Consider the following 461,373-nt stretch of genomic DNA (forward strand, 5'->3'; position numbering starts at 1 on the left):
TCCATGCTCTGGTCCGAAAGAAGATCAACCGATCATTTGCCGATAGGTGCTGCAATGAAAAAGAACATTTTTGTCCTCGCAGCGGCGGCGGCATCAATTCACGCCTTTGCAGACTGCCGGTCGGTCCTCTTGGACAGTGACAAAGCGTCCGACGTGCGACAAAATCTGCAGTGCCTCGCCAACCAAGTTATCGACCTAAAAAATCAACTGGCTAGTGCGCAGGCTGCGCTGCAAACCATGCAGACTGAGAAGAACCAAGGACCTCACATCGGCTTTGGTATGCATCCACAACGCTTCCCCAGTCCAGCGGCTTGCCACACATGGGCGATGGGCTACTTGAACAACAATGGGTTCAGCGATGTAACGCAATATGGTCAAGCTGGGGCAACGGGACAAAAACTCCCTATTAAGGCGATACTGCTGTGCACGCCAACCGGCGAGTTGGCACTTTATCTTGCTGGGCCGGATCAAAACGCACTCCAGGCTCTTGAGAGCATTTTCGATGCAGCGTTTTCGCAAACTTTTTCGCAAAACCCTGCTCATCAGTAAATCGTCGAATCATTTCATATTCCGGACGCGCAAGAGAAGCGCCGTTGTATCTTTGAAGCCGCCGTAAACGGTACACGGGTTTCAAGGGCAACTGCGGGTCGCAAGTACGCCTCCGCTCGCAGCGAAAGCTGACGTTCGGCACCGCCAACGTGCGGACGTCGCCAATGCGACTCGTAGCCGCGTGACGAATACGATATGTCTATGTCGGGAATGGCCGATGACTTGTCCGCGAGTGACGGTACGGAATGGCCGTTCGGCGCTGATATCAGCCCTTGGAGCTGCGACGGCTGGACCGGCAGCAAATGGTCGACGGACTAAACCGCTCGCGCGGTAGGGGCTACGGTCTGACGCTGGAGGTCAGGGAGAGGCCGGTCACGCGGCTTTATGTTGGCGAATGAGGCAATCCGCCTCGTTCTTCAACAGGAGCCGAATCATGACCTCCTTACCTGCAAACATCAGCCGACTGCGCCAGCGCATGATCGACGACATGCGCATGCGCCAGCTTGCCCCCAAGACGCAGGACATCTATCTGCACATCGTGCGTGAGTTCGCCCGGTTTCTCGGGCGCTCGCCTCACACGGCCACCGTCGAGGACCTGCGCCGCTACCAGCTCTATCTGGTCGACCACGGCACATCGGCCGTGTCGCTGAACCACGCGATCACCGGCCTGAAGTTCTTCTTCACGGTCACGCTCGACCGGCCGGAACTGATGGTCAGGATGCAACCGGTGCGCGTGCCCCGCACGCTGCCGGTCGTGCTCAGCCCTGACGAAGTGCGGCGGCTCATCGAGGCGGCCGGCAACCTGAAGCACCAGACCGCGCTGTCGGTCGCCTACGGTGCCGGGCTGCGCGCGAGCGAAGTGGTGGCGCTGAAGGTCACCGACGTCGACAGCCAGCGCATGACACTGCGTATCGAGCAGGGCAAGGGCCGCCGCGACCGCTACGCGATGCTCTCACCGGTGCTGCTCGAGCGTCTGCGTGTGTGGTGGCGCGTGGCCCGTGCGCAGGGCAAGATGCTCGACGGCGGGTGGCTGTTTCCCGGGCTCGATCCGGTCGATGCGCTGAGCACGCGCCAACTAAACCGCGCCATTCACGCCGCCGCCGAGGCCGCGCACATCGACAAGCGCGTGTCCATGCACACGCTTCGACATAGTTTCGCGACACACCTGCTTGAACAGAAGGTGGACATCCGCGTGATCCAGGTCCTGCTCGGCCATGCGAAGCTGGAGAACACCGCGCTTTACGTCCAGGTCGCCACCGATCTGCTGCAGGAGGTCACCAGCCCGCTGGACCGGCTGCCTCCCGAGTAAGCCCGCACGACGCAACGCCTCATGCTGGAGGTTGCGGAGATCTTCCGCAGCCACGGGCCAGCGTGGCGAGCCACGACACACCTGAGCCTGGGGCAGCTGAAGGTCATGTCGGCCATCGAACGGTGCCGCACGGCGGCACTGGGCGGACATGTGCTGCGCTGTTCAGGCTGCGCAAGGACGGAAGTGTCCTTCAACTCGTGCCGGGACCGCCATTGCCCGAAGTGCCAGGCCAGCGCCGCACACCGCTGGCTGGAAGCGCGCCAGGCCGACCTGCTGCCCGTCGAGTACTTCCACGTCGTCTTCACGCTGCCCGCACCCATCAGCGCCATCGCCTGGTACAACAAGCGGGTCATCTACGGCCTGCTGCTCGACATCGCCGCTGACACACTGCGCACGATTGCTGCCGATCCCAGGCACCTCGGCGCCCAGATCGGTGCGACGCTCGTGCTGCACACCTGGGGCTCGGCGCTCACACATCATCCGCACGTGCATGGCATCGTCCCCGGCGGCGGACTATCGCCCGATGGCGAGCGCTGGATCGCGTGCCGGCCCGGCTTCTTCCTGCCAGTGCGCGTGCTCTCACGCCTGTTCCGCCGGCGCTTCCTTCAAGCACTCGAAGCGGCCCACCAGCATGGCCACCTGCAGTTCTTCGGCGAGTACACCGGCCTCGCTGATCCCGCCACCTTTGCCCGGTGCCTTGCGCCGCTACGGACCTGCGAATGGGTCGTCTACGCCAAGCGCCCGTTCGCTGGACCAACGGCAGTGCTCGAGTACCTCTCACGCTACACGCACCGCGTTGCCATCTCCAACCAGCGCCTCGTCGCCTTCGATGAGCGTGGCGTGACGTTCCGCTGGAAGGACTACCGTGCGAAGGGACGCACCCGCTACAAGACCATGACCCTCGAAACCGGCGAATTCATGCGCCGCTTCCTGCTCCATGTGCTGCCTGGCGGCTTCCATCGTATCCGTCACTACGGACTGCTCGCCAACCCGGTGCGCCGCGCCAGGCTCGCGAAGGTGCGCGATCTGCTGCACGTTGCACCCGAAATCAGCCCGTTACCGGACGACACCGCCATCGCAACCCGGCCCAACTTCATCTGCCGGCACTGCGGCGCACCCATGATCGTCATCGACATCCTCGCGCGCAGCGCCCCGATCCGGGCACCACCGATGCGGCGGGCGCAGACATGAGCATCGCGGTTCTTCGATCCGCCTGTCCAACGTCGGCTCTGCGGCAACGCGGCCCACGAGCGGACGTTTGCGCGTGTCGCTTCTCGAAGCGCCTCCCAAGCCCGCCTCATCATCACGAGCGCACCTCAGCACCGCTTCATCATCGCGTTAGTGCCCATCCGGCATCCCGCCTGAACGCGCCGCATCCGGCACCGCTGAGCATCCTGGCCTATCAATCGCCATAGCTGCGAACACTTCAAGCGCTTCGGGGCACTCCGCGGTTTCCTCCATCGAGGCTTATTCGACGCCTGCCGACACGCGCGGAGGCACCGTCACATTCCTGTGGCCAATGGCAGGCATCGAATAACCCTTAACGAAACGCGCCAGATGGAGTGCTTCGGCATCTAGGCCGAAGCCGACATTCACGTTCAGCCGAAAGAAAGACTGCTATGTGACAGCCTTCTGTCACTCAGCGCACTTACAGTCTGCACGGCAGCTTTCCCAACCGCCCGCCGTCGCGTGAGTCGCCCGGAAGCGTGTTCGGGGTCCGGAGGCCACCTCAGGCCTGCGGAGCCTCGATCGCCTCGTCGAGCTTGATGACGGTCTCGAGCATGCGCCGAACGATCGCCGCGTCGAACTCTTCCGCCCGGTCCTCCTCATGGGTTCCCTTGTTCAGGTAGTTCCATTCGAGTTTGTGCTTCTCGCCATATCCAAGCATCTCGCCGAGCGGTGGCACGACTTCCTGGAATACTGTCACGTCCTTCTTGCTGAGGAACTGGTGAAGCCCCGTCGCCAAGCTCATGAGGTCTGGGTCTCCCGGTCCCCTCATCCCCACACTTATCTGCGCCGACAGCTTCTTATTTGCAATCTTCTTCCAGAGACGGTTGAGTTCTTCTTCGAAGGCCTTCCGGACGTAACTCAGGGAGTCACGCGTACGCCCTTCTTCGTGGCTTCGGACCGCCACCGTGAGGTAGTGGCGGGGCGAGTCGAGCTTCACGGTGATCTTCTTGGCGGCGAACGGCACGAGAAAGTCGATTCGGGTCACCGTTTCCTCGTACTTTTTCATTGGCACGGCGTTCTCGAGGCGCTTCACGAAATCCTCACCGTGGGTCGTGACGATGAGTTGCCTTTTGCCGACTTCTTCCGGATTCAAGATGAGGTCGATGATCGCGCCACGGTGCTCGTCGTCGATCGAGTTTACGACGTCGTCGAATATCAGGAACGGGACGCGGTCCGTGGTGATCTTCGCCAGCAGGATCGCGAGCCCAAGGCACCGAATGTGACCTTCGCTCAGGACCTGCAGAGCGTCGCATCTGTCTCCGTTTTCGAACTCGATCTCTATCCTCTCGCCCACGGCCGTCGGCAACCTCAAGGACTTGAGCCTGTCGGAAGGGTGGTCGTTCTTGTTGATCTCGTTGTAGAACTTGAGCGTCTTTTCGTTGAGATCCGCGGCCAGGGCCAAGGGCAGTCCGGCGTTATAGCCCAGGAGCTTATCGCGGAGCGAGACGTAAGCGATGCTGTAGCTCAGATTTCTCGCGACTCCTGGTTTCTCTGCTTCCGCCTCCCTGATGAGCTCCTCGTTCTCCCGGTTGAACTTCTCGATAGCCTGCGTCGCCTCCGACTCGCTCTTCGCGTTCGTAGCGATGAGGGTCGAGATGGCCACGATTTCCTCGAGGTCCTTGGCGATCGCGAGGTTATCATCCTCGAGCTTCTTGATCGCGGCTTTGGATTGTTCGACTTTGACGTTATGGGTCGCGGTCGCGTCCTTCAGCGCCTGAAGGAGCTCGCGCTTTGCCTGCACGGCTCGGAGGAATGTCTCGATGCCCGCCGCATCTTTGGCGTCGGAAGCCTCGGCGCTGAACGAGCCGACCTCGGGTGCTCCGACGAACCCGACAGCAGCGGCGGACGCCGGAAGCTTGGCGATTTTCGAAAGCAAGTCCCGCCAGCCGAGGTTGAGGGCCTCTCGGATGTCCTTGATCCGCCCTTCGGCCTTCAGGGCGGCGTCGAATTGCTTCAGCTTTTCCTCCGCGTTGCCGTATGGGTCAACCGGAACGGCGAGTCGACCGTCGCGGTAGAGTTCGGAGGCGCACGCGGGACACTCGTTCCCGAACCTTTCGCGGTTCCCCAGAATCGCGCCGTAAAGGTCCCGAAGGGAAAGCTGATCCTTGTACTGGTTGAGGAGCTTTTCCGAATCTGCCTTCTCTCTGATGAGCAGAAGCAGTCCGTCGGCGTCGGTTAGGATGTCGTCCGTTCCTGGATCAGCGGCCGCTTTAAGGTTCTGCAAGCGGCCGATTTCGGTGTTGTTGGCCTTTTGCTTGCCACCGTTGCCTTCGGGGCCGGTTAGGGCTGCCTTGATCTCGTCAAGGTCTTTGCACCCCGGATATTTCCCGAGCAGCACGGCGCCTCGCGTTTCGGCGGTTTTGGCTTTCACCGGGAGGCCTTCGAGGATCGCCCGGTGTCCGGCGATGCCCTTCGCCCGGTCCGCGAGAACCTTCCCGTTTTTTCCGACGCAGTCTAGGTAAGGGTCGAGGCTCTCGTTGAACTGCGTTGCGAACGCGTTGAACTCCTCCAAGCCGAACAGTGCCGCCAACCGCGCCTGCTGGGCGGCCGGGGTATTGGCCGCCACCCGCGCGAATCCGTCGATCCGGTTCTTTTCGATGAAGCAGAATTCGAAACTGCGGGGGTCCGCTTTCACTTCGATTTCCCGTTCCTTCGCGGTATCTCCGTACAGAACGGGTTTCGCCGATTTCCTCGATGTTGCGTTTCTGATGTAGTCCGAGACGGGGATCCGCTTCGAATCCGCTTCGTGGATCGAGGCAAGCAATCCGTATTCGAGCGCCTCACAGAGACTCGACTTTCCCGTCCCGTTCGGCCCGTAGACGAATGTGTACGGGTTTTTGAATTCGAAAGTGTGCTTCTCGGAAAAGCCACGAAAATGCTCGACCTCCACTTTGGTAAGCCGGACAATCTCCCTCTCGTTGGCCTTCGCTTCGTCGGCCGCGATTTCGAGTGCCGGAGGCGCTGCCTCCCCCTTGTCGACGATCAGTTTCGCCAACACTTTCCCGCGCCGGCCTGCGGCCGTCCCGACCGCAGCGACTTCGTCGAATCCCCCCAGCATCAGGTTCGCCAGCTTTTTTTCGTGCTCGGACAGAGTTGGGGCCGATTTGGCCAAGAAGCGCTTGAATTCAACTAGGGATTTGGACATGTCCGTTCGCGGAGCGGTTGTTATCGGTTATGCGGTCGGGCGCGGGTCGTCGGCACAAGGTCTTCATTCTATGCCAAAGTATTTTCGGGGAAAGCCATGTTCGACGTTTTGCGGAAGACGGGGAGCTGTCAAGCGACGGCTTTTAGCCCGTAGCGAACGCGTAACCCGACACGGCCGCCCGTCCACTTCGGTCGAGGTGCTGTCGGACGAAAGCTGCCTCTCCATCCGCTCGACTCAGTTTCCCGCCATTGGGAGCCTAAACCCACGAACGGCCGGATTGTGTCGAGTTATGCCTTTTGCATGCGATGCCCGCAGGCGCGATCATCGTACTCGGTCGTGGGACGCAGTGCGGCCACCAGCGGTTATTGGTCCGCGGCATTTTCTGACACGGGAATGTCCGCTTGACTCATACAGTTGACGCGCGGCGGCAATACGTGATTTTTTGCTGCACCAAGTCGTCCAACGAAAGGCGCCAGTCGTTGTTAATCGCTAGCCTCAGTTGGCGTATGTTCGTCAGGCAACATATGCGGCAGGAAATAATAATAGCCATTATCGGCGAACGTCCTATGCTTTTTATCGGGTGGCGCCCGCGGTGCTGCCATTTCTGTAACGAAAGCGCCGAGTAGCAGCTTCCTCAGCGAGAGCATCTGCCCTTTTCCAATTAATTGGAGGACGATCATGGCTGTGACCGCCGACACAAAAACCAAAGATATCGCCGTGCTAACGCCGCAGGGTGGGGATGATGACCGGAAGGCAGCAGATAAGAAAGCGATCGTGGAGAGCCTGAACACAGAAAATTACACTATTAGCGAGGACGATGTCGAGATTGATTTGGACGGCGTTGTTACTATTAAAAACGCTAAATTTCACAATGATTTGACAGGCGGGATAATAAACCCCGACGACATCAACATAAGCTACTCGTGCATCGGTAATGTATTTTGTAAATAGGGCGTGAAATGTCGACCGGTGATGATGGCGGATGGCAAGCGACGGCGTTAGATGAGAAGATTTTATCTTTGATCGTTATGCCGACAGAAAAGTGCAATTTTCGCTGCACCTATTGTTATGAAGATTTTGCGCACGGAAAGATGAGCGCTCAAACTATTGAGTCAGTCAAATTGCTAATCCGCCGCCGAGTCCCATCTTTAAAACAACTAAATATTGGGTGGTTCGGAGGCGAGCCGTTTCTTGCGCGGGACATAGTTGAGGACATTACCAGCCACGGATCGGAATGTGCGGCCGAGTCTGGATGTGCGTTTTCAGCATCGGCCACGACGAATGGATTTCTTCTCGACCGATCAACGGTACAGCGACTGTGCGCAATTGGACTGAGGAATTATCAAATAAGTATCGATGGAGTTAGGGAGCAGCACAATCTCACTCGACGCGGTCCGAACCGCAGGTCCGACTCCTTCTCCCAAATTTGGTCGAACCTTGAATCTATTCGAGCGTCAAATATTGAAATCTCGGTGTTAATACGCCTTCACATCACGAGAGAGAATTTCTCGTTCGCGCATTCCGCCGTGGACCTTCTCAACGAAACGCTACTGAGCGATCCTCGATTCTCCCTCATTATTCGACCGGTTGGTAATTTGGGAAAAGACAACGACAGCATACCAACCGCTGGCAACATGGACTTTATTAGTGAACTGGAGTCCCATGTCTCCAGACAGTCAGCGCTATGGGATCACCGAATCGATTCGCGGGACAGCATTTGTTACGCCGGGAAAGCTAACAGTCTCATCATCCGTGCAGATGGAAGTTTGTCAAAGTGCACCGTAATGCTGAACAAACCAGAGAATCGAGTAGGGCAACTGAATTCTGATGGTTCGGTGTATATAGACCGACAAAAATTTATGCGTTGGGTTTCCCCGACATTAAAAAATGAAAAGGAGGGTGCCGTCTGTCCCGCTGCGGCGCTACGCGAAAAAATCGTAGTTCTGCGGAGACAGTAACCAAAAGGGGTCCCAACCCAGCATTTGATAGAGAGGTAAAGTCAGCCCGTCAAGCGCCAGTCGCTTTGCGCAGAATAACTGTGGGCTGCAATCGCGACGGCTATGACCGGAATCGGCCGGTCGGGGCTGGTCAAACGATCGACTGGTATGGGTCGAAAGTGCGGGTTGACGACTGGCCGTTCTCGGGCGGTGAAAAGCGAATGGCCGTTTTCCGACGATGCGTTCGCAGAGCCGATTGCCGCATGCCGACCCTGAACAGCCTTCGGCCCGACGTTTCGCTGCGTCCGCTCTACGGACCATAGCCGTCACCGGCCATGTGTCCACGAGCGTCGGCCGTCCCGTTCGTTATTTCAACGCGAGGGTCGCCGTCAAGGCAGGAGGGGGAGACACGGATGACTGAAACGGAGCTCGTGCGACCGAGCCCGACCAGCCGTTCGGGTCCACGCTGGCAGTGAGCAACTGGATAGTTTGCAGCAATTGCTGTGGAGCGAACGGTTTGCGCAGGAAAACGTCCCACGTCCCGTCGCACTGCGGAGCGAGCTTCGATGAAACCAGCAATATGGGAATCGCGTGCAGCAGGGCGTCGCTTCTCATGCGCTGGCACAACTGCAGCCCGTCCATCACTCGCATCGCCCAGTCGGTCAGCACAAGGTCCACTCCCGCCCCGCCCAGGTGAGCAAGCGCGTCGGCCCCGTTAGACGCGCAGACCACCCGGTAACTCTCAGTCTCGAGCAACGCCTGAAGCGCATGCCGTGGCAGCTCCTCGTCCTCAACAAGAAGAATAAGTTTCATCAACGCACCCCTAAAGCACGGTACGCCTGTAGCAGATTGCGTGCCCGGCGCCGCAGCCGTGTTCGTCAACCGCCAAGCAGGTGGACGATGGCCCGGAGAAGCCTCGTGCGATCCACGGGCTTGCCCACGTAGTCGTCAAAGCCGGCCTCGCGCGCAGCACGTTCGTCTTCTTCCCGGATATGGCCCGTCAGCGCAATGGCAGGCGTCCTGACGCCAGCGGCGCGCAACCTGCTAATGAGCTCGAATCCGCTCTCACCGGGCATGGACAGGTCAGAGATAATTACATCAGGCGGATCGAACCTGATAAGCCTTCGCGCCTCGTCCGCTGACCTTGCGGCCCTGACCTTGACTTTCTCAAATTGCAAAACTGTTGAAAGAGCTTTAAGGGTATCGGCATGATCTTCAACGAGCAGAACCGTCCGGCCTGCCAGCCCCGAGGCGCCTCCCTCCAGTTCCTGCGCGAGCGATTCGGAGGTCGGGTTCTCTTTGGTCACCGGAAGGATCACGGTAAAGATTGCGCCCTGACCCGGGCCATCGCTCTGCGCGGTGATGTCACCGCCATGCATGACAACGATGCTTCGGGCGATGGCAAGCCCCAAGCCCAAGCCGCTGCTGTTGCGGTTGACGGGGTTCTCGATCTGCACAAACGGCCGGAAAATCTGCTCGAGCCTGTCAGGCGGTATCCCGGATCCGGTGTCGGCGATGCTGATGCGCACGGCGCTTCTATCCACCACGACCGACGGGAGAATCCTGCCGCCGCGCTCCGTGTGCTTCAGCGCGTTGTTGAGCAGGTTGCCAAATACCTGCCGCAGACGCGGCCCGTCACCCATAATCTGCACCGGCTCCGCAACCAGGTCGGCCACGAAAACGCCCTTCTCGTCTGCCATGGGCCGAATGTCCTGGAGAACAGCGTTCAGACAGTCAGTCACAGTCAGTGGCACCCTCTTCACCACGAACTTGCCACTGCCGATGCGACTTGTGTCCATCAGGTCATCGACAAGGCGTGCCTGCGTCACTACGTTGCGACGGATGACAGATAGTCCGTTATTGATGAAATCAGTGTCGGCCGAGGCTTGGCTAAGCAGGTCCGTCCATGCAAGAACGGCCGTCAACGGTGCCCTGAGTTCGTGCGAGACGGTGGCAATGAAAGCATCTTTTGCCTCGTTCGCGGCCTGCGCTGCCAGTCGTTGCTCCCGCTCGCTACGGGTCAGCTCATCGCGCTCCGCCTCGAGCCGCTTCTGCCCGGAAATATCAATCGTGATGCCATCGAAGCGGATCGCGCGCCCATCGGCATCAAAGGTCACGCTACCTTTCGCCCGCAGCCAGTGGATGTCGCCATGGGGTGAGACCGTGCGGAATTCGACGTCGTAGGGCGTGGCAGTGCCAATCGACGCCTCAACCGCGGCCCGGGTCCGCTCGCGGTCGTCTGGGTGAATCACACGGTAGAACATGTCGATGTCGACTTCGGCATCTGGAGTATCCGCCGCCAGCCAGAAGTGGGCTTTGCAACGGGCGTTCCAGTACAATCTGCTGAAGGGCAACGGGCAGTAAAACGTGCCAATATCAGCAGCTTCTACCGCTCTTCGCAGGCGGTCTAGCGTCTGCTCTGCCGGCTCCAGATTTGGTCGCAAATGGTAATCTGTCATTGTCCTTTCTGTTGCACGCTCCGGGGCAGGCTCCTGTCGGGGCTCGTATCATTCCATTATATGGATCGCATAAAAGTGCCCGGTGAGCAGCCAACTTAATGGAAACGTGGTCAGGTTTGCAGATACCGTGCCTAGTGCGGCATAGCCAGCCCTTCGATGCACAGCTCGTGCAAGCCGCTCCATTGTCATCGGCACCTGTAAATTGATACACCGTCGGCACTGAGGAATTGATACACCTCGACGAAGGGATAATGGCCGCTTTGAGCGGCGATGATCTCGAACGAGGGATACATGCAGATCATGATATTGCACAAGCAGGGCAAGAGCCTGCGTGCCATTGCTTGTGAGGTTGGCTGCTCCGTCAACACCGTGAGGAAGTGTCTGGCGACGCAGGATGCGCCGACGTTTCGGCCCGCGGCGACTTTGCGCGAGTCGATACTGAAACCGTTCGAAGCCTATCTTCGGGAACGGATCGCGTCAGCGGCACCGGACTGGATTCCAGCGACAGTTCGGTGGCGCGAAATCCAGTCGCAGGGATTCGATGGTGGCGAGAGAATCGTGCGCAAGTTCGTTGCGACATTGCGGCCTGTACCGGCGCCCGATCCTCTCGTGCGATTCGAGACTGCTGCGGGCGATCAGATGCAGGTCGACTGGGTCGAGTCCCGTCGGCGCAAAGGAGCGAATCTGTTCGCATTCGTGGCCACTCTTGGCCATCGCCGCGCGACCTACGTCGAATTCGTTTCCGACATGCGACTCGATACTTTGCTCAGGTGTCACGTCAACTGTTTTAACTGGTTCGGCGGTGTGCCGCGCCGGGCGCTTTTCGACAACATGAAGATCGTTGTCATCGAGCGGGATGCATACGGTCCGAACCAGCACCGCTTCCAGCCGGGGTTTCTCGACTTCGCCCGGCACTACGGGTTTAAGCCCGAGCTTTGTCGGCCCTATCGCGCGAAGACCAAAGGCAAGGTCGAACGGATGAACGGATATTTGCGCCGCAGTTTCTACGTTCCGCTGGCCGCCCAGTTCAAGGCGGCCAACGTCGAACTGGACGTGACGACCGCCAACACTGAAGTTTGGCGTTGGCTACGCGAAGTTGCGCATGTCCGGATACATGGAACGACCCGCCTGAAGCCAGGCGAGCAACTGCTTGTTCAGCAGAAGGCCTTGCAGAGCGTACCGCCACCGTTTCCGTCGCTGTTGCCAGCAACGACACCGGCGAGCGGACAGGAGTTGCGCGAGCGATTCCACGACTGGCTATCTCCGCTACAGCATCCGCTGTCCGTGTACGACCAGCTGATTCGGGTTGCCGCATGAACATCGCACACGAAAGAGTGGCGCAGCTATGCGCCCAGCTGAAGCTCACGACCATCGCGGACGCGTTGCCACACTTGGCGCAAAAGGCGATCGCCGACGAGGTGAACCTGACCGAGTTTCTCGAATCGGTACTGAAGGCCGAGCAAACAGCGCGGCTCGTCAGACAGCGCGCGACGTTTGCACGCCTGGCAGGCTTCCCGACGATCAAGACCCTCGACGGCTTCAACTTCGCAGCAGCCAGCGGTGTGCCCAGATCTCAGGTCCAGGAGCTGGCAAGTCTGACGTTTCTGGAGCGAAACGAGAACGTCGTATTACTCGGACCGAGTGGCACAGGCAAAACGCACATCGCAATGGCACTTGGTTATGCAGCAACGCAAGCTGGGATCAAGGTGCGCTTCATCACCGCAGCGGACGTGCTGATGATACTGACCACGGCACATCGACAGAATCAGTTGGGAGACGCGCTAAAACGATTCGTCAACCCGTACAGGCTGTTGATCATCGATGAGATCGGATACCTGCCGATGAGCCGTGAGCAGGCCAACCTGTTCTTCCAGGATACGAGCGTGGCAGCCTGATCGTATAAGTTATTTGGAATTGGATTCGTGCTACGGTAGGCCAACGTTTTTTGTTCGTGTGGCACGCTGGGGGCCTGAAACGAGATCACGCAGGGTTATCCACGGGGCCGCCGCCCGCTTCTCTATAGCGAGAGGCGAGCGGCCCGGTGGATAACCCGTGCCGAAGGCGATGCCGCTTTTACCTGCTCGTGCTGAATCGTCGTGGTGACGGGGCGGCATCCCTCGCGAGAGGAGCAAATCATGGCTGCCAGCAGCGCTGTCGTCGAACCGGTCTGGGAACGGTATCCGCTAATCGCCTCGAACTCTTACGCTTGACGATGGATACAGAGTTGCGTGATGCTTGGTCTGGCAAGCAATACGATCGCGGCCTACATGTACGCGATAGAGGGCTTCCTTCGCTTTGCTCAGGGCCACGCCGTCGATCTAGGCAGCATATCGCGCGAAACCATCGCGCAGTATGTCGGCGAACTGCGGACCCAGCCAAGGCGAGCGAATGCGAATGTGGTACGCATCGACTCAGGCGGCCTCCTGTCGAACGCAACGTTGCAGCAGCGTCTTACCGCGGTCCGGCTGCTGTTCGAGTTTCTGGTTGACGAGGGGCTCATCAGGACCAACCCGGTAAGCCGCGGCCGCTATACGGCATCCTGCCACTTCGGCGCACGCGGCGAACGAAGCCTCATCCAGAAGTTTCACAAGCTGCCATGGATTCCAACGGAGGCGCAGTGGACGGCTCTGCTGGCTGTGGTCCGCGACGAACCTAAACGTAACCGGTGCATGCTGGCGTTTGCCTATGATGCGGCGCTTCGGCGGGAGGAACTGTGCCAGCTTCGTGGCAGCGATCTCGATCCCGCCCACCGGCTGCTGCGTATCCGAGCGGAGACGACCAAGGGTCACCGGGAGCGTGTCGTGCCGTATTCCCAAACTTCCGGCGAACTACTGCGCGACTACCTTCGGCACCGGCATGTCCTTGCCGGCGATCGGCACGCGCTGTTCCTGTCTGAATCGCCCCGCAACCATGGCGCGCCCATCACGCTATGGACGTGGTCCAAGGTAGTCCGATCCATTGCGCTTCGTGCCGATGTTCCGGCGTTCTCGACCCATACGCCGCGCCATCTCTGTCTGACCGATCTCGCCCCCTCGGGCTGGCAACTGCACGAGATTGCCCGGTTCGCCGGTCACCAGAGTCTGGAGACGACCAGGCAATACGTGCATTTGTCGGGACATGATCTGGCCGACCGGTTCGCGAAGGCCATGCGTCAGATCCACGCGTGGCGTGTCGACGCCCTGGCTTGCGTCGCCGATGCGGAGTAACGATGATGAACTCATCCCGGGCTGCACGCGCCCCGAAGCCTGACGCCCCGTGCGGGCGGTGAACGCCAGGCATTGATGGCGGTTGCCTACCTGCTGCACTGTTTCCACGACATTCCCAGCCTGGGCGAGGTAAAACGGGTCGCGCTGGCCGAGAAGGTCTTCGGCAAGGAGCGAATCGCAGATACGCTGCTGCGCGTTACCGAGATCTCGGCAGCGTGGGGATACCATGGTCCCTGCAAACCGTTGATGAGTCTGGTCGCAGAACTCGTGCTCATCAACCAGCGCCCCGAACTTGAGTTGCTGACGACCGAGTTCATCGAATCGATCCGCAGACGCTGGCAGGACTCGAACTATCGCAGTTCACTGTACTTCCAGCTCTTACGCGTACTCGCAGCGCTCGGGATTATCTCTGCAGAACCAAAGATCCGAAACCGGGTTGACTGCGAACGTATTCATCGAGCGAGAACCGCTGGCCTGTCCGGGGATTGGGTTCTCGCAGTAGAGCGGTGGGAGGCAACCAGCACGTTGACAGCATCCAGTCGCAGGCATCTTCGCGACACGGTGCTCAAGGCGGGCCGTTGGCTGCAGGATACGCATCCAGAGATCACCCGCGCGGACCAGTGGACCCGAGAATTAGCGGCAGAGTACGTGGGCGCAGTGGCGCGCATGAGTGTTGGCGATTACGTCTGGAGGACCGCTGGTCTTGAACCAAAGCTTGGCAAACCGGCATCGGCCCGATCGAAGAACTACTTCCTGGGTTCAATGCGGCGCTTCTTTGCCGACCTGCAGGAGTGGGAGTGGATCCCCCGACGGTTCGATCCGTTTCGGGCCTTTGCGACGCCGCGCTCGATCATGGCATTGATCGGACCGGCACCGCGGACCATCGCCGATGACCTCTGGGCGAAACTCCTTTGGGCTGGCCTGAATCTAACGATCGCCGATCTTTCTGGTCACGGCAGTGCTCCGAAGGGACATAGCAATGCCACAGGCGCCATGCTTCGCAACGGAGGCTACCATCCGCTCGAGATGCTACAGGCGTTGAGCATCGTATGGCTCTTTGCAGGGCTGCGTAGCGACGAGATTGTCCGGTTAAGTGTAGGCTGCGTGCGCAAGGAACCATCGATAGGACAACAAGCAACGCAGTGCTGGATGCTTGACGTTCCGGTTCACGAGACCGGGACGGCATTTATCAAACCAATCGACGCAATCGTCGGCGAGGCGCTTACGACCTGGGAGCACCTACGCCCCACGCAACCGGCTGCGCTCGATATCAAGACTGGCGAGCAGGTTGATTTCCTCTTCTCGTACCGCGCACGAGCAATTCCACGCGCGTACCTGAACAAACGACTGATTCCCATGCTTTGCCGCAGAGCTGGCATTCCGCAGGCGGATGCTCGCGGTCAGATCAGCAGCCACCGGGCTCGCTCCACCATCGCGAGTCAATTGTTCAACGCTCGCGAACCGATGACGTTGTTCGAACTACAGGCGTGGCTCGGCCATCGTTCACCCGCGACCACACAACACTACGTGGCATTCACGCAAACCCGTCTCGCCCGCGCCTATTCGGAAGCCCAGTACTTCCAGCGAAACCTGAGAATGATGGACGTCCTCATCGATCGGCAAGCAATCGAGCATGGCCATCCGGACGAGCCGTGGCGATATTACGATCTCGGCCATGGCCTCTGCTCGTATGAGTTCTTCGATCAGTGTCCGCATCGCATGGCTTGCGCACGTTGTGACTTCTACGTTCCGAAGGAATCGTCGCGCGCCGATCTGATCCAATCGAAAACCGGCATGATACGAACGCTTCAGGAAATACCGCTGACCGACGACGAACGTGCAGCAGTAGAAGGCGACCAGAAAGCCATAGACCGCCTGCTCCGGCGCCTTGAGACCACACCGACACCGGATCGGGCTGACCCGTCAACAAGAAAGAGAAGTTGATTAAAAAATCGCTCAATTCCACATAAACGTCAGGATGATCGCGCAGCGTTCGTAACAGGCATTGACGAGCTGGAAGAACAGATTGCCGCCGTTGGAGCCGATCGGCAGGTACCCGATCTCGTCGACGATGAGCAGGCTGTTGCGCGCGAGGAAGCGCACGCGTTGCGCCAGATTGCCTTCGCGCTCGGCCTTGGCCATCGAGTTGACGATTTCCCCCAGCGAGCCGAAGTACTCGCGTTTGCCGGCGCGCACTGCTTCGACGCCCAATGCAATGGACAGGTGCGATTTGCCCGTTCCAGGCGGCCCGAGGAAGTGCACGGTCTGGCGTCGCTCGATGAACTCGAGCTGCGCGAGCGTCATGATGCGATCGCGGTCGAGGCTTGGCTGGAAGCTGAAGTCGTAGCCGCCGAGTGTCTTGATCGTGCCGAGTCGCGCGGTCTGTAACGCCATGCGGATGCGCCGCGTCTCACGTGTGGTGAGTTCTTCGCCCAGCAGGGTTTCGAGCACCTCCAGCATCGAACTGTCGCCCTGTTCGAAGCGGTTCAATGTGGCGTCCAGTGCTTCGAGCGCGCGCGGCATGCGCAGGCCAACGAGATAACGGCGGATGCGCTCCAGTGTCGAGGCAGGTACGCTCATGCGGACCTCCCTGCATCGGCCAGACGTCTGGCCACCTGGTCATAGAACGACAGCGGTCGGCGTGCCACGGAGGACGTCGCCAGCGGCGCGCTATGTTCAGTCACTTGCCTGCGCTGGGTGGAGCGTCGATGACCGGGCAATAACGACGTTCGTCGCCGTCCTTCCAGCCAGGATGAACAGCCAGTAGTTCGCCGGCTTCGTAGATACGGATCTCGTGAGCCAGACTGTGAACGTCGAGTGTGCGCCTGCGCGTACGATCGGGCACGCTGTAGTAGTTGCCGCCCACGGAGACCAGACCTTCATGGCTCACGCGTCTCTCGAGCCGGATCACGCCATTGAACACGCCGGCGGGCAGCGTCTGCAATGCGGGACGTTCCTCGCCAAAGTGCTGCGCAACGACGCGATGCGTGGTGCCGTGCACACGGACATTGGCAACCGTGTCGAGCCACTCGCGCAACTGGCGATTCATGTCACCAAGGTTCTGGAACCGGCGTGCGAGGAAGAAGTCCTGCCGGATATAGCGGTACGGTCGCTCGACCTTACCCTTGGTCTTGGCGCAATATGCCTTGCAGGCACGCGGGGCAAAACCGTAGTGCTGTGCAAACGCGACCAGCTTCGCGTTATAGACGATGTGCTTCTCTGCCTCACCAAGCACAGCGGTCTTCATCCGGTCGTAAAGAATCTCTCGCGGCACGCCGCCCAGGTGCCCGAACGCTTCCATGTGACAGCGCAGCACCGTCTGCAGGTCCTGATGCTCGACGAAGCGGCCCCACAGGTAACGGCTGTGCCCCAGCACGATCGAGAACTGCCAGATCGAGCGGCGCTGGCCCGGGACGTCATCGAATTCAACATTGAAGTGCGCGAAATCCACCTGAGCCTAGTGACCGGCAGGCGTTTCGAAGCGGACTTCGAAGCCGCGTTGTCGTGGCGGCCGCACCTCGCGAACCAGGTCGCCCAGCGCCGTGCGACCGCCCGCGTAACCCATCGCCCGAACCTCCCGTAGCAGACGCTCAACGCTCAGATCGGGAAACTCACGCACGCGTTCGGTCACGTAACTGGCGAAATGGTCCACTACACAGGGCCGTGGCGCACGCGGACCATAACGCGGCGCCTGTACCCCGTTCCTGATGTATTTGCGGACCGTCTTGCGATCCATACCGAGCCGAGCGGCGATGGCCGAGATACTCAGCCCCTGCCGGTGCAATTCCAGAATCGTCATCACTTCTCCCAGTTCGACCACCGATACCCCCGCGACGGACCCGAAGGGCGATATGGTCGGTGATCGACAGGACGGCGCCGCTAGCGCGGCGCTGTCAGACAAGAAATTGGGGAAAATTACTTCGACGAAAGTGGGGAGTGTCTATCCGGCGCTGACACGCAGCGAGCGCGCCAGCTTGATGGCATCACGCCGGTCGGTCTTTACGCGCTCGCCCGGCTTGCGCGGGATCAGTGAGGGTGCGCAGACCATGCAGTCGAAGCCCTTCTGGACGAGCTGACGGTACAGCCCGTAACCACATGGACCTGCCTCGTACACGACGCGCACGTGCGGCGCCTTGGATTGCAGGCGTGTGCACAGGCGATCGATGTCGGACCCTGTCGTACCGGTCTTGCCCAGCAGCTCGATCTCGCCCGCGTCGATCGCGTAGGCGACCGTGATCGAGTCCTTGTGGAGATCCAGTCCGACGTGCACCGTGCTATCGTTTCGCATGCTTTGCGACACGTGTCGCCGTCTGCCGGACGTAAACCGGGTGAAGTATCGGATGGCAAAGCTCTTCGTTGTCTTGTCACACCCTGAGTCCGCCAGTCTTGGGCCTCAAGTTCCGTGACCTGTTGTGCGACCAGCAGTTGCCTACCCGGACATGCGTGACTGGAAACGGTCGGGTGTGAAGCTCCGGGGACAAAGTACTTCTCTAAAGACGGTTCACTCGGCGACGAGGGGATCGACACTGCAAGCAGCGGTGCGGTGTGAAGGCCAGGCAAGTTCCGTATGCGCAACATAAATGAATTGCCGTTTGAATTTCCGTAAAAACGAACAAGCCAAAGCTGCTGTCAGGCTTGAACCAAAAGGTGGATGGCAGGTTGCTCTCTTGGCATGTGGGGGCACGTCGCCAAGGCGCCATCCGAAAACAGGCAGGTGCTAACCGGATAGTCCCGCGAGGATGCGGGTCGGCATGGAAGGGAACGTGGTAAGCCCGATTTCTCGCCTTCGTCTCGGTGTATCGAATCGAACGCAGGCAAACTGTAAGGTGAGCTGTTGGGGGAGCGGGTATAGGAGTGCGGAAAAAGCGAACGGCTGCCTGTAATGGGCGGCATAGGGGTTCAAGATTTGCCCCAGCCTGAAAGGGCGCAGACTTCCGCATGGTGCGGCTGTCGCAGGCCAACGTCTAAGATTCGACGAGAGGAAGCTTGGAAGAGATCGGTAGCGCTACGATTCAGCACCTCTCGCCCTGGCAACGGGGTTGATCAGCGACGTGACGCGTGCGAAGTTCGTGTGCACTCGGACACGACCGGTGTCGAGGAGACACTTTAGCTGTGCTTGAGCGCAGTGCGGTGAAAGTCGCACGCTGCGTTCTTAGGGGGCGGCGGCGTAGTAATACGCTGCTGCTACCCGCCGGCCTCCGTGGAGGAAATCGCCGGGGCATGGCCCAGTCCGGAGGTGTCAGGAATTTCGTGTGCTGAGGTCGGGTTAAAAGATCTCAGCTGATGGCGGCGGTGAATCGCTCACCGAACAGAATGGCGAACTGATTGACTGCTTGCCGCCGGGTGATAGGCGGCATCTTCCAATCCTTTTCGATGTTGCGCAAGGCCAGGTACAGCAATTTGCTGGCGGCTTCGTCGCTCGGGAAGTGACCGCGGTTCTTGACGATCTTACGCAACTGCATGTGCATGCTCTCGATCGCGTTAGTCGTGTATATGATTTTGCGTACTTCCGGTGGATAGGCGAAGAACGGGATGACTTGCGCGCTGCCACATCGCGGCGACCGTTGGGAATTTCCTGCCCCATTCGTTTTGCGAGAAGGCTTGCAGCGCCGCCTCAGCCGCTTCGGCGGTAGCGGCCTGATAGATCGGCTTGAGCGCGGCTGCCAGTGGCTTACGGTCCTTCCAGCTAGCCAGATTCAGCGAATTGCGGATCAGGTGCACGATGCACGTCTGGATCTGCGCGGCCGGATAGACCGCCTCGATTGCTTCGGGAAACCCGCGCAAACCGTCGACCACCGCAACCAGGATGTCGTGCAAGCCGCGGTTCTTCAGTTCGTTGAAGACCTTCAGCCAGAACTTGGCGCCTTCGGTTTGCTCGATCCACAAACCGAGCACTTCCTTGCGGCCATCGGCCCGAATGCCCAGCGCGAGGTACACCGCCTTGTTCCTGACCGTCCCCTCGTCGCGGATCTTCAGCCGAAGTGCGTCGAAATACACGATCGGGTACATCGCCTCGAGCGGACGCTGTTGCCACTGTTCGACTTCGGCCAGCACCTCGTCGGTGACGGTCGAAATCAGATCGGGCGACACCTGTCGACCATATAGCTCCAGCAAGTGGCCCTGGATCTCACGCACGCTCATGCCGCGCGCGTACATGCTGATGACGTGGTCGTCGAAACCGGGCAGCCGGCGCTGGTATTTGCCCACCAACTGCGGCTCGAACGTCGCCTGCCGGTCACGTGAGATATCCAGATTCAGTTCGCCGCTGGGCGTGATGACCGTCTTGCGGCTCGTGCCGTTGCGGTGGTTGCCGGCCTTGCCTTGCTCAGCCTCGTTCTCCAGGTGATGCGTGAGCTCGGCTGACAGCATGCGCTCAGCCAGTTGCTTCTTCAGTTGCCCGGCCAGGCCCGATTCGCCGAGAACCGACTCGGCATCCTTGTTCTGAATCTGCGCCAGCAGTTGATCGATCAGCTCGTCGGGGAACAGCTTCGGCGCCTTCGGGTTCTTGCTCTTCTTGGTCACAGTTGCTTCGGTCATAGTCTGGGCGTGTGTCTGCTGGTTGAGGAGCCACAGCATTACTCCATCGCTGTCCTGCGCCTCGTCGAAGAGAATGAAGTCAGACTCGATGCGCGGGCCACTCTGTGCCCACACTTTCAGATAAACGTCGGGGATGATTGCGCTGCGGCCTCGCGCGTGCCTGCTCTCATCCCATAGCCGGGACACATACGGAAAAAGCCCATCTCGCAGCCAGTCGGCGGCTCGCGAATCAATTTTCTCGTCGACCGCGATGTGAACGGCGGCTGGCACGACGTCGGCCGAGCGGCAGAACCGCCCTAACCCATCGACGATCATGCGGCCGATTTCGAACGGCGTAAGTTCGACCGCCTTACCGGTGGCAAGTGGCACTTCAAGCGCCGACAGGCCGAATCGGGCCGCCAGGTCGTGCGGTGGCTCTGCCTGGTAGCCCACCCTCACAGCCAGTTCGGGCGGAACAGACCTGTATGCAAGCGAGTGAATCGTGCTGGACGCAACGTGCGTGGGGAAGCTTCGGCGCGCGTGCTCGGCGATCTCATGGTTAAAGGCGAGATACATGCCACGCTGATGGGAAAGACGTTCGGCAATCAGGCGGAGCGTTGAACTCTTGCCCGCACCTGCATACGCCTTTATCTTCAGCTTGCCGCCCGACGGTACGGCGTCAAGGATCGATTGCTGCTCTGAGGTCGGATTGAGAAAGCGAGCCATTTAAGCTTTCATTTTGCCTGAATGCGGGCCGCACCATTCTCGGTGGCATGTCCGGGTTCGTCGCCTTTAACGTTTGGGACGGCGCCGCTTGGTTCGCGGGCAATTTCTCGCGCCTGCTGTCCCTCGGCATCCTCGTCGGCTATCGCAAAAACAAAAAGCGCCAATGTTGGCGCTTTTTGTTTTCGGCTTTTAACGGTTAGCTTTCAGACGCCACAGTTTTGCGCGCGTGCACGCGAACCTTCCCGCGGTATGTCTCCTTGGCCTTGACGTCCTCGAACACGCCCTTCTCGGCCGCCGCTTCCACGCGCTCGAGGATGACCGCCGCCCCGCGCTTCTGTAGCGCGACCACCTTCGGTCGGACCTTGCTAGATGCGTTCAAAGCCATAAAAGCCTCCCTCGTCTGACGCTGGGCGGGTGACGCAGCGGACTGGCACGCCGAGATCGCCCCGCTCGAATTTCCTTGCCAGCCTATTATATAGCGCGTCCAGTTTGCCGGTCTGTGGCATGTAGAAGTATTGGGACGTCCGGGAGTCGGCCTCCGCGTGCGCGAGCAGCGCCAGGCAGAGCGCCTCGCTGAATTGCCACATCATGGCGGGGTTGGGTAGCGGCCAGCCTCCGGGACTGAACATCGTCTGTCGATCGGCCTCGGCCCGGAAAAACTTCACCAGCCGCGAATGCGCCGCAGGTTAAAATCCGCCATTCCATGCCGCAGCCGTCTGGCGCACGAATTCCTCATGCTGAGCGGCGTACGCCATCACGTCGACGAAGAAGACGAGATGGCGCGTTCCGGCGTACTCGATACCACTAGCCTCCACCGCATTGTCCGCCGCTACCGGTCCCGCGACCCGCAACACGTCAGGGCCGCCAGCGTCACTCCCGTAAAAGCTCACCGATCGTAGAAGACCATCCCATTGCTGCGAGGGGTATGCTAATTGTCGCTTTGGAGAGCTGGTCAACCTCGCTTCGTCATGGTGTCCCGTCGGTGATAGCCATTGCATGCAATCGGTTTCCGGGCGCCGACGGCGATGTGGTATCTCGTCGTGGCGAACGAGCTCGACGTTGGCTTGCTTTCGGCGCTGGTATTGATCGGGGCAGGTTGGGGGACGTATGCCGTCGGCGCTGGCGTTTGTACTATTACCCTCGGCGATCATGATGTGGCGGTTGCCGTCGGCCTGCTTGCGGCAGTGGCTTCGTTGTTTTCTGAACCCATTTTGGGGCTAGGTCAAGACGCTCGCGCCGAGCTCCACGTTGCTGACGTGTACTCATGTATGCCCGGTGACGGCGGCCTCTGACCTCATGACAACACCTTTCCGTAACAGTCGCCCCGTGGTGATATGTGTCGGCTCGTACGGATCGCCGCGCGTGATGTAGTCGCCCACATTGAAATCGATGGGAACAAGGACGACTGTTCGCCGCGCCCGACGACCAGCCTGATGGTGTTTCAACGGGACACCGCGCAGATCAGTATCCGGAATGCGAATCAGGATCTGGTCCCGGACGATGAATGACTCCATCAGAACCTAGTACTCGGCCTTCTTCTCAAGCAGATGAACAATCGCGAGGCGCTCAGTTGTTGCTTGCGGTAAGCACAATGCAGAACTGGAGGGCGCACGGCCGGCGCGTTTCATTGGGATAGGCCATGTCCATGAATGATGTTTTGTGTGGCATGTAGCACTCCGGACGAAGATTGTGCCGGCACAGACGAACCGGCAACACCAGCCTACGAAGTGGGAAGCGAAGTAAATCTATGGTCCGCCCCAGATTTGCAACCCCTTGTGCGTGAGGACAGGTTGGCTTGCTCAAATCTATCCGGCGTCGTTGGTTAGGGCTGAGCCCCGCGCCATGATGAAGTTCGCGCCTGCAGCTGGTTATGATGGACGATTCTACCAGGCTCCGACCGCTGTCAAGTCGGCGCCGGGCCACACCAATGAGCGTACGCTCGACATTCACCGCAACAGGTACTGATGAAAAGAATTGCTGTCCGCCGCTCGGGCGTTCACGGTCGCGGCGTCTTTGCGCTAAGACCGATCAGCGCAGGCGAACTCATCCTTGAGTACGCCGGCCTGGTCATGAGCTGGAAGCAGGCTATCTCTCGCCATCGCCGTTTCGGGAAGGAGGGTCACATGTTCTTTTTTGGACTATCCGATGGGCGGGTCATCGACGGTTCGCTTGGCGGCAACAGCGCGCGCTGGCTCAACCACGCATGCGTCGCCAATTGCGAGGCGGTCGAATCCAATGGAAGGGTGCACATCCACGCGGTCTCGGATATCAAGCCGGGCGAGGAGCTTTTCATCACCTATGGGCTCTCGGTAGAGGGCCGCCTGTCGGCAGCCGTGCGCGCCCAATACGAGTGCCGCTGCGGTCACCGTCGATGTCGCGGGACGATGCTCGCCCTTAGGTGACGCCCGACCTGGCGACGTCGGCAGATCCCACCCGTTGCTAACATTTCTTCTCCCGGAGGAATACACAGCTTGATAGTCAAGCGCCGCAACCACTCTCCGGGCTCAGGCGGCGCGGTCTGGTGGCGCGGCGGTTCGTTCGGCACGCAGACGTTCACGAAGCAGGACCTTTTCGACGACCGGCAGATCCGCGAGCGAGCTCGTTGCATTTCTTGTGGGCGAGCGCCAGATTGGCGAGCCGCGACGTGCCACCGTCTTTTCTCTGATAGCAGGTGTTCAAGCGTGACGTCTTCGTTTTCCAGCGCGGCACCGCAGTAAAAGCAGTTACTCCCGTCCCGGGCACGTAAGCTCCTTAGACGCGATGATCGCTTCTTCTGACTGGGATTCGTGACGTCTCGCGGTCTGTGTGCAGACGATGGAGCTCCGTTTCCCAGTGGCCGCGTGAGCTTGATCGTCATCGGTGTCATGTGGACCAGTTCGGCCGCACCTTTCCCGAGTAGAGCCATTGCACGTTCAAGCGAGCAGTTCGACGCAGCCAGGCCGGTTTGATCCAATACCGAAACCACGTGAATGTCATGATGCAAGTCATCGCCAAAGTCATATCGATAGAGGAACCGGTGTCCCGGGTATGCAATCTGGTATAACCGCGCCTTGCGGGTCATCCAGCATTTCGGGATCTTCAGCAAGCAGATCGAGCATGTTGTCGGTATCGCCCACCGCGTAAGTCCTCCCGTCGATTTCGAAGTCATGCAAATGCAAGTCGGTCCACGCAACGGCGGCTTGCAGGATGTGATGCAGCTTGCGCGAGGTGATATTGCCGTCGACGTGGAGCCTGGATAACGTCAAGCAGGATGGCGGTCGTCCAACATGATTGTCGCCGTCCACTCAGGCAGCGTCATGTCGCCGAAAGGCTCTCCCAACACGACGAACAGCGCTGCGTCGTATGCGTTGCAGTGCCTGGGCTTGGAAATGGCAAAGTTTCCGAACTGCGCGACAACGCTTGCTTCGGCTGCAGCGCACGCGGATTCGAAGATTGCCTTGGCTTCGGGAATGGGGTTATGTTCAGGTTCATGCGAAGCCTAACGGCGGTCGGCGCGGAAACTTTAGGGCTTGAGATGGCGAAAGTGGACTAAAAATAGCCCCGACCCTCAACCAGGAATGATTGACACAACTAAGAAGCAGTGGGGTGTGAGTTGAGCATCATCGCCAATAAAGAGTTGGTCGAACTGACCGGCGGCCTCACGCAAGGCGCCGCGCAAACGCGCTGGATCAAGAAGGCACTGGGGATCGACGTGCCGCGTAAAGTCGATGGTCACCCTCTTCTAACTTGGGAGCAGGTTAATCGCGAGTCCGGCGCCGCGACGCGCCGCACGGCGCCGAAGTGGAAGAACGCAGCATGAGAAAAGCCGTGCACGACGGACTTCTGCTCCGTATGGAGGCCGGCCGACGAAGTCCAGATTCACTTATCGCTATCACCCGTGGGCGGTAAGCCGATCTCCCTTGGCAGCGACCGGGTCAAGGCGATCCGCAAGGTGCTGAACATGACGGCGCCGGCGATGATCTATGCACGATCCGCCGGCTGTGAGAGCAGTCTCATGAGACGCCAGACCCTGTGACTCAGGACACTCAGACACCGTTAAGTTGATGATGCAGCGTTTCGCCGGAACTCCCGAGGGGAACGGTACTTCAGTGCATTATGCGGGTGCCGTTCGTTGAAAACCCGCAATTAGTTGCATTACAACGAAAGGGAGCGAATTTGTCTGCGAGCCTCATCAGGACTGGCTTGCGGGGTTGGCGCGAACGGAGCGGTTAAAGTCGAGGCTTTGCGGAAGTGAAAATGGCTGCAGACCATGGCCGGCAGGCGATTCCCATGAAATCGACGGTGAGCAGTTTGAGCAATTTATCTTGCCGCATCTCCTGATAATCAACCTCAGGCATTACTGCCGCAGCTGATCCGGGTTCTCGCGCCGAGTTCTGTACGCGCCGTGACCTCGCCTGCCCACATCAGACCCAATCACTTCGCCCGCGAGGTCACGACCTCGCAGTGCGCATCTTGCCATGTCGGGCACTTCGTGAATCAACGGCTCGTTGCGCACACAACCGCTGAATCCCCTTCGAAACCCGCAACCATGTGCTATCCAAAGTCTCAGCGCGTTACTAAGGACCGGTGGGCAACCGACGAAACCCAGTCCTAGTGCTCAAAGCGCCCATGCCTTAGCGCAACTGATCGCGGTCGCGGTAGCGGTTTGAAGACAGTGCTTCGCCGAGCGCGTTTCGCCTTCGGATGATGCACTTTTCCCGGGATGCTTCCACATTATCGTTTGACATCGGCTCCTTTTTTGTGGCCCCGTCAATCGGCCAAATTCGAGGGCAGCATGCAACTGATCCAACGCTTCTGCTTCAATCCTGCCTCCTCCGCAAGCAATGATGCAGATCCTGAATCGCCTTCGGCAACGACATTTGCGGCGTTACTACATAGCGCGGACCCGTCGAGTGGCTCCTGCAATCATTGACCTGGCATCATTCTTTTGTCACGGAATAGGGTGAGGTGGCTGCTGTTGTCGCACAGGGGCGCAACCGCCGCGCGTGACGAAACAGCGGGCACTGCGTAATCGAGGAACTGCGCAATACGCCGGAAGGCACCAGCCTCCCATTGTTGTTACAACTGTCAGTTTGCAGCGCATATCTCGCTTTGGCCACCGTCGAATAGTGATTAGAGGCTTATCAAGCGTTGCAAAAAGCTAACAATTTTTTTGGACTAGGAAAAGTGTGACTATGGATGACATGTCTCTCAACGAAGTAGATTTCCGCGTCCGCCCGTACCACACCTATGAGATGTTACACAACATGGGACGGCCTTTTCGCTTTTCGTACAGCGGGAGCACAGAGGGCATGTGGTTGTTGACTAAGTACGACCATGTTGCAATAGCATTAAAGTATCGCCACATGTCAAAACGCCGTTGCGCAGAGAGAGTCGTTCCATTTGATTACAATCTACTGTCCCAAGATCCGCCGAATCATACGCGCATACGAAGTCGCGTTATTCGTGCGTTCACCTCGGATCGAATAGTTTCCCTTGAGCCGACCATCACGCGAACAGCCGATGAGTTGCTAGACCGCATGGTGGAAAAGCGAACTGCCGACTTTGTTCAAGAGTTTGCTGCGCTGTTGCCGGCGTACGTAATCGCTGACCTGCTAGGTGTTCCTCGACAAGACCGAGCGCGGTTTAGTGTATGGTCGCGGTCGCTCTTGTCTGCTACGGACGCGACTAATCCAGATCCACGGGCTTACGCTTTCGCAGTCGAATCTCTGACCCAATATTTCCGGGGGATCGTCAAAGGAGGTAGTTCCGCATCTCGGAGCGATCTTGTAGATGAGCTGATGGATGACCAAGATGGGGGGAGGAGTTTGTCGGAAAATGAAGTTCTCGCGACGCTCATTTTATTGCTCGTCGCAGGGCACGAAACTACCGTGAACATGTTGGCGAATTCTTTATGGACATTCCTGCGCTGTGAAGCATATACCGATCTGCTGCGCGATCGCTCAGGGCTCGTCGGGGCACTAGAAGAAGCATTGCGATATGAAAGTCCAGTTCAACGTGCGACATTTCGCGTTTTAACCGAGCCGTTGGAGGTCGGGGGAGTTGTTATAGAGAAAGGTCAGCAAGTCAGTGCCATCATAGGGGCAGCCAACCGCGACCCTTATCACTTTGTCGAACCAGACCGCTTCGACATCAGACGTACGCCGAACCGTCATATCGCTTTTGGCTTAGGCATCCATGCGTGTCTTGGTCCAGCTCTATCGCGGATTGAGGCAAAAATCAGTTTCGAGAAACTGTTGTCTGCCGCGCCGAACCTAGAGTTGGTGAATACAATGGCTGATTGGAACACTTCCACTAGTGCCACTCGAGGAATGAGGACGCTTAAAGTACGCTTTTGATCGCGAGCAAGCGTTACAAAGCACAATACCCCCTAGTGACCAGTCCCGGAAATAACTTTACGTAAATTCAGATTGGTCTATGATCGAATCACGGTGAGTTGGAGGCGATCATGGGACGCAAAGGAATCGAGGTTGTCGTGTCGGAACTGGAGCGAGAACAATTGCTGTCAATGAGCCGCTCGCGTTCGCTGCCTCACTCTCTCGTGCGCTGGGCAAAGATTGTCTTGATGGCCGTTGACGGTTATACGAGTCAAGAAATTGCGACGCAGTGCGAAGTAACACCGCCCGCAATTAAGCACTGAAAGAAGCGCTTTGTTGCCCATGGACTTGCCAGCCTGCATGATGAAGCCCGTCCAGACCGACCTCGCACGCATGATGATGAAGCAGTAGCGGAATTGCTTGCGAGGATACTGCATGAAAAGCCGGACGGGGCAACGCACTGGAGCGTGCGCTCCGCTGCTGCGCAGACAGGGATTTCAAAGAGTTCGGTGGCCCGATATCTGTCGTTGTTCGGCGTACAGCCTCATTGGTCAAAAAGCTCCAAGCTATCTAATGATCCCTACTTCGTGGAGAAGGTGCGCAATATCGTCGGGCTGTACCTGAATGCGCCGACCAATGCCCTGGTGCTGTGCGTCGACGAGAAGAGCCAGTGCCAGGCGCTGGAGCGTACCCAGCCGATGTTGCCGATGGGGTTGGGCTACCTCGAGGGAGTGACGCATGATTACGTCCGGCACGGCACTACCACTCTGTTCGCCGCGCTCAATACGGCAACGGGGGAAGTTATTGCGCAATTTAAGCCGCGCCACCGACATCAGGAATTCCTGGCGTTTCTCAGGCATGTGGATCAGGCGGTGCCTGCCGGTCTCGATGTGCATCAGATCGTCGACAACTATGCGAAACACAAGCATCTCAAGGTCAGGGCGTGGCTGGCCAGGCATACGCGCTACCACATGCACTTCACGCCGACTTACTCAAGCTGGCTGAATCAGGTTGAACGCTGGTTTGGCCTGATTACACAGCAGGCGATCCGTCGAGGATCGTTCAAGAACGTGCGCCAACTCATTGCCAGCATCGAACGATATATCGAGCATTACAACCAACACGGCCGGCCGTTCGTATGGACCGCGACCGCCGATTCAATCCTCCAGAAAGTGGCTCGGCTGTGCAAAGTTACTTCTGGGACAGAACACTAGCTCGCGTTAAACTGTAGGTAAGTTCAACAACGCCGAAACCTTCCAAAGCGATAGGCGATGATGGAGTTGCCCTTTAAGTGGATCTGGTACGGATGGACATCAAATTGCTGGGCCAGCTGCGCCCGCGTCTTGTCGCCCTTGAGCGCCGCCAGGGCCACCTTTGCCTTGAACGCCAGTAAGTGGGTCCGTCGGTTTCGTTTCGTCATCTTCTGGTTCATTACTGCCGGCCATTATGGCCTACTCACGCCTCAGCTTTTCCACTCAACGAACTGTCCGAATTCTCGAAGCCACCTCCATGTGTGCGTAGCCGCTGTCCGTCAGCCGTTCGATGGGCTGCGCGGCCTGTATAGTGCCTAAGCAATGTAGGAGGGCAGCGAGCACCATGTCGCCGCTGTGGCCTCAAGTTGTCGCGGCTCGTTTATCGCCTCCGGGTCGCAGCAACCAAGCGCGAAAGTTACGCGCAGCGGCGTGCCATCGTCGCACCGCAACTCAAAGCCATTGGAGCACCAGCGGGTATTGCTGCGGTCCACAGCAAGGCGACCGTCATACTGCCGCTTATGTCGGTGCAACCGGGACGGCACAAAAGCAACTGGTCCTCGCGCATAACCCGTTACACGCGCTCGCGGTTGACACACGGCGCGCCGTTCAGTTCTCGGGTGCGGCTCAGCAGTGCCCCGATGCGTCACTAGCCGTTGGTCGGTGGGTGCGCGACGTAGGCCTGAATTTCACGACGAGTTCCATGTCGTTGGTCGGTCTGGCCGTACGACCATCTAGCAATCAGACGTGCGAGCCCGGTTCGCTGCTACGCGAGGGTGCGCCACGCCGAGACCTTCATGAATCATTTTCAACGGTGGTTCCCCAGCAGCAAGGGCGAGCGCGCAATCAGGTTTTTGACCGGCCCCAATCCACGGCTTACTTCAGGATTTCGACTTCCATCGTCTGCTTCTCGAGTAGTCGTTGCAGTTCCTCGACTCCCCTGAGCGGGCACTTTGAGCCTGCGCGCGGGTTCTTACTGCCCGACTGATTAGGCAAGCCTAATGGCCTCGACCGGTAATGTACCGAGAAGTGTGCAAAAAGGTGCTGGCGGGAACATGCTTAGGAAGGGTGGCCGTGGTGTAAGTTGATGAATGTCGAGTTCCTCCACCTGCCCTCGGGAGGGCTTACGCCATGGCCACGACCAAGCGTAGTACTAACCGGCCGCCAGTGGAAGCGCTGGTTGCCGGCGACCGGGACCTGATGAAGGCGCTCATGAAGGATGCGCTTCAGGAAGTGCTCGAAGCGGAGATGACCGAACTGCTGGGGGCATCGCCTAACGAGCGGACCGAGACACGCAGTGGCTATCGAGCCGGTTATTACGGCCGCGGGCTGGTGACGCGCATCGGCAAGCTGGAGCTTCGCGTGCCACGCGACCGTCACGGCGAATTCTCGACCGCCTTGTTCGAGCGCTATGCGCGCAGCGAGAAAGCGCTGGTGGCTGCGCTCGCCGAGATGTACGTGCGGGCGTCTCTACCCGCAAGGTCAAGGCGATTACCGAAGAGCTATGCGGTCACAGCTTCTCGGCCTCGGCGATCTCGGCCATCAATAAAGGGCTCGACGCAACGCTGGCGAAGTTCGCGCACCGGCCGCTCGAGCAAGCGTATCCGTATCTGATTGTCGATGCTCGCTATGAGAAGGTGCGTGAATCAGGCATGATTCGCTCGCAAGCGGTGCTGATTGCCATCGGCATCAACTGGGAAGGTCACCGGCAAGTGCTGGCCGTGGAGCTGGCTAACCGCGAGAGCCATTCGAGCTGGAAGGAGTTCTTGCTGGGGCTGAAAAAGCGCGGGCTCTCAGGCGTGGAGTTCGTCGCCTCGGACGATCATGCGGGCCTGAAGAAGGCCATCGGCGAGGTGCTTCCTGAGGCCGCCTGGCAGCGCTGCTACGGGCACTTTCTGCGTAATGCACTGGACTATCTGCCACGCAAGGCCGATGACGACTGCTTGCAGGAGTTGCGCTGGATGTACGACCGACGCGATCTGCAGGAGGCGCAACGAGACCTCGCGGCGTGGATTACCAAATGGCAGGGCAAATATCCGAAGCTCGTGGATTGGGTTGAAGGCAACATTGCCGAGACGCTGACGTTCTACCGGCTGCCGCGCGCGCATCACAAGCATTTGAAGTCGACCAACATGCTCGAGCGATTGAATGAAGAGATCAGGCGGCGCACGCGCATCGTGAGGATCTTCCCCAACGAGGCCGCGTGTCTGCGCTTAGTCAGGGCGCTTTGCAGTGAAACGCATGAAACGTGGCTGGAGGACAGCCGCTATCTGAACATGGCCCTGCTGGCCGAGCAGAAGAAGGAGTTCTTGCGCGCTGCTGCATAGCGGGCGTGCGGCGTTCGGCGCTGCGGGCTACGCCCTTCGCACCGCACGCCGCAAAGAAGGATCAACTGAAACCACCGACATCCGGTTTCTGCACACCTTGACGCACACAACTCCTCGACCTTAAATTCGTCAGCGTATTACCCGCTCGGGCACTAGCATCGCGATCACCTCTCACCGCAGAGCTTTGAAGCGACGTGAATCTCAGTCTCAATAGCTCGCCAAAGACACTTCCTACGCCAAAGCCAGTGAAAGATCGCTACGTGGAAAGCAGGCAGGATCAATGAAACAGCCCGGCAGATGCACTTTGCGGGGGCTGCGATTGTGTTTCGCGTGTGGCAAGGCAGCGACGCAGATCTATACTTCGATCACGCAAGAGGCCATCACTAAATTCGCGGCGATATCGGAAGGCTCGAACAGTTGGACTACTGGTAAAAAGCGAGCCCCTAGCGCCCCTCAATTACCGCGTTTCTCCACCGCAACAAGAGCAGTCTCAAAATCGATATACTCGCTGTCGATAACTAAGCCGTCACCGTCGCCATCCATCAGCTCGAGGAGTGCCCGCGCCGTGGATGAGGTCGATGATCCCGCAGTGCCGGCTAACGCATCCAGCAACTGGGCATGCGCAATCGTAGCGCCCGCGCCGAGCGCCGCGTACAACAAATCTGATTGTCTCTTGTCGCCGCCGAATCGCTCCACAACTGTCTCAAGGGCTGATCTAGATATGTATCCGTCGTATCGCCCGTCGTCGCTCACTGGGGCTGAAGTCGCTTCGAATTTTCTCAGTGCTTGCGCAATCTTCTGCGCCCAATCGGAAGGAGTTTCGTCGCGCCCGCGCGCTGGTAGATTCAGTCCCGTTAGACTGGTCAACGTCTCGGTCATACCTAACGCGTTGAGCCTTGCAAACACTTGGGCCTCGGGGCTCAGAGTGACCTCGATCGAGGATTTCGTTGGTAGCGCTTCTGTACTCACAGACGCGGTAACGGCCAGCGATGGCGCTGGGCTCAATGCAGTTTCGGCGTTGGCGGAATCAGATTCGTCGACTGATGCGGGTAGCTGTCGGGATTGGCATAGCAGCGCTCGGCTCTTGTTCGTGACGGCAGAAACTGACATGAACGACTCCGGAATGAATTAGGGTAATAAGCGGGTTTACGGCTACAGCTCAGAAACATTTATGTCTGACAATCGTTGCATCGCGACTCTCGCGCGTTGGAGGTTGCGCCCACGCGCCTCGCATCGTCTGTGAGAAGGTACAGTGGGCCAACCATTTGATCGAGTGCGGACGGCCGGCCCGACACGAGAAAAACGTTCGTTGCTGATCAGTGGTAAGTCAGTATGACTTTCCGTGAGGCGGAGGCTGGCCTGACGTGGGCGTTTAACCCGGGCTAGTCTCTGCCAGAGCTGCATTGGTGGGCATGGGCCGCAGGCAATGCGCGATATTCAGTTCGTTACAGCGGTGGGGATTGTCTCCGAACTCGTCGACCCACCGCGCTTTCAACATCCACGTCAGCTTATGGCCTCTGTAATGCGGTAACCAACCCGCGGATATCAGTTTGATTCACCGTCGGCCTTACTGCTACGTCGCCCTCAGGAAATTCCATTAGCATGAAAGCTGGAAAGAACCCCTCGCTTCACTTGACGCCACAGGGCCTGGAAGTATTCAAGCGCCTTTGCCATACGAGCGTTCGGCGGTTTCGGTTTTGCGCCATCCCCTTTCTTCTGCGCTGCCTTGTCCGCCTTGACGAACAGCCCGCGCGCGTGCGCCGTGCAGCCGAAGTGCGTTGCCTTTTTCAGCGTGAGCCACGCACTGTATCCGTCGCTTACCAGCATGCCGCTGTAGTCGCCGAGGAATTTCTTCGGATGCTCCTGGCCTCGCCCCGGCTGGTACTCGAACAGCACCACAGGTTCGGGGCAGTCTTCGGCGCTGCGGTAGATCCACGCATAGGTTTTACTGTGGGCTGACCTGCCGGGCTCCTTGAGCACCTGAAGCGTGGTCTCGTCGCCGTGGATCAGCGGCTGTGACAGCAATGTCCTGTACAGCGCGTCGTATAGGCGGGTGTAGTGCAATTCGCTGGGGCGGATGACCCAGTGTGCCAGCGTGCCCCGGCTCACCGGAATCTGCCAGCGAGCCATGGCGGCCTGCATCCGGTACAACGGCATGCCGTCGACGTATTTCGCGGTCGCGACCGTCGCGATCACCGACGCATCACCATGGCTGCCCGGAAGTGGCTGTGCCGGCATCGGTGCGGGCACGACCGGCGTATGTTCGGCGTGACGCTCGCAGTGCCGGCACGCGTACTTTGCACGCACGTTCTGGTGAACCGTCCATTTGACCTCGACCTGCAGCTGTTCGCTGATGTCCTCGCCGATGCGATGCATCGGATTGCCACAACACGGGCAACCCCGCTGATCTTCGGGCAGATCGTACTCGATGCGTTCGCGCTTCAGGTACGCTGGCAACGGCTTGCGTCCCACCTTGCGCCGCTCAGGCTTGCCGGCAGGTGGCAAGCCGGTGTCAGGCAGCGCCGGCTGCACAGCTTCATCGTCCTCATCGCATGGTTCGGTCCGGGCGATCTGCTCAGCTTCGTCGAACACGCGATCCTTGCGTTTTTCACTTTTCGGCGGGTAACGCTCGGCCTGCAGCAGGCGGACCTGTTCCTTGAGCTGCCCGACGCGCTGGTTCAGTTCGTCGATGTGTTTCGCGTCGCCGGCTACCCGAGCTTCGAGGGCGTGGATAAAGCCCTGGTGCAGCCCGGAGTACGCGCTTGAGGTCAGGTGCATTCTTCATGCGCTCCAGGATAGCGAAGCGCGGTGCGGCGTGGGTTTACGTCAATCTGTAAAAGGCGCCCGGCCATTGTTCACGTGCAACGTACCGGGCTAGCTGGCGCGCTCGTAATAGCGTGCAGGATGACGGCGCAGCGCGTCGATGTCGATGCCATCGACCAGCCAGTGGAGCTGCTGCGTCGTCAGCTCGATCACTTCCTGATCGCGTCGCGGCCACACGAAATGGTCTTCCTCGAGCCGGCGCAATAACAGCCAGAAGCCGGTGCGCTCGTACAGCAGGAGCTTGATCCAGTCGCATTTACGGTTGCGAAACGCGTACACGGCGCGCGCGAGCGGATCCAGTTGCATCGAATTCTAAACCACGGCGGCAAGGGTATTGATACCGCATCGGAAGTCGACCGGCTTGCGATGCAGATAGACCTGCAGGTCGTCAGCGAAGCGCAGCATCACCGGCTCCTCAATGCGTCGATCATCGCTGTGAGCAGCGCCGTGTCCTGTTGCATACATTCAAGTTCGAGACTCACCCCGTTGGGCAACTGCGTGTCAGGCGTGACGGCAACGGCGGGCGTTGCGATGGGCGCATCGGTTCACGCCGTGCAGCAGCCGGCTGGGCGTCGGGCAGGGACGGCATGTGAGGCAACTGCACGGGTTAGGCATCAACCACTTCCAGAACAGGAACAAATGCCGGCGCACTGGCTGGTGTCGGCTGCCGCTCAGTTCGGGAGCGTGTTTTTTACGCTCGAGACCAATCCACTTGCGAAGCTGGTTGGCGTTCACGCCAGCCTTCAGTGCCAGCCCGGCAACGGAGGCTCCCGGCTTCTGGCACGCTTCGATCTGCTTGCGCTTGCCATCACGGTCGTACCGGTTTCTGCCGTCGGCCGATTTACCGATCACCCGCAATGGCAGGAAGTCAACGTCAGTTTGTAGGTCAGTCATAAGCTGCGTCCGCAATGTGGTGGCTGCGGACGCAATCTTGTTCTTTCTAATACATGTGCAGTCAAGGCTTGCTCAAACGAGGCGGGTTTGTCTTGCTGCCGGGTCTCTCAACATAACTGCGCGCTACACATAAGCCGAGTAATGCTGCGCGCAACCTTACTCGACGACTGGGGAATGGCGCTCTTGGATGCTATGGTTTGGAACGATCTGCCCGAGATGATCGATGAACGCTCGGCGGGAAAGGCTACCATCGTCACCGGCCCGTTACCGATTAAGCGCTGGCATGGATGGATCAGCGACGAAACCATCGCCGACGCAATGTCCAGCCGCCTCATGCAGCGTCAGCACCGGATCACGTTGGTCCGGAGGTACAGGGGCAACTCCACTTCCTGCTGATCCGTCGGGAAAACGGTCGTAAAAACTGTCGTAAAAACGGTCGAATGCCATCGCTGTCTGACAACGACTGGGGAGCGAGAGCAATGTCGCCACCTCCCCGCCAAATGTACTCGTGATAGCTGATGAGCTCGCCCGCTTCGCGTCCATTCCTCGCGGACGAACATGATATGTACTCCACCGCTGCTTACAGACAGATTGCAGCGCGCGTCCATCCTTGCTGGCGCTCGACAAGTACAATTCGTCCGCCATTCCACATTCCGGACGCCGCGATTGCGTCCGCCAGCCGCCCTGGCCGTCTCCATTGCGCCGACGACGCTTATCAGCGTATGGCCAGCGCCGGCTTCGTCGGTTGCATGGTGAGCGTCTGCCGGTCGCAGCGCCACTCCAATCCGCTCACTTATACCAACTCCCGAAACAACGGGGCCTGCTCCAGGGCCAATATCTGCGGCCGCCCCAGCAATGCAGCCTGCAATGAAGATGCGCACACCGCAGGTGAGCGCCCAAATCATACCGAAAACATATGCCAGATATCGTACGGATGCATTTTTTCTATGCTCTACGGTCCTCTAAACTGCACGTGTTGAGCCAACAAATGGAGATTACGATGAGCCTGATAGCCTTCCAGCGTTCGCGCGGTAGCAGCGACGAAAGCATGCTGGAAAACGTTCGCCAGTTCACACCGAACTGGTTCGCCGTAACGATGGGTACAGGCGCCGCGTTTTTGGTGTTGAACGCACTGCCCCTGTCATTCCCGGGCAAGGCCCTCGTCACGCAGTCGCTGTGGATCGCGGACATCGGCCTATATGTGATTTTTTTGACCATGTTCGCTGGTCGGTTCATGTTTTACGGCGAGACCATCGGGCCTCTTCTGCGCCACCCTTTGCAGTCGATGTTCCTTGGTGCCGTGCCAATGGGCCTCGCGCCGATCGTCAATGGCCTCGTAGCTTTCGCCGGGCCGCGCCTCGGCGAGCCGGCTTATCAAATCGCATTAAACTTATGGGCGTTGGACGCGGCGCTGTCGGTTTTGATTGCGATTGGCGTACCCTATGCAATGTTTACACGTCAGGAGCACAGCCTTGAGCGCCTGACCGCGGCGCTGCTCCTTCCCATCGTTGGCCCCGAGGTGGCCGCGTCCAGCGCAGGCGTGCTGGCCCCTCACCTGCTTGCCTCCACCGCGCAACTGGTGGTAGGAGCCGGGTATGTGTTGTGGGCGATTTCCGTCCCGCTAGCATTCGCGATTCTCACCATTGTATTGTTCAGGTTGATAATCCACAGGTTGCCACATCGCGAACTGGGTGTAACCAGTTGGCTCACGCTAGGCCCAATTGGTACCGGCGCATTGGGCCTTGTTACGCTCGGCGACGCTGCAAGCAAAGCATTCGCCACGACCAGCCTCCGTGACATCGGGTCTCTGGCAAGCACTTTTGGCGTGTTTGGTGCGCTGCTGCTATGGGGCGCGGGACTATGGTGGCTTGCCTGCGCAGTGCTGTTCATGTGGCGCTATCGCCTCGAAGGACTGCCCTTCAATCTCGGCTGGTGGGGCCTAACCTTCCCGCTCGGAGTTTATACGCTCGCCACGTTCGCCCTTGGACGCAGCACGGGAGTGGGATGCTTCGTGCACTTCGGCGTCGCGCTCGCTTTAACGCTCGGTGCGCTGTGGACCTTCGTCAGCGCCAGTACGGTTAAGGCGCTACTGCGGAAGGAACTGCAGTTTCGCGCTCCCTGCCTCGCGCAAGCTCGTCCACCTGCTTGAGTGACAGCCACTTCACTGCAGCACCGGCGATAACTGTCAAAATACAAAAACGTCATGTCGGCGAACATCCAAGGTATTGCTGTAATTGGCGATGAAGGTTTCTCCAACATCCGATTGTTGGACGCACCCGGTGCCGGTGTAATGTACAGGCAAGTCGATGTATCTTACTAGTGAGAACCATCGCGATGAGCGACGATGCGAATACGGCCTTTCACGACGCCGATGAGGCGTTCCTCCTAGGCCCGCGACCGCGAGCAAAAACGTTCAAGTCGCGATATTCCGCGCGCAGCGGCAAGTGTTGAATCAAGTGGCGTGCCGTGATGTCCTAGGTCGTGCGCGGAATCGAAGGAACACGAAAGGATGAGACACGACACCTCCAGTCCCAACATCTCGGAGAGGCAACGTTGCCGTCTTTCCCCGAGCAGTCTCGCCGTTGGGTCAAGAACCAACTTGCGCAACCGATGACGCGATCTCCGAATGCGAAATGACCGCGATGATCGCGCCACAGTCGTATGAGCCCATGGTGGCTGGCTTGAAACGTTGAACGCCATCCGCATAGGAAATCGCGATAAAAGAGGTACTGTCTTGTACCGTTGGACTTGTTTGGCGGCACATGCAAGCGTCGAGGCAACTTGGAACTAATCGCCAGCCTGCCAATGGATGTGATCCAGTCTAGACTAAGCTGCGGCCAAGCGATTACCCGCGAAAGCCGGCGGGCTAAGGTCAAGAGTGGTGTGTGGGTAGCTTGATGGCCGGCGACGTTCGGCGGCGAGTTTCTGCTGATCCGGTTGATCGTCTTGCACCGGTTCGGCGTCCTTTAAGGCTGCCCTCTAGCAGCAGCGTGGTCTGTTCGGGGCCGTTGATGCGGCGCCACGTTTTCTCGGCTTCCTCGTTTCCGGCAGGGCGCGGCTAGGCTGTCGGCCAGCGGATCGGGCACGTAACGCAAGGCGCTGCGACGAGGAACTAGCGGCGGCGTCCAGCTACGGTTGATGAGCAAAAAGCTGCTGGTTCCACAAGATGCGCAACGTCCTGAACGCGCTGCCGAAGTCACAGCGAGGCAAAGCCGAAGCAGATGTGCAGGCAATCTGGATGGCCGCGACGCGAGTCGACGCCTTCGACTCGCGATACCCCTCGCCGATCGCCACGCGCTCCTTGCGCCCATCCGGCTCTACGCCGATGATCACCAGCAGGCATTGACCGTCCGAGTTCTCGCTACGCAGGCCAGTGTGAATGCCGTCGACCCACCATTACACGTAGCGCGATGTCGACAGATCCCGCTGGCTCCAGTTCGCATGCTCGTCGGCCCACTGGGTCTTCATGCGACTCACCACATTCGCCGAAAAACCCTTGGCATTCCCGCCCGGCAGCACGCTCAGCGCCTCGCTCATATCGCCCGTCGAAATGCCTTTCAGATACAGCTCGGCAGCGCGGCACTCACGCGCGGCGACTTGCGCACATACGGCGGCACGATCGATGAATTGAATTTCACGCCTGATCCTGAATGATCGCGAACCTTGGGGACCTCAACCACAATCGGGCCGGCCGCCGCCAGCGCCTCGCGCTCCGGCAAAAAGCCATTGCGCACTACCGCGCGTTGCCCGTGCAACGTCTTGACGTTTTCGAACCGCTCCAGTAGCGACGCCAGCTCTGCTTCAATCGCCTGTTGAATCACCTGCCGGGCTCCGTGACGGACTAATTCGTCCAAGCCCGGACCGATTTCTGTTAGACCGACAACCGCTTTTTCCGAAAACTTGTTCATGGTGCATGGTTTGTCGTTTGCTGGTTTCCGACTTCGACAATCAGATTCTCAGCTAAAACCTCCACCGCCTTCAATCTCCCGCCTCAACCCCCGGTACACCAGATCCAAGCATATCTCGCCGAAAGCCGGCCGAGGACACGGTCAAATGCATCAATTTCCGCGCAGTGTCTTCTAACGTCTTTAACGAGGCCTCGGTGTCCTTAGGCTTCCCACCTCCGTTCGCAACGCAATATGAACCTTCGCAATTTTCAAAGCAGAATTGCGACATATTGAGCATCCTAAGCGAATTTCCGGCGAACCCAAATGCGCTTCAAGACGGCAAGTCTAGAAGTAACATCTTTGACACCTGTGATTTGAGGCCAAATGGAATTTACGACGCAACGATTGCGCATCTTCGAAGTGGCACCGCGGCAATCCGCACAGCTCTGTGCATCGCTCCTCAAGGACGACGAGGTCGCCGCTCTTGTTCCTTGGATGAATGGCAAAAACGCGAAAGAACTAGGTCAGGAAGCCTTGCGTATTGAGCTCTTATGCGGAGCCGGCAGCTTGAATGTCTGGGCAATTCAAAGACTTGAAGATCAGGTTCTGATTGGTGCCGTAATCGAGACGCCATCCCTTGTAGGGAGCAACGTCGAGGCGATTCTCGGTCGCCAGTATTGGAATTTCGGATACTCAGCTGAAGCCCTCGCACCTGTTCTCGAATGGATAGCGTCTTAGGCCTAGCCATTTCACGTAGCCCCGTTGCCGGGCCTCCATCGCCGACGTGTCCACTTGAAGCATACGAACCTGCAACGCTTTCACTGATTCGCACCTCCGAACGATAAGAGCGAGCTGTTTTCTCTTGTCGCGTCGTCGATGGATGAAATCGTGTTGGCCCCCGGCACCGAGGTGCCCACAACCGTCTAGGCATCGCAGTGCGGATGAACTGTAAGCGCTAGTTAAAGCACACCGGATCGTCAAATGCATCGGAGAACAGGGATTCAAGCCTGTCTACCTTTTTCCCCACTTGTTCCACGCCATGCGCAGCAGCGTCGAGTTGGCTGCCCATCGGTCGAACAGTCCGGCATCGAAGTCGTCGCCCACCCATGTTCTGTAACGCTTTGCTTCGTCGCTATCTGGCTCTAAGCTCGGAACGCGCAACATCTCTGCGTATCCGTAGGTGCCATCGACGTCCTTGGGCGGACAGGCACGTGCTCCAGCACCAATCCACGCCTCGCTGTGCGGCTCATGATCCGTTTGAGTGACTTCTTCCGTGGACATTCCTGCTTCCGTTTCCATACCAGGGGCGACGCCGGGCCATCGATAGTCACCTCACGACCCGACAGCGTGGAGCCGCGAATGGCATCGATCAGCCGCGACTTCCCAGCGCACGTTCGATCTTCTGGTCCGTCTTGTACTGACTCAAGGCGAAAACGGACCATATCGCCGCGGGAACCCAGCCGATTATTGTCAGCTGAAGCAGCAGGCAGATGATCCCTGCGAACGGGCGGCCAATGGTGAAGAACTGGAGCCACGGCAGAATAATGGCAAGCGGTAGGCGCATTTTTCTATCCTTGTTTCGTTTATGAATTTATACCGACGGGCTGCCGGAAAGGGGAAGGGCAAATAACGGCGGCGTCAGGTACCTTGCGTCACATCAATGAGGTGCGACCCACGGTTGCCGCTTGCGCTCTTCTGCTTCGTACCGTCCGGGTAGTTCAGCACGTCCCGAGATATCGTAGTATTTAACGGCTCGACCGCGCCTGATCTTTAGTGAAACTCGACGCCAGCGGCCTGGCGCCCAACCGTGCGGTACGCAACCGGCGCCGGCTTGGGACGGGCAGGGTGCGGTATAGAAACTGTTGTTCTTGAGCAGCCCACTGCAATGTCGGCCCGGTATGCCGCGGATTCAAGCTTTCATTTGGCGACTACCCGCGCGCGGGCTCGAGAGGACTGCCATGACCCGAGATCAGTTTGTTCAACAGCTTGCAATGATGCTCCGGGACTTGCCGCGAGGCACCGCCGCTGACCTGAACGCATTCATGGTTGCTTACTGGAACGGCAGCGAAATTGTGTTTGCGTTTCTCTGTAAGCGTGGAATTGGTGCGACCTAGGAAGAGTTCGACATCGACGACTACGTCTGGGAGGACTGGCAGCCGACGTTTGAAAACTGGATAGTGTCTCCTTCTTTTAGCAATCGCCCGGAGGTTCTCGCATGGCAGAGCGACGCGCCTTCGCACTAGGCAGGCGAGCGACATGGGGCGCTGGAACCCAGCCGCTCCTGCGCGTGTCGCCGCGCGAGCGGACGAAAGCCAAGGGGGACCCCGAGCGTTGATTCAGCCGCAACTGGCGACGCTCGCAGACTGTCCGCCGATGAGCGGCGACTGGTCTTACGAAATCAAGTTCGACGGCTACCGGCTGATGACGCGCATTGAACGAGGCGTGGTCAAGCTCTTCACGCGCAACGGCCACGACTCGACAGCGCGAATGCCGCAGCTGGTGCAAGCATGTGAGGCCTTGCAAGTCGGTAACGCGTGGCTGGACCGAGAGGCGGTCGTGCGTGATTCGGGCGGCCGTCCTGATTTCAACGATTTGCGGAACGCGTTTGACCGGCGCAGCACCGCTCAGATCATCATGTGACCATGCCTCGATTTCGCATACAGCAGGAATTTTGTTAATTTCCTGTTTGTACGGAAGATTGCATGTCAGAGAAGTCAGTGCCGAAAAGGCATTACACGAACGAGTTCAAGGTTGAAGCCATCAGGCTTGCCGAAACAGCCGGGCAGCATGCAGCGGCGCGCAGGCTCGGGGTGCCAGTGGCGACGTTGGGGAACTGGAGTCGGCGTAGCCGCAGTTCCGAAGGCGGCATCGAGACGAGTGGTCGTGATGTGAGCGCTGCACGTGTTACGCGCCCGATCAGCGAGCTGGAGGCAGAGAACAGCCGGCTGCGCAAGGAACTCGCCAGCGCGAAACTGGATATTGAAATTCTCTCAAAAGCGACGGCGTACTTCGCGAAGGGGTCGCGGTGAAGTACGCCTGGATCGACGATCACCGCGACCAGTACAGCATCACCCGGCTATGCCAGATTATGGGCGTTTCGCGCAGCGGATATTGCCAGTGGCGCGTTCGACCGCCCAGCGCGAGGGCGCAAGCGAACGCGGCTTTGGATGTGGAAGTCGCGGCGATCCACCGCGAGCCTCGTGGCACATATGGCCGCTCCCGCATCGTGCGTCAATTGCGAGCCCAGGGTCGTGCGGCGAGCGAGGAGCGTGTGCGACGTAGCTTGCGACGTCAGGACTTGCGCCCGGTCTACAGGCGTGCCTATCGGGTCACGACGGACTCGGCGCACAGCCTGCCTGTAGCGCCGAACCTGCTCGATCGTCGTTTCAACGGCTGGCAGCCTGATCGTGCCTGGGTTAGCGAGACCGGCGAAGGCTGGCTGTATCTCGCAGCAATACTCGATCTGGCGAGCCGACGCGTAGTGGGCTGGTCAGTGTCCGAACGCATTGACGCCGAGCTTGTTTGCCAGGCACTGCGCAGCGCGTGCTGGCAACGCAAACCGGCGCCGGGACTGCTGTTACATTCCGACAGAGGGGCCCAGTATGCAAGCCGGGCATACCAAAAGCTGGCTGCTGGATTCAAGGCAACGATCTCTATGAGCCGTCGTGCCAACGCGTGGGACAACGCCCCGATGGAAAGCTTGTTCAAGACCCTGAAAGTCGAGAGAATCTATGAGGTCCACTACGAAACTCGGGCGCAGGCTCGTCTGGATATCGTCGACTGGATCGAGGGCTACTACAATCGAGAGCGTCTGCACACCTCGATAGGATTTCTTACCCCTGTCGACTACGAGGCCGCGTTGATCGCGGCATGATCTGCTGTACGTGGAAACGAGGCAGGGTCAGTCAGGACCAGGTCGGCGTGACCGGTCAGGCCGACAATATGCGGGGGGAGTGATGCGCCGTTGCGGATTTGCGGCAGACATCGCACCCATCAGCGTCGGGAAGGGACACGCCAAGCATGGACACATCACAAGCGCCGGCGCGGGCGAGCGTCGGCGCCATCGTAAGCAGCCGACCGTCGGTGGCTCAGCCGGCACGCAAGTTCAACCACTGCGTCAGCGACGTCCCGCTGGCCGTCACCAAAAGTACGTCTCCCATTGCTTTTCCAGAGGTCCGAAAATTGCGCGTGCGCCACTCGCTGCGCATGTCGCCGGACGACGCAACCAGAGCAAAAACCTAGCCAGTTGCATGATGGCACGATGCAGCCGCGTACGGGTCAGTAGGTGATCGTGACGATGATAGTGTCGACATAAGCCCCGGCGGCCGGCGTCGTCTGCGGCTGGACCCGCGCATAGACCGTCACTGACTGACTGGCGCCAGTACCGGTGCCGGCGAGCGCACTGCTACCGGCCGAGCCATCGCCCCAGACGGTCGAATAGCTGGCGTTCTGGTACAGCTGGTAATGGACCTGGTCAGTTGCGCCGCCGCGCGTCATACGCCGGTCTGCGACGCTTGCGCCGCTGCCTGCCCCGGCCGACAACGCGATTGAATAGGCGTCGCCGCCGGTGCACGCCACCGTCAGCGTGCCGGTGGCCGTCAGCGCCGTGCTGAGCACTCCGGCCGCGCCGAAGTTGATGTTGGTGGCCGAGAGGGCGCAGTCATTGATGACTGTGGCGCTCACGGTGAACGGCAGTGTAATCGCCGGTGTCGACAGCGTTGAGCAGGAGGGCGCGGCGACAAAATACTGCGCGTAGTCGAACTCGGACTGAGCGGTGCCGGCAAACGTTGAGACGTACGTGCCTGCGACCAATGTGGTCTGCGATGCCGGAGCGCGACCGTAGACAGTGAGGGTGGCGCTCCCCGACGCAGTGCCCCCGGTCGATGTCAGCGGAATGTCGACCTGCACCGGCGCATAGGTGGCGGTGCGACGCGTGCCCCAGATCGTCGTCGCGGCTGAATTCGCGTACAGGTTGTACTGCAACTGCTGCGCTCCGTTCAGTGCGATACGGGGCGCCCAGGTCGTGCCGCCGCTGCCGGTGCCGAGGTTCACGCAGGCCCGCACCGGCAGCGCAAGCGCAAACCCGCTGCAGGTGATGGTAATGGTCGACGACGCACTAGCCGATGTACCCGCAACCGGGCTGATCGCGCCAAAGTTCAAATTCGATGCTGTGCCCGTGCAAGCTTGCGCAAACGCGGTAGTGGCACCGCATAGTGCCAACACGGCGAAGAGTATGCGCGGCGCCCGCAAGACTATTCGCGTGGTTTTCATGGTCCCTCCGACCCGCAGGTGAATGGTCCAAGCGTGGGAAGGGCGCCGCGCTTCGCGGCGAACGGCGCGGAGATTTCGCATGTCGCGTCTGCCAGCTGGGCGGTGAAAGTATTGGCACTGGCCAGATCGTCGACGAACGCAAGGCCGTCGTAGCCGGTCACGAAGCGCCGGCCGGTTTCGCGGTGCGTCACGACCGTGCCAGGGGGCAGCGGTTGACCGGCCGCATCGACCAGCAGCAACTGGGCGCCATGAAAGCCCTGCAGCGGAAAACGCGCGAGCACGCCTGAGCGCGCCTGCGGCGCAAGGTTTATCTGCGTGGTTGAGACCGATGTGTCCGCCGACAGCCCGAGCGGGTCGATCGCAAGATGATTGGGTTCATAGGCGATGAGGTCCGGCACCAGCAGGTGCCCGGAACCGTTGGTTTCACCGATCAGGCGGTTTTCATGCAGGACTGGCACGTGTGGCACGCCATCGGTCGACACGAGTGCGAACGCATCGTCGATGCGCCGGCCGGCGAGCACATCGCCAGCCATTACCACGAAGGAACCTGAGGCATCCAGCTCGCCGTAGGTGCGCGACTGCGCGTTGGCCACGGTCGCGAGCAGATCGCCGTAGCGCCCGCGCCAAGTACCCTGCGCCAGCGACTGCTGGCTGCCGTTCTGCCGTGCGGTCTGCACTTGCCAGCCAAAGCCGCCGCCATAGTCGGCGGTCTTCGTGATGGCCGCGCCAAGGAGCGGCTTGCCACGGTCGCTGCCGGCATCGACGCTTGCGTTGACTGACCCGCCGAGCGGAAAGCTCACCGCCACGAACAGTCCAGTGTTCTTCGTGTCGCCGAAGTCATGATAGAGGCTTGCTGAAAGCGAAATGCTCAATGGCAGCGTGACAGTGCACGCGAGTGAGCCGATTTTTGAGTCGCCATAGTACCGGTCGTTCAGGCCGACAACACTCGCGCTTGCGGTACTGCTTATGCCGAACGCGCGAAACGGTGCAGCTAGCGTGGCCCGGTACGTTGCCCGCGGCACCGGTGTGCCCTCGGCCGACGCGAGATCGCTGTAGTGGGGCGTCGCTTTCTGCCCCTGGAGGTCGATCGAAACAGACGGGGTATGCCATTGCCAGTCCGCAGCGAGCTGCACACCGCTGCCGCCCGGCGTCGGCGCATTGCCAGTTGATATTCCCGTGCCCCTGACATCGGTCCCGATACCCACCTGCACAAAGCCAGGGCCGAAAAAGCCGGCGCCGTATGTGCTGGACATCGCATGGCTGCCGCCGTCGCCTGCGCTAGCCGCAAGCGCCAGACTGAAGACGCCTGTGGGACCAGCTTCGACGAGGGCGCCTACGCCTGCGTTGTAGACGCCGCGAGTGACCTCTGCGTGCGCCTCAAGAGTCAGCGCGTCGGTCAGCCCATGGCGGAACGAAGCCGATAGGGATGGCTCACCGGCGTAGTCAAACGAACGCAGCGCGTACGAGCGGCGCACGAAGCCGCCTTCGACCGAGAAGTCGGTCAGCCCTCGCGCAAGCAGTCTCGAGTCGATATAGAGTGGCACCGTTGTCATGACGTTGCGGCCCAGCACGTCACGCGTAACGATGACCGCTTCGCCTGCACCCGTGACCGCCGGCGTCGCATTGATGACGAACGGCCCGGACGGTGCTGTACCGCTGAACTGGCGAACGTTGTTCACGTACAGGTCGACCGCGCCTGGCACGGCGGTGGACCCGGCGAAGGTCGGTATTGGATAGGTGATGAGGTCCGGGCGCAGCGCGAAATCGCGCGAGAGTTGCGCACCGCCCAATCGTACCGGCCGCGTCCAGGTGAGGGAAGAAGATATGGTATCGCCGATGCGCGTTGTGATCATCGACCCCGGGTCCGAATGACTCCACAATGTATCGAGCCGTACATAGCGGTGCTGATTCGTGTACCAGTACGCGGTGCCGGTGTTATCGACAAGGCCACGCGGGTAGAAAAGGCGCTGCTCGGTGTAAAGGCCGTACTGCGTGGGCGAGTTCGTCTGGAAGCTTGCGTCGTAGTTGATGACCAGTCCCGTGCCGCTCACCGAGACAGGCGGCCGCGGTTGCGCGTTGCGCAACGCGGCCGGCACGCGGCGCGCGTCAGCCATCTGCAGGTCAATGCGTTGGCGCTCTGGACGAAAGGTATAGCGCAAGCCGGGTATGAGTCCCAGCGCGACCCGCCCATTTGAGTCAGCCTGGAGGTCTTCCGTCCGGATGCCCAGCTCGCGCAGTTCAGCCGGCGTCGTGTAGATCATCTGGTCGGTGACGAAGTACTGCGCGACCTGCTGGGTGGACGTGCCGTTGATCGTTACCTCGAGATACAGGTCGCCCCGCGCCGGGGCGATAGCCGGTACCGGAGCCACGGGAGGCATGCCTAGCGGTGGCGGCGTGATCTGCGCAAGTGGTGTCATGGCCTCGCCGACCTGCGGTACCTGGGCTCCGGCTGGCGCATTTGTTGACGGATCCATGTCGGCAGCTGACGCCGGAGCCGAGATCAGCGCGCCGACTAGCCAGCTGCAGCACAACACGTTGCGGACAGGCGAGCGCGGTTGCCGCATCCTCACCTGTCAACGGGCGGGCGCACCCGACGCCGGCGCGGGCGTCGGTTCGGTGGCCGCTCGGGAGACGCTCACCTGCGTGGTGACCGGCTCGCCGTTGACGATCACGTGCAGAGTGGCGGAGGTGAGACTCGAGGGCGCGCCGACGACCGGCCAGCGGCGCGTCGCCCGCGGTAACGCATAGCCGAGCAGGCCGGGCGACACCTCAGTGGATCGTCCGTCTGGCCAGTCTAGGCGCACCCTGCTCAGTTGCGCATGCGCGGCCGTCCGGTTCGCTGCACGCAACGTCAACCCGCCAGCTGGCGGCCGCTCGAGCGCATACTCGATAGCAGGCAGCTTGCCACCGTCAGGCGCGCCGACAAAAACTGGCACCGAATAGCGCAACTGCATCCGCACGCCGGTCGTCTGCGGGGCCTGGTCGGACGGAATCTCGTCGATCAGCAGCCGATATGTCTCCTCCGACGCGACGGGCGCCTTGTCAACCCTGAGGATACGCACGGTCTGATCAGCGCCAGGCGCAATCTGGGCGATTGGTGGACTTGCGACGACGAGATTAGTGCGCTCCAGTCGGTCCTCGTCGAGCGATTGCGTCCAGGCGAACACACGGACCTGCGCATTTAGCGGCGCCGCGCCGCCGTTGTGCAGCGTAAGTGCAGCGGCTGGCCGGTCGGAGGACAAATCCAGCCGGATCGGCGAGACCTGTAGCGCGGCCGCCTGCACAAGGCTGACGGGGATGAGCACGATGACGGCGACAGCTAAGCCTGCCGCAGCGCGGGACAATAACCTTCCGCGGGGCCGCGAGTAGGCCCGCTGACGCTCAGACCTGCGCATCGTCAGAACGTTACGGTCGCGGTGACAGTCGACGAGTAGGTGCCGGCCGCCGGCGTATTCTGTGGTGTGACCCGGCCGTAGACGGTCAGCGTTTGTGCCGCGCCGGTGCCGGTGCCGGACTGCGTATCGGTGCCCAAAGTCTGGCCCCAGACCAGAGATCGGGCGGCGTCGCGATACAGCTGGTAGGCGACGGTTGGCGCGGGCGTCCCTGTGCCGGCAAGCAACCGGTTAGCCACCGTCGAGCCCGTGACCGAGCCTGCATCGAGACCGACGTTGTAAGGCGCCCCGTTGGAGCAAGTCACCGTCATGGTTGTGGTCTGGTCAATGTTCGCGGCTATCACGCCCGAGTTACCGAAGTTCAGGGTATTCGCGGCGATCTGGCAGTCATTCTGGACCGTTAGCGTCACCGTGAACGTGGTCGTGCGGGTCGCCGCTAGTACGGTCAAAGGAACGAGGGGAGCGCTCGCCAGCGCGAGCGATAGCAGATAAATCCCAGTAGAACGCCGCTTCATTGTTTTCTCCATATGAGCACCGAAAGGCCGCGCACGCGTTAACATCAGACGAATTATGATGCGCTGAATCGCAGTGGAGTCGTAACGTTTTGTAACGAGCCAAAGGACACCTGCCCGCAGCCACGTTTTGCCGTCCCTCAAAAAGCTATTTCGGCGACGCGCGTGGCAGGCTGCACGAAGGAAACGTTGCTTTCCCCGCGTGTCGTGGCAAAACGGGAGCCAATAAGGATCCGGTAAGGCGCGCCGGCTGAGCAGCTGACGCGTGGAGTTGCCGTGCCGGTATCCAGCGTGCAGACGTCGAGAATGGTCAGTGATACGCGTATGGCGCCGGTTTGCGTTCCGGCGTGCGCGGGCGGGTCGCCGCACAGGGCAACCAGAACAAGCGGCAGCATGGCTACCGCAGTCGGCGCCGAAGCGCGCGGACTCGCAAAGTTGAACTTTTTCACAACGGCTGCAAGTGGAGGAGGCGGACGCAACACCGGGTCCGTAAGCTCGTTAACGGCCGGGTGGGCCAGCTTCTGAAGCGCGTCTCGCCAAGAAACATCACTCAGACGGCAACTGCGCAATGCCGGCCGGCGGGTGTGGCCCTGTGGGAGCGATTTTCAGTCGAGCGAGCTGACCTGCCTGACGCGGCAAATGGCAGCGAGACGAGTCGCATCGGTAACACTGCTCCTCCTCTGGCAGCAGGTCACCTATACTTCGTCCCTTCGAGGGAGAGGGGGATGGGCAATTACGAAGACGTTGCCGAACGTCACGACGCGGAGGCGGCGGTCGTCGCCAGCCAGCTTGAGCGCGCACTCGCGCCGCTGGACAGGATCCAGCAGCAAGGTCATCTGGTGACGAGCGGCGCGGAGGTGAGGGCGGGCCTTGTCCGGTCGCTCGGGCGGCTCGGCGCAGACGCGCCACGCCAGAAGGATGTACTGCCCGTTGCTCACGTAGGTGCCGCGACTTCGCGGCGGTAGAGCGCCTCACTGTTACTACACGCTGTCGCGGTTTGACGGAACTGTTCGGTGGCCGCCCTCAGCGCAGCGGCCGGCCATGACAGTTACCTAGCCTTCATCATCGTCGTTCGACCTGACCGGTGCAATCAGCGGCTGCGAGGCGTCGACGCCAAGAGATACAACGCATCGGCGCAGACCAGCCGGTACGGGCGGTTTCGAGCGTGCCGAAGAACTGCTGGAGACGCACGGTCACTGCCGAAAAATAGGCAGGAGGACATGAAACTGATTTCTTGATGACGAGCGCCCGGCGCCGGAGGGCTGGATTAGATGTATTCGCAACCTGAAGCAATCCGGCTGCTTGAAGCGGAGGGCATCCTGATACCTGCCGTTGAATTGACTATGCGTGACCGCACAAACCATTGCGCTCACGAATGAACGCACGCAGGAACTGATCGACGCACGCGTGTTGATGCCAGCGTGCAGTTCTTAAAAGCGCTGGGCGGCGGCTGGAGTCGCACGTCGCTCGATGAAAGCGGGAACACAGCGGCGACCGCGCCACCGAACTCGCCTTCTACGCGGCCGCAAACGTGAGGATGAAGCGTGTTCCGGCCGCGTCGCTTTCGGCATGCGCGCTGCCGCCATGCAGTTCCATGATGGTGCGCACAATGGCAAGACCCAGCCCGGCAGATCCGGACGCGTTCGGCTCGCTTTTGCGCGACGGATCCACGCGATAGAAGCGGTCGAACACCCGCTCGAGCAGGGCCGGATCGATCGGCTTGCCCTCGTTCGCCACGGTCACACGCAGCGTATGCGGAGCCTCGGCGGCGGTCTGTGCATCCAGTGTGATCATGGCCCCGCGCGGCGTATAACGGAGCGCATTCGCAAGCAGATTATTGACGGCGCGCCGGAACAGTTCCACGTCGGCGCGCAACTGGCCACCGCCTGTTACGCGAATCTGCACGCCGGCTTCGTCGGCGACGCCCTCGAAGTATTCGGCGATGCGCGAAAGCTCTTGCTGCGCATCGACCTGGGTCAGCGTCTTGACGAACTGCGGGTGTTCGGCGCGGGCTAGAAACAGCACGCTTTCGATCATGCGAGACAACCGTTCGCACTCTTCGAGATTCGATGCCAGCACAGACTGATATTCATCGGCCGAACGTGGGCGTGCCAGCGCGACTTCAGTCGATCCGCGCAGATTGCCAAGCGGCGTGCGCATATCGTGGGCGAGGTCCGCCGTGTATTGCGACATCCGTTCAAAGCCGCCGTGCAGGCGGTCCAGCATCGCATTCAGCGACGCGATGAGCGCCGCCAGTTCATTCGGCGCACCATCGGCTTCGATGCGCGTGTGCAGTTTGTCGACGGTGACGTTGGCCGCGCTGTGCGCCATTGCACGCAATGGCCGCAACGACTCGCGCACCAGCAACCAGCTCATCAGGAACGCGAGCAGCATGCCCGCGAGGCCCGCGACATACAGCCGATCGCGATACCGGTCGAGCAGACGCCAGCGGTCCGCCATATCGCGTGCAATGATGATCGTCACCGGCGTACCGTCGCGCAACATTGCATCCGCGGCGAGTCCCCGCACCGGCACGCCCTGCGCGGTGCGCCATTCTGCGATATCCGCTTCGGTGATGCGTTGTGACGCGCCGATTCGTTTCATGAGCGCGGGGGACGGCGTCGTGGCGTCGGCAATGGCGGCCGTGTTGTGTTCGAACAGCAGTTTGCGCTGCGGATCGCGCACTTCCATCGATAGCGCCAGGTTGCCCAGCACCTGGCTAGTCAGACGGTCGCCATGGCTGCGCAGTTCGTCGAGCGTATTGAGCTCCTGCGCGAGACGCCGCGTGTGCCGCGCGATCAGCACGATATCGAGGTCGTCCTGCCGCTTCACCTGGCGGTCAAGCGCGAAGTACAGCACGCTGCCGACCAGCGCGAATACGAGCAGCGTCGTGCCCGCGAATGCGAGTGCAAGCGTGGTGGTCAGCGAGCGTGCTGCCATCAGTCCGGCTCTTTGGCTTCGATTACGTATCCAACGCCGCGTACGGTCTGGATCAGCTTGACGGGAAAAGCGTCGTCGATCTTCGCGCGCAGGCGGCGAATCGCCACCTCGACCACGTTCGTATCGCTGTCGAAGTTCATGTCCCACACGTATGAAGCGATCTGCGTGCGGCTCAGCACCTCGCCCTGACGGCGCAGAAGCAGTTGCAACAGCGAGAACTCGCGGGGCGTCAGATCGATTCGCGTTGCGCCGCGTTTCACGCGCCGCCGGTTGATGTCCATCTCCAGGTCGCCGACCGCGAGAAGTTCGCTCTCTCGCGGCGGACCGCGCCGCGCCAACGTACGCACCCGTGCCAGCAGTTCGACAAACGCAAATGGTTTGACGAGGTAATCGTCGCCGCCCAGTTCGAGACCGCGCACGCGGTCGTTCACGTCGTCGCGCGCGGTAAGGAACAGCACCGGCGTGGTATGAGTCGCGCGCAATACTTTCAGCACGGCCCACCCGTCCATTGTCGGCAGCATCACGTCGAGGACGATCACGTCGTAGTCCTGCTCCTGTGCGAGCAGCAGACCGTCGGCGCCGTCGTCGGCGAGGTCGACGGAATAGCCCGACTCTTCCAGGCCCTTTTTCAGGTACGCGCCTGTTTTCGGCTCGTCTTCGATCACCAGGATACGCATCACCAGCTCCGGCGTCATTGGATCAATCCCGACATTTTAAGGGACTGGACGAGGAAATGAAGCTGTAGCTTTCATCCACCTCAAGTGGTGTTACGAGGCCTAGGGTAGGAGAGGGCGCAAAGTTGGGCCAAACGATGCTATTGTTTTCACGGAGGAAACTGTCGCTCCCGGAGCAATGGATGCGTCGCGCTGAAGCGGGCCCCAGCGGATGCGGGCGGGGATTATGGTCGCATGTCCGACCAGCGTCACTCTAGCAACAGCTCATCGATCGTATGTCATCCCGTCGCTGCGGGCGCATTGACTCGGGTTATTTGTTACCGAGCCGAGGCCGTTGCCTCATGTAATTTGCTACCGTGCGACACGAAGTCGCTTGCAGAAGTTGTCCCCACGGAAACGGAGGGGACCGCCCGTGTCACCGGGTGAATCTAGGGGCCTGAATAAAGAGCGGCCCTGACAATGAAACGAAGCACCGCAAGGTGCGGGGCATCAATCGCGAGAGGCGTGCCCCTCTGGGAGCCACAACCTGGACGAGTGCTAGATAGCCGGTATGGTGAAGACATCTGAATCTGCGAAAAAGACCGTAATTTACAACAAGCGGAAGTGGCTACTACGCTTGACCAACACGGTAATGGAGGCGGGAAGGACGACTGGTAGCTGCGTTCTCGTGACCCGTACGCTTCCCGGTCGAGAGCAGGCACCTAACCCGGCAAACTTCAGCAGGCGGAACGTGGAAACCTCGTATCGCTCCCCCCGGGGACAGCAGGCTGTGAAGTCTGCCTATGGCGGTGCGAGCTTGGGATGTCGGAAGAAGCGAAGGCTGGGCTGTAACGGCCCGGATACGGGTTTGAATGTCACCCGGCACGAAAGTGAGCCCACGTCCGATTGGTCTTACCTCGCAAGAGAGTTTGTGGGATCGTTATGATGGGGAAAAGCAAATGACGGCAGCGGACACACCACTGACCGGTGCGTCCCCAAAGGTTGCGAGCTGGGACGACATTGATTGGCGTGCCATCGAGCAACAGGTGCAACGACTGCAGATACGTATTGCGAAGGCTACTCGGGAACGGCGCCGGGGCAAGGTGAAAGCTTTGCAATGGCTCCTGACCCACGCGCGCTCGGCAAAGCTTCTGGCCGTACGACGCGTGACCCGTAGCCTGGCCGCAACACGGCCGGGGTGGACGGCGTTGTCTGGAAAACCGCAACGCAGAAACTTAGGGCCGCCAGGTCACTGCAGCGCAGAGGTTATCGTCCGCTACCACTTCGGCGGATCTACATCCCCAAGAAGAACGGCAAGCTTCGGCCCCTTGGTATTCCTTGGGCGGTTTCAAGGGTGAAGCGCAACAGCGGGATTAATGTTTAGAGCCTTGAGGTTGACTTGCTGAAGCAAGGGTCGCGGCGAAGACCTCGAATGGCGAATGGAAGGCGTGAGTGGCGCGAGGCCGGCTATTCAGACCGTCGGCAATGGCATCGAGTTCATCCTGACTGTAGACCGAAAGGTCCGTGCCTTTGGGCAGATACTGTCGCAGCAGCCCGTTGGTGTTTTCGCAGGTGCCCCTTTGCCGTGGACTGTGCGGGTCGCAGAAGTACACTTTCACGCCGGTCGAGGTGGTGAGCTCTTTATGTCGCGACATTTCTTTGCCCTGGTCGTAGGTGAAGCTCTGCCGCAATGGCTCGGCAATCGAATTGAGTTTGGCGGAGAAGCCGGAGGTGTCCGAAATCTTGTGTGTCGAGGTCGGTTAAAAAACCTCAGCTGATGGCGGAGGTGAACCGCTCGCCGAACAGGATGGCGAACTGATTGACCGCTTGCCGCCAGGTGATAGGCGGCATCTTCCAATCCTTTTCGATGTTGCGCAAGGCCAGATACAGCAGCTTGCTGGCGGCTTCGTCGCTCGGGAAGTGGCCGCGGTTCTTCACGATCTTGCGCAGCTGCATATGCATGCTCTCAATGGCATTTGTCGTGTAAATGATCTTGCGCACTTCCGGCGGATAGGCAAAGAAAGGAATCACCTGCTCCCATTGGCGTTGCCACATCGCCGCGACAGTGGGGAATTTGCGGCCCCACTCGCTGTGTGCAAAGGCATCGAGCGCCGCGGCAGCGGCTTCGGCCGAAGCAGCCTGATAGATCGGCTTGAGCGCGGCGGCCAACGGCTTACGGTCCTTCCAGCCCGCCAGATTGAGCGAATTGCGGATCAAATGCACGATGCAGGTCTGGATTTGGGCAGCCGGAAACACTGCTTCAATCGCCTCAGGAAAGCCGCGCAAGCCGTCGACAACCGCAATCAGAATGTCGTGCAGGCCGCGGTTTCTCAGCTCGTTAAAGACCTTCAGCCAGAACTTGGCGCCTTCGGTTTGCTCGATCCATAGGCCCAGCACTTCCTTGCGCCCGTCGGCGCGAATACCGAGCGCCAGATACACCGCCTTGTTCCTGACCGTGCCTTCGTCGCGGATCTTCAAGCGCAGGGCGTCGAAATAGACGATCGGATACATCGCCTCGAGCGGCCGTTGCTGCCATTGCTCGACTTCGGCCAGCACTTCGTCCGTGACGGTGGAAATCAAATCGGGCGACACCTGCAAGCCGTACAGTTCCAGCAAATGGCCCTGGATTTCGCGCACGCTCATGCCGCGCGCGTACATGCCGATAACGTGGTCGTCAAAGCCCGGCAGCCGGCGTTGATATTTGCCCACTAATTGCGGCTCAAACGTGGCCTGCCGGTCACGCGGAATATCGAGCTTTAACTCGCCATTGGGCGTGATCACCGTCTTGGCGCTCGTGCCGTTGCGGTGATTGCCGCTTTGGCCTTGCTCGGCTTCCGTTTGCAGGTGGTGCGTGAGCTCCGCTGCCAGCATGCGCTCGGCCAGTTGCTTCTTCAGTTGCCCGGCCAGGCCCGATTCGCCGAGGATCGACTCGGCATCCTTGTTCTGCACCTGCGCCAGCAGTTGATCGATCAGTTCATCGGGGAACAGCTTCGGCGCCTTCGGGTTCTTGCTCTTCCTGGTCACGTTTGTGTCGGTCATTGGACGTTATTTCCGTTATCGTCTTATGACCTCTTCACACGAAATATCTGACAGGCTCCCGCAAGCACGCTATCCGCGTCCTATGCCGCGAACCTCGACCTTCAAGAACGAAGCCCGGCCCGCAGCGACGCTACGATGATGAGGTGCGTGCCGCGCTGATCACCCTGTGGGAGGCGGGCGACCGAATCTGCGGCAAACGGTTGAAGGCGCTCATCCCAACGCTGATCGACTCGATGACACGGCATGGCCACATGACGCTATCGAAGGACGTTCGCCAGCGGTTGAACCAGATCAGTGCCGCCACCATTGACCGGCTATTACGTGACGTGCGCGAACAGGCTTGTGCCGGTCAACGCCGACGCGCTGGCGGAATCGGAAATGCGATTCGCCGTGCGGTGCCAATCCGGACATTCTCTGACTGGAATAATCCTCTGCCTGGTTACCTTGAGGTTGATTTCGTCGAGCATTGCGGTGGCACCAAGATCGACGGCGACTTCGTGCACAGCTTCGTCCTGACCGATATTGCGACTGGATGGACGGAATGCCTGGCCATGCCCTATCGAAGCGGTGCGTTCGTTCTCGAGCACGTCGAACAGGTTCGTCGAGCATTGCCATTTCCGTTTCGCGGTCTGGATTGCGATAACGATACGGCTTTCATGAACGAAGCTGTATTCGACCTCTGCAAAGCAACGGGTATCGAGCTGACGCGCTCGCGCGCGTGCAAGAGAAACGACCAGGCGTGGGTCGAGCAAAAAAACGGATCAGTCGTGCGCCGTCTCGTCGGATACGGCCGGTTACGTGGACTCGAAGCTACGGAAACTCTTGCCTCCCTGTACGCGGTCTCGCGTCTGTACATCAACTTCTTCCAGCCTTCATTCAAGCTGAAATCGAAGACACGTCATGGCGCAAGGGTCACGAAGCGGTATGAAGCGCCCTTGACGCCGCTTGAGCGCGTCTTGCGGTCGGCGTCGGTTCCGGAGACGACCAAACGCAGACTGCGTGCGCAGTTTCGCGCGCTCGACCCGCTGGACCTCTTGAGCCGGATGCGCGAAGCTCAGCAGCACGTCGCGCAATGTAGCGAATCCGGCACGGCGCTGGCGGCCGCAAATGCACCTGGTCGTGTTCCTCTCGCGGAATTCCTGGCGAGTCTCGGGACAGCGTGGCAGGACGGCGAGGTAAGACCAACGCATCACCGAAAAGCGCACGTCCCCCACACCTGGCGCAGCCGGGAAGATCCGTTCGAGCACACGTGGCCGACAATACAGAAATGGCTTGAAAGCGAGCCCGGAATTACAGCAAGGAAATTGCATGAACGGCTCGTCGCACTGGCACCGGCGATGTATTCCAGCGCCCAGTTGCGTACGTTGCAACGCAGGGTGAAGCATGGCGATCGAACCGTGCCAGAGAACTGGTCATCAGATACTCGGCGACACGGACGCGCTGAAGGCTGGCACCGCTACGCGGCACCAACCTTCATCGCAAAACAATCGGAGAATGACAACTACCCGGGAGTAACATGATCCCGTGAGGCAACACGCGGGTCATGCTAATTGTCGCTCCAGGAAGCCGGTCAACCTCGCATTCGCATGCTGATCGTTTAGTACAACTCTTTCGAATTGCGACCGCCACTTCGACGCGCGGGGCCCAGCTTCGGTCCGGCGCAGCGATAGCGCCGGACAAGCGAACCGTCTTATGGCCGCGTCGAGATTATCGTCCCCACGCGCGGTTGGAACATTTCGCTGGCACGGATAAACCGGCAAAACCAGCCTACGGAGTGGAAAGCGAAGTCAAGCCGTCTGGGCGCTGATGGTGTCGCGGATGCGGATAACGGTGCGATGACTGGCGAGACCCAGCATTGCGCTCGTCTGCTCGTTGGTGCGACCAGACAGCAACTGCCGACGCGCGAAGGTGTTGCGCAACACGCGCGGGCTCATGTCAGGCGCGGCAAAGCCGATTGCGTCCAGCGCGTCGCGGACAATCGCGCCGAGGAGCACATCGTTGATCGGCTTGTCGTCTGTGCGCGGCGCGGGGAAAAGAAGCGCGTCGTCGGGCGACGGATGAAGCCGTTGCCATGCCGCAAGCGCGGGCGTCGAGAAAGCGGGGAGGGCCACAGTCCTCTCAAGGCGTGTCCCTCGCTTTGGAACGGATACCTGCGGCCGTATCCCTTCGATGACGACGTCGCGCCATCGCGCGCCGCGGAGTTCGGCCGCAGTGAGGCCCGCCCCCAGCAGCAGCGCTACGACAGCGCGGTTGCGGCACAGGCGGGCATCGTCGCCGGCGTCGGGTTGCACATAGCCCTGGAGGGCGGTGTCTGCGTTCGGATCGAGGAAGAGCGGTTCGGGCTCGTCCTCGGGCCAGGCGGCCGAGAGCGCGAAGGTCGCCGCCGGATTGCTCTGACGCAGGCCGACGTCGACCAGATGGCGGCACAGCCGGTCGATCAGCTTGACGTAACGCAGGCGCGTGGTCGTCCCTGGCGCACAGCGGTTTTCGACGTCGTCAAAGAATGACTCGAGGTGCTCGGGCCCGAACGTCGCGAGTGCCACGCCTCGGGTGAGCAGATGGCGCAGGAACCGGTCGAACATCGCCTTGTGCTGCACGATCGAGCGTTGGGAGAACCGGCGGCGGTCCGCACCGGCCGCCTCCGTCGTCTGCCAATGCAGATAAGCGGTGTGCGGCTCGGCTGTCCACAGATGCGACTCGTTCATGGCGTTTAGCACCTTATATACTGAAGTGGCGTCAGCGCTACACCTGGCGAATCTACGATCCGCCATTCTGTCTGCAGGGAGAGGGCAGCGTCGTCGCACCACGATCATAAGCGTCGGAGGTCGCACGCAGGCTCGCAGCCGGGCTGCCCATTATTATCTTTGCCGCCCACGCGAGCATCAGGTTAACGGGAAGCCCGAAATCCTCAACCAGTAGCCGCGTTCGCAGACATGGCCAAGCTGTGCCGCGCTGCGTGGTACGCGCTCGTGCCACTCTGTGACATCCTGCTGGTAAGCCCAGACTGGCTTTCCAAGCGCAGCCGCAAACCCGATTTCGAACGCGATGCCGCCGTCAGGGTCGCCCGCGCCGCGAAGATCTGCCACGCTGGCCATGACAATGTCCCGCGGCGGATCGCGGCGAGGTTAGAGCGATAGAACCACGCAGCTTTTTCCTGCGGTGACAGGTCAGTCGGCGCCATTCGAGCGGGTAGAGCCCTTCGAATCCGGCGTCCGCGCACATGCGCTTGAGCGAGCGACCGTAGTAGAGTGCATCGACGCGGAAGACGTCAAATCCCGCGAGATAGATTCGGGCCTCTGCCATGCCTTGCTGCGCGCCGCTCATTCCGTGATGCGGAAGCGTTCGACCTCCTGATCCTTGAGCCAGCCCGGTGCGCGGCCGCGCCCGCTTCACGTCTCGCCGGTCTCGGGATTGCGATACTTCGGCGCCGCCGCACGACGGCTGTTCCGGCGACTCTTGCCAAAGACGTCTTCGGGCGTGAAGCCGAACTCGGCTACGGCCTCGCGCACCCGTTCGAGCGCCGCTGCAGCCTCTTTCTTCTTCGCTTCGGCGATCAGTTTCTCCAGTTGCTCCTTCTGCGCAAGCAGGTCTTTATAGCGTTGCATTTCGTTGAAGTTTCGTTGGGGATGAGAGACGATTCTACCAGGCTCCAACCGCTGTCAAGTCGGCGCCGGGCCACACCAATGAGCGTGTGCTCGACATTCACTGCGAAAGGTACTGATGAAAAGAATTGTTGTCCGCCGCTCGGGCGTTCACGGTCGCAGCGAAAGGTCAAGGCGGCATTCACTGACAGCCAGGCGATCGTAGCAATTACTTGCATCACCGGTGGGCACGTTCATTGGCTGCATCGACTGTTCGTGCAGATCGTCCGCATCCTGCGCATCGATGACCCGAGGATGTCGTCGAGGCCGAGCGCAGCACACTCGTCATCGGCGTCACGTAGCGACAAATAGCGCTGGACTTTCCACGCCATTTATCGCTGAAGATCACAGGTGTGATGGGTCTCCGGCCGCCGGTGCGCACACGTTTTGCTCGGCAACCTCTTGAGCTGCAGCCCATATGGAGTGCCTTCGGGACGCAGTTGAACACCTTTTGTAACGGCAAAGGGGGTAGTGGGCTGCGCCGGGCCCGGCCCCGGTCCGGATGCGGCTAGATCAATTGCTAGAACTGCTCAACCGTCGATTTCGTGGGAATCGCATGTTGGTCACTGTTTGCAGCTATTCTCGCATCTGCAAAGCCTAGACTCAAACCCCTCCGGCCTCGCTAACCTGCAAGCCAGTCGCTACGAGGCTTGCATAAATTTGGCCCCATCGGAGAACCCGAAACCAGCTGATTCGCATTTGCGACCGATTCCTCGCGGCAGACGGTGCGCCCGAGTCGTCTGCCCGATACGATCGGTCCACCCATCTTTTGAACGGACGATTGCCAACATGCCTCCTGCTCGCATCAGTGGCGGACAAAGCCCGAACATCTTTGAGGTGCCATCACAGTCTGACCAAACCAACAGCCATGGCGTAGTCCGCCGTCCCGGGCCGCCTCTCTTACATGGAGAGTTAGCTGGGTTGCCTGCGGGCGGGGCGGTTCCTACGCGAGCTTCAGGGCGCAACCGTAGCCCCGCACCGCCTTACACTGCCGAGCCTCGGCAGGGCCACGAGATTCGCGTGCAATTAGACACCGACGGTGTTCCTATTATGCTTTCGGCGCGGCTAAGACAGCAGATCGAAGTTGGAGGTGACCCGGCCAACGTACTTAAAGATATTTTGCACAACATGACTGCGAATGCTGGCGACATGACCCAGAATCTTGCCACAGCTCGGGAGCTGGGCGAATTCGCGTCACGCGTTTATTCCATTTATGTTTTCCATGAAAGCAAAAAAACCTACTCGCATGCTGACGATCGCAAATTGAGCGCGGCGGTAGTCGCCTTGTTAAGACAATTTCAGTTTTTAGGCTATCAGCCCGAGGAGGCAAACCGGTTTATTGAATTTATCAAAACACCATCGAGATATCGATTTGCGAGAAGCCCTTTCACGGAATTTGTAAAAGCTATAAAGCATTTCCCGCTTCCCGAGCATGTCACGAATCCCATGAACATGTATGTTGCATATAATCCATTCGAACCGCACCCGACGATGGACATAGGATTACACTATTCCTTAGATAGAAAGAAAATCGATCTGACGAAATGGGGTTTCTCGGAGTAAGACGTAGCTCACTTACGTAAGGTAAGCTCCAGCGCTCAGAGCCGAACCACTGGACATTCGTCACCAAGCCATTGAGGACGATGCGGCGTATCGCTGCATTGCGTTTCAGTAGTTCGAGTTTCCTCCTCCGCCGGTTTCCGTCATTCTTTCATTTCCGAATACTTGCGTTCTTCGAAGTGGTTGAGGCGGTTGTGTGCGCCACGCGCCGTTGGTGCATGAAGTGGTGGGAATGGGAAGAGGTGTCGTGGTCAACTAGTTTCGGACAGGCAGATAGGTTCTTTCGCTGTCGGATTCGCCTCGTAGTCGGCGGGCGACAGATAGCCCAGCGTGGAGTGCAGGCGCACCGGATTGTAGAAAGCAACGATGTACTGGTTGATATCGCGCCGAGCCTCATCGTGGTTGGCGTACTGACGCTGCCAAACGCGCTTCATTTTGAGGTTCAGGAAGAATCTCTCCATCACCGAATTGATGCTCCGATGTCAAGAAGCACGCGTCGACCCGGTCAGATCAGCCAGGATGAGCGGGTACAGTTCCCGGACGGTATAGCGCTTCAGGCAAAGATGAATTTCCTTGTTCGACATCCCTTCCTTTGTCCGGCGCTCGACGTAAGCCCGTGTCCTGGGATCGCTGCGCATACGCACCATGGCAATGGTCCACAAGGCATTATTGGCGGATCGGTCACCGCCCATGTTCAGGCGGTGTCGGACCGTCTTGCCAGATAACGCTTGCAAGGGACTCGTGCCACAAAGCGCTGCCAGTGCCGCCTCACTTTTCAAGCGCTCGGGGTTGTCGCCGGCGACAGCGACCAAGACGGCGGTCGTCTGCGGTCCCACGCCGAATCTTTCTCGAAGGCGTCGAGCATGCTGAGTCTTCAGACTCTCAAGCATGGCATCGGGCGCCTTGAGCTCTTCGTCCAACGCAATCCAACGCTTGGCCAGTAATCGCAGCGTTGCCGTCAGCGCCTGCAAGACGGGGGTAGCCCCCAGCGAGCGCAGACGTGCGCAACTTACAATGCATTGCGCGGTCTTCGTCTTGAGAAGACGCTCGCGAATATCCTGTGGCGCGCTCACCAGCAGCGCCTGCAACTGATTGATCGCTTGTGTCTTGGCTTTCACGGCGCTGCGACGAGCGACGGAGACTGCTCGCATCGCTTCAGCCACTCCGGACTGCTCTTTAGGAATCGCCGAGTGTAGCACTGTGGACAGCGTATCGTTGCAAGGAGAACGATATCCAGCCACGAGCCATTTTGGACCCAGACTGACAGCAGCTTTGGCATGTTGCTTATGACGACGTTTATCAGCAGTTCACATCCGTTAGCCAGCTCAGCCAGTCTAGCGCCTTCGTTCCATCGCTGCTCGGAGCCTGTACGCAACGACTCGCGGTGCGGCGTGCTTATGGGCTACATTGTCGGAGCGGCTTCGAACATCACCTTTACCAGCGATGCAGACGCTCCCAGGCTGCCGTCGGCCGTACGGCAGGTCTCCTCCTTGTCCGTAGCTACTGTCCAGTTGAACCATAATGATCTGAGCATGCATTGCACCCAAACACCGGGCCTCATGCTTCGTGTCGCACCCTAACAGTATGCCTAGTCATTACATGGAACCCATCGAAATTCTGAGCGAGCCGGTGCGCCGCAGCCCGTGCACGGCGAAAGAAGAAATCGCCATTGCCCAAGAGACGCAGTGCCAGGCGCATCGGTCTCGGCCATCGCTCGACGGCATGGCGTGACTCGAACCCGGCGTACGGCTGGCGGAAGCAATTTCAGGAATGCGAGTCTGGCGGCAGTGGAAACGGGCGAGACCGGGTGCTGGCATCGGGTGCAGCCATCAAGGAAATCAAGGAACTGCAACGACTTACTCGGGAGAAATGGTACGGACGCCTCCTCATCGTCTAATCGAGAACAAACCTGTTCCCTAGCACGTTGCGCGTACCAGTCGGTTGTACAAAAAGGATCTTAGTCGCCGCCAACGCCCAAAAAGGAGCACGTTGGCGGCGCATTTACGCTGCGAAGCGTGCCACCACGTGCCTTGCCGGCTCTACCGCAGTACGGCACAATGCCGAGATTCTTGACAGTAGGGAAGAGGTTCTGTTGCCAGCCATTTTCTTTCGTGGCGGGTAGAGCGAAAGTGCTTAGCGCTGGCGCAACAAGCCGGCCGATCCATTTCCTTGTGATATTCCGGAGCATACACATGAGCGACTCACGTTACATTTTGCGGCAGGCTGCGCAAGGGGTAATGGCGTCCGTCAGCCTGCGCCACCCAATCAATAATGAAGCGCAACGCCGCACCAGATCGCTAGGCGACGCCGTGGGACTGCGCAACATTGGGGTGCACCTGAGTGTGATAGCTCCCAATGATGTCAGCACCGAGCAGCACGTTCATACGCTTGGGGAAGAATTTATCTTCATTGTAAGCGGACGGGGCACCGTAGTGCTTGACGCCGAGCGTCACGACGTTTGCGCGGGCGATTTTATCGGCTTTCCAGCCGGTGGTCCGTCACATGCGCTACTCAATACCGGGAGCGATGACCTCGTTTATCTAGTAGGTGGCGATCGCCCGGCATTTGACGTGTGTGATTATCCGCGCCTGCGCAAGCGGCTGTACTTGTACTCGGGACAAGAGGGGAAGAAATATGACTTGGTCGACTTGGCGCAGATCGCGGCGCTGCAACGTTGATCGGCAACTGTCGGCCAAGGCCAGTCAACATGGCAGCAAGCTGTTTGGGCTCCGAGACCATGGCGTCCAGCTGACTTCGCTCGCCGGTGCTGAATTCATACACAGTGGCTGGCCGAGCGTCTTGGGCTTAGGTCTGTTATGTGGTGCGAATTTTGTGTCTGACTTCCCCGCCACCTATTCCAGCCCGAACGTTATGGTAACGAGAACGTGCTGTGAGCAGTGCCGCGTGCGGTTTGTGCGATGCCGTACATCGCGGACACCGACTCGATTCGGTTTGTCGTTACGCTGCTACTCGTAACGGAAGATAGGTCCCAAAAGCGGGGGAAGCGACAGCGCTCTTTCGCTGGCTTCTCCATGAAATTTGCGTTATGCAGTCGCGTAAGCGTCGAGGAACTGGCCGACGCGACGATCGCATTGGCCTTAGTTATGGCATCCAATCCCAGACGCGCTGCGATGAGAGGTCGAGCACTGACGGCGAATGCGTCGAGAGCGAAGGCTACCGCATACAGCGGAGCGGTGGCGCGGGCTCGTTGTTCACACCGACCGAATCAACAGCGATGTCATCGATCTATTCCATGACCCGCAACGGACGCGGCTGATTGTCATGGTGCAGTGTATCCACCATGTCAACTGAACCGCGGTTAGTCATCCCACTGCTCTCCACGGCAGCCACGTCCGCCGTCATTAGTGAAGGTGCCGGTGTACCACGGTCAAGTATTCAGCTTTCGCCGTGGCGCGTTTATCTGCTCCTTGAGAAGCAGACTTCGGTGCTAAGAGCAGACGCTGCATGGGAGCTGTCTCGACTATGTGGAATTTGCACGAGGTCTTGGATGGGGCGGCGCGGTACTTCATCATCATCGCCAGTGAAGCGATTCCATGTACCGCAGCCCCAGCGGGCAGCGTCATTTTCCGCCGCGCGCCATGCTCGAAAACACGCCGTCGCGGCGGATCAGGCCATGAAACAGCGCCGCCGCGAGATGCAGCAGCACCGTGCCGAACAGCGCAAAAGCAAGCCACGTGTGCAACGCGCGCAGTACCGCGAAAAGTTCGACGTTATGCGGCGCGATCGGCGGCAAATGCAACGGACCCCATAGCGTGAGCGGATAGCCCGCCGCGGACAGCATCGCCCAGCCGATCAGCGGCATCGCAAACATCAGCGCATAGAGCACCGCATGCGAGCCCTTCGCCGCCATTTTTTGTGATGCGGGCATGTCGCGAGGCAATGGCGGACTGCCGCGCCGTAAGCGCACGCTTGCGCGTATCACCACGAGCAGCAGCAAAGCGATGCCAAGCGGCTTGTGAATCGCAATCAGCGTGTCATGCGCGCGCGACACCGTTGCGACCATGCCGACGCCGATAAACAGCATCGCGACGATGAGCGGCGCCATCGTCCAGTGCAAAAACCGCGCTAGCGGACTGAAGTGCGTGCGGGTCCGCGTCATGAGCGCTCTCCATGTGTCGTCGGGGTTTGATGAACTTCCGGATGCAGCGTTTCCTCGCGCGTGCGTCGCTTGAACGACAGCGCATAGGCCGCCGAGCGCGCGGCAAGCAAAGGATCGTCGGACGGCGCGATGCCCGCCGGCACGATCGTCGGATCGAAGTTGACGTCGCGGCAAGTGCCGTTTTCCTGCGACGTGCTGCGTTCGATCACGAGCGTCCCCGCATCGATATTTTCCCGATCGGAGGGCCATTGCAGCGTGGCGTCGTCGGTAGGGTCGCCGGGATGAGCAACGGTCAGGATCAGATGCCAGCGCAACGGTCCGCTCTGCAGACGCTCGTCCAGGTCCGCCGCGAGGAAATTCTTCTCGGCCTTTTGCGCGTCCGTAATTGGCGCGTACGGCGTCTCCGGCACCATCGCCCAGCGCACCGCGCGCGTGTCGCCGGCCTGGTTGGTGAAGCGGAACGCGTTGATGCCGTAGTACGCGGCGTTCGCGAGGCTCGACGAAGGCGGATGCGCTTTCACCCACGCCTGGAAGGGTTGGGTCTCCGGATTGGCTGCATAAAAGGCCTTGAGCCGGGCCGGGTCCGGTTTGCCGGTCGCCGGATCGGGCGTCGCGGCGAGCAGTTGCTGATAGAACTGCTCAGGCGTATGCACGGCGAAGACCGGTGTCGAGTTCATTCCGGTGCGCCACTGCTCGCCGTCCTTCAATTGAAAGAGCAGCGCGAGACTGCGGACCGGGGAACTCGTATCGGGCGCGGACGGATTGCCGCCGGGCACCGCAAAGCGTCCGGTGACCGGCGTGCGTCCGGGGGCGAATACGACCGCGCGCGAGACGCGCTCGCCTTGGCCGTTACTGTCGAAATAACCTTCGACGCACAGGCCCTTCGCATGATTGCGTCGATAGCCCGGATGCGGTTGACCCGCCACAGCCTGAAGCGTATTGACGATGCGCGGCGCGCTCAGGCGTTGCGGCGTCAACCACCCCGCCGTATAAGCGAAGCCGCCTGCGGACAGAAGCACGACGGCGCCTATCGCGGCAAGCCGGCACGGCACGCAGCGAGGTGGATGATCGGGAACGGTGTTTTTTGTCACGGAGACTCCTTGCTAAGTCGATGCGTTGATTTGCTAACACGCGCGACGCAAGTCTATTCCATTCAATTTCCGACGCGCCCGTTCGCCACGCGCGCCGGCCGTCGGCAATTCAACGCCCTCAATTCATGCTGTCCGTCGGCCTGGCGCCGCTCGCGACGCGGTTCGCGGCCGCCTCGGTAGCAAGTGCCTGCTTGTGCTGTTCGACCATATGCGCGAAGACGGGGCTGACGTCCGGATATGATGCGTCGGTCACGTAATCGAGACCGTTCTGTTGTGCCTGGATTAGTTCCTGGTAGACCTCAGCACGGGTTTTTCCTTGCGCGAAAACATTCGACGAAGCGGCCAGAACGACGACGGACAATGCGGCAAAAGCGATCTTCTTCATGATGAACTCCGGTGAGTTGGTTGCGGGTTTGCATCAGGGAGAACCACGCCTCACCGGCTTTTATTCCTGCGCAAGCCATGTGGAGAAAACATTTCCGTTGCGCGGAATAAAGCGCTTCGCGAACGGGTTTGCTAGCTTCCGCGACGCTGCGATGGCACAGTAAAAGACGTTGCGCAAACCCGGTGACGAGAGCGGAATAAACCCGAGCGCGGTGGTGTTTGCACCTCATAGCCGGATTTTGCCCGGAGACCTTTTCTCATGAACCCGAACGACGCCCCCAACGATTCGCCGCTTTCCGAAGCTGACATTCAGGCCTACGCCGACGGCATATTGTCGCCGGCGCGCGCCGCGTTTCTGCGCGACTATCTCGGCCGCAATCCGGCGGAAGCCCGCCGGGTCGCTTTTTACGGCAAGCTCAACGAACAGATGCAACGCTCGTTCCGGACCGCCGACGAACCCGAGTCTGGCGCGTTCAACGGGCGGCGCAACATCGGCAGCCACTGGGGCAGCGCGGTGTGGCTACGCTTGCGCAAGCCGCTCAAGGTGCTGGTTGCCCTCGTCATCGCGTGCATCGCCGTGAGCGGCTGGTTCGCGGCCACCGAGGTCACGCGGCAGGCGCTTAGAAATGCAGCCATCATGGCGTTGGCTGAAACCGCCGCCGCCCCGTTTCCCGCCGGGTCGCCGACTCGCAGAGACCCGTCAGCTCCCAACCTCGAAGCGATCGGGCTGCGGCTCGTGGATGAGCGCGTCGTGCCGCTCGGTCTGCTGCAACGCGCCTCCCAATGTATCTATCTGAATGGCCATAACGAGCCGGTCGTGGTGCTGTCGACGCTCGCACTGCTCGCGCACGCTCAGCCGCAATGGTCAGCGCGCCGCATCGGCGATGTGCGGCTGTTGACATGGACAGCGCAGCACCACCGTTTCGTGGCCGCCGGCAATGCACGCACACACGGTCTGATGCGCGCCGCCGACGCCATGACCATGCCATGAAACCGCACGACTTTGCGGCGAGTCGGTAGCCGCGTCCGCCGCACGAACTCGGCAGAAAATAGCTGCAAATATTACGGGTTCGTGAAGCTGGGCACGAAAGCGCTGGAGCAATGTCACATCGACGCAATGGGGCGGCCTGCGGATCTGCATCGATGTGAGGGTTGCAACGGCGTCACGGCGAGATCGCGCCTGTTACGCTCGACACCCGTGCGGCGCTGCAGCGCCTGCAACAGTCCGACAAGGTTCGGCCCCGACGACGATCGGCGCTCGAGCGCGTTCACGCGCTCATGGACGCCCCTCTGGCAGGCCATCGCCGAATCGGCCGCACCGACCAGACCACCCACCCGCTGGACTTAACGACGCATCGCGCTCGTCGCCGAGAGCGGCGAGTCGCCTTTCCACGGTGCGTTCGCGCTGCTCGCATTGCCAGAGCGCGGTCCGGAGCAAGGGGCTGCGTTGCAGCGCCACGCCGGCCAGCTTGCGATCTGAACGCGAGCCTGCATGCAGAATTTCGTCGGACGATGCGAGCTGGTGCACGCTGAGATTGCGGGGTTCGAAGGCCGTGCACTCGACGTGCTGGAAACGTATACGAGGGCTGTTCCGCTCGCGCGTCGTCACGGCTTCACGCAGGTCGAAGCGCTTGCGGCGTCGTTCGTCGCTGCGCGCGGCGATGAGGCGACCGCGCAGGCTCCCCCGCCGCGAGCCGTCTTCAGTAACTCGACGTGCAAGCGGTGCTGCGCATTTCGAATGTGCTTGCAAGCGACATCGTCGCGGCGCGGCTCGTCGGAACGCTGTTGCGCACGACGCTGGAAAGCGTTGGCGCCGAGCAGGGGCGGGCTCGGACTGCTGCGCTGCGGCGTGTGGTATGTGCCGGCACGCGCGCAGTTGGTCGACGGCGCTATTGCCGTCACGCAGGAGGCTCTGCCTTTACAGTCGGACGTGCTACCACCCTGGAAAAGCAGAAGGCGAAGAAGACGCCCAAGGTTGTAGGGCGCCCGAACACCGTCACATTCGGGCGCATCCATGCCTAATTAACGTCGCCGTAACGCGCCCTTGATCGCATTCTTCGAACCCTTTGCGGCGTCAGCCTGTTTAAGACCCGGCTCGCCGATCATTCCAGCAATCTTCTCGAGCTTCTTATCATTGGGCATTGAGCTCGGGTCTGGTGTTTCTGCTTTCGCCGCTTCCTCTTCGGCGGGTTTCAACGCTTCGGCGGCGAGGCGCATCATTGCTTTGACCGCGTCGGCTCGCGGCATGCCAGCATCGGTGAGCAGCGTGAGCGTAGCGCGCAATTCCGGATCGTTTTCAATCTTTTCGAGTGCTGCTTTTTCGCGCGCCGAACGCGTAAGGTTCGGTTCGCTGTTGGTGTCATGCAACTGACCTAACGTCTCGGGCTGCGCGCGGCGCATTGCTTTTTGCGCGATCTCCGCGATGTGCGTGCTCACCACATCGGTTGCCGCCGTTTTATAAACGCCAGCCTTGCGATCGTTGATGAGCGAGCCGGGCAGCCGGTAACCAAAATTACGCTGCTGCGCTGTTTTGCGGCGAGCGTCGTTGTACATGCTCGCGTAGACGCCCGCCTGTGCTTCTAGCGGCGCGTGGTCGAAGGCTTCGCTTTCGCTGACTGATTGATTTACATGACGCTGCACGTCGTCGGCTTTCTCGTCGCGCAAGTTTTGCCGTGTTTCCAGCGCGAATTTCCTTATGTCAAAAGCCTCCTTCACCGCATTTAGCGACTGCCCAGCGACGATCAGCGGCGTGGCAGCGCCATGCGTGCCAGCGGCGAGCGCCGCACCGGCCGCCGCCGCCGTGGCCGACGTTGCGCTCTCGTATAGCGCGCCTCTGCGCCGCTTGCCCTCATTTTCCGCGATAGACATGGTCGTCAGCACATCACGCGCCCGTTGATGTTGCGGATGAGTCCGATCGTTCGCAGCACGCAGCAGTTTCGGTTTGTCGTATTGCCATTTGCCGTGCTGGCGCGTGACGATCATGTTTTCCGGTGTGGTCGGGAGATTTCTGTTGGTTCTGTTTGCGGCTGATTCGGGCGCGCTCGTGCGGACAGGCCCAGTCGCAGTCGTCCCTTCGTCCGTCGGTGCCTGCGTTCGGGCTTGATCCGGGACTTGCGTTTCACCACGGGTCGCGGTCCCTCTGGCTTGCTGGGACGGCGAAATACCGTTCATCGGAATGCTCTTTGGCGCGGGTTGGGGCAAGGCTTCGAAGGGAAGCACATCTTCGCGCAGCATCGCCGCAAGCTTCTGCTGATAGCGTTTGGTGGTTTGATGGGCGACCATGACTGATGCGCCACTCGCGATCATGCCGGGTATCTCATGCGCGGTGTGGGCGTCGTACAGGTAGGTACCGCCGGCCGCGCGAGAATTGGCGCCGAGCACGCCAATTAGCGGTTTTTTGGAAACCATGTTTAACGGCGTGAATCCTTTCTGTCCGCTGCCCAAAGCTTGCCTGATGGCGTTGAACACTCCTTTGCCGGCGCTGCCCTTCGGCGGCACGAAATTGCGGATGTCGTCGACTGCAGGCTGCGGTTTGGGCGGCGACGGGAGCTTGCCGATCACGCCAACTGTCCCCTTCCGAAGTTGATCTTGGTAGGCACCGGGCTCCACAGCCTTGTGCCCCGGCGGCACGGGATTGTGAATGTCGTCGACTGCAGGCTGCGGTTCGGGCGGCGACGGGAGCTTGCCGATCACGCCAACTGTCCCCTTCCGAAGTTGATCTTGGTAGGCACCGGGCTCCACAGCCTTGTGCCCCGGCGGCACGGGATTGTGAATGTCGTCGACTGCAGGCTGTGGTTTGGGCGGCAAGGCGAGCTTGCCGATCACGCCAACGGTCCCCTTCCGAAGTTGATCGCGGTAGGTACCGGGCTCCACGGGCTCAGCCCTTGGCTTGCATGAAGCAAGTTGCGGGGGAATCGGCGCGCGAGCCGAAGCGTTTTGCGTCGGGCCGCTCGCGGACCTGTCGTCCTGCGCGGCTGGGGTCGCCGAGCAAGGCGCTGCGGGCATTTTATTGATACGCATAATCGGGAGGCTCTCCGGTCGCATTCACGCAGACAAGGGTAGCCGCTAACGTATGGCCGCCCCCCCATCGCCCGAAGTCATAAGCTGGTCAGCGAACTATCTGTACGCCCCTCCTAGAAGCTCAGGATTACCCACATCTTCGCGGAGATGACGCTTGTAAACAGTTTGCTGCGGTGTTAACTTGAGTGCACTGCCACTCAATCACGCGCCGTTGCCTGCGACCGACAATCAGGACGATCAGGACGACCAGAACGACTGGGCCGATATCGAGTTCGGCGCTGCCAATCTGGGTGACGCGCGTTTGACGAGTCGGCTCGTGGCGCTGGCCCGACGGCTTGCCTGCGCACCAGACTGCTCGTTTCCGCGATCGCTGGATGCGGCTGAATTGAAGGCAGCCTATCGCCTCTTCGATAACGACCAGGTCGACACTGACGGTGTGCTTGCGCCGCACATCGACCAGACGTTGCTTCGCATGACCCGGGTGCCAGTCGTACTCGCGGTGCAGGACACCACCGAATTCAACCTGACCCACCTGAGTGCCACCGAAGGATTGGGCTACGGCACAGGCAACCAGTCGCGTGGCTTCATGCTGCACAGCCTGCTGGCCGTTACGCCGGAGGGGCTGCCGTTGGGCGTGCTGGGCATGAAGACGTGGGTGCGCGATGACGCGGGTCTGGGCAGAAAGCAGCAACGCACAAAGCGCGAATTCAACACCAAGGAAAGTGTTAAATGGGTTGAGGGTCTGAATCATCTGGCAGCGCTGAAGGCACGATGTCCCGATACGCGCATGGTCGGCGTTGGCGATCGCGAAAGCGACGTCTATGAAGTGTTCGTCGCCGAACGGCCTGCCGGGGTGGACTGGCTCATTCGTGCGGCATGGGATCGTCGGACGGCGCACCCCGAGCAGTATCTCTGGGACACGGTGATGGCGAGCGCGCCGCTGGGTGAGGTCGGGCTGGAGCTGCCGGTACGGCGCGATACGGCTCGCCGCACCACGCGTCTGACGCTACGTTGCACGCAGGTCCGCCTGATTGCACCACCCCGGCCTTCAACCAGAGGCACCGGACGCGCCCGGCTTGCGCCGGTGGATGTCTTTGCCATCCACGCGATGGAAACCAATGCGCCCGCAGGCGTCGAGCCCCTGGAGTGGATGTTGCTCAGTTCGGTGCCCACGTTGACACTGGGCGATGCACTCGAGCGACTCGAATGGTATGCGCGTCGCTGGACGATTGAGTCGTGGCATCGCGTGCTGAAAAGCGGGTGCCGTATCGAGGCACGCCAGTTCGGCAATCTTGAGCGGTTCGTACGCGCGACTGCACTATTTGCGGTGATCAGCTGGCGCATCATGTACGCCACGCTGCTGGGCCGTGCGGACCCCGATCTGTCGTGCGAAGTACTGCTTCAGCCTGACGAATGGCGAGCGCTTTACTGCAGGGGGAATCGCACCTCAAGGCCACCGCCGGCTGCGCCGTCTCTGGGAGAAGTTGTGCTGTGGATCGCCAAACTCGGCGGCTATCTGAATCGCAAGCATGATCACCCGCCCGGGCCCACTGTTATGTGGCGAGGATTTCTGGTGCTGCACGAAATCACCGAGATGTACCGGATATTTAGCCAGGACGGGTGAGCTGCAGATGTGGGTAATCCTGAGTCCTAGAAGGGATGGACCCCCTAGCCAGATCACGCGGACCTTCGGCATCAGCACGAAACGCGGTTCACTCGAATTCTATTGTTCAATGCGACGATTCCTGCCGAGCCGCATTTGTCCCAACCATCCCTTGAGCTTCGCGATAGAGTAGAAAACTATATGAGCCTCGTTACTCGAGACATTGAATCAGCCCAAGAGAATGCTGTTCTATCTGCAGGTCCGAACAAAAGGGTTGCGAGCATGGATGGCTGTATCGATCAGGGTAACCGACACTCCACGGCGACATGGCGAGCCGCGCTACCGGTCGCCAATAGGCCGTATTCTCTGCGGCACTACGCGCATCGGTCGGCGAGTGTCATGACACCGCTTCGGCCACTCGCGCGCGGGGCGCACGCGTGGCGCATATATTCCAGAGATGAGGCGTTTTGATCTGTTCGAGCATGTAGCCAAGCGAATATACCGTGCGCAGTTTGAGGCCGCTGTGTTCGTCAAGTTCCAGCTTGGCGCGCAGTTTATAAATGTGCTGTTCTAGCGAACGCCCCGCAATATCGAGCTCCTTCCCCCACACCGCGTGAGCGAGTTCCTTGCGCGTGATGAGTGCACCGGGATTTGAGAAGAACAGCCATGCTATGCTGAATTCCCGCGCCGTGAGCCGCACACGTTTGTCGAGTGTGACGAACTCGCGTGTCGCCTGGAACAGCGTCGAGGAGGCGAGCGTGATAATGTTCGCCGCCGTGGGCTTGCCGCGCAGACGCTCCACCGCGTGACGCCCGCGCGCCACTATTTCCTCAAGGCGAAACTCGCCTACGACCATTTCGTCGACGCCCGCGTGCAGTGCGTTCGTCATGCTTACCGAGTTCCACGATTGGCCGATCATCATGACCGGCAAGTCCTGTCTGAAGTGACACGCCCGCCATGCGAGGACGAGATTGCTGGTGGAAAACTCAGTTTCCGATTCGATGATGACGAGATCTGGCGGTCTGCGCTCGAGTGAGCGAATCAGGCCGAGTTCATCCGTATAGCGAACACAGTCGGCCATTCCGTCCGATTCGAAAGCATTCTTGATTCGTCGAAAGGTTGAGTCGTTGCGCGTTAGCAAGGCGATTTGCATGATCGTTCCAATATGAGAATGTCTGACCGAGGCGCGCGCCAGACATGTTTTTCGTTCTGGCGGCGCGGATTTCGTCTCACGCTCCGATCACACAACACGCGATAGTCGAGTCCTATTCCATTTAGATTTTTTATCGGTGAAACGCCAGCTAGATGGCGGCTTACCCTCGCGCTAATAGGCGCATTACGCGCGAATCCACATGAAGGCGCCCGACGCAACAGACTGATACTGATCGTCGGTGGCTTGAAGTATGTTCTGCTGCCAGTAGCGGCCGTGTTCCGCATAGTGAGCGAGCAGGTCGGCGAGCGTTTCGCCAGTCAGTTGGGACATTTCCTCACGTACGACCAGCACGGAACTGCCGGTGTCGCTGTCTACACCCAGTTGCGCCTGGTCTTGCGCATAGACAAGCAGGTTGGCTTCGAGCATCAGCCGATAGACACCGAGCACGCGTCCCGGCGCGACTGCTCCAAACTCGAAGACGATGTAAAGACCAGTGTCGTTATCGAAACGATCAAGCCGGACGTCGAAGCCTTCTACCTCAATCGAGCGCGTGTCGAGGACGTGGCCAGCATCGGGCAGCCCGACCGCCGCGCATAGATCTTCGATCAGCGGCGTATAGTAATCGATGTCCACGGCGTGTCCGACTCTGATTAACGTTAAACCCCGCGGGTGTGACGCGGGAATTGAAAAAGCGCGTGTCGCCGGGGCGAACGCGCCAGAAAGAGCCTGCTGCAACGCACGTGAAGCGCGTCCGCAGCCGGGCGTCAGCTTGCCTGCGCGGCCTTCGTCAGGCTCGATGCGCCCGACTTCAGCGCTTCGCCGACGGCTTGCAGCACGCTCGCGTTCGACTGAGCTTGCGCGATCGCCAGTTGATCCTCTGCGTTGGCGTTGATCTGGGCGACCGCAGAAGCAGTGCCGGCGGACGACGACAGTTCTCCAGCCTTACCGGCTGCCGTGGCTTGCGCCGCAGTGCCTGCGCCTGATACGAGGGAACTCGCTGCACCCGTGATTGAACTCATGATTGAGACTCCTTGAAATGAACGGCCGGACCGGAGTGGCCGCGGCAACGGATTCCCGCATAACGCGGGGACAAAGGGTTCGACGCAGGCGCGTCGAAACTCAGCTATTAAGCGCGTCTTCGCGCAGTTGAGCGACGATCCGGCTAGCCGCCAGCAACCCGCGATAGATCTTAGCGCGTGCATTGCGGTCTTCAGGGGAGCCGTCGGCGCGGCTATTCAGCTCCTCCGCGCTCTCCTCGAGCGCGCGGCGCAACACGGCGACTTGCGCATCGGCATTGGGCGCGCGCACGAGCCCTTGCAGATCGTTGAACTTCGCCGCATGACGTTCAATTGCCTGATACATGAGATCTCTCCGTCACAGAAGGTCCGGCTGCCGGGACGGCTGCCAATTGAGGTGATTGCATGGAGGCTTGCGCCGCAGCTTCGGGCGCCGCGCCGCTGAGTCCGTGACTTAGCTCGCCATCGACGTTCGCTGCGGCGTCGCTCGCGGACATGGCTGCGACGGCGGGGTCGTCGGCTAGGATAAAAATGTGCTTCACGCCATCCGGAGTCTGCGCATAGCGCACGCGATCGGACGACACCACGGTCGTGTACTGGCCATTGACCTCAGCGGTGGTGGTCGCGTCGCCGCCAGTTGCGTCAATGCGCAATTCCTTTACGTTGGCGTCGAGGTCCGCGCGCACGCGCTGCACGGCCTGTTGCACGCCGTCCACGTCGACACCCGTACCGGTGATCGCGAACACGCCTTTGCCCGCGTAATGCACGTCGACATTCGCCATGCCGATCGCTTCCTTGATGCCGCGCGCCGTGTCCTCGGCGTTGCCGTACTGGCGGGTCACGCGCACGCCCTGGATGTGTTCGAGCAGGCGTTGCGCGACCAAATCGTCGCCGGCGCTAGGTATAAGCCCGGTAACGAGTACGCCGCCGTGGCCGTCAAGCGTAGCGTGCAGGTCGGTCAGACGCGCGCCTGCCAGATCGCGATTGGCTTGTTCGGCGGCGGCGACGTCGGGCGGCGGCAACGATGCCTTGGCCCGCGTGCTCAATGCCATCGACGCCACGCCCGACCCAATCGCCAGCATCACGCACGCTGCGCCCACGGCTGTCACCAACTTGCGCTTGATGATCCATTGACTGCTTCCGGCGGTGGTATCGTGCATGGGATCGTCGGCGCTTTCGGGCTTGGCCAGCAGCGTCGAAAGGAGAGCGAGATCGCTCGGCCACACGGCCCCGTCGGGGCCGATGCAAAGAACAGTTTGGTCGAATTGCATCGGCACAAAGTCGGCCATCAGTACGACGCCGGGGTCGAGCGCATCGGGGTCCGCGCCTTCGTCAGCATGGGCTGAAGCTAAGTCCGCTGAGTCTATCGCGACTACCGCGTGGACCGGCGCGGGCTCAATGCGCGTAACTGTCACTACATCGGTCTCGTCGACGTTCAGCACGACTGCCGCGCCGCTCCAGTCGGTGATGCGGATGTCCGCATCGTCATCGGAGTGGACCCGGTGAGCGCCCGTGCTGAGGCGCGCTTCCGCGCCGGCATGGCTACCTGTCAGGATGCGCAGCAGTTTCATGGTTTCAGACTTACGCGAAGATCGTTTGGCGCATCGGATCGACACACCACGTACGCCAGATTAGCGATATCGGCGTGCAGCGTGCCCGCGTGTGCGAAGCCGTCCACGGCCGAACGAAACGCCGTTCAGGCACGCGACGCGGCCCGCAGGCGCGCTTCGATTGCGCCGAGCAGGGCGGCGTTCAGATGAAGCCCCCGCTCGGCCTGACCCGGCGTGTTCGGGCGTTCAAGCACAAGCAGGACGAGGTTCGCCAGCAAATTCACCCGCTGCGCAAGTCCTGCGGTCGAATTGGGGGCGCACAGCGCGGCTCGCGCATCGAGCTGTCGCGCTGAGCCGGCGGGGTCCTTTGGGTCCAGTGCCGTTTGCGCGAGACGCTGTGAAACTGTAGCCAGCAGTTCGCGCTTCGCCGCCGATGTGCTCGACGCAAGCGCGCCTTCGGCGGCGCGCAACTTGTGGATGCGCTGCATTAGCAACTGCAAAGCGCGATCGGGTGACGGCACGTTTCCCGCCGCGATGCCGTCGCGCAACTTCAGCAGCGCTTCGCCGATGGCAACGCGTATTTCGTCGCCGCGCGCGGCACCGGAGCTCGGGGGTGAGAGCGCGCTGGCGCCTTCAACAGCGGTGCCTGAAACGACGCCGCCGGGCGTAGTGTCCTGATCCTGATCGTGCTGATTGTCGCGTTGCTTGCCGTCCTGTTGTTCGCTTTCCTGCTGTGGCTGGCCGCCGCGACCGCCGCCGCCTTGCCGGCCGCTGTCGCGTGTTACGCGATCTGCGGGCACCCTGCGGACGACCGCCTTCGAACTGGTCACATGAGCACCTTTGGGCGCACCGTGTGCGGTCGAGGCCGCGCGTTTCGAAGACGCAAAGCGTTTGCCTGCGGCCCGCGCCGCGGCCTGACGCTTGCGAAGGGCGGCGGCAAGTTGGCGCGCCTTCGCGCTATTCGCTTGCGCGAGATGATGCGAGTGATGCGCGTGCGCAAACGTCACGTTGTTTTTGTAGACGGCGGAGAAGCGCGCGGCCTCTGCATGCGACGCATCGTGGTTCGCGGCAGGCACTCGGGGCGTTTCGGTGGACGCGGCGGCTTGCGCCGCGCGCGTCTGGGCGGAGACGGTCGTCATTGCAAGGTCGCGGCCTGCAGCACCTGGTTCGCGAAGCGCAGCACGGCGGTGGCAGAAATGGGCGCGGCGACGACGAGGGCGAGGACGACTGCCACTAGCTTGACGCCGAACGACAGCGTTTGATCTTGGAGCGAAGTGACGGCTTGCAGGAATGAAACGACCAGACCGACGCCGGCCGCGATAACAACGATCGGCAGTGACACATAGAGACACAGCAGAAGCCCCTGCGTCGTGAGGCCGATTAGCGCGTCGATGTTCATGAGAACTCCTAGCGATAGCCGAGAATGAGGCCGTGAATCAGCGTCGACCAGCCGTCCATCGCGACAAAAAGCAGCAGCTTAAACGGAATCGCGACACTAGTCGGTTGTACTTGGCTCAGCCCCATTGCCATCAGCACGTTGGCGATGATCAGGTCCACCACGATGAACGCGATGTACAGCAGGAAGCCGATCTTAAAGGCATCCGTAAGTTCGGTCAGCGTGAAGGCGGGCGCGAGCACAATGATATCGGTGTCTTTGAGCGCCTTCGCCTGTTCCTTCGGCCAGACCGCGCTCGCCGAGCGCAGGAAGAACTGCCGCTCGCGCGGGTGAGCATGGGCTTTCAGGAAGTTGCGAAACGGTTCGCGCGCGGCGGTGATGCCTTGCGTCACTGTCTGGGTGACCGTGCTGCCGCTCGTGTTCGCTCCGCTACTGCCTTGCATCGCGCCGGCGGCGGTGAACGCGATCGGCGCCATGATGTACACTGAAACAATAATTGCTATGCCGTTCAGCACCATGTTCGGCGGCACCTGCTGGACGCCAAGCGCGTTGCGCAAGAGTCCGAGCACGACGACGATCTTCATGTACGAGGTGACGACCATTGCCACGAACGGAATGATGCTGATCGCAAGAACTATGATCAGCAATCCGGTGATGTCACCGGTCGGTGTCGCTGGCATAGGCCATCCCCGTTATGCGGATTCCAAGGTGTTCGCCCACGCTCACCAGTTCACCGTGGCCGATCGTCTGACCGTGCGCGACGAGTTTGATGCGGGCGTCGGTCACAGGCGTGTCAAGCTCGATCACGTACCCGCGCTGCAGCGCTGCGACTTGGGACAGCGGCAACGCGACCGTGTCGATCTCGAACTGCACCGGAAGATCGAGTTCGCCGATGTCCACAGGCGGAGTTGGGGCGACCGATGTGGGTTCCGCTCGTGCTTCCGCTTCGTCTTCCGTTTCAGGCTTCGCCGGCGCCACGGCGCCTGTCACGATAGCCGCTTCGTTCGGAACATCGTTCAGCGCAGGGTCGCCGTAGTCGATGCGCGGCAACTCGTCGCCTTCGACCTGTAGGGTTTCGTCACTCATGATGGAGTCGTCGTTAATGGTGAGAAGGGTGCCTTCAATCGTGATCGTGGCGAGGAAGCAGCGTAGGCCCGGCGTGCCCCACGCGGCGCGCAGGTGCAACGGGCCGTGGCCACGCAAACCGAGCGCAGTTGCGCGGCTGAACGCGCGTAACAGCACATCGCCAGGACGTAGTTTTTGAAGCGCGCGGATTGACAGCCGCCGCGCCCCGAGCGCAATGCGACCCGGTACGGCAATCGTCGGGAAGGCGTTTGGATTGCAGCGGCGCTGCTGCTTGCCGAACGACGCGAGCCGCGTTTCTATGAGCTGGAGCGTGGGCAGTGCGATATCGAACAGTGTTTGGTAAGCATCGCCCTCGTGCGTCAGCGCGATGCGCAGACGCGCGGTGTTGCCGGACCCGTCCCTGGTCAGTTCCTTCGCCGCGCGCTGCACAGACGCCACGCGCCACGTCCCGGCGCCGCTAGCATTGAAGCTGTCGACGAGCGGCGCAAGCACGGCGTTCGCAATCGCATTGCGCAGGCTCTGCTGCGCGCCGCTGTGGTCCTCCTCGGCGGGCGTGGCGAGTATCTGCAGCGTTGGGTAACGCGCGAGGTCGATATGAACAGTGAGTTGCCCCAACAGATGTGCAAGGACGATACGGCCTGCATCCGCTAGCGGTTCCGCGTTTGCGGCGTCGGGCGCATCCACGTGCGAGACATGCACGGCATCAAGGCGGCCGAGGCGGCGCAATGCGTCGACGTGCCGCGCATCGCAAAGCAGGCGCGCGGCGCAGGCGTCGGCGGGCTGGATGGCCGGCAGCAGGCCGACGAGAGAGCGAGGCCGGGTTTCGAGCATCATCAGTAGGGGAAGGCAGCAATTACCAGATTGTCAGCGTCAGCGAACGCGGTTCGCTCCAGCTGTCGAGCAGCGCCTTTAGTTGCCGTTCGAGGAAGCCGCTATGCAGCAAGAGTAATTGCTTTGCGCGGGCATCTTGCACGTTGAAGCGAAGCGACAGGCCGGCGGGCGAAAGCGTCAAGTTGAGGACAGTGTCGGCAAGCAGGTTTGGATTGAGCTGCATCGTCAGATCCCAACTGCCCGATTCGGCGACGAAGCGATCCGCCGATAGTCGTGCGACCTCGCGCGCAATCGACGCCGCCAGTTCGATAAAGCCTTGCTGCTGCATATAGACCGCTTCGATCACCGCGGCGCTGCCCACGGCGACGCGACCCGCGACGGTTGTTCGGTCCGTTTCGCGGTGCTGATCGGCGTCGGGATCTTCGTCTTCGAGTGCGAACGGATTGGCGTTGTTGTCGGCAAGCGCGGCGTCTTGAGGATCGGTCCCGCGTCGAACCAGTGCCGCATAGTCAAAGCCGCGCGCGCGCCGCGAGCGTTCGGCCGACGCATCGGACCCGCGCGCGAAACCCGGCCCGGACACGCCGCTCAATGCCATCGAATCGGGGGCGATAATGCGAGCGGGGCGTCGCATGAAGCGTGGTAGTGTCGACATTCAGGCTACTCTCATTATGTCGCGGCGTCACGCAGTCACGCGGCCGATCGGCTGCAGTTCCACGAGCCCGCCTAGCTCCTGGTACGAATACACGTTAAGCCAGTCCAGCTTGCCTTCGAGCATGCGCTTCACGTAGCGGCGAATATCTATCGAAGTGACGAGCGCGATGTCGTCGCGCGCTACCGTTCCTGCGTACGCTTCGATGCTGTCGAGCAGGAAGGTCACTTCGTCGGGCGGGAGCGCGAGGTAGTTGCCGGTCGGCGTCTGCTTGATCGCCTGGCGAATATGCTGCTCGACAGGGCCGTCAAGCAACACGGCAGGCAGCACTTTCGCGCCTTGGGTCGCCCGATGAGCGAGGAAGCGTGCAAGGTCGCCGCGCACATACTCGGTCAGCATCAGCATGTCCTTCTCTTTCGGCCCCCACGCGATCAGGCTTTCCATGATGTTCCGAACGTTGCGGATCGGAATCTGTTCTTCGAGCAGACGGCGCAGCACGTCGGCGATGCGCTGCGGCGGCAGCACCTTTTGCACTTCCGCGAGCAGGCCTGGATAGTCGATGCCGAGTTGCTCCTGAATCCACTGTACTTCCTGCACGCCGAGAAACAGCGACGCGTGCCGTCTCAAGAGCCGCACGGAGACATGAGCGATCACCTGTTCCGCGCGCCACGCTTCGGTCTTTGCGGGCAAGTCTTTTTCGTCATGCCAGTAACTCGGCTGACTGCTGCCGTCGAGTGGCGCGCGTTGCTCGCAATTGGGAGCGAGCGCGCGCAATTCGGCGTCGCCGGGCCGGTCTTCGCCAATGCCACTCGCCTCACGCGCTAGCGCGAGCGGCAGCGTTGGCAACACCACTTTTCCAGGCGGAATTTCTACGGTCAGATAAGGCACATCGTGCATGAGGAACTCGCACGTAGACGCGGCGAGGCGATCGGACGTCCACATCGTGATGCCGGGAAACGGCAATCCCAACTCTTCCTGCAATACCTCGCGCTCCGCTTCAAACGACGTATTAAGTCCTGCGAGACTCAGACGCGCGACGAGATCCGGCGCGATTCGCACGCCAAGCGCGCAGGTGAATGCGGGCGGATGCGTCGCGATGGCGGGCGTTTCAATTTTCGCGCCGACACGCTGCATTGAACGCACGGATTCGCCGTCGTGCAACTGGCGCGACGGCTTGCTCTTTTGCAACCGGTACGCGGCGAACGCCAGCACGCCGGACAGCAGGACGAACAGCAGCCACGGAAAGCCCGGCACCGCGGCAAATGCAAGCAGCAGCACCGCTGCGAAAAACAGTGCGGGCGGGCTAGTGATCAACTGCCGGCCAATATCCGCGCCGAGTGAGCGTTGCGTTTCATCGCGATCGTCGGCGACGCGCGTGATCATCACGCCGGCCGCGACGGAAAGTAACAGCGCTGGAACCTGCGCGACCATAGCGTCACCGACCGACAGAATCGAGAAGCGGTTCGCCGCTTCCGCTGCCGTCATGCCGTGATACGCGACGCCCACCGCGAGCCCTGCCACGATGTTAATGACAGTGATGATTAGTCCTGCCACAGCGTCACCCTTTACGAACTTCATCGCGCCGTCCATGCCGCCGTGTAGCGCGCTTTCGAGCGCTAACGTCGCGCGCTTGTGGCGCGCTTCGTCCGAGGTCAGCAGATTCGCCCGCAAGTCGGCGTCGATGCTCATCTGCTTGCCGGGCATCGCATCGAGTGTGAACCGTGCACCCACTTCGGCAACGCGTTCCGAGCCCTTGGCGATTACGATGAACTGCACCAGTGTGATGATGATGAACACGACCATGCCGACCACCAGGTTGCCGCCCACCACGAGCTTCCCAAAGCTGTCGATGATTTCGCCAGCCTCGGCGTGCAGCAAAATGGACTTGGTCGATGCAATGCTCAATGAAAGGCGGTACAACGTAGTAAAAAGAAGCAGCGACGGAAAGGCGGACAGTGAAACGACGCTGGGCACGTAGAGCGTGATCATGAGCAGCGTCACGCTCGCCGCGATATTGAGTCCGACCAGAATATCGATCATGAAGGTCGGCAGTGGCAGGATCATCAGCGAGAGGATCGCAATGATCACAAACAGCATCCCGATCTCGCCGCCCACAGGGAATTTTAGCGTCTTGAGCATGGTGAATGTGATGAGTCCAGCAGGAGCCGCGAACAGGGCTTACGCGGCGGGTGTGTGCATACTTTGGCTTTGCTTCGCGAGGCCAATCGAGTCGACCCAGCGCAGGATCGCCGCGACGGCTTCGAACAGTTCGTCGGGAATCGGATCGTCGATGTCAACCTTGTAAAGCGCACGTGCAACCGGCGGATTGCCGACAATCGGCACGTTGTAAATTTGCGCCTCGCGGCGCAATTGCGCCGCGGCTTCGTCCATGCCCTTCGCGATCACGACGGGCAGCGGAAATTCGTCGGGTGCGTAGCGCACTGCGACGGCGTAGTGCGTCGGATTGACCACCATGATGCTTGCGGCCGACACCTTGCGCGGCGGCGCGGAGGTTGCGAGTTCGCGCGCGAGCCGCTTGCGTTCGCCCTTGATCACAGGATCGCCTTCGTCCTGCTTGAATTCGCGTTTGACCTCGTCCTTGCTCATTTTCTTGCCGCGAATGTAAAGGAATTTTTGCAGCTTGAAGTCGACCCCACCGAACAGCACGAATAGCGCAGCAGCGGTGCCGAGAATTTTGAGCATCAGCCCGCTCGCGAGCCGCGACAATTGCGGGACCGACTGAAACAGGGAGCCGATCACGAGCGGCAGCAAACCTTCGATCGTTTTCCACATTACGATCAAGAGTACCGTGCCCTTGATGATCATTTTCAGCAATTCGAGCAGCGATTTCAGTGAGAAGATCTTTTTGACGCCGGCGGCCGGACTTATTGCGTCAAACTTGAACGACACGGCGTTCATCGAAATCACGACACCCACCTGCGCGCCTACGGCGACGATCGCGGCAAGCACCGCTGCGCCGATGCTCGGGAAAACCGCGCCGATCACGTGTGAGCCGATCAAGTGCAACGTCACGTATAGCGTATCAATGTCGCGCGGCCCGCTCACGAAGCGGAGCGCGTCTTGCACGCCCGCGCGCATCGCGTCGACCATCGAATCGCCTGCTGCCGCGAGCATCAGTACGCCGGCCGCGAGAATCACGCCGTCCGCGACGTCGGCGCTTTTCGCGACGTCGCCTTCCTCTCGCGCCTTGCGCAGCTTCTTGTCGGTTGGCTCTTCGGTCTTATCGTCGCTCATCGCAGAGGTCCAGTGGGGGGAGGCGGGCGAGCCCGAACGTACGGCGTGTTTATGAAGTGATTGCGCTGGTCGATTCTATGCAGCACGTATCTCGCGCCATTGGCACGATACGAAGCAGGACATCGGCGCGCGAAGCGACCGCTATGTGAACGTGCGGCGTCGAGCCCGATGTAGCGCTCCACGTTATTCCTGCATTGCGCACAGTTTCGCAACGCTGCTGCTCGCTTCGCTCGCGGCGCGAGCAGCAGCGTTCTGCGCTGCTACCTTTCGCTCACTGGAAGCATCACTGAACACACGGAGTCAAACACCATGCTTGCAAACCAGCCCAAGTCCGCCCTGCTCTCTGAGTCGGTGACCCATGCCGACTATTTGAAGTGCAGTCAGGACGTGGTCTCCGCGCTCATCGAAACTGTGTCGGTCGGGCTCTTCAACCATTTCCCGAAAGTGCGCGGCGATACGGCCGACATCGAACTTGTGCTCGATGCGTTGCGCGCGCTGCGTCCGAAAGTGAGCGAGATCGAGTCGTTGCAGGGGGTGCTGTACATCGTGCATGGCCGTTGGGACGACGCGGTGCAGGTGCTGCGCGAGGTGATTGACGCCGCGCCTTCATTTTCGTACGCGAAGGCGATGTTTGCTTACTGCCTTTCCTCGAAGGGCGATCCAAACTGGCGTCAATGGGCCGATGAAGCGCTTGCCGGCGACGCGACGCCTGAAACGCGTTCACTGATCAGGGCGCTGGAAGTTCGCGAAGACCTGCTGGCCGCGCGCGCGAGCTATCGCGGCGGCGAGTTTGTGTTGCCGCAGTCGTATCGCGATTTGGCCGAGGAGCAGGAGGCCAAAGCCGCCGAACGCGCCGCGCAGCCTGTGCGCGAGAACAGCGCGCAATTCCAGCAGATGGGCTTTCTGCGCGCCTGATTTGCGGCGCGCGTCGTTTTCACAGTTCACGCCAGGAGTATTCATATGAGCCTGTCCATCACCAACGACTCGGTTGCCAAAGCAATTTCGGAAGCGTTTAAAGCCGACAGTGGCGGCGACTCGGCCGCGAAATTCCAAGCGTTGATGCAGCAGGAGCGCGTCGCGCCGGACCAAGGCGGCGCGCATGCCGCCAACGACAAGCTCGTCGAAGCAATCTCGCACGAGGATGGCCAGATGGAAGCCGCGCTCAAGGAAGTCGCGCAGTTCGGCCAGCAATCCAGTTCGATGGCGCCCACGGAGGCAATCGCAAAGGCATCCGAAGTCGCGCTGAATCTGTCGATGGTGCAATTCGACTTTCAGGCGAAGATGGCGGTGGTGACATCGTCTAAGTCGTCGGCGGAAACCCTGATGAAAAACCAATGACCATGTTCACGGCTGAAGCATTCGGACCATGGCAGCGCTGTCGCTGCGCGGCGATGGCCATATTGTGCGTTGCATGTGCGTTGCTCGCGGGCTGCAAGAAGGAGCTGTACGGCAATCTGAGCGAGCAGGACGTGAACGAAATGACAGTCGCGCTCCTGGAGCGCGGTGTGAGTGCAGAGAAGACCACGGCTGACGGCGGCAAGACCTACTCACTGCAAGTGAGCGACGATGACATGGTTCACGCAATGGAAGTCCTGCGCGACAACGGCCTGCCGCACAGCAAGTTCGACGATCTGGGCAACCTGTTCAAGAAAGACGGTCTGGTTTCCACGCCGACCGAAGAGCGCGTGCGGTTCATTTACGGCTTGTCGCAGGAACTGTCGGGCACCTTGTCCCGGATCGACGGCGTACTGGTGGCTCGCGTGCAAATCGTGATTCCGAACAACGATCCGCTCGCGCAGCAAGTGAAACCGTCGTCGGCGTCGGTGTTCATTAAGTACAGGCCGGGTCTCGCACTCAACTCACTCGTGCCGCAGATCAAGAATCTGGTCGTGCATAGTGTGGAAGGCCTGTCGTACGAACAAGTCAGCGTGACCGGCGTGGCGGCCGATCAGGTCGATATGAGCCGCCGCAGCGTGGCGCGTGGTTCCTTCTGGCCGTGGGTCACCGCGGGGCTGCTCGTAGTCGTGCTGGTAGGCCTCGGGATCGCCTTTGCGTTTCGCGAGGCGTTGCAGCGGCGCTTCGGGCCGCTGTCGAATTTGCCCAGTGCGTTGTCGCAGCGACTCGCCCGCAAGGACCGACGCTCCGCATGAACATGCCGGCTTCCTGTGTCGCGCGCGGCGCCGGCTTGCCGCACGGCGGCCATTGCGGCCACGTCCGCCTGGGGCCGAATGCGAATCACCTGGCGGGCATGCTTGCGAGCTATGAGCACAACGTGCGCACGGCGATTCGCTGGGTCCACAGTTCCTGGCTGATGCGAGCACTGGGTCTTGGCGAAGCCGCCGCGCTTGCGTTGCGTGAACGTCTGCAACACGGTCCGTGCGAAGACGTTTCCCTTGCGCTGATGCGCGCGTTGCAGTTTGCGCCGCCCTCGCTCGAACGGCTGATCGGCGTGCCGGCGGCGCGTCTGGATGCGCTGCCAATCGAGCAAGGTCGCGCCGCGCTGTGCATCCGCGCGCTGCTGCTGCGGCGCGCGCAAGTGCGCCGTTTGATTGACCGAAACACGCGTGTGCGGCTCGCGCAATGGGCGGGACTGCCGCTCGATCGCATTGCTGACCCGTTTGCAGCGCCCGATCTGACGCGCGTTTTGGGTGCGGCTGCAGTGCCGTCGCTGGAGTCGCTCGAACATGCGCAACTTGCTCTGGAGGGCTACGCATTGCTCGCGCGCGAGCCGCAAGCCGGCAACGTGCCCTGCGCGCTGCTGCGCCTCGCATTGCCGTACGACGCCCGCCACGCTGCCTGGTTAGATGCCGTGCCTGCCGCGCTTGACGAAAGCGGAACTGGCGTCCTGCACGCGCGGCTTGCGGAGCTTTTTCCGGAGTATCCATGGTTATCTGGCTGAGTCATCCACGTATTGCGCACGTGGCCGATGCGCTTGGTAAGACGCGTTATGGTGTGGACGAGGATATCGTCGCGCGCGAAACGTTCGGCATGCTGGCAAGCGTGGACAATGTGTATGGGCGCGCAGAAGCCGAGCGCCAAGGAATTCTCGCAGCGGCGGAGGTTGAGCGCGAGCAGCTATTGCAGGCTGCTCGCGCCGAAGCCGACGTACTCGTGACCGAAGCGGCGAGGGAACGCGCCGAGGCGGCCGACGCGGGCTATCGCGACGGCATGGCGCAAGGACTCGCCGACTGGCTTGAGCAGGTCGCGCATGTCAGCAACGACGCTCACCGTCTGCAGCGTCAACTCAGCAAGCGGATGGCCGAAATCGTGATGCTGGCGGTCGAGCAGATTGTCGGCGGGCAGGGTGCGCAGGCGTTGTTCGCGCAGGCGCTGGGTGCAGTGGACCGCATAGTCGAAGGGTCAACCTATCTCCGCGTGAGCGTTCATCCGGGCGATCTGGAGGCCGCGCGCGCGGCATTCGGCGATCTGGAGCGCCGTTGGCGCGAGCTGGGCCGTCCTGTTGCGTTGAGCGTACTCGGTGACAAGCGGCTCGCGCCCGGTAGCTGCACATGCGAGTCCGACGTCGGCATTGTCGATGCCGGTTTGTCGACGCAGCTGGACACGGTCCGGGCGGCGGTCGAACGCGCGTTGCGTGCGTCGGTCGATGAATCCGTTGCGGCGCCCGCACAAACCTCAATGGTTGAAGAGAGCTAGAGCGTGAGCGAAATCGAAAGACATGCGCGGCACAAAGCCGCGGCCACGCATGACGGCCTGCTGGGCCGCGCCGGTTTGCGGCAGCTGAGCGACGCGATCGAACGGGAAATCCTTGCGAGCGTGTCGATCCGCCAGGTCGGCAAGGTCGTGGAAGTGATCGGCACGCTCATCAAGGTCGCGGGCATCGATCTGAAACTCGGTGAACTATGCGAATTGCGCGCGCCTGACGGTCGCCTAATGCAACACGGCGAAGTGATTGGCTTCACGCGCGATTACGCCCTCGTCTCGCCGTTTTCGCGCTTGTCCGATGTGTCGCGCTCGACGCAGGTGGTTGGCCTCGGCAGGCCGCTGTCGATCAAGGTAGGCGACAAACTGCTCGGCCGCGTAATCGACGCGCTCGGCGAGCCAATCGACGGACTCGGGCCGATCGACATCAACCGCTACCGGCCGATCTTTGCAGACCCGCCGAGCCCGATGAATCGCCGCATGATTGAGGCGTCGATGGCAACCGGCGTGCGCGTGATCGACGCCATGACGACGCTGGCCGAAGGTCAGCGCATGGGTATTTTTGCGCCGGCGGGCGTTGGCAAAAGCACTTTGCTCGGCATGCTCGCGCGCGGCGCGCAATGCGACATCAACGTAATCGCGCTGATCGGCGAACGTGGGCGCGAGGTGCGTGAGTTCGTCGAGTCGATTCTTGGCCCCGAAGGCATGGCCCGGTCGGTCGTGGTGTGCGCGACGTCGGACCGATCGTCGATCGAAAGATCGAAGGCGGCTTATGTGGCGACCGCGATCGCCGAACATTTCCGCGACGAAGGCAAGCGCGTGCTGCTGATGATGGACTCGCTCACGCGTTTCGCCCGAGCCGGCCGTGAAATTGGGCTTGCGGCCGGGGAGCCTCCCGCGCGACGCGGCTTTCCGCCGTCGATCTTCGCTGAGCTGCCGCGCTTGCTGGAGCGCGCGGGCATGGGGGAGACAGGCTCGATTACAGCGCTGTACACCGTCCTCGCCGAGGACGATTCTGGTAGCGACCCGATTGCCGAAGAAGTGCGTGGTGTGCTTGATGGCCATCTGATTTTGTCGCGCGAGATCGCCGCGCAGAACCGCTATCCGGCCATCGACGTGCTCGGCAGTTTGTCGCGTGTGATGCCACAGGTTGTGTCGCGTGAATTTATGGCCTCGTCGTCCCGCCTGCGGAAGCTGCTGGCGAAACACCGCGAGGTAGAACTGCTGTTGCAGATCGGCGAGTACCAAGCTGGCACGAATGCGCTCGCGGACGAAGCGATCGAAAAGATTGAAGCTTTAAGAGCGTTTCTCTCGCAAGCGACGGACTCATACGCCGATCCCGTGTCGACTGAGGCGGCGCTGCACGAACTCGCGCAAGGACAGACGCTATGAGCGCGCAGCGGCAGATCATCGCGTTGAAGCGGTCAAGCGCGCGGCGCGAACGGCTGGAAGAAGCCCTGCGCGCCGCGCTCGCTCAGCGCCAGAACGAGCGCGCGGTGCATTCCGCGGAAGCCGATGCTGCTGCACAACGGCACGCGGAGCTCGATGCCGTGGTGCGCATGTACCGACAACGCATTGCGGCGATGACGACCGGCACCGAGCCGTTTTCGATCGAAAACTTTACGTCGATCCGTCGCTATACCGAGATGGTCGAGGAGCGGCTCACGCATGCTCAGTCAGAGTTGAACGAAGCGCGCGCCGCGATCGCCGCGAAGGATGAAGAAATTGCCGCCGCACGTCGTGACATCGCGCAAAATCGCGGTCGCATCGAGATGTGCGAGCAGCGCGTGAAAAAGCTTGAAGCGGTGCTGGATGGCCTTGCCGCCGACGCCGAGGACGAAGAAACCGAAGAAATGGCGCTTGCGCGACTGGGCCGCAAATGAACGAGTATCTGCTCGAACACGGTTTGCAATTTTCGCAGTATCTGGCGGTGTGGGGCTTGTGCTCGCTGCGACTGTACGCGCTGATGACGATGTTTCCGCCTACCTCCGACGGTGTGCTGCAAGGCGTCTTGCGCAACGGCATCGCGCTTAGTTTCAGCATGTTCATCGCAGCGGGTCAGCCGGACTCCTTCGGCGCGTCGCTCACAGGCTTGACTCTGCTGACAATCGGTCTGCGCGAAACCTTGATCGGTATTGTGATAGGCTTTGCTGCGTCGACGGTATTCTGGGTCGCGGAAGGCGCGGGCAGCTATCTCGACAATCTTACTGGCTTTAACAGCGCGCAGTTGCAGAACCCGATGCTGTCGCAGCAATCCACGCCTTCGGCCACGTTGCTCGGTCAGGTCGCGACGGTCGCGTTCTGGTCGCTTGGCGGCATGCAGTTCTTGCTGGAAGCTTTGTATGCGTCGTATAAGTGGTGGCCGGTTTCTGCGCGCATTCCGGCGTCGGTCAGTGTGCTCGATGCATTCATGATGCACCAGACCGACACTCTGATGCAAACAGTTGCCAAACTCGCGGCGCCGATGCTGCTTGTGCTGCTGCTGATCGACATGGGCGTCAACCTGGCGTCGAAGTCGGCCCAGAAACTCGAACTCAGCGCGCTCAGCCAGCCGATCAAAGGCGCAGTGGCCGTGCTGATGATGGCTGTGTTCGCCGGCATCTTCGTTACACAAGTGCGAGATCAGCTTGACCTCCGTTTGTTGAAAGCCAGCCTCGAAGCGCTTGCTCGGGGCGAGACAAAAGCATCTGCAAATGTGTCCGCCATCATTCCTTCGCGGCCGCTGCGGTGAACGCGCGCCTGCGGCGTCACGCCGATTCTCAACTATCTTCAATAATCACCGCTTCTCTCTGAGTATTGAGAATTGGCGAATCCAGCTTTGTTAAATTGATCTCCGTTGTCGCAAAGCGCTGACGATGCCGCCTACGTGCGGTATGCAGGAAATCAGGATGCCTAAGTATCGGCGTGCCGCGACGTTCGTTCGACGACTGTTACGGAGCAAGCAATGTTTTCCACCTTTTACTTTCCTCTCGTATCCGTTCTCGCGTCGTCAGCGGCGCAGGCAAGTCTGTACGACATGATCGCAGCGGGCCGCATTCTTGCGGCGTCGACGCACATTTCGCGTCACGTCGATTCGTGCGACCACGACATCTTGCCCAAATGGCTGCAATTGCAGGGCGACCTTTACATGACCTTAGGCATGGACGTCGACGCCGAGGAATCGTTCCGCCAAGCGCAGAAAAAAATGCGCGCATCGCGGTCCCAGATGCGAGCGGCGTCCTGTCGTAATGCGGGCTGGCAGGCGTTGTTCCGTCATCGGCTCGGTACGGCGATGGCGTGCTTCACACGGGTGGTTGAGGATGCTGGCGTTGACCCTGCGCTGCGTCTCGAAGGTTTGTTCGGCACTTTCTGCGTGTTGTTTGATCTCGGCCGTTTGCGCGAAGCGGGTCTCGCGCTCGACGAGCTCGAGGACCTTCTCCTCACGAGCGACGCCACACAGTTCCACAACGCAGCAGGCTGGCGTGATCTAATCGACACCGTGCGTTTCGATCTGACGACACAAAGCGAACTGCGCTCACACGCCGAACTGGCCGATCACGGCTACTGGCAACCGGGATTCGCGGGTGACTCGCAGGGATTTGCGGTTTCGGTGCCAGCCGCGCTGAGGCGGCGGGCGGCAGCAGCCGCTAAAGCGCCGTTGCTGCGCGGACGCATCGAGTTTCTGGAGCAATTGCAAGTGTTGGCCGACGGCGGGCGCGACGCGGAGCGTGCGCTCAACGAGCACTTGAATTGGGCCGTGGCGCAAGAGTTGACGGCGTATCAGCGCGCAGCGCGTCTCGAGGTGATGCTCGCGAGTCTGGCAGGCGGCGTGCCGCAAGTCGCGGAGTCGATTATCAATCTGCTCGGTGCGGAGAGCCGCGGCTGGCAAGGGCATCGTCAACTGGAGTATCTGTACGGACTCGCAAAGCTGCGGCATCTGCAAGGCCGCAACGGCGAGTCGCTCACGCTCTACGCACGTTATGCGGTCAACGCACTGCGTTGCGTGCGCGACGAGGCAGGCGCACTTGCGCAGTACACGCGGCGCACCGCACGTCCGCCGGAGCAACTCGACGACATTGCCGCTCGCCTGCCGGCGAAATACCGCCGCGCGTATCGCTTTCTCGTTGCGAATCTCGAACGCAAGGATCTGTCGATACGTGAGATCGCGCTGGAGATCGGTGTCACTGACCGGGCATTGCAAAGCACTTTCAAGAATAGCCTCGGCTCAACGCCGAGCGAAATTATCCGGCAGCTACGAATGCAGCGCATTCGCGCGGAGCTGCAAGCCGCGAGCGGGAGCGAGCGAGGCATTCTGGAAGCCGCCAGCAAGTGGGGTGTCAGTAACCGCTCGACCCTCGTCAACGGATATCGGCGTCAATTCAACGAAGCACCCTCCGATACGATAAATCGCTGAAGTTGTGCATTACGCCTGCACGTCATCTCAATCACCGACTTTCCACAACATGATGAAATCAAAACTAGGTCGCTGTGCAATCGGCGCGGCTTTGCTTCTCTGTCTCACTACGGCTCACGCTGCGCCAATCAAATGGCGGCCAGGGCTTGTGCAGATCTCGGTGGAAAGCAAGGATGTGAAGGATGTACTGAGCGATTTCGCGGCAAGCCAAGGCATCATTATTTCCATTGCGCCAAATATCCAGGGCACGGTGTCTGGCCGCTTCAACCTGCCTCCGCGCAAGTTCATCGACACTATGGCCGCGACCTTCGGTTTTGTTTGGTTCTATGACGGCAGTGTGCTGTCGATTAGCGCGGCCAACGACGTCTCCACCCGAGTCATCAACCTCGACTTCGCAGGAACGGAAAATCTGCGCCAGACGCTCAAGCAGATCGGCCTCGAAACCGACCGCTTTCCGATAGTGTACGACCCCGTCCAAGGCGTCGCTTTGGTGACCGGGCCCAGCCGGCTTTTGTCCCTGGTGAGCGACGTGGCGGCGCGCATCGATCAGAACGCGAATCGGCGCACCGGCAGCGAAGTCCGCGTGTATCCGCTGAAAAACGGTTGGGCCGACGATCATAAAGTCGTGATCGACGGCAAGACAATGATCGTGCCTGGCGTGGCGAGCGTGCTGTCGAGCCTGTATCACCCGCAAAACGATAGCGACAAAAAAGGCAGCTCGCGCGGCGCGACGCCGGATGTGACGCCTTCGGTGCAACCTGTCGATGCGATGGCGGACGTGCGGGGCGGGACCTCCGGCGGCTCGCCGTATCCTGACAACTCGGGCGTTAATCCACCGTTGCCGGGTCTGTTCGGCGCTCCGTTGCAGAGCGCGGGGGGAACGGTCGGCCTGCCTTCGCAAAGCGGGCGCATCGGCAATGACGCGAGCGGACGAGGCGCGCTGTCGACGGCCGCGCTGCCCGACGGCGCCGGCTCGTTGCCGGTCATCATTGCGGACCCGCGCACGAACTCGGTGCTGGTTCGGGATCTGCCGCAACGCGTCGATCAGTACAAGCCGCTCATCGACCGGCTCGACGTGAAGCGCCGCATGATCGAGATCGAAGCGAACATTATTCAGATCAACGACAACGCGCTCAAGCAGATTGGCGTTGATTGGCGCGCTCACAACAGCCACGTTGATTTTCAGACCGGAAACGGTATGACGAGTGCGAACAGTTTCAACGGCCAGTTAAATCCAACGTTCACGGGAACCGACGCAAACGGCAACACGATAGCCAATGTCACGCCGGCGGGCTTGTCTTTGACGGCGGTGGTCGGCGATGCGGGGCGCTATCTGCTCGCGCGTGTCAATGCGCTCGAGCAGGACGATCTTGCACGTATCGACGCAAGCCCGAAGGTCGCAACGCTGGATAACGTCGAGGCGGTCATGGACAATAAAACGCGCTTCTTCGTGAAGGTAGCGGGGTTCACGTCGAGCGATCTGTTCAGCGTCTCGGTCGGCAATACGCTGCGGGTGCTGCCAATGGTCACCGACGACGAAGGCAAGACGCAAATCAAGTTGCAGGTGCATGTCGAAGACGGTCAGATCGTGCCCGGACAAACCGTCGACCAGATTCCTCAGATCGCCACGAGCGAAATCAATACTGAAGCGGTCGTGACGGAAGGACAAAGTCTGCTGATTGCCGGATATCGGATCGATAACCAGACGAACGGTGAATCGGGCGTTCCGATTTTGTCGAAGATACCGTTTCTGGGCGGACTGTTTCGCTATCGGCAGACACAGAATAGCCATATGGAACGGTTGGTGTTGCTTTCGCCGCGCGTGATCGAATTCTGACGGAGTCGTCACAGCAGGTGCAGGAGCGGAATACGGAATGCCGAGTGCGGACGATATGCGTCACACCGGCATTCTTTTCAGTGCTTTTACGCGTGCACGGCTTCGGTCACTCGCTCGGCGAGAAGCGACGGGTGTGTGCCCGGATCGATCGTCACACCGAGAAACCGCCCGACGATAGCTATTGCTGTCTGATTGCCGCTGTCCAGAACCTGCGCGCCGAGGCGCCGCCATCCGTCGTCACGCAGCATGAAGAGACACAGGCCGTGCAGGGCTAATATGATCGGCAAACCCTCGTGCAGGTTACTAACCTGACGCAGAAGTTGCGCGGCCTCGCGCCAATCGGCACGGCTGATATGCAGGCGCGCTTCGAATACGTCGGCGAGCGGCGAATCGGGCTGCCATGTTCGCAACGCGAGCAACATGTCGTCGAGATCGGCCTGCGCTCCGATGCGAATGCCGCCCGACAATACGCATAAGAAAGCCTCGAGTACGGTGGCGCTGCATTGAATGGTCGGCATGCTTGGTTTTGAAAAGAAGAAGAAACAAACGATTTGCATAGTGCTGTCGTTTGCATTGTGCGACGTAGGCCTGGGCAACGAGCGGATAAGACGAAACATCGTGTTTTGCCACGAAGCGCATCACGTGCGACCGCAGCATGGCTGGACGCATAGCAGCACATTAAGGTGCTGGCATTCCCGATGTCGATCTCATGCCCCAGCGCTCGACAATAGCGGCGATACGACGCGCGTAGTCGTCGCGCAACGCGGGCGTCGCCGAGTGATAAGCGCCAACGGCGGCCCACGTATTGCCGTATTTCACGATCTGCTGCCGCAACTGCCATGCGGCGATGTAGACGTTCTTGCACGGTGTCATCAACGCGTCCTGTCCGATTCCGTAGCGCGATAACGCACTGAGGTGAATCGAATTAATCTGCATGAGACCGTAGTCGACCGAGCCGTTCGAGTTCTTGTGAACCGCGTTCGCACGATAGTGTGACTCCTGCCATGCGATTGCACGCAAGATAGTCGGATTGACGTGCTGATATGCTGCGGCTTCGTCAAAACAATCAGCATACGCGGGCGCCGCTCCAAACATTACTAGCGAGCAAATAACGCCGGCGATGCGCGGTTTCAGAAGGGGCATGGTCGTAGTTAATCCAGTTGTCCGCGTTCATTCGCGGTGTGCGCGCGTTGCGCGCGATCGCTGCGTCGACGATCGTCGTCGTGAATTGCCTGCTGACGGCGCGCGTCTTGCTGACGTTCTTCCCACCGCCGCTCTTCTCGCAACCGTTCCTCACGATGCCGCTCCGCTACGGCGTCCCAATGTGCATCAACACGCACGACCCCGGCGGCTGCCCGTGTCGAGAGGGAGAACGTGGTCAACACGGCGACGCCGGTGATCAACGAAGCGCAATACACTGCACAAGATTGACGAATGAACATAACAGCGTTGCTCGGGGTGAGCGATTCACATAGAGAACTTCACCATACCCATTGCGGGCGTTTGCGTATAACTTAACGCGAAGCGGCACCACAGCCGTGCGAAGCGCGCGACTCCGACCGTCTTGGAAAAGGCGATTTCCAAAGTGAGAGGCGCGGAGGTTCGGCACACTGCATGCGTCTTCGCACGCGTTCCGCAACAACGCACGAGGGAAATCTATCTTGATAAGAACGCGGCGCCATCGAGCGTCACGCGCCTGTCAATCATTAAGAAAAGAGAACGCCATGAATCCCATATCTACAGCGAGCGGCAATTACTTCGTCGGGACTTCGACCAACAGATTGCCTAATGCCGACAACGACCGTTCGCACGGCTCGGACGTCGGCAACCTGCTGCGCGATATTGCGAACCTGCTCGATGGCGGTCATCCCGCGAGCGGTGCGAGCAGCAACGGCGCAGGCCAGGGTGACCAGGTCAACGACATCGCGAAGTTTATGCAGGATCTGCTCGCCTTGCTCAAGCAAGGCGACAACGCCCGGGATGAGGGTTCGGGCATGCCGGGCTCTGGCGTGCATCACGGCGGGCATCATGTATGGGCGGGCTTTGGCGCTGCGCGGGGGGGGGGCGCGGGCCAGAGCGGGGCTTCAACGCCTGCTGCTTCAGGCGGTGCGGCTTCTGCTTTGCCTGCCGCTGATTCCGCACCCGGCGCAGCAGTTGCAGCGTGCTCATCGTCAAATAGCGGCAGCACTGCGCTCAGCACTGCGCCGCAAACCACTGCAAACACGCCCGCACAAAGCAAACAAGTTGCTGACGCGTACATGGCGAATTTACAAAAAGACTTTGGCCTAACGAAGGACCAGGCGGCTGGTGTCGTCGCAAATCTGTGGCACGAAAGCGGGGGCATGAATTCAGGCATCAACCAAGGCGGCGCGATCGGCAAGCCGAGCGGCAACATGGCTGACGACAACGCGAACGGCTACGGAATCGCGCAGTGGGGTGGCTCGCGAAAGCAAGGTCTGCTCGACTTCGCGGCAAGCCACAGGCCGCCGCTCGATCCGTCAAGCCAGGCCGCCAATTACGGCTTTCTCAAGCAGGAACTGGAAACGACACAACGCGGTGCGATCGACGCGGTGAAGAACGCGAAGACGCCGCAAGCTGCGACGCAGGCGTTCTCCAACGCGTTTGAGCATCCAAGCGATCCGCAGATGGCGTCGCGCCTTGCGAATTTGTCGGCGATCCTAGCGTAACGGTCTCGAGGCGCGACAACCCAGTCGGGACGGCAGCCCGGCTCCACGGCTCGCGCTTGCCAAACCCGCTTCTTCGGTTCGACCTAGAACAGGGCTATGTATAAAAGTGAGTTGCTGCTGATGTCTTATCTGGACGGCCAATTGTCCGCCGACGCTTCGTACGCCTTCGAGATCACGCTGCAGCTGCGCCCCTCGCTTCAGGCGCGTGCGGCGGCACTGCGAAAACAGTATGAAGCGTTGCAGGCGGCTTTTTCACGCCAGCATCTGCCGCCAATGTCCGCGAATTTCGCGCGACGAATTGAATTGCTTGTTCGCAGTGCGGGCAACGCCGGCCAATAACCCGAAATCATTAAGGAAAGCTGACAATGAATATGCGCACATTGACGCAAACCATATCGCTGCAGGCCAAAACCGCCAGCGATGTCGGCACGCGCGAACCGGCGGCGCTTGGAAACGGCGCGTCGGCCGACACGCAGGACGCCGGTTCGGCGGAAATGCAGGCATTGTTCAGCGCCATGCTGACGGGTTTGAAGCACGCGTCGTCGGCTGAAGGCAAAGCGTCAGGCACCCCTGACGGCCAAATCTTGCAGCGTGGACTCGCGCTGCGCGGCCTCGCGCAACCGGTTGGTACTCACGCGAACGCGAGCGCACCGATGTTACGCAATACTACGCAACCGGCGGACGGTCAGTCCGCAGATGATGCCGGTGAAGACGGCGGTGCAACTGCACTCGTCGCCCCGCAGCCTGCGCCGGCCAATACAGCGGCGCTCGACACTGACGCAAACCTGTCCTCAGCATCGCCCGCACCAACGCCGGAAGAACAGGAGGCCGAGCAACTATTCCAACAGCGCTCAAACACGTTGAGCGTGCTTGACGCGCACGCGAAGGAACTGGGCACGATGAGCTTTTCCGATCTTGACAAGAAGATCGACGATCCGAAAACGCCGCCCGACCTGAAGCAGGCGCTGCAGTCGCTAAAGAACGATCCCGACTTGCAGAAGCAACTCGACGGTGCATTGAACGGCAAGTCGGACGGCAAGTTCATAGCGGGCGACATAAAGCGCACGCTCAAAGACCAGCAACTGGCCGCGTCGCCGGATCGTGCAAACGCGGTCAACGTGTTGCAGCGTCACGAGGGGGAACTCGGCACGCTTAAGTTTTCGGACCTGGACAAGAAGATCAGTGATCCGAAAACGCCGCCTGATCTGAAGGCGGCATTGCAAACGGTGAAGGACGATCCCGGCTTGCAGCAGATGCTGGACTCGGGCAAGAACGGCAAGACGGACGGTAAGTTCAGTGGCGGCGACGTGAAAGCGCTTTCGAACTCCCCCACGTTGATCGCGATGAACCAGAAGCAGGCCAGTTCATTCGAGAAGAACTACATTGCTTCGGACGACACCAGCGGCGCCCAGCAGGGCCGCCCCATGACTGCTAACGACGCGGAGCGGGAGCTATATCGCTATTCCGACAACCTGCCCGACCCGGTGACGAAGAACTCGTTGCAGCAGATTGTCGACGGAACAGGCAGCGAGGGCAAGCGGCCGCCTCAAGTGATTGCGGCCGCACAGTATTACCTCGATCATCCGGACGACTGGCAGAAGCTCGCAGGTAACGCCGACGGTAAGGTCAAACGCGGCAAGCTGGAAGACTCAATTTCATCGAGCGTCGAATTGAACGCAGATGAGACGGCCACTGTGAAAACGATGCAGGCGAATTCCGACGCGTTTTTCAAGGACGGGAACCTGACGCGCGGCAAGCTCAAGAGCTTGTCAAACGATCCCGACCCCGACATCGCGAAAGCCGCGAAGCAACTGCTCACCGATCCGATGTTGTTCGGCATGATGGACAACGCGCTGCACGGTAACAGCGGCTCGTTTGTACACGCCGCCGACGACGGCAAGATTTCGAAAAAGGACTTTGACAAATTCACCTCGACGATGAACAAAACGCCCGCGCCGACCTACGCGACCCAAGGGCCGTCGAGCACGGACGACGCGAGTGCCGTTGCCGCAATGGAGGATGGCGAGGCCGACCAGCCGGACACGAAGGCAAAGAAGGGCGGCCAGTTTCAGGACTTCCTGCACGGGCTCCTGACAGTTGCATCGAAGATCGAGAGTGTTGTGTCGAAGGTGCTCGGCGTGGTCGCCGATCTCAAGATTCCGCTTATCAGTCAGCTAGCGGCAGCAGGCTCGGTCGGCGCGCAAGCGCTTTCGAGCGGCTATGAACTTGCCGACACCGCGCTCGAAGGCGGCGACATGAAGCAGGCAGGCATCAAGGCCGGATTCGATGTGGGCGGCGCGGCCCTTGGCGCGCTGACCGAGCCGGGTGCGGGTACGGCGCTTAAGGGCGCGGAGTCGGCGGCACTGAACGCGGCCTATCAAGCCAACAAAGGGGTGATTACCAAAACGGCTACTAAGGAAGCGGGTAAGCAGATTGCCAAGGACGGCGCGAAGGAAGCCGGAGGAGCCGAGTACGACGATCACAAGGACGATTTAAACCTTCCCGGCGCGGCCTGAAACTGCGATGTACCGCGAGGCTATTGGGTGGATAAGGACGATGCTTGAAGGAATTCCCTTGGATCACAGGGCGTTCGACGGACGAGCGAACGGTAGTGCGACCGCTTGCGCAGTCGGCAGCAACGAAGCCGTGCAGTGCGCGCGAACTGCCGGCGGCGCTGGCAAATTTGCCGGATGGACGCAATGGGCCACCTGAGCCGCTCAAAGTACGGGCGTCGAAGAACGCCGCAGCGCCGCGAAGTCCGGGCCGCGCATCGAGCCCGAGGACAACGTGCAGTTGCTCCACGAGCAGATAGCCGACGCTGTGAAGTCCGGCGCAGTCCGTACGTGGAGCTTCCAGATGGGGGCGGCGCCGCGAAGGTCGCGCCATAAGACGTTGCGTAGCAGTGGAAATACTCTCGGAATGACTCCGATAGTCAACGGACTTCGACGCGACTCGCAGGTTTCATCCTGGACGGGAATTCGAAGTTGCACGGAACCGAGTTGCAGGCCGTTGCGTTCCGTGCGAGCAATTGTGCTGTCGATGAACAACGGCGAAGCGAACGAGAAGCTCTATAAGCGTTACGGCGATGCAGCTAGGCTCAAGGACCATCTCGGCGAATCCATTGCCGAAAAACGTCGTATTGCGCCGTAAAGCGGTGCTTAGCCGTTGCTCAATGCAGATGACAAGCTGCGCCGCGCACAGAAACTGTTCAACTGGCTCGGCGAAAATCCCGATGTCGTCCTGACCGTGACGGACAACCCCTACGGGCACCACGCCGAGATCAGTGTGAGGCTGACGATCGAAAATGAGTACCCCGAGATGTTGAGGGAAGGTCGCGCTGCGGGTTCCAAGCCGCCGTGCCTCGGTTGCGTCTTGTGGTTCAACGACCGCGAAGAGCTGACGGAACATCAGCACGAAGAGCATAAGGTCCCGGCAGGCCCGCTGTTTCTCACGCCCGATAGTGGCTAGCGCACGAAGTTCGCGACACATGGAGTCGAGCCGAGGGGTGCTGTGACGCCCGCTGTCATCGGCAAAGTCGCGGACACCGTCAAGCGCTAGGGATCCGGTCTGAAGCTCGACATACGTCCGGTAACGAGTAGCAAAACCGACAACAGCCCGCGCTCGCCGACAGACGACGAACCGGACGCGGCGGATTACACAAAGGCGTTCGAATTCGTCAAGCCGCTCTTCGAGCAGAAGCTCGTTGCGAAGCAACAGGCCGATGCGAAGCGAAACCGCGCAGCAGAACGACGCGAAGCAGCAGAGCGACGTGCCGCAGGGCTCCAGATAATCCCAACCGTCCCGTTAGAAGCGGGCAAATAATTCCCCGCCGCGATGGAATTGGCGAATAGCGTGAAATGTTGTGTGAGTGCGGCGAACATCATGAGCGCCGCGCCACATTACTTGGAATTCCAAACATGCTCAAATCGTCTTTGTCGCGCCGTCGTCTGATGGCAACCGGGTCGCTGGCGTCAGTCGGCGTGCTGCTTTCCAAGATGTCATTCGGCGCAGGCACACAGGTCGCTACAATGGCTGCAAGCTCGCGTGGGGTGCCGGCGTATATCGGCGCGTCTCCGCAAACTCTGCCGCCGTTGCCGTGGGCGGACAACGCGCTCGAACCGGTCATCTCGGCGCGTACGATCGCGGTTCACTACGGCAATCATCATCGCGGATATTTCGACAATTTGCACAAGCTCCTGGCCGGCACGCCGCTTGCCAATGCATCGCTCGAAGAGGTTATCATGGAGTCGCACGATCAGCCGGCGCTCGTCGACGTGTTCAACAACGCAGCGCAGGCGTGGAATCACAACTTTTACTGGAACTCGCTCAGTCCAGAGTCGAGCGCGCCGAGCGAGAAGCTACAGGCGGCGATCCAGCGCAAGTTCGGCTCCACGGAAGCTTTGACCAAAGCATTGGTGGCCACTTCAGCGTCGCAATTCGGCAGCGGCTGGGGATGGCTGGTGGCCGATCGAGGCGAACTCGCGGTGGTGAAGACGAGCAATGCGGAAACCCCGTTCGCGCGCGGTCAGGCGCCGCTGCTAACGGTGGATGTGTGGGAGCATGCCTATTACCTCGATTATCAGAATCGCCGGCCGGATTACCTGGCCGCGACCGTGTCGCGTCATTTGAACTGGGCGTTTGCTTCGGCGAATCTAGATCGGATTTGATTCCAGCGCTTTAGCTTGTTCATCAAGATGCAGACCGCGCACCGCCGCAATGACGGTGTGCGTCGGGAAGTGCCTGCTGTGTGGCGTTTCTCTGGAGTGGATCGCGTTGTCCAGATAGAGCTGCCGGGACTCGCCGGCCATCGACCAGTTCATCTCCACGCCGAGCCCTTCCAACAATGGGCGCTTGTCGATGGAGACCGCGGACGGGCTTCCAGCGTGAACACGATGCCCAGCATGCAGCGGGTGAACACATCGATGACGATGGTCAGGTACGGACGGCCAACCGGTCGCCGGTCTCGTCCACCGCACCTCGATCAGATCGATGATGGTGTGGTCAATCTGCATTTTCCCCAGCGGCGCGATGACTGCGGGAGGTACGCCGCCGGCACTTTGCAGCGCGCGGGAGGCGTCTTGCCATTTCCGGCGGCGGATGGTTTTCAGCGGGCCAAGGACGGCGCTCGGCAGGCCCACGCTGTCGCGCGTCGGCACGCGCCGCTTCTGCGCTTTTCTGCTTTTTCCGCCACCGGGGCGACCGGGAGCTACGTTCGTCACGAGACCGGTGCCCTGCCGGGCGCGCCGGATTAGGACGTACGCCTGCCGCCGGGAAAAGCCCAGCGTCCGGGGCGGCATCGGCAGCCCCATGCCCGACCACTTCAGCCGCTGCCACCGGGCCGATGATCTTCGTCCGGGGCCGGGCTTGCTCCCATGTTGCGGTCGGCAGGATGGCTACCGCTCGTCTGGCAACGGGTGGGCGGTCCGATGCCATGGCCCGTCCTCACTCTTGTGCACAGGAGTATTCAGCATAGACGAGATTAGTGCAGACGACTTCTGATATTTTCCGTTCAAGGTCCTCTGCACAATCGGCGGCCAGCCCCATGAACTGATGCACTCGACTTCTGAAAATGACAATCGGCTCAACTTGCGGGTGAACAACAAAAGCTCGAATTCACGCCAGATTGTGAACTGGTCGCATCCTTACTCGAAAGTCGATATTAACAGCTCACTGCTTGAAATTCCGGGCGCCCAAACGCCTTATTGATCTGCCGGGCCGGCTTCACTTAGTTGCTATGCAGCTAGGGCGACGTTGTCGTGATCGACCCATGGCGTTGACGGTCGCGCTCTTTGGTCAGTTCGGCGCACCGGACGAGCGCGTGTGAGGCATCCCGACAGGCAGCGCACTGCAACAGCTTTACGTCGAGACGGTTTTTTTCCTTGTGGCTAAGGCGAGGGACAAGCGGCCCGGAACGACCGAGAAGCTGCGCCGCGCGAGCCCGCTCTGGTTGTGGCACACGCAGCGCACCTCGTCCGATGCCGGCGAACGTTATCGGCAAGTAATCGATCAAACGCTTCCTTCTCGTCGGACAACAACAAGGTGCCGATTCCGCTTGTCACGCTCAGGCGATCGCACGCCTACGCGAGGTTGCCGATCAGTAGCGTGCTACCCAACCACGGAGATGCCAGAGGGAGCCGCTTTTAGACAGCTCCTCACTTCCATTTGGCTGGGTTTGACTCCGGTTGCGACGGCGATGGCGGCGAAGGCCGTGCATGCGAGCTTCCTCCCAGCGCAACGGAGTGCTTTTTCGACCACCGATGGGCACTTTTTGCGGCGGCGCCGGGTGGGGCCTAGCCCGGGGTCCGCCCGCTTCGCATAGCGCGACGCGTTTTCGCGAATGCAACATCTCTTTCAGGCCGAAGTTGGTTAAATCGGGCTTCGCCCGCTGTATCGGCGCTAGTCCGAACCGGAAACGAGCTGCCGTCGCCGATGAAATCATTGCTATCGAATTTCCGCATCACTGCACCGTCTTCGACAGGTGCGACTCGCCCGTCCCCCCCGCACTCGTCTCATTCGGCCAACCAACCGGACTCGACACGCGACGTCTCGGGCCATCTCACTAATCTCCGCGATCTGGCGACAAAGCGGGACGTCGGCGGCCGAGCCGGCACGGGTGCGAGTTCGCTGGCACCCGAGGCACGTGCCAGCGTCTGTGGGGCGAATGCGATGGAGATCAACTCGTTGCCCTCTGGTCTGAAGATTACCGCGCCGAACGATCCGCGCAACACGCTCGACAAGCTGCCTGCTGAGCACATCAAGAGTCTCGCGGTCGCATTGAATCTCTCGCACCCGAGCGCGGCCAGCTCGACGCGCTCCGATACCGTGGCGATCCAGCAGAGGCTCGCTAGTCTGGCAAACGATCTCGACAACAACTTCATCGGTCACGATAACAACGCGTTTCTCGAGCACGCGGCTGCGTGTAGGAAGCTGACTGAGGGGGAGGTCGGCGAGCTGCGGCAATTGATGGAAAAGACACATATGTCCGTCAGGGCGCGAACATTCCCCAGCCCGAACGGCCAACAAACGATGCTCGAAGTCTATTTCAACGGCACGCAGAACGTGCGTGACGTGCGTCAGAACATGAACACGGCGCTTGGCATGTCGGGGGAGGTCGACCACGCATCGCGCCGGATCGGCGAACTGATGTCGAAGATGCTGGCGCCCAACGGTAACGCGACCTTGCTTTCGGTCAGCGGTTTGTCAATGGGCGGTGGCGCTGCGCAGATTTTCACGGCCGCGATCGAGAGCCGCGTTGAACTGTCGAGCAAGCCAGCCGTCGTACTGCTCGATCCGGTGCTGCTGAACAACCGGCAGGCGCGTCTGGCGGTGCAGGGCGGCACGCGACCTGTCGATTTCAGCAAGCCGCGCGGTATTGCGATCACTCTCGACTATGCCAAGAGTCCGCAGCGCGGTGTCATGTCGATGATGAAGTCGGCAGGATATCATTCGCCGGGGCTCGTTCGCCTGAAGCTCGGCCTCGAGGATGGCGACGGCCAGCGCTACAATCAAGCAGAGCCTAAGCCCCAGTTCGGCCTGGGCTATCACGGCCGCGGGGCCTACTACGTGGAGGCGATGCGGCGCTTCTCGGGCACGGACGATTCGGCTGTACCGGGCGGCGGCCGATCAGCCTCGATGGGCGGCGGCAGCGCATTAGCATGGCCTCTGCGCCCGGCACTGAGCGGGCCTTCCGGAGTCTCGACGCGCCCGCCACAAATCCCCTTGCCGAGATCTGCCTTTCCACGATCGGTCGAGTTGGCACGTCCCACAGGCGTAAGACCGCATTATGACATCGGTACCGCTGCGCGCCTCAATGCGGCCGCTGGCACTAACGCGCGGGACAGCATATCAAGCCCCTCCGAGGAGAGTTATGAGAACGTACTCGCACTGTGGCTAGAGGCGGATGCCCGTATCCGTTAGCGTCAGGGTCGAACTTGGCATCGGACGCGTCGTCGCCTGAAAGGGAAGTTTCGTGACCGTTTGCGGGTCAGTTGGGTGCCAATCGGTATTGGTAGACTGGCCGGCACCGATCAATCCTCGCCAAAGCCGTCGTCCAGCTGCAGCGCTTCTAGCGGCTTAAGAGACTCCCTCACGCGAATGAACTCCATGACAAATTCGTCAATCAGGTCGAGCACGTCTCCAGCAAGGCCCCCCGGTGCCATGACGGCGCCGATGACGCACAGTTCATGACCGAGTGCGCCATGCTATCTCTTTGCAAAAGATCGTCGCGTACGCGTTCGGTCTTGCAACCGCGTGAGGATGCGATCAACGCTATCGACAGCGGCTAGCTGGGGCTTCCCGACTGATCATCTGGGTTCGACGTCGAACTCGTGACGTATGACCATCTTGTTGCTCAGGCCGACGATCAGAGCTGCTATTGGACTGACCGCGAACGTGTCAGCAGATGCGACGCCGAAGAAGACCAACTGTGGTTCCTTCACGGCCTTTCCGAGCAACGGAATAAAAATGCAGGCACGCGTGTTTGCGTTACAAATTCGTGCGGCGCCCGACGAAGCGCCGCCGCTCCGTGTCCACGAGAGGCCCCATGACCGGGATGAATAATGGATGTTCGTGACGAGTTGATGGAACACGTGCCGCGCTTGCGGCGCTATGCGCGGGCGCTGATCAACAATCGCGACCTCGCGGACGATCTGGTGCAGGACACGCTCGAACGCGCGCTCGGCCGCACCGAAATGTTCCAGGCCGGCACCGATCTGCGCGCCTGGTTATTTACGATCATGCACAACGTATTCGCGAATCAGGCGCGCAAGGCGTCGTCACGCGCGGTTCACGTGGCGGTCGACGACGAAAGCGTGCATGAAAGCGAGTTCGCCGTGCCGGCGCAACAATCCCGTTCGCTGGAAATGCGCGATCTCGACTACGCGTTGCAGCGTTTGCCCGTCGAGCAGCGCGAAGTCGTGCTGCTGGTGGGGCTGGAGGAAATGAGCTATGCCGACGTCGCGCTCGCGCTGAACGTGCCTATCGGTACGGTCATGTCGCGGCTTTCGCGCGGTCGCGAACGGCTTCGGGCATTGATGGCGGGCAGCCAGCCCGGTGCGAAATTACAGGTGGTGCGATGAGCGAGCAAATTACGCCAATTAGCGAAGAAGAACTGCACGCCTATGTGGACGGCACGCTGTCCGAGGAACGACGTGCGGACGTCGAGCGCGCGCTCGAACAGAATCCGGATCTGGCCACGCGCATCAGCGATTATTTCTCGCTGAACAGCATGTTCCATGAGCGCTACGACCGCGTGCTGAACGAACCCGTGCCGAAGCGCTTGCAGCCGGGCGCGCCGCGCCGCTCGCGGGTCGCTGCCAACTGGCCGCAGTTCGCGGGCATGGCGGCGGCGCTGGTAATGGGCATTGGCATCGGCGTCGGCACGCACATGGGACGCGACACGTTGTCTCCGGTGGCGGGTTCGTCCGACACGCGCCCTGTCAGTGCGGACAGCACCGAAGTACTTGCGCGTCAGGCTGCGGTTGCGCATGTCGTCTATATGCCGGCGGTCGACCGGCCCACCGACATGAACGCGGATCACGAGCAGGACTTCGTAAAGTGGCTGGCAAGCCGCCTCGGCACGAATGTGCATCCGCCCATGTTGTCGAAGGCAGGCTTCGCGCTCTCCGGTGGCCGCCTGCTGCCTGGTCCGGACGGCGACACCGCGCAGTTCATGCATCGCGGCCAGAATGGCGAACGGGTGACGCTGTGCATCTCGCGCCGGAAGGTGAACGCGAACACGACAGCGTTCAAGCTGTATAAGGACGGGCCGGTCAACGTGTTCTATTGGGTTGACGGCGATTTCGGCTATGCGGTGTCAGGCGGAATCGACCGCAAGGCGGTTGCTGCAACTGTCGCATGACGTGTACACGCAAATCGACAGCAGCGGCGGCGCCGCCGAGTTGATGCCTGAGGGCACGGTAAATCGCGCTTTCGCGAAAACTGCGTCTTGCATCCGTCGCGTGGGGCCTCATTGCGGCGCACGAGACGCCGGAATAAGGTTCTTGTCAGAGCGGGGATCGATTGAATCCTGGATCATCAATCAGACTTCTCGGGGTCATGGTCGCACGCATCGTCATGAGTTCGCCGACCAACGGCGGTTGTGCACCGAGTGAACGCTGCGCATTCCATGCAGATATTGAAAAACAAATAGACCCGATGAAAAATGTGAAACGTGGCCAATGTTACGATTTATTCGTACTCGCTGCCGCGCAACAAGGGACTTATCTAAAATGAACTTTAAGCATTTGGCCGCCTTTTTTGCAGCCGTCGAGACAGGAAGCGTTACTGCAGCATCGCAAAGCTTACACATCAGCCAGCCAGCGCTGACTCGCGAAATCCGGGAGTTGGAAGAGCGCTTCGGCGTTGTTCTCTTCGATCGGCTGCCCCGCGGTATGCAGCCTACTGAGGCCGGCCGGTTGCTCGCGGACTACGCATCACAGATTTTCTCCTTGGCAAGAAGCGCCGAAGTCGCGGTTTCCGAGTTTGCAGACTTGTCACGCGGTCACCTAGCTCTGGCAGCCAGCCTTACAATCGGAGTCTATATACTGCCGCCTCTAATCAGCGAGTATCGGGAGTTATACCCGGGGATTACCGTCGACGCCGCAATAATGAACACCGAGGATGTTGAAGACGCTATGCTTACGCACGAGCGTCAGATCGGTCTGATCGAGGGTCCATACGACACGGAGACTTTCGAAGCCGCTTTGATAGGCAGAGACGAACTCATTGCGGTAGCGAGCGCCACACATCCGTTAAGCCGTGTTGAGCGTCTAACGGCGCAGGCTGTCGGTCATAGCGAACTTGTCGTGCGAGAACCGGGTTCAGGCACACGGGTCGTAATCGAGCGCGCATACGCCGAGCGCGGATTTGAACTGAAACCTAAACTGGCGGTCGGTAGCCCAGAGGCTATCAAACGATTGCTCATGCTTGGTAAAGCTGTGGCGTGGATCTCGCGGCATATCGTTGCGGAAGAGTTGGCGGCCGGCACGCTGGTGCAACTGCCTATTGTCGATCTCACGATCGAGCGTGATTTGAATCTTATCTGGCGCAAGACACATGTTCTAAGCCCTAGTGCGCGCGCATTCCGCACGCTTGCAACGCAAGCCCTCAGCCAAAAATCAGATTCTGCGATTGTCTAGACAAGAGGTCTATCAGTGACGCTAGTCGTGGCATCGCCGGCGCGTTTAAATCATTGCTGTCCGCGCGAGTAATATTGCGAGTCCGGCGTATCGCAGTGAAGGCTCATTCGCAAACCAACTAGCTACCAACAACAGCCACGCGATCGAGGTGGCTGCGACAGGCCAAACTCGCCTAGTATGCCATGCGTCCAAAATCGACAGCAGCATGGCAGCGGGATAGCTGAGCAGCAGTAAAACAAGCCAGTGTGGCTCTGTCGTAGTCAAGGTCAACCAACCTGCGTTCAATAACCCTGCGTAGGTAGTCCAGCAAATTGTGCATTTCGGTGCGAAAATTTGAATAGTGACGCTCACGGCATCCGTGCCTGTCCGGATGCCTAACGTGAGCTTACTGTCACAGTCACGACAACATTTCTGAACTTGTGAGCGCCCCTTTTCAGCTGCTAAGTTGAGGCTCTCGCGCATTTTAGCTCGCCTCGTTATCGATTCCGGATGGGGTCGCTCGCTGCTGGCGTCCGTTGACTGTGCCTAGGTAGCGGGCAAGCGAGTCGATCTGGTCCGGTGTAATCGGTGCACCGAACGCACTGCGCATCTTGTTGATTTCGATCGTCCATTCGCTGATGGTGAGCGGCGGCTGTCGTAATATCATGCCTGTAGAATGGCACATTACGCAGTTTGCGTTCGCGATTTCCGCACCGGGACCGGGCGGGAAGGTGCTTTCACCGGCCGGCAAGGTCTGGCTGACGACAGCGAAGTGAACAGCCGGTACGATGGCTGCTTGACGTGCCGCCAGCGCCGCAGTTGATTCCGGCAAGTAGTGTGCGCCTATTAGTCCGGCAACAGAACCGAGCAAAACTGGCGCGAACCAGGTCAGGACGATCCCTTTAAGTCTTGAATTCATAGTGGTTCCCCGTCACACCACGTTGACCTGGATTGATTCAATTACGTTGCGCATGAAGCCTGCGCCGTTCCAGTTTGGTATGCTCGGCTGCGCCTGTCCCGTGGAATCGATTGCGCGAACCATCATGGACTGTTGCCCGGGTTGAGGGAATTTCACGATGGTTTGCCACTGCCGGAAAGAATAGCGGCCATAGTCACGGCCAAGTTGCGTGTCCGTCCATGTGTGGCCCCCGTCGAGCGACAGTTGTACCTGCTTGAGTGCGTTGACACCGCCGAATGCGATGCCCCTTATAAGTGCTTGGTGGCCCATATTCAGCGTTGCACCAGAGCGTATATTTGTAAAGAAGGAGCGCGGAAGCATCCGATTAATGGGGACCTGCGGAACATCGGTCTCGCCGGGGCGCACATTCGCGAAGTGATTGTCGGGAACCTTGTACGCCTTAGCCGTCCAGAAGTTCTCGTCAGGCTTGTCGAGCACCTCGATCTCGTGCACCATCTTTACCCAGTAGGTGGCATACCAGCCCGGTACTACGAGGCGCAGGGGATAGCCGTTCAGGAGCGGAAGCGGCTCACCGTTCATCGCATAAGCGAGCATGACCTCGCCATCGCGCGCGTGGTCTATGGCGAGCGATTTCATGAACTTCGGTGTTTGCGGAATTACACCTGAATCGAGGCCATTGAAGCGTACGGCGACGGCATTGGAGCGCACCCCATAGTAATCGAGGAGATCCTTGAGGCGCACCCCTGTCCAGAGTGCGTTGCCCATCGCTCCGTTACCCCACTGTCCTCCCGGCACGCGAGGATCGAAGAAACCGCGCGAATTGCCTGAGCATTGATTCACTGCGGCGATTTCATGGCGCGGGAATTTCCGTATTAATTCACTCAATGCCAGGCTCACGGTCTTCTTGACATGGCCACTAATGTTGAGGCGGTAAGTGGCGGGGTCAATCGATGTCGGAATGCTCGCGAGATGCCAACGGACATAAAAGCGGTCGTTCGGTGTGAACACGCCTTGGTCAAAAACGTCGAACGGCGTTTCCATGAGTGGTGGGCGCGTTCTCTGCAATATCATTTCGGACTTCTGTGCAAACGGCGAGCCGACCGGGCGCTGGCCGTTCTGAAAAGGCAGTTCGATGCTGGTCTGAGTGGCCCGAGCGCTCAACGGTGCCACTAATACAGCCGCTCCAAATGCCCCTAGGCTGCCAAGCAGCCTGCGTCTTCGCTGCGAAAAGTCGTCACCGCAGTAATGGGTCATGTTGTTTCTCCAAATTTGTTAGACAAAAAGGGGGCGTGAGCTGCACGTTTCGTTGGAAACGCGGGTGTCAAGTTTCGGCTCGTTAGTGCCCAAGGCGAGGCGCGAGGCATTCAAGGTGACTGAAAGCGAACTGGCCACCATCAGCGCGGCCGCCATCGCTGGGGAGACAAAGCCGGCGAGCGCGAGAGGTATAGCTAGCAGGTTGTAAAGAACAGCGCCAATGAGGTTCTGGCGCATCCCGATTGCGGTGCGCCTTGCCAGGGCAAGGGCCAGGTCGAGCTTTTCGACGCCGGCATCAGCGAGAATGATTGAAGCGGCTGCCATCGACGAGGCGGAGGCACTGCCGACGGCGATTCCGATATCGGCTGCGGCGAGCGCGGGCGCATCGTTGAGGCCATCGCCAACGAAGGCCACGCGGTGTCCGGCTGCCTTAGAGGCGACGATTTGCGCAGCCTTTTGCTCCGGTGTCTGCGATGCGAAAACCGCACCGTCCCCGATCCCGACAGCTTCTGCGATGGCGAGGGCAACGCTCATTACGTCGCCGGTCAACATTGCTATTGCGGCGCCGCGGGCTTTCAATGCTTCGACTGCCGTTGGCGCTGCGGCACGCGGACGGTCCGCGAAGCCGAGCATGCCGCGCCAATGGCCATTGCGTGCGACATGAACCGCGGTCGTGTCGTGGTCGATATTGGGAACGACGACCCCTTGGTGGCGAAGGAAAGTCGCGGTTCCTGCTAGGACACAAGCCCCTTCGCCGTCCCACTGGACACCGGCACCCGGCACGGCAAGGGACGAACCAGTGGGCGCGTCAATCGCCGCCAGCCTAGCGGGAGCGACAAGTGCCCGAATCGCTGCTGCTATAGGATGTTCACTGCCGCGCTCGGCGATAGCCGCGTCCTCAAACAGCTCCGCGTCACTTACGTTGGGTGCCAGAACAAGGTGTGTTAGCTTAGGCCTTCCCTCAGTGAGGGTGCCCGTCTTGTCGACAAAAAACATCGATACAGTAGCGGCCTTCTCGATTGCCTCGACGTCACGAAATAGAATACCCATTTGTGCAGCTCGGCCGACACCGGCGCTGAGCGCAAGTGGCACTGCCAATCCCAATGCACAAGGGCATGTAATTACCAGCACTGCCACTGCGCGCTCGACCGCGTCTTCCCAGTCCGAGCCCCGCAGGCCCCACGCGAATAACGTGGCAAGCGCAATGAGCGAGATTGCCGGCACAAGATGCCGAGTAAAGCGCTCCGCAATAGCCTGCGACGCAGTTTTTCGCGAAAGCATGTCGCGTACGCTACGAGCGATTGCATCCACGCGCCGTTCGCCCCAAACGTGCTTTACGCGTAGCACCAACTCGCCGTCTCCATTAAGCGCGCCGGCCTCCGCGAAGCTCCCGGGCTCGACTGCAACATAAACGCTTTCGCCAGTTAGCAACGAGCGGTCTAGCGACGACTGTCCACTTACTACCGTCCCGTCGAGTGGCAGCCTCTCCCCGGGTAAAACACGAATGAGGCTGCCGCGCTGAACCCGCTTGGCGAGTACTGTGGTCTGCGCGCCGCTTCCATCGAGCACGCGGGCTGTTTCTGCGGGCAACTCAAGTAGGGTTGTTACCGCATCGGACGTCCGGATGCGTACGCGTGCCTCTAACCATCGACCTGCGAGAAGAAATGTGATAATCATCGCGGCCGAGTCGAAGTAGACGATAGACTGGCCGTGGATCAATCGCCAAACAGAAAGTACACAAGACGCGCTCGCCCCCATGACGACGAGGCAGTCCATGCCCGGCACGCGCGCGCGTAGCGTGCGCCATGCGGCGCGCAGGAACGGCACGGCGCACCACGCAATAATGGGTATTGTCGCGAAGCCAGCTAGTACCGCAAGCCAGTACCGAATGTTTGGCCCGATCTGGTCGGCTGATGTAATGTACAGCGTCGACTGTGCCGTCATTACCCACATCGAGCAGAATGCCGACACTGCCAGGCGCACGGTCAGGTCCTGCATCAACCAGGTGAAGTGCGCGCGAGGGGACGGCGCTTCATTTTCCCGCTCACAGCAATACCCGAGCTTTTCCGCCGCTTCGAGGATGCGTTCGAGGGAAGTGAGTTCAGGATTCCATTCAACGGTGGCAGACTCCGAGGTAAAGCTAACCCGGGCGTCGCAAACGCCCGGCTGGCGCTGCAGAACGCGTTCTACCGCGTTTGCGCAACTGGTACACCACATGCCGCGCACATCCAGCGTTGCGCTCTCGCAAGATACAGGAGTCATGATGAGCAAATGATTAGTGCTGGTTCTTGAGCTCGTCCTCGCCGGCCCATGGCATCGTACGATTGCCTAGTGCAGTTCGCTCCGACCCGATCAGATCCGCAGTGATCGGGGACGACTTGTTGCCGAAGCTTGAGCGCACATGCGACGCAACTGCGGCGATTTCCTCGTCAGAAAGCGTCCTGCCGAAAGCCGGCATGGAACCGTTGAAGAGATTTCCGGCGACAGTGATCTTGCCCGTCACACCGAGCAGCAGAATGCGTGCGAGCTGTTTTGTGTCGCCGTTGACCCATTCGGAAGCTGCAAGCGGCGGAAATACACCCGGCAGGCCAGCCCCCGTTGTCTGGTGGCACGAGGCGCAACGGCTCGCGAAAATTTGTGCACCGTTTGTTGCAACCCCCACTGCACCATTCTGCGACGACGTCGCTGCCCCCGCTGACGCGGACGGTTGCGGCCCGAGCTCCGGATTCAACAGGAAATAGCTGACGCCCCAGACTAGAAGCCCCGAAGCAACAAGACCAAGTAGCCAGGGTACAGGGTTAGCACGCTCAACCGGTTCGGCATGCTCTTTTGCGCGTACGTCGACTGTTGGATGCGACTCTTTCATTTCAATACTCACGGTGAAAGGGTGGGGCGAGGCGGATAAGTGTGGTCCAGAGCAGTCAGGTAGGCGACGAGGTCGAGCGCCTCTTGCGTGGCGACCACCTGCTTTTCTCCGGACGGCGCACTTTTCGACGGCAACTGTACGACTACATCTCCGGGGCGCGCTTGATCGACCACTCTGAAAAGGAAGGGGTACGCTGGCATGACGCTTCCAGGGGAAACGGCGCGCGGCTGGTACAGGTGCGCCAGATGCCAAGCGGCGCTGGGCTGGCGAGCCCCAATATTGAACAGATCGGGACCCGTGCGCGAAACCCCAAGTAGATGTGGATAGTCGTACGCATAGTCCGCAGAGGCTGACGGACGCCCCCAGCCGCGCAGCTTGTCCGGTCCGAGGGAGGCAGCACGCGGCTGTTGCGAATGACAGTAAACGCATCCCATATTCACGTACGTGGTGCGACCACGTAACTGCGCAATCGTATAGGGTTTAAGCTGTTCAGGCGGTTCATCGTCCTTGAGCTGACGATATGGCAGCGCGACGAGCACAAGTGTCGCCATTGCAAGCATGATCAGTGATCCGATAGCGATGGTTAATATGCGGTTCATGTCACGCTCCCATCGACAGTTCACTACCGGGCACTGGGGCGCTGGATCGCGCGCTTTGTCGCCCCACTGCCATCGCAAACACGTGGTATGCAAAGACGAAGTGGCCCGCTGTCATTAGGGCTCCGCCGGCTGTGCGTGCTTTGAGATAGGGGGCGAGGACGGTCACTGAGTCCATGAACGGACGCGCAGGATCGAGCAGTGCTATGCCCTGGAGGACACCGCCAATCGTCAACGATACGAAGTAGATAGCAAATCCTCCAGAAGCAAGCCAGAAATGGATTGTGATTAGCTTCGGGAAGGGCCATTCGCGCTCAAGTACTCGCGGCATTGCGAAGTAGATCGACCCGAACATGATCATCGAAAAGAATCCGTACAGACCAAGGTGCGCATGCGCAACTTTGTATTGCGTGAAGTGGACGAGTCGGTTGAAAAACGGGATCGCTTCGAGAGCGCCTTGTAGCGACACAAGCGTGTATAACGCTGCTCCGAGAACAATAAAGCGCAGGGTCGGTGAATGCTTGAATGCATCGAAGCGTCCTACGACCGTCATGTGATGATTCACACCAACGGCTAGGACCGGGATGATCATCATCACGCTTTGCACAACCGAGACGCTTTGGAGCCACTGAGGCACCGGGCCGCCTAGCAGGTGATGAATGCCAGCTTGACTGTAGAACATCGCGAGCGCCCAGAAACCGACGAGCGAAAGGTTGTATGAGTAAATCGGCTGCCCAAGTACTTTAGCGATGAAATAATAAGCGGCGGCGAGGCCGATCGGTGTGAGCCAGAGCCCGAGCACATTATGCGCGAACCACCAGTTGACGATCGCTTGCTCGACGCCAAAGTGCACGTTGGGAACTTTCGCGACCAGGTAAAGAATTGGGAACCAGAGCAGCGCTGCTGCGAGATACCAAACTGAGACATACAGATGGTGCGCCGTGCGACGTCTTAGTGTCATGAAAAGCGGCATCGCCGTGAATGCCCCGCCCACTACCAGCAGAATGCCTATCTGCCACGGAATTTCAAGCCACTGAAGGCCGTCGGTCCAACCCGCGAGGATCGCGGCCACGCCAGCGCCGACACCCGAATTCCACATCCACGCGCCCGCGATTGCATACCGGCCCCCGGATAGCTCTGTCTTTAAGAGTCGCGGCAGCATCCACAGGGAGATACCAATGCCAGCCATCGACGCCCACCCGTACACGACTATGTTCAGGTGTGCTGTGCGCACGCGCCCGAAGGTTAACCACGCGGCATGTGTCAGGAAATCCGGAGATGTCAGCTTCTGCGACGCGACCAAGCCAGCAACAGAACCGAGCACGAGCCAAAGGACTGACGAGATCACAAAGATGAAAGCCGGCCCTTGGCTCGACGCATCTTGTTTGGCGCGAGCGGTGAGTGCAGTAACGTCCGCATATCGTTGCAGCGCCGCGCTTTTGATTGGCGACATTGACGGGTCTTCTACAAGCCCGACTTCGCCGTCGGCAAAGATGACTCCGGCTGCCTCAGGACCGGCACGCATTAGACCTTTCATTTGTGCCCACACAAACATGAACAGGCCCAACACTGATATCAGAAAGGAAAGCGCGAGCAGCGTACCAATCGTGAAGTTCATTTTGGTAAAACCCGGAGTTAATTGAACGCCTAGCGCGAGCGCGAAATGTACTCTCAAGCTGAAGCGCCTGATCGTCGTTTTGGCTGAAAGAAACGCAGCCCTTTATTGTCAATTCGGGAGGCTCACGTTTCAATGGGGCTAAGTATAGAGGGACGTTACTCGCCGCGTAATATTCAAATTTGTCATCGCCGGCATACGTATTTGATATGCCATCCCGGTCGGTGAAAGGGATCTAAAGACGGCCGTGGAGTAGCCCCTTGATTCTCAGGACACGTGGCACTCGTGAATAAGAGGCAGTCTTAAGATTAGTTTCAGACGTAGGCAAATCGTGGAAAGCATTGAAGTTCTGACCGAGCCACGGCGGCGGCGTCGTTGAGCCAGGAGAGGGTGGTTATCGTGCAGGAAACCTTGAACCGGGGAGCAACGGTTTCGGCCGTCGCCCGTCGGCACGGGGTGAACCCAAATCAGGTGTTTGCGTAGCGCAAGCACCACGAGGAAAGCAGCCTAGTTGCGGTGAAGGATGGAGAAACCGTGGTGCCCGCCTCGCAGTTAGCCACAGCGATGAAGGAAATCAGCAACCGTGTTGAACGTGAAGCGGGTTTGGAATCTGATTGATGGAAAACTGCGCGCCACGCCTTGCGTGTTCTGACTATCGCATTAAGGGTGGTCAGAAGCTTGCGCATGCAGGCGACGAGTGCAACCTTCTTGGGCTCTCCAGTCGGGACGAGTCGGTTGGACAGCTCTTTGATGGCCGGATTGAAGCGCGTCGCGACCAATGCAGCCATGTACAGCAATCTGTCAGAAATCTTGTGTGCTGAGGTCTTTTAAAAAACTCAGCTGATGGCGGCGGTAAATCGCTCGCCTAACAGAATGGCGAATTGATTGACTGCTTGCAGCCAGGTGATAGGTGGCATCTTCCAGTCCTTTTCGATGTTGCGCAAGACCAGGTGCAGCAGTTTGCTGGCCGCTTCGTCACCCGGGGAGTGGCCGCGGTTCTTGACGATCTTGCGCACCTGCATTTGCATGCTCTCGATCGCGTTTGTCGTGTATACGATTCGACGTACCTCCGGCGCATAGTCGAAGAAGGGGATCGCCTGTTCCCATTGGCGATGCCACATAGCCGCGACGGTAAGAAATTTTCGGCCCCACCCGCCTTTCGCAAAGGCATCGAGCGCCGCTGCCGCCGCCTCGGCCGTCACGGCCTGTTAGATCGGCTTGATCCCAGCAGCCAGCGTTTTGCGGTCTTTCCAGCTCGCCAGATTTAGCGAATTGCAGATCAGATGCCCGAGCTCATTTCGACCGTCACCGATGAGGTCCTGGCCGAAGCCGAGCAGTGGCAACAGCGCCCGCTTTAGGCGATCTACCCGATCGTGTGTTTCGACACGCTGCGGCTAAAGATCGGCGACGAAGGCACGGTCAGCCACGAGGCGATGCAGATCTGGATCTGGGCCGCCGGATAGACTGCCTTGATCGCTTGCGGGAAGCCGCGCAAGCCGTTGACGACGCGATCAGAATGTCGTGCAAACCGCGGTTCTTCAGTTGGTTGAAGACCTTCACCCACAACTTCCCGCCCTCAGTTTGTTCAATCCACAAACCCAGCACTTCCTTGCGCCCGTCGGCCCGAATGCCCAGCGCGAGATACACCACATCCTGCAGGCCATATACTTCCAGCGAGTGCAGCATCGTCGCAATAGGAAACGGCGGCCTTTCGGTCTTCCCCCATGGATCGGGCGGTTAGCTCAGCGCAATCAACCTCGAACATGGCACAGCCCGCCTCATCTCATCGAGAAACCCCGCTTGCGCGTCCGTTCCGCTGAAAGATCCAGACCAAGACCGAGTAGTGTCATCGGGGCCTCCTCAAATTTGCCTTCTCCCAGGATAGTCAACCCAGCCGTCAACGCGAGGACTTTTGCAGAACTTTCTTAAATCACCGCGGCTCCCTTGCAGAATCGCGGGGGAGTTGATGACGAAAAGTCATCTCTAAAATGACAAGATTGCATTGCGTTTTTCTATCGGTCGCTCTCAGAATTAGAGGGTGGAGGCACCAGCCGACTGTCGGGTCGCTTGTTGCTCGGGCGACTAGTTTTCGGTGTAGCGCGCTTCTCAGCGAGTGAGACATAGTCACGGGAAAATCGGCCTTCCAGTTGACTTAGGATGGACAGCGCGGCGAATGGGCAGATCTGCATGACTTAAATGACCTTTCGCGCGGGTGATCGCAGCGGCAAATTGGATCCAGCCGTGATCGAACGTTTATGTGTTTTATAGTCGCGTCGAAATTACGTAAGCTGGTGAAGCCTATTGGCGCCCCTGATCATTTACTTTTGGTGACGCGTTGAAGAAATTAGTCCTCCTGTTCATTCCAATGGCTCATAATGATGGGCACTAAGCCACGCCGCTTGCTCGATTGGTTACCCCGCCGAGTGCTGCAGTTTCTATGCGTGGTTGTTTGGCTAAGAGGTCAGGTCGAGTGCGTCCATGTGGAGGCTGCGCACAATTTTGAGAAGGACACTCGCAAATCGCGCCGCTGATCAACCAAATGCACAGCCGCTGCACCTGATGCCACGGCTCCAAGGCGGTGTATCGTCCGAAGGGCGTTGCGTTTTTGGGACTTGACGGAAGCCATCGCAGACGATGTTCCGAATACATGTCGGATGCGGGTTTGTGAAGGCGCACTAATCGCCGAAACGGACTCAGCGCGTTGAGGTTAACTGACTCATGCAAGTGGTTGAAGGCACTGACCGACGAACTTGTTTTTGCGGGTCTTGGTTTGGACAGTGTAGGCCAAGGACCACGGGCTGCCCCTGATACAATCCGGGCGTTATGCCCAAAATATATCTACGGGTATCTGAACCGTGTATCCTCCAGCCGGCGTCTTGATCGCGAAAGCCAGCGCAATGCGGAGTTGATGCGGCTGACGGTACGTCTGACGCCACAATTCAAGACGATAGCCAAATTTCGTCGCGATAACGGTCCCGCCGTCGGCAACGCATGCCGTCATTTCATCGAACTGCGTAGCGGACTGAAGCTGCTAACTGGCGAAATGGTGGCGATCGACGGCAGCAAGTTCAAGGCAGTGAAGAGCCGCGACAGAAACTACACGGTCGCGAAGCTCGACAATTGTCAGCAGCAGATTTAGGAAAACGTTCAATGGTATCTCGTCAGGATTGAGACTGCAGAACGGGCCAGTCAAAATGGTTTCATGTAAAACCGTTCGCGTGTTCGGGAAGATCGCATGTTGCGTCAACGGATGCGTGAGCTCGAACAATTGAACCGGATGGCCAGCTGGCGCTTAACCCCCGTGGAACTTGAGGCGACAAATATCGGGGTCGATCGCGGCAACTCAGGAGGACGGGAAGTTGCACAAAAAGCGCGATGTCAAGCTAAAGCTGAAGGTGCTGGCTGACCGCGGCTACTTCAGTGGTTCGGACAGCCTTGCCTGTGAACTGGCCGCGATCACTACGTATGTCCCGAACCACCCACCTCGGCGTCAATAAAGAAAGGACGAGCCTTCTTGTTCTGGCATACAAACCCAAAGCGACTCATGAATATACTCGGGGTTGCGCGGACAATAAAGGCAATGAGGATGACTAGAAGCTGAGGCGTTGAAGGTGTTTTTCGCGCTCGTATTGCTCGAATCCCGCGAGCTCGACACGTCTAACTTGATTGACCCGGCCGCCAAGCTCGCCCTCAGACGCGAAAATTGAGTTCCCACGCACTTGGCCAACACCAGACGTAGATCGAGTCACAAGTACGATGTCACGCCGGTTGTTCTTCTCATGTTTCCTCGATTCGGATTCCGGTCATCTGCGCACAAATCGTTAGTAAACGGTTTTGAATCGCGGTGTCGTAAGCAATTGGATTGGGAGCGCGCTGACGCATATGATAAAAGTACTTACCGGTGACGCATGCTTCAGGATCGTCACTCGACGCAAGCCACGCCTGCGTGAGATGTGCTTGACGCAAATCATCCGGTGCATCAGGGCCGCCCATTCGTGTTGGGACCCAACCAGGCTCAAGTGCGTTGACGCGAACGTCCGTCCAGCGGTGAGCAATTCCGAAAGCAAAAAGTACGTTGTAGAGCTTGCTTTCGGAGTATGCCTGTGCTCCGTCCCATTCTCGTTTTGTCCACTTGATGTCGTCCAGATTCGGCCCAGTGAACCTGTGCATCCCAGAGCTAAGGAACACTAGCCGCCTAGGCTTTCGCATTAACGCAGTTAGGGTATAGGGGGCGATGACGTTAATTGCCAAGACGTGCGGCAGACCGTCAGCCGTTTCTATGCGACGCGGTTCTCGATACCCGACGCCAACGTTATGGATCACCGCGTCGAAATGCCCCAGCCCATTTGCCAACTCCGCGACATCTCGTGCGCCCGAGATGGTGGAGATGTCACCCTCAATAATTGCCTCCGCTTCGGGGAGCATGCTTAAGGCTTGCGCCGCACGGGTGGAATTGCGTGCGTGTAGAACGACATCGTGACCTTGGCGCGCAAGAAGTTGTCCAGCCATTAGACCAAGACCCTCCGAGGAGCCTGTGATGAAAATGCGTGCCATGATGACCTCTCCGAATTAAAAAACAATGCTATGAACGAGTATTTGAGAACGTCAGCGAGGCTGACTTGCAGGAGCAAACCCGCGAAGTGCGCTCCCAATCGCAAGGGTAGTCAATGCTATTCCGGACAAAGAGATCACTCTCCATCCGAAATGATTTAAGCTGCTGGCACACGCGGACCCCACCGCGCCACCGATAAAAAAACAGGCTACAAAGATGCTGTTGAGACGGAACCCGGCTTCCGGTTTAAGCGACAAGATTCGTCGCTGAGATGTAACAAGATTCGTCTGGACGCCAGCGTTTATAAGTACGGCGCACGCGCAAAGCATCCATGCCGAAACAGCCAACGCGCTCCCTATGAATGCGGCCAGCATTCCAATGAGACCGGCAAGCGATACGGAATACGCCCGCCCGCGATCTGCCGCGACGCCTGCAAGAGGGGCTGTAAGTGCGCCTGCGCCACCGATCAGACCGAACGCCGCGAACGCTCGGACGGATAGCTGATAGTGATTCGCGAGCTCGACGGGCACTGCGGTCCAAAAGAGGCTGAAGGCTCCAAAGAGGAAGCCTTGGGTTAGCGCCCTATTTCGGAGCTCTGGCGTCGATAGGAAAAGAGAACCCAACGACCTAAGCAACTGCCAGTAATTCGAAGCTTGATTCGGTCTCCGCACGGGGAGTATGAGCGCCATCACAACTGTCGACGCCGCAACAAAGCAAGCCTGAACCGCGTATAGTACTCTCCACCCCAACACATCACCGACGAGGCTCGCAACAGGCCACGCGAGGAGTATTCCCACAAGCAATCCGCCCGTAACGCTCCCTACCACCGTGCCGCGTTCGGACGGTGAAGACATCGACGCAGCGCAGGTCACGATTATCTGTATGGCGACCGAAAACGCGCCGATCCCGAAAGACGCGGCAAAGAAAGTCAACGCAGTCTGCGCTATAGCCGCTGTCCATAATGAAGCTGCTGACAATCCGAGAATCGTCAGCACCACACTGCGGTTTTCAACAAGATCTCCTAGTGGAGCGAGAAACACCAATCCTGCGACGTAACCACACTGACTGCAAGTGACCAAGAGACCAGCCATTGGTGAGTCAACATGAAGAGCTTTTGCGATTGCGACCACCTGAGGTTGTGCAAAATAACTGCCCATAGACACGAGACCACACTGCATTGCAAGCGCTATTACTTTGGCGAAGCCAAGGTTATTTGGCTCCGCATGCTGTCGCAGGATCGAGGACATGCTTTACTCCTTCGCTACCAAATCACGCAGTACAGTTTTAAGATTAGTGGTACCTTGGCGTTGCTCTACGGTACCGCGCTCGAAGTCGAGCCATCCTTCGTTAAAACCGTCGAGCATGCGAAGGCGAGCCTCGGGGTGCAGCATTCCCTCGCGTCGGAACTGCGACTCCCAAGTGTCACGCGGTACAGCGTTGACATCAACGATGTGTCCCATTGCTTCGGAGAAAGCTGCAGCGATATCGTTGGGGCTTACGAGCTCTGGGCCCGAAAGCTCGACAACTTTAACGCCTGTCCAGTTCTCTTGCAGCAGTTGGGCAGCCGTCGCGCCGATGTCTCGGGTCGCTACCATATTTATGCCACGGTCGAGGGGTTGCAGATAACTCTTAATGAGTCCGGTTCGCGCGTCGGCGACGTCCCATGATGCGTTTTCCATAAACCACGCAGGACGCAGAAACGCGACTGGCAGTTGCAATTCAGCAAGCGCTCGCTCGTAGAAGCCTGCGTTGTTGAGCAAGTTGAATTTGGAGACATGAGCTCCAATCGTCGACAAAAAAACGACTTTTCCAGGGCGAGTGCGATTTAGTGCGGCCGTCACTGCTCGTACCGTCTGCTGCACCTTGGGGAATCCGGGGGCGGGATCGTATTCAGGCGGATTCATCAGAAACACGCCAGAAGAGTGTGAGAATGCCTCGTGGAGGGCCTCGCCGTTAGAAGCGTCTGGAACGATAGAGATTTCGCAGCCCTTCTCTCTCCACTTTGCGCCTTTTTCGGCGTCGCGTACCACCGCGCGTACGCTGAGCCCATGTTCCAGCAGGACGTCAGCGACGACTCCGCCGACTTTTCCAGTAATTCCGGTCACCACAAACATGTAACTCTCCTTGGTTAAGCGCCTCGCGGCGCGGATTAGTTGATGGGCTAGAAGATAGTCGAGCTGCGGTTTTTATTTAATATGGCGACGATCAAAACATTTATGCGAAAACTCAAAGATGGGGAGGGTAAGTGATGGACGGTCGGCTTCTTGCAGGCATGAGCGTGCTCTCTGCCGTTGTCGAAACAGGAAGTTTTACTAAGGCTGCGGAAGTGCTGGGCCTGTCGCCTTCCGGTGTCAGCCGCGCAGTATCGCGGCTCGAAGAGCGGATCGGTGTTAGGTTGCTTGATCGCACCACCCGCGCCTTGCGGTTGACGGGGGAGGGCGCGCAGCTATATGAATTGGCGACTCCGCACATCGCCGGGATAGAAGAAGCGGCCAACGTCGTGGCGGGCGCCGCGGCGGTAGTGAAGGGAACTCTTAAAGCAAACGTGAATCAGCTTTTTGCGAGGTGTCTACTGGCCCCTCGTCTGGCAGAGTTTGTCGAGCGGTATCCTCATATTGACCTCACGGTTACCCAGTTGCCGGACGTCGGCGGCCTGGTCGGTGATGGCATCGACGTAGCGGTTCGCTTTGGCCCTCAACCGCCATCCACCATGACTTCGAGGCTACTGCTAGAAACGAGGGTCTTGACCGTCGCCTCGCCTGCATACCTGCACAAGCATGGCCGACCGGCACAGCCGACAGATCTAGGTAAGCATGCTTGCATTCAGTACATTGACCCCCACAAAGGGAAGCCGTTTCCTTGGGAATTTCATAACGGGGACAAAGTTTTGCGCGTTCAGACCGCGGGAGAATTGATACTGACCGATGTAGACACTATGGTTCATGCTTGCATTGGCGGGGCAGGAATAGCCCAAGTGCTAGCGCTTGGCGTTGAGGAATTTCTGCAACAAGGCGCGCTTGTCGAGCTATTTCCTGACTGGCCGGGGGAAACTTTCCCCTTATACGTGGTCCGCCCTTCGCGACGGCTCCCCTCCGCAGCGGTCGAAGTTTTCATATCATTTTGTCTCCAGATAGCACAGCGCCTATAAGACGTTGCTTAACCATCTGCCCGGTAGCCGCGACCCTCCTGCCAAACTGACGTGGGGTCGTGCACTACCCTGCGGCAACGCGGGCGTCATGACAATCTGTCATTCTAAAAATGACAAGTCTGCTCTCGCTGTCTACTTTATGCTGCACCATAATCGCAGCCGGTGGCACCCTGGCAGATGTAGCTGCAAATGCTTTCTTGAAAAGCCGAAAGGGCAAAAGCAAGCGAAACGGAGTGTGTATGAGCGAACCATCGAATTTAATTGGCCCAACGTCTGATGCGCATGATATATCTGCCGACGGCGGTGTGATGATCACCCGTCGTGGACTTTTCAAATCAACTCTCGCCGTCGCCACGGCTGCTGCCATGAGCAACTTGCCAGCGGCCGCGAGTGAGTCGACAGACGGAAAAACAGGTGCTGCCCGTAACAACGTTGTCTCGGTGACAGTCAGCGTCAATGATGTAGTCCATCGACTTGACGTTCGTTCAGACGTGACTTTGCTGGATCTTCTGCGTGAGCAGCTGCAGTTGACCGGAACCAAGAAAGGTTGTAACCGCGGTGAGTGCGGTGCTTGCACGGTGATGCTCGACAATAGACGAGTAAACGCGTGTTTTGTGTTCGCTGCGACGTTGGACGGACGGCGCGTAACGACGATCGAAGGTATAGCTTCGCCCGGCAGCCTTCATCCAGTTCAAAAGGCGTTCATAGCTTGCGATGCATTCCAGTGTGGATTCTGTACCTCCGGACAGGTGATGTCTGCAATCGGCTGCATTAAGGAAGGGCATACTCGATCGAACGCGGAAATTCGCGAATGGATGAGCGGTAATTTGTGTCGATGTTCGGCTTATCCCCAAATTGCCTCTGCCGTGGAGATGGCTGCGTCGGAGCTTGAAGGAGGGAAGCATGGATCCGTTTGAGTTCTATTGCGCCACTAGCACAGCCGAGGCGTTAAGGCTCGGGGATTCCAGTCAGTCGATGTTTCTCGCGGGAGGCACGGAGCTGCTCAATTGGATGCGCATAGGCATTACCCGGCCGACGAGGATTGTCGATATCGGTCGACTCGAGGGACTTTCTGTTATCCAGCAGACACCTACGGGTGGAGTGAACATAGGAGCATTGTGCAAGCTCAACGACATTGCTGAGAACGACTTGATTGCTAGGCAGTATCCTGTTCTTTCACAAGCGATTCTGAAGGCAGCATCAGCGCAAATCCGAAATCTTGCAACGATTGGCGGCAACCCGCTGCAACGTGTGCGCTGTCCCTATTTTCGCGCAGAAGAACCGACTCCCTGCAACAAGCGTAATCCCGGGTCCGGCTGCGCCGCAGTGCATGGATATAACGAAAAGCATGCAATATTTGGATGGACCGAGGATTGCGTGGCGGTCCAACCGTCCGATCCCGCCGTGGCTCTGGCTGCGCTTGACGCAGTCTATATAACGGAGCGACCGGGCGGTGGGCGGCGTCTTCCCGCGCGGAATTTCCATGTCCTGCCCACCGAGAACCCGTCGGCGCACAATCGCCTCGGTGCAGGGGAGTTGATCATCGCGGTTGAAATCCCCAAGCCGTCGCCACAGTCCGCTTATCTGAAAATACGCGAACGCGAAAGCTATGAGTACGCCACTGTCTCTGCCGCAGTTGCCTTGGAACTCGATGGGGATCAGATAACTGCCGCGAGGATCGCGTTAGGTTCCGTCGCGATGCGGCCTTGGCGACTCGACGCTACAGAGAAACTGTTAATCGGGCAGCAGCTCGGAAGCGATGAGATCGTTAACGCTGTGAACGCTGGATTTGCAAATGCTCGCGCGCTATCGAGAAACGGGTATAAAGTCGCGATTGCTCGCAATGCCGTACTTCGGACTATTGAAACTGCAGCGAGGACTTGATGAGTAATCTTGGTCAGCCTATTCCGCGACATGATGGAATTGTTAAGGTAACTGGCACTGCGAAATATGCGAGCGACTTCAATCTGCCTTCACAGCTTTATGGAGTTTTTGTATGCTCGACTGTACCCGCGGGTAAGGTAGTGTCCGTTGAGACGAAGATGGCAATGTCCCGTCGCGGTGTGGTCCGCGTACTGGCTTGGCAAGACATGCCCCGAATTCATGCAAATTTTAGCAACCTATCGGTGCCGCCGTTGGCAACGCGGTTTGTGCCAATGCAGTCGGATGAGGTTGTGCATGAGGGGCAACCCGTCGCCATTGTGCTCGCCGAGAGTTTGCAGGCTGCGGAGTCTGGTGCCGCAGCTGTTCGGGTGAGATATTATCGACGTCCGTTCACTGCTCCAGACAGTGCGGATATCGTTGATGTCGATCCGGCAAAAGGTCAATACTCGAAAGCTGGTACTGTAGATTTTCGCAAGGGAAACGTTGAGAAAGCTCTAGCTGAATCGCACTTTCGGACAGACGCGCAGTACTTGCAGCCCTCCCGCCACGGTAATCCCATGGAACCCAGCGCGATAGTCGCGACCTGGGAAGATAATCGATTGACTGTGTATGACTCAGTCCAACACCTTCCGGCTGTGCAAAATGCGCTGGCGGCCGCGTTCGGAGTAGCGAATGACAGCGTCCGAGTGATCGCGCCGCACACCGGAGGCGGCTTTGGTATCAAAGCTTTTGTTTGGCCGCATGAGATCTTGGCGAGCATGGCGGCATCGGTGATGCGCCGCCCGGTCAAGATTGCCTTGACTCGCCAGCAACAGTACAGCATGGTGGGTTACCAGCCTCTACTATCCCAAGCCGTTCGCCTTGGTGCTAATGACGATGGCAGATTGCAAGCGATTAAGCACGATGTCGTGAATGTGACGTCGGTTACCGACGACTACGTGGAGTTCGCAGCGGTCGCCGCAAAAGCGTTCTATTCGTGTGAAAATATAGCGACGACTCAGAAGGTCAGGCGCGGAAACGTGGTGTTGCCCACATTCATGCGCTCGCCATGGGACGGTCCCGGTTCTTGGGCTCTGGGCTCAGCGATGGATGAGTTAGCGCGCTCCTTAAACATGGATCCGCTGGACCTGCGGCTGATCAACTACACCGAAGTCGATCCTGAGAGCGGGATGCCTTGGTCGTCTAAGAAGTTGAGGGAAGCTTACGAACAAGCGTCGCAACGTTTTGGTTGGCGCGAGCGTCGCAAGGGAGCTAAAGACGGTTACTGGCATATTGGTTATGGGATGGCTGATTGCGGCCAAGGCCAAGCGCGGTTCCATTCGACGGCGCGGGTGAGACTTCGTGCTGATGCAACTGCTCAGTTAGAGTCAAGTTTTTGTGATATTGGAACCGGGCCGAGTACCATTTTTCCACAAATTGTCGCCGAGATACTAGGCCTTGACCCAGCGAAAGTCACTGCTGCTTACGGCGATACTAGATTGCCTTACGCAGGCCCCACTTATGGGTCAAGTACGACTATAAGTACGGGTGCGGCGGTTCAGCGCGCAGCCAAAGATGTTAGAAATAAGCTTACGAGGCTGGCAGGGTGGAAGGGCGAAGAAGTGCTGGTAAGAGACGGGAAGGTCTTTCGCGGCGCGGAGTGGCGTTCCATCGAGGACATCCTTGCGAGTGCCGGTGTTTGGGAGCTCGCATCGGAAGCTGCGTTCGATTTGCCTGATAACGCGCCCGTCGACATGGGAGATAAAAACCATCCCACTCGCTCGTTTGGAGTGGTGATGGTTGAGGTGGGTGTGGATCCTGACTTGGGGTTATTGCGCCTCCGTCGTGCAACCGGCGTGTACAGTGCGGGCCGCATCATAAATTCGATGACTGCGCGATCGCAGATGATTGGTGGCATCGTTTGGGGCTGGGGCATGGCAGCTATGGAGGCGAGTCACTACGAACCGTCCCTTGGCAGATGGCTAGCAAAGGATCTTGCGGGAGTCGCGATTCCTGTTAATGCCGATATCCCGCCCTCCATCGACGTTGCTTTTGTCGACGAGTACGACGGTAACTCTGGTCCGTTGGGCGCAAAAGGGATTGGAGAACTAGGCGCAACCGGTGTCGCGGCAGCCGTCGCGAATGCGGTTTACGACGCGATCGGAGTACGAATCCGTGAGTTACCAATTACACCAGAAAAGCTGGTTAGGAGCGCATAGGTTGATAGTCGACGGGTTGTCTTACGCTGGCGCGCGCTTGGTACTTACTGATTGATGAACTGAGGCAGGTCGTGCAAGCGACGCGACAAACTCCCAAAAAACTCGAACTTTTGCCGGAACGTGGTGACGTGAAGGATAGTAGGCGTAGAGAGGAAACCAATCGTCGCACCACTTAGGAAACAGTTCCACCAGACAGCCTTCTGCGATGTATTGTTCGACGCCAAGCTCCATGACCTGCGCGATCGCGTGCCCTGCTAGGCAAATGCTATGCATGGTGCCAACATCATTAACTAGCAGTCGCCCCCCTACGTCCACAACGATCTTCTTCTGACCACGACAAAACTCCCAGTCAAATGGATGGCCGGTGGCTGGGTCGCGAAATCGAATACATGTATGAGAACCTGTTGCCAGCTCTACCGGTTGCTTGGGCTGCCCGTGGCGAGCGATATACGAAGGCGATGCCACGGTGAGTATCCTTGTCTCAAGTAGCTTGCGAGCGATGAGGCTGGAAGGTTGCGGGTGCCCAAACCTAACCGCTAAATCAAAGCCGTCGGAAATCATGTCGCCTAGGTGATCCCGCGTTATGAGTTCAACGTTGAGTTCACCGTATGTCTCCATAAAGGTTCCAAGCGCGGGACCCAAAAATAAACGGGAAAAGAATGGATCTACATTGACCCTGAGACGTCCTCTCACTGTTGTTGTCGCTTCGGTTTCCGAAGCTGTTGCTTCACCTAGTGCCGCGAGCAACGGCATTACCCTGTCATATAAGCGGCGGCCTTCGTCAGTCAAAGTTACGGCGCGAGGCGTTCGGTCAAGCAGCCTGATACCCAGTCTGCGCTCAAGTCGAGCTATCGCTCGGCTAACGCCGGACTGAGACATATTGACAACTTCTCCCGCCCCCGCGAAGCTCCCGGTATCCACGATTGCAGAGAGTATCCCAATTCCGTTCAAAAGCCGTGCGTCGAAGTCACTCATTGCGCTCATCCAAAATTATTGGGTGGATGGTATCGCGGAACGTGATTTGCTGCACTAGTGGTCCCTTCTGCAGAAAGGGCATAGGTCCGAAAAAAGAGAACCGCGCACGGATCCCAGTGTCCGCCCTATCAGTCATCATTAGTCGTGCCACGAGCAACCGCCCCCTGATACGCAGGAGACATACGCTCAAGGGCCAGCTTGGAACCAGTCGCAGATTACCTGCCCACCACGTTGTCGCGAGTCCAGTCCTGCCGCACCTTGAGTCTCGATACTGGATCACGAGTCGTTCGATCTGTCACACGGTCAAGCCCTACCAATCGGGCGCGCGGTCGTGCTTAAGCCCCGAATCCACTACCCCCTGAATCGTCTTCAGACGGTTCGGTTAAGGCACGTTGGACGTACGGTTCGGTTCTGTGCGTGGAGTTGCTTTTATTTTTGAGCAATCGTCCGGTGAGATGTATGTTGCCTGTCGCGGGCCGATGCCGGACTCGGGCAGATCAGGCCGCAAACGGCGGTCTGGGCAGGGAGATTGCTCGCAAGACCAAGGAGGGCGCGGCGCTCGTATGGAGCCACCGGAAAATAACACTCCCCGGCACATTGACGGCCCGCCGGAGGGTCCGGGCGGTCCGCCTCGGCTGTTCGGATTCAAGTGGTTCGCCCGAGTTGTGTGCGTCAAGGTGTGCAGAAACCGGATGTCGGTGGTTTCAGTTGATCCTTCTTTGCGGCGTGCGGTGCGAAGGGCGTAGCCCGCAGCGCCGAACGCCGCACGCCCGCTATGCAGCAGCGCGCAAGAACTCCTTCTTCTGCTCGGCCAGCAGGGCCATGTTCAGATAGCGGCTGTCCTCCAGCCACGTTTCATGCGTTTCACTGCAAAGCGCCCTGACTAAGCGCAGACACGCGGCCTCGTTGGGGAAGATCCTCACGATGCGCGTGCGCCGCCTGATCTCTTCATTCAATCGCTCGAGCATGTTGGTCGACTTCAAATGCTTGTGATGCGCGCGCGGCAGCCGGTAGAACGTCAGCGTCTCGGCAATGTTGCCTTCAACCCAATCCACGAGCTTCGGATATTTGCCCTGCCATTTGGTAATCCACGCCGCGAGGTCTCGTTGCGCCTCCTGCAGATCGCGTCGGTCGTACATCCAGCGCAACTCCTGCAAGCAGTCGTCATCGGCCTTGCGTGGCAGATAGTCCAGTGCATTACGCAGAAAGTGCCCGTAGCAGCGCTGCCAGGCGGCCTCAGGAAGCACCTCGCCGATGGCCTTCTTCAGGCCCGCATGATCGTCCGAGGCGACGAACTCCACGCCTGAGAGCCCGCGCTTTTTCAGCCCCAGCAAGAACTCCTTCCAGCTCGAATGGCTCTCGCGGTTAGCCAGCTCCACGGCCAGCACTTGCCGGTGACCTTCCCAGTTGATGCCGATGGCAATCAGCACCGCTTGCGAGCGAATCATGCCTGATTCACGCACCTTCTCATAGCGAGCATCGACAATCAGATACGGATACGCTTGCTCGAGCGGCCGGTGCGCGAACTTCGCCAGCGTTGCGTCGAGCCCTTTATTGATGGCCGAGATCGCCGAGGCCGAGAAGCTGTGACCGCATAGCTCTTCGGTAATCGCCTTGACCTTGCGGGTAGAGACGCCCGCACGTACATCTCGGCGAGCGCAGCCACCAGCGCTTTCTCGCTGCGCGCATAGCGCTCGAACAAGGCGGTCGAGAATTCGCCGTGACGGTCGCGTGGCACGCGAAGCTCCAGCTTGCCGATGCGCGTCACCAGCCCGCGGCCGTAATAACCGGCTCGATAGCCACTGCGTGTCTCGGTCCGCTCGTTAGGCGATGCCCCCAGCAGTTCGGTCATCTCCGCTTCGAGCACTTCCTGAAGCGCATCCTTCATGAGCGCCTTCATCAGGTCCCGGTCGCCGGCAACCAGCGCTTCCACTGGCGGCCGGTTAGTACTACGCTTGGTCGTGGCCATGGCGTAAGCCCTCCCGAGGGCAGGTGGAGGAACTCGACATTCATCAACTTACACCACGGCCACCCTTCCTAAGCATGTTCCCGCCAGCACCTTTTTGCACACTTCTCGGTACATTACCTTCGCCCGTCGCATCCAGCGTTTCACCAAGGGCGCGCTGCATACGGGTCGTTTTCAACCGAATCAGGATTGACCCTGCCTCGTTTCCACGTACAGCAGATCATGCCGCGATCCGCGATCAACGCGGCCTCGTGGTCGACAGGGGTAAGAAATCCTATCGAGGTGTGCAGACGCTCTCGATTGTAGTAGCCCTCGATCCAGTCGACGATATCCAGACGAGCCTGCGCCCGAGTTTCGTAGTGGACCTCATAGATTCTCTCGACTTTCAGGGTCTTGAACAAGCTTTCCATCGGGGCGTTGTCCCACGCGTTGGCACGACGGCTCATAGAGATCGTTGCCTTGAATCCAGCAGCCAGCTTTTGGTATGCCCGGCTTGCATACTGGGCCCCTCTGTCGGAATGTAACAGCAGTCCCGGCGCCGGTTTGCGTTGCCAGCACGCGCTGCGCAGTGCCTGGCAAACAAGCTCGGCGTCAATGCGTTCGGACACTGACCAGCCCACTACGCGTCGGCTCGCCAGATCGAGTATTGCTGCGAGATACAGCCAGCCTTCGCCGGTCTCGCTAACCCAGGCACGATCAGGCTGCCAGCCGTTGAAACGACGATCGAGCAGGTTCGGCGCTACAGGCAGGCTGTGCGCCGAGTCCGTCGTGACCCGATAGGCACGCCTGTAGACCGGGCGCAAGTCCTGACGTCGCAAGCTACGTCGCACACGCTCCTCGCTCGCCGCACGACCCTGGGCTCGCAATTGACGCACGATGCGGGAGCGGCCATATGTGCCACGAGGCTCGCGGTGGATCGCCGCGACTTCCACATCCAAAGCCGCGTTCGCTTGCGCCCTCGCGCTGGGCGGTCGAACGCGCCACTGGCAATATCCGCTGCGCGAAACGCCCATAATCTGGCATAGCCGGGTGATGCTGTACTGGTCGCGGTGATCGTCGATCCAGGCGTACTTCACCGCGACCCCTTCGCGAAGTACGCCGTCGCTTTTGAGAGAATTTCAATATCCAGTTTCGCGCTGGCGAGTTCCTTGCGCAGCCGGCTGTTCTCTGCCTCCAGCTCGCTGATCGGGCGCGTAACACGTGCAGCGCTCACATCACGACCACTCGTCTCGATGCCGCCTTCGGAACTGCGGCTACGCCGACTCCAGTTCCCCAACGTCGCCACTGGCACCCCGAGCCTGCGCGCCGCTGCATGCTGCCCGGCTGTTTCGGCAAGCCTGATGGCTTCAACCTTGAACTCGTTCGTGTAATGCCTTTTCGGCACTGACTTCTCTGACATGCAATCTTCCGTACAAACAGGAAATTAACAAAATTCCTGCTGTATGCGAAATCGAGGCATGGTCATCCTGTCAGAACTCGATCCGTTCGGCCATCCGTGCTAGCCAAATACGGCTTGAGCACGAAAGGCCTGCAATCCCGCCAGCCACCTGTGAGATGCACCGTCTACCTCGGCGGGGATGCTAATGCAAGCCACCGCTCGGAAATCACCATGACACCAGTTATTGACGTACCCTTCGCCTCTTGGCTAATCGCAGCTCAACTCCAATCGATTACCACTTCTGCCGACGAAGCCAGAACCGTGGGCCCAGAAAATCAAAAGCGGGGGCGGGGGGCGGCTATTGTCCGTAACCCGGCGTCGCTGAACTACACGTTGTGCTCGCCGGGCACCACGTCTTGCGGATTCGTCTCAGGTGCGACCTGTGCGGGGCTCTGCGCACCTACGTTGCGTTCGCGTCTCCTCAGGTTAGCCACCGCCTCGCCCAGCCCATCCGTCGCGCTGCCCAAAGCTCTATTCATTCGAGAATTCATGTCGCGTACTATGGTATTCACGCCTTCCACTGTCTCGTGACCACTTTGAATCACGGTGTGAGCTGCGTTCCTGAGTCCCGGCACCGCGTAATCAGTAACCGCGCGCGTCTTCTGTCCGGCCACTTCAGCGCTCTTGAGCACCCCCGTTGACACACCTTTCTGCACAAGATCGCCTAGCGCGTTGGCGGCGCCTCGTGAGACACTAAGAATGGGGTCCGTGACGATCGCTGCCGTGGTCCATGACGGGAACACCCCAGCCGACGATAGCGTCCGTCCCGCATGCTGGGCGGCCGTCACTCCAGCTTCGTTCGCGCCCATTTTCTTTGCGAGCGCACCCGCGCTGGTTGTTGCCATGGCGACAGCGCCGAGGCCGGCACCGAGCGCGCCTACGTTCGTCGTGAGGCTGGTCGCCGTCAGCAGCGAGTGCGGCGCGCCCAGGGTGGCGTTCACGAGATTGACACCAGCCTTAGCCAACCGGCCGGCACCGTTTGCCACCGCGCCTTTCCAGGTTGCAGCTTTCAGCGCGGTGTACTGTTCCTTCCAGTCGGTACGCCCAAGCAGGTATTCGGGACCGATGCGATGGCCCTCCGCCGCGAAGTGACGGTTGACCATGTTGAAGCCCGCGCCAGCGAACGGCGAGCCGACTGCCGCCATCCATGAGTCGGTCTGCGCGGCAGCAGCCGCGCTATGCGCCGCGGTGATTGTCGGGCCGACAATGCCGCGCAGCACGTTGCGCGCCGAAAAGGTTTGGATCGCGATCGAGTTCTCTATGACCTTGCGCGCCATGCCCGCCTGCGCCGCCTCCTTCGCGTGCTTCATCGGCGCTTCGAGCGCGTCAGATGATGATGAGAGCCACTGGTTATCGACCATTACCGGTCCTAGCGCCTGCGAGCCGATGTGATCCGCGACACCCGAAGCGAGGCCTACGGCGACGCCAGCTTTGAACACGTCGGACGTGGCTTTGACGCCAGGCAGCACATCAAGCCCCGCCGCGAGCGTATTGATGAGCGCTGGCTGGGTGTCAAGTACTCGCGACATCACGCCGAACGGAATCGAGCCGAAAAAGCCGCGCCCGGCTTCCGCCGCGATATCGAGCTTCGCCGCCTTCGAGAACGTCGCCTCGATCGACTCCTTCGACTCGCCCATTTCCAGCAATTGCGACACGCGGTCGCTAATCAGCCTCTCGAAATCTTCGCGGCTCGTCGCTTCGTCCCTCATGATATGAGGAGCGAAATATCCCTCAATCAAAGCCTGAATACCCCGTCTGCGCGCTTCGCGGGCTTCTCGGCTTGCGTCGACGACGGGCTGATTGTGCTGTAGCGACGCGCGTTGCGAGCTGGCAGGAGCGTCTGCCGTTACGGACGCATCGCACGTCGAGCGCCTTGAGAAGGGTGCCAGACCTGGCATTTCGGCAAGTGACCTTGAGGGTCTGGCCGCCGTCGATGATTCAGCGCCATCGATCGAAGATGTTGATAAGCGAGGTGCGGTCGTAATACTGAAAGGCGTCAGTTTTGTTTTCATCATTCCGCGCAACCTTGAGTGTGCCGTCTATCCTACGCCACGACGCGCGTCGCCATAGAGTCGCATCCGTAATTGCGTAGCGTTGCGCGAAGGCTTCTTTCGTTTACCGAAAATCGCCAGCGCGTAATGAGGTGGTCGTTCGTCCAGATACCGGTTGCCGGAACGGCCACGTTTGCCCCGAAGCCAGTTTTGCCGCGCGACCATGCTTGAGGCCACGTCAACAATGGCCCGAATGGCTTTCAGTCGGCCGCGTTCGCGCATGTTCAATGTCACGTGTGTAGCCGCATCCATTGCCGGCTCGATAGTCCGCGAGGAAACGGCACGCACACCGAGGCAGGAACACGACGTTTCTTCTACGGGCGCTTCTTATTTGCAAGTTCGAGGGCAAGGACGGCGGTTGTTGACTTACACATCGCCTCGTCCCGTTCGCCAAATGGTCTGGCGACGAAGAGCATGTGCTGGATTGCAAATATGCATTGGGCCTGCTGCGGGCACAGCTGTGCTTGGCTCCGATTGATTTCGTTCGACGACTGCTTTTTATATCCGCGGCTTCGAGAGCCCTCAGTGATGCGTGGCAGCGGAACTCAATGCCTGCGATCTCCGAGCCGCGCTGATTGACACCTGCCCGCGCGCTTCAAACGACGTATCTGGCGATGACAGCCCGTTTTCCCAAGAACACCGCGCCACTGGAATAAACCGCGGGGCTGAGGTGTTCTTGACGGATACAACGCTCGAATACGCGTCAGCAGGCATCTCTGCGCCATTGCTTTACCGTGCATCGCGTCTTCGTCCACCGGCACATAGTCATGAAAAAACCAAAATTCTCGAGTCTAACGACCAGTACATGTCGATGTAGCAAGTCCTGGCCGCCGACCGTAAGGAGCCCGATTTGCGTCATAAAGCAAGGCTCTCGATGTGCTGGGCGGACAGCGCGTTCCCGTTCTGAAAGGCGCATGCCGCGCGTTTCACGCCCGAGGCCGCGCTAATTTACGATGTACCTGAACTTCAATAAGCCGCTAATCGGCTTCTGGCTGCTCTCCTATCCGTGGGTTAAGCCGAATGAAACATTCCCAACCGAGGCGGTTTCCGCGCTCGGTGCCTGTGCGCTCACGTCGGCGGCCTGTCTTATTATTGCGTTTGAAGCCGACTCGATCGCATGGGCGCCAGAATGTCCACATCTTGGATGGCTCGAGATGCTCAACAGTTTCCTGCTGGTTGCGTTCGCCGAACAAGCGTTTCTCCGCGGCTATAATCAAGCAGGTTTAGCGTGCCTGATTAAATCGCGGCCGCAAGCCTGGTGGCTCGGATTTATCGTCGCGGCCGTTCTCTCTTCGGTCTCGCGTACTATCAGGGTGACACGGCTCTGGGTGTGCTGGCCGGACTATCGGGGCTCGACTACGGCCTTGCGTACCGTGCCAGTGGACTGCATGACGCGATGTTTGCGCGCTTCAGACCCGATCTGGTGCAATTCAGCTTGGTTACCTATTCATTCGTCGCCCTGTTGTAAAAAGCCCGAATGCGTCGGGCGAGTGCGATACGGCAGTTTGCGTTGTGTTTCAGCCCTGATGGAATAATAATTCGATCGGGTTGTTTACGTGTTGATCGATTGCCTGCCCAATTTCGCCTTAACCTATGGATACTCCTCAGATACCGCAACCGGTCCTCAACCGTCGACGTTCGAGTCAGACGCGGACGCTGCCGCACGAATCAACCCGACACCGGTGCTCCTGTCATATCAGAGAGTACTTATTCGCCGAGCCCGTGCACGCCGGCGGTGCCGTTTCGGACGAAGACTTGTGCCAATGACCGCCGCCGACCTGTCCGCCTTGCTTCCGCCGCTGCTGCCGCGTCTTTGGGCATTCGCGCTGCGTATTTCGGGAGATCAGCACGATGCCGAAGATCTCGTGCAGCGTGCCTGCGTGCGCGCACTAGAACGCGCGCATCAGTTGCAACCGGGCACCGCGCCGCTTAGCTGGATGTTTTCGATCGTGCAATCCACGTGGATCAACGAACTGCGCGCGCGCAGCGTGCGCGGGCGCTCTAGCATGGATTGGAACGACGACTTCTTGGAAACAGTCGCCGACCCGGCGGCGCGCACGCCGGAAGAGAATGTCATGGATGGCCAGATCGTCAAGGCGGTGCAGCGGTTGCCCGAATCACAGCGCGTCGTTATGCTGCTGGTTGGAGTAGAGGGCCTTTCCTACAAGGAAGCGGCCGAGGCGCTGGGCGTGCCGATCGGCACGATAATGAGCAGACTTTCGCGGGCTCGGCAGACCATCGGCGTCCTATTTAGTGAGCTAAAAAAAGAACGCGCAAACAGCGCGGCGATTAGTAAGGACCAAGGGGCATGAAAATGGACGACATCCTGCTCATGGCATATGTGGACGGCGAACTGACGCCGCACGAGCGCGAGGAAGTCGAGAAGGCAATCTGCACCTCGGCCGATGTTGCCGAGCGCGTTGCGTTACTCGAAGCGTCGGTGCTGCCGTATCGGCGCGCATTCCAGCAACAGGCATTACCGCCGGTTCCGGAAAGCCTCACGCGCAAGATCGCCGAACTCGCGCACGCGACAGCCTTGCCCGCGGCGCCAGTGGGCGGCAACCATCGCACGGCCGCCCCCGACTCGCAGCCCGATCCTCTCGCAGGCCCTTCTTTGCCGGTACGCTCGCGCTTACGCACTGCAGCACCGTGGCTCGCGGTCGCGTTCATCGCCGGCGCCTTCTGCTGCGGCGTGGTGCTGCGATTCGCACCTGGCGCTGCGCGAGGCGGCTTCCCACAATCGGCCGCTCAGGTGGCTGCTCAGAGCAACACGCACGACGGCACACAGGGCGGCGCGTCACCGTGGGTCATGGCGGCAGTCAATTATCAGCGCCTTTACACCCGTGATACTGTCGCGCTGGATTCGTCCAATATGGCCGCAGCTGCACACATTGTAGATAACATCCGCCACGACGACGGACTACCTATTCGCGTGCCCGACCTTCGTTCGGCCGGACTGACATTCAAACGCATACAGCGGCTGCGTTATAACAACAAGCCACTCGTGCAGATCGTTTATCTGCCCGAAAAAGGCTTGCCTGTTGCCCTGTGCGTGATGAAAGACGAAAAGGCCGACTTGGCGCTCGCGCAACGACAGGTCGACAGCATGGACGTCGTCACGTGGCGGCGCGCCAAACTGAGCTATGCGCTGATCGCAACGCCCGGCGATACCGATATCGGTGCGCTCGGGAAACGCATTTCCGAAAGCAATGTGGAGGAACTCATCGGGCAGTTGTCCAAAGCCGAACGCGCATTCGCGAGTTGAGTAAATTTTCAACGACTGCTCACGCGTCGCAACACGAGCGGCTTTGAGTCCTAGAGTGGTAGCACGCGCGACCGATACCAGATCTATCGCACGAGAGGCTCACAGCGATGCTGCAAACGCTCTCACGCAAATCAGACACAAGTCTGAGTGTCGTGGTCAACTAATTTCGGACAGGCAGATGGGTTCTCTCGCTGTCGGATTCGCCTCGTAGTCGGCGGGCGACAGATAGCCCAGCGTGGAGTGCAGGCGCACCGGATTGTAGAAAGCAACGATGTACTGGTTGATATCGCGCCGAGCCTCATCGTGGTTGGCCTACTGACGCTGCCAAACGCGCTCCATTTTAAGGTTCAGGAAGAATCTCTCCATCACCGAATTGACGCTCCTATGTCAAGAAGCACGCGTCGACTCGGTCAGATCGGCCAGGATGAGCGGGTACAGTTCCCGGACGATATAGCGCTTCAGGCAACGATGGATTTCCTTGTTCGACATCCCTTCCTTTGTCCGGCGCTCGACGTAAGCCCGTGTCCTGGGATCGCTGCGCATACGCACCATGGCAATGGTCCACAAGGCATTATTGGCGGATCGGTCACCGCCCCTGTTCAGGCGGTGTCGGACCGTCTTGCCAGATGACGCTTACAAGGGACTCGTGCCACAAAGCGCTGCCAGTGCCGCCTCACTTTTCAAGCGCTCGGGGTTGTCGCCGGCGACAGCGATCAAGACGGCGGCCGTCTGCGGTCCCACGCCGAATCTTTCCCGAAGGCGTCGAGCATGCTGAGTCGTCAGACTCGCAAGCATGGCATCGAGCGCCTTGAGCTCTTCGTCCAACGCAATCCAACGCTTGGCCAGTAATCGCAGCGTTGTCGTCAGCGCCTGCAAGACGGGGGTAGCCCCCAGCGAGCGCAGACGTGCGCGACTTACAATGCATTGTGCGGTCTTCGTCTTGAGAAGACGCTCGCGAATACCTGTGGCGCGCTCACCAGCAGCGCCCGCAACTGGAAGGCCAAGTACAAGCACATCGACAAGCTGTTCACAGCCACCATCGACTGGGCCCTGATCGAGCAGCACTGGCAGGAGCTGATGCAGGTCGCGCTGTCGATTCAGACAGGAACGATCTCGCCGAGCCGCAAGGGAAATTGTTGGGACACTCAGTCCAAAATACTCCTCGAACGTCGGACCGATCTGACCCGTGTTGGGATTGGCCGAGTTGCCCTGGTCCGGTCGGTACAGCACGAGTTCCTTCCAGTTGCGAATCCGTGGCATCAGGTTGATGCCGAGCAGGTAGGTGAATGGAAAAACGGCGGCCGACTAGCCCTGCGTGTCGGCATGAACGGTGTCCGCCTTGAGGGACAGGCCGGCCTTCAGCAGACCCGCGATCACATAGATCGCGTCCCATACGCCCGGCGGAACGAAGTGCTGGAACACCGCGATATAGTTGTCGGCGACGTGCCGATACGCGAGCGCGCCCATTTTCCGATAGCGACAGTGATCGCCGGCCAGCAGGTTGTTGTCGTAGAAGTCGTACTGTGTGCCGTCGGCCGCCACCGTCTTGCCATTCCCCAGTGTTTCGGTAGGTCCAGCCGCAAGTACAGTTCAGTCAGCTCGCGTTGTGCGGTTTCGAGCTTGTCCAGGCTCATACGCCGACGGTTGACGAACGACAGCATGTGCGCGGTGACATCAGAGTCCAGATGGCGGGCCGCTTGGGTCGGGCCGAGATTGCAGCCTATCGCGAAAATGGTCAGCAGGTAGCGCTCGGCGCGTCTTGCGAATTTGCGGGTCGCTCCCCGACAACGGCTCGAAGTGCCGCGCGAAATGGGTCCAGTGCCTCGATGTTCGCGAGGATGTTCAGCATGTTGCGCGTCGGCAGGCGGGCGTTGAGCCGCTCCTGCGCCACCGCGGCGCAGCGAAGCTCACGTCCACGTCCGCATCGATCCACTCCCGGTGCAGCGATTCATTCTCCAACACCGCCTCGAGCGCGTTCAGCAGCGAGCGGAGGGGCTGGTCGAATCCCATTCGAGCGTACGGGCGACACGCATCATGACCGAACGATGCGCCTTGAGGTGCTTCCAGAGCAGCGGCAAATAATTGCGGCTGCTGAACGCACGGATCGCCGCACAACTCTCGCGCAGCGGTTCAAGGTCGCCTTTCGGCGCGAGCAGCTTCCTGACCGCTCGGGCGATGTCCGTCTCGTCGGATTCGTCGGCGGGGATGTCGACTACGCCATCGAGCAAACCTACAAGGTCCTCGACCTGATCACGCTGTTTGCGCTGAATTGCGTCCAGCTCGTCGCTTGCGCGCTTGTGGATGGCCCCCATGCGCCTCAAAAACATGTCGGCGCGGGCGCGCACGCGTATGCGGTTGAGCAGCGCGACGATCAATGTGTAGCGCTTCTCGGGCAGCGTGTCGTTCCTGAGCGCCGACGCGTCGAGCGCTATCGCCTGATTGGCGAGCGAGCGCAGCTTCGAGGCTGGAATCCTGGCAACGGCCAGTGAAAAGTCACCGAGCTCGTCGAGCCAGGCTATCTGGTCGATCAGCAGCTCCAGATGCTGGCGCGATGGGCGTTTCGCATGACGTTTGATCCGGTTGTAGGCAGTCTGTCGGTTCGACAGATCGCGCGCGAGCAATCGGTCGAGCGCGAGCTTCTGTTCGGCGGTCAGGCGCCGCGTGACGCGCTTGAAGAGTCGGGACTGCGCCCGAGCGTGGATCTGTTCGGTCAGCCGGTCGAGCGTCGAAAGCGCCGGGAGCTCGATATCGCGCGCGATCAATTCGTCGATCGTCGCATTGATGATGTCCACCGGCTGGTCCATCGTCAGCGACGCCGTGTGCGCTTCCCGTGTCGCGATCGCGTTCGCGTCGGTGCCGTAATACGGCTTCACGTCCAGCAAGGTGCGCAGCGCGGCGTAATGCCGGAAGAGCGTTGGAGACGACGCCGTGTCGTAGCCGAATTGCACGGTGTCGCCAATATCGGCCGCTGCCTGAATGTGGTCAACGACGGTGGCCGGAATGGTGTCGAGTGGCGGGGAATAGTGCAGTTGCTGAAAGACCTTCAGCAGCACGAGCAGGCCTAGTCGAGGTCGTTTTCCATGTGTTGAGCCGCGTGCCTATTCGAGCTCGTCGGGCAGCAGCGTGTAACGCTTGGAGTTCGCGGGGTGCCAGAACCTCTGGGAAGCGCGGGTACGCAGTGCGTTCGAGGGTAGCCATCGCGGATCGTCCGGATCGCAGAGGGCCGCTCAGATTAGCGCAAGGCGAGCTATGCTCGGATCTGGTGTACGGGGGAGTTGAGGCGGGCGATTGAAGGCGGTGGAGGTTTTAGCTGAGAACCTGATTGTCGAAGTCGGAAACCCAGCAAACAACAAACCATCCACCATGAGCAAGTTTACGGAAAAAGCGGTTATCGGGCTATCAGGATAGCGGTCTGGGCCTGGACGAATTAGTCCGTCACGGAGCCCGTCAGGTGATTCAACAGGCGATCGAAGCAGAGCTGCAGACGCTGCTGGAGCGGTTCGAAGCCATTGCTGTATGGTCGGCCACGTATGATCGAACGGATCTTCACGGCTGCGCCAAGTGTGTGCGATGCGCGCCTTTCGGCAATGCGTCGCTCGAACCTCTCCTTCGTACCATGCTGTTCCAAGACTCGCCAGGAAGTTAGCGAGGGGATTTGATCGGCCGTTTGTGTTTCCATCGGCGCCGTACCCGATGCGTTGCATCGTGCGACGTGCTGCTGTGCTTCGCGCATGCGGCGCAATAAGTCCAATGGATCTAGCGCCCTAAACCGCGTACGCAACCTGCGCCTGGTTGACTCAGGTATCGACGCCGATCGCAAGACGCGCTCAAGGGGAGTCAGAGGCGCTTCGTAGCGCTTGGTCACCCGTGCACCGTGGGTGTTTTCGATTTCAGCTTTAATGACGGCTGGAAGAAGTTTATGCGCAGCCGCGACACCTCGTAGAGGGAAGCAAGGGTTTCGGTAGCATCAAGTCCACGCAACTGGCCATACCCCACGAGGCGGCGCACGACTGAGCCATTCTTCTGCTCCACCCAGGCCTGGTTGTTCTTCTTGTAGGGGTCGCGAGCGGGTCAATTCGATATCGGTCGCTTTGCAGAAATCGAATATGGGCTGGTTCATAAAGGCGCTATCGTTTTCGCAATCGATACCGCGCGGCGCACACTCGGTCCATCCGGTCGCGATGTCTGTCATCACGAAGCTGTGCACGACGTCGCCGTCGATCTTAGTGCCACCGCAATGCTCGACGAAATCCACCTGGAGATGGCCGGGTAGCGGATCTTTCCAGTCGGCGAACGTGCGGATCGGCACCGCGCGGCGAATTGCGTTGCCGACTCCACCAGCGCGCCGACGCTGACCGGCGAACGCCTGTTCGCGGACGTTACGCAGCAGCCGGTCAATGGTCGCGGCGCTGATCTGGTTGATGCGTTGGCGCAGTTGCTTCGATAGGGTCAGGTGACCATGCCGGATCATCGAGTCAATCAGCGCAGGGATGAGCGACTTCAGGCGCTTGCCGCAGATCCGGTCGGCGGTTTCCCATAGCGTGATCAGGGCATCCCGCACCCCATCGTCATAACGCCGTTGCGGGGCGGGCCTCACCCTCGGAGGTTGAGGCTGCCGGCACAGAACGCGGATGGCGTGCTTGCGGTGATAGCCGGTTACTTGAACAAATTCGTCAAGTATCTCGCGCTTCTCATTCCGGTCCGAACGGCGGTACCGCTCACCGACTGCCTCGGTCAATTCCCGTCGTGTTGTCATGCTGAGCCGCCTCGTTATAAGTCGTCCACGCCAGCATTCTGACGGGTAACAAACTGCATGAAGCAACAGCCGCCACTCGGTAGCAAAAATCTTGAGTCAATGCGTCGGCCAAAATGATTGTCGCCCTCCAACTTGGTCTTTTTGGGGCAGGGTCGCAGACCGCAGTCTTGGTATAGGTAGTCTGGCTCGGGGCTTGCCGCGTTGGTCGCCCCTTCGCTGACTTTCCGCCCGCATCCTCGACACGCAACGACCCGCTAAGCCAGCCCCGCCTTGACCAACGATGAATTACGCGACAGGGGTGAGATGCTGGGAGTTTTGCGGCAGCAATGTTGAGATATCGCTGGCTCTGCGGGTCGGCAGGCGGGTCAGGTAACCTTGAGACAGGCATGGGGTTTTATGCCCGTTGTTGCGTCGAGCGGGTGAGGCTCATGATCGCAGCGGCTCGTTGACCGCGCGCAGCGAACCGGCAAGCAGCCAATTGCGGGTCGTTTGACGAAAGAAGCGACAAAGTTCGATAAGGCGTTGACGAGGGTGGCCGAATGGCCTGATGTTACGGTGTCTTGTCTCGATGACGACTGCATGGAATGTCAACAACCAGCTTCACGGATGCCGAAGATTTGGCGAAACGAAAAGTATGGTCCGGGGAAGACGGCCCCATGGCAGATTGCTCCTGATTCGCGCCAAGCCACATTTTTTCGCTAGATCGAATGGCCCAGTTGGCAAGTTGGGATCGGAACAGAGTTTTGAGTGGTAAATTGTTTTACGTTTAACTCCAACTACACGGCAACCTCTGGAAAGCACCTTGATACATGGGTCAATGATCCGACCGCTGATCCGTTGGAACAGTGACGTTCTCCGTGTAGCGCGCTCAAATGTGGCGGCAAGGCTTGCCTGTCCAGCTGACTGGCATGAAAGGCGCAGCGCCTGGAAGACTGAAGATGTCGGTCTGGTTGGCCAGATTCGGCTAACCGTTACTACCTACCAGACTACGGCTACCGCCCGGTCTAGGGTATGTCGCGCCGTGGAAGGACGGGCTGCCGTATGGCTCCAGTGAACACCAAACGCGTGTATCGGGTGATGCGCGTTCACGGCTTGCCGCCACAGCGCAAACCTCCGCTATTTTGGCCGCAGCGTCGGCACGATGGCAACGTCGCGGTGGCGAACAACAACCAGCGGTGGTGTTTTAAGGCGTTCGAGTGTGCTGCGACAACACTGAGGCATTGCGCGTGATGTTCGCCCTGGATTGCCGTGATTGTGAAGCGATGAGCTGGTTCGGCGACGACCGGCGGTCACAGCGGCGATGTGGGACTCAGAGGAACTGATCGATCAGTTCGTGAAGAGGCCGATGACCGTCTAGGCCGTTGAGGCGGCTTCCATTGCGTTCAAGAAGGCCCTGATCGAGCGGGCACTGGGGTGCCAAGCTCGGACATCGCCTGGGTTGCCCCAGCGGTGCAGAGCGCCCGCCCGATACGAGCGCAACCAGCGTAACGGCCGCAGCGGCAAGACCGTGATCACCGAAGACGGCCCATTACGTCTGAACATCCTGCGCGTCGTAACGGCAGCTTTAAGCCGATCCTGATTCCGAAGCACGAGCGGCGTTTCACCGGTTTTGACGACAGGATCATCGCAATTTACGTGCGGGGCATGACGGTGCGCGGACCCAGGGCTTTCTGGCTGAACAGTATGGCACCGAGGTGTCCCCGGGATTCATCTCCGATCGCGTTCTTCTGTGCGTTGCGTCTGATATTCGCGATGAAGGCGTCGTGCGCAACAAGGCGATCTATCCGGCGCTGGGTGTCGCCCCCGACGGCACACGCGACATTCCGGGTTTGTGGATCGAGCAGACCGAAGGTGCCAAGTTCTAGATGAAGGTGTTCAGTGACCTGAAACTACGAGGCGTGCATGACATCCTGATTGCCATCACCGTTGGACTCAAAGGCACGGCCGAAGCACTTGGCGCGGTGTTTCCACAGGCCACCATGCAGACCTGCATCGTGCATCTGATCCGTGACTCGTTCGAGTACGCGAACTGGAAAGAGCGTCGGGAACTAGCTGCTGCGATGCGTCCGATCTATACGGCCGGCGGTGCTCCGCAAGCCAGTCCCGATGAGGCTCGCAGACAAATTCGCCCCCCCTTCTGAAAACCCGCAATCAATTAGATGCTTCGGCGGAATACGCCGCCACCGCGTCCATCGTGCGGGCCGAGTAGACCATCGTCGCGCCGGCGTTCATCGCGACCGCTACGCCGAGTGCTTCGGCTATTTCCTCGCGGGTCGCGCCTTGCTTCAGCGCTTCGGCCGTATGCACCGTGATACAGCCGTCACAGCGCAAACTCACGGCCACCGCGAGCGAGATCAGTTCGCGCGTCTTCGCGCCCAGCAGGTCGTTCTTCTGACCGGCGTTGGACAACGTCTGATAGCCCTTCACGGTGTCCGGCGACAGCTTGCCGATTTCGCCGATGCGGCCAAACAGCTGCTTGCGGTATTCGGTCCAGTTCAACATGGCAATGCTCCTTCGTCTATGGGGTGTCGGCGGTTGCCGGCGCCATGGACAAAGTATTGCGCGGGACGGCGACATCCTGAATACTCGACTGGCTCAACATTTAGCGCGGACGTCTCATGGATACGCTCAGCCGGTTACTCGACCTTGCGCGACCGCAAGCCAGTCTGGATTTGCGATGCCTGCTCACCGGCGGGTTCGATGTCGACCATGCGCCGATGGATCCCGGCATTGCGCCGTTCCATCTGGTGCTGGCAGGGTCGTGCGTGATCGAGATGGCGGACGGCGCGCAGGTGCGCCTGCAGACCGGCGATTTCATGCTGTTTCCACGCGGCGCGGCACATCGCGTGAGAGATGTCGAGCTGAGCGCCGTCAGCGCGCCGCTGGTCATGAGTCACGACGGCCTGCTGCCGGTCAAGCGAAACGACGGCCGGGGGATTGGGAAGGCTGCGGAGCGGGAAGGTCTGGACGGCAAGTCCGTGAGTGGCGAAGAAGTTACCGCTGATGTCATGACCGCCCACACGGACGCTGCCCGCGGCGGCGCAGAGCACACCACGGCGAACAGCACCGATCTCGACCTGCTCTGCGGCCGCTTCGCCTACACGCCGGGTTCGTCGGCGTTGCTGCTGAATGCGCTGCCCGATCCGTTCCATGTGTCGCTCGGCGGCGTCGGCACGCTCGCCCCATTGCAGACGGTGATCGGGTTGATGCGCGACGAGGCGGGCCAACGCCGGCCCGGTGCGCTCGCCATCGTCACAGCGCTGAGTCAGGCGCTCTTCGGCATGGCGTTACGCGTACACGGCGAGCAGGCCGATTCGACTCCCGGCATGCTGTCGCTGCTGGCCGACCCGCGTCTATCAGCGTCAGTGCAGGGCATGTTGAGCGCGCCGCAGCGCGCGTGGACCATTGCTGAATTGGGCGAGCTTGCCGCGATGTCGCGCGCTACTTACGCACGGCGTTTCAACGAACGCGCCGGTATGACCGTGATGGATTTCCTCACGCAGATTCGCATGACGATCGCTTGCGACCTGCTGCGCCGCACGCAGCGCAGCGCGGCGGAAATCGGCGAGGCGGTGGGTTATCAGTCTGAAGCCGCGTTCGGCAAAGCGTTTCAGCAAAGCGTCGGCGTAACGCCGGGACGCTACCGGCGCCATCCGCAGCAAAGCGCGTTGGACGTGTCTTCATGAACCGGCGGTGCCGCTCAGCGCGCCTTGCCGGGCGTGCTGAACCAGCGCTGCTCCGCCCGCGACATCAACTACGCGACCATCAGCGCGTATACCGTGTCAACGCATCGGCTAGAGTGCGACTCGCGCGGCCGACGGCGTATCTGTGGTGGCCTCTTCGCAAACGCTCGCCCGAGGTCGACCGTGACGCCGAACGGCTCGCGAGTTCGCGGATCCTTGTTGGCGAGAATCGGGTTGCCCAATTGATCGACGGCGCATCGTGCCCGTAAGCGTGAACGCGGAAACAAGGGCTTAATCGATGGGCAGTGGTTCCCCAACACCGGTTCGATCTAAAGGCGTCGTGTTCGCGACACCGCTTGGCCGGCGCCTGACAACGCCATCGCGGCAATCGTCTACCCGCCGCCTCTTTGCAATGTCGGCCCGCTCAACCCAAGGACGGGTGGATAAGCCCGAGATGACGGAGCCCCCGGGGAAAATTGCCAGCGAGTTCACGGCGCTGGACGTTAAATTGCTCGGAAAGCAATCCAACATCGTTGGCGGTGGCTAGCACTTGCTCGAAATGTTGCCGCGCTTCCAGTGTGCGTCCTTGCAGGTTCAGGCAATCCGCCATCCAGCAGGAGCAAGCAAGAAACATTTATCTTGCCGCATCTGGGCCGGGGCCGACGCGGGCCGCCGCCGACGTTGCCGTTACAGAAGATGCTCAATTACGTCCTGGGCGCTGCATATGAGCTGCCGGTGGAAGATGCTGCCGATCGAAACGGATGCGCAGGGCCTGCCAGAGATCCACCACGTCCATTTCTACCGGATCATACGGCGCTGGCAGGCCGATGGCAGCATCGAGCGGGTCGTCGTGGGCTCGGCCGATCAGCTGCATCAGGACCAGCGCCTCGACCTCTCGACCATCCACGGCGACGGCACGACAACGGCGGCCAAGAAAGGAGGCGACAACCTGGGTTACAGCGGGCACAAGCACCTGAAGGGCGACAAAGTGGTGGCTTTCTGCGATCGCAACTGCAACATCATCGCGCCATTCGTGAATGCGCCGGGTAACCGCAACGAATCGCCCCTGCTGCGTGACGCGCTGCCCAAACTCACCGCCATGGCGCACGCCATCGGCGCGGACTGCAGGGCTTGACCGTCATCTGGATGGCGTCTACGACTATCGGGAAAACCGCAAAGCGATCTTCGCGGCATGAGGCCCAACATTCCCCGCAACCGCAAACAGAACAAACGCGGCCGCAAGCGTCATTTCGATGAGGCCGTCTTCAAGGAGCGCTTTCACACCATCGAGCGCGTGTTCGCCTGCGAAGATACCTTCCACCGCCTGCTGCTGCGCTTCGAGCGCATCAGTTTCGTGCACTACGCGCTCAAGACACTCGCCTGCACGATGATCAACCTGAGGCATTACTGCCGAAGATGATCCGGGTTCTCGCGCCGAGTGCTGCATGCTGGCCGGCGCAACGCGCCGTGACTTGGCCTGCCCAAATGAGACCCAATCACTTCGCCCGCCAGGTCACGACCTCGCAGTGCGCTTCTTGCCATGTCGGGCACTTCATGAATCGACGTATCGTTGCGCAAACAACCGCTGAATCCCCTTCGAAACCCGCAACCATGCGCGATAGCGATGGGATCGAGTGCCGAGCAATGCTCGTCGAGCAGCAGCACCTCGGGGCGAACAGGCAATCATGCGGGCAATGCATAGCCGTTGCTGCTGACCGCCGAAGAGACTGCTACCCATGTCGTTCAACTTGCCCTTAACCTCGTCCCACAATGCAGCTCTCAACAGCGCCCATTCGACGCGCTCATCGAGGGCCGACGAAGTCAACTGCTCATACAGCCGGATGCCAAAGGCGACGTCCTCGTATATCGACAGGGGGAATGGTTCTGGATTCTGGAACAACAGTGTTCGAGCAGCGCGGCGCTGCGTTCGGCCATCTGGGTGCGGAAAGTCCACGCTGCTGCACACGTTAACCGCATATTCGACCTGCCCGAATAACAAGGCTGACTCCTCCGATAGCCCCAGTGTTGAAAGACCGGATGACAGTTTCTTGAAGAGGCCCGACGCGGCGTCGCGTTTTATTGATCCGGGTCAATCGAAACCGTCACTCACGACCGATCATCATGCTGACCCCGAGCCTTGTCAACGCTCTTGAAAAATCTGGGGGCCTGCTTCAATGACTTCCGTGAGCACCTTGGTGCACCGGCCGCCTTGAAAGCGTCAACGTGTAGCGCGAGGTTATGCTGACGCGTGCTCACGCGCGCATAGCCAACGTTCAAAGCTGTCTTGTGCAACGGATGTTCTGCACAGGCGGTGCGCCACTTCGCGTGCCGGCTGACCCAGCGCCGTTTCGGGCGATCGCATTCGTCAAAACGACTGTTTTGACAATCCACGCGAGCAACGCAGGAAGATGAATCGTAAGCGCTCGATTTCCCCCACCTAGCTTTTGAGTCCAGCAAGATTCACGATTGCGTCCGCAACTCACAACTTGCGGACGCAATTTATGACCCAGGATGACCTTTCATTTTTGCCCCTGCGGGTGACCCGCGTTGGCGTGGGTGGCAAGCGCAGCTTCGATCCTCTAGGCAAGCGGCGGCTGGTCGAGGCCTGCGAGCAGCCCGGTGCGTCATTGTCCGGTCTGGCGTTGAAGGCCGGGGTGAACGCCAATCAACTGCGTAAATGGGTTCGGCTGCATCGGCAGGCGCAAACGCGCATGAGCAACGACGGCATGGCCGCTTCACCGTCGGCGTTCGTGCCGGTCGTCGCCATCGCCGATACGGCGCCGGCGCCTGCGTCGATGCATTCTGTGCGCATGCAGCCAGAACAGCGGTCATCGCATCTGTCTTCGCGCTCACCAGCGTCAGCATGGCTGTCGGCCCAGTTGCCCAATGGCGTGAAGCTGGAGCTCGAATGCTCGGAACGCGACGCCGCGCTCGTGAGCGCCATGATCGCGGCACTGGGACGGCGCTGATGTTTCGCTTCGAAGCTGATTTGAAGGTGTTCCTGCACCGCGAGCCGATCGACTTCCGGGCAGGCATCAACAGCCTGGTGATGCTGGTCGAGCAATCCATGCAACTGGACCCGATTGCGCGTGCCGTGTACGCCTTCCACAACCGCAGACGCAACCGGATCAAGCTGCTACTTTACGAGCGCAACGGTTTCTGGCTGATGGTGCGGCGTCTGGAAGAAGATCACTTCATCTGGCCGCGCCGGCAACAGGCGGTGATCGAACTGACGACCGAGCAGCTACGCTGGCTGCTCGAGGGTATAGACATCGATGCAATGCGCCGTCATCCGGCGCGGCGGTATCGCACGCCAGCTAATGACCGGTTTGCCGGCCAGCAACGCGCGCGAGTGACTGTTACAAATCTCCGTAAACTTGTAGCGCGCGGCATTCGACTATCCTGGGAGCATGAATGAAGACGACTTCTCCCGATTGCCGTCCGCCGCCCAGGCCTATATCCGTGAACTGGAGTCACGCAACCGGCAGCTGGGCGAACGTATTGCCCAACTAGAGGAGCAGTTCCGCCTGGCGCAGAGCCAACGCTTCGCCCCGAGCAGTGAGAGGCTACGCGATCGTGTGTTCGACGAGGCAGAGCAGATCGCTGCGACCGAAGCGCATGACGCGGACGTCGCTGCCGACACCTTCACACTGCCCGATACTGGCCTGCCCGATGCGCCGCAACCGCCACGGCGCAGTCCTGGGCGCAAACCGCTACCGGCCCATCTGCCACGTCAGCGCATCGAATACGACCTGCCTGATGACCAGAAGATATGTCCGTGCTGCGCACACGAGCTTCACCGTATGGGTGAAGAGATCAGCGAACAGCTGCATATCGAGGCGAAGGCCTCGGTGCTGCAGCATGTACGTTTCAAGTACGCGTGCCGGCACTGCGAGCGCCACGCCGAACGCACGCCGGTGATCACCTCACCGATGCCGGCGCAGCCATTGCCGGGCAGCAACGCGAGTGCGGCGATGATCGCCACCGTGACTGCCGGCAAGTATGTCGACGGAACACCGCTATACCGGATGGCCAACGCATTGGGGCGCGCCGACATTGAAGTTGGACGCGGCACACTGGCCAACTGGATCATCCGGCCCGCCGAGCTGCACTATAGCCGGCTCTATGAGGCTCTACACAGGACACTGCTGTCGCAGCCGCTGATTCACGGTGACGAGACAACGGTGCAGGTACTCAAGGAACCCGGCCGTGCTGCGCAGAGCACCTCGTATATGTGGACGTATCGCAGTGCCGACGGCAGCACGCAGCCGGTTGTGCTGTTCGACTACCAGCCGGGGCGCGGGCAGGAATATCCTCAAGCGTTCCTCGCGGGCTATCAAGGCCTGCTGATGACGGATGGCTATGCCGCCTGGCGCACACTCGAAGGCCCCACGCACTTCGGCTGCCTGGCTCACGCCCGTCGCGCCTTCGTTGAAGCGCTCAAGGGCATGAAGAAACCCGGTGGCCGTGCCGCGCAGGCGCTGGAATACTTCAAGGCGCTGTATCAGGTCGAAACGCTACCGAAGCGAGAACCGGATGCTGACGTGACCGACCTCTTGCCGTTCAATCTCGCAAAACTGACCACCGCCGCTCGCTAAGCTTGATCTGGTCGATGCATTCGAAGCGCCTTGCCGATCGATGCGCCGCCGCCTGGCACGTCAACCTCCGTGCACCCCTATGAACTCGGTGTGCTAGATCGCGCGCTTACGATGAATCACCAATTTCCGGCGACGGCGCATCCATTTTTCGGGGACGCGATTGTGCCTCGCACGCAGCAGGCACTTCTATCGAACGTATGGTGTAGAAGTCACTGGCGCGATGTGGCGACGATTGTCGATTCCCCTGGCCGGATTGAGCGAGGCAGCCTCGTACCCCACACCTGACGCGCATTTTTGCGCATCTCCCGCTGACCTGCGGGAGATGCAGGTTGCATTTCATTCTGCTGCAGGGGGTTCCAATGCTTTCAAACGTTCCCTTGCCGCATCGATTCCGGCGGAACCGAAATTCGACTCAATCATGTCGAGTGAGCTATTCAGGTGTTTGTGGACAAACTGTCGGTCGCTTGGCGATAACCGACTTCCAGTTTCGACAATCGCGTTGAACGGAGACTGCCAGTCCCCTTGTCCGATCGCCAACAGGACGAGATTGGGGTGTTCTGCCAGTCCTTCAACGATCGGTTTTAGCTGCGCCGAGGCTATTCCATCACTGATCTTCGCGATGTTGACCACATTCTTTCGTGCATCGCCTAGAGAGTCCGCAGCGGCTGGTTCGGGGAATCGGAAAATAGACGTTGTTAGCGCGCGCAGCGTATTTGCCCGGTTTGCCGGTTGGAAAGCCTTTGTCGCAGCAAGAGACCTGTCAAAAAAGGCTTGTTGATTCTCTCGCGGCAGCGCGGTCTTAATGAAGGTGGTAGCGTGAAATACGCCCGCCGCCCGAAGTTCCTCGGGGCGCATTTGGCAGAAGTCAGTCATGCACTGTCCAAGCAGTGCGGCGCGTTTCTCCGACGGGATGGCACTCATGCCTTTCATCGCATTAGACATCTGCACGCCGACCTTGAGAAAAAGCTCGTCCTGACGGCTCTTATTCCATCCAAGGATCGTCTGTTTCCCCGTCTCGTGACCCTCGGATGCGCCAATCCCGGTCAACTGATGAAGCTCTGCGAGGTCGGCAGTAGAACCGATTTTCTCGCTCAAGGAACTGAATGATTTCACTTCTTCCCCAAACACTGAATGCATGGCTCTTCCGGTTCGCGACAACCTAGAAACGTCCGCTATTGGCAACCGGTCGGCTATCTCCCGATGGATGTCCTCAGGAAGTTGGGTAAAGTTTTTCTTGCGCGCACTCAGGCCGCTCAGAGCGCCCTCCTTCGAAAGACTTCTTGCAGCACCACCAGATGGCAAACTTTGAGTGGCAGTATTTTTGTCTTCAGGGTGTGACGTGGTGATCGGGCTCGGAGGCCTTGATCCGATAGGTGTCGGCATGACAAGCGCTCGTAGAGTGATTGTTCGGAGAATTTTTATAACACAGTCATGCCAGCGCTAATTTGCAGCAAGCGATCCGATGGATGAAATTACGCACCACCTGCTCAACGCTTGATGGACGACCCGGCGGTGTTACGTAACATCGCACGAACCCTTACTCACCTAAACCAAGGGGATTTGTGCGCATCAGCGACCATCTTCCACCCCTGCGGCGAACGCAGAAGTTGCATGAGCACCGCTGACCGCCGGCGTGCCGCTGCGACGTTCTCCCTTCATGTGGCTCCTGGCAACTTTCCGCCACTCGTCACTTTGCGGGCTGCAGAGCGGCGTGGTCAATGGTTTTAGCCCGATGGACGATGCGAAGCTTCGAGTCGGGAGTGTCAAAATTTTTGTGTTCAAGGCGAGTGATCGATTGGATCGTCAGCACGGACACTTCCATTCTAGACGCTGGTTCAGGTAATTCGATCATCGTAGAGGATCGCGAACTGCCTCACGGGGGTGCCCCTATGTGATTCGTCAAGCATTATGGGCGGATTTCGGTTGGTAGAAAGTGCCGTTGCGCAGCACGGCGAACAGCACGTCGCAGCGTAGTCGGGCGAGAGCGATAAGTGCTTGATTGTGGCGCTTGCCCTGTTGGACCTTACGCGCGCAATAGTCCCTTGAGATTGGGTCGCGCAGGGCAGCGAAGGCCGAGAGGAAGAGCGCTCTCTTGAGCACCTTATTGCCCCGTCTGGACGGATGTTCGCCCCGGATGGACGAGCCAGAGCGTCGGGTCACTGGGGCGAGGCCGGCATAGGCAGCCAGATGCGCGGCTGAAGGGAACGCTTTGAAAGCGACTTCAGTGAGGAGTCTGGCGGCGGTCCTGACGCCGACTCCCGGCATGCTGCTAGAACGACCATGCCTGAGGCCACGTCAAGAATGGACCGTATAACTTTCAGACAGCCGCCGTCGCGCATGTTTAATGTCACGTGTGTGGCCGCATCCATTGCCGGCTCGATAGTCCGCGAGGAAACGGCAAGCATACCAAGGCCGCAAAGACGGCATTTTTTACATGGACGCTTCTTACTTTGCAAGGCGATTGTTCGCCGCGGTGAGGTGATTAAGGCTCAATCTCCGGCATGCCGGAAGCCCCGATGGATTTCGCAGCGAAGGGCCTTATTCAAATGGCGGACTCAAGGTGTGATATGTCTCGGGCCTGCCTTGCGCGGTCCCGCCTGTCTGATGATCTTTCAATACAGGGTGCGAAGCCCTAAGGTCAATAATTCTGAGCACACTGCTCGCTGAAACGTCTTTCGGGAAACAGGGACGTGCGCCTCACGCGTTGTCGCCCTCGCATAGCCTCAATCTCAACCATGTCACTCGGGCACCCTGCGGAAGACGATCGACAACTGTTCCGAAATGGTATTGTAATCAACTCCGGTGATCCGGTCAGCTTCGTAATCGGCTAAAGAATCTTCGTGGATCGCGAAAGCCTCGTCGCGAACAGCGTCCCAGTTTCCTTGATGAAGGGCGTCCTCGACTTCCTGCAAGCGGGGCGAAAATGTTCTTGCCTGTTGCCGTTGCTCTTCGGTGCCTGCGATTGTGCCTAGGCTTTGTCGCATCGAGGGCAAATCGTCGAGCCCACGCTGTACCGTTGGACGGTGCAACGCCGCCGTACGGGCGATCTCTTCTCGCGTCCGTGTATCTCTCTGAGATAACGGACTCGCTACCGAACGCGCGCCCGGGCCACCGCTGGCCGCCTCACGTGCTGCTGCTTGGCGTACCTCGGCGATGCGTGGGTGGGTCAGATTGTTTGCCGCAATCGCCTGTTCAGCTGTTGCGCGTTCCTGCACCGCGATTGACGCGCGAACCCCTCTCAAGAGATCCGCGGGCAGGCCGCCGTTGGCCGCTTCGCGTGCTGCTTGGCGTATCTCGGCGATGCGTGGATGGGTCAGATTGTTTGACGCAATCACCTGTTCAGCTGGCGCACCGGCATGCACCGCATTTGCCGCGCGAGCCCGTGTCACGACATCCGCGCGCGGGCCGCCGCTGGCCGCCACGCGTGCTGCTGCGGGTACGAGGCCCTGCAGGAGGTTCGGCGTCGAGATACGCGAAGGCCTCGGCGCTTGTTGCGATCGCGATGGACTAGGTGCCCGATTCGGATCGCTTGAGTTGTCATCAACGTGGAACGCACCGCCGGGGCCACGGACAGGTGGGGTAGACATGATTCGGAAGTCCGAGAGATTTAATACTCTTTTTTACATTGCCCGGCTAGCGTTGCCAATCACGAGCCCGAATAAAAGAACCAAAAAGCGAATGGCGGCGCCACGTAGCTCTGAAATACCACCACTTATAGCTGGACGTCACACATATCCCGGAACTGTTTTCAGTTTCCCGTCCAACCGCGATAGATCATTGCGCTAGCAGGCTGTTGAAAAGCGCCCCGTCATGACGACCGGAGCTACGTTCAGGAGACTTGCGCGTGCAGTTTCCCGCTGAATTACCGGTTTGCCGCGCGATGCGCGCGGGGCATGCGCACGCATGCAGCCCTGCTGGCGCGCAGTCTTCACGCCGTGACGGCTCATCGCGCCGCTGCTTGCGGCACCACCCCAGCATTCGGGCCATGCGGGTCAGATTGCTCGCAACCATCGTCAGCTTGAAGTGCTGGTCGACGCGCTTGATACCGCGATAGCCCATATGCCGGATCCGACCGACCGTTTTACTCCAGCCGAAATGCTCTTCGATTCGTTTGCGGACGATCTGGCTAATCCGGTAGCCCTGTATGCCGCGAAGTGCGACCGTCGATTGCGCTGCCGCCCCAACGCTCATCGTTGCGCGCGACATGCGGTGTCACGTTGCGAGCGCGGCAATCGATCACGCAGTCGCGGGTGTCATACGCCTTGTCGGCACCAACTGTCTTCGCATGAGCGCCTGGCATGCAATCGAACAATTGTAATGCGCTGGCCGGCTCGGCGAAACCATCTGCGTGACTGACCACGGCGCCGACCACCAGCCCCGAGCGATTCTCCATCAGGGTGTGCCCGTGGTAGCGCGGGACTTGTTGTCGTGAGAGCTTTTCTCGGTGAACGGCACGCTGATTCAGGCGTAGGCCAGTCACAAGAGCTTCCGCCGCAAGGACGGCCCGGACGATGGTCCGCCAGCCGGCGGTGGCCGCAACGCCGACACTGACTGGAAAGGCGACCGACGTAGCAATGCCACGCACGAGTCGACTACTGATCCGGAGGCGAGCAGATGCGCTACAACCTGCTGTTCCGCTGGTTTGTCGGGCTGGCGAATGAGGACGCGGTGTGCGACCACTCGGTGTTCTCGATGAACGGCGACCGGTTTCTGGAGCATGAAGTCGTGGAAGCGTTCTTCACCGAGGTCATGAGCCTGGCGGACAAGCCCATCAGCATGCGCTCGCTGCTCAACACATCGAGCCTGTCAGATTTAATGAGATGGTCACTCCCACTTTACATGCGAGTTACGCTGTAGGGTGTTTTGTTTCGGGAGACCCTTCATGGAAAGCGTAACGCTGGCACCAGCGGACATTACTCTGGTCAACGGCAATGCGCCCACCATGCCGGCGGGTATCGCGACGTTGGCCAAGGCGCCGTGGCAGCAACTGATGGTCGCGCATGACGCGATAGACTCGCTTGGCGTTAACGCATGGCGCACCAGTCTTTTCGTGACTACGTCGCATGAGTGCCCAGACTCACCGGTATCCGTAAGTCGGCAAACCCGCCACATGTTCGTGAATTGCAGCGACCAGCTCCGTGTCGTTGGTCTGTCGGGCGCGGCGGCCGTCCTGCCAGTCCGGGGAGCGGGCTTTTCGACTGCCAGAGCCGAGCACGCTACGCCGAGAACATCGCAGACCGTTTTCATTGGTCGTCCCCGGGCCGTAGGGGCGAGCGCGCAATCCAGTTTTTTGAGCGGCCATACTCGAGTGCTTCCTTCAGGATTTCCGCCTCCTGCGTCTTCTTGCCAAGCAGACGCTGTAGCTTCCTTGAGTCTTGAAGGTCTTGGTTTGTGAATCATGCTAGAAGGCTGTGGAGCTTGTGGGCGAAGGTGAGCGCGTCAGCAACGCCTAGCGTTGCCCACGGTAAGCTACCGGCGCGCTGAAGGCGCATTGTTCACAAATCCACAGCCCTCCGTTGATTTGATGCTGGTTTGGCAAAGCACGTGCAGCCTGTCGTTCCCTAGGGCCTCCAAGCCCGTAAATCAGCAGATGGCGCACGAGCCGAGCCGCTCATCGAAAGCCCGAACAGTGCCTGAACCTAAAGTGCATAAGCAAGGATGGGAATGACGAGCCTGCCAGATTCGACGTCCACCCCTATCACGGTTGGTGTTGATATAGCGAAAGCCACGCCGGACATAGCTATAGGCGTAAATGCGCCGCCTCTAAGTTTGGCAAACGGCCCCGAGGGCTTTGATGCGTTGCTGGCCCAGCTGGCGCCGCTTCCGGTTGCGCTGGTTGTGATAGAAGTCACGGGAGGCTCCGAAACGGCTGCAGCCGCTGCTTTACAGGCTGCAGGCTATGCGGTGGCGATTATCAATCCAGGACAGGCGCGTGATTTCGCTCGCGACTGATTGCGGGTTTTCAGAAGAGGGCGAATTTTTCTGCGAGCCTCATCGGGACTGGCATGCGGGGTTGGCGCGAACGGAGCGGTTAAAGTCAAGGCTTTGCGGATGCGAGAATGGCTGCAAATCATGGCCGGCAGGCGATTCCCATGAAATGACGGTTGAGCAGTTCGAGCAATTTATCTTGCCGCATCTGGGCCGGGGCCGGCGCGGGCCGCCGCCGACGTTGCCGTTACAGAAGATGTTCAATTACGTCCTGAAGGCGCTGTATATGGGCTGCCGATGGAAGATGCTGCCGATCGAAACGGATGCGCAGGGCCTGCCAGAGATCCACCACGTCCATTTCTACCGGATCATACGGCGCTGGCAGGCCGATGGCAGCATCGAGCGGGTCGTCGTGGGCTCGGCCGATCAGCTGCATCAGGACCAGCGCCTCGACCTCTCGACCATCCACGGTGACGGCACGACAACGGCGGCCAAGAAAGGAGGCGGCAACCTGGGTTACAGCGGGCACAAGCACCTGAAGGGCGACAAGGTGGTGGCCTTCTGCGATCGCAACTTCGCGGCATCAGGCCCAACATTCTCCGCGACCGCAAACAGAACAAACGCGGCCGCAAGCGTCATTTAATGCGGCCGTCTTCAAGGAGCGCTTTCGCACCATCGAGCGCGTGTTCGCCTGCGAGATACACAACCACTGAATCCCCTTCGAAACCCGCAACTATTTGTCGGGCCTTGGGGGCAGCTTGCGAAGATCGATCGCATTGACGCACGCATCCTCGCACAACTCGTAGAGGTCATCGAGCGGAGCCGGAACGCGACAAATTCGTCAAGCTGTTACCGAGCGCTAAACAACAGGTCTTGGTGGCTTTGGTCACGCGCCGTCGTCAGTTAATCGCTATGCTCGTCGCCGAACGTAACCGGTTGCCTCAGTCGCCTGCCGCTACCACAAAAAGCATCGATACCATCATTGAGGCATTGACCAAAGAACTGGAGCACATCGACAACCAGATAAGCACGCAAGTGAAGATGCACTTTGCCAATCTGTCCGCACTGCTCGACAGCGCGAAGGGTGTTGGGAAGACAACGATTTCCACAGTGATCGCGGAAACGCCAGAACTGGGTAAGCTATCGCGCCGTGAGGTCAGTGTCCTCATTGGTATTGCGCCGATCAATTGGGACTCCGGCCGCATGCAAGGCAAACGTACGATCTTTGGCGGCCAAGGTAGTGTGCGCCATGTTCTGTACGTGGCTGCATTGGTCGCGACGCGCTTCAATCCGGCCATTAAAGAGTTCTATGACCGACCCGTCGCGGCAGGGAAGCCCAAGAAGGTTGCACTCGTTGCCTCCATGCGCAAGCTTCTGACCATCCTTAATGCGAGTCAGAACACATAAGCCGTGGGGCGCGGTTTTCCATCAATAAGGTTCCAAACCAACTTGACGTTCAAGACAGTTGCTGATGTCCTTCATCGCTGTGGCTAATTGCGAGGCGGGCACCACGGCCGCTCCAGCCTTCACCGCAGCCAGGCTGCCTTCCTCGTATTGCTGGCGCCAAGCAAACACCTGGTTTGGGTTGACCCCTTGTCGCCGGGCAACCGCTGAAACCGTTGCTCCCGGCTCCGGGGTATCCCGCACGATGAGCACTTTCTCCTCCACCAAACGTCGACGACGACGCTCCGGCGCGGTCAGAAGTTCAATGCTTTCCACGATTTGCCTAGGCTTGAAACTAGTCACAAGATTTCCTCTTATTTTAAAGGTGCCTCGCGTCCTGAAAATCAAGGGGCTACTCCGACCGAGTCGCTTATGTTCGATCACTGCGCCGTGATCGATCGCGGAGAGCCGCTAATAAGGCATGCGGCGAAGGGCAGCGCCGTCCGCATGGATGCGCCGTTATCCTAGATCAAGTCGGTCTCAAGTTGCCGGGGCAGGTCAGAATGATGGGGCGCGTCGCACAAAACAAATTACTCAGATGCCACGAATTTGGGGCCTTGGTCCCTTGGCCCTGTACTTCTCGTCGGCTGCTAGGAAGCACCGCCTCGTGTTAGGGGCTCTCGCCTCCGCACGAGGTGCCAGATGCGAAGCGAGGCTGGCATTACTCGCCACGACAGCACACAGCACACCCAAAATGAAATCTCCATAACGTCGGATTCTGTGAAGCGGCTTCGCATGCTTCAAACAGTTCACTGTCCGGAAGTGGTATTGTCAGGACACGTAACAACTGAAAGCCTAGCAAAAACGCAAGCGACTAGCGTGTTCACAAGTTCATACGAGTGGCAAATTAAAAATGAATTGTCTATGCTAAGAGCCATTTTTTCACGCATATCTCGGTACAGAACGCGTCAAAAGCGCGGCCGAATTCATGACTATTCCACTCGGCAACAAACTGTTCAATCTGTCGCTTAACGAGTGAGAGGGGGGGATCCTTATGCATAGACATACTTGAGATCGACTACTTTCCTCTAGAACCTTTTAAGTCTTTGAATCACTGAGATAGAACCCGTACTTAGATAAGCATTAGTCTAAGAACGCCGTAAGCGGCATTCACAAGAATGCAAGCGCACTCGATACAGCCGAGCGGTTCGACTGCGCAAACGGTCCTCGAAACAGGCAAAAATGGAGAATAATCAAGCCAATCGACTTTTCCTAAAGCCAACGGCTGGATCAAAACAGTGCTCACTTCGCTAATGCAACTGCTAACGATACCACGCCGAGGATTGTGTGCCATCTCGATGGAACCGCTGATTCGAAATTGAGTTGAACGCGGCCATCGGGGCATATGCGCGCGTGCCGCCTGAAGCAACAAATTGTTCTTCAACTGGAAGCACTGTGATAGTTATGAGGGATTTGAGAGAGCCGAAGAGCGAAAAATCGTTTTCCGCAACCACAGATTAAAAACAGCAAAAAAGGAAAAGCAATGAAAGCAAACAGGACAGCCCCCCAAGTTCAACATTGGGAGCTTAACTTCGATGATGCACATCTTAACCGGAGGCGAAGAAAGCTTGCCGGCTACGAAGATCCAGAACTAATGGACTCCGACGATGAGAAGCGTGTTCTGCATCAGGTCGAAGATCGATCGGCGAGACTTAATCTGCCAATTCCGGGACTTGAGCTGCTAGGCGCAGAAATCTATGGGAGAACGACACAATTATTTGGTGCCGGACACGCTGCCAACCCTCGTGGAGCTAATGCTCAGCAAGTGCGGTCCGACGTCCATGCACTCGCCGTCCCGATCGCACCGCCGGGCACTTATCGAAAGCTTTTTCGAGGAGGCTCCATAGAGCCACATGAGATTGCTGGAATCAAGAGGAACTTTCGTAAAGGTGAATATCACCCAGACAACTACGCCTCAGCCTACGCTCTGATTCACGGCTACGTGATGGACAACGGTTCAAGAAGTACCGAGCGCCCACCGTCGACAACAACGCATAAGCCAATCGCAGAGAACTACTCTCGAAAGAGAACGAAGAAAGCGCCGCCTCACGCAAAACAACTCCATATCACTATCGTCGCCAAAGGTAGCTCCCGCTCCGATCGCCATTCTGCCAAAGGAGTGACATCTCGGTTTCAGGTCGCCGGTGGCGGCGGAAAGCGCGAGATTCTCTTGGACGATCGCAATACCTACCGCATATTGTCTTTTAATGAGTTCGGTAATGGCGTCCATGTCACGATCTTAGCGGACGGCGAATCGCCCATGAGCGAGCTATCGCGAATACGCTCCAATTTTCCATCGGACCCCGCTTCTCTGTCGCGACAGGCTAATCTTGCTGAACCGATGCACACGCCGCGTGCACCTCAACCGGCACCTTACTACCCGATGCAAATTAACTCAATCGGACGTGAATTCCAGCCTCCAACAACGGTGATAAACCTTCGGAACCGCTCGAACAGCGTTGATGCTTACCGAGTGACGCCAGGCAAAGGAACTGAGCAAGTGCCTACTCAGTTGTTGCGCCCCGCATACACGCTGCCGCCGCAAATGCAGACGTCGTGGGCGCATGCTCCTATTGGGGAGCATCACCGCTACGCGCATGCTCGCGAAACGCATCACGCTCACACAGTGGACGCCCAACGGCTTGTGGCATATCGAGATGAGCCCGTAACCCAGCCGAGACCTACACGAAAGCGCAAAGACAGCGCTCTAGGTCGACTATTTAAATCAATATTCTCCTGACGCCCGAGTCGTTTTTCGGCAACCTTATCTTGCGCAGCCGGCATCGGCTCTAGCTTGCAGACGGTCTTGATTTTCTGTCGCGAAACGACAAACACCATCGCAAAGCCGGTCAATCATCGTGGCTATGAGAATGCGGCTGTTAGGGCAAATCTTAGACGATTCACTGAAGGCAAGGCTGAAACTGAGAGTCCGGTCAAGTAAGGATAAGTTCATTGCCTACGTATAGGGGCATCGTGTCCGTCAAAAAGAACGTGATTAAGAAGTGTAGAAAATGGCTGACGACGATTGGCTCGACGACGGAGTGGTGCCGGCAAAAGAGCGTCGCAAACACAGCCGGAATTCGAAGAGATGGAATCTCGCTGATGCGCTCGAGCTCGCCATCTAAGTAGCATGTCGTGGTATCCGGATCCGTTCCCGGCGATGCGCAAAACCACGCATTTTTTGGTCGTCGCTACAGCGCAGCGTCATTTTGACCCTGCCTCGTTTCCACGTACAGCAGATCATGCCGCGATCCGCGATCAACGCGGCCTCGTGGTCGACAGGGGTAAGAAATCCTATCGAGGTGTGCAGACGCTCTCGATTGTAGTAGCCCTCGATCCAGTCGACGATACCCAGACGAGCCTGCGCCCGAGTTTCGTAGTGGACCTCATAGATTCTCTCGACTTTCAGGGTCTTGAACAAGCTTTCCATCGGGGCGTTGTCCCACGCGTTGGCACGACGGCTCATAGAGATCGTTGCCTTGAATCCAGCAGCCAGCTTTTGGTATGCCCGGCTTGCATACTGGGCCCCTCTGTCGGAATGTAACAGCAGTCCCGGCGCCGGTTTGCGTTGCCAGCACGCGCTGCGCAGTGCCTGGCAAACAAGCTCGGCGTCAATGCGTTCGGACACTGACCAGCCCACTACGCGTCGGCTCGCCAGATCGAGTATTGCTGCGAGATACAGCCAGCCTTCGCCGGTCTCGCTAACCCAGGCACGATCAGGCTGCCAGCCGTTGAAACGACGATCGAGCAGGTTCGGCGCTACAGGCAGGCTGTGCGCCGAGTCCGTCGTGACCCGATAGGCACGCCTGTAGACCGGGCGCAAGTCCTGACGTCGCAAGCTACGTCGCACACGCTCCTCGCTCGCCGCACGACCCTGGGCTCGCAATTGACGCACGATGCGGGAGCGGCCATATGTGCCACGAGGCTCGCGGTGGATCGCCGCGACTTCCACATCCAAAGCCGCGTTCGCTTGCGCCCTCGCGCTGGGCGGTCGAACGCGCCACTGGCAATATCCGCTGCGCGAAACGCCCATAATCTGGCATAGCCGGGTGATGCTGTACTGGTCGCGGTGATCGTCGATCCAGGCGTACTTCACCGCGACCCCTTCGCGAAGTACGCCGTCGCTTTTGAGAGAATTTCAATATCCAGTTTCGCGCTGGCGAGTTCCTTGCGCAGCCGGCTGTTCTCTGCCTCCAGCTCGCTGATCGGGCGCGTAACACGTGCAGCGCTCACATCACGACCACTCGTCTCGATGCCGCCTTCGGAACTGCGGCTACGCCGACTCCAGTTCCCCAACGTCGCCACTGGCACCCCGAGCCTGCGCGCCGCTGCATGCTGCCCGGCTGTTTCGGCAAGCCTGATGGCTTCAACCTTGAACTCGTTCGTGTAATGCCTTTTCGGCACTGACTTCTCTGACATGCAATCTTCCGTACAAACAGGAAATTAACAAAATTCCTGCTGTATGCGAAATCGAGGCATGGTCACCGGCGGGGTGGCGCCTTTACCGCAGTGCGATGATGCGCAGTATCGGGCGCCCGTCAACGTTCTTCAGTGGGAAGTAAGAACGATGAGTGGCCGCATTGACGGCGACTACATGGGCGTTCGCTCCGACCCGGCCATCGCTGAGCTTCGTCACTTCCGCACAGCCCATGCGAGCCTTCGCACGCGACGAACGCGAAACGATGTCGCGGCTCGATGAGCGTCCGTGGTTACGCCGCCCGCGCATCGGGCAACTCAATCCGCGCCAGGGCTGCAAACAAGGTAAGGGCATTCCTTCGCATGCCGACGGTTTTAGTCGCCGCGCAGCGGCCTACCTTGAGCCGACAAAAAGACAGGTGACTTTCCAGCGGAATTCTTCAGGAACTTCTGCGCGTCATCACCTGAAAGATACATACTATTGCTGTCCCAGTCTCCATTTCTGACGAATCCGAAGCTTCTATAGACATCGTGCGAGTTGGAAAACTCAAGGAACTCCAGGTCAAGCCGGCCTCCGCGGCCCTCGTGTATCGAAACCTGCACTGCTTGCTCGATGGCTCTTCTACCCACACCTTTCGTACCGGGAAGCGACATGAGTCCGTGGATTTTGACGCCGCTGTCGCCAAGGGTGCCATCTGGCGGCACGGACAACGACATCATGCCCGCAGGTTGTCCGTCGATGTGGATGATAAAGTTCCTGTTCCCGCCCATATGCTTGTCGAGTACCGTCAAGCATTGATCGATGCGGGTATTGTGGGCTTTGTCCGCACCGGACAGACGACTCATGAAGCCTTTTTTCGTCTTGTACATTCCGGTCAACTGTTGCTTCATGTTCGCGATTTCCCTACTGAACTTGAATTCGTCACGTATCTCCCTCGTTTCGGTCTTGGGTTGCTGCGACGCTGCTGCGACGGAAGTTGATGCGACGCCATGGGAACCGACCTGGTTCATTGGCGCTTGCGCAAACTCGGCAAGTCTTGTTGGACGTTGAGTCGGGGGTGTCGGCTTGCCGCTATCGAGACTGGACACAGTGCTCGCCGGCGATGACATGCTGCTTTGCGAGGAATGATCAAGCGAGAGTGTCGACGGGCTTGAAGAGTACGGAATATCGCTATAGGATGTCGGCCTCGAATAGATCGCTTGCGTCGATAGCTTGCCTGGACGCAGCGAGTCGGGAATTACTGCTGCCTCCTGCCGCCCTGGATGTCTGTAATGGCTTGCAGGCAGCGGCGGTAAGGAAGTGTTGTGATGCGTCATCACCGGCGGCCTAGAATTGCCCCCTAACGGCGACGGCATGGAAGCATTCGGACGCATCATCGGTAATCCGGAATATCCCCCTGACATCGCCGCCTGTTGACGAAGCTGAGAAAACTGAGTGCCAAACTGTTTGGGCGGCTTCGGTGGCAACGGCGGCGGTGCAGTCTCGGCTTGCAGTTTGGGCGGCCTCGGCGGTAGCGGAGGGCTTTGTTGCCCTTGCGGCATCGACGGTAACGGCATACGCATGGGAGACCTGTGTTGCCCCTGCGGCCTCGGCGGCAACGGCGGCGCATTCCCAAGGACACCGGAAGGCTGTCGCTGGGGAGGTTGTCTCACAGCGCTACGGTCGGTCTCGCTTTGCGGCGAGTGACTAGGCAAATGGCTAACGCCGCCGAAGCTGTTGATCCTAGTCATTTGATTCTCCGAAAGCCAGCTGATCTGTGTGTCTTAGATCTTAAGATGCCGACCGGTCGATCCTGTCTCACACGCGAAGAATCGCAAGCGAATCCGAAGCCAGATGCGCCTTGCGGGCGCGGTCACGTCGGCGGGGCAAGCCGAGACTGCACCGCCGTCGTTGCCGCCGAAGCGGCCCAAACCGCAGCCGAGTGCGCGATCACTTGCTCAATAGCCAGAGCGTCTTCGCCGACGAGACTACAGTGCCGGTGCTCAAGGAACCGGGAAGAGCGCCACAGACAAAAAGCTTTATGTGGGCGCACATGAACGGCAGTGCGCCACCAGTGCGATTTTTCAGGCACGCGCCTGGGCGCGGCAAGCAACACGGGCTGACCTGTGGGCTGGCGTTCGCCGTGGTGCCGTGATTACGACCGACGGTTATAAGCCGTACAAGGCGATCGCCGATGCGAGCGGCTTTGCGCATCTCGCATGCATGGGTACATGCTAAGCGATACTTCGTCGAGGTGAAGGATAGAATACCGGAAAAAGATACGGGATCCTCACAAAGTGCAATTTTTTTTATCCGGCTGATTGGCAAGCTTCTGTGCAGTGGGAAGCGCGCGCCGATTCGAAGATGATTTCGATGCTGCACTTGCAGCTATCAGATGCGGACATCGCCGTGTACTAGGGTCGCGCTTCACGGCTCGGGCACAAACGATGCTGCCAACGTCCAAAAAGCCGCGGAGCACCCTACATGCAATGGACCGAATCGCCCATCATCATGTTCACCGCGACAGGAACTCAGGAAATTGCGGTCGAGGCGATAAAGCTCTGGCTGGACGACTAACGGCGGCTTCACCAAATGGCCTAGTGTTCTGTCCCAGAAATAACTTTACGTAAATTCAGAAGGCCTATGATCGAATCACGGGAGTCGGAGGCGATCATGGGACGCAAAGGAATCGAGGTTGTCGTGTCGGAACTGGAGCGAGAACAATTGCTGTCAATGAGCCGCTCGCGTTCGCTGCCTCACTCTCTCGTGCGCTGGGCAAAGATTGTCTTGATGGCCGCTGACGGTTATACGAGTCAAGAAATTGCGACGCAGTGCGAAGTAACACCGCCCGCAATTAAGCACTGAAAGAAGCGCTTTGTTGCCCATGGACTTGCCAGCCTGCATGATGAAGCCCGTCCAGACCGACCTCGCACGCATGATGATGAAGCAGTAGCGGAATTGCTTGCGAGGATACTGCATGAAAAGCCGGACGGGGCAACGCACTGGAGCGTGCGCTCCGCTGCTGCGCAGACAGGGATTTCAAAGAGTTCGGTGGCCCGATATCTGTCGTTGTTCGGCGTACAGCCTCATTGGTCAAAAAGCTCCAAGCTATCTAATGATCCCTACTTCGTGGAGAAGGTGCGCAATATCGTCCGTAGACCGCAATAAATTTGTCACTACTTCGCGAGTAAATCTGTCACTTCACGACTCGTCGGCCAGACGGCTAAATAAATCACCTTAAATTCAATAGCTTGCCAAAAACGAATTAATTGTGTCACCGGCTAGACTTTGCGCAGGTGTCACCACCGGACATTTCCATCCGTGCGGGATGCACAGCGTCGATGTCGTTGCCCGAGCGCAGGCGCAATCGGCGACTGAAAGCGATGCGGTCCTGCCGGCGCATCGCAGACGTCGTCGAGCGCAGCGAAAGCTGCCCGTAGCTGTAGTGCGAATGGCACCAGCCACATCGAAACGGCGCTCCGATCACGCTGGCGTTTATTATGTAAGGCGTCTCGCCGCTGCAATGCGGACAACGCGTCTGGAGCGATTGGTGATGCGCCGGACAGAGATTTTCATCCTCACGCTGGAACAACACGCTGTGGTAGCCGTGCGCTGCGCACTGTCGGCAATACCGGAAGACCTCGTGATACCGATCATGCGGCGCGGCACCAGGCAACGATGTGCACAACACGTTCGAGGGCAGGCGTAGCACGCGGCACAACCGCGTCAGATCGACGGCGTCCCGCACCGGCGCCACGCCTTCATGCGGATCCACTTCGGGACTGATCAGATGGAGCAGGGCGTGCCCGGGGAGCGCGTTGGCGCAGGCGAACTTCCAGAGAATCGAGACAAGGGATTCGCCCGGCATCAACAATCCGGGGCTGAGAGCGCTGCCTCGCGCGAGCGACATTCGCCACTCGTCAAATGGCAGAATCGGAAAGCGTGGCGCCTTGATCGCCGCGGCATCACGCCGTGGCAAGCGTGCGTCCGGTGGCATGGCGGGACTGAACGTAGCCGCAGTGGTGCACTGCGTAGGTCCACAACGCAGCCTCGGGACAATAATCCGGCGCATCCTTTAGCTCACTTTCCTTAAGCACAATCTCGATGGCGCGCACGAACGACTCCATCGGGATTTCGAGCTTACCCGGCAGACTCGCTTTGTGGTGTGCAGCTTCGAACGCCTGCCATAACAGGCCCGCGTCGTCTAATAGCCGATAGCCGGCGTCGAATGCCTGTGGGACATAAAAGCGCGTGAAACTCCATGGAGTGCCCTCAGGATAGGCGGTCTGATCGTAGCCGTTCATGCAGGTGGCGACATCCTGTGCGTTGCGGATGCCAGAGAAAGAGAGCTCTTCGACCATCAGACGCGCAACGATCTGGGTCTTGTGAGCAATCTGCAGACTGGTTTTCTGGGCGAGCAACTCCTCCTGACCGACGAGGAAAGTAAACAGCTTGATCTGTTGCCGGTCGAGCGCGTCGTGTACGTCACGCAGCCACTCGTACTGATTCTCGTTGTAGCGCTGCGCCTCGTCGCAAAAGAGCAATACCGTGCCACCGCCAGAACGGGCGACCGCCTCGCGAATCCTCAACGACAGGCGCAGCCGCTTGGACGGGTTGGAGCCGGCGTTCGGATCAGGATCTCCGACCGCCTCAAGCAGGTTGGCAAAGAACGGCCCCTCGGCGTGGCGCGGTTTATGTTCGCACTGCGCGTGATAGCTGGTTATCCGGGAATAGTTGTGCGCGAGCAGCAGTCGCACGTATTCGATCGCGCGGGTCTTGCCGATCCGCGATGGTCCGTAGATCAGCGCACCCATGATCCGGTAGTGCAGACATCGGGCCACGAGATCATAGAACGCCTCGATTGCTGGGGTGGCAATCCGATAATTGCCGGTGGCCAGCGGATGCAGCAACGGATCGATAGGACGCGGTATCTGAAGCGACATGGTGCCTCCCATGCAAACGACGGGGTTAAAAGACCTGACCAGTACCGATGGAAAGTTTCCTCGGTCGGACTGGCGCGCGAGCCGCAAGCTCGACGGCGGTCACCATTGGTGATGCTGGCGCTGCCTGGGTCGCCGTCGATGCCGCCATCCCGGGTTCCACTGGCCGCGCCGGACCCACGGGGGTGCGCACTGTCGGCGCTGACGCCAGCAACCTGACTGCGTGCGCGAGTTCCGTGGCTGCCTTGCGCGTCTTCCTGGCCTGCTCGAGCTTCGTCTGAACGTAAGCCTCAATCGGATTGGCGCCGACCATCGCGCTGCCATGGCGCTGACCCTTGAGCTTGCGGATTTCCTGACGCAGTTTGAGGTTGTGCGGCACCACACGCCATGCCCCTTGTGCATCGAGCACGCCCAGTTCGGTTCCGTCGGGCAGGAACGCCCGCACACAACGCAGGTCGTCGGCGTTCATGTAGATCAACAGTTGTGTGCCGATCAGACGCGTGCTGGCTGCCAGCACGTCGCTCGTATAGCGCACACCATGCAGATTGATGTGCGGACGCACGCCCTGGTCAAGGTACGCTCGCACGGGACAGCGGCGTGCCGACTGCATCAGGCAGAGAGTGCGTCGATGATGTTCTGCGAGCCATGTGACCATGATCTGCTTGCCGCGGATAAAATACTCCATCGCATCAAGCGGCGTGGCGTTATTCAAGCCGCTGTGCGGCGTGCCGTTGTAACCAGCGATCGCATACTCGACAAGCTCTTCCAGTTTATCGAGCGACACATACAGACGCAGGTTGCCTTTCGGATCGGCGAGGGCGCGGCGCAGATCGCGCGGATGAGAACCCGTATAGCCCGGCAGGCGCGAAGACAACCGGCTGGCGATCGTACCGAAGAAGCGCTCGATGTACGGCCGCTCATCCGGGCTGTACATCGGTCCCGCGTCGACGAGACAACCGACGAATTCACATAACGCAGTCAAGGTGTCGTCCGCGAGATTCGCTTTTGCGTTGTCAAGCTTCATCCATTCCCAGGTGACGTACTCCAGTTCCGGCAACCTCTGCGATGCGAAGCCGTCCTGTGGTCCGTAGCTGAGCCCCTCTATGGTGAAGGGACGGGCGCGATGCGGCTCCAGAGCTTTCTCGATGGTCTTGATCACGTCATAGCGGCTGTACTCGCGCGCCAGGACGAGGTGGTAGGCATGCACAACGCGAGTGCACACATCGATAATCACCAGCAGCCACACTCGCTCCATTTCAAATTCGTGTTCAAAGCCCAGCGGGTCGCGCACGACCACTTTGAGGCGGATATCGAGCCGGTGACCGTCAAACTCCACCACCTGATACGGACGCGTTGCCGCGGGACTCCCCACGTCGTCACCCCTGTGTGGCAAGCCCTTCAGGTGCGAAGCACCCGCCGAACGTGCGGCAGCGCCGAAGCTGCGCAGTATTTCCTCTTTCAGCCTCTGCGATAGCGAACGGATCGCGCGCCCCGCCGTATTGAAAGGGTAGTCGGCTGCCGTGAGACCGACTGCGCGACAATGGCGGAGGAATTCGTCATGCAGTGGCCGCAGCCCTCGCAAGCGCGTCCGTAATCGCCCATCAGTGTTGATCTGTTCGAGCAACACGCGATGCTGTTTGACCTGCAGCAGCAGCCAGGCAGCGAGGGTAGGGTAGCGCTCGAAAAGCTGCGATAGGGCGCCTGCGGCACCGCAACTGCCGCGCTCACCATGTACCCGAACAGGGCTTAGACGAACATACTCGGTGACCCGTAGGTAGCTAACCAGTGCGCGGAATCCAAACGGCCGTCCGTCAGGATGCAGCGAGAGGGCCCGTTCAAGCCAACGATACAACTGGCGTCGATCGACACCGGTACACTGTTCGATCTGTTTGAGCGATTCGCCGCGAGCGTAGCGAACAAGCACCTGCATCCGCGCTTCAAAGGTGCGGCGCGTCTCATGATCGAATTCGGTATAGGCAACCGTCGGCCATGTCGCGAGGTCAATTGCTTGAAACTCTGGCCTGCGGCGGTTCATGTCTTCGTCTCCGCGGCGATAAACGAAGTGAGCAGTGATAGCGCCTGCATGTGCAGATCCGGCGCACTGAGCCGTCCGGCATGCAACATGCCGAATACGGCCGTGCGGACCAGAACCGGATCCCCACTCGAGAACTCACGCTCGATCTCGAGCAACTTGCGGGGCTGGGCCAGAAAGCACTCGATCGCTCGCGGCAAGGATGATGCAACAAGGCTCCAGTTCGCCACAATGCAAGGCAGCATGCGCTGCCAGTTGTCGATCCAAACCCGCGCAGCCGCGAGGTCAGCCAACGAAACTTTCCGGATGGGCAATGCGGCTTCATCGAGTTGACGATGGGATCTGGTTGCGGGGTCATCATAAAACGCGTCATCAAGGATGACTAACTCTTGTCGATCAACGTAACAAACCCAAAAGTCGGCAAGACGCTGCTTCGCGCTGACACTCACATAACCAGGCCGCTCGCAGAAGGTGACCACCGCAGGGTCTGCTTCGAACAGGATCCACTGCCCAAGGAGGTCGCGTCGGTAGAACGTCAGCCGTCGCGCCAGCTTCGGACTGAAGCCTTCGAACCGGTGTGCGCCACGCGGGCGAGCAAGGGCGACCGGCTCTGCGATGTGCAGAGAATTTTCCATAAGATCAAGAGCTTACGGACGGGCTTCGAATTCTAGGACGCGAAGTGACAAATTTAATGCGGACTTATGCGAATTGACGCTTTTATTTCGTTCGGACTGCAAGCAAAACTGTCACTGCAACGCAGGATCGGTCCGATACTGCGCGGCTCTGTCGGTGACACATTTAATTTGGCCTACGAGCATCCGGTCCTCCCGGACAGTGAACGCACTGGCGGCTGATAGTTGCACCAGACACAGTCGCTCGTAGACCGGCGTACGTTACTTTGAGTTAACTCTCTACGGTTATGCCAATCGGCCTGCCTTGGTTGCAGTCACACGATCAGCGCGCCGAGAGGTATCGAAAGCTCGACGGGCGATGGCGGGAGCCGCTTGGCGACCCGGAGCGGCCTTCGCGGTGAGCCTAGAGCGACTCCTGATGTGCGATTCCCCGCGTCATCAGGAAACCCAGTGCGTCGCTTAGAAGCGTTAACAAAATGAGTTTTTCAGTTTTCGCCAGCAGATGATGCAGCAGGCGATTTTCATGAAGGCTTCATGGATTAATGCAAGACGTTCGAAGCGGATGCGCAGTCGTCGAAAGTTATGGAGCCATGAAATGGTGCGCTCGACAACCCAGCATGTTTTGCCCAATCCGCTGCCGTGTGGCTCGCCGCGTCGGGCGATTTCAGTCACGATGCCGGCTGCGTGTAGCGGACGGCGGTATTTGTCGTGATCGTCTTCGTGCAGTCGGTCCCAGACCCCGGCAGCCTGCCAGTCCCGCAGACGGCGCCAGCAACTCATGCCGCTGCCGCAGCCCATCTCGCGCGGTAGCAGGTCCCAGCGCAGGCCGGTCTGCAGGATGAACAGGATGCCCGTGAGCAGCGCACGATCATCGAGCGGCTTGCGAAAACTTGCGACATCGCCGACATTCCAGGCCGTCCTTTCTGTATCTCGGCACTAACGCAGAGGTCAGGCAGATCTTTAAGATCCATTTGCACTAAGGGGAGATTTGTTCGAGCGGCTTATTGGCGGTCTCTGTGATCGCAAACGACACGACCAGCCCTATGATGCTTACCAGGCAGTAGAGGCCAAATACATACTTGATCTGCTGACCAGCCATCAGTGCCCCAACTACCACCGGACCGACAACTGCTGCCACACGCTGCCAGGCAGTTCCGACGCTCGTGCCAAATGCCCTAAACCGGGTCGGGTAACACTCTGGCGTATAAACATAGAGCGCCAAGGCTGTCGTATTGATGAAAAAGTAGCTAACCGAGGCGAGAATTACTACGGATTTGCTATCAGCCGCGTTCGACGCCAGAAGCGCAAGTGCAATTGCTGCGAGACCGAAGGCTCCGATAAACCATTTTCGGCGTCCAGACCAGTCAATAAGAAGCGCGCAACACACCGTCCCGATCAGACCCGCGATGTTGGCAGCAAGGCTATAGAGAAGGGCGACCTTTACCGGGACGTGAAAAACCGACGTGTAAATCGTCGGCAGCCAGCTCACGAGCCCATACACACTGAAGGCGGAGCAAAACCAGAGTGCCCAGATCACCAGTGTCCGCCCGAGGTAAAAGCGGGAGAACAGCTCAAATCTGGCTCCGCTTGCCGCAGGAGTCGCGGGTTTCGCAGATTCCGGATTGACGGGCGGCGACGATGGTTCCGAAAGTCCTGCAGCCGTTGCGCCAGACTGTGACGCATGTTCGGACGCAGCCTCAATCCTTGCAATAATCTTTTCCGCCTCGTTCAGCCTGCCTTTGCCAATGAGCCAGCGGGGGGATTCCGGCAGGAGACGAGTCATCAGGAAAGCAAGAAGGGCCGGTGCGCCCCCGATGATGAACATGTATCGCCATCCCAAAGTCGGAACAAGCCATGTTCCCAACAGGCCCGCGAATACGAGGCCGACAGGGAATATTACTTCGTACAACAGGATGAAGCGGCCCCGCTTATGCGACTTCGTGAGTTCGTTAATATAGGTAGCGGCGACGGGAACTTCCCCGCCAAGGCCAACGCCTTGAATTGCCCGGAATAGCATGAGCGGACCTGCACTGCTCGTCATTGCGCAAAGTAGGCTGGCAATCGAAAAGAGCGCGACACTGAGCGTAATCGTCGGAATTCGACCGATGCGCTCGGCAAGGATGCCCAGCACAAACGCGCCAATGAACTGTCCTGCGAAACCCGCGGAAATCAGCAGACCAGCCTGTCCCGTTGTCAGATGCCATTCGCGAATCAGCGCAGGCAATACAAAGGCAATAGCCAGGATGTCGAACGCGTCAAAGAATGTCGCGATGCCCACGATTACTCGCGTGCGGATGTGCCAGCCAGATGTCGGAATCCGCTCGAGTCTCGCGATCAGGCTATCGGCCGTGGCCGACGACTGTTCACTGGAGGTTTCAACCGTTGAGAAGCGCATGATGTGGATGTGCAATGTGGCCGGGAGTCCCGGCCGTCAGATTAGTCGGAAGTTCAGGCAGGAATCGTCTGGCTCCCCGCAGCGACCACGGGCAGATCGAGATCGGTCAGCAGCGTGCGAATCGTCGAGATTTCTTCGGGGCGAGGTTCAGGCATGGGCGGACGCATACGGGGATGTGAGGTAAGGCCCCTCAACCAGCTCGCAACCTTGTAGCGCACGTGGACCCGGCCCCACTCGGCGAAGATGTACTCGTGAAGCGCCGCCAGGCCGGAGTCCCAAATTGCGCGCGCGCGAGCAAGGTCTCCCTGCTGCCAGGCTTTCAGATGCTCCAGCATCGGCTCCATCGCGTAACACCAGCAGCCGGAAACCGTCCCGTCCATCTGTCCGGTCGCCTGGGCCTCGTGAAAGAAGTGGGCGGGCGCGCCCATGATGCCGACGTCGGTTTCCTCACGAAGCGCTCGCGCAATAACCCGGTATCCATCGTAGCTATAGGTCATCTTCCAGCCGATGACGTTGGGCACTTCCCTGCAGATCCGGAGCGTTGGCTCCAGCGGCAGGCCAATGCCAAACTTCGCTGACGGCGGCGCGATAGGGTGCGTCATGATTGGCAGATCCACTGCCTTGTCCTGTGCCTTGATCTGGTCGAGCCAGACTTCCGGGTACTTGTTGGCGTCCCAGCTGTAGGTGATATCCATTGCTCCGCCAGGCGGAATGACAAAGATCCCGTCAACGCCCATGGCCTTTGCGTCGCGAGTGACATCAAGCAAGTCCGACGTTGATGATCCGTACAGGCCTGCAAATACAGGCATCGCACCGTTGCACTCGTCCATCACGATTTCTATCGCGCGCCTTTTCTCAGCCCGGTCGAGGTAAAAGACTTCGCCTGCTTCGGGATTGACGATGAGGCCGCCCACTTTCGCAAATTCGTGATCCACGAAGTAGCGCGTCAGCTTACGCAAGCCTGCCTCGTCGATGCTGAAGTCGGGATTTGTTGGAAGTACCATCGCGGTATAAAACCGTTTTGCAAGATGATGCACGTCAAGCCTCCTTTTCACTGTTTCGGGTGTTTTGGAATGAATCGATGGAAGGCAATGTCGTCCGGCTCAGAACGAAATCCTGGCGTACCGACCAGAAGGGAGTCGCGAATCCGAAGGACTTCGCTTCGTTCTGGTCGGTATGACTGACGAAATTGCCGATAAGGCTTTCCTTCACGCCGAAGACCGTATCCTCCGCGAGGTATGGACAGTCGGGAGCGAAGATGTGCGTAATGACGGTGTCGTACCCAGGAGCCTGGACCAGGAAGTGAATATGCGCTGCCCGGTTCGGATGTCGTCCGAGCGTGCTCAGGAGCTTGCCCACCGGACCGTCATCTGGAATAGGGTAGTCACGCGGCTTGACGGACTTGAACCAGAAGGCCCCGTCAGAATCGGACAGAAACTTTCCACGAAGGTTACCGCTCGGCTGAATCCCCTCTTGTTGAACGTCGTAGAAGCCGTCATCGTTCGTCTGCCATACGTCGATGACTGCGCCTTCTATCGCATTACCGTCTGTATCGTGAACCGATGCAAGAACCACCAGCGGCTCTCCCTTGCCGTCTTTGCAGATGTTCACTCCGTGCGGCGACGCCTCCACGCCTTCGACGAAAAACGGTCCGAGAATGGTATTTTCCGTTGCCTGGCCAGGCCGTCGGTGATTGATGGCGTCGACCAGCATGGAAACACCAAGAACATCCGACAGTAAGATGAACTCCTGTCGCCAGTCGGTACACATGTGACCGGTGTCCGTCAGAAACTTGATGGCGGCGAGCCATTCATCGTGGGTCGGCTCGATCTCTTTAACTGCTGCATGAAGATGGCGCACTACGGCCTCGGCAATGAGGCGGGTGCGGGGATCGACGTGTGCGCCGATGCGGGCATTGACGATTGCGGCGGAATCCTCTTCGCTAAAGAGAGGAAAGCCGTACTGCGGGTTGGTGTTCATGGTTCTTCCTTCCTCAGCGGGTCGCATCGGACCCGGGCGGTGTAGTGGGGGGCGTTCCAGCGTATGCGCGTCCGATCAGTTCTCGCAGGCCATCCCGCTCGAGAGGACGCGGATTCCAATACGGATTGGCAAGGGCCAGTTCGACCGCCTTGTCGATGCCTTCTTCGGGCATGCCGATCTGGGAAAGGGCCGTGGGCGTCCCGATGGCCATGGTCATGTCATAGAGCGCGCGCGCCGGGTCCGGGTGACTCAGAGACGCCGACAGGCGTTCCATGACCTCGGGAATCGCCGGGGCGTTATAGGCCAGTGCATGCGGCAACACGATCGCGTGGCTCTCTGCGTGGGGCAAGTCGAAGGTACCCCCCAACGTGTGACATAGCTTGTGATGCAATGCCATGCCGACGGAGCCCAGGCAAACCCCTGCCAGCCACGCACCGTAAAGCGCCTTGCTGCGGGCGGTGCGGTCATGCGCGTTCAAGCCGATAGCGGGTAACGACTGTGCGAATGCCCGGATGCTTTCAATGGCCAGAGCGCTGATGACGGGGTTTGCCTCTTTTGCGTACAGTGCTTCTACGGCGTGGGCAATTGCATTCATTCCACTGACGCCGGAAAGGGTTCGTGGAAGATCTAACGTCAGGTCGACGTCATAGATAACGGTTTCAGGCAGCACTTTAGGGGAGCGGAGCGTGGTCTTTACACCGTCTCGTGTTTCGCCCAGGATTGGCGTCATCTCGGAGCCTGCGTATGTCGTCGGCAATACGATCTGTGGCAGATCTGTACGCAAGGCTATCGCTTTGGAAAGGCCAGTGGTTGATCCTCCACCAATCGAAATTACCCCGTCAACGCCGGCATCAGCGACAAGCGTCAGCGCCTCTTCCGTTATCCGGATTGGCGTGTGCATCTGCGCATCACCAAAAGTCACGACGTGATGTCTGCCAAGGTCATCGGCGATAGCGTCCGAAATCACGATGTGGGCCGGATTATGCAAAATGAGGGGACGCGAGATGCCGAGGCGTTGCGCTTCCTCTCTCACTTTGGCACGCGTGCCATCACCAAAAACGACGCGGGTGGGCAGGCTTTCGTAGATAAAGGACACGGATGAGTTCTGTGTCGTGTCAGTCATGATGTGCTCTCGATGAACGGTCTATACGGTGCGCACGGTCGCATTCGTACCGGACACCTCGGTCGGTGCGGAACAGACACTGCACTTTTTGATTGCGAAGAGGATGCTGATTCCTGCTGCGGCCGCTGCTACGCTCATTGCGAGCAGCATGACGTTCTCGCCCGGAAACACCTGTTGCAGCGTTCCGCCGATAAATGGGCCCAGGATCGCACCAAGCCGTCCAACGCTGAGTTCCATGCCAACGGCTGTCGCCCTGACATCCGTGCTGTACGAATGAGCGGTGAAATTGTTGAGGACGAATTGCGCGCCTATGATGCAAAAACCTGCCATGGCAACGCAGATCACGTTGCTCAGGTGACCATGAAACATAACAAGGCCTCCAACCGCCAGCGCGCCTCCGAGCCACCAGGCGCTGAGCCATGCACGGGGTGCACCACCCTGGTCGACAATGTATCCGCACACCAGTCCACCTATAAGCGACATGAATTGCATCAGGGCGCCAAAAGCAAAGCTTGTCGCGAAACTCTCGCCGCGAGCTTGCATTAACGTTGGAATCCAGCCGGATAGACCGAAGATGCAGAAGAGGCTCATAAAGCTTGTGAGCCAGATCGAGAACGATAGCCGCCTGTACTGCGGGTTGGCGAGGCCTGAGATCGAGGCGCGTGCAGGCGTTTGCGGGATCAGCACGGGGAGCGTGCGATACAGTCCGGCACGTTCCGGCCGGAGTTTGGAGAGGATGAAGGTGAGCTCTTCTTCCCGTCCACGGAGCAGGGAAAACCTCGGGGACTCGGGCAGGTAGATATAAAGCAACGGTATGAGAAATGCGGAAAGGGAACCTACCCAATAGAGTCCTCGCCAACCCGTAAGCGGCGTAACGAACACGCCGATGATTCCGGCCGCAGCGCCACCCAATGCCCACCCCAGCGCCACGCCCCACAGGGCAAACGTGTTGGCTACGCGACGCGGCGCCAGCTCGTTGATATAGGTCGTTGCGAGGGGAAGCAGAATGCCCAGTCCGACTCCGGTGCAAATGCGCAGAACACAGAAGCTCGTAAGGGAACCTGCCAGGATGGCGGTCAACACGGAGAAAACGGTCGTTATCCAGAGGCCACCGATGAGCGTCCCGCGTCGGCCGTACCTGTCAGCGACAATTCCATGCAAGGCCGCGCCACCCAGGAAACCAATGAGTCCGCTTGACACGAGCATGCCTGCCTGTTGCAGCGAAAGCGACCATGGTGCTCGTACGTAGTGAATAACGTAAGCCGGATTGAAAGTGTCGTATCCATCGAACATCGTGAGTAAGGCGAGCAGGATGCCCAGTCCGATGTGTGTTTTCCCGATGCTGGCGTTGGCCAGTTCTTCGTGTGCGTCAATGGCTTCTTCTTGCATGGCGTCTCACTCCAGTGTTACGCCGGTACACCGGACGATCCTTCGTGTGTCGTCCGTGTGCACCAGGCGTGAGGAAGCTGTCTGCTTAAACTTCGAACCTGAAAAGCCGTGCGGCATTCGTCCGGCCGATCTTGATGCGGTCGTTGTCGCTAATGGCCGCTGAATCGAACCACTGGGCGGCGTGATCGACGTTTTCGAAGGGCCAGTCTGCTGAAAACAGAATGCGATCCGAGCCGATCTCAAGCATTGCATCGACGAGCGTTTGCGTGCGGAAGTTGCCGGACGTTGTGAGCCAGAAGTTAGCGTGAAAGTAATCGGCGATTCGCTTCTTTGCCGGATAGTTCGGCGTCGTCTCAACCCACGCGTTCCGGTTGTCGACCCGCCACATGCTGTAGGGAAGGCCCTCCCCCATATGCCCCAGAATGATCTTCAAATCGGGATAGTCATCGAAGAGCCCGGAGCCCATCAGGCGAAGTGCGTGGACAGCCGTTTCCTGTCCGAAGGCCCAAGTCGGGCCGAGGAGCCATGGGTGCCCGTCATAGATAGGCGCGTGGGCTGGTAGCGGGTTGCGCGGATGCAGATAAAACGGTACGTCCAGCCTTTCAACGGTCGCCCAGAAGGGACGGAACTGCGGCAGATCGTAGTAAAGAATGCCGCCGTTCTCGCTTTGGGAAAAGCCGTTTACCAGCGCGCCGACGAAGCTCAGTTCGGTCACGCATCGCTCCAGTTCGCGGGCGGCGAGCTCCGGAGATTGCATTGGAAGCGCCGCAAAACCCTTGAAACGGTCTGGCCGCCTGGCGATCTGCTCAGCCAGATAGTCGTTCGCGCGGCGCGACAGTTCGTACGCGGCATTGGTGTCGGGAATGGCCTGAACGGTGGGTGCGTTCAACGAAAGAATCATCAGTTCGATGCCGTTCTCGTCCATCTCCCGGATGCGCCGCTCGTGCAGGTCGAGTAGGCGGGACTTCAGCTCTTCCCAGTACGACTGGGGAACGAACCCCGCCGAGTCCTGAACCGTTTGCTCGATCGCGAAGTGTTCTTCTAGCGCAATCTTCTTCTCTGCCTTAAATCTCATTTCCCGCTCCGTTCAATATTGGCCCTTCGGCTCGAGACCGAGGGCCATCTGTCCGTACATGGTGCCTACCGTGTCCCAGTTCATACTGATATGACGGCCGACCGCATTCGCGTCGCGCCATGCCCGCTGGACCGGGTGGGAAACGTCCAGGCCCTGTCCGCCGGTCGACGCATTCAATGCTTCCGTCGCGCGAATCGCCAAGGCAACCGCGAATGCCTGGCCGCGGCGGCTTGTGATACGGTCCTCGACCGTGATTTCCTGGGCGCTGTTGGCAGTGGCCTCGCGATCCCGCAGGTCAGAGAGGAGGATTTTTCTGGCTGCATCGCAGCTGGCAGCAGCGTCTGCAACACGAAGCTGAATGGTAGGGAACTCAGCCATCTTGTTGGCTGCACCGGCCACGGCGCCACGCGTCACGCGCCGGCTGGTGCGTTCGAGATAGTCTTGGAGGGCGCCTTGCGCTGTGCCGACGGCGACCGATGCGAGGCAGGACGGGATCGCACTTAGCATAGGAATGGAGAAACCCGGGTGGTGTCCGTAAAGTCGGGCACCGGGCGTGTTGCCGGAGGTTGTCTCCGAAAAGAGCAGCGCGCGGTGGGACGGGACAAAGACCTTGTCCAGTACCAGCGTTTTACTTCCTGTGCCAGCAAGACCGATGACGTGCCATGTGTCTTCAATCCTGTAGTCTGTTTCGGGAACGAGGAGGAACGCGGGGGCGGGTGCCCCGCGTTCTGCGCTCGCCGGGAGAATTGCCGCGCAGAGCGACCACTGTGCGCAATCGCAGCCACTCGCAAAACTCCAGCGGCCACTGATCAGATATCCGCCGTCGACCGCTTCAGCCTTGCACACAGGAGCATACGAACCGCAGACAAGGGCGCTCGGATTGTTGTCCCATACGTCGCGCTGCGCCTGTGCGGGAAAGCTTGCCACAAGCCACTGGTGTGCTGAGAGCAGGCCGGCAACCCATGCGGTCGATGCGCACCACTTCGCGAGGTCCGTGTTCAGGTCGACAAGCACTGAAAAGTCGTGCTCATATCCGCCAAACGCGCGTGGCTTCAGCAGATCGAAGTATCCCACTGCGCGCAACGCTTCAATGCTCTCCGTTGATACGCGCCGGTCGATTTCGACCTGGGCGGCGCGCCCGAGCAGCGTTGCGCCCAATGCTGCGACTCTGTCGCGCAGTACGTCGACGGATGGAGCCTGCGCGGAGGGGGGGAGAACAGCATTGAGTTCCTTGTCCTCAACTAACATCATGTCACCTCACTGGATATGTCTTTGGGGATTTCGTCCTGATCGTGTCAGACGAGGTCAGCAATAGGATGCGTTCCTGTAGAGAAGCGGTTCGCCGTCGCCATTGAGCCGGACGTCGGTAACCGTTCCGATAAAGATCGTGTGAGTGCCGAACGGCACGGCGGCCACCTTCTTGCAGAAAACATTGGCCTGGGCATCGGAGAGCATATGAACGCCGTGCTCGACGGTCCATTCGCCGACCTGGAACCGCTCCTCTGGGGGCGCCTTGCCGCTGAAAACAGTCGACACGGCAACGTGATCCCGGCGCAGCACGTTCACGCAAAAGCCTGGCGCGGACTGGAGGATGTCGTGCAGAAAGGTGGACTGATTTGCGCAGACGATCATCGAGGGCGGGTCCATCGAAAGCGATCCGACGGCTGTCATCGTCATGCCGTGACGACGGGTGCCATCCGCAGCCGTGACGATGGTTACAGTCGAAGCGATTCGCCTCATTGCAGCACGAAAGGAATCGCATACTTGGGGAAGGGGTACAGAGAGGGCGTCCATGATGTCTCCTGGTTGATTTTCGGGCGATGCCGGCGCCTTGCAGACAACTATAATTGCAAACGCAAGAGTTGCCAATGAAAATAAACCGCGTGGAACAGTTGCTTGATAGAATTTGGCGATGACCCTATAGGACCCGATCCGTGTACAAGCTCACCGACTCCGTTCCCTACCTTCTCAACCGCGTCGGGGTACGCATGGGCGAACTGTTTTCACGCCGTATTGCCTCCTACGGAGTCACTCTGCCGATGTATCGGGTGATGGCTTCACTGAAGGAGACTCCTGACCAGCGGCTGAACGACCTGGCTGAGATGACCACCATCGAGCTCTCGACGTTGTCGAGGCTGATTGGCTCGATGGAAAAAATGCGCCTGGTTTCCCGCAGCCGACTTGAGAACAACGCCCGGACCGTCGCGATTGCGCTGACAAAGGAAGGTGCCCGGCTCGTGGCCGAACTGATGCCCATTGCCCAGCACTTTGAAGAAGTGGCGGTGAACACGCTTCCGCCGGCAACGCTAAAGGTCTTTAAGAAAACCCTCATTGATGTGTATGCCCGACTGGACACCATCGAGGAAGAACTGCAAACGCAGGTCGGCGAGAAGCAGCGCTGAGTGACGCCTTCCGTTGAGAAGGCGCAGGCGCTGCAGGCGATCAAAACTTGTAAGCCACCTGTATCCAGAAGCGGTTACCGCGTGTGCGGTTCTCGACGAGCATTTCGTGCTGCCATTTGGCGACGAATGCCAGCGATCTCGTTGGCTGATATTTGATGAATGGACCGGCCGCCAGCACGCGCCCCTTGTTTCCGCTTCCGACTACTACGCCATTTTGTGTGTCATCGGTCGTTTGCTGGTAGAAGTATCCGTTGACTCCGAACTGGATTTTTGGCGTTGCCTGGTAACCCATGCCGTAGTCAATAATCAGTTCGTTGCCGGAATGGTAGTTGGTCTCGTTGTTCGGGCTATTGAACACGTACATGACCTTGGCGCTCACTTCGATGCTTGGAATCGGCGTCAAGGTGAAGAAGTATTCGGGAGCAATCGAATAGTAGTGCCTTCCCACGTTCGCGAGCCGATGCACGTCATAGTCGCCGGTCGGGAAAAATAGCTCGACGCCAACCATCTGATGAAGCCACGAGCTATGCCATCCGAGCGCAAGCGGAATGATCGCGCCATCGGACAACCCTGTATCCGAGGACTGCTGATGAATAATGCCCTTCGGTGTCTTGACATCGAAGCTCAGATGCAGGTCGACAAAAGGCACACCCACGCGGGTCATCAGATTGGCACCCAGAAAACTGATGTCGCTCCAGACGTGGTCATAGCGCAAGGCGAACGCGTTCACATGAGCGTTGAAATCGCTGATGTTGGGCTTGTCGTTCCCATTGCTGTCCAGCGTGTGGTTTGCGTCATACCGGGCTCCGTACAGATAGACATAATCACCGGGTGGAGGCATGACGCCCGCCAGGACCGTGTTGACCCCGATTGGATAGATTGAACCACCTCCTTCCGTGGCAAACGCGGTTGCAGGCGCACCCATTCCCAGCATAACTGCCGACGGCGCAAGCAGTATTCGCGAAAGCAAGCTGGCGGTGCGTCGAAGTGTCGTTTTCAAGTTGCCTGTCTCCTTGGTGATAGCGGTGGTCGCGCATTTAGATAGGTGTGCTAATTGATGTGTGACACTGTGGCGCCCGTAACCGACCACGGTCTTCTACCTATCTGTCGATTGCATGTGAAACACTTGCATGTGCAAATGAATTGCATCACAGCTTCACTTGAGTCGCAAGCGCAAAGTTTGCGAAGGCTGGTAAGAAAAACCCTGGGGGAAGGCCCGACGCGTTGACGCAAGACGGAAGGGCCGATGCCCTGTGCGAAGCGGTGTATGAAGTTACTTATTAACACCTCCGGGATTTCTTAGTGTTAACGCCTACGGCGGCCCGATATACTTTCCGATACAATACTTGCAAACACAAATGAAGCTTTCTGATTGACTCCGATCGCGCGTTGCTCTCGCAGCAGATCGGGCACACGTCAGAATTTCGCGTCGAGTTCCAGGAGCCAACATGTCCTACCAGGTAGTACTTAAGCCAAGCGGTCATTCGTTCGAGGTTCAAGACGGGACAACGATCCTCGCTGCGGGCCTTTCGGCTGGAAGGTTCCTACCGTATAGCTGCCGAACGGGCGTATGCAACACATGCAAAGCCAGGGTCGTCGAAGGGACCGTCGATCATGGGATGGTGCTAAAGACTTACCTCAACGACGAGGCACGCGGGCGGGGATATGCGTTGTTGTGTTCGGCGAAACCACTCTCTGATCTTGTAATTGAGGTCGCGGAACTTGAGGGTATGGCGGCCATTGAGCCGAAGGTTTATCCCTGCCGGGTGTCAAGGATGGAACGCCCCGCGTCGGACGTGATGGTGCTCACGCTGCGCATGCCCATGAACGAAACGATGCGATTTATGGCCGGCCAGTACATTGAAATGATTCTGCCAGGAGGGGAGCGGCGCAACTATTCGATCGCAACGGCGCCGGACATTGAGGGACTGCCGCACATCGAACTGCATATCCGACATGTTCCGGGCGGAATGTTTACGGACAGGGTATTCACCGCGCTCAAAGAGCGTGAAGTGCTGCGTTTTGAAGGACCGTTCGGTACATTCTTTCTTCGTGAGGAATCGGATAAGCCGATGCTGATGCTGGCAAGCGGCACAGGTTTCGGACCGATCAAGTCGATTGTGGAGCATGCCATCAAGAAAGGTATCAAGCGGCGGATCGAGATCTATTGGGGGGGGCGGCGCAAACAGGATATCTACATGATGGCGCTCGCGCAGTCGTGGGCGGCCGAGCACGACCATATCAGCTTTCATCCGGTACTTTCCGATCCTACGCCTGAGTGCGACTGGACAGGAAACATCGGATACGTCCATCAGGTTGCAAAGGACCATCATTCGGATCTGTCGGGCTATCAGGTCTACGCCTGTGGTGCTCCCATCATGGTCGACGCTGCTCGCCGTGAGTTTGTTGAGGAGTGTGGGCTTCCAGCTTCCGAATTTTTTGCAGACTCGTTCCTGACCGCCGTTGAAAAGAGTGGAGTTGGCGAGGCTCTTACGAGTAAGGAGAATATGTGATGTTGATTCCAGAACCCGCGTCCGTTACCCCGAACAACCAGAGTTCGGTGGTCAAACCCTATGTGCTTTCGCACGGCACACTAGAGTGCTATGACCTCAAGAAATCGCGGGCGTTTTATGAGGAGTTTCTTGGCCTCGAATGTGTTCGCCATGCGATGCCGGCGCTCGCCATCCGTTGTGGCCTCCGATTCCACATTGTCTGTGTCGAGACGCCGATGGTTCATCCGACGAACCTTCTGAATCACTGGGGGATCGACGTCGCGAGCAGGGAAGCGGTGGACGCTGCACATAAGGCAGCACTTGATCTGAGCGAGCGGTACGGTATACGCCAGGTCATGGACATCGTCAACCAGCATGGCGTGTACTCCTTCTATCTGGAGGATCTCGATCACAACTGGTGGGAGATACAGTATTACGAAGGCTTCCAGCACGATGACTACTTTGATTTCGGGGACCGTTTCTAATCGGTCGCCCACATAGAACTTTGCCACCGCTTTCATGCACAGTGCCATGCAAACTACTTCAGGAACGTACTATTCTCTTGCAACGTTCTCCATGCCGGGCGGTGCGCCAACGGCGGGTCTGGTCGTTGACGGAAAAGTCCATGTGGCTGCAGAGGTCGTCGCGGCTGCGCTAGGTCACCACAGACGTGGCTTTGAATCGACGCTGGCCATTCTCGATCGATGGGAAGTAGCGGAACCGGAACTCGCTGTTGCCGCGTCAAAGCTGCACGATGGGTCGATTGACGGCGAAGGCATCCTGTTGGAGCAGGCGCAACTGCACGCGCCTGTCTTGTACCCGTCGGCAGTATATGGTTCCGGCGCGAACTACACCGATCACATGGAGGAGATGGCCTCCGTCCTCAATGTCCCCATCGAGAATCCAAAGGAGCAAGGACAGCTTCCCTGGCATTTTGTCAAAACGCCCCGAAGCACTGTGGTAGGCCACGGCGCAAAGGTAGAGATCCCCCTATACGCGTCGATGATCGACTGGGAGATTGAACTTGCCGCTGTCGTTGGGAAGACTGCGAACCGTGTGAACGTTGAAGATGCACTGGGTTATGTTGCTGGTTATGCCATCGCGAACGATCTTTCTGCCAGAGACCATGTCAAGCGCGCAGCTGTCAAAGCAGACTCACCTTTTGCGTACGACTGGGTTTCACAGAAATGCTTCAACGGTTCATGTCCAATGGGGCCGACGCTGGTGCCGGCCCGTTTTATTCCTAATCCGCTTGACCTGTCGATGAAGCTTTGGGTCAACGGCGTACTCAAGCAGAATTCCAATACGAACCGGATGATTTTCGGCGTTGCTGAACAGGTCGCATATCTCAGCTCGCGCACCACGCTTTACCCTGGCGATGTCATTCTCACGGGTACGCCCGCTGGCGTCGGTATGGCTCGTCGGGAGTTTCTGAAGCAGGGCGATATCGTGAGGCTCGAGATCGAGGGCCTTGGTGTACTTGAGAATACGATTGGCTAATCCTGAAGGCGGGGAGAGGCGTACAGAGCTTGACTAAACACAAGGATGACACGGAGTTCCCGATGCAGCTGCCAGTGCGTGTATCTATTGTCCTTTCCTCAATCGTAGCGGTGGCCAGCGTCGTGCTGGCCGCGCTTCGCGATCCAGCCCTTGCAGTGGCGGTCCATGTAGCAGTCCCAGTCGTGCTTGTGGTCGATGCATGGATTCTCCTGCAAATGTACCGATTAACGTTTCGAGCAGCAGTTGGCCCCGTACAGGAAGAGGTCGAGCTCGACGATCAGGTTCAACAGGAGAACAGCCAGCTCGAACTCCAGTTTCTCCAATCGAGAGTCGAGCGACATCTGTCGATGCTGGCTCTATTGATCAATGAACTGGACAAATCCGCTCAGGAATCTGTGCGGGCAATAGAGCATGCGAGCGTAATCGCCCACGGCGCCGGGGCGTTGATCGAAAAAGGCTCACATAACACCAGGGAGGCTTCGCATGCAATCGAACGCCTGGCTGAGTTTGCCCGTGGGTCCGCGGCAACCTTCAACGATCTACGTGCGTTGTCTGAGTCGATCGGACCTATCGTCGAGACAATGCAGTCTATTGCTCGCCAGACAAGTCTCCTGTCGGTCAACGCAACGATCGAAGCAGCGCATGCGCGTGAAGCAGGAAAGGGATTCGCAGTTGTGGCGAGCGAGGTTCGCAAGCTTGCCGACCGGTCGGCAGAGGCGAGTCGCGAAATAGGGGCGATAGCGAACGCTCTCAGTCAGTCGGCGTCCAGAGCAACACAGGGGATTGAGGATGTCATCGAACATGCAGAGGCGGGCAGGGAGCGCGCCGGCGAGGTGATCTCATCAATGGGTGAAATAACCGACATGGCCAAAATCCGCGCCGAAGCAATGTCGGCTGTACGCGACGGGATCAGCAATCTTTTCGTGCTTACGAGGAGACTGGCCGAGCATGCTGGCAGTCTGGCGTGATCGCTTCATCCTTGCGCGACACACCTCTGCAATTCCCCGACAGAACCGGGCGCGCGTTAATTCTGTCGCTTGAAGCAGAGAGCACATTGGAATCCGGCCGCAGGTGATAACAATAGTTTGTTGCTTTGTATGCAGCATTGTTGTCTGTTTGCGCAAAGCGCGTAACCCAACAGGAGAGGTTTCAAGTGAAGACCATGTCCGATCGTTTTGCAACAGCGGCGGTAGCGTGCATCACCATCGTAGGATGCTCAGTGTCATACGCGCAACCGCCGACGTCCGCATCCGCGGCTCATGCTGCATCCGCGAGTGTCAAGGCCGATCGGAAGGCTGACCGTGCATTGGCGTTGGCGGTGAGAACGCAACTTGGCAATGCGTTGGGATTTGACGTTTCCGCGATAGCCGTGCGTGCGAAGGGCGGCGTTGTGACACTGAGTGGATCGGTGCCAACAGAAGACGAAAAAAACGAGGCCGGAAAGGTCGTCCGAAGTGTAGAGGGCGTCTCGTCAGTTACCAACAATTTGCGGGTTTTGCATCGGAAGGGTGGTTGACGGCATTATGGGCCGGTTGTGTCGCAATGAGGTTCAGTAGACGAGAGAATCTCCGGCGGAAGGATTTCCTAAGTCGTCAGAGAATAGAACTGAGCGCCAGCTGTTCGCGTGAGGCCTTCGGAGTTCATCTGCCCCTTCCTAGTCATACGCATCACTTCGATGCCTTAGAGGACGATGCCGACAGAGGGAAATCCTTGAAGCCCATCATTGGTTTGATGATGCGCTTGTTGGCACGATGATCTTGTTACGATGTCGTTCAGGTACTTGACCTTTTCGAATCTTGATGGGTGTTTCGCCCGCCGGGCACAGGATCGGTACGGGGTTGGCATGAGGCCGAGGCCGGCCAACAGGCAGAAGGTCACCCCCGAGCTTGACGTAACCAGCAGCAGTTGGCAGCCACTTTCGGTAACCTGCGCGACCTTCAAATGGGCATCGACGAACTAGACTGGCTCGCTCCGTGGCGTCCACTCGCTACGGAGCAGAAAGCTATCGGACTGCAACGTCAGTTAGATAGGGAAGTGACCGCGCGGCATCCCCTCTTTGGCCGCGAAGCCACCGTCAAGGGCAGACGCATTGACAACGATGACATCGTTGTGGTCCTTTTCGACGGGGCGTACGTCGTTGTGCACCTCACTTGGAGCGTGTCAGACGGAGGCCCATTCGCGGATAATTACCCAGAATGGCTTTCATTTGGGTCGCTCGAGGACTTCGTTGCGGCGATGCTGAAGGACTCCCGAGCATACGGAGACGGATAATGGCCCAGTCGCAGCCACCCGTCTCGGGCAACACGCGGCCACAGCCCGCCATTCGACATGGCTGGCTGGATCGTCGCCAATCCGATGATGGAGTGCCAACGCAAAGCCTCCATCAACGTGAGCCCGGTGGACCCAAAATCATTCGTTTACGATGAGAGCACCATTGGCGATGCGAACGTGGCTGACTAACACCTTGGCTTTGCCGATTCGCTGCCGCGTCGACGGATACCAGGCACAACATGTAAAAAGTCTATGGACATCAGAACTCTTAGCGCCTACGACCAGAATTCTGCCTTGTTTGCAAAAGACTGGGATGAGCAGCCCCCAGCGACAGACTTTCACGCGCTCATACGGAAATACTTCCGTCCCGGACCCACGGCAGACATCGGCTGTGGCAGCGGACGCGACGCTGCCTGGCTGTCTTCAAATGGTTTCCCGACCGTGGGCTTCGAGCCTTCGAAGGGTTTGCTAGAAGAGGCTCGACGGCGCCATCCTGACGTTCGGTTTCAGGTCGCCGGACTGCCAGAGCTTGCTGGGATAGCAGACGCCAGTTTCCAAAACGTGCTGTGCGAAACTGTCATCATGCATCTTGAAGCCGAACTGATTGTGCCTTCGGTGCGCAAGCTGCTGGACATCACTGAACCTGGTGGAACTCTGTATGTGAGCTGGCGAGTCACCGAGGGGAACGATCGGCGGGACGAACATGGACGGCTCTATGCTGCCTTTGATCCTTCGTTGGTTCTCCAGGCATTATCCAACGCAGCTGTTGTTCTGAATGAGCAAGCGGTGAGTCATTCGTCGGGTAAGGCGATCCGTCGCATCATCGCCAGAAAGGGATAAAAGAGGTTGCCGAGTATCAGAGTCGGCATGCTGCGACGCATAACGCCCCCTCGATCCAGCGGAGGTGTATTTCAGCAGACCATGCCCGTATGCCTGAAGGCGGCGCGCGACAAGCCACCGCATGAGGAACGAGGGGCCTCGGAAAATTCCCTGCGACGTTGCAACCCGAAAACACGGCGCGCCCGGACGAAAAACGCGCCGGTCCCATAAAGGGAACGCGGCGGGCGCGGTTTCGGGTGATTAGAATCCCTGTAGCAGAAGATCTATCGCCGCAACTATTTCGTCGTATCGATGACTCAAGCTGAACGCACCGTGCTTAAGCTCTTTTACTGAAACCGAGGCCATGTATTGCGTGACCATCGAGAACGGTTCGCCATCAATCTCAAAGACTGGATCGAGCCTCTCGGCAGGCTTAGGTGCCTGAGCCAGCGGCATTTACGGAATCACAACCTGGACGTTCAGGTGACTCAGCAAGTCCGACTGGACGTCCAGAAGAAAGTCCGTTGCCTGAGGATGTCGATATGCGCTGAATCGTGCCATCAGAACATCCGGAACGCCGTCAGTGCCAAACCGTGCTCTTCCACGTATGCGTTGGAGCTAGCGATCGCTTCTGCGTTCTCCTTCAGCCAGCGAGCAGCACGCCCCTCGGACACCGCCTTGGCCAATCCAGCTTCGGCTGCCTGAGATACGTTGATACCGAGATACTTGGCTTCAGCCAGAAGGCTGTCCGCCAACGAGACGTTCGTGGACCGCTTCGGGACGCTGGCGTAGCTTGAACCCATGGATATTCTCCTGTCGGAATCGTTACCGTAACGATGTCACCGATGCGCACTTCGCGCAACATCGTTGATGCGCATTCGTGCTGGGCACACCAGTTGCACTCTTTCCATAGATTCTGCTCTGAGAATCGCGGGGAGCTACCTCCTTCCTCATGCGCGGGGAAAGAAGGAACCACCTTGGCCCCGGCTCAAACGCATTGCTGCAACGCCGAGCAATGGGTGGCTCTACTGGTAGATTGGACTGACTGTCTTGGTCGACCGCCAAGTGAGAGGCTCCCGCAGGTCGCTTATTGCTCCGCGCGAACATAGTAGTCGGGGAGGCGCCACGTGGGACCTCCAGATTAGTGAACCGTTGCACGCATTGGACCTTACCGTCTCGAATGGTTTCGTGACGCTACGGAAGCGGCGAAGGACCGCGGAACGTGTCACCATTTACGGCGTGCCTTTGAGGCCTCCCCTAAGGGCATTGCGCCAGCGTCGATGGCTGTGCCAGGTGGTCGACTCGTTAGTAGGGTGCCGTCGTTTTTGCAGAACACGCTTTGCCGTCCGGGATGATGTCGCCAAGGCTCGGCCGGGCCGCGTTGGAGACCTTGGATTCGGCATGGCGACGTGATGTACTTGCGTCCAGTGGCAGCCTGAAGAAGGCCTACTGACGGCGGTGCTGTTGCAGAAGCATCCCATGTAATGTGCAAGGTCGAGTTCGGGTCAGCAGCAACGCCAGCATCTTGAGCGAGCCTGTCAGATATTTCGTGTGAAGAGGTCATGAGACGATAACGGAAATAACGTCCAATGACCGACACAAACGTGACCAGGAAGAGCAAGAACCCGAAGGCGCCGAAGCTGTTCCCCGATGAACTGATCGATCAACTGCTGGCGCAGGTGCAGAACAAGGATGCCGAGTCGATCCTCGGCGAATCGGGCCTGGCCGGGCAACTGAAGAAGCAACTGGCCGAGCGCATGCTGGCAGCGGAGCTCACGCACCACCTGCAAACGGAAGCCGAGCAAGGCCAAAGCGGCAATCACCGCAACGGCACGAGCGCCAAGACGGTGATCACGCCCAATGGCGAGTTAAAGCTCGATATTCCGCGTGACCGGCAGGCCACGTTTGAGCCGCAATTAGTGGGCAAATATCAACGCCGGCTGCCGGGCTTTGACGACCACGTTATCGGCATGTACGCGCGCGGCATGAGCGTGCGCGAAATCCAGGGCCATTTGCTGGAACTGTACGGCTTGCAGGTGTCGCCCGATTTGATTTCCACCGTCACGGACGAAGTGCTGGCCGAAGTCGAGCAATGGCAGCAACGGCCGCTCGAGGCGATGTATCCGATCGTCTATTTCGACGCCCTGCGCTTGAAGATCCGCGACGAAGGCACGGTCAGGAACAAGGCGGTGTATCTGGCGCTCGGTATTCGCGCCGACGGGCGCAAGGAAGTGCTGGGCCTATGGATCGAGCAAACCGAAGGCGCCAAGTTCTGGCTGAAGGTCTTTAACGAGCTGAGAAACCGCGGCCTGCACGACATTCTGATTGCGGTTGTCGACGGCTTGCGCGGCTTTCCTGAGGCGATTGAAGCAGTGTTTCCGGCTGCCCAAATCCAGACCTGCATCGTGCATTTGATCCGCAATTCGCTCAATCTGGCGGGCTGGAAGGACCGTAAGCCGTTGGCCGCCGCGCTCAAGCCGATCTATCAGGCTGCTTCGGCCGAAGCCGCTGCCGCGGCGCTCGATGCCTTTGCACACAGCGAGTGGGGCCGCAAATTCCCCACTGTCGCGGCGATGTGGCAACGCCAATGGGAGCAGGTGATTCCTTTCTTTGCCTATCCGCCGGAAGTGCGCAAGATCATTTACACGACGGATGAAATCGACAAGCCCCTGCCTGATATTTTTATGAGATTGGCGTTCCCGGCCACACCAGTGGGACCTCGCGTTTGTTGGGACGCGCCTGCTTCCATCTCGAGAACAGCCGTTGATAGGTGCGCTCGGCCTGCTCGGCAACGGCCCGTTCCTGGTCGCGTACGCTCTTCAGGCTGTAAGCTGCAGCCAATCCTTTGCGCGAGCCGTGTTGTGCAGGCATGCCGGATTGCAGCTCCAGGGCGCGCAGCTTGTGTGCGGTCAGGGCTGGACGATCCCAGGCGAACGGCTCATTGCGCGTGAGCACGTACCACACGATGACCGCCAGTTTGCGTGCCGTCGCGACAATGGCGACCTGCTGGCCGCGACGGTCGCGTACCCGCAGGAAGAAAGCGCGCAGAGGGCCAGGCGCCTGTGCTGCGCCCCAAGCTGCCTCGACGAGCAATGCCCGTGCGTACGAACGTCCCCGCTTGGTGATGTGACCGTGCCTGGCGGGCGTTGGGCCCGACTGATAGACCGATGGGTTCAGCCCGAAGTAGCTCACCAGCTTCTCCGGATTGGGAAACCGTTCAACGGCACCGATTGCCGACAGCAGGCCGATTGCCACAGTGGTATTGACGCCGGTGATGGTCAGCAGCCTGCGCAACCGCTCGTCGCCGATACTGGCTTGCGCCAGGGCCTTGTCGACCTCTTGCAGATCCTCTCCAAGACGGTCCAGCTCCCGCAAGCGTTGCTCGACGCCCAGACGCTCGTCCATCGGCAGCGGTTGGGCCATGAGCCATACGCGTCCCTTCCTGCCGAACAGATCAGTAGCGGGGCACCGCTCGATCAGATTCGCAGCCAGCACCGCATGCACTTCGTTCTTCAGCCTCGTGCGTTGCCGCACGAGTTGTGACCGGCGCGAGACCTGTCGACGTAGCGCCAGGGTCCTCTCGTCGGGCATCCAGACTTCCGGCAGGAAATGGCTTGCGTACAGTTGGGCCAGCACTGCCGCATCAATCTTGTCCGTCTTGACGCGTGCCTCGGCGATGAGCCGTACCAGCAGTGGATTCGCAATTGCGACACGCGCGACGCGGGGGCGCAGTACGTTGACGATGGCGGCGGTATTGCCCGTCGCTTCGAGTACCACATGATCGGTACTGCGCAACCTTGCGGCAAAGCGCTCCAGTTCGTCGCGTCTGAGCCCGGCACGGCCACCAGCATGCAGCACGCCGTCCTCCAGATACGCGATCTCGGCCACGGAGCGCGAAACATCCAGTCCTACGATTCGCATAACCGTTCTCCCATCCAGATGAATGTTGGGAGCCGGTGGGACAGCACGACAACTACGGATTCGCGCTCGCAGCGCAACCGGGCGGGTCGCAGGGGCGGCCAACTACTAACACGAGCTCGCGGCTCATCGTATAACAACGGCCTGCCCACCCGAAGTGCTCCCCGGTGCCCCTTGTCCCGGATGGTCACACCATACGCCGGAACTGCACGGCGAGGGACCGTGAGGCACCGGCTATATCATGCCGGTTACCAACGCGATCGAAAGCATGCACATGCAGCTTCGCAAGATCGTCAAGAACCGCGGTCACTTCCCAAGCGACGAAGCGGCCAGCAAACTGCTGTATCTGGCCTTGCGCAACATCGAAAAGGATTGGAAGATGCCACCTATCACCTGGCGGCAAGCAGTCAATCAGTTCGCCATTCTGTTCGGCGAGCGATTCACCTCCGCCATCAGCTGAGATTTCTAACCGACCTCAGCACACGAAATCCTGACACCTCCTTGCTAGCGCTTCTGTGAAACTGCTGCGTCAATTGTGGGCGCCAACACATGCTGCTGCCGTCACTGCAGAAGAAGGGAAAAAAGCGGCGGCAGAACGAAAGCGGTCAAGATGCCGTTGAGACACATCCCGAGCCCCGCGACTGCACCAGCCTCTTCGCATATCTGTAGCGCACGCGCAGTACCAATGCCGTGACCCGCGACGCCCATTGAGAGACCAGCGATCTGTGGATCATTGACGCGCAATACGTTCAGCACGGGAACACCCAGTATGGCGCCAGTGATGCCCGTCATTACGACTAGCACTGCTGTCAGTGACGGCACGCCACCAATGTGTTCAGATAGTCTTATCGCAATGCCGGTTGTAGCGCTTCGGGGAGCAAGCGACGCAATGGTTTGCGCGCTCGCTCCAAGCATTCGCGAAAGCAACACGGTCGAGATGATCGCGCTCAGGCATCCCGCAACCAGTCCCCCGGTGAGCGGCCAGAGCAGTACGTGCAGCTTTGGCAGCTGTTTGTTAAGAGGAATCGCCAAAGCGACGATTGCCGGGCCCAACAGGAAATGAACATATTGCGCCCCCTTCATATAGTCGGCGTACTGAACATGCGACAACCGAACCACACCAATCAGGAATGCCACTGATATCAGGACCGGGTTGACCAAAGGATGCTTGCGAAGCCGTTCATGCATAGATTGTGCAATGACGTAAAAGACGACAGTGAGCGTTAGCCATAGCAACGGCTCGTGATCGAGATAAGTCCAGAACAGGACGAGATGGTTTGCATGAATCATCGCGGCTCTCCTGCGTCAGGCGCGGCGTGCGGCTTGGATGAGGTTGCCGCTGTAGAATTCAGCGCGCCCGCCTCCAGAACACGAATTTGGCGTCGGTCGATGCGACATAATGCTTTAGCCGTAAGCGCCGTACTGATCACCGTCAGCGCCGTTCCGACGAGGATAGTCACGGCGATCGCGGCGAGGTCAGCGTGAACCCTGTCGGCGTACACCACAATGCCTACGCCCGCAGGAATGAATAGCAAAGACAGATGCTTGAGGAGCGCGAGGGATGTATCTTCAACTGCCTGCCTGAGCGGCCGTGAGATCCTCAAGCCAGTAAGTAAGAGGAGCATGCCAATAACGGGGCCCGGCACCGGTAAGTCCAAGGCGAAGGCAGTTATCTCCCCGAGACATTGGAATACGAGCAGGGCGGCAAGAGTGTTTACCATTCCGACTCCAGATCTGTTGACGCCGCACGCGGGCCTCCTTCGTGAGGGTCTTGAAAGGGGGCAACGCGCGGCTGGCAGCCACAGCGCGGAAGGGCTCACCTGCAAAGAGTCTTTCCGGTGAAGCGCGGCGGGCGGCGTCGGCTTCGCGTTCGCCGGAAAATCAGCTATCTTTCACGACTCGTCATCTGATGAAGCAGGGGGCGTCCGCCGCGCTTGTACACTGAACTAGCTCCCTCCTTTGAAAATGTCGCAGAAGGGCCTCGGCGTGCAGTCAGCGGCTTGGCCGGACGTGCCCCTGGACATGGGTCCCGACGCCGTCTGGCCGGCGACGCCACCGTAGCTCGAAGAACCAGCAGACTGAGACGCAGAGTCTTCATCTTGTGGCGCGGCAGCCTGCTGGTTCATCGTCTCCGCTGCATGCGCCCCGCCGACACAAAGCGCGGCTACCATCGATGATGCGAGAAGAAACTTGATTGACATGAGAAACCCCTTTACTTACAGAAATTGCACTGATGCAAGCGGACGGATCGTCCCGGCTTGAGACCGCGGCACGGTGCGCGCACCCTCGAAGGATATGCGCGGTCCCGCTGTTCTGAACGCGGTCTCCGGATGCGCTTTTTAAGAGAGGAAGGCAAGGCGCCGCGGGTAGCGGCGCTTGCAGGTGGGGCAGCATGTGCGCCCGAAAGACTGCTATCGGGCTCGTGAGCCCTAGTGCGCTAAAAAAGGGTAACGCATAAGTAAAACGATAGGTCTCCATCCGGATTGAAAGATTGAAACCCGCTTGCAATAGGTTTAGGCAGTGGTCGTCTGGGATGGGGACGACTGCGACCGTCGCTCGGACGGTTTGCTAGCGGATAAGACGCCGAATGCACCGCTGCACAAGCGGTAGGCACAATCAGCATTATTCGATGTTTGTTGCGAACTCTGCGAGCGTGACCCTTGGCGCTATAGTGATCGAATCTTATGAGGGTTGTGGTTCGACAGATGCTGGCTATTGAACAAGACTCTCAAGTTTGTCGCACTCGTAATCGACAGTAGGCGACCCCTCACTAACCACCGCGCCCGGCCGAAGCCCCCTACCGCGCGAGCGGGTTCGTTCTTCGCCAGCGAGACGTCAGTTGCCCAGCGCGATTCGATAGAGTGCCAAGCGTGGGGTGAGCCGGAGCCGACTGTTCATTTCCATAACGCGCAGCGAGACTCGGCTTTGCTGCCGAATGCCTGTTCACCAGGAATCGTTTCGAGGATATTATATGTGCGATTCACAGACATGGTTTCACTTCTTTGAAGGCCGTTTTCTTGGCATGTCAGAGTTCGTAGTTCCGGTAGGGGCTACGAGCTCTGACATGCGCCGTTGATGTTCGGCAAGAATCTTGTCAACTCGCCATTCGCGGTGCCGGATTCGCTCTTTCAGTTTGTCGTAGGCGCTTTCCACGTCCTCCCCGAGGGGTATGATTTCGCCCAACTCGGCGACGCGATCAATGGGAGTCTTACCGCCGAGCGAACCGTGAGGGCGACGCCAGTTGTAGTCAAACTGCCACTCCTCAATTCGCTGGTCGATCTCGTTGTCGGTCGGTTCGTGATGGAACCAGAATTCATTCAGGTCGGTGAGTTGTGAACGCTCAACCTTGCCATTGAGGTGTGGCGAGCGCGGCGGGATCGGTCGAAATTTGATGTATTCACCCATCAGACGTCGCTGCACTGATTCGGCGAAAAACTCACCACCGCGATCAGTCTGGATACGCTGGATCGGAAACGGCATTTCCTCGATGACGCGACCAAGAAAAAGCAGCGTATTACGAGCATTTCTGCGCGGGTAAACAGCCAGCACGCGAAAGCGAGAGCAGTCGTCGACAGCCGTGTACTGATAGACGCCTCGCGCGATCTTCATCGTGTCCATCTGGACCCGATCCCCCGGAACCGGACGGCTGTAGCGTTTCGCTTGGGCCGGCCGCCTGAAACGAATCAACGGCTTCATAAAGGCCTCGCACAGAATCTTGTGAATAGTCGCGCGGGACAGTTCTCTTTGCTCGTGCAGCCGCAACTCATTCTGGATCCGACGTGCCCCCTTGTGCTCGGTGCGCAGTCGAAGAATCGTTGCGCGATCAGCCTGCGTGACCTTCCGGTTAGGGCTGTTGAGAGGGCGGCGGCTTTGAGAACAGAGTCCTTCTTCTCCAGCTTCCCCATAGCGGCGTAGCCACTTGCGCAGTGTCGGTCGCGAGATGACACACCGCGCGCAAACGAGACCGGCGTTGCCGGTCTCCTGATACATGCGCACCCAACGTAATCGCGCGGCAATTTCTCGATCCATCGGCTCATTCTAGTTGAACCGATGTCTATGAATCACACACATTAAGGATGCTCCGGCGCGACCTACTGGCGTCCAACACACGGCCAGCTAAGGCACGCGCCTCCATCTAAAGTGGGCGTAATAGAAAGTTAAAACTCATTCGCTAGATATGTCTTTATGAGCTTGCCCCCGGAAAACGAATCCCTTGCTAAGCAGGTAAACTCAAGCAAGGAGAAGAAGAACGATGACGAGCAAGGCAAAGCGAGCGCAGTACACGCTCGAGTTCAAAATGGAAGCGGTGCGACTGGTCAAGGCCGGGCAAAGCATGGCGGCGGTGGCGGCGACACTGGGGGTGGTTGAACAGACTATCGCCGTCGGATGAATAATCCCCAGATTCGTCGAAGTAAAAATCCCCAGTTGGTTCAAGGATGAGGTGCGCGGCGTAGTCGCGCGCCTCATCGACTGATCACCGACGATAGCTCCGTTCGCCCACGCTAACGGGGACGTCGATGATTGATCTGGGAGATGTGATGACGATCTTGGAACTGCATCGGCAGGGACTGAGCGTCTCGGCCATTGCCGCCCGACTTGGTACGGATCGCAAGACGGTGCGCAAGTACATCAGGGATGGCGTTCAGGCGCCTCGTTACGGCCCGCGTGCGCCGCGGCCTTGTGTGATCGATCCGTTCGTCGGTTATGTGACCGAGCGGGTGCATGCCTTCCCGGAACTGAGTGTCGAGCGTTTGCTGCGGGAGATCAAGGCGATGGGCTATCCGGGCAGCCGCACCGCGTTGGGCTGGTGCGCGAGGTACGGCCACCGCGTCAACGCGGCTTTGAAGTGCGTTTTTTGAGACGCCGGCCGGTCAGCAGGCGCAGGTGGACTTCGCCCATTTCAACGTTGATTTCGACGAGACGCCCGGCCAGCGGCGCTCAATCTGGCTGTTCTCGATCGTGCTCGGACACAGCCGATATCTCTGGGGCCGGTTCGTCGAACATCAGGATCTGCAGACGGTGCTGCGCTGTCACATGGAAGCGTTCGCGCATCTCGGTGGCGTGCCGCACGAAATTCTCTATGACCGGATGAAGACGGCTGTGCTCGGGGAACTCGAACGACACGTGGTGTACAACGCGAAGATGGTTGCGTTCGCCCAGCACTACAGTTTTACGCCACGTGCTTGCAAGGCGTATCGCGCCAAGACCAAGGGCAAGATTGAGCGTCCGTACCGCTATGTCCGTCAGGACTTCTTTCTTGCACGTCGTTTCCAGAATCTCGGCGACCTGAACCGGCAACTGCATGAATGGCTCGATACGGTGGCCAATGTCCGCGTGCACGGCACGACGCAGCGTGTCGTTGCCCAGCATTTCGAGGAGGAACGCGCTTCCCTCCAGGCGTTGCCTGCTGGGCTGTTCAGTGGGGTAAACCGGCTCGAGAGGCGTGTGAGCCACGAGGGCCTCGTGTCCGTCGGTGGAAACTACTATAGCGTGCCGGACCGCACGCGTCGACGCACGCTGGAGGTTCACGGTCTGGCGCATGAGGTTCGTATTTATGAGGATGGCGAACTGCTGGCTGTTCATCCAGTACTCGAAGGCAGACGCCGAACCTCGCTGCTGCCGGGTCATCGACGCTCGCACCATCGGCATGAGTCGCCTACGCACAATGTTGTGCCGCCATCGCCCGTAGTAAGTCGTCGCTCGCTGTCATTTTATGACCGGGTAGCACAACGTCTGGCAAGCGCGGGGAGGTCAGCATGAACAACATGCCGGCATCAACGCTTGAGCGGATTCGCCAGTACATGGTCGGCCTGCGCATGCCCCGTGCACTCGAGGCTCTGGACGCAACACTCGCGCGGTTCGAACAGGGCGACAGCTCCATGCTGGAGGTACTCGAAACGCTGCTGGGGGAAGAGTTCACGACGCGGGAAACCCGCCGCATTAAGATGGCATTGCAGACCGCGCGGCTTGGCACGATCAAGACACTGGCAGGCTACGACTTCAGCTTCCAGCCAGGCCTCGACCGGGATCGCATCATGGCACTGGCACAACTGGACTTCATTGAACGACGCCAGGCCGTGCACTTCCTCGGCCCCCCTGGAACTGGGAAATCGCACCTCTGCATAGCCCTCGGCGTTGAGGCTGTACGTGCGGGCAAGAGCGTCTACTTCGGTACGCTTGCCGAGATCGTCGCGTCGATGGTCAAAGCCGAGCGTGAGGGCAACCTTACCCAGCGCGTGCGCTTCCTTGCGCGCAACAGTCTGCTCATCGTTGACGAGATCGGCTATCTCCCTGTTGGCCTGAACGGCGGAAACCTGTTCTTCCAGCTCATCAACGCCTGCTATGAGCGATGCGCAATCATGCTATAAGTTATTTGGAATTGGATTCGTGCTACGGTAGGCCAACGTTTTTTGTTCGTGTGGCACGCTGGGGGCCTGAAACGAGATCACGCAGGGTTATCCACGGGGCCGCCGCCCGCTTCTCTATAGCGAGAGGCGAGCGGCCTGGTGGATAACCCGTGCCGAAGGCGATGCCGCTTTTACCTGCTCGTGCTGAATCGTCGGGGTGACGGGGCGGCATCCCTCGCGAGAGGAGCAAATCATGGCTGCCAGCAGCGCTGTCGTCGAACCGGTCTGGGAACGGTATCCGCTAATCGCCTCGAACTCTTACGCTCGACGATGGATACAGAGTTGCGTGATGCTTGGTCTGGCAAGGAATACGATCGCGGCCTACATGTACGCAATAGAGGGCTTCCTTCGCTTTGCTCAGGGCCACGCCGTCGATCTACGCAGCATATCGCGCGAAACCATCGCGCAGTATGTCGGCGAACTGCGGACCCAGCCAAGGCGAGCGAATGCGAATGTGGTACGCATCGACTCAGGCGGCTTCCTGTCGAACGCAACGTTGCAGCAGCGTCTTACCGCGGTCCGGCTGCTGTTCGAGTTTCTGGTTGACGAGGGGCTCATCAGGACCAACCCGGTAAGCCGCGGCCGCTATACGGCATCCTGCCACTTCGGCGCACGCGGCGAACGAAGCCTCATCCAGAAGTTTCACAAGCTGCCATGGATTCCAACGGAGGCGCAGTGGACGGCTCTGCTGGCTGTGGTCCGCGACGAACCTAAACGTAACCGGTGCATGCTGGCGTTTGCCTATGATGCGGCGCTTCGTCGGGAGGAACTGTGCCAGCTTCGTGGCAGCGATCTCGATCCCGCCCACCGGCTGCTGCGTATCCGAGCGGAGACGACCAAGGGTCACCGGGAGCGTGTCGTGCCGTATTCCCAAACTTCCAGCGAACTACTGCGCGACTACCTTCGGCACCGGCATGTCCTTGCCGGCGATCGGCACGCGCTGTTCCTGTCCGAATTGGCCCGCAACCATGGCGCGCCCATCACGCTATGGACGTGGTCCAAGGTAGTCCGATCCATTGCGCTTCGTGCCGATGTTCCGGCGTTCTCGACCCATACGCTGCGCCATCTCTGTCTGACCGATCTCGCCCGCTCGGGCTGGCAACTGCACGAGATTGCCCGGTTCGCCGGTCACCAGAATCTGGAGACGACCAGGCAATACGTGCATTTGTCGGGACACGATCTGGCCGACCGGTCCGCGAAGACCGTGCGTCAGATCCACGCGTGGCGTGTCGACGCCCTGGCTTGCGTCGCCGATGCGGAGTAACGATGATGAACTCATCCCAGGCTGCACGCGCCCCGAAGCCTGACGCCCGTCTGTGGACGTGGCCGATTCAGATCACGGACTATGATCGCAGAATCCAACTGACGGCTGCCGAGCAGAAGGTGTTGAGGTTCGAGCTCCCTCTTGCTATGGCCAGTGAACGCACGGTAAAGGCGGTCCTTAGCAGGCTGTCCGGTCTTGAACGTCTACTCGCTCCAATCGACGACGCGCTCGCCGTTGTCGACAGCAAGCGTCTATACAACGATCGTGTAAGGCTGATGCTTCTTCAGTATTGCGAGATGCAAAGGGCAACGTTCTGGGCGTGGGACGCGACGGTATGGCGAACTGTCCTGGGGACCACGCAAAAGGCGTTCTTCACCGCACACCGCCCGACGCCCCGTGCGGGCGGTGAACGCCAGGCATTGATGGCGGTTGCCTACCTGCTGCGCTGTTTCCACGACATTCCCAGCCTGGGCGAGGTAAAACGGGTCGCGCTGGCCGACAAGGTCTTCGGCAAGGAGCGAATCGCAGATACGCTGCTGCGCGTTACCGAGATCTCGGCAGCGTGGGGATATCATGGTCCCTGCAAACCGTTGATGAGTCTGGTCGCAGAACTCCTGCTCATCAACCAGCGCCCCGAACTTGAGTTGCTGACGACCGAGTTCATCGAATCGATCCGCAGACGCTGGCAGGACTCGAACTATCGCAGTTCACTGTACTTCCAGCTCTTACGCGTACTCGCAGCGCTCGGGATTATCTCTGCAGAACCAAAGATCCGAAACCGGGTTGACTGCGAACGTATTCATCGAGCGAGAACCGCTGGCCTGTCCGGGGATTGGGTTCTCGCAGTAGAGCGGTGGGAGGCAACCAGCACGTTGACAGCATCCAGTCGCAGGCATCTTCGCGACACGGTGCTCAAGGCGGGCCGTTGGCTGCAGGATACGCATCCAGAGATCACCCGCGCGGACCAGTGGACCCGAGAATTAGCGGCAGAGTACGTGGGCGCAGTGGCGCGCATGAGTGTTGGCGATTACGTCTGGAGGACCGCTGGTCTTGAACCAAAGCTTGGCAAACCGGCATCGGCCCGATCGAAGAACTACTTCCTGGGTTCAATGCGGCGCTTCTTTGCCGACCTGCAGGAGTGGGAGTGGATCCCCCGACGGTTCGATCCGTTTCGGGCCTTTGCGACGCCGCGCTCGATCATGGCATTGATCGGACCGGCACCGCGGACCATCGCCGATGACCTCTGGGCGAAACTCCTTTGGGCTGGCCTGAATCTAACGATCGCCGATCTTCCTGGTCACGGCAGTGCTCCGAAGGGACATAGCAATGCCACAGGCGCCATGCTTCGCAACGGAGGCTACTATCCGCTCGAGATGCTACAGGCGTTGAGCATCGTATGGCTCTTTGCAGGACTGCGTAGCGACGAGATTGTCCGGTTACTGCGGGACAGTCGCATAACCGAGCGAAGTACTTGCAGAAAGATGAGAACGACGTCGAACAAGGGGGAGACATGTCAGCCATCATTAGCCGTCTCGTCGCGACGGTATCGCTGGCGCTGATCTTGATTTCCGCGGCATGGGCGCAGCCTCCCGGTCCACCGCTACGTGTGGCGACGTTCGTTCTACCGCTGTCCGTGATGCAGCAAGGGGGACGCTGACTGGGTTCAGCATCGATTGCTGGCACGAAATCGATGCGAGGATGGCCGTCAAAACGAGCTATCAGATGATGCCCGACGTCAAAGCTTTGTTCGACTCCTTGCGCTCCGGCAACGCCGATATCGCCGTATCCGACCTGTTTTACAGCACGGAGCGTGATCAGGAATTCGATTTCTCGTATCCGATCATGCAGGTGGGGTTCCAAATCATGGTACGGGATACCGGCGACACGCGACGACGACCTCGTTGCGGACGTTGCTGGCATTGCTATTTTCGCGCACGAGCCTCATCAGGCTCGGCGTCGCGCTGGTGCTCATCGTAGCCTCTGCCACAATTCACATGGTTGCTTCAACGCGCGCAGAAGGACGACACCATTTCCGGCGGAGAATACTGTCCCGGCATCCCCCGTACGATGTACTGGGCCGCTACGACCGTGCTAACGCATGGAGAAGAAAGTCCGCGTCGATGGCTCGGCCGGATGCTCGCAGTCCTCTGGATGTTTGTCGGCATGGTGTACGTGGCGTTCTACACCGCACAGCTGACGACGACGTTGACCGTGCAGGCAATTCGAGGCTCCATCAATGGACCAGAAGATTTGCCCGCCAAGCCGAAAACTGCATACTCGCTAACCGAATCCACAAGCACTTGAAGGTGGCGTCGCTTCCATGGGCTCGCTCCGAGCGCTTACTGAGGATTAATTGTCCCTAGGTCTTGTGACTAGCATCGGCAGTTAATGCCGATGTTTCGTCAGCAACTCGACGAGCCTTTGCGGAGGTACCGGTTTGCCAACATGCTCGTCAAAGCCCGCGGCGCGCGCGCGTTCGCGGTCTTCAGCCCGCACAAAAGCCGTGACGGCAATCGCGGGTGTCCGATTACCCGTTGCCCGCAGGCCGGACATAAATTGATGACCGTCCTCCCCTGGCATACTGATGTCGGAGAAAATCACATCGACCGTCCGCTCCGAGAGAACTTCGCGCGCCTTCGCAGCCGAGTTCGCCCGATACGCGGCAACCTGCTCGTGTTCAAACAGCATGGCGAACGCGTCCAGCGTATCTTCGTCATCATCGACGACAAGTACAGACATCCCTGCCACTGACGGTCGCGCTTGGCTTCCGTCATTGCTGGCGGCAGGAGCCATAGCAGCAGCGGTGGCGTGGCGGACCGTTTGCAGGGGCAGTCGAACGGCGAATCTCGCTCCTCTGCCAACACCGTCGCTGAAGGCTGTAACATTGCCGTTGTGCATGGCGACGATGCTTCGCGCGATGGCCAGCCCTAGTCCCAAACCGCCGTGCTTCCTGGTGGTACTGCCGTCGGCCTGGGCAAACGGTTCGAAGATGGTATTGAGCAGATTCTTCGGAATTCCCTCTCCTGTATCGGTGACTGACAGTTCGGCGTAACCGTCGACTTCCTGAAGCGTCACGGTTATATTGCCGCCGCTTGGCGTGTAGTTCAGTGCGTTACTCAGAAGGTTTGCGAAGACCTGACGAAGCCGCGTTGCGTCTCCCGGAACGAACGCGCCGATGCCCAGCAGGTCCGTGGTAGTTATCCCTTTTTTTTCGGCCAGGGGCGTCACATTATCGAGTTCCGCGCGCGCTGCGTCGGCAACGTTGATAGGGGCCGTCAATACAGCCATCTTACCTGCCGTAATTCGGCTAACGTCCAGAAGGTCATCGACTAGGCGGGTTTGCGCAGCAATATTGCGACGGATGACGCTTACGCCGTGTTTTACAAACTCTTCATCGATAGCCCGACGCTCCAGGAGGTCAATCCACGCCAGGACGGCCGTCAGGGGCGCACGCAGTTCATGTGAAACTGAAGCGATAAAGGTATCTTTCGTGTCGCAGGCGTTTTGCGCCATTTCCTTCTGAAGGCGCTCGCGCTCAAGCAGGCGGTCACGCTGCGCCTCAAGCTGTTTCTGCGAGGAAATATCGATGGTAATACCGTCAAAGCGCGTCGGCTTACCACTTGCGTCGAACGTGGTGCGTCCCTTGGCGCGAATCCAGCGCATATCGCCGGTCGGTGAAAGAGTTCGGTACTCAACGTCGTACGGTACGTCCGCGAACACTGCCGCCAGGATTTCCTTGCGCGTTCGTTCCCGGTCGTCGGGGTGCAACCGGGCATAAAAGAGGTCAAAGTCCACTTCGGCGTCGTAAGGCAGCCAGAAGTGCTCCTTGCACTTGTCGTTCCAGACCATTTCGCGCAAGGGTATGGGACAGTAAAATGTGCCAATGTCGGCGGCCTGGATAGCAGACGCGAGTCGCTTTCTGGCGTCCTCTGCCGACTCAGCCGGAGGCTGTTGCGGGGGCGGTTCTGGAATCTGCTGGGAGCTCATACATAGCTACAATGGATGTTTGTCGGAACGCAACGGGGCCGCGCACAATGGGCAGTGGTTCGCTTTCTCAGCAATGTACGCACTCTGATAGCTGGTATCAGGTACCGAGGCTTCAGCCGTAACCTCGAGGATGCTGGCGCAATATTCAGTCCCGGCTTTCCTACGCGCGCCGGATGGCCGCGGCGATTATGCAATAACCGTGGGCCATATCCCAGTTGGATACCTTCGTCGAAGCTCGTGGCATCTCAGGCAACCAATCGCCATGAGCAATTGCATAGCTTCGCGTTCAACTAGCCGACGCGCTCATCCGCATGGCACAGTTTTGACATCTCAACTGCGGAGACGCTAATGGCGACCTTGGAATCCTTGCAATCAAAAATTTTGAAACTTCAAGCGCAAGCTGAAGCGCTCGCTGAAAAGAAGTCGAGTGCAGTCATCGAAAAGATTAAGAACCTGATGGCAGAGCATGGTCTCACGACCGCTGACATCGATGCGCAAACTGGCGGGAAAAAGCGCGGACCTAAGCCGGGCGCCAAGGCTGCCGCGAAGTCGTCTGCTCCCGCCGCAAAATACCGTGACCAGAAAGACGGGCGCGACATGGTCGGGTCAGGGCCGCGCGCCGGGCTGGATTGCCACCGCTAAGGACCGTTCTAAGTTTGCGGTGGAAGGTATGGCAACGTCCTCCGCTCCAGCCGCCAAAAAGTCAGCGAAAGCCGGAAACTATGTCAGAGGCCCGCAGCCAGCGCTTTATCGTGACCCCAAAACCGGCGCGACGTGGAGTGGACGTGGGCGCGCGCCGTCGTGGATTTCAGGCGCGAAAGACCGCAGTCGATTTCTGATTGGTGGCGCTGCTGCGGCCGACAGGAAGCCGGTGATCAAGAAGGTCGCCTCCAGGAAGGCCCTGACGGCCAATAAAGCGTCGGCGAAGACAGCGCCGAGCAGGAAGGAGACAGCGCCCGAGCGAAGGCCGGCTCTGAAGCTGCATTGACTGTTTAAGGCCAGAGGCAGCAACAGCCATCAGCCTTTGCGACTCGTTGCCCGCGGCCTGTGCGTCGAGCGGTGACGCTGCCGGGTGTGTCAATTCCCGAACGCCGCCAAGCAACCGGCGAACCCTTGTCCCCAAGGCGGCGGAAGCGACTGAGACCCTAACCGACGCAAGCGAACACAAACGGGCGGCAAATGCCGCCCTGAATCGGGGTGATCACGCTTCGCGCAGCTCTTCCTGAATCGTCAGCGTCACGGCAAGTTGGTTGGCCACTGCACCTGTTGGCAACACCGCGTGCCCATGGGCCTCGTTGATGATTTCCGCGGCCGACAGGTAAAACGCCAGCAGTGCGGTCAGCATGCCAAAATATCCCCCTGCGTGATGCAGCCACTCGAGGCCGGTCCATTCACTCACGGCGAGCACGAAGAAAGTGATCCACAGTGAGAGAAACACGAGCTGGAGCACACGTGCGGAGCGCCACGTCGCGACCCACATGTAAAGCGTGAACACGCCCCACAGGAACAGATACCATCCGATAAAAGCGGCCGGCACCGCGCCGTGCAGGAACAGCACGAACAGCGCGAGCGACCACCAGAAAGCGCCGTAGCTCAGGAAAGCCGTCGCGCCGAATGTATTGCCGCGTGGGATCTCCATGAGTCCGGCGATCGCTTGCGCGGTGCCGCCGTAAGCGAACGCGACGGCGAGCACCATCCCCATCGCATTGCCGCTGAACCAGCCGGCGTTGATCATGCTAAGCAGCCACGTTGTCAGTGCGAAGCCGGCGAGGCCGAGCGAAGCGGGATTGGGAGCCTTGACGTTCATGATGACATCCTCCGTTCCATACAGGAACGCTAAGTTGGGGGCGCGCATGCCCCACGGTGCATGCGCGTAATCGGATCGTGTCTGAAGCAATGCGGCCAGCAGTAGTTGCTCGCGTGTCCGGCGTCAGGTGGCTTCGGCGAACTGCGAAATTACCGAGGGGTTTTCAACAGTCGACGTGTCCTGCACGATCACCTCGCCTTTGGCGACCGAGCGCAACAGCCGGCGCACCACCTTGCCGGAGCGGGTTTTCGGCATAGCACCCCCGAAGCGGATGTCTTTCGGCTTGGCGATTGGGCCGATCTCCTTGCCCACCCACGCGCGCAGTTCGTCGGCCACGCGCTTCGCGTCGGCGCCACACGGTCGCGCCGCCTTGAGCACCACGAACGCGACAATCGCCTCGCCGGCAGTCTCGTCGGGGCGGCCGACCACTGCGGCCTCGGCGACCAGCGGATGCGCGGCGAGCGCCGACTCGATTTCCATTGTCCCTAGCCGGTGTCCGGAGACGTTCAGCACGTCGTCGATCCGGCCCGTGATCGTGAAGTATTCGGTGTCGCGGTCGCGGATCGCGCCGTCGCCCGCGAGATACAACTTGCCGCCGAGCTCTTCAGGAAAATAGCCGCGCCGGTAACGCTCCGGGTTGCCCCATATGGTTCTTATCATCGAAGGCCACGGCCTGCGGATGACGAGTACGCCGCCATGACCGTTCGGCACTTCATTGCCGGTTTCGTCGACAATCGCCGCGTCGATGCCGGGCATCGGCAACGTGCATGAGCCAGGCACGAGCGGAGTGACGCCCGGCAGCGGAGAAATCATGTGACCGCCGGTTTCCGTCTGCCAGAATGTATCGAGGACGGGGCAACGTCCGCCGCCGACGTGCTGCGCATACCATGTCCAGGCGTTCGGATTGATCGGCTCGCCGACCGTGCCAAGCAGACGCAGACTGCGCAGGTCGAAGCTGTCCGGATGCACCGCGGGACTGGCTTCGGAGGACTTGATGAGCGAGCGGATTGCGGTCGGCGCCGTGTAAAAGATGCTGACCTCGTGTCGCTGGATCATGTCCCAGAAACGTCCCGCATTCGGGTAAGTGGGCACGCCTTCAAAAATCACCTGAGTCGCGCCGACCGCAGTCGGTCCGTAGCAGATATAGGTATGACCGGTGATCCAGCCGATGTCCGCGGTGCACCAGAAAACGTCGGCTGGCTTGATGTCGAACGTCCATTTCATAGTCAATGCGGCCCAAAGCAGATAGCCGCCGGTGCTATGCTGGACGCCTTTCGGCGTGCCGGTCGAGCCGGACGTGTACAGTACGAAGAGCGGATGTTCCGCGCCGACCCACTCTGGCTCGCAGATGTCGGGCTGAGCCGCTTCGAGCTCGTGCAACCAGGCGTCGCGGCCGGCTATCCAAGGAATGCGGCCACCCGTGCGCCGGTAGATCGCGACTGTACGGATGCCGTTCGTACCGCCCATCGCGAGCGCGTCGTCGACGATTGTTTTTAGCGGCAATGTCTTGCCGCCTCGAACCTGCTCGTCGGCGGTGATCACCGCGCAGGCGCCGACATCGACGATGCGTTCATGCAGCGACTTCGCGGAAAAGCCACCGAACACCACTGAGTGCGGCGCGCCGATGCGCGCGCAAGCGAGCATCGCGACCACGCCTTCGACCGACATCGGCATGTAGATCACCACGCGGTCACCTTTATTCACGCCGCGCGCGCGCAGCGCATTGGCGAGCCGGCACACACGGTGATACAGCGCCTGATAGGTGACACGTGTGACCTTGCCGTCGTCAGACTCGAACACGATCGCAGTTTTCTGCGCCAGTCCGTTGATCAGGTTGCGGTCGAGACAGTTGTACGACGCGTTCAGCTCGCCGTCTTCGAACCAGCGGTAGGACGGTGCATCTGTGTCGTTCAGCACCTTTGTGAAGGGGCGGCGCCACGCGAGGTGTTCTCGGGCAAGACGCGCCCAGAATGCTTCGTGATCCCGATCGGCCTCCGCGACGAGGGCGCGATAGGCGTTCATGCCGTCGATGCTGGCATGGCGTGTAAGCGGGATTTGCAACGCGGGAACAGTGGATGCAGCGGTATCGACGGTAGACATAGTCTCCTCACATGGGGCATGAAGGGGCAAAGCGCACAGTGCGAGCGTTCTGCCGATGAGGGAAGGCTCTTGGTGGCCGTGAGACATTGCGCCGGGGCTCCATTCAAGCGGAGCCGGCGGCCGAACAGCGTGGGTGAAGGCCAACTATGACCGAGCGGCGGGCAAAGCCCTTGATGCATGTCAACTGAAAGGAAAGCGGAGCGCGATGCGCATTCGCGACAGGTTGCCGCGGGTGACGAGAGGCGCGGCAGCTTGACGAAAGTCGACCGCAACGGCGCCGCAGGGGCGATGATGGGTCGGCAGCGCTGATGCCAGTGCCAAGTAGCAGCGCAACGATCGCGCGGTTGCGCATTTCCTTGAACGACTCGAAGTCCGCTGTGCGACAAAGCGCCAGCGCTCTCGCGGAAGCAGGCTTGCCGCAGAGTTGACGGCGCGCAGGCCCAGCAGAGAAAGATGGCGCGCGAGCCGGTCTAGCAGTTTGAGGTAGCGCAGGCGCGTCGACTTCCCCTGCGCGCAATCGCGCTCCAGTCCAACGAAGAAGCCGTCGATGCGATCGGTGCCGAATGCCGCGACTGTGACGCCATGCCTTCTTAGATAGCGGTGGAAGCGGGCGAACAACGAGCGGTGCTGACGATGGAACGCTCTGCGAATGCCCGTCGGTTTGCGCCCGCGGCTTCGGCACGTCGCCATACGCCATAGGCCGTTTCCGGGTCAGTCCGCCAGATTTCTGTATCCGTAAATATATATACTGAAAATACGTTATCCCCATCATATGCGAAGCTTTCGCTTCGCCAAAACCTGCCGCCAGCCAGGCGGGGCGCGTCAGGCAGCGCAAGGCAGTGAAGGGGGCCGCAATGGTTCATTGGAAGGCATCGCAACATCGTGATTTGCGGCCACCGTACAGTTGGCGAAATGCGAAGTTTGGAGCCGCTCGCGTTGCCGCGCCCTCGCGGCGCACATCGTTACGACGTATTCAGTCCGAAGCTGGGACGGCGCTTGACGCTATAGAGGCGCAGCGCCTTCAAAGCATGGTTGATGCTCGAAGGGGAAGTGATGCTAAGCCTTCATCGTATGCACTCGTTGCTCGTCAAGTTTCGAACAATGCAGATAAACCAGCTGCGTGGGCTGCTGTATGAATTTGGCGTGACGTTTCGTGCGATACCGGCGGCGCGACGTCAATGTCGAAAGGCTCCAAGACCACGATGCCGCCCACCCGCAAGCCACAGAAGAATTCTCAGGGCAAAGGTGCTTCGGATACGGCGGTATCCAGCGCACAATGACGTGCGGTCTCGGCGCTGTTGGGCCGAACGTCGGCCGAGCCCCGGCCAGTAGACCATTTTTGCGGTTTGCACCGGTCGGATCGAGGCAGCGGCCCGCCGAAACGGGGGCCTCACGGACTTAGGCGACGTCGGCACGAGTCTTTGAGGCGACTCTCTACAGCACCGCGGATACGTCGCGTCCGTTGTCGGAATCTGGACGCCGCCCGATAGCGCCAGTCAGACGGATTGCCGGGGCACCAGTCCAAATCGTCGGTGGTTTTCGACACGCCGCGCTTCGCGCTTCCTGCTGCGTCCTTCGCATCCTGAAAACAGCAGCCGCCTAATGAAGGCGCCCCGGCGCGACCGACAAGCTAGAATTGAGGCTACATCCCCAGCGAAGACACGCGCAGATGCTGCACGCTCTTCATCGCGCGCTTTCAACGACGGGAGGCCGACGCCGAACCATGCTACTTCGCCCCTTAGTCCCGGCAACGTAGGCCCGCCATCGGGTAAGTCTGGCGCCGAAAGCGTGTGGGCGAACGAGGCAGAGGCCACCGGCGATACGGAGCGCAACGGCGAGCAGATTCCGACGGACCGCGAAAGCGTTGAAACGAGTGAACGTATTTACCCGTCGTGGCCGTGGAAACCCCGCATGTAAGTAATGAGGATGAGGGCATGAGTAAGGAATGGATCGCGGGCAAGTCCGCAGCCTTGCATTCGGGAAAATCCTGGCGCGCGGCGCGATGGTTCTTCGCGGGGACGGGGACGACCACGCCGACGTGTGCATGCGAATGAGGTAGACCAGTAGGACGAGCGATTCTCCGCCTCCCTGTGGATGTCTTCTTGCGCCTTGAGCGCATCGTCTTCCCCCCGAAAGGCGACTTAGCCATTAAGCGTTTTGTGCACTACGATTGCCTGTGCACGTCCAATATGTCGAGTACGCGCACGGCACCTGCCGCACCACATAGGAGACATCGATGAGTGAGCAATATGGGTTGTCATGCCCGTGCTGTGGCAGTGCCGAACATCGGGCAATGAGTCGCCGTACCTTCATGAGTCTCGTCGCCGGCGCCGCGGCCGGGCTCGCCATGCCGCCCGCTTTCGCCGACGCACAGCCGGTGCCGTCGATTGCTTACGACTCGATTGCCGATCCCGTTCATTTGCCTAAGGACATGTATTTTGGCGAGTGCTCGGGTGTCGCACTCAACTCGCAGGGACACATCTTCGTGCTGTCGCGCGGCAACACGGCTGGGCCAGCCTATGGAGCGGCTGCGGCGCAACTTCTGGAGTTTGCCCCAGACGGCCGCTTCGTCCGCGAGATTGGACACAAGCTTTATGCGTGGTCGTTCGCGCACACGGTAAAAGTAGACCGGCAGGACAACATATGGGTAACGGACAAAGGCTCGGACATGGTGATCAAGTTCGCGCCAGATGGCCGCGTCGCAACGGTGTTCGGCCGCAAGCAGGAAGCTTCCGACGAAGAAACCGGCCCGCTCAAGCATCCTAACCCGCCGCTGCCCGCTGAGCCCGGCCGCTTCCGCCAGGTGACCGATGTCGCATGGGACGCCGCGGGCAACGCGTACATCAGCGACGGCTATATCAACTCGCGTGTCGCAAAAGTCGATCGCGACGGGAACTGGGTCAAGTCCTGGGGCGACCGCGGCTCCGGACCAGGCCAGTTTCATACGCCGCATAGCATTGCGCTCGACGCTCACGACAACATCTACGTCGCAGACCGCAGCAACCGCCGGATTCAAGTGTTCGACACCGAAGGCAATTTTAAGCGGCAATTCACGATCGACGTCCCGGTGCCTCCCGATGCCCGTCCGGCGATCGGCAACATGCCGGATGAAGCGGCCATCGCGGCAGGCACGTTTGCGCCAGGTTCGCCGTGGGCCATCTGCATCTCGCCAGGACCGAACCAGGTGCTTTATAGCTCCGACGCTTTTCCGGGCCGTATCTACAAGATGACGCTCGACGGCAAGGTACTCGGCGTGCTCGGCAGTTCAGGCAAGCAGCGGAAGCAATTCGGTTGGATTCATCAGATGGTGTGCCCATCGGAGAACGTGCTATTCGTCGCTGAATTGCTCAACTGGCGCGTGCAGAAGCTGGTTTTGCACGCCTGACAGATTGATATCCGCCTGTCCGGTTCGGATTTTCAGGCGCTTAACGCCTGATTAAACCGATGCCCGTCAGATTGCCGACTCGCGGTGGAGTCCGCTCGACACGCGAGCGACGCTCTGCGCTTTTCTTCAGCGTTCGCGATGAAGTCGGACAGTTCGCGCTCCATGGCTGAATCTTTGGCGCCCGGTCTCCATGTCGCCGCTCCGTGCCGTCGACGCGTAGTCCGGGCAAGTGCTAACGCAGCCATCGCGGCTTTCGCACATTCGTATTCGACCTGGCCACAAAGATCGATCGGCTCGCCGAATTCGCGGAACGCTTCTATGTGCTCCCGGGCGGCGTACACCGTTGCCGGGTACTCTCGTAACTCGGAAATCGCTTTGCGGCTCAGGACCTGCCACTGAAGCTTGTCCGGATAGGCAAAGACGGGTAGGGACACTTCTTTAGTGGCTTCCCGGTTCATAGGACCGACCGGCTCGGAGGCCGCCCAGGCAGCCTTATGCATCATTGTCCGACAGGTCCGAGCATAGCTTTCCAGCGATAACGCTAGTTCCAAGGCAGTGTCACGTCGCTGACGCTTGCGCTCTCTCGCGTCCCGCGCGGAAATCCACGCGAGCGTGATGACAGAGCCGACTGTGCCCGACGCGAGCGCCGAAAAAAGCGCTGTGTTCCAGCTAAGTCGCTGGAGATATTCAAGCCATTGCTGCAGCATACGATGCGCCTCGGAGAAAGAGGTGCAAAGAGTATAAGCAATCGTTTGCAGGGTATTAAGGGCAAAATGTGCAGTGTGTGTTTTCGCCACAAATGCTTTGATGGCGCGGCGCGCATCTTGACAGGCTGCGTCGGATCGCGGAGATCGTCGTCCAGAAGTGTTCGTTGGACATCGCTACCGGGATGGTCGAAAATCGGCGAAACGCGCGGCCACGATCCGGCCCGAGCATCATCCGCAAACAGAACGACGACGCGTACGGGTTTGGCGCTACATCGTGAACGACCATACCGAGGCCATCAAAGTAAAAGGCGCATTCTCGAGCAACGACGCCGACGTCGTGCTTCGCTGGGCATTGGAAGGACACGGCATCCTGATCCGGTCGGAATGGGAACTGGCGAAATATGTACAGAGCGGGCGGCTCAATCTCGTGGTGCCAAACACTGTCCTGCCGTCTGTCGATCTGTTTTGTCTACTATCCACGGCAAGAAAAACCAGACAACTCGCGCGCGCGTTCGTGGACTTCCTCGTCGGTCGATTGCAGGCGCCCTTCACGCCGATCAAAACGGGTGCCGAACCGCGCGATCGGAAGAAACATATGGCCGGATCAAAGATTCGGTTCGAGTGTGTCCCTTTGCTAACGCATACGATGCAAGCTTGTGGCGAGGGTCTCTCTGATGGTGCAAGGCTCACGCATCAGGCGGTGCCCAGCCCACGCTTCAGTCAGACACGAAAGTTTTTGCGGCTTTAAACACGGCAGATAAACTCTATCGCGAAGACTGGCGTTGTGCACGAGCGGCGCTAACTTCAACACGTGGCTCGGGCCCAAGGACGCCGTATGGTTTGGCGCATCCAGGAAAGGTAACGTCGATCGTCAGTTGGAATTTCACGCCGGTGTCCTGAAGCGCCGTATTCAATGGATCACGAAGGGGACCAAGTTGAACAATAGCCTGAAGCTGTTCGATCTGACGGGGCGTCGCGCGCTCGTCACCGGATCCAGCACCGGTATCGGCTTTGCGCTTGCAAAGGGTCTTGCCGGCGCCGGTGCGGAAGTGATTCTGAATGGCCGCAACGAGGCGCGCCTCGCGCAGGCGGAGAACCGCTTGTGCGAAGAGGGCGCGACCGTGCATGCGGCGAGTTTCGACGCAACCTCCGCAGAAGGAGTCGAGGCGGCCATTGGTCGAATCGAGCGGGACATTGGTGCGATCGATATCCTCGTGAATAACGCCGGCATGCAGCGCCGCGCGCCTCTCGATCAGTTTTCCCACGCCGAATGGGAACAACTGATGAAGACCAACGTCGACAGCGTATTTCTAGTGGGGCGGGCCGTGGCGCGCCACATGATAGCTCGCAAGCGCGGAAAGATCGTCAACATCTGTTCGGTGCAAAGCGAACTGGGCCGTCCGAACATTGCGGCCTACATGGCAAGCAAGGGCGCTGTAAAAATGCTGACAAAGGGAATGGCAATCGATTGGGGACAACATGGCATCCAGGTCAATGGCCTGGGTCCTGGCTACTTCAAGACCGAATTGACCGAGGCGCTAGTCAAGGACGACGCGTTCAGTGCGTGGCTGACCGGGCGCACGCCTTCGCGACGCTGGGGCGACGTGGAAGATCTCGTCGGCGCCGTGGTGTTTCTATCGAGCGATGCGTCCAATTTCGTGAACGGACACATTCTCTACGTGGACGGCGGTGTCACGGCGACGTTGTGATTGAACACGATGCCGCGGTCGTTCGCTCACGCGGTGGCGCGCGCGCCTATGCGCACCGCGTTGCGCTGAATACGCAGCGTTCGACACGAGCTTGCGCTGCAAATGAAGTACTCGCTCGCGGCGCGGTAAGAAGACGTCGAACTGGAATGCGCTAGTTCATCATGCTGGCCAATTCGGCGCGCAAATTCTGTAGTCTGTCGCGTGCGGTGCTCAGACGATCGACGAGTTGCGCCGACGCACGCAAGATCGGCATGCGGGTTTCGTCGCTGAGCGAATGATCGAAAGCCAGCATGGCTTTGATTGCGGACGGATTGGGCGCGGCGAAAAGCAACCGCAACACGGGCAGCAAGCTCGCGAACAGATTGCGCGCGTCCACCTCCCGTTCAGCCGCGCGAAGCTCCTGGTACGCGACCAGCAGGTCCGCGCAGACGTGAGCGCTGGCGGGAATGCCGCCGGTTCCGCCGTGGTGCAGGCAATTGTCCAAGGCTTCGTCAGTACCGCACAGGACGTCGATGGGCAGCGCGCTCAACTTGTCGAAATGCCCTTTCACGCATTCCTTGATCGCGACGATGTTGCCACACTCGATCAGGCGCGCTACCGTATCCGGCGCAATTGCCACGCCGGTTCGGTGTGGCACATCGTACAGGACGATGGGACGCTCGGTCGCATGTGCAGCCTGTTCGAGTGTCACTGCACGCCGGCCTGATCTGGACACACGTATGACGGCGCGGAGACCAGATAGCCCGCGCAGTCCCAACGCTCATAGCGTTGAATATCGCGCAGGACCTCGCGCGTATTCGATTCACCGACGCCGATCCGCATTGGCGAACGCGAACCGGTCACTTCGGTTAGCGCCTGCAATACGGTAAGCCGCTCGGCTTCCTCTAGCAGCGCGGCTTCGCCCGTCGTGCTCAACGCGACGATGCCGCTGATCTCCGTGCGCAAGTAGTGCTCCGCCAGACGCTGCAGCGAGTCGATATCGAGTTCGCCGTGATGCAGCGGCGTAACGATGGACAACCAGATACCGGAGAACATGCTTAGCGCGCCTTTGCGACCGCGCTGCGGCGCTTCAATGGCCCGATCGTCGCGGCGGATAGAGTCGACATCAGGGTGTGCAGCGTGAAGTCGATATCTTCGGGTGCGATGTCGAGTTGCACGCGTGTCTCCTGGCGAACCACTTCAGTGGCGACGACATAGACACCAAGGGGAGAATGAAGCAGGACGCGAAGCTGAGTACCGGGAACTTCGCATGGGCGGTGAGGCAGGATCACCTGTAAGCGGACGCGCGTCGCTGGAAAGGGAATGACGTTGTTGCGTTGAACGTGCGGTTCGTTGAGCCGCTGAGTCGGTAAACTGTCGATTGATTGTGTGAGAGCCATGTGATGTGGCGTTCGTCGACGCCATGGAATCATGGGTATTGGGATGGGCTTCGCCATCGGCGCGACGGTAACGACAGGCAAACCGGTGGTCGCGATCGAAGGCGACAGCGCCTTCGGCTTCAGCGGCATGGAACTCGAAACGATCTGCCGTTACGAGTTACCGGTTTGCACGGTCGTGTTCAACAATAACGGTGTATATCGCGGCACCGACGTGAACCCGACGGGCGGCAACTCGGCCTGCGCTTCCGTTGGGATGAGCGCACGCTGACGTCGCCGGCCACGATTCACGACGAACATGAGCAGATTTCCGCGTACATCGAGGTGCATCATGCGCACTTTCTGAAGGCGTGTAGCGCTGAGTTTTTGAGTTTAGCGATTCTCGACAAGAAAAAACCCGCTATCCATCGCGCTTAAAGGGGCGCGTCGATAGTGCGCCGAATCCGACCCACGTGATGCCTTTACCGCAAGCGAACCGCCGGTGTGAGCGTGCGTCGTATGAATTAGAATTGCCCGCGCTGGCTGGCGTGTAGATTGTTGCGTGTCGCTGCGGTTTGCATGGGCATGGCCGCTATCGTCTTTTTGCAAGGGCGGCGAAGCAGATCATGAAAGCGAAATCGACAGTGATGCTGCTGGCCCTCGAATCGAAGGCTCTCTCCGACAAGCAATTGCGCGGCAAAGCATCGATAAGCCCCGCGGATGAGCCGCCGTGGAGCGGAAAAAGCCCGAAATGCTTCCTTGTCCTGATCGTATTCCCGATCGCCCTGAACGATACGGGGCTTCGAAAGAGGCCGGCCGCGCTTGCCGGCAATGCGGTTCGACAGCCGTGGAAGCCCTTTAAAGCCGGGAGTGAACAAAAGCCTGTGGAAGGGGCGGTCATCGTCGAGCGAACTCTGGCGATGTGAAGTGAGGGAATCGATTGACTCGCGCAAGCGAACCGCCCAGTCGGTTATGGGAAAAAGGTTGCCCAGAGGCCTACAAGGCCGGCAAATGCAGCAGTTCGCGCGCCTGTTCGGCGCTCGCCACTGGCCGCCCATACTCGCCGCACAACGACGCTATCCGTGCCACGAGTTGCGCATTGCTCTTCGCGAGCGTGTCCTTGTCCCAGCGGACGTTGTCTTCGAGACCTGTGCGGCAATGGCCGCCCATGGCCAGCGTCCAGTGATTCACCTCGAGTTGATGCCGTCCGATACCGGCAGCCGTCCACGTTGCATCGGGCAGTAGCGCCTTGAGTTGCTGCACCTCGAACTCCAGGATCTCGCGTCGCGCGGGCAGGGCGTTCTTCACGCCCATCACGAACTGCACGTGCACGGGCGATATCAGCAGACCGCGCCCGACCAGGTCGACGGTGCTGTACAGCATCGCCAGATCGAAGATTTCGATTTCCGGCTTGACGTTGTAGTCGAGCATCATCTTTGCCAGCGAACGTACGAAATCCGGCGGATTTTCGTAGACGGTCGTCGGAAAATTAACCGAGCCCGTTGCAAGTGACGCCATGTCCGGACGCAGATCGAGCATCGCGCCGCGCTGCTCGAGCGAACGGCCGCGGCCGCCCGTCGAAAACTGGATAATGATGTCGGGACAGTGCTTGCGGATGCCTTCCTGAAGCTTCGCGAAGCTCGACCGGTCTGAACTGGAGTTTTCTTGCTCGTCGCGCACATGCAGGTGCACGAGCGTCGCGCCGGCTTCATAAGCTTCGTGAGTACTTTCGATCTGTTCAGCAATGGTGACCGGCACAGCCGGGTTGTCCTTCTTACGCGGCACTGAACCGGTAATGGCGACGGAGATAATGCAAGGCTGATTCATGAGGGACGCTCCATACAAATCGTTGTGGCCGCCCCGCCAGGCTGGCGAACCGACCGTGACAGCGCGACCGCCAAATCGGCAGCGCGCCGTCCCGTTCAGCGGGCTAATCCAATCGTTGCGCGCTCAACTTCATTGCGCGATCTTTTGATGCAAACCGGACCCGGACGATGAATGCCGGGCACCGACATCTGCATCCAGACGTTCGATTGCTACGCGGCTTTGGCGCCGGACAGGGTCTGCTCGCGCATCCGCCTGTAGTCCTCCTTGTCGACAGGCTCCGCGCTCTGTTGGCCAAGGTCGTTCAGGTGAATCCGGTACGTTTCCCGAACGCTATATGCAGCAATCGCCGAAATAATCGTGACGCCGAACGTTATCGCGCCGATCGTGACGGGGATGTTGGTCGATCCCGGAGGCGCGACGGTTGCGAAGAGAGCCGGCAGCAGCGCAGTGATCGTGGTGCCGATGTTCTGCGAAATCGCCATTGCCGAAACCCGGGAGCGCGTGGGGAAGAGTTCGGGGTAGAAGCTCGGGAAAACCGCGTTGTAGCCCTGATAGATCACGCCCCACATGAGTATCGACATCAAGATCGCCAGCGGCACGCTATGGATGCTGATCGCGTAGAGATAACCGAACGACAGCAGCCCTGAACCGAGCGCGCCGCCGATGATCAGCGGACGTCGGCCGATCTTGTCGGACAGATTGCCGACCAGCGGAATCACGAACACGGCCACGATGTTGCCGAGCACCGGAATCCACAGGTAGACGCTTTTGTGGAAGCCGATCCCGTACGAAGGCTGAACCGCGTAGGCCGCGCCGAAAATCGTCGTGACCACCGGAATGACGTTCATCAACGCACAGCACACGACGACCAGCATCTCCTTCCAGTTAAACCTGAAGGCTTCGACAATCGGCGAGCGCGGCACGGCGCCTTCGGTCGCGAAGGCCGGCGTTTCCTTCACCTCGCGACGGATGATGTAGCCCGCCACGAGCACGATTGCGCTCAGCAGGAACGGAATGCGCCAGCCCCAGGTGTTGAACGCGTCTTCAGGCATGTAGTGGGCGAGCGGCAGGAACACGGCCGCAGCGAGAATCTGTCCGGCCTGCACGCCCTGCAACGTAAAACTCGAGTAGTAACCGCGCCGGCCGAATGGCGCGTGTTCGAGAATCATCGAGCTGGCGCCGGATATCTCGCCGGCCACCGCGAAGCCCTGAATCAGGCGCAGCGCAACCAGCAGCACCGGTGCGAGCAGGCCGACCTGGTGGTAAGTCGGAAGCAGGCCGACGGCCATTGTCGAGAAGCCCATCAGAAACATGCACACCAGCAGGACGTTCTTGCGGCCTTTCGTGTCGCCCCAGTGTCCGAGAAAGAAGGCGCCAATCGGCCGCGCAACATATCCCACGCCGTAGGTCGCCAGCGAAGCCACGATCGCGATCTTCGGGTTGCCCGAGGGGAAGAACAACTGCGGGAAAATCAGCGATGCTGCGGTCGCGTAGATAAAGAAGTCGTAGTACTCGAGCGCGGAGCCGATCCAGCCGCTCGCGGTTGCCTTCCTTGTCTGATGGGTGCCATGCGGCTCGTGTTCGGTGGGACTACCAGCCATGTCTGTCTCCAATATTGATGTTTGATCGCGGTGGGATTGCGCCTGCACGTCAGCGAAAACGCTTCGCTGGGATTGCCACGATCGAAGCGTTCCTGTGCGACCTGCGTTATGGGCGTCTTGATCAGGGCCGGCCGCACTTCATACACTGCAGTACCGTGCGCAGCAAGTCGGACCGCATAAAGCTTCGACATGATCTACACAGCCGCCTTCGACATCGCATACACGCCGCGCTCAGGCGCCGGCAGAGCGAGCAGCGATGTAAGGAAATTACACTTTCGATAGATACCGGACAACGGGGGTCACCATAATATGCGCGCTGATCGCGCAACACGCGCGATTCTCGAGCTGAAATCGGGTTTCTACGGGGCGGAATGTGCCCCGTTTGCCCGCTCAAATTTCCGCAGGATCGAGACAAGAGACTCGCAGGGATCGAGCCACTTCCTGTTGAACACGTAGCCCAGCGCGGGCGTCAGCTTGCCTTCCCGGTCAGTCTTCACCCAGTTGTACAGTGTCTGTTCAACCACAACCAGTGTCGCCGCCACTGCTGCCATGCTTTGCCCCGGCCTTGACCAGTCGTAGCGCTTCCAGCTTGAACCCGAGCGTGTACTGCGCTCGCTTCGCCTTACGTGTCATCGTTCTTCTCCTTGCTTGAGTTTACCTGGTCAGCAAGGGATCCGTTTTTCGGGGGCAAGCTCACGAGCACGCTGATCGTCAACTTGACGATTCGTGGCACCACGCATTCGGTTACCCTTGAACCTTCAACGGCGCCGCTCCGAAGCCACAAACGATGTTGGAGACGCTCGGCTATTCCGCCGGCGGTCATTTCAGCCGCTCACAGTTCGGGTGGTCCACGTAGTATCCGGCCACGGTCAATGCGGGGCGTGCAATCGAGGGCGGAAATACCCACCAGCAGCCGTCATTGTGTCGAAAGAAGAAAATCGCATGCGAACCGCTCGGGGCCAATGCCTCGACGCGCACATAGCGTCTCCTCTCGCGACCGGTACGGCCAAATTGAATTACGCGGAGCCGCGTCGTCGGAGTCGGCGCAAGCCACTTTTCCACCAGGAACCGCAAGGACTTCTCGGCGATGTTCATGTTCGCCTCCTTCCATTTCCGCCGCAGCTCACGATGATCAGCTGTCTGTTGCGGAACCCCGCGGCCTGTCGATCCGTGCTGCGTACACTGAGATAACCACGTCAGCGTCCGCTTTATTCCCGAGCCTCGAGGTGCATGGCCTATGGTGCAGACGTGGGACGCTGTTTGCGCTTTCCGACAACGTGCTCATGCCACGGCAGGGCCTCGGATAGCAGAGGTCATTGCAGCTTCGACCACGGGGACGTTCATTTCCCCCGTGTCGTCAACGTCATGCATTTCAAACCCGACTGGCTTGGCGGTTTCTGTGAAGATCAACTGGCTTGGTTGCAACAAGGTCTCGAGAACAGGATATGGAGCATGCTCTTCTCGCACATGCCCATGTGAATGATCTACGCCCCGACGGTCGGTCAAATTCCCCCCATGTGTGGTCACTTCAAAATCCCCCAGTTAACGACCGCCGGCTGAGCGGTCCTTAGCGGTGCTGCAGGACATTTGAAGCAGCATCTGCAAAGCGCGACATTCACGCTGCTTGAGCGCGGCGTGAGCCAGCACAGGATCCACGAGCTCACGGTATCGATCGCAAGACGATTCGCCGCTATCAAGCGCTGTATGAGGCGCGGCGGGAGGATGGCGCAAAATCCTCCACCGCCGCGACCACCGGCTCCGGCGATCCGGTGGTCGCGCAAACTCCTCTGCCGCAAAATCCTCCACTCCCGCGACCGCCGGCTCCAGGCGGAGTGCCGGTCAGTCCTTCAATTCCGCCCGTTCGGCCAGGGAGCCCCATCAGGAATGGATCGAACAGCAGGTGCGTTTGAAGCGCAACGCTCAGGCGATCTACCAGGACCTCGTTGACCGACATGGCTTTACAGCCAGTTACGAGAGCGTCAAACGTTTCGTCCGGCGCTGTGGCACGTCGATCCGGAACAGTTCGACCATCTCGAGTTCACCGCCGGGGAAGAGGCCCAAGTGGATTACGGCGAAGGTGCGCCGACCCGCGATCCGAAGACGGGCCGCTATCGCCGGCCACGCCTGTTCGTCATGACGTTGAGGTATTCGCGGCGCAGCTTCCGGCGAGTAACTGGAAGTCCAGCAAACAGGTCTGGGCACAGTTGCACGAAGAAGCCTTCCGGTACTTCGGTGGCAGCGTGAGCTACGTCGTCCTTGATAATTTACGGGAGGGCGTGATCACACCCGACCTGCATGAGCCAGAAATCAACCGCCTTTACGCCGCGATGCTCGAACATTACGGCGTCGTCGCCGACCCGGCCCGCGTACGCGATCCGAATCGCAAGGGTTCTGTTGAAAACGCAATCCAGCATACGCAGAACACCGCACTCACCGGCCGGCGCTTCGAGTCGCTCGAGGCCCAGAATGAATTCCTGATGCACTGGGAAGAGAACTGGGCCGCCAAACGCATCCATGGCCGTGCACGGCGACAGGTTGAAGCGATGTTCCAGGAAGAGAAGCCACACCTGAAGCCATTGCCGCCCACGGCATTGCGCTACTTTACGGAGGTCGTGCGCACAGTCTGGGACGACACCACCGTGAGCATTGATCAGAGCAACTATGCGGCGCGGCCCGCGCTCATCGGGAGTCTCGTGCGCGTACGCATCTACGACACCACGATCGAGATCCGTGATCGCCGCTCGCAAGAACTGCTGCGCATCCATCCACGCCACACTCCGCCCGGCGATGGCAGACGCACGTGCATTGGCGCGTTTGTGCGCGGAAACAGCAAACAGTTTCGAAGTGACGGGGGCGGTTCGTGATCCATCGTGCGGACGGACTGCTGCATGCACCACGGCCCGGCGCCCCGAAGACGATTGATGACGCACGGGTCGATGCGCTCATTGCGAAGACGCTTGAGTCCGTGCCTGTCGGAGCGACTCACTGGAGCACGCGCACGATGGCTCGCGAGATGAAACTGTCGCAAACGGCGGTCACGCGGATCTGGCGTGCTTTTGGCTTGCAGCCGCATCGGCAGGAAACGTTCAAGCTGTCCAGTGATCCGTTGTTCGTCGACAACGTACGCGACATCGTCGGGCTTTACCTGGACCCGCCACTGAAGGCCATGATGCTGTGCGTGGACGAGAAGAGCCAGATTCAGGCGCTCGATCGTACGCAACCCGTATTGCCGTTGTCACCCGGCATCGCTGGGCGACGCACCCACGATTACATGCGCCACGGCACAACCACCCAGTTCGCGGCGCAGGATATCGCTACTGGGAAGGTGATCGGTGAGGTACATCGGCGACATCGCAGCAGCGAATTCGTGCGCTTTCTGCGCACCATCGACACCAGTGTGCCGTCTTACCTGGATGTGCATCTGGTGATAAACAACTATGGCACGCACAAAACGCCCTCTATCAAAGCCTGGTTCGCTCGCCATCCTCGCTTCCATGTTCACTTCACACCCACCTCGGCGTCGTGGCTTAACCAGGTCGAACGATGGTTTGCCGCGCTCACTGAAAGTACCTTCGACGCGGTACACACCGGTCGACACGTCAACTCGAAGACGCGATCCGTCATTACCTGGACGTCTATAACGCGAACCCCAAACCGTTTGTCTGGAGCAAGTCGACGGATGAGATCCTGGCCAGCCTCGAACGGTTTTGTGTGCGGGTCCGGAAGGCTGCGGCAGGAGCATCATGAATATCAATACCGACGCAATTGATGAAGTTGCCCTGGCGCTTTTCTACCTGACCCTGCATGACCGATACCGTGCATGGAAGGGTTTCGACTGGGATGTTCTGAACCGACTCCATGAACGAGGCTTCATCGAAGACCCTGTCAACAAGACGAAGTCCGTGATCTTTTACGGCAGTAGGACTGCGCGAGTCCGAGCGACTCTTTAACCAGCACTTCGTCATTCCGGAAAGAACGGGGAGCAGATTCAGCGAACTTCTAACTCACGACACACCAGTTATATGATTCTTTCTAGTTATTGACTCAGAACTTACTTTTTATTTGCAATCCGGCACGGTCACGCTCTTGAGAAGTATCGTCGGATGATTCCGACCGTGCTGCGATAGCTGCGTTGATGGTCGCGTCCAGTCAGTTCCACGAGTCCCTCTGGCGCAAGAAACACATAGGCAATCAGCAGATCCTTCAGTGTTTGGGAGCGGTTCGATCGTTTATCGCTACTGCCTTCCTCGATCAATCGCTGGCGCCTTAAAATGAATTCTATTTCCGCTCTCTTTGGAATGGCCTATGCTAACTGAATAGATAGTCCTGCTGTATCCGTGAGGGAGGGCGAAATGAAGCGGTGCCCTGCTTGTGAGACGTTGATCGGAAGGGCTTCGACCGTCGTCCCACACGAAAAACTCCAGCGCTTCGGATCGGGTGTTTTTGGCTCGCCAAAAGCGCCGATAATGCGCTACGTGCTTTACCGATGCGCCTCTTGCGGCTGCTGGTTGAAGCAGAACACGTCCGATGGATTACCGGCCGGCCTTTGGTGCGCATGCGAGTCGAACGTTCCCGTACAGCAAGTCCCTGAGCCAAGGCCTCCCGATCAGGACTTGACTAGGGCGGTGTTTGCGTCAGTACAGGGGCGACCCCGGTAGGCCCGCAGTGCTATCGTTTCTTGTCAGTCATGCCTTATCTCCGTTCTCTGCAGATGCCGCCCCGCACGGTCGCCTGAGCGCTGGCAGCGGCGCGGCGGGTCCATGTGGCGTTCGCCCCCTGAGCCGCCAGCGCTTCCGAGATCTCCGTGTATTGGGTTGAAAACGACGCTTGGCAACTGTCGCATTTAACGCGCTCGATATATGAGTTGTGGCCGACCTGGTCGATAGCGATCTCGAACTCGGTCCTGCCGCAAAACGGCACGGCAGCAGCACACCCGCAGCGCCGACGGTATTCGGTTGGTGGGTGATTTCCGGTTCCATTCGATAAGTTGGGTGATGTAGCCGGGCATCAACGGTTGCTTAGGATCACGCCAGCGGTGAGGCCGAACGTCTTGACTGACTTTCCGATGGACAAAGGTTCGACCATCGTGTGACCGAATGCATGGCGCAGCGGACCCACACATCGGCCTCGGCAACGACGTTCATCTGGTGGTCGCGATTCTCTGGTCCAAACGGATCGTCTGGATTGATCAAACCTTTGACGTCCGTCAAGCGATAGGCGAACACGTTGCCCACGCTGAGGCGGCCGCTGCCTCAGCGCTTCACAATCCCGTTCACTTGCGCACGGTGGCGTCGTCGGGCGTCGCGTCGGCAGTGCGGGGATCAACGCCAAAGCATAGGTGGGGCCGCCCGTGAACTAAAGTTGCGTTCGAGGCAATAGCGGTACTTGCCGCACTCACTGACGAACGCGCTCACTTGGCCTCTCCTGAACCTTTGTTGGCCTATGTGGGCTTCCGCACACTTCCTTGCCAATTACAGGCTCCTAGGGCTCCCCCGACCACCCCTCATACCTAGAATTAGTCCACAGCGACAACCGTGTGGAGGCCGATGATGGATGCACTTCCGGGCTTTCTCGTCTTTGGCGTTTCATTAGCCGCGATTGTTGCAGTAAGAGAACGGGACCGAAAATTGTGGTGGGCCAGTGTGTTTGGCACCTTGGCGGGGGGGCCAATTGTGGTCGCGGCGCTGTCGATGGCAATGCCCGGCACTGCAAGCAGTATCGAAGCCGCCACCTTTGCATTCCTAGTGCCGGTTGTCATCCTGTCCGTCTCCGTATGGAGGCAGGGCAGTCCGCAGATCGCTGCGAAGGACGGCAGTTGATGACACGGCGTCCGAGACAATTCCACGGTGTATTCGACATGCCATGCGCTGCCAAAAAGCGCGCCAAGGCGCTTGCGCAACTTCGCGCGAATACGAACGACGGCATCTTGCCCGGCTCCTCTGCAGAAATATGCGGGCTGTTGCTGGTGCTGGATGCCGGCACATATACGTTGACCCGCCGGGCCGGGCTCCCGTAAAGGTTCACCATAAAGAGCCTCGTGATCTGGCAGGTGCAAGCGCCTGGCATCGTCAATCTGCGCCACCCGCCTTCGGGAAGGCGGGACATCAGGCCGCGTGCGCTGTCGGCATTGGAATTGCCGGTTTAACGGGCAAATTGGGAAAGGTCAGGCACCTTTTGCGGCTTTCGCAAAAGCTTCGGCAAGCTTGTCGAAATGTTTCAGCGCGGCAGGCGTGAGTTCGATTTGTTTGCGGCGTGCGTCTTCGGTGTCACTCAGTGTGAGCCAGCCTTTCTCACGCATCGACGTGATGCGTGCGTGAAGAGTCGCGGGCGAGCCAAGTTCGCTGTGGGCCATCATGTCCCGAACCGAAAGACGATCGTTTCTTTGCTCCGTGCGCGCGACGAATTCCAGGATTTTCTCTTCGAGCGGATCAAGCGCAGGAAGCGCAGGAAGCGCAGGGCCTCGGTCAGCTACAGGAATCGCAGGTAGATATCAGCAGGACGTGTCATCGCTTACGCACTGTTGAGGTAGGCTTTTGAAGGCAGGCCCTCGCGGGGCGGCATGCAGGCGCGTTATGATTCGCTCGATAATAAACATGGAAGGGCAGTTTACCGCAATGTCTAGCTTACGTTTGCATTTCTGGTCGATCTCTGGGACGCTTTTCGCGTTCCTGGTTTCGCTGTGGATCAACCAGGCGGTGTTCTCCCACACGTCTTTCGTTCGAGGCATAAACTGGATTTTCTTGCCCTCCGGCGTCCGGCTTCTCGGTACGTTGCTGGTCGGGTTTGATGGGTTCGTTGGCCTGCTGGTTGGCGGTCTGCTGATGGACTTTATCTATTGGTTTCCGCACGACCCGGTCCGCGCAATCGCGGGAGCCATTCTGGGTTCGCTCGCTCCCTATCTTGTTTATAGACTTGCACTCGAGCGCTACGACCTGAAGGCGTCGCTGACAAATCTTACGCCGAAGCGACTGCTAATACTGGCCGTTGCTTACTCGGTGGCGAACCCGTTTCTGCACCACATCTGGTTCGCGTTGCAAGGCAACACGGAGAACATTGGCGAAAGCTTCATCATGATGTTCGTGGGCGATCTGACCGGTGCGCTAATCATGCTGTATGCGATGAAGGGGATTCTGGCCTTGTTGCCAAAACAGGCGGGCGATTCCCGTATGTCGAATGGCATGTTCAGTATTCGGTTGGCGCTAAACAGCGCCTATAACAATCTGTCGGCGCGCTAAGGCTCAGTAGACGGTCGATTTGTCGGTGGCCTATGTTAGACACTCGGACGGCTGGTCGCTGGACGGCATAAGCAGTGCGAAGCGGTTAATGAAAATCGAATGGCTGGCGGAACAATGGTTCGGTCGGCGGAGAAAACCAGAACCTTCGCGTCCGGAATTGGCCGAGGGTGTGTGGAAACCGTTCTACGGCTATGCAGGGGAAGTTGCCGGACAGGCCGTGTTGCCTTTCGCCGTAAAGGAGCCGGGTGTTTTCGGCGTAATGGCGCCAGAGAAAGGCGCCTGATTCGGGGCTCGAACGGGGATCAAGAATCCTTGTTTTTACCTCCTTTCGCAAGTGCTGATTTGTTGCTCTCGGGCATCGGACGAGGGACGCGATAGCTTTCACCGTCGAGCACGACGCGGTATGCCGCATGTCGCAGGCGATCAAGCGTTGCGGCGCCGAGCATTTTGTTGGTCGCGAACGCGTCGCCCCATTCCGTAAAATCAAGATTGCTGGTCAGGACGGTCGATGTACGTTCGTACCGTTCGGCGATCAGATCGTGGAAGTCTTCGTCTTCGGGCGTGCGCATGGGCTTCAGTCCAAAGTCGTCAATGATGAGCAGCGGCACCTTGGCAAGCGCCTGGAAGCGCCGTTCGTAGGAGCCGACGGCTTGCGCGTTGCGTAGCGCGCCGAGAAGCCGGGTCTGGGTCATGAACAGGACATCGTGACCTTGCCGGGCGGCGGAGTGGCCCAGTGCCTGCGCCAGATGGCTTTTGCCCGTTCCACACGGACCGGCGATCAGCACGCTGACCTTCTCATCGATGAAGCGGCAGGTCGCCAGATCATGGACGACGGCGCGATTAAGGTTGGGCAGCCGGTCGAAGTCGAAACCTTCCAGTGTCTTCTGGCCGCGGAAGTTCGCGCGGCGCATGCGGGCGTCGAGCTTTCGATGATCGCGCCGTGCGATCTCGTCCTGGATGAGCAACGTCAGGAAATCGGTATAGGCGAGCTTACGGTCGATGGCTTCACGGTTGCGCGCTTCGAGCGTGTCGAGGATGCCGGACAGTCGCAATTGCTTAAGGGAAGACGTGAGTTCGGGAATTGGATTCATGTTCAATGGATAAGCAGAGTCTGGGTATCGCGGCAGAAGCGGCCGCCGTGGGTGTAGGTGGTCGCGCCCGATTCAACAGGTTCGGTCGACGGCCAGGTCTGGTCGAGGCCTTTCTGCAGGATCAGCTTGACGGCTTTGTAGCTTGGCGTGCCGAAGTGATTCGCGCGACGGCAGGCGGCCTCCAGGCGAGATGCGCCGAACTGCTGGGCGAAGCGCAGCACGCCCTGGACGGCGCGCAGCTTGATGAGAACCTCATCGCGGAAGAGCGCGTGAACAAGCGCGTAGCATGACGGCCCGATACGCTGCGCTTCTCTCAGGCACCATTGGGTGTCGTGCAGTTGCCAGGCCTGTGCTGCTGGCGGCATGTGATCGGCCACCGTGCTACGCGTTCCTGGCGCAGTCTGGCGGACATGCGATGCCGACAGTTCGTGCTCGTAGTAGAGCTGGACCATGTTGGCGGTTGCCTTGAGCCGCAAATCTTTACCGGCAAGCCGGAACGGCACGGAATAGTAGGCACGCTCAAATTGCACATGGGCGTCGCGATGGACCTTCACGCGCGCCCAGGTTGCCAGCTCGGGCGGCACATCGGGAAGCGGCTGCAACAGCGCCTGTTCAACGTCTTCGAAACGCTTGAGCGGCACCTCGCGCGTCGTGCCATGCGTCCGGGTGCTGGCCTCTTGCATCACCCAGGCTTGCGCTTGCCGGTTGGCGTCGTCAAGATCACGAAATTCGCGAAGAGGAAGGAAGCTCGACTTCACGTATTTGACGCCCGATTCGACGATTCCTTTTTTAGCCGGGTCCCTCGGCGGACACGGATCGATCTTGAACGAATACCCTTCGGCGCATTGCGCATAGGCCCGCTGGACTTCGGGTTCGTAGATACAGGCCTTGACGATGGCACACTTGGGGTTATCGATGATGACGCGCGCGACCACGCCGTTGAACCACTCGAAGGCATGGCGATGACACAGTAACCACGTGTCGACACTCTGGTCGCGGACAAACTCGACGTATTGATGCCGCGACCAGCACAAGGTCATCACGAAGAACCACGTCTTGTGGACCTCGCCCGTGTGCGCGTCCGTGATGGTCGGACCTGCGCCGAAATCAACCTGCGCGGCTTCTGCAGGTTTGAACTCCAGCCGCATCGGTACATCCGGCGTGAGCTCCGCCTTCAATTGCTGAAGTAGCCTGTAGACGGATGAGTAGCTTCCCTCGTAGCCGTGGTTGCGCACCAGCGCGCTGTGAATCGTCGTGCCGGGCACGCCCGCGTCGTGCCACTGCGCAATCTGCTCGCGCCACGGCTCGGCCGACGAGATACAGCTCGCAGGCAGGAACTCCCTTCGGCTGAACGCTGAAGCAAGCTGCGCGTCATCCGGCAGAGCGTTGTCCGGAGAAAGCCACCCCCGCTCGGTTGCGATCTCCCGTACGGCTGCCAGCTTCTTACGGCCCATGATCTTCGAGCGGTCGATATCCCGGTCGGAGTCACCCTGGCGCATTCGCACCAGAACCTGTCGATATTGGTACATCTCGAACTTCCTCTTCAAGCCACCCTCCGGAGCAAATGCGTGCCACGAGAGTAGCGGTTGGCGAAGTTCGAGCGCCCGACTCAGACGCCAGTGGCGCCTTTATGGCGAAAATCTACTGGCGCCTATACGCCGAAAGACTTGTGGCGCCTAAACGCCGAAAAGTCCCCGGCGCCTTTATGCCGAAAACGGTTTGGCTCCTTAACGGCGAAAGTTCACAGGCCGGCCGTAGTTGGTGGCTTTGCGACAGTCTAAGGGTTGTCAGTATCAAGAAGGCCCCGCAGGACCTCAGCTTCCAGCCATTCGCATCGCCCTCATCGTTTTCGCAACGCGGAGTATCTTCATGACTCGCTTCAGGTTGTAAGCCAACACCTGAAGGCTCATCTCGGTGCTCACTCGTGCGAGGGTTCTGGTCTGGAAGTGCGTGGCACCAAGCATGCCAGTGAGCAGCTAACGAGTGAGAGGCGTCCTCGTTGTCCGGCGGATTGCCGGGCGTCGAATGTGCGGAGCAGAGCGAGGCTGAGGGAAGCCCAGCCTCGTTGCGGTCAGCCAGTGCGTGCGAAACCGTCGGCGCAAGCGTCACCATCAGGATTGCCAGCAATCCCAGAAAGGAGCCCAGTTTCCGGCAGAAACAGCTCAGCATAAGGCCGACGATTCGATGTTGATCTGGTGAAGATCGGTGCCGCGCATTATGCCATGTGTTACTTGCAGGCCTCGACCTGTGACAACTTGCCGCGTTGCCAGAAGTCTCAAGTGGCTCAGGAATGAGACGCTTGCACAGGCCGCCTGTCTGACTCTTGAGGGTCGGGAGTACGCACTGCCGACTGGCCGTTTCCGGGAAGCCCAATTCCAATGGCCGCTTTCTGGCGATCAATTTGAAGAGCAGGCCGACGCAAGCCGACCCCAAGCGATCAATTGGTCAGACGCGGTTCTCCGGCCGCGTTCGCAGATATAGCGGCCATCCATCTTAGCGGCAGTGGGACCAGAAAAACCATGCGTCTGCATCACTGATTTTGTATCCTCCCTATCGGGAAAAGGGAGTCCTCGCGGAGGCAGCCGGGCAGATTTCAGTCAAAAGGTCGATGACTCCATGAATGGCTTCCAGGCCCGCCGAATAATAGATGAAGGTTCCTCTCCGGTTGCCAGATACAAGGTTCGCGCGCGACATGTCCTTTAGGTGAAAAGACAGGCTGGACGGAACAATTCCTAACTGCGCAGAAATCTCTCCCGCGGGCAACCCACTAGGCGCTGCAGCGAGCAGCCGAAAGATAGCCAATCGCGAACGGTGTGCTATCACGCTCAAAGCAAGCAATCTGACGTCTTCGTCCATTTCTTTAGCTCAGCCGTTGTCGAGGGTCGTTTGCTCGCGCAGACGCGCGCGACGACAACGTGGGGACCGCCTGCGAATGCATTTGCGCCCCCACGCGCTCCGGGACCGACGCGCACGTCTGCGAGTGAATTAAGCGTGGCAGCGTGTCAGCGAGAACGCTCGTCGGTTTCTTCAGGCTATCCACCCACCATCGACCGTCAAACTCTCGCCGGTCGTGTAGCCTGCTTCGGGGCTCGCAAGATAAGCTACAGCCGCGGCTATTTCCGCCGGTTTGCCGAAACGCCCCACGCTTGCGAGCTTTGTCATCGTTGCGTGGTCTTCTGTGCCGGGCTGCGGAGCCAATTCTGTATCGATCGGGCCGGGCTGGACGGCATTCACGGTTACGCCATATTTGCCAAGTTCGCGCGATAGCCCGCGAGTGAAGCCTCTGAGGGCGAACTTCGACGCGATGTAGAGCGTCACACCAGGCAGTGGCGCGGCTTCGCCAAAGGCCGAGCCCACGTTGATAATTCGTCCCCAGCCGGCGGCCACCATTCGCGCTGCCGCGTCTTTTGCCAGTTCGATCGGCGCACGAACATTCAAGTTGAAGTGTGTATCGTATGACGTCTCCGAAGAGTCAAGAAAGGGTCCGTACTCCATAGTGCCAGCATTGTTGACAAGAATGTCGAGCCGCCCCTCGAAGCGGCCACCGAACGCGCCGTTCAGCGCCTCAATGAGACTCTTGACGCCTTCGGGTTGGGACAAGTTGGCGCCGACAGCTTCAGCCTCGCCGCCGGCATCGCGGATCTCCTTGACAACTGTGTCGGCCCGCGCAGAATTCGACGCATAGTGAACGATCACCGATGCGCCGTCCTGCGCAAGACGTGCCGCAATAGCCGCACCGATTCCACGCGAAGCGCCCGTAACAAGAGCAAGTTTGCCTTTCAGAACCTGGGTCATGTTTTTCCTCAACAGATAGGATTCATAGCACTCCTCCGGGCTAAAGAGCCGGGAGCGACTGCCACATCGGAGCCAATGTTTCGTGCATTGGTTGATGCGTATCCTCCGCTCAGGTGGCGTCGCCCGGTAGTCGCGGCTGAGGAATAGCTCCTATTCCTACTGCGAAGAGGCAGCCCGGGGCACCGGCGCCCTGGTAGGCAGCGGCTAGCTGGTAAGGTCCTCGCCGGAGCGCCCATTGAGAATGTGCTCGACAAACATAACGAAGGCACGCGCCTTCATGGTCGCCATGCGGCCGGACGGAAATACTGCCCACAGGTCAATCGGCGGCAACATCCAGTCAGTCAGGACGGCCCGAACCGCGCCGTTCGAAAGTTCAGGAGCAAACATCCATTCCGAAGCGACAGCAAGCCCCATGTGAGCAAGGACCGCCGCGCGCATGCCTTCAGCTGCATTCACGCTTATTCGGCCGGATAAAGTTACGTTTGAGTCGGTACCGTCACTCCGACTGAACAGCCACGATTCACCGCCCCCTCGCACTGAGTAAACGACCGCCTGATGACGGCTAAGGTCGCCAGGCGTTTGCGGAAACCCTGCCTCCGCGAAATATGAGGGTGTCCCGACGACGACCCGCCGCCCGGTCGAGATGCGACGCGCCGTCATGTTCGAATCGTCAAGCGCACCCATACGTAACGCGACATCAACACCCTCTTCGAGCAAATCGACCGACCGATCGTCAAGTACGATATCGATGCTCAGATTGGGATGTTGATCCAGGAAAGATTTTAATGCTGGCAAGACGTGTAACCGCGCGAAGGTGACGGCTGCGCCAATGCGCAGTCGTCCGGACAAGCCATCCGACGAATCACGTACTGCCTGTTCTGCCCGCTCCGCCTCATCAATGGCCCTGAGTGCGTGATCGTAGAACCGTTGACCGGCATCGGTCGGCGACAGGCCACGTGTCGATCTCAATAGCAAACGGGCCCCCAGACGTTCCTCCAACTGTGCGACTGTCTTTGAGACGGCCGGTTGGCCCAGCTTTAACCGGCGTGCCGCGGCGGAAAATGAACCCGCATCGACAACAGTTATGAAAGTCTCCATCGCCACCATGCGGTCCATGTGCAGCTTCCTGACAGGTTGTCAGCGAAAGTGCGCAGTGTAGCGAAACGACGAGCGTCTTCGGACAAAGCACGCGTTATCGGGCGCCGGCGGCCCGTATCGCAATCAGATGCGGCGGACCACTTGTCGTTTCCTGACCGCCGACTGCTTTCGAACGGAACGCGGCCCCTTGACAGCCAGCTCTCAAAGGCTCGCGGACGTCACCTTCTGGCCGATTGGGTCAGTTCGCCAACGGCCGCTTACCGGCACTCTAGTTCGCAACACCTGAATTTGGCTGACTGACCGGTTCAGAGAAAGCTATTTGGCCGGAGTGGGTCGCCTGCGGCCAATCGCGCGACGCTAGCGCAATGCCCGATGGCTCCTCCAATTCCTTGATGTTCGCCTCCCGTAAAGCCTCACCCTGAAGGTCCATGTCGATGAGAAAATGCAACTAACTGTCCGGCACCTCTGCATCTTTGATAACCGCAACCTCGTCTCCAGCGAGGGAGGCAGAATTTACCCCACCGGTTATCCAGGCGGACTGGATCTGCGGCATGCGCCTGGCCTCTTCTGTAAAATTGAAGACAGGCAACAGGGAAGTTAAAGTTTGCAGCTGGATGCCGGGGGTAGAAATCATGGACGTTATCGACCTGATGCCGGATGTCGCGGCGGACCGACATGAAATCTCGTTTCGCCTGACCGGGCCTTGCAGCGAGATCACCTGTGCGATTACGCGGGAGGCACTCGAAGCGCAATTCTGGCTGCCCGGAGACGCCGACCCGGTCCGCATGCTCAAGGCATTTGCGGACGGACGCCGCCGCATTATCGCGGTCGCCGAAAGAAAAGTCCGCCTGCGTCCGGGTCAACCCGTCAGGCTTACCGCAGACGATTTCCAGATCAGGCGGTAGGTGGTGGTGGGTTATGGCTGCCATCGGTTACCCGTCATCACCAGTCAATACGGTGTTTCTCGTCGGTCTCGCGGTGTCGACGATCATCGTCGACATGAAGATACTGGCTGGTGGTCGTCAGTGACGCGTGTCCGAGGTTATCGCGCACGAGGCGCAGATCGACCTGCTGGTCCGCCATGTGGGACCCGGCGCTATGACGCAGCCAGTGTGCCGATGCCTGCTCGAGGCGCTCCGCGCGCGGCGCATGATCTTCACCACGCGCACGCAGGGATTGCGCCGCACCGCTGAAAACATCCTTCACGATCCGGTGTAACGCCGCGCGCGTGAGCGGTTTGCGCGACTGGCCAACCGGCAGCACGAGCGGCGTGTCCTCGCCCGGCGAGGGCAGCGCTGGCAGTCCGCGTGCCCGCCGGTAGGTGCCAAGCTCCATCATCATTTCCGCGGTGGCGGGTACCAGCCGCTCCTTGCCGCCTTTGCCCATCAGGTCGAGCCACCAGCGATCCGTGCCGGCTTCGTCACTGCGCCGGAAAAACTGTCCCATCGTGTTCGTGCCGACCTCCGTGATGCGCAGCCCCCCCAGATAGAGCAGCGTAAAGAGCCAGCGCACGCGTGCGTGGTGTTCGCGCTCGCGAGCGGTCTGCACGGGCATGCCCTGAATGTACGTCTTGACCTCGAGCCACAGCTCGGGCGACAGATAGCGGGTGATACGCGGCTTCGCACGGCGCGCGCGCTGACGCGACAGCGACAGCGGATTGCCGGCCAGATAGCCGGCCTGCACGAGCCACGCAAACATGACGTTGAGGATCACCATCGCCTGGCGCTGGCTGGTGGCGGACAGCGGACCATAGAACGGTCGCCAGCGCGGATCGCCGCGCGGGTGCTTGCGCCCGCCACTGGCTGTCCAGCGCTCGCGCGGTTGTGGGTCGGCGAGGAAGTGCTGGTAGACCAGCAGGTCTTCGTGGGTCAGTGATGAAAGCGGTTTGCCCATCTGGAGTACGGACCACAGCAGCAGCCGTTCAGCTTCCTTGCGGTAGTTGTCAAACGTGGTTTTCGTGTCGGCAAAGCGCGCGAGCCACGCGCGAAGCGCGTCGAGATCGGTGTCAGCGGCGACCTGCATGCGTCCGTTGGCGCGGTTCGTGCCGTGACGGCCATCGAGGTCAGAGGACAGTTCCAGCGCATCGAGCGGGCGCGGGGCGGGCAGGGCGGTGGTCATGATCGGGAGGAGGGCGGTGCGGGTTGCGGGTCTGGACGTAATGATATGCGCAATAGCCCCCAGAAAATCAACATTACAGGATTAATGTCAAAATATTGGCCCCTCGCAATTAGGAATACACCGGTTTACGTAATAATATTAAGCAAAATCCTTCAACCAAAATCCGATGAGCGACGTCCTGTCCCCCGATGCGGCGCTGGCCGCCGACATCGAGCGCCTGAAGGCGGAATTCCCCAAAACGCGCGAGCTGTATCGTGAGGTCTGCGCGCTGCTGTTCTTCCGCCATGGCATCACGCCGACCGCGAACCGGCTGTACCAGCTCGTGAAGCGGGGCAGCATGGGCACACCAACCGCCGTGCTGGGCGAGTTCTGGACGGAACTGCGCGAGAAAAGCCGGGTGCGTATCGAGCACCCGGACCTGCCTGCCGATCTCGGTGCGGCCGCCGGTGAACTGGTCGCGACCCTCTGGACGCGCGCCACTGCGGCGGCTGACACCGCGCTCGACGCGCTCCGTGGCGAAGTCGAGGCACAGCGTACCGAATCGCAGCAGCTGGTGATTGCCGTCCGCGACGAACTGGGTCGCGTCGAGACTGCACTCGAACAGCGCACCGCAGCGCTCCTTGCCGCGCAGGTCGAGGTGCGGGAGCTGGACAGGGCGCACGCCGAAGGGCATGCGCAGCGACAGGCGCTCGAGGCAGAACTGGCGCGCATGAGGGCGGCGCTGGCTGCGCGCGAACGCGAACTGGTGGAGGCGAGGGAAGGGTTTTCGCGCGATCTGGAAAAGCAGCGCGAAGCGGCTGAACGCGCGGAAGACCGGCTCCGTGCGTCCGAGAAGCGCGCCCTGCTGGAGATTGACCGCGAGCGGAATACCGCAACGAAGCTGCAGATGGAGCTGGACGACGCCACCCGTCGCGCGGACCGGAAGGAGGCCGACCATCACCGTGCGATTGAAGCCGTGCAGGCGCAACTGGGCGACGCGCGTCATCAGGCGGGCGTGCTGCAGGGGCGGCTGGATGCCGTTCAGGCGGAAAATGTGCGGCTGCAGGCGGAGATGATGACGCTGCGGGAGGCGGAAACGCGTGCGCGGGAAGCCAGGCAGTCGGGTGTCCCTGCTGCCGTCCGGAAGACATCACGTTCTACCCGTTCGTCCCGCGCCATGCCGACCGCCAAACCAGCAACGCGTCGAAAAAAGGCGGTATAAACGCAAAGGTACTTGCCACCAGGGAAATGGACTGCATGGCTGATCTCTACCTGCTCGCCGGACTGACGCTTCCACAGGGCGTTGCTCACGAATCCCTGCCCGGGATCGTGACGCGCTTCATGTCGGATTGCTGGCACGGCATGAGTCGCACGCAGATGATCGCCCGCGCGAAACATCGGGGGCTACGCCTGTCGTTCCGCGCAACCGCACGGTGTCGGTCCGGCGACACCGGCGTATTCGAATTGCGCCTTAACGATGGGACAGTTGAATGCCTGATGCTGGCACGGCTGCAGCGGGTCGGGCCCAGGCGCGGTAAGCGCCGGCAGACCGGCCGCAATGATGTTTCCCGGCCCCCGCCACGCGATCCCCGGCAGACCCGGTTGTTCTGACGCGACCGTGCCGGTTGCCGCGCAGCGCGCGCCTCGCTATGCTCGCAGGCTTCAACGGATCAGGAGTTAGCAGTGCGGCGCGTGACGGTCAGGAAATCATCGGTGCATGGGCGAGGGGTGTTCGCGCTATGCGCGATTTCCGCTGGCCAGCGGATCCTCGAATATCGCGGCGAGGTGACCTCGTGGCGACGGGCCTCGGCCCGGTTCCGACGCTCCGGCATACCCGGGCATACGTTCATTTTCGGGCTGGCCGACGGGCGGGTGATTGACGGCAGCATCGGCGGTAACAGCGCGCGCTGGCTGAACCACTCCTGCCAGCCGAACTGCGAGGCGGTCGAGGACGAGCGCGGGCGGGTTTTTATCGAGACGCTCAGGGACGTGATGCCGGGCGACGAGCTTTGTATCGCCTATGGACTCACTATCTATGAGGCGATTACCCCTGAGATTCTGGCCGACTACTCCTGCCGCTGTGGAGCGAAGCGGTGTAGCGGTTCGATGCTGGCCCCGGCGAGCGCCTATTAAAGCGCGCCCCTCACGGGCGCATCCGGCATTTCCTTCGAAATGGTTCGCCGCAGGAAGATCCGTCAAGCTGAGCGCCGTCCCGTCCCGTCCCGTCGCACGCAGCCGCCATACGTTATCTGCGCAAGGCCGGCGCGCCTTGCCAGCACCCCCGTCGACGGAGTAGGATTAAATCCTATCAGCCTGGAGAGCGCCATGCGTACCACACAGCAGTTCAGCATTACCCTGCCCAACGAGATGGCCGAGCTCATCCGCACCAAGGTCGCCAGCGGCGAATATGCTTCTGAAAGCGAGGTAATCCGCGACGGGCTACGTACCCTCGCGGCCCGCGACAGGGCCATCGAAGCCTGGCTGCGCGACGAAGTGGTGCCTGCGGCCGAAGCGTTGCGCGCGGAGCCCGCGCGCGCGCTCACGCCCGAGCAGGTGCGCGCTCACCTGGCGAAGAAGCGCTCGGGCGCTGCATGACCTACCGGGTGCAGTTTGCCCCGGAAGCGCGGGACCAGCTTGAGGACATAGAACGGTTCATCATTGAAGCGGGTTCGCCCGTCACAGCGGCTCGTTACGTGGACGCCATCGTGAATTTCTGCCTGCGCCTGCAGACGTTCCCTGAACGCGGCGTCCCGCGCGATGATCTGTTACCTGGCCTACGCGTGACCCACTACCGGCAGCGCGTGGTCATTGCTTACCTTCTGGATCCCGAGGTGGTGTCAATCGTTGGCGTGTTCTACGGCGGGCAGGCTTGGGAACCAGCTTTCGCAGACCCGACGGAACACGACTGATGACGCGTCCGCAACCCTGGCCTCTGACGCGAGCGGCCGGCGCGCAATCGTCGGGTCAGTCGATGAGCGCGACAGGAAATTGAGAAGCGCGGTCAAATGGATTAATCTCGTCAGCCTGACCAGCAAACTGTTCTGAATCCGACGGATGCAGCTCGACATTTTCAACGACAGCCGCGACGTGATGCTGCGCAATGATGTCCTGTTAGCGTTGCAGCGGTACGATGCCGCGGGCGCGCGGCGCGCGCTGCAGGCCCTTGCGAACGAGTATCCGGACGATGTCGCCCAGGTGTATTTCGGGTCGATGGTCAGTGCTCTTGAGGGTCGATCCACGGTACCGTTTGACCGTCACGAAGCCGCCCTGCAGGCTCGCCAGGCGCTATCTCACGGGGTGCAGCCCGCAGTCGCGCATGTGTTCCCGAGGCAGAGCGGGGCGATCTGGCTCGCACCGCTCTGGGCAGAACTGGCCGGACGCGCCGCTGCGCTGCCTTTCCGTGCGGACCACGCGGATGCGCACGCGGCGCCGCTCTTCCTGCTTGCTGCGCGGTGGGCCGAGGCCTCCGATGCGATATCGCGCATCGCGTCCTGGCGACGGATTCCAGCGCCGCTTTGCTGGATGACGGAGGCACGTTACCGGCTCGATGGCCTGGACGCGGCCTGGCCATTGCTAGTGGAACTTGCGTGGCTTTCTCCATCCCGGTTTGACCAGCTTTTGAGCCGGCTTGGCGACGCGTGCGTCAATACGTTGCGGCGCAACTTCGATACGTCGTTCGACGGCGCCGGCGACATTGACAATCTCGCATGGTTTCCGGCGTGGGTACTCACGGAAAAGGCCGGCCTCGCGCCGCTGTTCAAACAGGCAGAGCCTTCGCGGCGCAATGCGCCCGAGCGGGCGGCGAAGGTGATGCTCCAGTTACTCAGTCTGGAGCGGCAGGGCCGGCATCACGAACTGCTGGAAACCCGGCGCGAACTGCAGGCGCTCAACACGGCGCTGTACGCCGCCTATATGAAGACGCGCTGAGCGGGCACCCCGGAGCATGACACGCACAACCTCTCACAAATGGTGTTTCGCCACGCGGTTCCGGCGTGGCGCCTTCGGCTGGAAATCCGCGTTGCCGATCCAGCGTCTGAAAGAAGCGCTGGCAGAGATCCGGCAGATCGCCCGTGCCGATCCTGTTCTCGCGGCGGACGGTGCGGTCGCTTTGCTCGAAAAGCTTTCGCCGGCGCTTGAACACGTAGACAGCTCGTCGGGGGCTATCGGTACTGCCGTGAATCGCACAATCGATGCTCTTGTGCCGGTCATCGCCGGGGTGGACGTGCCCGCTCCGGTCCGGATGCGCTGGCTGGAACGCCTGTTTGATGCGCTCCAGGATGACCCGATGCCGTATATCGAACGGCTGGGCGATCGCTGGGGTGACCTGTGTACGTCGCCCGCCATCGCGTCTTTATGGGCAGACAGGTTGTTGCCGATTACAGCGCGCGTGATGGGCGCTGAAGGACTGGGGGAGCATTTCGCGGGCGCCACCGCCTGCCTGAGTGCGCTCAATGCCGCCCGGCGCCATGAGGAACTACTCGCTCTCGTGAATGGCGCGCGCCTGAACTGGTGGGGGTATCGCCAGTACGGGGTGGATGCACTGATCGCATTAAATCGTTCGGCTGAAGCATTGCGTTACGCGGAAGCGTCGAGGAGGCTGAATGCGCCCACTGCCGCCATCGCCCGCAAATGCGAAGCGATCCTTCTGTCGTCGGGCATGATGGACGAGGCCTATCGGCGTTACGCAATCGAAGCCAATCAGGCCACCACGCATCTCGCGACATTCCGTGCCATCGCAAAAAAATATCCGGACAGGAGTTCCGACAGCATTCTCCGCGACCTGGTCGCGAGCAGGTCATTCGGGAGCGACCCCGAGAGGCACGGGTGCGGACGCCACGTGCATTCGCGGGCCATTGCGCCGATCGGCGCTGCTAATAGCCGGGCGGGTACAATGCTTCCGATTGCGAGGTCAGATGAAGAAGAAGGATCGGAGTCGTCTGATCCTTCTCGCCCATTTGTTCCGTTTCGGCCATGTCGCACTCGCGTAGGTATCCAAGGCAACCGGGGCGTGTTGCCGCCATCGTAGGGTAGGACACGTACTATGCGAAGGGCGCCTGGAGTATGGCTCGTTTTCGCCGCCCCGGTGCTTTTGCTCGCCGGCTGTGCGGCCGGTGGCAGTCCGTATGCCGGGCCGCACCTAAGTCCAACAGAGTGCCGCGACCTGGCGGCGTTCAGGACCAATGCGCCCCCTACGACGGCGCAATTCCATAGCGGGGATACGCCGGGTTATGAACGGGCATCGCAAAGGCGTCTGCGGATAGAAGCAAAGTCCATCTAAAATCCTTATGACTGGCGCGCGCGTATCGCACGGCCGTATGGTAGTGGAGACATGACGGTCATGCCATGCACAATCTCCCCGTTGCGGGACCGCAAGGCAAAACTGGCTGCTATGGAATTCGAAGATCGCTGGTTGGTTTCCGTTGGTGCCGCGATTCAGCCTTATCGATCCGGCGCTCGAGCCCCCAGGCGGTTATGTAGGCACAGCGATCAAGGGAACGTCGCAGCATTCGGCCACGACTATCGCGGAGATAGCCGTATGGCGCCGTCCAGGCGTATCACTTCACCGTTGAGCATGTCATTTTCAATGATGTGCCTGACCAGCCTTGCGTAGTCATCCGGCGTTCCGAGCCGGGGAGGGAAGGGTACTCCCGCCGCCAGCGAATCCTGCACCTGCTGCGGCATTCCGAAAATCATCGGTGTGCCGAAAATGCCAGGAGCGATCGTCATGTTGCGGATGCCGACACTGGCAAGGTCGCGAGCAATTGGCAAGGTCATGCCGACGACTCCTCCTTTGGACGCGCTGTACGCAGCCTGTCCTATTTGCCCCTCGTAAGCCGCGACGGAAGCTGTGGAGACGAGCACTCCGCGCTCGCCTGTAACTTCTGGAGCGTTGGCACTCATGGCGGCGGCGGCCAGACGGATCATATTGAACGTTCCGATCAGGTTGATGCTGATCGTACGCGTGAACATGGCGAGGTCATGCACGCCTGATTTGCCCACCGTCTTCTGGGCCGGGGCAATCCCTGCGCAGTTGATCAGACCCGCCACTCGGCCCAGCCTCACGCCTGCGTCCACGGCAGCCTTCGCGTCCTCTTCGAGACTTACGTCGCAGCGCGAAAAGACTCCGTTAATTTCTGCGGCGACCGCGTGTCCTCGTTCTTCCTGCAGGTCTGCGATAACAACGCGGGCGCCATGAGCCGCCAGCATCCGCGCCGTGCCTTCCCCCAGGCCTGAGGCGGCGCCAGTTACGATAAATACGTTTCCTTCGATTTTCATCGATCCTCCAGTACGCGCGGCGACAGGCCGCGCTGATTTTCCGATGGGCTAAACATGCGGCCCCTACACGGTGCGATGGGCGCGTCTACGCAACACATTGCGGCTAAGCCATTTGGTACACGAATGCCAGCGAAAGCCACGGCCGCGCAGAGTAGGCGTGCGACGCACGTTCTGCCTGCGAGACATCGCTAAGCAAACGCTTGACTACATATTCGGGTAGTTCGGGCCACCGCCGCCTTCCGGTACGGTCCAGACGATGTTCTGCGTTGGGTCCTTGATGTCGCACGTCTTGCAGTGCACGCAGTTTTGCGCGTTGATTTGCAGCCTCGGCCCGCTTTCGTCGCCGTCACTTACAATCTCATAGACGCCGGCCGGGCAATAGCGTTGTTCCGGCGCGTCATACGCGGCAAGATTGACGCTAACCGGTGTTCGCGCGTCGCGCAGCTTCAGATGACAGGACTGATCTTCTGCATGGTTGGTGTTAGACAGGAACACTGACGACAGCCGATCGAACGTCAGCAAGCCGTCCGGCTTGGGATAGCGGATGGGTTTGAACAGGCTCGCACGCTTGAGCTTGGCAAAGTCCGGAATACGATGCCGCAGCGTCCATGGTGCCTTGCCGCGGAAGACCATCTGGTCGATACCGGCCATTAATGCGCCCAGCTTCAGCCCTTTTGACATCCAGGGCTTGAAGTTGCGCGCGCGATAAAGTTCGTCATAGAGCCAGCTCTTCCTGAACGCTTCCGGATACTCGACGAGTTCATCGTGGCGTCGTCCGGCGACAAGGGCGGCGAAGCACGCGTCGGCGGCGAGTGCTCCGGATTTGATGGCGCAGTGAGAGCCTTTTATGCGCGAAGCGTTGAGAAAGCCGGCGTCGTCGCCGACAAGAACGCCGCCAGGGAAGGTGAGTCTGGGCATGGATTGGAGCCCTCCCGCCGTAAGGGCGCGCGCGCCATAGGCCGTTCGCTTGCCGCCCTCGAAAACGCTGCGAATGTTCGGGTGGGTCTTGAAGCGCTGAAACTCCTCGAAAGGCGACAGGTACGGGTTCTCGTAGCCCAGGCCGACCACAAAGCCGACTGCAACCTGGTTGTTCTCAAGATGGTAGAGAAAACCTCCACCATAAGTCGAGTTGTCCATCGGCCAGCCTGCTGTGTGGATCACCAGACCTCGCTGGTGATGCTCGGGCCGCACCTCCCACAGCTCCTTTATTCCGATGCCATACGTCTGGGGATCGGCTTCTTCAAGCAGCGAATATCTGTCCTCGATCTGCTTGCCGAGGTGACCACGGCAACCTTCTGCGAAGAAAGTATATCTGGCATTCAGCTCGATGCCGGGCTGGTGATTAGGACCGGTCTCGCCGTTCTTGAGGACGCCCATGTCGCCGGTGGCGACGCCGGTAACCGCGCCCTGCGCGTCGAACAGGACTTCCGCACCTGAAAATCCGGGATAGATCTCAACGCCCAGTGCCTCTGCCTGCTGCCCCAACCAGCGACACAGATTGCCGAGAGAGATGACGTAGTTACCTTCGTTGTGGAAGCATCCGGGAACAGACCAGTTCGGAAGCCGATATCCACTGCGTTCAGAAAGGAAGAGGAGACGGTCTTCCGACACGGCAGTGTTCAAGGGCGCGCCGTCTTCTTTCCAGTTGGGCAGAAGTTCGGTCAGTGCTCGAGGATCCATCACAGCACCAGACAATATGTGGGCGCCAATCTCTGCACCTTTTTCAATCACGCAGACGGAAAGGTCAACTTTTTTCTGCGTTGCGAGTTGTCTGAGGCGGATTGCTGCCGCCAGACCGGCAGGGCCGGCGCCGACGATCACCACATCGAAGTCCATCGAGTCGCGTTGCATTTCACTGTATCCAGAACGGTGTTTCGAACTCTTTCGTGAGACGGCGCAGACTATTGCCTTCCACCGACGCCAGGAGAGATTTGCAGCATGACGCGCAAGCTCAGGCGCATGCAGCGCTCAGCTGCGGAATTATTTCGAAAAGGTCGCCAACCAGACCGTAGTCCGCAACCTGAAAGATCGGCGCGTCCGGGTCCTTGTTTATCGCGACAATGACCTTCGAGTCCTTCATGCCGGCAAGATGCTGTATAGCGCCCGAAATGCCTACGGCAATATAGAGTTCCGGTGCAACGATCTTTCCGGTCTGGCCCACCTGATAGTCGTTAGGAGCAAAACCGGCATCCACCGCGGCACGGGAGGCGCCTAGCGCTGCTCCGAGCGCGTCGGCCATCGGCTCCAGCAGCTTGTGATAGTTCTCGCTACTGCCCAGGCCGCGACCGCCAGAGACGATTACTTTTGCTGTGGCCAGGTCAGGACGGGCAGACTGGCTAAGCTGGCGGTTCAAGAGTGTGCTCTGCGCCGTGTCGATTGCCGGTTCGATCGACTTGATCGCGGCGCTACCGCCATTGCCTACTGCGTCGAAGGCGGTAGTACGCACAGTGATGACCTTGACAGGGTCAATGCTTTTAACAGTGGCAAGTGCATTCCCCGCGTAGATGGGGCGCACAAACACATCTGCCGATACTACAGCGATGATGTCTGATATTTGGGCAACGTCAAGGAGAGCTGCGACGCGCGGCGCCAGGTTTTTACCAAACGTCGTGGCGGGCGCCAGAATGTGGCTGTAACCTTCGGCAGAGGCTACAACAAGCGCCGCAAGATTCTCGGCCGTTTGGCTTTCGTAGTGGGGTGCTTCGACAACCCTTACCTCGGTAACGCCCTGCAACTGCGCGGCAGCCTGAACGGCGCCGCCGCATTGGGCGCCGGCGACCAGGACATGAATGTCTGCGTCAATCTGCCGGGCCGCTGCTACTGTCGTGAAGGTAGCGGCCTTAAGGCTATCGTGGTCGTGTTCAGCAATGACAAGTACGGTCATGATCAGATTACCCTCGCTTCAGTCTTCAGTCTGTGCATCAGCTCGGCCATGTCGGCGACCTTGATGCCCGCACCGCGCCGAACTGGCTCCGCCACGTTGATCGTGGCGAGTCGTGGCGCGACATCAACACCAAGGTCCGCCGGCTTCACGATATCCAGCGGTTTTCTCTTTGCTTCCATGATGTTCGGAAGCGTCACATAGCGTGGTTCATTCAGGCGCAAGTCCGCAGTAATGACTGCGGGGAGCCTGATTTCCAGCGTCTCGAGCCCACCGTCGATCTCGCGTGTGACCTTTGCGCTGCCGGTTGCAAGGACCACCTGCGAAGCAAACGTCGCTTGCGGCCAGTCGGCGAGCGCCGCCAGCATCTGACCGGTCTGATTCGCGTCGTCGTCAATCGCCTGCTTCCCGCAGATCACGAGGTGAGGCAGCTCCATCTCGCAGAGGGCATGCAGCAGCTTTGCCACTGCCAGCGGCTGCAGCTCGGCTTCTGTCTGCACCAGGATGCCACGGTCGGCGCCCATCGCCATTGCGCGGCGCAGCGTGTCCTGACTGGCAGCAGTACCGCAGGAGACGGCAACGACTTCTGTCGCAGCACCTGTCTCCTTGAGACGCACAGCCTGCTCAACAGCTATCTCATCGAAAGGATTCATCGCCATCTTGACGTTCGAGAGGTCAACGCCAGATCCGTCGTCTTTCACACGTACCTTCACGTTGTAGTCGATCACCCTTTTGACGGGCACGAGTATCTTCATTTGTCGCCTTCCTTACAAAAAACATCTTCGCCTGACGTCGTCGACGACGGACCTGTCATTCATCGCCAGCGGGCTACGCTCGCGTGCTAACGCCCCTTAGGGCCTTCAAGTTTGTGCTGCAGCGTTGCCGCATCGCGCTCAGGATTCACTAATACCGCGATGGCAATGCCGCCGACCAGAATCGCGAATCCGAAAATCTGGTAAGCGAATGAATAGCCCCCCAGCGGATGCGATGCGCGGTCGACGAGAACTCCCACCAGCGTCGGCGCGATGAGCCCGGACAGATTCTGGACGGCAAGAAAAATGCCGAGTGTGCTTGCGAGCTGCTGAGGCGGAGTGATTTGCGACACGACGGCATTCATCATCGGTAGCGCCACGCTCGCACAGCCATAACCGATAATCAGGAAGGCCACGACAATCAATGGCTTCCCGAGGTAAGGCACGACGCCCAACGCCAAGCCCCCGATTACAAGGAAAGCCGTCGTAATCGATGCACGAGTGGTTCGCGTCGCGCGGTTCCTTGACGCCAGTCGGTCTGCGAAAAAGGTTGAGCCAAACATTGTGACGAGTGATGCAATACTTGGCAGGCCAAACATCAGGCCAGACTCGAGTCGGGAAAAACCGAGACCCTTTTCGAAGTAGGACGGGAACCAAGTGATCGAAGCCGAAACCAGGCCGTACACCATGAACGTTCCGATCAGTGCGCCGAGGAACGAACGTGTGAAAAGGATCGAGCGCAGAGGCAACCGCAGTGTTTGCGCTGGCATGCGCGAACCATCATCGATTGCGCCGGGCTTGTGCGCGTCCCGGCGGCGGGCGTAAGGACCTTCCTTGCCTACCGCCAGCCATACCAGACACCAGATCAGGCCTGCAAACCCCATGGTGGCGAAGCAGGCGCGCCATCCCCAGGCGGCCAGCACGAGTGCCAGCAAGGGTGCCACTGCAATTTTCGCAAACGAGGAGCCAGCGGTAACAAGCGCGGAGGGGAAGCTCCGTTTGTCGGCGGGAAACCACTGAAACACGGCGGTATTCGCCATGGCTGTCGCCGGCCCCTCCGCGACACCAAGGACGATGCGCGTGATCAGAAGCACGGGAAAGCTTCCCGTTACCAGCATGGGGAACTGAATGACGCTCCAGAGCGCGGCAAGCACAAGGAGGATCCAACGGACCTGCACCTTGTCACCAAGAAATCCCAGTGCAGCGCCGCTGATGCTGAACAAGAAGAAAAACGCACTTCCGGCGAACCCGATCTGAGTCGAAGTGAACCCGAGTTCTTCCTTAAGGGATTGGGCGACGATGCCAATAATCGCCTTGTCCGCCCAGTTGATCGTGGCAAACACGACTATGAGTGCCGTAATTGACCACGCGCGGGCGGTTGAATGCGCTATCGACGAGCTGCTTGTGGACACACGGGCTGACGACTCAGTGGAAATCTTCACGATGGTTTCTCCTCCAGATGGAAATACGGCGGGCCGCTTTCGGCGGCGTCTTATTCGTCTATGCGTTGTGGCAACGCGTTAGTTGCCACCTTGGTCGTACACCACGCTCGGTAAAACCGATTTTTATGCCCTTAACAAACTTGGTGTATGGGCGCCCATCTATCCATACCGATAGTTGTACTTATGAATAGTTCCATGCGTAGCCAACCAACTTAAGTATCAGTGCCCGCCAAATGTTGGCTTTTGTTTGGCGAGGAACGATTCGATCGCCGCCCGATGATCTCCCGAAGTGCCCGTCTCTCTCATGAAATCCTCTTCTAGCGCCAGCGTTTCGTCGAGGCTATGGCTCGCCGAGTAGACCAACGCTTGCCGGATTGCCGCGTAAGCCAATGTCGGTCCTGCCGCGAACTCCGCCGCCAGGGCCGCCGCACGCTTGGCGAGCAGGTCGGATTCAACAATCTCGTCGACGAGTCCGAACGCCAGGCAGGCGGTTGCGTCGACTGAGCTAGGCCGCATCAGCAGGCTTTTGGCCCGGGCTGTTCCGATGAGTCTGGGAAGGGTCCAGGTGGCTCCGGAGTCTGCGCTGAGCCCGATCGAAGCGAACGCGAAGTTGATTGACGCGTTCGCAGACGAAAGCCTGTAATCACATGCCAGCGCGAATGCGGCCCCGGCGCCGGCCGCAACTCCGTTAATGGCGGCGATCACAGGCTTAGGCATGGTAGCGATGAGCTTGACGATAGGCGAGTAGTGATCTCGCACCGTCTCCCAAGCCGCTGCATCGTCGGTATCCAGATCAGCACGGAGTTCACGCAGGTCCTGCCCGACGCAGAAGGCACGGCCCACACCAGTCAGCACAACGGCGCGAATGTTCCTATTCGCCGCGACGTCTTTGAGAACGGCAAGCAGCGCCTCTTTGGTCGGTCGGTTCAAGGCATTCATTGCGTCAGGTCGTCGCAGCGTCACCGTCGCTACCTGTGCCTCGATGTCCAGCGTGACGTTTTCCATGCTGAGTGTCACAGTCCCGAGAAATTCGCTGGGCGCCGCTCGATGAAGGAGCGACGGCCTTCGGCCGCATCTTCGGACTTGAGCAATGCCACCAGGTCTGGAACCAGATTCGCCGCCGCAGCCGGTTCGCCTTCGCGAGCGGCCCGCATCGCGGAGCGCAGAGCAGTTTGAACGCCAAGAGGGGCTTGTGCAGCAATCGACTGCGCAATCGCGACCGCACGTTGCAGCTGACTTCCGGTCGGTACGACTTCTTGTACAAGCCCGATGCGCAGGGCCTCCCGAACGTCAAATGCTTCGCCTGTCAGGATCCAGCGCATTGCGTTGCCCCAGCCGACTTCGCGCGGGAACCGGATCGTCGCTCCGCCAAAAGGATAGATTCCGCGGCTGACTTCCATCTGGGAGAAGCGGGTGTCCTCCGCCGCGACGCGGACGTCGGTAGCCAGTGCGATCTCAATACCAAGTGTCAGACACCATCCCTGCAACGCACAAACAACCGGTTTGCTGCGCGGAGCAGTGAAGAACCCCCGCCAGTCAACGCCGCCTTCAGGGATGCCGCCATTGCCGCCTTGCAACGCATCACTTACCTGCGCAAGGTCGAGGCCGCCAGTGAAATGGCCGCCATGCGCATATAGCACTGCGCAACGGACCTCTCTGTCACGTTCCATTTCGCCGTAGGCGAGCGTCAGTTGCTCGCGCATGTCGAGGTCAAACGCATTGCGCTTCGGCACCCGGTTCAGACCGATGAGAAGCAGGTTTCCCAGTTTGTGCCGCGTGACGGTGCGTGCATCCGAGGTGAGGTCAAGATCTGCAAGATTCATGATGTCCGAGTCCGTTCAGGAGGATGATTTGGGCGGAGTAAGCCGCAGCTTGTCGATTTTTCCCACCGCCGTTTTGGGCAGTTCTTCAAGAATTTCCAGTACGGTTGGGACTTTGAACGGTGCAAGTTCTGCCTTACAACGCGCGATGACTGCATCCCGGTCTATCGTTGCGCCGGGAGCCGCCGCGATCACTGCCTTGACGGTCTGGCCACGGTACTCGTCCGGTATGCCTACAACGCCAACTTCGGCGACCCCTTCGACTTGCGCGATAACGCGCTCGATCTCGGCGGGGTACACGTTGTAGCCGCTCGCGACGATGACCTCCTTGAGTCGGCCGACGATGTACAGGTAACCGTCGTCGTCAATGCGCGCCAGGTCTCCGGTGAGCAGCCAACCGTCCCTGAGCGTGTGCGCGGTAAGTTCCGGATTACCCCAGTAGCCTTGCATGATCTGGGGGCCGCGAATCGCCAGTTCTCCCGGCTCTCCCGGTGCAACGTCGACAAGCTCATCGCTTCCGGGCACGAAGGTTCTCACCTCGGTAAAGGGCACGGGGATGCCGGAACTGCCTGCCCGCCGCGGAAGGAACGTCGGGTTTGTATGGGTAGTGGGGGATGCCTCGCTGATGCCGAAGCCGTCCAGCACCTTGGCACCCACCCGTGATTCAAACCGGGCAAGTTGAGCCAATGGCATCGGCGCTCCCGCAGAGTTGAACACCGGCACGTGGTCCAACCCGAATTCTTCGAGGTCTGTCTCTCTCAGGAAAGCGGCGTACATAGTCGGCACGCCAAAGAACGCGAAAGGCTTGGTGTCTCTGATTAACTCAAGGACCGTCCTTACCTGGAAGCGGGGAACGATCAACTGGTTCATGCCTGTCGAAACGCCCATCAATGTCACACAGGTCAGCCCGAACACATGACACATCGGCAGCGCGTTCACGATCTTGGCGGCATCCGGCACCTGCATGGCCTTGAACGTCAATCGCAGTCGCTGCTCAATGTTGGACAGGACGTTTTCATGGCTAAGCATGACAGCCTTCGGCATACCGGTCGTCCCGCCGGTGTACTGAAGAACTGCAACGTGGGAAGGCAGATCTGGCCACCCTGAACCCTTCGCGCGTGCATCATTGACTTCGGCGGCCACTACAGATGTGCCACCTGCATCGCCGACCAGAAAAACAGTCATATCTGGTATGACGCCTCCGTTGGCCATCTTCTTCATCTGCTCCCGCGTAGTTACCAGAACCGAGGGACCCGAATGAGCAAGAATGCGTTCGATCTCAGGGGCGACGTAGGCCGGATTAACCTGCACGACTGCGGCCCCGGCAATCCACGTTCCAAATAGCGCCGCGACGTATTCGGGCATGTTTGGCAACAGGATGGCGACGCGAGCTCCCGGACCGGCGCCGGCGTTGCGGAATCCTTCCGCGAACTGACGCGCTTCCGCAGCCAGGCGTTCAAACGTCCAGCTTTCAGTCGACGTTGTAAGGGCGGTGCGCGCCGGAAATTTCGCTGTCGCATCGGTCAAAAGGTCCGGCAGCCGTCGTCCCGACATCCCGAGCTCGTCGAGAGCTCCAGGCGGGTAATATTTGATCCAGGGCTGAGCGCTCATGGGCTGTGACCTCATACGTTCGTTGATTGCCCGGACGCGTCGCGCCTGATCGTATGGGTCGCACCGCTCGCTTTGAACGCATTCGCTTCGTCACTGAAGTGACTGAGCTGGTGTGTGTCAAAGTGAGCTTTCAGGGCTGCTTCGCGGCCCATGATGTCAAAGGTACGGTTCAGAGACTTCTTGAGCACCTTCAGGGCGAAGGTGGGAGCTTCGGCAATGCGGTTGGCCATCTGCAGCACAGTGTCATCCAGATCCGCCACAGGGACTACACGGTTGACCATCCCGGCGGCCAGTGCATCGGCGGCCGTGAGACGTTGTCCGGTGAAAAGCATCTCCTTGGCCTTGCGCGCACCCAGCACCCATGGGTGAATCAGCACCTCCACCGCGGCGACCGCCATCGTATGAACGACCGGGTCGGCGAAGAACGCGTTCTCGGATGCGACCATCAGGTCACACATGTTGGCGAGCATGAAGCCGCCTGCGATGCATGCACCGTCGACCTGGGCGATGGTCGGCTTGCTGCTGTTCAGTACGTTCAGACAATAGTTGAAGTAGTACTGCTCCTCATACGCCCAGCGCTCTTCCACGCCAAATCCGATTCGAAGCTCGCGTCCTTCTTTCAGGTCATGCCCGGCTGAGAAGTGTCCCCCTTTGCCTGCGAGGATGATCACGCGGACCTCTGGATCGGCCTCGGCTTCGCTTAAAGCGGAATTGAGCTCTTCCAGCAGATTGGTGTTTTCGGCATTCCGCATCGCCGGCCGGTTGTGCCACAGCCGGGCAACATGGCCGATCTTTTCATAGATGATGTCCTGATAGCTCATTTTCTGTCTCTTCCATTGAAGTTGTGGGCGGTCGCCCGGGTGCGCAGCGGCACCAATCCTTTCAGCGATTAGATACGCGAATTTGATCACTGTCAAGATTGTTTTTTCGTGCTCGTGCATGTATCGTTGGAAATGTCTTGTGAGGCGGAGGCGCTGGACAGGTCGGGTGGCGGGGGGGCAAAGCGGTGGGCGTGAGACGGGCGCGGTAAGGCCCACGCGTTCGAATAGAATGTGGGTCGCTTCACGACCGACTGCTACTTTTCCCGGCAGGCCATCGGCGTTGTCCAGGCGTGGCTCGAATCTGAGCGACGGCTAAATTTTCTTCAGAAACCGGTTCAAATATGACATCCAAGCGCGCCACTGCAGATGCCGACGACCTAACGGCCCAAGGCACTTCCCGAAAAGCCAGCGGCTCGCGCAAGCCTAAGGCGGCCTACCATCACGGCAACCTGAGGCCCGCACTAATTGAGGGCGCGCTTGAGCTGCTGGAGGAACACGGAGCGGCTGAACTGAGCCTGCGGTTGCTCGCCCGTCAACTGGGCGTGTCGCAGGCCGCTCCCTATCACCACTTCGCGGACAAGAACGCGCTCTTGGCGGCGCTTGCCGCAGAGGGGTTCCGGCGGGCCGGCGCGGTCCTGCGGACCACTCCGATAAAGCATCACTCGCTCGAAAGAAGGGTGCGTGGGTTATCGGCCGGATACGTCCGGTTTGCGAGAGAGACGCCAAACCTGTTTCGCCTCATGTACGGTACTCAGGTTCAACGCAAAGAGGAGTATCCGGAGCTTGTTAACGCGTCCACCGAGGCGTTCGAGGCCTTGGCGGCACGGGTAGAAGAAATGATTGTCGATTTCGGCATTCGGCACGTCGATGCAAAGGAGGCTACGGCTACGCTTCTGGCCCTCAACCATGGGCTTGCGAATCTGATCGTCGACCAGCGCACGTCGCCAGTCCTGGCAGAGGTAATCGGCCGTGACCGTCGGCTTATCGACCAGGCTGCACGCCTATTTGTGACCGGTTTCCGGCCTATCGCTGACGACGAGGAAGAGAGCGCTGGGGCGGCGCAGCAGGCGGGGGAACTAAGCTAGCCGTCGACCAAGGGCCGGAGTGATTTTCCTGCTGTCCGGCATGGGGGAAGGCACTCACATCAGCGGCACGCGACGGCCACATCCATCGGACAGCGGCGGAATGTCGAACCCGAACGTTGCGCCTGGCTAGTTTTAGTGCTGCCTGAGCGGCACCGTGCGCCCATGTGCCGACGGATGACTTGACCGCCAAAAGGTTCGACCGCGAGCGTCGCTCCTGTGCTTGTGAACGAGTCGCAGGCCGTCTCTCGAAGGTTTTTGGGTCTTCCTGCGCGTCATCAATTAGTGCGAAAGGTTTGCAGGTTGGTCCGGAACTAGGATTTTTCTCCAGCGAGTGACGCACGCCAGAAAGTGTCTTTCTGAGCAGCGTCCTCCAGAAGCAGGCAACCACCATTAAAGCTTTCATCGCCCGGATCGATTCGCGCGAAGTGAACCATGACAACCTCACTGGCGACCAACCCCTCTTCCTCTCCCGGAAATCTGCTGGCGCTCGTGCTTGCGCTTGTGACTGGTCTTGATTATTTCGATAACTCCATCTTCTCGTTCTTCGTAAGCTATATCGCGGGCGGCATAAACGCATCGCCCGACGAGCTGGTGTGGTCGTCCAGCTGCTATGCCGTCGGAGCAGTGCTTGGGGTGGTCCAGCAGCAATGGTGGATTGACCGGTTAGGGAACCGATACTACATTTCTGGCTGCATGCTGCTATACGGGGTTGGTGCCGTCGCATGCGCTTTCTGTGAGACGTCATTTCAACTGACCTTGGCGCGCGGATTTCAGGGCTACTTCATCGGGCCGATGATGGGTGCGTGTCGAATTATCATTCAGGACAACTTCGGATTGCAGCAACGTGCCGGGGCAATCAGGTTGTTCCTCATATCTATCGTTATGAGCAGCGCGCTGGCACCGCTTGTCGGCGGTTTCCTTGTCTCGCATCTGGACTGGCGCGCACTGTTCGCATGCACCGCGCCGTTTGCAGCCGCATTTGCTGCCCTTGCGGCTTTTTGCGTGCCCGGCTCGGGGAAGGTGCCTTCGGAAAAACGCGGAAGTGCGCATTTTGCTCTCTATCTGGCTTTTGCTTTTGCTCAGGCCGCGCTGCAAATTGTCATGCAGCGCGTACGATTTGAGCTCTTCACAGGGTCGCCGCTGCTTGTAGTTCTGTGCATATCAGGACTTGCAGCTTTGGCATGGTTTGTCTATCAGCAGTGGGATCATCCGACACCACTCGTGCGGCTGAACGCGCTGAAAGAACGTACCTTCCAGGTCGGTCTCGTCCTCTATATGTTCTACTACTACGAGTCGACCGGGCTTAGCTATCTCGTTTCGCGATTTCTGGAAGGGCGCCTCGATTATCCCGTTGAGAACGCAGGGCGACTCGTGGGCCTGACTTCGCTTTTATCCTCGTGTGCTCTGTTCGCCTATTTCCGATACTCGAGGTTGATAACGCGGAAGAAGTGGCTCGTAGTTTGCGGATTCACCATCGCTGCGTTGCTCTCCTGGCTGATGACGATGATGTCGCCAGACGTGAGCGAGAACGCATTATTGTTGCCTTTGCTGCTGCGCGGTCTGCTGCTGCTCTTCATCGTTTTGCCGGTGGCAAACCTGACATTTCGCATCTTTCAGATCGAAGAGTTTTCGCACGGATATCGATTGAAGAACATAGTGAGGCAGTTGACGATATCTTTCGCGACTGCATCGGTCATCATTGTCGAACAGCACCGACAGGCAGTTCATCAAACGCGACTCTCAGAATGGGTCAACCCCTATAACCCGAACTACCAGGCTGCCGCACAAGCCCTTGCTTCGGGGCTTATGTCTGCCGGTCAGTCACCGGGGCAGGCGCACCTGGCCGCGCTAGCGACCGTTCAGCGGATCGTTACGCAACAGGCCAGTTTTCTCACTGCATTGGACGGGTTCAAATTCATGATGATTGTGGCCCTTTGCGCTGGCCTTTTTGCAATCTGGCAAAGGCATATCGACTGATTTCCAGTCAGCCAGACAACGTCGATTGAACGGCCACAATCGCGCTCGATACGCAAGCGTTTTGCTCGTGGCGACTCACTCACAATAAGGTAAAACACCGTGAACACACTTCAAAACATGAGAATATTTGCACGTGTCGCCGAGGCGGGGAGCTTTACTGAGGCCGCGAGGATTCTCGACACCACGACCGGTGCCGTATCTCGCGCGGTTTCTGATCTTGAGATCCATTTGCGTACCCGCCTGCTAAACCGGACCACACGCCGAATTGCCTTAACGGAAGCCGGCGATCGCTACCTTCGTCATTGCGAACATATTCTCGGGTACATAGATCAGGCAGAGGCCGAAGCGGCCGGTGCGCACGTTCGGCCGGCCGGAAAGCTGCGCGTCCACGCAACATCCGGGTTCGGACAGTATTATGTTGCGCCTGCTGTCGTCGAGTATCAGCAACGTTTTCCATCCGTTTCCGTGGATCTGACATTGTCGCAGCACGTGCCGGACCTTCTTGACGACGGCTATGACGTAAGCCTGCAGCTAGCGGTTGGTGATCTGCCCGACTCGGGATTGGTTAGTCAAAGACTCGGCGAATCAAGCAGCATTCTTTGCGCAGCGCCCGCTTATCTGCAAAAGCGGGGCGTGCCACGAACCATAGCGGACCTTGCAAATCACGTATGCCTTCAAATTGCGACGCCGTTTTTTCCATTAGGGCGTTGGCAGTTCGAGGGCCGCAGTGGCTCAGAGACGTTTGCGCTGCCGACTGCGCCGTTCCACGTCAACGTCGCAGACGCGCTCGCCGCTGCACTCCGGGCGGGGATCGGTATTGGTGCCTTGCCGATATCCACCGCACTGCCTTCGCTAAGCAACGGCTCACTAGTGCCGGTATTGCATGACTATTCCCTCCAGAGGATGACAATCTATGCGCTCTACGCGTCGCGTCATTATGTCGATGCCAAGATCAGGACGTGGATTGATTTCCTGCAGGAGCATGTCCCGGTCATGCTGCAGGCAGATCTGAATGCTTTGAGCGCACTGCAAGAGAAACAACTTTAAGCCGTCGGTCTTTGTGGGGACTTGACAGCGCTTTGTATAGCGGATTGCTCGTGCAGTCATGGCCGAGCCCGCGGCTGAGGCGCGCAGATTTTTTTGCTTATAGAGGACTATGCCATGAGTGATGTTGTGATTGTTTCTGCCGCGCGCACCGGTGTCGGGAAATTTGGCGGCTCCCTTGCGAAAGTTGCCGCGCCGCATTTGGGCGCAACAGTGATGCGCGCGGTGCTTGAACGTGCAGGCGTGGAGCCCGACCAGGTGAGCGAAGTCATTATGGGGCAGGTGTTGACAGCAGGCAGCGGGCAAAATCCGGCGCGCCAGTCTTTGATGGCTGCGGGGCTTCCCGAGGAGGTGCCTGGCATGACGATCAATAAGGTGTGCGGCTCAGGGCTGAAAGCCGTGATGCTCGCGGCGAGCGCAATTATCGCCGGTGAGGCTGAAATCGTTATCGCGGGCGGCCAGGAAAACATGAGCGCCGCTCCGCACGTGCTGCCTGGCTCGCGCGACGGCTTCCGCATGGGTGACGCAAAGCTCGCCGACTCAATGATCGTCGACGGGTTGTGGGACGTGTACAACCAGTATCACATGGGCGTGACGGCGGAGAACGTTGCTCGCGAGTTTGGTATCACGCGCGAGCAACAGGACGCGTTCGCGGCGCTCTCGCAGAACAAGGCCGAAGTCGCGCAAAAGGCAGGACGTTTCGACGACGAAATCGTGCCGGTCGAGATTCCGCAACGCAAGGGCGAGCCGCTGCGCTTCGCCACGGACGAATTCGTGCGTCATGGCGTGACCGCTGAATCGCTCGCAGGCCTGAGGCCGGCCTTCATCAAGGACGGAACAGTGACGGCAGCTAACGCCTCGGGCCTTAATGATGGCGCGGCCGCAGTCCTTGTGATGTCGCTCAAGAAAGCAGAAGCGCTCGGGCTGACGCCGCTTGCACGCGTCAAGGCCTACGCGAGCGCCGGTGTCGATCCGAAGGTGATGGGCATAGGGCCGGTGCCTGCTTCACATCGTTGTCTGGAACGCGCGGGCTGGGACATCAGCGACCTTGACCTGCTGGAGATCAATGAAGCGTTCGCTGCTCAGGCTCTGGCCGTGCATAAGCTCATGGGCTGGGATACATCCAAGGTAAACGTTAATGGCGGGGCAATCGCGCTTGGCCATCCTATCGGCGCATCGGGTTGTCGAATTCTCGTCACACTGTTGCACGAGATGCGAAGGTGTGACGCGAAAAAGGGCCTTGCGTCCTTGTGCGTGGGCGGCGGGATGGGGGTCGCATTAGCACTAGAACGGCTCTAAATCCCAAAACAGCACTTTCCGGCGCGATGGAGTTCAACCGACTTGCCGCGATGCGTGCAAGCCGGAACTTGTTCACCCAACTTCGGACTTGCCATGATCTGCGTGCAATCCTGGACCTCCAGTGTCGAGCAGAAGGGAGCTGTGCGCACGAAACGCTGCCGTTGCCAGGGGAAAACGCAATCTTGACAGAGATTAGATTGCCTCAATATAATCAGTGTTAAGTTTGGTGGCAGACATTTTCACATCTTCCATGTCGGCACCGTGCGGCGGTCGTGATAGCGATGCGTCGCCACGTGAGAAGGCGTCGGCGACGATTGCAGCGGCGCCGGGGCCGGCGCGTACAAATGTCGTCCCTGGAGCTGGATCCTGCCCCCCGCTACCCCGCTCGGCTGTCCTCCTGGACCGCCGCAACACATCTGAGGCTAACGTCGATGCCAACTTACACTGCGCCATTGCGTGAATACGCGTTTTTGCTTGAGCACGTCCTTGATTATCCGAAGGCGGTTGCCAGCCTCCCGGGATACGAGGATGCAACGCCTGCACTAGTCGATGCAGTGCTGAACGAAGGAGCGCGCCTGGCAGAGAAAGAGCTCGCTCCCTTGAACCGCAGTGGAGATGAAGAGGCCTGCGTATGGGAGAACGGGCAGGTTCGGACTCCAAAGGGCTTCAAGGGTGCTTACGCTCTCTATCGCGAGAGCGGGTGGCCGGCGCTGACGGCGTCGCAGGAGTACGGTGGGCAGGGTCTTCCGCACGTCGTTGGATTGCTCCTGCGAGAAATGGTGTGCTCGGCCAATATGGCGTTTGGCACCTACGCCGGTTTGAGTCAGGGAGCCATCAACGCAATTACGGCCCACGGATCCGAGGATCTGAAGCAACGCTTCCTTCCCCCGTTGATTGACGGGCGTTGGACAGGCACGATGTGCCTCACGGAGCCCCACTGCGGTTCGGACCTTGGCCTCCTGAAGACCCGTGCGGAACCCGCAGACGATGGCAGCTACCGCGTGACCGGAACAAAAATATTTGTGACGGGCGGTGAGCACGATCTGTCGGAAAATATCGTGCATTTGGTGCTAGCCCGGCTTCGGGACGCTCCAGCGGGCATCAAGGGCATATCCCTCTTTGCAGTACCGAAGGAGCTGCAGGCGCAGGATCAAACCTGGACGGTGCGAAACCTGGTGGAATGTAGCGGCATCGAACACAAAATGGGGATCCGGGCATCAGCAACGGCGAGTCTGGTTTTCGACGGGGCGACAGGTTGGCTCATCGGAGAGCCTAACCGAGGTATGAAGGCAATGTTCACCATGATGAACACGGCTAGGCTTGGTGTCTCCGTCCAGGCCGTGGCGTTGGCCGAGGCAGCATTGCAATTTGCCAGAACGTATGCGCTGGAGAGGCGGCAGGGACGTGGCATGGGCGCGGATGCGGTGGCGTCGCCGGTCCCAATTATTTCCCACGCTGACGTGCGACGCAATCTGCTGGTTGGTAAGTCGTTCGTGGACGGTGCTCGTGCACTATGGTTGTGGGCCGGCATTCAGCTAGACCGCCAGCACAAACATCCTGACCCGGCAGTGAGATCGGAATGCGAAAATATCCTCGCACTGTTGACCCCGGTTCTCAAAGCGTTCTTCAGTGACCGCTCGTTCGTGGCGACCAATGCGGCAGTTCAGGTCTTCGGAGGCCACGGTTACATTCGCGAAACGGGAGTAGAACAGTTCGTTCGGGACGGCCGAATCATTCCGCTGTACGAAGGGACGAACGGTATCCAGGCGCTCGATCTGGTCAGTCGCAAAATTACACTGAACGAAGGCCGCACGGTCGCCGGCTTCTTCGCGCTAGTTAAGGAAGAAATTTCTGGCATGGCGGAGTTGCGTCCAGATTTTGCCCGCGAACTCGAGACATCCCTTGAGAACCTGCGATCGGCAACGGATTTCATAACCGCAGGCGCTGAAGCAGACCCCCACCTGAACGGTGCAGCGGGCCACGACTACCTCCAACTGTTTGGTCTGGTCGCAATGGGATTCGCGTGGGCAAAAATAACGCGTGCGGCGCTTTCAGTTGGTGAGGGTGGAGATCAGGCACTGGCAAGCGAGAAACTGAAGGTCGCTAATTTCTTCTTTACGCGCGTCCTGCCCGAGGCCGAGCATTTTTCCCGGACGGTTAAAACGGGATCTGGGCCTCTCATGGCGGTAGCGGAAGATGAGTTCTAATATACCGGCGGGCGCCAAATCCGGGCGTCCACTCGATGCGTTAATTCGCTTCCAGGCTCGGTGGGGTCCTCTCTATCAATGAAATATCTGTCGTGTGCGGAGAAGCGACGAGGCCTTGGCTATCATCTAGGCAGACGCGCATCGTCTGCCAATAATTGTTGGTTTGGTGGCTGTCACTGAGTGTTAGCGGAGAGCGGGGCGCATGCCGGCACCGGGACATCATGAGAGATGTCGACTCGGCATGTTTGCGCCGGTGTCCCAGGGTGCGGCGCCCGGGCGGCATGTCTTGATGCTCGCGCGAAAAGTTTTGCCCACCAGTCAGTACACCGCTGACCATACATGCCGCGTCAAATTAGACGACTGGTCTAATTGTGTAATAATCCGGCGACTATGAGAGCTAGCCATCCCCACATTCGCCGGCACATCCTCGACGCTGGGCGCACCTTGATCGCGCGCAAAGGTTTTGTCGCGGTGGGCTTGAACGAGATTCTGACCACCGCCGATATTCCGAAAGGTTCGTTCTATCACTACTTCGGCTCGAAGGAAGCGTTCGGCAGCGAGTTGCTGCAGCAATACGTTGCCGACTACAACGCGCGGCTCACCGAGCTGTTTGGTCAACCCGGGCTTAGCGGTCGCGACAAGCTGCTGGGTTACTGGGCCGAGTGGCAGCAGCAGCAACTCGACCAGTATGGCGAAGAGAGGTGCCTGGTGGTGAAACTGAGCGCGGAAGTCAGCGATCTGTCGGATGAGATGCGCGTGGTATTGCGCGACGGTGTGGACCGGTTGATGGTCCGCTTGGCCGCGGTGATCCAGGAAGGCCAGGCCGACGGCTCGCTGTCGGCCGAGATTCGCGCCAAGGAGGCCGCAGAACTTCTTTATCAGATGTGGTTGGGAGCCGCGCTCGTCACCAAGCTTCGCAAAGACGGTAGCGCAATGGCGCAAGCCATGGCCGTCACCCAGAGCGTGCTTCGCGCAGCCTGATTTTTCCGCCCCTTCCCGCAACGGGGCCTGATTGCGCAATCGCTGTTGACCTTGGAGCACACGCATGAAGATCCTGATGGTTTTGACGTCTCACGACCGCCTCGGCGACACGGGTAAACCGACCGGTTTCTGGCTCGAAGAATTCGCGGCCCCGTATTACACCTTCAAGGACGCTGGCGCCAAGTTGACGCTCGCCTCGCCCGCCGGCGGTCAGCCGCCGCTCGACCCCAAGAGCGACGCGCCGGAGGCACAGACCCCGGCAACGAAACGCTTCCGCGCTGATGAGGAGGCGCAGGCCCAACTAGGGCACACCACACCGCTCGCCGATGTCAATGAAGCCGACTTCGACGCGGTGTTTTATCCCGGTGGTCACGGTCCATTGTGGGACCTGGCAGAGAGTGCCAATTCGATCGCGTTGATCGAGGCCTTCGAGCAGGCGGGCAAGCCAATGTCGTTCGTTTGCCACGCACCCGGCGTGCTGCGTCGGGTCAAATCGCACGACGGCAGCCCGCTCGTCAAAGGCCGCCAGGTCACTGGTTTTTCGAACAGTGAGGAGGCTGCGGTTCAACTGACCGATGTGGTGCCGTTCCTGATCGAAGACGAGTTCCAGCGGCTGGGCGCGCACTACAGCAAGGGCCCGGACTGGCAAAGCTACGTGCTCGTCGACCAACGCTTGGTAACGGGGCAGAACCCCGCTTCGCCCGAAGGCGCGGCCGAGGCGTTGTTGAAGCTTCTCGACCCGAAGCACTGATCCCGCGCGTATGCGCAGGGACCCCTTATCGTATGTTCCAGGAGATCAATTTTGCGTAGCGTTATCTATTCGTCTTTCGGTAATCCCGCCGACGTACTGCAGGTCGCTGAACGTACCACGCCGACTCCCGGCGCGGGTCAGGTACGAATCAGATCGACCTTGTCGCCGCTTCATAATCACGACCTCTGGACGATCCGCGGTCAATACGGCTATAAGCCGTCACTGCCGGCCGTGGGCGGCAGCGAAGTCGCGGGCGTGATCGAGGCGGTCGGCGAAGGTGTGGAGCGCGTCAAGGTCGGTCAGCGGGTGGTTGTCGCGGGCATTCACGAAGCGTGGGCCGATTACGCGCTGGCGCCGGCGGCTGCGGTAATCCCGCTGCCGGACGCCGTCAGCGATGAAGTCGGCTGTCAGTTGATCGCCATGCCGCTGAGCGCCGTGATGCTGCTGGAATTTTTGCAGTTGGAGCCGGGCCAATGGTTCATCCAGAACACGGCGAACGGCGCGGTAGGTAAGACGCTGGCGATGTTGGCAAACGCGCGCGGTATCCATGCGGTGAATCTGGTTCGACGCGAAGCCGGGATCGCCGAACTCGCCGAAATCGGGATTCGTAATGCGGTCTCGACCCAAAGCGACGGTTGGAAGGAGCGGGTTCGCGAGATCGTCGGTGACGTGCCGCTTGCGGCGGGTGTCGACTCTGTAGGCGGCGACGCGAGCGGCGACATTTTCGGTCTGCTCGGCGAATACGGCACGCTGGTGTCGTTCGGCGCCATGTCCGGTCAGCCGATGCGGCTGAACTCGGGTGACGCGATTTTCAAGCAGGCAACCGTGAAGGGATTCTGGGCCAGCAAGATTTCTGAAACGACGTCGGGCGTGGACAAGGCGCGGATGATTAGCGAACTGCTGACCCTGGCTGCGTCTGGCGAGCTGAAGTTGCCGGTAGACGCCGTGTTCGATGTCGAGAATGCTGCGCTGGCGGCAGCAGCGAGCGAGAAGAGCGCGCGAAAGGGTAAGGTCTTGCTGCGCTTTTAGGCCAGCGAGAACCAGTTAGGCTCGCGCGTCGTGACGACCCACGTTCAGACGCGCAGTTAGAAAACGTTCACAATCTGAAGGCTCTGTCGATGATCGAAGTACACCACCTTAACGCGTCCCGCTCCCGACGCATTACCTGGTTGCTGGAAGAACTCCAGCTCGAATATAAGCTGGTTAAATACCAGCGGAACCTGGAGACACATCTTGCTCCGCCGGAACTGGCGGCAATCCACCCCTTGGGCAAGGCCCCGGTCATCCGTGATGATGGGCGGGTGATTTTCGAATCTGGTGCAATCGTGGACCACCTGATCCGTCGCTATGGCAATGGAACCCTGTGCCCTGAGTATGGAACGGCTGACTATGATCGCTATTCGCAGTTCCTGCACTATGCCGAAGGTTCGGCAATCTTGCCGCTAATGTTGCGGGTCTATACGGCTCGCCTTGGCGAAGGGGCGGCGTCGTTGCAGCCAAGAATAGAGAGTGAATTGCAGAATCACCTGGGTTTTCTTGATCGTGAACTGCTTAGCCGGGAGTATTTTGTCGGAAATGAACTCACGGGAGCTGATATTCAGCTCTCGTTTGTTGCCCAGACCGGTCTCGTTTTTTGTGGACGGGACGCGTTCCCGAATCTCACCTCTTTCGTCGATCGAATCGAGGCTCGTCCGGCTTACAAGCGAGCGATGGAGAAGGGCGGAGCATAATCGCCCGTAGTAGTAAAGCTGGTACCGGCGTCGCCGCCTCGCACTCAGGCCCGGTGCGCCTTTTCAGGAGCATCGACATGACTGTTTCATGGAAGCGCTGGTCTTGCAATCCAGACCTCGTGCAAATCGTTCGATCGCCTTGATGTTTTCACGGTGACTGGGCAAAATGTTCGACGCATTATCCGCTCTAAATCGGGGACATCCCGGGCCTTTCCGTCCAGAATGACCGGCGGCGATAATCAGTGTTGGGCTGCAGTAGTAATAAAAAATCAGAGTAAGCCACCGGGGAATCCAATGACCAGAAAAGTCTTCTTCAGTTTTCATTTCGATGCTGATAGCTGGCGCGCGTCGAAGGTGCGCCAGATGGGCGCACTCGAAGGCAATGAACCTGTATCCGGCAATGACTGGGAGGAGGTCAAGCGCGGCGGCGACGCAGCAATCGAACGCTGGATCGCTTCCCAGATGAAAGGTCGCACATGCGCAGTCGTGCTGGTCGGAGCGCAAACAGCATCACGTCCGTGGGTCAAATACGAGATCCGCAAAGCCTGGGAAAGCGGTCTGGGTGTGGTCGGTGTACGTATTCATCGTTTAACGGACCGGAACCTTCAGACGGCCAGCCCCGGTGCCAATCCGTTCGCGGGGTTCAGCATTAACCAGACGTCGCTCTCCCAGATCGTCCCGTTGCACGATCCGGCGGGACTCGACAGCAAGGCGGTCTACGCTTCCATCGAAAAGAACCTCGATGCCTGGGTCGAAGACGCAATCAAGCTCCGCGCGAAATACTGAACCGGATCCAGCCAGGCACGTCGGGGAGGCATGCGTTGAGCGTTTATGAGATAGGGCTTCTGGGCAGTCTGTCCGAGGCGGACCGCGAAGCGTTGTCGAATACGCTTGCGGGACTGATAGAGGAGTTCGGCCTCGCTGTAGGTGGCGAAATCAAGATCCGAATTGCGGGCGAGGTGCGTGAGCGTAACCGGCATGCGGCGTTTGTTGCTGCATACTTCGGCGCGCCCGAACAGGTCGATGTAGAGCTTGTACGCGAACTTGTACGTTCAAGTGCGCCTGTCATACCGGTCATTGGCGTCGCAGATGATTTCGCTGCCTGCGTGCCCGACGTGCTCGCCCACGCGAACGCTCTGCGCCGGCGCGCCGGTGATACGCGACTCGCGGAACTGGCAGCAGCATTACTTGAGTGCATCGGTCTGCTGCGGCGTCAGCGGCGCGTCTTTGTCAGCTATCGCAGGGTCGAGTCGCGCGCCGCAGCGCTGCAGCTGCACGACCTGATGAGCGCGCGGGGTTTTGACGTTTTTCTCGACACGCACGACATCCGCCCCGGTGAAGCGTTCCAGGAGGTCCTGTGGCATCGCCTGTGCGACTCTGACGTCATGGTCATGCTGGATACGCCTACGTACTTCGAAAACAAGTGGACCCGCCAGGAACTGGGCAGGGCACGCGCGAAGGAAATTCATGTGCTGCGCGTCGTGTGGCCTGACCATACGCCCAATCGAGCCATGGATCTGGCGGAAACCATCTATCTGGATGCAAATGAACTTGTTGGCGCAGACGGACCAATCGCCGACCCGAAGGTTGAACAGATCGTGCTGGCGGTCGAAAGCCTGCGCAGTCGCAGCATTGCTTCGCGCTACATGTCGATCACGGGCAAGCTGCGTGCCGAAGTCGAACGCGTAGGAGGCGAGATAACCGGTATCGGCGCTCACCGGGCCATTTCGATTCGACTCGACGATGGGCGCACCATTTGGGCGTACCCCGTGGTTGGCATTCCAACGGCCGAGTTGCTTAATGATGTCGCCGACAAGGCTAGGGAGGCAAAGCAGGACGAGACACCGATGCTGGTCTATGACCACGTGGGAATCGGCAAGCAATGGCGAACGCATCTGGAGTGGCTCGACGAGAACATCGCGTCTGTGCGCGCGGTCCCGGCGGTCGATGCAGGCTGGAAGCTTCCGGCTTGGGAGGCTCCAAGTTGAAGAATGCGATCTTTCTTTCCGCAGGTGTGCCGGATCCTCGCCGGGGCGCCGAGTTTGCAGCGACAGCCGATACGGTAGCTATCACTGCCGCCGTATCGGCGCTGGTGCACGTCGTCCTTGGGCGTCGCCTGCTGATTTGGGGCGGTCAACCGGCGATTACCCCTATGATATGGGTGGTGGCCGAAAGCCTTGGTGTTGATTATGGCGCGTGGGTTCGGCTATACCAGTCACAGCATTTTCGCGATGAATTTCCGGAAGACAACGAACGCTTCAAAAACGTCGTCTTCACGGACGATGTGCACAATGACAGGGAGCAGAGCCTTGCACACATGCGGCACCGGATATTTACGGAAAACGGCTTTGACTCCGCTGTGTTCGTCGGCGGCATGGGCGGCATCGTCGACGAATATGAACTGATCCGGCAACTGCAGCCATCCACGCAGGTGATTCCCGTTGTTTCCACGGGTGGGGCTGTACTCAAGATTGCCGAGCGGATGTCATCCCTTAACGAGGATCTCGTCAACGACCTCGACTACGTGTCGTTGCTTCACAGGCATCTGGGTATTTCGGTGCGCGAGCGACGATACCACCGTCCTGATGAGCAGCCGACCAATGTACAGGATCGCTATAGCTGAGCCTCGCTCGGTGACAGGACTGCCACAATGCCATTACTGAATGAGCGCGACATACGCGATCGGGCAAAACGTCGCATAGACGCCGAAAACCTCGCTGCCCACGAGTGCCTGAACCGGATCCGGAGCCAGTTGCGCAAGCGATACGATGTGTTTCTGTCCCAAACCATGCGGGACGCCGAGATCGTTCTCGGTGTCTACGATTATCTGGAACAGCAAGGCTACACCGTATTCTGTGACTGGATTGACGCCCCGGAGTCGGACCGCGCGGCCGTGACATCTGCGAATGCAGCCGCAGTGCGCGAAGCCATGCGCGCGAGCGACACGATGCTTTTTATCGACACCAACGGCGCCGCCCAGTCCCGCTGGATGTGCTGGGAACTCGGCTGGTTCGATGCCGCTAAAGGCCACGTGGCGATACTGCCAGTGGTGTCGGAGGCCACGGACTATTATCACGGACGCGAGTTTCTCGGACTTTATCCGTACGTGCGGATCGACATAGAAGGGGATCTCGAAATCGTCAGGCCACCTGCGAAGAGTCTGTCCGGCGTAACGTGGCTTGAATCGCCTAACAGCGAATCATTTCTGCGGTGGCGCAGCTCGAATTCTGGCTTTCAACGTCCGAGGGTGATCGGGTAGTTCGGGTAACCCTCGCCGCAGGACGGACATTTCTCGATGCGCGCACGGAGACAAGTGGAGTTACCCGTGTGCATTAGCGGTTATAACGACCATGTGGGCCGTAATCGACCCGCGGCTATTTCAATAAAACGCAGGAGATCAGGATGTATCGGGGATTCAACCTTAAGATTCAAGGCGACGACCCTTTTGGCACGCACAAAGACCGGGGGCAAGCTCTTTTTGATGCCGACGCTGGAAGGATGCGTCCCAAGATCACGCAGTATGTCAAAGATAATGCGATTGATGCGACCAAGCTGCAGGCCGACTGGTTCGGGCCTGAAAATGCTCACGTGTTCATCTCGCATTCGCACCGCGATGTCGACCTGGCACTCGGTCTTGCGGGGTGGCTCGATGCCAGGTTCGGCCTTCGCGCTTTCATCGACTCAACCGTCTGGGGGCATTCGGACGATCTGTTGAAGCAGATCGACAATGCGTATTGCAAGAACGAGGATAAGAAAACCTACAGTTACGAGGCTCGGAACCGTTCGACCAGCCACGTTCATATGATGCTGTCCTGCGCGCTTTCGACGATGATAGATCGCGCCGAATGTGTGATCTTCCTCAATACGCCTTCATCAATTGTCGTCAAAGACTCCATCGACGATGCGGGTGCATCCCTTACGGCTTCGCCGTGGATCTACGCTGAACTCACGACCAGCAAGCTGATTCGCAAACGGAGGCCCTCTCGGATCGTCCTCGAGTCTCTCGAGAAGTCTGCCCGGCGCCAGATCACTGCCGACAGTGCGACACAATTTCATTACGAGGTAGAACTCTCTCACCTTGCTAGCCTGAACCACAGCGACCTGGTTTGGTGGCACAAAGCGGAGGGTCGCGGCACGGACGCTCTGGATGCACTGTACGAGTTCAAGCCTGAATCCAAGGAAGGGTAACCCTTGGCACGACAGGCAAGGTTTTACTTTCACACGATTTCCCGGGACACCACCATCGTATGGCTACAAAGCAATCTAAAAGCGTCCCTGAAACATTTTCAGGCGAAGTGAGGGCGTTTATCCGCGCCTTCACCGATGAGCTCGTTGACAACAACGCCGCGATCTTCGCTGGAGCTGGGTTGTCCGCGTCACTAGGATACGTTAACTGGAAAGAGCTGCTGCGCAGCGTCGCGGAGGAACTGGGGCTGGATATCGACCGTGAGACAAATCTGGTTGCGCTTGCCCAGTATCATCTGAATGAGCGCAGGAACCGTTCTGAGCTGAACCGGCGAATCATCGCGGAGTTCAGCGATATACGCAAACCGACGAGCAACCACGAGATTCTCGCCCGGTTGCCCATCTCCACGTACTGGACGACGAACTACGATCGGATGATCGAAACTGCGCTCGACCAGGCGAACAAGATCGCAGACATCAAATATGAAGTGAGGCAACTGAAGAAGACCACGCCGAGCCGCGATGCGATCGTCTACAAGATGCATGGCGACGTCGAGCATCCCGATGATGCCGTTCTGACCAAGGACGACTACGAAGGCTATTTTCGCAGGCACGAGCCATTTGTCACCGCGCTGAGTGGCGACCTGACCGCGAAGACCTTTCTCTTTCTCGGCTTCAGCTTCAGTGATCCGAATATCGACTACGTGATGAGCCGAGTACGGGTCACGCTACATCAGGCACCAAAACAGCACTACTGCATCATGCGGCGGGAGCAAAAAAAGGCAAGGGAAAGAAACGCCGACTTCGAATACCGAAAGCATCAGCAATCTTTCTTGATCAAGGACCTCGCTCGCATTGGCGTTCACACGCTGCTGGTTGACGATTACAAAGACATCACCCGAATTCTTGCCGCTATCGAGCAGGAGTACCGCCAGCGGACTATCTTTATTTCCGGTAGCGCGGATGATTTCGCGCCATGGAAAACTGATACGGCGAATCAGTTTGTCGCGGGGCTCAGTCAGGCATTAGTTGAGAAGAAGTATCGCATCGTGACTGGCTTTGGGCTCGGCGTCGGCCCCTCGGTGATCGCTGGCGCCCTGGATCCGATTCTGCGGGACAAGCGTCGTTATCGTCAGTCTCAACTGGTTGCCCGGCCGTTTCCGATCGCCATCAGTGATCTGCGGGAGCGACGCAAGGCCTACCAGCGCTACCGCGAGGAGATGATCGGACTTGCAGGTATCGCGATCTTCCTGTTCGGTAACAAGCGGGAGGGTGACGACGTCATCGACGCCGACGGCGTCGTGGCGGAATTTGACATGGCGGTTGAGCAGGGGCTGAAAGTAATTCCTGTGGGTGCGACTGGCTATGTTGCGGAGCAAATGTGGGGAAGGGTGGCGGATAATCTTCCGGAATTTTATCCGGGTGCCACAACTGCGTTCAGGAAATCGCTTGATGCGATAGGGCCAACCACTTCGTTGCCGGATCCTAGAGTCTTGATCCAGTCGATCCTGAAACTGGTCGAATCCATCCGCAGGAACGAATGAGAGTGTGCGGGCGATCCACGAAGGCACATATGGTGTCAATACTTGGAAATCGAGCTTCACGGAAATACTAACTATCTGAGGGTTTGTATCGAATCATGGCCAAGCGCGTATTTTTCAGCTTTCACTACCAGGATGTCATCGACTTCCGGGCTAACGTTGTTCGCAACCACTGGGTCGCAAAGGACGATCGGGAGGACGCAGGATTTTTTGACGCCTCAATCTGGGAAGAAAGCAAAAAGAAGGGGAAAGCCGATCTGAAGAAGCTGATTCACGAAGGGCTTGAGAACACATCGACAACCTGCGTGCTAATTGGCTCGCAGACATATGCCCGCCCTTGGGTGCGATATGAGATCTTCCGCAGCATTTTTCGCGGCAACAAGACATTCGGCGTTCACATCAACCAGATCAAGGGAAAGGACCAGCAGGTCAAATCCAACGGCCCTAATCCGTTCGAATATCTGGCGCTACGTTACAGCTCAGATGGCACGTCAGTTGAGCCGCTGGAGTATGAGGGCGGCGAATGGGTTGCGTCACCGACCATGGAGAAATACACGCTAAAGACCACGGCGAGCGCTGACAAACGTGGAAAGGCGATTAAGTTGTCGCAGCTCGGGTACCGGACGTACTGCTGGTCTGCCGATAAGGGCTACGAGTCCTTCAACAACTGGGTCGGCTGATCCGGCAGGTTAAGCCTTTCCCGGTCGCCGCAATCTCGGGAGAGATCGCGGTGATATGCGAGAGCGCTTCCGCGACGGTCGTGGAAGCAGCCGCTAGATCATTGCGGCGAGTCTGGTCGCCTGAGATATGGCTCGCTTGGCATCCAGTTCAGCCGCCACATCCGCGCCTCCAATCACGTGCGCTTTAATGCCGGCCGCCTTAAGCGGTTCAAGCAAGTCTCGCACGGACTCCTGGCCCGTGCAGAGTACGATATTGTCCACATTAAACCAGGTTGGTTCCTGCCGCTCGGGCCCGAATGACACCAGAAGGCCCCGGTCGTCAATCTGCTCATAGTTTGCGCCCTCAATGGACCTCACGTCCTTCATCTTGAGCGCGGCGCGATGTATCCATCCCGTGCTTTTGCCCAGTCGGGATCCAGCTTTGTCGGTACTACGCTGAAATAGCCATACCTTCCTGAAGGGGGCATCGGGAGCCGGCCGTACCCCTTCGATGCCGCCCCTTGCAAGCTCGGGATCGCCGACGCCCCAGGCTGAGCGCCACTGCGCCACGTTAGGCGCCTCACGCTGCGGAGGCTCGACGAGATATTCAGCGACATCAAAGCCAATGCCGCCCGCACCGATGACTGCAACGCGCTTGCCAACGGGCCTGCGACCGTGGAGAACATCGACGTAGCTCAAAACCTTGGGGTGGTTTTGACCCGGTATGCTGGGCTGGCGCGGCTTTACGCCAGTTGCAATAACGACTTCGTCAAAACTCTGCTCAACGAGTTGCTCGGCGGTCACCTCTTCACCCAGATGAAGTCTGACGCCCGTTTGCTGGATGCGTCGCTCGAAATAACCTAGCATTTCGAAGAATTCTTCCTTGCCTGGTATGACTTTGGCCATGTTCAACTGCCCGCCGATCTGGTCCGCTGCATCGAACAGATGCACCTGATGACCACGCTCTGCCAGTGTGACGGCTGCGGATACGCCTGCTGGCCCGGCACCAACAACTGCAATACGGCGGGTCTCGACAGCTGGTTTCAGCACGATATCGGTTTCGTGACAGGCACGCGGGTTCACCAGGCAACTCGCCACCCGATTCGAAAAAATGTGGTCGAGACAGGCCTGGTTGCATCCGATACAGACGTTGATATCTTTTGACCGACCTGTTGCAGCCTTCCTAACGAATTCGGGGTCGGCGAGCATCGGACGCGCCATGGAGACGAGGTCGGCGCAACCTTCGGCCAGGACGTCCTCCGCAACGGCTGGTGTATTGATCCGGTTCGAAGCGACCAGAGGAATGCCGACTTCCCCCTTCATTTTTTTCGTCAGCCACGCAAATGCTGCTCGCGGTACCGATGTCGCAATCGTCGGAATGCGCGCCTCATGCCAGCCAATCCCGGTGTTTATGATAGTGGCACCCGCAGCTTCGACTGCACGAGCAAGCATGACCACCTCTTGCCAGTCGCTTCCGCCCGGAACCAGGTCAATCATCGACAGGCGGTAGATGATGATGAAATCCGGGCCCACCGCTTGTCGGGTACGCGAGACTATTTCGACCGGCAGCCGCATACGTGCGGAGTAGTCGCCGCCCCATTTGTCGGTGCGCTGGTTTGTATTCGCGGTCAGGAACTGATTGATAAAGTAGCCTTCGGATCCCATGATTTCAACGCCGTCATAGCCGGCCTCACGGGCAAGAGCGGCACTGTTGACGAAATCGGCAATGTGACGGTCAACCTCGTCGCTGCCGAGTTCGCGAGGCGTAATCGGCGATATTGGTGCGCGCAGTGGCGATGGCGCAACTGCTCTTGGACGCCTAGGAAGAGCGCCACTTGCCGGCGCGAAGCAACCTTAGGTTGCTTCAGTCTGAATTTTACATAACAGCTCAGTTTTATATAGGAATGCTATCTATCAGCATCAAGGAAGTCGTAATCCGATGTCGGTTCGGCGGTTACGGCGCGAAGGCAGCCGGGCGGGGCGAGATTAAACCGAAGCGCAATCCTCAGCTAAGGGCAAAGGCAAATTGATTCGAAGGCATCAGCAATCACTCACCGGCCAACGGGGATCAGTAAGCGCCGAATAGACGGTCGAGCGCGGCACCGATCCGGTCCCGTTCATCTCTGAGCGTACCGATCGCAGGGCCTAGTTCGATTGTCCTGAACGCACCGAGCAACGGTGTTTCCAGCACAAACTGTTCTCCCTCGATATCAATGATGGGCGACAGATCCTGCGCAACCTTGCTGCCTGTGTAGTTGCCGGCGACGCGCGTCAAAGGAATGACGACGCGCGATATGAGATTGCCGAGATGATCGCTTTGCACGTCGAGTAGAAACGGCGACGCGGCCTTGGATCTTGCCGAAGGGTTGTTGTAAAGATCAAACCGAGCCATCAAAACATCCGATGTTCTGCCAAGGGCAAGCCGTCACGCTCAATTCGCGCATTCATTTCCGCGATGAAGTCTGCATTCTTTTCCGCCCAGACGCGAGCTTCGGCGGCCTGAACCTCTTCGCGCAAGCCGCGTTCGCTTGCCCTCGACACGTTAACGTTCAGTTCCTTGGCGCGCTCGAGCAAATCGGTCGGAAGTGAAACGTTGGTGGCTTTGCGCGCGACCTTTGACTGGGAATGTGCCTTGGCAACACGCTTGACGACATTCGGTTGCGCCGCCGGTGCGTTAATCATGGGCATCTCCTATGTGCATGAGACATGCGCATAGTTTGCCATACTTCCCGGCTCTTCCGACCTTGACGTCCCTCACCCGCTTCTGTCCCTAGAAAGTTAGGTACCCGGTTCGGCCGCATAGTCCTGGTCCGCTTTTTAGCCAGGTTCAAATGTCCGCTTTTTCGCAGCGTAAGCTGACCGGCCGCCGGCGTTCCGGCGCGGGAGGCTTTAATGGCTGCGACCGAACGGATAACCATGACGATGCGCGAACTGGACAGGTTCAAGGTCATTCAGGATGTTGCCGACGGCAAGCTCAAGCCGTGGCGCGCGGCAGAACGGCTCGGGCTGACGACGCGGCAGATCCGGCGCCTGGTGGCGCGACTGCGCCTACATGGACCGGAAGGCCTCGTGTCGCGTCGGCGCTCGAGGCCCAGCAACAACCAGCTGGACGCGGTGACGGCCGATCGGGCACTCTCGATCATTCGTGATCGCTATGTTGATTTCGGGCCGACGCTGGCTTGCGAGAAGCTGTACGAATGTCACGGCATCCGGCTCGCCAAGGAGACGGTCAGGCGTCTGATGACGGATGCAGGTCTCTGGGTGCCGCGCCGGCAGCGGCCACCAAAGATTTACCAGCCGCGTGCGCGGCGCGCGTGTCTGGGCGAGCTGATCCAGATCGATGGCAGCGATCACCGGTGGTTCGAGGAACTGGCGCCGGCCTGCTCGCTGCTGGTGTACGTCGACGATGCGACGAGCCAGCTGATGACGCTGCATTTCACAGCGACGGAATCGACGTTCAGCTACTTCGAAGCGACGCGCGCGTATATTGAACGCCACGGCAAGCCTGTCGCGTTCTACAGCGACAAGTACAGCGTGTTTCGCAAGACGGGTGCAAACAGGGATGGCAACAGCGCGACCCATTTCGGCCGTGCAATGTACGAGCTGAACATCGACACGTTCTGGGCGAACAGTAGCCCCGCCAAGGGGCGCGTCGAACGGGCCCACCTGACGTTGCAGGACCGCCTCGTAAAAGAATTGCGGTTGCGTGGCATCAGCACGGCTGCCGAAGCCAATGCGTATGCGCCGGCCTTCATGGCAAATTACAACGCGCGCTTCGCAAAGCTACCAAAGAGCAGATTCGATGCTCACCGCCCACTCAGGGCTGACGAGAATCTTGATCTGGTGTTCACGTGGCGCGAGCCGCGCAAGGTGAGCAAGTCGTTGACTGTGCGGTATGACCGCGTCACGTACCTGCTGAACGACACGCCCGAGCACCGCAAACTGATCGGACGGTATATCGAGGTCTGGGAGTATCCGGATGGTCTTTGTGGAGAATGGGCTGTTTGGAGCCGGGCGGCAAACCACCATTTGGATTTGGCTCCTGTGGCGCGGCGGCTACGCACTGTCCGTCATCATCGCTATCACGGTGGCGAGAGCATACGGCCCTCATGTCATAGCTGCCGCGACACGCTTGCGTCTAGGGATAGCTGCGATCGTCGGTCCAGTTCTGCTCTCGGTTGCACTCACTTCAGCAGCGATCACGTTGCACGCAGGGCTCCCTGACCTCGTCTCAGGCGTTCTGCCTAGCAGGCATCTGTCCGCGAGCCCGATCGCAATTGCGATTGCTGTACTGTGCAGCGGGGCGCTTGTCTTTCATATCGTTATGAGGCGGTTGCGCACGGCGGTCGATCTGTTCATCGCGGTAGCACTCCTAGCCGGACTAATGGATGTAGCGCTGACACTCGCCGCCGGCCCTCGATACAGCGTTGGCTGGTACGCTGCGCGCCTTGCTTCGATGTGCTCTGCCGGAGCGCTGCTTGGCGCGCTGTTGAATGAGACGGGCCGCGCCTACCAGGCGCTCGCAGACGCGCATTGCGCGCTGAGGGAATTTTCCGTGCGGGATGCGCTGACTGGAGTCTTCAACCGCGCCTACTTTGATGAGCAGTTCCGACGAGAACTTTCTGTGACGAGCAAGACCGGCTCTGCGCTATCGCTTCTGCTCATCGACGTCGACCATTTCAAGGCCTACAACGACAAACACGGTCATCTCGCCGGCGATGCATGTCTGCAGACGGTCGCCAGTACGTTACGGACGACACTTGGCAGCCATCCCGGTTTTGTGGCGAGATATGGCGGTGAGGAGTTCGCCGCAGTGCTCCCTGACTGCGAGTCTGGCCGTGCACTACATATTGCGGAGCTCCTGCGCAAATCGGTGGCAGAATCAACTGCGGGCTTGTACGAGGACGACCTAGGACGAGGTCATGTGACAGTATCGATCGGCCACGCATCAAGCAGCTGTTGCCGGCGTCTCGATGCATCTGCCGTGCTCGCTAAGGCTGACCGGGCGTTGTACCGGGCGAAGAAGTTGGGCAGGAATCGGGTGGAAGATGTGTTGCCAGAAGAGCATTTCGATTCCGTCGGGCCCTAGCGGCGCGGTAGTCTCCATCGAAGTGTCTGCACTCCATTGCAATTGGGCGGCAGGGCGGGAAATAGGCCGGTCCGTGACGATCCGCCACCGTCGCCTCCTACTGAGACACAACTGGAGGAGACTGTTGAATTGGGTTTCAACGGGAGCAGCAACTTCCTGTTGACCCGTTTGCGGATTAATGGCGCATCCGAAAACACAAAGGGCCACGCCCAGCAACCTGGGGCTGCGAATCGTCATTCAAATCCGTGTAACGATCCGTAGGCCAGGCCTCTCTTCTTGGCCGATCTGCAGTTGCCGGACCAAGACACCGCCCGTCTCAGCACACATCTCATGATTAATGGCATGTAACGACGCTTCCTTAGTAAAGGTTTGCCGTAGCGGACTGTCTTGTAGTGCTGCAGCTTTACAAGTTGCCTTAAATAAAAATTACAACTTTGGATATGTACTACTTGACATTGCGGATGTAAGGCTTGAATACGTTGGAGCTGGCCCAGACCCCTACATCAGGCGAAGCACGATTCTCTGAAGGAGGGAGGGCAGGTCACGTCGCACGTCAGCCACGAGATGAACAAAAACGGTGTCGTCGCGGACCTGATAGATAACCCGATTCTTGCCGGAAAGGGCCTGCCGGAAACCGTCCTCGAAGAAGCCCTCAAGCTCGGGAGGCGCGTGACCGCTAGCGGGAAACTGGCGAATGTGACTGATCGTTTCCTGAAGTTGCGCGGATGTCTGACGCCATGTTTCCCAACCGAATGTGCGGACGACGTAGCTTCTCAGTTCGTCGATGCCGATCCGCGCGGTAGGGAGGATGCGGTACTTCAGCAAGGGCGCCGCCATCAGCGGAGCTTTTCCTGTTGGTCTAGCTCATTAAGCTCTGCAAAAAACTCGTCGCCATCAGCGTGATCCGCGCGCTCGATATGCTTCTGTCCGATCGCCAGGATTTTCAGTAGGGCGATCGTCTGCTGTGTCGATTCGTAGGTTCGCACGTCCTGGACGACGAGCTTCGCTTCGCCGTTCTGCGTGATGATGAGCGGCTCTCCCGACTCCGTCAGATCCTTGACGATTTGCGCCGCTTCGCTTTTGAGGTAGCTGATTGGCTTTACATGATCCGCGATATGCATCTAGCGCTCCGGGGGCAAGTGGATCGGACCGAATTTAAACCATTAACGGTCTGATAACAACCCCGTGCTGCGTTCGACATGACGTAAAGTTGACATAACATAATTTATCAACATTTATGTTGTACGGGCTATATCCTAATGTCGGGTTCTGGCTATTTACAGATGTCGTGTTTCTGAACGCTGGCAAGCTGGCAGGCTGCTGCCACGTTGCGGGAGCCCGCCATGAAGCCGCACAGGACACTGGTGAGTCTGAGCATGCGCGAACTGGACAGGCTGAAGGTCATTCAGGCGATCGTTGAGACGGGCCTCAAGCCTGGTCGTGCCGCCGAACGACTGGGATTGACGGTACGTCAGGTCGAGCGGCTGGTGAACCGTTACCGGGAGCACGGCGCGTCGGGCGTGGCATCCGGGCGGCGTGGCCGCCCGGGCAACCGGAAGCTCGACGACGGGCTGGCCTTGCGCGCCCTGACGCTGATCCGCGAGCGCTATGCGGATTTTGGCCCGACGCTGGCGCGCGAGAAGCTCGATGAATGTCACGGTATCCGGCTGGCCAAGGAGACCGTCAGGCGGCTGATGACCGATGCCGGATTGTGGACGCCGCGTGCGCAGCGCCCGCCGAAGGTGTACCAGCCACGTGCACGCCGGGCCTGCCTGGGCGAACTGGTGCAGATCGATGGCAGCGATCACCGGTGGTTCGAGGACCGGGCGCCGGCCTGCACGCTGCTGGTGTATGTCGACGATGCGACCAGCCGGCTGATGACGCTGCACTTCACGGCGAGCGAATCGACCTTCAGCTACTTTGAAGCGACGCGTGCCTACCTCGAACGTTACGGCAAGCCGGTGGCGTTCTACAGCGACCGCGCAAGCGTGTTCCGCAGCACGTGCGCCGGCAAGACCGGGCACAGTGTGACGCACTTTGGCCGCGCGATGTACGAACTGAACATCGACACGTTCTGCGCGAACAGCAGCCCGGCCAAGGGCCGCGTCGAACGGGCGCACCTGACGCTGCAGGACCGTCTGGTGAAGGAGCTGCGGCTGCGTGACATCAGTACCATTGACGCCGCGAACGCCTATGCGCCCGCCTTCATCGCCTCGTATAACGCGCGCTTTGCGAAGCCGCCCCGGAGCGCGTTCGACGCGCACCGGCCATTGCGGGACGATGAGGACCTGGACGCCCTGCTGACCTGGCGCGAACTGCGCCGCGTGACGAAGGCGCTGACGGTGCAGTACGACCGCGTGCTGTACCTGCTCGAGGATACGGTGGCGAACCGGCGGCTCATCCACCGGTATATCGAGGTGTGGGAGTATCCGGACGGGCGCATCGAGGTCCGGGCGGACGGCGCGGCCCTTCCCTGTGTCCCCTATGACCGGCTCGCCGAGGTCGACCAGGGTGCAGTGATCGGGCACAAGCGGCTCGGACATGCGCTGCAGGTGGCGCAGGCACTACAGGCGCAGCGCGATGACCGGCGGGCGTCGGGCTCGCCGTCGCGCACGAACCGGGGGGTGCCGGTCGAACGCGATCAGCCCCGGCCTGGCACGAAGAAGCAGCGCGAGTTCACGCGGGCCGACATCAACGAGGTGATCGTGCAGATTGCACAACAGCCGAACACGTCTTCAAAACCTGGCTGCCGGTCTGCAAAGTTCCGCTGAACGGACTGACACGCCCTGCCCGTTCACACATGTTGCTTCAACGCTGCGTGAGAGTTAAACCCTCAAATACAAATTCAAATCCAACCTCAAAACCCGACATCTGTATTTAGCCAGCACCCCGACATTTCAAACTGGCCTCGACATATGTAGCTGCTAAAAACATCGGCGGCCGTTCATGCGTCCTTTCCCGTCAGCCCTAACACCGAAAACCTGCTCGCCGTTGGTGATTTATCGCGTGCATTCTTAAAATAAATTTGCACCGTATGACCAAGGGCGACTTAATCGATGCATAAAGTCCGGCAAGCGATATTGGAATTCGCCAATTGCCTCGGTTTTGGCTGAAACGTTTTCGCAGATGTTCTGTTTCCTGGCCAGTCGCATAATCGCATCTTCTATGCGCAGGTACGCCCTGATGTGTCGTCGGCGGGCTTACTGCGCCGCTCTGCATGGGCGCACGACGGCCTTGCCCCTATCTACTGCAAGGGGCAGATTCGAGCAAAATTCGAATTCATTCTTATCATCTAATCACTTTCTATGAAATGTGAAACCGCTATTTTTCTATTTAATTTAGCCCTGATAATACGACTTATCGGGATTGAGGGCGTGCGCTAGAATGGGGGAATATCAACCAATGCCCCGCCCATGACTGTACGCGCCAGCCTTGCGAATCCGATACGCCGCCTCAAGTACGACGGCGCGGAGCCCGACGTTTTCTGCCCCGTCAAAGCCGTACCGATGACGCTCGGGCACGCGTGGTATTGGCACCGACATGTCCAGCCGCTCGTGAACGACCAGTATGTGAGTGCGACAGCCGGTAATGTTCGGCTGGACCCGCATGCCGGCGTGAGGGCTGACGTAGGTTGGAACTGGCCGTTGTACTATGCGATGGCGGGAACGACGAACCGCCTTAAGCAGGGCGCTGAGCGAGCCGTTGCGTGGACCATTGTGGCTGAGGTTTCGGAGGGATGGGTCCCTGTCGGGATGCTGACTTCGGTACCCGCTTACGCGTCCCCCTATCCGGGAGATCACTCAAAGCTGGCTTTCGTCTGGTATCTGTCGAATGCCCCGCGCGAGCATCTAGATCGTGTCGGTCTGCCGCCTTTGCTGGGAGTAGCATATATGCTCGTAGACGTCGCGATCCAGACACGGCTTGACCTCGGCGGGGACGCCTCCATCTTCTTGCATGCAGACCCCGCTGGCGGCGAAAAGCTAGTCGAGTTCTACGAGCGGAAGTGCAGGATGGCCCGGCTTTGGAACGAGAAACGCATATCGCTGGTCAGAAAAGTGGAGCCGGGGCAGTATTTCGCTATGGCCAACGAGCAGGCACGTGACTTTTGTGCGCGCTTTGACAAATATCGTGGCGATCAAACGTCGCAGGAAGGCTGAAAGATCATGTCAAATGTCAGTGTTACGGATGCGCAGCCGATGTTTTCGGATGCCGAGATGGCAGCCCTCTTTAATGTCCTTGGCATCGTCGGTGATGTGCACAGTGAGGCCGACTGCCAGACGGCTTTGACTGCGCTTAATGCTGCTCTGACGGACCCTGAGCGCGAAAAGGCTGTGACCGATCTACTCGAGCGAGTTAATTCGGAAGTCGCTCAGGAGACCGGTCGCCTGCCTGAGGGCAAGGTTACTCCTATCCGGATGACGTCTCTGGAGGATGATGGCGAACTGGATGACGATCAGCTGTCCACCGGCCGCGTGTTGAACTGGCGGGCCGATACACAAGGCAGCTTGGCTCATGCCAAGCATGTGGATCACTTCCTCCCGTCAGGTGGGACGAAGTCGACAACCTGGTTAAGTGCGAGGTGGGTGCGTCCGCGATGGAAAGAGCGAAATGCAACTTCTGCTTCGCTCGACAGTTTTATTGCCCGAGCCTACGAGTCACTCGAACACCAAAGACTGCCGATTTCCAAGCTCTGGTCGCTGCTCAGAGTCGACGAGTGGTTCAAGCGCAATGAAGTGAAATGGCGCACCGCCGAAGACGGTGTCAATGTGGCCGTGCGCCACGGCGAAAGTACCTGGGATGTCAAAGTCATGCTTATGCAGGAGACAGTATTTCTCCTAGTCATGAAGGATCACAAGACTGTCGTCAAGCGAGAAGTTGAGCGCTCCAGGCCGGAAGACTTTTCTAAGACTCTGCTTTCCGCGCTGGAGGGAGACGTGGACTCAGCTTATTTGACGCTAGATGCCGTTCACGAAGCGGCAGCCACACACCCGCTCGCCTTGCAATAGGGCCTCGGTGGAATGAGTGCAGTTCCCCGCTCCACCGACGCGCGCCAATGCCGACTAGCCGTCACCGGTTTAGCCCGCGGCGCGGGGTGAGCGCTAAGCGCGGGTTCGCAGTATCTTTGGCCCGACCAATGTACGACATAAGAGATAGCAGAGATTGCGTCGGCCTCCGCTATCAGCACCGCTGGCGAGACTAATCGTTCTCAACGACCGTATGGGTGCCACGGGCGCAGCGGCCGCCGAAGGTCTTCCAGCCGCGCAACCATCGGGCGTGTTATGGCGAACTGATCCAGATTGACGGCAGCGATCATCGCTGGTTCGAGCAGCGGGCGCCGGCGTGCACGCTGCTGGGATGAGGGCTGGCCGGTAAAAGCAAAAAATCCGCCGCATCTCAACGTAATGCACTGATTCGAAATGAAAAAAACCGTTGCAACTTGTCGGAAAAGGGCAAGCATAAGCTCGCCGAGGACGTTTGTGCCTTCGCCAATACGGTTGGGGGGATCTTGTCATCGGCCTGGTGCCGTTCGAGAAGACTGACAGCGATTCGGTCGCCGCCAAGGCGATTGAACCCATGCGCGTCGACAAGCTCGACGCAACGTTGCTTGAGCTCGTGAGCAGCCTGCGCGGCTCATTCAGTGCCGCTAGCTGCCGGCGGCCACGTCATCGTGATGCGTGTGGGTGCGAGTCCCCTTGCCCCGCACCGGGTCGTCCGCATGAAGATCTCATCAATCGGGCGAAATGTCCCACATCCTCTTCGCTTGAACGAAGGCGTCGAGCTTTTTTAGATAGTTGTTCTCCATGCGCAACTGCTCCACTTCCGCAACAGATCCTCGCGGCTGCAGTCTTCATCCGCAGCCGATTGCTTTTTTGGTGTCGACGGTTTCGGCATTCTGAGGGTAGAAGTTGCAGGCCGTGAACGTCCCGCGGCCAAACTGCCGTCATCATACTGCCGCTCCCACACTGCGATGATATTGAAATTGCGAACGTTCGCGAGCGCCGCAACCTGACGGAATGAAAGGCCTTCCCTCCGCATCCGCTCCACAACTCCACCCTTAAATTCAGCGCTATATTGCTTGTGCCAGAAAAGCCGCGAAAGAATGCAACTCGCACGCGGCTGGTTCTTGTGCACAAACCTTCCTCGCCGTGCGCTTGATATGCCGCTATCCATTTCCGAAGTGACGAAACGTCCACGTAGTGGCGGGCCGCAACTCTCTTTAGCCCGGCATGGCCGGCGCAGTAATCCTGCGTTGCCGACAGTTTCTTCTTCTCGCTGTATTTCACCAAAAACCCTAAAAAGGGTGTCCAACTTCGTGGGGTCAGTTCATTCCCAGAGGATTGAGCAGTGCACCGTTATCCGGCTCCATATGACCCACACATTCGTGGTGAATTCATCATTCATGCGAGCCGAGAAATCCGAGTCGGAACGAAGCTGCTTGGCAAAACCGTTGTTCGCCGCAGCACGATGAGCCGACCGTGTTTTTAGACCGGCCGACCATCGGTCTGCTGCTGTGAAAGGAGAAGAACCGGCTCGTTGCGGAACATGCGTAGCGCTGCGTAGCCAAGCCGATGGGTGGCGCCGAATACCAGTTCATGCGCGAAGTACCGGAATCACTGGAGACGGGCTTACTCACCATTGGCCACACTGAGGCGGAGTTACGGCCCGATCTTCCTGACGCAGGCACATCGGAATTGTCAGCACCCCACTCTGCTCTCAACCAGCCGTCGGGCAGCTGTCGGTTACCTAGCAACAAAGTCGTTCGCAGTCAGCCACAGCGGTTCGTCAGGTCGCGCTAGCAATTTTCTCTGTGCGACTGCGACGATGCGGTTGCGACCGTTTTGAAATGCCTTGAGCGTACGCGCTGGGTCGGCGCTACGCGGTAACCAGAAATGCTGCACGAGCGCGTCACGCGCAATTGCGCCTTCAACCTCGCGGCCGCAAATCGACAGCATGAAAACCACGGCGCGTCCGTCTGGCGAGACGACGGGCGCGAGATCAAGAACTTCCATGACATACCTCGACGATAAAGTCTGCGGTCTATGTATTTGTACTGCGCCGCTCGGCAATAAATCTACCAGAAGATACAAGCAGCGCAAACGTCTATGACGCAACAGCCAGTTTCACCGTTACCCCCGATTGCTAACCGGAGTAGCAACGTTCGTTTGGCTATCTTTTGAGGCGCCTGCTCGTTAGTCGGCCCTGAACAATTCGTTTCTCATGTCGCTGGCGTCACGCGATCACGACGGCAGCACCGTTGTAGTTGAACAAGGCAGCGAGAATGAAGACAAAAAGAAGCCGCAGCTTCCGGAGGATCATCCGAAGGTTGCGGCCGCCGCCGCGCAGCACAGCGTGCATCGCGTCGCCCAGCGCTCCTTTTAGCCAGTTCCTGTCGAGTTTCCGTCCGCCTTCATGTGGCCGATGGCGGGCTCGATTGCGCTGCGTCGCCTGATCATCGCCCTCAGTGCGCGCGTGATGCCGCGCCGCAGGCCGGGGTGATAGACCTTCACGCCATCAATCGCGACGCCCTTGTAGCCACGGTCCACGACGGCGACCTCTGGCGTGACATCGCTGAGGATCGCCGCCTGCTCCAGCGCCTCAGCCAGCGTGTGGCCGTCGTATGGGTTGCCCGGCATCGAGCGCCTCCCCACCACGACCCCTTGCTTGTGAGTCATCGTGATCGACACCTTCGCGCCAAATTCGTATGGCGTGCGGGCCTTGCCCTTGGCCAGACACTCGACTTCCGGTGCGTGCAGGGCATACAGCTTGTTCTTGTCCTTGGGCTTCTGCGACAGAATCCGCTTCGTGCGGCCAATCAGCTCCTGTAATGCCGCGCGGCTGCAATCGGCCACCGCGTCGAGTTGCCGCTCGACATCGCGCACCACCCGACCCACAAGCGAGCGCAACGTGCGCAGGGTCTTTCTCATCCGTTTGTATCGCTTTGCATGCGCGTAACGACTGATCTGCCTGGCCAGCCATGGCGCCTCGCGGTTGTAGTTCTGGCGCAGCTTCAGGCCGTGCCTCGCAGCAGCCTTCACCAGATGTCCGCGACACCGCTCGAGCAGGAGTGAATCGGTAGGATGCGCGATCGCCTTCTCCATGACGGTCGTGTCGACGATTACGCGTTTCACGCTTGAAGCCTTGATTACGCCGGCGCGCTTGGCTGCTTCAATCGTCTCTGCCAGCAGCTCCTCAACTCCAGCTTCACCCAGCCGCTTGCGCCAGTGTGTCGCGCTCGAAGGGTCGATTGGCGGTTCCGTCCGCAAGTAAGTCTCGCCAGTGAACAACTGCCAATACAGGTTCTCGCCCCATTGCCAGACGACCTCTTCGTCGGACCGGTCGAAGGCGTGTTGCAGGTATAGCAGGGCCGCAATCAGGCGCGGTGATGTAGCCGGGCGCCCCTTGCCGGGAACGAAGCGCTCACTCATTGACGCGCCCAGCCGTTCCCAGTTGATCAGGTCAGCCAGACGCACGAACGGATGCTCTAGGTTGATCTGTTCACGCAGCGGTTGCCGGAAGAAAATCTCCCTCCGTCCAGGTGTCTTGAGACCCATCCGCACCCCGTCAGAAATTGCAGGATTCACGCATCAATATGCCAGGTCCCTGCAATTCCCACCACACCATTTGGCCCGTAAAGCCTCACCACACAAGGACTTCCGAATTGTTCAGGTTCGACTCGTTAGAGACGGGGTTAGTAAGGAACATAGACGGTTAGTTACGTCTTGGAAGCCAACACATATATTCCCCAAAGCCTTGACTTTAACCGCTCCGTTCGCGCCAACCCCGAAAGCTAGTCTCGATGAGGCTCGCAGACGAATTCGCCCCCTTCTGAAAACCCGCAATCAGTTGTCCTTCTTTTCTAACGAAGGCCATCCGCATTGCGCACTGAAATATCGCTCGTCCCACGCGTTCAAGCGTGTGGCTGCGTCAACAACATAACGGTGTCCGCGTAATCGAGGTCACGGGGTCAAATCACCTCCAGCTGCCCACTGAGTTCGGACGCGGTGTCTTCAAATTCACGTCGGAAGCTGCGCGAGAGGTGATCGATGCCTGCCAGACGTTGTCGGACAACGATTCAATGGGTTGCGCAGTCTGCTTGGTGGCGAAGCGCTTGTTCTACGGCGGCCACCATCACGTCGCTCACCACATAGCCCTATGTCCGCCAGTTGTCGCCGCCGAGCTAATCGCTTCTCAGTCGCAGCAGTCCAGTGCGACTGTTATCCGCAGTGGCGTTCAATGGTTGCACCGGAACTCAAAACCGTCGGATAAAGCCGACTTGCCAATAAGAGGGGGATTATGACGGGTCGAGCAGCAACTTGAGTTGTGCGAGGCCGCGCCTGATCCAGCTCTTAGCCGTCCCTTCTGGAACGCCAAACGATCGCGCAAGTTCACGATAGGCGAGACCGCCAAAAAACGCCGCTTTCAATGCGTATCGATGATTCGCTTGAAGCTGACGCAAGCCGTTCTCGATCTGCGCGCGCGCTTCGCTCATCTCCGCAAGCGCGAGAGGTGAAGGGCCGTTATACGGTATGGCTTCGGCCACATTGTCATCGAGCGGGCAATATCTGAATCGACGGACGTGGTCGATGGCCTTATTGCGAGCGAGCGAGACGAGCCAGCTCATTCCGTTGCCCCGCGCAGGGTCGAACGACGACGCCAGATGCCATGTCGTCGCGAAGGCCTCCTGCAATACATCTTCCGCGTCAGCTTCGTTCCGTATGATGCGCACGATCACCGAATGTAGACGTCGAGCCGTGACCCGATACAGCTGCGCAAAGTGCGACTCGCTGCCCTGTGCCGTATGGAGGAGAAGTTGGCCAACGTAGTCGAGGTCTACTCGCGAGTCCGCACGATGCAGGCGTTGCATTGTCGTGTGATGGGCGCGCGCACACGCATCTCGACCCGCAGCATCGCTGCACGATGGCGTTGCCTTGGGTGATTCGCGTGAGAGCGATGCTTGTTCTAATACGGCAGCGTCTTGCATCTTAGCTTCCATGGTGCATGGGTGGCATGAGGTAAAACGCGACCGTAGCGCGCTCTGCTTGATCTCAGCTGTTCTTTCGTTTGATCAGCGAAAAAAACTCTTTCCGCAGAGCGGAATCTTCGAGAAAGCGGCCTCTCATCACACTGGTTGTCATCTGCGCGCCGTCGTCCTTGGTGCCCCGCCAGTGCATGCAAAAGTGGTCTGCCGCGATGACTATGGCGAGCCCGTCGGGAGCAATGCGCTGCTCTAGGAGGTCCGCCATCTGTTTCACGGCCTCTTCCTGAATCTGAGGCCTCGACATGATCCAGTTCAACAGGCGCGAGTACTTTGAAAGCCCCGGCAAATTTGAGCGCGCATTCGGCAGCACACCAATCCAAGCATGACCCATGATGGGACAAAGATGATGCGAGCATGTGCTACGCAGGCGTAGCGGACCCACCACCATCAATTCGTCTAGCTGGCCGACATTGGGAAATTCAGTCACCCGTGGCGCCGATCCGTAGCGGCCAGCGAACACCTCCCGCAGATACATCTTTGCTACGCGTTTTGCTGTGTCGCGCGTGTTGTGATCGTTGTCTACGTCGATCACCATAGCGCGAAGCGCGTTGGCGATATGTACGGCAACCTCTTCCTCCAACGCGCTCAGTTCGCCGTCGTTGATGAATACGGAAATATTGTCGTTGGCGTGGAAACGCTCACCTGCCCGCTTCAGCCTCTCGCGTATGACGCTTGATGCAGAAATGTAGGGCGGTGTGGCGTTATCCACGGAAGCTCTGCAGTCGATCACGGATCCCATCTACTTCTCCTTAGATTGGCATACAGCAGCTAGCTACTAACGCGTTGTCAAGTGGACCGGTGCGGTGCGCGCACGCGTCATCTGATCCTCGTGAGCCAGAGGCGCACTCCGGCGAATACCACTGGCATTAGGTATCGCAAGCGGATTTACTTGCCAAAAGTGGCAGCGATAGCGCTCCCGACCAAGTCTTTCAACGGGAAAGCTACACGTCATGCGTCGATATAATAGTTCATGGAGAGTTAGGATGCAATAATGTCAACTCATAGAAATCATTCTCACGCTGCCGGGCGTCAGGTTGCCATGCAACCCGTGCACGTCATCACAGCGCAGAGAGAGTTGGCTCTTACCGTCGCGACCGGCCCCGTTCGCTTCATGGGGCACGGATACGCTTTCGTTGAGCATGACCGCAAGCGGTTCAAGGACATCCGGGGTGTTGGTCGCCCCTTCCGATCGTACGAAAGAGTTGAAAAGGAACCGGCAAGCCACGCATTCCCATCGGCATTGGATCGGGCCTCCAACCACTTATGAAACGAAAATACGTGGGTGGGAGCGTGTTTTGAACGAGCGTGTCGCGGCGGCCCCCTCGGGCTTGCGGATCTGCATCCGCCGGAGTTAAGCCAGAAGCGAAAAGGGTCGCCAGCCTGTCCGAGCCATTCGGCCAGCCGCGACTCAATCTGTCGGCTCGCCGAATGGCTGGGACACCGATCATGCCGGTGACGCGTGCGTCTCTCGTATTCGCCCGTTGCCCGCGTGCCGTCCTGAAAAGGTGTGCGAACTCCCCGGCATGTCGAAGAACTCGCTCTATCGCGGAGACCATGCGCAGCTCTACAGCATCAGCATCGCGTTTCGGCAGGCACATAGGTTCTTTCGCTGCGGGATTCGCCTCGTAGGCGCGCCGAGCCTCATCGTGGTTAGTGTACTGACGCTGCTATGTGCGCTCCGCTTGAGGTTCAGAAAGAATCTCTCCAATCAGCGAAACCGACGCTCCCATGTTGCGAATCACGCGTCGACTCGCCCGGATCGGCTCAAGATGAGCGGATACGGAGCTGTCAGAAATCTTGTGTGCTGAGGTCGGTTTAAAAAAGCTCAGCTGATGGCAACGGTAAAGCACTCGCCGAACAGAATGGCGAATTGATTGACTGCTTGTCCCCATGATAGGTGGCATCTTCCAGTCCCTTTCGATGCTGCGCGAGACCAGGTACAGCAGTTTGCTGGCCGCGTTGGAGCGCGACAATTAAGTTGGCCGGCACATTGACTCAAGTCGTTTGTTACGAGGCTCGGGTTGTTTCCTCGTGTAACTTGCTATATTCCAGACGGCTGGCAGGAGCGACTCATGACGAGGCGACTCAGCATGGCGACAAGACGGGACTTGGTTAAGGCGGTCGGCGAGGGTGACCGACGTTCGGACCGGAGCGGCAAACGCCAGATGCTGGACGGGTCCCTCAAATTGACGGGCTATCATCGCAAGCACGCGATCGGCCTGCTATGCAATCAAGCGCGGGCGTCGAAAGCGGTGCCTGGTCTCGCTCACCGCTACACCGACGAAGTACCTGCAGCCACTATCGAGTTTTCGGGAAGAGCGGAATAGGAGTTGCGCCCTGGAAGCGTTCAGCCGTCTGCACGTTGCACAACCGAGCACGCGTCGACACGGCAGCCGGCCTCCGTACCGAGCTGGCAACCAAAGCGTCATGGACTGAAACAATATTGCGGATCGGCACTTTGGCGTGTTGCGCGCCCGACGCCATTGCGCTGGACGATGCGATCAAGCATGCAGACACGGAAGACCGTTGCGGCTAATGGCCAGACCCCCATGGCAAAACTCAGGGTTGATAACGGTCAGATAAGTAGTAGGGACCCTGCGCGTGACTGCGCGGCGCACAGAATCCACCTTGGACCATTTAGCTACCGGCGTAGATATTGCAGAAGCTGACTGGGCCGACGCAAGCAGGTTGTATAGCCGTATGCGACCCAGCACCCGACGCTGAACTGCCGCTTTGCGCGATGCCGCCGACGGCTTGCATAGTCAGTTGCTGATCGCTTTGCGCTGCGACTTTCGCTTCCGCTGCTTGAATATCTGCCGGATAGTTCACATCGTCACCGCTGGTAGGCCGATATCCAGCGCGCTCGACGCGGACCAGATCAGCACGAACTTCCGCGCGTGTGAGCGGAGCGCTGCTTTGAGCGAAGCTGAGTACCGGAGCGCCAAGAGCGGCAGCGGCGAGAGCGAGGCTTACGAACAATTTGGACATGATCAATACTCCTTAAGCAAGTTAATGATTCGCGGCGCGAAGCCGCCGATAAAATCGCTTTGCACACATCGACGGCATCATTTAGACAATCGCTAATTACCATCGGACTCCTCACCAACAAAATTTTCGGTGTCGCGGGTCGGCATTCGTTTCTTCCAACGTTGTTCTCCTGAGATTACGGATTAATCGGTTTGCAGCTGGCTACATGAGGGCAAACACAAAGCCTCGAGGTTTATTCCAAAGCCTTTCGAAATTTATGGACCGCAGCGCGGTTCCCTGAGCAGCAAATCTTGAGGGGCGAACGAATTATCGGCAAGGAGCACCGACCCAATGCTGACCAGCGCATTACAAGCTTGTCATCTTCGAACGTCCCCGGCGCCACTGGTCGCTGCCGTTTGCCGTGTACTTCTGCGATCGGAAACACCCCTTGCAACGCGGCTCGAATGAAAACACCAACGGCCCTGTTGAGACACTCAGTCTAAGATCGCTTCTGAACGTCGGACCGATCTGGCCCATGTTGAGATTGGTCGAGCTGCCTTGGTACTGACCTGTCGATGGGGTTCCGGCGTTCCCCCAGCGTTGCCGGGCTCACCGCCTGTGACCTGATAGGAGCTATGTACTGCACCATGAGTGTCCTGTCCTGCGAGCGGGGTTGGCGATGCGCCCACTACAATGGATAACGCATGGAACAAAACGAAGTGATTCTGGGTGTCGACACGCACCTGGATGCGCATGTCGGGGCTGTGATCAGCGACACAGGCAGGCTTCTCGGAATGCTATCGGTATCGACCGACACGACAGGATATCTCGACCTGCTGACATGGGCGCATTCGTTCGGCCAGCTACGCCGCCCCCGGGTTGAAGGGACCGGCACCTACGGAGCAGATCGGCCCGCGTGTTGCGCGACCATGAAATCGAGGTGCTTGAAGTCAATCGTCCCGATCGCGCAATGCGCCGATCCAAAGGGAAGTAAGATCCCACGGATGCCGAAAACGCCGCGCGTGCGGTCCTCTCCGGAAAGGCTACTGCTATTCCAAGGGCACAGTCCGGCGCCGCCGAAGCGATGCGCGCCGTCTCCGTTGCCAGACGCAGTGCAGTCAAGGCCAGGACGAAGGCTATCAATCAGTTACATTGCTACCAGAGCCGCATTGAGTGGGGACGGACCGCCACTCAACGGTCTGTTTCCGGCACGGAGGCTAGTATGCAAGACGATAGCACGTTGTACGTAGGGCTCGACGTTCACAAGGATTCGATCATGGTTGCCTATGCGGTCGGTATGAGTGACGTGGAGCTGCTCGGCAAGATCGGCACGACACAGATCGAAGTTGATCGCCTATGCAAGCGACTGCAGTCCAAAGCTCGACACATCTACGTGGTGTACGAAGCAGGTCCCTGCGGTTACGGCCTGTACAGACGGCTGATCGACAGGGCTTCGACTGTATGGTGTGCGCGCCATCCCTCATCCTACGCAAGCCCGGCGAGCGGGTTAAGACAGACCTGCGCGACGCCATCAAGCTGGTCCGCTCGCTGCAGCCGGTGATCTGTCCGCCGTGCACGTCCCCACGGTGGAAGATGAAGCATTTCGCGATCTGGCCCGTGCCTGGTCATCCGCGAGAGAAGACCTCAAGCAGGCGCGATGCCGGCTGAAATCGTTTCTGCTCCAGCATGGTGTGAATCACCTTGGCCGCGCGGACTGGGGACCAACCCATCGACGCTGGTTGAGCACATTCGCCTTCGACAGCGGCTGGCAACAACTGGCATTCAACGAACACCGCCGTACGATCGAGGATCGCCTGGCGCCATGCGAACGACTGGAAACCGCGCTGCGTGAAGCGGTTGCAGGCTGGCGTTTTTATCCTGCCGTACTCGCTCTGCAAGCAATGCGGGGCATGAACTTCACGTCGGCTGTGGGCCTCGTGTCTGAGCTGGGCGATCTGTTGCGCTTCGAACACCCGCGGCAATCGATGGCGTGGCTTGGTGTAACGCCGTCAGAACATTCGTCAGGAGGCAAACGGCGACAAGGAAGCATCACAAAGACAGGAAACAGTGACGCGAGAAAGCTGCTGGTCGAGTCCGCGTGGAGCTACCGGCATCCGGCGCGTGCGAGCATCGATATTCAACGCCGGCATGAAGGTATTCCAAAAGCGATCATCGATCGGGCGTGGGACGCGCGATTGCGCCTGTGCCGGCGATACCGGCAGCTGCCAGGCTAGGGGAAGGATTGCCCACGTTGCCATCGTTGCTGTCGCACGGGAACTGGCCGCTTTTATCTGGGACATTGGGCGGCTGGGCATGGCCTTGGCAATACCTCACTATGGTCAGCTAGCCTAACTTTCTGCGAAGCATGTACCCGGTTCAACGAAAGGAGAGTTTCCTGAGGGCGGCGCAGCCCGGTATTCGAGCAACCCGCGTCCTCTTTTAGCAACGGCATCAGGTCGATTTGCGAGGCAAGTCAGCGGCAGGCTCATGAGACGGACCACAGTGATGCGGTATCCAACCCGCGAATATCAGCGTGATCCACCGTCGAGAGTTACTGCTGCGCCGCCCTCAGGAAATTCGGAAACGAACGTGAACACCAAGTTCAAAACCAATCCCGATTGACACCGAGAGCCATATCAGAGAGGCGACCGATACCTGCGTACCCTCATGATTCATGGTGCGCGCTCCGTCATGAAGCATGCAAAAGACCCGGGGTCGTGGGCTATGCAGTTAAGCATGCGGCGTCCGCTCAATGTCGTATTCGTCGCTATGGCGAACAAGATAGCCCGAACCATATGGGCTCTACTGGCTCATGGCCGTGCTTACAGCGCAAGCTACCCGCCGCAGGCCGAGGCGGCCTAACTAGCACCCTGGCTCGTGAGGTCATGATTTTCAACTCAATAGTTCAAGGTTGCGCAAGGTAACGTTGCAATGGCAAACAGGTAAGACCGGGACTCATCAAACCTGCATCGTCTTCCGGACGTCATGGTCCGTGGCAAAAATGAGGATTGAGTCGGCGGATCCCATTGCGGCCAGCGGGTTTCGACCTGCATGGGCCGGATATAGTGGAATGGCCTCGTCCCACCTTCGGGACAGTAATGCAAATGATCGTCGCGGGGAGACATGACAGTATGGGCAATCCCTGGTCCACGACTGATCGGAGGTCGTCATGAAAGTCGCGTTGCTGAGCATTGATCTTGCCAAGAATATCTTCCAACTGAACGGCGTAGACGAACGCGGTCACCCGGTGTTGAGCCGGCGAGTCAGCCGCAACAAGCTCCTGGAATCCGTGGTTAGTCTGCCCTGTTGCCGTATCGTCATGAGGCGTGCGGTGGAGCGCATTACTGGGCGCGGCGGTTCTCTGCGATGGGGCACCACGTGCAGATAATTGCTCCCCGGTTCGTCAAACCGTTCGTCAAATCCCAGAAGAACGATCACAACGATGCAAAAGCAATCGTTGAAGCTGCATCCCGCCCGACCATGCGCTACGTTGCGGTCAATCGCGTTCAGCAGCAGGACATCCAGTCCATGCACCGAATCCGCAGCCTGCTCATGCGTGACCGTATCGCGCAAATCAACCAGATACGTGGTCTGCTGGCCGAATACGGTGTGGTCATTGCACAAACAGCGTTGAAGGTTCGGCAGCAGCTTCCAGCAATTATTCACGACGAACGCAACGAGCTGACAGTGTTGAGTCGGTCAATGATGCGTAATATGTACGAGCGACTCGTACTGCTGGACAAGCAGATCTCGCGGTACGATGAGTTGATCCATCAAGTACACAAGACATCCCCCGCAAGTCAGCGACTGGAGAAAATTCGCGGCGTCGGACCGCTGATCGCAACCGCTGTCATCGCCGCGGCGGGAAGTGCCACAGAATTCTCTAATGGCAGACAGTTTGCGGCGTGGCTGGGTTTGACGCCACGCCAACATTCCTTAGGCGGCAAGGATCGCCTGTTTGGTATCGCGAAGCGCGGTAACGGTTATCTGAGAATGCTTCTGGTGCACGGCGCGAGATCTGTCGTCCAGCAAGCCATAAAACACACGGATACGCTATCACGGTGGATACTTGATGTTCAGGCGAGACGCGGAACAAACATCGCCGTGGTGGCCCTTGCCAACAAGACTGCCAAGACGATCTGGGCATTGCTCGCACGCAATCTGGCGTACGCCCCACCGGTATGAACAGAGCATCGATCGGATAACGCAGTAGATTCATCTTCATCGGTTGCACAAGTGATCTGATTCAATGGCAAACAGGTCGGACCGTCGGTGACAAAACCTGCGCAGTCTTAGGGCTCGCGAAGCCGTGGATATATGTAGGAGTCGCCGGGCGAAATCCATTGGGGCCACGCACAACCGTGCCATCAGTAGGCCGAATGTATATATGCAATCCTTTACCTGCTTGCTGTAGAACAACAGATTGTTTGGCAAACGGGACGAGGCCATGTACGAAACCGCAGCCCATATCTGTTCAACAACGCAACACATCCATGGCAAGCCGGAAGCGTCCATATAGAAGACGACGGAGGTCGAAATCCTGAAGGAAGCCGTGGAATGGGGCCGCTCAAGAAAACCTGCTTGCGCGCTCGCCCTTGTTGCCGGGGGAAGACCATTGAAAACGGTCTGTGAAGTCTTCGGCGTGGCGCGTTCTGGTGTAGCAGCAAAATGGGCTCGCTCGTCGGCTTGGCAATATCGTCGTAGCGCCAGACCGACCGACGACGCGGAACTGGTCGAGGAAATCCAGGCCCACGTCGCGCACCTACCGACCTACGGCTACCGACGCATCTGGGCACTGCTGCGCCGTAGTCGAGGACAGACCAGCGCGCCGTGCATCAACCCCACGCGGGTGCATCGGGTTATGCGTGGAGCACCAGTTGTTGCTGCGTCGTCCCGGCGTGCGGCGAGACACGCGGCGGCATGACGGTCGAGTTGCCGTGGACCGCAGCGATACACGCTGGTGCCCCGATGGTTTTGAGTTCCGGTGCGACGATGGCACGCCGCGGCGCGTAACGTTCGCGCTGGACTGCTGCGACCGGGAGGCGATTAGCCGGGCTGCGACAACGGGAGGCCATAGCGGCGACGTGGTGCGCGACGTGATGCTGGCTGCCGTCGAACAGCGCTTCGGCACTACGCAGGCCGCGCAGACCATCGAATGGCTGACGGACAACGGCTCGGCCTACATCGACCATCACACGCGCGGCTTTGCGCGCGAACTGCGCCTGCAGCCGTTGACCTCGCCCGTGCGCTCGCCGCAGAGCAACGGGATGGCCGAGTCGTTCGTGAAGACCATGAAGCAAAATTACGTAGACTATATGGATAAGCCTGACGCGCCAACAGCCCTCTCACGTCTGGCCGTTATTTTTAAACATTACAATGAGCGCCTCCCGCACAAAGCACTGAAATATCGCTTGCCTCGCGGGTTCAGGCGTGCAGCGCAGTCATCAATCTAACGGTGTCCGCGTGTCCTCACGAGCAGGGGAAACTCCAGGCTGTTCCACTTCATTTTCCCCTGTTTCGCACATATCGGGTGAATGGAACACGAGTGAGTCCACTCGTCGGTGCCAGAGCCATTCGAGGCTCTCAGGTGTCTTTCACCTTCCGCAGGCAGTTATCAGATCAACTGGACCGGATCATTCACTCGCACCGTTCCGATCTGTACCGGTTCCGCGTAAACGCCGATGTTGCCACCGTTATTTTGGTAAATTGCCTTGAGGACAGCCATGTCCTTTGGCAAATCTCCTTGGGCCAAAGTGGTCATCACACATCGTTGAGTCGGCTGCTTGATCTTTAGCATGACCTCCCCTATGCGCAGGGAGCGCCCCACCCATCCGTTTTCGACAAAGCCTTCCTCGCCATCGGTTCGGATAACAAGATTAGGCCGAAAGCGGCGGCTTTCGATGCGACTGGCAGGCACCGTTTTCCGAAGCGCGTCGATGGTCGACGTCGTCAGGATATGGATCAAACCGATGTCGAAAAACGTTCCCGCCGGGGATATCTTGTCGAAAACGAAGTCGTGGTCGGACACGCCTTCGACCGTAGGCACTAGACCCTCGAACCCCTTGTCCGATTCATCGGGCCGCACAAGACGTACCGCCTTGCGCAACGCCGCGGATAGCGTCTGCTCAGCGTCGCCGGATGTTGAGTCAACCACGTCGCCGTTGGGCAACGTGATCTGCACCGGTGGCACGTCCTCGGGCGAAGTTAGAGGCGTGGTGTAACGGGCACGATACGCGAACATCTCCGGCCACTTTTGTGGGTGCTTCGCATTGACTAGCTTGTTAGTCTCAACATCGATCAGCGAGTAAGCGCGATCGCCCGCTAATCCGCGTCTTATAATCGCGACCGAGTTAAGTTCCTCCCCCATCATTGACTTGACAGGATATCGGCAAATTGATGCAACAACAGATTGTAAGGAGGACATCGCGCAGGCATCCTATTCTTGCGAGGCGGGGTGCCACGCTCACACGGATGGTACTAGCCCGCACCTTCGATGCGTGGAAATTCATACACCGATTTCTGCCAAGGCGGCGTTGGATCCTGCCATGTTTGGAAGGCTGGACGTTTGCCGCCGAGGAGGCCGAACAACCGACTCGTCCGTCGAGGCAAATTTCGACGGAGAAAAGATAGCGTCTGAATAGAGGTTTGGAGGAATACGAATAGTCCAACGATTTCAACAATATCTCGCTAAATCCGGCGTTTAAGCCGAAGCGCGCAGGCGAACCGAGCTCGGTGCCCGCCCGCTCCAATGTCAAGCGCCTAACAAGTCTCGACGGACGTTCGCAGCTTTCCATAACCGATGTTCATTCGCTTGGATACCAACTAACCGGGCGTTCCGCTCGCCAACGAGTTGCAATTATTATGAACGCGCATCCTGGGCTCAAAGCCAACGACCTTCGGCTCCTTTAGCAATTTCAGGAGGAAGCGCCCTAGCATCAGCAGCTTGATGAAACACATGGGCGTCGAGGCGTTGTATCGCAAGCCGAACACGAGCCGCAAGCATGATGCAGCCCACAAGATCTGGCCGTGCCTGCTGCGCAACCGGAAGATCGACCGGGCCAATCAAGTCTGGGCGCTCGATACGAGCTATATCCCGATGGCGCGTGGCTTAGAGACTGTTCCAAGTGCGACACGCGTCGCACTTGAAATGGTCTATTAGTCTATCTGACGGCCGTCGTGGACTGGGCGAGCCGACCGGTGCTGGCACATCGGGTGGCGATCACGCTGGAGAGCTACCACGCCGTCGAGGCGCTCGAGGAAGCGTTTGCGAAGTACGGTCTGCCTGAGATCGGCAACACGGATCAGGGCAGCCAGTTCACCGCAACCGAATTCACCGACGCGGTGCTCAGTCGGAACGTTCTTCTGTCCATGGATGGAAACGGCGCCAAGCGTGACAACGTGTTCTTCGAACGGGTGCGGCGCAGCGTCAAGGATGAAGAGGTCTATCTGAAAGCCTACGACTCGGTCAGCCACGCCCGCCGCTCAATCGCCAATTACCTGATCTGGTATGAACAGAACCGGCCTCATTCGAGGCTGGCCGATCAGACACCGGATGAAGCATACTTTGCCACGCTGCCAGCGCTAAAACTGGTAGTTCGATTGCTCAGCAACTCCACTTAAAAACTTGCTGATCCTGTCCGAACGAACGAGGCGACTTCTTCCGGCTTGCTTGTTGGCTTGCCTGCATGCCCCCCAGCCTTGATGAGATCCGCGCGCGCCGTCGTTGGCAGCAGTTCGGCCCTTTTTTATCGGCCGGCAGAAAGTACAGGATCTTGGGACGCTGGTCTGACCGGTTTTGTCATCACAATGGGGAGGATTCGCAAACCAGTGATGGTTATGGGTTATGACTAAGATGAGCCCTTCATAGCCTCAGTGCCTTCATGAATCGGCCAGTGCAAAAGGTTTGTATGTCGCTTCGGTGCCCAAAAGTACCTGAATGATGCGCGCGTTCTTGTCGGCGAGCGCAACGCATGCTCTGATATAAGCCTCGAAGTGCAATCGGCTCCTGCAGCCAGCGGCTTCGAGCATCGAGCTTGCCGGATACGCGGATCAGGACAAATCTCGCTCCGCGAATTAACAGCGTCCGTGGGTACTTGTCTCCTCTTTCACTGATGCCATAGAGTTGCGACCCGGCGATGGAAGAGGCGCTTGACGGAACGCCGCGGATCACGACGCTTCTCGCACTGGGCAACCTCTGGATGGCACGCAAGGCTTTACGCAATGCCCGAAACTGGGATCCAGGCCGCGAGCCCCGGCACACGGAGGTCCTTACGCTTCAAAAGCCGGACCACTAATCTCCCAGCAGGCTCTTACGGCTAATACGATTCACTGGCAAAACAAATCCGTGATCTGAAAGCGAGTTGTGCAGACCTTCACTAGTACTGCAGCGGCCACTGGGAACTCGCGCCTCGCAGCCGCCGCATTGCAGTGTGGCTTTTGCTCGCAGTGGGCTTTGTGTTTTTCGCGCTGAGCGGCTGGCCGCGTCGCTTCTGCTCAGCAAATCGCTGAGCGAGCCTATGTCGAGTAAGTGCCCAAATAACCAAAAAACAGAGGTGATGGATCTAGTTCGCGCGTCGGTATTCAACAGCCGATTGCACAACAGTTTTTGCCAAAACACATGGAAACAATGATTTCTTTCCGGCCCTACGCAGGAAACCGGCACCGATTCCGGCTTCTGAAAAGGAGCAAGTCCGGCCAGAGCCAAGATGGGACCGTACCCGTACGCCCGTGGGTATGGGTCGGCCGTCATTGTGAAGCTTGGGCTTCACCGTCTTTTTAACCCAAGGTTTATTCAACGTATGGAATAAGCGCGCACCGCTGGGTATACTCCAGCGAGTGTTGTCGCCTCAAAAATTAGGAGGGCCGTTATGCGCTTCCCCATTCGTCTTTACATGCCGCTCAATTTGAGTGCCGCAATCGTATTCGCGATGTCGGGCTCCAGTTTGTTGCCAGCGTTTGCAGCTTCACAGCAGAACGCGGGCACTGACGAGGCACCCTTTCTGCAGGAGAACGACGCCGCAATGTCGAAGATGATAGACAACATGTCCGTCAAGCCGAGCGGCGATGTTGATCGCGACTTCGTCGCGATGATGGAACCTCACCACCAAGGCGCGATCGACATGGCGCAGGCCGAGTTGCGGTACGGGCGCAACGAGCAACTGCGCCGCTTAGCGCAGGAGATAGTGGTCGAACAGCAGCAGGAGATCGCCGCCATGCGCTTGGCGCTCGGTCAGACCTTGCCGCCGTCAGCACCGGCGCCCGACCAGCCAATACCCACCTCCGCGCCCACAACCAAGGCATACCCCATGTTCCACCAAAGCATGCGGTCAAGCATGCCGGTCCATACGCCGCTGGAGCCATGATGAAACGCACGTCTGTACTTTCTACCGCGCTGACAACAGCCGCCCTGATCTGTGCGCAACCCGGATGGGCCGGGCAAGCTCCGGGCTCGGTGTCCGATCCGGATATTCCTGTGAGCCATCACGACCGCGTCTATGCGGCAGAGCAATTCTCGAACACCGTCTCCGTGATCGATCCGGCCGACAACAAGCTAGTTGGCCTGATTCGCCTTGGCGACACATCACCGGCGAATTTTAGCCCCCTGTACAAAGGTCAGCTGCTCGTGCACGGCATGGGCTTTTCGCCGGACCATCGCACGATCGCCGTTGTGTCGATCGGCTCTAATTCGGTCTCCTTTATCGATACGCAGACGAATGCCCTCAACCATGTAACGTATGTCGGTCGCTCGCCTCACGAGGCGTTTTTTACCCCCGACGGCAAAGAAGTTTGGGTAACGGTGCGTGGGGAAAACTACGTCGCAGTGCTCGACGGCGTAACGTATGACGAGAAAACGCGCATAACCGTCCCCGCTGGCCCCGGCATGACGATCTTCTCGCCGGACGGCAAGTACGGCTACGTATGCTCGTCGTTCAACCCTGAGACCGAGGTGATATCGGTGGCCGATCACAAGATCGTTGGCACGGTCCCGCAGGCGAGCCCGTTCTGCCCCGACCTTGCCGCCACGCCGGACGGCAAGCAGGTCTGGTTCACGCTGAAGGACGTGGGGAAGACGCAAGTGTTTAACGCATACCCGCCTTTTGCACTGCTCAAGACACTCGATACCGGCCCGATCACGAACCACGTGAACATCGTGAAGAACGCCAAGGGCATGTTTGCCTACGTGACGGTCGGCGGCCTAAACCAGGTCAAAGTGTTTCGCACTGACGACTTCTCGCAGGTCGCCACCATTCCTGTCGGCAATCTGCCACACGGAATCTGGCCTTCGGGTGACGGCAGCCGAATCTACGTGGGCCTTGAGAACGCTGACGCGATGGCTGCGATCGATACGCTAGCCAACAAGGTGATTGCGACCGTGCCGATTGGCCAAGCCCCTCAGGCCGTCACATATGTGCCTAATGCAGTGCCGGAAGCTGATGGCATTCAAAATACGCAGCCGCTCGGGCTGGCAGGCCAGAGCGTTCACCTGACACTGGTGCCCGTGGGACCGGGCAAGCCCGTCGGCGCCGCAAATGCGCCCACCACAGTGACATTGTTCGACCAAGGGCTCGTGCAGGTCCTCCAAGCCGCCGTCACCGGCCTGCAACCGAATCAGGCTTATTCGTTGGCCTTCGCCGACCATCCCGATGGCAGCGGCAATTTGGAGGCGCTCGCGAACTTCATGACCAACCCAGTCGGCGCCGCAATCGTGAACGCGCTCGGCCAGATTCGTCAACTCGTCACACCCGGCACAAACACGGCCGCCGACAAGCGCCGTTATCTCGTGATTGCACCGCAAGTATCTGGTAAGGCGGGGACGCCGGTGCAAGTGCAATCGCTTTAGACAAAACGGCCGCCGCCGAGGCGTTTCGCTGTCGGTCGACCGTTGCTTTTAGCGTCTTTGCGCTCAATTTCCGCGGCGCTGTGACAAGTGCTTGCGAATCGCTCTGAAGCTCGACCCTTTGTATTAAGCATTTCATATTTGGTCTGGAGCGTCTGTCCCGCAGAGCGTGGTGATCCGATAACGGGGACGCACAATCGATGGCGAAGGTCAAGCAACGCCGCCTGTGCCGTTCGCTGAATGCGTCGATCCAATCGGGAGTCTGGAAGGAAGTCGAATCGATCGACTGGCGTCGGGCGATCCCGAACTTTTTGCCAAAGTGGCTGCCCGGTCAAACATTTAGCCTTTCGCCCGGTCCCGCACGATCAGCTGTCTTGATACCGCAACCAGAGGCGCCCCGTGCATCGATTGACGAGGCACGTTTCCATGTTTCATCAGTTGAAGAACTCCGCTAATACTTTGCACTCTGCGGTCACGGTAGTCTGAACAGGCGAAAACTGTTTGATTTTAGTCTTCCGGGTTTCGAGGGCAGTCATTTCACAGGATTTGCTCGGATGGGGCACCGGCGGCAGCAAAGAACGCCGTGGATGACCGTACCACTGTCTTAGCTAGACTCCGCAAGACTTCCGCCGTGGCAAGTCCTTCCGCCCGGTCGTTGAAGTCACGCAGCAGGGAGTTAAAGCCCAAGTCGAGTGTTAGGGTTTGAATATGAACGTGGTTGACCTGACGCCCGATGTGGCGGATGCCCGGTAACTGATTGCGGGTTTTCAGAAGGGGGCGAATTTGTCTGCGAGCCTCATCGGGACTGGCTTTCGGGTTGGCGCGAACGGAGCAGTTAAAGTCAAGGCTTTGCGGATGCGAGAATGGCTGCAAATCATGGCCGGCAGGATCTTGCCGCATCTGGGCCGGGGCCGGCGCGGGCCGCCGCCGACGTTGCCGTTACAGAAGATGTTCAATTACGTCCTGAAGGCGCTGTACATGGGCTGCCGATGGAAGATGCTGCCGCTCGAAACGGATGCGCAGGGCCTGCCAAAGATCTACCACACCCTTTTCTACCGGATCATATGGCGCTGGCAGGCCGATGGCAGCATCGAGCGGGTCTTCGCGGGCTCGGTCGATCAGCTGCATCAGGACCAGCGCCTCGACCTCTCGACCATCCACGGTGACGGCACGACAATGGCGACCAAGAAATGAGGCGACAACCTGGGTTACAGCGGGCACAAGCAACTGAAGGGCGACAAGGTGGTGACCTTCTGCGATCGCAACTGCAACATCATCCTCGCCTGCCCACATCAGACCCAATCACTTCGCCCGCCAGGTCACGACCTCGCAGTGCGCTTCTTGCATGTCGGGCACTTCATGAATCAACGGATCGTTGCGCAAACAACCGCTGAATCCCCTTCGAAACCCGCAACCGTGTGGAAGAGAAACCTGTCCCTCTACTGTGCCGCTGCCTCAATTATCTCGATCGGGATTGAACGTCCTGCCGGTAACGTAACGATCAATGCTCCCTGCATTGCACTTGTACGGTCATAAAATACAGATCCTCCACCAGCCCTGCGGAGATCACCCAAGCGTATTTTAACGAGCGCCATGTCGTTCGTTGCGTAGCGAAGCGCGCAGGATGCTGCCGTCTCGCCATACATGACATTCAGCGAGGGATGAGGAAGCTCATCGGCGTCCATTGTTGCGATAGTGTGGCGCGGCATCCGGTCTAGCTGTTTACGAAGGCCTTCACGGTCTTCCTCCCCTAAGTCAGGCGATTCAAGCCATTTTTCGAACTGAGCACGTTGCGGATTATCTTGGAGCGCCAGATGATTGGAAATCCGGGCTATTGATTCAGGATTTCCCGAGATCCTCCAATTCGCGACCCACTTTCTCTCCGTGACTCGGTAAAACACCGACTCATCCGTCAACCCGAGCTTCTGCACTGGGTCGTTGTTTTTCAAAAGATTGCTTCGTCGTGACTCTGGCAATGAATCGATTGAAAGAAGACGCTTACCGGAGCGGGTCACGTACGTCGCTTCGGTGCTGTTTCCGGAGTTCATTGCCGCTAGACTGCTGGCGGCAAACGTGCTGCTGTCAGGTGCTGATGTCCGCAAGGACGAGCGTGGTCGCTGGGAGGGCACAGAAGAAGACGCGGCAGCAGCTGTCGGCCCGTTATTCACACGCGGAGCTAGTCCCTTGAACTGAGCGTTCGCCTGCTGCGTGACACTGAAGGACTGATTGGTCCGCGCTGAAGGCACAACTTCATTGGATGCATCTGCATCCAATGAACGCAGTGCATAACCACCGCTTTTAGAAATTTGTGTCGACTGGAAGCAGCTCATGATGTTTTATAATTTTCATTAAGAAACAACCGATTTAACACGAATGCGCCAGCGCCCCCCGCCACCTCCGATGTAACAACCCGAATTGCGAAGCGGTCTCCCCGGCAAAAAGCTTCGTGTGGGGCGCAGATGAACGGCTCGGGGCCGCCGGTGCGGCTATTCAGACAGCCCGACGCGCAGCACCGCGCAGGCGGCGGACTTCTATGCTCGCGTTCACAAAGGAGCCGCGTTGACGACGGCGGTGGCGCGCCGTACGATGAAGTGGCGCGTATCAATGGACTCTTGCACCTTGCATGCTTGGCTCACGCGAGGCGGAACTTTGTTGAGGCCGAGGCGGTGCTGCCCGAAGGCAAGCGCTACGCCACACAGCCTTCCGCGCGCTTTATCATACTGATCGGCGAGCTATTTGCCATCGAGGCGCGAGCAAAGGACATTAACGAAGTCGAACGGCACGATATGCGCCAACAGCAAAGTCAGCCAGTGATGGCGCGTATCGAGGCGTTGCTGATTGAGAATCTGCACGCGGTGCTGCCGCAGTCTCGCCCAAGAGCTTTCATTTGCGACTGTGCCAAACGCTATTATCTGCGTCGATGACGTGGAGTGCGCCCGTGCTACCTTGCGCTTAGCTGACGTGTTTGGACTTGCCGCGTTCCTCAACGAGGAAAGGCATTGCCGCGTTCTCCTAATCTCCAACCAAAAAAGTTAGGCGACGACGCTAAGGACGAGTTTTCCACGTGACTTGAGAAGGTCGTTGAAGAGAGGGTAGATTTCGCACCGACTCCCGAGGAGGCGTGTGTCGTTGCGCTAAAGGCGGAACCTAGTCCGGCCGGCAAGATGCTGGCACAGAGGCTCATTCGTCTAGGCGTTTCGAACATTCGCGTGATCAACCGACTTGGCGCGCTTGACGACGAATTGGCGACGATCGTGAGCGAACTTCACCCCAACGTGCTTGCTGATATGGTCAACACTTTGGCGCTTTTTTTGAAGTTGCGCACTTCATTCCTCGGTAAGGCTTTCCCACGGTTGACTATCTGCTCGGATACAGCAGTGATGAGTGGGCCAAGTATTTCCACAACGAAAAAAAGACCAATTTGGAGGGCGTCAATCATTTTGGCCGGCGCATTGACTCAAGATTTTTGCTACCGAGCGGCGGCTGTTGCCTCATGTAGTTTGTTACCCGTCAGAATGCTGGCGGGGACGACTTATGACGAGGCGGCTAAGCATGACAACACGACGGGAATTGACCGAGGCAGTCGGTGAGCGGTACCGCCGTTCGGACCGGAATGAGAACCGCGAGATACTTGACGAGTTTGTTCAAGTAACCGGCTATCACCGCAAGCACGCCATCCGCGTTCTGTGCCGGCAGCCTCAACCTCCGAGGGCGAGGCCCGCCCCGCAACGGCGTTATGACGATGGGGTGCGGGATGCCCTGATCACGCTATGGGAAACCGCCGACCGAGTCTGCGGCAAGCGCCTGAAGGCGCTCATCCCTACGCTGATCGACTCGATGACCCGGCATAGTTACCTGACCCTATCGAAGCAACTGCGCCAACGCATCAACCAGATCAGCGCCGCGACCATTGACCGGCTGCTGCGTGACGTCCGCGAACAGGCATTCGCCGGTCAGCGTCGGCGCGCTGGTGGAGTCGGCAACGCAATTCGCCGCGCGGTGCTTCCCTCTAAGAGGTGTCGCGGCTGCACATCAACTTCTTCCAGCCGTCATTCAAGCTGAAATCGAAAACACCCACGGTGCACGGGTGACCAAGCGCTACGAAGCGCCTCTGACTCCCCTTGAGCGCGTCTTGCGATCGGCGTCGATACCTGAGTCAACCAGGCGCAGGTTGCGTACGCGGTTTAGGGCGCTAGATCCATTGGACTTATTGCGCCGCATGCGCGAAGCACAGCAGCACGTCGCACGATGCAACGCATCGGGTACGGCGCCGATGGAAACACAAACGGCCGATCAAATCCCCCTCGCTAACTTCCTGGTGTTGACGGCGGCGTAAATCCGCACATAAATGGCGGCGCAAGGTTGACCAGGACCGTCAACAATGAAGGGCCGTCGACGGCCTCGGTCGGGGTGGCCGGTCCCAATCAGAATGGATCGTCGATGTCGTTGAGATTAGGATCCTTGGGAGGGGAATGCTGTTCGCGCAGCAGGTCATGCAGGGCGAGGTCATAGTGCACGCAGATCCGCGCACGCAGATCCTCGATGAGTTCGACGACGGCGAGCGCCTGTTCCGGCGACCAGTCGTCCGGTATCAGGAAGTCGAGCCCACGGGTAATGCCCGAAGGCAGGTGTGCCAGGCGCTTCATGATTTCTTCTCCGCACGCGCGCTACTGCGTCTGCTGGCGCGTTGCTCGGCCCTCTCGCGCGCTTCCTTGACCCGGTAGGACTCGCCCTCGATGGCAATGACTTCGGCGCGATGGACCAGCCGGTCAACGAGCGAGACGACACAGGCGGCGTTCGGGAACACCTCGTGCCATTCGGAGAACGGTCTGTTGGTTGTGACCACGGTACTTGCCGAGCCGTACCTGCGGCTGACCAGTTCGAACAGCAGATCGGCGTGGCGGTTTGAGTACGAGAGGTAACCTACCTCATCAATCACCAGGACGTCAGGGGATGCATAGCGGCGCAGGCGTCGACGCAGCGCCGAATCGCTGTCCAGTGCGGCCAGTTCGCCGAGCATCTGACCGGCGGTAGTAAACAGCGCGGTGTGACCGTGCACGAGCGCCTGATAGGCGAGATTGAGCGCGAGGGTTGACTTGCCGACACCATTCGGGCCGATCAACACGACGTTGGCGGTATCCCTGACGAACCCGAGCGACATCAGCTCTTCAACGGCAAGCCGGTCGCAGCGCGTGGGCCAGCTCCAGTCGAAGTCGCACAGCGGCTTGAAGTTGCCCAGGCGTGCATCGCGGATACGTCGCTCCAGTGATCGGCGGGCGCGCTCATCCTCTTCCCACTGCAACAGCGGCGCGACCCACTGTTCGGCGGCCACATCGGACCAATGCGCGAGCAGTCCGTACAGACGCAGGGCGTTCGCGCGCCCCTGAAGGTTCTCAGGCGTGTTCATCGGCGCCTCCCGCAAGCTGGTCGTAGATGTCGAGCCGGTGTGGTGTCACCAGCGTGTCCTTGTTGCGCACGTGTTCGGGCAGGATGAGGGTGACTGGCGGTGAGGCCTGCCGTGCCTCGCGCCGGCGCTCAAGCGCCAGACGTACCGGATTGGGATGAGGCGCCGCGTCGCTGGCAAGGGTTTCCTCGATCGCGGCCTGCAGTTCGGCGGGGCCATAGCGGTCGAGCAGTCGCAGCAGGTGCGTGGTGATATTGCCCAGATTGCCGCCACGCTCAGCGGCGTGCAACATCAGGGTCCGGCTGGCCGGCGCAGCCCGGGCCAGATGATCAAGACCGCGATGGTGACGGGCCTCGCGCTTCCTTGCGACGAGCGCATCGATGTGTGCGGCAATCTCGTTCTGCGCGCCGCGATCGTAACTACGTTCATGGGTGGCGAGCAGATCGGCGCCGTCGAGAATGCGTACGCGCCGGGGATCAGCGCGTACCGTGAGCGCGCGTCGCACGTGGGTATACGGGATCGTATAGTCGTTCAGGTCGAAGCGCACGTAGGGCGTCTTGCCGAGCTTCACGGCGAGAAGCAGCTCACACGGGTACGGATTCTCCGGCAACGTGAGCAGGCTGGGCTGTTCGCGCCCGAAGGCCTCGCGCACGGTGATCATGGGTTCTTCGCGGCAAGGCCGCTCAGCAGCGGGTCCCGCGCACCAGATTGCCGCCTGGGCATTGAGATCGTCGAGGTCCATGAATCTGCGAGCGGCAAAGAAGCTCTCGCGTACAAAGCGGATTGCCCGTTCAACGCGCCCCTTCTCGTTGCCCGGTGCGACAGCCACCGGACGAGGCTCATAACGATGATGCGCGGCGAACGCGAGCAATGTCGGGTGGAAGCGGATCGCATCGCCCTGACGCTCAAGCACGGCGCTACGCAGGTTATCGTAAAGCAGAACCCTGGGGATCCCGGACTATGCTTCGAAGGCGCCGGCATGTCCTGCCAGGAAACTGTCCATACGTGCATCGAGGAAGAAGCGCAGATAGATCTGCCGTGACCACGACAGCACCATCACGAAGGCCATCAGCGGTCGTCGTGCCCGACCGATCTGCAGGTGACCGAAGCTGGCCCAATCGACCTGCGCCTGTTCCCCAGGCAGCGTGCGCAGGCGCAGGTAAGCCTCAGGTGTGAACTTTCGCCGTTAAGGAGCCAAACCGTTTTCGGCATAAAGGCGCCGGGGACTTTTCGGCGTTTAGGCGCCACAAGTCTTTCGGCGTATAGGCGCCAGTAGATTTTCGCCATAAAGGCGCCACTGGCGTCTGAGTCGGGCGCTCGAACTTCGCCAACCGCTACCCTCGTGGCACGCATTTGCTCCGGAGGGTGGCTTGAAGAGGAAGTTCGAGATGTACCAATATCGACAGGTTCTGGTGCGAATGCGCCAGGGTGACTCCGACCGGGATATCGACCGCTCGAAGATCATGGGCCGTAAGAAGCTGGCAGCCGTACGGGAGATCGCAACCGAGCGGGGGTGGCTTTCTCCGGACAACGCTCTGCCGGATGACGCGCAGCTTGCTTCAGCGTTCAGCCGAAGGGAGTTCCTGCCTGCGAGCTGTATCTCGTCGGCCGAGCCGTGGCGCGAGCAGATTGCGCAGTGGCACGACGCGGGCGTGCCCGGCACGACGATTCACAGCGCGCTGGTGCGCAACCACGGCTACGAGGGAAGCTACTCATCCGTCTACAGGCTACTTCAGCAATTGAAGGCGGAGCTCACGCCGGATGTACCGATGCGGCTGGAGTTCAAACCTGCAGAAGCCGCGCAGGTTGATTTCGGCGCAGGTCCGACCATCACGGACGCGCACACGGGCGAGGTCCACAAGACGTGGTTCTTCGTGATGACCTTGTGCTGGTCGCGGCATCAATACGTCGAGTTTGTCCGCGACCAGAGTGTCGACACGTGGTTACTGTGTCATCGCCATGCCTTCGAGTGGTTCAACGGCGTGGTCGCGCGCGTCATCATCGATAACCCCAAGTGTGCCATCGTCAAGGCCTGTATCTACGAACCCGAAGTCCAGCGGGCCTATGCGCAATGCGCCGAAGGGTATTCGTTCAAGATCGATCCGTGTCCGCCGAGGGACCCGGCTAAAAAAGGAATCGTCGAATCGGGCGTCAAATACGTGAAGTCGAGCTTCCTTCCTCTTCGCGAATTTCGTGATCTTGACGACGCCAACCGGCAAGCGCAAGCCTGGGTGATGCAAGAGGCCAGCACCCGGACGCATGGCACGACGCGCGAGGTGCCGCTCAAGCGTTTCGAAGACGTTGAACAGGCGCTGTTGCAGCCGCTTCCCGATGTGCCGCCCGAGCTGGCAACCTGGGCGCGCGTGAAGGTCCATCGCGACGCCCATGTGCAATTTGAGCGTGCCTACTATTCCGTGCCGTTCCGGCTTGCCGGTAAAGATTTGCGGCTCAAGGCAACCGCCAACATGGTCCAGCTCTACTACGAGCACGAACTGTCGGCATCGCATGTCCGCCAGACTGCGCCAGGAACGCGTAGCACGGTGGCCGATCACATGCCGCCAGCAGCACAGGCCTGGCAACTGCACGACACCCAATGGTGCCTGAGAGAAGCGCAGCGTATCGGGCCGTCATGCTACGCGCTTGTTCACGCGCTCTTCCGCGATGAGGTTCTCATCAAGCTGCGCGCCGTCCAGGGCGTGCTGCGCTTCGCCCAGCAGTTCGGCGCATCTCGCCTGGAGGCCGCCTGCCGTCGCGCGAATCACTTCGGCACGCCAAGCTACAAAGCCGTCAAGCTGATCCTGCAGAAAGGCCTCGACCAGACCTGGCCGTCGACCGAACCTGTTGAATCGGGCGCGACCACCTACACCCACGGCGGCCGCTTCTGCCGCGATACCCAGACTCTGCTTATCCATTGAACATGAATCCAATTCCCGAACTCACGTCTTCCCTTAAGCAATTGCGACTGTCCGGCATCCTCGACACGCTCGAAGCGCGCAACCGTGAAGCCATCGACCGTAAGCTCGCCTATACCGATTTCCTGACGTTGCTCATCCAGGACGAGATCGCACGGCGCGATCATCGAAAGCTCGACGCCCGCATGCGCCGCGCGAACTTCCGCGGCCAGAAGACACTGGAAGGTTTCGACTTCGACCGGCTGCCCAACCTTAATCGCGCCGTCGTCCATGATCTGGCGACCTGCCGCTTCATCGATGAGAAGGTCAGCGTGCTGATCGCCGGTCCGTGTGGAACGGGCAAAAGCCATCTGGCGCAGGCACTGGGCCACTCCGCCGCCCGGCAAGGTCACGATGTCCTGTTCATGACCCAGACCCGGCTTCTCGGCGCGCTACGCAACGCGCAAGCCGTCGGCTCCTACGAACGGCGCTTCCAGGCGCTTGCCAAGGTGCCGCTGCTCATCATTGACGACTTTGGACTGAAGCCCATGCGCACGCCCGAAGACGAAGACTTCCACGATCTGATCGCCGAACGGTACGAACGTACATCGACCGTCCTGACCAGCAATCTTGATTTTACGGAATGGGGCGACGCGTTCGCGACCAACAAAATGCTCGGCGCCGCAACGCTTGATCGCCTGCGACATGCGGCATACCGCGTCGTGCTCGACGGTGAAAGCTATCGCGTCCCTCGTCCGATGCCCGAGAGCAACAAATCAGCACTTGCGAAAGGAGGTAAAAACAAGGATTCTTGATCCCCGTTCGAGCCCCGAATCAGGCGCCTTTCTCTGGCGCCATTACGCCGAAAACACCCGGCTCCTTTACGGCGAAAGGCAACAGCAGGTACCGGGCGTGGCCGGTGCAGCGAGATCAGGTGCCGGAAGTGGTGGTGACTGCCCCTGTAGCCGCGCTCATACACCATCGCATACCGGCGACGGGCCGTGAGCGAGGGAAACTTCTTTAGCGTCTCGTGGATGAACGGCAGGTAAGCATCGATCTGTGAGGCTCGCTGCACGGCGCCAATCCTGGGCAGGCCGGCCTGGGCCAGCACGCGCTGGACGGTGCCGCGGTGCACGCGCAACTGGCGCGCGATGGTGCCGCAACGCCACTTCTCCACGTGGTAATAGCGCAGGATCTGCGCCTTGAGTTCAGCTCCAATGGTCATGGGTCGTTTCCTGTTCTGTCAGTAGTAGTACGAACATCACGGAAGACCCGACGGCGCAGTGGCCCGATGCGTAAAAGGCCGGGCGCGGCGACAGTGGATGTCGATGCGGTGGCCGTCGTCGTCGAAGTCAGTGGCAGTAGAGCATTGACGACGGGTGTCGGGGAACGCTGATGCGTCACTTTATTGAGGCGCTGACGATAGCGGCGCATCCGTTCGGCATGTGCAAAGCGGCCACGACGACTGAGTTGATAGCGTTGGCCAGCCTCGCGCAGGCGGGCGCGGCGCGAGGCCTGTGAGCAGTCGCCACCGCAGTAGATCTGGCCGCGATCGCAACGGCGGCACACGACGACCTGCGCCCGGCAGCGGGCGCACAGAAAGAGGCGGCCAGTGGCCGGCATCGGCAGTCCCCGTCAATGCCGAAGCGGTATCGACGAGGCGGATCAGCCGTGCCATACTGGCCCGGCACCGGTACCCCGTTTTGCGCGTGTGGGGCTCGACACTGGAATGAACTTGGCGGTTAGGACCGGTGTCGGGCCTGTTTGTTCGGCGGTCAGTTGTAGCCGTTCTTCTACCGCATCCCGATTCCCGCGTCATCCCCCTGCCGAACCGCACATCCCCGGTGCGTCTGCGCTCGCCCTACGGGCGCCCTCCGACGCACCCGAATCTGAGCCTCATGAAACGTCCCAGAGTCGCCGGGCTGAACAGCAATCGCGTCGCACGGCTGTCCGACGCCGCCATCCAATGTCGGATTCCGACCGCCATTCACACCTGGCGAGTCTTGGAACAGCATGGTACGAAGGAGAGGTTCGAGCGACGCATCGCCGAAAGGCGCGCATCGCACACACCTGGCGCAGCCGTGAAGATCCGTTCGATCATACGTGGCCGACCATACAGCAATGGCTTGAGCGCGAGCCAGGGATAACAGCGAAGAAGCTGCATGAACGCCTCGTCGCGATGGCTCCGGCGATCTATTCCAGTGCCCAGCTGCGCAGCCTGCAGCGCCGTGTGAAGGCATGGCGCTGAAACCGTGCGAGAGGACTGGTCACGAGGATGCTTGGTCATGCGGATGCGGTGAAGGCTGGCTCCGCTAGGCAGCGCCAGCCTTCAGCGCGAAACAATCACGCAGCGACAATTACCCGGGAGTAACATCATTCCGTGAGGCAACACGACCGGCCGAGCTGCTTGACGCTATCCATCAATTGCCGAGAAGACCCTAGGGCCGTCCTCTGTGGATGTTCTGAACATGGCCAGCCTCGACATCCGCGACGTGCGTCGCGTAGCGAACGCAATCAGCGACTCCCAACTTACTGTCGAGGAGTCGCCATGTTGTCGCAGCAGGCTGCACGACTGGAATAGCCGGGTCGTCTTGCTTGCAGCAGTTGCAAGATCCAATGACGCAATCGCAGTCCGCTTGGGATCGGCATTGGCCCAACAGTTCGCAGGTCGCATCAGTTGTGCGACAAAGACAGGCATACCCCGGAGAGCTTGGAGGATGCGATGATCGCAGGTATCGTCTGTACGCAAATCCACCAAATCCATCAACTGCCGAAGTCTTACACCAAGCGAAGCGCTTTCATATCTAGGGCCGGCCAAAGTAAAGGCTCTGCACTACGTCACAGTCCCACTTGATTGCGCTCTGCCACTGCTCGCAGTTGTCCACCTCCTCCGCGGCCACCAGCTTGCCAGTTCGCATCGTTGGAAGTGATCGCCCGCCGCATTTTCGCTTCGATAAGGTTACGGACCGAAAGCTGATACGCTATATCGGCGAGCACAATGAAAGCCCGAAGCCGATCAAGCGTACCCAAAGTAAGTGGTCAAGCGGTGCAAGCTGACCGATTGAATGTTGCGTTTCCATAACTTCCAGTGCATCAAGAGCTCGCGCACTTCGAACATTGTTCGAAACGCCTCTACCTCCTAGTCCATTGCGTCATTGAATTGGCACTGGTCGAATCATGCGTGAGAGTTGGTTGCTTCCGCCTGATCGCTTGATCCACTGATACGCCCACCGCGACACCCGGACGAAACCGGTCACGATAGTCAGCCGGATTGATGTTGCGACGCCGCTGAAAGGCACGCCGAAATCCGTCCACCGTGTCGTAGCCGTATCCGGCTCGATCTTCGCACGCGGAAAACTCGCGGCGAGGCGCGGCACGTCCATCCAATGGGTCGTGACGACCTTGTTGTCCAGCAGGCCCGCCGAGCCGAGCGCGAAGAGCCCATTACAAATAGCCGGCCCTCGCCGGCACTGTTTGTATTGGTCCTTCAGCCATCCGCTGAGCGCAGGGTCGTCGAACGCATCGAAAATGCGGAGACCGCCCGGCACGATTACGGTGTCGAACTCAGGGCACTGGTCAAAAATCGTCCGGTCCGGCACCGTCGTCAACCCGCTCGACGACTGGACCGTGCCACGGGTCGTGCCTACCGTCAGCATCTCGTACTCGCATTCGCCGAGGCTCAGCACCTTCACCTCGGCGAATGCGTCTTTCGGCCCCGCGATATCCAGCAACCGGAAGCCCGGAAACACAACCAAGCCGACCTTGACCTTCTTCATCGCGTCACCTCTCTCCCATGGCGTCCGCTAAGCTCAGATCGGCTCGCGGTCGTAGCCTTTGAGTCTATAGACCAGCGCAGAGACGATCCATCCGCCAATAAACAGCGCGACGATCGCATAGTCGAGCATGCAGAAATTATCGTTGGGCATGCCGACCAATTGCCAGACGCTCCCTGTCAGGCCGAACTGCTCGCCGATCAGCCCTAACGCCTCGATTGCGCCGACGAGCAACGCCACCGCCGTGGACAGCAGCGTGATTGTCAGGTTGTAATGCAGCTTGCGCCAGCAGCGCCTTATGATGCGCTTCGTTGCACAGTAAGTCGCGTTTGCGAACGCCGAAAGATACTCACGTGGGATACTGTTTAGTCGGTCGTTCTTACGTATGCGGAGTTGAAGTAAATCGCGCGCAATGAATAAAGGACATCGAACAGATCTGTAACGGCGTGATACTTCGATGATCGGCGTCTGACGAAGCGACAAGCTGGAGCAGATCAATTTGGAGGTGCTGCGAACTTACGGAGCCATCGATTGCACGATGTTTTAAGTCCTCTGCTAAAAATGCTGCCGACATCAGTGTAGGCTACTATGGTTTTGCAGTTGCGGGTAGCTACGATCACGCGTTACGGCACCTTGAACTACACCTGCAGCGTAGTGTTTTCCACGACGATTAATGCAAAGGCGGGAAATGGGTAAGACCTTAGAGAGAATACCTCGCGCTACCGGATCGGATATCTCTCAGCCAGAAGCACTGGCTGCGCTGCCTCCGAACCGAGAAGTCGATTTATCGTTTAACGAGGGGCCCCTTTCCAAACTGCAAAGACGACAAAAAAATGGCTCGGATCTGACAGCTGTATCCGATTCTACAGCAAGAGGCACGCCCGCTGGAGCGCGTCCAGCTCGCATGCAAACGCTGCCAAATCCGACCGAAAATCCAGCAATCGACGGACCGGCAGATATCCACGAATATCTGAACGCGCGATGGCGACACGATCGCTCAGTGGCAAATAGCACTATCCTCGGACAATCCCATGCAGAAAAGCGGCGCACAGAGTTGTCGACAGTCCAAGGCGCTAGTTATACCGTAAACCAGTACGGTTTCCGGGTGTCGAGTCCAGCTGGATACGAGCCCGGCCTTGCAATGCAGCATCCGGAGAGCGCGGAATATCACCGAATGTGTCCGAACAAGACCTTTCAGCAGCAATGCATGCAGCTCTACAAGAATGCGGGGTACATCGGACCAGAAGACTCGGTTGTTTTTGCTAACTCGTTCGTTGCTGTAAGTCGCCTGATAGACCTGTTCAAGCAGAGCAAGCCTGCTGCGATGGGGGCGATCCGAGCTGCGAAAGAAGTCGGTAGCGGATTGATCGCCGTGGAGCTATCCGACAATAGCCAGACGGAGATCGTTCAATGGGCGATGGATACTATAGGGGGTACACCGTCGGCATATGCCGTAATGCGCCTCCGGCATGCCACCACGGGGCAGGATACAACGTTGGACGAAACGCTCGATAACGAGCAAGTTTTCGCCAGAGAGTTCTTAAATAATACTCTCCTAGATCTACTTGGTGCCGTTCCCCCGAATCATCCTCTATCTGCAATAGCAAAATGTACAGCTTCGTTACTCGGCGGATTACAGGAGTCGTTACGACCACAGCTCGACACCCCTCAGTTCAGACACAATCCGGTCGTGGCTAACGTGTTGCATGCATTGACGAAGACAGTCTCGGCTATGCCCACCTTGATCGACGATTCGGGGCTGCTTACGTCAGCTTATCAAGCTTTCTTGAGCGAGATCCAGATTGTTTTGACTGAATGTAAACCTTACAACGATCGCGATTTCAAAAGCGCGGCACGGAGCAAGCTGGAACTTCATGCAGGTGCTGTGCTCAGCCGCTTGAGGATCCAACCGCCTGTAACGCACCTCGTTAGTTCGGGTATGGATGCCATATCTACCGCCATGTACGCAGCTCGAAAGGCTAGAGGCGTAGGGAATATATCCAGTACTGCAGAGCAGAGACCCGACTATTTTGAGGTCGGATATCTCACGGCTCCGACGATTAGTAGCGACCGCGGACATGTCTTTACAGCCCCCCTTAACGTAAGCCTAACTTACAAGCAAGGTCCCGATGACAAAGTCTACAATTGGGATGCTGGCAAACTGGTCGACCACCTAAAAGTTCGTCTCAATTCGAAAAACATCCGCAAACTCACCTTGCCGGAATTGCTTGACAAGATCAAGCGCTGGAAAAGCAATACTCCGGGGCTGGAAGACTTTCCAACAGTCTTGGTGTTGGATGCCACGCTCAATGCGCGTGATGCGGCGGGTGTGACTGATCTCGCCAAAGTGCTGAACGCACTGGAGGACCATATAAGCGATGGTTCTCTCAAAGTCATTCTTTGCGAGAGCTATCAGAAGTATCAAAGCCTTGGCAGCGGTAAGGTTATGGCTGGCGCAGTCACCTTGTTAGGTGCTGCGGATGCGGATACCCGCTCTATTGAAGCGCTCTTATCTGAGGCAGAGCGGGAGACCGCTTGGATGCAAAACGAGGATGGTCAACTATTGGTTCATTTTTTGACCCACGGCGCTGAGCACGCTTTAAACCTAAGCGATCGCGCCGCAATCAACGCGGCGTTCGTGCAGACGGTCTGCTTTCCTGAGGTGGAGGGTCATGAGGCCGGCTTCGACGGCTATGAGGACAATCTTCCCTTTGGAGTGATTTTGGGCGCCGATGCGAAAGTGGCGTTTCCTGGCGCTGGCGACGCTGCGCGGGAGCTAGATCTCCTGGATATCGCTGCAAATACGCTGACCACGCTTAATGGTTTTTCATTCCCCCAAACAACCTATCTCGCCGTTATGGCGGACACGCTTCGAGTTACGTTCGGTCAAGAAGCGCCACATGAGCTCGTGGAAAAAATGTATGCCTTAGGTTGGGTGACGAAGAACCGTCTCAGCAAAGTCACGGTTGGTCAAATTGTCGATCACATTGATAACATTGCCAATGAGATAGTGGAGGCAACTTGCAAGAACGGGTCCAACCCAAAATATGCGTATGCTGCCCTAGCTCTATTGATGCAGCGGGCGCGACCAAATCATCCTGAAGACTCGGCGGCGATTCTGGAAGTTAAAGCTCAGTTGAACCTGCTGCGCCGATCCAGCTCGGCGGAAAGCCCCATTGCAAGACCCTCAACCTCGCTTAAGGCGCAACTTGATCTGTCTGCCTCTCACGCGACTGATCCGCTAATCGAGGCGCTTGCGATCATGCGCGCGGTGTCAAGCGAAGTACGCACTGATCCAAATGATCGCAACGACATCGTGAAGTTGCGAGCCCGGCTCACCCAAGGATCTAAACCTATTGCGTCAGTCGAGGCGGCAAGCAAGATAGATAGCGTTGCATCCGCCGATTTCTTCGCAAATAAAGTAGCGTCAATGCTAAGGTTATACGCGTTAGGTTACGGCGATGGAAACAGAGCGGACGACAATGAAGTCAAGAGAATCAGTGTAATTTTCGACAAAATGCTGAATGCAGGCTTGCCCGGCATCGCCCCGGGCACGCGTAGTGCGATCGTTCGCGACTGGTTGCAGTTGAACAAATCCGTGCTAGAAAATGGCACGCCGGCCGAACGCCAGAGAATAATCCGGCGCATCACGGGGCATGCGGAACGGCTGGTTCCCTACCGCGACCAAAAAGCGATGTATTTTCGCAGCATTCCCGACACTGCCCTTTCTGCGTGTCACTCCCAATTGCAGAAGCGGTTAGTCGATACGCTGTTCAGACCGCTCGACATCGAATCTCGCGTTCTGTTCGCACGACAATTGGTGGTCGACAAGGAGACAACCAAAGCGATTCTATGCATAAATGCGCTTGAACACGATGTGACGCAGGCAAAAAACGGTCGACGTCCCCTCCTCCATCCAGAAAGAATCAGTGGACAAGCGCCGGTTGGTCAGCACGCGCTCCCGCAATTAACCGAGGCAGAATTGGATAGTCTGGAAGATCAGATCGCGCAGATGTCTACGAAGCTCAAGTCCGCCATGACACAGTTTGGTTAAGTAGTTGAAGGCTCAACGTACGGGAAGATTGCTTTCTTGAGTGGAACCTCGTATCGGATGATCCACCCGAATCGCGCGCCACGGAACTGTCGATGGTATCCAGGCCGGTGATGCCGCTGCGATCCTCGCGCGTACATAGCCGTCGAACGATTTCAGTATCGACTTGCGCGGAGTCGCTGCGGGCGGAAACGTCGGCGCATCCTACGACGACAGATGCTTCCGTCCCGTGCCGACTGAGCGGCCAACCTCACAAGCAATGGCTCGCAGGCTCTTACTCTGCTTGTGCAATATTCTAATTTGCATGTATCTCTCGTACGAGATCATTGCCGTTCAAAGCGGCCATTATCTCTTCGTCCAGGCGTATCAATTCTTCAGTGCCGACTGTGTATCAATTTACAGGTACCCATGACAACCTCGCCACCGGAAGCAATGCCGCATTAGCTAAAGGAATCCGAATATGAGCACAGTTTTTGGAATAATTTTGTCAAGAAAAAGTTGCGACCTGCGCAAGCGCACAGTATTGAATAGCCGAGCAGATCAACGACTTTGGAGCCACCCCGGCAAGAGCGATGACGAACCGCGGGGGGACCAACCGCATCAATGCGCTAACGCTTCGGTCGCGATAGTCAATCGAATAATTTAAAAATAATTAGGTGGTACATTAAAGTACTTCAGAGTTCATGGTGCCAGACGGATCAACAAAGCAGCCGACGTAATCAAGGCGAACATAGTCTACACTCGCAGCAAAACTTCGACGGGCAAGTCCGACCAATGCCCCATTTGAAGTGACCTACTTTCTCGTCCGCAGCGCGGAACTGACCACGATGCATAATAAGCCGAAGCGCGCCTAAATTTCAGCGACATTCCATGGGGCGAGATTTTATTGGAACTCGCCAGCGCCGCCATCCGCGTCCGGTGAATCGCTCCGCTGAGAATGTGCGTCACGGAAATTCGTGGCGACGTCTTTTTCTTCGCAACAAGTAACGCGCGCAAGCGCCCAGTACGGTAGCTTTGCAAATCAACTTAGGGAAGCTCAGTTATGGTTCGCTTTTCGTCCAAAGTCGATTCGACAACGCCACACTACGCGCACGACGCCGTCGAGCCGTCGCCGAGCAACGTCAGTCAGGCGCTTTCGTTCCGACAAGAGCAGCGGAGTAGCGCGATCAGCTCTGAGCTCGCCAATTTGCCGCCGCGATCAAGAGGGCCTTCGCAAATCCACCCTGTTCTGCCACAAAGGAAAGAGCTATACATAGGCGAGACTGTCAAAAAGGGTCCCTTGGCAGGCAAGCCACGCACACACGATAATTTGAATGGAGAAGTTCCGCTATCGACGGGCCAAACGGTGGTTTGCCGCCACTTGGCGTACGCGTACCTCACCGAACGAAACGGTTTCCTCGACACCCACTTGCAGACTCGCGAAGGTATCCAGACGTTCTTCGAAGGTAAACTAGATAAGTTAGATAACCTGATTGATAAAATTACTGTAGACGAGAGCAGGCGGCAAATCGTTGATAACATGGGATTTGGTCCATGGCTTGCGGATACTGCCCAAGCCATGCTACATAGCGGTACGGGCGAGGCACGGGGACTCATTATGACCCCCTTTCATGCATTGGCAGTGAAAATTGTGCACAAGCCAGCAGACGATAAAGAGGCCCGGCTTGCTATCAGTTTTTACGACCCCATGAATACAGGACAGCATACGAAAATCGTTCTGTCTGCAACCGAGGATACCAAATCACTGAAAACCCTTTCGTTGCAGAATTGCTTTGATCAATGGCAAAGATACTTCGATCCACGTCAGAATATCGATACTACGACTGCATCGATTTCTCTGCTGGACGACATCCCCCTAGCAGTCCCAAGCAAATTGAAATACTGGTCCACTGGCGCGGATAGCCTTCCGGGTGCAATGTACCTCGCCATGCGGCATGTCTTACCGTCAGTGCTTGTCGCCTTGGGTGAGGAGATTAGCGGTTATCGATTCGACGAACAGCAGATCATGCTCGTGCTCGACGGGCGCGGACCGGGTGGTAGTCCGGCCATTTTTCCCACAATGAAAACCGCGCATGTTGATTTGCTTAAGGCTATGGGAGTCGTGCTAGAAAGGCTTGGGCTGAAAGGTGATCGGGTAGCGTGGCTGATCGAGGCAAAAAGGGCCGACGGCTGTCCGGCACTATATCTCGCGAATCAAGAGGGACGCGAAGCGCATGCTAGATTCGCGATCGCTGTTGGTGAAGTGGCCCGTCAGCTGCAGTTTTCACCCGCCACAACGATACGGTTGTTCGCGGCCAAACGCCCCAACGGTGTTCCCGGGCTGTTTTCGGCCGCGCTAAATGGAAATGACAATATGATCATGGCGTATGCCAAGGCATTGAAACCCCTAGGCATTTGCCCAACGCAAGCCATTGAGTTGTTCGCAGGTAAAGATGCAGATGGCGTAACAGCGCCATACGTGGCAGCGTTCAAGGGACACGCGGGCGTTTTCGAAGCCTACGGTGAGGCGATGACAACTTTGGGGATTCCACGCGATCAGGCGGTGCAACTCCTCGAGGAAAAAGTACAGGGCATGTCACCGGTGTACGTAGCCGCAGTAAATGGCCATGAGTCGGTTATCAACGCCATCAATAAAGTGCTGTCCCGACTGGGGATTCAGGGTCAACAAGCGGTACGAATACTCACAGAAAGTGGTCCGAATGGCGAGTCACCGAGGGCTGCAGCAGGCAGAGAAGGACATGACAGGTTCGTGAAGGCATTCGATGCAGTCCTGAAAAACTATGTCGCCTAAGACCGGTGGTATCGTAGCGCACGGATAGGTCGATGAAGGATTTGGGTAATGGATTCCAAACCTAAAACTCAATATCTCGGCAAAGCTGTCGAAATGATTGTCTACGGCTATAGAGGATGAATCCGCAACGAAAGTTTGCTCCTGAAAGTCGTGCGGCATCTGACGATGCGTCGAGGATAAAGCTGTTCAGTGCGAGCATCCAAGCCATGAGATTCTCAGCCAGTCGACTCCGCAGTGACCGCCGCGGGTTCATTGCGCCGATTTTGAGTGCGTGATGATCGAGCGGGTCTCGGCGGAGTCGGTTTTCGCGCTGGGCCTGAAGTGTTTAACCCGCTCACGACCCTACAGGAAGAACGATCAGACTTGGGTTGAGCAGAGGAATGGCTCAGTCGTGCGCCGCCTCGTGCGGTATGGCCAGTTGCATGCACTTGATGCTTCGGGAACCCTCGCTTTCCTCTACGAGGTTTCTCGGCTGCAGATCAACTTCTTCCAGCCGTCATTCAAGCTCAAATCGAAAACACGACAAGTTGCACGCGTGACTAAACGCCAAGAAGCGCCTCTGACTTCCTTTGAGCGGGGCTTGCCATTTCGCTTGTATCAGGCACCCATCACGACGAGCTTGAACTGTTCAACCCGAAGTCGTTTGACGATCTCGTAACTTCGGGCGTCAGCGAGGACGAAGACCTGCAAGTCTTTGAAACACTATGGAACGGCGCGCATGTCGTTGGATGGACGAACCGCCCGCTGTTTCTCTCGCGCGTGGCACACAGCGCAAACGCAATCGACGGTCCCGTCAGGCGTCTGCCACATCATGCGGCAAAGCAGCTTCCTGCATTGTTGCGATAGCTGGATCATCAAGGACCCCTCGCGCGCTCGTCGCGCCTTGACATTGGATGGCGAACTGTCCGATAGGCCACAGATCGATTCTTGCCGTGCCGCCAATTATTTGCCTCGCCCTTCCCTGCACCTGTCGCCGATGCAACCCCTTTTCCCTGGGAGCCGGGTTTTGGCGAAGCGTCAGCTTCGAGTATGTTTGGGGTGTCACACTTTCAGTATATACATTTAGGTGCGTATTTCGGCGAACGTGACCGCCGATTTCGGGAACGTGACCGGATCGGCGGGGTTTGGGATTGCGCGGTGTTGATTGTAGATTTCCTTGTCAGTTCTGGTCGAGTTCGGACTCCCTGACGTTGGGTTTTGAGGGATGCCTTTCTGAGGAATTCACTGGTAAGCGTGATCGGATGATGACGCTGCATGAGGCGGTCGAGCATTGCGTCGGCGATAGAGATCTAGGATAACGGCGCATCTATGCGCAGCGCGTCATGAAGAAAAGTCGATACAGCGATGAGCAGATTGTTCGGATCTTGCGGGAAACGGACAGTGCGCCGATTGCCGAGGTGGCAAAGCGACACGGTGTCAGCGACGCGTCGATTTACGCGTGGCGCAAGCGATTTGGCGAAATGGTCAGTGACGACGTCAAGATTTGAAGGCGTTAGAGCTCGAGAACAACCGACTGAAGAAGCTGGTGGCGGAGCGCGACCTGGAAATCGAGGTCATGAAGGAGATTTCCGCAAAAAAATGGTAAGCGCACAGGCACGTCGCGAGCAAGCCCGCTATGCCATTTCGCGCGGGCTGAGCCAACGACGCGCGTGTGCGCTGATTCACGTCAGTCGCGCCAATCTCGGTTACGTCAGCATCATGCCGAGCAAGAACGGCCCGATCGTGGAGATGATGCGACGCCTCTCGGGTGACTATCCCCGCTTCGGCTCGCGGCGCATCCGCATCATGTTGGGTCGCGAAGGGATCGTCATCGGCAAGGAGCGGTGCAGTCGATTGTGGGCGCAAGCCGGTCTTCAAGTGCCTCGCAAATGACGCAGACGCCGCCTTGCCGGTTCGCGTCCTCGGCCGCTTGCTCCGAGCGCTCGCAACGCCGTATGGAGTTACGATTTCGTCTTTGACGCGTGTGCCAACGGCCAGCAACTGAAGTGTCTGACGGTCGTCGACGAGTACACGCGTGAATGTTTGGCCATAGATGTGTCTGGCTCGATCCGATCGGCCAGAGTCATTGAGGGTGTTGAGCAAGCTGATCAGCGTTGACGGCGCGCCACGCTATATGCGAAGCGACAATGGACCCGAGTTTGTCAGCGCAGCGTTGCTCAAGTGGGTGGTATCGGGGAAGATCGAATCGGCGTTGATCGATCCCGGCAAGCCCTGGCAGAACGGCACGAACGAAAGCTTCAACGGTAAATTCCGTGACGAATGTCTTGCCATGGAATGGTTCCGCAATCGGACTGAAGCCAAGATCGTGATTGACGACTGGCGACGGCATTACGACGAGGGTTCGACCGCATTCGAGCCTGAACTACGACACGCCGATGGCGTACCGCCAGCGCTTAGAAAGCAATTCAACCCAAGCCGTTATTGCTAAAACGCAGTGGTCTTAGAAAAACGGGCAGGTCACAGCAGCCATTTTTTGAAGCCGCCGTTGCCGTGCAGAACGCGAAACTCCTCGCCAAGTCGCGGCACGCGCAGATACAGGGCTGAATGCCCGCGCCGCCAAGCATATTGGGCCAGGGCGCAAGTGAGCCACGATTTCCCGCCCCGGTTGCGCTTATGAGCAGGCTGTAGCCCCGCTTGCACTCAGTCACCGAGTGCGAGGCTCGTGAGCGAGGGCGGATCGACGCCACGGCCAGCGCGCGTGTCGAGATCTTCAATGGCGGCCTGCGGATATTTGAGGCGCGCCTGCTTGAGCAATCGGGTACGACAGCGATCATCACGCCAGCTGGCTTCCCGGTCGACGTAAGTCAGTATGACTTTCCGTGGGTAGAGGGGCTGGCCTGGCGTGGGGCATCAACGCGGGTTAGCATCGCTGCCAGAGCCGCATGGGTGGGCAAAGGCCGCACCCCGGCAACTTCCCCACGGAGGCCAGCATGGACAACGATAGCACGGTGTACGTCGGGCTTGATGTGCATAAGGAATCGATCACAGTTGCCTATGCGATTGATTCGGGTGAAGTTGAGCTAATGGGTAAGATCGGGACGACGCCGACGGAAATTGATCGCCTGTGCAAGCGACTGCGATCCAAAGGGCGGCATATCCGAGTCGTCTACGAGGCTGGGCCCTGCGGTTACGGGCTGTACCGGCGTCTGGTCAAGCAAGGCTTCGACTGCATGGTATGTGCGCCATCATTGATTCCACGGAAGCCTGGAGAACGGGTCAAGACTGACCGACGCGACGCGATAAAGCTGGCGCGTTCGCTGCGTGCCGGCGACCTCTCAGCGGTATATGTACCAAGCGTCGAGGACGAGGCGTTCAGGGATTTGGCGCGAGCCTGGGCATCGGCGAGGGACGATTTACGGCACGCGCGACAACGACTGAAGTCCTTCCTGCTAAGCCACGGTTGTGCACTATGTCGGACGCGCGGACTGGGGCGCCGCACATCGACGCTGGCTAAGCAAATATTCCTTCGAGACAGCATGGAGGCAACTTGCGTTTGAAGAACATCGACGCACAATCGAGGATCGGCTAGCACAGTGTGAGCGACTGGAAGTGGCGCTGCGCGAAGCCGTCGTCGAGTGGGGTTTCTATCCGGCAGTGCTGGCGTTACAGGCGATGCGCGGCATCCAGTTCATTACGGCAGTCGGCATGATCTCCGAGCTCGGCGATCTCTCACGCTTCGAGCATCCACGCCAGTTGATGGCGTGGCTGGGCATCACACCTTCAGAACATTCGTCCGGAGGAACGCGACGCCAAGGGGGCGTCACCAAGGCGGGCAACAGCTATGCAAGAAAGCTGCTGGTCGAAGCAGCGTGGAGCTACCGACATCCGGCCCGCGTAGGTAAAACACTGCAGCCTCGACACGAAGGCATTCCAAAGGCGATCGTCGATCGTGCGTGGGACGCACAGCTACGGCTATGCAAGAAGTATCGCAAACTTGCGACGCGAGGCAAGAACGTCAATGTTGCGGTGGTAGCTGTTGCCCGGGAACTCGCGGGCTTATCTGGGATATCGGCCGGATGGCGATGTCACTGGCATTGCCGCGGCGCGCTGCACAGCAGGCATAACACTCACGAGGCAAAACACCGTCACAACATTCTTGAGAGTTTCCTGAAGGCGGCGTAGCCCGGTACAAGAGCAACCCACGGCGCCGCTTCGCGACGGCAGACAGCAGGCCGACTGGCGGCGTAAGAAAGTGGCAGGCTCATATGACGGACCTCCGTAATGCGGTACCCAACCCGCGGATATCAGCGTGATTCACCGTCGGCCTTACTGCTACGTCGCCCTCAGGAAATTCCTTTGCCTATGGAAAAGCCAAAAACGCAGGTATCGCCATTGACATGGAAAGTCATATCAGCGGCTCGCGAGGGCCGTTCGATGGAACTCGCGCGCGCGAGGGATGATAGTGATACTGGACCGAAGGGTAATGATCAGAGGGAGGTCGGTGGAGGTGACATGACGGGCAGTCTGTCTGCCACATTCCATGGCAGCAGTTCACGGATGCGATTGATCTTGTGATCAGCGATGTGGGTCAGGAGATATTCAAGGTAGCTGAGGGGGTTGATCCCATTGAGCTTGCATGACCCGAGCCTGTCAGATTTTTAGTGTGCCGAGGTCATGAGACGATAACGGAAATTATGTCCTATCACCGAAGCAACTGTGACCAAGAAGAGCAAGAACCCGAAGGCGCCGAAGCTGTTCCCCGACGAGCTGATCGATCAACTGCTGGCGCAGATTCAGAACAAGGATGCCGAGTCGGTTCTCGGCGAATCGGGCCTGGCCGGGCAACTGAAGAAGCAACTGGCTGAGCGCATGCTGTCAGCCGAGCTCACGCATCACCTGGAGAACGAGGCTGAGCAAGGCAAGGCCGGCAACCACCGCAACGGCACGAGCCGCAAGACGGTCATCACGCCCAGCGGCGAACTGAATCTGGATATCTCACGTGACCGGCAGGCGACGTTCGAGCCGCAGTTGGTGGGCAAATACCAGCGCCGGCTGCCCGGTTTCGACGACCACGTCATCAGCATGTACGCGCGCGGCATGAGCGTGCGTGAGATCCAGGGCCACTTGCTGGAGCTATATGGTCGACAGGTGTCGCCCGATCTGATTTCGACCGTCACCGACGAGGTGCTGGCCGAAGTCGAACAGTGGCAACAGCGTCCGCTCGAGGCGATGTACCCGATCGTGTATTTCGACGCACTTCGGCTGAAGATCCGCGACGAGGGGACGGTCAGGAACAAGGCGGTGTACCTCGCGCTGGGCATTCGGGCCGATGGCCGCAAGGAAGTGCTCGGTTTGTGGATCGAGCAAACCGAAGGCGCCAAGTTCTGGCTGAAGGTCTTCAACGAACTGAAGAACCGCGGCTTGCACGACATCCTGGTTGCGGTGGTCGACGGTTTGCGCGGGTTTCCCGAAGCGATCGAGGCGGTCTATCCGGCCGCGCAGATCCAGACGTGCATCGTGCACCTGATCCGCAATTCGCTGAATCTGGCTAGCTGGAAGGACCGTAAGCCACTGGCAACCGCGCTCAAGCCGATCTATCAGGCCGCTACCGCCGAAGCGGCTGAGGCGGCGCTGCAAGCCTTCTCGCAAAACGAATGGGGCAGGAAATTCCCAACGGTCGCCGCGATGTGGCAGCGCCAATGGGAACAAGTCATCCCGTTCTTCGCCTATCCACCGGAAGTACGCAAAATCATTTATACGACGGATGAAATCGACAAGCCCCTGGGCGATATTTTTATGAGTTCCGTGTGCTCGGCCATAGCAGAGGTGCCTCGGGTCCTTTGGGTCGCGCCTGTTTCCATCTTGAGAACAGCCGTTGATAGGTGCGCTCGGCCTGCTCGGCGACAGCCCGTTCCTGGTCGCGTACGCTCTTCAGGCTGTAAGCTGCAGCCAATCCTTTGCGCGAGCCGTGTTGTGCAGGCATGCCGGATTGCAGCTCCAGGGCGCGCAGCTTGTGTGCGGTCAGGGCTGGACGATCCCAGGCGAACGGCTCATTGCGCGTGAGCACGTACCACACGATGACCGCCAGTTTGCGTGCCGTCGCGACAATGGCGATCTGCTGGCCGCGACGGTCGCGTACGCGCAGGAAGAAAGCGCGCAGAGGGCCGGGCGCCTGTGCTGCGCCACAGGCTGCCTCGACGAGCAATGCCCGTGCATAAGAACGTCCGCGCTTGGTGATGTGACCGTGCCTGGCGGGCGTTGGGCCCGACTGATAGACCGACGGGTTCAGCCCGAAGTAGCTCACCAGCTTCTCCGGATTGGGAAACCGTTCAACGGCGCCGATTGCCGACAGCGGGCCGATTGCCACAGTGGTATTGACGCCTGTGATGGTCAGCAGCCTGTGCAGCCGCTCGTCGCCGATACTGGCTTGCGCCAAGGCCTGGTCCACCTCGTGCAGATCCTGACCAAGACGGTCCAGTTCCCGCAGGCGTTGCTCGACGCCCAGACGCTCGTCCATCGGCAGCGGTTGGGCATTGAGCCACACGCGTCCCTTTCTTCCGAACAGATCAGTAGCGGGGCACCGCTCAATCAGATGCGCAGCCAGCACTGCATGCACTTCGTTCTTCAGCCTCGTGCGTTGCCGCACGAGTTGTGATCGGCGCGAGACCTGTCGGCGTAGCGCCAGGGTGCTCTCGTCGGGCATCCAGACTTCCGGCAGAAAATGGCTCGCGTACAGCTGTGCCAGCACCGCCGCATCAATCTTGTCTGTCTTGACGCGTGCCTCGCCGATGAGCCGGACCAGCAGTGGATTCGCAATCGCGACGCGCGCGACTTGGGGGCGCAGCACGTTGACGATGGCAGCGGTATTGCCCGTCGCTTCGAGTACCACATGATCGGTACTGCGCAACCTTGCGGCAAAGCGCTCCAGTTCGTCGCGTCTGAGCCCGGCACGACCGCCGGCCTGCAGCACACCGTCCTCGAGATACGCGATCTCGGCCACGGAGCGCGAAACATCCAGCCCTACGATTCGCATGATCGTCTCCCATTCAGATGACTGTTGGGAGCCGGTGGGACAGCACGACAACTACGGATTCGCGCTCGCAGCGCAACCGGGCGGGTCGCAGGGGCGGCCAACTACTAACACGAGCTCGCGGCTCATCGTATAAGAACGGCCTGCCCACCCGAAGTGCTCCCCGGTGCCCCTTGTCCCGGATGGTCACACCATACGCCAGAACTGCACGGCGCGGGACCGTGAGGCACCGGCTATATCATGCCGGTTACCAACGCGATCGAGAGCATGCACATGCAGTTGCGTAAGATCGTCAAGAACCGCGGTCACTTCCCGAGCGACGAAGCCGCCAGCAAGTTGCTGTACCCGGCCTTGCGCAACATCGAAAAGGATTGGAAGATGCCGCCTATCACCTGGCGGCAAGCAGTCAATCAGTTCGCCATTCTGTTCGGTGAGCGATTCACCGCCGCCATCAGCTGAGATCTTTTAACCCGACCTCAGCACACGAAATTCCTGACACCTCCCTAGCAGAATAATCCGTTCGCCCAGTTGCTGGTTGCGTGCCTCGAGTTCACGGATATAGGCCTAGGCGGCCGGCGGCAATCGGGCGAAGTCGTCCTCGTTCATGCTCCCAGGAAAGAGCAACGCGACGCCCAGTGGGTTTACGTGAATTTGTAACGGTGCGGCCAGCCGTCATGACGGGTCACGCCTGGCGTTCAGCTCGCGTAACGGTATCGCCGGGCCGGATGGCGACGGACTGCGTCGGCGTCGATGCCTTCCAGCAGCCATTGCAACTGCTCGATCGTCGATTCAATCACGGCCTGCTGTCGGCGTGGCCACACGAAGTGGTCCTGCTCAAGACGTCGCAACATTAACCAGAATCCGGCCCGCTCGTAGAACAGCTGCTTGATCCGGTTGCGTCTGCGGTTGTGGAACACAAACACTGCGCGCTCAAACGGATCCAGCAGCATCGACTGCTCGACCAGCGTCACGAGGCTGTTAATACCTGCGCGGAAATCGATCGGTTCGCGATGCAGGAAGACCCTAAGGTCAGCCTCGAAGCGGAACATCAGCTCGCTTCCAACGCGACGACCATCGCATTTACGATTGCCACGTGGTCTGTTGAACATTCGAGTTCAAGCTTAACGCCGTCGGGCAGGTGGGCCGACAACCGTGCCAGTCGTGTCGAGCGCGGCGAAACGCAGGATGGCTCTGCGCTGGTACTGTGGTGCGACGCGGGGATAGATGCCATGACCGTTGCAGGTTCGTCGATCGCGACCACTGGAACAAACGCTGACGATGCGACAGGCATGTCACGCACGATTGAGGGCCGACCCTGTTCATCCGCCCGAACCCACTTATGCAACTGGTTGGCGTTCACGCCAGCCTTAAGGGCGATGTCCGATAGCAAGGTGCCTGGCCGCAGACAGGCTTCGACCAGTCGCCGCTTGTCCGCTGGGTCGAAGCTTCGCTTGCCGCCGGCACCAACACGAGTCACGCGCAGGGGTAAAATGCTCAGGTCATCGTCTGTCATGGATTGCGTCCGCAAAATTGGGGTGCGGACGCAATCGTGTGCCTTCTCTGCATCGGAAGCTAGGTGTGGGAAATCGCGCGCTTACGAAATTAAGTCGTAAAACGTCCTTGATCATGCGCATGTTCATCCGGTGCGCGGCATCGTCTTTCCGGCCAAAGCCCGGGAGGATAGCCCGCGTGGTTGATGTCATGCACAACGCCAATCCTGCCTTCCGGTCCGCCCGGTCACGTTTCCGAATCGACCGGTCACGTTGCCGAAATCGCCGGTCACCATCCCGAAACGGCCAGTCGCGTTCGTCCGAAATACGCATTTACGGATGCAGAACTCTGGCGGACTGACCCGGAGGGCTTATGGCGAATGGCAACGCGCCGAACCAACTGGCGCGGACAGACGTGCGGTCGCGGAGCGCTCCATCGTCCAGCACCGCTCGATGTTCCCCCGATTCCACCTCTACCTAACAGGTCGCGGCGTCACGGTGACGGAGTCCGGCACCGACCACATCGACGGCTTCTTTCCCGACCTGGATCGTGACTGCGCGCCCGGCACATCGACCCGTCTGCGCTATCTGAAGCTGCTGGACCGGCTCTCGCGCCATCTTTGCCTGCTCGGCCTGCGCCCCCCCTTGGCGCATTCGCACCAGAACCTGTCGATATTGGTACATCTCGAACTTCCTCCTCAAGCCACCCTCCGGAGCAAATGTGCGCCGGGAGGGTAGCGGTTGGCGAAGTTCGAGCGCCCGACTCACACGCCAGTGGCGCCTTTACGGCGAAAATCTACTGGCGCCTAAACGCCGAAATGTCCCTGGCGCTTTTATGCCGAAAACGGCTTGCCTCCTTAACGGCGAAAGTTCACATCTGTCATGGATTGCGTCCGCAAAGTTGGGTTGCGGACGCGATCCTGAGCCGTATCAATAACGGAAGCTAGGTGTGCGAAATCGCGCGCTTACGATGAACTAGCTGCGCTACCGGACTGCATACGGGGACCGGGCGCTCCAGATGCCCAGATGAGCCAATAGTCGGCGCCGTAGCCGCTCAAGTTCATTCATGTCGGCGGTCAAAGACCTGCACGCCGGATGCGACGAAACACGCACGCGAGGATCGGCCTTGCGCAATTCATCGGCGGCACGATCGTCGTCCGGTCGAACTGTTGCTACCGGTGGCGATGCAGACCGCACAGAGCGTCATTCTCGCTCAGGCTGCTATCGACAAATTCCGACGTCAGCATGACCTGATACCGCCCGTTGCCGCCCTTGGAAGGCTTTGTGCCTCGTCGCCACACCCGAGTAGCGGGCCGCACACCGGCTGGTCACCGCCTCGCTGACAACTAGGCAGCAGGCGACGCACGATCAGCGTTTGCTGGCGCTGACCGGTACGCCTTGTGGGAGCGTTTCGACGACTCGCGACAGAAGGTGAACGTAGCGCCCGCATCTGGAGCGCCGGGTCCTGGCTCACCCGCTGCATTGTCGCTTTGCAATTAGTGAACGGCGACACCCGTGGTGCTCTTTCAATTCTTATCACTCGTGGCCGCGGTTGCCCAGAGAAGCTCGATGAATTCTGATCTCTTCCTGCATGATTCGACCTTTTAGTAGTATTCGCTCAGTGGGAGCAATGGTAGAGATTCCCACGCGGATCGTTCCCATCATGTCTGCTTGTTGATCGAGGGGCAATTGCCTAACCTGCTCGATTAATTGGTCTAAAGCCTGCGACCGTTCAGCAGGAGTGTTAAGTTCCGCGAAGCTAAGGGCAAGTGGGGTCATCAGCTGTTTTCGGGAAGAGTCGCAACTGGCGGCGACTTTCATCACGCTGTTAAATGCGGCATTCCTAGCTGCGGGGTGAAGATCCCACAAGCCGCCCAGATTGCTCAGCGGCTCAATTCGCAGCACCGGTCTTTCCAACTTACTGATATTTGACATTACATTCGACACATCTTGCGAGCTGGCGACTCGCCGAGCACTGGTGCTGAGGTTGAGACTCCACACCTCATCCGACAATGCGTGCCGCGTATTCGAATTTACCTGAGAGAAATTTCGCAAATCAGCTCCCTGCAGGCGACCGCCGATGTCTTGGACGAGTTCATTGGGTAATTTCTCAAACGCATGGTGCGCTGCCGGGTTCTGCATCCGCTGCCATGATGCTAGCGTTTCGGCGCTCTGCGACGAAGTGGTGGGTAAGCTGCGTTTTGGGAGGTTTGCCAATAATGCCGGCACAGGGGAACCCGCGGGAGAGGTGCCCGGCGCGGCTCTGCGAATTGGAGCCTCCTGATCGCTGACACTCGCCGACGACGCATCGGCGACGCTCGCAATAACGGGAAGATTGACTGATTCCAAGTTGGGTCTCCTGATTTCACCCGTAATCATAGTGTTCTATCCGTTGATTGCGGTTGGATCGATCCGAAATCGCGTGGCACTTTGCGCACACGAGACGCTTCTCGTTCGGCGCGGCAGTCAAATCGCTTACGCGATGGCGGAGCCCGGATGCAGTTGCTCTCGACCGGCTGGCTCACTTCAGGATGCACGCGATGCTAGTCACTTTGCCGGCGTACCACCTTTGACTGCGCTGGGGAATCACGGCCACGTCCGGCACGGCAGTTCCTCGACATCGAAGGCCGTATCTATTTGAGTCGGGTGCAGCTGCAGTAGGGCATCGGTAACACACCTCAGGATCTGCTGACTTGCGAGGCGGCGTCCAATCAGGATAAACCAAGTTACCGCTTTGCCGCTGGTGCGCGAAGTCGGCACGGCGTCGTACTTGGCACTGATCATCGACGAACGTTCGGCACCTGCGGATACAAAGGGCCGCCGGTACGTTATTTGCCGCTCGCACGCAGCGCGCGAAGAATCGAATGCTATTCATCCGCGCCACGGCTCACGCAGAAGCCGACTGCCTGGCAGGCTGTTGAATTTGGGTCCCGTGTGCACGGGGTTTGAGGGACGGGCGTTATGGATATCGTGTTCATGATCTTTGGCAGCGGATGCGATGCGCGGAATGGATGAGATGCAGGAGCCCCTGTTCACGACGGTCAAGCTCTAGGACTTCGTCCCGGCAGATCACCCTGCGACCGATCCGGTTGCTGGTGAATGACGCGTTGAAACGGCTCAACGGGCTGTTCAGCGTCATCTACGCGGACACGGTCCGTGCCGTGATTGCGTCTGAGAAGCTGATGCGGGCGCTGCTGTTGCAGGTGTCTACTCGGTGCGCAGCGAGCGCATGCTGATGGAGCAGTTGCGCTAAAACCTGCTGTTCCGCTGGTTTGTCGGGCTGGCGATTGAGGACGCGGTGTGGGACCACTCGGTGTTCTCGATGAACCGCGACCGGCTTCTGGAGCATGCAGTCGTGGAAGCGTTCTTCACCGAAGTCATGGGTCTGGCAGACAAGCGGGGCTTGTTGTCGAGAGAGCATTTCTCGGTGGACTGCACGCTAATTCATGCGTGGGCCAGTCACAAGAGCTTCCGCCGCAAGGACGGCCCGGACGATGGTCCGCCAGCCGGCGGTGGCCGCAACGCCGACACTGACCGGAAAGGCGAGCGACGTAGCAATGCCACGCACGAGTCGACTACTGATCCGGAGGCGCGATTGTTCAAGAAGAGCCACAGGAGCCCGGCCATCCTGTGCTACCACGGTCACATCCTGATGGAGAATCGCTCGGGGCTGGTGGTCGGCGCCGTGGTCAGTCACGCAGATGGTTTCGCCGAGCAGGCCAGCGCATTGCAATTGCTCGATTGCATGCCAGGCGCTCATGCGAAGACAGTTGGTGCCGACAAGGCGTATGACACCCGCGACTGCGTGAACGATTGCCGCGCTCGCAACGTGACACCGCATGTCGCGCGCAAAGATGAGCGTTGGGGCGGCAGCGCAATCGACGGTCGCACTTCGCGGCATACGGGGCTACCGGATTAGCCAGATCGTCCGCAAACGAATCGAAGAGCATTTCGGCTGGGGTAAAACGGTCGGTCGGATCTGGCAGATGGTCTATCGCGGTATCAAGCGCGTCGACCAGCGCTTCAAGCTGACGATGGTTGCGAGCAATCTGACCCGCATGGCCCGAATGCCAGGGGTGGTGCCGCAAGCAGCGGCGCGATGAGCCGTCACGGCGTGAAGACTGCGCGCCAGCAGGGCTGCATGCGTGCCCATGCCCCGCGCGCATCGCGCGGCAAACCGGTAGTTCAGCGGGAAATTGCACGCGCAAGTCTCCTGAACGTAGCTTCGGTCGTCATGACGGGGCGCGTTTCAACAGCCTGCTAGAGAACACCCGATGAACACCCGATCGATATGCTCTGCCGCGAGCGGTGAGCGGTGAGCGGTGAGCGGTGAGCGGTGAGCGGTGAGCGGTGAGCGGTGAGCGGTGAGCGGTGAGCGGTGAGCGGCGATTGTCGATGTTTAATGCGTCGGCTTATCTGCCATGTCGCGGAGATATTCAATTAACGCTTGCGGATCGACTGGCTTGACGAAGTGCTGATCACATCCGGCTTGCCGTGAACGCGCAATGTCTTCCGGCCCACCGAATCCGCTGAGCGCAACAAGTACGGCGCATGCGGTTTGCGGAAGCGCCCTTAGCCGCTGCGCCAGTACATGCCCGCTGATCCCAGGTAAGCCGATGTCGAGCACCACGGCGTCGGGACGAAACGCTTCCGCGACGACAATCGCCGTTTCCCCATCAAAGGCGCATCTAGCTTCATGCCCGTGGAGGATGAGCGCCAGTGATTCAGCGGCATCACGGTTATCATCGACAATGAGTACGCGTAGCTGTCTCATCGGTTTTCTACGCGAATGCTTCGAGTCTGTAATTACGGTGGCTAATGTTGTCGTTGGCAGCGTTACAGTGAATTGCGATCCCTTTCCTAACCCGTCGCTGGCTGCAGTCACGCGGCCACCGTGCATAGCTACGAGGTTTTGGACCACAGAAAGCCCGATACCCAGTCCGGGACGCCACCGACCATCTGGCGCGGCAAGCTGAACATACGCCTCGAACATGTGGACGAGCTGCGACGCGGGGATGCCCATGCCCATGTCGCTCACAACAAGCTCAACCCGATCGCCACGAACTGCCGAGCGTACGGTGATTTCAGTTCCATCGCCCGAGAATTTGATTGCGTTGTCAAGCAGATTTGAAAACACTTGGGTCAATCTTGTCCGGTCACCGTCTACAAAGACAGGCCGCGCGGGCATCGTGACGTTGATAGGACTGTGGTGCTCATCCGCGATGGGCTGATTAATTTCCACAGCGCTCCGGATCGCCTCCCGAATATCAAACACTTCACGTTGCAATCGGATTTTTCCGCTGCTGATACGTGAAACATCCATTAGATCGTCAATCAGACGAGTCAAATGTGAGCACTGCCGCTCAACAGTCATACATGCCCACTCGGCCTTAGGCGGCATGTCTGCGCTAACCTGCCTTAGAATTTGCGCCGCATTGCGGATCGGCGCAAGCGGGTTTCTCAATTCGTGAGCTAGTGTTGCCAAAAATGCGTCTTTGCGGCGATCCGTCTCCCGAAGCGCTTCCTCTGCGAGCGTGCGTTGCGTAATGTCACCTAAGGTCCCAATGAAAGACTGGACCAGACCGTCCGCAGTCGTTTCGAAGCGGCCGTGCATCTCCACCACGCGCGCCGCTCGGTCGTCGACACGCAGGATTCGGAAGATGGAGTGGAAGTCGTCACCATTTTGCATGCTCGCCATGTAATGCGAAATTACCGCTTCGGCATCATCCGAATGGACAAGCTCGCGCACAAACGCCCTGCATGAAAGAGGTCCCAATGACTCGGGTTGACCTGTGATTTGATACATGCGCGTATTTTCCCAGACCCCAGATCGCGTCGGAACATCCCACTCGAAAATACCTAGTCCAGCTGCCGATGCGGCAATTCTGAGCCGTACCTCGCTCTTTCGCTGGGCGTCGAGAGCCTCGTCGCGCTGGGCAATCGTCGCGGCGATGCGGTCATCCTGTTCGGCAACGAGCTGCCTAATAGCGGTGTGTATGGTGGCGCTGAATAAGTCCTCAAGAACCTGATGAGCCGCAGCTTGCGCAGCACGAGCTATTGACGTTGCAGCGAAGAACTCGCGTGCGGCCCGGTGCATAACGCGCTCCAGCTGGTTGAGCTCTCGGTATAGCTCGTCAAGCTGATAGCCACGCGTCCATCGATCACGACCATGTGCTCTAGCATTGCTTTGCAAGCGGGCGAGCGTAATGTTTTCCATCCGTAACGCCGAACAGATCTCCTCGTAAAGGGAGGGAAGGTGATCGACCAGTTGTCCAGTGGGCAACATACCGGCCTGCACTAACTCCGGGTCTGACCGAACAGCGCGAAGCCAGCGGCGGGTCACTAGCCCCCTTCTCCGCTCCAGATATACGGCAAGCTCAGGGAAAGGTCCAAACTGCGGTAGCGTCTTAATCATCTGGTCAATGTGAGTAACAGGAGCCGTTTTGCCGCGTGGCTACGAAGATTCTCAAAGCTTCGCCAGCGCAAAGTGTAGGCTGCTTCCGCAGTTGCGACTGTCATACATCCCGACCGCTGACAGTGGCGCAGGGGTAGAGGCACGTGTGGCGGCCAGAAGCTTGCAAACTGTCCTCCGAAGTGATGCGCATTGGCGCATGTTTTAACCGCGAAGATTGCCGCAAGTCAACCTACGATTTGGAAGCAAGCCGCTTCGTCCCCGGCACGCCGTCTACGTCCCACCCTTCATGATCGATTACCTCAGCTAGAGCCGCTTCGAACATCTGGACCGCCCGGTTCGCTGCATCGCCTAGATGGCGATGCAGAAGCGCGTCGGCGGGGGAGTGCGACTGACAGGCATCGCTGTATCGTTCAAATGCCGACAGCTGCAGCACCAGTTCGGAAAGGTGCCGGGAACACTCGCAGGCTATTGTGGACGACAATGCCCCGAATCGCGCCAGCGCCGCGTCGTCAAAGCGACGTTGCGACCGCAGCCATAGGCCGCGCTGGCCGGCGTCGCGCCTGTTTCGGTCGTTTAGGATCAAAACGAGTTCGGCCACAATTTCATCCGCACGCATAGCCCCATCCGAAGCTTTTTTAAGTGTCAAACCTTCGAGAGCTGCCAGCTCGATTGCGCGCTTCGTCCCAAACGGAAACACCACTGCTGTCTCGGCTGCACCGAGACGCTCCGCTGCTGCCACGATCCTCTTCACAGTCTCGTCGTAAAGCGCCGCTACTTGAACAATCAAGCCGGTCGCGCGGCCGTCAATACTGTCGCTCAGCAGGGCATCGAGGCTGTCAAACTGCGCAACGACCGATCGACTCGACACCTGCAGCGGAAATCCGGCCATTACGATTGCGACTTGGCCAGCCTGAGCTTCGTCAACTTGGGGCGTTTCGCGTCTGGGGACGCTCATAAGGAGCGCTTCAAGCGTTGATGTGCTCATCTTCGCTATTGATCCGATGGCATGTCCTTTGTCGACCAGCGACTTGAGAAGCCGCAGCCGATGCAGATCTTCCTCGGAGTAAAGCCGCTGGCCGGAATCGCTCGTGGGAGGCGATATAGCTCCATATCTTTGCTCCCAGATACGCAGGGTTGCGGCCGGCATACGCGCAGCCTTCGCAGCTTCTCCGCTTCTATACTGCCGAATCCTCAAATCGCGCTTCGACACGAGGCAATCTCACTTTTGCAGGTTAATGTCAAACTCATCGCGAGTTCAAATTTTAACTCGCGCCGACTACATGCACAAGTGCTTTTTGGCGGCTATGTCGAGCACTGGTTCTTATGGCACGGGTAGCCTTGCAGTACATCGCGGCCTTTATTGGCAGGGTCCGGCGATCGAGGCGCTGCGACTGCGGGTACGCGAGAGCCCCCAGTGGAGTTGACGATAAGCCCGACATTCATGCTCCGTCTCAACTTCTCATGGCTCGTTGTTCGTCGCGCTCGTAAGCCACTTTCCTTGCCATCACTTTTTTGACCGTAGCGGAGTCCGCCACCACGTCGATTTCTATGACCGTTGCGGCGCCTATGATGAACTGATCGGAATACTCACCGCAAGGACGTCGACGTCTGAATGAGCCGAGGCCATCTCTTGGCACTTTGCTTGGCGACGTCTGCCGAAACCGGTCTATTGTAAAAAAAATACATTCCTCCAGAGGGTGGCTCGGAATGCAGGTTGAGGCAGGCTTTGAGGTGGCTAGCGGGATCATGCCTTCGCTACCATGATAGGAGAAAAAAGGACGCTTTCCATTGATCAGCCAACAAGCCCGTTACCGCGTCTTTGAGCACCTCTTCATCGCCACCGGTGTCTTCCTGTCCGCGCCCAGTTCCGCGCACATGTTCGCGCCCCGAGGGTCTTTGCGGTCTCTGTCGACCGGTCCCATCATTACCGCCATCGCGAGTGGCGAGTGTCAAGAAGCACAGCGGTAGAACGCAAGTCCACAGGATTTGAGCTTTATGCTCTTGCAGAAATGGTACGCTGCGTACGTCGATCGAAAAGCGGCACTGCCGCAATCATGCGAATGAACTGGTGTTGGCGACGCGGCAGCAGCCGTTTATCCGTGTGCAGCATGGCGATGTTACTTCGCAGCGAACGGCGCCAAGCCCGCGGCGTTCAGCGTGGCCGGCGTCCGCGAGCAATCGCAGGCTGGTGGGGGCGTGGCTCGCTAGCACGGTGGCGTCCAAGCGCTCGGGGCCGGCCTAGTCCGTGACCACTGTGACGCAGTTCGCATCTTTGAGTATCTCATGAACTATCAGCGCTGCCCTCCCGAAAATGCCGGTGCCCACCGCAGCAATGCGCGGGCCGGGCTGCGTCCTGACGGGTGCACAATGCATCGAAAGACGTCTGCTCTTCGCCGGTATCGGGTTGCGTTCTCACAGATGCAAAGAACCCGGTGAACAGATGCATGCGTCCAGCTCAATCGTCGTTATCCGGTCGCTCAAAGCCGGGCTGCCCGAGTTGCGAGGGCACCTGCGGCACGCGCATGAACCGCCACGTGTCGTAGCCCATTGCATCGAGCCGGGCGAGCAGCGCGCGGTAGTCGTCGTCGCTGATCTGCGGTTCACGCGCAAAGATCCATCCGAGCGTCTTATCTGGGTAGCCGAGAATTGTGTAGCGATAGTCGGGATCAACATAAAGCGTAAGCTGGGTGACATACACGGGCCAGAATAGCCGGACGTGCCACTCGCCGCCGCCGCTGCCGGGCTTCACGGTATCAAGAAACTGGTACCGCCGCTCGGGCTGGTCAAAACCGCCCTTGCGGCCGATGAACGTGTCGTCGATGCGGCCGTCCGGGCGCAGCGTCCACTCGGCGCGGCTTGCGACGAAGTGCCGTTCAGCGAAGTACGGCATATGGGCAATTACGTACCAGCGGCCCATGTAGCGCGGCAGGTCCACGGGTACCGTCTTGAGCGGTAGCGTGGCGCGGAGATTTTGATTGGGTGGTCTGCTCATACAACCCGTCAGGGCCCCGAGCGCGACGGCGAAGGCGAGCGTTGCGGCGAGAAGTTTGAAGCGGGAAGTCAATCCCCAGCCGCAACCCAAGTCGACAATGCGCTGCGCGTCGGGGGGCACCGCGCGCATCGCGTAGCAATCGGGCATGGCTGCCCCGGCCAAGGCCAGCGTTTCGTCGCCGCGCTTGTAGTAAGCACACGAGTACTTTTTGTGCTGTCCGAGATGGGCCTCGAGAAGCGCGGCCGACACTTCGTATTGCCGGGGATTGGCGAATGGCGTTTCAATCGCGATAAGGCCTGCACGCAATTCGGCGACCAACCGCTGCAACGCTCCAGCGCTGCGCTCGCTGTTTACTCTGCCATCGTCACGCAGGCGTGCTCGGAGTAGCCGACGAATGCCAAACCGTAACAGCGCTGCGGACAGCAATCGGCGCTCGCGGCAGGAGATGATCCAATGATTGTCGATGGTCTCGGCGTTGCGCGAATTGGTGAGGGTCGTACTCATCTTACGGGTCGTTGTGTGGAGTGGGCTTGTGGTGGGGCAAGGCGATCGCGCTGGTCGTGCGATGGCGACCACGGAGTCAGTGCACTGCCGTGCGCAGTCCACGCCGTAGCCGGCACGCATTCTGACGAGAAGTGCTTCAGGAAGCGGAATTCCGGAGATCTTTATCGAGAGCTAGGCCATCATCAGGAGTGAATCAAAGGTAATTCGGCGCACGGCAGTGGAAGTGCGAGCACGGTTGAAGCGAGCCAATGCGTGAGCTCGGAAAAAGTAGGTGGGCCTGCGAGCACCGCGACAGGCACGCGCGGCAAAGGTCGTTCCGGCGTCGGTCGTCGGCGGTCGAGTCGGTAATCGGCTAGAGCTTTGCCAGCCATGGCCCCAACCAGACCGCGATGGCGCATGTTGTGTCGATGGGCGAGGTCGACGCGGTTGAGAACGCAAGCACTGTGAAGATCGTAAGCGTGCGGCGCGTCGCTCGCGACGGTGAGCGGCAGCGCAATCGGATCGGAATAAATTGCGCGGCGGTGGCCCCGCCCCCCCACTAATCGCGAAACTGCCGGTTGCGTGCGGCCTCGGGCTTGACGGAAATGCGGCGCCACAGATGCGTGACAGGCGGCATGCCCCCATACGACGCCACCTCGCACGGCGAGCAGCCGCTTCAATCGCACGCCCGGTCCGTCGAGCGCCGAATATACCGCCGCGCAGACTGGGGCGGCGTCCCATACGGAGTCCATCATGCCAGCGTCGTCAGTGCGTAGTCGCCACAGCCAGACGACGGCATAATTTAAGGCCAGCTCGGCTACAGACACTGCAACGACGGCGTTTGGGCACATCACGGCATGCTCCATATGCGATTTATCTCTTTTTACGGACGACTCGTTGGTTTGGATGCATCAGATACAGAGAGGTCTTGATGCCAGAACAGAAAGGCCCCCAATCGGCGGCCTATGTGCCTCGGTTTGCGGCTACCGCAGCTCGGATCGTCAGGCGAATTTCATCCCGCCCGCCACGATGACTATTACGGTGGGATGACCGCTGGGCGACGCACCTAGAGAGAATGAAAGGGACTTCCCCGTCCCGAGGCTGCGGCGGAAGCCGCGAGTCGGCATCAATGTGCCAGGATGAAGTTGCGAACGTTCATCGACACCAACGAAAGGGGAAGTCCATGCCTATTGTCACTATCGGAATCGATCTTGCCAAGAATGTATTTGCCGTTCACGGTGTGGACGAGAGCGGTAAAGCGACGCTGATCAAGCCGCGTGTTCTGCGCGATGAACTGGCGGATTGATCGCACAGTTGCCTGCGTGCCTCATTGGCATGGAAGCGTGCTGCGGCGCGCATCATTGGGCCCGCCATGTTCCAGCAGCGCGGCCATAACGTCAAGCTTATGGCGCCCAATCTTGTCGCGCCTTATCGCATGGCGGGCAAGCGCGGCAAGAACGACGCGGCAGATGCTGCTGCAATCTGCGAAGCGGTGACGCACCCGAGCCTGCGGTTTGTGCCGCTTAAAGACGAACATCAGCAGGCGACGCTTTGCCTACATCGGACACGACAAGGCTTCGTCGAAGAGCGGACTGCAACCTACAACCGGTTACGAGGCCTGCTTTCGGAATTCGGCGTGGTGCTGCCACAGAGCCCGGAGAAGTTGCGCAGGTACATTACGGACTATCTGGACACATTGCCTGGCTGAGCGAAGCGCAGTATCGGCGATCTGCTTGAGCACGCCAGCCATATCGAGTTTCGCCCGCTCGAATACGACCGTGCGATCGCCGAGAACGCGCGTGAGGATGCGCGTGGCAAGAGGCTGATGCAGTTGCGCGGCATCGGCCCAACCACCGCCAGTGCGCTGCTCGCCAGCATCGGTGCCGGGCACGACTTCAGAAACGGCCGACAGGTGGCGGCCTGGATCGGACTCACGCCCGGTCAATACTGCAGTGGCGGCAAGGCGAGGCTGGGCAGCATCACGAAGGCTGGCGACGCTTACCTGCGCGGCCTGCTGGTCAACGGCGCCCGAGCCGTTATTGCCAGTCTCGGCGAGAAACAGGATCGCCTCAGCCGATGGGTTCGAACTTTGATCGAGCGCCGGGGCTCCTGGTCGGCCGCCATCGCGATTGCCGCAAAGAACGCGAGACTGGCGTGGGCAGTGCTGAAATATGGCGATGACTTCAAGCTCGAACCAGTGGCAGACTGACTACGATTCGAGGCTGTCGGCAAACCTTCGACGCGAAACGGGGGCAGACATTATGTGCACATAGAACGATCACTTTGCACTGCCAGCGGTGAGGTGAAGCGGGTTGGACCCGCGCGGAGCGTACCTTGGATAACACAGCGGGGATATCCATTCCCGGCTAGAGAATGAGGCCTCCTCGCGCGTCTTTCCTCAGGGTCCGGACCATTGGTCCAACACGACCGGTTGTAGAACCGCAGTCCTTCGCCTTCTCACCCGCACCAGCGCGGCATTGCAGTATGTATCAACAGCGAACCTCGATTGAGCTTCTGCTCAAACGGGGAGCCCTTGTAGCGTGTTAGATCCTGTGAGCAGGAGGCTCGACTCGCTGACGCCTAAAATCAGCTTGTCAACGCTTGTTCAAAGGGAAACCATCATGCACATACAACAGGTGTCCAGGCCATGTGCCGAGGAAGTTGTACTTGCGGTGTCGCTCGAGCTGGCAATGGCCAAGTAGAAAGTTGCGCTACATGATGGCCACCGCGATCAGCCAGCCGTGCAGGCGGTGACGCAGCCAGAGGCCGCATCCCGCCTGCAGGCGGTGCTTTCCTTGATTAAACTGCACCGGCAGAGATGAGCGTTGCCACCCGAGCTACGGATCGTCGTGAGCTACGAGGCAGGCCGGGACGGGTTCTGGTTCTATCGTGCCTTGCAGGCCCGCGGGACCCCATGTTATGTGGTCAATCCCGCTAGCATCCCGGCTGAACGCCAGAAAAGGCGCGCCAAGACGGAATACAGCCTGAAGTGAACATGCACGTCGAAGTTCCGGCTTTGCAACACGCGTGGTATGCGCATCTGGCGGTACTGCTTGACTGCTTATGGCGAAACCGCCAGCATAGCCGAAGCGCCTCCGACCCGTCCGTGCAACGAACGCGATGGTCATGCAAGGCATTCTGATTTGCGGGCGTAACGTCCCACTCGCCGAACGTAGACGAACTGCAAGTCACTGACCCGCCAACCCGCCAACCCAATCGTAACGCTTCGCGTCGTGCGAGCCTACTTCGCATCCCACGCATCCTCTTCGCCACGACGGTCGTACGATCAAGAGCATCTTATCGATGGTCGACGCAGGGTCTGGAGATACGCCTTGAAAATCCCTTCCGATACCAACACATCCGCTCCTACGGAAGGTACGGCGGCCGGGCATCGAAGCCCAGCCGAACTGCGCAGCCAGTACGGCGTTGAACGCGACACATTCCAGAACAAATCCGGTTACGCGGACGGACAACTGTCCGGCCTACTCGATCTACGGCACCAACGCCAGCAACCCGGCGTGCCGATGGTGGCATCGAAACCAAGGATTGCTACCGTCACCGTAGGGGGACAAACAAAGTCCAAGGCAAAGGAAGCGGAAGACTTGTATCCTGGCCTCGCCCCCACCACGCCCAGCGCGACTGCCCGCATGAAGGCGAACTTGAAGGCAGGCGCGACACCCGAAAACGTCGCGAACGCACATGCCGCGCTCGTCCAGGATGGCTATAAGTTCATTGGCTATCACGGCACGAACAAAGTCGGTAGCGACGCAATGCTCGACGGCATGGACCCCGCCAAAATCGGCTCGGGCGGCGGGACGGACAAAGGTCACGGCTTCTATGTCGCGAAGCATCCGAACTATGCGCAGGACTATGCCGATTCAGCCGCGCACGACCCCGATCAAGTCGACATGCGATCGAACAAAGCCAAGCCCTACGAAGGCGACCGGGGTGTCGAGCAGGTGGTCCGCGTCTATGCGAAAAACACCGAGGGCATGCGGCATCAGAAAGACCTTGCGTGGGGCGTCGAATCGTCCAGCGGCGATCCGAATCACGACAAACGCGTGACGGCCGACCACACTAGTGCCGATGGACTCGATTCGAACGGGAAACTGTTGGAGACAGTCGTCGTCCCGCATCATTTCGGCAACCTCGCGACCATTCCATCGGCCGATCCGCAAGCGGAGAAAACGACACTGGATTCGCATGGAAAGGCGAAGTGGCCGTCGCACGAAATCTAGAACAGCAATCCAGTTTCGTGCGAAATCACGAATGGCTATGCCTTTTACTGGATCAAGTCGTTCGAACACAAGACCAAGGAAGGTGTCTTCGAATTTCTGACTCCATGCTTGGGCCACGATATTCTGCGCGTTCTCGAACGCTGGTCCGCACCGTATCGGATGAGGCTGGCCGAACGGTTTCAGGAATGGGAAGCGAATCAAGGGCAAAGGACGCGCCGGCGCCTGCAACAGATCACTGCCGCCCGCGCCAATCTCGGCAAGCTGTTTCTTGGAAACCGCCTTCGGGGCATCGCCGATGTCCGGCACTGGGTGGGCAATGCGCATCGGAAGTTTGCTGAGGAGACCGGAGTGGAGAGGGCTCTACCGCGGCACCAGATGCGGCGGCTATATGCCTATTCCTTCGAGCGGCATCGGCTGGATGGCCTATTGTTCCGCAAGGAGCGGTTCAAGTACTCATCGATCAACATGACCAGCTATACGCCGCCAGCCCGCACTAGGACGCCGCCCTCCACGACGAAATTCTGGAGGGAATCCGGGTACGACCGTCTAGGGCAAGGTGCTGACTGCTCCGTTCGGGCGGAACTTTAATGACGAACCGATAACGAACACTCATCCGGCCGTCATGAAAATTTCTCTAAACTGGCGACATCAAAACGCGCGGGACCAAACCTGTCACCTTCCGACAACGCCGCACGGCCCGGATGGTCACTTCAAACTCCCCCACTTGTGGTCGCGCAAACTCCTCCACCCGACAGCAGGACAAGGTTGTTTTTTTAGCTCGCTTTAGTTTTGCGCGCAAGGGTTTCAGCAGCCTCCTTCAGGCGGTAACTTCGGCCGTCGAATTCAAGCGAGTGGCAATGGTGCATGAGTCGGTCGAGAATGGTGCTGCTCATGGTGTTATCACCGAGGTAGGCACCCCAGTTTTGGACAACGCGGTTGGACGTGACCATGGTGCTGCGGCGTAGTTTGTATCGTTGATGAACGAGGGTTTGCAGTAGAGCACCAGCGGCATCCGGAATCGATCGTGACACAAACAGGTCGTCCAGAATCAGCAGATCGCAGTCGAGAATGTTGCGCAGACGTTTCTCCTGCTGGTCGGATTCGCTCAGGCTGAAACGCGCAAAGAAGTCGTCGGTCTCGAGATACTGGACCTTATAGCCCTGCATCACGGCCTGGTTGGCGACGGCCTTCGCGATGTGCGATTTGCCTGTGCCAGGTTTGCCGATGAGAAGTGCATTCTCGCCAGCAGAAACGAACTTCAGCGTTCGCAACTCCAGACACGCCTGACGCGGGAGTTTCGGATTGAATGGCCAGTCAAATTCGGCGAACGTGAGCTTCTCGCCAAGGCCGGACTGCTTATGCCGACGTTCGATCAGCCGGGACTGGCGACGGTCCAGCTCGTCCTGCAGAATGATCGGGAAGGTTTCGAGGAACGGTTGATTTGCCGCCTGCGCCTGCAATACGCGGGTCTCCAGCGTGTCGCGCACGCCAGACAGGTGGAGCTGTTTGAGCGAACGCTCGATTTCGGGCATCGACATGGTCATTCGTCGGTCTTTCCGTTGTTCACCGACAATGGGTTGAGTTGCTGTCGCGCGCCGAGACTGAACAGTTCGCCGTATTCGGCCGCTGGACGGATTAGCGCGTGATCCTGGGTAAGAGGCAAAGCGAACTGGGGCGCCTGATCAAGCTGTTCCAGCGCATGCTCGAACAGTCGCTCGACCAGCTTGCGAACCTGTTTGTAGGATTGAAGGTGATACTGCAGTGCCTGGCCGCAGGCTTGTTCAACGATGCGGGTGGGGTATCTCTTCGCGAGACCGACGATGCCCCACATACCCCGCTGGCCAACGCGTCCCTGGGCGTCAAACATCCTCTGGCAGAGTGCCTTCGTTTGCGGCCCGATGTCCCCTGCGGCTGAGAGCAGGAAGGCCGTTTGCCGGGACGGGTTGAACGGGCGCTCGTCCTCGGGTAGCAGCAATTGACCGGGCTCGGTGAAGCGCGGGTGAATGCGTAGCAGCGCTTGTGTCTGCCGATCGCGAACTTCAATGGTTGAATCGAAGATGCGCACCAGCACCGTGCTGCCAATCGCGGCAGGACGGGCCGCGTACCAGCTGTGGTCGATGCGAACGGTAGTGTCGTCGGAGACAGTGCGGACCACCTGTTTGAAGTAGCGCAATCCAGTCGGGGGCAATGCCCGCAAGTGCGGCTTCTTCTCCTCGAACATCGACTCGACCTGACGGCGGGCGCGCCCATGCAGGCGCTTCGATGCCCAGTTCGCCTCCCAGCGCACGAGCAACGCGTTCTGCTCTTCGATTGAGTCGAAACTCCTGCCACGCAGTGCGGTGCCCTGCGTATGCTGGATCGCGTTCTCGACCGTACCCTTGCGGTTCGGATCCCGAATGCGTGCAGGGTCAGCGACGACACCATAGTGCTCGAGCATCGCGGCGTAAAGATGATTGATCTCCGGCTCGTACAGGTCCGGCGTAATAACCCCTTCCTTGAGGTTATCGAGGACAACGTACTGAACACAGCCACCGAAATAGCGGAACGCTTCTTCGTGCAGTCGCGCCCATACCTCCTGTCCGGATTTGCAGACAACCCGCCGGAAACTGTGGCGCGAATAGCGCAACGTCATCACGAATAGCCGTGGTCGCCGATAGCGTCCAGTCTTCGGATCGCGGGTCGGAGCGCCCTCGCCATAGTCAACCTGGGCCTCCTCGCCGGGCAGGAAATCGAGCCGGTCAAATTGCGCGGGATCGATGTGTCGCAGCGCGCGCACGAACCGTTTGACGCTCTCATAGCTCGCACCAAACGAGAACTCGTCGACAAGATCCTGATAGATAGCCTGGGCGTTTCGCTGCAGACGAACCTGTTCTTCGATCCATTTCCGATCCGGCTCGCACAACGTGTCGGCAGGCGCGGCCTGAAAAGCCGGTGGTCGCGGGAGTGGAGGAGTTTGATCTGAGGGGCCCAAGCCGATGGTCGCGGGGATGGGGGAATTCGCGGACGCGGTTGCGCGTGCAGCGAAGATCGCCGTGTAGCGGCGGATCGTCTTGCGGTCGATTCCAGTGATCCGATGAATCTCGCGCTGGCTCTTGTTGAGTTCCAGCAACGTGAACACCGTACTTTGCTGATGCGGCTTCAAGACGTTCAACTCCCACCTCCCGGGCTGGCCAAGGAGGTAAATAACGTCCTGCTACATGGCGCGACCGGCGACAAACGTCACTTCAGATCGGACCGCAAGGTGGGGGAGTTTGAAGTGACCACACCCTGAGGAATTTGGGTAACCACCCGGGGCACGGGTCGCGTTGCGTGCTTGGTATGCGGGCTCGATACCCGCGCAGCGTTCTCAGCCACATCCAGCGCAGCTTGGTCGCATTTGGAGCAACCCGCCACCGAGCCGACTCGCACCGGCGCATTCGGCAAGCGTTCCGCCACGTCGACCGACATCGTCGCGTGCACGATCGAGACACTACGCGGCCTGCCGGCCCCGATGCCGCGCATCGCTGATACCGTCGACGGGTGATTGCCCCAGCGGACTGTCGAGACGCTGCACGCGCACGACATCCGGACGCTGACCGACCAAGTCGGTGATTTCTTTGCCGCCTACGCACAGTTGACCGAACGGGCACGAGCCTTTATCACCACCAGCCCTCGCCGGGGCATCGTGCCGGTCTGCTCGGTGACGAAGTGAAAGGGGCACGACAGTTGGATCAGGTCTTTGCTGAGCATGGACACTCATGGCGATCACGCCCGGAAAAGATCCAACTTCAGTTCCGAATCCGACTTAGATCATCGATTTTCAAAGAGAACGTTTCGTCGGTGCTGGTCAAATTCGCGAGAAATTGCCCACGTCCCGACTAATGAAATGGTCCGCCCCACCTCTCCAGACGCGCTAAGCTGGGAAGGCGACTGTAACGGGAGATGATCATGGACTACGCGACGCTCGTTGGGATCGACCTTGGCAAGCAAACCTTCCATGTGCACGGACAGGACAGCGGGGGCAAGGCGGTGTTCAGAAAGAAGTTTGGGCGCAAACAACTCATCGAATTTCTCGCGACCTGCCATTCCTGTACTGTCGTCATGGAAGCGTGCGCCGGCTCTCACTTCATGGCGCGCAAGCTGTCCTCGTTTGGTCACGAGGTCAAGCTGATTTCGCCGCAATTCGTGCGGCCATTCGTGAAATCAAACAAGAATGACTTCATCGATGCCGAAGCGATTTGCGAAGCGGCATCGCGTCCGGCAATGCGATTTGTGACGCCGAAGACCGAGTCGCAGCAAACGCTGTCGATACTTCACCGCGTGCGTGAATCGATGGTGCAGGACCGCACGAGGACGATCAACCAGATGCACGGCTTCCTGCTTGAGTTCGGCGTCAGCCTGCCAGCCGGCAAGACCGGTGTTCCGCGACTGCCGGAGATTCTTGATTTCCATCCTTTGCCGCCCCGTCTTGTTGCCATCCTCAAGCGGCTACATGAGCACTTCAAGTATCTCCAGCAACAGATCGGTGAGATCGATCGCGAACTAGCACTGCAGCTTGCTGATGACGACGCGGGGCAGAGACTGATGGGCATTCCGGGGATTGGACCAATCACTGCGAGTGTGCTGGCCTCTGAGATTGGCGACGGCACACAGTTCAGATGCGGTCGAGACTTTGCAGCTTCGCTTGGTCTTGTGCCCCGTCAGTACAGTACCGGCGGAAAATCCAACCTTCTCGGGATCAGTCGACGGGGCGATAGCCATATCCGAAGTCTTCTTGTGCAGTGCGCCCGGGCATACATGCGCTTTCTGGACAGGCGAACCGGACCCCTCGCGGAATGGGCCCGCGTGCTGGCCAGCCGGCGTCATTCGAACGTCGTGGCGTGCGCGGTGGCCAACAAGCTGGCCCGAATCGCATGGGCGATAGTCGCCCGACACACGAGCTTTAACGCAGGACTTGTGGCCTTGCCGGCCTGAACCTTTCCAGGAGACCCATCAACACCTCGGCTTTTGCGACGCCTGACACTGATGACCGGAACGGCACACCGGCCTGCGGAAAAACCCGGGAAGTAATGAGGCTTAGAAAGCCGCACGACTTTATGGGAGCTGCAGGCGCGAACTTCATCATGGCGCGGGGCTCAGCCCTAACCAACGACGCCGGATAGATTTGAGCAAGCCAACCTGTCCTCACGCACAAGGGGTTGCAAATCTGGGGCGGACCATAGATTTACTTCGCAAAGCGGAACAATACTTCGGCCGACGTCATCCGTTATCACCTTTCAGTAGTCGAAATCCGAACATTGTCACTCGGGACCCTGCGGAAAACGATCGACAACTGTTCTGCAATGGAATTGTAGTCAGCCCCAATAATTCGGTCGGCTTCGTAATCGGCGAAGGCACTGTCATAAAGGGAGTAGGCCCCGCCGCGAACAGCGTTCCAGTCCCCTTGGCGGAGGGCTCTCTCAACTTCCGCCAAGCGGGGCGCGAATGCTCTTGCCTGTCGCCGTTGCTCTTCGGTACCCGCGGTCTCGCCGAGGCTTAACCGCATGGTAGGCAATTCGTCAAGTCCCCGCTGTTGCCCTCGGCGATGCAGGTGTGCGGTGCGTGCAATTTCTTCCTGCGTCCGCATATCTGTCGGAGCTATCTGGATTGCGGAGGCTGGCGCGCGCGGACCGCCGCTTGCGGCGACAAACGCCTGTTCCATGCGTGAAATTATCCGTCGCCTCCCAAGGGCTGGCGCGAGCGGACCGCCGCCTGCGGCGACGCGGGTCGCCGCGTCCCGCGCGTCAGCGATGTCCTGCGGATGCATCAGGTTGTTCGCGGCAATTGCCTCATCGGCCGTCGCTCCGCGTAAGATAGCCTCATATGCGGCCAGCCGTGCAACATCCCGCGCACGGGGACCGCCGCTCGCGTCGACACGGACTGCCTGTGCCCGCGTGCTAGCCATATCCTGACGATGCGTCAGGCTGTTCGCGGCGACCGCCTGATCGGCCGTCGCACCACGTTCCATCGCTTCGGATCCAGCCCCGAGTGCATTGGCCGGCGCGGGCGGGCTGCCGCTCATATTCCTTGTCCGTCCACCTAGGCCCTGCAAGGAGCCGGGCAGAGGAGCGCCAAAGGGCCTCTCAGAGGTTTCCTGTCGTTGCGATTGGCCATTTGTAGAATTTTCAGTGCTTGAGCCGTCGATAGAAAACGACCGGCCGCCTCGAATGGGGGACGTCGACATGTGCTTGTTCGGAAGATGGGACTTCCTTGACTTTATATTCATGTTCTCCCCTCCTTAAACCGGCACCGCAAATTTGAAGCGGAAGGCGAAAAAAGCATCGCGTCTCTCGCCATGCTGCGCAGTGGAGGAAGATACCGCCATGCATCGCTGAAAGTCACTGTTCACCCGTTCGGAAGCTTACGTAGCCCCCAGTTCCATCTCTCGCAGGAGCCTAATCCTAGAGCTAGAGCTAATAGAACCATTCGATAGACGGTACGGCAATCGGGTAGCTCGATATGACGAGCGGGTGCAACAACGGACCGATTGCGCAGGTGATGTGATGCGACACGCCTCCCTCCTCTAGCAATACCGATGCGTACCGATCAGAGACTACGCGCAAGTCCAGCACGAACTCGCCTCGCCCGGACACGTCCTCGGGCCGATGCACTTGAGTTCGCCCGCATCGCTCAGGGCCGCTATTCCGCATTTTCGAGACGGCCGCTCATCTATCTTCGCTAGACGACAACCGCAAGTTGACCGCTGTCGAAGATTACGCCGGCATAGGTATCTATCCAACGCAGCCGGAAAAACGCCCGCGGCAACGCCATGCGGGGTTGGACTGCCGCGGGGGCCAGCTTCCTGATATTGCTTCCGCCAGCCCAATACCTAGTCGGCCCTGAACAATTCGTTTCTCATGTCGCTGGCGTCACGCGATCACGACGGCAGCACCGTTGTAGTTGAACAAGGCAGCGAGAATGAAGACAAAAAGAAGCCGCAGCTTCCGGAGGATCATCCGAAGGTTGCGGCCGCCGCCGCGCAGCACAGCGTGCATCGCGTCGCCCAGCGCTCCTTTTAGCCAGTTCCTGTCGAGTTTCCGTCCGCCTTCATGTGGCCGATGGCGGGCTCGATTGCGCTGCGTCGCCTGATCATCGCCCTCAGTGCGCGCGTGATGCCGCGCCGCAGGCCGGGGTGATAGACCTTCACGCCATCAATCGCGACGCCCTTGTAGCCACGGTCCACGACGGCGACCTCTGGCGTGACATCGCTGAGGATCGCCGCCTGCTCCAGCGCCTCAGCCAGCGTGTGGCCGTCGTATGGGTTGCCCGGCATCGAGCGCCTCCCCACCACGACCCCTTGCTTGTGAGTCATCGTGATCGACACCTTCGCGCCAAATTCGTATGGCGTGCGGGCCTTGCCCTTGGCCAGACACTCGACTTCCGGTGCGTGCAGGGCATACAGCTTGTTCTTGTCCTTGGGCTTCTGCGACAGAATCCGCTTCGTGCGGCCAATCAGCTCCTGTAATGCCGCGCGGCTGCAATCGGCCACCGCGTCGAGTTGCCGCTCGACATCGCGCACCACCCGACCCACAAGCGAGCGCAACGTGCGCAGGGTCTTTCTCATCCGTTTGTATCGCTTTGCATGCGCGTAACGACTGATCTGCCTGGCCAGCCATGGCGCCTCGCGGTTGTAGTTCTGGCGCAGCTTCAGGCCGTGCCTCGCAGCAGCCTTCACCAGATGTCCGCGACACCGCTCGAGCAGGAGTGAATCGGTAGGATGCGCGATCGCCTTCTCCATGACGGTCGTGTCGACGATTACGCGTTTCACGCTTGAAGCCTTGATTACGCCGGCGCGCTTGGCTGCTTCAATCGTCTCTGCCAGCAGCTCCTCAACTCCAGCTTCACCCAGCCGCTTGCGCCAGTGTGTCGCGCTCGAAGGGTCGATTGGCGGTTCCGTCCGCAAGTAAGTCTCGCCAGTGAACAACTGCCAATACAGGTTCTCGCCCCATTGCCAGACGACCTCTTCGTCGGACCGGTCGAAGGCGTGTTGCAGGTATAGCAGGGCCGCAATCAGGCGCGGTGATGTAGCCGGGCGCCCCTTGCCGGGAACGAAGCGCTCACTCATTGACGCGCCCAGCCGTTCCCAGTTGATCAGGTCAGCCAGACGCACGAACGGATGCTCTAGGTTGATCTGTTCACGCAGCGGTTGCCGGAAGAAAATCTCCCTCCGTCCAGGTGTCTTGAGACCCATCCGCACCCCGTCAGAAATTGCAGGATTCACGCATCAATATGCCAGGTCCCTGCAATTCCCACCACACCATTTGGCCCGTAAAGCCTCACCACACAAAGACTTCCGAATTGTTGAGGGCCGACTACCTAGTTCGGACTGACGCCGTGCCGACGGGCCGCTGTGGACCCGCTGCGACTGGCGCTCACGTTTCTCGCACGGTGCCGATTTTTCTCCGTGCGCCGACGACAATTGAGGTCTTCGATGCGAGGGCTATTCCACTGCTGTTCTTCCATACAAGACATGATGGCCTTCAGGGAAACGCGACATAGGCGTTCGTCCGATAATCGGACGACCTTCACGGAACGGCGGAGAAAGTCATGGACAAGGTCAAGCTTTACTTCGGTCTCGACGTACACAAGGACTCGATTGCAATCGCGTTCGCCACGGCGCGTTCACGGAGCGATCCTCAGTTCGTCGGGACGACCCGCTACAGCGTCATTTCGCTAGCCAAAGCACTTTCGAAGCTTGGCACACCATCGGACATCAGCATTTGTCATGAGGCAGGTCCCTGCGGATATGGGCTCGTCCGGGCGCTGCGCGAGCAGGGCTATCAATGTGAAGTGGTTGCTCCATCGAGGGTCGCCCGCCGACCGGCTGACAGGATCAAGACAGATCGTCGCGACGCACTACTGCTAGCGAGACTGCATCGGGCCGGAGAACTTGTTCCAGTTACCGTTCCCGAGCCACAGGATGAAGCCATTCGCGACCTCGTTCGTGCCCGTGAGGATGCCGTAAGCGATTTGCGCAGGGTGCGACAGCGGCTGAAGTCCTTTCTGCTTCGCCACGGTCACGCATATACGGGTAGTCGCTGGGGGCCGAAACACGAACTCTTTCTTTCAAAGATCACATTCGAGGATTCCGCCCAGCATATCGTCTTCACCGAATTTCGGATGGCGGTGCGGTTCGCCTCCGAACTCGTCGAACGCCTCACGCAGTCGCTGCGTGCCCACGCCGAGACCTGGCGTTGGCTGCCGATCGTCAAAGGCTTGATGACCCTCCGCAGCATTGATTTAATCTCCGCACTGACCATTGTCGCTAAACTTGGCGATTTGCGACGCTTCCCGCATCCACGCGAATTCATGAGTTACCTGGGCCTTGTACCGTCGGAACACTCCAGCGGGAACACAAAGCAACGCGGCGGTCTGACGAAGACAGGCAACACGCATGTGCGCAGGATACTTGTCGAGGCAGCGTGGAATTATCGGTTGCCCGCGAGAATCGGCGAATCGCTATAGCCTCGGCTCGAAGGACAACCTCGATGTATCACCGACATTGCCTGGAAAGCGCAGCTTCGGCTCTGTCACAGATTTCGTCGGCTTCGCGCACGAGGTCTCCATCAGAACAAGACGTGTGCGGCAATCGCGCGTGAACTATGCGGATTCATCTGGGACATCGGAACGCGACTGCAGCCAGCCTGAACATCCCAGTACATTTTCCTCGACTTATTCAGTACGGAGCTGCTATCGAAAAACCTCTATCTTCCACCTGATCGGTAACGCGGCACCGGGCGCGATGTGGGGAATCCTCGAGATTTTTTTGTGAGCACGCGACTGCGTGATCTCCGTGGTCAAGAGCGAGGCAGCCCCGTGACGGAAAGATGAAATGCGGTAACCAGCCCGCGGATATGAGCTTGATCCATCGTCGATAAACAGCCCCTATGCCGCGTTACCAATCAGGTCGGATACGTTGACGTTCGAGATCGCGGCAGCGAGAGCTACGCTCGTCCTGCTTGCAAAAACAGGCCATATGAAAAATGTATATCCAGCATCGCTCATTTATATTGTACTCATGAAAGCAGTTCGAGCATTCTGTATCGAAATGGTGATGTTGCGCCACCCATTAACCGCCTGCTTTGGCAAATGCATATCATTGCGTGGTTACTCGCGTTTAGACGGCGGAAAGCCCCAAGTACAACGCTGGCCAAAATAATGGAGGTCCGACCGTGGCAACAAGGTCGCCGCAGGGCGTCAATGTCGCGACCTATGTCACGGCTGCCGCGATGCTAGCTTCAGGGGTGATCTTACCAATGTAAGGCGTCGCCTATGCGGTCGAATTTTTTACTCGCGGCGCTCATGAGGCGTCAGTTGCACGCAGTCATTGCGGTCCGCTCGGCCGGCAACTTACGGTTGTTTATCGACGAAGATAGCCCATTTGCCCATTTCCATCAGAACAGTGTACTGCAGACACAAGCTCGGTGCCTGACTGCTAAGAAATAGAACCGAGCGAGCTGGAATAAACGCCATGTGGATGTGTTCACCGGCCTATAAGCCATCAATCGTCTAGTTTCACAGGGAACCCAATTATGAAGAATGCGATGCGTGCAGCCGCCGCGCTTTGTCTGTCATTCGCTTGCAGTTATGCCGCCGCCCATTCCACCTTGCACGTGTATGGGCCTGGCGGCCCCGCTCCCGCGATGAAGGAAGCAGCCGCAGCGTTTGAAGAGAGAACCGGCATACAAGTTAATGTCACGGCCGGTCCGACGCCCGCCTGGATCGATCACGCTCGCGCAGACGCCGACCTGATCTACAGCGGTTCGGAAACGATGATGTCCGACTTCGTGGTTGCCATGGGTGACGAACTGGCGGCCGACGCACCAATGCCGCTCTACCTCCGTCCGATGGCAATTCTCGTGCGCCCTGGCAACCCCCGCCATATCCACGGCCTTGCAGACTTGCTCAAACCCGGCGTGAAGGTTCTCGTCGTCAACGGTGCAGGACAGAACGGAGTATGGGAGGACGTAGCGGGCCGCCTCGGCGACACTAACACGGTGGCCAGTTTGCGCCGCAACATTGTCAGCTACGCAGGCAACAGTTCCATCGCGCGTCAGACGTGGATTCAGCAGCCGAACATCGACGTGTGGCTGACCTGGAACATCTGGCAGGTTGCAAACCCATCGTTGGCCGAAACCGTGCAAATTGAGCCACAGTACGCCGTCTATCGTGACTCAGGTATCGCTGTAACCAAGCGCGGAGCTGATAACCCGGCAGCGCAGCAATTCGCGAAGTTTCTGAAGTCACCCGCTAGCGCAAAGATCTTCGCACACTGGGGGTGGATAACAGGGCTCCCTCAGCACGGCGTCCAATCATCGAGTTAAGCGTTACTTTTTGTTAATGCACTGACCGCGATTAACTACGCTTCTCCTTGCCCTCATGAAGTCGCGCGAGCAGGCAGTGTCAGCGCCGGGCCGAATGGCTTCATGTAAGCCAGCCTGTTGTTACTAGGGAAGTTTGTGAGTCGTAGGATTGGGGTGGCGTGATTCTGTTCGATCGCCTCTCGCGCGGCGTCGCATTTGCTCAAGCCGTCAAGATGCACTCCGCGTACGCGGTCGGGGTTTTTCGCTATCAGATGGCGCGGAGAATCCGCCGGTGAGTTTCATACGCCAGCTGTTATGAAATCGGCGCCAGTGGGACTCTTGATGGAGTCTCCAACGACCTCGTCGTCATCAAGACGGAGCGTGTGGAAGCAGCCCTGCGAGACCTCGCATCCAAGCTCGAATTGGTCGAGGGCCTCCTGACGATGCGGTTTTGCACGCGCGTCTATGGGGTCCAATGGAATTGCCGGTGTCGCCGCAGCGAGGCATCCGAGTGCTGCGGCCACACCGTGAGCACTCGAAGAAGCGTATTCACGGTGTGGCTTGCAAATCGACACTCTCATGTCGATCGGCGGCACCGAGGCGGTTAACCGGATGCTGCTTTCACAGCATGCGATAGCGTATGGGTCGCTGCTTAGCATGGCCGACGAACTACAACGCCAGCGCTGACGATTGTCGACGTCGAGGACCTGCGCATCGAATCGCCGCTGTACATGGTCGAATCAACGTGAATCGCTGCCGCGAAGTGTCCAAGCCCTGGGCAGCCTCGTCGTCGCGCCAACGGCGGCGGAACATAAGAGGCCGACGAAATAACGCAATGCCGGCCTGATTGAAACCGAGATGACCCGGTGTAGTGCTGTCCGCTGGTTCGCTCCTCTTCTCCCGTCCCCCAGTCACGCAGCTTGCTTCGCACGGCGGCCTGCCAGCCTGCTCCCCTCCGCCTCCGGGAAGGCCCCTTTAGCCTCACTCCGGACTGATTTAAGCCGCAATTCCAAGACTCTGCCGGTATTCAACCGGGCTGAGGGAGCCGAGCGAGACCTTGATACGCTTTGCGTTGTACCAGCGGATGTACGAGTCAACGACTTCGATGAATTGATCAACGGTCGTGGCGCGCCAGTCACGAGGATAGACTAAATCCGTCTTGAGGCGCCCGAAGAAAACTTCGCAGGCTGCGTTATCCGGCGAACATCCTCTGCGCGACATCGAGCGAATCAGTCTGGCGTTCCGCATCCGTGAGAGCCATCCCGGCCAGCGATAGTGCGCACCACGATCCGAGTGAACGACCGGCCGCTCCTTGCAGCCAGCCACTGACTCAATCGCGGAATCCAGCATGGTATTGAATAGTTCGGCATCCGGCCGCGTGCCGATCGACCAGCTCACAACGAGACCGTCGAAGCAGTCGATCACCGGCGACAGATATACCTTGCCGGCCGGGATCTGGAATTCAGATGGAATGGTCGCCTCCCGCCTTAACGGGCCGCTCAACGCCAAGGACGTGTGTTCCGGAACCTGCCACATTGGTGCTTCGGCAGTCCCGCCGTCAAGGAGAACCAGATGGAACCCACGACCATTGCCATCGACCTGGCCAAGCGCGTTTTCCAGATTCACTTCGTTGATCTTGCGACTGGCGCGATTCATAGCAAGGTGCTCAAGCGGGCACAACTCGTACCATTCTTCGCTAACCGGCCAGCGAGCCACGTCGTCATGGAGGCCTTCTATGAGAAGTAAATTGTCAAGGCCGTCCCTGACTTGCGGTCGTGTCGTAAATCAGTTGTCCACTGCCTGTGACGCGTGAGTATTGTCGGCATGGCCGATCTGCATCGCCGGGGCTGAAGCCGTGTGTCGCGCTCGTAAGACCTTAGCGTCTTACCACCTTCTATCCGCCGGCGGGGAAGCGCCAGCCTCATCCTGTATGCGCGTTACGCTGGAACTTTTCCAGGAGCATGCCCCATCTGTGGATCAGTTGCGTTAGCAACTCGGCTTCCATACGGGCATGTTTCTCTTCAGCTGGCTGGCGCAGAACGTCAACGCCAACGACGTATTGCGGTCAGTGTCAGGCGTTGCTCGCTCTAGCTGCTTTCAGTTGTGCACCATCGGGTAGAACACCGTCCTTGAGATACCGCCAGAGCGCGATCGCAAGACGCCGCGCTACCGCGACGATAGCAATCCGTCGATGCCGGCGGTTTGGACCCGTACCCTGTGTACGCTGGTTGAACCATTGTGTCAGCGCGCTTGCCGGCTGGTGGCGGATCCATGACCACGCCATTTCGACCAGCAGGGCTCGCACGCACGCGTTGCCCTGTTTACTGATGCCCTGATCCGTCTGGATCTCGCCACTGTCGTAGGGCTGCGGCACGAGGCCGACGCACGCACCGACCTGTCGGCGATTCGTGAACTGTCGCCAGAACAATTCCAGCACCAGTCTGGAGCCGCCGAGCCGCCCGACTCCCTGTAGGCGTGTGAGGTGGTGAATGCGCTGGCGTACGGGTTCTGGCAGACGGGATTGTCATGCCTTATCAAGAGCGGCGAGTTGCTCTTGCGCCAGTGCCAGCCGCTCGCATTCACGCAAGAGCCGCTCCCGAAGCTCGGGGGGCAAGGGGGAGCCGTCGTAGCACCTCACGTCGTCGCGTGATAGCCGCCCTGCAAATTGCCGGATGTCGGGTTGATCCCGACATCCGAAGGTGATGAGAAGCTTGCGCATGCGGTCGCAATGCTGCAGTACTTCCTTGTGTAGCTGGGCCCGATCACGCATAAGGTGGCGGCATGCTTCGTCCTGCAGCGACGGAACTTGGATGACGTGCATGCGTTCGCGTTCGCCACGAAGCCAGGCGCGCAAGTTCACGACCAGCTTGATCACATCAAGCCGGTCGGTTTTTGCGCGACGCTTGTGCCGCCCAACGGGAATGCTCGCGGGATCGACGATTAGACATTCGATCCCGCGAGCCCGCAATGCGCGACATATCCAGAATCCGTCCTGCCCGGCCTTGTAGCTCACCACGATTCTCGTATCTGAAGGGAGTGACCACTTATCCCTGTAGGCCGCCAGCAGGTCCAGAACAGCCTGCAAACGCGCTGCCGAGTGCGGCTCAGTGATTGTGTGTATCGCGGGTCGGTCACGTCGACCATCATGCAGCGCAATTTTCCATTTCGCGCCAGCCAACTCCAGTGAGGCGGCCAGAATGATCTCAAGCTGGATGTTTTCCACTCGATTTGCGCGCATGATCTCCTCCTTGGGCTGGTAACGACAAGTCGATAGTATCGATCGGTTCGTAGGACCCTTCGTCATAGGATCTGTGGCAGCGCCCATCACTGGGCAAGCGTGCTGGCGCGGCTTGGCCACGACGTACGGCTCATCGCGGCCCAGTTCGTGCGGCCGTTCGTGAAATTCAACAAGAATGATGCAGCCGATGCCGCAGCGATCTGGGAAGCCGCCCAGCGTCCCGGCATGCGCTTCGTGGCGGTCAAGACAGAGGATCAACAGGCAATGCTGGCGTTGCACCGCATACGTCAGCAACTGGTCCGGATCCGCGTCATGTAGACTAATCAGCTCCGTGGACTGCTCTACAAATTTGGCGTTGTCCTGCCGCAAGGTCGACGGCCTTCTATCGAAGCAGCCAAAGGCGCACTGGCGTCGCTGGCCGACCAGTTGCCCGCCATGCTGACAGACAGCATGCAAGACCAACTCTCACGACTTCGGACACTCGACGAGCAGATCGCACGGATCGAACAGCGCATTCTCGAGTGGCGCCGCAACGATGACGCATGCAGACGGATCTCGGAAATTCCCGGTGTCGGCGTACTCACGGCGACCGCGGCTGTGTCCGTGATCGGAGAGGCAAACATGTTCCGCTCCGGGCGGGAGTTTGCCGCCTATCTGGGCCTGGTGCCACGACAGAATGGTTCTGGCGGCAAGGTCAAGCTTGGCGGCATCAGCAAACGCGGCGATGTGTATTTACGCACGCTGCTAATCCACGGCGCGCGATCCGTCATCTCGGCGCCCAGGCATCTGCCGGAACGAATGCGTGCCATGCTCACGCGACGTCCCACGAACGTGGTCGCGGTAGCGCTGGCCAACAAGATGGCGCGAACGATCTGGGCGCTGCTGGCGCATGGCCGAACGTATCAGCCGGCGCCGGCACAGTGACCACGTGTTGAAGTCTTTTAATCCATCCACGGTTGCACAGGTGTATTGAACGATGGCAAGACAGGTTGAACCGCGCGAAGGCAAGCCTGACACATTACTCGGACTTCGAGTCCGTTATTAGATTAGGACCTTTGCGACGAAATCCATCGGGGCCGGCGGGCATGCCCGCGATCGAGTCTGATGGTATGGACTCCCGCCTCCTCCGGGGCGCACACTGCCGGAGCCACTTTCGGGAGATTCGACATGCCTACGCTAACCATTGGTCTTGATATTGGTCCGGGCATGCAGGCAAGCCCAACATGCAAGCAGGATACATGTTTGCAGACTGTTTTACATTACGAAAGAAGCTTGCAACCGCGTCTGGGCCATACATGCATGAAGTGGATCTGCTGCATCGTCGCAATAGGAAGCGGCGACCTTCCGGTCTTCCCCCGTGGATAGTCGGTCGATCAGCGCAATTAACCTTGAGCACACCCCCTTCATCTCATCGAGAAATCCTCGCTTGCGCGTCGGTTTCGTTGAAAATCCAGACCAAGACCGAGTAGTGTCATGGGCCCCCCCCTTAAACTCGCTTTTCCCAGGATAGTCACCCCGGCCGTCAACGCCAGGACTTTTGCAGACCTTCCCCGACCAAAAGGCGGCGAGTACGCGGCGTCAGCCGGATTGCAAATCGGGTCGCCGACGCCGCGCTCTTCGCGGCCCTATAACCCGACGACATGGGACACATCACAAGTTCGTATTTTCCGTTCTCGATCGGCTCCGCTAAGCTAAGTACATCGCCTCGCAACTGATAGCTTAAACGGTCGAACAAGAAAGCCGATTCAGCTTTCCAAGAAATAATGCGTTGTCGAGAGAACTGCTGAATATCCGTATAGATTCCCTGTTTGCCGGTATGAGACTACAGAAAGAGCAACATCTTTCATGTTCTTATCAAATTCATATTCTTACTAAGGAGTACAAAATGGGAGCAAGCCGCGTCATCGCCCTTTCCTTTTTTTCCATCGCTTGCGCAGGCTTCGCCTGCGTAGCGTCTGCAGAAGGCATCAGCCGTGCAGAAGTAAGTCAGCAATTGATTCAAGTCGGCAACGACAGTTCACAGTTGATCACCGACACGACTTTTCCAGATGTGAGGCAGGTTTTCGCACAAAAGGTCGCTCACCAGAAGCAGCGCGAAGCAAGCATTGGTGGTGTGACAAGCTCAAGCTCTGCAGCCGGTGTTGCTTACCACGACGCGCCGTCGGCATGCGTCGGCCCGGCAAGCTTCTGCTCCTTGTATTTCGGAAGTTGACCCAAAACGCGCGTCACAACGTATTCCATCACCATCCAAACGGAGAGACATCATGAAGATTATCGCAGGTCTCATCATCGCATCCAGTGTACTGTCGACCCCGCTCGTCAGCTTCGCGCAAACCACTGCGCCCATTACGCGAGCCGAAGTCCGCGCACAACTGATACGCCTCGAACAAGCCGGCTACAGCCCGTCGTCCGGCGATGAAGCTAACTACCCTGCAGACATCCAAGTCGCTGAAGCAAAGATCGACTGGCAAGGCAATCAGCAGATGGTCAATAGCGGCGCGGGTGGCACGACCATGAAGGGTGCCTCCGCCGCAGGTAGCCGTAATCGCCTGCCCAAACCGGCGCCCTCGGCGTGCGTCGGCCCGGCTAGCTTCTGCACCCCCTACTTTGGTAGTTAAGTCGTCAACACGATGCAGCACCGATTCGCCATGCGTCTATCGGAACGAGCGCTTCCATGAAGACCATGCTGACGGTCCGCGCAAAACGATTTTGTCGGCGGCTTCGCGCCGCGAATCATTAACTTGCTTAAGGAGTATTAACCATGTCCAGATTGTTCGTAAGCCTCGCTCTCGCCGTGTCCGCTCTTGGCGCTCCAATACTCAGCCTCGCTCAAAGCAGCGCTCCGCTCACACGTGCAGAAGTTCGTGCTGATCTGGTCCGCGTTGAGCGCGCTGGATACCGACCTACCAGCGGTGACGATGTGAACTACCCGGCAGATGTCCAGGCAGCGGAAGCAAAAGTCGCAGCACAATTCGATCAGCAACTGACGGTGCAAGCCGTCGGCGGCATCGCGAAAGGCGGCAGTTCAGCGTCGGGTGATGGGTCGCATGCGGCGATGCAATCTGCTTGCGTCGGCCCGGTCAGCTTCTGCAATATCTACGCTGGTAGTTAAATGGTCCAAGCTGGGTCTTGTGCACCGCGCAGTCATGCACAGGACCTAGCTAATCGCTTGACCGTATCAACGGAGTTTCGCCGTCAACGTCTAGCCGCCTTTCAGTCCCGCTTTCCACCTGCTCCCTTGCCCAAAGTCTGGCTCCGCGACAGCCACACCCCGCCAACAAGCGCAAGCAGCGCAGCGAAGTGATATTGATAAGCTTCTCGCAATGCATCGGCACGTTCAAGCGCGTGCACAGTGCGGAATCCCATCTCGCCCAACCGCTGACGCATTGCATTCGGCGCCTGCGGCGGAGGCTGCCAGCCTGTGATCGCGAACAACGCGGTCAGGCGCGCCTTGTCGATGTTTCGGTCGAACAGTTCATCGAGCATGCCGCGAAAGGTCGCCGTGTCGGCAAGAAAGCGGTCCCAGTCCTTCGGCGATACGTCACCGGAAGCTTTGTAGTGGGTTCCCAGAGGCTCGCGCGCCGCAGGCTTAAGTGTCGTTTTGCCCTGCGCCGCCTGCAAGGCCTTATCGACGAGATGAATATAGGTCGTAATGTGAGCCTGCAGAATCTCCGGGTTTAACGTCGCGTCCGGAATGCGCACTTCCACTCGGTCGCTCGCCCGGTTTCGGCTCGCGCCGCGCCCGACAGGCTGAAAGTTCAGCGCAACGCGTCTGTTCCCGGCTTGGTCATTTAGGAACGCTTCGACGTCGTTAAAGCGATCGCGCGGTGTGCGGTTCGGCCGGCGATAAGCGATGCCGCGCAACTGGGGTCCGCGGTCGACGGCCGACATCAATTCCTGCATGTAGGCGCTCGTCAGCAGCGCCCGCTGCGTGGGAACGACTGACGGCTTCAGCTGAGCGCGGCCGCCGAGCCGATAGAGAACGTCCTCGTACTTCTGCGCCAGAGCGAGCAGGTTCGTGAAGGCCTCGACGTTGTCGCCATAGTCCGGAAGGCCGACGTGAATGTGCGTCCCGGTCCGCTCGTTGATCTCGACAGGCTGGCGTTTGACGATGTCGAGCACCGCTTTGGTGCGGTTCCATTGCGCGGGCTCGTCGGACGAGATCGGGCTGACCCATTCGCCCATTATCGCGCGCCGAGGAGGCGGATCTACCTCCTGCTCTAACGCCCCTGAATCGGGATCCGACGAATAACCAGTCTTCCTTAGAGCGTGGTGCTCGGAAATCGACCGGGCTTTCGTGAGGTTGGCGTCGTAGAGATCCTGCGCGATTCTGGCGAGCATCTGCAATCCCTGCTTCCGATCCACGCTGCTGTCGAAATCGAACTCGACTTCGAAGCCGAAACGCCGGCCGCCGTCGGGACGCGCGAGCCCATTGGTCGCGTCATCGAGAAGATATGGCAGGGCGGGCATTCCTTCGTCAAATAGGCGCTGCGCAGCCTCATAGACGCCGACAAAGGTCGATTCGCAAAACGGAAGCTCGTCATTGGTCACGTGGCTAGCGGCAGACTCGCTTTTGACGCCGCCCGCCCAGAACGCGGGCACCTCAGCGCATGACGACACGGGACACTGCGGCAATCCCGTATGGCGGTTCGCGCTCAAGCCGATGAGGCCGCCATTCGTTGCGGCCCGCGCGCCGAGTCCGCCTGCAGCCAATGCCACCATTCCCAGCGTCCTGATGCCAATCGGTTTCGTGCGCGCGCGAAATCGGGGCGCAACGTCGGACGACTCTCTGTCCGCCTGCGGCTTGGCCAACGAGCGCAGAACAGCAAGCTCAGCGCTCGCGGCTGGAGCGGGCGCAGGCGGAATTGCGGATTCCGACTTTGCGTTGGTGCCATCGCCGCTCTCGCCGTAATGCTCGCTCGGCGCTGCGATAGGCCTGGTTGTGTCCGGCGGCACATTAACCATGGCTTGACTGATTCTCCGTATCGGCACGTGATGCGGACATTTCCTGATTGGAGATCTGAGCATTCGAGGCTTCCTTCCCTTGCTCCGTGACCTCCGTAATTTGGGCGTCTTGGCGATTCGCATCGCCGCGTTTCAACAAATAGGCCGCAGCGACCAACACGGCGGCAAGGTGGTATTTGCCAACGTTGTCCTGCACAGCGGATACGGCCCGCATCGCAGTGGCCCTCGTTTCGAGGTAACGCTGCCTGTAAGCGCTCACCACCTCGGACGGCGGCTGCCATCCAGTGATCGCGAATAGCGCGGTCATTCGCGCCTTGTCAATATTGCGGTCGAACAGTTCGTCGAGCATGTCCCTGAACGATTGCGTATCGGTCAAAAAGCGAGCCCGGTCGGTATGCGTCTCTCTTGCGGCGGCATCGAAATGACTGCCGACGGGCTCCGCGCCGGACGACGTCAACGACGTGCCGCTCTGCGAAGCCTTAATCGCTTTGTCGACCATATGCAGGTAAAGCGTGATGTGCGCTTGTAGGATCTCCGGCTTCAACGTTGCGTCGGGAATCCGGAACTCGACATGATCGTTCTCAGGCTTGCTGCCCGGCTTTCTTCGAACCCCTTGGAAGTTGAGCGCGACGCGCCGGTTCTTTGTCTGATCGCGGAGAAACTCGACGACATCATGGTAAGGCGCGTCGGGAATGCGATTCGGCTTGCGATAGCTGAGCGGGCGCAAGCGGCTTTCACGGTTCTCAGCCGCCTGCATATCTTGGCTTTCCGCGCTTCGCACGAGCGTGATTTGCGAAGGAACCATGGAAGGTTTGAGCTCGGGGCGGCCACCCAGCCGGTACAGGACGTCCTCGTATTTGCGACTCAGGTGAAGCAGGTTCATGAACGCCGTCAGATCGTTGCGGTAATCGGGCGTGCCGATGTGAACGTGCACAGCTGTCCGTTCGTTGGTCTCGGTCGGCGCTCGCTTGACGATGTCGAGCACCGCTCTGGTGCGGTTCCATTGCGCGGGCTCGTCGGACGAGATCGGGCTGACCCATTCCCCAAGGGACGCGCGTCCAATCGGAGGATCTGGCTCCCGTTCAAGCAAGCCGGCGTTCGGCGCATCCGAATAGCCATTGGCCTTCGCTTGGGCGTGTTCGGAGACAGTGGGTCGTGCGGTCAGGTTAGCTTCGTGGAGTAGTCGGGCAATCTGGTCCAGCATCTGCAATCCCTGCTTCCGATCCACGCTGCTGTCGAAATCGAACTCGACTTCGAAGCCGAAACGCCGGCCGCCGTCGGGACGCGCGAGCCCATTGGTCGCGTCATCGAGAAGATATGGCAGGGCGGGCATTCCTTCGTCAAATAGGCGCTGCGCAGCCTCATAGACGCCGACAAAGGTCGATTCGCAAAACGGAAGCTCGTCATTGGTCACGTGGCTAGCGGCAGACTCGCTTTTGACGCCGCCCGCCCAGAACGCGGGCACCTCAGCGCATGACGACACGGGACACTGCGGCAATCCCGTATGGCGGTTCGCGCTCAAGCCGATGAGGCCGCCATTCGTTGCGGCCCGCGCGCCGAGTCCGCCTGCAGCCAATGCCACCATTCCCAGCGTCCTGATGCCAATCGGTTTCGTGCGCGCGCGAAATCGGGGCGCAACGTCGGACGACTCTCTGTCCGCCTGCGGCTTGGCCAACGAGCGCAGAACAGCAAGCTCAGCGCTCGCGGCTGGAGCGGGCGCAGGCGGAATTGCGGATTCCGACTTTGCGTTGGTGCCATCGCCGCTCTCGCCGTAATGCTCGCTCGGCGCTGCGATAGGCCTGGTTGTGTCCGGCGGCACATTAACCATGGCTTGACCTGATTCCACAGCGCACGCGACGCGGCAGTACCACCGACAGGACGCCGGCCTCACGATCTTCGAGAATTTGGGCGAGCATGATCAAACCTCGTTTTCGACTGTCAATAGACAGCATTTAACAGCGAGCACACGGGTTCTCACCAAGCGGTGACGAACTTTGGTTCGTTGACGCGAAGAGAGGTCGGGTATCGATCCGAGTTACTTCTGGCCTAGATACGGGCAAAATGCAGCCTCAGCCTCGAAGTGATGAAGAATGCACGCTTTATTCAAATGCAGCATGGATACTGGGACGGACTGGACACGTCATGGAGAGTTGACGGCTGGCTGGCATCATGTGTTGTACCGGCAAGAGGTGGCCGTAACGCATGGCGTAGACGTGTCTTCGCTACGCGGATGGGCGGCGATCTATCGATCACTTGACGCATCGGGGCTCGCCCTGAAAAAGTCCGGTACGCGCTATAGCTCGGCGGTTTCAAGGGTGAAGCGCAACAGCGGGATTAATGTTTAGAGCCTTGAGGTTGACTTGCTGAAGCAAGGGTCGCGGCGAAGACCTCGAATGGCGAATGGAAGGCGTAAGTGGCGCGAGGCCGGCTGTTCAGACTGTCGGCAATGGCATCGAGTTCATCCTGACTGTAGACCGAAAGGTCCGTGCCTTTGGGCAGATACTGTCGCAGCAGCCCGTTGGTGTTTTCGCAGGTGCCCCTTTGCCATGGACTGTGCGGGTCGCAGAAGTACACTTTCACGCCGGTCGAGGTGGTGAGCTCTTTATGTCGCGACATTTCTTTGCCCTGGTCGTAGGTGAAGCTCTGCCGCAATGGCCCGGCAATCGAATTGAGTTTGGCGGAGAAGCCCGCCAGCGCCGAAGCGGCGGTGGCATCTTCCATCTTCGCAAGCAGCACCAGGCGGCTGGTCCGTTCGACCAGAACGCCTACCGCGGACTGGTTGCCTGCGCCCTTGATGAAGTCGCCTTCCCAGTGCCCAGGCAGCATCCGGTCCTCGATTTCAGGCGGCCGCATATGAATACTGACCATGCCCGGAATCTGTCCGCGCCGGTCTGTGCCTCGTGTACGCGGCATGCGCGTGCTGTGACCATGGCGCAGGCAGGCAATGAGCTGTCGGCGCAGTTCGCCGCGCGGCTGGGCGTAGATGGCCGTGTAGATGGTTTCGTGCGAAACCTGCTGGGTCGGGTCAGTCGGATACATACGCTTGAGTGTGCCCGATATCTGCTGGGGTGACCATTTCCACTCGAGCAGGGTGAGAACGACACGCCAGCAGACGCGTTGCAGGCAAAGCTTTGTGGGGCGGCGGCGCGCACTGCGGCGTGCGAGGCTGAGCGCTTCAGCTGGCACCGATGCGTAACCTGCAGGGGAGCTGTTTCGCGTCAGTTCACGGCTAACGGTGGCCGGCGAGCGCCCGAGTATCCGGGCCATGGCCCGGATACTCGACCCCTGTAGATGCAGGCTTGCAATGATGAGGCGCTCTTCAGGTTGAAGTTGCTGGTACCGAGTTCTTTCGTGCATCGCAACACCTTATACGAAACGGTGTTGCACTTCAGATTTGAGGCCGCCCTCTAAATTAAAGCTCAAAGAGGTGCGAGGAGAGCAACAAGAAGGCTTGTCAGGCCGTTAGATTCAGGGCAGCGCTGTTTAACGTTCGCCACTTGAACGCCGTTAGGGACTGGATGCTCCAGAATGATGGCGTCAGTGCGAACTCGTTGTCCCCTAGAACAGTGCAAGAGAAATCCCCAAGGTCCTCACGGAAGCAAAATTATCTTGCCCGGTCGCTGGCGCCCTTCCTCCATCATCTGGTGAGCCTCTCTTGCCTTCCAGAGCGGCAGAACCTCTCCGACTCGCGTGCGAAGTTTTCCTAACGCAAAGAGGTCCGCGATCCTCGACAGGCGCTCTGTCGTTACAGACACTAACACGCAGCCTGCGGTAAGTTGCTCGTTACGGGCCCGCTGCTTGTCAGGTTCTGCAACCGCCGACACGAGCACGCCGCCGGTTTTAACGAGATCAAACGACCGCGCAATGGCTTCCGGGCCGACTAAATCGACTACTACATCTACTCTCTTGTGGAGATGGTGCAGCGGGGACGTTCGAGGGTCTACCACTTCCTCTGCGCCGAGCGACCGGACATATTGCGCTTGCGTCTGTGAAGCAGTCGCTATAACACGAGCTCCCGCCTGTGCCGCAAGCATGACAGCGTAGCTGCCGACGTTACCAGCAGCTCCATAAACCAGCACGCGCTGTCCCGGCTGAAGCTTCGCAAATTCGAACAACATCTGCCACGCCGTAACGGCAATGACAGGAACCGATGCTGCCTCGGGGGCGTTCATCTCTGGAGGCTTTATGGCCAGCATTGCCGCGTCAGCGACAGCATACTCGGCGTAGCCGTTAGTGAAGCGAGGGTTGGTCCCACCGAAAACCTCATCGCCCACGCTCCAACCGGTCAAGTCAGGACCGGTTGATACAACGGTTCCAGAAATGTCGGAACCCGGCGTCAACGGAAGCCGTTGCGCAAGGGCGCTTTTTCCGGATCGTATGCATGCGTCCCATGGACCGACGCCAGCAGCAGAGATTTTAATTAATAGTTGGCCCGACGTCGGACGCGGAACAGGTAACTCGACATACTGCATGGCATCGGCCCCACCGAATGCGTCGATCTGGACCGCGCGCATCGTTGCTGGCAATTGCCTAACCGGGCCCAATCCGTCGTTCATACTTGCCTCTATTAAAGTTGCTGCGTTAAGCAATCGGTACATTCGTTGGAGCGGTGCAGCCGCGGCAACGCCGTAACAGTAGGACAGTCAGTAATAAGGTCCCGCGCATCTCGATTAGCTTGCTCCATGTGCGAACGCACACGCCAGCATGCACCCCGTTGCATTTGCAATGCTCGCCTGCGGAAGCCGCTCTACCTCATTAGCAGAAGAGCACCGCTGTATGGCATTGTAAGGAATTAACTGACGGCGAGGATGGGAAACTTTCGCAGGCGCGACGTAGCCGCCTCACCAGGTCGAGGTCCGACCTGCCCGGTCCCGTCGTCTGCCATGATTAACCGAAGGAACCTGCCCGCGCGTTCTCCCACGTTTCTGGGCCGCATCCGCTGCTTTAAGGTCAATCGGCAGACCACCCCGTCTAATCGCTTCTCGGGGCCTACAACTATCCCGGGCCCGTCCAGATTGCTGGTGATGTCGACGCCCAACCAGAGTGCCAAGACATGACGACCGGCCATACCGACGTCGGCGCGCCTAGCTGCGTGTTCGATCAGTTCATGGTGGACCGGGTCGCCACGTTGCCAGGCAAGCTACCTGCCGCAGACTTCGACGCCTCTCACCACGCTCGCACGCTTGAGGGAGACCCGACGGATGTCAGGCGCTCCCTTCAAGCATCCGTCATTAGCGCACCGCGATTGCCGACATATACTGTTCTCGCACTGCCAAGCCTCCATAAGGCAAGTGAGATGCGTTGACCGTCGCAACATAATCTGAATACGCATATTCCACCCTTGCCACCGCCACGGGTTTTTCCATTAGGGAGGTCAAGGTGGTATCCCCTTTCATCGCTGTCGGAACTACAAGGGCTTCGCGCAGATTTTGCAATGCAAACCGCCAGCTCTGCCTAATCTCGGATTCACTCATGTCCCGGCGGTAAAGATTGATCGCCATGAGTGTGCGGTCCGGTTTAAAGCTGAACCATATTTCGCTTACCGGCGGGCCGTTTGTGCGAAGCAGTTGCGCCGGTACGCCGCGACAGGGCAGATAGCGAAGACCACGTGAAATCGTAAGCGCGTCTTCATTACCGTCTAGATATCCTCGTTGAGTTTGGCTACTTTGGTGTCCACCAAATGAATGGTGGACGCTATAGTGGACAACGCTGCGCAATCCAAACGATCCAAACGCCCCAATTTTTCGGTCGAGTTCAAACGGCAGATCGTTGAAGCGACACTCAAGCCGGGCGCATCGGCCGCACTCATCGCTCGCGAGCACGACGTCAACGCCAATCTGCTGTTCAAATGGCGTCGTCATTATCTTGCAGGTGATTTCGGCATGCCCGACGTTTCGTTGCCAGAGGCACCTGCGCTCGGCTGGCTACCCGTGGCGGTGGCTGAGCCTTTGCCGGAAGCAGCGGCCAGCCAATCGTCGGACGGTGTCAGCACCTACGAGGTCGAATGCGGTGACGTCCGGCTACGATTAAGCGCTGACACACCCATCGCAACCTTGATCAAGATTGTGCGGGGCCTTGCTCGATGAGCCTGCTGATGCTGCCGTCTGCTGTTGGCCTGCCTTCCGGCTCCCGAGTGTGGCTTGCCGCAGGAGTCACTGACATGCGCGCCGGCTTCAACAGTCTCGCCGCCAAGGTGCAGACCGTGCTGGAACGTGATCCCTTCTGCGGGCACGTCTTCGTGTTTCGCGGCAAACGCGGGAGTCTCGTGACATAGTGCATCCTTTGGTTAGAAGCCCGGCAGCTTGAGGGACTTATCTGCTTCCTGTCGGGCTTTGAAGTGAGGCGGTCGCCTGTCCTTGATAGCCTGTACACCTGCCCTGACGGCGTCGGAATCGAGCGCAGCAAGAGGGACCTGCCAGGGCGCGGAGGGCATGAGTTGCGTCGCAGGCAATATTCCCTCCCGTATCAGGCGGTGAATCGAGCTCCCGTAGATTCCCAGTCGTCGTGAGGCCTCTTCCACGCTGATCGTCTCCGCGTGCGACGCGGTGGGATCGAATGCCGCAATGCTCAGTCGTTCACGCATTTCGGTAACACGAACTGTGGTCCAGGTCTTGCCGTCTGGCGATTTGCATCGCATGCGGTTCATGGTCACCGCAAGCTCCCTGTCCGGCCACTGCCCGCCAAGCTTGCGCATAACCTCAACAGCGCTGAAGTGTTGGCCAGATGGATATCGACCAACATTCACGCGTGCGACGCGCAGCTCCGTGTGCCGACCACCGGTCCAGTGAACCGTTGCGACTGCTTCGTTCGTATTGTCGTCCAGATCAATCACGACTTCCTGAATGAGAATACGGGTCAGCCGCTGCTTTGTTCGCATATCGGTGCCCGGCGCATTCCACGCCGCCGGGAGATCGCGCGCGAGCGTCATCAACTGCGTCTGGTCGATCGCGGGCCGGCTTGCAACCTCGCGGTCCAGAAGCGCAGCGCGCTCTTCAAGGTGAGCGACACGTTCGAGGGCTGCATTCCAACGCGCTTCAAGCTCGCGTGCAACCAATCGTTTCGTCGGATCGACAACCTCATACCGGCGTGCGGCAAGAGAGGCATCGTAGCGCGCTTCCTCGAGCTCGCAGGCTAACGCGCGACGCGCATCATCGCCTGCGCGCGATGTTTGCTGTGCAGCGCGAACGGCCGCTTCGACCGCATGCTCCGAAACCGCTTCGAGAATTGCGGCCGCCACTGCTTTGTCGATACGTATTCCGCCGATTCCGATACAGCGGAATGCTCCGACGTGTGCTTCATCTCCACGGCAGTAATAGCGATGCGCGTGGCCAGCTCTCATGCCGTAGTTGACGCGCATCATTCGACCGCACCGGCCACATCGCGCCAGGCCAGCCAGCAATGCCCGCCCACCACGAGCAGATCGACGGGAAGCCCGCTTCTTCATGTGCGTGTTCTCGGCAATCATCCTTTGATGCTCCTCGAACTGATCCCACGTGATGTACCCTGGGTGATGGTCGCGCAACAGGACGCTCCAGTCCTTCATTGGCTTGGAGTGGCCTTCAGTCTTACGAGCCCGTCCATCGACGACCGCAGTGCGTTGGGTTGTTCTTCCAAACACATACGCCCCAGCATAAACCGGATGCGCCAGGATCTGGACGACCGTGTGATATGCAGGCCGACTCCATTCGATCCGGATGCCCGCAGGACCGTGCCGCGTTACGGGCAGCTTGAGGTCCGATTGTATGGCCCATAGCAGCACCTGACGAGCACTGCCGAGTTCGCGAAACTTGCGGAAGAGCACCCGGATGGCCTCGGCAACCCGCTCGTCTGGATCTATCTCAATCTGCCCCAGCTCGTTCCAGCAGTAGCCGGGCGGTAGCGCGAAGCGCAATTCCCCGCGCCGGGCCTTCGAATCGCGGGCGGCGATACCGCGCTGCCTGAGTAGGCTGAGTTCGTACTCCGACATCGTGCCTTTGAGTCCAAGCAGGAGACGATCGTTGACCAGCCTGGGGTCATAGATGCCATCGTGATCAACCACGACCGTGCTAACCAGTGCGCAAAGATCAATGAGATGGTGCCAATCGCGACCGTTACGCGCAAGTCGCGAAGCCTCGAGGCAGAACACGGCGCCGATGGATCCTGCACACACTGACGCGACCAGCTTCTGGAACCCAGGCCGCTCGATACTGCCGGAACCCGAACGTCCAAGGTCATCATCGATCGTTGTTACTGAAGTAAAGCCCATGGCCCGTGCAGATTCAGCGAGCGCGTACTGCCGATTCTGGCTCTCCGTGTGCTCCACTACCTGGCTCATGGTTGACTGCCGGACATAGACGACTGCACCGCGGCTGAGATGTTCAGCGGTGATCTTCTGGCTCATCGCTATCTCCTGGGTCGTTTGTGTTTGCCGGATTGCCCAGCGCTTCCAGCAGAAGTGCCGCGAGCGCTTCGATCACTTCCTCCCGTCGATTCCCCACGATGCCTGTGCTGAACGTTGGGTCCCGGTCCAACTCCAGTGGAAGTTGTACGCCGGGTTCTCTTTGCAGTGGTCTCATCGGAATAGCCCTCCGTTGACAGAGGTTTCGATAATCCTCCTGTCACGGAGTAGCGCTTTCGATCATCCAGGATGCGGCACAGCAAGGCCAGCGCTTCTGCGCTCACTTGCGGCTCGCCGAGCGACATTGCCGCACATATGGACGCATCCAGCATCCAGGCTGGCAATCCCCGGGAGATGTGTTGCGGAACGTCGAGGTGAACCATCTGATTCCCCCGGCGCCCTGTACGGCGGACCAGTCTGTATTCCTGGCCACAGGCGGGGTGCCAGCGGTAAGCGATCGCAACGATTTGCGATCGGTATGTTGAATGTCGTGCGGCTTGGCGACCTGCTCAAGGTGCTGTGGTGGAGCGGCGATGGCATGTGCCTGCTGATGAAGCGACTCGAGAAGGGTCGCTTTGTATGGCCTCAGGCCGACAGCGGCGTTATTTGCCTGAGCCCGGCGCAACTGTCGATGCTGCTGGAAGGTATCGACTGGCGGCAACCGACGAGAACGGCACGTCCGACTTCAGCGTTGTAAACGTCGTTGCTGGCGCGTAAACTGCTCGCATGACGCGCGCGAACCCACTTCCCGACGATGTCGAAACGCTGAAGGCCATGCTGCTCAGCCAGGAGGCGGCACTTCGCGCGCGTGACGCTCAGGTGCTCGCACTGCAAGAAACAGTCGACTCGCAACAAGCCGCGTTGGCTTCGCGCGCAGCCGACGTCGAACACCTGAAGCTGCTTATTGCCAAGCTGCGCCGTATGCAGTTCGGTCGCAAGTCGGAGAAGCTGGATCGTCAGATCGAGCAGCTGGAACTGCGTCTCGAAGAGCTTGAGACTGATGAAGGCGCGGCACCGGTCGAAATCCCGAAGACACCGCGCAAGCCACTGCCCGAGCATCTGCCGCGCGAGATCCAGACGCACTTGCCCGAATCCGCCGGGAAGTGCGCGCAGTGTGGTGGCCTGATGAAGTCGCTGGGCGAAGACGTCGCCGAACAACTTGAGTACGTACCGGCAAGCTTCCGGGTCGTCCGTCATGTGCGTCCGAAGCTTGCCTGCGTGTGTTGCGACCACATCTCTCAGGCACCTGCACCGAGCCGTCCCATCGAGCGTGGTCTCGCCGGCCCAGGGCTGCTGGCGCACGTGCTGGTCTCGAAGTTCGCCGACCACATACCGCTTTACCGGCAGTCAGTCATGTACGCGCGAGAAGGCGTCGAGCTTGATCGCTCGCTGCTTGCGAAATGGGTCGGTCACGCGGCGACGCTGCTGCAGCCACTCGTTGAAACACTGCGTGCTCACGTGATGTCGGCGACGAAACTGCATGCCGACGACACGCCGGTTCCCGTGCTTGCTCCGGGCAACGGCAAGACGAAGACCGGCCGCTTGTGGGTGTACGTGCGCGATGATCGTGCATCGGCCGACATCACGCCGCCGGCGGTCTGGTTTGCCTACACGCCGGATCGCAAGGGTATCCATCCGCAGCAGCACCTCAGATCGTTCAACGGCACACTGCAAGCCGATGCATACGGTGGCTACCAGGCCATCTACGAAACCGGGTGTGTCACGGAGGCAGCTTGCTGGGCGCACGCCCGACGACAGTTCTATGAACTACACGCAGCGCGCCCCAATGCGTTGAACACCGAAGCGCTCGAGCGTATCGGCGCGCTATACCGGATTGAGGAAACGATCAGAGGCAAACCGCCCGACGAGCGCCGCGCTTATCGCCACGAGCACGCACGGCCGTTACTTGACCAGTTCCATGCGTGGCTCACGACGACTCTCGAAACGCTCTCGCGCAAATCTGACACGAGTCGGGCGATCCTCTATGCGTTGAACCGATGGGAAGCGTTCACACGCTACTGCGATGATGGCCAGCTCGAAATTGATAACCTGCCAGTCGAGCGCGCGCTACGCGGAGTGGCCATCGGGCGCCGCAACTATCTGTTCGCTGGAGCAGACTCTGGCGGCGAACGTGCCGCCGCCATCTACAGCCTGGTTGGCACCGCAAAACTCACTGGCATCGATCCTGAGGCGTATCTGCGCTACGTGCTCGCACGCATCGCTGACCATGCGATCAATCGCGTTCACGAACTCACACCGTGGGTCGTCGCCGATCAGCTCCGCAGTCTAGCCTGACAATCACGATCCCGGTCAAGACGTCACTGCTGCCGCGCTTACGTGAAATCTCGTGGCAATGCAGGTTGTCGCGAGCCATCTCTTCGGCCACTTCCGGCTCCGTACTGCGATCGAGCTGCGGTCCGAGGGCCGGACGGTCCGGTGCCGCAATCGACCCTCTTTGCCTGGAAATAGCGTCGTTCCACATGGATAGGACGACTTTTTAATCGACCGTATCAACCGGGAACGGGACGCCGAGTTTAGCCAGAAGCTGCCGCGCCTGCGATGTATGCATCTAGCCAATCGCAGCGACGCTCACGCACGTCGCTGCAATGAGGACAGCCATAATGCGCGTGCTTCGCGCCGCCGCTAGCCGGAGCATGTTGCTACCGTAGGAGGCAGATAAAGCGGGCCGCCGGACGTAGCGTTCGTGATAGTGCTGCGCAGGTTGAACAGCGTCGGCACTGTCGAACCCGCAGCCAAGCACACCGACGTCGTTATGGGCGGCCGTCATGTCCTAACACATCTCCCGTCGGGCGTCGACATCACCGGGCAACCTTGACCGACCCAGGATAAGTGTCCGCCCCCCCGAGGAGCGATTCAAACTGCAAAGTAAGACATGCTTCCAACCGCGCGGGAGTGTCATGGGCCGCACTGCTTTTGCTGGTGTTGCCTGTTACCGCTGCAAAATACGGTGCCTCGACCGAATCTGCCAATAGACCGGTGACAGCCGCGTTTACGACGCCAGCCACGGCTGCCGGGGCGGCCGAGTCGCCGCCGAGTGCCGACCAGATCGCCTGATTCTCGGGGTGCTGAACCACCGGTGGACTCAGATCATTGCCGCCGCCACAAGCAGTGAGCGCCACCAACGCTACCGCGGCCAACAGGATGCCAACGAACCGTTTCATAAAAATGTCTTCTCAGGAAGCCATCGCGACGCCATTTTCTCAATTGCGACCATAAGCACGTTGGCGGGCCGGTACGTTTTGTATGTGGGCCAAAGGAGAACGGATGCAGCGTGCGCATTTTTCCTCCTTTCCGCGCGCGGCATGGCTTTGGTTAAGGCGTTAAGCAGGCAATCGCTATTGCGCGATCTCGCGGTTTACAACCAACGCTTTGAAAAAAACATTCCATCGTTTTGGATATTTGGACATTCCCATTGCCTCGATTTCACTTAGAGCACCAATTCGTTAATTTCCTGACGTCGCGCACCACGTTGCTGCTTTGGCCTCGAGTTGCCGCAGCCAAGCTAATTGCCTCAAGGTCGCAGCGATCAAGGGCGAACGTTTCGCGCAGCGGCGTGCCATCGCCGCACCGAAACTCAACGCCATCGGAGCATCAGCGGGTATCGCTGCGGTCCGCGGCAACGCGACCTTCATGCCGCCGCTTATCTCGCTGCGCGCCGGGACGGCGCCAAAACAACAAAATTAACTGATGCTCGCGCATAACGCGATACGCGCGCTTGAGGTTCTGTTCTCGATTGCGGCGCAGCAGTGCCTAGATGCGTCGGTAGGCTTAGGTCGGTAGGGTCGCGACGTAGGCCTGCATTTCCTCAACCAATTCCGCGTCGTTGGTGGGTCCGGCCCTACGACTATGTGGGAATCAGATGTGCGAGCCCGTTTCGCGGCTACGCCGCTACGCCGGAGCGCGTCACGCCGAGAACTTCGCAGACCGTTTTCAGTGGTCGCTCCCCGGCAGCAAGGGCGAGGGGTGCGCCCGTACGGTTGCCCAGAGGCAAACAAAGCCGTAAGGCAAGTTGACCGTGCGGCGATGAGAAGGCAAACAAAGCAACTGGTGGGCTGTAACCGGCCAGACAGGGGTTTCAATACCATCCTGCGCGAAAGCGAGCAGACCTTCGCCCGGTGTCCCAGCACAGAGTGGTCGAAAGACTTCATAAAGGGAGCATGAGAGAGCACCGCACGCGGTGTCTGCACCCTCCGCCTCGGCGGGAAAACCTCGACATTGCGATGTGCAGGCGCTGGTACCGTGGCGCCGGTCACTCGCAAAATGACTTAAGGATCCTTGAGCCGTATGTAGAAAAACATGAACGTACCGATCTTAGGGGAAGCTGCGGCGGCGACGCCGCGGCCTTACCCGCACTCAAGACTAACCCTTATTTCGAGGGAGTCCTTGTGCCTTCAGATACGTGGAGCTGTTCCAAGTGATGAACTCCCCTAAGAATCAAGGGACTACTCCATGGCGGGCGTTTCTGGTAGTCTGCTAGCGGGTGGTGCTAACCGTGAACGGGAGCGCATACGGCGAAAACCTCCTGCGCCAAGTCCAACAGACCGAATGAAAAGAAGTATGTAGTCTTTACGACCTAAGACCATCACGGTAATTCGAGCAGTCTGGCATTCTAGCTCGCTCTTGCGGGTGAGATTCCTTTGGCTCTCGCGGCAGCGCAGACATGGAAGCCAATGGCTTGTCGTGCGGATGCAAGCTCTCTCAGTATTTTATCTACCGAAACGCCGAGGACTTCGGCCGACTCGGAATGCGTGAGGCCATGCAATTCGACGCAGACAACTAGTATTCGCTGAAACTCCGATAACGTACAGACAGCTGTGACCACGTCGTCGAGCGTCGCACCCACAGGGTCCAAGGGTGTTTGACCAACCGGCTGTGGCGAAACGTTCTTTGTCTCCGCAAGCGGGATTTCAAGTTCGTTGGGGCGCTTGTGCGCGCCGGTCCAGTCCAAATATACACTGTTGAAGATTGCGGTTAGTGGCGATGTGAAGAGCTTCGAAGCGCAAGCGCCATCGAGGACGCGGCTCCACGCGGATTCGATAAGTCTCGTGGCAGCGGAGGGGTCACCACTCAATCGCAGTGCAAATGCCCACACTTCAGGCAATATATCCGCGAACACTTCAACCAAAGTTAGTGAAAGTTGCGCGATCATAATTTACCCAAACTCAACGATGACTGTGCGTGCGATAGACGAGAGCGCAAAAGGCGCAAGTGCCCTCGAACGGCGTCTCACGTGGTTCACTGACAAACCCATCCCGCACTGTAACTTTGCCCGGTCGCATTCTCGGTCGATGATCAAGACGTCGTGCAAAGGCCCGCGGAAGATGAGTCGTGATCTCGCCACATCGATTTTGGACATTCGCCACTTCATGATCAACATAGCGCGCAGTTTCCGCAGCTCTCGCTACCAAGGCAAAACTTGGTTACGGTAGTTGACGAAGATCAGCCCTCGCATTCCTTTCCGCGCCTCTAGAGCATCAACGACGCCCGGAATACTGGTGTCGATATCGAGCGGAGCCTCCTGGCCGCCCATTTCGGTGCGTACCCATCCCGGCGCAACCACATAATACGTTCGAAGGTCTTCTTGTCGGCGCGCCACTAAGCTACGCAACAAGGTGTTTAATGCGGCTTTACTGCTCCGATAGATTTCCCAGCCACCGGTCGCGTTGTCCGCAATACTACCTAGCTCAGACGACATTGCGGCCACCATGCCCTGAGGCGCCACTCTATCGACAAACCGTTCTATGAACCGCGTCGGACTTAGTGCATTTGTTTTTAACACACGGAAGAATTCTTGGTCACTAGTTTGCGCAGCGATTTCTTGAGGGTCATTCGTAACGCCCGCGTTAACAAACAGCAGGTCGAACGTGGACAGTGCGAGCCGCTTATAGAGCGCCTCTACTTGCTCAGGGAAGTCAATGTCTACCTGCTCGATACATAGTGCGCTCCCAAACGAATTTTGCAGGTCGTGCAATGGCGTCCGCTTTTCAAGGTCACGCACAGTAGCTACAACTTCCCAACCACGTCGCAAATATTCGCGTGCAAGACCCCATCCAAGTCCGCGCGACGCACCCACGATCAACGCGAGGGGCTTGCCTGCCGTGCTTGTCATGTCTGCTTCTCCTTGTTGCTGAACTATTAGAAGGTCTACAGCTTCTGATTACCGCCACGCGCATGCCGCCGCCGGGTGTCAAGGCTCTCGCGTTACTAACATTCGTCCAACCTTCGCTCGGTGGAGCGAAGACTTGAGCCAATGCTTCGCCGGAGAGACGCACCGCCCTCACTTTGGCGGCGCGTCAAAGATTTTGGCACTGCGCGGAACATCTTCGGCTCCCTTCATTGCGTATAGCGGGACGCGCGCTCTTTCCACTCCGATGCAGCTAGGCAGAATTGAACCGAGGCCATTTTCACAGTAATGCAGGAGCCCGAACATGACACCAGTGTCATTTCATATATGACGTGTTGTCCCGCAACAATACGTTGACTCTGGGGGTAAACAACTGTGCGTTGCAGCGCTTTCGTCAGGTCGCTTATTCAATGACGGGCTCGGGAGCACGATGAATCGTGGACTCGTGGGCACGTATTTCCCGCCGGCTTTCGTCAGAAGCCGGCGACAGTCACACGCTTACTACGTCTTTTCCGGGATGAACGGCAGCAAGACATAGTTTTCTCTGCCTTCACCAAAGTGCAAAGTGGTCTTGCCACCAAAGGTCTCCACAGGTCGGTCGCGCGGATCATCGTGCAGGAACGGGCCACATCCTGTGAATTCGTTTTTCATATTGGAGAGCCTGCCACCTGTACCGCCCGGGTATACATAATCTTTCCCGCGTACGCTCAGCGCGATCCGAGCGCCTGGCGGAACTACGATAGAACTCGGCCACAGTTCGATGTCAAGCTCATAGATCTGACCCGGAACGAGCGGCTGAATCTCGTCGTGAGTGTGATACGGGCGGAACGGCAACGACTTCGCGACGTCCAACTTCCGATGCGATGCACGCAACCAACCCTGCGCAATCGGCGTATGCGGGTCGAGCGCGCCCACAAAAACGACTTCGTTCAAATCGGCTGAAAATACTCGCAAAACGAGGAAAAGATCGGCGTCGGTCGTCGTCGAGGACACATGTAGTTTGGCGGCAATCGGTCCTGTAAACTCCATGGCTTCCTCCAAAGGAGGCGTGAGAAACGTCAGTCCATCGCCGAGAGCATCGAACTCTAAGGCCGTTATTTCGGACTGCCCGTGGAGGGACAACGCATTTCCAGCTGCTAAAAGGTGATATCGCGTCCATTGCGTTCGCGGAATCGGCCAGCCGTCTTCGTAGCGTTCCACGAAGCGCTCTCCAGGATGCCTCACCTGCAGTCGAACCGGGGGTTCGTCCAGCCACCCGTTGGCCTCCTCTTTTAAGAAATAGTCAAAGAAGCGCTTCTGGATTGCGATACCGTAATCGGTGTAGTAGTGCGTCCAGTGCTCGATACCATGGACTTCTAGCCACTTGTGCTTTGACGCCGCCAGCATATACCCTTCAAAATTGCCTCGTGGATGGAGCCCTTGCCCGCCCCAGTTCGCCGCCGAAAGCACGGGCACGTCAATATCACTCCAGTCAGGAGTTCGACAGGTATGGAACTCATCGATTAGTGGATGCTTGATGATTTCATCCCACATGTCGATACGGTTGCTGCCCAATTGTTCTTCGGTCAATGTATCCGGACCTGAAACCCATTCGCCATTGAGCCGGCTACGATAGCCTCGCTTGCCAAGCCCGTGCTGAACAGTCCTCACCTGCATGTCGTACCAATTCTGCGCAAATGTGCAATAAATGCCACCGTGGAAGAACATCTCGCGATAGTAGTCTTGGAACCCCTCCCACACGCAGATGGCCGCAAGATGCTTGGGCTTTTCCGCAGCAACCTGCCATTGGTTGTTTGCGTAGTAGGAGATACCGCTCAAGCCCACTTTGCCATTGCACCACGGCTGTGTGCCGGCCCAGTCAATGCAGCGCGCAAAGTCTTTAATTTCTTGCGCCGACCACGTCTCGAGATAGCCAGGGGAGCGCCCGGCGCCGCGGCTATCTACACGAATACAAATATAGTCGTGCGGCACCCATTTCTCTGGGTCCGCAACCTCCCAACTTTGGTAAGCGTTAGTTGAGCCCGCGGCAACGTCGGGATGCTCGTTGACCATGCGGTCCCACGCAGTTTTATAGCCGTCCTCGAAATGCAGGAGCTTTCCGTATGGCCCGTGCGACATCAGAACAGGGAACCTCCCTTCTTTTGCCGGCCGAAAAACGTCTGCCCTGAGCACAATGCCATCGGCCATTACTATTGGCACATCCCATTCAATGATCATGCCAAGCCGGGTTTCAATCCTCCGGGCAGCAGAGTCAACCGGTGCCAGCTTGCTGGTCTCTTGTGAAGCATTCATTCATCTTCTCCTGGAAAAGGAACTTGCGGACAGATGCATAGTTTACGAACGGCCAGAAAGAGACCGCTCAGTGAGCTACGACTCTTTTGGCGCGGCTACCACTATCGATAGGTAGGTCAATACCGATCTCACCGCGTTCGGAGGCATCGGCGGGTGCAAAAAAGAAAAAAAGTAGGCAAATTAGCAAGCCACAACAACCTAGAAAAACAAAAGCGGGCAACACGGCGTCCGCCGTTGCGCGGGGCGTTACCATATTTCCCGTTCCGGCGATCAACGCGAGGCATAATGGCCCAAGAATCTTTCCAACTCCGTTTGCAGCTTGGCCTACGCCAATCGCACGAGCGGCGAGCCTAGTTGGGAAAATTTCAGCAGAATAAGGGCCTATTACACACCAGCCCCCGTCAAAGAAAAGTGCGCCGACAGCGACAAGCGCCACGAAGACGGGAAAGCCGAGAACGATGGTTTGCGAGTACATCCCGGCAAGAATCAGCGCGGCGGCTAATCCCAACCCCATAGCTCCGCAGACCCTTCTCCGCGCGAGCCACCGAGGAAAGATTGACAATAATAAGCGGCCCGCAATACCCGCTAGCGCCACAATAACGAAATACCCTGCGGCTTGTGCAGGAGCGATCTTCAGCAGCAGAGCCACGATCGTCGGCCCCCACAGATAAACACCGTACCCAGCTGTGCTGAGCGCGGCCCAGCTCAGGACCACCAGCACCGTCCTACCTGTGTAGGCCTTCAACTCACTGATTCGCCCGCTTGGCGCAGCCTCCTCCCGACTGCCGCTTTCCGTCGAAATGGTTGGCAGCCCGTTCGGGTCCACGTCCAGGAGCCCGCCGATTACGGCGCGCGCACGAGCGTATCTCCCTTTACTGATCAGCCATTGAGCTGACTCGGGAACGAGAAAGATAGCCGAGAGAGTGACCAGCAACGGCGAAAAGCCGAGCGCCGCAACCCCTCTCCAGCCAAATGCATGAAGTAATGTGGCAGCGGAAATCGATGCAATAAGAGAACCAACCGACGCAGCCACGAACGGAAATCCGGTTAATCGCGTGCGGAAGCTCGCAGGCGTATGTTCGACCAGAAGGACGGTCTGTGTAGTCGCGGCGCCAGCGAGTCCAAAGCCTACAAGAAAGCGAAGTATCGCGAACCATTGCCAAGCCCCCTCTGGCAGGAAAGCGACTGCGCCGGCGGCGCAACCACAGAGACTCGTACTTGCCAAAAGAACTCGTTTCCGGCCGTAGGCGTCGGCCAGTGCTCCCGTGAACAGAGAGCCAAGGATCGCGCCGGCGCCAGCGCTGAGTAGAATTATCGATGACTGGCCATAGGTAAGATGCCATCCGGGCCCGAGGACCGCGAGCAGGAAACCTACGAGGTAGAAATCGAAGAAGTCGAGGGTGAACCCAAGGCAAAATACCGAAAATGCACAATAGTATCGTTTCGTTGGCTTAGTCGACGCATATATCGATAGCAAGTCACTTTGATGAAACTCTCCAGACATGGTTGTCTCCTTTAGTTTGTAGCTAGCCTGACGGTTATGGCGCAACAGTTTTTTTAGTTTGTCAGCGGTGGCTCCTCTATATCAAGTCCACGCACTAACATTCATGTGCAGTCCACGGGCGAATCGGTGCGGCTGCGGTTCGCCTGCTCTATGCCTGCTCTTTCACTGTGCTGTCCAACCTCCATCAATCCTAAGGCTGGTACCAGTCACCATTGAGGCTTCGCGTGATGCCAGATAACAGACTGCCGCAGCCACGTCGGAAGCGGGCAATAGACGGCCAGCTGGCAACCTTTCCATTACCCAGTCGCGGAAGTCATCCTGTTCAAAAAAAGACTTTGTCATTGGCGTCTCAACGAAAGTCGGAGCAATCGTGTTGACTCGGATACCATGAGCCGCCAGCTCAAGAGCCATAGCTTTCGTTAGGCCTTCTACCGCGTGTTTGGTCATGCAGTAGACCGAGCGTCGGATCGCTCCAACGTGCCCCATCTGGGAGGACATATTGATGATCGCACCTCCCTCCTTACCGCTACCGATCATCTTCCGCGCGCAGGCCTGTGCCACAGTGAAGATGGACCGAACATTGAGCGAAAGCATCGCGTCAAGCTGCTCTAGTGTCACATCAACAAAGGCCTCGGGGAAATTTGTTCCGGCGTTATTTACAAGCACATCCAGTCGTTCAATTCTCTTGAGCGCAGTTGAGAACGCGACCGGATCGGTAACGTCGCAAACGATGTGCGACGCGAGGTTTCCTTCCTGCTGTATCTGCTCGACAACGTTTCGCAGTTCGGTACCACTGCGGCTCAGCACAATTACATTTGCTCCGTTGCGCGAAAGGGCCATGGCTATCTCCGCCCCGATTCCGCGACCGGCGCCCGTGACAAGCGCAGTTAGTCCCACAAGGCTGAAAGCACCAACCATTTTGTCCATCTCATTCTCCATCGATCTGCGACGTTCGGCCCGACCACCGTTTTACTTGATTGCGAGTGGATTCAGTGGGGAGCCGACAGCTTTGGTTATCGGGAGCGGCGGCGCTGTGAACATGAATTCATAAATCCCGTCATTCGCGCAGTCTTCCGCAAGCTCTTTGACGAAGAAGATTTCACCCATACTGATGCCAATCATGGGTATAACCACCCAGTGCCAAGGTTGAGTGCAATCATCGGTCTCATTGGGGCGAACTTCACAACCCCATGTATCTGTACAGATGGCGGCAATCTGTTTCTCATAGATCCAGTTAGCGGTCTCAAATGCTAGACCTGGAGCAGCGCCACCCGCATAATCACCCCAGTCACCGTTCGCAAGGCAGCGCTCCATGTGACCCGTGCGAACGATCACGAAGTCGCCGCGTCGCACTGTCACCCCTTGCGCTTTCTGGGTAGCCTCAAGATCTTGGATCGAGATTGCTTCACCGTCGGCCAGAGAATCTACCTTCAAGTAACGTGCGACATCGAGCAAGACGCCGCGCCCGACCATTCTCGCTTTCGTCTTCTCAATGCCGTTCTTTTGTGCGCCGTCACTGTCTACGAGTCTAGCGTCGTAGCCATTCCACATCTTGTCGTCAAAGAAAATATGGCTGAGAGCGTCCCATTGCGTACCGCATTGCAACGGCAGTGAAACTGCGTCGTCGGCATAGCGCAGTCCACCGGCATCTTGGTTGCCCGCGACGGCATCCGTCCCCGTTGCGAGCATGGTGTGGATTGGATTGAAGCGATTTCCCCAAAGCCCTTTCTGGGGGCCTTCACGGTCAAAGTTCAAGCCCAGCGAAAAAACCCGTCCTTTACGGACAAGCTTCGCGGCCTCGCGAATGTCGTGCTCAGTGACGTAGTTCAACGTACCGATTTCATCGTCCGGGCCCCATTTGCCCCAGTTTTTACAGCGTTCTGCCGTCGACCGGACGTGATCTAGACCGAACTTTCTTTCGTCATAACGATGCGTCATCTCACTTCTCCTTTATTGAGTTCCTCGTAATCGGCACGTTTGCCTGCGATATCAATCGCGGTCCAGCTTGTCGTACACAGCCAGACCGCCTCTATCCGTCGCACCGCGGCGTGTTTGGACGCCACCGGTCCATGTGGCTCGTACTGACCGTTTCTTCCGCCAGTTAAGGTAACCAGAGTCCCACCGGCTGAAGGCAATGTTCCGTAGAAAAAATCAGGGGTTTATCAGACAAAACCTCATTGGTCGTATATTCGGCAATAGAACGGACGTTACTCAGCACAACGAACTATATAGTCACCCGCAACACATGTTGGTTTTCTTTGCTGCCTGTCGCCGAGTTTAGGAGAGACCGCCCAACTCTCTATGCACCTCGCTGTTGGCTTGGCTACCCTAAAAGCCACGTTCGACCCGCGCGAAATTGCTGTGGTTTATCATGCAGCATTTCGCGCCTCGACTAACACTTATCCCTTCGCGTGAAATGACATGTCCCGATGGCGGCGAGAGTGCCTACATGCACTTATGAAGCGTTGCGCACGTTACATCGATTATCCGCCGCCGGTCGCGTCAGAACCAATTGCGCGCTAAGCGGGTACTGCTGAACCGTAAGGCACGTCCTGTCCACCGAAGCGACGCACGCGAATGTTGGCCTGCTCACCGTGTGCGATCATTCCTTCGATGGCGCACAGCCGCGAGCAGTACGAGCCGACCAAGGTACTTGCTTCGTCCGTCAACACTTTCTGATAAGTGCACGTCTTGATAAACTTGCCAACCCAGAGACCGCCTGTGTAACGTGCTGCTTTGCCAGTAGGTAATGTGTGGTTAGTGCCGATGACCTTGTCACCGTAGGCGACATTGGTGCGGGCACCAAGGAACAGCGCACCATAGTTCCTCATGTGCTTGAGGAAGTAATCCGGATCTAGCGTCATTACCTGTACGTGCTCTGAGGCAATACGGTCCGCTTCCGAAACCATCTCATCAAGCGTATCAACTACGATTACTTCACCGAAGTCTCTCCATGACACACCTGCTGTATTTGCCGTTGGCAGGATCTTGAGCAGACGCTCGATTTCGGACATCGTGTCCCTCGCCAATTGCAACGAGTTGGTCAGCAAAATCGCCGGCGTATTAAAACCATGCTCGGCTTGACCCAACAAGTCGGTAGCGCAAAGCTCAGCATCGACACTATCGTCAGCGATCACCAGCGTTTCGGATGGTCCCGCAATAAGGTCAATGCCGATTCGCCCGAAGAGTTGACGTTTGGCTTCCGCGACAAATGCGTTTCCCGGCCCGACGACCATCGACACCGGCTTGATTGTCTGTGTGCCAAGCGCCATTGCGGCGATCGCCTGGACCCCGCCGAAGGTGTAAATCTCGTCCGCACCGCCAAGGTGCATCGCAGCCACTACTGCGGGGTTAGGCTTGCCGCCCACAGGCGGCGATGCAGTAATAATTCGAGGAACACCCGCGACTTTAGCAGTCACCACACCCATATGCGCTGAAGCCACGAGCGGAAATTTTCCACCCGGAACGTAGCAGGCGACGCTGTCTACCGGCATGTTCTTATGTCCGAGGACGACGCCTGGCATGGTCTCGACTTCGACGTCAAGTAGCGACTCGCGCTGAGCTTGTGCAAATCTGCGCACTTGTGCCTGTGCAAACTTTATGTCATCGATTTGGCCTGTAGAAAGCGAGCGTACGCAGCTTACGATCTCGTCATCAGAAAGACGAAAGCTGTCAGGAGACCAGTTATCAAACCGGGCTGAATATTCCGCGACGGCTTCATCACCTCGCGCGGCCACGTCCGCGAGAATACCGGCGACCACGTCTCTAACTTTGAGTGCATCTTCGGAAGAGTCTTCTGCACTTCGACCGCGCTTCAAATATTGGATGGACATTTGCATCTCCTATTTATGGGTGGCGGCAACGTTCCGAAATTTGGCTCGCTGCGTACATGCAAATCTATCGCAAATTTTAGTGCAAAACTTGCGCAAACAGTCCATAGTTACCCTAGTGCGTTGAGCGACCCGCGCTCACAAGTCACAACCTCAAGCTTACAGATCGGTAAAAGTATGGAAAATACCTGGCAAGATGCCGCAAGCACAACTCGGCAGTCGAAAGTACGGCTGGCAGACGTCGCTGCCAGACTGGGCATATCAGTCTCGACCGTATCGCGCGCACTGGCGGGCCATCCTGCAATAAGCAGCAGGACCCGAGGTAACGTACAGGCTGTCGCCGCAGAAATGGGCTACAGACTGCCAGCGCAGGGGCGACCCGTGCGCAAATCCGCCACGAAGCTGATCGGAGTAGTCGTTGGGGCGCTGCACAACAGATTTATGACGCAATTGTTAACGCATATCCATGACTCGCTGCACGAGTTTGACTATCAAATTACCTTGATGATCGACTCGATGAACGATTCGGAAAACTTACTCGCTTTCCGCCCCCTCATCGACGGCTATCTCGATGGAATGATCTTTGCGACGGCGACACTTGACTCGCCAGTTGTAGCAGAAATGCAAAGGAGAGGAATACCCCTTGTGCTTGTTGTTCGGTCCGCAGGGGAAGTAACGGTGGATACGGTAGAAATCGATAATGTCCACGCCGGGGCGCTCGCTGCCCAACACTTGTATGACCTTGGTCACCGCAAGATTGGACTTATTATGGGCCCTCAAAATACTTCCACAAGCCGAGATCGCGTCAAAGGGGCGTTGCAGTGGTTAGAGCACACGGGGCGACTCGTCGAATCGGTGCCCCTCGTCTTCTGTGAGTACACCAGTGAAGCGGGATATTCAAGCGCGATTGCTATGTTAGGCAATGACGACCGTGTAACTGGCATCATCGCCGGAAATGACACTATCGCGCTGGGCATCCTTGAAGCAGCGAAAAGACAGGGCATCGCGGTGCCGCAACAGTTATCGATAATCGGTTTTGACGATATGCCGCTGGCCGGCTCGCCGCTCGTCGGACTTACTTCAATCCGACAGCCAGTCGAAGCAATGGCCAGAACGGCTGCTCGGCGATTGGTGGAGCGCATCCGCGCCGGCGGTATGGGCGCGCCTATCCACGACATCTTGCCCATCCAGCTGGTGCGCCGCGAGACGACCGCCCGGCTTGCGCGATATGGATGAGTAACGCATCGCGCCCCAATGCGTTGCACATCAAAGCGCTCGAGCGTTACCGTGCGCTATGCAGGATTGACGAAACATTCGGGGCAAGATGCCCGACGAGCGCCGCCAGCTTCGTCAGGCTCTTGCACGGCCAATACTCAATTATCCCTATGGCTCACAACGACGTTAGAATCGCTCCCGCGCAAAGCGGCCACGAGGCGAGCGATTCTCTGTGCGTTGAACCGTTAGGCAGCACTCGACGGTCTTGCGACGAAGGCCAGTTCGAAATAGACGATCTACCGGTTGAGCGCGCTCTATGCCGGTGCGTTCGCGACCTCCAACATTGTCACCAGGCAACGCCCTTCTCTGCTTCTCTGCGATCTATAAACGTAGATATAGCATGCGCGCCGTAAGAGCTCACACAATGCGCAATCCAAGTCTTGCTTTGATCCGTTCGGACGCCTGCGTATTTCGGCGAACGTGACTGCCGATTTCGCGAACGTGACCGGTTCGGCAAGGTCGGGCGTTGCGCGGTATTCGTCAGCGCAACCCGTCTTGAGGGTCCGCGTGCATGATGCGAAGGTTTGGCCATCGTAGTGGAGGGAGTGATGCGATGGACGACGACGCGGTGGCCCGAGCTGCGGTGCGGACGCGCACACGACGCCCTCGCCAGGGCGAAGCGTTCTGGCAAGAGATGGGAGCGGCATGGAGGATGAGCGGCGTTGGCACTCGACGTTTCTGTCGCGACCAAGGCCTGGCCGTCAGCCCTTTGGGATTGGGGTGCAAGAAGTTTACGGGTGAAACGCCTGCAACGAGTCCGCTGGCCGTGACGGCCGACGCCGCGTTTGTCATTGCGCGCCTCGAAGGTGAGCCTGCGGCGATACCATCATCTGCGTCAGCCGATACGCCATCATCGTCGACGCGTGATCGCGTTACGTTATCGATCGCCGGCGTTCGCATCGAAATGAGTGGCGTGCATGCGGAGCGCATTGTGCGCTTTGTGCTTGGCCAGCTTCGCGGTGCACGGTGCTGCTCGCCGCTGACGTTCGAGCCTACATGTGCCGCGAGCCGGTCGACACGCGCAAGTCGACCGACACACTGTCGTATCTGTTGAACCGCTGCTTGCGCAGAAACCGGCTTCGGGCAACTTGTTCGTGTTCGTCGGCCGTGACCTCACGAAGGTGCAGTGCCTCTATTGGGACCGTACCGGCTTCGCGCTCTGGTACAACTAGCTGGAATCATACTGCAACTCCTTTTCTTGAATCAGAGGGTGTTGGATGCTGCGCTCGCTGGCGCCGCTGTCGCGCGATCAGTGAGTCGATCCCATCTGCTGCTGTGCTTCACAGGCGGGTGGGAATCCGGGACTTCATAGAGGAACGCATAATCGTTATAGGCGTGTCGTTTGACAAGGCCGTATTCGACCCATCTGGTGAGTGTTGCTTCGTGGATGCCGAGTCGAGCTGCAGCCTCGAGTTTTGTGAGCATGCCGCGGTCGCGCAGTCTGTCGCGGCGGGATGGAAGCCCGTATCGCTGTGCGATGTATGAGACGCGCAGCGCGTCGAACCGAATGTTCGCCTTACCTGGACGGACAAAACCGCCGGGACGGATGCCCCGATCATTAAGGAGCTGCGCAATCTAAGAGCATGTATGGTCATCGAGAAGCTTGTCGATAAGCTCGAGGACCGCTGGCTGGGTTTTGACCTGTTGTGCAGATGTTTTGGGATTCTGCGCCGTGAGCGTTTCAGTCTTGCCGGCCTTGAAGCGAACGTGAATCTTCGTTGTCCATTCGCCAGGAAGTTTGAGCAGTGTGACGTCCTCGACAATGTACGCTAGCAGCCGCTTTCGCTCTAGATTCGCCAGCGATGGATCACGCAAAGAGTTTTGAAGCCCGCTGTCATTGCGATGAGCCGGTCGCGGATCGCGTCGTCGAGTACGAGACGCTCCTGCTGCTGGCTACGCTCCCTTTGTTCTCTCGCGTCGGCTAATATGCGCAGCTTGTCGTTCCATTCGTGCTCGAGGGTGTCGGCGACCAGTCGGTTACCTGGGTCGACCAGCATGAATCGCCGTTGCGCAAGATCTGCATCGAACTACGCGCGTTCGATAGCGCGCAAGCGTAATCGGTCGGCTTCATCGTGACGCGCTTCGATTTCCCTGCGTATCTCCCATGCGAAGTCAACGGCAGCCGGAGTCATCGACGCGACGACCAGTGCACCAACGGCTTCATCGATCGGGCTCATTGAGCCGCCTTGCCACTGCATCAAGCCTGGCCTGGGAGTGGACGGAGAGATCGGTACCTTTCGGGAAGTACTGCCTCGGCAATCCATTCGTGTTTTCGTTCGAGCCGCGTTGCCAGGGATGCTGCGGATCGCAGAAGTAGACAGCGATCTCGGTAGCCACCGTGAAGCGCTTGTGCCCAGCCATCTCTTTGCCCCGATCCCAGGTCAGTGATCTGTACAGCTCGTGAGGCAGTTTGCCACCATGTTTTATGAGGGCGTTGACGACGGTCTTTGTATCCTTGCTCGCAATCTTCTCCAGCATGACGTAGCGGGTTTGACGTTCGACGAGAGTTGCAATCTGGCTGTTCGCGTTACCAAACAGCAGATCACCTTCCCAATTCCCCAGTAGCGCACAGTCTTCCGCTGTCGCGGGGCGTGCACTGATCGATACAGCGTCGCAAATTCAGCCGTGATCGTCCGTCGTCATGGTGTGATGACGTGAACGACCCATCGCTCGCGTTCGGCGCAAATGCTCCAGCAATTCCCTCTTTAGCGCTCCGCGGGCCTGTGCTGGCCACCGAACGGATCGAGTCCCCGGCTACCAGTGAGCGCGATATCTCCTCGCGCTCGGCTAGCGTCAATGCCAGTCTGGAACGATGTCGCGGTGCCGGTTGTGTTCCGCCGATCTGCGCCAGAATTCCCTCAATCGATGAGTCGCTCCGATCGAGCAGTTGCGCAATATGCTGAAGCGATTCGCCTTTCCGCCAGAGTTCCCACATTAACGCCTTGTGGCTCTCGCTGTAATAGATCCGGGTTCGGTACTTCATCTGCAACACTCCCGCTGCTCACGCAGCTTCTATTGTGTTGCATCGACGGTTGAATTCGCAGGCCAATGCTGTCGTTGCTCCGTGAACGCGCGCACGATCGGGAAAGCATTCCTAACCCGACGGCAGAAAATAATGTCCGTGAGCGGGCTTGACCGTCGTCGAACGGCAGTGAGCCCCCTTCCGGCCGTTGGATGTCTCGGCCGCTGAGCGGCAACTCGACGACTGGTGGCGATTGATCGGCTCTATCAATGCAGGCGCCCTGAAGCGTCTTCCAGAGCCGTCGAAAAGGCTCTTCCATCGACATCCGTCAGTTGCAGTTTCCGCGCACAGGCGATAGCCTGCGTATGAACTGCGACCGGTGGTAGTGTAATGATCGAAGCGGCGCCCATCGCCGCGCGCAGACCGAATGGGCCTGGGCCGAATTTGTTATAGGCGTAGTCGTTGTTGAACGCGGACTTTGACATCTTTGAAAGTGCCTCGGCGTCCCATTGCGCGACGGGCTTCCCGTTCGCATCGAGCAGCGCAGCCGCGACGACATGCACCGGCGCCTCGGGGGTCCCGGCATCGAGCGCGACGTGAAAGCGCACGCTACCATCAGCGAGGATGGCCGCGCGAGTCAACGTTAGGTGATGGACGGTCGGACTGATAGGACCACTATGAAATGGCGTTACGACGGAGCCGCGGTAGTAGCTATATGTGCCAACGTTGAACACGAGAACAAAAGTCAATACCGTGAGGGCGAGGTTACGAAAATCAGTATCCGAAAGCGGCAGTGCCTTGCATCCTGATGCCCACTGGAACCAGCCACTACTTTTCCATCGCGGCTGGCTGCGCAGCAGGACATTGTCCACCGACCAGGCCCCGCTGCCGCCCAACAGCAACGTCGCACCCATCGCCAAATTACAGGCCGCCATGGTCCATTCGTCGATGCATGTCGCCCCTTGCCAGCCGAACATAAGCATCAGCACCACGGAAAACCCCATAGAAGCGAGCGCAGCAGCACGCGTGAAGAGGCCCGCCATCAGCATAAGTCCAACGACAAGTTCGGCGGCGCTAAAAAGAATGACGCCGCCGTACAGCAGATAGAAATGATGCAGCATGAAGCTGATTACATGGTCCAACCCTAGCAGCGCGCCTGGCATCGCCGTCTGCAACTTGTTGGCCATCCAGTGTGCGGCATGCGGATTGAGCTTGCTAGGCCCATAAATGAATCGCCGCGAACCCCCTCCCCAATAGATGAAGCCCTGAATGGCACGGACCGACACTAGGGATATCGCCGAAATACGCCATATGCGCTGGTCTGGCTGGCCCGCAGAACGCTCATGAATGACCGCAGGCAATACATTTGAACTCATGGAGGAACCTCTGAAGTCAGTGTGTGTCGTGGGACGGGAAGTCTGCTACCCGCTCTTGCAGCCTCACCGATTCATCAATCATCGCTTTACATCGTATCGAAAGGAACGCGGCCGTAAAAATACCTTAATTGCATCGGCGCCATAAGCCTCTGCTATTCAAATATATTAAACGTGATGAAATGGCGCCTTCGTATGCTTATTGATGAGCACCCTGTAGTGGTCTAATTTCCTCGGACAGGTCGATAGGAGAACACTCAGTCCATATACGCCTCGAACGCCGGACCGATTGACCCGGGTTGGGATTAGCCGAGTTGCCCTGGCATTGACCTGTCGGTCGGGCTCCGGCGTTCCCCGAGTGTTGCCGGGCCCAGCGTTTGTGACCTGATAGGAGCTTTGTTCTGCACCGTGAGTGTCCTGTCCAGCGAGTGGGATTGGCGATGCGCCCACTACGACGAAAACACACATGGAACAAAACGAAGTAATTCTGGGCGTCGACACGCATCTGGATACGCATGTCGGTGCAGTAATTAGCGAAACGGGAAGGCTCCTAGGAACGCTGTCGGTTTCTGCCGACACGGCAGGATATCTCAAACTGCTGACCTGGGCGAATTCTCACGGTCACCTGTGCCGCGCTGGCGTTGAAGGGACCGGCACCTATGGCGCGGGCTTGGCCCGCGTGCTGCGAGATCATGACGTTGAGGTGCTGGAGGTCAATCGCCCTGATCGAGCCGCGCGTCGATCGCGAGGAAAGTCCGATCCCACCGATGCGGAAAACGCCGCGCGGGCAGTGCTCGCAGGAAGAGCGACGGCGATTCCTAAAGAGCAGTCCGGAGTGGCCGAAGCGATGCGAGCAGTCTCCGTCGCTCGTCGCAGCGCCGTCAAGGCCAAGACACAAGCGATCAATCAATTGCGGGCGCTGCTGGTGAGCGCGCCACAGGATATTCGCGAGCGTCTTCTCAAGACGAAGACCGCACAATGCATTGTAAGTTGCGCACGTCTGCGCTCGTTGGGGACTACCCCCGTCTTGCAGGCGCTGACGACAACGCTGCGATTACTGGCCAAGCGCTGGATTGCGTTGGACGAAGAGCTCAAGGCGCCCGATGCCATGCTTGAGAGTCTGACGACTCAGCATGCTCGACGCCTTCGAGAAAGATTCGGCGTGGGACCGCAGACGGCCGCCGTCTTGATCGCTGTCGCCGGCAACAACCCCGAGCGCTTGAAAAGTGAGGCGGCACTGGCAGCGCTTTGTGGCACGAGTCCCTTGCAAGCGTTATCTGGCAAGACGGTCCGACACCGCCTGAACAGGGGCGGTGACCGATCCGCCAATAATGTCTTGTGGACCATTGCCATGGTGCGTATGCGCAGCGATCCCAGGACACGGGCTTACGTCGAGCGCCGGACAAAGGAAGGGATGTCGAACAAGGAAATTCGTCTTTGCCTGAAGCGCTATACCGTCCGGGAACTGTACCCGCTCATCCTGGCTGATCTGACCGGGTCGACGCGTGCTTCTTGACATAGGAGCATCAATTCGGTGATGGAGAGATTCTTCCTGAACCTCAAAATGAAGCGCGTTTGGCAGCGTCAGTACGCCAACCACGATGAGGCTCGGCGCGATATCAACCAGTACATCGTTGCTTTCTACAATCCGGTGCGCCTGCACTCCGCGCTGGGCTATCTGTCGCCCGCCGCCTACGAGGCGAATCCGAGCGAAAGAACTTATCTGCCTGTCCGAAACTAGTTGACCACGACACCCATATACACACAACGCATGGCAGGGATATAACCATTGTATTTTTCCTTACTGACCGGTACCCCTACACTGAGCCATGCACTTCCGCCGATTACATCGATCGCAACGGGCTAAATACTCAACCCAAATGTAAGGACCGACAATGAATAAGCTTTTCTGTTCTACCGGCTTTGTCGCATTGATAATCACGGCATCGCTTTTCTGTTCGGCAACCAATGCTGCTCAGCCAAACGCCGGCGCGTCCCAATTGGAAGTTTCACAACCTCGACAGGGGACCTCCGACGCCGCTGTCCAGCAGACGCATGGGAAAACCCGCAAGGAGGTCTATGAGCAGCTTATTGAGGCGGAGGAGGATGGCTCTCTAGCACGCCTCAATTCAACGCTGTATGGACCCTGAGCGTAGTAAAAATCGGGCACGCATTGATGCCCACCCGTCCTGATGTCCAGCGGTGCATCGTCTTCATCAACCTCGCAGGGCTGAAACCGGGCGCGTCGAGGCGGCGGGCTGCGTCCGCCCGCCTCGCGTTTAGCCTACGGCTTGCCCTACTTCGTCATCCTGTGCGAACAGCTCTGCGACGATGCGCGACATGTACGGCTTGCATCAGGATTGTGGCTGAGATGGAACGCAGTCGGGACCCAGACGTTCTGTGGCCAAGCGGGCCTTCATTTTATGACCCGCGCGGCAATTTAGCTCCAGTTATTTTTATACATCGCCATTGAGAGAATTCGTCATGAACGCAATCAGATCTCTTTTCGTTACAGCGCTCGTTGCGGTTGCATCGACGTCAGCGCTCGCCGCGCCTACCGATTCGGCTGCCTTCTGGACGACGCCCGCGATTCAGGGCTACGGCAACATGCACTACCTGCCGGACAGCGCGTTCAAACCACAGCCTGGCCATACCTACAAGGTGGTCTTTGCGCTGACCGAGGCCGCTGCACAGCCTGATAAGGTCAACCCAGCGCTGGATCGCGTGGCGCGCACGGTCAATCTCTATGTCGCTTCAGGGGTACCATTGGCGAAACTGAAATTTATAGCGGTTGCGTATGGCGCGGCGACACCGATCGCACTCGACAATGCGCACTACCAGGCAGCGTTTGGCGTGGCCAACCCCAATCTTCCGCTGATTGCCGAGCTCAAGAAGGCCGGCGTGACAATCGCGGTGTGCGGGCAGGCAGTGGCCGAGCATCATTTCCTGTACAACTGGATTGACCGGGATATCAAGGTTGCGCTTTCCGGCCTGACCACTGTCACCACGCTCCAGCAGCAGGGTTACGCGCTCATGCAACTCTAACTGCACGTTCGTCGCGGGTACTGGTAGTGCGGACTGCCGGGCAAAGCGTACCTGCATTAATTGTTTGGAGTCCACTGAATGTCAACCATCAAACGAAACAATCTCGCCTTATTCATGATGAGCGCCATCGGCGCCCTTGTTATAGGATCTGCCCACGCAGAGGGCGAGCCGGCCCCGGGCACCGTCGGCATCTCGCATAGCCAAAGCGCTTATCCACCCTGGCAACGCGGTGCGAACAATGACAGTCCGGTACGCGGCCTTATGTTCACCGAGCCCGATGCGGACAACCTTGCTGACTTCCATGGCGACCCGCTTCATCCGTCTCTAGTGCTCTATGTAGGCGGCAACTACTTCTTTGCGATGGCGCCGCTCGTGCAAGCGTTCGAAGCGCGTTATCCACAATACAAAGGCCACATCTACTGGGAGACGATTCCCCCCGGCCTGCTGGTCAAGCAGATGGCAGACGGCGGCACGATTACGGTCGGCAACATGACCTGGACCGTTCCGGCTGATGTGTATCTCGCCGGGCTGAAGGCGGTTCAGAAGCAGATTGACCTGGGACGCCTGCAGCGGCCGGTTGTGCCGTATGTGATGAACACACTAACCATCATGGTGTCGCGCGGCAACCCCGCCCATATCTCAGGACTCGCCGACCTCGGCCGGCCCGAGGTCCGCCTAGCGATGCCGAATCCCAAATTCGAGGGGATCGCACGGCAGATCAAAACCTCGCTCGAACATGCTGGGGGCCACACTCTGCTCAACGAGGTGTACAGTACCAAAGTCGCCGACGGGTCGACCGTGCTGACGCACATCCATCACCGGCAGACACCGCTGTGGATCATGCAGGGCAAGGCGCAGGCAGGTGTCACATGGCAATCGGAGGCGGTGTTCCAGGAACAGGCCGGCCATGACATCAGCCATGTGGACATTCCTACGGCAGACAACACGACGGCAATCTATGCCGGGGCCATAACAAAGCATGCGCCCCACGCGGAGGCGGCTCAACGTTGGCTGGACTTCATCCGCTCGCCCGAGGGGCTCGCCATCTTCGAGCGGTACGGGTTCAAGCCGTACCAGGCTAACGCCGGGTGAACGCGCCTGCCACCTGCTTGGACCACATGCCGGGGTGCCCTCGGTACCACGCATCCCGGTCATTTTCCAGTCGGGATCGCTCCCTTAGCCTCAGGCAATCGGATTCGCACGTGGCGGTTCATAAAAAGCGAAATCGGGCTGCTGTCGCCGAAGCCCTCTATACGTCACTGCCTAGCATTACAGGGGCGATCATCGGACTCAAAGATGATTTGTGCATCGAGGATATTCTCGCGCCATGGCACGCGGCTGAGCCACTCACTGACAGGGAAATAAACGTCGCTGCAGCAGCACATAGATTTTTTTCGACGTCAGAGCCCTCAACCTCCTCGGCGTGCACCGCATGACCGACGGTCAGGAGGAAGTTATTATCGCCGCCGCGCAGATGTACGCTCGCTTTCTACTGCGCAACGCGATCGCACTAAGCATTTAGGGCAGGATGACGGTGCGCCCAAGGTTGGGCTGCGCGCTGCCGGCGCGGAGATGGTAAAGACCTCGACGACGAGGACCGCGGCGACTCGGTCGGCGCCGCTCAGCCGGGATTGCCGAATCGTGCTATCGAACGGCCTCTTGCTTGAAGTAGATTGCAAAGGGCATGGTTGCACGTACCGGCTTTCACTTGCGTGGAGTCGGTGACAGTCAGAACGTTCGGAAAGCCGAGGGCGACTGGCGTTGCATCCGCAATCGTTGTCGACGTCCGTCGCACGTAACCCCAAAGGAAATCTACCGACAACTAAACTAGGCGCGACGTCCGCGCCTACCGTCGCGCCGGCGCTTATCTTCATATGCCCGGCGCCGGACCGGCGAGTTTCCCGCAGTTCCATGCCACCGCGCGGCACGAAATCCGCTCAGCATAGCGGAACTAGATAGACCGCGCATCGGTCAGCAGCGCCTGCTTTCTCGGCCGGCACTCGAACAGCACTAGTCTAAGCCGTTATCACATCAGCTCGCCGACTCCCCGCCTGACCAAAGGCTGGCCGACGCGCAGGCGCTCAGTCTCGCACTAACGCCGCCTGCGCGCCATCGAAAAACGCTAAAAAATTGGGGTACAGCTCACCATGACTGCAATTCCCGGAAACTACGCTAGCCGGACTACACCGCGCATGCGCGCCGCGCTACTCGCACTACGTTTGCAGGCACAGCCCCACATGCACGTTTGTGCGAGATGCGTCACAGATATAGGTTGTATGCGAACGATATATTTTATTTCCGTCTTCTTGTTGCATACGCTGTGTACGTGGAGCGCTGAACAGGATCTCATTTGCCCTCGCGGCTCACGCAGGTTTGCGCGATGGATGCTGCAGCCCAGCAGCGGCCCGAGGAGTTCCGGCTGGGTAGAGCCAGACTTTCTGAGTCCCAGGAAGTATCCAGTTTGCATTCCGCTGTAATCAATTTAGGAGCCCAAAATGGACAGGCTTTATATGCCGTGCTTTTCCTTAATCGTGCTTTGCGTCAGCAGGCATCGATTCCAACGGATCCCCCCAACAGAGGACCTGCTCGGAAATCTGTCAGAAACTGATCCATGAAGAAGACAACGGACTGCACTTCGTGACCGACACGTCGTAGCCGGACGTCAAAGCCCCGTTTCTACGCAACATGCGGCTCAGCTTAAGGAACAACCTGAAAGTGGCACTGGAACCGGCATGTTTGGTTCGAGCGCCGTGGGACCGCGAGAAGCGGCAGGCACTGCCGGCATGGGTCAAAGTCATGTTTCTATTCCTTTCTGCGTCGGACCGGTCAGCTTTCGTACATCCTATTTCGGCAGCTTAGGCAGCGACATGTCGTGCAAGCCAACCGATTGCCCAGTACCAGACCTAATTCATTGAAGGAGATCAATCAGCAGCGCGTGTCCCCCGCCGTCTACCGTGATGGCCAGCGATCAACCGACGCGGCGATACTGCTCTTGCGATCCGCTTTTGCTGGATGAAGCGTGAAAAACGACTTGCCCGCTTTTGTAGACAAGCAACTGCGAGAAACCAATGGAAAACCTGATTAGTCGCGCGATTTATCACCCGCTCGTCGCGCTCCCCACGTTGTATCTGACCGATCTGCTGTGTAAGGTCGACTACAGCCCGGGCGGTGCCTTTGTGGTGTTAGCATTCGCATCAACGTTACGGCTGGCGCGGCTTACGCACCGATGGTATCGGCGCAACAGAACAGAGCCCGGAAACTGTCACGAACACTGTCCGCAACGGACAGATGCGGACATGAAGGGTTACTGGTCCGCATCGTCAACCGGACGTCAACGCGTCGGCTCTGCCCCTGCAAACGGCCATTCGATTCGCGAAGTTGACCGTTGCTTTGCCGGCCATCGCGGTCGTTGGTCCAGCAACGCGTCAATGACTGGTACAAGTTGCAAACCCGACAACGTTCCGCAACCTTGTCGGGCTACTGCTCTAATGGTCTCAGACCGGGGGTACGCGGCCCGTTCTGGCCATTTGATCTCGTTTCAGAACGCCGGTAACTTTTTTATCGCCAGCGTACATAAAGCGCGAGTTCCGACGAACGTAGCTTCCCGCCGCACCTGACGCAACGCCAGGGCGAGCGAACCTCGTCTAAGTTATACCTTACATGGAATGTTAACGAACTCCCAAGTGACTCCATGGACGTCCTGAGAGAGCATCGTTCGCGATGTCTGCGCCCTCCGCTGCAGCGGGAGGACCTTGGCATGGCAATGCGCAGGCGCCAGTTAAGTGCCGCTGGTTGCACAAACGTGTGCGGCTTTGGAACGCTTGAGCCGTATGCAGGGAAACTTGCACGTACGGCTCTTAGGGGAGGCTGGAGCGGCGACCCTGCGGCCTTACCCCCTCATACGATTGCGGTGCGACACGAAGCATGACGCCTCCAGTTGTGAACTTTCGCCGTTAAGGAGCCCAATCCGGTCTTCCGCATAAAGGCGCCAGGGACGGTTCGGCTTTTAGGCGCCACTGCCGTCTGAGTCGGGCGCTCGAACTTCGTAGACTGCTACGCGCTTGTTCACGCGCTGTTCGGCGATTTGGTTCTCATCAAGCAACTGCCAGGACGATCTGGGCATTGCTCGCACGCAATCTGGCGTATGCCCCGCCGGTATGAACAGAGCATCGATCGGATAACGCAGTAGATTCATCTTCATCGGTTGCACAAGTGATCTGATTCAATGGCAAACAGGTCGGACCGTCGGTGACAAAACCTGCGCAGTCTTAGGGATCGCGAAGCCGTGGATATATGTAGGAGTCGCCGGGCGAAATCCATTGGGGCCACGCACAACCGTGCCATCAGTAGGCCGAATGTATATATGCAATCCTTTACCTGCTTGCTGTAGAACAGATTGTTTGGCAAACGGGACGAGGCCATGTACGAAACCGCAGCCCATATCTGTTCAACAACGCAACACATCCTTGGCAAGCCGGAGGCGTCCATATAGAAGACGACGGAGGTCGAAATCCTGAAGGATGAGCTTCCCCTGAAATTTCGCCTTCCAGCAGGTCGCGTATAAACTCGACCGAAAGGAAGGAAAGAAGAAATGTTCAAGGTACCGCACCAGGTGTACACGGCGGAATTCATGGAAGCTGCCGTGCAACGAGTCAAGGACGGGCAAGGCGTGAGCGCCGTGGCCCGCGAATTGGGTATGTCGATACAGACGCTGCGCAACTGGCTTAAAGCTTCGGAAGCCGGCAAGTTGAACGGCCCACGCGCGAAGGTCGTCACGGCGGAACAGATGGAACTCTCGCGTCTGCGGGCGGAGAACAAGCGCTTGCAAATGGAGCTGGAAATCGCAAAAAAAGCGGCGGCGTTCTTCGCGAAGGACCTCCTGTGAAGTTCGCCTGGATTGACACGCAATGCCGGCACTATCCGCTGTCGGCGCTGTGCGAGGTCCTTGGAGTAAGCGTCAATGGTTATCGCGCGTGGAAGCGCGGCGGCACGCCTGAGCGACAACGGCTCACCGATGCCCAATTGCTCACGTTGATTCGAACGATTCATGCCAAAGTCAAAGGCGCCTACGGTTCGCCGCGCATGACCGACGAGGTGCGCTCTCGCGGCTTTCCGGCCAGCAAAGCACGTGTGGAGCGGCTGATGAGCGCCAACGGAATCCGAGCCCGCCACAAGCGCCGTTATCGCGTGACAACCGATTCTCGGCACAAGCTGCCGGTCGCACCGAACGTATTGAACCGACAGTTCACGCCGGCCGAGCCCAACCAGGTGTTTACCTCGGACATCACGTACATCTGGACGGATGAAGGCTGGCTGTATCTGGCGGTCACGCTGGACCTGTTCAATCGGGAGATTGTGGGCTGGTCGGTCAAGCCACGTATGACGGCGGAGCTCGTAACCGATGCGTTGACGATGGCATGGTTCCGGCACCGGCCTGCGCCCGGCGCGCTGCACCACTCGGATAGAGGCAGTCAACCGCAGTCGTCGTCATTCATCGCTCGGCTTCACGTCGCCAACTCAGTTCATGCAAGACTGGCTTGCGGCTCAGCGGACAACGGATACGGCTGCATAACCCCGGTCCTCTGGAAGGCGAAAAACCGAGGGAAGCTCAGGAAGCCGTGGAATGGGGCCGCTCAAGAAAACCTGCTTGCGCGCTCGCCCTTGCTGCCGGGGGACGACCATTGAAAACGGTCTGTGAAGTCTTCGGCGTGGCGCGCTCTGGTGTAGCAGCAAAATGGGCTCGCTCGTCGGCTTGGCAATATCGTCGTAGCGCCAGACCGACCGACGACGCGGAACTGGTCGAGGAAATCCAGGCCCACGTCGCGCACCTACCGACCTACGGCTACCGACGCATCTGGGCACTGCTGCGCCGTAGTCGAGAACAGACCAGCGCGCCGTGCATCAACCCCACGCGGGTGCATCGGGTTATGCGTGGAGCACCAGTTGTTGCTGCGTCGTCCCGGCGTGCGGCGAGACACGCGGCGGCATGACGGTCGAGTTGCCGTGGACCGCAGCGATACACGCTGGTGCTCCGATGGTTTTGAGTTCCGGTGCGACGATGGCACGCCGCGGCGCGTAGCGTTCGCGCTGGACTGCTGCGACCGGGAGGCGATTAGCCGGGCTGCGACAACGGGAGGCCATAGCGGCGACGTGGTGCGCGACGTGATGCTGGCTGCCGTCGAACAGCGCTTCGGCACTACGCAGGCCGCGCAGACCATCGAATGGCTGACGGACAACGGCTCGGCCTACATCGACCATCACACGCGCGGCTTTGCGCGCGAACTGCGCCTGCAGCCGTTGACCTCGCCCGTGCGCTCGCCGCAGAGCAACGGGATGGCCGAGTCGTTCGTGAAGACCATGAAGCAAAATTACGTAGCCTATATGGATAAGCCTGCCGCGCCAACAGCCCTCTCACGTCTGGCCGTTATTTTTAAACATTACAATGAGCGCCTCCCGCACAAAGCACTGAAATATCGCTTGCCTCGCGGGTTCAGGCGCGCAGCGCAGTCATCAATCTAACGGTGTCCGCGTGTCCTCAGGAGATATGCTCGGATCTGGTCTGGTGTACGGGGGAGTTGAGGCGGGCGATTGAAGGCGGTGGAGGTTTTAGCTGAGAATCTGATTGTCGAAGTCGGAAACCAGCAAACAACAAACCATCCACCATGAGCAAGTTTACGGAAAAAGCGGTTATCGGTCTATCAGGAAGCGGTCTGGGCCTGGACGAATTAGTCCGTCACGGAGCCCGTCAGGTGATTCAACAGGCGATCGAAGCAGAGCTGCAGGCGCTGCTGGAGCGGTTCGAAAACGTCAAGACGTTGCACGGGCAACGCGCGGTGGTGCGCAATGGCTATTTGCCGGAGCGCGAGGTATTGACGGCGGCCGGCCCGATTGCGGTGCAGGTCCCCAAGGTTCGCGATCGTTCAGGATCAGGCGTGAAATTCAATTCATCGATCGTGCCACCGTATGTGCGCAAGTCGCCGCGTGTGAGTGCCGCGTTGCCGTGGCTCTATCTGAAAGGAATCTCAACGGGCGACATGAGCGAGGCGTTGAGCGTGCTGCTGGGCGAGGATGCGAAGGGTTTGTCGGCGAATGTGGTGAGTCGCCTGAAGACCCAATGGGCCGACGAGCATGCGAACTGGAGCCGGCGTGAGCTGTCGAAGTCGCGCTATGTGTACTGGTGGGTCGACGGTATTCACACCGGGCTGCGAAGCGAAAATTCAGACGGGCAATGCCTGCTGGTGATCATCGGCGTGAAGCCGGACGGGCGCAAGGAGCGTGTGGCGATCGGCGATGGGTATCGCGAGTCGAAGGCGTCGTGGCAGGAGTTGCTGCTCGATCTGGAATCGCGTGGCCTGCAGGCCGGTCCGTTGCTCGCAGTCGGCGACGGAGCAATGGGTTTGTGGGCCGCACTGGAGGAAGTGTTTCCCGCGACGCGAGGCCAGCGCTGTTGGTTTCACAAGGTGGGCAACGTCCTGAACGCGCTGCCGAAGTCACAGCAAGGCAAAGCTAAAGCAGATCTGCAAGCGATATGGATGGCCGCGACGCGCGCCGACGCGCATGCCGCCTTCGATCGGTTCGTGACGATCTATGCGGCAAAGTATCCGAAGGCTACTGAGACGTTGAAGAAGGATCGCGAAAGCCTGCTTGCTTTCTATGACTTCCCGGCCGACCACTGGCAGCATTTGCGAACGACAAACGCGATCGAGTCGACGTTCGCGACCGTGCGCCACCGTACTACGCGCACACGCAAGTGCGTATCGCGACCAACCTTCCTGGGTCTGGCATTTAAGCTGATCGAGGAAGCCGAGAAAACATGGCGGCGCATCAACGGCCCCGAACAGATCACGCTATTGCTGGAAGGCATTGCCTTCAAGGACGGCGAACCGGTGCAAGACGATCAGCCCGGTCAGCAGAAACTCGCCGCCTGACGTCGCTGTTCATCAACCGCTCATACACCAGACTTGACCGTATCTCTGTCCTCAGTTGCAGGAGCAACTCCAAGAATAGGGTGAGGCTGATATGAAGCAGGATGGTACGTCCCCCAAACGACCATCCCGCGAAGATACGTTTCGCATAGCGAAGCTCTCAAAATCTCATCGCCTACGAAGCTTGTTTTGTTCACGGTGTTTTACTAGCATTGGTCTCGTCGCGGGCAAATAAACAGTGTGTGCGACTTCTGATTCTCATTCCTTGTTCAAACTTTTTTGGGAACAAAAATGGATAATGCAAGCCAGTCTTTGATTATGCAATCTTTCGACGATCTAATGGACGAAGCAGAGGCTCAGGCTGTCGTCGACGGCATTGGATCTGATCAGCAACTCGAAGCGCGCATTTCACGCGAAGGCAGTGGCGGGGGGTCCAATTCCTACTGCTGACCGTTGAGTATCCGGTGCGGCTGGAGTGCCCCGTATCTTCAGTCGCATCAATTGTAGTTGCTAGTGCAACCGCTCAAGGGAACTTGGTGTGATGTCTTCTCCAACGGTCTTCAACAGTGTGTTTTTCAATAGCGCAGAGGCAGTCTCAAGGCGCATCCTAGACTTGATCTATCGGCACAGTCTCGACGATATGCAGCGGGATGTACTTATGACGAGTCTCGGTGAGGCACCACTATTTTCACGCGATCGACCGGATTCTATGCCTGTGTCGGTGCACCTCCCTTTGCTGATTATGCGCGCTGTGAGCGCCACCGCCAAGGACGAGATAGGACTTGCCGTGGTGCTGACGTTATTGGAGACAGGTATCTACGTTCTTGACCACTTGATGGACGATGAACTTAGTTCGTCGCTTGCGATTTATTCTAAACCAGTAGTAATGACCGCTGCGGCTAGTCTTATAAGCTATTTGCCGCGCATTGCGCTAGACGAGCTGGATTGTTCTTTACAGCAGCGTGCCGCGTTATCTCATCTCCTCAGCTCGGGAATGGCGCGGATCGCGCACGGTCAACTTCTAGATGTGGCAGGCACGACGCGTATGTGCCCGACGCCTGCCCAAGTCGAAAGGGGGATCATCGGGAAAAGTGGCGCACGCCGGGCTCTGTACGCGAAGATGGCTGCGTCGTTGGCTGGAGCAACCTCCTCTCAAGCGGTGCACTTTGAGGCCTTCGGCGAGGCACTAGGGGTTGCGCGCCAAATTCGTTCGGACCTCGTCGATCTCTTCGTATCGGCTAAAAGTCGCGACCTTGCGGCGGAGATATTCACTCTCCCGCTCGCCATCTACTTTCAAGATGAGGACGTCGACGAAGTCGAGGTGATGGTTGGCTTGTTAAAAAGCTATCCGAAAGATCCTTCCTCCCAATTTCTCATAAGGGAGCGCTTAAGAGACTCCGGTGCACTTCGCAAGACTCTTGTTCGCAAAGAGATGTACTGTATTCGGGCTCGGAAGCATTTGCAGAAATTGTTGCCCGAGGTTTTGGGTGCTCGCGCTCTTTCGAATTTGCTATCGGACATTTCTCTGCATGACGTCGATCAATAACCGTTCCGACGAACAAGGGTGGAGAGCCACGCTTTTACAAGCTCCCGGAGTCGAATTGCATTTGGATGTCGATGCACAGGGCGCAGCCGCCATCTTAAAAGATGCGACACATTGGCGTTATTTTTTGCTTACTGAACTTGGGCTAACCGTTTGGCGGGCGATTGACGGCGAGCGCATTTTGAAAGACGTGGTCGAGCGCGTAATTTGCGCTCATCCGGAGGCCACAACTCCCGAGGTTCTGCAAGTGGTTGCGCGTTTGCATCGATCGAACTTTACGGTTCTAAGCAATGCGCCAACTTGCGAGGTGCGCCTGCGCATGTTTCGTCTTCGCTGGTCCCATCCACTGTCATGGGACGTTCACTTCATGCGCGGAAACTGGCTGTTCGACAGGCTGTACCGCTTTGGGGGGCATCTGCTCTTTACAAAAATATTTGCATTCATCGCACTAACAGTCGGCATTGTAGGCCTAATTCTCTTCGCATCGATTGAAAGCGAATTTGCAATACATCCGTCGTTTCTGCCTGCTCTTGGACTCGTAGATTTTGGAGTTATCTGTGTTCATGAATGCATGCACGGGTTGGCAGTGAAGCACTTCCGACGTAGGCTTGGCGGGGTCGGTTTTGGTCTGTTCTGGTCTGGGCCGGTTCTCTTTGTCGATACGTCCGACATGTGGCTAGGAAAACGTGCGGAGCGCATGCTCGTCACCGGAGCGGGGCCAGCCGTGGAATTTGTAGTTGCGGGAGCCGCAACGATCGTCGCCACATTTGTGTGGAAAGGCGAAGGATTAGGCAGCACGGTCATGCTCTATAGTGCTATTTGCTATGCACGTTTGCTGTTCAACTTGTGCCCCTTGCTGGAGTACGACGGCTACTTCATCCTTGTGGATATTGTCAAGTGTCCGAATCTACGAAGGAGGTCGATTCAATGGCTTCTTAGGTGGATAGCGGGACCAGAGCGGTGGCGCATCCTGATCTTGGAACAGAATCGAATATTCGCGGGCTATTGTTTTATTTCGTTCGCTTATATCGGCGGACTGGCTTTGTATATGTCACGCGTCGTCTACTCAAATTTAAACATTGTGTTGCATCTTATCGCCGGCGAAAGATTTAGTCGCATAGCCGCGACAAGTTTAGCTAGCGTATTTATACTGGTTTTCTTATACGGAGTTTTTCGCGACGTATGGCAACAACGACTGGCTAGAAATTTCAGCGTTGACTTGTAGAAACATCGATTACTGTTAATGAAGGTGATACATGCGCTATCCGCGGTTTGATGCAGTCGACGCTTACGGCGGTCGATCTTGTGTCGAGTTTCTGGAAAAAGCCTACAGTCTTGCTGATGTTAGAGCGATTAAAAAGAGGAGTTGTGACCTTCTGCGCTTGAAGCACGGACAATATGCCCTCGATCTAGGCTGTGGTATTGGGTTCGACGCACAATACTTGGCTGAGCAGGTTGGGAAGAACGGAAAAGTTGTTGGTGTTGATTCCAGCCAAACCATGATTCAGCATGCGAAGCGCTACGCAGCAGAGTGTTATCCACACCTAATGTTTATACAAGGCGATGCGTATAAGCTGAATTTCCCGGATAAGCACTTTGATTGTTGCCGAGTCGATCGATTACTGCATATACTGGATAAACCGGTTCGTGTTATGCAGGAGGTTTCTCGCGTCACTCGCCCCGACGGACGTGTTGTTGTTGGCGAACCGGATTGGCAGTCGCTCCACGTTTCTGGCGGCGATGAAGAAACCACCATGATCTTGCTGGAACATGCTCAAGACTCTTCTGCCTCAAGTCAACGGATCGATCTCCGGCTTGAAATCATGTTCGAGGAGAATGGGTTGCAAGTGGAGACTATCTTGGCGGAACCACTAGAAATAGCCGACGTTGATATGGCTGTTCACCTCTTCCATTTTGGCGAACTTGCGTCTGCGGCGGTGCGCGCAGGACTTTTGAGTCGTTCGAACGCGCGAGCTTGGCTACAGTCTTTATTGGATGCTGAGCAGCAGAAACAATTCGCATGCTGCCTGACGGGTTACACGGTCGTTGGATTGAAGCAGCGCGGTTGACGCGACTGTCTCATTCGGATCGGGAGCACATATTTGCGCGCTTGCTAGAAGCTGCGGATCAGAGCCTGCTACTCGGCTCAGTCCTCTCCCGCTCAACTAACGGCTGGACTGTAACCGTCGCAGCGGCGACGTCTTGACCGGAGATCGTTTCGCCCCGGCCGTCTAGGAGACCTGCGGCTGCCAATCGGTTGAGACTTATCCCCCGGACGCGATGCAGCGCATTGCAGGCGGCGTCTAAAAGACTGGCGAGCTGCCCACGTCCGGGACTGGCTGCACGAGGCACTGATCCCGTTGGTAGTCGACTCTTGGCCCATGCCCGCAGTGGGCGGACGTCAAAAACCACCCTAATCCCAGAGAACTGCGTAACTCTTTTCCTAGTGCTTTTTTTAGCAGTAGCCGTATCCTCCGGCCGCCTGATGTGGCCACGCGCTTCTCGGCCACCGTCTGGCCACGCCATTCACAGTTACTTCGCATAATATGTCGAAAGTTCATTAGTGGGCGGTTGGCTTGTCGACCGCAGGAGTACGGTTTTATAGCTTCGAGCGGGGCGTTTGATCCGCTAACAGCAGCTGCTGTGTTGCCCCTTCAGTTTCGATCGCAAGCACCGCGATGATGCAGAGGTGTTTTGTGAGGGATGTTGCGCAGCATAGCCGATTAATCGTTCCGTGGGAACCAAGATGTCCAGCAACTTTACGCGGTCTATTTCATCGCTTAGCCGGTCGGGTTTAGTCGATGCTCCCTCCGATGGGCAACCGGAGAAAACCGAACAGCGGTGCTCTAACCACACCACGACAGGTGTTCTTTCCAGTCTTTCCCAAAGGTCTGTTGAGACTCGCATGGCATCCAGTTCTTCAAGCTCTGACTCCAGTTTGTGGGCCCGCCCACCCCAGCGGCTCCATGCCGGTTCGCAAAAGCCAACCACGATTCTTGATCTCGACGGGGCTGACAAGGGTCGCTTTTCAACCGAACCCTTGAGCATGACACCCGAAGAGCAAGCAAATTCGCCGAAAGCAGTTCCAAAATTAAGTCGATCAAATCTCCGACCCAACCCATTTCGGTCACCAGACGCAGAGCCCAGAACTAAAGAAGCATTTGTCGCCGCGCTCGTTCGGCTGCAACTCAAGAAAAAAGTTTGATGCACCGGACAAAGAAAAGTGTTCGGGCGTCAGGGAAACTTACCGCAACCCGTACGTCCTCAACCACTGCACTGAGTTTCGCAATTCTGGACAGCGTCAAGCAGCACGGCCGGTTTACCGACAACCATCTTGGCCGGTCGACCGGGATGATTGTCGGTCGTTATCCGGTCATGGTTGTCGCTCCTTGTTGTTGATTGTCGCCGGATGATTGTCGGCGCCTGCTGTTCTGTTTGTCGCTGGCGGTGCGACGACGGTAGCTTTCGACATTCATCTCGAAGATCGTCGAATGATGGACGAGCCGGTCGATTGCAGCGACGGTCATGCCGGGATCAGGAAACACGTCATTCCAGCCCGAGAACGGCTGGTTGGCGGTGATCAGAAGGCTACGGCGCTCATACCTTTCGGCAATCAGCTCGAACAGCACGCTGGTTTCGGCCTGATCCTTCCGGGCATATGACAGATCGTCCAGGATGATCAGGTCGAAGCGGTCGAGCTTGGCAAGTGCGGAAGGCAACTGCAGGCTCTGACGCGCAGCCTGCAGCTTCTGCACGAGCTCGCTGGTACGCGTGAACAGCACCCGGTAGCCGGCGTCGATCAACGCGTGTCCGATGGCCGAACCTAGATGACTTTTGCCGGCTCCGGGCGGGCCGAACAGGAGCGCCGTGGCGCCTTTCTCAAGCCACGAATCGCCGGTCGCGAGCGCCATGACGTGGGCCTTCGAAACCATCGGCACCATGCTGAAGTCGAAGGTCGCAAGCGTCTTGGTCGGGTCCAGATGCGACTCAGCACGATGACGTTCGATGCGCCGCTTGGCCCGCTCGGCCAGTTCGTGTTCGAGCAATGCGCCGATCAGCCGCGTGGCCTCCCAGCCTTCCTTGTCGGAGCGCTCCGCAAACTCGGGCCACAGGCGGGCGATGGTCGGCAGGCGCAGTTCATTGAGCATCAAGGCAAGACGGCCGGCATCGTAAGCGGGCGCGCTCATGCGACCTCCTTGCCGAGCAGGTCGTCATAGCTGCTTGCGGGTGGCATCTCAACATTGACGACTGGGCAATCGGCGTGACGCGGCGCGAACTCCTCGCGTAAAGCCTTCAGATCAGGCAGCTTGCCGTCAACCAGCAGCGCGTTGAGGCGCGCGGCCAGCACGGCCTCGACGCCATCGAGCGCGGCGAGCTCGAGCAATCCAACGATGACTTTGCATGCCTCGCGCTGCGTCAGCCTCGCCTCCAGCTGTTCCCACGTCCGGCGATACGCCTCACGCGGAAACAGCTGATCGCGAAACGCAAGTCCCTTGAAGGCCTGTGGCTTGCGTTTGAGACTCTCAATGAAGTGTCGGTAATTCAGTGCGTGGCGGTTGTCGCCGCCACGCGAGCCTCGCGAGGTGGTATGCACCAGCGCACCCGACAGATAGCAGTCGAGCCGGTCACCGTACACGCGCACTTTCAGGCGATGACCGATGAGGCGCGATGGCGCGCTGTACAGAATGCCGCGTACCGTGAAGGTGCCGCAGCGCGTGACGCGTGCTTCTTCCTCGACGAAGTCTGTGGTACGCCTTAACGGCAGATCCATGAGCCGTTCGCGCTCAAGGCGGAACGCCGCTGCGTTACGCCGGTTGCGACGCATGACGACCTCGCGCAGAAACTCATCATAGGCCGCACGATCAACGAAGTCCCGGTGACCGCGCAACATCAACGCCTGGTCGACGGCTTCCTTCAGATAGCGATGCGATGACTCAACGCTACCGTTCTCGTGACCCAGGCCGCGATTGTTGCGGGTCCCGGTCATGCCATAGTGCTCGAGCAGCGCCGCATAGCGCATCGTGAAGTCGTCTTCGTCCGCGAGGTTTCTGAACGCCGCCGACAGACTGTCGGTGCGATGCTCGCGCGGACATCCCCCGGCCTGCCATAGTGCATTTTGCAATCCCACGGACAGTGCTTCGAAGCTCTCGCCACCTTCAACAATATTGGCGTATTCCCAGCGCGAGAACGCGAGCACGAAGTGGTACAGCCGGTGTTCGAATGGCACGCCAGCGATCGTCACTCGCAGTTCGGCCATGTCAGTAAAGTCGGACAGGCCGCGTGCGCCGGGCTCATGCAACTGCGGGAAGAAGACTTCCTTCGGTGGGCCGGACGTCGCCCGCCAGTGCCGCACGCGTCGCTCGAGTGTGCGGCGTGTGCTGTCGGGATACTCCCCGGGATGATCGTCCTGCAGCTTGCGCAGGATCGTGACCGCCTGAAGTTGCGGCGCGTTCGCGAGCATCGGAACGACTTCAGTATCCCAGACGTCGGCGAAGGGATCGGGACGGGAACGCCAGTAACGACGCGGTTTCTGTGATGGCAGTACGGTGTCCCGTTCTATGCGCCGGGCGCTGCGGACACTGATGCCGGCCTTGGCGGCGGCAATCTCCTGCGAGTGATGTTTGCGTTTGGACATGTAGAGGCGAACCTGTTGGTCGGTAATGCGGGTTCCAGACATGTAGCTGATCGCTTTCTTATTCGATCAGCCATCGTAGAGCCCAGCCGACTCGGCGCCGCCGGTGGGGAGAAGTCTCCGGCGGCTACGCCGCCTCCGACTCCTTCCCACCGGCCAAGACCTTTGCCGCTACACCGGCCAACATGATTGTCGCGGTCCACAATTCGATTCGATTTTCAATTTTGACCCTCGGTAAAGGCGCAAAAGCGAATCTCGCGGACGACACCTTGACTGCTTTATGTGAATTCGTCGGTTGTCTCATCGACGCGGGACCGATGTATAGCCCGGATGAGCGGCCGTACATCGAGCGCTTCTTCGGTACTATCGCCAGCCGGTTGTCTTCGCGCCTGCCGGGCTATACGGGTTCTTATCCGCGCGATCTGCGCCGTGCTCTCGCTGGTCGGAAAGGCAACCTGCGTCTGTATGTGTCGCTTGATGCACTGGAAGAGCTTGTTGAACATGCGATCGCTAGCTACAACGGCACGCCCCACGGCGGCTTGAATAACGCCACCCCACTCGAGGCGATGGAGTATTTTATCCGCGGCAAGCAGATGATGATCACATGGCTCGCAGAACATCATCGACGCACTCTCTGCCTGATGCAGTCGGCACGCTGCTGTCCCGTGCGAGCGCACCTTGACCAAGGGGTGCGTCCGCACATCAATCTGCATGGTTTGCGCTATACGAGCGACGTGCTGGCCGCCAGCACGCGTCTAATCGGCACACATCTGTTGATCTACATCAACGCCGACGACCTGCGTTGTGTGCGGGCGATCCTTCCCGACGGAACCGAACTGGGCGTGCTCGATGCACAAGGGGCATGGCGTGTCGTGCCGCACAACCTCAAACTGGGTGAGGAGCTCCGCAAGCTCAAGGGTCAGCGCCATCGAAGCGCGATGGTCGGCGCCAATCCAATTGAGGCTTACGTTCAAACGAAGCTAGTGTTCTGTCCCAGAAATAACTTTACGTGAATTCAGATTGGTCTATGATCGAATCACGGTGAGTTGGAGGCGATCATGGGACGCAAAGGAATCGAGGTTGTCGTGTCGGAACTGGAGCGAGAACAATTGCTGTCAATGAGCCGCTCGCGTTCGCTGCCTCACTCTCTGGTGCGCCGGGCAAAGATTGTCTTGATGGCCGCTGACGGTTATACGAGTCAAGAAATTGCGACGCAGTGCGAAGTAACACCGCCCGCAATTACGCACTGGAAGAAGCGCGTTGTTGCCCATGGACTTGCCGGCCTGCATGATGAAGGCCGTCCAGGCCGACCTCGCACGCATGATGATGAAGCAGTAGCGGAATTGCTTGCGAGGATACTGCATAAAAAGCCGGACTGGGCAACGCACTGGAGCGTGCGCTCCGCTGCTGCGCAGACAGGGATTTCAAAGAGTTCGGTGGCCCGATATCTGTCGTTGTTCGGCGTACAGCCTCATCGGTCAAAAGCTTCAAGCTATCTAATGATCCCTACTTCGTGGAGAAGGTGCGCAATATCGTCGGGCTGTACCTGAGTCCGCCGACCAATGCCCTGGTGCTGTGCGTCGACGAGAAGAGCCGGTGCCAGGCGCTGGAGCGTACCCAGCCGATGTTGCCGATGGGGTTGGGCTATCTCGAGGGAGTGACGCATGATTACGTCCGGCACGGCACTACCACTCTGTTCGCCGCGCTCAATACGGCAACGGGGGAAGTTATTGCGCAATGTAAGCCGCACCACCGACATCAGGAATTCCTGGCGTTTCTCAGGCATGTGGATCAGGCGGTGCCTGCCGGTCTCGATGTGCATCTGATGGCCGACAACTATGCGACACACAAGCATCCCAAGGTCAGGGCGTGGCTGGCCAGGCATACGCGCTACCACATGCACTTCACGCCGACTTACTCAAGCTGGCTGAATCAGGTTGAACGCTGGTTTGGCCTGATTACACAGCAGGCGATCCGTCGAGGATCGTTCAAGAACGTGCGCCAACTCATTGCCAGCATCGAACGATATATCGAGCATTACAACCAGCACGGCCGGCCGTTCGTAGGGGCCGCGACCGCCGATTCAATCCTCCAGAAAGTGGCTCGGCTGTGCAAAGTTACTTCTGGGACAGAACACTAGAGCAGCCCAGAAATACGCGCAAGGCAGCCACGGAAATCGCGCAGGCAGTCAGGTTGCTGGCGTTAGCGCCGACGATGCGCACGCCCGTGGGTCCGGCACGGCCGGTGGAAACCGGGATGGCGGCATCGACAGGGACCCACACAGCGCCTGCACCAACAATGGTGACCGCCGTCGAACTTGCGGCGCGCGCGCCAGTGCGGCCGAGGGAACTTTCCATCGGTACCGGCAAGTCTTTTAACCCCGTCGTTTGCATGGGAGGCACCATGTCGCTTCAGATACCGCGTCCTGTCGATCCGTTGCTGCATCCCCTTGCCACCGGAAATTATCGGATTGCCACCCCAGCAATCGAGGCGTTCTATGAACTCGTGGCCCGATGTCTGCACTACCGGATCATCGGTGCGCTGATCTACGGCCCATCGCGAATTGGCAAGACCCGCGCGATCGAATACGTGCGACTGCTGCTCGCCCACAACTATTCCCGGATAACCAGCTATCACACTCAGTGCGAACAAAAACCACGCCACGCCGAAGTGTCGTGGTCAACTAGTTTCGGACAGGCAGATAAGTTCTTTCGCTGTCGGATTCGCCTCGTAGGCGGCGGGCGACAGATAGCCCAGCGTGGAGTGCAGGCGCACCGGATTGTAGAAAGCAACGATGTACTGGTTGATATCGCGCCGAGCCTCATCGTGGTTGGCGTACTGACGCTGCCAAACGCGCTTCATTTTGAGGTTCAGGAAGAATCTCTCCATCACCGAATTGATGCTCCTATGTCAAGAAGCACGCGTCGACCCGGTCAGATCAGCCAGGATGAGCGGGTACAGTTCCCGGACGGTATAGCGCTTCAGGCAAAGACGAATTTCCTTGTTCGACATCCCTTCCTTTGTCCGGCGCTCGACGTAAGCCCGTGTCCTGGGATCGCTGCGCATACGCACCATGGCAATGGTCCACAAGACATTATTGGCGGATCGGTCACCGCCCCTGTTCAGGCGGTGTCGGACCGTCTTGCCAGATAACGCTTGCAAGGGACTCGTGCCACAAAGCGCTGCCAGTGCCGCCTCACTTTTCAAGCGCTCGGGGTTGTTGCCGGCGACAGCGATCAAGACGGCGGCCGTCTGCGGTCCCACGCCGAATCTTTCTCGAAGGCGTCGAGCATGCTGAGTCGTCAGACTCTCAAGCATGGCATCGGGCGCCTTGAGCTCTTCGTCCAACGCAATCCAGCGCTTGGCCAGTAATCGCAGCGTTGTCGTCAGCGCCTGCAAGACGGGGGTAGTCCCCAACGAGCGCAGACGTGCGCAACTTACAATGCATTGTGCGGTCTTCGTCTTGAGAAGACGCTCGCGAATATCCTGTGGCGCGCTCACCAGCAGCGCCCGCAATTGATTGATCGCTTGTGTCTTGGCCTTGACGGCGCTGCGACGAGCGACGGAGACTGCTCGCATCGCTTCGGCCACTCCGGACTGCTCTTTAGGAATCGCCGTCGCTCTTCCTGCGAGCACTGCCCGCGCGGCGTTTTCCGCATCGGTGGGATCGGACTTTCCTCGCGATCGACGCGCGGCTCGATCAGGGCGATTGACCTCCAGCACCTCAACGTCATGATCTCGCAGCACGCGGGCCAAGCCCGCGCCATAGGTGCCGGTCCCTTCAACGCCAGCGCGGCACAGGTGACCGTGAGAATTCGCCCAGGTCAGCAGTTTGAGATATCCTGCCGTGTCGGCAGAAACCGACAGCGTTCCTAGGAGCCTTCCCGTTTCGCTAATTACTGCACCGACATGCGTATCCAGATGCGTGTCGACGCCCAGAATTACTTCGTTTTGTTCCATGTGTGTTTTCGTCGTAGTGGGCGCATCGCCAATCCCACTCGCTGGACAGGACACTCACGGTGCAGAACAAAGCTCCTATCAGGTCACAAACGCTGGGCCCGGCAACACTCGGGGAACGCCGGAGCCCGACCGACAGGTCAATGCCAGGGCAACTCGGCTAATCCCAACCCGGGTCAATCGGTCCGGCGTTCGAGGCGTATATTGGACTGAGTGTCCCAACAATTTCCCTTGCGGATCATGCTGCAAACCACGTGATGCTGCTTTAGCAACGCCTGGTAGTCCTACCTTGCATACTGACTGCTCCTGTCCGAATGCAAAATCGGTCCCGACGCTGCTGCAGCGCCATCGTCAATGCCGACATGACCAGTCCAGTCGGCATGGTCGGGGCCATTGACCAGCCGACGACCCTGCGCGACTATAGGTCCAGCACGACAGCCAGATAGAGCCAGCCCTGTGCGGAGTGGAGTAAGAGACCGGGCGTAGTCGAGCCATTTCCCAGCCTCTCCTCCCCGGTAGGGTCGAGAACTGGCGCGCGCACCGGTAGGCGCCGGTGGCGATTCCACCGCTTTCGCGATGGCCCGCAATCCGGCAACCATGGTCACGTTTCCAGTTCCCGCCACGTCGAACGCAGCGGGCCGGTTTCCGGCACTACGCTCTCCTCTCTGCTTCATGTCAAGATTTATGGGACCTATCATGCTGGGCGCGCTTTCGGTGCGGCTGCACGACGAACACGATAGCCGTTGAACAGCTTCAGTTCCTCATACAGCCAACGCCTACTCCACCGCTTCCAGCCGAAGCCGCGTCGATTCCGGGAGCGCCCCATGTGGCACCTGACCTTCTTTTTCTACCCAGTCTTTGATGAAACTGAAGCACTCGCTGGAATGTCCAACAGCGAAGTAATTCACCCAGCCGCGTAACACCGGATTGATCAGTTCTACCACCCGATCTACCGGCTGCGACTGCTATCGCCGAAACACCTCTTTGAGCTTGCACAATATCGCCGTGCGCTTCTTCAGCTTTGGCGTATAGTGCGCCCGCCACACCTGCCTCTGTACGCTGCGGAGTCGACGGAAGTCGAATCCCAGAAAGCCGAAGCTCTCTGAGCGGTCCAGATTAACGGTACGGCTCTTCTCTTCATTGACCTCAACCTGCAGTTTGGCAAACTCTTCCCGAAGTCGCGTGGTCACCGCCCTCAGCAGCCACGCATGGCGCGGATGGGCATCGATCAGCACCACCAGATCGTCAGCGAATCGGGCATACTCGACGTAGATGTACTTCCCGTTGCGCGTGGCTTCTTTCGCCCGCTCCAGCATACGGTCTACCTCAGTGAGATAGATGTTACTGAGCAACGGTGAAATCACCCCGCCTTGCGAAACGCCTTGTTTGCCCGACGCCGTCAGCATCAGCTTCAGCAGATGCATTACGTCGTCGTCCTTGATCCGACGCGCCACTTTTCTAAGCAGTAGATGATGCCGAACTGTGTCAAAGTAGGCGCGCAAATCAAGGTCTATGACGCGGGTCTTGCACTGAACAATCGCCGTCGCCACCCGATGCACCGCTTCATGCGCGGTACGCTTGGGACGATACCCGTACGACCCCGGTTGGAAGTCTGCCTCGAACATCGGCTCCAAATTGAGCTTGAGCGCGCCTTGAACCACCCGGTCACGGATAGCTGGAATCGAAAGAACACGGACCTTGCCCCCGTCCTTCGGTATCTCCTGCCGCCGCGCCCGTAACGGCACGTAGGTCCGCCCGATCAGTTCGCGCTGTATCTGCTCAAGAAACGCCTCCACGCCCTGCGCCTCGATGGCCTCGAACGTCACCCCGTCGATACCGGAGCGCCGTTGTTCTTTCTGGCCAGCGCATACGCCTCGCGCAGTGCGTCCATTTGCAGACATGGACGTACAACCCCCAGAAACGCCAGGACGGTTCAGCCTTCGCCTTGACGTATATTCCCCGCCTCAGGTCCTGCAAACTGCTGGACGCCTTTGTCATCTCGTCCTTGCCTCCCGTGTTGTCGAGGAAACTACAAACAGCAGGGTCCCTTCGCTCCACCGGCGTTACCCGGCTTCACCCCTACTACGGACCCATCCGCCACCCTCTCGCCTTCGGTCCACTGTCAGCGCCGGATCGATACTCCCCACTTGGGGGTGCGGAAAAATTCTTGGACTACTTGGAGGTAGTTCATGTTCTCATACGAAGATCGCATTCGAGCGGTTCGACTTTACTCGAAGCTGGGCAAGCGCATCATACATGTCCAGTCAGCGCTCGTGCCGCCGGGCCATACGTGTGACCGGCGACGGTTCGCGTCCTGCCCGTAAAGCGGTGTGGGCAGGGGTGACATTTCAACCCTCAGATGCGGTTTAACAGGTTCGTGTTCCTCAACCGTCCCATACTCAGCCTGGAGGCTCATCTTGGCGTAACCGCTTCGCCACAAGCGCCGTTTCCCACGGACTACGTCACCTTGCCAGTGTCGGCAAGTGACCGCCGCTTCGGCTCACTTCCTCTCGCAGCAGAGGAAGGGCATGCCCCGGTACTGCAACGTCAACTCCTCCGGAGTCCTGCATTCCAAACATGCTCAAGCAACTTCACCCCCGAACGGGCGGGCTACGCTGGCTGGGCGTACTATAAGTGATGTCCGAAACCCATGCGCGATTGGGCTCGGCCACGTCAAACTGCGTGTCGAGCACGTTCGCTGCCACAGGTAGCGTATGACTGCTGTCGGTCGTCGAGATGAACTTGCGCCTCCAGCTGGTGCGAAGGCCCGCTTCGCGCATCACCACACGCACCCGGTAACGGCCTATTCGTAGGCCTTGCGCCCGCAGTGCATGCATCACCCGGCGACTACCATAGCTCGCGCCGCTCGCGGCGAATGCTGCTTTGACGTGCGCCTGTTCCTGCAGCCTTTTAGCGCTCGGCCCGGTGCTCCGGCGCGCATAGTAGCCAGAGCGGCTCACATGCAAAACCCCGCAAGCGTGACTGACTGGTACGGCCTCCTGTTACAAATGAGTTACCACGCGGTAAATCACTTCAGTTCCCGTAGACTGCAGGAAATGTGTCTCGATTTCGCTAGGAAATGTGTCACTCGCGACGCGCGAACCGTCAAACGAAAAAAATCACCGAGCTTTCAAAGAGTTGGCGGATGCGCAGGAAATGTGTCACCGCCCCCGCCGGCAAAAGCGTCGCTATAGAGCCGCGGTAGGTCTGTCGGCCCATTCGCGTCGAAGCCGATCAGGAAGCGTCTGTTCGCTCCTGCGCTCCCATCATCCCGAGCAACGCTCAAGGTGTAGCCGGGTGAAGGCTCTGCGTTGCTCCAGTTGCATCCGCCAAGCCTTGCTGGGCCGCCACCCTTAACCACCGAAGCGCTCTCGGCAATACGAGCAACGGTAGGGCGCCTCGAGAAGCTGTAGGCAAACGTGATGAGGTGCTTGACGGCCGCAGCGTCGACATATCGCCTCCAGCGCACAACGATGCGCGGGACATCGCGTCACGCTCTCGATCTGATGCAAGACGCTATGGTAGCCGCGCGCCATGCAAAGCCGACAGTGGCGGAACACCTCGCTGTGGCGTCGCCGCTCAGTTCGCTCGAGCAGTGCCGCTCGCAGCGCTTTTGTCGGCAGGCCCAGAACGTCGTGCAATTGAACAACGTCGACTTCGCCTGGTTGCGGCGCGAAGCCGTCGTAGGGATCGATGTCCGGCCTTATTAGTCGCGCCCCAACGATGCCAGGCAGCGCATTGGCCTTCTCGAATTTCCATAGGATCGAGATAAGCGACTCGTACGGATCGAGCCACTTGCTGTAGAAGAGGTAGCCGAGCGCCGGTGCGAGCTTACTCTCGTCGAGCGTGAGAATCGGAAAGCTCAGCGGCCGCGGCATCGCCGCGCTATGGAGCGGCAACGAGCACGCGTCCAGTTGCTTGGCGCGATTGGACATAGCCGCTATGCCGTACTGCATGTTCCCACAAGACGGGCTCCGGACAGTAGCCCGGCTGGTCCCTGAGCTCGCTGTCCTTGAGCACGATTTCGACCGCCCGTACAAACGATTCCATTGGAATTTCGAGCTTTCCCGCCGAATTGGCCTTATGATGCGCCGCCTCGAATGCCTGCCACAGCACGTCGGCGTCCGTGGCCAGGCGATAGCCGGCATCAAAGGCCTGCGGAACATAGAAGCGCGTAAAACTCCAGTGGCTGCCCTCCGGATAGGCCGTGTGATCGTATCCGTTCAGGCAGGTTGCCACATCGTCGGCGTTGCGGATGCCGTAAAACGCCAGTTCTTCCACCATCAGGCGCGCGACGATCTGCGTCTTCCCTGCCACCTCCATGGCGGTCTTCTGCGCGAGCAGTTCCTGCTGACCGACGAGAAAGGTGAACAGCTTGATCTGCTGCCGATCCAACGCGTCGTGGACATCACGGAGCCACTCGTATTCGTTCTCGTTGTACCGCTGCGCCTCATCGCAGAAAAGCAACACCGTACTGCTGCCCGCTCGAGCCGCGGCCTCGCGGATCCTCAGGGCGAGGCGCATCCGCTTGGCCGGATTGGATCCGCCATTGGGATCGGGGTCTCCCACAGCTTCAAGGAGGTTCGCAAAGAACGGCCCTTCGGCATGCCGAGGCTTGTGCTCACACTGCGCATGGTAGCTCGTCGTCCGCGGATGGTTGCGGGCCAGCAGTAACCGCACATACTCTATTGCTCGGGTCTTGCCGATGCGAGACGAACCGTAAATCAAGGCGCCCATGATCCGGTAGCGCAGGCAGCGAACGACCAGTTCATAGAAGGCCTCGATCGCCGGCGTGGCAATCCGGTAGTTGCCGGTCGCCAAGGGGTGCAGCGACGGATCGATCGGACGCGGTATCTGAAGCGACATGGCGCACCTCCCCAACGTGAACGACTGGATTAAAAGACCTGGCCGGTACCGATCGATAGTTTTCGCGGTCGCGCACGCGGACGAGGTGCCGGAGCATCAAGGGCATCCGTCGGTGCGACGACAGGCTCCTGAGCTTCTGACACAACCGGATTCAGTGGTTGAGGGCAGATGGTCGGACCAGCGGGCGGTCGCTCCGTCTCGGTTGACGCCAGTAATCGCTTTGCATGAGCCAACTGCGAAGCTGACTTGCGGTTCTTCTTCGCCTCCGCGAGCTTCCGTTTGACGTACGCCTCGATGGGATTGTCCTCGGGCACGCCGCGACGACCACGTCGCTGGCCGGCATCGTTGAGTATTTGCTGGCGGAGCTTGAGGTTATGCGGAATCATCCGCCACACGCCCTGCACATGCAGCTCGCCCAGTTACGAGCCGTCCGACAGGAAGGCGCGCACACCGCGCAGATCGGTTGCGTTCATGTAGATCAGGAGGTCCTGACCAATGAGATGCGTGCTCATTGCCAGCACCCTGCTGGTGTACCGGGCCTTGTAGAGATTGATGTGGGGACGCACGCCCTGCCCCAGATAGGCGCGGACCCTGCACCGTCGCGCCGACTGCAGCAGGCACAGGGTGCGCCGATGGTATTCCGCCAACCAGGTCACCATCGTCTGCTTGCCACGCACAAAGTACTCCATGGCTTCGAGCGGGGTCACGTTATTCAGACCGCTGTGCGGTGTGCCGTTGTAGTTCGCGATGGTGTACTCGACCAATTCCTCGAGTTCGTCGAGCGAGACGTAAAGGCGCAGGTTACCCTTGGGGTCAGCGAGTGCCCGGCGCAAATCCCGAGGACACGAACCCGTGTAACCAGGCAGACGTGAGGAGAGCCGGGTCGCGATCGTGCCGAAGAAGCGCTCAATGTACGGCCGATCGTCGGGACTATATTTCGGTCCGGCGTCGGCAAGGCAGCCAACGAATTCACACAGTGCGGTCAACGTCGCGCTGGCCAGGTGGGCCCTGGCATTATCGAGCCGCATCCATTCCCAGGTCACATACGCCAACTCCGGCAGCCGTTGTGAAGGAAAGCCGTCCTCGGGTCCGAGGTCTAGCCCGGCGACGGTAAAGCTGCGAGGTCGATGAGGTTCGAGCGCGTTCTCGATCGTTTTGATCACGTCATAGCGGCTGTATTTTCTCGCAATCACGATCTGATAGCCCAGGACGGCGCGCGTGCAGACGTCGATGATGACAAGCAGCCAGACTCGCTCCATCTCGAACTCGTGCTCAATACCAGGCGGATCATGGACCACTACCTTGAGCCGGACATCGAGGCGGTGTCCGTCAAATTCGACGACCTGATATGGGCGGGTCGCCGCAGGCGTGGGGGCATCGTCGCTCCGACGTGGCAAGCCCTTGAGATGCGAAGCGCCTGCTGAACGGGCTGCGGTGCCAAGCTGCGCAAGAGCTCCGCCTTTAATCGTTCCCCGAGCGATCGAATCGCATGTCCCGAGGTGTTAAACGGATAGTCTGCCGCGCTCAGGCCAACCGCTCGGCATTGGCGCAGAAAATCCTGGTGTACCGCCTGCAGACCATGCAGCCGAGTGCGCAACTCTCCGTCCGTGTGCAACTGATGAAGCCGCACTTTGCGTTGCTTGATTTGTAGCAGCAGCCAGCCCGCCAATGCCGGGTAGCGTTCCAGCAACTGTGATAATGCGCCCGCCGCCCCTACCCGCTCGACGCGCTCCTTCACGTCACGCACGCGAATGTAATCGGCGGTGCGCGCATAGCGAACCAGCGCGCGAAAGCCGAAGGGTCGCCCGTCCGGATGCGTCAACATAGCGCGCCCGAGCCAGCGATACAATTGACGCCGATTGATGCCCGCCGCGTCCTTAATCTGTTTGATCGAGTCGCCACGCACATACGCCATCACCGCTTGCACGCGTCTCTCGAACATGAGCCGCGTCGCGTCGTCGAGTTCCGTATGGGCAACGGTAGGCCAGGCGCTCACGTCAACCGCCTCGAACTGTGCGTTGAGGCGGCTCATCAGATCGCCCCCGCGGCCACAAATGAGGTCAGCAGCGACAGGGGCTGCGTGTGAAGCTCCGGCGCGCTAACCTTGCCCTGGTGCAGCAGGCTGAATGGGGCTGCCCGAACCAAGACCGATCGCCCGCGGAGAACTCCCGCTCAACGCGTCGGCCAACCGTTTGGGCCTAGCGAGAAATCGCTCAATCGGTCTCGATAAGGACGGCAACACGAGCTTCCGGTTCGCAATGAGGCACGGCAGCATGCCCTGCCAGTTGCCGATCCCACACCCGTGCGGCAATTAGCTCGCCCGCAGCGACGCGCCGGATAGTCAACGCTTTGCCGTCAAGCGCACGTGATGCATCCGATATCTCATCGTCGACTCGCGAATCGTAAAGGACTACTACGTCCTGCCGGTCGACATACCGAACCCAAAAGTCGGCAAGAAGCTGGTGGCCATCGAATTGCACATACCTTGGTCTCTCGCAAAACGTCACGACCGCCGGGTTCGCCTCGAGCACTATCCATGGCTCGAGCGAGGGGCGCGTGTAGAGCGTGAGACGTCGCGAGAGCTTCAGACTGAAGGCTTCATAGCGATGCGCGCCGCGAGGACGTGCGTTGTTAAATCCCCGCAAGAAACGTAATTTTATCATCGGCAACGTACCGGTTTGCCCGATTATGTTTAGATCTGGTACAAAACGACCCGGGCATCCGCGCATCTGACAGTGGCGTGATAGCGGTTTCCCACGTCAGCTTGCTCACTACAAAATACGTATCGTCCGCTACGTTTTTTTGCGTCATTACGTGTGCATATACACGTAGACAGCACTAGGCGGGCTAGCTGCTCGCCGACCGCGCCGAGTCGTGAAACAATCCCAAGAAAAGCTGGCAAAATTGGCCGCAAAGCCTTGCCGCCAGTGATTCTTCGGACGTTGAAGTTGATCGTCGCGCTGTTTCACGGACATGTTGGGTGGGCAGTACCGAGGCATGTGGCCTTTCAGACAGTCTCTTCTTTCGCGTAGCATTTCCGACTTTCACTTCTTCGCGCGCAGAAGCAAAAGTGATTACGGCACAGACGACAACCCATCCATCCTCCACTGCTCGCTGACGAGAGGTGCTGCAACTTTCCCTTCAACCGACGCCGCACCCACTCACCGCGCTGCGTGCGTTCGTGCAGCGCGTGCCGCCGGTGGCTATCGCGCGCCTGTATTTCAGCGAGGACAGCGATGGCAATGCCCCCACCGCCGGATGGCTCAACACGTATCTGCGACAGATGCAGATCGGTGAACCTCGTGATTGACCATGGATCCCCGGTGCTCGCCGATCACCTCGAAGCGTCAGCACGGCAGCGCACGGCTTAGCTCGGTTACGCTGAAAATGGTCGAGCAGGCGGCAGCGCTTGCAGTAGCGCGACCCGATGCCCGGGTCGGCGTGTGGGTTCCGTCCGCTCGTGTGACTCCGGCTGAAGGGCGAAGGGATCAGGACGCTGGGCGATCTGGTGGCGTTCTGTAACCGGCGCGGAGGCAGCTGGTGGCGACCGGTGCCGCGGATCGGTGCGGGCCGGGCCCGGCATATCGTCGCGTGGCTACGGCAGCACGAGGCGTCGAACGGTGAGGGGGTCTTCGATGATGTGGAACTCGAGGACGCCCTCGTCTCGGCTGACTTGGCGGTCGTTGATGGGCCGCGCAGCGCACTTGTGCCGCTCGAATGGATGACCGTCAGCGCCGCTCTTTCCGGCACAACGGGCGCCAACCGGTCTAACGCTTTCTCGTTCATCCAGGCGCGCAACGGTCTGGACGCGGCGCGCGCCTACCTCAACCGCTATCGGGATCAGGCAAAAACGTTGCGGGTTTACACGGAGCTGAAACGCTTTCTCTTATGGGCAGTCGCCCTAAGAGGCAAGCCAATGAGCGCGCTGATGGTCGAGGATCGCGAAGCGTACAAGGACTTCCTCGCTCCCCCTCCTCTTCCTTTGTCGGGCCTCGGGCGCCGCGCGCCTCGCCGCGCTGGCGCCCTTTCGCGACCGACGCACTCACACCAGAGTCGCAGCGTTATGCGACACGGGTGCTACGTGCGCGTTCGCGTGGCTGGTCGATGTCCTATATCTGACAGGCAGCCCGTGGACGGCCTTGAACGATCCGCGGGTGGTAAAACGGGAGGCCAGCATCCGCATCGACCGGGCACTTCCCGGAGATCTAAGGGAGCGCGCTCGGGCGTTCGTGGACCGGGCATGCAAACCCGTCGGCGCGAAGCAGTGGCGCATCGCTCGCGCCCTGCTACTGCTCATGGGGGACTCTGGGCTAAGACGGGAAGAGACGGCCGGCGCGATGCGTGCCCGGCTGGCGGTTTCACCTCACAGCACACGTGTGCATCCGGTCTGGCAACTGACCGTGGTCGGCAAGTGAAACCGGGAGCCCACGGTCCCGGTCAGCCCCGCTACGGTGTCCGCGTTGCGCGCCCGCTGGCGCGACAGAGGCGAACCTTTTGACGGCCCGCACCCGGCTGCCTCGCTGTCCCTTCCGCTGCTCGCGCCACTCGTGGTGCCAAGTTTCAGGGCAGCTGAGGCCAAGCTTGCTAATACTGACGCCCCCTTGGGTTACTCGACACAGTGCGTCTGGAAACCGGTCCGGTGGGCGATGAAAGGTTTGCTAGAAGGCATGGTCGGACTGTCCGAAGCAGAGCGGATGGTGCTTCATGAGGCGTCGCCGCCCGCGTTTTGGCACACGTTCGGAACACATGCTGCGGCCGAGGAGGTGCCGATCGACGTAATCCAGCGCGCGATCGGGCACAATAGCATGCAGACAACTTTGATTTACGTTCAAGCGGAGCAGCGTCGAATGGCGCACGAATTCGAGCGCTTCTACGCCAGCGACCCACAAGTGAATGAATGACAAACGGCGCTCGCGATTTTCGGGTAGTCGCCTGTCGCTCCCCCGCCCCTACCTCGACCGCTCGATTGAGAGCGAGCATCGTCACTGCGCTTGGCGCTTAACCCGAAGGCAGCGTCAACTGAGAGTTTCTAGGAGTTCTGCTATGGCGTCACGGCCAGTAGCACCCTTCTGACATCCTTCTATCAGAATGTGATGGGAGCTCGCGCTAATCGCGCAGTTTAGCGCGAAGCGCCACCATGGCGCCGTTAGCGCAAATTCAGTATATAAGGCAGCTGCGCTGGTTCGATTGCAACGGTTACTAAGCGCTAGGGACAAGCAGCGCGGGAACGCCTCACCCGTCGTTCCATTGGCGATTAAACCTCGGTGAAGTTTCAGAGAGAGCGTCCCCGCCGCTTTGCCAATTTAAATGGCGGAAGCGGGCGCACCGGTGATTCGCGCCGGTGCCGAAAATACTCCAAGCCCTTGATTCTATTGGATATCCAAATTGGATTGACCGCCGCCACAGATAGACACGACGACTAAGTTATTGATTCTAATGAATTTCCAATTTGGATGCTCAGTGCCATTACGTGTTTTCAATTTCAGACTGGATGAACTTCGCGATCCGGCGCGCCCATTCTTCTGCCATCGCCTCTCCATCTTTTCCAGAGAAGCGCAGCCCCACGACCCCGCTCCTCACCGACACGTCACAAAACTTCCGCTTGCCAGTATTAATTGTCATCACCGACGGCTGTGCCGCCTTCGGACGAGCTGGGGAGGCTAAGGCCAGAGCTTTCTCCTGCGTCATGTCGACTGAATTAACCAAAGCATTGATTGCCTTCGTCACCTCTTCCACTCGCCCTTGCTGTGCCAACGAGGCGAACTTCGCGGCAGCGGTGCCACCGAGTTTGTGAGGTCTGGTCGCCACGACTTGTTTCGCAGCGTCCGGTAAGTTTTCAAACGACAAAATTCGAGCCACGTGGCTTTGCGCCAGCCCTGACATACGGGTGATATCCGCCTGAGACAGGCCAAGGTTCCGCTGAATTCTCTTAAACTGCCGGTATTTTTCGAAATCTGGAAGTGCCGGTGCGAGCAAATTCGAGAACGCCGCACCTAACTCCACCTCAGCATCCGTTCCGTTGAACGGTACACCACGAATGGTCGTGCGATTCAAATCATCGCGGTAAATCGCTACTCGGTTATTTCCAGAAATGATCTCGTTCCGACCGTCGCCCAGCGGTCGATAAACAATAGGATGCACGAGCGGATTGCGCTCGAGATTTGCACGAAGCTCCTTGTACTCTTCCTCAGAGAGAACTCGACGTCGGCCAGGCACCTCGACGAGAGTCTCGATCGCGATTTCTTGAGAGGACCCGACTCCGGCGGTCTCAAGCTCCTCAATTCGCTTCATCGCTGACTGGAGTTCTCGCTCCTTCTCTGCAAGGAGGGGAAAGGAAGCCATCAATTGCCCAGGCGCCGTTTTCGGTCGTCCGGAGGGATCGTCACCGGTCTTCTGAATGCGTGGAGACGTTCCTATGGAAGCGGCCTTGGCCGCTAGTCGGTCTTTAATGCTCATTCGGCCTCCTGGCCCGCGTGCCACAACGCAACAAGTTGCTGATCGATAATCTCGGCAAACCGATCGTAGGCCTCGCGCGCCCGCTGATAGGTTTTCAGACTGCCTTGGTACCTCGAAATGTCGTAGACCGTCCCGAACTCCGCCGCGGCGGTTTGCGTAACCGCAGTCGTCGGAATCTCAACCGGGAGCACCAAGCCTTCATAAGTTTTGTTAATCCAATCCCGTACGATAGGCGTCGCCGCTTGACTCTGATCGACCTTTGCAAGAAGAACGTGAATAAAGTCGAAGCTTTTGACCAGTTCAGGCGCCACCTGTGTCATGCTTTCCGAAAGATCCGAAAAGAGGCTCCAGAACTGAGTAGACGATGCGTAGTCGAGTGCGCTCGGCGGCGTCGGTACAATGAGCCCGTCTGCAGCCATGAACGCGTTGATTGTCAGATATGAGAGTGCAGGGGGAGTGTCAATAATTACGACGTCGTACTCGTCTAAGAGCGGTCCAAGCCCCCGATTCAACACGTTCCAAAATTGGAAGGATTGGTCCTTCGATTGCTTGAACGGAAGAAAAAATTCAGCCCCAAACAATGCGGCGCTTGCGGGAATGAGGTCGACGCCGTCCCAGTAAGTCGACTGGACCGCATACTGCAGGTCGTCCACGTCTCCATAAATCAATGGAAGAACAGTCTGCTCGTCAGAAACTTCGCTATCCGCGAGTATTCCATTGAGCGCGGACAAGGACGCTTGCGGATCAAGGTCAACGAGTAAAACCCGACGGCCGAACAGCGACAAGCCCTGCGCAAGCGTCATGGCTGTAGTCGTTTTGCTAACGCCGCCCTTGAAGTTTCCAATCGCAATTTTCTTTCCCTTCACCCCTGCAGGACGTTTCGCGAACGGCGCGATCTGGTCGATCCATACCCGTGCCTCCTCGAGAGTAAACTCCCGGCTTCGGCTGTGCCGCAACGTCCCTTGCGGCAATTCCGAGTCCGACCGCGTTAGATAATTCATTCGCTGCCTATCGATTCGACAAAGGTCCCCGACCTGTGCAGTAGTGAAAACAGGGGGATTTTTACGCGGGTGAGGAGCAAGCATGCTCTCGCGAACATCCACGAGCATGCCGCTTGCGTTGTCTGCGATAGCTTTTATCGCCGACAGTGGCATCGGCTTCGGAGCATGCTTTAGCTGGATTGACATCTTTGGTTTTTCAGAGCGCGCACGCACTGCTGTGTTCATCAAGGGCTCCCGGTTTTAATAACGCCCAACGTTATGAGCGCCGTATGGTGGTTTCAACACGTAAAGCGTAAATCAGCAAGTCATGTTGAATCTTGCCGGAGCTTAGTGAGGAAAACTAGGGCTTGCAACAAGTTTCCGCGCAGATTCCGGCGCATGAATAGCGTTCGACGCTGGCTGACACACAACGCCCGTGTGTCAGCCAACAAAAACAGCCGACAGGGGACACTCCCCGTACATAGCACAATCGCGGCTAGCCTGAGCCGCGGAAAGGTCATGGTTTGTGGGGAGCTTTCAGATTGACGGTCGAGCGAAAGGTCATCCTTTGTGGGGAGCTTTTCGGACTGGCTCCTGCTAGAAGTCATCCTTTATGGGCAAGCCGGACGGGTACATAGCGTTGACCGACGTCCTTTTATGCGACACCAAAGCCAAGGTCAGCCCATACCGGCCTCCGAACCCGCGCTGACCTGCTGACCTCGACATCCAGCCGCTCGAGTCGACGGGGCTCGGCTGAGACCCCACGCCAAACCGACGCGCTAAAGGTCAGGGTCTATGGGGGGATATGGGGGGAATCGGCCGCGTTACCGTGCAGCGCAGAATTCCGCCCCATAAACCCTGACCCTTGGAAGCCGAACGTCCGCAGAACCCCTTTTAGAATCAATCACTTGCAGTGTCTTTGGCGGGGCGCCCCATGGAACCTGACTTTCCCCACAAACCCTGACCCAATGACCCATAAACCATGACCGCAAAGCCCTGCTTATACCCTCAAACCCTGACCTTTCGCCCCATAGAACCTGACCGAACCGGGCTGAAAGCCCCAGCCACTAAGGCTTCGCCCGCTGTAAACGTTGTTAAAGGTGTTTGTTTTTCAAACGAAACAACAAACAGGCGTTGTTCTTCGCCATATTCCTCTCCAAAACCGTTCATTCGCACGCGGCGCGATGGGAGTGGCCAGCATGAAAAGTCATGGTTTATGGGGCGGAGGGGCAGCGCGTAATTTGTGGCACTTAAAAAGTCAGAGTCAAACGAGTTGCTGACATGACCTTTTCCACCTAAAATCGCCGCAGCAACGGAGAACACATGGCAAACCTGAAGCCGCTTAACCTTCCACCCAGCGAACTAAAGAAGCATGTCGCTACGGTTCACGTGAGCGGTGAACTCTCATTGCTCGAGCGCAAGATTGTGAATGTGCTCCTGCTGAACGCATACGACGAGCTTCTCACAAAGAAACGTCATACCTTGCCCGTCGGAATTCTATGTACGATGCTGGGCTTCGATAGCAAAAATCACGACGCATTGAAGCGCGCCTTGCTAAAAGTCATGTCGACGCCAATCTCGTTCGACCTTCTTCACGACGGCGGTAAAACAGACTGGGAGGCCTCTCCGCTTATCGCCTACGCGAGCATCAAGAGCGGCACTTGTGCTTACGAATACAGCGACTGGCTCGCCGAGAAGCTGGCAAATCCTGACATCTATACGCTGATTAACATCAATGTTCAGCGACAGTTTAGCGGCGGCTACGCGCTCGCGTTGTATGAAAATTGCCTTCGCTTCAAACGAACGGGATCAACCGGCTGGATCCCAGTAGAAACTTGGCGACGACTTCTTGGTGCAGACGCGAGCATGTACGATGAGTTCAAGCATTTTTCAAGTGAGGTCATCAAGAAGGCAGTGAAAGAGATAAACCAAGTCTCCAATATCATCGTCACCCCAGAGTACAAGAGAGAGGCGAGGAGGGTGGTTCAAATCCGGTTTCTTGTTGACGATAATCCGCAACGGTCAATGCTAGACAATGACGAAGATGAAGACCAGAAAACAGTCCGGGGTTCTGAGGCGTTCAAACGCCTCACAAAGCTGGGCGTTGGAGATCGACTTGCAATAAGTTGGATTCAACAAGAGCCCGAAAGGGCGCTTCAGACGGCGCTCTACGTCGAGGAGCGTGCCAAGCGAAAACAGATTCGAGGTAACGCCGGCGGCTACGCAAGGACAGTCTTCGAAAAGGGCTCGAATATTGAGCCTCCGCGAAACCATCTGAAAGAGGTTCCCGCACCGCCACCTCGCACTGACGACCCGACATCGGCAGACGAAAGAGCACGACGCACGTCGGAAAAGATCAAAGCTCTGTCTCTCGCTGAAAAGCAGCAGTTCGCTGCCGAATACATGGCCCAAGGAGGAAAGGGCAACACGTATCAACACGACATCGGCACCTTCAAAAATGCATTGGAGCGAACCGCTTACACTGCGTGGCTTCGGGCCAAGATGGCGGCCGACTAGCGCCTGCGGCACCCGCGTCACTCCCATGCCAAACCTTGCCTTCAGCATTTCAATCATGAACGCGAGCGCCGCTTTGCGTTCTCTCTAGCGCTTTCCTCGCCCTCACGTTGAGGCCGGCGATGTCGATACCCGCAAGGCGGTTCAGTATCAGCTGGGGTGATGACCTACGCGGCGAGCGAGCCGCCTCGACTGCGAGCGCGCGAACGTTCTTCGCCCCAGCAGCGCGATCAGCCTCACTGTTTGCCTGGCGGCCCCGAAAGTAAGACCGTCACCCGCGTAAAGGATTTTTACCTCAGAGGGCAACACCTTTTCATTGGTAAGAGCCTCGCTAAGCCGGGATTGAGGGATGCCCATGTGTTCCGCGCGATTCGTTGAATGTAATACGCCGCAATGGCGAGTGGCCCCTTCAGGCTAACGAGCGAAATGCGCCCTGAGCATTTCGACCATCAAGTCGAGCGCCGATGCGCTGACAGGCCCTGACTCGCTAAAGTGCAACTCAACTATTACGCCGGCCGTCTCCCTACGAGGTTTGCGTTTGACCTTTACGTCGACGCCCTGGAAATCTACCCCCGCGAGTCGATTTAACAACTGCCGATTGCTTTGACGTTGGGATGACTGCAGAGCGGTTTGCGCTGCGAGTTGAACACTTCGTAGTCCGCGCACCTCTATCAACTTTAGAATCTGCTCGGCCTCCGTGAAGCTCAGATTTCCTTCGGGGAAAAGAGCTACAACGTCGTCCGGAAGCGACGAGGCTATGCGAATTGCCTGTGCGAGTCGCGATCGACTGATTCCAATGCGCGCAGCCGCTGCCTCTTGCGTCGGAAACGCCCCTGCGAAATATTTGGCTGCAATCGCAAGCGGCCTTTGGCCTCCCGATGCATAGTCTCGCCGGCCCAGCAGGGTCAAGATTTGGTCCGAAGTTTTACCGAACGGCTTGATGCTCCTTGCTTTCTCGATAAGCGTCTCCTCCCCATGCGTGACGACGAGTTTCAGCAAGGCGCGCGCGTTCCCATTGGTTAGTCCGGCCCCATCAAAAAGGCCAAGGATTTCGCGAGGGAGCCTTGACACCGCGAGAGCCCTTGAAATTAGTGAGGGCGTTATATCGGTCTGGAAGAGTTTTGACAGTTTGGCGGACGCTACTCGATAAGTTCTCCACTGCTGGCCCTGGCCAGCCTCGTAGACAGCCGCCAGTTTCAGGGAATCGTCTTTAAGTGTGCCCGTCATTCGCATTGCCTTCTCGGGGATTTCAAATAAACGCCTAGGCTACGAAGCAACCGTCCCTTCGGCGCTTTCCAGTGGAAACGTCCGCGACAGAAAATTGAGGGGCGTCGGGGACACCGCGCTTGGCGGAACTCGAAGGATGCCCGAAAAGATGGTTAGGTCAAGAAACCGACGGTGGAGTCGGCTTTAGCGCAGAGACGATGGTCTACGTAGAAAAGTCGGTATATGTGGGGGCTTTCTAAGCCCGCTCAGCGGGGCCGACTGATGGTAGGGCGCGGGAAGCCGCTCGCATCTCCGGCCTACCTTGGCTCCAAAACTTTTCCCATGGGAAATGTTTTTCGGCAATCCAACCATTTAAGTGCTTGTTTTCGTTACAGATTTTTTCGGCGGATTTTGTTGCAAGATTAGACATTCAGGACAAATTTTTGACGGCGGAACCACTCAAGCACAACCAGCAGCCGTCGGAGACCCGAAAGGCATACGAAAACGCCACTCTTTCTGGGGGAGCTGTCTGCCCATGGGAAAAAAACGTGTACCGCGACAACGACTGCGTTCGCGGCTCTACCGATAAGGCGCGCAAAACTCTGTGCCTTTTGCCTCTAAGCGCTTGTTAGAAATTGTTTCAATGGTAGCCATTCAACAAGGGTTGCCATGCGCATTTTCAGGAACAAGCGGCAGGCCGCGCTATCCACGGCCCCCGGCATGTATGCCGAGGAAGATCCATCGAAAGTCATCTTCGAAACGAGCACTCGGCTCAAGGTCGAGAGCAACCGCTGGATGCTCATCGCGTTCGCGTGCGCTGCCGTCGCGGCAGGCGCGGTCTGGACGCGTCAGCCGCCGCCATCCGTCACTCGTGTGGTCGGAGTGTCGGCCGACGTAAGCGGTCATCCGGTGGTGACAGAACTCGTCGCTTATAAGCCGGACTCCCAGGCGCTGCGCACAAGCATGCGCGACATGGCGGTGCGCTGGTTCACGATCGAGCCGGTTCTGACTGACAGCCTGACAACATCGCGCATGTCGCTGAACATCAATTCGGTCAAGGCCCAGATGATCGGCGCGGCTACTGATCAGTTCAAAGCGTGGCTGCGCGACGATGCGCCGTTCCAGCAGATATCGGCGAATCCGAAACTGATTCGCGAGGTGAACGTGCGCAATATCGCGTTGCTGGAAGACCAGACCGTTCTCGTTGAATTCACCACGACAACCTCCCAGGCGGGCTCGACAGGCAAACCGGACGTCAAGTCGTATGCGCTGACCCTGCGCTACCAGATCGTCGCGCCGACCGCCGATGCGGCCCTGACGGCGAATCCCTTCGGCATCTACATCCCGTTCTTCCGCCTTGAGCGGACCGGTGGAGCTTCACCAGCATGATCTCCCGATACCAGCGGCCCACGTTCGGCCTTCTTGTCCTGCTCGCGGCGGCGGCTTTGCCGATGACTGCGGCGAACGCAAAAAAGCCGACAGACACCGGCGGGTTTAATGCCGCCATGATTGCCGGCGACCCGATGAGCCCGGTCAACCCGTTCAACAGCGGTTCGGACCCGCTGACGATGCCAGGCGACGCCCGCATCGGCGTCTTTCCGTATAGCCGAGACCAGATCTTCCGCGTGCTGACTGCGCCCCTGAAGCTGACCACCATCGAACTGGAGCCGGGTGAGAAGCTGATCGCCGATCCGGCGATGGGCGACAGCATCCAGTGGGAAGTGGACGACGACAAGATGAATCACGTGTTCATCAAGCCGCACAAGGCGGACATCGTCAATACGCTGCACCTGACAACGAACCGGCGGGAGTATGACTTCACGCTGATCGCGTCGCCGGCCGGGGGCTTCTTCTACCAGACCGTCCGTTTCCAGTACCCACGCGCACCGATGGCCCGAGCAAACGTCCGGGCCGAAGCCGGTAGTGCTGGCCCGGGTGTGGAGGCAGGGGAGCGGGGCGGCGACTCAGGGGCCATCAGCGTTGCGCCCGATAAGCTCAACTGGGATTACTCGGTCGACGGTAATGCCGAATTCAAGCCCGAGGTCGTGTTTGATGACGGTCACTCGATCTGGATGCGCATGCCCGCCAAAGCGCAAACGTGGCCGGTGCCGATGTACAAGGATCACGGCGATCGCGTTGTCGGCAATTTCATCCGTCGTGGCGACTTCCTTGTATTCCAGCGCCTCGCCGACGAGATCGTCCTCGTTTCCGGCAAGGATGAGGTGACGGTGCAACGTGGACGCCGGCGCGTGTTCGGAGTGTTCTGATCGTGGCTAAAAAGACCGAACAGGCGACGCCCAATGCCGAGCAGGCTGCCATCGTCAAAGGCAAGACGCCCCGCAACGCGATCATGAGCATTGGCCTGCTCGCCGCTGTGGTGATAGGCACGCTCGGTTTCTACTATGAGCTCAAAGCGAGCGACCAGGCGGCGGAAGACGCGCGTCTCAAAAAAGCTTCAGCGCTGAAGAGCAGCACGGAGCCGGCTGCTGGCAGTAACACCGACATCGACAAGATGATCAAACAGCAGCAGGAAGCGGCTGCGGCAGAAGCAGCTGCTCGAGCCGCTTCTGACGCCGCGGCTGCGCAGCGGCCAAGCGTGAAGCCAATGCTGACGGGCAACGACTTCCAGCGCGAGGTGGGAGCGGACGGTGCCGACACTGGTGCGCTTGCTGCAAGCAACAAGCTCGATGCGATCTATACGTCGTCGGTATTCAAGCAGTCTGGCGCCTCCCGAAATGCCACCCAGCAGGCGTCGGCCGCGCCGGCAGGCGTACCGTCGCCGGACGATTTCCGCGCCGCTCGCGCTGCGGCGACGTCGGGCATGCAGAACCCGGCCGACGCGATGGCGCTCGCGCTGGGCAAACAGGGACAGGCGCCCGAAGACCGCGATCGCGCTTTCCTCAAGGATGCAGCGGGGCAAGGCGGCATCGAGCGGACCACCTTCAACGGACAGGCCCGCGGCTGCACGCTCACACCTCCCCACAATATCCACGTGAAGACTGTTGAAGGCCTGAACTCGGACAAACCCGGCCGCGTTGCGCTGATGGTCGATCAGGACATCTATGACAGCCTGCGTGGCGACTGCCTGATGATCCCGAAGGGTTCGTTCATCAACGGCGCGTATAGCGCGGACGTCAAGGTCGGACAGGAGCGCCTGCTTGTCGCGTCGACCAGTCTGCGGCTGCCCAACGGCAAGAGCGTGCCGATGAACGGCATGCAGGGTGCGGACCAGAATGGCGCCGCGGGATTTTCGGGTGATGTCAACAACCACTTCCTGGCGATCTTTGGCGCTGGCTTCATTACCGCAGTCCTGCTGAAGAGCTTTGACAATGGCTCAACTACCTCGACGACGGCAAGCCCGATCGGGATAACGACCACCGGGAGCACAGCAGGGCAGGTTGCCGCGACGACTGCGCAGGCCGTGCTTCAACGTAACCAGAACATTCCGCCGACGATCACAGTGCCGGCTGGGCAGCAGTTCCTCGTCCAGGTGACGCAAGACATCGTCATGGAGCCGTACCATGACTAGGCGCGTCGTTGCAGCGCTGCTGCTAACGGTCGCGTACTCGTCGGCGAGCGCCGCAGTGATCGAAACGGTGATCAGTCCGACCCGTTTCGTCGTTAAGGAAAGCGGCGAGCGCACCGTCCTGGAGCTCCCCGGCACGCCCGTGTATGCCTGCGGCCTGCAGCGCTTTCTTACGTGGGCGCAACCCCTGAAAGGACAGAGCATCAACCCGGGCTCGCGCGGCTTCGCGTCGGTGCTGGTTGATGGCGCGCCTGAAAGCCTTCAAACGATGCTCGTGAAGAATGGCTGGCTGCGACCGGCAGTGCTGGACGACGACGCGCAGGCCGCATTAACCGAGCGCCGGGGTGGCTGGGCTTGTGCCTCCGCGCAGGCGCCATTCGAAGTCATGCATACGAGCGTCGACGCCAGGATCCTCGCTGGCGTCGCGCTGAATGAGTCGGCTTATAAGGGTCGTGCATGGCCGTGGACGCTCAACGTGGCCGGCCGCGGCTTCTTCTTTCGCACGCGCGATGACGCCTACAAGGCGATCCGCTTTCTTATCTCCGAGGGTCGTTGTGATTTCGATGTTGGCCTGATGCAGGTGAACTGGTGCTATCACCGCCAGCGCTTTGCGTCGCCGTGGGATGCACTTGCTCCGGCAACGAACATCCACGCGGCCGAAGACATCCTCAACGAAAACTATCGCAAGACGCATTCGGCGGTGAAAGCCGTGGCTTACTACCACAGCGCGAACCCACAGCCCGGCCGCGAGTACCTCGCGCGCTTCATCCAGCATCTCTCCCAAATCGACCGCGGTCTATGAAGCAAACGCTAACCCTTATCGCGCTGGCTGTCTTCTCGTTGTCAGCGTCGGCTGCGAGCACCGATCCGCTCGACTTCGATTACCAGGTCAACGGCAACATGAGCGAGCGGCCTGCACTCATCTTCAATGACGGATCGGACACATACCTCCAGCCACGAGCCGGACAGAACCTCAAGGTCGAGGGCGGACACGCCGAGGGTCCGTACATCGTTGTCTCGGGCACGCCGGAAGTGATTTCATTCTCAGTGGGTGGATCGAGTGCAACGGCGCGGTGGAAAAAGGCGAACACGTTCACAACCGAAGCGACCAGCCGTAACGGCGACATGCCCGTTGGCTTTGCAGGCTTCTCCAACCGTCTTGCCCTTATCGGTGCGCGCCCCCGACTCGAGACGACGCGTGCGATGAGCGCAACGCTGCCACTCGCACAGATGGTCAAGTCTCTGGTGCCGCAAGGATGGACAGGCTCGGCACAGAAAGATGTTGACCTGACCGGTTCCCAGAGCTTCGCTACACGTGACGGCGAGAACTGGATGCAGTCGCTTGACCGCCTCCTCGGCGCTGTAGATCTGTACGCGGACGTCGACTTCAATGCGCATCACGTGACGCTTCGTCGTGCGGCCGTTAAATCGACCGGCGTGAACTACGTCGCGAGCGCAGCGCCTGCTGGAACGACTTCGCAGACAGCTGCCGCTAGCCCGTCGACTGAACCGTCAAAGCCGGGTGACAGTGACAAGCTGCAAGCGCAGGACGGTGGCCTTGCGTCGAAGTTCGGGGCACTCGCCATCCGCGATGGCGACGACACGCACATTCAGATCCGCTTTTCACAAAGGCCTGCAAAAGAGCTCGTCTTTCGGGACATGGAGGGGCACTCGCTCAAGCCAAAATGGGACGACTCAAACAATGTCGTGACGTTCAACCGCGCAGAACGCTTTGTGGTGTCCAACGGCGTGGACAGCGTCGAAGTAGCCCGCGTTGCTGGTCTCGTGTACACGTTTGAGCCGAAGAACAGTGCCGGCCTTGAAAGCGTATTCGACAAGGAAGGATCGACCTACTTCAAGTTCGCGGACACGGTTGGGAATGTGAAGGTCTCGGACGTCGCCCACATGGGATCGGGTGAGCAGAAGGGTCGCTTCTTCAAGTTCAACGGTACGGCAGACCAGTTCATCGTGAATGCTGACGGCAACGTGGTGAACGTGACGCGCAAGCACGATGTTCGCTTCTTTGACCGGCCCAAAACATGACTGTTCGGATCTTCACCGCAATGGCCGGAGCGCTCCTTTGCGCCCAGCCAGCCTTTGCAGACTGTCTCGACGACGCCGCACGATTCCATCACGTGAACGTGGTGCTGGTTCGCGCGATCGCGCAGCAGGAGTCAGGGATGCGCGCCAACGCAGTGAACCGCAACACCGATGGCAGTGAAGACATCGGCCTGATGCAGATCAACTCGTCATGGCTGCCAAAGCTCAGGCGCTACGGCGTGACTCGGGACTCGCTGTTCAACCCATGCGTCAACGGATATGTGGGCACCTGGATTCTTGCGTCGAACATCAGGCAGTTCGGCCCGACGTGGAAGGCGGTTGGTGCGTACAACGCCGTCTCCAGCAATAAACAACTGGTGTACGCGAATCAAATCTATCGGCGCGTCGTGCGCGCGGCCCACTGACACTCATGAAGCCAATGATCATCATGCCCACCCGTCGCCGCGCGCCCCTCATCGCGCAGGTCTTCGCTCTTATCACGCTGACGGGTATTGCGACCGCTTCGTTCTCTCAATCGCAACTGTCGCCGCCCAACGGGAGCGGCTGGCAGATGCTTAGTGGCCCAGCACCGGAGCTGACCGGTTCGCTCGCAATGGTCAGCCCCGCGCCTGGTGTCGCGAAAAACACTGGGTCGGTTGCGGAGCCAGCCGCAGCCCGCCCGACGCCGACCGTACCAGCTAGCGCGTTGGCTGCTGTAACGCCAGTGGTTCTTCCTGCTGCGGTACCGGCTATGCCGGCCTCTCTGACACTCGCTATCACGCCCCAAGACATCAATCTGCGCAATGCGCTTGATCGCTGGTTGCAGCAACAGGGCTGGCAACTGGCGTGGAAGATCGACGATGACCTTCCCCTGGAATTCAACGCTACGTTCAGCGGCGACTTCGACTCGGTGCTGACGCAGGTCATGCGTGCAACCAATCACATGCGCACACCGACCCGGATCTGTGAGCACTCCAACAACGTGATTCGCGTGGTAGCCCGCGCGGCCAACTGCCAGGACTAAGCCATGCGCGCTAACCGATTCCAGATTGCTGTTTCTATTCTCGTTGCCACGATGCTGGCGGGATGCGTCGTCTCGCAGTCGGACGTGGATCACGCTTACGATGCCGCGAAGCGGGATGCTACGCACGCCATGTCGGGCATTGGCGACTCAATGCCTCTCGTCGAGCATGTGCCAACCGCGTTCCTTGGCGATCGGCTGGTTCCGGTGGCTTATGAGGCAACGCTGCCTGCAGTCTTCCGCGACAAGACAGTGACCCTTCCCGCGAACCTTCCGATTACAAAAATCGCCACGTTGCTATCCGACGCGTCCGGTTATCCGGTCCACTTGAGCCCCGATGTGTTCGTCCCCCGCGAGGCACTGGTCGATCCGGTCACGGGCGGGAAAGGAGGAATGGCCGGAATGCAGGCTCAGAATGCGTCGGGAAATATTGAACCGATCTACCGCCAACCGGGCAACGCCCGGATCGGACAGTATCTGCATAACGTGACGGAAGACCTCGGGCTCGCGTGGAACTTTGACGGCGCGACGATCAACATCTCGCGCTTTGTAACGCGCACTTTCCAGATTGCCGCGATCCCGGGCGCCGTGAACGTCAAGTCATCGATGACGAAGGGTACGGACACGTCGACGGGCAACCAGTCCACCGGGACCGGCTCGACGAGCGCGAACACCGGATCGTTTGCGGCCGTCACGTCGACGGGTCGCGACGGCACCTTCGACCAGATCGCGCTGATCACCAAAGAACTCGAAAGTCTCAAGACGCCGATGGGCAAGGTCACGGTCAACCCGCATAGCCGTCTGGTCATGGTGCGTGACACGAAGGAAGCGGTTGATCGCATGAACGAGGTCCTGACGCGCGAGAACGCCATCTCTACCCGTCAGGTGTCGGTCCGCGTCCGCACATTGCAGATCGCGCTTAACGATGGGTCTCAAGCGGCCGCTAGCGCGGACATCATCTTCAACCGGATCCAGGACGGCCTGCTGAAGTATACGGTCAGCGTCGTCTCGCCGACGTCGCTTGCTACCGCAGCGGGCTCCGTTGGTCTTTCCATCCTGAAGCCGAATGCGCCGCTGACCGGCACGAACGCGGTCATCAACGCGCTCAACACCTACGGCAAGACGGTGTCGGATAACACGCAGACCAAGATGACGCTGAACGGTCTGCCGATGTCGATCGGATCGTTCGAAACCAAGGGGTATCTGGCTGCGACGACGCCAGGGACTGGATCGGTCAGCGGTACGGCAGGTGCGCCGGGGCTGACCCCAGGCTCCGTCACGGTGGGCGATTTCGTCAACATCCTGCCGTCGGTGAACGATCACAACCAGATCATCCTGTCCTACTGGAGCGACAACTCCAAGCTCAATGGTCCATTCACCACGATTGGTACAGGCTCAGGCTCCTCAGCACAGCAGATCCAGTTGCCCGACATCGTTGGCAGCAAGGATGACCAGACTATCGCGCTTTCGGACGGTCAGACCGTCGTCATGTACGGAGCCGTAACCAACAATTACGATGGGGCGCGCAACGCGGGCATTCTCGGTATGAGCGGCGCGTGGAACAAGGCGAAGACCTTCCAGGTGATCATGTTGACGGCTTCCGTCGTTCCGTCGATGTAAGGGGACGCATGCACTTCGAAACGATCCCCAACGAAAAGAAGGCGCGCCTCGTCTTCGGGCTTGACTGGCGCGCTTATGCGACCAAGGGTGCGGCGGGCGAGCGCCGCCGCTACGCCGACGAACTTGACGCGACGCATTACGTTGAGATCAAGGGCAAGGAAGAGACGGTCGCGGGATTCTGCGCGCCCGAACCCGTTGAACGGAAGGGGCTAAAACTATATTCCGCGGCAGCGCGGGTCGCCGGTCTGGATCGAGTACGCGCAAAGCCTGCGGTGCTAGTTCTGGTACAGGACGGCCAGCGCGTGCACGTCATTCTTGTCGTTCGCGGCGCCGTGCGCATCGATCAGACCGTATCGCTGAACGCCCTCGAGGCCTGCCGCGACACGCTGGAGGACGAGTGCGCGAAGGACAGGGTCGGCCTGGTTACGATGGGCTATGGCGCGGATCTGCCTGGCCTCGACGAGCCATTCACGCCCGCTGAGCTGCTGCGAGGCAAAAGCGTTGGACTCGTCAGGAAGGTGCCCGTCAAGGTACCCAAGGTCATCCCACTGACCGTTATTGCCGGCACAGTGATCTATCTGGGCATCGAAGCGCTCGCCTACTTCAATCCTCCGCCGCCACCGCCGGCACCGCCGCCTACCTACATGCAGGACTACCAGGCGGCGATCGCGCGCACTTTCAATGGCACGGTGCCGCTCGCATCAGCACTTGCGCCGGCACTGATCGACGCGTTTGGCAAGCAGGAAACCAACGTCGCTGGGTGGCAGTTCCAGAAGGCGTCGTGCGGGGCTACCGGCTTCTGCTCGATCACGTTCAAGCGTGAGGGCGGCACTTACAAGGAATTCGACGCGCGCGCTCCGGCTGAAATGCGCCCGGTCGTGTTCGATCCAAACGGCTTGCAGCTGCAGGTTAAAGGTCCCGCGGTGCCCAAGGTGCAAAAGCTCTCGCTCGCCGGGGAGAAGCAGTGGCCGAGTGCCCAGTCGCTGATCAAACAGCTTCAGACCGATCCTCAACGGCTGTCGACCAAGCCCGACCAGCTGATGAGTCACGGCTATGTCGTCACGTTGCGGCCGCCGCAGCGTCTGCTTGCCCGCCAGCCGAATCCAGGTGAAATCAGCGGCCCGCTTCTGCAGGCGGGAGACTGGACCATCGAAGGCTATATGTGGCAGAGCCGCCTGCTGGAAAAGCTCCCGGACAACATGGCGCTTGACTCACTGGAGCTTGAGCTCAAGGCCGATGGCAGTGGCGTTCATTTCACCGCGAAGGGTAAATACTATGTTCTCCAATAAGTCTGGCCGCTTCGCGGCGGCGTCGCTGTTCCTACTGTGTGCCGCGGGCCTTGCACACGCCGATGAAAAGCACCTGACGCTCGATGATATCGACGGTCTGGCGCGACAGAACCTCGTCAATTCGATGCGCAAGACAGATGGCGCGCAGCCGCCTTCGGGCGGCGTCGCACTGTCCGCGCCAATCGTGGCGCCGCCAGTGGCCGCAGCGGCGACGGCTACCGTCGTGGTGAAGCCAAAGCGCGCGGAAGCGCCAGTGAGAAGGGCGGTACCCGTGTCGTTCGTTGGTGCGTACAGCGATGCGTCAGGCGCGCATGTGCTCTATGAATATCAGGGCGGTGTCTACACGGCCGGTCGCGGCGAGAAGCTGCTGAACGGGTGGATCGTGACGCACATCGACGGGTATCGCGTCACCGTGGCCGAAGGCAAACGCACCTGGTCGGACGTGATCTCGGTGCCAGTGGGAGGCGCGCCGATGGGCGACAGTCCCGCTGTTCAGGCCATCAACGATCTAGGCGGTCCGCTGCCGGTCGCCAACAACGGCGTCGTATTCCCCGGAGCACATTAAGCATGAGTCTCTTTTCAGGCGTTGAGACGGACGAGGCCCAGTCAAGCGGTGGCTTTCTGAAACGGTTGCGTGGCGTTCGGCCATCTGCCTTTGTGGAGTCGGGGCAGGGTACTGCTCACCACACGGGTCAGTCCGGTCTGGAGCCCGCGTTCAGAGAGCCCACGCGCGCGATCAATCCCACCGTGTCGTTCCTCGGACGCAAGCTCGCAGGCGACGAGGTTGAGGACGTTGAGTCATTCAATGAGATCCGCGGGGGGCGAGTTGCCCCGGTTAGCCATGAGGCAGTCGTAGACGCGCCGGCAACCACAGCACCGACAGGCTCCACAGCGACCGCGAGCCTGGGGCAGACGAGCGCTGATAGCACTTTCTCCGTATTCACTGAGCACCAGCCGGCTCCAGCTCCCAGCGACGCTGACATCGCGCGTACGCTTGGCGACGCCTACTCGGAGGGCGAAAAGGCGCTGCGCGAACTCGATGCGCTGATAGCTTCTCAACGTGGGACCGCCGAAGACGGTCTGCCGCCCGCCGTAGGGGCTTCTGCCTTCCAACCGCAGACTGCTTCGCAACCGCAACCTGAACATAAAACGGACCCGGACCTCACGACGGGGCAGCAACCTGTCCGCTCGCCCGAAGTACCGGTTGCCGTGCCGGTGCAAGCCGTTCAGGGCGCGACGCTGCAGGCTGAGCCGGCCGCAGAGATCGACGAAGATGTCAGCGACGAGCCCACCGGTGAACAGAACGGTAGACCAGTGCTGGTATCCGCCGATGCGCTGCCTGACTTCAAGCGGATCGTCACGGGCACAGACAGTGATGCAACGCTGAGGCTATCGGCTGCGGCCCGCAAGGAGTTTGTCGCCGTGGAGATTCAGCCCGGTATAGCGATCGTTGCAGCGACCGCACGATTCAGTGAGCGTGCGCAATTTACGACTTTCGTAAAGGATCTCGCCGCACGGGATTTACTCGTGCAGGAAGAGATGATCGCGACCGAGGAAGTCATCGCGGCGATCTATGAAGGAAAGAAGCGGGAGGTGTCAGGCAACACAGAGCGCGAATCGTCGCGCGCTATCGGCAACTTTCGCGACGTCATCGAAGCCGCCCACTCGTACGGTGCGAGCGACATCGCTATTGAGCCGCGAGATTTCCGCGGGGAGGTCGAAGTTCGATTCCGGGTCAACGGCGACGTGTATACCTATCGCCGTCTTCCAAAAAGCATCGTTCGACGGGCGCTGTCTGCCGCGTATTCGGACCTTGTGCAGAAGAACACAAACTCCGGCAACTCGTTCCAGCCCAGCGCGCCGCAGTCCGCGATGATTCCACTCGTGGTCGGTCGCGACACAATTAATCTGCGCTGGCAGTCTGCGCCGACGGTCGGTGGCTACGACGTCGCCCTTCGTCTGCTCGACGGCAACTTCAAGAATTATTCAGTGCTGATGCCTGCGCAGATGGGCCTTGCCCCTAGCCAGCTGGCCTTGATCGACACGCTCAACTATGTGAGCGGGGGCATCACTGTTCTGACCGGCGAGACGGGATCGGGCAAGACGACACTGCTTCGCGCACTGTCCTACATGCTGCCCGACCGCGAACTGAAGAAACAGTTCGCCGTCAGCGAGCCGTCCGAATACCCATTGCCGTGGTTGTCTGAAATTTCGATCATTTGCCGGCCCGACGAATCCGACGACGAGGCCAATCGCAAATACGCGGAAGTCATCCGGACGCTGATGCGGATGGACCCGGACGATGTGACGATCTCGGAAGTGCGCGATCGCGTCGTGATGGGGCTCGTGTCGGAACTCGCGTTGACCGGACACCCAGTGCGCTTCTCGCTTCACGCGGGAGACATCATCTCCGCATTCATGCGCATGGCGGGCGGGCGTCTGCTGCTCCCCATCGATGAACTGGCGGCGGAAGGGTTTGTGAACGCCGTCGGTAACCAGAAGCTGATTCCGACGCTATGTCCGCACTGCAAGTTGCCCGCCGAAGACGTGATGCCGCAATCGGATCTTGAACTGCTGCGCTCGAAGTTCGGCCTCGACACCTCGCGCATGGCTTGCCGCGATCATGCCGGTTGCCAGCACTGTCGCCTCGATGGTCTCTTCTCGCGCGATGGCAAGGTCGCCGGCGGCACAAAGCGGCCTACGCTTGTTGCCGAGTTGTATCGCCCAACCGAGGAGTTTCGCGAGCGGATTGCGGCTCGCGATTGGGCGGGCGCCCGCAAGGTGTGGCGCGGCGAAAGGCTAACTGGGTTCGACAGCGAGGACATGACTGGAAAGACGGTATATGAACACGCTCTTTTCAAGGCTTCGCGAGGGGAAATAGACCCACAATTCATCAACCGTTCCATGCAGTCGTTCGCGCAGTACCGGGTCTTCCCGGGCGCGGACAGAAAAATCTAAGAGGTTGGTGAGTCATGTTCAGTTCGTTGGTTGCTCTGCTTCCAGAGGCGACGCAGATGCGAGTCGCACGCTGGCGCTTCCAGGGCGTGCGCGAGACGTTCTACAAGGAAACGCGCCTCGACATCGAGAAGAAGGGCCTGCGTGACGTCGAAACGCTGCGGGAGCGGCTCGAAACATATGAGAACCGGAACCGCAAACGAGGCCGCATTGAATGGAAAGTATTCGCAAAGGTTCGCGAGCGCCTCGTCAAGGGCGATTCGTTTTCGGCTGCAATAAAGCCGTTCATTCCGGGCGACGAATACACGCTCTTTGATATTGCTGACGAGTCGACGCAGAAAGATGCGGTCGTGCGCGGTTTCGAGCTTGCCGAGATGGCGGCTTTTGCCAAGCGCACGCTCTCGTCACAGACGGCGATGCAGGTGGCGTATCCGACTTTCCTGCTCATCTATCTGTACGGCTTCTGCATGATGTTCGGCGGGATGATCTATCCGCAGGTCGTTGAGATCCGGCCGCTCGAACAGTGGCCAGATGCGGGGCGGCTGTTGTATCACATCGACACCTTCGCATACGAATACTGGTGGGTTTCGACGTCGCTGGTCCTCGCGGCAATCGTCGCGTACTTCTACAGCCTCAAGCGCTGGGTGGGGCGTGTGCGAGCGAGGTTCGATAACTTCCCACTGATGTGGCGCAACCGGCGCGATATGCGCGCTGCTTTGCTGATCGTTTCGCTCGCAGGCCTGTTCGACTCCAACCTCACGCTGCGGGCGGCGATCAACCGGGTCGCGCATACCGCTGATCCGTGGCTGCGCTGGCATCTGATGACGATGAGCAAGCGCCTGACCCAGCGCCCCGACCAGCCGATGCGTGCCCTTGACACGGGGATCTTCTCGGAAATGATCGTCGACACGATCACCGATGCCGCGGGCCGCGACCAGTTCGAGGCGGCGATCAAGTCGCTCGGTCGCGAATCGCTGGCGCGTGTCGTGGAAGCCGTCAAACGCAACGCAAGACTCACCCATTACGTCCTGCTCGTCTTCGCGGTCGCGCTGTTTCTGACGATCGGCGTCGGCTCATACGTCGTCACAGGTGCCGTGAACATGACGGGTGGAATCCCGGCCGCAGGCACTCCCTAACCGCTATTGCAGTTTCATCTAGCCGCGCTCACGACGCGTGAGCTCATGGAGAACCATCATGCAACACAAAATGCCGTCCGACCGTCGTCTCAATCTTCTGCGCATGGGGCGCCGCCGCAAGCAGTCCGGTGAGTTGTCGTTGATCGAAGCGGGCGCCTATATGGCGGGCGCAGCGCTGCTCGCGATCGCGGTCATCAAGGGAAGCACATACGTTTACACGCTGATCAAATCGCAGGAATTTACGAGCGAAGCGCAGATGTTCCATACGGGCATCCTGAACGCGACGCAGAACGACTCGGACTTCTCAGCCGAAACGCTCACGACTCTGGCGACGAATCGTGCTTTCGATGCAGCGGGTACGCGGCTCGCGAGCGACAAGTCATCGTTGAAGGGCATTTTCAACCAGCCGGTGACGGTCAGCGTTGGCACGCTGAGCACCGCCAGCGACTCGTTGATCCTGAGTTACCAGGTGCCTGCTGCAGTGTGCTCGATGAGCATCGCTGCATTGAGCAACACGTTCTCCCAGGTCGGTGCAAACAATACGACCCTTGCCGGGCCGACCACGACCTTCAATAGCGCGAGCGCGGGTACGGCTTGCTCGTCGGCTGGCGCGTACGCGACTCTCCAGTTGTACACGTCGCGTACGTAACGGGGCGGCCGGACCATGGGCAGCTTGCTTGAAATGATGTTCGTATTGTTGGGATCGGCGATCCTGACGGTGCAGGGCATCAAGCTCGACATTGAGCAAAAGCGCGCGACGATGCTGGCGCTGGAAGGGCAGAACGAGGCGACGCTCGTCACTGCCTTTCAGGGCTGGATCACGGACAACTTTGGCACGATCCTGACGCAGTACGCCGCGTCGGGGAACAACCCGTCGATCACGCCTCCGACAATCCCGCAACTGGTGACGGCGGGCAACCTCAAACAGGCGCATAAAAACGGTCCCTACTGGGGCGGATCTTATGTGACCGCGATGACGATGGTGCCGTCTGGCTGCACGCAGAGCGCAGGGAACTGCCGCGTCGCCTTCACGATGTACCCAACGGCGCAACTACTCAAGGGCGGCAAGGCAGACGTTGCAGGCGCTGCCCAGATAGCGCAGGCTGGTTCCAAGCTCGCGGGCACAAGCCAGTTCGGCTACTCCAACGCGCAGAACCCGGCTCAGATTGTCGGCATCAACGGCTCATTCACCGCAGTTAATCCACTTGGATCGAAAGCGGCGTCGATCATGGCGACCAACGGCCCGAACACGGACGGCAGCTCCGTGTACATCCGGCGCGATGGTAGCCTGACCTGGACCGGCGATCAGGATGTCAACAACGTCAGCCTGAAGAACGTCAACGATATCAAGACGCAGACGCTCGAAGCGAGCGGGGCGGTAGCAGCGGCCAGCGTATCTGCGACGGGTGCGGTGACGGCCGCGACGATGACCGCAACTGGCGCCATAAAGGGCAATTCTGTCACGTCAGCCACGACCCTCCAGGCAGGGAACGTCGCGTATCCGCGCAACCCTTGCTCGCCAAACGGCGCGACTGCAAACAACATCGACGGCTCCGGACAACAATTGACGTGTCAGTCAGGAATCTGGCTCCCGAATGGGGGGCGACTTCTGCGAATGGCATACAACCCTGTCTACGACAACAACGGCGTCGCCAAACCATCGTGCTCCGCGGGCGGAACCCCCATAGTCGAACTAACTCCCCAAAACTGGTATGTGAACACGTCTGCAACGGTGAACTACAACGCATATGACCAAGGCACATGGTGGCTTGTCCGCATTACGGATGGGGGCGGTGCGGGGGTCCAAGGGATGGCGTATGCCGGAACCTATTGCTCGTATTAGGAAAGGAAGTGGGAACATGGTGAAAAGAAACGCCCTGCCGTCTATGCGGACAACGGTTGTTTGCGCGCTACTCTCCGCGAACATCGCAATAGCTGGTAACCCGGTCGTGTGCACGCCGGGATACTACGACGCGACGTGTAACGGGAAGATCGGTGCCGGTTATCAGGCCGCGCCGACTTGCCCCACTGATCCTGGGTGGATAACCGTGTCACCCGCCCAATGGCAAGGATCTAAATTTTCGTCGCCCCAGTGTTCATACCAAGCTCGACCGGCCTGTCCCGCCGGTATGACACAAACTGCCGCCCCAGTGTGGAACGGGGCCGCCTGGGTAGGCATGACCTGCCAACCGAGCGCCCCGACGATAACTCTGCCGCAGCTTGCAGCAGCATGCGAGTCTGCGATCGGGGCGAACATGGCGAGGGCGGGATACAACGGAACGAATGGTACTTATCGCGGCGTCTGGGGAAGTCTGCAAGGTCCTTATGCAGTTGGCCCTGGTCAGGACTATCCGGCGCAGGTGTCGTTCGCTGGCATGGGGGGGAGCGGACCGGGCGGAACTGGTCCGGGAGACTTCTACTATGTGCGTGACATAGGAAACCCGGGTGGCGGAGGCACCGGAGGCAACGGTATCGGTGTGTGCTGGTTTCAAAGTGGCACTGCTAACCTTACCGGTTTCGATTACTTAGAGGACCTAGGCAATCTCGGTGGTTGACCTGCGGAGGCCACTGCAATGAAAAAGCGCCCTCGGGCGCTTTTTTATTGCGGCTTAGGAAACTGCCGCTCCAAGCGCGGCGCACAGCCTCTCCTTACCGTGCTATGCCCCTCCACGACTAGCCGTGGCACTGCGCCGGGTGTTGGTGGGTTGCCCGTGATGTTAAACAAACGCCGGCTTGCGAAAGCGAAGCCGCAGCGATGGAGAGACCAAAAAAAGCCCCGCTTAGCGGGGCTTTATTCGGCGGCCGCAAGAGACATTGCGCCGCCGAGCTCAAAGCGCAGGCCCTTATCCAACTACGTTGCCGGTCGTGAAGGTGAAGGAGCGAGAAAACGCCTTGCCGTTGACAGTACCGGTAAGAGAAACCGAATATTGCGCATTCGGTGTCAACGCTGTAGCCGGGTACGCGACCGATTCGTAAGCCGGTGTATCTTTGTTCGGGTCCGTTGAGCTATTAAGCAATTGAAGCGCGACAACGTTTCCCGACGTGTCTGTGATCGTACCGGTCTGCAGGACGATTGAATCAGTCGGATCCCCCACTACAACGATGGGAGTACCCCACGAGCCTGAGGTGTTAGGAGGCGTCGGCGTTTCAGCGGTGCCCTTGTACGCTACGCCGCTCGTCCCTTGGCAGGGGAACGTCAGCGGTGAGTTCCCCGGCATCGGTTGAAGGTTTGCCAAGCTCAGTGCGGCGAAGATCTCCGGAAAACCGTTGAAGGTGGTTTGGCTAATACCCACGCCGATCGTAGTCAATGGGGCAAATGCAACGCCGACGTGATAGACACCGGACAGCCAGCCGTATACCAGTTGCTGACCATACTGCGTGTTGGACCAGTTGGCGTTCGTGTAAAAGGCGCCGCTAACGCCACCATTCGGAACGCCTTGGGGATAGCCGAAGTGAACAGCGCGGTCGCTGTAGCTGACGCCCGTGAAACCGGCATTTCCAGAAGCCTCGGTGTCCGTCACTGTGCCGCCGTTTTGGCGCATGTAATCCGCATGGGCCTGAGCAGCTTGATCGTGTATCGTGTTTTCAACGAGCGACGGAAAACCGCATTGCTGGCGTTGTTGATTCAAAACATTGAACGCGGCCAGTTGAATACTGTCGGCCGCATACTGCGGCGTTGACACGTTGCCGGTGCTAGGACTTGCCGGCGCGGTCGTGGCGCCAGAGGAATTGCTACCGCTGTTACCGCCGCCGCCACCACCACCGCATGCAGCAACGAGGATTGCAGCCGCAACGGCGGTAGAAGTCAGTGTGAAAGTGCTTTTGATCGTCATGTTGTGTGGCCCTAGTCGTTAGTGCAGTCGCCCCCGCGATCTGCTTACTTTCATCTTATCGAGCGCAATCCAAAGTCAAGGCAGCGTCGGCCGCAACGTTCGGAAAGCTGGAATGCTTACCGCAATTTTCGCGTGCGCTGGCATTGTAAAGAGCGGTAAGCGGTGGCGGCGAGAGGTCGTTGCGTAGGCGCAACCGTTTGCTACCGTCGTCCCGAGCGGCTCTTTCGACGGTTTATGCGGATCGCAATAAAAAGCGCGGCGAGCAGAGTGCCGGCGACCGCTGGCTGCTGTTTTCCAACCGTCGAGAGCATCAATGAGCCTCCCCAGGCCAGCGCGAGAAAGAACACAAGTTGCTTGAATGCCTTGCTGTCCAGCACGCGCAGAATCCGACCGCCCGATTGCGCGCACTGCTTCGCGTACCGCTCGTTGGATTTTTCGAGGTCGAACGTCTCAGGCGTCGCCTGCCGGTCCGCTCTGTAATGCCGCTCGTACCGATTGAAACGAGCGTCGCCTCGGCCTCTGAGCCAAGCCGCGGCGCTGTCGCCAAAGAGATAAGCGAAGTCCTGCATATCAGTGCATCACGTCGGAGCAGAACTCCACCGCGCCAATCACACCCGAGATGCATTGGCCGTCGGCTTCGGCGTGAAACTCGCCAGTCTCTATGTCGCGCCAGCCGAACTGGACCCGGCCATCGTGAGAAAAGACCACCAATCCGATCTGAACCGCGAAATCCTGATGCATGGCCATGCCTCCCTTATTGTGATTGCTTGCGCTTGCCCACCTGACTCTTTGGCGCGAGAAGGTAATTGCAACCGGGGCAGCTAAAGTCCTTCGCGAGCTCGATCTTGCCTTCGCCGTTGGACAGGACGTAGTCGGTGCCACAGGCCCTGCACGGTGCCATCGTGAGACGGGAGTCCATGGCCATCGAACGCGTCAGGTAGTTGGCCCTGTCTGCGGTAATCACAAGGTTCCTGCCGAACATCTTCGCCATGACGTCATTCGCAGCTATCAGCGCCTGCGGGATGTTCGCCTTGTTTTCGAGGCCGTTGCGGTAGAGCCAGACATAGACCGAAGCTTGGAGTCGATGAACGGCTGTCTCGATGAACCAGGTCAGGGAACTCGCCCGACACCCGCAAGGTGAACTAACGCCGTGGATCTCGCGGTACAAAGCGCGCGCCTTGTTCTGGTTAAGGCCAAAGAGGTCGATCGCCGTCGCTGAGCGGCAACCTTGAGCCATCATCAGCCGGGCGAAATCTTCACGCTGGCTTCGCTCAAGTCGAAGGTCGGTCCACAAATGCTTGTAGGGCAGCGACCCTGCCCTTACTGGCGAGGTGGCCATGATGTAATGAGCAACGGTTTCCTCGGTCAGCCAACCCGCGCTGTATTCGAGCCAGAAGTTCTGATCGTGGAATCGCCACTGGAAAAGCGGAAAGCTGATGGAGCCGACCGCTTTTTCGAGCCGTGCCATTGGCACCTGCTTCAGGTAGGCAGCCATTTCGGTCGAGATGCCTAGCAGCGGTACGGCGACGATGCTCATGTGCAGCACGTCTTTCAGCAGTTGCACGTACGACAGGTTGTAGTGGTAGACGTCACGACTGGTGACCTGGTCTAGCTTGGGCATCGCCGCGATAAGGCTTTCTACTTTGGGCGAGTACATTACTCCGTCGACAAAGCTTTGCCAGTCTCGCGGATCATCGAGGACCGGTGAGAGCGCAAGGAACGGCATGTTCATCAGGGTGGCCTTTGCCCCGATGTGTTCATCGAATGTCGCGACGTTGTCGAGCGAAAGCGAAAACACGGATTGCATGCGGCCGTTCGCGCCGATCGAGCGGCGCATGAAGTCGGTCAGAGCGAAATTGCCGCGCTGCACTTTCTCCGTCAACCAATCGGAGAGAAGAAGGTTTTGCGGCTCACTATGGCCGTAGAGATTAACTTTATGCATTTTTTCTTTTCGTACTCTATGTGAGCGGCGTGAGCCGCTCATCCCCGGTAACAACGTCTTAGCCTTGCGTGCGCTGCAGAGCTGCCTCAATTTCCGACACGTACTTGCGCATCGTCGCGGCGATCGCTTCAAGGGTCGAATTGAATTCGGTTGGGTCTGCCGACGCCTGAACCGCCAGTTGCACGGTTGCCATCTTTGCAGCGATCGATGCCCACGACGTGGTGAGCTCGGCTACAGCGTTTTTGACCGCAATACGAGCATCGAGCGCGGCTTGGCTTTCACGCAGGCTAGCCTCGAGTTCCGCCTTCCGCGCGTCCAGCAACTGCTTTTCCCTCACCTTCTCGTCTAACTGGCTCGAGAGACTGTCCAGCGCTTCTTTGAGCGACGTGTACGATGGCGGCAGCGTTTCAATCGGAACTTCGACTCGCTCTACCTTTGGCGGAGCGCTTTCCAACGCCATAAACTTGTCAGCCAGCTCTTTATACTCTTTGTTCTTGTCGGCCAACGCCTTCTCAAGGGCCGGATATCCCGCCGAATTCTTAGCAAGCATCTCGGAGAGAGTGGCTATGCTCTTCTCCTGTTCGAGGATTGCCCGTTCGTGATCGGCAATCGTGTGCTTCAAATGGCCGTTTTCCCGCGCGCTCTGATCGAGTGCTAGCTTGCTGTCAGCGAGCAAACCTTCGATGTTAGCCACGTGTGTTTCTTTATCCGCGATCTCTTCTTCTTTCAGCCGGAGCGCTTTTACGAGCTTCGCCACGTCCTCGCGGGACATATCTGGCGTCGCCTGTTTCTGCTTGACGACAGCTTCGATCTGCTCATCCGTTACGTCATCCGCGGCCAGTATCCTTAGCTCACCAAAGCTGAACATCTGCACAGCTTCGGCTTTGTCCGCAAACTTCATGTGACAGCGCATGTAATTGTATGCAGAAGCCCGCGTCAGCTTCATGGCCCGTTCGAAGAAATCAAAGCACAGTTGAGCGCCTCGTCTCTGACTCTTTGGGGTGTTACCTACCCGGCCGGTGTGATGGTTGATCGCCTCCGTCATCATTTGCTGGAGGTGTCCTCCCAGAATGATCAGTTCTGAGACGACCTTCTCCCGGGACTCGGAGACGGCCATCATGTGTTCGACGAGCTTGGCCACCAGTTCAGTGGCCTCTGGGCCGCCGCCGAATACGTCGCGTGCCGCAGCCGCGATCTTGTCGCGGGTAGCAGCTTTCGGGTCCTGCATGCTGAAAACTAGTTCGTCCAGCGGGTCGAAGGGCACCATTTGCCCAGCGTTAGCGTCGGTCGGAGGCAGTGAGCCCTTGGTTGCGAATCCCGGCACCAGCCCGCGCCCATTGGGCCGGCGATCGGGGCTGGACGTCTTGCCATTTTGCATTCTTCTCTCCAGAAGTTGATAGGAACGACACACCCTGGTTGTCGTCGTCAGATTGAGCCGATTGTTCGTGAGACTGGACGGCGCGATGCGGCGCTGTCACTGCATGGTTTGCGTTTGGACGGTTGTCGCTGCTGCCACTTCGTGGCAATTGCCGACGTAAGAAGGGCGGGGGACTTGTCTTCAGAGTAACGGCTGCGCAAGTCGGCAATTGTGCAAAAGGGGCACTTTTTATGCGGCCTCTCGGCAATCGAGCGCGCAGTTGGCGCTCTTAAGGACTGGGAAGCAATTGCTAACCGCGGGATTCCAGCTCGGACCCGCGGAGCAGCGTTAGGGTCGCGCGGACACGGAGCAGTCTCGCAACGATGTCCGCAAACGTGCGCTCCGGATGCTGTGTCGCCGAAGAGTGATCTGGTTGCTGACGTCGACGTCAAGGATGACATCGCACTTCCCCGTGTTGATGTCGCGCAGCTTGGTCGCGCTACGCAGAGTTGGTTTTTCCGTCGGCCCTTGGTCCGCGCCGAGCGTTCTATAAAGACGGTAAAGCGGTATCGCTTGGAAGGCGATTCTAGCGATGTTGGCGGTAATAGACTAGCGAAAAAACGCCTCTTCAGCGAAAAAACAGGTAGAAGATTCCCTCATTCTTTCGCCGTGAGGGCGACTGAGGTAAAATGGTGCTCCGAAAAGGTGTTACGAAAACACAACAAAGAGGAGAGATTGGATGAAGCCGGAAGAGTCGCTTGCCATCACCGAGCGAGTAAAAAGCATGCTCCGGCGGCACGGCGTAGCCGATCGCAAGCACGCAGCGCAGCTGTCAATGCTCCTCCAGATCAGTCCGCAGTCCACCTACAAAAAGCTTGATGGGCAATTGCAGTGGACGTTGGATGACATACTTGCGATCGCCTCCGCAATGAAGGAAAGCGCGTCGTCGCTGCTCGACGATCCGGGCGAAACGCAACTCGAACGCGCAGTGCTGCGTTTCAACGATGGTGAAATCGATTGCATGGTGAAGGTCGGAGCGCCGCCGGGCCCGCTCAGCCGGCCGGATTATCTTGCGCTTAGAGAGCACGACCGCTGGAGCGTTTATCCGGCGTCCCGGGCGCCTGACGCAGCGGTGATCGCCATCCAGGAAATCGTAATCCGGCCAGTACAGGCTGCGAATGCGCCGCGTATCGCCATCATCGATGACGACAATGACACTGCGGAACTCATCGCGATGGTCCTCGACAGCAAGGGGTTTCAGACCATTACGCTGGCGGGCGTTGAAAAGCTACAGTCACAGCTACGAGAGAGAACCTTCGACGGGTACATAATCGATTGGTATCTGGGCGGGGCGACCGCAGAAGACTGCGTGAAGGTTATACGTCGGACCGCCGGGGAGGTCCCGCCAATATTGCTGCTCACCGGAAACATAGACAGCGGGCTCGCGAACGAGTCCGACATCACACGCTTGATGGTTGAATATGGCCTCAAGCCCCCGTTCGAAAAGCCGTACAGGGTGGAAATCATTGCGGCCGAGCTCGTCAGGTCTCTCAAAGAGGTCGCGAAAGCCAAGGCTCAGGTTGCTAGCGCCCCAGTGTAGCCATTAACGCTTCCTCAAGCTCGTCGACTCTTACGGGCTTGATCAAGTAATGCACGAAGGGCGCGCCGTCGGGCTCCGCATGGGATTCTGGCGGCGTCGCGCTCACCCAGATTATCGGTGTTTGTTGGTTCAACCCTGTATGTGAACGCAGGTGTTTTGCCAATTCTAGCCCGGTTGTCTCGGCGAGCTCGATATCAAACACCAGAGCGTCGTATGGGGTTGCGGCGAGCTTTTCCAGCGCGCCCGCCGCGCTGGCGACGGCATCGCACTGCAGGCCGAGCGCTGCCAGGATGTCCTGGAACGCTTCACGCGAAAACTCCTGATCGTCGACGACGAGCACACGCGGATCTGGGCCGTCAGTCACAGCCGGGGCTTTCGCCGGCTGCCGTCTATGCAGCACCGCTCCCAGAGGGAGGCGGACAGTAAATGTCGACCCCTCGCCGGGACGGCTGCGGAGTTCAATTTGCCCTCCCATCACCTCGACCAGCCCCTTCACGATTGCGAGCCCCATTCCAACGCCTTCGCGGCGCCCTCCCGGCGACAACGGCAATTGCGTAAAGGGTTTGAATATCTCTTCGACCAAGTGGGAAGGAATCCCAAGACCCGTATCAACGACTTCGACAAGCAAGCAGGCGGTTGCCTCTCTTGGTTGCAAAGATGCGCTTACTCGAACCATGCCTCCGCCGCCCGTGTACTTGATGGCGTTCGAGACGAGGTTGGTCACGATTTGACGCAACCGCGTCGCATCTGCCAGAAAGACGTCCCAGACGGGCTCAATCTCAGTCTCCAGATGGACACCCTTGCGCAGCGCGGTACCCCTAAGATCCTCAACGGCCGCTTCAACCTCTTCAAGGGGGGCGATCTCGGCTGGTTTCAGCGAGAGCTTGCCGGAGTCAAGTCTTGCAAAGTCGGTTAGATCGCTCATCTGCGTCTCCAACTGTCGAGCTGCCCGGTCAAGTTGGCCCATTACCTTCGCGTTCGCCGGCTGACCGGCCGAATTTGTCAGTACCTCGATGGCAGTGGTAATCCGCTGAAGCGGAGTGCGTAGCTCGTGACCGACAGCGCCAAGGAACGCGTTCTTAGCAAGGATCGCCTCAGCAGCGGCACGATTAGCTCGTTGCTCGGCCTCGATTGTGGCTGCTTGTTGTGCTGCAAACGCTCTGCGGCGTCGTTCATAAATGATGCCGAGTACGAGCAGAACGGTTCCGGCAACACCCACAGCAACACTTGCTATGAAAAGCTTTTGGCGCTTGATGACGAAATCTCGGTAGACACGGTCTCGGTGTGCGACCTCAGCTTCGCCTATTTGACGAGCTAACTGGTCGCCTACCGAACGAATGTCTTCAAAGATGGGGTGCAGCTGATCGGCAGACTGAGGATCCCGCACCAGCGATGGTACGAGCGCAGATATGCGGCGGATGTCTTCACCTAGCGCGGCCATTGTCGGTTTGAATGCTGGCAGAGCCGCAAGCATATCCGCCGCGTCCGAGCGATCTGCCATCACCGCGTAGCGAGACTTCAGCACGTCGATCCGTCTTGATAATTCGTCGACGTCCGGTGCGACGCCGCGCTCAAACAGGAGTAGCTGGCGCTCTGCGAGCAGTGCAGTTATCTGAAACCGTGCCACTGTCCAATAGTGATTTTCCTGCGGCCCGACTGTCCGGCTAATGCTGGAAGGCGCGAGCAAGAGGTCATACAGCGCATAGCTCCAGCCCGCAATGGCGACCAAGAGCGCCGTCAGGAGCAGTACCAGCAAGCGCCTTGTTGTTGTCTGTCTCTGTCCAGAAGCGCCTACTTCACGGTTATCCGAGTTACTTGCCATATGAACCGCGCGTCGTATGTCGCGCTATTAAGCACTGCAGGATATGAATCACGGGGGTATATGACCCAAATAGGTCCGAACCTATCGCGGGGCAAGTCTTGGCCGTCGGCTGAGAGGGCAAGGATTACCCCGAACTTGGCGGCATCGGAAACCGGCACGGTATAACAGTATTCGTCAACCGCACAGACATCTAATGTCGTGCCTTTCGCGCCCACCTTACTGAGGATCTCGCTCAGAAGCGGCCCGCGGAAGGTCTTTTTCGTTGTCCAGTTTGTCGAAGTAACGATCGCCGTCTGCTTCAGCGCCCTGAGGTCGGCGTCCCGAAACTCGAATTGTCGCTTGCCTGCGACGTTTGCCAGGGTGATGTTGCCGTCAATTGTCAACGTCGCTGCGGGCGAGGCGGTCGCCAACGAGGAGCAGAGCGAAAGAACGAGAGTGATGATAGCAGGGAGTCGTTTCATATCAGGGCATCTTGCCAATTACCAAGGACTGCGGCGACCGACAGTGGCCGCGTGCTTTATAACGGCAAATATGCGCGGCGCTTGAGGACCGGCCAAAGCGGTTCCGCCCAAGGGACGCCAAGGGCTGGCCCAGTCAGCTTCCCGAGTAGCCTACCTGCGATAAAATGTCGACTTGCCAACAGCTTCCGCTAGGTCCGAACAATGTCTGCGCCATCGCCAGCTGCTTCAACGCTCGAATTGCTCACTTACATCCAGTCGAAACTGGAGGCCCTACAGCGGGAGTTCGAGCTCGAGGAGTCGAGTGGCGTAGCAGCGGATGATTCCCGTCATGCGGAGTTTCGGCTGCTGGGCGAGCTGGCACGGCGGTTATGGCCCCGCGATAGTGAAGAGGGGGATCACGACTTCATGCTCATCATGCGAAAGAGGGAGGCGATCGCGAACTTGCTTGTGGAGCAAGCTCGACGCTAGTTATTGGCTGATTGCGGGCAGTTCCAAGCCTTGATCGACAATCACCCTGAAACGCCCCTCCAACAGCTGCAGGTCCGAGTCCCGACCGCTTGCCTGAAGCGATCGCAGCGACGGCACTTCAATTTTGATGGCCGTGCAATTCTTATAGTCGCGCACTCTTAACTCGGGCTCGATACTCGAGAAGAACGCTGTTGTAGGGACGTCAAATCCTGCCGCGATATGAACTGCCGCGGTGTCAGAGGTCATGACGAACGAAGCACCGCGAATAAATTCGAGGAATGTGTCCGTTGCGACGCTGTCTTTCGTAACGTCGACGTATGAAGGATGCTGTACAGGCGCAAAACCGAGGACTGGCATTCCGTATCTGCTGGCGATCGCGTCGACCAAATCATAATGGACGCTTGTCGGGATACTGCGCAACGGGGTGCTGGCATTGGGTGCAAAGATGGCGTACGGCCGGTCGGTTGGCCTTGCCTTTAAACCTTGCCGCGGGAGCGCGCTTAGCCACCTATTCTGTTTGTCCGACGGCGCAATCGTTGCGGGGTCGGTGCCTAGGGCATCTATGAAGAAATCGATCATTGGTGTATCGGCAAACCTGGGCCAAAAAAGGTGGTTGCCGACGTCAATGACCGTTTCTCCGCTCGGCAGCCGCGAAGCTGGGAGCGGCAAGTCCTCGCACTGGTCTACTACTATCCCTGTCGCCAAGGTGTAGATTCGATTGACATACTCGGGGGCTCGTGACGGTCGGTAGATGTGGAAGCGAAGGTGAGGAAACCGCGTTTTTATCGCATGTATGGCGGTTAGGCCAATAATGGAATCTCCCAGCGTCACTCCCATACCATTTATTACGTGGACGGTTGATACATCCCGCCAGTCAAGCCGGAAAGCCGCGGTGTTCGCGTTCACGACGCCGGGAAGCTCCGTCGACGGGTAGTGAGCCGTGAGCGGAGCCTCACCGTATTCCAGGTCATATGGAGCGACGAGATCTCCGTCCGTCGAGAGGAGGGAGCCTGCATGGAAAAGTACTTCGTCGGGCGAAAGAAAAGTCATGGCACTCTTTTAGCTTGCTTTGCGCGCGCCCCTACTTGGAAGCCGCCGGTCGTCCGGGTTGCATAGCCCCGGAGCGCGGGGCCTTGTCGGGCGACGGCTTCGATCCGCGCGTTGTTAATGGCTGTCACGCCTGCGACGTCTTTCGCGTAGCTGTAATGCAACCAGCGCGGCGGTTTCAGTGTGACGCGATCAGACCAATGAATGTAGCTGGCGGCCGAAATTGTATAGGGCATTTCTTGCGCGTGCCGATCAGCTAAGTCGTTAGCCTGCGACGACCGTTTCAAGAACTCCGGGCAACAAACATAGCCGGTTGCTTTCGTTGGTAACAATTACCTCGCTACGCGGGTCAAATGCGTGGCGACTGCGGCATGTGAAGTGTCAATCAGGAGCTCGATCCCGGCAGCCGCCTTGTGCACGTCAACGAGTGGCATGCCGCTGTAGTTGTCGCGACGTGCGCGAAGCCAGTGGGGCAGGTCGTCAAGAGAAAGCAGGTCAGAATGCAGCGCTGGACTGAGGTGCGCATCATCCGAAACAAGGAGTCCGGCGCCGGCCACCGGCCACAATGCGGGCAACCGCCTGCGGAAGAACGCGACCTTGGTCCTGTTTTGTTCAAGCGGTGAGCGGCGTTGCTGTGCCTTACCGTCGCGATCTGTCCGCGTCAGGAAACCGGGGACGTCCGCTGGACTTATGTGACCCGACCAGTTCTTCGTCTCGAACACGAAGATCCCGAACGGGGTCACCGCGAGGTGATCAATCTCAGCGGTGGGGAAGTCGGTACCAGGCGCGTGCTCGATGATGATCGGCCCGTTGAAGAGATGGTAGTCAGCGCCGCAGAGCGCTATCAGGTTCTCACGCAGCGCAGCCTGCGCTTTGGCTTCGCCTGCCTCGCCGCGCGCAGCGCTGTGGTCCTTGAGCTTGTGCCGGAACAGACCGCCAAACGATGGACGCTTTTTGCGGATCAGAAATTGCCATACGGCTACGCCCAGAAGAATTTTGAAAAGCATTGCTGCCCCAAAGCGTTGATGACGAGACCAGCTTGACAGGCTCTGATTGAAGTCAAGGCCGCGGAAGACGCCGAGTTCGCAGTGGCAACGCGAAAGCGCACATGTTTTTTGGAGCTTTACCCCCGCTGAATCGCGAGGCGATGCGTAAAGTAATTCCTATCCCCGCGTCTTCGACGCATCGACCTGAGTGTTTGGCCTTTTCTGTACCAGCGGCCGGCCCCTATCCATCTGCTCACTTCCGCCGATAGCTGCTTTTGTCACGACTCAACTGAGCCGTGAGGAAAGCGTCTCTCCGCGCGCCCGATTTCCCTGCTCGAACGAGCATCGAAACGGTCCAGTGCCTCAGCCCTGGACATCCCCTAGTGCGTTGATTTTTCTGGAGAGAAAAATGCCGAAGCTGTTCTTGATGAAGGCGACGCGTTCGCCAATGTTGTTCTTTGCTACGTGCTTCAGCCTTTGGTTCGCGATGCACTCGTTTTTCGCCGCTCTTTTCGTCGGTTTCGTTGCTTACCAGTGGGTCAAAACATCCATTCGCAAGACGATGAAAGACGACAAAGAATCGAGCGACAAAGGTTCAGCAACGTCGGCGACTCCCCAGCCTCAGGCTGAAGCAGTCCCGACGGCGTCTGTAACCCCTATCAAACGACAGTACGCGAAGTCGCCTGTCGTTGTTCCGCTTAAAACCGGCACCGCCGAATAGTCGGCCCGCCACTGACGCAAAGATGCCCTCTGGGGCGTCTTTGCTACTTCACCCCAACGGGAACCGACCCGTTGCGGGCATGGGTTCCCGTTCACCGGAGATAACCCATGGAAACCGAAATCACGGCGTGGCAACTCGATATGTTTGGCGGTGAATTGCCAATCATTGCCAGTCCAACTGTCAAGCCTGAGCCGCTTCCCGATCCGAAGTTCTGGAGCGTAGCGGTGCGAGAGAAGATGGTCGACGCACTTGTCGGCCTCGCTACTGACAGTCGTCGCGGCGACAACATGCCCGAGTCGCTGATGGACTGCTGCACGCTCCTGAGCGACAGGCTTCGCAACCGCAAAAAGCTTGAACTCGACGACTACCGGGCAACGCTCGGCTGGGTGATGGAGTTCTGGGACGGCGCTCTGCCGTATCGGTACGTTTGCCTCATCAACGGGGTCGACCCCGAGATCCTGCAGGACGTCATTGTCAGTAATCCACTGCTGAAGCGCGACATGGAAGACGTTCGTCGCAGCTGCTTCGGCTCCCTGCTGTAGGAGAGCCGAGAATGACAGCGACAACATTGAGCAAAGTCCTGAACGGACTCTTCGGCGTAACCGAGCCTGTATCAGCGCCGGCAGCACCCGCGCCGATAGTGGTAGGCCAGGGAGACAGCAACGAGCGTCAGATCATGATCGCTGGCGAGGCGCGGCTCTTTCGCGACGAAGGTGACGTAGTCGTCCAGTTTCGTCCGGCCTTCGATTACCAATTGCGCGATACGCCGGTCGGTATGAAGCTCGTACCGTCGCTCGAACCTCACTGGGCGGTCGTTGAGGAACATCCGGGTCCGCTGAGGGACGCGATCGCTGCGGCGATCGTGGCAGCCGCTCCGCACGTTACCCGCGAGCGTGAAGCTGCGGAGGCAGAGCGTCCCCGTGCACGCGAGCAGGTCAAGCCAGCTGCCGCACCAGTCGTGATCGAGAATGCGGCACCGGCTTTGGCAACGCCCACAAAAGCGCCGGGCGCACCTCGCACGGAACGTTCGCACTACGGCGTCGTAACGGAGTGGGGTGAGCGCGAGTTCCCTGACGGCAAGCGTCCCGGCAAGACCTACGAGTCGTTCTGCCTGACGCTGGAGCAACGTGGGCAGACCCGTCTGTTACAGGGCGAAGGCCTGCGCGACGCAATCGCGGAGACGCAATGTCGGCCTGGCGATCGCGTCGAAGTCCGGCGACTCGGCAAGACGAAGGTGCCCGCCGTCAACGCACGCGGGGAGCGCATTCGTGACGGGACGGGCGCTCAGGTCCTGTGGGACAAGTGGCTGTGGTCTATCAAAAAGAAGTCGTGATGGACGATCAGCGCATCTGATCCCGAACTTCCTCACCTGTGTTCCCGTATTTGCTCACCTTTTCGCTGCTGTGGCCATCCCTTGCGGGGTGGCCAGGCGCGAAAGGTGAGTTCTTCTCCCTCGAATCTTTCCCATTATTCCCAACCGGCAGCGCCCCCTTGCTGAGAAAAGCCGTTCCGCGTGAGTTGCGCGTAACGGACGGCTTTTCTGAGCAACGGTTTCACCGCCTGTAAAGGCATCGACCTCAACCACACCACCACTGGAGTGACATATGAATGTTAAGGACCTGAAGCTGTCCCCGGAACAGTGGGTAGCGTTGCTCCAGAAGTATGGAGTCCCCGCAACCTCATTGACGGGGAAAGGCTCGCCTTGTCCCATCTGCGGCGGCAACGACCGCTTCACTTATGACAACAAGCGCGGCCGCGGCAACTGGGTGTGCCGTAAATGCAACGAAGGAAACATGCGAGCCGGAGACGGCTTCGAGCTTATCTGCAAGACAGCGGGGATAACCTTCCGGGAGCTGATGATCGAACTCGACGGCGGCATTCCGGCGCCGGCGCGTAATTCACCGGGGTTCTCTGGCGCTGCGCCTTCGCCCGGTCGCAAGGCCGATCCGGCATGGGCGCGAAAGCGGCTCGAATCGATGTGGGAAAGCGCAGTGGCTCACGGCCGCGACGATCTCATAACAAGGTATCTGCGTGCGCGTGTGCCCGGCCTCGACCTTCCTTCGTCGCCGGCACTCCGTCTGGCAATGCTCGAATGTCGGCACGAAAAGAAATTGATCGGGAAGTGGCCCGGCATCCTTGCCAGATTCACGCTGCCCGACGGACGTCTCGGCACACTTCACCGAACGTTCCTCGACCGGTCGCAGCCTGCAAAGGCGACGATCGTTACTAGCGATGGCGAGGTCCTGCCTTCAAAGATGAACGACGTGACGTTGCACAGATTAAACGGCGGCGCAGTCCGGCTGATGGAGCCGGCTAACGGCGAGATCGGTGTGGGCGAAGGGCTGGAATCGGTGCTCGGCGCGCACATGCTTTCTGGCGTGCCGGTTTGGTACTGCCTTAACCGCGTGCTGCTTTCGGACTTCGTTGTTCCAGAAGGCCTTGGAATCCGCGCAGTCCACATCTTCGCGGATTTTGATGCGGTCGATCCGAAGACGAGGAAGTCGCCTGGGATGGCTGATGCGTTGGCGCTTGCCAAGCGTCTTCGCGCCGACGGCTACATCGCGATCGTTCATCGGCCAAAGCTCCGTGGAACCGACTTCGCGGATGAATGGCTGGCGTCATCCGCCAAGTCTCGCGACCCTGCTGTTCCTGCACGGTTTGGCAGGACGTGCGAGGCATTGCATGTCTGATTAACGGCGGGTTTTCCCGCCTAGTAGTTTTTCTTAACCGCCCGGTGGGGATTCGTCCCCGCCGGGGCCGCGCTCCGTCTGGGCTTTCCTCATGGAGAGAAGCATGTTCAAGATGATTGTTGGCCGGTTTGAGATTGTTGCGACGTCGGGCATCAAGAATGGTTCAGTACGAGTCGGCAAGTCAGAAGCGCAGGCTTACGATGTGATCGACCGGCGTCAGGCAGTGAATGCGAAGCCCGAGCAGACAGGCATGGAACTGGACGACGCGTGGACTTATTGCGTTCGCTATCAGGGTCGAGCTCGCGGTATCGCCTTATTGCATTGACTCAACCCCATAGCGACAAACCCGGCCATTGGCCGGGTTTTTTTTCGCCCTGAGTCGATGAATTGGTTCACCACGGAGAGGTCTTGATTCGGAAGACGATCTTCAACAGTAGAAACATCATGAACAGAAAAGGGCGCAGTATGCCAATCGCCCAAAGAAATGCGATGCCGCAAATCATAAAGACCGAAACGGTGAGATCGCATTTGGGCAATAAAACGTCGATGGCAATGAAGCCAAAAAGCGCGGCGGCAACGATCGCGCGGCGCGCGAGGGGATCCAAACTCCAAAATTTGTTAAGCATGATCGCTGTCCTTGCGAAGCCACGACAGCACCGCACCGCGCAGATGATAGGAAGACTCTAAGGCAGCAACGCCCACAGCCACCAGGAGCCAGAAGCGCGCGGCCCGAGTCCAGTCCGCGTTAGTTAGTACGTGCAAGAGGTCCACTGTTCCTACTCCATTGGTAAGGCCCGTCATGCAGGCCGATGACCTATCTTCGCAAATGCGGCGCGAAGTCAAGGCCATCGGCCGCCACTAGAACCCGGCGAACTGGTCGGCGATAGCCTCCGTGTCGAATCGCTGGGCGCCGGCGACCGACGGATCGGCAGCGGGCCGCTGTGTTGGTTGCACGGCTGCCAACGGCGCGGCTCCAGTAGAGAGTGTAGGTACGGGACGGCTTTCTACCATATCTGTTGCGTCTAAGGAGCGCCGGGCCGTCGGCGCGCCGGTCACGGACGGCGCGTCAAGCAGGGCGGGTTCGACGCATCTCGGTCCTCCGCCGTTGAGCGCCGCTCGTGCCAACGCCCTAAGTGCGCCGGCGCGCAGGCGCTCGTTATCAAATTGTTTGATGTAGGCGAAGAGATCTGGGTCTGTCGCTTCGTTGAGCGTGACTTTGACCAGTGCCTTGCCAGTCATGCAGCGGCTCCGAGCGCCTTGCGTTCGCGGGCAAGCGTTGCCTCGCCGACAATCAGGAACCCCTTGGCGTTGGCGTAGCACGGGGCCTCCAGCACGTCGAGCTGTACCCGCGGGAACGCGGCTCGTATTGCCGGTTCGTACAGGGCCGCTCCGCCTCCCGTCAGTACGATTGAGCGCAGATCAGCGGTCCGACCAACGCGGTTCTGCATGTCCTTGACCGTTGAATTAATGACAGCCTGCGACTGTTCAAGATATGGGGCGAGGTCGATGTCTTTGCCGTAGAACAACAGCGGTTTCCTTTCGCGCAGACACTTGTCGATGCGCTCAATGTCGTCGACCGGTTCGCTTTCCTTTTTCGCAATCAGAGACGCAATGCTTTTATAGACATGTGACGCCCCGCCCGGAGCACCACCGCTGCGACGGTCATTCATCGTAAAGCCGTGAGCGACCACCCAGTCCGTCGTGAAGTAACCGACATCAATGACGAGGTGGGCGTTCTCACGATCAAAGCGGCTTCCCCCATATTCGGAGAAGGAGACAAGCGATCCAAGGGGTTGCGGGACGACCTTGACCGAACCGACCTTGATCTCGCCATGACCGAAGTTCAGGGTTCCTGTGAACGCGTCGCGAAGATGCGCGGAGTACTTGGTGATGCTGTGAACAGGCAGCCCAAGCACCATGCGTTCGACCTCGGTCACGCCGGCAAAATGGAGGGATCCACCAAGCAGCGCTGCATAGTTGGCGGTGAGACAAAAATCTTCCGACAACGTCCGGCCCGCGTTGCCGTAAGCCGACGACAGTTCTACGCCGGGACCGATCTCATAGGTTGCGCCGTCTACCTCGATTGGCGCAACCTTGCGCGCGTGCAGTACGCCCTGTCCGAAGCCCGACACTGCGTCGCTGACCGCGATGGGCGCCAGCGACGGGAACATTTGCGTGGCGATGTCTGAACCCATACGGAACGCGCTTTTCGTGTTGCCGTAGCCGACGTCCACTGCGAATACTGATACTTTCATTGACTCTCTCCAGAGTTGTTGAACATTGATTGCCTGCGCTTGGGCCAAGCAGGGGCCGAGTTCGGGCCAAATATCGTTGCCGCGAAGACTTCGTTTTTTTCTTGGCCCAAGCTTGGGCCAACGTTGGCCCCAAGACCGCGTGTGACGTTCCAACTCTATCGGCTGTGGAGCAAAGTCAAGAAAGCTAAAGCTCACAACATTTAGGGAGCTTTAGAAATTCAGAGAGCGGCGGGCGCGGCTATTATTTACGTTACCCACCGCGCGATCAGCGCATCGACCTCCAAGCTTCACCATTGAAGGGATCGCTTTGCCTGGCGAAAGCCCTTCCTGTCCACGGCCGCAATCTGATGCGGCCTTTTTCTGAAGTAAATCAAAAGCAATCCGGGGCGATTTGAGGCAACCGGACGAGCGATATCCATTGGGTTTGCGGGCGGTTTTGCCCGATTTTGCGATTTGAGCTGAGTTGCCGGACACCGGACACGTCCGAAACCGGACATACCTCACGCTTGAGTCAGCATTGGACGCACCCTTTCAGCACACGAAGCTGGGACCGTTGCATGAAGCCCGACACACCGCGGCGGATTGAACGGACTTTGGGGTGGGGGAAGTGATCGCTATTACAGCGAACACTTCCCTGTACGGAAGACGAACGGCGGGCGCGGCCGGAGAAAAAACAGCGCAAACGGTTTGCCGGACGGTTGGCCACAGTCGTGCGAGTCGAGAGACGGCGCACGCGGGCGCGTGAAAACGTGTCACAGGCCGGTCCGGCAGCTAGAGCAGTCGGCGGAGTCGGGATCGCGGAGCGAAAAGCGCTGTGGCCCGACCTGCGAGACAGCGGACCCGATCAACGACGATGGACCCTGCAAAGGCAGGTCCGGTTCGGTGATGGAGGGAAAGCAGATATCGCAGGCAGGCATTGCGCGCGAGCGTGGTGCCTCGCAGCAGGCAGCAGATGGACAGTCGATGCACGTCTCTTCCACGTGCGGGGCTGAACCGATGGAATCGCTAAAGGACAGGAAGGTTGTACCCGGCGGGGAACGCGACGCGCAGCGCGACAGGTTGATGCGGGGATAGGCTCCCAGCGTCTCGCGCGCAGCGCACCGGGAGCAAGCCGTAAAAGATCAGGAAAATGTTCGAACGCTGCGTTGAGGCAAGGCGCTGTACAACGCTTTGACCGGTGCTACTCATGGGGTTGTAAGGATGTCAGCTATTCTGAATGTGCGCGCAGTGCTGCGCGATTATCGGTTGCCGCCCGACTTTAAAGGGGTACTTGAAAACCTCTTTCTGGAGAATGTCGAGAAGGTGCACAGTCGCACGCGAATTAGCGCCAAGCCTCTCTCCATCAAAACCCAGATGTATCGGACGCAGCAGATCTGCCGATCTTTTGAAGAGCTTCGGAAAAACGGCTATGCGCTCCAATCGCCGTATGCGCTGAAGCAGAAGCACGTGAAGTTCCTTGTAGACCTGTGGATCAAGTCCGGCCTCAGCGGTGGCACCATTGAGAACAAGTTGACTTATTTACGAGCGCTCGCTGACTGGATGGGAAAGACGAACCTTATCGGAACCCTGTCTGAATATGCCGACAGAGAAGCGAATAGTCTCGTGCGCTCTTATGTGGCGCTCGAAGATAAGTCCTGGGTAGGAAACGGCGTCGACGCCTCAGCGAAGATCGAGGAGATTGCAGAAACAGATCCGCGCGTCGCAGTTCAGCTTAAGCTTCAGGCGGCGTTTGGGCTGCGCGTGGAAGAGAGCTTTCTTCTGCGCCCCGCCGAGGCCGTGCGCAACGATGGCCTTTTGAGCGTAACCCGCGGGACAAAAGGCGGCCGTGACCGGGCGGTGCCGATCGACTTCAAATTTTCGGTACTGGAAGAAGCTGCCGCGTTGGCCAATCCTTTTACCGGCTCGACCATCCCGCATGGCATGACCAAACAGCAGTGGAAGTGGCGCTATTACAAGGTGCTGGCCAAACACGGCGTCACCGAATCGGGAATTGGAGTTACCAGCCACGGTCTGCGTCACCAGTACCTGCAGGAAATGTACGAGCGGATTACTGGCGTTGCAGCGCCGATCAAGATGCCATCAGAGCGCGTGGATCGTGAGGCACACAAGGCGGCGATGCAGCGCGTTGTTGAGGCGGCAGGTCACAGTCGCGCGACTAAAGCAAACGCCTATCTCTCAACGCACGCTGCGTTGGCTGCGAAGAAGACGAGCTCGCTTACCAAAGAGATGGCACTCGAGGCCGTCGCAACGGCAGGCGGGGTGAAGTCGCGCGCCGCAGCCGCGATGGGAATCTCGCGTCAAGCGCTTTACAGGCTGTTAGAGAAGTGAATGGCGGGGCGGTTGGTCCGGTTGTTTTCCTGACGCCGTCCTACCCCGGGGCGGGTATCGGCGCGGCGAGCCACGGTGTTCGCCACCAGTGCATACAGCAAAGGGATAGCGGATCGCCGGCGTTCACGCGCCGATCAAGCAACCACGGAGCCGGTAGATCGCGAGGTGCGGAAGGCGGCTATGGAGCGCATTGTCCTAATAGCCCGATACCGCAGTGCGACGAAGAGGAACCGCCTACTCCTCCTGCGGATGACCCGACAAAGCAGGGAATCCTCAGCTGCTGTGGGAAAAGCAGCCGGTCGCTGTTCCAAAAAAAATTACAAAATTACATTTTTGGAACGAAGGTTGGCGGAAAAAAAGGTCGGCTAATCAGGCACTTGGTGACGTCCGTTTTTGAAAAAAAATAACCATGGTTAATTATTTGGACTGGTTTTGCCTAACGCAGCCATTCAAGGACCGGACTGGTCAGCGCGTGATACGTGAAAATCACTGCGAGGGCCAGCACGGTCAGTAGCTGCGGAACGAGCTTTTCGCGATGGCGGTACGCGGCGCGAATGTATTCGACTGGGGACATGTTTTTCTCCGACAGGCGGTTGTTCGCTCACCGATGTGGCGAGAGTTGAGTCCAGTATGGCGCCGCTCCCGCGAAGTCAAGTCACCAGCGGTTGCGATCCGGGAGATCATCAACGGCGGCTGAGACCCGGGTCTCAAAAGAGCAATCCTCGTCACCACTGGTCGCCGGAATGCGTGGGAACTGAACGGACGCCACACCGTCGATGTAGACGAAGCGCGCCATCTGCTGCAGCGTGCGATAACGGGCGGCATCCTCGAGCACCGGTTCGATCGGCCAGAAATCGCGCGTGGTGATTTTCCCGTCGACAATCTTCTGCGCGAGCATTGAGAAAATCGGGCCGCGCTTCTCCCAGTCCTCCGTTGTGCGACTAAGTAAATCGAGGATGTACGGCGCGTCGATCGGCGAGATTTCTTTGCGTACGAGATCGAGCAATTCGCCCTCGGTCGCAGCCGGGCGGTTCAATCGCTGATTCCATATCTTTCCGGCCTCATCGAGTGCGGCGTGTCTGTCGTCGCCGACAGGTATCCACGGCGTCTGCATCCCGCAGTCGTCGCACAGGATGCAGCAAAGCTTCTCGGTCGGCGGCTCCGACAGCGACCGCGCCTCCATATCGTTCATCACGGGGGCGGTGCTGGAATTGATCTGCAGGAAATCCGTTGAAGGCCTGATTCGGCCCCCGATGACTCGTTGGGACCAGCCGAACGCCCAGTTGCCTCCACAGTGTGCGCAGGGGAAAAGTTCATCAGTCATGGCGCTTCCTGGGGACAGTGTATTTATAGTCGAATTGTAATGTCTGCCGACCAGTGCTTCTGGGCAAAACGACAGCAATAAACACAAATTGCGGCAAGTCAGCCGCTCAGGGCGTCAGCTGCGTGGTTGTACGCTTCGTGCGAGAGGAGGCGTAGAGGACGCAATGACTCACAGTCGAACACCAGGCGGTAGGCGTATCCGACGGGCACCGAGAGAAGCTGCCGGTTCGACGAGCGGATCGGTTTTCCCTTGAGGGCGCAAGGGTGAGTGCCGTCCCGCACTTTCGTGAGGATCGATCGAGCCTCTTTCTGAAGGGATGGCAGGTGAGCCACGCAGGACAGGTCGATCGGGTCGGCTGCGGCCAGTTCTTGTCTGGCGAGGCGCTTATGCCGTCGCGCGAGCGCCTCGGCTTCCCTGGCTTTGGTGATGGCGACGCAGGTATGGCAGTACTTGCCTTTGCCCGAGTGCCCGCAAGGGAAGTGTCGCTTCATGGTGATGCCCTTCAGTTGATGGTTCACCATTCGACCATGAAGCAGCGCTCAGTCAAGGTCAGGTTGAGGAAGGATCGGACGGTCTTTCGTGCGCCGCCGGGAAATCCAGTTCGGCCGACAGTTCGAGGATGCGTGAGTCCGCTCGCGCGAGCCTCGTTTCCAGGCGCTCTATGTGAGCGAGTGCAACGGCGTACTGGTCAGCGAGCATCGTGAGGGCCCAGAAGGGCGTGAGCGTGGCAGAGCAATCCCGGCAGGTGACGATTCCGCCGCGCGGGTCGAGGCGGATATTGCGATGGGCGCACTCGCCGGGGCGGTGCGTGCGATCGTCTGTGGTGACGCGCATGCGCGCGAACGGGAGGACACTGCTCATGCGCTTCTGGGCGGTAAAGTACGGGTTTATGGGGCGAGGGCGCGGGACTGTATGTCAAAAGCGACGTCGGGCGCAAACAGGTTGCGCGATATCGCTTCGTCGCGCCTGTAGTGCTGCTCGATCGTGTCAAGATAACGACGGAACGCGTCCGTGTCAGAAGGCGCGACGCGGCCGCTGCCGACGGCAAGGCGCACATCGGTTGGCGTGTTGGCGTGCCGCTCCATGCTTGCGAGCGCGGCCACCTCCGGAAGCCACCACCGATTCCAGCGCGTGGTGAACTTCAGCCAGCCGCGCGTGGCGCCGTCCATTTCGTCCCACGATGCCTGAAAGTCGAGAATCGCGCCGAGAGAGCTGAAGAAGGCCATCCGCACGGTTGTGTCGTCCGCAGCGGCGACGACGATCTGCTTGCGCCGTTCGTCGACCGGATCGGTCGAGCTTGCCATGCAGAGTGCCGGATAGCTGACGTGCCAGTCAGTACCGCGGGCCAGAGCGCGCTGGAGAAAGAAAGAGTTGGATTCCATTTTGTCGATCCTGTTCGGGCTATATCTGCCTCACCCTATATGCATCGGCAGTAAGTCAAGCCGGCGACGGTAGCACGACCGAGGCGAGCGGCGACGGTGGAACCCATTCGACGCATGGCTCACGGTGCGAAGCGTACATGGCCTGCTTCTGCAACTTGCGGGCGCGGTATGCGTCGTTAGCTTCCATGCCATAGATCTCGATTGCGATTGGCCGCGCTGTGTCTGTGAGACGGAAGTCGGGCAGCATGTCGTCGCCCTCGTCCCGCCGTAGCGGCTTTTCGAACCGCCGCCGCTCGTCCACAAGACGGTTCGCCATATTAACTTCGTAGCTCGAGTCGCACGCTATGAACGCGCGGCTGCAAAGCTGCAGGGCGAGATCGACCGCGCGCAGATTGCCATCCTTCGTGCGTTCAACTACGAGCACGGCGACGACTCGGGCTTCCGGCTGGCCGATCATCGGCCACGCGTGCCGGTAAGAACGGGCAGCGCTTTCAACAAGCGCTTTCGATGCATAGAACGTCTCGAACGTCTGACGCAGGCGAACGATGAAGCCGTACTTTGAAGGATCGATGGCCTTGATTTCCGCGATCACGACGCCGCGGCGCGACTCTGTCGGCGTGGTCCTGATCCGGCTCAGGAAGGCGTCGAACTCAGCCTTGATGGTCGGCAGTTCAGCTTCTTCATAGCGCCGCATGACGTGAACGACGTCCTGCACCGGCTTGCCGTTCATCTTCCCTTCGCCGAGCACGGCGAGAATCTGTGCACTGCAGGTGCCCCAGTTGCGCTGCGCTCCGCCTGACCAATGGTTCAGGCCAGCGTCTTGCCACACGCGCTGCAGAAAACCGAGTAGCGGTGCGGATCGACGCGACGCAGCGCGCGAATTATCGCCGGGTGAGCTTTCGCTTCTAACGGTGCCGACCGTGCGCACCGTCAGGGACACCTCTAGTCTTGCATCAAGTCCCGAATGCGTCGTGCGGATAGCTTCCTGTTCGGTGCCAGAAGCGCCACTCAATGCGGTGGGTTCGGCGAAGAACGAGCAAATGTCCCGCTTGTGATAGACACCTTCGTCTGGCCATCGCGCGAGATGGAAGAGCGCGCCGTAGCGGCGAACGACCAGTCGAAGCGGCTTGCCCCCGCCCGCGCTCTGGCAAAGGCACTCGGCGTAGCCAGACGTCCGCTTCGCGCGTTCGAGTCGTGTCGCGAAGCGTGCGGGATTGTCCTGCACCTCTTCGAGGGATGTCACCAGGCCATCGAATCGGACGTTTGTCATCTGTCAGTTCTGTAGAAAACCCGGCCACGTGTTGCCTACGTTGCCGCGAAAGGCGTGTGTCCCGAGCAGCTTGCTCACCTGACGAACGCTGCTGGCGAACTGGTCCAGGTGGTGCTGGGTCGGGAAGCGCGCAACGATGCGTCGCAGTATGCCGGGTGCAATGTAGTCGCGCTGCTCGACATACCCATCGCCGATGAGTGCGTCCATCCAGCAGTCCGGGAGTCCTAGCGCCGTGGCGCCGCCGACCGCTTGTCCACGCGTCGTATCGACAAATTCAAAGACGATCGTGATCATGGTTGGACATCCGCGGTACGGAGAGCGTCACCGTGTCTGGCCATCCGCCCCAGCGGGATGATGCGCTCGATGGTTGAGACGTCGATGACGTGGCGGACGCCTGTCGCGTTCTGAAATTCGAGGAAAGTCACGCCATCAACGATGTGCTTCTGGATGAAGGTGCGCTCGAGCACGAGGCCGGGGAAATAGCCGTTGGACAGCGCCAACGCGCGGGTCTCGATGCAATAGCCCGTGGCAGGGCGTAGCTGGTCTGTCGCGTGTGGCATGCGGGTCACGGTCGCGCGTGCCGGCGCTTTGTTCCGTACGCGTCGAAGAGCGAGATCGCGCCGAATGCCATGACGAATGTGTTGAACACGGCCAGGCCAATGAGCCAGATTGCACGCTTGTCGCGCGCGGCAATCTCTTCGGCGCGTTCTCTTTCCGCCACAACAAGGTTCGCACGCTGTGCGGCAAGTGACTGGGCTAGTGCCTGTTCGGAGCCCACATCGTGACGGGCGAGGACACCGGACCGAAGTTCGGGCGGCATATCGCGGATCGCATCCGACACGCCTGTGAGTTCAGAGACGATTGCCGTATCAATCACGACGCCCACCGCTGCGCGCTGGGGTTGCAACTGAATTCCAGCGAGGCCGATCGTCGCCGTCGACGTGAGTACGGCGATGGTGAGGATGGACAGCGTGGCGCGTTGACTAAATTTCATGCGAGTCGACAGAAGGTTCACCCATCAAGGGCGGGCACGGTCTAAATTTTCCGACTACTGCGTCGTCGCGCGGCTTGCAAAGAGACCGTAAATCGCCGCCCTTTCTGCACCGGACTGCTGAAACGACTGGCATTTCGAAAGTGCAATGTAATGCGACCCGTGAAAAGAAGCGGGAAAACAGCGTCATTCTTCGTTAGTAGTCTGCCCATGGGTAAAGATCTGGCGGAGGTTCGATACAGCATCAGCCTGGCGGAGCCGCGTCGCGCAGACGTGAAGCACACGAGCCCGCAGTTTTTCGAGAGGCACGTTATCCACATGCTTGTCCCCAGAATATGTTGATAACCCGAGGGGCAGGCACGCAAGAGACGATGTGAAAACGCCGTCATTCGGCCCTGACGACGGCGTCGCACGCCGTATTGTTTACCCATCACCCGCGCGTACGCGCATCGACTGACCGCGCGTTCTGCGCATTTCATCTGACGTCCGCTCCTTGCGGCCGCTCATTCAACCCAGACGGGAATCATCCCGCTCTGGCGTGGTGTCCCGTCAATTCCATTGAGGGAAACACCATGTACACGGCACTTGTCCAGCAGTTCAAGGATGCACAGACGAAGGCCGCAGCTGCCTATCTTCAAGTTCGTGCGGCCGAAACTGCGCTTTTTCCTCGTGACGGCCAGTACTCGTACTGTGCTGCTGAGACGCGATCCGAATACAAGACGGAGCGTGAACTGAGTGACTTCTGCAATCGACTTTCTCACGTGCTTGTCCGCGAGGCGGTGCGACGGTTTTCGCCGCCCGGTGGACGCCTTGAGATAGAAGACAGCAAGGAACTCGCTAACGCATCGATCGATATTCACGAAGCGCTCAGGTCCGGGAAGTGTCCGGACTTCGACGCGTTCTGGGCTCACCTGGAGCGCACCTATAGCGGCGACGCCGGCAAGCGCATTGGCCTGATGCAGGCGGCGAAGTCGATCATCGACGGCTTCAACATCCGGCCGAATTCAGAGATCAAGCGGACGTCGAGCTCGATCGTGTGCGAAGGCCGGATCTGGAGTGAGCCGTGTTACCGCTCCAGCGCACGCAAGGCGACCTACCACTCACAGCAGACTGTCGTGAACATCACGCGCGGTCTCGCTGCTTTCGCGGGGCATTCCGGCTTCGACGTACTTGCATCGGAGCTGGCGCACGGGCGACTGCTGGACTATGAGTTCGAGACTCGCGAGAAGGTCTGCTTCAACGGCCTTGACATCGTGATGTACAACGAGAAATGGCAGTTCAAGTTCTCGCATCAGGTGGGCGATGCCCTTTCGCTATTTATCAGCGAATTCGGTGCCGACTACCTGGCGTCGCGTGACCGCTACTGATCGGGGGCTCATCATGGTCCGTCACCGCGTTTATCTCTTTACGCGCTACGTCGCCAGGACGTACGCGTTGTCAACCAACGATCTGCTCAGGATCGTGCGCGCAGGCGAGTGCTATTCACCGATGTTCTGCGCTGCGGCGTTGCGACACGTCGTGCAGCGCGCGCCGCTGGATGTGACAGGCGGCCAGCCGTTTGCCGCCCGTCGGCGTGCAGTTCGCAAGTTCTATCACCTGTAGTTCCCAACCCGCCGGATACGTCCGGCGTTCCTTCTTCGGCCCGCTTCCACGCGGGCCTTTTCTTGTGTGCCGAGCATGCGCAACAGCTTGGGGGTGCGAGTCCCCTGTCCAACCTGATGGTGGTGAAGGACTAGCGAAACGCAAGGGCGTCGCCGCGAGGCGGGGTCTGAAAGAAGCGTGTAGCAAAGCCACGACCTGACGAACAGAAACCAGATATGAGGCCTACCCGGCCGGACGAGCAAGCAAGTGATTGCGAAGTCCATAGCCATCAAGGGCCGGGGTGGTAAATCTGGCAGGTGTGTGGTGAAGGCGGTTGAGCTTACCTCGGGAGACCTGCCCGGTGTCCTGGAATCAGGACTGAACGGACCGCGAGGGACGTTGACCACTGTGCAGGAGTCAGCAGCGGGCATAGTAGGGCGGAGACGCCTGAAGGCCCAAACGGAGAGGAGCGGCAAGTAAGCCGGAGAACTCGACATGGGAGCGCAGCAGAAAACGCATCGCGTCCTTGACCGCGGAGGCAGGGGTGAAGCCCTGAGCGCTGCTGATCGAGGGGCTGAACCTATGGCGGCGAACCCCGAGTCTGAAAGCCCGTCGGCTTGTGACCGACTGATGGAAGAAGTCTGTGAACGGGAGAACCTGAAGCAGGCGTTGAAGCGTGTGAAAGCGAACAAGGGTGCACCGGGCGTGGACGGTATGACGGTTCATGCACTGCCGGCGTACCTGCGGGAGCACTGGCCGTCGATACGGGCCACGCTGCTGAACGGCACGTACAGGCCGCAACCTGTGAGACGGGTCGAGATACCCAAGCCGGATGGAGGTGGCGTGCGCAAGCTCGGCATTCCCTCTGCGCTTGACCGATTTGTTCAGCAGGCGGTGTTGCAGGTACTGCAAAGGCAGTGGGACCCGACGTTCTCGGATTCCAGTTACGGCTTCCGTCCGGGACGCTCGGCACATCAGGCGGTAGGGCGCGCACAGGGTTACATTCAGGCGGGGTATCGCTGGGTTGTAGACCTGGATCTGGAGAAATTCTTCGATCGCGTGAGCCACGACATTCTGATGAGTCGAGTCGCAAAGCGGGTTGGCGACAGGCGTGTACTGAAACTGATCCGCTGCTTCCTGACGGCGGGTGTGCTGGAAAACGGGCTGGTTGGCGCAACGGACGAAGGGACGCCGCAGGGTGGTCCGCTGTCACCGTTGTTATCCAACCTGATGCTCGACGACCTCGACCGCGAGCTCGAGCGGCGCGGCTTGCACTTCGTGAGGTACGCCGACGACAGTAACGTCTACGTACGCAGCGAACGCGCAGGCCAGCGGGTGATGGCGGGGCTGAAGGCCTTCCTCACCGGCAAGCTAAAGCTGAAGGTCAATGAGGCGAAGAGCGCGGTCGCGCGTCCACACACGCGTAAATTCCTCG

General features: G+C 59.1%; 352 protein-coding genes and 103 pseudogenes (1 of these 455 only partly in view). 222 read left to right on the forward strand and 233 right to left on the reverse strand.

The genetic code is table 11. The features are described 5' to 3' along the window. Positions 1–54: 54 nt before the first annotated feature. The 3 genes from OH764_RS32490 (at position 55) to OH764_RS32500 (ending at position 3,049) form a co-directional block, all read left to right on the forward strand. Complete coding sequence (locus OH764_RS32490; protein ID WP_498851550.1) at positions 55–549, forward strand: hypothetical protein; 495 nt, start codon at positions 55–57, stop codon at positions 547–549. Between the two features lie 433 nt (positions 550–982). Then, the gene (locus tag OH764_RS32495; RefSeq protein ID WP_007745879.1) at positions 983–1,858 is read left to right on the forward strand and encodes a site-specific integrase; all 876 of its coding nucleotides are present in this window, start codon (positions 983–985) and stop codon (positions 1,856–1,858) included. 21 nt (positions 1,859–1,879) lie between these two features. Further along, a complete protein-coding gene (locus OH764_RS32500; protein ID WP_408493431.1) occupies positions 1,880–3,049 on the forward strand; it encodes an IS91 family transposase in 1,170 nt (389 codons plus the stop codon). Between the two features lie 538 nt (positions 3,050–3,587). On the opposite strand, the gene OH764_RS32505 is transcribed toward OH764_RS32500, so the two are convergent. Together OH764_RS32505 and OH764_RS32510 are read right to left on the reverse strand one after the other, a co-directional pair. Next, positions 3,588–6,233 (reverse strand): AAA family ATPase, encoded by a 2,646-nt coding sequence (locus OH764_RS32505; protein WP_498851551.1) that lies wholly within the window; start codon positions 6,231–6,233, stop codon positions 3,588–3,590. Positions 6,234–6,715: 482 nt separating this feature from the next. Beyond that, positions 6,716–6,913, reverse strand: a complete 198-nt coding sequence (locus OH764_RS32510; RefSeq protein ID WP_498851552.1) for a hypothetical protein — start codon at positions 6,911–6,913, stop codon at positions 6,716–6,718. Between OH764_RS32510 and OH764_RS32515 the strand changes: the two genes are divergently transcribed. Both OH764_RS32515 and OH764_RS32520 read left to right on the forward strand, forming a co-directional pair. Beyond that, entirely contained in the window at positions 6,912–7,184 is a 273-nt protein-coding gene (locus OH764_RS32515; protein ID WP_498851553.1) for a hypothetical protein, read from the forward strand. The genes OH764_RS32510 and OH764_RS32515 overlap by 2 nt on opposite strands. Positions 7,185–7,192: 8 nt before the next feature. Further along, positions 7,193–8,191, forward strand: a complete 999-nt coding sequence (locus OH764_RS32520) for a radical SAM protein (protein ID WP_498851554.1) — start codon at positions 7,193–7,195, stop codon at positions 8,189–8,191. 345 nt (positions 8,192–8,536) lie between these two features. On the opposite strand, the gene OH764_RS32525 is transcribed toward OH764_RS32520, so the two are convergent. Together OH764_RS32525 and OH764_RS32530 are read right to left on the reverse strand one after the other, a co-directional pair. Continuing rightward, positions 8,537–8,983, reverse strand: coding sequence for a response regulator (locus OH764_RS32525; RefSeq protein WP_498851555.1), 447 nt, complete (start codon positions 8,981–8,983; stop codon positions 8,537–8,539). A 65-nt stretch (positions 8,984–9,048) separates the two neighbouring features. Next, positions 9,049–10,629: a hybrid sensor histidine kinase/response regulator gene (locus OH764_RS32530; RefSeq protein ID WP_498851556.1), complete on the reverse strand. Its 1,581-nt coding sequence runs from the start codon at positions 10,627–10,629 to the stop codon at positions 9,049–9,051. 270 nt (positions 10,630–10,899) lie between these two features. On the opposite strand from OH764_RS32530, the gene istA (OH764_RS32535) reads away from it, so the two are divergent. From istA (OH764_RS32535) to OH764_RS32550, 4 genes and pseudogenes are all read left to right on the forward strand, one after another. Then, on the forward strand, positions 10,900–11,946 hold the full coding sequence (istA, locus tag OH764_RS32535; protein WP_498851557.1) for an IS21 family transposase: 1,047 nt from the start codon (positions 10,900–10,902) through the stop codon (positions 11,944–11,946). Continuing rightward, positions 11,943–12,503: pseudogene (locus OH764_RS32540) on the forward strand (ATP-binding protein); the annotation flags it as partial. The gene istA (OH764_RS32535) and the pseudogene OH764_RS32540, both read left to right, overlap by 4 nt. 357 nt (positions 12,504–12,860) lie before the next feature. Beyond that, complete coding sequence (locus OH764_RS32545; RefSeq protein WP_498851558.1) at positions 12,861–13,835, forward strand: tyrosine-type recombinase/integrase; 975 nt, start codon at positions 12,861–12,863, stop codon at positions 13,833–13,835. A gap of 75 nt (positions 13,836–13,910) precedes the next feature. Then, positions 13,911–15,779 carry a tyrosine-type recombinase/integrase gene (locus OH764_RS32550; protein WP_498851559.1) on the forward strand — a complete coding sequence of 623 codons (1,869 nt, stop codon included), beginning with the start codon at positions 13,911–13,913 and terminating at the stop codon, positions 15,777–15,779. Positions 15,780–15,806: 27 nt separating this feature from the next. On the opposite strand, the pseudogene istB (OH764_RS32555) reads toward OH764_RS32550, so the two are convergent. From istB (OH764_RS32555) to OH764_RS32580, 6 genes and pseudogenes are all read right to left on the reverse strand, one after another. Next, a pseudogene (istB, locus tag OH764_RS32555) lies at positions 15,807–16,415 on the reverse strand (IS21-like element ISBcen28 family helper ATPase IstB); the annotation flags it as partial. Further along, positions 16,412–17,634: pseudogene (gene istA, locus OH764_RS32560) on the reverse strand (IS21 family transposase). The pseudogenes istA (OH764_RS32560) and istB (OH764_RS32555), both read right to left, overlap by 4 nt. 156 nt (positions 17,635–17,790) lie before the next feature. Then, positions 17,791–18,123: pseudogene (locus OH764_RS32565) on the reverse strand (IS110 family transposase); the annotation flags it as partial. Between the two features lie 988 nt (positions 18,124–19,111). Next, positions 19,112–21,077: pseudogene (locus OH764_RS32570) on the reverse strand (IS256 family transposase). A gap of 196 nt (positions 21,078–21,273) precedes the next feature. Continuing rightward, positions 21,274–21,462: a hypothetical protein gene (locus tag OH764_RS32575; protein ID WP_498851560.1), complete on the reverse strand. Its 189-nt coding sequence runs from the start codon at positions 21,460–21,462 to the stop codon at positions 21,274–21,276. A 301-nt stretch (positions 21,463–21,763) separates the two neighbouring features. Then, entirely contained in the window at positions 21,764–21,931 is a 168-nt protein-coding gene (locus OH764_RS32580; RefSeq protein ID WP_498851561.1) for a hypothetical protein, read from the reverse strand. Positions 21,932–22,069: 138 nt separating this feature from the next. Between OH764_RS32580 and OH764_RS32585 the strand changes: the two genes are divergently transcribed. Beyond that, positions 22,070–22,369 carry a hypothetical protein gene (locus tag OH764_RS32585; protein WP_498851562.1) on the forward strand — a complete coding sequence of 100 codons (300 nt, stop codon included), beginning with the start codon at positions 22,070–22,072 and terminating at the stop codon, positions 22,367–22,369. Between the two features lie 672 nt (positions 22,370–23,041). Then, positions 23,042–23,479, forward strand: a complete 438-nt coding sequence (locus OH764_RS32590; RefSeq protein WP_498851563.1) for an SET domain-containing protein — start codon at positions 23,042–23,044, stop codon at positions 23,477–23,479. Positions 23,480–24,073: 594 nt separating this feature from the next. Here the strand turns inward: OH764_RS32590 and OH764_RS32595 are convergent. Beyond that, positions 24,074–24,322, reverse strand: coding sequence for a plasmid pRiA4b ORF-3 family protein (locus tag OH764_RS32595; RefSeq protein WP_498851564.1), 249 nt, complete (start codon positions 24,320–24,322; stop codon positions 24,074–24,076). A gap of 347 nt (positions 24,323–24,669) precedes the next feature. Here OH764_RS32595 and OH764_RS32600 point away from each other — a divergent pair, with 347 nt between their 5' ends. The 3 genes and pseudogenes from OH764_RS32600 to OH764_RS32610 all read left to right on the forward strand — a co-directional run bounded on the left by OH764_RS32600 (position 24,670) and on the right by OH764_RS32610 (position 28,608). Then, complete coding sequence (locus OH764_RS32600) at positions 24,670–24,876, forward strand: hypothetical protein (protein ID WP_498851565.1); 207 nt, start codon at positions 24,670–24,672, stop codon at positions 24,874–24,876. Positions 24,877–26,251: 1,375 nt separating this feature from the next. Further along, positions 26,252–27,415: a cytochrome P450 gene (locus OH764_RS32605; protein ID WP_498851566.1), complete on the forward strand. Its 1,164-nt coding sequence runs from the start codon at positions 26,252–26,254 to the stop codon at positions 27,413–27,415. A 110-nt stretch (positions 27,416–27,525) separates the two neighbouring features. After that, a pseudogene (locus OH764_RS32610) lies at positions 27,526–28,608 on the forward strand (IS630 family transposase). 80 nt (positions 28,609–28,688) lie between these two features. On the opposite strand, the pseudogene OH764_RS32615 reads toward OH764_RS32610, so the two are convergent. After that, positions 28,689–28,814, reverse strand: a pseudogene (locus OH764_RS32615) (transposase); the annotation flags it as partial. A gap of 73 nt (positions 28,815–28,887) precedes the next feature. Continuing rightward, positions 28,888–29,661, reverse strand: a pseudogene (locus tag OH764_RS32620) (transposase); the annotation flags it as partial. A gap of 183 nt (positions 29,662–29,844) precedes the next feature. Here OH764_RS32620 and OH764_RS32625 point away from each other — a divergent pair. After that, positions 29,845–30,971: pseudogene (locus OH764_RS32625) on the forward strand (IS256 family transposase). A 453-nt stretch (positions 30,972–31,424) separates the two neighbouring features. On the opposite strand, the gene OH764_RS32630 reads toward OH764_RS32625, so the two are convergent. From OH764_RS32630 to OH764_RS32645, 4 genes and pseudogenes are all read right to left on the reverse strand, one after another. Next, positions 31,425–32,081 carry a hypothetical protein gene (locus OH764_RS32630; RefSeq protein ID WP_498851567.1) on the reverse strand — a complete coding sequence of 219 codons (657 nt, stop codon included), beginning with the start codon at positions 32,079–32,081 and terminating at the stop codon, positions 31,425–31,427. Positions 32,082–32,606: 525 nt separating this feature from the next. Further along, positions 32,607–33,756: pseudogene (gene tnpC, locus OH764_RS32635) on the reverse strand (IS66 family transposase); the annotation flags it as partial. 89 nt (positions 33,757–33,845) lie between these two features. After that, on the reverse strand, positions 33,846–34,100 hold the full coding sequence (gene tnpB / locus OH764_RS32640) for an IS66 family insertion sequence element accessory protein TnpB (RefSeq protein WP_498851568.1): 255 nt from the start codon (positions 34,098–34,100) through the stop codon (positions 33,846–33,848). 195 nt (positions 34,101–34,295) lie between these two features. After that, a complete protein-coding gene (locus OH764_RS32645) occupies positions 34,296–34,688 on the reverse strand; it encodes a transposase (RefSeq protein WP_498851569.1) in 393 nt (130 codons plus the stop codon). Positions 34,689–34,829: 141 nt separating this feature from the next. On the opposite strand from OH764_RS32645, the gene OH764_RS32650 reads away from it, so the two are divergent. Both OH764_RS32650 and OH764_RS32655 read left to right on the forward strand, forming a co-directional pair. Further along, the gene (locus OH764_RS32650; RefSeq protein WP_498851570.1) at positions 34,830–35,084 is read left to right on the forward strand and encodes an ATP-binding protein; all 255 of its coding nucleotides are present in this window, start codon (positions 34,830–34,832) and stop codon (positions 35,082–35,084) included. 604 nt (positions 35,085–35,688) lie between these two features. After that, on the forward strand, positions 35,689–36,837 hold the full coding sequence (locus OH764_RS32655) for a TDT family transporter (RefSeq protein WP_498851571.1): 1,149 nt from the start codon (positions 35,689–35,691) through the stop codon (positions 36,835–36,837). A gap of 677 nt (positions 36,838–37,514) precedes the next feature. Here the strand turns inward: OH764_RS32655 and OH764_RS32660 are convergent. Then, a pseudogene (locus tag OH764_RS32660) lies at positions 37,515–38,596 on the reverse strand (transposase). Positions 38,597–38,959: 363 nt separating this feature from the next. On the opposite strand from OH764_RS32660, the gene OH764_RS32665 reads away from it, so the two are divergent. Continuing rightward, positions 38,960–39,313: a GNAT family N-acetyltransferase gene (locus OH764_RS32665; protein ID WP_498851572.1), complete on the forward strand. Its 354-nt coding sequence runs from the start codon at positions 38,960–38,962 to the stop codon at positions 39,311–39,313. 273 nt (positions 39,314–39,586) lie between these two features. Here the strand turns inward: OH764_RS32665 and OH764_RS32670 are convergent, their stop codons facing one another. Both OH764_RS32670 and OH764_RS32675 read right to left on the reverse strand, forming a co-directional pair. Next, on the reverse strand, positions 39,587–39,856 hold the full coding sequence (locus OH764_RS32670) for a plasmid pRiA4b ORF-3 family protein (RefSeq protein ID WP_498851573.1): 270 nt from the start codon (positions 39,854–39,856) through the stop codon (positions 39,587–39,589). A gap of 88 nt (positions 39,857–39,944) precedes the next feature. Further along, the gene (locus tag OH764_RS32675) at positions 39,945–40,139 is read right to left on the reverse strand and encodes a YqaE/Pmp3 family membrane protein (RefSeq protein ID WP_498851574.1); all 195 of its coding nucleotides are present in this window, start codon (positions 40,137–40,139) and stop codon (positions 39,945–39,947) included. A 692-nt stretch (positions 40,140–40,831) separates the two neighbouring features. Here OH764_RS32675 and OH764_RS32680 point away from each other — a divergent pair. Both OH764_RS32680 and OH764_RS32685 read left to right on the forward strand, forming a co-directional pair. Then, complete coding sequence (locus tag OH764_RS32680) at positions 40,832–41,215, forward strand: ATP-dependent DNA ligase (protein WP_498851575.1); 384 nt, start codon at positions 40,832–40,834, stop codon at positions 41,213–41,215. A 62-nt stretch (positions 41,216–41,277) separates the two neighbouring features. Continuing rightward, a protein-coding gene (locus tag OH764_RS32685; protein ID WP_498851576.1) for an IS3 family transposase occupies positions 41,278–42,449 on the forward strand; the annotation gives its coding sequence in 2 pieces (ribosomal slippage) (positions 41,278–41,566 and positions 41,566–42,449; 1,173 coding nt in all). 404 nt (positions 42,450–42,853) lie between these two features. On the opposite strand, the gene OH764_RS32690 is transcribed toward OH764_RS32685, so the two are convergent. The 5 genes from OH764_RS32690 to OH764_RS32710 form a co-directional block, all read right to left on the reverse strand. Beyond that, the gene (locus tag OH764_RS32690; protein ID WP_498851577.1) at positions 42,854–43,846 is read right to left on the reverse strand and encodes a Csu type fimbrial protein; all 993 of its coding nucleotides are present in this window, start codon (positions 43,844–43,846) and stop codon (positions 42,854–42,856) included. Further along, positions 43,843–46,263, reverse strand: coding sequence for a fimbria/pilus outer membrane usher protein (locus OH764_RS32695; RefSeq protein ID WP_498851578.1), 2,421 nt, complete (start codon positions 46,261–46,263; stop codon positions 43,843–43,845). The genes OH764_RS32690 and OH764_RS32695 overlap by 4 nt, the downstream gene beginning before the upstream one ends. A gap of 156 nt (positions 46,264–46,419) precedes the next feature. Beyond that, positions 46,420–47,151 (reverse strand): fimbrial biogenesis chaperone, encoded by a 732-nt coding sequence (locus tag OH764_RS32700; protein ID WP_498851579.1) that lies wholly within the window; start codon positions 47,149–47,151, stop codon positions 46,420–46,422. Between the two features lie 92 nt (positions 47,152–47,243). Then, positions 47,244–47,753 carry a Csu type fimbrial protein gene (locus tag OH764_RS32705; protein ID WP_498851580.1) on the reverse strand — a complete coding sequence of 170 codons (510 nt, stop codon included), beginning with the start codon at positions 47,751–47,753 and terminating at the stop codon, positions 47,244–47,246. Positions 47,754–47,890: 137 nt separating this feature from the next. Next, a complete protein-coding gene (locus OH764_RS32710) occupies positions 47,891–48,145 on the reverse strand; it encodes a hypothetical protein (protein WP_498851581.1) in 255 nt (84 codons plus the stop codon). Between the two features lie 330 nt (positions 48,146–48,475). On the opposite strand from OH764_RS32710, the gene OH764_RS32715 reads away from it, so the two are divergent. Together OH764_RS32715 and OH764_RS32720 are read left to right on the forward strand one after the other, a co-directional pair. Continuing rightward, positions 48,476–48,715: a hypothetical protein gene (locus tag OH764_RS32715; RefSeq protein ID WP_498851582.1), complete on the forward strand. Its 240-nt coding sequence runs from the start codon at positions 48,476–48,478 to the stop codon at positions 48,713–48,715. A gap of 382 nt (positions 48,716–49,097) precedes the next feature. Next, positions 49,098–49,285: pseudogene (locus tag OH764_RS32720) on the forward strand (RND transporter); the annotation flags it as partial. On the opposite strand, the gene OH764_RS32725 reads toward OH764_RS32720, so the two are convergent. Both OH764_RS32725 and OH764_RS32730 read right to left on the reverse strand, forming a co-directional pair. Further along, on the reverse strand, positions 49,266–50,690 hold the full coding sequence (locus OH764_RS32725; protein ID WP_498851583.1) for a sensor histidine kinase: 1,425 nt from the start codon (positions 50,688–50,690) through the stop codon (positions 49,266–49,268). The pseudogene OH764_RS32720 and the gene OH764_RS32725 overlap by 20 nt on opposite strands. Continuing rightward, positions 50,690–51,367, reverse strand: coding sequence for a response regulator transcription factor (locus OH764_RS32730; protein ID WP_498851738.1), 678 nt, complete (start codon positions 51,365–51,367; stop codon positions 50,690–50,692). The genes OH764_RS32725 and OH764_RS32730 overlap by 1 nt, the downstream gene beginning before the upstream one ends. 935 nt (positions 51,368–52,302) lie before the next feature. Here OH764_RS32730 and OH764_RS32735 point away from each other — a divergent pair. Next, entirely contained in the window at positions 52,303–52,701 is a 399-nt protein-coding gene (locus OH764_RS32735) for a reverse transcriptase N-terminal domain-containing protein (protein WP_498851739.1), read from the forward strand. A gap of 15 nt (positions 52,702–52,716) precedes the next feature. Here OH764_RS32735 and OH764_RS32740 read toward each other — a convergent pair. Both OH764_RS32740 and OH764_RS32745 read right to left on the reverse strand, forming a co-directional pair. Beyond that, positions 52,717–53,082 (reverse strand): annotated as a pseudogene (locus tag OH764_RS32740) (IS30 family transposase); the annotation flags it as partial. A 31-nt stretch (positions 53,083–53,113) separates the two neighbouring features. Then, the gene (locus tag OH764_RS32745; RefSeq protein WP_498851584.1) at positions 53,114–54,382 is read right to left on the reverse strand and encodes an IS256 family transposase; all 1,269 of its coding nucleotides are present in this window, start codon (positions 54,380–54,382) and stop codon (positions 53,114–53,116) included. Between the two features lie 143 nt (positions 54,383–54,525). Between OH764_RS32745 and OH764_RS32750 the strand changes: the two genes are divergently transcribed. Beyond that, on the forward strand, positions 54,526–55,902 hold the full coding sequence (locus tag OH764_RS32750; protein ID WP_498851585.1) for a transposase: 1,377 nt from the start codon (positions 54,526–54,528) through the stop codon (positions 55,900–55,902). Positions 55,903–56,169: 267 nt separating this feature from the next. Here the strand turns inward: OH764_RS32750 and OH764_RS32755 are convergent, their stop codons facing one another. The 3 genes from OH764_RS32755 to OH764_RS32765 form a co-directional block, all read right to left on the reverse strand. Then, positions 56,170–57,087 carry a tyrosine-type recombinase/integrase gene (locus OH764_RS32755; RefSeq protein WP_498851586.1) on the reverse strand — a complete coding sequence of 306 codons (918 nt, stop codon included), beginning with the start codon at positions 57,085–57,087 and terminating at the stop codon, positions 56,170–56,172. A gap of 177 nt (positions 57,088–57,264) precedes the next feature. Further along, the gene (locus tag OH764_RS32760) at positions 57,265–57,477 is read right to left on the reverse strand and encodes a nucleoside 2-deoxyribosyltransferase (RefSeq protein ID WP_498851587.1); all 213 of its coding nucleotides are present in this window, start codon (positions 57,475–57,477) and stop codon (positions 57,265–57,267) included. A gap of 294 nt (positions 57,478–57,771) precedes the next feature. Beyond that, positions 57,772–57,987, reverse strand: a complete 216-nt coding sequence (locus tag OH764_RS32765) for an H-NS histone family protein (RefSeq protein ID WP_498851588.1) — start codon at positions 57,985–57,987, stop codon at positions 57,772–57,774. 1,056 nt (positions 57,988–59,043) lie between these two features. On the opposite strand from OH764_RS32765, the gene OH764_RS32770 reads away from it, so the two are divergent. Continuing rightward, complete coding sequence (locus tag OH764_RS32770) at positions 59,044–59,586, forward strand: hypothetical protein (RefSeq protein ID WP_498851589.1); 543 nt, start codon at positions 59,044–59,046, stop codon at positions 59,584–59,586. 248 nt (positions 59,587–59,834) lie between these two features. Here the strand turns inward: OH764_RS32770 and OH764_RS32775 are convergent. Both OH764_RS32775 and OH764_RS32780 read right to left on the reverse strand, forming a co-directional pair. After that, positions 59,835–60,053, reverse strand: a pseudogene (locus OH764_RS32775) (IS3 family transposase); the annotation flags it as partial. Between the two features lie 12 nt (positions 60,054–60,065). Further along, positions 60,066–60,773: pseudogene (locus OH764_RS32780) on the reverse strand (transposase); the annotation flags it as partial. 394 nt (positions 60,774–61,167) lie between these two features. Here OH764_RS32780 and OH764_RS32785 point away from each other — a divergent pair. Together OH764_RS32785 and OH764_RS32790 are read left to right on the forward strand one after the other, a co-directional pair. After that, positions 61,168–61,453 (forward strand): annotated as a pseudogene (locus OH764_RS32785) (transposase); the annotation flags it as partial. Positions 61,454–61,775: 322 nt separating this feature from the next. Continuing rightward, a complete protein-coding gene (locus OH764_RS32790; RefSeq protein ID WP_498851590.1) occupies positions 61,776–62,261 on the forward strand; it encodes a cupin domain-containing protein in 486 nt (161 codons plus the stop codon). 902 nt (positions 62,262–63,163) lie between these two features. Here the strand turns inward: OH764_RS32790 and OH764_RS32795 are convergent. The 3 genes from OH764_RS32795 to OH764_RS32805 form a co-directional block, all read right to left on the reverse strand. After that, positions 63,164–63,703, reverse strand: coding sequence for a cytochrome b (locus OH764_RS32795; RefSeq protein ID WP_498851591.1), 540 nt, complete (start codon positions 63,701–63,703; stop codon positions 63,164–63,166). Beyond that, a complete protein-coding gene (locus OH764_RS32800) occupies positions 63,700–64,794 on the reverse strand; it encodes a catalase family peroxidase (protein WP_498851592.1) in 1,095 nt (364 codons plus the stop codon). Before OH764_RS32800 ends, OH764_RS32795 begins: the two co-directional genes overlap by 4 nt. A 118-nt stretch (positions 64,795–64,912) precedes the next feature. Continuing rightward, a complete protein-coding gene (locus tag OH764_RS32805) occupies positions 64,913–65,179 on the reverse strand; it encodes a DUF4148 domain-containing protein (RefSeq protein ID WP_498851593.1) in 267 nt (88 codons plus the stop codon). A 258-nt stretch (positions 65,180–65,437) separates the two neighbouring features. Between OH764_RS32805 and OH764_RS32810 the strand changes: the two genes are divergently transcribed. Beyond that, complete coding sequence (locus OH764_RS32810) at positions 65,438–66,169, forward strand: anti-sigma factor family protein (RefSeq protein ID WP_498851594.1); 732 nt, start codon at positions 65,438–65,440, stop codon at positions 66,167–66,169. A 285-nt stretch (positions 66,170–66,454) separates the two neighbouring features. On the opposite strand, the gene OH764_RS32815 is transcribed toward OH764_RS32810, so the two are convergent. Together OH764_RS32815 and OH764_RS32820 are read right to left on the reverse strand one after the other, a co-directional pair. Next, complete coding sequence (locus OH764_RS32815) at positions 66,455–66,928, reverse strand: hypothetical protein (RefSeq protein ID WP_498851595.1); 474 nt, start codon at positions 66,926–66,928, stop codon at positions 66,455–66,457. Positions 66,929–67,200: 272 nt separating this feature from the next. Continuing rightward, the gene (locus OH764_RS32820) at positions 67,201–69,051 is read right to left on the reverse strand and encodes a hypothetical protein (protein WP_498851596.1); all 1,851 of its coding nucleotides are present in this window, start codon (positions 69,049–69,051) and stop codon (positions 67,201–67,203) included. A 328-nt stretch (positions 69,052–69,379) separates the two neighbouring features. On the opposite strand from OH764_RS32820, the gene OH764_RS32825 reads away from it, so the two are divergent. Continuing rightward, on the forward strand, positions 69,380–70,822 hold the full coding sequence (locus OH764_RS32825) for an IS4 family transposase (protein ID WP_498851597.1): 1,443 nt from the start codon (positions 69,380–69,382) through the stop codon (positions 70,820–70,822). Between the two features lie 376 nt (positions 70,823–71,198). Here the strand turns inward: OH764_RS32825 and OH764_RS32830 are convergent, their stop codons facing one another. The 12 genes from OH764_RS32830 to sctU form a co-directional block, all read right to left on the reverse strand. Next, complete coding sequence (locus OH764_RS32830) at positions 71,199–71,882, reverse strand: winged helix-turn-helix domain-containing protein (RefSeq protein WP_498851598.1); 684 nt, start codon at positions 71,880–71,882, stop codon at positions 71,199–71,201. 255 nt (positions 71,883–72,137) lie between these two features. Then, complete coding sequence (locus tag OH764_RS32835; RefSeq protein ID WP_498851599.1) at positions 72,138–72,587, reverse strand: type III secretion system chaperone family protein; 450 nt, start codon at positions 72,585–72,587, stop codon at positions 72,138–72,140. Positions 72,588–72,718: 131 nt separating this feature from the next. After that, positions 72,719–72,973: a hypothetical protein gene (locus OH764_RS32840; protein WP_498851600.1), complete on the reverse strand. Its 255-nt coding sequence runs from the start codon at positions 72,971–72,973 to the stop codon at positions 72,719–72,721. Between the two features lie 100 nt (positions 72,974–73,073). Continuing rightward, positions 73,074–73,316, reverse strand: coding sequence for a type III secretion protein (locus tag OH764_RS32845; RefSeq protein ID WP_498851601.1), 243 nt, complete (start codon positions 73,314–73,316; stop codon positions 73,074–73,076). After that, positions 73,300–74,541, reverse strand: a complete 1,242-nt coding sequence (locus OH764_RS32850; RefSeq protein WP_498851602.1) for a type III secretion protein — start codon at positions 74,539–74,541, stop codon at positions 73,300–73,302. Before OH764_RS32850 ends, OH764_RS32845 begins: the two co-directional genes overlap by 17 nt. 125 nt (positions 74,542–74,666) lie before the next feature. Further along, on the reverse strand, positions 74,667–75,659 hold the full coding sequence (locus OH764_RS32855; protein ID WP_498851603.1) for a hypothetical protein: 993 nt from the start codon (positions 75,657–75,659) through the stop codon (positions 74,667–74,669). Beyond that, complete coding sequence (sctS, locus tag OH764_RS32860) at positions 75,656–75,919, reverse strand: EscS/YscS/HrcS family type III secretion system export apparatus protein (RefSeq protein WP_498851604.1); 264 nt, start codon at positions 75,917–75,919, stop codon at positions 75,656–75,658. The genes OH764_RS32855 and sctS overlap by 4 nt, the downstream gene beginning before the upstream one ends. A gap of 8 nt (positions 75,920–75,927) precedes the next feature. Beyond that, the gene (gene sctR / locus OH764_RS32865) at positions 75,928–76,596 is read right to left on the reverse strand and encodes a type III secretion system export apparatus subunit SctR (protein WP_498851605.1); all 669 of its coding nucleotides are present in this window, start codon (positions 76,594–76,596) and stop codon (positions 75,928–75,930) included. Then, positions 76,574–77,836, reverse strand: coding sequence for a type III secretion system cytoplasmic ring protein SctQ (gene sctQ / locus OH764_RS32870; RefSeq protein ID WP_498851606.1), 1,263 nt, complete (start codon positions 77,834–77,836; stop codon positions 76,574–76,576). The genes sctR and sctQ overlap by 23 nt, the downstream gene beginning before the upstream one ends. A 19-nt stretch (positions 77,837–77,855) precedes the next feature. Next, entirely contained in the window at positions 77,856–78,485 is a 630-nt protein-coding gene (gene sctP / locus OH764_RS32875; protein ID WP_498851607.1) for a type III secretion HpaP family protein, read from the reverse strand. A gap of 27 nt (positions 78,486–78,512) precedes the next feature. Beyond that, a complete protein-coding gene (gene sctV / locus OH764_RS32880; protein WP_498851608.1) occupies positions 78,513–80,621 on the reverse strand; it encodes a type III secretion system export apparatus subunit SctV in 2,109 nt (702 codons plus the stop codon). A 39-nt stretch (positions 80,622–80,660) separates the two neighbouring features. After that, a complete protein-coding gene (sctU, locus tag OH764_RS32885) occupies positions 80,661–81,737 on the reverse strand; it encodes an EscU/YscU/HrcU family type III secretion system export apparatus switch protein (RefSeq protein ID WP_498851609.1) in 1,077 nt (358 codons plus the stop codon). A 309-nt stretch (positions 81,738–82,046) separates the two neighbouring features. Between sctU and OH764_RS32890 the strand changes: the two genes are divergently transcribed. The 10 genes from OH764_RS32890 (at position 82,047) to sctC (ending at position 91,627) form a co-directional block, all read left to right on the forward strand. Beyond that, positions 82,047–82,652 (forward strand): HrpB1 family type III secretion system apparatus protein, encoded by a 606-nt coding sequence (locus OH764_RS32890; RefSeq protein WP_498851610.1) that lies wholly within the window; start codon positions 82,047–82,049, stop codon positions 82,650–82,652. Positions 82,653–82,697: 45 nt separating this feature from the next. After that, complete coding sequence (locus OH764_RS32895) at positions 82,698–83,075, forward strand: type III secretion protein (protein ID WP_498851611.1); 378 nt, start codon at positions 82,698–82,700, stop codon at positions 83,073–83,075. Beyond that, on the forward strand, positions 83,072–83,887 hold the full coding sequence (gene sctJ / locus OH764_RS32900) for a type III secretion system inner membrane ring lipoprotein SctJ (RefSeq protein WP_498851612.1): 816 nt from the start codon (positions 83,072–83,074) through the stop codon (positions 83,885–83,887). The genes OH764_RS32895 and sctJ overlap by 4 nt, the downstream gene beginning before the upstream one ends. Then, positions 83,884–84,636 (forward strand): type III secretion protein HrpB4, encoded by a 753-nt coding sequence (locus OH764_RS32905; RefSeq protein ID WP_498851613.1) that lies wholly within the window; start codon positions 83,884–83,886, stop codon positions 84,634–84,636. The genes sctJ and OH764_RS32905 overlap by 4 nt, the downstream gene beginning before the upstream one ends. Further along, on the forward strand, positions 84,621–85,391 hold the full coding sequence (sctL, locus tag OH764_RS32910) for a type III secretion system stator protein SctL (RefSeq protein WP_498851614.1): 771 nt from the start codon (positions 84,621–84,623) through the stop codon (positions 85,389–85,391). Before OH764_RS32905 ends, sctL begins: the two co-directional genes overlap by 16 nt. A gap of 57 nt (positions 85,392–85,448) precedes the next feature. Next, positions 85,449–86,789: a type III secretion system ATPase SctN gene (gene sctN / locus OH764_RS32915; protein WP_498851740.1), complete on the forward strand. Its 1,341-nt coding sequence runs from the start codon at positions 85,449–85,451 to the stop codon at positions 86,787–86,789. Then, on the forward strand, positions 86,786–87,280 hold the full coding sequence (locus tag OH764_RS32920; protein ID WP_498851615.1) for a type III secretion protein: 495 nt from the start codon (positions 86,786–86,788) through the stop codon (positions 87,278–87,280). The genes sctN and OH764_RS32920 overlap by 4 nt, the downstream gene beginning before the upstream one ends. Beyond that, positions 87,277–88,128 carry an EscT/YscT/HrcT family type III secretion system export apparatus protein gene (sctT, locus tag OH764_RS32925; protein ID WP_498851616.1) on the forward strand — a complete coding sequence of 284 codons (852 nt, stop codon included), beginning with the start codon at positions 87,277–87,279 and terminating at the stop codon, positions 88,126–88,128. Before OH764_RS32920 ends, sctT begins: the two co-directional genes overlap by 4 nt. A 213-nt stretch (positions 88,129–88,341) precedes the next feature. Next, entirely contained in the window at positions 88,342–89,790 is a 1,449-nt protein-coding gene (locus tag OH764_RS32930) for a helix-turn-helix transcriptional regulator (RefSeq protein ID WP_498851617.1), read from the forward strand. A gap of 52 nt (positions 89,791–89,842) precedes the next feature. After that, positions 89,843–91,627 carry a type III secretion system outer membrane ring subunit SctC gene (gene sctC, locus OH764_RS32935; protein WP_498851741.1) on the forward strand — a complete coding sequence of 595 codons (1,785 nt, stop codon included), beginning with the start codon at positions 89,843–89,845 and terminating at the stop codon, positions 91,625–91,627. 86 nt (positions 91,628–91,713) lie between these two features. Here the strand turns inward: sctC and OH764_RS32940 are convergent, their stop codons facing one another. The 3 genes from OH764_RS32940 to OH764_RS32950 form a co-directional block, all read right to left on the reverse strand. Further along, positions 91,714–92,145, reverse strand: coding sequence for an HrpB1 family type III secretion system apparatus protein (locus OH764_RS32940; protein ID WP_498851618.1), 432 nt, complete (start codon positions 92,143–92,145; stop codon positions 91,714–91,716). A 160-nt stretch (positions 92,146–92,305) separates the two neighbouring features. Then, entirely contained in the window at positions 92,306–92,770 is a 465-nt protein-coding gene (locus OH764_RS32945) for a lytic transglycosylase domain-containing protein (RefSeq protein ID WP_498851619.1), read from the reverse strand. A gap of 8 nt (positions 92,771–92,778) precedes the next feature. Beyond that, positions 92,779–93,069 carry a hypothetical protein gene (locus tag OH764_RS32950; RefSeq protein ID WP_498851620.1) on the reverse strand — a complete coding sequence of 97 codons (291 nt, stop codon included), beginning with the start codon at positions 93,067–93,069 and terminating at the stop codon, positions 92,779–92,781. A gap of 282 nt (positions 93,070–93,351) precedes the next feature. Here OH764_RS32950 and OH764_RS32955 point away from each other — a divergent pair, with 282 nt between their 5' ends. The 5 genes from OH764_RS32955 to OH764_RS32975 all read left to right on the forward strand — a co-directional run bounded on the left by OH764_RS32955 (position 93,352) and on the right by OH764_RS32975 (position 98,981). Then, on the forward strand, positions 93,352–94,314 hold the full coding sequence (locus OH764_RS32955; RefSeq protein WP_498851621.1) for a phage tail tip lysozyme: 963 nt from the start codon (positions 93,352–93,354) through the stop codon (positions 94,312–94,314). A 141-nt stretch (positions 94,315–94,455) separates the two neighbouring features. Further along, positions 94,456–94,653 (forward strand): hypothetical protein, encoded by a 198-nt coding sequence (locus OH764_RS32960; RefSeq protein WP_498851622.1) that lies wholly within the window; start codon positions 94,456–94,458, stop codon positions 94,651–94,653. A gap of 26 nt (positions 94,654–94,679) precedes the next feature. Next, positions 94,680–96,830, forward strand: coding sequence for an HrpF/NolX family T3SS translocon protein (locus OH764_RS32965; protein WP_498851623.1), 2,151 nt, complete (start codon positions 94,680–94,682; stop codon positions 96,828–96,830). A gap of 649 nt (positions 96,831–97,479) precedes the next feature. Next, complete coding sequence (locus OH764_RS32970) at positions 97,480–97,782, forward strand: hypothetical protein (RefSeq protein WP_498851624.1); 303 nt, start codon at positions 97,480–97,482, stop codon at positions 97,780–97,782. Positions 97,783–98,231: 449 nt separating this feature from the next. Further along, a complete protein-coding gene (locus OH764_RS32975) occupies positions 98,232–98,981 on the forward strand; it encodes a superoxide dismutase (protein WP_498851625.1) in 750 nt (249 codons plus the stop codon). Between the two features lie 51 nt (positions 98,982–99,032). On the opposite strand, the pseudogene OH764_RS32980 reads toward OH764_RS32975, so the two are convergent. After that, positions 99,033–99,747, reverse strand: a pseudogene (locus OH764_RS32980) (TnsB C-terminal domain-containing protein); the annotation flags it as partial. A 1,233-nt stretch (positions 99,748–100,980) separates the two neighbouring features. Between OH764_RS32980 and OH764_RS32985 the strand changes: the two are divergent. Then, positions 100,981–102,231 (forward strand): hypothetical protein, encoded by a 1,251-nt coding sequence (locus OH764_RS32985; RefSeq protein WP_498851626.1) that lies wholly within the window; start codon positions 100,981–100,983, stop codon positions 102,229–102,231. A gap of 110 nt (positions 102,232–102,341) precedes the next feature. On the opposite strand, the gene OH764_RS32990 is transcribed toward OH764_RS32985, so the two are convergent. Then, complete coding sequence (locus tag OH764_RS32990) at positions 102,342–102,473, reverse strand: hypothetical protein (RefSeq protein WP_498851627.1); 132 nt, start codon at positions 102,471–102,473, stop codon at positions 102,342–102,344. Between the two features lie 399 nt (positions 102,474–102,872). On the opposite strand from OH764_RS32990, the gene OH764_RS32995 reads away from it, so the two are divergent. The 4 genes and pseudogenes from OH764_RS32995 to OH764_RS33010 all read left to right on the forward strand — a co-directional run bounded on the left by OH764_RS32995 (position 102,873) and on the right by OH764_RS33010 (position 105,452). Next, positions 102,873–103,391, forward strand: a complete 519-nt coding sequence (locus OH764_RS32995) for a sigma-70 family RNA polymerase sigma factor (protein ID WP_020071522.1) — start codon at positions 102,873–102,875, stop codon at positions 103,389–103,391. Then, positions 103,388–104,189, forward strand: a pseudogene (locus OH764_RS33000) (anti-sigma factor family protein); the annotation flags it as partial. The gene OH764_RS32995 and the pseudogene OH764_RS33000, both read left to right, overlap by 4 nt. A 199-nt stretch (positions 104,190–104,388) precedes the next feature. Next, on the forward strand, positions 104,389–104,547 hold the full coding sequence (locus OH764_RS33005) for a hypothetical protein (protein WP_498851759.1): 159 nt from the start codon (positions 104,389–104,391) through the stop codon (positions 104,545–104,547). Beyond that, on the forward strand, positions 104,544–105,452 hold the full coding sequence (locus tag OH764_RS33010; protein WP_498851628.1) for a LysR family transcriptional regulator: 909 nt from the start codon (positions 104,544–104,546) through the stop codon (positions 105,450–105,452). The genes OH764_RS33005 and OH764_RS33010 overlap by 4 nt, the downstream gene beginning before the upstream one ends. A 463-nt stretch (positions 105,453–105,915) precedes the next feature. Here OH764_RS33010 and OH764_RS33015 read toward each other — a convergent pair whose 3' ends face one another. Genes OH764_RS33015 through OH764_RS33040 form a run of 6 tightly spaced genes read right to left on the reverse strand, consistent with a single transcriptional unit; the run spans position 105,916 to position 112,684 of the window. Next, a complete protein-coding gene (locus OH764_RS33015; protein ID WP_498851629.1) occupies positions 105,916–106,350 on the reverse strand; it encodes a c-type cytochrome in 435 nt (144 codons plus the stop codon). Between the two features lie 12 nt (positions 106,351–106,362). After that, positions 106,363–107,604, reverse strand: a complete 1,242-nt coding sequence (locus tag OH764_RS33020; protein ID WP_498851630.1) for a molybdopterin-binding protein — start codon at positions 107,602–107,604, stop codon at positions 106,363–106,365. Positions 107,605–107,622: 18 nt separating this feature from the next. Further along, entirely contained in the window at positions 107,623–109,866 is a 2,244-nt protein-coding gene (locus OH764_RS33025) for a heavy metal translocating P-type ATPase (protein ID WP_498851631.1), read from the reverse strand. Between the two features lie 13 nt (positions 109,867–109,879). Then, the gene (locus tag OH764_RS33030) at positions 109,880–110,470 is read right to left on the reverse strand and encodes a c-type cytochrome (protein WP_498851632.1); all 591 of its coding nucleotides are present in this window, start codon (positions 110,468–110,470) and stop codon (positions 109,880–109,882) included. A gap of 8 nt (positions 110,471–110,478) precedes the next feature. Continuing rightward, the gene (locus OH764_RS33035; protein WP_498851633.1) at positions 110,479–111,069 is read right to left on the reverse strand and encodes a cbb3-type cytochrome c oxidase subunit II; all 591 of its coding nucleotides are present in this window, start codon (positions 111,067–111,069) and stop codon (positions 110,479–110,481) included. A gap of 1 nt (position 111,070) precedes the next feature. Then, positions 111,071–112,684: a heme-copper oxidase family protein gene (locus OH764_RS33040; RefSeq protein ID WP_498851742.1), complete on the reverse strand. Its 1,614-nt coding sequence runs from the start codon at positions 112,682–112,684 to the stop codon at positions 111,071–111,073. 304 nt (positions 112,685–112,988) lie between these two features. On the opposite strand from OH764_RS33040, the pseudogene OH764_RS33045 reads away from it, so the two are divergent. After that, positions 112,989–113,257, forward strand: a pseudogene (locus OH764_RS33045) (transposase); the annotation flags it as partial. 50 nt (positions 113,258–113,307) lie between these two features. Here the strand turns inward: OH764_RS33045 and OH764_RS33050 are convergent. Together OH764_RS33050 and OH764_RS33055 are read right to left on the reverse strand one after the other, a co-directional pair. Beyond that, positions 113,308–113,475, reverse strand: a pseudogene (locus tag OH764_RS33050) (IS110 family transposase); the annotation flags it as partial. Between the two features lie 42 nt (positions 113,476–113,517). After that, positions 113,518–114,328: pseudogene (locus tag OH764_RS33055) on the reverse strand (transposase); the annotation flags it as partial. A gap of 1,081 nt (positions 114,329–115,409) precedes the next feature. Between OH764_RS33055 and OH764_RS33060 the strand changes: the two are divergent. Next, positions 115,410–116,186, forward strand: a pseudogene (locus OH764_RS33060) (transposase); the annotation flags it as partial. Between the two features lie 272 nt (positions 116,187–116,458). Here OH764_RS33060 and OH764_RS33065 read toward each other — a convergent pair. The 3 genes from OH764_RS33065 to OH764_RS33075 are packed head-to-tail and all read right to left on the reverse strand — an operon-like array spanning position 116,459 to position 119,347. Then, positions 116,459–117,235, reverse strand: coding sequence for a Rossmann-fold NAD(P)-binding domain-containing protein (locus OH764_RS33065; RefSeq protein WP_498851634.1), 777 nt, complete (start codon positions 117,233–117,235; stop codon positions 116,459–116,461). 51 nt (positions 117,236–117,286) lie between these two features. Beyond that, on the reverse strand, positions 117,287–118,480 hold the full coding sequence (locus OH764_RS33070) for an MFS transporter (RefSeq protein WP_498851635.1): 1,194 nt from the start codon (positions 118,478–118,480) through the stop codon (positions 117,287–117,289). Positions 118,481–118,483: 3 nt separating this feature from the next. Then, positions 118,484–119,347 (reverse strand): Rossmann-fold NAD(P)-binding domain-containing protein, encoded by an 864-nt coding sequence (locus tag OH764_RS33075; RefSeq protein WP_498851636.1) that lies wholly within the window; start codon positions 119,345–119,347, stop codon positions 118,484–118,486. Between the two features lie 131 nt (positions 119,348–119,478). Here OH764_RS33075 and OH764_RS33080 point away from each other — a divergent pair, with 131 nt between their 5' ends. The 4 genes from OH764_RS33080 (at position 119,479) to OH764_RS33095 (ending at position 124,463) form a co-directional block, all read left to right on the forward strand. Further along, entirely contained in the window at positions 119,479–120,381 is a 903-nt protein-coding gene (locus OH764_RS33080; protein WP_498851637.1) for a LysR family transcriptional regulator, read from the forward strand. 239 nt (positions 120,382–120,620) lie between these two features. After that, a complete protein-coding gene (locus OH764_RS33085; protein WP_498851638.1) occupies positions 120,621–121,298 on the forward strand; it encodes a (2Fe-2S)-binding protein in 678 nt (225 codons plus the stop codon). After that, positions 121,285–122,265 (forward strand): FAD binding domain-containing protein, encoded by a 981-nt coding sequence (locus tag OH764_RS33090; RefSeq protein WP_498851639.1) that lies wholly within the window; start codon positions 121,285–121,287, stop codon positions 122,263–122,265. Before OH764_RS33085 ends, OH764_RS33090 begins: the two co-directional genes overlap by 14 nt. After that, a complete protein-coding gene (locus OH764_RS33095; protein ID WP_498851640.1) occupies positions 122,265–124,463 on the forward strand; it encodes a xanthine dehydrogenase family protein molybdopterin-binding subunit in 2,199 nt (732 codons plus the stop codon). Before OH764_RS33090 ends, OH764_RS33095 begins: the two co-directional genes overlap by 1 nt. A 21-nt stretch (positions 124,464–124,484) precedes the next feature. Here OH764_RS33095 and OH764_RS33100 read toward each other — a convergent pair whose 3' ends face one another. The 5 genes and pseudogenes from OH764_RS33100 to OH764_RS33120 form a co-directional block, all read right to left on the reverse strand. Then, a complete protein-coding gene (locus OH764_RS33100; protein WP_498851641.1) occupies positions 124,485–125,438 on the reverse strand; it encodes a LysR family transcriptional regulator in 954 nt (317 codons plus the stop codon). A gap of 773 nt (positions 125,439–126,211) precedes the next feature. Then, a pseudogene (locus OH764_RS33105) lies at positions 126,212–127,338 on the reverse strand (IS256 family transposase). A 299-nt stretch (positions 127,339–127,637) separates the two neighbouring features. Further along, positions 127,638–128,803 (reverse strand): annotated as a pseudogene (locus OH764_RS33110) (IS3 family transposase); the annotation flags it as partial. Between the two features lie 365 nt (positions 128,804–129,168). Then, a complete protein-coding gene (locus OH764_RS33115; RefSeq protein ID WP_498851642.1) occupies positions 129,169–130,551 on the reverse strand; it encodes a hypothetical protein in 1,383 nt (460 codons plus the stop codon). Positions 130,552–130,881: 330 nt separating this feature from the next. After that, positions 130,882–131,145 (reverse strand): hypothetical protein, encoded by a 264-nt coding sequence (locus OH764_RS33120; RefSeq protein ID WP_498851643.1) that lies wholly within the window; start codon positions 131,143–131,145, stop codon positions 130,882–130,884. A 701-nt stretch (positions 131,146–131,846) separates the two neighbouring features. Here OH764_RS33120 and OH764_RS33125 point away from each other — a divergent pair. The 3 genes from OH764_RS33125 to OH764_RS33135 all read left to right on the forward strand — a co-directional run bounded on the left by OH764_RS33125 (position 131,847) and on the right by OH764_RS33135 (position 134,158). Beyond that, positions 131,847–132,428 (forward strand): hypothetical protein, encoded by a 582-nt coding sequence (locus OH764_RS33125; RefSeq protein WP_498851644.1) that lies wholly within the window; start codon positions 131,847–131,849, stop codon positions 132,426–132,428. Positions 132,429–132,656: 228 nt separating this feature from the next. Next, positions 132,657–133,205 carry an RNA polymerase sigma factor gene (locus OH764_RS33130; protein ID WP_498851645.1) on the forward strand — a complete coding sequence of 183 codons (549 nt, stop codon included), beginning with the start codon at positions 132,657–132,659 and terminating at the stop codon, positions 133,203–133,205. Continuing rightward, entirely contained in the window at positions 133,202–134,158 is a 957-nt protein-coding gene (locus OH764_RS33135; protein ID WP_498851646.1) for an anti-sigma factor family protein, read from the forward strand. Before OH764_RS33130 ends, OH764_RS33135 begins: the two co-directional genes overlap by 4 nt. A 156-nt stretch (positions 134,159–134,314) precedes the next feature. On the opposite strand, the pseudogene OH764_RS33140 reads toward OH764_RS33135, so the two are convergent. Next, positions 134,315–134,533: pseudogene (locus tag OH764_RS33140) on the reverse strand (IS3 family transposase); the annotation flags it as partial. Positions 134,534–134,545: 12 nt separating this feature from the next. Then, positions 134,546–135,156 (reverse strand): annotated as a pseudogene (locus tag OH764_RS33145) (transposase); the annotation flags it as partial. A gap of 1 nt (position 135,157) precedes the next feature. Between OH764_RS33145 and OH764_RS33150 the strand changes: the two are divergent. After that, positions 135,158–135,274: pseudogene (locus tag OH764_RS33150) on the forward strand (Tn3 family transposase); the annotation flags it as partial. A 90-nt stretch (positions 135,275–135,364) separates the two neighbouring features. On the opposite strand, the pseudogene OH764_RS33155 reads toward OH764_RS33150, so the two are convergent. Then, positions 135,365–137,356: pseudogene (locus OH764_RS33155) on the reverse strand (Tn3 family transposase); the annotation flags it as partial. Positions 137,357–137,521: 165 nt separating this feature from the next. Here OH764_RS33155 and OH764_RS33160 point away from each other — a divergent pair. Continuing rightward, a pseudogene (locus OH764_RS33160) lies at positions 137,522–137,669 on the forward strand (IS256 family transposase); the annotation flags it as partial. A 456-nt stretch (positions 137,670–138,125) separates the two neighbouring features. On the opposite strand, the gene OH764_RS33165 reads toward OH764_RS33160, so the two are convergent. Next, positions 138,126–138,914 (reverse strand): hypothetical protein, encoded by a 789-nt coding sequence (locus OH764_RS33165; RefSeq protein WP_498851647.1) that lies wholly within the window; start codon positions 138,912–138,914, stop codon positions 138,126–138,128. A gap of 847 nt (positions 138,915–139,761) precedes the next feature. Between OH764_RS33165 and OH764_RS33170 the strand changes: the two are divergent. Together OH764_RS33170 and OH764_RS33175 are read left to right on the forward strand one after the other, a co-directional pair. After that, a pseudogene (locus OH764_RS33170) lies at positions 139,762–140,219 on the forward strand (transposase); the annotation flags it as partial. Next, positions 140,215–141,022: pseudogene (locus OH764_RS33175) on the forward strand (transposase); the annotation flags it as partial. The pseudogenes OH764_RS33170 and OH764_RS33175, both read left to right, overlap by 5 nt. A gap of 43 nt (positions 141,023–141,065) precedes the next feature. Here the strand turns inward: OH764_RS33175 and OH764_RS33180 are convergent. Next, positions 141,066–141,416 (reverse strand): carboxymuconolactone decarboxylase family protein, encoded by a 351-nt coding sequence (locus tag OH764_RS33180; protein WP_498851648.1) that lies wholly within the window; start codon positions 141,414–141,416, stop codon positions 141,066–141,068. A gap of 116 nt (positions 141,417–141,532) precedes the next feature. Between OH764_RS33180 and OH764_RS33185 the strand changes: the two genes are divergently transcribed. After that, positions 141,533–142,600, forward strand: coding sequence for an AraC family transcriptional regulator (locus OH764_RS33185; RefSeq protein ID WP_498851649.1), 1,068 nt, complete (start codon positions 141,533–141,535; stop codon positions 142,598–142,600). Positions 142,601–142,749: 149 nt separating this feature from the next. Here OH764_RS33185 and OH764_RS33190 read toward each other — a convergent pair. Then, positions 142,750–142,855 (reverse strand): annotated as a pseudogene (locus OH764_RS33190) (ABC transporter substrate-binding protein); the annotation flags it as partial. A gap of 484 nt (positions 142,856–143,339) precedes the next feature. Here OH764_RS33190 and OH764_RS33195 point away from each other — a divergent pair. Next, positions 143,340–143,732 (forward strand): hypothetical protein, encoded by a 393-nt coding sequence (locus OH764_RS33195; RefSeq protein WP_498851650.1) that lies wholly within the window; start codon positions 143,340–143,342, stop codon positions 143,730–143,732. Between the two features lie 57 nt (positions 143,733–143,789). Beyond that, positions 143,790–144,017 carry a hypothetical protein gene (locus OH764_RS33200; protein ID WP_498851651.1) on the forward strand — a complete coding sequence of 76 codons (228 nt, stop codon included), beginning with the start codon at positions 143,790–143,792 and terminating at the stop codon, positions 144,015–144,017. A 200-nt stretch (positions 144,018–144,217) separates the two neighbouring features. Here OH764_RS33200 and OH764_RS33205 read toward each other — a convergent pair. Further along, a pseudogene (locus OH764_RS33205) lies at positions 144,218–144,494 on the reverse strand (ATP-binding cassette domain-containing protein); the annotation flags it as partial. Positions 144,495–145,098: 604 nt separating this feature from the next. Here OH764_RS33205 and tnpA (OH764_RS33210) point away from each other — a divergent pair. The 3 genes and pseudogenes from tnpA (OH764_RS33210) to tnpC (OH764_RS33220) form a co-directional block, all read left to right on the forward strand. Next, entirely contained in the window at positions 145,099–145,566 is a 468-nt protein-coding gene (gene tnpA / locus OH764_RS33210; protein ID WP_011490266.1) for an IS66-like element accessory protein TnpA, read from the forward strand. Positions 145,567–145,592: 26 nt separating this feature from the next. Beyond that, positions 145,593–146,015, forward strand: a complete 423-nt coding sequence (gene tnpB / locus OH764_RS33215) for an IS66 family insertion sequence element accessory protein TnpB (protein ID WP_498851743.1) — start codon at positions 145,593–145,595, stop codon at positions 146,013–146,015. Next, positions 146,008–147,147 (forward strand): annotated as a pseudogene (gene tnpC, locus OH764_RS33220) (IS66 family transposase); the annotation flags it as partial. The gene tnpB (OH764_RS33215) and the pseudogene tnpC (OH764_RS33220), both read left to right, overlap by 8 nt. A 384-nt stretch (positions 147,148–147,531) precedes the next feature. On the opposite strand, the gene OH764_RS33225 reads toward tnpC (OH764_RS33220), so the two are convergent. The 4 genes and pseudogenes from OH764_RS33225 to OH764_RS33240 form a co-directional block, all read right to left on the reverse strand. Next, positions 147,532–148,578, reverse strand: coding sequence for a hypothetical protein (locus OH764_RS33225; RefSeq protein WP_498851652.1), 1,047 nt, complete (start codon positions 148,576–148,578; stop codon positions 147,532–147,534). A 516-nt stretch (positions 148,579–149,094) separates the two neighbouring features. Further along, a pseudogene (locus OH764_RS33230) lies at positions 149,095–149,466 on the reverse strand (transposase); the annotation flags it as partial. Between the two features lie 467 nt (positions 149,467–149,933). Continuing rightward, positions 149,934–150,617 (reverse strand): hypothetical protein, encoded by a 684-nt coding sequence (locus OH764_RS33235; RefSeq protein ID WP_498851653.1) that lies wholly within the window; start codon positions 150,615–150,617, stop codon positions 149,934–149,936. A 521-nt stretch (positions 150,618–151,138) separates the two neighbouring features. Next, positions 151,139–151,606 (reverse strand): annotated as a pseudogene (locus OH764_RS33240) (transposase); the annotation flags it as partial. 21 nt (positions 151,607–151,627) lie between these two features. Here OH764_RS33240 and OH764_RS33245 point away from each other — a divergent pair. Beyond that, a pseudogene (locus OH764_RS33245) lies at positions 151,628–151,804 on the forward strand (IS5/IS1182 family transposase); the annotation flags it as partial. After that, positions 151,804–151,962 (forward strand): annotated as a pseudogene (locus OH764_RS33250) (transposase); the annotation flags it as partial. The pseudogenes OH764_RS33245 and OH764_RS33250, both read left to right, overlap by 1 nt. 103 nt (positions 151,963–152,065) lie before the next feature. Here OH764_RS33250 and OH764_RS33255 read toward each other — a convergent pair. After that, positions 152,066–152,561 (reverse strand): annotated as a pseudogene (locus tag OH764_RS33255) (IS3 family transposase); the annotation flags it as partial. Positions 152,562–152,859: 298 nt separating this feature from the next. On the opposite strand from OH764_RS33255, the pseudogene OH764_RS33260 reads away from it, so the two are divergent. From OH764_RS33260 to OH764_RS33270, 3 genes and pseudogenes are all read left to right on the forward strand, one after another. Then, positions 152,860–153,141: pseudogene (locus OH764_RS33260) on the forward strand (IS110 family transposase); the annotation flags it as partial. After that, positions 153,128–153,766, forward strand: coding sequence for a transposase family protein (locus tag OH764_RS33265; RefSeq protein WP_498851654.1), 639 nt, complete (start codon positions 153,128–153,130; stop codon positions 153,764–153,766). The pseudogene OH764_RS33260 and the gene OH764_RS33265, both read left to right, overlap by 14 nt. A gap of 66 nt (positions 153,767–153,832) precedes the next feature. Beyond that, positions 153,833–154,558 (forward strand): annotated as a pseudogene (locus OH764_RS33270) (IS110 family transposase); the annotation flags it as partial. Between the two features lie 8 nt (positions 154,559–154,566). Here OH764_RS33270 and OH764_RS33275 read toward each other — a convergent pair. Continuing rightward, positions 154,567–154,869 (reverse strand): annotated as a pseudogene (locus tag OH764_RS33275) (transposase); the annotation flags it as partial. A gap of 1,180 nt (positions 154,870–156,049) precedes the next feature. Between OH764_RS33275 and OH764_RS33280 the strand changes: the two are divergent. Continuing rightward, positions 156,050–157,306, forward strand: a complete 1,257-nt coding sequence (locus OH764_RS33280) for a hypothetical protein (RefSeq protein WP_498851655.1) — start codon at positions 156,050–156,052, stop codon at positions 157,304–157,306. Positions 157,307–157,819: 513 nt separating this feature from the next. On the opposite strand, the pseudogene OH764_RS33285 reads toward OH764_RS33280, so the two are convergent. Together OH764_RS33285 and OH764_RS33290 are read right to left on the reverse strand one after the other, a co-directional pair. After that, positions 157,820–158,985, reverse strand: a pseudogene (locus tag OH764_RS33285) (IS3 family transposase); the annotation flags it as partial. 372 nt (positions 158,986–159,357) lie between these two features. Then, entirely contained in the window at positions 159,358–160,359 is a 1,002-nt protein-coding gene (locus tag OH764_RS33290) for a GNAT family protein (protein WP_498851656.1), read from the reverse strand. A 464-nt stretch (positions 160,360–160,823) separates the two neighbouring features. On the opposite strand from OH764_RS33290, the gene OH764_RS33295 reads away from it, so the two are divergent. Further along, positions 160,824–161,117, forward strand: a complete 294-nt coding sequence (locus OH764_RS33295) for an IS66 family transposase (protein WP_498851657.1) — start codon at positions 160,824–160,826, stop codon at positions 161,115–161,117. Positions 161,118–161,842: 725 nt separating this feature from the next. Further along, a pseudogene (locus OH764_RS33300) lies at positions 161,843–162,130 on the forward strand (helix-turn-helix domain-containing protein); the annotation flags it as partial. 106 nt (positions 162,131–162,236) lie between these two features. Here the strand turns inward: OH764_RS33300 and OH764_RS33305 are convergent. The 14 genes and pseudogenes from OH764_RS33305 to OH764_RS33370 form a co-directional block, all read right to left on the reverse strand. Continuing rightward, positions 162,237–162,872 carry a hypothetical protein gene (locus tag OH764_RS33305; RefSeq protein ID WP_498851658.1) on the reverse strand — a complete coding sequence of 212 codons (636 nt, stop codon included), beginning with the start codon at positions 162,870–162,872 and terminating at the stop codon, positions 162,237–162,239. Between the two features lie 55 nt (positions 162,873–162,927). Beyond that, a complete protein-coding gene (locus tag OH764_RS33310; protein WP_498851744.1) occupies positions 162,928–163,905 on the reverse strand; it encodes a TniB family NTP-binding protein in 978 nt (325 codons plus the stop codon). Positions 163,906–163,930: 25 nt separating this feature from the next. Further along, positions 163,931–165,937: a TnsB C-terminal domain-containing protein gene (locus OH764_RS33315; RefSeq protein ID WP_498851659.1), complete on the reverse strand. Its 2,007-nt coding sequence runs from the start codon at positions 165,935–165,937 to the stop codon at positions 163,931–163,933. Continuing rightward, the gene (locus OH764_RS33320) at positions 165,934–166,569 is read right to left on the reverse strand and encodes a hypothetical protein (protein ID WP_498851660.1); all 636 of its coding nucleotides are present in this window, start codon (positions 166,567–166,569) and stop codon (positions 165,934–165,936) included. The genes OH764_RS33315 and OH764_RS33320 overlap by 4 nt, the downstream gene beginning before the upstream one ends. Positions 166,570–167,034: 465 nt before the next feature. Beyond that, positions 167,035–167,265, reverse strand: a pseudogene (locus OH764_RS33325) (transposase); the annotation flags it as partial. An 18-nt stretch (positions 167,266–167,283) separates the two neighbouring features. After that, positions 167,284–167,451: pseudogene (locus OH764_RS33330) on the reverse strand (transposase); the annotation flags it as partial. 91 nt (positions 167,452–167,542) lie between these two features. Next, the gene (locus OH764_RS33335; protein ID WP_498851661.1) at positions 167,543–168,961 is read right to left on the reverse strand and encodes an MFS transporter; all 1,419 of its coding nucleotides are present in this window, start codon (positions 168,959–168,961) and stop codon (positions 167,543–167,545) included. Between the two features lie 53 nt (positions 168,962–169,014). Further along, positions 169,015–169,998: a dihydrodipicolinate synthase family protein gene (locus OH764_RS33340; protein ID WP_498851662.1), complete on the reverse strand. Its 984-nt coding sequence runs from the start codon at positions 169,996–169,998 to the stop codon at positions 169,015–169,017. Between the two features lies 1 nt (position 169,999). Next, the gene (locus tag OH764_RS33345) at positions 170,000–170,941 is read right to left on the reverse strand and encodes an intradiol ring-cleavage dioxygenase (protein WP_498851663.1); all 942 of its coding nucleotides are present in this window, start codon (positions 170,939–170,941) and stop codon (positions 170,000–170,002) included. A 13-nt stretch (positions 170,942–170,954) separates the two neighbouring features. Beyond that, positions 170,955–172,064 carry a maleylacetate reductase gene (locus OH764_RS33350; RefSeq protein WP_498851664.1) on the reverse strand — a complete coding sequence of 370 codons (1,110 nt, stop codon included), beginning with the start codon at positions 172,062–172,064 and terminating at the stop codon, positions 170,955–170,957. Positions 172,065–172,085: 21 nt separating this feature from the next. Continuing rightward, positions 172,086–173,453, reverse strand: coding sequence for an MFS transporter (locus tag OH764_RS33355; RefSeq protein ID WP_498851665.1), 1,368 nt, complete (start codon positions 173,451–173,453; stop codon positions 172,086–172,088). An 85-nt stretch (positions 173,454–173,538) separates the two neighbouring features. Then, positions 173,539–174,528, reverse strand: a complete 990-nt coding sequence (locus tag OH764_RS33360) for an amidohydrolase family protein (RefSeq protein ID WP_498851666.1) — start codon at positions 174,526–174,528, stop codon at positions 173,539–173,541. Between the two features lie 12 nt (positions 174,529–174,540). Further along, positions 174,541–175,776, reverse strand: coding sequence for an acyl-CoA dehydrogenase family protein (locus OH764_RS33365; protein WP_498851745.1), 1,236 nt, complete (start codon positions 175,774–175,776; stop codon positions 174,541–174,543). Between the two features lie 57 nt (positions 175,777–175,833). Further along, positions 175,834–176,322, reverse strand: a complete 489-nt coding sequence (locus OH764_RS33370; protein WP_498851667.1) for a flavin reductase family protein — start codon at positions 176,320–176,322, stop codon at positions 175,834–175,836. A 140-nt stretch (positions 176,323–176,462) separates the two neighbouring features. On the opposite strand from OH764_RS33370, the gene OH764_RS33375 reads away from it, so the two are divergent. Continuing rightward, the gene (locus OH764_RS33375) at positions 176,463–176,930 is read left to right on the forward strand and encodes a MarR family winged helix-turn-helix transcriptional regulator (protein WP_498851668.1); all 468 of its coding nucleotides are present in this window, start codon (positions 176,463–176,465) and stop codon (positions 176,928–176,930) included. Between the two features lie 40 nt (positions 176,931–176,970). Here OH764_RS33375 and OH764_RS33380 read toward each other — a convergent pair whose 3' ends face one another. Next, a complete protein-coding gene (locus tag OH764_RS33380) occupies positions 176,971–177,930 on the reverse strand; it encodes a SphA family protein (RefSeq protein ID WP_498851669.1) in 960 nt (319 codons plus the stop codon). Between the two features lie 448 nt (positions 177,931–178,378). Between OH764_RS33380 and OH764_RS33385 the strand changes: the two genes are divergently transcribed. From OH764_RS33385 to OH764_RS33405, 5 genes are all read left to right on the forward strand, one after another. Further along, positions 178,379–179,443: a CDP-6-deoxy-delta-3,4-glucoseen reductase gene (locus OH764_RS33385; protein WP_498851670.1), complete on the forward strand. Its 1,065-nt coding sequence runs from the start codon at positions 178,379–178,381 to the stop codon at positions 179,441–179,443. Continuing rightward, a complete protein-coding gene (locus OH764_RS33390; RefSeq protein WP_498851671.1) occupies positions 179,443–179,907 on the forward strand; it encodes a VOC family protein in 465 nt (154 codons plus the stop codon). The genes OH764_RS33385 and OH764_RS33390 overlap by 1 nt, the downstream gene beginning before the upstream one ends. A gap of 46 nt (positions 179,908–179,953) precedes the next feature. Continuing rightward, on the forward strand, positions 179,954–180,922 hold the full coding sequence (locus OH764_RS33395; protein ID WP_498851672.1) for a fumarylacetoacetate hydrolase family protein: 969 nt from the start codon (positions 179,954–179,956) through the stop codon (positions 180,920–180,922). A 62-nt stretch (positions 180,923–180,984) separates the two neighbouring features. Continuing rightward, positions 180,985–181,890, forward strand: a complete 906-nt coding sequence (locus OH764_RS33400; protein ID WP_498851673.1) for a methyl-accepting chemotaxis protein — start codon at positions 180,985–180,987, stop codon at positions 181,888–181,890. Positions 181,891–182,084: 194 nt separating this feature from the next. Further along, a complete protein-coding gene (locus OH764_RS33405; RefSeq protein ID WP_498851746.1) occupies positions 182,085–182,438 on the forward strand; it encodes a BON domain-containing protein in 354 nt (117 codons plus the stop codon). Between the two features lie 68 nt (positions 182,439–182,506). Here the strand turns inward: OH764_RS33405 and OH764_RS33410 are convergent. Beyond that, a pseudogene (locus OH764_RS33410) lies at positions 182,507–182,732 on the reverse strand (DDE-type integrase/transposase/recombinase); the annotation flags it as partial. 713 nt (positions 182,733–183,445) lie between these two features. Here OH764_RS33410 and OH764_RS33415 point away from each other — a divergent pair. Continuing rightward, positions 183,446–184,033, forward strand: a complete 588-nt coding sequence (locus OH764_RS33415; protein WP_498851674.1) for a class I SAM-dependent methyltransferase — start codon at positions 183,446–183,448, stop codon at positions 184,031–184,033. Positions 184,034–184,273: 240 nt separating this feature from the next. Here the strand turns inward: OH764_RS33415 and OH764_RS33420 are convergent, their stop codons facing one another. Continuing rightward, positions 184,274–184,468 carry a CcdB family protein gene (locus OH764_RS33420; protein ID WP_498851675.1) on the reverse strand — a complete coding sequence of 65 codons (195 nt, stop codon included), beginning with the start codon at positions 184,466–184,468 and terminating at the stop codon, positions 184,274–184,276. A 104-nt stretch (positions 184,469–184,572) separates the two neighbouring features. Further along, the gene (locus OH764_RS33425; RefSeq protein ID WP_498851676.1) at positions 184,573–184,815 is read right to left on the reverse strand and encodes a type II toxin-antitoxin system CcdA family antitoxin; all 243 of its coding nucleotides are present in this window, start codon (positions 184,813–184,815) and stop codon (positions 184,573–184,575) included. 786 nt (positions 184,816–185,601) lie between these two features. Here OH764_RS33425 and OH764_RS33430 point away from each other — a divergent pair. Then, positions 185,602–186,675, forward strand: a pseudogene (locus OH764_RS33430) (IS256 family transposase); the annotation flags it as partial. 19 nt (positions 186,676–186,694) lie between these two features. On the opposite strand, the gene OH764_RS33435 reads toward OH764_RS33430, so the two are convergent. Beyond that, positions 186,695–187,933 (reverse strand): IS110 family RNA-guided transposase, encoded by a 1,239-nt coding sequence (locus tag OH764_RS33435; protein ID WP_498851677.1) that lies wholly within the window; start codon positions 187,931–187,933, stop codon positions 186,695–186,697. Between the two features lie 235 nt (positions 187,934–188,168). On the opposite strand from OH764_RS33435, the pseudogene OH764_RS33440 reads away from it, so the two are divergent. Further along, positions 188,169–188,390: pseudogene (locus tag OH764_RS33440) on the forward strand (transposase); the annotation flags it as partial. A gap of 101 nt (positions 188,391–188,491) precedes the next feature. Here the strand turns inward: OH764_RS33440 and OH764_RS33445 are convergent. From OH764_RS33445 to OH764_RS33455, 3 genes are all read right to left on the reverse strand, one after another. Continuing rightward, complete coding sequence (locus tag OH764_RS33445) at positions 188,492–189,220, reverse strand: LrgB family protein (RefSeq protein WP_498851678.1); 729 nt, start codon at positions 189,218–189,220, stop codon at positions 188,492–188,494. Continuing rightward, positions 189,217–189,651: a CidA/LrgA family protein gene (locus tag OH764_RS33450; protein WP_498851679.1), complete on the reverse strand. Its 435-nt coding sequence runs from the start codon at positions 189,649–189,651 to the stop codon at positions 189,217–189,219. The genes OH764_RS33445 and OH764_RS33450 overlap by 4 nt, the downstream gene beginning before the upstream one ends. Before the next feature lie 1,273 nt (positions 189,652–190,924). Continuing rightward, a complete protein-coding gene (locus OH764_RS33455) occupies positions 190,925–191,959 on the reverse strand; it encodes an IS481 family transposase (protein WP_498851680.1) in 1,035 nt (344 codons plus the stop codon). A 223-nt stretch (positions 191,960–192,182) separates the two neighbouring features. Between OH764_RS33455 and OH764_RS33460 the strand changes: the two are divergent. The 7 genes and pseudogenes from OH764_RS33460 to OH764_RS33490 all read left to right on the forward strand — a co-directional run. Then, a pseudogene (locus OH764_RS33460) lies at positions 192,183–192,308 on the forward strand (helix-turn-helix domain-containing protein); the annotation flags it as partial. 139 nt (positions 192,309–192,447) lie between these two features. Then, a pseudogene (gene istA, locus OH764_RS33465) lies at positions 192,448–193,690 on the forward strand (IS21 family transposase). Continuing rightward, positions 193,687–194,295, forward strand: a pseudogene (locus OH764_RS33470) (ATP-binding protein); the annotation flags it as partial. The pseudogenes istA (OH764_RS33465) and OH764_RS33470, both read left to right, overlap by 4 nt. A 235-nt stretch (positions 194,296–194,530) precedes the next feature. After that, positions 194,531–195,601, forward strand: coding sequence for a tyrosine-type recombinase/integrase (locus OH764_RS33475; protein ID WP_498851681.1), 1,071 nt, complete (start codon positions 194,531–194,533; stop codon positions 195,599–195,601). A gap of 2 nt (positions 195,602–195,603) precedes the next feature. Next, positions 195,604–197,160, forward strand: coding sequence for a hypothetical protein (locus OH764_RS33480; protein ID WP_498851682.1), 1,557 nt, complete (start codon positions 195,604–195,606; stop codon positions 197,158–197,160). A 16-nt stretch (positions 197,161–197,176) separates the two neighbouring features. Beyond that, positions 197,177–197,578, forward strand: coding sequence for a type 2 periplasmic-binding domain-containing protein (locus OH764_RS33485; RefSeq protein WP_498851683.1), 402 nt, complete (start codon positions 197,177–197,179; stop codon positions 197,576–197,578). A 90-nt stretch (positions 197,579–197,668) separates the two neighbouring features. Beyond that, positions 197,669–197,905 (forward strand): ion channel, encoded by a 237-nt coding sequence (locus tag OH764_RS33490; RefSeq protein WP_498851684.1) that lies wholly within the window; start codon positions 197,669–197,671, stop codon positions 197,903–197,905. An 81-nt stretch (positions 197,906–197,986) separates the two neighbouring features. On the opposite strand, the gene OH764_RS33495 is transcribed toward OH764_RS33490, so the two are convergent. Continuing rightward, on the reverse strand, positions 197,987–199,588 hold the full coding sequence (locus OH764_RS33495) for an ATP-binding response regulator (RefSeq protein WP_498851685.1): 1,602 nt from the start codon (positions 199,586–199,588) through the stop codon (positions 197,987–197,989). Between the two features lie 348 nt (positions 199,589–199,936). Between OH764_RS33495 and OH764_RS33500 the strand changes: the two genes are divergently transcribed. Then, positions 199,937–200,230, forward strand: a complete 294-nt coding sequence (locus OH764_RS33500; protein WP_498851686.1) for an H-NS histone family protein — start codon at positions 199,937–199,939, stop codon at positions 200,228–200,230. Further along, positions 200,163–200,576 carry an H-NS family nucleoid-associated regulatory protein gene (locus OH764_RS33505; protein WP_498851687.1) on the forward strand — a complete coding sequence of 138 codons (414 nt, stop codon included), beginning with the start codon at positions 200,163–200,165 and terminating at the stop codon, positions 200,574–200,576. Before OH764_RS33500 ends, OH764_RS33505 begins: the two co-directional genes overlap by 68 nt. A 213-nt stretch (positions 200,577–200,789) precedes the next feature. On the opposite strand, the gene OH764_RS33510 is transcribed toward OH764_RS33505, so the two are convergent. Together OH764_RS33510 and acs are read right to left on the reverse strand one after the other, a co-directional pair. Further along, entirely contained in the window at positions 200,790–201,395 is a 606-nt protein-coding gene (locus tag OH764_RS33510) for an acetate uptake transporter family protein (protein WP_498851688.1), read from the reverse strand. A 123-nt stretch (positions 201,396–201,518) separates the two neighbouring features. Then, positions 201,519–203,495 (reverse strand): acetate--CoA ligase, encoded by a 1,977-nt coding sequence (gene acs, locus OH764_RS33515; RefSeq protein ID WP_498851689.1) that lies wholly within the window; start codon positions 203,493–203,495, stop codon positions 201,519–201,521. A gap of 2,293 nt (positions 203,496–205,788) precedes the next feature. Between acs and OH764_RS33520 the strand changes: the two genes are divergently transcribed. After that, positions 205,789–206,880 carry a peptidyl-alpha-hydroxyglycine alpha-amidating lyase family protein gene (locus OH764_RS33520; protein ID WP_498851690.1) on the forward strand — a complete coding sequence of 364 codons (1,092 nt, stop codon included), beginning with the start codon at positions 205,789–205,791 and terminating at the stop codon, positions 206,878–206,880. Positions 206,881–206,912: 32 nt separating this feature from the next. Here OH764_RS33520 and OH764_RS33525 read toward each other — a convergent pair whose 3' ends face one another. Then, positions 206,913–207,587 (reverse strand): hypothetical protein, encoded by a 675-nt coding sequence (locus OH764_RS33525; protein ID WP_498851691.1) that lies wholly within the window; start codon positions 207,585–207,587, stop codon positions 206,913–206,915. A gap of 227 nt (positions 207,588–207,814) precedes the next feature. Between OH764_RS33525 and OH764_RS33530 the strand changes: the two are divergent. Continuing rightward, positions 207,815–208,179 (forward strand): annotated as a pseudogene (locus OH764_RS33530) (LysR substrate-binding domain-containing protein); the annotation flags it as partial. 343 nt (positions 208,180–208,522) lie between these two features. Continuing rightward, on the forward strand, positions 208,523–209,296 hold the full coding sequence (locus OH764_RS33535; RefSeq protein WP_498851747.1) for a Rossmann-fold NAD(P)-binding domain-containing protein: 774 nt from the start codon (positions 208,523–208,525) through the stop codon (positions 209,294–209,296). A 151-nt stretch (positions 209,297–209,447) separates the two neighbouring features. Here OH764_RS33535 and OH764_RS33540 read toward each other — a convergent pair whose 3' ends face one another. Beyond that, a complete protein-coding gene (locus tag OH764_RS33540) occupies positions 209,448–209,987 on the reverse strand; it encodes a beta/alpha barrel domain-containing protein (protein WP_498851692.1) in 540 nt (179 codons plus the stop codon). After that, positions 209,984–210,331: a beta/alpha barrel domain-containing protein gene (locus OH764_RS33545; RefSeq protein ID WP_498851693.1), complete on the reverse strand. Its 348-nt coding sequence runs from the start codon at positions 210,329–210,331 to the stop codon at positions 209,984–209,986. Before OH764_RS33545 ends, OH764_RS33540 begins: the two co-directional genes overlap by 4 nt. Before the next feature lie 369 nt (positions 210,332–210,700). Between OH764_RS33545 and OH764_RS33550 the strand changes: the two are divergent. Beyond that, positions 210,701–210,925 (forward strand): annotated as a pseudogene (locus OH764_RS33550) (thiamine pyrophosphate-dependent enzyme); the annotation flags it as partial. A 352-nt stretch (positions 210,926–211,277) separates the two neighbouring features. Beyond that, positions 211,278–211,577 (forward strand): hypothetical protein, encoded by a 300-nt coding sequence (locus OH764_RS33555; RefSeq protein ID WP_498851760.1) that lies wholly within the window; start codon positions 211,278–211,280, stop codon positions 211,575–211,577. Positions 211,578–211,647: 70 nt separating this feature from the next. Here OH764_RS33555 and OH764_RS33560 read toward each other — a convergent pair whose 3' ends face one another. From OH764_RS33560 to OH764_RS33575, 4 genes and pseudogenes are all read right to left on the reverse strand, one after another. Beyond that, positions 211,648–212,478, reverse strand: coding sequence for a beta-keto acid cleavage family enzyme (locus tag OH764_RS33560; protein ID WP_498851694.1), 831 nt, complete (start codon positions 212,476–212,478; stop codon positions 211,648–211,650). 209 nt (positions 212,479–212,687) lie between these two features. Next, positions 212,688–214,079 carry an MFS transporter gene (locus tag OH764_RS33565; protein ID WP_498851695.1) on the reverse strand — a complete coding sequence of 464 codons (1,392 nt, stop codon included), beginning with the start codon at positions 214,077–214,079 and terminating at the stop codon, positions 212,688–212,690. A 461-nt stretch (positions 214,080–214,540) separates the two neighbouring features. Continuing rightward, a pseudogene (locus OH764_RS33570) lies at positions 214,541–214,712 on the reverse strand (transposase); the annotation flags it as partial. Positions 214,713–214,898: 186 nt separating this feature from the next. Next, positions 214,899–215,174: a hypothetical protein gene (locus OH764_RS33575; protein ID WP_498851696.1), complete on the reverse strand. Its 276-nt coding sequence runs from the start codon at positions 215,172–215,174 to the stop codon at positions 214,899–214,901. Between the two features lie 195 nt (positions 215,175–215,369). On the opposite strand from OH764_RS33575, the pseudogene OH764_RS33580 reads away from it, so the two are divergent. The 4 pseudogenes from OH764_RS33580 to OH764_RS33595 form a co-directional block, all read left to right on the forward strand. After that, a pseudogene (locus OH764_RS33580) lies at positions 215,370–215,555 on the forward strand (metallophosphoesterase); the annotation flags it as partial. A 144-nt stretch (positions 215,556–215,699) separates the two neighbouring features. Further along, positions 215,700–216,865 (forward strand): annotated as a pseudogene (istA, locus tag OH764_RS33585) (IS21 family transposase); the annotation flags it as partial. A 62-nt stretch (positions 216,866–216,927) separates the two neighbouring features. After that, a pseudogene (locus tag OH764_RS33590) lies at positions 216,928–217,826 on the forward strand (IS630 family transposase); the annotation flags it as partial. Beyond that, a pseudogene (locus OH764_RS33595) lies at positions 217,823–218,105 on the forward strand (DUF6429 family protein). The pseudogenes OH764_RS33590 and OH764_RS33595, both read left to right, overlap by 4 nt. A 998-nt stretch (positions 218,106–219,103) precedes the next feature. On the opposite strand, the gene OH764_RS33600 reads toward OH764_RS33595, so the two are convergent. Then, on the reverse strand, positions 219,104–219,313 hold the full coding sequence (locus tag OH764_RS33600; protein WP_498851697.1) for a hypothetical protein: 210 nt from the start codon (positions 219,311–219,313) through the stop codon (positions 219,104–219,106). Positions 219,314–219,625: 312 nt separating this feature from the next. Here OH764_RS33600 and OH764_RS33605 point away from each other — a divergent pair, with 312 nt between their 5' ends. Further along, the gene (locus tag OH764_RS33605) at positions 219,626–219,898 is read left to right on the forward strand and encodes a hypothetical protein (protein WP_498851698.1); all 273 of its coding nucleotides are present in this window, start codon (positions 219,626–219,628) and stop codon (positions 219,896–219,898) included. Between the two features lie 344 nt (positions 219,899–220,242). Here the strand turns inward: OH764_RS33605 and OH764_RS33610 are convergent, their stop codons facing one another. Further along, a complete protein-coding gene (locus tag OH764_RS33610) occupies positions 220,243–220,434 on the reverse strand; it encodes a winged helix DNA-binding protein (protein WP_498851699.1) in 192 nt (63 codons plus the stop codon). A gap of 259 nt (positions 220,435–220,693) precedes the next feature. Between OH764_RS33610 and OH764_RS33615 the strand changes: the two genes are divergently transcribed. Next, positions 220,694–221,314 (forward strand): hypothetical protein, encoded by a 621-nt coding sequence (locus OH764_RS33615; protein WP_498851748.1) that lies wholly within the window; start codon positions 220,694–220,696, stop codon positions 221,312–221,314. Positions 221,315–221,402: 88 nt separating this feature from the next. After that, a complete protein-coding gene (locus tag OH764_RS33620; RefSeq protein ID WP_498851700.1) occupies positions 221,403–221,597 on the forward strand; it encodes a hypothetical protein in 195 nt (64 codons plus the stop codon). A 19-nt stretch (positions 221,598–221,616) separates the two neighbouring features. Here the strand turns inward: OH764_RS33620 and istB (OH764_RS33625) are convergent, their stop codons facing one another. The 6 genes and pseudogenes from istB (OH764_RS33625) to OH764_RS33650 form a co-directional block, all read right to left on the reverse strand. Then, entirely contained in the window at positions 221,617–222,405 is a 789-nt protein-coding gene (gene istB / locus OH764_RS33625) for an ATP-binding protein (RefSeq protein ID WP_498851372.1), read from the reverse strand. Between the two features lie 2 nt (positions 222,406–222,407). After that, positions 222,408–223,934, reverse strand: a complete 1,527-nt coding sequence (gene istA, locus OH764_RS33630) for an IS21 family transposase (protein WP_498851371.1) — start codon at positions 223,932–223,934, stop codon at positions 222,408–222,410. 481 nt (positions 223,935–224,415) lie between these two features. Further along, positions 224,416–224,574 (reverse strand): annotated as a pseudogene (locus OH764_RS33635) (DUF2946 family protein); the annotation flags it as partial. 381 nt (positions 224,575–224,955) lie between these two features. Then, a complete protein-coding gene (locus OH764_RS33640) occupies positions 224,956–225,261 on the reverse strand; it encodes an ArsR/SmtB family transcription factor (protein WP_498851701.1) in 306 nt (101 codons plus the stop codon). Between the two features lie 171 nt (positions 225,262–225,432). Further along, positions 225,433–226,200, reverse strand: a complete 768-nt coding sequence (locus OH764_RS33645) for an SDR family NAD(P)-dependent oxidoreductase (protein WP_498851702.1) — start codon at positions 226,198–226,200, stop codon at positions 225,433–225,435. Positions 226,201–226,404: 204 nt separating this feature from the next. Next, the gene (locus OH764_RS33650; protein WP_498851703.1) at positions 226,405–227,316 is read right to left on the reverse strand and encodes a LysR family transcriptional regulator; all 912 of its coding nucleotides are present in this window, start codon (positions 227,314–227,316) and stop codon (positions 226,405–226,407) included. A 533-nt stretch (positions 227,317–227,849) separates the two neighbouring features. Between OH764_RS33650 and OH764_RS33655 the strand changes: the two genes are divergently transcribed. Continuing rightward, positions 227,850–228,203, forward strand: coding sequence for a DUF1488 family protein (locus tag OH764_RS33655; RefSeq protein WP_498851704.1), 354 nt, complete (start codon positions 227,850–227,852; stop codon positions 228,201–228,203). A 37-nt stretch (positions 228,204–228,240) separates the two neighbouring features. Here OH764_RS33655 and OH764_RS33660 read toward each other — a convergent pair whose 3' ends face one another. Continuing rightward, entirely contained in the window at positions 228,241–229,416 is a 1,176-nt protein-coding gene (locus OH764_RS33660) for a tyrosine-type recombinase/integrase (protein WP_498851705.1), read from the reverse strand. A gap of 166 nt (positions 229,417–229,582) precedes the next feature. On the opposite strand from OH764_RS33660, the gene OH764_RS33665 reads away from it, so the two are divergent. From OH764_RS33665 to OH764_RS33695, 7 genes are all read left to right on the forward strand, one after another. After that, on the forward strand, positions 229,583–230,617 hold the full coding sequence (locus OH764_RS33665; RefSeq protein ID WP_498851706.1) for a DNA-binding protein: 1,035 nt from the start codon (positions 229,583–229,585) through the stop codon (positions 230,615–230,617). Positions 230,618–230,652: 35 nt separating this feature from the next. Next, on the forward strand, positions 230,653–231,006 hold the full coding sequence (locus OH764_RS33670) for a hypothetical protein (RefSeq protein WP_498851707.1): 354 nt from the start codon (positions 230,653–230,655) through the stop codon (positions 231,004–231,006). A 72-nt stretch (positions 231,007–231,078) separates the two neighbouring features. Further along, a complete protein-coding gene (locus tag OH764_RS33675) occupies positions 231,079–231,528 on the forward strand; it encodes an SET domain-containing protein (protein WP_498851708.1) in 450 nt (149 codons plus the stop codon). Between the two features lie 192 nt (positions 231,529–231,720). Next, positions 231,721–231,990, forward strand: coding sequence for a type II toxin-antitoxin system ParD family antitoxin (locus OH764_RS33680; RefSeq protein WP_088176933.1), 270 nt, complete (start codon positions 231,721–231,723; stop codon positions 231,988–231,990). Next, a complete protein-coding gene (locus OH764_RS33685) occupies positions 231,987–232,304 on the forward strand; it encodes a type II toxin-antitoxin system RelE/ParE family toxin (protein WP_498851709.1) in 318 nt (105 codons plus the stop codon). Before OH764_RS33680 ends, OH764_RS33685 begins: the two co-directional genes overlap by 4 nt. Before the next feature lie 145 nt (positions 232,305–232,449). After that, positions 232,450–233,322, forward strand: a complete 873-nt coding sequence (locus OH764_RS33690; RefSeq protein ID WP_498851710.1) for a hypothetical protein — start codon at positions 232,450–232,452, stop codon at positions 233,320–233,322. A gap of 16 nt (positions 233,323–233,338) precedes the next feature. Next, positions 233,339–234,421, forward strand: a complete 1,083-nt coding sequence (locus OH764_RS33695; RefSeq protein WP_498851711.1) for a hypothetical protein — start codon at positions 233,339–233,341, stop codon at positions 234,419–234,421. A 491-nt stretch (positions 234,422–234,912) separates the two neighbouring features. On the opposite strand, the gene OH764_RS33700 is transcribed toward OH764_RS33695, so the two are convergent. The 9 genes from OH764_RS33700 to OH764_RS33740 all read right to left on the reverse strand — a co-directional run bounded on the left by OH764_RS33700 (position 234,913) and on the right by OH764_RS33740 (position 244,998). Next, positions 234,913–235,671 carry a 3-hydroxyacyl-CoA dehydrogenase gene (locus OH764_RS33700; RefSeq protein ID WP_498851712.1) on the reverse strand — a complete coding sequence of 253 codons (759 nt, stop codon included), beginning with the start codon at positions 235,669–235,671 and terminating at the stop codon, positions 234,913–234,915. 204 nt (positions 235,672–235,875) lie between these two features. Further along, positions 235,876–237,522 carry an electron transfer flavoprotein-ubiquinone oxidoreductase gene (locus tag OH764_RS33705; protein WP_498851713.1) on the reverse strand — a complete coding sequence of 549 codons (1,647 nt, stop codon included), beginning with the start codon at positions 237,520–237,522 and terminating at the stop codon, positions 235,876–235,878. A gap of 100 nt (positions 237,523–237,622) precedes the next feature. Then, a complete protein-coding gene (locus OH764_RS33710; protein ID WP_498851714.1) occupies positions 237,623–238,555 on the reverse strand; it encodes an electron transfer flavoprotein subunit alpha/FixB family protein in 933 nt (310 codons plus the stop codon). 2 nt (positions 238,556–238,557) lie between these two features. Continuing rightward, positions 238,558–239,307, reverse strand: a complete 750-nt coding sequence (locus OH764_RS33715) for an electron transfer flavoprotein subunit beta/FixA family protein (protein WP_498851715.1) — start codon at positions 239,305–239,307, stop codon at positions 238,558–238,560. Positions 239,308–239,393: 86 nt separating this feature from the next. Further along, positions 239,394–240,746: an MFS transporter gene (locus tag OH764_RS33720; RefSeq protein ID WP_498851716.1), complete on the reverse strand. Its 1,353-nt coding sequence runs from the start codon at positions 240,744–240,746 to the stop codon at positions 239,394–239,396. 219 nt (positions 240,747–240,965) lie between these two features. Further along, positions 240,966–241,751 (reverse strand): Clp protease/crotonase-like domain-containing protein, encoded by a 786-nt coding sequence (locus tag OH764_RS33725; RefSeq protein ID WP_498851717.1) that lies wholly within the window; start codon positions 241,749–241,751, stop codon positions 240,966–240,968. A gap of 8 nt (positions 241,752–241,759) precedes the next feature. After that, positions 241,760–242,569: a Clp protease/crotonase-like domain-containing protein gene (locus tag OH764_RS33730; protein ID WP_498851718.1), complete on the reverse strand. Its 810-nt coding sequence runs from the start codon at positions 242,567–242,569 to the stop codon at positions 241,760–241,762. A gap of 15 nt (positions 242,570–242,584) precedes the next feature. Beyond that, on the reverse strand, positions 242,585–244,177 hold the full coding sequence (locus tag OH764_RS33735; RefSeq protein ID WP_498851719.1) for an acyl-CoA synthetase family protein: 1,593 nt from the start codon (positions 244,175–244,177) through the stop codon (positions 242,585–242,587). A gap of 11 nt (positions 244,178–244,188) precedes the next feature. Then, positions 244,189–244,998 carry a Clp protease/crotonase-like domain-containing protein gene (locus tag OH764_RS33740; RefSeq protein ID WP_498851720.1) on the reverse strand — a complete coding sequence of 270 codons (810 nt, stop codon included), beginning with the start codon at positions 244,996–244,998 and terminating at the stop codon, positions 244,189–244,191. A gap of 341 nt (positions 244,999–245,339) precedes the next feature. Here OH764_RS33740 and OH764_RS33745 point away from each other — a divergent pair, with 341 nt between their 5' ends. The 16 genes from OH764_RS33745 to OH764_RS33820 all read left to right on the forward strand — a co-directional run bounded on the left by OH764_RS33745 (position 245,340) and on the right by OH764_RS33820 (position 262,478). Beyond that, complete coding sequence (locus tag OH764_RS33745; protein WP_498851721.1) at positions 245,340–246,083, forward strand: TetR/AcrR family transcriptional regulator; 744 nt, start codon at positions 245,340–245,342, stop codon at positions 246,081–246,083. A 432-nt stretch (positions 246,084–246,515) separates the two neighbouring features. Continuing rightward, complete coding sequence (locus OH764_RS33750; RefSeq protein ID WP_498851722.1) at positions 246,516–248,060, forward strand: MFS transporter; 1,545 nt, start codon at positions 246,516–246,518, stop codon at positions 248,058–248,060. Positions 248,061–248,159: 99 nt separating this feature from the next. Continuing rightward, positions 248,160–249,107: a LysR family transcriptional regulator gene (locus OH764_RS33755; RefSeq protein ID WP_498851723.1), complete on the forward strand. Its 948-nt coding sequence runs from the start codon at positions 248,160–248,162 to the stop codon at positions 249,105–249,107. Positions 249,108–249,221: 114 nt separating this feature from the next. Beyond that, a complete protein-coding gene (locus tag OH764_RS33760; RefSeq protein ID WP_498851724.1) occupies positions 249,222–250,403 on the forward strand; it encodes an acetyl-CoA C-acetyltransferase in 1,182 nt (393 codons plus the stop codon). Between the two features lie 431 nt (positions 250,404–250,834). After that, a complete protein-coding gene (locus OH764_RS33765; RefSeq protein WP_498851725.1) occupies positions 250,835–252,610 on the forward strand; it encodes an acyl-CoA dehydrogenase family protein in 1,776 nt (591 codons plus the stop codon). Between the two features lie 390 nt (positions 252,611–253,000). Beyond that, the gene (locus tag OH764_RS33770; protein WP_498851726.1) at positions 253,001–253,591 is read left to right on the forward strand and encodes a TetR/AcrR family transcriptional regulator; all 591 of its coding nucleotides are present in this window, start codon (positions 253,001–253,003) and stop codon (positions 253,589–253,591) included. 64 nt (positions 253,592–253,655) lie between these two features. Then, a complete protein-coding gene (locus OH764_RS33775) occupies positions 253,656–254,342 on the forward strand; it encodes a type 1 glutamine amidotransferase domain-containing protein (RefSeq protein ID WP_498851727.1) in 687 nt (228 codons plus the stop codon). Positions 254,343–254,393: 51 nt separating this feature from the next. Further along, on the forward strand, positions 254,394–255,371 hold the full coding sequence (locus OH764_RS33780) for a zinc-binding dehydrogenase (protein WP_498851728.1): 978 nt from the start codon (positions 254,394–254,396) through the stop codon (positions 255,369–255,371). Between the two features lie 89 nt (positions 255,372–255,460). Next, positions 255,461–256,072, forward strand: a complete 612-nt coding sequence (locus tag OH764_RS33785) for a glutathione S-transferase family protein (protein ID WP_498851729.1) — start codon at positions 255,461–255,463, stop codon at positions 256,070–256,072. 294 nt (positions 256,073–256,366) lie between these two features. Next, on the forward strand, positions 256,367–256,858 hold the full coding sequence (locus tag OH764_RS33790; protein WP_498851749.1) for a TIR domain-containing protein: 492 nt from the start codon (positions 256,367–256,369) through the stop codon (positions 256,856–256,858). Between the two features lie 35 nt (positions 256,859–256,893). Continuing rightward, the gene (gene thcB4 / locus OH764_RS33795; RefSeq protein WP_498851730.1) at positions 256,894–258,060 is read left to right on the forward strand and encodes a Thoeris type III anti-phage system protein ThcB4; all 1,167 of its coding nucleotides are present in this window, start codon (positions 256,894–256,896) and stop codon (positions 258,058–258,060) included. Beyond that, positions 258,057–258,695: a Thoeris type III anti-phage system protein ThcA gene (thcA, locus tag OH764_RS33800; RefSeq protein ID WP_498851731.1), complete on the forward strand. Its 639-nt coding sequence runs from the start codon at positions 258,057–258,059 to the stop codon at positions 258,693–258,695. The genes thcB4 and thcA overlap by 4 nt, the downstream gene beginning before the upstream one ends. Positions 258,696–258,722: 27 nt before the next feature. Continuing rightward, a complete protein-coding gene (locus OH764_RS33805) occupies positions 258,723–259,331 on the forward strand; it encodes a toll/interleukin-1 receptor domain-containing protein (protein WP_498851732.1) in 609 nt (202 codons plus the stop codon). A 143-nt stretch (positions 259,332–259,474) separates the two neighbouring features. After that, positions 259,475–260,260: a toll/interleukin-1 receptor domain-containing protein gene (locus OH764_RS33810; protein WP_498851733.1), complete on the forward strand. Its 786-nt coding sequence runs from the start codon at positions 259,475–259,477 to the stop codon at positions 260,258–260,260. Positions 260,261–260,319: 59 nt separating this feature from the next. After that, positions 260,320–261,801 carry an SIR2 family protein gene (locus OH764_RS33815; protein WP_498851734.1) on the forward strand — a complete coding sequence of 494 codons (1,482 nt, stop codon included), beginning with the start codon at positions 260,320–260,322 and terminating at the stop codon, positions 261,799–261,801. 95 nt (positions 261,802–261,896) lie between these two features. Further along, complete coding sequence (locus OH764_RS33820) at positions 261,897–262,478, forward strand: TIR domain-containing protein (RefSeq protein WP_498851735.1); 582 nt, start codon at positions 261,897–261,899, stop codon at positions 262,476–262,478. Between the two features lie 93 nt (positions 262,479–262,571). Here OH764_RS33820 and OH764_RS33825 read toward each other — a convergent pair. The 3 genes and pseudogenes from OH764_RS33825 to OH764_RS33835 form a co-directional block, all read right to left on the reverse strand. After that, positions 262,572–264,293, reverse strand: a pseudogene (locus OH764_RS33825) (oxidoreductase); the annotation flags it as partial. A gap of 232 nt (positions 264,294–264,525) precedes the next feature. Next, entirely contained in the window at positions 264,526–264,849 is a 324-nt protein-coding gene (locus OH764_RS33830) for a CcdB family protein (protein WP_498851736.1), read from the reverse strand. Further along, entirely contained in the window at positions 264,849–265,139 is a 291-nt protein-coding gene (locus OH764_RS33835; protein ID WP_498851737.1) for a type II toxin-antitoxin system CcdA family antitoxin, read from the reverse strand. Before OH764_RS33835 ends, OH764_RS33830 begins: the two co-directional genes overlap by 1 nt. Positions 265,140–265,349: 210 nt before the next feature. Here OH764_RS33835 and OH764_RS33840 point away from each other — a divergent pair. Further along, positions 265,350–266,441: pseudogene (locus tag OH764_RS33840) on the forward strand (ISNCY family transposase); the annotation flags it as partial. After that, entirely contained in the window at positions 266,437–267,546 is a 1,110-nt protein-coding gene (locus OH764_RS33845; protein ID WP_498851350.1) for a GGDEF domain-containing protein, read from the forward strand. The pseudogene OH764_RS33840 and the gene OH764_RS33845, both read left to right, overlap by 5 nt. Positions 267,547–268,044: 498 nt before the next feature. Here the strand turns inward: OH764_RS33845 and OH764_RS33850 are convergent, their stop codons facing one another. Both OH764_RS33850 and OH764_RS33855 read right to left on the reverse strand, forming a co-directional pair. Then, positions 268,045–268,383, reverse strand: a complete 339-nt coding sequence (locus tag OH764_RS33850; RefSeq protein ID WP_498851351.1) for a type II toxin-antitoxin system RelE/ParE family toxin — start codon at positions 268,381–268,383, stop codon at positions 268,045–268,047. After that, positions 268,383–268,667: a type II toxin-antitoxin system Phd/YefM family antitoxin gene (locus OH764_RS33855; protein WP_498851352.1), complete on the reverse strand. Its 285-nt coding sequence runs from the start codon at positions 268,665–268,667 to the stop codon at positions 268,383–268,385. The genes OH764_RS33850 and OH764_RS33855 overlap by 1 nt, the downstream gene beginning before the upstream one ends. 222 nt (positions 268,668–268,889) lie before the next feature. Between OH764_RS33855 and OH764_RS33860 the strand changes: the two genes are divergently transcribed. From OH764_RS33860 to OH764_RS33870, 3 genes are all read left to right on the forward strand, one after another. After that, positions 268,890–270,317: an ISNCY family transposase gene (locus OH764_RS33860; protein WP_498851353.1), complete on the forward strand. Its 1,428-nt coding sequence runs from the start codon at positions 268,890–268,892 to the stop codon at positions 270,315–270,317. A gap of 642 nt (positions 270,318–270,959) precedes the next feature. Continuing rightward, positions 270,960–271,703, forward strand: coding sequence for a hypothetical protein (locus OH764_RS33865; protein ID WP_498851354.1), 744 nt, complete (start codon positions 270,960–270,962; stop codon positions 271,701–271,703). 6 nt (positions 271,704–271,709) lie between these two features. Then, complete coding sequence (locus tag OH764_RS33870) at positions 271,710–272,552, forward strand: hypothetical protein (RefSeq protein WP_498851355.1); 843 nt, start codon at positions 271,710–271,712, stop codon at positions 272,550–272,552. 1,734 nt (positions 272,553–274,286) lie between these two features. Here OH764_RS33870 and OH764_RS33875 read toward each other — a convergent pair. The 7 genes and pseudogenes from OH764_RS33875 to OH764_RS33905 all read right to left on the reverse strand — a co-directional run bounded on the left by OH764_RS33875 (position 274,287) and on the right by OH764_RS33905 (position 280,573). Further along, entirely contained in the window at positions 274,287–274,556 is a 270-nt protein-coding gene (locus OH764_RS33875) for a DUF1488 family protein (RefSeq protein WP_498851356.1), read from the reverse strand. Positions 274,557–274,776: 220 nt separating this feature from the next. After that, a pseudogene (locus OH764_RS33880) lies at positions 274,777–276,098 on the reverse strand (IS5 family transposase). A gap of 461 nt (positions 276,099–276,559) precedes the next feature. Further along, positions 276,560–276,810, reverse strand: a pseudogene (locus OH764_RS33885) (IS3 family transposase); the annotation flags it as partial. Positions 276,811–276,838: 28 nt separating this feature from the next. Beyond that, complete coding sequence (locus OH764_RS33890; RefSeq protein ID WP_498851357.1) at positions 276,839–277,411, reverse strand: sigma-70 family RNA polymerase sigma factor; 573 nt, start codon at positions 277,409–277,411, stop codon at positions 276,839–276,841. Positions 277,412–277,592: 181 nt separating this feature from the next. After that, the gene (folE, locus tag OH764_RS33895; protein WP_498851358.1) at positions 277,593–278,324 is read right to left on the reverse strand and encodes a GTP cyclohydrolase I; all 732 of its coding nucleotides are present in this window, start codon (positions 278,322–278,324) and stop codon (positions 277,593–277,595) included. A gap of 1,086 nt (positions 278,325–279,410) precedes the next feature. After that, positions 279,411–279,543, reverse strand: a pseudogene (locus OH764_RS33900) (IS256 family transposase); the annotation flags it as partial. 679 nt (positions 279,544–280,222) lie between these two features. Next, positions 280,223–280,573, reverse strand: coding sequence for a DUF4148 domain-containing protein (locus tag OH764_RS33905; protein ID WP_498851359.1), 351 nt, complete (start codon positions 280,571–280,573; stop codon positions 280,223–280,225). Between the two features lie 683 nt (positions 280,574–281,256). Between OH764_RS33905 and OH764_RS33910 the strand changes: the two are divergent. The 5 pseudogenes from OH764_RS33910 to OH764_RS33930 form a co-directional block, all read left to right on the forward strand. Beyond that, positions 281,257–281,702 (forward strand): annotated as a pseudogene (locus OH764_RS33910) (IS110 family transposase); the annotation flags it as partial. A 72-nt stretch (positions 281,703–281,774) separates the two neighbouring features. Then, positions 281,775–282,904 (forward strand): annotated as a pseudogene (locus OH764_RS33915) (IS110 family RNA-guided transposase). A gap of 285 nt (positions 282,905–283,189) precedes the next feature. Further along, a pseudogene (locus tag OH764_RS33920) lies at positions 283,190–283,414 on the forward strand (IS110 family transposase); the annotation flags it as partial. 307 nt (positions 283,415–283,721) lie between these two features. Further along, positions 283,722–284,737, forward strand: a pseudogene (locus tag OH764_RS33925) (IS110 family RNA-guided transposase). A gap of 334 nt (positions 284,738–285,071) precedes the next feature. After that, positions 285,072–286,005 (forward strand): annotated as a pseudogene (locus tag OH764_RS33930) (IS3 family transposase); the annotation flags it as partial. Between the two features lie 161 nt (positions 286,006–286,166). Here the strand turns inward: OH764_RS33930 and OH764_RS33935 are convergent. Next, positions 286,167–286,976, reverse strand: coding sequence for an MOSC domain-containing protein (locus tag OH764_RS33935; RefSeq protein WP_498851360.1), 810 nt, complete (start codon positions 286,974–286,976; stop codon positions 286,167–286,169). A gap of 501 nt (positions 286,977–287,477) precedes the next feature. Between OH764_RS33935 and OH764_RS33940 the strand changes: the two are divergent. Further along, positions 287,478–288,172: pseudogene (locus OH764_RS33940) on the forward strand (transposase); the annotation flags it as partial. 258 nt (positions 288,173–288,430) lie between these two features. On the opposite strand, the pseudogene OH764_RS33945 reads toward OH764_RS33940, so the two are convergent. After that, positions 288,431–288,710: pseudogene (locus tag OH764_RS33945) on the reverse strand (IS110 family transposase); the annotation flags it as partial. Positions 288,711–289,419: 709 nt separating this feature from the next. On the opposite strand from OH764_RS33945, the gene OH764_RS33950 reads away from it, so the two are divergent. From OH764_RS33950 to OH764_RS33965, 4 genes are all read left to right on the forward strand, one after another. Next, positions 289,420–289,914: a DUF305 domain-containing protein gene (locus OH764_RS33950; protein WP_498851361.1), complete on the forward strand. Its 495-nt coding sequence runs from the start codon at positions 289,420–289,422 to the stop codon at positions 289,912–289,914. After that, positions 289,914–291,392: a YncE family protein gene (locus OH764_RS33955; RefSeq protein ID WP_498851362.1), complete on the forward strand. Its 1,479-nt coding sequence runs from the start codon at positions 289,914–289,916 to the stop codon at positions 291,390–291,392. Before OH764_RS33950 ends, OH764_RS33955 begins: the two co-directional genes overlap by 1 nt. 197 nt (positions 291,393–291,589) lie before the next feature. After that, positions 291,590–291,844 (forward strand): hypothetical protein, encoded by a 255-nt coding sequence (locus tag OH764_RS33960; protein ID WP_498851363.1) that lies wholly within the window; start codon positions 291,590–291,592, stop codon positions 291,842–291,844. Positions 291,845–292,244: 400 nt separating this feature from the next. Next, complete coding sequence (locus OH764_RS33965; RefSeq protein ID WP_498851364.1) at positions 292,245–292,583, forward strand: hypothetical protein; 339 nt, start codon at positions 292,245–292,247, stop codon at positions 292,581–292,583. Between the two features lie 245 nt (positions 292,584–292,828). On the opposite strand, the gene OH764_RS33970 is transcribed toward OH764_RS33965, so the two are convergent. Beyond that, complete coding sequence (locus OH764_RS33970) at positions 292,829–293,719, reverse strand: AvrPphF family type III effector (RefSeq protein ID WP_498851365.1); 891 nt, start codon at positions 293,717–293,719, stop codon at positions 292,829–292,831. A 129-nt stretch (positions 293,720–293,848) separates the two neighbouring features. On the opposite strand from OH764_RS33970, the gene OH764_RS33975 reads away from it, so the two are divergent. From OH764_RS33975 to OH764_RS33985, 3 genes are all read left to right on the forward strand, one after another. Beyond that, positions 293,849–294,313: an IS66 family transposase gene (locus OH764_RS33975; protein WP_498851366.1), complete on the forward strand. Its 465-nt coding sequence runs from the start codon at positions 293,849–293,851 to the stop codon at positions 294,311–294,313. A 285-nt stretch (positions 294,314–294,598) separates the two neighbouring features. Beyond that, positions 294,599–294,979 (forward strand): hypothetical protein, encoded by a 381-nt coding sequence (locus tag OH764_RS33980; protein ID WP_498851367.1) that lies wholly within the window; start codon positions 294,599–294,601, stop codon positions 294,977–294,979. After that, positions 294,942–295,451, forward strand: a complete 510-nt coding sequence (locus tag OH764_RS33985; protein WP_498851368.1) for a hypothetical protein — start codon at positions 294,942–294,944, stop codon at positions 295,449–295,451. The genes OH764_RS33980 and OH764_RS33985 overlap by 38 nt, the downstream gene beginning before the upstream one ends. A gap of 362 nt (positions 295,452–295,813) precedes the next feature. Here the strand turns inward: OH764_RS33985 and OH764_RS33990 are convergent, their stop codons facing one another. Genes OH764_RS33990 through OH764_RS34000 form a run of 3 tightly spaced genes read right to left on the reverse strand, consistent with a single transcriptional unit; the run spans position 295,814 to position 297,706 of the window. Beyond that, positions 295,814–296,035: a hypothetical protein gene (locus tag OH764_RS33990; RefSeq protein WP_498851369.1), complete on the reverse strand. Its 222-nt coding sequence runs from the start codon at positions 296,033–296,035 to the stop codon at positions 295,814–295,816. Then, the gene (gene istB / locus OH764_RS33995; protein WP_128586532.1) at positions 296,032–296,796 is read right to left on the reverse strand and encodes an IS21-like element helper ATPase IstB; all 765 of its coding nucleotides are present in this window, start codon (positions 296,794–296,796) and stop codon (positions 296,032–296,034) included. The genes OH764_RS33990 and istB (OH764_RS33995) overlap by 4 nt, the downstream gene beginning before the upstream one ends. Then, the gene (locus tag OH764_RS34000; protein ID WP_498851370.1) at positions 296,783–297,706 is read right to left on the reverse strand and encodes a Mu transposase domain-containing protein; all 924 of its coding nucleotides are present in this window, start codon (positions 297,704–297,706) and stop codon (positions 296,783–296,785) included. The genes istB (OH764_RS33995) and OH764_RS34000 overlap by 14 nt, the downstream gene beginning before the upstream one ends. A gap of 475 nt (positions 297,707–298,181) precedes the next feature. On the opposite strand from OH764_RS34000, the gene istA (OH764_RS34005) reads away from it, so the two are divergent. Further along, on the forward strand, positions 298,182–299,708 hold the full coding sequence (gene istA / locus OH764_RS34005) for an IS21 family transposase (protein WP_498851371.1): 1,527 nt from the start codon (positions 298,182–298,184) through the stop codon (positions 299,706–299,708). Positions 299,709–299,710: 2 nt separating this feature from the next. Further along, complete coding sequence (istB, locus tag OH764_RS34010; RefSeq protein WP_498851372.1) at positions 299,711–300,499, forward strand: ATP-binding protein; 789 nt, start codon at positions 299,711–299,713, stop codon at positions 300,497–300,499. Here istB (OH764_RS34010) and OH764_RS34015 read toward each other — a convergent pair. Beyond that, a complete protein-coding gene (locus OH764_RS34015; RefSeq protein ID WP_498851373.1) occupies positions 300,424–300,909 on the reverse strand; it encodes a transposase in 486 nt (161 codons plus the stop codon). The genes istB (OH764_RS34010) and OH764_RS34015 overlap by 76 nt on opposite strands. Positions 300,910–301,079: 170 nt before the next feature. Here OH764_RS34015 and OH764_RS34020 point away from each other — a divergent pair, with 170 nt between their 5' ends. Together OH764_RS34020 and OH764_RS34025 are read left to right on the forward strand one after the other, a co-directional pair. Beyond that, positions 301,080–301,205 carry a hypothetical protein gene (locus tag OH764_RS34020; protein WP_350357256.1) on the forward strand — a complete coding sequence of 42 codons (126 nt, stop codon included), beginning with the start codon at positions 301,080–301,082 and terminating at the stop codon, positions 301,203–301,205. 445 nt (positions 301,206–301,650) lie between these two features. Further along, a complete protein-coding gene (locus OH764_RS34025; protein WP_498851374.1) occupies positions 301,651–301,932 on the forward strand; it encodes a hypothetical protein in 282 nt (93 codons plus the stop codon). Between the two features lie 904 nt (positions 301,933–302,836). On the opposite strand, the gene OH764_RS34030 is transcribed toward OH764_RS34025, so the two are convergent. Both OH764_RS34030 and OH764_RS34035 read right to left on the reverse strand, forming a co-directional pair. Beyond that, complete coding sequence (locus OH764_RS34030; protein ID WP_498851375.1) at positions 302,837–303,460, reverse strand: helix-turn-helix domain-containing protein; 624 nt, start codon at positions 303,458–303,460, stop codon at positions 302,837–302,839. 33 nt (positions 303,461–303,493) lie between these two features. Further along, positions 303,494–303,955: a HoxN/HupN/NixA family nickel/cobalt transporter gene (locus OH764_RS34035; RefSeq protein WP_498851376.1), complete on the reverse strand. Its 462-nt coding sequence runs from the start codon at positions 303,953–303,955 to the stop codon at positions 303,494–303,496. Positions 303,956–304,145: 190 nt separating this feature from the next. On the opposite strand from OH764_RS34035, the gene OH764_RS34040 reads away from it, so the two are divergent. Beyond that, positions 304,146–307,511, forward strand: coding sequence for a hypothetical protein (locus OH764_RS34040; RefSeq protein ID WP_498851377.1), 3,366 nt, complete (start codon positions 304,146–304,148; stop codon positions 307,509–307,511). 201 nt (positions 307,512–307,712) lie between these two features. On the opposite strand, the gene OH764_RS34045 is transcribed toward OH764_RS34040, so the two are convergent. Then, entirely contained in the window at positions 307,713–307,835 is a 123-nt protein-coding gene (locus OH764_RS34045) for a helix-turn-helix domain-containing protein (RefSeq protein WP_498851378.1), read from the reverse strand. Between the two features lie 715 nt (positions 307,836–308,550). Between OH764_RS34045 and OH764_RS34050 the strand changes: the two genes are divergently transcribed. Together OH764_RS34050 and OH764_RS34055 are read left to right on the forward strand one after the other, a co-directional pair. Next, positions 308,551–310,299 (forward strand): ShET2/EspL2 family type III secretion system effector toxin, encoded by a 1,749-nt coding sequence (locus tag OH764_RS34050; RefSeq protein WP_498851379.1) that lies wholly within the window; start codon positions 308,551–308,553, stop codon positions 310,297–310,299. A gap of 1,322 nt (positions 310,300–311,621) precedes the next feature. Continuing rightward, positions 311,622–312,743: pseudogene (locus tag OH764_RS34055) on the forward strand (IS3 family transposase). Positions 312,744–312,759: 16 nt separating this feature from the next. On the opposite strand, the pseudogene OH764_RS34060 reads toward OH764_RS34055, so the two are convergent. Then, positions 312,760–313,098, reverse strand: a pseudogene (locus tag OH764_RS34060) (ATP-binding protein); the annotation flags it as partial. A 131-nt stretch (positions 313,099–313,229) separates the two neighbouring features. On the opposite strand from OH764_RS34060, the pseudogene OH764_RS34065 reads away from it, so the two are divergent. After that, a pseudogene (locus tag OH764_RS34065) lies at positions 313,230–314,363 on the forward strand (IS110 family RNA-guided transposase). A gap of 363 nt (positions 314,364–314,726) precedes the next feature. Here the strand turns inward: OH764_RS34065 and OH764_RS34070 are convergent. Beyond that, positions 314,727–314,885, reverse strand: a pseudogene (locus OH764_RS34070) (transposase domain-containing protein); the annotation flags it as partial. Between the two features lie 70 nt (positions 314,886–314,955). Here OH764_RS34070 and OH764_RS34075 point away from each other — a divergent pair. Next, positions 314,956–316,014 (forward strand): annotated as a pseudogene (locus OH764_RS34075) (IS256 family transposase); the annotation flags it as partial. Between the two features lie 19 nt (positions 316,015–316,033). Here OH764_RS34075 and OH764_RS34080 read toward each other — a convergent pair. Next, on the reverse strand, positions 316,034–317,272 hold the full coding sequence (locus OH764_RS34080) for an IS110 family RNA-guided transposase (RefSeq protein WP_498851380.1): 1,239 nt from the start codon (positions 317,270–317,272) through the stop codon (positions 316,034–316,036). 234 nt (positions 317,273–317,506) lie between these two features. On the opposite strand from OH764_RS34080, the pseudogene OH764_RS34085 reads away from it, so the two are divergent. Further along, positions 317,507–317,728 (forward strand): annotated as a pseudogene (locus OH764_RS34085) (transposase); the annotation flags it as partial. 236 nt (positions 317,729–317,964) lie between these two features. Here OH764_RS34085 and tnpB (OH764_RS34090) read toward each other — a convergent pair. Both tnpB (OH764_RS34090) and tnpA (OH764_RS34095) read right to left on the reverse strand, forming a co-directional pair. Next, the gene (tnpB, locus tag OH764_RS34090; protein WP_498851381.1) at positions 317,965–318,318 is read right to left on the reverse strand and encodes an IS66 family insertion sequence element accessory protein TnpB; all 354 of its coding nucleotides are present in this window, start codon (positions 318,316–318,318) and stop codon (positions 317,965–317,967) included. Beyond that, the gene (gene tnpA / locus OH764_RS34095; RefSeq protein ID WP_498851382.1) at positions 318,318–318,782 is read right to left on the reverse strand and encodes an IS66-like element accessory protein TnpA; all 465 of its coding nucleotides are present in this window, start codon (positions 318,780–318,782) and stop codon (positions 318,318–318,320) included. The genes tnpB (OH764_RS34090) and tnpA (OH764_RS34095) overlap by 1 nt, the downstream gene beginning before the upstream one ends. Before the next feature lie 316 nt (positions 318,783–319,098). Between tnpA (OH764_RS34095) and OH764_RS34100 the strand changes: the two genes are divergently transcribed. Beyond that, a complete protein-coding gene (locus tag OH764_RS34100; RefSeq protein WP_498851383.1) occupies positions 319,099–319,497 on the forward strand; it encodes a hypothetical protein in 399 nt (132 codons plus the stop codon). Between the two features lie 798 nt (positions 319,498–320,295). Here OH764_RS34100 and OH764_RS34105 read toward each other — a convergent pair. Then, positions 320,296–321,108: a hypothetical protein gene (locus tag OH764_RS34105; RefSeq protein WP_498851384.1), complete on the reverse strand. Its 813-nt coding sequence runs from the start codon at positions 321,106–321,108 to the stop codon at positions 320,296–320,298. A 649-nt stretch (positions 321,109–321,757) separates the two neighbouring features. Between OH764_RS34105 and OH764_RS34110 the strand changes: the two are divergent. Further along, positions 321,758–322,862, forward strand: a pseudogene (locus tag OH764_RS34110) (IS5 family transposase). 296 nt (positions 322,863–323,158) lie between these two features. Here OH764_RS34110 and OH764_RS34115 read toward each other — a convergent pair. From OH764_RS34115 to OH764_RS34135, 5 genes and pseudogenes are all read right to left on the reverse strand, one after another. Then, positions 323,159–324,976: a hybrid sensor histidine kinase/response regulator gene (locus tag OH764_RS34115; RefSeq protein WP_498851385.1), complete on the reverse strand. Its 1,818-nt coding sequence runs from the start codon at positions 324,974–324,976 to the stop codon at positions 323,159–323,161. A gap of 427 nt (positions 324,977–325,403) precedes the next feature. Further along, entirely contained in the window at positions 325,404–326,384 is a 981-nt protein-coding gene (locus OH764_RS34120; RefSeq protein ID WP_498851386.1) for a MerR family transcriptional regulator, read from the reverse strand. 861 nt (positions 326,385–327,245) lie between these two features. Beyond that, positions 327,246–327,439 (reverse strand): annotated as a pseudogene (locus OH764_RS34125) (NAD/FAD-binding protein); the annotation flags it as partial. Between the two features lie 190 nt (positions 327,440–327,629). Further along, complete coding sequence (locus OH764_RS34130; RefSeq protein WP_498851750.1) at positions 327,630–328,238, reverse strand: lipocalin family protein; 609 nt, start codon at positions 328,236–328,238, stop codon at positions 327,630–327,632. Continuing rightward, a pseudogene (locus OH764_RS34135) lies at positions 328,239–328,790 on the reverse strand (SAM-dependent methyltransferase); the annotation flags it as partial. A 1,042-nt stretch (positions 328,791–329,832) separates the two neighbouring features. Between OH764_RS34135 and OH764_RS34140 the strand changes: the two are divergent. The 4 genes and pseudogenes from OH764_RS34140 to OH764_RS34155 all read left to right on the forward strand — a co-directional run bounded on the left by OH764_RS34140 (position 329,833) and on the right by OH764_RS34155 (position 333,475). Then, a pseudogene (locus OH764_RS34140) lies at positions 329,833–330,858 on the forward strand (IS110 family RNA-guided transposase). Positions 330,859–331,270: 412 nt separating this feature from the next. Continuing rightward, positions 331,271–331,627, forward strand: a pseudogene (locus OH764_RS34145) (IS110 family RNA-guided transposase); the annotation flags it as partial. A 354-nt stretch (positions 331,628–331,981) separates the two neighbouring features. Beyond that, the gene (locus tag OH764_RS34150) at positions 331,982–332,887 is read left to right on the forward strand and encodes a hypothetical protein (RefSeq protein WP_498851387.1); all 906 of its coding nucleotides are present in this window, start codon (positions 331,982–331,984) and stop codon (positions 332,885–332,887) included. 108 nt (positions 332,888–332,995) lie between these two features. Beyond that, positions 332,996–333,475 carry a hypothetical protein gene (locus OH764_RS34155; protein ID WP_498851388.1) on the forward strand — a complete coding sequence of 160 codons (480 nt, stop codon included), beginning with the start codon at positions 332,996–332,998 and terminating at the stop codon, positions 333,473–333,475. 185 nt (positions 333,476–333,660) lie between these two features. Here OH764_RS34155 and istB (OH764_RS34160) read toward each other — a convergent pair whose 3' ends face one another. Together istB (OH764_RS34160) and istA (OH764_RS34165) are read right to left on the reverse strand one after the other, a co-directional pair. Next, entirely contained in the window at positions 333,661–334,431 is a 771-nt protein-coding gene (istB, locus tag OH764_RS34160) for an ATP-binding protein (protein ID WP_498851389.1), read from the reverse strand. After that, positions 334,428–336,038: an IS21 family transposase gene (istA, locus tag OH764_RS34165; RefSeq protein WP_498851390.1), complete on the reverse strand. Its 1,611-nt coding sequence runs from the start codon at positions 336,036–336,038 to the stop codon at positions 334,428–334,430. The genes istB (OH764_RS34160) and istA (OH764_RS34165) overlap by 4 nt, the downstream gene beginning before the upstream one ends. Positions 336,039–336,814: 776 nt before the next feature. Between istA (OH764_RS34165) and OH764_RS34170 the strand changes: the two genes are divergently transcribed. Beyond that, a complete protein-coding gene (locus OH764_RS34170) occupies positions 336,815–337,840 on the forward strand; it encodes an IS110 family RNA-guided transposase (protein ID WP_498851391.1) in 1,026 nt (341 codons plus the stop codon). Between the two features lie 295 nt (positions 337,841–338,135). Here the strand turns inward: OH764_RS34170 and OH764_RS34175 are convergent, their stop codons facing one another. Both OH764_RS34175 and OH764_RS34180 read right to left on the reverse strand, forming a co-directional pair. Then, positions 338,136–338,873: a hypothetical protein gene (locus OH764_RS34175; RefSeq protein ID WP_498851392.1), complete on the reverse strand. Its 738-nt coding sequence runs from the start codon at positions 338,871–338,873 to the stop codon at positions 338,136–338,138. 901 nt (positions 338,874–339,774) lie between these two features. Next, positions 339,775–341,096: pseudogene (locus OH764_RS34180) on the reverse strand (IS5 family transposase). A gap of 356 nt (positions 341,097–341,452) precedes the next feature. On the opposite strand from OH764_RS34180, the pseudogene OH764_RS34185 reads away from it, so the two are divergent. Both OH764_RS34185 and OH764_RS34190 read left to right on the forward strand, forming a co-directional pair. Then, positions 341,453–342,553, forward strand: a pseudogene (locus OH764_RS34185) (IS110 family RNA-guided transposase). 884 nt (positions 342,554–343,437) lie between these two features. Further along, positions 343,438–344,229 (forward strand): substrate-binding domain-containing protein, encoded by a 792-nt coding sequence (locus tag OH764_RS34190; protein ID WP_498851393.1) that lies wholly within the window; start codon positions 343,438–343,440, stop codon positions 344,227–344,229. Positions 344,230–345,204: 975 nt separating this feature from the next. Here the strand turns inward: OH764_RS34190 and OH764_RS34195 are convergent. After that, positions 345,205–345,678, reverse strand: a pseudogene (locus OH764_RS34195) (IS3 family transposase); the annotation flags it as partial. A 102-nt stretch (positions 345,679–345,780) separates the two neighbouring features. Between OH764_RS34195 and OH764_RS34200 the strand changes: the two are divergent. Then, positions 345,781–345,939: pseudogene (locus tag OH764_RS34200) on the forward strand (IS110 family transposase); the annotation flags it as partial. 340 nt (positions 345,940–346,279) lie between these two features. Here the strand turns inward: OH764_RS34200 and OH764_RS34205 are convergent. Then, positions 346,280–347,446 (reverse strand): annotated as a pseudogene (locus OH764_RS34205) (IS110 family RNA-guided transposase). Positions 347,447–347,518: 72 nt separating this feature from the next. Here OH764_RS34205 and OH764_RS34210 point away from each other — a divergent pair. Next, positions 347,519–348,370 (forward strand): annotated as a pseudogene (locus OH764_RS34210) (IS110 family RNA-guided transposase); the annotation flags it as partial. Positions 348,371–348,735: 365 nt separating this feature from the next. On the opposite strand, the pseudogene OH764_RS34215 reads toward OH764_RS34210, so the two are convergent. Beyond that, a pseudogene (locus OH764_RS34215) lies at positions 348,736–348,921 on the reverse strand (IS5/IS1182 family transposase); the annotation flags it as partial. Between the two features lie 293 nt (positions 348,922–349,214). Between OH764_RS34215 and OH764_RS34220 the strand changes: the two are divergent. The 3 genes from OH764_RS34220 to OH764_RS34230 all read left to right on the forward strand — a co-directional run bounded on the left by OH764_RS34220 (position 349,215) and on the right by OH764_RS34230 (position 350,558). Continuing rightward, positions 349,215–349,658: a DUF4148 domain-containing protein gene (locus OH764_RS34220; protein WP_498851394.1), complete on the forward strand. Its 444-nt coding sequence runs from the start codon at positions 349,215–349,217 to the stop codon at positions 349,656–349,658. Positions 349,659–349,710: 52 nt separating this feature from the next. Continuing rightward, positions 349,711–350,064 (forward strand): DUF4148 domain-containing protein, encoded by a 354-nt coding sequence (locus OH764_RS34225; RefSeq protein ID WP_498851395.1) that lies wholly within the window; start codon positions 349,711–349,713, stop codon positions 350,062–350,064. 143 nt (positions 350,065–350,207) lie between these two features. Beyond that, a complete protein-coding gene (locus OH764_RS34230) occupies positions 350,208–350,558 on the forward strand; it encodes a DUF4148 domain-containing protein (protein ID WP_498851396.1) in 351 nt (116 codons plus the stop codon). 101 nt (positions 350,559–350,659) lie between these two features. Here OH764_RS34230 and OH764_RS34235 read toward each other — a convergent pair whose 3' ends face one another. The 5 genes from OH764_RS34235 to OH764_RS34255 all read right to left on the reverse strand — a co-directional run bounded on the left by OH764_RS34235 (position 350,660) and on the right by OH764_RS34255 (position 357,912). Next, on the reverse strand, positions 350,660–352,168 hold the full coding sequence (locus OH764_RS34235; protein ID WP_498851397.1) for a hypothetical protein: 1,509 nt from the start codon (positions 352,166–352,168) through the stop codon (positions 350,660–350,662). A 235-nt stretch (positions 352,169–352,403) separates the two neighbouring features. Then, positions 352,404–353,825, reverse strand: coding sequence for a hypothetical protein (locus OH764_RS34240; protein WP_498851398.1), 1,422 nt, complete (start codon positions 353,823–353,825; stop codon positions 352,404–352,406). Between the two features lie 920 nt (positions 353,826–354,745). Then, positions 354,746–355,768, reverse strand: a complete 1,023-nt coding sequence (locus OH764_RS34245; protein WP_498851399.1) for an IS30 family transposase — start codon at positions 355,766–355,768, stop codon at positions 354,746–354,748. A 233-nt stretch (positions 355,769–356,001) separates the two neighbouring features. Next, the gene (locus OH764_RS34250) at positions 356,002–356,967 is read right to left on the reverse strand and encodes an NADP-dependent oxidoreductase (RefSeq protein WP_498851400.1); all 966 of its coding nucleotides are present in this window, start codon (positions 356,965–356,967) and stop codon (positions 356,002–356,004) included. 675 nt (positions 356,968–357,642) lie between these two features. Next, entirely contained in the window at positions 357,643–357,912 is a 270-nt protein-coding gene (locus OH764_RS34255; RefSeq protein WP_498851401.1) for a hypothetical protein, read from the reverse strand. 198 nt (positions 357,913–358,110) lie between these two features. Between OH764_RS34255 and tnpA (OH764_RS34260) the strand changes: the two genes are divergently transcribed. After that, entirely contained in the window at positions 358,111–358,497 is a 387-nt protein-coding gene (gene tnpA, locus OH764_RS34260) for an IS66-like element accessory protein TnpA (RefSeq protein ID WP_498851402.1), read from the forward strand. A gap of 8 nt (positions 358,498–358,505) precedes the next feature. Further along, positions 358,506–358,679 (forward strand): annotated as a pseudogene (gene tnpB / locus OH764_RS34265) (IS66 family insertion sequence element accessory protein TnpB); the annotation flags it as partial. An 18-nt stretch (positions 358,680–358,697) separates the two neighbouring features. Here tnpB (OH764_RS34265) and OH764_RS34270 read toward each other — a convergent pair. After that, the gene (locus OH764_RS34270) at positions 358,698–360,791 is read right to left on the reverse strand and encodes a recombinase family protein (protein ID WP_498851403.1); all 2,094 of its coding nucleotides are present in this window, start codon (positions 360,789–360,791) and stop codon (positions 358,698–358,700) included. A gap of 490 nt (positions 360,792–361,281) precedes the next feature. Between OH764_RS34270 and tnpB (OH764_RS34275) the strand changes: the two are divergent. Next, positions 361,282–361,485: pseudogene (tnpB, locus tag OH764_RS34275) on the forward strand (IS66 family insertion sequence element accessory protein TnpB); the annotation flags it as partial. A 29-nt stretch (positions 361,486–361,514) separates the two neighbouring features. After that, the gene (gene tnpC, locus OH764_RS34280; protein WP_498851404.1) at positions 361,515–363,083 is read left to right on the forward strand and encodes an IS66 family transposase; all 1,569 of its coding nucleotides are present in this window, start codon (positions 361,515–361,517) and stop codon (positions 363,081–363,083) included. A 524-nt stretch (positions 363,084–363,607) separates the two neighbouring features. Here tnpC (OH764_RS34280) and OH764_RS34285 read toward each other — a convergent pair. From OH764_RS34285 to hisD, 9 genes and pseudogenes are all read right to left on the reverse strand, one after another. Further along, positions 363,608–363,970, reverse strand: a complete 363-nt coding sequence (locus tag OH764_RS34285) for a hypothetical protein (protein WP_498851405.1) — start codon at positions 363,968–363,970, stop codon at positions 363,608–363,610. A gap of 292 nt (positions 363,971–364,262) precedes the next feature. Further along, positions 364,263–364,770: pseudogene (locus OH764_RS34290) on the reverse strand (transposase); the annotation flags it as partial. 648 nt (positions 364,771–365,418) lie between these two features. Continuing rightward, entirely contained in the window at positions 365,419–365,958 is a 540-nt protein-coding gene (locus tag OH764_RS34295; RefSeq protein ID WP_498851406.1) for a sigma-70 family RNA polymerase sigma factor, read from the reverse strand. Positions 365,959–366,210: 252 nt separating this feature from the next. Continuing rightward, positions 366,211–366,918 carry a Rossmann-fold NAD(P)-binding domain-containing protein gene (locus tag OH764_RS34300; RefSeq protein ID WP_498851407.1) on the reverse strand — a complete coding sequence of 236 codons (708 nt, stop codon included), beginning with the start codon at positions 366,916–366,918 and terminating at the stop codon, positions 366,211–366,213. Between the two features lie 516 nt (positions 366,919–367,434). Beyond that, positions 367,435–369,225: a CocE/NonD family hydrolase gene (locus OH764_RS34305; protein WP_498851408.1), complete on the reverse strand. Its 1,791-nt coding sequence runs from the start codon at positions 369,223–369,225 to the stop codon at positions 367,435–367,437. A 67-nt stretch (positions 369,226–369,292) separates the two neighbouring features. Continuing rightward, entirely contained in the window at positions 369,293–370,729 is a 1,437-nt protein-coding gene (locus OH764_RS34310) for an MFS transporter (RefSeq protein WP_498851409.1), read from the reverse strand. A gap of 162 nt (positions 370,730–370,891) precedes the next feature. After that, a complete protein-coding gene (locus OH764_RS34315) occupies positions 370,892–371,656 on the reverse strand; it encodes an SDR family NAD(P)-dependent oxidoreductase (RefSeq protein ID WP_498851410.1) in 765 nt (254 codons plus the stop codon). Between the two features lie 42 nt (positions 371,657–371,698). Then, entirely contained in the window at positions 371,699–372,667 is a 969-nt protein-coding gene (locus OH764_RS34320) for a cyclase family protein (RefSeq protein ID WP_498851411.1), read from the reverse strand. Positions 372,668–373,248: 581 nt separating this feature from the next. Next, entirely contained in the window at positions 373,249–374,562 is a 1,314-nt protein-coding gene (hisD, locus tag OH764_RS34325) for a histidinol dehydrogenase family protein (protein ID WP_498851412.1), read from the reverse strand. 174 nt (positions 374,563–374,736) lie between these two features. On the opposite strand from hisD, the gene OH764_RS34330 reads away from it, so the two are divergent. The 4 genes and pseudogenes from OH764_RS34330 (at position 374,737) to OH764_RS34345 (ending at position 377,006) form a co-directional block, all read left to right on the forward strand. Then, positions 374,737–375,795, forward strand: a complete 1,059-nt coding sequence (locus OH764_RS34330; protein ID WP_498851413.1) for a LacI family DNA-binding transcriptional regulator — start codon at positions 374,737–374,739, stop codon at positions 375,793–375,795. Between the two features lie 2 nt (positions 375,796–375,797). Then, positions 375,798–376,091: pseudogene (locus OH764_RS34335) on the forward strand (IS66 family transposase); the annotation flags it as partial. A gap of 395 nt (positions 376,092–376,486) precedes the next feature. Further along, entirely contained in the window at positions 376,487–376,888 is a 402-nt protein-coding gene (locus tag OH764_RS34340; RefSeq protein WP_498851751.1) for an IS66 family insertion sequence element accessory protein TnpA, read from the forward strand. Between the two features lie 40 nt (positions 376,889–376,928). Then, a complete protein-coding gene (locus OH764_RS34345) occupies positions 376,929–377,006 on the forward strand; it encodes a hypothetical protein (RefSeq protein WP_498851752.1) in 78 nt (25 codons plus the stop codon). Between the two features lie 615 nt (positions 377,007–377,621). Here the strand turns inward: OH764_RS34345 and OH764_RS34350 are convergent. The 4 genes and pseudogenes from OH764_RS34350 to OH764_RS34365 all read right to left on the reverse strand — a co-directional run bounded on the left by OH764_RS34350 (position 377,622) and on the right by OH764_RS34365 (position 380,172). Beyond that, on the reverse strand, positions 377,622–377,831 hold the full coding sequence (locus tag OH764_RS34350; RefSeq protein WP_498851414.1) for a hypothetical protein: 210 nt from the start codon (positions 377,829–377,831) through the stop codon (positions 377,622–377,624). A 30-nt stretch (positions 377,832–377,861) separates the two neighbouring features. After that, the gene (locus tag OH764_RS34355) at positions 377,862–378,011 is read right to left on the reverse strand and encodes a hypothetical protein (RefSeq protein WP_498851415.1); all 150 of its coding nucleotides are present in this window, start codon (positions 378,009–378,011) and stop codon (positions 377,862–377,864) included. Continuing rightward, positions 377,995–378,817, reverse strand: a pseudogene (locus tag OH764_RS34360) (IS30 family transposase). The gene OH764_RS34355 and the pseudogene OH764_RS34360 overlap by 17 nt, the downstream one beginning before the upstream one ends. Positions 378,818–379,062: 245 nt before the next feature. After that, positions 379,063–380,172: a TQO small subunit DoxD gene (locus OH764_RS34365; protein WP_498851416.1), complete on the reverse strand. Its 1,110-nt coding sequence runs from the start codon at positions 380,170–380,172 to the stop codon at positions 379,063–379,065. A 463-nt stretch (positions 380,173–380,635) separates the two neighbouring features. On the opposite strand from OH764_RS34365, the gene OH764_RS34370 reads away from it, so the two are divergent. From OH764_RS34370 to OH764_RS34420, 11 genes and pseudogenes are all read left to right on the forward strand, one after another. Continuing rightward, positions 380,636–381,685 carry an IS110 family RNA-guided transposase gene (locus OH764_RS34370; protein ID WP_498851417.1) on the forward strand — a complete coding sequence of 350 codons (1,050 nt, stop codon included), beginning with the start codon at positions 380,636–380,638 and terminating at the stop codon, positions 381,683–381,685. A gap of 12 nt (positions 381,686–381,697) precedes the next feature. Beyond that, a pseudogene (locus OH764_RS34375) lies at positions 381,698–381,910 on the forward strand (IS3 family transposase); the annotation flags it as partial. A 154-nt stretch (positions 381,911–382,064) separates the two neighbouring features. After that, positions 382,065–382,319, forward strand: a complete 255-nt coding sequence (locus OH764_RS34380; RefSeq protein ID WP_498851418.1) for a hypothetical protein — start codon at positions 382,065–382,067, stop codon at positions 382,317–382,319. A 334-nt stretch (positions 382,320–382,653) separates the two neighbouring features. Continuing rightward, positions 382,654–383,214, forward strand: a complete 561-nt coding sequence (locus OH764_RS34385; protein ID WP_498851419.1) for a DsrE family protein — start codon at positions 382,654–382,656, stop codon at positions 383,212–383,214. A gap of 78 nt (positions 383,215–383,292) precedes the next feature. Continuing rightward, positions 383,293–384,306 (forward strand): substrate-binding domain-containing protein, encoded by a 1,014-nt coding sequence (locus OH764_RS34390; RefSeq protein ID WP_498851420.1) that lies wholly within the window; start codon positions 383,293–383,295, stop codon positions 384,304–384,306. A 3,499-nt stretch (positions 384,307–387,805) separates the two neighbouring features. Continuing rightward, positions 387,806–388,786: pseudogene (locus OH764_RS34395) on the forward strand (IS3 family transposase). Positions 388,787–388,823: 37 nt separating this feature from the next. Beyond that, a pseudogene (locus tag OH764_RS34400) lies at positions 388,824–389,733 on the forward strand (IS3 family transposase); the annotation flags it as partial. 143 nt (positions 389,734–389,876) lie between these two features. Further along, positions 389,877–391,142: an IS256 family transposase gene (locus tag OH764_RS34405; protein ID WP_498851421.1), complete on the forward strand. Its 1,266-nt coding sequence runs from the start codon at positions 389,877–389,879 to the stop codon at positions 391,140–391,142. Positions 391,143–391,680: 538 nt separating this feature from the next. Beyond that, a complete protein-coding gene (locus tag OH764_RS34410) occupies positions 391,681–392,685 on the forward strand; it encodes a polyprenyl synthetase family protein (protein ID WP_498851422.1) in 1,005 nt (334 codons plus the stop codon). Beyond that, positions 392,669–393,907, forward strand: coding sequence for a hypothetical protein (locus OH764_RS34415; protein WP_498851423.1), 1,239 nt, complete (start codon positions 392,669–392,671; stop codon positions 393,905–393,907). The genes OH764_RS34410 and OH764_RS34415 overlap by 17 nt, the downstream gene beginning before the upstream one ends. A gap of 31 nt (positions 393,908–393,938) precedes the next feature. After that, positions 393,939–394,751, forward strand: coding sequence for a methyltransferase domain-containing protein (locus OH764_RS34420; RefSeq protein WP_498851424.1), 813 nt, complete (start codon positions 393,939–393,941; stop codon positions 394,749–394,751). Between the two features lie 1,296 nt (positions 394,752–396,047). On the opposite strand, the gene istB (OH764_RS34425) is transcribed toward OH764_RS34420, so the two are convergent. Together istB (OH764_RS34425) and istA (OH764_RS34430) are read right to left on the reverse strand one after the other, a co-directional pair. After that, positions 396,048–396,869, reverse strand: coding sequence for a P-loop NTPase family protein (istB, locus tag OH764_RS34425; protein WP_498851425.1), 822 nt, complete (start codon positions 396,867–396,869; stop codon positions 396,048–396,050). Continuing rightward, positions 396,866–398,359 carry an IS21 family transposase gene (gene istA, locus OH764_RS34430; protein ID WP_498851426.1) on the reverse strand — a complete coding sequence of 498 codons (1,494 nt, stop codon included), beginning with the start codon at positions 398,357–398,359 and terminating at the stop codon, positions 396,866–396,868. The genes istB (OH764_RS34425) and istA (OH764_RS34430) overlap by 4 nt, the downstream gene beginning before the upstream one ends. Positions 398,360–398,556: 197 nt before the next feature. Between istA (OH764_RS34430) and OH764_RS34435 the strand changes: the two are divergent. The 3 pseudogenes from OH764_RS34435 to OH764_RS34445 form a co-directional block, all read left to right on the forward strand. Further along, positions 398,557–399,297 (forward strand): annotated as a pseudogene (locus OH764_RS34435) (integrase core domain-containing protein); the annotation flags it as partial. Between the two features lie 75 nt (positions 399,298–399,372). Continuing rightward, positions 399,373–400,454 (forward strand): annotated as a pseudogene (locus OH764_RS34440) (IS630 family transposase). A gap of 263 nt (positions 400,455–400,717) precedes the next feature. Then, positions 400,718–400,984 (forward strand): annotated as a pseudogene (locus OH764_RS34445) (ATP-binding protein); the annotation flags it as partial. Positions 400,985–400,993: 9 nt separating this feature from the next. Here OH764_RS34445 and OH764_RS34450 read toward each other — a convergent pair. The 10 genes and pseudogenes from OH764_RS34450 to OH764_RS34495 all read right to left on the reverse strand — a co-directional run. Then, positions 400,994–401,212: pseudogene (locus tag OH764_RS34450) on the reverse strand (IS3 family transposase); the annotation flags it as partial. A gap of 12 nt (positions 401,213–401,224) precedes the next feature. After that, a complete protein-coding gene (locus OH764_RS34455; protein WP_498851417.1) occupies positions 401,225–402,274 on the reverse strand; it encodes an IS110 family RNA-guided transposase in 1,050 nt (349 codons plus the stop codon). A gap of 212 nt (positions 402,275–402,486) precedes the next feature. Then, positions 402,487–402,728, reverse strand: a pseudogene (locus OH764_RS34460) (DDE-type integrase/transposase/recombinase); the annotation flags it as partial. Between the two features lie 319 nt (positions 402,729–403,047). Next, a complete protein-coding gene (locus OH764_RS34465) occupies positions 403,048–403,215 on the reverse strand; it encodes a group II intron maturase-specific domain-containing protein (RefSeq protein ID WP_498851427.1) in 168 nt (55 codons plus the stop codon). 21 nt (positions 403,216–403,236) lie between these two features. Next, a complete protein-coding gene (locus OH764_RS34470; RefSeq protein WP_498851428.1) occupies positions 403,237–404,172 on the reverse strand; it encodes a reverse transcriptase domain-containing protein in 936 nt (311 codons plus the stop codon). Positions 404,173–404,862: 690 nt separating this feature from the next. Then, the gene (locus tag OH764_RS34475; RefSeq protein WP_498851429.1) at positions 404,863–405,231 is read right to left on the reverse strand and encodes an IS3 family transposase; all 369 of its coding nucleotides are present in this window, start codon (positions 405,229–405,231) and stop codon (positions 404,863–404,865) included. Positions 405,232–405,624: 393 nt separating this feature from the next. After that, on the reverse strand, positions 405,625–406,206 hold the full coding sequence (locus OH764_RS34480; RefSeq protein WP_498851430.1) for a hypothetical protein: 582 nt from the start codon (positions 406,204–406,206) through the stop codon (positions 405,625–405,627). After that, on the reverse strand, positions 406,157–407,137 hold the full coding sequence (locus tag OH764_RS34485; protein ID WP_498851431.1) for a TniB family NTP-binding protein: 981 nt from the start codon (positions 407,135–407,137) through the stop codon (positions 406,157–406,159). Before OH764_RS34485 ends, OH764_RS34480 begins: the two co-directional genes overlap by 50 nt. 419 nt (positions 407,138–407,556) lie before the next feature. Next, positions 407,557–408,396, reverse strand: a complete 840-nt coding sequence (locus OH764_RS34490) for a TnsB C-terminal domain-containing protein (RefSeq protein WP_498851432.1) — start codon at positions 408,394–408,396, stop codon at positions 407,557–407,559. Positions 408,397–408,434: 38 nt separating this feature from the next. After that, on the reverse strand, positions 408,435–409,064 hold the full coding sequence (locus OH764_RS34495; RefSeq protein ID WP_498851433.1) for a helix-turn-helix domain-containing protein: 630 nt from the start codon (positions 409,062–409,064) through the stop codon (positions 408,435–408,437). Positions 409,065–410,261: 1,197 nt separating this feature from the next. Between OH764_RS34495 and OH764_RS34500 the strand changes: the two genes are divergently transcribed. From OH764_RS34500 to OH764_RS34510, 3 genes are all read left to right on the forward strand, one after another. Continuing rightward, the gene (locus OH764_RS34500; RefSeq protein WP_498851434.1) at positions 410,262–410,447 is read left to right on the forward strand and encodes a hypothetical protein; all 186 of its coding nucleotides are present in this window, start codon (positions 410,262–410,264) and stop codon (positions 410,445–410,447) included. Between the two features lie 198 nt (positions 410,448–410,645). Next, positions 410,646–411,635, forward strand: a complete 990-nt coding sequence (locus tag OH764_RS34505) for a phage integrase family protein (protein ID WP_498851435.1) — start codon at positions 410,646–410,648, stop codon at positions 411,633–411,635. Then, on the forward strand, positions 411,598–412,038 hold the full coding sequence (locus tag OH764_RS34510; RefSeq protein WP_498851436.1) for a tyrosine-type recombinase/integrase: 441 nt from the start codon (positions 411,598–411,600) through the stop codon (positions 412,036–412,038). Before OH764_RS34505 ends, OH764_RS34510 begins: the two co-directional genes overlap by 38 nt. Positions 412,039–412,603: 565 nt before the next feature. Here OH764_RS34510 and OH764_RS34515 read toward each other — a convergent pair. The 3 genes from OH764_RS34515 to OH764_RS34525 all read right to left on the reverse strand — a co-directional run bounded on the left by OH764_RS34515 (position 412,604) and on the right by OH764_RS34525 (position 415,896). Next, positions 412,604–413,593 carry a ParB/RepB/Spo0J family partition protein gene (locus tag OH764_RS34515; RefSeq protein WP_498851437.1) on the reverse strand — a complete coding sequence of 330 codons (990 nt, stop codon included), beginning with the start codon at positions 413,591–413,593 and terminating at the stop codon, positions 412,604–412,606. Continuing rightward, entirely contained in the window at positions 413,590–414,819 is a 1,230-nt protein-coding gene (locus tag OH764_RS34520) for a ParA family protein (RefSeq protein ID WP_498851438.1), read from the reverse strand. Before OH764_RS34520 ends, OH764_RS34515 begins: the two co-directional genes overlap by 4 nt. 762 nt (positions 414,820–415,581) lie before the next feature. After that, positions 415,582–415,896: a hypothetical protein gene (locus tag OH764_RS34525; RefSeq protein ID WP_498851439.1), complete on the reverse strand. Its 315-nt coding sequence runs from the start codon at positions 415,894–415,896 to the stop codon at positions 415,582–415,584. Between OH764_RS34525 and OH764_RS34530 the strand changes: the two genes are divergently transcribed. Beyond that, on the forward strand, positions 415,897–417,090 hold the full coding sequence (locus OH764_RS34530; protein ID WP_498851440.1) for a replication initiation protein: 1,194 nt from the start codon (positions 415,897–415,899) through the stop codon (positions 417,088–417,090). It abuts the gene before it with no gap. 411 nt (positions 417,091–417,501) lie between these two features. Here OH764_RS34530 and OH764_RS34535 read toward each other — a convergent pair whose 3' ends face one another. Then, the gene (locus OH764_RS34535; protein ID WP_498851441.1) at positions 417,502–418,314 is read right to left on the reverse strand and encodes a hypothetical protein; all 813 of its coding nucleotides are present in this window, start codon (positions 418,312–418,314) and stop codon (positions 417,502–417,504) included. 648 nt (positions 418,315–418,962) lie between these two features. On the opposite strand from OH764_RS34535, the gene OH764_RS34540 reads away from it, so the two are divergent. The 14 genes from OH764_RS34540 (at position 418,963) to OH764_RS34605 (ending at position 433,723) form a co-directional block, all read left to right on the forward strand. After that, positions 418,963–419,682, forward strand: coding sequence for a VirB8 family type IV secretion system protein (locus tag OH764_RS34540; protein ID WP_498851442.1), 720 nt, complete (start codon positions 418,963–418,965; stop codon positions 419,680–419,682). Between the two features lie 62 nt (positions 419,683–419,744). Next, on the forward strand, positions 419,745–420,560 hold the full coding sequence (locus OH764_RS34545; RefSeq protein WP_498851443.1) for a TrbG/VirB9 family P-type conjugative transfer protein: 816 nt from the start codon (positions 419,745–419,747) through the stop codon (positions 420,558–420,560). Positions 420,561–420,562: 2 nt separating this feature from the next. Then, positions 420,563–421,822: a TraB/TrbI/VirB10 family type IV secretion system protein gene (locus tag OH764_RS34550; protein WP_498851444.1), complete on the forward strand. Its 1,260-nt coding sequence runs from the start codon at positions 420,563–420,565 to the stop codon at positions 421,820–421,822. After that, positions 421,815–422,621, forward strand: coding sequence for a lysozyme family protein (locus OH764_RS34555; protein WP_498851445.1), 807 nt, complete (start codon positions 421,815–421,817; stop codon positions 422,619–422,621). Before OH764_RS34550 ends, OH764_RS34555 begins: the two co-directional genes overlap by 8 nt. Further along, positions 422,618–423,862 carry a TrbG/VirB9 family P-type conjugative transfer protein gene (locus OH764_RS34560; RefSeq protein WP_498851446.1) on the forward strand — a complete coding sequence of 415 codons (1,245 nt, stop codon included), beginning with the start codon at positions 422,618–422,620 and terminating at the stop codon, positions 423,860–423,862. Before OH764_RS34555 ends, OH764_RS34560 begins: the two co-directional genes overlap by 4 nt. Further along, the gene (locus OH764_RS34565; RefSeq protein ID WP_498851447.1) at positions 423,859–424,284 is read left to right on the forward strand and encodes a lytic transglycosylase domain-containing protein; all 426 of its coding nucleotides are present in this window, start codon (positions 423,859–423,861) and stop codon (positions 424,282–424,284) included. Before OH764_RS34560 ends, OH764_RS34565 begins: the two co-directional genes overlap by 4 nt. 5 nt (positions 424,285–424,289) lie before the next feature. Next, complete coding sequence (locus OH764_RS34570; RefSeq protein ID WP_498851448.1) at positions 424,290–424,883, forward strand: toxin co-regulated pilus biosynthesis Q family protein; 594 nt, start codon at positions 424,290–424,292, stop codon at positions 424,881–424,883. Positions 424,884–424,886: 3 nt separating this feature from the next. Continuing rightward, positions 424,887–426,500, forward strand: coding sequence for a type II secretory pathway protein (locus OH764_RS34575; RefSeq protein WP_498851449.1), 1,614 nt, complete (start codon positions 424,887–424,889; stop codon positions 426,498–426,500). After that, the gene (locus OH764_RS34580) at positions 426,437–427,789 is read left to right on the forward strand and encodes a type IV pilus inner membrane component PilO (protein ID WP_498851450.1); all 1,353 of its coding nucleotides are present in this window, start codon (positions 426,437–426,439) and stop codon (positions 427,787–427,789) included. Before OH764_RS34575 ends, OH764_RS34580 begins: the two co-directional genes overlap by 64 nt. Then, positions 427,776–428,354 carry a hypothetical protein gene (locus OH764_RS34585; RefSeq protein ID WP_498851451.1) on the forward strand — a complete coding sequence of 193 codons (579 nt, stop codon included), beginning with the start codon at positions 427,776–427,778 and terminating at the stop codon, positions 428,352–428,354. The genes OH764_RS34580 and OH764_RS34585 overlap by 14 nt, the downstream gene beginning before the upstream one ends. Positions 428,355–428,356: 2 nt before the next feature. Further along, positions 428,357–430,747 (forward strand): GspE/PulE family protein, encoded by a 2,391-nt coding sequence (locus OH764_RS34590; RefSeq protein ID WP_498851452.1) that lies wholly within the window; start codon positions 428,357–428,359, stop codon positions 430,745–430,747. Positions 430,748–430,761: 14 nt separating this feature from the next. Beyond that, the gene (locus OH764_RS34595) at positions 430,762–431,880 is read left to right on the forward strand and encodes a type II secretion system F family protein (RefSeq protein WP_498851453.1); all 1,119 of its coding nucleotides are present in this window, start codon (positions 430,762–430,764) and stop codon (positions 431,878–431,880) included. Positions 431,881–431,938: 58 nt separating this feature from the next. Further along, positions 431,939–432,529 carry a hypothetical protein gene (locus OH764_RS34600; protein ID WP_498851454.1) on the forward strand — a complete coding sequence of 197 codons (591 nt, stop codon included), beginning with the start codon at positions 431,939–431,941 and terminating at the stop codon, positions 432,527–432,529. 15 nt (positions 432,530–432,544) lie between these two features. Beyond that, positions 432,545–433,723, forward strand: a complete 1,179-nt coding sequence (locus OH764_RS34605; RefSeq protein WP_498851455.1) for a hypothetical protein — start codon at positions 432,545–432,547, stop codon at positions 433,721–433,723. A 1,000-nt stretch (positions 433,724–434,723) separates the two neighbouring features. Here the strand turns inward: OH764_RS34605 and OH764_RS34610 are convergent. The 5 genes from OH764_RS34610 to OH764_RS34630 form a co-directional block, all read right to left on the reverse strand. Then, positions 434,724–435,713, reverse strand: a complete 990-nt coding sequence (locus tag OH764_RS34610; protein WP_498851456.1) for a CAP domain-containing protein — start codon at positions 435,711–435,713, stop codon at positions 434,724–434,726. A gap of 200 nt (positions 435,714–435,913) precedes the next feature. Beyond that, the gene (locus OH764_RS34615) at positions 435,914–436,090 is read right to left on the reverse strand and encodes a hypothetical protein (RefSeq protein ID WP_498851457.1); all 177 of its coding nucleotides are present in this window, start codon (positions 436,088–436,090) and stop codon (positions 435,914–435,916) included. A gap of 193 nt (positions 436,091–436,283) precedes the next feature. Beyond that, positions 436,284–436,454 carry a hypothetical protein gene (locus OH764_RS34620; RefSeq protein ID WP_167455805.1) on the reverse strand — a complete coding sequence of 57 codons (171 nt, stop codon included), beginning with the start codon at positions 436,452–436,454 and terminating at the stop codon, positions 436,284–436,286. A 13-nt stretch (positions 436,455–436,467) separates the two neighbouring features. Continuing rightward, entirely contained in the window at positions 436,468–437,583 is a 1,116-nt protein-coding gene (locus tag OH764_RS34625) for a FlhC family transcriptional regulator (RefSeq protein ID WP_498851458.1), read from the reverse strand. 130 nt (positions 437,584–437,713) lie between these two features. After that, entirely contained in the window at positions 437,714–439,033 is a 1,320-nt protein-coding gene (locus tag OH764_RS34630) for a hypothetical protein (RefSeq protein WP_498851459.1), read from the reverse strand. Positions 439,034–439,751: 718 nt separating this feature from the next. Here OH764_RS34630 and OH764_RS34635 point away from each other — a divergent pair. Next, positions 439,752–440,612, forward strand: a complete 861-nt coding sequence (locus tag OH764_RS34635; RefSeq protein WP_498851460.1) for a helix-turn-helix domain-containing protein — start codon at positions 439,752–439,754, stop codon at positions 440,610–440,612. On the opposite strand, the gene OH764_RS34640 is transcribed toward OH764_RS34635, so the two are convergent. From OH764_RS34640 to OH764_RS34655, 4 genes are all read right to left on the reverse strand, one after another. Then, entirely contained in the window at positions 440,596–442,368 is a 1,773-nt protein-coding gene (locus OH764_RS34640) for a hybrid sensor histidine kinase/response regulator (protein ID WP_498851461.1), read from the reverse strand. The genes OH764_RS34635 and OH764_RS34640 overlap by 17 nt on opposite strands. A gap of 35 nt (positions 442,369–442,403) precedes the next feature. Continuing rightward, the gene (locus tag OH764_RS34645; RefSeq protein WP_498851462.1) at positions 442,404–442,895 is read right to left on the reverse strand and encodes a putative pterin-binding protein; all 492 of its coding nucleotides are present in this window, start codon (positions 442,893–442,895) and stop codon (positions 442,404–442,406) included. A 468-nt stretch (positions 442,896–443,363) separates the two neighbouring features. Then, positions 443,364–443,942 carry a glycosyltransferase family 9 protein gene (locus OH764_RS34650; RefSeq protein ID WP_498851463.1) on the reverse strand — a complete coding sequence of 193 codons (579 nt, stop codon included), beginning with the start codon at positions 443,940–443,942 and terminating at the stop codon, positions 443,364–443,366. 800 nt (positions 443,943–444,742) lie between these two features. Next, the gene (locus OH764_RS34655) at positions 444,743–445,417 is read right to left on the reverse strand and encodes a nuclease-related domain-containing protein (protein WP_498851464.1); all 675 of its coding nucleotides are present in this window, start codon (positions 445,415–445,417) and stop codon (positions 444,743–444,745) included. Positions 445,418–445,805: 388 nt separating this feature from the next. Here OH764_RS34655 and OH764_RS34660 point away from each other — a divergent pair, with 388 nt between their 5' ends. From OH764_RS34660 to OH764_RS34680, 5 genes are all read left to right on the forward strand, one after another. Beyond that, positions 445,806–446,117, forward strand: coding sequence for a hypothetical protein (locus OH764_RS34660; RefSeq protein WP_498851465.1), 312 nt, complete (start codon positions 445,806–445,808; stop codon positions 446,115–446,117). 107 nt (positions 446,118–446,224) lie between these two features. After that, positions 446,225–446,659, forward strand: a complete 435-nt coding sequence (locus tag OH764_RS34665; RefSeq protein ID WP_498851466.1) for a hypothetical protein — start codon at positions 446,225–446,227, stop codon at positions 446,657–446,659. A gap of 11 nt (positions 446,660–446,670) precedes the next feature. Continuing rightward, a complete protein-coding gene (locus OH764_RS34670) occupies positions 446,671–447,450 on the forward strand; it encodes a hypothetical protein (protein ID WP_498851467.1) in 780 nt (259 codons plus the stop codon). 271 nt (positions 447,451–447,721) lie between these two features. Continuing rightward, positions 447,722–448,807, forward strand: coding sequence for a primase/helicase family protein (locus OH764_RS34675; protein WP_498851468.1), 1,086 nt, complete (start codon positions 447,722–447,724; stop codon positions 448,805–448,807). Between the two features lie 103 nt (positions 448,808–448,910). Beyond that, positions 448,911–449,132, forward strand: coding sequence for a hypothetical protein (locus OH764_RS34680; RefSeq protein ID WP_408236157.1), 222 nt, complete (start codon positions 448,911–448,913; stop codon positions 449,130–449,132). A gap of 67 nt (positions 449,133–449,199) precedes the next feature. Here OH764_RS34680 and OH764_RS34685 read toward each other — a convergent pair whose 3' ends face one another. The 3 genes from OH764_RS34685 to OH764_RS34695 all read right to left on the reverse strand — a co-directional run bounded on the left by OH764_RS34685 (position 449,200) and on the right by OH764_RS34695 (position 451,062). After that, positions 449,200–449,433: a hypothetical protein gene (locus OH764_RS34685; protein WP_088176759.1), complete on the reverse strand. Its 234-nt coding sequence runs from the start codon at positions 449,431–449,433 to the stop codon at positions 449,200–449,202. 232 nt (positions 449,434–449,665) lie between these two features. Further along, positions 449,666–450,046, reverse strand: a complete 381-nt coding sequence (locus tag OH764_RS34690; protein ID WP_498851469.1) for a hypothetical protein — start codon at positions 450,044–450,046, stop codon at positions 449,666–449,668. Continuing rightward, positions 450,043–451,062, reverse strand: a complete 1,020-nt coding sequence (locus OH764_RS34695) for a PRTRC system protein D (protein ID WP_408179031.1) — start codon at positions 451,060–451,062, stop codon at positions 450,043–450,045. Before OH764_RS34695 ends, OH764_RS34690 begins: the two co-directional genes overlap by 4 nt. 1,200 nt (positions 451,063–452,262) lie before the next feature. Here OH764_RS34695 and OH764_RS34700 point away from each other — a divergent pair. Further along, on the forward strand, positions 452,263–453,390 hold the full coding sequence (locus OH764_RS34700) for an integrase domain-containing protein (protein WP_498851470.1): 1,128 nt from the start codon (positions 452,263–452,265) through the stop codon (positions 453,388–453,390). 436 nt (positions 453,391–453,826) lie between these two features. On the opposite strand, the gene OH764_RS34705 is transcribed toward OH764_RS34700, so the two are convergent. The 9 genes from OH764_RS34705 to OH764_RS34745 all read right to left on the reverse strand — a co-directional run bounded on the left by OH764_RS34705 (position 453,827) and on the right by OH764_RS34745 (position 458,360). Beyond that, on the reverse strand, positions 453,827–453,964 hold the full coding sequence (locus tag OH764_RS34705) for a hypothetical protein (protein WP_498851471.1): 138 nt from the start codon (positions 453,962–453,964) through the stop codon (positions 453,827–453,829). A gap of 81 nt (positions 453,965–454,045) precedes the next feature. Next, positions 454,046–454,714 (reverse strand): Lar family restriction alleviation protein, encoded by a 669-nt coding sequence (locus OH764_RS34710; protein ID WP_498851472.1) that lies wholly within the window; start codon positions 454,712–454,714, stop codon positions 454,046–454,048. Between the two features lie 98 nt (positions 454,715–454,812). Next, positions 454,813–455,235 carry a DUF7682 family zinc-binding protein gene (locus tag OH764_RS34715; protein ID WP_498851473.1) on the reverse strand — a complete coding sequence of 141 codons (423 nt, stop codon included), beginning with the start codon at positions 455,233–455,235 and terminating at the stop codon, positions 454,813–454,815. A 28-nt stretch (positions 455,236–455,263) separates the two neighbouring features. After that, a complete protein-coding gene (locus OH764_RS34720; RefSeq protein WP_498851474.1) occupies positions 455,264–455,575 on the reverse strand; it encodes a hypothetical protein in 312 nt (103 codons plus the stop codon). Positions 455,576–455,601: 26 nt separating this feature from the next. Continuing rightward, a complete protein-coding gene (locus OH764_RS34725; RefSeq protein ID WP_498851475.1) occupies positions 455,602–456,096 on the reverse strand; it encodes a hypothetical protein in 495 nt (164 codons plus the stop codon). 55 nt (positions 456,097–456,151) lie between these two features. Beyond that, on the reverse strand, positions 456,152–457,366 hold the full coding sequence (locus OH764_RS34730) for a DUF1173 family protein (RefSeq protein ID WP_498851476.1): 1,215 nt from the start codon (positions 457,364–457,366) through the stop codon (positions 456,152–456,154). Positions 457,367–457,369: 3 nt separating this feature from the next. Continuing rightward, positions 457,370–457,660 carry a hypothetical protein gene (locus tag OH764_RS34735; protein ID WP_498851477.1) on the reverse strand — a complete coding sequence of 97 codons (291 nt, stop codon included), beginning with the start codon at positions 457,658–457,660 and terminating at the stop codon, positions 457,370–457,372. After that, positions 457,657–457,926, reverse strand: a complete 270-nt coding sequence (locus tag OH764_RS34740) for a hypothetical protein (protein WP_498851478.1) — start codon at positions 457,924–457,926, stop codon at positions 457,657–457,659. Before OH764_RS34740 ends, OH764_RS34735 begins: the two co-directional genes overlap by 4 nt. Positions 457,927–457,931: 5 nt before the next feature. Continuing rightward, positions 457,932–458,360 (reverse strand): hypothetical protein, encoded by a 429-nt coding sequence (locus OH764_RS34745; RefSeq protein ID WP_498851479.1) that lies wholly within the window; start codon positions 458,358–458,360, stop codon positions 457,932–457,934. Positions 458,361–458,929: 569 nt separating this feature from the next. On the opposite strand from OH764_RS34745, the gene OH764_RS34750 reads away from it, so the two are divergent. From OH764_RS34750 to ltrA, 3 genes are all read left to right on the forward strand, one after another. Then, entirely contained in the window at positions 458,930–459,724 is a 795-nt protein-coding gene (locus tag OH764_RS34750) for a hypothetical protein (RefSeq protein ID WP_498851480.1), read from the forward strand. Between the two features lie 13 nt (positions 459,725–459,737). After that, entirely contained in the window at positions 459,738–459,959 is a 222-nt protein-coding gene (locus tag OH764_RS34755; RefSeq protein ID WP_498851481.1) for a hypothetical protein, read from the forward strand. Between the two features lie 474 nt (positions 459,960–460,433). Beyond that, positions 460,434–461,373, forward strand: partial view of a group II intron reverse transcriptase/maturase gene (ltrA, locus tag OH764_RS34760; protein WP_498851482.1) — the 5' portion only. It continues 428 nt past the right edge of the window; the window shows 940 of its 1,368 coding nt (coding positions 1–940); the start codon lies at positions 460,434–460,436; its stop codon lies off the right edge, out of view.

Source organism: Burkholderia sp. M6-3, from assembly GCF_050858985.1.
Lineage (GTDB): Bacteria > Pseudomonadota > Gammaproteobacteria > Burkholderiales > Burkholderiaceae > Paraburkholderia > Paraburkholderia caledonica.

What these genes read in the sequence shown, in the direction of transcription:
- OH764_RS32490 (WP_498851550.1), top strand. Translation starts at nt 55, where the DNA reads ATGAAAAAGAACATTTTTGTCCTCGCAGCGGCGGCGGCATCAATTCAC.
- OH764_RS32495 (WP_007745879.1), top strand. Translation starts at nt 983, where the DNA reads ATGACCTCCTTACCTGCAAACATCAGCCGACTGCGCCAGCGCATGATC.
- OH764_RS32500 (WP_408493431.1), top strand. Translation starts at nt 1,880, where the DNA reads ATGCTGGAGGTTGCGGAGATCTTCCGCAGCCACGGGCCAGCGTGGCGA.
- OH764_RS32505 (WP_498851551.1), bottom strand. Translation starts at nt 6,233, where the DNA reads ATGTCCAAATCCCTAGTTGAATTCAAGCGCTTCTTGGCCAAATCGGCC.
- OH764_RS32515 (WP_498851553.1), top strand. Translation starts at nt 6,912, where the DNA reads ATGGCTGTGACCGCCGACACAAAAACCAAAGATATCGCCGTGCTAACG.
- OH764_RS32510 (WP_498851552.1), bottom strand. Translation starts at nt 6,913, where the DNA reads ATGATCGTCCTCCAATTAATTGGAAAAGGGCAGATGCTCTCGCTGAGG.
- OH764_RS32520 (WP_498851554.1), top strand. Translation starts at nt 7,193, where the DNA reads ATGTCGACCGGTGATGATGGCGGATGGCAAGCGACGGCGTTAGATGAG.
- OH764_RS32525 (WP_498851555.1), bottom strand. Translation starts at nt 8,983, where the DNA reads ATGAAACTTATTCTTCTTGTTGAGGACGAGGAGCTGCCACGGCATGCG.
- OH764_RS32530 (WP_498851556.1), bottom strand. Translation starts at nt 10,629, where the DNA reads ATGACAGATTACCATTTGCGACCAAATCTGGAGCCGGCAGAGCAGACG.
- istA (WP_498851557.1), top strand. Translation starts at nt 10,900, where the DNA reads ATGATCTCGAACGAGGGATACATGCAGATCATGATATTGCACAAGCAG.
- OH764_RS32545 (WP_498851558.1), top strand. Translation starts at nt 12,861, where the DNA reads ATGCTTGGTCTGGCAAGCAATACGATCGCGGCCTACATGTACGCGATA.
- OH764_RS32550 (WP_498851559.1), top strand. Translation starts at nt 13,911, where the DNA reads ATGGCGGTTGCCTACCTGCTGCACTGTTTCCACGACATTCCCAGCCTG.
- OH764_RS32575 (WP_498851560.1), bottom strand. Translation starts at nt 21,462, where the DNA reads ATGGCTTTGAACGCATCTAGCAAGGTCCGACCGAAGGTGGTCGCGCTA.
- OH764_RS32590 (WP_498851563.1), top strand. Translation starts at nt 23,042, where the DNA reads ATGAAAAGAATTGCTGTCCGCCGCTCGGGCGTTCACGGTCGCGGCGTC.
- OH764_RS32605 (WP_498851566.1), top strand. Translation starts at nt 26,252, where the DNA reads ATGGATGACATGTCTCTCAACGAAGTAGATTTCCGCGTCCGCCCGTAC.
- OH764_RS32630 (WP_498851567.1), bottom strand. Translation starts at nt 32,081, where the DNA reads ATGTCAGTTTCTGCCGTCACGAACAAGAGCCGAGCGCTGCTATGCCAA.
- tnpB (WP_498851568.1), bottom strand. Translation starts at nt 34,100, where the DNA reads ATGCAACTGGATCCGCTCGCGCGCGCCGTGTACGCGTTTCGCAACCGT.
- OH764_RS32645 (WP_498851569.1), bottom strand. Translation starts at nt 34,688, where the DNA reads ATGACTGACCTACAAACTGACGTTGACTTCCTGCCATTGCGGGTGATC.
- OH764_RS32650 (WP_498851570.1), top strand. Translation starts at nt 34,830, where the DNA reads ATGCTGCGCGCAACCTTACTCGACGACTGGGGAATGGCGCTCTTGGAT.
- OH764_RS32655 (WP_498851571.1), top strand. Translation starts at nt 35,689, where the DNA reads ATGAGCCTGATAGCCTTCCAGCGTTCGCGCGGTAGCAGCGACGAAAGC.
- OH764_RS32665 (WP_498851572.1), top strand. Translation starts at nt 38,960, where the DNA reads ATGGAATTTACGACGCAACGATTGCGCATCTTCGAAGTGGCACCGCGG.
- OH764_RS32670 (WP_498851573.1), bottom strand. Translation starts at nt 39,856, where the DNA reads ATGTCCACGGAAGAAGTCACTCAAACGGATCATGAGCCGCACAGCGAG.
- OH764_RS32675 (WP_498851574.1), bottom strand. Translation starts at nt 40,139, where the DNA reads ATGCGCCTACCGCTTGCCATTATTCTGCCGTGGCTCCAGTTCTTCACC.
- OH764_RS32680 (WP_498851575.1), top strand. Translation starts at nt 40,832, where the DNA reads ATGGGGCGCTGGAACCCAGCCGCTCCTGCGCGTGTCGCCGCGCGAGCG.
- OH764_RS32690 (WP_498851577.1), bottom strand. Translation starts at nt 43,846, where the DNA reads ATGAAAACCACGCGAATAGTCTTGCGGGCGCCGCGCATACTCTTCGCC.
- OH764_RS32695 (WP_498851578.1), bottom strand. Translation starts at nt 46,263, where the DNA reads ATGACACCACTTGCGCAGATCACGCCGCCACCGCTAGGCATGCCTCCC.
- OH764_RS32705 (WP_498851580.1), bottom strand. Translation starts at nt 47,753, where the DNA reads ATGAAGCGGCGTTCTACTGGGATTTATCTGCTATCGCTCGCGCTGGCG.
- OH764_RS32710 (WP_498851581.1), bottom strand. Translation starts at nt 48,145, where the DNA reads ATGCTGCCGCTTGTTCTGGTTGCCCTGTGCGGCGACCCGCCCGCGCAC.
- OH764_RS32715 (WP_498851582.1), top strand. Translation starts at nt 48,476, where the DNA reads ATGGGCAATTACGAAGACGTTGCCGAACGTCACGACGCGGAGGCGGCG.
- OH764_RS32725 (WP_498851583.1), bottom strand. Translation starts at nt 50,690, where the DNA reads ATGGCAGCACGCTCGCTGACCACCACGCTTGCACTCGCATTCGCGGGC.
- OH764_RS32730 (WP_498851738.1), bottom strand. Translation starts at nt 51,367, where the DNA reads ATGCGTATCCTGGTGATCGAAGACGAGCCGAAAACAGGCGCGTACCTG.
- OH764_RS32735 (WP_498851739.1), top strand. Translation starts at nt 52,303, where the DNA reads ATGACGGCAGCGGACACACCACTGACCGGTGCGTCCCCAAAGGTTGCG.
- OH764_RS32745 (WP_498851584.1), bottom strand. Translation starts at nt 54,382, where the DNA reads ATGACCGACACAAACGTGACCAGGAAGAGCAAGAACCCGAAGGCGCCG.
- OH764_RS32755 (WP_498851586.1), bottom strand. Translation starts at nt 57,087, where the DNA reads ATGAACGAGTCGCATCTGTGGACAGCCGAGCCGCACACCGCTTATCTG.
- OH764_RS32760 (WP_498851587.1), bottom strand. Translation starts at nt 57,477, where the DNA reads ATGGCCAGCGTGGCAGATCTTCGCGGCGCGGGCGACCCTGACGGCGGC.
- OH764_RS32765 (WP_498851588.1), bottom strand. Translation starts at nt 57,987, where the DNA reads ATGCAACGCTATAAAGACCTGCTTGCGCAGAAGGAGCAACTGGAGAAA.
- OH764_RS32790 (WP_498851590.1), top strand. Translation starts at nt 61,776, where the DNA reads ATGAGCGACTCACGTTACATTTTGCGGCAGGCTGCGCAAGGGGTAATG.
- OH764_RS32795 (WP_498851591.1), bottom strand. Translation starts at nt 63,703, where the DNA reads ATGACGCGGACCCGCACGCACTTCAGTCCGCTAGCGCGGTTTTTGCAC.
- OH764_RS32805 (WP_498851593.1), bottom strand. Translation starts at nt 65,179, where the DNA reads ATGAAGAAGATCGCTTTTGCCGCATTGTCCGTCGTCGTTCTGGCCGCT.
- OH764_RS32810 (WP_498851594.1), top strand. Translation starts at nt 65,438, where the DNA reads ATGAACCCGAACGACGCCCCCAACGATTCGCCGCTTTCCGAAGCTGAC.
- OH764_RS32830 (WP_498851598.1), bottom strand. Translation starts at nt 71,882, where the DNA reads ATGGCCGACTGTGTTCGCTATACGGATGAACTCGGCCTGATTCGCTCA.
- OH764_RS32840 (WP_498851600.1), bottom strand. Translation starts at nt 72,973, where the DNA reads ATGAGTTCAATCACGGGTGCAGCGAGTTCCCTCGTATCAGGCGCAGGC.
- OH764_RS32845 (WP_498851601.1), bottom strand. Translation starts at nt 73,316, where the DNA reads ATGTATCAGGCAATTGAACGTCATGCGGCGAAGTTCAACGATCTGCAA.
- OH764_RS32850 (WP_498851602.1), bottom strand. Translation starts at nt 74,541, where the DNA reads ATGAAACTGCTGCGCATCCTGACAGGTAGCCATGCCGGCGCGGAAGCG.
- OH764_RS32855 (WP_498851603.1), bottom strand. Translation starts at nt 75,659, where the DNA reads ATGACGACCGTCTCCGCCCAGACGCGCGCGGCGCAAGCCGCCGCGTCC.
- sctS (WP_498851604.1), bottom strand. Translation starts at nt 75,919, where the DNA reads ATGAACATCGACGCGCTAATCGGCCTCACGACGCAGGGGCTTCTGCTG.
- sctR (WP_498851605.1), bottom strand. Translation starts at nt 76,596, where the DNA reads ATGCCAGCGACACCGACCGGTGACATCACCGGATTGCTGATCATAGTT.
- sctQ (WP_498851606.1), bottom strand. Translation starts at nt 77,836, where the DNA reads ATGATGCTCGAAACCCGGCCTCGCTCTCTCGTCGGCCTGCTGCCGGCC.
- sctP (WP_498851607.1), bottom strand. Translation starts at nt 78,485, where the DNA reads ATGTCGACACTACCACGCTTCATGCGACGCCCCGCTCGCATTATCGCC.
- sctV (WP_498851608.1), bottom strand. Translation starts at nt 80,621, where the DNA reads ATGCTCAAGACGCTAAAATTCCCTGTGGGCGGCGAGATCGGGATGCTG.
- sctU (WP_498851609.1), bottom strand. Translation starts at nt 81,737, where the DNA reads ATGAGCGACGATAAGACCGAAGAGCCAACCGACAAGAAGCTGCGCAAG.
- OH764_RS32890 (WP_498851610.1), top strand. Translation starts at nt 82,047, where the DNA reads ATGCTTGCAAACCAGCCCAAGTCCGCCCTGCTCTCTGAGTCGGTGACC.
- OH764_RS32895 (WP_498851611.1), top strand. Translation starts at nt 82,698, where the DNA reads ATGAGCCTGTCCATCACCAACGACTCGGTTGCCAAAGCAATTTCGGAA.
- sctJ (WP_498851612.1), top strand. Translation starts at nt 83,072, where the DNA reads ATGACCATGTTCACGGCTGAAGCATTCGGACCATGGCAGCGCTGTCGC.
- OH764_RS32905 (WP_498851613.1), top strand. Translation starts at nt 83,884, where the DNA reads ATGAACATGCCGGCTTCCTGTGTCGCGCGCGGCGCCGGCTTGCCGCAC.
- sctL (WP_498851614.1), top strand. Translation starts at nt 84,621, where the DNA reads ATGGTTATCTGGCTGAGTCATCCACGTATTGCGCACGTGGCCGATGCG.
- OH764_RS32920 (WP_498851615.1), top strand. Translation starts at nt 86,786, where the DNA reads ATGAGCGCGCAGCGGCAGATCATCGCGTTGAAGCGGTCAAGCGCGCGG.
- sctT (WP_498851616.1), top strand. Translation starts at nt 87,277, where the DNA reads ATGAACGAGTATCTGCTCGAACACGGTTTGCAATTTTCGCAGTATCTG.
- OH764_RS32930 (WP_498851617.1), top strand. Translation starts at nt 88,342, where the DNA reads ATGTTTTCCACCTTTTACTTTCCTCTCGTATCCGTTCTCGCGTCGTCA.
- sctC (WP_498851741.1), top strand. Translation starts at nt 89,843, where the DNA reads ATGAAATCAAAACTAGGTCGCTGTGCAATCGGCGCGGCTTTGCTTCTC.
- OH764_RS32940 (WP_498851618.1), bottom strand. Translation starts at nt 92,145, where the DNA reads ATGCCGACCATTCAATGCAGCGCCACCGTACTCGAGGCTTTCTTATGC.
- OH764_RS32945 (WP_498851619.1), bottom strand. Translation starts at nt 92,770, where the DNA reads ATGCCCCTTCTGAAACCGCGCATCGCCGGCGTTATTTGCTCGCTAGTA.
- OH764_RS32950 (WP_498851620.1), bottom strand. Translation starts at nt 93,069, where the DNA reads ATGTTCATTCGTCAATCTTGTGCAGTGTATTGCGCTTCGTTGATCACC.
- OH764_RS32955 (WP_498851621.1), top strand. Translation starts at nt 93,352, where the DNA reads ATGAATCCCATATCTACAGCGAGCGGCAATTACTTCGTCGGGACTTCG.
- OH764_RS32965 (WP_498851623.1), top strand. Translation starts at nt 94,680, where the DNA reads ATGAATATGCGCACATTGACGCAAACCATATCGCTGCAGGCCAAAACC.
- OH764_RS32975 (WP_498851625.1), top strand. Translation starts at nt 98,232, where the DNA reads ATGCTCAAATCGTCTTTGTCGCGCCGTCGTCTGATGGCAACCGGGTCG.
- OH764_RS32985 (WP_498851626.1), top strand. Translation starts at nt 100,981, where the DNA reads ATGGAGATCAACTCGTTGCCCTCTGGTCTGAAGATTACCGCGCCGAAC.
- OH764_RS32990 (WP_498851627.1), bottom strand. Translation starts at nt 102,473, where the DNA reads ATGGCACCGGGGGGCCTTGCTGGAGACGTGCTCGACCTGATTGACGAA.
- OH764_RS32995 (WP_020071522.1), top strand. Translation starts at nt 102,873, where the DNA reads ATGGATGTTCGTGACGAGTTGATGGAACACGTGCCGCGCTTGCGGCGC.
- OH764_RS33005 (WP_498851759.1), top strand. Translation starts at nt 104,389, where the DNA reads ATGAGTTCGCCGACCAACGGCGGTTGTGCACCGAGTGAACGCTGCGCA.
- OH764_RS33010 (WP_498851628.1), top strand. Translation starts at nt 104,544, where the DNA reads ATGAACTTTAAGCATTTGGCCGCCTTTTTTGCAGCCGTCGAGACAGGA.
- OH764_RS33015 (WP_498851629.1), bottom strand. Translation starts at nt 106,350, where the DNA reads ATGAATTCAAGACTTAAAGGGATCGTCCTGACCTGGTTCGCGCCAGTT.
- OH764_RS33020 (WP_498851630.1), bottom strand. Translation starts at nt 107,604, where the DNA reads ATGACCCATTACTGCGGTGACGACTTTTCGCAGCGAAGACGCAGGCTG.
- OH764_RS33025 (WP_498851631.1), bottom strand. Translation starts at nt 109,866, where the DNA reads ATGACTCCTGTATCTTGCGAGAGCGCAACGCTGGATGTGCGCGGCATG.
- OH764_RS33030 (WP_498851632.1), bottom strand. Translation starts at nt 110,470, where the DNA reads ATGAAAGAGTCGCATCCAACAGTCGACGTACGCGCAAAAGAGCATGCC.
- OH764_RS33035 (WP_498851633.1), bottom strand. Translation starts at nt 111,069, where the DNA reads ATGAACCGCATATTAACCATCGCTATCGGATCACTGATCATGCTTGCA.
- OH764_RS33040 (WP_498851742.1), bottom strand. Translation starts at nt 112,684, where the DNA reads ATGAACTTCACGATTGGTACGCTGCTCGCGCTTTCCTTTCTGATATCA.
- OH764_RS33065 (WP_498851634.1), bottom strand. Translation starts at nt 117,235, where the DNA reads ATGGCACGCATTTTCATCACAGGCTCCTCGGAGGGTCTTGGTCTAATG.
- OH764_RS33070 (WP_498851635.1), bottom strand. Translation starts at nt 118,480, where the DNA reads ATGTCCTCGATCCTGCGACAGCATGCGGAGCCAAATAACCTTGGCTTC.
- OH764_RS33075 (WP_498851636.1), bottom strand. Translation starts at nt 119,347, where the DNA reads ATGTTTGTGGTGACCGGAATTACTGGAAAAGTCGGCGGAGTCGTCGCT.
- OH764_RS33085 (WP_498851638.1), top strand. Translation starts at nt 120,621, where the DNA reads ATGAGCGAACCATCGAATTTAATTGGCCCAACGTCTGATGCGCATGAT.
- OH764_RS33090 (WP_498851639.1), top strand. Translation starts at nt 121,285, where the DNA reads ATGGATCCGTTTGAGTTCTATTGCGCCACTAGCACAGCCGAGGCGTTA.
- OH764_RS33095 (WP_498851640.1), top strand. Translation starts at nt 122,265, where the DNA reads ATGAGTAATCTTGGTCAGCCTATTCCGCGACATGATGGAATTGTTAAG.
- OH764_RS33100 (WP_498851641.1), bottom strand. Translation starts at nt 125,438, where the DNA reads ATGAGTGACTTCGACGCACGGCTTTTGAACGGAATTGGGATACTCTCT.
- OH764_RS33115 (WP_498851642.1), bottom strand. Translation starts at nt 130,551, where the DNA reads ATGAGGGACGAAGCGACGAGCCGCGAAGATTTCGAGAGGCTGATTAGC.
- OH764_RS33120 (WP_498851643.1), bottom strand. Translation starts at nt 131,145, where the DNA reads ATGGATGCGGCTACACACGTGACATTGAACATGCGCGAACGCGGCCGA.
- OH764_RS33125 (WP_498851644.1), top strand. Translation starts at nt 131,847, where the DNA reads ATGTACCTGAACTTCAATAAGCCGCTAATCGGCTTCTGGCTGCTCTCC.
- OH764_RS33130 (WP_498851645.1), top strand. Translation starts at nt 132,657, where the DNA reads ATGACCGCCGCCGACCTGTCCGCCTTGCTTCCGCCGCTGCTGCCGCGT.
- OH764_RS33135 (WP_498851646.1), top strand. Translation starts at nt 133,202, where the DNA reads ATGAAAATGGACGACATCCTGCTCATGGCATATGTGGACGGCGAACTG.
- OH764_RS33165 (WP_498851647.1), bottom strand. Translation starts at nt 138,914, where the DNA reads ATGACAACACGACGGGAATTGACCGAGGCAGTCGGTGAGCGGTACCGC.
- OH764_RS33180 (WP_498851648.1), bottom strand. Translation starts at nt 141,416, where the DNA reads ATGTTGAACTGGACCGAATACCGCAAGCAGCTGTTTGGCCGCATCGGC.
- OH764_RS33185 (WP_498851649.1), top strand. Translation starts at nt 141,533, where the DNA reads ATGGATACGCTCAGCCGGTTACTCGACCTTGCGCGACCGCAAGCCAGT.
- OH764_RS33195 (WP_498851650.1), top strand. Translation starts at nt 143,340, where the DNA reads ATGCTGCCGATCGAAACGGATGCGCAGGGCCTGCCAGAGATCCACCAC.
- OH764_RS33200 (WP_498851651.1), top strand. Translation starts at nt 143,790, where the DNA reads ATGAGGCCCAACATTCCCCGCAACCGCAAACAGAACAAACGCGGCCGC.
- tnpA (WP_011490266.1), top strand. Translation starts at nt 145,099, where the DNA reads ATGACCCAGGATGACCTTTCATTTTTGCCCCTGCGGGTGACCCGCGTT.
- OH764_RS33225 (WP_498851652.1), bottom strand. Translation starts at nt 148,578, where the DNA reads ATGCCGACACCTATCGGATCAAGGCCTCCGAGCCCGATCACCACGTCA.
- OH764_RS33280 (WP_498851655.1), top strand. Translation starts at nt 156,050, where the DNA reads ATGAAAGCAAACAGGACAGCCCCCCAAGTTCAACATTGGGAGCTTAAC.
- OH764_RS33290 (WP_498851656.1), bottom strand. Translation starts at nt 160,359, where the DNA reads ATGATGCGTCCGAATGCTTCCATGCCGTCGCCGTTAGGGGGCAATTCT.
- OH764_RS33305 (WP_498851658.1), bottom strand. Translation starts at nt 162,872, where the DNA reads ATGTCGCTCGCGCGAGGCAGCGCTCTCAGCCCCGGATTGTTGATGCCG.
- OH764_RS33310 (WP_498851744.1), bottom strand. Translation starts at nt 163,905, where the DNA reads ATGTCGCTTCAGATACCGCGTCCTATCGATCCGTTGCTGCATCCGCTG.
- OH764_RS33315 (WP_498851659.1), bottom strand. Translation starts at nt 165,937, where the DNA reads ATGAACCGCCGCAGGCCAGAGTTTCAAGCAATTGACCTCGCGACATGG.
- OH764_RS33320 (WP_498851660.1), bottom strand. Translation starts at nt 166,569, where the DNA reads ATGGAAAATTCTCTGCACATCGCAGAGCCGGTCGCCCTTGCTCGCCCG.
- OH764_RS33335 (WP_498851661.1), bottom strand. Translation starts at nt 168,961, where the DNA reads ATGCGCTTCTCAACGGTTGAAACCTCCAGTGAACAGTCGTCGGCCACG.
- OH764_RS33345 (WP_498851663.1), bottom strand. Translation starts at nt 170,941, where the DNA reads ATGAACACCAACCCGCAGTACGGCTTTCCTCTCTTTAGCGAAGAGGAT.
- OH764_RS33350 (WP_498851664.1), bottom strand. Translation starts at nt 172,064, where the DNA reads ATGACTGACACGACACAGAACTCATCCGTGTCCTTTATCTACGAAAGC.
- OH764_RS33355 (WP_498851665.1), bottom strand. Translation starts at nt 173,453, where the DNA reads ATGCAAGAAGAAGCCATTGACGCACACGAAGAACTGGCCAACGCCAGC.
- OH764_RS33360 (WP_498851666.1), bottom strand. Translation starts at nt 174,528, where the DNA reads ATGAGATTTAAGGCAGAGAAGAAGATTGCGCTAGAAGAACACTTCGCG.
- OH764_RS33365 (WP_498851745.1), bottom strand. Translation starts at nt 175,776, where the DNA reads ATGTTAGTTGAGGACAAGGAACTCAATGCTGTTCTCCCCCCCTCCGCG.
- OH764_RS33370 (WP_498851667.1), bottom strand. Translation starts at nt 176,322, where the DNA reads ATGGACGCCCTCTCTGTACCCCTTCCCCAAGTATGCGATTCCTTTCGT.
- OH764_RS33385 (WP_498851670.1), top strand. Translation starts at nt 178,379, where the DNA reads ATGTCCTACCAGGTAGTACTTAAGCCAAGCGGTCATTCGTTCGAGGTT.
- OH764_RS33390 (WP_498851671.1), top strand. Translation starts at nt 179,443, where the DNA reads ATGTTGATTCCAGAACCCGCGTCCGTTACCCCGAACAACCAGAGTTCG.
- OH764_RS33395 (WP_498851672.1), top strand. Translation starts at nt 179,954, where the DNA reads ATGCAAACTACTTCAGGAACGTACTATTCTCTTGCAACGTTCTCCATG.
- OH764_RS33400 (WP_498851673.1), top strand. Translation starts at nt 180,985, where the DNA reads ATGCAGCTGCCAGTGCGTGTATCTATTGTCCTTTCCTCAATCGTAGCG.
- OH764_RS33405 (WP_498851746.1), top strand. Translation starts at nt 182,085, where the DNA reads ATGTCCGATCGTTTTGCAACAGCGGCGGTAGCGTGCATCACCATCGTA.
- OH764_RS33415 (WP_498851674.1), top strand. Translation starts at nt 183,446, where the DNA reads ATGGACATCAGAACTCTTAGCGCCTACGACCAGAATTCTGCCTTGTTT.
- OH764_RS33420 (WP_498851675.1), bottom strand. Translation starts at nt 184,468, where the DNA reads ATGCCGCTGGCTCAGGCACCTAAGCCTGCCGAGAGGCTCGATCCAGTC.
- OH764_RS33425 (WP_498851676.1), bottom strand. Translation starts at nt 184,815, where the DNA reads ATGGGTTCAAGCTACGCCAGCGTCCCGAAGCGGTCCACGAACGTCTCG.
- OH764_RS33435 (WP_498851677.1), bottom strand. Translation starts at nt 187,933, where the DNA reads ATGCGAATCGTAGGACTGGATGTTTCGCGCTCCGTGGCCGAGATCGCG.
- OH764_RS33445 (WP_498851678.1), bottom strand. Translation starts at nt 189,220, where the DNA reads ATGATTCATGCAAACCATCTCGTCCTGTTCTGGACTTATCTCGATCAC.
- OH764_RS33450 (WP_498851679.1), bottom strand. Translation starts at nt 189,651, where the DNA reads ATGGTAAACACTCTTGCCGCCCTGCTCGTATTCCAATGTCTCGGGGAG.
- OH764_RS33455 (WP_498851680.1), bottom strand. Translation starts at nt 191,959, where the DNA reads ATGGATCGAGAAATTGCCGCGCGATTACGTTGGGTGCGCATGTATCAG.
- OH764_RS33475 (WP_498851681.1), top strand. Translation starts at nt 194,531, where the DNA reads ATGGCTGCCAGCAGCGCTGTCGTCGAACCGGTCTGGGAACGGTATCCG.
- OH764_RS33480 (WP_498851682.1), top strand. Translation starts at nt 195,604, where the DNA reads ATGATGAACTCATCCCAGGCTGCACGCGCCCCGAAGCCTGACGCCCGT.
- OH764_RS33485 (WP_498851683.1), top strand. Translation starts at nt 197,177, where the DNA reads ATGGGCGCAGCCTCCCGGTCCACCGCTACGTGTGGCGACGTTCGTTCT.
- OH764_RS33490 (WP_498851684.1), top strand. Translation starts at nt 197,669, where the DNA reads ATGTACTGGGCCGCTACGACCGTGCTAACGCATGGAGAAGAAAGTCCG.
- OH764_RS33495 (WP_498851685.1), bottom strand. Translation starts at nt 199,588, where the DNA reads ATGAGCTCCCAGCAGATTCCAGAACCGCCCCCGCAACAGCCTCCGGCT.
- OH764_RS33500 (WP_498851686.1), top strand. Translation starts at nt 199,937, where the DNA reads ATGGCGACCTTGGAATCCTTGCAATCAAAAATTTTGAAACTTCAAGCG.
- OH764_RS33510 (WP_498851688.1), bottom strand. Translation starts at nt 201,395, where the DNA reads ATGAACGTCAAGGCTCCCAATCCCGCTTCGCTCGGCCTCGCCGGCTTC.
- acs (WP_498851689.1), bottom strand. Translation starts at nt 203,495, where the DNA reads ATGTCTACCGTCGATACCGCTGCATCCACTGTTCCCGCGTTGCAAATC.
- OH764_RS33520 (WP_498851690.1), top strand. Translation starts at nt 205,789, where the DNA reads ATGAGTCGCCGTACCTTCATGAGTCTCGTCGCCGGCGCCGCGGCCGGG.
- OH764_RS33525 (WP_498851691.1), bottom strand. Translation starts at nt 207,587, where the DNA reads ATGCTGCAGCAATGGCTTGAATATCTCCAGCGACTTAGCTGGAACACA.
- OH764_RS33545 (WP_498851693.1), bottom strand. Translation starts at nt 210,331, where the DNA reads ATGTTCTCCGGTATCTGGTTGTCCATCGTTACGCCGCTGCATCACGGC.
- OH764_RS33555 (WP_498851760.1), top strand. Translation starts at nt 211,278, where the DNA reads ATGAAAGCGAAATCGACAGTGATGCTGCTGGCCCTCGAATCGAAGGCT.
- OH764_RS33560 (WP_498851694.1), bottom strand. Translation starts at nt 212,478, where the DNA reads ATGAATCAGCCTTGCATTATCTCCGTCGCCATTACCGGTTCAGTGCCG.
- OH764_RS33565 (WP_498851695.1), bottom strand. Translation starts at nt 214,079, where the DNA reads ATGGCTGGTAGTCCCACCGAACACGAGCCGCATGGCACCCATCAGACA.
- OH764_RS33575 (WP_498851696.1), bottom strand. Translation starts at nt 215,174, where the DNA reads ATGAACATCGCCGAGAAGTCCTTGCGGTTCCTGGTGGAAAAGTGGCTT.
- OH764_RS33605 (WP_498851698.1), top strand. Translation starts at nt 219,626, where the DNA reads ATGATGGATGCACTTCCGGGCTTTCTCGTCTTTGGCGTTTCATTAGCC.
- OH764_RS33610 (WP_498851699.1), bottom strand. Translation starts at nt 220,434, where the DNA reads ATGATGGCCCACAGCGAACTTGGCTCGCCCGCGACTCTTCACGCACGC.
- OH764_RS33615 (WP_498851748.1), top strand. Translation starts at nt 220,694, where the DNA reads ATGTCTAGCTTACGTTTGCATTTCTGGTCGATCTCTGGGACGCTTTTC.
- OH764_RS33620 (WP_498851700.1), top strand. Translation starts at nt 221,403, where the DNA reads ATGAAAATCGAATGGCTGGCGGAACAATGGTTCGGTCGGCGGAGAAAA.
- istB (WP_498851372.1), bottom strand. Translation starts at nt 222,405, where the DNA reads ATGAATCCAATTCCCGAACTCACGTCTTCCCTTAAGCAATTGCGACTG.
- istA (WP_498851371.1), bottom strand. Translation starts at nt 223,934, where the DNA reads ATGTACCAATATCGACAGGTTCTGGTGCGAATGCGCCAGGGTGACTCC.
- OH764_RS33640 (WP_498851701.1), bottom strand. Translation starts at nt 225,261, where the DNA reads ATGGACGAAGACGTCAGATTGCTTGCTTTGAGCGTGATAGCACACCGT.
- OH764_RS33645 (WP_498851702.1), bottom strand. Translation starts at nt 226,200, where the DNA reads ATGACCCAGGTTCTGAAAGGCAAACTTGCTCTTGTTACGGGCGCTTCG.
- OH764_RS33650 (WP_498851703.1), bottom strand. Translation starts at nt 227,316, where the DNA reads ATGGACCGCATGGTGGCGATGGAGACTTTCATAACTGTTGTCGATGCG.
- OH764_RS33655 (WP_498851704.1), top strand. Translation starts at nt 227,850, where the DNA reads ATGCGCCTGGCCTCTTCTGTAAAATTGAAGACAGGCAACAGGGAAGTT.
- OH764_RS33660 (WP_498851705.1), bottom strand. Translation starts at nt 229,416, where the DNA reads ATGACCACCGCCCTGCCCGCCCCGCGCCCGCTCGATGCGCTGGAACTG.
- OH764_RS33665 (WP_498851706.1), top strand. Translation starts at nt 229,583, where the DNA reads ATGAGCGACGTCCTGTCCCCCGATGCGGCGCTGGCCGCCGACATCGAG.
- OH764_RS33670 (WP_498851707.1), top strand. Translation starts at nt 230,653, where the DNA reads ATGGCTGATCTCTACCTGCTCGCCGGACTGACGCTTCCACAGGGCGTT.
- OH764_RS33680 (WP_088176933.1), top strand. Translation starts at nt 231,721, where the DNA reads ATGCGTACCACACAGCAGTTCAGCATTACCCTGCCCAACGAGATGGCC.
- OH764_RS33685 (WP_498851709.1), top strand. Translation starts at nt 231,987, where the DNA reads ATGACCTACCGGGTGCAGTTTGCCCCGGAAGCGCGGGACCAGCTTGAG.
- OH764_RS33690 (WP_498851710.1), top strand. Translation starts at nt 232,450, where the DNA reads ATGCAGCTCGACATTTTCAACGACAGCCGCGACGTGATGCTGCGCAAT.
- OH764_RS33695 (WP_498851711.1), top strand. Translation starts at nt 233,339, where the DNA reads ATGACACGCACAACCTCTCACAAATGGTGTTTCGCCACGCGGTTCCGG.
- OH764_RS33700 (WP_498851712.1), bottom strand. Translation starts at nt 235,671, where the DNA reads ATGAAAATCGAAGGAAACGTATTTATCGTAACTGGCGCCGCCTCAGGC.
- OH764_RS33705 (WP_498851713.1), bottom strand. Translation starts at nt 237,522, where the DNA reads ATGCAACGCGACTCGATGGACTTCGATGTGGTGATCGTCGGCGCCGGC.
- OH764_RS33710 (WP_498851714.1), bottom strand. Translation starts at nt 238,555, where the DNA reads ATGACCGTACTTGTCATTGCTGAACACGACCACGATAGCCTTAAGGCC.
- OH764_RS33715 (WP_498851715.1), bottom strand. Translation starts at nt 239,307, where the DNA reads ATGAAGATACTCGTGCCCGTCAAAAGGGTGATCGACTACAACGTGAAG.
- OH764_RS33725 (WP_498851717.1), bottom strand. Translation starts at nt 241,751, where the DNA reads ATGGAAAACGTCACGCTGGACATCGAGGCACAGGTAGCGACGGTGACG.
- OH764_RS33730 (WP_498851718.1), bottom strand. Translation starts at nt 242,569, where the DNA reads ATGAATCTTGCAGATCTTGACCTCACCTCGGATGCACGCACCGTCACG.
- OH764_RS33735 (WP_498851719.1), bottom strand. Translation starts at nt 244,177, where the DNA reads ATGAGCGCTCAGCCCTGGATCAAATATTACCCGCCTGGAGCTCTCGAC.
- OH764_RS33740 (WP_498851720.1), bottom strand. Translation starts at nt 244,998, where the DNA reads ATGAGCTATCAGGACATCATCTATGAAAAGATCGGCCATGTTGCCCGG.
- OH764_RS33745 (WP_498851721.1), top strand. Translation starts at nt 245,340, where the DNA reads ATGACATCCAAGCGCGCCACTGCAGATGCCGACGACCTAACGGCCCAA.
- OH764_RS33750 (WP_498851722.1), top strand. Translation starts at nt 246,516, where the DNA reads ATGACAACCTCACTGGCGACCAACCCCTCTTCCTCTCCCGGAAATCTG.
- OH764_RS33760 (WP_498851724.1), top strand. Translation starts at nt 249,222, where the DNA reads ATGAGTGATGTTGTGATTGTTTCTGCCGCGCGCACCGGTGTCGGGAAA.
- OH764_RS33765 (WP_498851725.1), top strand. Translation starts at nt 250,835, where the DNA reads ATGCCAACTTACACTGCGCCATTGCGTGAATACGCGTTTTTGCTTGAG.
- OH764_RS33770 (WP_498851726.1), top strand. Translation starts at nt 253,001, where the DNA reads ATGAGAGCTAGCCATCCCCACATTCGCCGGCACATCCTCGACGCTGGG.
- OH764_RS33775 (WP_498851727.1), top strand. Translation starts at nt 253,656, where the DNA reads ATGAAGATCCTGATGGTTTTGACGTCTCACGACCGCCTCGGCGACACG.
- OH764_RS33785 (WP_498851729.1), top strand. Translation starts at nt 255,461, where the DNA reads ATGATCGAAGTACACCACCTTAACGCGTCCCGCTCCCGACGCATTACC.
- OH764_RS33790 (WP_498851749.1), top strand. Translation starts at nt 256,367, where the DNA reads ATGACCAGAAAAGTCTTCTTCAGTTTTCATTTCGATGCTGATAGCTGG.
- OH764_RS33805 (WP_498851732.1), top strand. Translation starts at nt 258,723, where the DNA reads ATGCCATTACTGAATGAGCGCGACATACGCGATCGGGCAAAACGTCGC.
- OH764_RS33810 (WP_498851733.1), top strand. Translation starts at nt 259,475, where the DNA reads ATGTATCGGGGATTCAACCTTAAGATTCAAGGCGACGACCCTTTTGGC.
- OH764_RS33815 (WP_498851734.1), top strand. Translation starts at nt 260,320, where the DNA reads ATGGCTACAAAGCAATCTAAAAGCGTCCCTGAAACATTTTCAGGCGAA.
- OH764_RS33820 (WP_498851735.1), top strand. Translation starts at nt 261,897, where the DNA reads ATGGCCAAGCGCGTATTTTTCAGCTTTCACTACCAGGATGTCATCGAC.
- OH764_RS33830 (WP_498851736.1), bottom strand. Translation starts at nt 264,849, where the DNA reads ATGGCTCGGTTTGATCTTTACAACAACCCTTCGGCAAGATCCAAGGCC.
- OH764_RS33835 (WP_498851737.1), bottom strand. Translation starts at nt 265,139, where the DNA reads ATGATTAACGCACCGGCGGCGCAACCGAATGTCGTCAAGCGTGTTGCC.
- OH764_RS33845 (WP_498851350.1), top strand. Translation starts at nt 266,437, where the DNA reads ATGGTCTTTGTGGAGAATGGGCTGTTTGGAGCCGGGCGGCAAACCACC.
- OH764_RS33850 (WP_498851351.1), bottom strand. Translation starts at nt 268,383, where the DNA reads ATGGCGGCGCCCTTGCTGAAGTACCGCATCCTCCCTACCGCGCGGATC.
- OH764_RS33855 (WP_498851352.1), bottom strand. Translation starts at nt 268,667, where the DNA reads ATGCATATCGCGGATCATGTAAAGCCAATCAGCTACCTCAAAAGCGAA.
- OH764_RS33860 (WP_498851353.1), top strand. Translation starts at nt 268,890, where the DNA reads ATGAAGCCGCACAGGACACTGGTGAGTCTGAGCATGCGCGAACTGGAC.
- OH764_RS33865 (WP_498851354.1), top strand. Translation starts at nt 270,960, where the DNA reads ATGACTGTACGCGCCAGCCTTGCGAATCCGATACGCCGCCTCAAGTAC.
- OH764_RS33870 (WP_498851355.1), top strand. Translation starts at nt 271,710, where the DNA reads ATGTCAAATGTCAGTGTTACGGATGCGCAGCCGATGTTTTCGGATGCC.
- OH764_RS33875 (WP_498851356.1), bottom strand. Translation starts at nt 274,556, where the DNA reads ATGGAAGTTCTTGATCTCGCGCCCGTCGTCTCGCCAGACGGACGCGCC.
- OH764_RS33890 (WP_498851357.1), bottom strand. Translation starts at nt 277,411, where the DNA reads ATGCAACGCCTGCATCGTGCGGACTCGCGAGTAGACCTCGACTACGTT.
- folE (WP_498851358.1), bottom strand. Translation starts at nt 278,324, where the DNA reads ATGGGATCCGTGATCGACTGCAGAGCTTCCGTGGATAACGCCACACCG.
- OH764_RS33905 (WP_498851359.1), bottom strand. Translation starts at nt 280,573, where the DNA reads ATGTCCAAATTGTTCGTAAGCCTCGCTCTCGCCGCTGCCGCTCTTGGC.
- OH764_RS33935 (WP_498851360.1), bottom strand. Translation starts at nt 286,976, where the DNA reads ATGTCCTCCTTACAATCTGTTGTTGCATCAATTTGCCGATATCCTGTC.
- OH764_RS33950 (WP_498851361.1), top strand. Translation starts at nt 289,420, where the DNA reads ATGCGCTTCCCCATTCGTCTTTACATGCCGCTCAATTTGAGTGCCGCA.
- OH764_RS33955 (WP_498851362.1), top strand. Translation starts at nt 289,914, where the DNA reads ATGAAACGCACGTCTGTACTTTCTACCGCGCTGACAACAGCCGCCCTG.
- OH764_RS33960 (WP_498851363.1), top strand. Translation starts at nt 291,590, where the DNA reads ATGGCGAAGGTCAAGCAACGCCGCCTGTGCCGTTCGCTGAATGCGTCG.
- OH764_RS33965 (WP_498851364.1), top strand. Translation starts at nt 292,245, where the DNA reads ATGCGAGAATGGCTGCAAATCATGGCCGGCAGGATCTTGCCGCATCTG.
- OH764_RS33970 (WP_498851365.1), bottom strand. Translation starts at nt 293,719, where the DNA reads ATGAGCTGCTTCCAGTCGACACAAATTTCTAAAAGCGGTGGTTATGCA.
- OH764_RS33975 (WP_498851366.1), top strand. Translation starts at nt 293,849, where the DNA reads ATGAACGGCTCGGGGCCGCCGGTGCGGCTATTCAGACAGCCCGACGCG.
- OH764_RS33985 (WP_498851368.1), top strand. Translation starts at nt 294,942, where the DNA reads ATGACAACACGACGGGAATTGACCGAGGCAGTCGGTGAGCGGTACCGC.
- OH764_RS33990 (WP_498851369.1), bottom strand. Translation starts at nt 296,035, where the DNA reads ATGAAGCGCCTGGCACACCTGCCTTCGGGCATTACCCGTGGGCTCGAC.
- istB (WP_128586532.1), bottom strand. Translation starts at nt 296,796, where the DNA reads ATGAACACGCCTGAGAACCTTCAGGGGCGCGCGAACGCCCTGCGTCTG.
- istA (WP_498851371.1), top strand. Translation starts at nt 298,182, where the DNA reads ATGTACCAATATCGACAGGTTCTGGTGCGAATGCGCCAGGGTGACTCC.
- istB (WP_498851372.1), top strand. Translation starts at nt 299,711, where the DNA reads ATGAATCCAATTCCCGAACTCACGTCTTCCCTTAAGCAATTGCGACTG.
- OH764_RS34015 (WP_498851373.1), bottom strand. Translation starts at nt 300,909, where the DNA reads ATGACCATTGGAGCTGAACTCAAGGCGCAGATCCTGCGCTATTACCAC.
- OH764_RS34020 (WP_350357256.1), top strand. Translation starts at nt 301,080, where the DNA reads ATGCGTCACTTTATTGAGGCGCTGACGATAGCGGCGCATCCGTTCGGC.
- OH764_RS34025 (WP_498851374.1), top strand. Translation starts at nt 301,651, where the DNA reads ATGTCGGATTCCGACCGCCATTCACACCTGGCGAGTCTTGGAACAGCA.
- OH764_RS34030 (WP_498851375.1), bottom strand. Translation starts at nt 303,460, where the DNA reads ATGAAGAAGGTCAAGGTCGGCTTGGTTGTGTTTCCGGGCTTCCGGTTG.
- OH764_RS34040 (WP_498851377.1), top strand. Translation starts at nt 304,146, where the DNA reads ATGGGTAAGACCTTAGAGAGAATACCTCGCGCTACCGGATCGGATATC.
- OH764_RS34045 (WP_498851378.1), bottom strand. Translation starts at nt 307,835, where the DNA reads ATGATCTCGTACGAGAGATACATGCAAATTAGAATATTGCACAAGCAG.
- OH764_RS34050 (WP_498851379.1), top strand. Translation starts at nt 308,551, where the DNA reads ATGGTTCGCTTTTCGTCCAAAGTCGATTCGACAACGCCACACTACGCG.
- OH764_RS34080 (WP_498851380.1), bottom strand. Translation starts at nt 317,272, where the DNA reads ATGCGAATCGTAGGGCTGGATGTTTCGCGCTCCGTGGCCGAGATCGCG.
- tnpB (WP_498851381.1), bottom strand. Translation starts at nt 318,318, where the DNA reads ATGTTCCGCTTCGAGGCTGACCTTAGGGTCTTCCTGCATCGCGAACCG.
- tnpA (WP_498851382.1), bottom strand. Translation starts at nt 318,782, where the DNA reads ATGACAGACGATGACCTGAGCATTTTACCCCTGCGCGTGACTCGTGTT.
- OH764_RS34100 (WP_498851383.1), top strand. Translation starts at nt 319,099, where the DNA reads ATGCAGAACTCTGGCGGACTGACCCGGAGGGCTTATGGCGAATGGCAA.
- OH764_RS34115 (WP_498851385.1), bottom strand. Translation starts at nt 324,976, where the DNA reads ATGGAAAACATTACGCTCGCCCGCTTGCAAAGCAATGCTAGAGCACAT.
- istB (WP_498851389.1), bottom strand. Translation starts at nt 334,431, where the DNA reads ATGACCATGTCGATGCCCGAAATCGAGCGTTCGCTCAAACAGCTCCAC.
- OH764_RS34170 (WP_498851391.1), top strand. Translation starts at nt 336,815, where the DNA reads ATGGACTACGCGACGCTCGTTGGGATCGACCTTGGCAAGCAAACCTTC.
- OH764_RS34175 (WP_498851392.1), bottom strand. Translation starts at nt 338,873, where the DNA reads ATGGAACGTGGTGCGACGGCCGATCAGGCGGTCGCCGCGAACAGCCTG.
- OH764_RS34190 (WP_498851393.1), top strand. Translation starts at nt 343,438, where the DNA reads ATGAAGAATGCGATGCGTGCAGCCGCCGCGCTTTGTCTGTCATTCGCT.
- OH764_RS34225 (WP_498851395.1), top strand. Translation starts at nt 349,711, where the DNA reads ATGAAGATTATCGCAGGTCTCATCATCGCATCCAGTGTACTGTCGACC.
- OH764_RS34230 (WP_498851396.1), top strand. Translation starts at nt 350,208, where the DNA reads ATGTCCAGATTGTTCGTAAGCCTCGCTCTCGCCGTGTCCGCTCTTGGC.
- OH764_RS34235 (WP_498851397.1), bottom strand. Translation starts at nt 352,168, where the DNA reads ATGGTGGCATTGGCTGCAGGCGGACTCGGCGCGCGGGCCGCAACGAAT.
- OH764_RS34245 (WP_498851399.1), bottom strand. Translation starts at nt 355,768, where the DNA reads ATGCACGAAAGAACTCGGTACCAGCAACTTCAACCTGAAGAGCGCCTC.
- OH764_RS34250 (WP_498851400.1), bottom strand. Translation starts at nt 356,967, where the DNA reads ATGAACGACGGATTGGGCCCGGTTAGGCAATTGCCAGCAACGATGCGC.
- OH764_RS34255 (WP_498851401.1), bottom strand. Translation starts at nt 357,912, where the DNA reads ATGGCGATCAATCTTTACCGCCGGGACATGAGTGAATCCGAGATTAGG.
- OH764_RS34270 (WP_498851403.1), bottom strand. Translation starts at nt 360,791, where the DNA reads ATGAGCCAGAAGATCACCGCTGAACATCTCAGCCGCGGTGCAGTCGTC.
- tnpC (WP_498851404.1), top strand. Translation starts at nt 361,515, where the DNA reads ATGACGCGCGCGAACCCACTTCCCGACGATGTCGAAACGCTGAAGGCC.
- OH764_RS34285 (WP_498851405.1), bottom strand. Translation starts at nt 363,970, where the DNA reads ATGAAACGGTTCGTTGGCATCCTGTTGGCCGCGGTAGCGTTGGTGGCG.
- OH764_RS34295 (WP_498851406.1), bottom strand. Translation starts at nt 365,958, where the DNA reads ATGATCGCGCAACTTTCACTAACTTTGGTTGAAGTGTTCGCGGATATA.
- OH764_RS34300 (WP_498851407.1), bottom strand. Translation starts at nt 366,918, where the DNA reads ATGACAAGCACGGCAGGCAAGCCCCTCGCGTTGATCGTGGGTGCGTCG.
- OH764_RS34305 (WP_498851408.1), bottom strand. Translation starts at nt 369,225, where the DNA reads ATGAATGCTTCACAAGAGACCAGCAAGCTGGCACCGGTTGACTCTGCT.
- OH764_RS34310 (WP_498851409.1), bottom strand. Translation starts at nt 370,729, where the DNA reads ATGTCTGGAGAGTTTCATCAAAGTGACTTGCTATCGATATATGCGTCG.
- OH764_RS34315 (WP_498851410.1), bottom strand. Translation starts at nt 371,656, where the DNA reads ATGGACAAAATGGTTGGTGCTTTCAGCCTTGTGGGACTAACTGCGCTT.
- OH764_RS34320 (WP_498851411.1), bottom strand. Translation starts at nt 372,667, where the DNA reads ATGACGCATCGTTATGACGAAAGAAAGTTCGGTCTAGATCACGTCCGG.
- hisD (WP_498851412.1), bottom strand. Translation starts at nt 374,562, where the DNA reads ATGTCCATCCAATATTTGAAGCGCGGTCGAAGTGCAGAAGACTCTTCC.
- OH764_RS34330 (WP_498851413.1), top strand. Translation starts at nt 374,737, where the DNA reads ATGGAAAATACCTGGCAAGATGCCGCAAGCACAACTCGGCAGTCGAAA.
- OH764_RS34340 (WP_498851751.1), top strand. Translation starts at nt 376,487, where the DNA reads ATGAGCGGCGTTGGCACTCGACGTTTCTGTCGCGACCAAGGCCTGGCC.
- OH764_RS34350 (WP_498851414.1), bottom strand. Translation starts at nt 377,831, where the DNA reads ATGCTGGTCGACCCAGGTAACCGACTGGTCGCCGACACCCTCGAGCAC.
- OH764_RS34355 (WP_498851415.1), bottom strand. Translation starts at nt 378,011, where the DNA reads ATGAGCCCGATCGATGAAGCCGTTGGTGCACTGGTCGTCGCGTCGATG.
- OH764_RS34365 (WP_498851416.1), bottom strand. Translation starts at nt 380,172, where the DNA reads ATGAGTTCAAATGTATTGCCTGCGGTCATTCATGAGCGTTCTGCGGGC.
- OH764_RS34370 (WP_498851417.1), top strand. Translation starts at nt 380,636, where the DNA reads ATGGAACAAAACGAAGTAATTCTGGGCGTCGACACGCATCTGGATACG.
- OH764_RS34380 (WP_498851418.1), top strand. Translation starts at nt 382,065, where the DNA reads ATGAATAAGCTTTTCTGTTCTACCGGCTTTGTCGCATTGATAATCACG.
- OH764_RS34385 (WP_498851419.1), top strand. Translation starts at nt 382,654, where the DNA reads ATGAACGCAATCAGATCTCTTTTCGTTACAGCGCTCGTTGCGGTTGCA.
- OH764_RS34390 (WP_498851420.1), top strand. Translation starts at nt 383,293, where the DNA reads ATGTCAACCATCAAACGAAACAATCTCGCCTTATTCATGATGAGCGCC.
- OH764_RS34405 (WP_498851421.1), top strand. Translation starts at nt 389,877, where the DNA reads ATGAGCAAGTTTACGGAAAAAGCGGTTATCGGTCTATCAGGAAGCGGT.
- OH764_RS34410 (WP_498851422.1), top strand. Translation starts at nt 391,681, where the DNA reads ATGTCTTCTCCAACGGTCTTCAACAGTGTGTTTTTCAATAGCGCAGAG.
- OH764_RS34415 (WP_498851423.1), top strand. Translation starts at nt 392,669, where the DNA reads ATGACGTCGATCAATAACCGTTCCGACGAACAAGGGTGGAGAGCCACG.
- OH764_RS34420 (WP_498851424.1), top strand. Translation starts at nt 393,939, where the DNA reads ATGCGCTATCCGCGGTTTGATGCAGTCGACGCTTACGGCGGTCGATCT.
- istB (WP_498851425.1), bottom strand. Translation starts at nt 396,869, where the DNA reads ATGAGCGCGCCCGCTTACGATGCCGGCCGTCTTGCCTTGATGCTCAAT.
- istA (WP_498851426.1), bottom strand. Translation starts at nt 398,359, where the DNA reads ATGTCTGGAACCCGCATTACCGACCAACAGGTTCGCCTCTACATGTCC.
- OH764_RS34455 (WP_498851417.1), bottom strand. Translation starts at nt 402,274, where the DNA reads ATGGAACAAAACGAAGTAATTCTGGGCGTCGACACGCATCTGGATACG.
- OH764_RS34470 (WP_498851428.1), bottom strand. Translation starts at nt 404,172, where the DNA reads ATGTCTGCAAATGGACGCACTGCGCGAGGCGTATGCGCTGGCCAGAAA.
- OH764_RS34480 (WP_498851430.1), bottom strand. Translation starts at nt 406,206, where the DNA reads ATGTCCAATCGCGCCAAGCAACTGGACGCGTGCTCGTTGCCGCTCCAT.
- OH764_RS34485 (WP_498851431.1), bottom strand. Translation starts at nt 407,137, where the DNA reads ATGTCGCTTCAGATACCGCGTCCGATCGATCCGTCGCTGCACCCCTTG.
- OH764_RS34490 (WP_498851432.1), bottom strand. Translation starts at nt 408,396, where the DNA reads ATGGAGCGAGTCTGGCTGCTTGTCATCATCGACGTCTGCACGCGCGCC.
- OH764_RS34515 (WP_498851437.1), bottom strand. Translation starts at nt 413,593, where the DNA reads ATGAGCATTAAAGACCGACTAGCGGCCAAGGCCGCTTCCATAGGAACG.
- OH764_RS34520 (WP_498851438.1), bottom strand. Translation starts at nt 414,819, where the DNA reads ATGAACACAGCAGTGCGTGCGCGCTCTGAAAAACCAAAGATGTCAATC.
- OH764_RS34530 (WP_498851440.1), top strand. Translation starts at nt 415,897, where the DNA reads ATGGCAAACCTGAAGCCGCTTAACCTTCCACCCAGCGAACTAAAGAAG.
- OH764_RS34535 (WP_498851441.1), bottom strand. Translation starts at nt 418,314, where the DNA reads ATGACGGGCACACTTAAAGACGATTCCCTGAAACTGGCGGCTGTCTAC.
- OH764_RS34540 (WP_498851442.1), top strand. Translation starts at nt 418,963, where the DNA reads ATGCGCATTTTCAGGAACAAGCGGCAGGCCGCGCTATCCACGGCCCCC.
- OH764_RS34545 (WP_498851443.1), top strand. Translation starts at nt 419,745, where the DNA reads ATGACTGCGGCGAACGCAAAAAAGCCGACAGACACCGGCGGGTTTAAT.
- OH764_RS34555 (WP_498851445.1), top strand. Translation starts at nt 421,815, where the DNA reads ATGACTAGGCGCGTCGTTGCAGCGCTGCTGCTAACGGTCGCGTACTCG.
- OH764_RS34560 (WP_498851446.1), top strand. Translation starts at nt 422,618, where the DNA reads ATGAAGCAAACGCTAACCCTTATCGCGCTGGCTGTCTTCTCGTTGTCA.
- OH764_RS34565 (WP_498851447.1), top strand. Translation starts at nt 423,859, where the DNA reads ATGACTGTTCGGATCTTCACCGCAATGGCCGGAGCGCTCCTTTGCGCC.
- OH764_RS34570 (WP_498851448.1), top strand. Translation starts at nt 424,290, where the DNA reads ATGAAGCCAATGATCATCATGCCCACCCGTCGCCGCGCGCCCCTCATC.
- OH764_RS34575 (WP_498851449.1), top strand. Translation starts at nt 424,887, where the DNA reads ATGCGCGCTAACCGATTCCAGATTGCTGTTTCTATTCTCGTTGCCACG.
- OH764_RS34585 (WP_498851451.1), top strand. Translation starts at nt 427,776, where the DNA reads ATGTTCTCCAATAAGTCTGGCCGCTTCGCGGCGGCGTCGCTGTTCCTA.
- OH764_RS34590 (WP_498851452.1), top strand. Translation starts at nt 428,357, where the DNA reads ATGAGTCTCTTTTCAGGCGTTGAGACGGACGAGGCCCAGTCAAGCGGT.
- OH764_RS34595 (WP_498851453.1), top strand. Translation starts at nt 430,762, where the DNA reads ATGTTCAGTTCGTTGGTTGCTCTGCTTCCAGAGGCGACGCAGATGCGA.
- OH764_RS34600 (WP_498851454.1), top strand. Translation starts at nt 431,939, where the DNA reads ATGCAACACAAAATGCCGTCCGACCGTCGTCTCAATCTTCTGCGCATG.
- OH764_RS34605 (WP_498851455.1), top strand. Translation starts at nt 432,545, where the DNA reads ATGGGCAGCTTGCTTGAAATGATGTTCGTATTGTTGGGATCGGCGATC.
- OH764_RS34610 (WP_498851456.1), bottom strand. Translation starts at nt 435,713, where the DNA reads ATGACGATCAAAAGCACTTTCACACTGACTTCTACCGCCGTTGCGGCT.
- OH764_RS34620 (WP_167455805.1), bottom strand. Translation starts at nt 436,454, where the DNA reads ATGCATCAGGATTTCGCGGTTCAGATCGGATTGGTGGTCTTTTCTCAC.
- OH764_RS34630 (WP_498851459.1), bottom strand. Translation starts at nt 439,033, where the DNA reads ATGCAAAATGGCAAGACGTCCAGCCCCGATCGCCGGCCCAATGGGCGC.
- OH764_RS34635 (WP_498851460.1), top strand. Translation starts at nt 439,752, where the DNA reads ATGAAGCCGGAAGAGTCGCTTGCCATCACCGAGCGAGTAAAAAGCATG.
- OH764_RS34645 (WP_498851462.1), bottom strand. Translation starts at nt 442,895, where the DNA reads ATGAAACGACTCCCTGCTATCATCACTCTCGTTCTTTCGCTCTGCTCC.
- OH764_RS34650 (WP_498851463.1), bottom strand. Translation starts at nt 443,942, where the DNA reads ATGATCGATTTCTTCATAGATGCCCTAGGCACCGACCCCGCAACGATT.
- OH764_RS34655 (WP_498851464.1), bottom strand. Translation starts at nt 445,417, where the DNA reads ATGCTTTTCAAAATTCTTCTGGGCGTAGCCGTATGGCAATTTCTGATC.
- OH764_RS34660 (WP_498851465.1), top strand. Translation starts at nt 445,806, where the DNA reads ATGCCGAAGCTGTTCTTGATGAAGGCGACGCGTTCGCCAATGTTGTTC.
- OH764_RS34665 (WP_498851466.1), top strand. Translation starts at nt 446,225, where the DNA reads ATGGAAACCGAAATCACGGCGTGGCAACTCGATATGTTTGGCGGTGAA.
- OH764_RS34670 (WP_498851467.1), top strand. Translation starts at nt 446,671, where the DNA reads ATGACAGCGACAACATTGAGCAAAGTCCTGAACGGACTCTTCGGCGTA.
- OH764_RS34675 (WP_498851468.1), top strand. Translation starts at nt 447,722, where the DNA reads ATGAATGTTAAGGACCTGAAGCTGTCCCCGGAACAGTGGGTAGCGTTG.
- OH764_RS34680 (WP_408236157.1), top strand. Translation starts at nt 448,911, where the DNA reads ATGTTCAAGATGATTGTTGGCCGGTTTGAGATTGTTGCGACGTCGGGC.
- OH764_RS34685 (WP_088176759.1), bottom strand. Translation starts at nt 449,433, where the DNA reads ATGCTTAACAAATTTTGGAGTTTGGATCCCCTCGCGCGCCGCGCGATC.
- OH764_RS34690 (WP_498851469.1), bottom strand. Translation starts at nt 450,046, where the DNA reads ATGACTGGCAAGGCACTGGTCAAAGTCACGCTCAACGAAGCGACAGAC.
- OH764_RS34695 (WP_408179031.1), bottom strand. Translation starts at nt 451,062, where the DNA reads ATGAAAGTATCAGTATTCGCAGTGGACGTCGGCTACGGCAACACGAAA.
- OH764_RS34700 (WP_498851470.1), top strand. Translation starts at nt 452,263, where the DNA reads ATGTCAGCTATTCTGAATGTGCGCGCAGTGCTGCGCGATTATCGGTTG.
- OH764_RS34705 (WP_498851471.1), bottom strand. Translation starts at nt 453,964, where the DNA reads ATGTCCCCAGTCGAATACATTCGCGCCGCGTACCGCCATCGCGAAAAG.
- OH764_RS34710 (WP_498851472.1), bottom strand. Translation starts at nt 454,714, where the DNA reads ATGACTGATGAACTTTTCCCCTGCGCACACTGTGGAGGCAACTGGGCG.
- OH764_RS34715 (WP_498851473.1), bottom strand. Translation starts at nt 455,235, where the DNA reads ATGGTGAACCATCAACTGAAGGGCATCACCATGAAGCGACACTTCCCT.
- OH764_RS34720 (WP_498851474.1), bottom strand. Translation starts at nt 455,575, where the DNA reads ATGAGCAGTGTCCTCCCGTTCGCGCGCATGCGCGTCACCACAGACGAT.
- OH764_RS34725 (WP_498851475.1), bottom strand. Translation starts at nt 456,096, where the DNA reads ATGGAATCCAACTCTTTCTTTCTCCAGCGCGCTCTGGCCCGCGGTACT.
- OH764_RS34730 (WP_498851476.1), bottom strand. Translation starts at nt 457,366, where the DNA reads ATGACAAACGTCCGATTCGATGGCCTGGTGACATCCCTCGAAGAGGTG.
- OH764_RS34735 (WP_498851477.1), bottom strand. Translation starts at nt 457,660, where the DNA reads ATGATCACGATCGTCTTTGAATTTGTCGATACGACGCGTGGACAAGCG.
- OH764_RS34740 (WP_498851478.1), bottom strand. Translation starts at nt 457,926, where the DNA reads ATGCCACACGCGACAGACCAGCTACGCCCTGCCACGGGCTATTGCATC.
- OH764_RS34745 (WP_498851479.1), bottom strand. Translation starts at nt 458,360, where the DNA reads ATGAAATTTAGTCAACGCGCCACGCTGTCCATCCTCACCATCGCCGTA.
- OH764_RS34750 (WP_498851480.1), top strand. Translation starts at nt 458,930, where the DNA reads ATGTACACGGCACTTGTCCAGCAGTTCAAGGATGCACAGACGAAGGCC.
- OH764_RS34755 (WP_498851481.1), top strand. Translation starts at nt 459,738, where the DNA reads ATGGTCCGTCACCGCGTTTATCTCTTTACGCGCTACGTCGCCAGGACG.